Source organism: Pectobacterium sp. F1-1 (assembly GCF_025643735.1).
Lineage (GTDB): Bacteria > Pseudomonadota > Gammaproteobacteria > Enterobacterales > Enterobacteriaceae > Pectobacterium > Pectobacterium colocasium.
The window spans coordinates 4267686-4729058 of sequence record NZ_CP104733.1; the positions used below are offsets into that span (position 1 = coordinate 4267686).

The following is a 461373-nucleotide window of genomic DNA, read 5'->3' on the forward strand; positions in this document are numbered from 1 at the left end:
CGTTCGGCTTCGCTGGAGAACAGCGCCAACGTCATAAACCCACGCACACGTAGTGCAGAGAATGCGGGGAGCGCCTGAATAAAAGTCGGAACATCCTCAGGAGGCAGGCCGTATTTGCTGGCTTCACCGGAGGTATTTACCTGCACGAAAACATCCAGCGAACGTCCTTCAACCTGCAAACGACGATCCAGCGCTTCAGCCAACCGCAGGCTGTCCAACGCCTGAAACTCGGTAGCAAAACGTGCCACCAGCTTAGCCTTGTTAGTTTGCAGGTGCCCAATGACCGACCACTGTAAATCGGCTAAATCCTGCATAGATTCCCATTTACCGTACGCTTCCTGCACTTTGTTCTCGCCCAATACCCGACAACCTGCCCTATACGCCATACGCAGGCGGCTTTCGGGCTTGGTCTTGCTGACAGGCAGCAATCGCACCGTGGCGGGATCGCGGCCAACGCGATGACAGGCCGCTTCGATGCGAGCCTGAACCGCCGCCAGATTGAACTGGAAATCTTCAACCGTGGCGGCTTCGGGATAGCGACCGTGCCTGTCGTGGCGAGTCGGTGTAGCGGAAGAGAGCGGCATCAGCTTAACTCCTGACGAAGAGAATGAATGGATTGTGAAACGCATTTATAGACTTAAAATAGCCGGATGTTCCCCACCATTTTTATGACAAGAGGCAGACCAATTGTTCAAACACGCCCAGCTTGAATCAGTCAAAGCCTGGATTAGCGATCCTGCGCAAGGTGCCCTCCCCCTGCACGCCCGCATCCAGCGGGCGATTCGCCAATTAATCCTCGATGGCGCTCTTGATGTGGGCAAATCCTTACCCGCCTCACGCGCGCTGGCGACATCACTGGGAGTGTCGCGCGATACGGTCGAATCGGCTTACAGCCAGCTGCATGCGGAAGGATTTATCGAACGTCGTGTTGGCAGTGGCAGCTTCGTGTCAGAGCGGGCAAAGCGTCTACCGGGGCGCGGCAAAGCGCGGAAAACGGGAGACAGCAAAGCAGAACTACGCCTCAGCCAACGCGGTAGCGCCATGTTCCAGAATGGTGGGGTACGTGATTTCATCATCCCGCGCGCGTTCGCGCCCGGCGTGCCGGAAACACGCAGTTTTCCCCTCCAGACGTGGGAACGGCTGGAGAGGCAGGTGCTAAAAGAATATGGCACACGGGCGCTGTTACACAGTCCGCCGCAGGGCATGGAAGCACTGAGGCGCGCCATCGCAGATTATGTCAATCTCGAACGGGGCGCTCGCGCCACGCCCGATCGCGTATTGGTACTAACCAGTTCCCAGCAAGCGCTAACCCTGTGCGCGAATGTCCTGCTGGATGCAGGCGATCGGATCTGCCTTGAAGATCCCGTGTACCACGGCGCACGCAAGGCATTCGAGGCGGCCGGACTCGCGTGCGTGCCCATCCCATTAGATGCCGATGGTTTGCAGGTCGAATACCTGCTTGAGGCAAGTCATGCGAATAATACGCCCGCTAAAGCGGTGTTCCTGACGCCCTCACACCAGTTTCCAACCGGAGCCACGCTGGCGCTGGATCGGCGTCTGGCCGTTATCGAATGGGCCTGGCAGCACCAGAGCTGGATTATTGAAGACGACTACGACAGCGAGTTCCACTATGTGGGCAAACCTACCGCCTGTGTACAGGGGCTCGACCCGCACGATCGAACCATCTACATCGGCACCTTCACCAAATCGCTGTTTCCCGGCCTGCGCATCGGTTACATGGTTCTGCCGCCGCAGTTGGTTGCCCCGATGACCGTGGCTCGTACTCTGATGGATGGACACAGTGCCCCCATTCCACAGCTCACGCTGGCCCGTTTTATCGAAGGGGGACACTTCGGTGCCTATGTACGCACAATGCGCGCCGTTTATGCAGAACGCCGCGATGAGCTGGCACGGCTGGTGCGCCATCATCTGGCTGACTTCGTGGAACCGCGGGTGCCAGCCGGAGGCATGCAGATGCCCTGCCTCTTCATCCGTGACATCCCGGAACACGATGCGGTGGAATCTGCACGTCGGGCCGGCATCGACCTGCTCGGGCTGACAGCACTGTATGCGTCGTCGGGTCAGCATCAAGCCGGCTTCCTCATGGGGTTTGCCGCCCATGAGCCTCATGAACTGGAGATTGCCGTCAAGGTATTAGCGAAGGTGCTACGTGCGCTGTGCCGATGAACAATGGCAGAAAGTGAATGAGTGATGACGTCCCGGCCAACGGGAAAATATCAATCAGGCTGAAGGTGAACGCCATTAAAAGGCATTTGCGGGAAAAAGGATGAGGCCGCAGACAATCGCTTAAAGCAAAAAAAACCGCAGGCCGAAACCTGCGGTTATATCATCGTTATCGCGATGCTTATTTAGCGGCTTTTTCTTCTGCTGCTGGTTTTTCAGCTTTCGCATCATCCGCTGCTTTCAGATCAGCGTCGGATTTAATGTCCAGCAGTTCAACGTCGAACACCAGCGTAGAGTTAGCCGGGATACCAGGCACGCCATTTTCGCCATAGGCCAGTGCAGGTGGGATAGCCAGCTTGATTTTGCCGCCTTTCTTAACGTGTTTCAGGCCTTCGGTCCAGCCAGGAATCACACCGTCCAGACGGAAAGAAAGCGGCTCGCCACGTTTGTAGGAGTTATCGAACTCGCTACCGTCAACCAGCGTACCTTTGTAGTTAACCACCACGGTATCGCTGTCTTTCGGCGCATTGCCGCTACCTTCTTTCTCAACCTGATACAGAAGGCCAGATGCGGTTTTCTTCACGCCTTTTTCTTTCGCGAAGGACTCAAGATACTTGGCGCCTTTGTCCGCGTTATCTTTCGCATCTTGCTTCATTTTGGCTTCAGCGGCAGCTTTTACTTTGCCTTCAAAACCTTGCAGCGTTTTCTCGATTTCTTCGTCAGTCAGCTTGCTCTTGTCAGCAAACGCATCCTGCACGCCGGCAATCAGCTGTTCTTTATCCAGCTTAATACCTAATTTTTCTTGTTCTTTCAGGGAATTATCCATATAACGCCCTAAAGATGCACCTAACGCATAAGCCGCTGCCTGCTCATCGTTCTTGAATTTTGCTGCCGCAGTATTGTCAGACGCCTGCGCCTTGTCTGCCGCCAGAACCTGGCCTGCGTTCAGAGCCAGAGCCATCGTTGTTGCTAACAGCGTTACTTTAAACAGTGATTTCATCCATTTCTCCAGCATCTGGAGCGACGCGCCCCAGCCATCATTAAAATACATTCGCGCCTACTATAACTGTGCGGACGAAGACAACACAACGATGCACTCGACAATCCTTTGATAAAAAACGTCAGGAAGCTTTTCCGGCATCATTTGTGTCGTCCTAAGGCCATCTGGCAACAATATGCCCCACTTTGGAAGGTTCATTGCGCCCTACTGCGACCGTTTTTACTACCAGAAGTTTCCGCTTTCTGACAAACTCGCGGGTAACAAGAAGTAAGGGGAATACCGATGTCACCATCAGCACTTGAAGAACGGCTCGAACAGCTGGAAAGCCGACAGGCTTTTCAGGAAGTCACCATAGAAGAGCTTAACCAAACGGTTATTCAACACGAGCGGGAAATTAGCCGCCTGCGCGAACACGTGCGTCTACTCACCGACAGGGTTCGCAACCAGCAAACGTCGCTCGTTGCTCCCCAGTCGGAAGAAACGCCGCCGCCGCATTATTGAGATCTGCGCCCGTGATATCGGCGCTCAAAACAAGTCAGATATAAAAAAACCTCAGGTGATAATCATCAACCTGAGGTTTTTATGCGCTACGACTAATTAGTGGCAGCCGCATCCACCGTGGCCGCCGCAGCCGCCTTTACCGTGCTGGTGACCATGGTCGTGCTCGTGATCGTGGCCATGACCGCCACAGCAGCCGTCGCCGTGCTCATGATCGTGCTCACCGTGAACGTGACCGTGCGCCAGCTCTTCTTCCGTTGCTTCGCGGATAGCGACAACTTCAACGTTGAAGCTCAGGTTCTGGCCTGCCAGCATGTGGTTGCCGTCGACCACAACGTGGTCGTCTTCAACTTCGGTGATTTCAACCGGTACTGGACCCTGATCGGTCTCAGCCAGGAAACGCATGCCAACCTGCAACTCGTCAACGCCCATAAAGACATCTTTCGGTACGCGCTGAACCAGATTCTCATCATAGTTGCCGTAAGCGTCGTTGGAACCGATGTTCACATCGAACTTCTCACCCGCTTCACGGCCTTCCAACGCTTTTTCCAGACCAGAAATCAGGGAACCGTGACCATGCAGATAGTCCAACGGCGCGCTCACCGGAGACTCATCAACCAACACACCGTCTTCTGTACGTACCTGATAGGCCAGGCTGACCACCAGATCTTTTGCTACTTTCATGATATCTCCTACCGTTGGAAATCAAACTGGCGCAAATTGTAGCTGAAAAATGTCCCTATGTACCGTCCGGAATCAAAAAACGTCAACGGTTGGCGACAATGCCATCACGGCATTCATCCCTCATTCAGGCCGGAAGATCCCGATAATCTCGTTAGCCTGCGGCGTGGCTGCCGCAACGGGTTCATCAGTCTGACTCTGGCGATATCCGCACTTCACGCACACCACCACCTCAACGTCATCCTCTCGTCCAACTGCCAGTGTGTCCTGCGCCTGACACGTCGGGCACACGGCTCCTGCAATAAAGCGTTTACGCATGATAACTCCCATTCATCTCCGCCCTAAAATCTAGATTCTGAAATCTAGAACCTACTCTACTAGGCGTTATTGGTGCTTACTCGTCATCCTCATCCCACACACTAGGCCGACGACGCTCACGCTGCATTTCTCGCTGGAAAATATCCTCCAGTTCGCGTCGCGCTTCTTTCACACGGGAAATTTGTGCGACATCTCCCGTCAGCTGCGGCATCAGCTCACGCAGCATACGCATATCCAGACGGCGGAAGTGCTGTTGCGCACGCATCGCCTGATGGGGGTGCATACCCAATGTCACCAGCGTTTTTCGCCCCAACTCTAACGCGCTGGAAAAGGTTTCACGCGAAAAATGTCTTACACCCGTCTGCAACAGCTCATGAGCTTCAACACGTCCGCGCGCCCGCGCCAGAATTTCCAGATTCGGAAAATGCTGCTGACAGAGATGCACAATCTCCATCGTATCTTCCGGCGCATTACAGGTAATCACGATTGAGCGCGCTTTATCCGCGCCCGCCGAACGCAGCAGTTCCAGCTCGGTGGCATCGCCATAGTAAACCTTATAGCCATAGCTGCGCATCAGGCTCACGGCGCTGATGTCACGTTCCAAAACCGTAATCCGCATTTTGTTCGCCATGAGCAAACGGCTGATCACCTGCCCGAAACGGCCGAACCCCACCACAATCACCTGTGGCTCGTCATCCTCGACATACGGTTTCTCATCCGGTACATCCTGCACGTTATAACGACGCGCCAGAATGCGGTCGATCACCTGCATCAGCAGCGGCGTCGTCATCATCGATAAGGTCACCGTCACTAGCAACAGCGGCAGCTGTTCGCCTTTCAAGACGTTGAATGACGCCGCAGCGGAGAACAGGACGAACGCAAATTCGCCGCCCTGACTCAGCACGCCGGCAAACTGCAAGCGCTCGGAGCGGCGCATCCGGTTAACCCGCGCAAGGAAATAGAGTACAGCCGCTTTCACTGCCACCAGCACCATCACCGCAATCATAATCTTCACGATGTGGGTGTAGAGGATGCCGAGATTCAGCGCCATCCCCACCGAGATAAAGAACAGGCCCAGCAACAAGCCTTTGAACGGTTCGATGGCAATTTCCAGCTCATGCCTATACTCGCTTTCCGCCAGCAAAATACCGGCGATAAACGTCCCTAGCGCCATGGAAAGCCCCAGCGTTTCCATAAACAGCGCCGAGCCAAGCACCAGCAACAGCGCGGCGGCAGTAAACACCTCGCGCACGCCAGATGCCGCGATAAAGCGGAACAGCGGACGCACCAGATAGCGGCCACCGATTAACATACCGAGAAACGCAGCGACCTTCAGACCAATCCGTTCCCAATCCCCGAAATCGCCCTGCACACCCGCCAGAATCGGAATCAACGCCAATGCAGGAATTACCGCGAGATCCTGAAACAGCAGGACAGAGAACCCCAGTTGCCCGGACTCGCTACGGTTCATGCCCTTTTCGCGCATCAGCTGTAGCGCCATGGCCGTCGACGACATCGCCAGCCCGACGCCGCCAATCAGCGCGGACTGCCACGAAAAGTCAGTCAGATACAAGGCGCCGCCTAAAAGTAGCGTACTCAGGCCAACCTGAGCCGCGCCAACGCCAAAGATCGAGCGACGCAGCGTCCACAGCTTGGAGGGATTCAATTCCAGACCGATGATGAACATCAGGAAAACGACACCCAGCTCCGAGAAGTGCAGAATAGCGTCCACATCACGGATAAAGCCGAGTCCCCAGGGGCCAATAGCGATCCCGGCGATCAAATAGCCCAATACGGCACCAATGCCTAATCGAGCCGCAATTGGTACGGCTACGACCGCCACAAACAAAAACAAGACTCCGGCGGTCAGTAGCGCAGAACTCTCCATATTAGCGTTCCTCTTCAGGTAAAGGGGAGGCTAGCCATTCACCATAAGCTCTGGCTTGACTCGATAACACATCAGGCTGTAAACGACGCGCCCAGTAAACAATCATAGGGGGCATCCAATGCATACGGCACATTGCCGCCGTCAGCTCAAACGGACGGAGCAACTCTTCCATCGAGTAACGATTATTCCCGTCAGGATGGTAGGCATCTTCCGGCTCACCGGTCGTAATCACCGAGCGCCAGTATTTCCCCGCCAGCGCATTACCGCCAATCCCGTTGGCAAAACCGCGGGATAGCACTCTATCGAGCCACTCTTTCAGCAAAGCCGGACAGCTGTAGGTATAAAATGGATGTTGGAAAACAATGACCTGATGCTCACGCAGCAGCTGTTGTTCATGATGAATATCGATAAAAAAATCAGGATAGTGTGCGTAAAGATCGTGCACGGTTACATTCGCCAACTGCTGCGCCGGTTGCAATAAGACCCGGTTTGCCACCGAGTCCTGTGGTTCCGGATGGGCATACAGCAGCAAAATCTTCGGTGGCTGCGACATCATTCCCCTCCAAAGCGTCGTCATAATAATCGTTTTCCGTTACCATGCAGCGCAACGACTAAAAACAGGACACCGCGTGTCCTGATATGTCCATAATTTAACATACTCTGAACAGACGGCGCTTTATGATTGTTTTCTCTTCGCTGCAAATTCGACGTGGTGTGCGCGTTCTGATCGACAACGCGACAGCAACGGTTAATCCCGGCCAGAAAGTCGGTCTGGTTGGCAAGAACGGCTGTGGTAAATCTACCCTGCTGTCCTTACTGAAAGGTGAAATCAGCGCCGACGGCGGCAGCGCGACATTCCCGCAAAACTGGTCGCTGGCCTGGGTCAACCAGGAAACACCGGCATTGGACAAACCCGCGCTGGACTACGTGATTGACGGCGACCGCGAGTTCCGCCAACTGGAAGCCGCGTTGCAGACCGCCAACGAAGAGAACGACGGCAACGCCATTGCCACGCTACACGGCAAGCTGGATGCGATTCAGGCCTGGACGATTCAGGCCAGAGCCTCCAGCCTGCTCAATGGGCTAGGGTTTTCTCAATCACAGTTACAGCAGCCTGTCAGCGCTTTTTCCGGCGGCTGGCGGATGCGTCTGAATCTGGCACAGGCGCTGATCTGTCGTTCAGACCTGCTGCTGCTGGATGAACCCACCAACCACCTCGATCTGGATGCCGTCATCTGGCTGGAAAAGTGGCTGAAAAACTACACAGGCACGCTGGTTCTTATCTCGCACGACCGCGATTTCCTCGATCCGGTGGTGACCAAAATTCTGCATATCGAACAGCAGTCGCTCAACGAGTACACCGGCAACTACTCCTCGTTTGAACGCCAGCGTGCCACCCGTCTTGCACAGCAGCAGTCGCTCTATGAACATCAGCAGGAGCGCGTCGCGCATCTGCAACACTATATTGACCGCTTCCGCGCGAAAGCGACCAAAGCCAAGCAGGCACAAAGCCGGATAAAAATGCTGGAACGCATGGAGCTGATTGCCCCCGCGCATGTCGATAACCCCTTCCGCTTCAGCTTTCGCGCCCCGGAATCGTTGCCTAATCCATTAATGAAGATGGAAAAGGTCAGCGCGGGCTATGGCGACAAGCTGATTCTCGAATCGATCAAACTTAATTTAGTGCCGGGTTCCCGCATCGGGCTGCTCGGCCATAACGGCGCGGGTAAATCCACGCTGATCAAGCTGCTTGCTGGCACACTTGCCCCACTCAAAGGGGAAATCGGGCTGGCGAAAGGCGTGAAGCTCGGTTACTTCGCCCAGCATCAGTTAGAGTTTTTGCGTGCGGACGAGTCGCCTTTACAACATCTGGTGCGTCTGGCAGAGCGGGAAACGGAACAGCAGCTACGCGACTACCTCGGCGGCTTCGGCTTTCAGGGCGATAAGGTCACAGAGATCACCGAACGTTTCTCCGGCGGCGAAAAAGCCCGTCTGGTACTGGCGCTGATCGTCTGGCAGCGTCCGAATCTCCTGCTGCTCGACGAACCGACCAACCACCTCGATCTGGATATGCGTCAGGCGTTGACCGAGGCGTTAATCGATTTTGAAGGCGCGTTGGTTGTCGTTTCGCACGACAGGCACCTGATCCGTTCAACCACGGACGATCTCTATTTGGTACACGACCAGAAAGTCGAACCGTTCGACGGCGATTTGGAAGATTACCAACAGTGGCTGGTTGGCCTGCAACGTCAGGAAAATGCGGCGGCTGAAACGCCAAAGGAGAATGCCGCCAACAGCGCGCAGGGCAGAAAAGATCAGAAACGCCGTGAAGCTGAGTTGAGAACGCAAACCCAGCCGCTGCGTAAACAGATCGCTAAGCTTGAACAGCAGATGGAAAAGCTGGGTGAAACGCTGGCAGCGCTTGAAGCCCGACTAGCGGACAGCGCAATCTACGACATCAGCCGCAAGGCCGAACTCACCGACTGCCTGCAACAGCAAACCAAAGTCAAAATCGAGCTGGAAGAAACGGAGCTGTCCTGGCTGGATGCGCAGGAACAGCTAGAGAAAATGATGCAGAGCGATTCGCTTTAAGATTTGTATTTTAAGAGGCATAGCGAGCGGAAAACCGCTCGCGACGTTATCAACGCAGCCTTAATGCCAAATAAGCAGCACGCAGGCGGCGGTCAGCAGGCCCATTGACACATTAAAGATAATCCACGCTTTCTTACTGCGTAGCAGTCGCCCAATCATCGTGCCGAACCCGAGCCAGATGACGCCGGACACCAGATTGACCAGCACAATCCCGATGCTTATCGCGATCACTGACTGATTATAGCCTTCCCCCGCCAGACTAAAGCTGGCAACCGCGCCCAGCGCCATGAGCCACGCTTTCGGGTTCAGGAATTGCAGCAACCACCCCTGATAAAGCCGGATCGGCTGCGGTGGAGCAACGGACGTTTCCAGCCGTTCATAAGCTGCCGTGGCGATTTTCCACGCTAGCCAGAGCAGATAGGCGCTACCAAGGACTTTCAGGATAACGTGCAAGGAAGGATAAATCAGAATCAGCCCACCGACACCGAATGCCACCAGCAGCAGAATGCTTTGCATACCCAGCATGATGCCAATCATCAGCCACAGTGAACGCATAAAGCCAAAATTCGCGCCCGAGGTGGTCAACAGCATATTATTCGGACCCGGCGTGATGGCCGCGACCCACAAAAACCCTAACATCGACAGAAATAAACTCAGTTCCATTATTTGTGGGCGCTCCTGACCCAAATATCGTACCAACTGGCAGCATTGAAGCTAACAGTGTGATATTGATCGTACAAGAGCCGACAATAAGATTTCCATATCCTTTATGTATGACCATTTTCATCCGCTGAGCGGTGCCCATAACCCGCATCTGCAAACGCTACTCCCGCGTCTGATTCGCCGTCGCGTACAGTTTTCACCCGTCTGGCAATCGCTCGAATTACCCGACGGCGATTTCGTCGACCTGGCGTGGAGCGAAGCGCCCGAACAGGCTCGGCACAAACCGCGAGTGGTGCTGTTTCACGGGTTGGAAGGCAGCTTTCATAGCCCCTATGCCCACGGTCTGCTGCATGCCTGTAAACAACGCGGCTGGCTGGCCGTCATCATGCATTTTCGCGGATGCAGCGGTAAGCCCAACCGGATGAAACGTATTTACCACTCTGGTGAAACCAGTGATGCCAGCTATTTTCTGCACTGGATGCAAGAAACGCTGGGCGAGGTGCCTACCGCCGCCATCGGCGTTTCGCTCGGCGGCAACATGCTGGCCTACCTGCTTGCCCAGCAGGGCGAAGCCTGTTCTTTGTCGGCTGCCGTGGTTGTCTCCGCACCATTGATGCTCGAACCCTGTAGCCGTCGAATGGAACAAGGCTTCTCCCGTGTCTACCAGCACTACCTGCTGCGCCTGCTGAAGCAAAACGCCGGCCGCAAGCTGGCGGCCTACCCGGACACGCTGCCGATTCAGTTACCGCAGTTGAAGCAAATTCGCCAACTGCGAGAGTTTGATGACGTCATTACTTCACGTGTCCACGGCTTCCGCGATGCCGCCGACTACTATCAACGCTGTAGCGCCCTGCCGCTGTTGCCTCAGATTCGCAAACCGCTGCTCATCATCCATGCGAAGGACGATCCTTTCATGACGTCAGAGGTGATTCCCGATCTGTCACAGTTACCGTCTAATATTGAATATCAGCTAACAGAACACGGCGGGCATGTCGGCTTCGTCGGTGGAACGTTGCTGAAACCGGAGATGTGGCTGGAACAACGCATTCCCAGCTGGCTTAGCCCGTTTTTGGACCACGCCAGCGACTCTTCAGGCACTTTTTATGCAGAAACTTTTTATTCAGGAGGAATAGCGTGATTATTCCCTGGCAACAGCTCGATCCAGAAACGCTGGATAACATCATCGAATCTTTCGTCCTGCGGGAAGGCACCGATTACGGCGAACAGGAGCGGTCGCTGGCGCAGAAAGTGGAAGATATCCGCAAACAGCTCAAATCGGGCGAGGTGGTGTTGGTGTGGTCAGAGTTACATGAGACCCTCAATATTATGCCGCGCGGCCAGTTCAATGAAGGAGGACATGCCCCTTATTGAGCATGCCGAAAGGCGTGAAAGAATACGCCAAACATGCTAACAATGATAAAAACTTAGGTCATTTTTGAGGATGCGCGCGGGCTCTCAGCCGATGCGTGTATCGCGATCACGGAGTTACGCGCCTTATGTCACATCAGCATCCGATTATTGCAGTTACCGGCTCCAGCGGGGCGGGAACGACAACAACCAGTCTGGCCTTCCGTAAGATTTTTCAACAGTTTGACCTGCGCGCCGCCCAGTTGGAAGGGGACAGTTTTCATCGCTATACCCGCCCGGAAATGGATATGGCCATTCGCAAAGCGCGTGATTTAGGGCGCCACATCAGCTACTTCGGTCCTGAAGCAAATGACTTCAGCCTGCTGGAACAGTCGTTTATCGAATACGGTCTGCACGGACGCGGCCAGACGCGTAAATATCTGCATACCTACGATGAAGCCATTCCCTACAATCAGGTTCCCGGAACCTTCACACCGTGGGAGCCGATGCCGGAACCCACCGATATCCTGTTTTATGAAGGGCTGCACGGCGGCGTCGTCACCGACCAAAACGACGTGGCACAGCATGTCGATTTGCTCGTCGGCGTGGTGCCGATTGTCAACCTGGAATGGATCCAAAAGCTGATTCGTGATGTCAATGAACGTGGTCACTCGCGTGAAGCGGTGATGGATTCCGTCGTCCGTTCGATGGAAGACTACATCACCTACATCACCCCGCAGTTCTCCCGTACGCACATCAACTTCCAGCGTGTGCCCACCGTGGACACCTCCAACCCGTTTGCTGCCAAGTCGATTCCCTCACTGGATGAAAGCTTCGTCGTCATTCACTTTCAGGGGTTGGATAATATTGATTATCCCTATCTGCTGGCCATGTTGCAGGGATCGTTTATCTCCCACATCAACACGTTGGTCGTTCCCGGCGGGAAAATGGGGCTGGCGATGGAGCTCATCATGGCACCGCTGGTGCAGCGGTTAATGGAAGGGAAAACCATCGAATAAGCCAGACTGGGCACGGCAGAACCGTGCCCAGAAGAAGGGATCAACCCAACACTCTAATTTCGTGGCTGTGCGTCACCTCAACGGCTTTGCCCAGCATCAATGCCACAGAGCAGTATTTTTCCGCCGACAGGGCGACAGCTCGTTCAACGGCTTTGTCGGTCAGCCCTTTCCCCGTCACGATAAAATGCAGATTGATATGGGTAAATAAGCGCGGCGCTTCAGACCGGCGCTCTGACGTCAGTTTCACTTCACAGCCCGCCACATCGTTGCGGCCTTTTTGCAGAATCGAAACCACATCAATCGCGCTGCATCCCCCCACAGACATCAACACCATTTCCATCGGGCTGGGCGCTTTATCGCCGGAATTGCCGTCCATCAATATCTGGTGCCCTGACGCGGATTCGCCCAAAAACGTTAAGCCTTCAACCCATTTTACCCGTGCCTGCATGGTGCCTCTCCACTAAAAATTTTTTGAAAATTTATACCGTTACTGTACAAAAACCAGCGTTAATCAGAGCTTTGTCATGCTGAAGCGAGACAACACAAGACACGTCCTTAAAGCTGTGTTAAAACGAAAACAGAATAGACCTTTTCTGGACAAACCCAGAAACGAAGAAGATGATGACGTAGCCGGACATACCCCAGCCACGTTTACGGTGCGGCAAGGCAGCAACCGGAAAATCAAGGGTACAGTGGTTCCAGTATATTCCCTGACGTCATTCTGCCTAGACTGAATTTTATTTTTTTGAGCAGTTAAACACGCCGTACAGGGAACTCTGACCCCTGTAATTTGCGCAGTGAATTACAACAGAGGATGATAGCGAATGGTTCTCGGCAAACCGCAAACAGACCCAACTCTCGAATGGTTCCTTTCCCATTGTCATATCCACAAGTATCCATCGAAGAGCACGCTTATTCACCAAGGTGAAAAAGCAGAAACGCTTTACTACATCGTGAAAGGCTCTGTCGCAGTGCTAATCAAAGATGAAGAAGGCAAGGAAATGATCCTTTCCTACCTCAATCAGGGCGATTTTATCGGCGAGCTCGGCCTGTTTGAAGAAGGTCAGGAACGCAGCGCTTGGGTGCGGGCAAAAACCGCCTGTGAAGTGGCTGAAATTTCCTATAAAAAATTCCGCCAGCTCATTCAGGTTAACCCAGATATCCTCATGCGTCTGTCTGCGCAAATGGCAAGCAGACTCCAGGTGACTTCAGAGAAAGTCGGCAACCTCGCCTTCCTTGATGTGACCGGTCGTATTGCTCAAACTCTACTCAACCTGGCCAAACAACCTGATGCCATGACGCATCCAGATGGCATGCAAATAAAAATTACCCGTCAGGAAATTGGGCAAATCGTTGGCTGCTCGCGTGAAACCGTGGGCCGCATTCTGAAAATGTTAGAAGACCAGAACCTGATCTCGGCACACGGTAAAACGATTGTCGTTTACGGCACTCGCTAAATCCCTGTCGCTGTACCCTACCCACAAAAAAGCGTGAAGCCTCGGCCTCACGCTTTTTTTATGGCGAGCTTCCTGCTCGCCACCCTTCGGACCGCCGCAAGCGGCGTTGAAAAACGTTCTCTAAGTTTTCCTATCACACCGTTTTCAGTGAGTAATCAATTTGCTGCATTAACAACCTGTGCGACGGCGTTGGCGAACTTCTCCATCCCCTGCGCAATGTCATCCTCATCAATGATCAAAGACGGCACAAAGCGGATGACGTTCGGCCCTGCCATCAGCACCATCAGACCCTGAGCCGTTGCAGCAGCCAAAAACTCACCCGCGCGGCCATGCCACTGCGGTTTTAGTTCTGCCCCCAGCAGGAGCCCCATGCCGCGAACCTGCTCGAATACGCCGTACTGCTGGTTGACTTTCTCCAGTTCACTGACAAAGCGATCGTGCCGATCCGCGACGCCTGACAGCACTTCCGGCGTATTGATGATATCCAGCGCAGCTTCCGCCACCGCACAAGCCAACGGGTTGCCGCCATAGGTGGTGCCGTGTACCCCAACCGTCATGGCCGATGCGATCTCTTCCGTCGTCAGCATCGCACTAATCGGGAAACCGCCGCCCAGCGCTTTAGCAGTGGTGAGAATATCCGGCGTAATACCGTAATGCATATAGCTGAATAATTTACCGGTACGCCCCATCCCACTCTGCACTTCATCAAATACCAGCAGCGCCTTGTGTTGATTGCACAGCTCGCGAACGCCTTGCAAAAACTCAGGCGTAGCCGGTGTAATGCCGCCCTCGCCCTGAATCGGCTCCAGCACGACAGCACAAGTGTGATCGTCCATCACCGCTTTGACCGCAGCCAGATCGTTGAAAGGAACATGGACAATATCCGCAGGCTTAGGCCCGAAACCATCGGCATACTTAGGCTGTCCACCAACCGAAACGGTAAACAACGTCCGGCCGTGGAACGCATTGTAGAAGGCGATGATCTTGGTTTTATACGGGCTATGACGTTTAACCGCATAGTGACGTGCCAACTTAAACGCCGCTTCGTTAGCTTCAGCGCCGGAGTTAACAAAAAACACGCGATCGGCAAAAGTGGCATCAATCAATTTACTGGCGAGGCGTAGCGCAGGCTCGTTGGTGAAAATATTGCTGGTGTGCCACAGCTTTTCACCCTGCTGCTGCAATGCGTTCACCAGCGCAGGATGGCAATGACCCAGTGCCGTAACCGCAATGCCACCGGAGAAATCAATATACTCACGGCCGTCCTGATCCCAGACGCGGCTCCCTTTACCTTTCACTGGTACAAACTTCGCGGGTGCATAAACCGGCAAAATCACTTTATCGTGAGTATCCCGTGTCACTGCTTTCTGCTCTGCTGCCATTTGCTGCCTCACTCTGCTATCCATCACGTTAGAATGAAAATATAGTCAATAAATATGCATAAAAAATCAATTACAGGCAATATTAAATCGGCCACTGGAGAGAATAACTTTCTATCTCACTAAATTTTAAGGAAATTATCCAAAAGTTGATGCCCTTGCTGGCTGAGGATGCTTTCAGGATGAAACTGCACACCTTCCAGCGGAAGCGAGCGATGGCGGATCCCCATAATCTCGTCACGCTGACCTTCATGTTCGCTCCAGGCCGTGACTTCAAAGCAATCGGGTAGCGAGGAAGAATCAATGATGAGTGAATGGTAGCGAGTAACCTTCAAAGGCAGAGCTAGCCCCGTGAAAACACCTGTATTGCTATGCGCAATCGCAGACGTTTTCCCGTGCATGACCTGCCGTGCCCGCACCACGCGCGCGCCGAACGCCTGCCCCATCGCCTGATGGCCAAGGCACACGCCCAGAATCGGTAATTTATCGGCGAAGTGACGGATAGCCGCCAGTGAAATGCCCGCCTCATCCGGCGTACAGGGGCCAGGGGAAATGACCAATCTCTCAGGCGCAAGCCGTTCAATCTCACGCAGCGTGAGTTCATCATTACGCTTCACCACAACCTGCGCGCCAAGCTCACAAAAGTATTGGTAAAGGTTGTAGGTAAAGGAATCGTAGTTATCGATAATTAGCAGCATAAATTAGTTAACTTATTGATAAATAATAAAAATTTTATTTAATCTTTCTTTCCATACCCGCAATTTTTTTCGATACATGCTTATGGACTAAAGCGGTAAAGGCCATTGTACCCGTCTCCAGCATGAAAGGGATGACAAGAAATTTACGTTAACAAAACGCTAAAAATATCTATGACCATACGGAGGAATCCATCACACCGCGCCAGCCCTTTTTTGGGAGGGGCTGGCGCTCATCTTTCTTATGTAGGTAATTTTTCCATGACTCACTCGATCGGGAACAGAGAGCCATCCCCCACCTTGCCCCCACTTACTCAAGGATCACGGCTTCCCCCACCTGATTTTCATGACTAAATTAAAAATGATTACTTATTAGTGAGTTAAGTTATTCCCCCATTTCGCGCCTATATATGCGTGGGAAGTGGGGGAAAATGCCGGATAGAAGGACTTCTTATCCGTTCGCCCCCACTTTCCCCCGTTTAATCCCCCACCTTATTCCGTTGTGATAGCGGCGTAATCCGCTCCCCCTCAAAGGCGATCAGGCCATCCTTTTCCAGCTTGTCCAGCCAGCGGGTAAACTTCTTGTTCACATCAAAGCCCATTGCCCGCATGTCGTCACGCACCAATGAGCGGGTGCAGCCTTCACCGTTGGCTGTGCGTGAGCGAATAGCCTGCCACAGCGCAAAATGATTTTCCGTCAGCCGTGGGATACCGGCTAAATCGGGATCGCTGGCAGCCTCATCCTCTCTGACTTCACGGCCTTCATCGTTCAGCACCAGCGAGGTGATCTGGTCGCCATCATCATCCACGTACAGATCGACGGCATTCAGGTCATAGGCACGACGCGGTGGTTCTTCCGCATCCTTCATCTTGGTGCAACTGAGGATCAAGGCGCCGCCTTCACCTTCACGCCTGACGTTAAATTCTACGTCCAGCGCGGCACGAAAGGCGCTGGAGCCCCGCGCCCCTTTATCCTGATCTTTACCGGAATGATGAATAATCAGCACCGTCGCCTGTGTCGCTGCTTTAATCGCGTCACATCCCTGAATGAATGCGCCCATATCTTTAGCCGCGTTCTCATCCGAACCGCCAAAACAGCGGGCGAGCGTATCCAGAATAATCAGGCGAACTGGCATACCGGAGGCGACTTTCACATCGCGGGCGGCACGTATCACCTGTTGCACGCTCTCCGGACTGGCCGGAAAAATCGGGCAATCGACACGATACAGTGCATCAATCGGGCTACCGCCGTTAAGCGTCTGCTCCCATGCCCGGATACGGCGGGGAACGCCAATCCCACCTTCACCAACAACATAAATCACCGCACCCTGTGTCACCGGCTTGCCTGCCCACGGTTTGCCGGTGGCGATATGGCATCCCCACGATACCGCCAGAAAAGACTTATACGAGCCACTGGCACCGTAAGCGCTGGCGACGGATGAACTCGGCAGATAGCCTTTAATCAGGTAGTCCTGCCGCGTATCAAAACCGTCAGAGCCTTTACGCAGGGGTAAGGCTGTGTTGAAGGCCGGTGTAGCGGAATCGGTGCGGACTAACGGGGTATACATCGTGTCGGGCTGATAGCGTTGTTTGTTGAACGCGGATTTGGTGGCCTCAAGCCCGTATTGCTGACGGTAATCATCCCAGTCACAGAGCGTTGTGGTGGGCGGTAACGACACCCAGCCGTCCACCGCGAGCGCGGCTTTTTCAGCCTGTTCCTTACCGATATTGGTTGAACCGTCGGCATGCAGGTCATGATCGCCCGCCAGAATAATAGTGGCATCGGGATACCAGCCACGCAGCGCTTGGGCGACGTTCATCAGGTTATTGGCCGACACCGCAGCGACCACCGCCGCCGTGGTGATCTGGCTGATGGTCAGGCCGGTGGCGTATCCTTCGGTGATCACAATGGTGTCCGGCTCTTTCGGGTAATGCACCGCAATGAAAGCGCCTTTCAACTGCGAACCGGGCAGTAGGCGTTTTTCTCCGTCGTCGTTAATCAACTGTGCGCCGATCAGTTCACCGGAAACGCGATGCAATTTCAGCAGCAGGCTTCCCTCATCAAACAGCACGCCGCCGATGTGCATTTTTTGCTGTGCAGTCAGGCGGGCATGGACGATAGAGAATCCTTTTGCTTTCAGGTAGGCGCTTTCGCCGTTCCTTGAATGGGTCAGCATCTGCTTGATTTTATCGGCCAGCGGTGGGCGCTCAGTGGCTTTTTCCCTGGCTGGCGCAGTTGAGGCAGGGAGTGTCAGCGCGGCCACCTGTTTTGCGGCATCTGACAGGTCACAGTTTTTCACCCGTGCGACCAGATCAAGGCCATCACCATGACCGCATTGATTGCAAAACCACGTTCCCCGTCCTTCCTTGTCGTCAAAGCGGAAGCGATCTTTGCCGCCGCAGGCAGGACAAGCGCCATGTTTACCGCCGGAAGGCATCGGAATCGCCAGTGCGGACAGAATGGTACGCCAGCGGTGGCGCGACTGTGCGGTAATGTCTGAAACGAATTTACTCATCGTCAGCCACCTCCGCTTGCAGCGCGTCATTCAACTGGTTCAGACGCTCCCACAGGATAAATATCAGCAGCTCTTTCGCGAGCGCGTTGTCGAGTTCAATGATAGCGTAGGCCAGCGCCCGACAGTGGTCGACGAGTTCTTCTAACGTCAGAGGAGTGGGGTCATACATGGTGTACCCCCGCAGAAAAAAAGAAAGATTGCGGGTAGAGAAAGGGAAGGATCGTAGCCATAAGGCAGCCTCCGTGGTAAGCAGGGTATCACTACCACCTGAGACGCCAACCTCTATGGTGGTAGCCCAGACGGGGTTGGCGTAACCGGTTACCACGTAGCCCGGCGCTCCTTGCGGAGCCCCCGCCTGAGCCACCATTGACAGGTATGCGCAGGCATCGCCTAATAAAAGACACGTAATAAATCCGTGTCTTTTAGGCAACGTGGTAAGTGTCGGAACGCCAATTCCGGCTACGGATTTTGCCGCAGCATCAGCAGTATATCGTAAATTGCCCGCCAGAAAAAAATAACAATGCATCATGGTTTAACCTCCCCGCGCTGGCTGATACGCGCCGCGATCCAGTCATTCACCTCACTTTCCACCCACGCTACCGAGCGAGCGCCGATTTTGACCGTCTGAGGGAAGTCCCCCTGCTTCATCAGCAGGTAAATCCACGATTTCCTGAGGCCGGTTTTTTTCATCACACCCGATAAGCGAATCAACGTGTTATCCGTCATGTTCAATCCTCCTTCCGGGTGTAAACCCGCTCGACATAGCGTCCACGACCATCACCGTGGCCGAGATCCATAGAGGTTAATGCTCTGGCTTCACTGCGGGAAAAGCCCTGTGACAGGTAATAACGTATGGCATCCTGCGCCCATGCGTAGCGCAGGCTGTGTGGGGAGTAGTGGCCGGTCAGCCCTAAGCGGGTGGTCTGCGTGCGCCAGAAATTCATAGCGGTTTTCAGGTCGGGTTTATCGATCAACCTGCCGTTACGCGCTTCGGCCACCTTTAGCGCTTCTTTTACTGCCCGTTGAATCGCTTCGCGATCGATAATCCGGGTTTCGCGTGGCCTGCCGCCTTTGGTGCCAAACACCACGGTCAGCATCTGTTGATGGCACTCAAGCTGCTTTTCCCATGTCTTCAGCGAACTGGCGCACTGCACCGCTTCCTGAGAGCGCAGCCCCAGCAATCGGGCAAGCTGAAGTGCGCAGGCCAGCCCTTTATCACGCTGCTGCGCCGCGAGCAGAACAGCCTGATAGTGTTCGTCCGGGATAGCGAATTTTGTCCCGGCACGGCTTGCGCCACTCAGCCCCAACGCGTTGTTGGTCAGGCGATCAGAAACGGCGAGCTTTTCCCGTCCTCCCTGCTTAAACACCGTGCGTAGCGCCGCCATTTCGTTGTGCAGGGTACGAAGGGCAATCCGCTGTGACAGGCGCTCGCAGACATAACTTTCGATATGTCTGGCTTTGAGATACTTAACGTCACGCACCTGAATATTCAGCGCCAGAAGGTGACGGCACAGCCTGTCCATGATGCGGATACGATCATGAACCGTCTTGTAGCTCCCGCCAGCCTGTTTCGCCAGCGTGGTCATTTCACGACTTAATTTACTCATGCAACTTACCTCTCATAATTCAACTGGATGCTTTTCTCTGGCGCATGGGAAAGGGCAGAAACAATCGCAATTGACCTGCCTTGAACGATACCTGTGCGCCAGAGCGAACAGCAGTTGAGGTCTTGGGAGGTGTCGGCTAGGCACTCGGTGCGGCCGCCTGCGGTTGCAGGATTTCCTCTCAGGCGGTTAGGCCTGCCTCGGTATCGGTTCAATCTCCTGTAAAAAAAGCGATCAGTCCGGCACAAACGGGTGTGTCAGATTCATGACGCAGTAGTTGAGGTGCATGTCTCAGGGGCTGATGGGGTCTTCGGCTGCGGCGTCACTTTCATCCGTTGACACGGAAAAAGTGACGCCAGTGCAGACGTTGCCGGCAGGCGCGTAGCAGATGCCTGAAGGCATAGCAACGCGCAGCCAGCACGTTCACACGCGCAGACGCAAATCATTGAGACGAGTAAAATCGAAGCCGCGTGATAACGCGAACTTACGAGGATAAGCGCTGTTTAAGCCGCCTATGAAGTGAAATCACCACAACGATAAACGTTGCAGCTACGGCCAGTCTCCTACGGCATGGAAGCCGCTCTCTGGCTGGGTATAGTAAGCCCACGGCAATGTTGGGCTTGAAGTAAAGTAGTCAAAACGGACCTTCATCACCACGCTCGCAACGGCGTTCAAACTACCCAGTGATATCTGCTTTCAAAGGCTGGCAGATTTACCACACGCAACTGAGCGTGTTCTTCCTTGCAGGCTACGGAAGTGTTTGTGGTCGCCCGAAGGCGTCAGTCTCAGACCACGCTCTATTCCTTATGACTTTGGCAGTGTGACCACCCGAAGGCGTTTCTCACAGGTCACTCGTATCATCCCGATACTGGAAACATTGGTGGCTGTCATCGACAGCAAGTTTTCATGGTCAAAAATACGACAGAGCTTTGCAAGTTTCAAGCACTTTGACTCTGCCAGAAAAGGGAGTAATCTAGCACCAAGTGCTATAGTTAAGGTTACAGGATGTCGGCCTGATGCGTGTATTCAAAACCAAATGGTTCACTAAGGCGGCTAAATCCCACGCCATTAAGGATAGCGAGTTGTGTGAAGCTATTGAGGCGGTGATCAAGAGTAAAGAACGGGTGGAGATTTGCCATGACCGCAAAAAGTAAATCCAAAAGTCCTGCATTTGAGGCTATCCATAGCGCGGCTTCTGGATTATTCAGCGTTGACGCAATCCCTCAGGAAACTATGCGCAACTTTGATAAAGCGTGCCTCAACAGCGTGGACGATCTTCAGCCTATTGAAATCAAGGCGCTGCGTGAGAAGCTGAACGTCAGCCAACCGGTTTTTGCCCGTTACCTGAATACCAGTGTTTCAACCGTGCAGAAATGGGAAAGCGGCGTAAAACGCCCCAGCGGGTTATCACTGAAACTGCTTACCGTGGTGCAGAAGCATGGGTTGAAGGTGTTGGTTTGATTAGTATACCTGCAATGAGTTAGGATTCGGCTATCACTCTTCATCAAAGATGAATGCTATTATCGACATACTCAGCTAAGTGGTCGATTTGTGATCTCTGGCAATCACCCTGATCGGCTGAGTTTCCCTCAATAAACCTACTATTTTGAGATTATTTAGCACATTGATCCAGCATCAATGAGGAAATAAAGCCTCCTAACGGATAAGATAAGCAGTGCTTAAAATAAATTATTATTCATTCCTATAAAATTTATAGGCTGCGAGAAATAAAGCTGCTAAAAACGCGCACATTAGCAAGTTAAAATTAATACCTATTTTAGAAATAAAGAATGCAGAAAGAGGCATAAATACAAACATCAATATTTTTGAAAATACCGCCGCAGATGACATAATAGTTGATCTAAAACCTTCAGGGCTATTTTCAATAAGTTTCGCAGTACTGATACTTGAAAGTAGTGAAGCTATGAAAAATAGCATACACATTGAAAAAATTGAAACCCATACTATTGAACTAAATATAACTGTACTTATAGTTGAAAGAGTTAAAGATAATATTATAGAAATATTAGTTCCTCTTTTATTACCGAATTTCTCAACCACTAAACCTGCCACTGATTGAGAAAGAAGAATGAAAAAAAACGCCACACCATAAATCAACTTCCCGTCAACATAATGTTCATTATTAATTATTAACACCTGCCAGTACTGTATCAATATTTGTAACGATATAGAAAGCAATAAATTAAGATACAAATAATATGTAAGACAACTTTCTTTCATAAAAAATAAAGAGATTATTTTTTTTAGAATAGAAAAAAAACCGCCTTCAAAAGAGTTAAGATTATGTCGGTCAGGAGGAAGAAAAAGAGACAGACCAAAAACCAGCATCATCAATAGTGCGGAAATAAACCATACAGCACCTTCTACCCTCTCATAAACAACCACCCCTAAAATAGAAAAAAACGCCATAAATAAAAAATTATATTTCTGATACTTTGAAAATATACTTATGGAGGTTATATCATTATCATATAGTTTTGACTTATCATATAAATAAGATGCAAATGTTCCAGACATTAACCCAAGTGATATAGCATTGAATAATTCAGCTATCAAAAAATGAATAAATGTTGTACCAATGCCTGTAACAGCAAGCCACAGTGATGCGGTCAGGATGCTTAAACAGATTGAAAACTTCCTACTATATCGATCAGAGAAATGTGAAAGAGGTATATCTATAAAGACGAGAACAAATCCTTGAAAGGCCTTCAACCAACCAATCTCTGGTAAAGTCAGCCCCTTACTTAAAAGAAAAATAACGGAGAATGCTCCAATTAACATTCTCACGCAACCAAATGATATTCCTACGCCATTAACGATAATTAGAGATTTTGACATACTTTACAATTCTTATTTATAGAAAAATCTTGTTCTTCCACTTTTAGCGTATAATCGTGTAAGCCGATTCTTCTGTTTATTGTTGATATGGCCTCGGAACCTGCAAGATATCGGATTATATCTGCCGTAGCTAACGCTGATGCGGTTGCATTTACCGGAGGAAAAGTTGCTGATTTAAAACGATTATTTATACATTTCAATATTGCAGAATTGTCACCACTGCTTTTTGCACTCAAGCTTAACCTTTCACAACCACATGCATGGCATCCTGTTTTCCCTGGTATAACAAAAGGTCCCCATACAGCAATATCATTCATGTAACATACGTTAATATAGGGTACCTTATTCTTGATGCAGTATTTATTAACCACTGTTACAATATCTTCTGAATCAGCAGATAGAATGATTAAGTCACTTTTTGGTAACTTATCTAGATCGTTTTCATCTTTTATATAAAGATCTATAGAATTAATATTACATTCAGAGTTTCTTTCTTTTAGTCTTTTGGCAAGAATTTCAACTTTCCTGCATCCTACATTGTGTTCATCAAACAATATCTGACGTGTCAAATTAGAAAGCTCAATGTAATCCCCATCAACGAGATTAACATGACCTACACCATTACTAACAAGGGCTGCACTTATATGGTTACCAATACCTCCACACCCTAATACAGTAACAGTAGAGTTTCTCATATTTTTTTCAGCTTGTTCTACATTTAACCCAAGACTTTGATAATAATAATAAGTGCGGCTGTATCGACTAGTCATTGATACTTCGCATGATTCAACTATAAAATTATTTTCTATTAAATACTGCAATGTCCCAGGTATCTCACTAACTATATCTATTTTCTCTAATTCTGATAATTCAATAGGTTCAATAGCTTTAGCTGCAAGAGAAATGATACATTTCCATTGTTCTTCTGATTTTATTTTCACTTGTTTTGAACCAAGACCGAGATAATTTCCATCTCGAAGTTCTTGTGCAATTACATATTTACCTAAAACATACTTATTCAAAGTATAATCTCCATATTACTTCTCTATTAATGGGGAGGCATCCGCCTCCCCCATTATTAATTAGTTATTTCCCATTGAACTATGCATATCATTCCTCCTTTTTAATGAAAGTTAATTTATTGTGCACATATATATCAGCAATCTGTGATATTTCGGTCAGCATAGTATTGAGTCGACACATTAAAAAATGTGACACAAATCACATTTAGAGAGAAATGCAAAAAAATAGACTTTAAAAAAAACACTCAATAATCACAATAATCACAATAATCACAATAATCACAATAATCACAATAATCACAATAATCACAATAATCACAATAATCACAATAATCACAATAATCACAATAATCACAATAATCACAATAATCACAATAATCACAATAATCACAATAATCACAATAACCACAATAATCACAATAATCACAATAATTAACCATTATCATGCATACTGAATTAATAAAAAATGTTTACAACGCTAATCAATAATAAATATTCAATTCGAATATATTATTTTATTTCTGGTATTTTTAAATTTTATGGCACCTACAACTTAACCTCATGACTTGACGAAATGCCCTCTACCAAACTCAGCGACAAGGCCAAAAACTCCGTATTCCAACCCAGAACTATAATAAATTACCAACAAAATCCGCCCACACTTGCATCATCTTACGCCGTTCATCCAGATACTCCGCACGGTTGTAACTTGCCCGTACCTTGTTACGTTCAGTATGAGCAAGCTGGCGTTCGATCACATCTGGGCGGTATCCCATTTCATTTAAAATAGTTGATGCGGTAGCGCGAAAGCCGTGCGCAGAAAAACCGATGCTGTCCTTGCCATTAAATCCCATACGCTCAAGCGCACGGTTAAGAGTGGTCGCCGTCATACAATCCTGCGGGTTCCGATAATTCGGAAACAACCATCCACGTCCGCCAGTATATGTTTGTAGTTCTCGTAACAGAACAATCGCCTGCGTTGATAACGGGACGATATGCTCTTCTCGCATCTTCATTCTTCCTGCAGGGATTCGCCACTCGGCTCCATCCAAATCAAATTCATTCCATTCTGCTTTGCGAAGCTCAACGGTTCTGACAAACGTCAGTAACATCAATTTTAGGGCAATCACCGTGGTTCGATAGCCACCATAGCGATTCAGTGCCTGCATGAAATCCGCAATTTCAGTACGAGACAGGGGTTTATGATGCTCAACTTTAGGGCGGCGTATCGCGCCTTTGAGCGCAGCCGCCGGATCGTTATCTGCTCGAAGCGTTGCTACTGCGTAACGAAATATTGCAGATGACCATTGCCTGACCAGCAGAGCAACCGTCTCTGCCCCTCGCCCTTCAATACGTTTAATGATCTCAAGCAGGTGAGCCGCTTTAACACTTTTTAGCGGCAACTTACCAATGGCAGGGAATACATCGGCAGCAAAGAAGCGTTCTACCTGCCGTAAGTAGTACGGTGTCCAGTCTGGTGACTTTTTATCGATCCATTCACGCGCAACGGCTTCGAAGGTATTCGCATTTGCACTGTGGTTTGCCATGCGTTCTAGCTGGCGCTGATGTACTGGATGTACCGCCTGTTTGACTAAAGCTCTCGCTTTATCATGCTCTGCGCGGGCTTCAGCAAGGCTCAGTGTTGGATACTCTCCCAGAGCAAATACGTTTTCTTTTCCTGCAATACGGTATCGGTAGCGCCACAGTTTTGAACCGGATGGACGAACCTCCAGATACAGGCCACCGCCATCAGCCAGCTTTATCGGTTTGTTGGTCGATTTGGTACTACGAATTTTAGCATCAGTCAGCGGCCTAGGATTGCGGGTATCAGATAAACGATACCCGCAAAGATACCCGCTATTTTCATGGATAACAATGGACTACTTGATCCACTAATGAACGATAATTCACTGTAATTTAATGAAATAAAACTATGAAGTGGAGCGTAACAAACGCCAATGGACGTCAATGACAGTTATAGATAATTAGCAGCATAGTTATTATACAGGTAGTCAGAAAAGCCGTACTAACATACATGAAATTCGTGTCAGGCACCCAACCGTTGTCGCCAGCAAAGACAGAAGGCGCCCCATCGCGATCTAATAAAAATAGCACGATAATAATCACGTAGTTTATAAGTAATTTACTCTTGTAATAAACATCTTTATTAATAGGTAATATTTATTATTCATCTCTATAGAAAATGATTTCTTTGAAATCATTTTTAACAAAAAAATAATAACCAAAAATTCCTTATGAATTAATTAAGTTTTTTCATCTGGCATGAAAAAACGATAGGATTTTTTTATCATCGATGTTTATTTTTGATGGCGATCACAGTTGCCTACCGAGTGAATAAATCCCACATGAAGACTGGGTAAAAATAAAGAATCCATATTGAAAAAATGAGCGTAAAAAACACAATGTATTGAATTTAAAGCGTTTAAATAGAAATTAGTTTCCATTTAAAAGTAATAACCACAAATCCGCTAAGTTGTCCTATTTTATTTAACTAATATATTTAACGCCCCATCTTGTATTGTTTATTTTTTCTGTTAACACTTATCTCGGCTTTATAGACAAACCTTAATTTCATTTTTGTTGAAACAGCCTTTTTATTACACAGGGTGTGTAGTGATAAATACCCAAAAAAATCTATGTCAAGGAGAGTACACAATGAAATACCTACTGCCTTCTGCAGCCGCTGGGCTGTTGCTGCTTGCTGCCCAACCTACAATGGCGGCAAATACGGGAGGTTATGCCACCACGGACGGCGGCGACATTTCCGGTGCAGTGAAAAAGACGGCGCGTTCTCTGCAAGAGATCGTCGATATCATTGAGGCTGCGAAAAAAGACTCAAGCGGTAAAGAGGTCAAAGGGGGAGCCTACCCGCTCATTATTACCTACAACGGCAATGAAGATGCGCTAATCAAAGCCGCCGAAGCTAACATCTGCGGCCAGTGGAGCAAAGATCCACGCGGTGTGGAAATCAAAGAGTTCACCAAGGGGATCACCATCCTCGGGACCAACGGTTCTTCCGCTAACTTCGGTATCTGGATTGTCAACTCTTCCAACGTTGTCGTGCGTAACATGCGCTTCGGCTACATGCCGGGTGGCGCAAAAGATGGTGATGCTATCCGTATTGATAACTCGCCGAACGTCTGGATCGATCACAACGAGATCTTCGCTAAGAACTTCGAATGCGCCGGTACACCAGACAACGATACGACTTTTGAGTCAGCTGTCGATATCAAGAAAGCCTCAACCAACGTCACGGTATCCTACAACTATATCCATGGCGTGAAAAAAGTGGGTCTGAGCGGTTCCAGCAACACGGATACGGGTCGTAACCTGACTTACCATCACAATATTTATAGCGATGTTAACTCACGTCTGCCGCTGCAACGTGGTGGCCAGGTTCACGCGTACAACAACCTGTATGATGGCATCAAAAGTTCAGGCTTTAACGTTCGTCAGAAAGGGATTGCACTGATCGAAAGCAACTGGTTCGAAAATGCGCTCAACCCAGTGACCGCACGTAATGATGACTCCAACTTCGGTACCTGGGAACTGCGTAACAACAACATTACCAGCCCATCTGATTTTGCTAAATACAACATCACCTGGGGTAAACCATCCACACCACACATCAATGCGGATGACTGGAAAAGCACGGGCAAATTCCCTGCTCTCCCGTATAGCTACTCCCCAGTTTCCCCACAGTGCGTGAAGGATAAACTGGCAAGCTACGCTGGCGTAGGTAAAAACCTGGCTGTACTGACTGCCGCTAACTGTAAATAAGCACAATAAACCCGGCTCATTCACTCTGTACCGGGTTCTCTCTGAGCGAGCCATTCAGGCTCGCTCATGTTTTAAGGAACCTGTGCAAAGTTGCCAATGCAGCCGTCAAAGAAACAGACTTCATACTCACCACCATTCCGACAATCATAAATTATGGTCAATAAGATCTATTTTCCTATTGCGTAAAGTGCGCTATATAGCAATTAATAATAATTATTTTTTAACAAACTAAAATTCAACATAAAATTAACGCATAACATAAATAATATTGAGCACACGTGTGATAGTATATTTTGACTTAAGATGAGTTTTTACGTGAGTTGTAACAATCATCACCAGAAAAATCGCCAACCAAAAGCTAATAAATAACGAAACCAGAATGAAATTATCGTCAACCCTAAACATAACCTACTGATTTTCTATTCTTTTAAAAGAATGATGTTTCTTATAAATCCTCGATTATTAAACCATCAGCATTACAAAATGTTTCAACCCTGATACATTTAACATTTCACCCTTGAACTGATCTTATTTTTTGACCACACTCCCCTTGGTTTTTCATCAAGATTGAGATTCATTTTTGTTGAAAAATTTGTACCTGTTACATCGGGCATACGGAGCAATAAATGCCCATGAAATTATATTCCAAGGAGACAGTTATAATGAAATATCTATTGCCTACGGCAGCAGCCGGATTGTTACTTTTCGCTGCTCAGCCAGCCATGGCCGCAAATACGGGCGGTTATGCCACCACGGATGGTGGAGACGTTTCCGGTGCCGTAAAAAAGACTGCACGTTCTCTGAAAGAGATTGTGGATATCATTGAAGCCGCAAAAGTGGATTCAAAAGGCCAAAAAGTCAAAGGCGGCGCGTATCCGCTTATCATCACCTATAACGGTAATGAAGACTCGCTAATCAAAGCGGCCGAAAAAAATATCTGCGGTCAGTGGAGTAAGGACGCGCGCGGCGTAGAAGTCAAAGAGTTTACCAAAGGGATCACCATTCAGGGCACCAATGGCTCATCCGCCAACTTCGGTATCTGGATTATCAATTCATCCAACGTTGTCGTACGTAATATGCGTTTTGGCTATATGCCGGGCGGCGCGCAAGACGGCGATGCCATTCGTATTGATAACTCGCCGAACGTCTGGATTGACCACAATGAGATCTTTGCCAAAAACTTTGAGTGTAAAGGCACGCCAGACGATGACACCACTTTTGAATCGGCCGTCGATATCAAGAAAGGGTCAACTAACGTCACGGTATCCTACAACTACATCCACGGCATTAAAAAAGTGGGTCTGAGTGGTGCAAGCAATTCGGATACGGGTCGTAACCTAACTTATCATCACAATATTTATCGTGATGTTAACTCACGTCTGCCGCTACAGCGTGGCGGGCTGGTTCATGCGTACAACAACCTGTATGACGGCATCACGGGTTCAGGCTTTAACGTCCGCCAGAAAGGGATCGCGCTGATCGAAAGCAACTGGTTTGAAAATGCGCTTAATCCGGTGACAGCACGTAACGACAGCTCCAACTTCGGTACCTGGGAGTTGCGCAACAACAACATCACCAAACCGGCAGATTTTTCTAAATACAACATAACGTGGGGTAAGCCTTCCTCTCCGCATATTAATGCGGATGACTGGAAAAGCACCGGAAAATTCCCTTCCATCTCTTATAAATACACCCCAGTTTCTGCACAGTGCGTGAAGGATAAACTGGCAAACTATGCAGGCGTAGGTAAGAATCTGGCGGTACTGACTGCAGCTAACTGTAAATAAAAGCGGTCAGGCTTTTCCCGTCATATGAATGACAGGAAGTCATCAGCCTGAACTTCCCGCAGCGGCGTCTCTTCATGAAGAGACTCGACTCTACCCGAGCGAGCGCTAAGCGTTCGCTCGTTTTTTATGGGAACCGACACATGAGCGTGGATGCACATTTCTTAAAGCGATGAATTAAAGATCAAGCTAACTATTTAAAAAATTAATTAATAGTCTGATAAATTAACGAAAAAACCATTCATTAACCAAGGATTAAATAATAAAAAGAATAGTAACTCATCAACACGCGATTAATTAATAATTTGATCGGCATCAAATATTTTTTGACACGGTCATCTCAATGAGGAAAATTTACTTATTTATTGATATCGCTCACAGTTATCGCTTCTATCAAAACCGCCTTATCACAGAATAATAAAACGAAATGTAATTTTATTTTTCATAAAAAAACCTCATATCATTATTTTAGAAAAAATGAAAAAAATATTTTCATTTAAAATAGAAACTTATTAATAACCAACATTGTCGGTGTTATTCACCCGATAGATTTAATATCTAAATATTGAATTATTTTATTTTTATGGTAACACTTAATTGGGATTTCAATAAACCTTGATTTCATTTTTATTGAAACATCCCGATAATATAATCTGGGTTATGTGGATCATTTATACCCAAAAAAATTCAATTCCAAGGAGAGTACCTTAATGAAATACCTACTGCCTTCTGCAGCCGCTGGGCTGTTATTACTTGCAGCCCAACCGACGATGGCGGCAAATACGGGCGGTTACGCTACCACTGATGGTGGTGACGTTGCCGGTGCCGTGAAAAAAACTGCACGTTCCATGCAAGACATCATTGATATCATCGAAGCCGCGAAGCTGGATTCCAATGGTAAGAAAGTCAAAGGGGGCGCTTACCCACTCGTCATCACCTATAACGGTAATGAAGACGCGCTGATTAAAGCCGCAGAGAACGATATCTGCGGTCAGTGGAAGAAAGACGCACGCGGTGTGGAAATCAAGGAGTTTACCAAAGGGATTACCATTATCGGAACTAATGGGTCTTCCGCCAACTTCGGAATTTGGCTGGTTAAATCATCCGATGTCGTCATCCGTAATATGCGTTTTGGCTACATGCCGGGCGGCGCGCAGGACGGTGATGCCATTCGTATCGATGACACCCCGAACGTCTGGATTGACCACAACGAGATCTTCGCGAAAAATTTTGAATGCGCGGGAACAAAAGACGGTGACACGACATTCGAATCTGCGATTGATATCAAGAAAGCCTCAACCAACGTCACCGTGTCGTACAACTACATTCACGGCATCAAAAAAGTGGGCCTGAGCGGCTTCAGCAGCAGCGATACGGGCCGTGACCTGACTTACCATCACAATATTTACGACGACGTTAACGCTCGCCTCCCACTGCAACGTGGCGGTAAAGTTCACGCCTACAACAACCTGTATACAGGCATCACCAGTTCTGGCCTGAACGTGCGTCAGAATGGGATTGCGCTGATCGAACGTAACTGGTTCGAAAATGCGAAAAACCCGGTGACCTCACGTTACGACGGATCCAATTTTGGTACCTGGGATCTGCGTAATAACAACGTTATGAGCCCTGCTGACTTCGCGAAATACAACATCACCTGGGATAAAGATTCCAAGCCCTACGTGAATGCTGAAGACTGGAAGAGCACTGGCACGTTCCCTTCTCTTCCTTACAGCTACTCTACCGTTTCTCCACAGTGCGTGAAGGATAAACTGGCGAACTATGCTGGTGTGGGCAAAAACCTTGCTGTCCTGACGGCAGCAAGTTGTAACTAGTTGATAAGTGTAAAGCGAACTTCAGGCTCCGCCCCTCATTGTCCTGTGCTAGCAGGAGCCTGCAAGCGAGTTTAACGACCGTCGATTAATCGTTCAGGCCGCACTTAAGCGAGCCCTTAGGGCTCGCTCATTTTTATCGTTACTATTCAAGGAAATGAAATGAAACGTTCTCTTCTGTTCGCCGCACTGTTCAGCGCTGGCTTAGTATTCAGTGTTGCCGTACCGATGGCTAGCGCCGCCACACCGGCAGCACCAGAGTTGAAAGGATTCGGAACCGATACCGTTGCAGGTAGCGGTGGGCGTATTATTCGCGTCACAACGCTGGCCTCTTCTGGAGCTGGTTCACTTCGGGAAGCCCTGGCCGCTAAAGGGCCACGCATTATTGTTTTTGAGGTTGGCGGGATTATCGATCTGAATAAAAGCGACCTCCGGTTAACGGAGCCGTTTGTCACCATCGCTGGCCAGACGGCCCCCTCTCCCGGCATCACCATCATTCGCGGCGGAATGGGCATTAGCACTCATGATGTGCTCATGCAGCACATCCGTTTTCGCATCGGCGATGCCGGTACGGGTAAAAAAAGCGGCTTTGAACGCGATGTTTCAATCAACGGTAAAGATGCCTACAACGTTGTGATCGATCACTCGAGTTTTGCGTGGGGGACAGACGAAAATCTGTCTATTTCCGGTCCACGCTATGACGGCCCACAGGGAACCGCACACCGCATCACACTTTCAAATAATATTGTTGCTGAAGGCTTATACGACTCGGCTCACACCAAAGGCATCCACTCGATGGGCACGCTGGTTCACGATAACGTGACTGATGTGTCAATCATTGGCAGCCTGTATGCGCACAACAACGAGCGCAACGCCTGGTTCAAGGCTGGCTCAACGGGTGTCATGGTCAATAACCTGATCTACAACCCCGGCATTTGGGGCATTCGCGTTGGTGGCGTTAAGGCTGAGTGGGAAGGGAAAACCATGCCAGCCAGCCCACGCGTTTCCGTTGCGGGTAACGTGATGCACTACGGTGCCAATACCAAAGCCGGTTTAGGATTGGTAGGAAGCAACAGCTCCGGCGATATCTGGATGTCAGACAACCTCGCTTACGATGCCAACGGAAAAGCGGCACCACAAATCTGGGGCAGCGGGATTAATTTACTCAAGGTCTCCCCTATTTGGCCTTCAGGTTTAACAGCATCGTCCGCCAGCGCCGTCACCAATCAGGTGCTACAAAGCGCAGGCGCACGCCCCAAAGATCGTGATGCTGTCGATCAGCGTATCGTGGACAATTTCAAACAGCGGAAAGGCAATTTCGTGAACAGCCAGGAAGAGGTTGGCGGCTATCCCGTTGCGACGGCAACCTACCGTCAGTTGAACGTGCCGAGCACGGGTGTGGATGCCTGGCTACAGCAGATGGCAAAAGCGCTGGAATAACGCGGTAGTCGAGACGTTAATAACGTATATCTACGCAGTAAAACGGTGGTAATGGAATAATAGAAGAGTAGAGCGTTTGCGCCATGGACAAAAACGTCAGGAACGTTTTTGACCGTCGCTTGCGACGGCTCTGAAAGAGTGAATCTCAGGAATGAGATTCATATCTGCGCAAGCCGAGCGTACAGGGAAGTATTTACAGCGTCTTTACGATCTATCCATTACTACCGCTTGCTAGCTTTGTCAAAAACGCGAAAAGGGCCACATCAGTGGCCCTTTTCGTCTTCTCAGCTATTGTCTATCTCACCACTCAGGGCAGCACTTTCGCGGACTGAATCACGATAGGCGTAGTCGGCACATTCTGGTAAGGCCCGACGTTATTCGTTGGTACCTGAGAGATCTTATCTACCACTTCCATCCCCTTTACCACTTTACCGAACACGGCGTAGCCAAAATCACGCTGGCCGTGATCGAGGAACGCGTTGTCTGCAACGTTGATAAAGAACTGGCTGGTGGCGCTATCCTTTTCTGCGGTACGCGCCATCGCGATCGTGCCACGCTGGTTACGCAGGCCGTTGTCGGCTTCATTTTTGATCGGCGCATTCGTCGCTTTTTGGCTCATTTCGCCAGAAAAGCCACCGCCCTGCACCATAAAACCAGGGATGACACGGTGAAATGTCGTCCCGTTATAAAAACCATTGTTAACGTACTCGACGAAATTTTTTACCGAAACTGGTGCTTTTTGGTTATCTAAAGACAGTTCGATATTGCCCGCAGACGTCGTCAACAGCACACGCGTGGTGGCGTTGGAAGCCGCAAAGGCCGGAGAGAATGCCGTCAGTGAAATAAGGGCTGCCGCGGCAACCAGAGTACGTTTGAACATGAGAATTCCTTTTTGAAGAGGCTGACTACACAAAGCGTAATGATTGTAAGTATCCGCCCCCTTCAACGCTACCCATTTACCTTTTTTTACGAATAAAAGTCTGTTCGTAACCAACTGTGAGCGAAAACCGGCGCGTAAGATAAAAAAAGGGCCGATTGCTCGGCCCCCATGATGATTATTGCGCAGCGCGACGAGTCCATACGTACCTAGCCCATGCGCTCCGAGCGCACCGCCAGATCGCGGCTGTACTGACGGCTGGCATCCACCAGCATTGAGGTATACGCATCCTTCGGCACATCACTAGTCAGGTCGTCAGTTTCCAGCGTTTCCAGTATCTTGCCGTACTGCATCACCGCCACTTTATGACACAAATGGGAAATCACGCCCAAGTCATGTGTCACCATCAGGTAGGTCAGCTTTTCCTGCTGCTGCAACTCCATAAGCAGGTTGAGAATTTCCGCCTGCACCGACACATCCAGCGCCGACGTCGGCTCATCCAGCAGCAGAACTCTAGGCTCCAGAATCAGCGCACGGGCAATGGCCACACGCTGACGCTGCCCGCCCGAAAGCTGGTGCGGGTAGCGACGACGGAAGTTCGTTCCCAGCCCCACTTTCTCCAGCAGGCTGTCGATACGATCGTCACGATCGTCAAAACGGTGGATCGACAGCGGTTCTTCCAGAATGGCTTCCACGGTATGACGGGGATGCAGCGATCCGTACGGATCCTGGAACACCATCTGCACTTGCCGACAGCGCGCCTGTTCGATCCGGTGCGCCAGTTGCTTCCCGTCAATATGCAGCGTGCCTTCCCAATGATTAAATAACCCGGCCAGACACTTCAGCACCGTGGTTTTACCAGAGCCAGACTCCCCCACCAGACCGAAGATATCGCCATCGTTGACGGTGAGGTTCACATCATACAACACCTGATTCTTCGCGCTGCCATGACCAAAAGAGAGATTCAGGTTATTCACTTCGATCATCGGCTTACGTTGACGCATTGCTTCAGTTGCCATGATTGTCCCCTTTATCCGTTGATCCAGGCAGGATCGCGATTCATCACCGGCAAACGCGGACGGCGATGATCGATATCCGGCAGCGAATTCAGCAACCCACGCGTGTACGGATGCTGTGCGTTGTCGAGATCGGCAGCGGCAATGGATTCCACGACGCGCCCGGCGTACATCACCAGCACCCGATCGCAGAAGCTGCGTACCAGATTGATGTCGTGACTAATGAAAATCAGCCCCAGACCGCGCTCGCTCACCAAATCATCCAGCATTGCCAGCACCTGCAAGCGCACAGACACATCCAACGCCGAAGTCGGCTCATCGGCAATCACGATTTCGGGTTCCGTAATCAGCATCATCGCAATCATGATGCGCTGCCCCTGCCCGCCCGAGATTTCATGAGGATACAAATGATAGACGCGCTCTGGCTGACGAATCCGCACCACGTCCAGCATCGCCATGACCTTTTCCTTCGCCTCACGGTGCGACACTTTATGGTGCGCCAGATAGGCTTCAGCAATCTGATCGCCGACGCATACTACCGGATTCAACGAGTATTTTGGGTCTTGCATAATCATGGAGATACGCTTGCCGCGAATCTGACGCATCCGCGCCTCATCCGCTTTCAGCAGATCGGTATCGCCGAAACGCAGTTTGTCCGCCGTAATCCGCGCACTGTGCGGATGCAACTGCAACAGCGCCCGGCCGACTGTCGACTTACCGGAGCCGGATTCACCGACAATCGCCAGCTTTTCACAGCCAAGCCGGAAGGATACGCCGCGCACGGCATCAGTCACCGCCCCGCGATTCACAAAACTCACCCGCAGATTTTCCACTTCCATCAGGGGCGAGCTTCCCGGCGCACGTTGAGAAAACTTATTCAGTTCTGGGATCGAGGATGTCACGTAGGCCGTCTCCAAGGAAGTTGAACGCCAGGCTGTTAATCAAAATCGCCAGCCCCGGAATAGTTACTAACCACCAGCACTCCATCATGTAACGACGACCCGCAGAGATCATCGCGCCCCATTCAGGATCGGGCGGCTGCGCCCCCAATCCCAGAAAGCCCAGACCCGCCGCGGTCAGAATGATGCCGGCCATATTCATGGTGATACGGATAATCACCGACGGCAGACACAGCGGCACAATGTGGTGTAGCAGGATGCGAATAGAGGATGCCCCTTGCAGCTTCACAGCAGAAATAAAGTCCGCGTGACGCAGCGACAGCGTCTCCGCCCTTGCCAGACGTGCAATCGGCGGCCAGGCCGTCAATGTAATCGCGATCACCACATGCTCCAGACCAGGGCCAAGCGCCGCAACGAACGCCAGCGCCAACACCAGGCTGGGGAAAGAGATGAAAATATCGGTGATACGCATCAGGATCGTATCGACAATCCCGCCGTAATAGCCCGCCACCACGCCCAGCAGCAGCCCAATAGGCCCGACGGTGACAGACACCAGCGCCACGATATACAGCGTGATGCGTGAGCCATAAACCAGACGGCTAAACACATCGCGTCCAAACTCATCAGTGCCAAAATAATGTGCGGCACTCGGTGCCTGTAACGCGTTGGCCAAGTCTTGCGCCAGCGGATCGTGTGTCGCAATCCACGGTGCGAAGATCGCAACCAGCATCAACATCAGCACAATCGCGGAACCCATCGCGGTCAGCGGATTGCGCAACATCATCAGCAGGAACCCGGCGATCCGTGCCCCACGTAGCCGCAAGCGGCTCACGCGTTTTTCCGGCGGTGTCCGCATTACCGATTCACGACTGACCGGTGGCTCAGAGGAAATATTCATGCGTTCGTCCTCGGATCAAAGATTTGATACAACATGTCCGACAGCAGGTTAAGCGTCACGAAGATCAACCCGACCAGCAGCACACACCCCATAACCGCGTTCATATCCCCCAGCAGCAGGCTGCCTGTTAGATAGGAACCAAAGCCCGGCCATGAGAAGACGGTTTCGATCAGTACCGCCCCTTCCAGCAGCGAGCCATACGCCAGCGCGACCACCGTCAGAAGCTGAACCAGGATATTGCGAAACGCGTGCGCCCAGACGACACGGAACTCAGACAGCCCTTTCACGCGAGCGGTAATGATGTATTCCTGCGAAAGCTGCGCCAGCATGAAGCTGCGCGTCATACGGCTGATATAGGCCAGCGAGTGGAAGCCCAGAATCGTGGCTGGCAGCACCAGATGATTCAACGCGCTGCGGAATACATCCCACTCACCCGCCAGTAGCGAATCCACCAGCAGCAGACCGGTACGGTTTTCCACCAAACCGTCATAGGCCATATCAACCCGCCCTGCTCCGCCAACCCAGTTCAGCCAGGCATAGAACACCAGCAGCCCCATCATCCCGACCCAGAATATCGGCGTGGAATAACCGGCCAGGCTGATAAAACGCACCACATAATCCGCCCACTTACCGCGTCGTGCCGCAGCCAGCACGCCTAGCGGCACGCCCAGCCCCGCACCGACGATAATCGCCATCGTCGCCAGCTCAACGGTGGCGGGGAAGACACGGATAATGTCATCCATCACCGGTCGTCCGGTCAGGAGCGCATTGCCCAGATCCCCATGCATCAGCGAATTAAAGTAAATAAAGAACTGCACATACAGCGGCCTATCCAACCCCAGCTGTTGGTAAACCTGTTGATAGGTACTTTGGTCGGCATCCTGTCCGACAATAGCCAGAACGGGATCGATTGGCATCACGCGGCCAATCACAAAGGTCAGGATTAATAACCCGAACAGCGTGACGATCACCTGAAACAGACGCTTTGCCAAACGACGCAGTACTCCACCCGGCTTGATCCAATCAGAGAAAACCATGTTCTTTCTCCTGATATCCCGGCGAGCGGCGACAGCAAATCGCCACTCACGCGGTCATCTCTTTTTAACGTATCTGATCGGGATGAATCGCCGGGAACGTGTCGGCGACGCATCCGGTTTAACGTGTGGACACTAGCGCTGCTTGTATACCTCGCGCAGATGCGTCGTAGAAGACGGATGCGGCACATAGCCTTTCACGTCCTTACGCAACACCACAGAATCGATCATCTGCGACACCGGAATAATGGCCGGGAACAGTTCTTCATAACGATTCTGCACGTTGATATACATCTGCTTTTGTTTCTGAGGATCTTTCTCCAACAGCGCCTGATCGATCATGTCGTTCAGCGGTTTGTCGTAGAAAGAGGTGCGCCAGCCCTGGAAGTTGGTCAGTTTGGCTTCGTCGCTGTTATCCGGGTTATAGACAACAGAACGCAGGCTGGAGTGAGGATGCGGATCGACGCCGCCACCGCCACGGCCGACCAGCATGTCGAATTTACGATCGCGCATCGCGCCGTAAACCTGATTACCGGTGCCGGAGATGATTTTGGCTTTGATGCCCGCCTGTGCCAGCGTGGACTGTACCGATGTCGCCAGATTCAGGAACGGCTGGTCGGACAGAACACGCAGCGTGGTTTCAAATCCATTTGGGTAGCCCGCTTCGGCCAGCAGCGCTTTGGCGCGCGGCACGTCAAGCTTGTAGCCAGGATCTGGCAACGTCGCATCCATCCCTTTCTGGATGGGGCGCTGATGATAGAAACCATAGCCGGGCATGACCGTATTATTGATGCCATCGTAATCAATCAGGTAACGAACCGCTTCGCGCACTTTCGGCTTCGCGAAGTATTCATTTTTCAGGCTCATTGCAACGTAGTACAGCGTGCCTTTTTTCACCTCATCAACCACCACGTCTTTATCTTGTTTCAGCGCATTGATATCCGGCACCGACATGCCAGAAGCGACGTCAATATCGCCTTTTTCAATCATCAGGCGCAGCGCCTGTGACTCGGTCATGTGGCGGAAAATCACGCGCCGCATTTTCGCGTCGCCCTGCCAGTTGTTCTCAACCTTACTGATACGCAGAACGTCTTTCGCCTGCCACACGTCCAGCTTAAACGGGCCGGAACCGGCTTCATTCGTGGTCAGCCAGCCGTTGCCCCAGTCGCCGTTTTTCTCATGCTGCATCACCGTTTTGCTATCCAGCACCGATCCGCTCCCCAGCGTCGCCAGCGAGTAGAGCACCAGTTTGGGGTCGTTCGGTTTTGGCAGTTCGATTTCAACAGTGTGAGCGTCTTTGGCGCGGATCATTTTCTCCACGTTTTCCGCGGTGAAACCGTAGGATTTCCACGTCGTCGCCTGCGCCATGTTGAGGTTAAGCAGACGCTTCATCGACCAGGCGAAGTCTTGCGCCGTTACGGGGTTACCAGAATGGAATTTGGCGTTATCCACCAGATTGAAGGTAATGACCTTGCCGTCATCACTGACGCTCCAGCTTTTCGCCAGAGAAGGCTGGATGTTACTCAGGTTGGCGGGATCCAGCACCACCAGCGAGTCATAGAGGTTGACGATAATGCCCACCACCTCGTTACCGGTCATGGCGGCCGGATCGAGTGAGAGCATGTTGTTCATGTTCATCCCGACAATCAGCTGATCGTCAGGCGTTTTTGCCGATAGAATGGCCGGCGTAGCGGCCATGCAGAGTGAACCTAACAGCAGGGTACGGAGTATTGCTCGTGCTTTCATCGTTATTCTCCAGGTGTGGGAGCATGGAAGACGACAACTTTTTATTTTTTAGGTAAGGCTATCTTTCAGATCGAACAAAACCATTCATATATAAAGTTATTCTTTGCTTAGGGTATGCTCCTCAATCCAGTCAAAATTGATATCTTCTCCCAGCCCCGGACGTTGCGGCAGATGCACAAAGCCCTCGTCATCCATTGGATCGACAATCGAATTCAGATACGCAGCAGGTTCGTCGTAATCGAGGAAAGGATGCAGCAGGCCGCGTTCATACCAGCGGCAATTTTTGATCGCCCCAACGACGTTGAGGTTTGGCGCACCGTTACCGTGAACTTCGCAGTCCATACCGAAGGATTCCGCCAGGCTAGCGACCTTCATACACGGCCAGAGACCGCCCACGCCCTGCACGCCCGCGCGTAAAATGTCGCATGCACCTTCTTTAACCCAGTCAGCACGGCTGAAGTATTTGCCTGACAAACTTTCCGGCCCAATGACATCAATATCCAGGCTCTTGGTCAGCCAGCTGTAGGACGCCATGCTCTGTTCTTCCATCGGTTCTTCAAACCAGGTGAAATCAAGCTTTTGCAGTTCACGGCCGATATACAGCGCATCGCTACGGCTGTACCAATGGTAGCCATCCAGCATCAGGCAGATGTCCGGGCCGACGGCTTCGCGTACTGCGGCACAGGCTTTCACGTCGATCTTCGGGCTAGGCGCGAACGACACTGGCGGCATCCAGGTGTGCAACTTGATGGCTTTATAGCCGCGCTGCACCAGCTTTTCTGCGAACTGGCCGTATTCCTCTGGGGTAGATAAACCGCCATCCAGCTCATCACCACACATGGTGCTGCCGTAGGCAGGGACTTTTTCACGATAGCCGCCGAGCAGTTTGTGCACCGGCATGTTCAGCACGCGGCCTTGCAGATCCCACAGTGCGGATTCCACAATCGACAGCGCGCGATCGGTCAGTTGGTTGGCGCTACCGCGTTGCCAATGCACCAGATCCTGCCAGAGGCGTTCACGGTCGAAGGGGTTCTGCCCAATCAGCACTTTGCGGAAGAACGCATTAACAATATGAGGACGGATCACTTCCGGCGGCGCGAAAGCGTAACCTTTTTGGCCGTCATCTGCCGTGATGGTTAACAGCGCCATCTTCGCCTGATTTTCAGGCCCTGGGTGTGAATGACCCGCACTGTCGGAAACCCGGCGTGTGGGATAAGTGAAGACGGTGACATCAATTGATTCTATTTTCACGTTGTTACCTGCCTTGATGTTTAACACAACTCATGTACAAGATTTGCGACTAAATAATTAAAGAATAACGGTACTGACGGTGTTGGGACGGGTAGATAAAAAGCACCTACCTCTCCCTGGTATGACCTTATAAGTCGATCAATGTCACAGAATAGAAATGGCGTGCTAATTAAAAAAAAATGGCGTTTTATTTTTAATTATTAAGGTTGTTACGCCGTTAGTCATTAGGCAATTTCTTCCATATGACGAAATTATGTCGCCGATAATTGTGCAATCGCACATAAAGCTGTGAGCATTATCACCAGAAAATTTCATATCCTTATTAAACAAATGGATAATCCCTTAGTTTTATTTTTAAGCAGCACAGGCGCGCGAATGATTAACGAGGAGGACGATTATGCTGATAGCGGATTGGCCGCTAATCAGTCGGCTTCTGACCAAAAGCGTGCTATAGGTCTCATTTTTGCCAGTCGCTAAAACCCCAACAAAAACCAAGACTTAATAAAAAATAAGTAAAATCATGAAGATACTCATAAAGTAGTATATAAAAGACTATTTGATATACATCAATAAGCGCCCCCCGTGGAGCGATAAGGTAACCTCAGAAGAAGCAATTTTGAGGCAAAAATGAACAAAGTCAGACTCGCTGTGATCGGTAACGGGATGGTCGGCCACCGTTTTATCGAAGAGTTGCTGGATAAGGCCCCGACATCCACCTACGAGATTACCGTTTTTTGTGAAGAACCCCGCGTCGCCTACGATCGTGTCCACCTCTCTTCTTACTTCGCACACCACACGGTAGAGGAGCTTTCTTTAGTACGCGAAGGCTACTATGAAAAAAATGGCGTTAACGTCCTGCTTGGTGAACGCGCCATCACCATTAACCGCAGTGAAAAAGCCATTCACTCCAATTCCGGTCGTACCGTGTATTACGACAAACTCATCATGGCAACCGGCTCCTACCCTTGGATCCCTGCCATTAAAGGCTCAAACGGGCAGGACTGTTTCGTGTACCGCACGATTGAAGATCTGAACGCCATCGAAAACTGCGCACGCCGCAGCAAACGCGGCGCGGTAATCGGCGGGGGTCTATTAGGTCTGGAAGCTGCTGGTGCACTGAAACACCTTGGCGTGGAAACACACGTCATCGAGTTCGCTCCGGTGCTCATGGCCGAACAGCTGGATGCACAGGGCGGCGCCCTGCTGCAACGCAAGATTGAAAACATGGGTGTGCGTGTGCACACCAGCAAGAATACGCAGGCCATTCAGCATTCCGGTCTGGAAAACCGCAAGACGATGGTGTTTGCCGACGGCAGCACGCTGGAAGTCGACTTTATCGTGTTCTCTACCGGCATCCGCGCACAGGACAAACTGGCGCGCCAGTGTGCGCTGGAAATCGGCCCACGCGGCGGTATCGCGATTAACGACTGGTGCCAAACCTCCGATCCCGACGTCTACGCTATCGGCGAATGTGCCGCCTGGCAGGGCCGGCCATTTGGGCTGGTCGCCCCCGGCTACAAGATGGCGCAGGTTGCCGTCGACCACCTGTTAGGGCATGAAAACCGATTCCAGGGTGCCGACATGAGCGCCAAGCTCAAGCTGATGGGCGTCGATGTCGGCGGGATTGGCGATGCGCACGGCCATACGCCGGGATCTCGCAGTTACATGTGGCTGGATGAAAACAAAGAAACCTACAAACGTCTGATCGTCAGCGCCGATAATAAAACGCTGCTCGGTGCCGTACTGGTCGGCGACACGCGGGACTACGGCAACCTGCTGCAATTCATGCTGAACAAGATCCCGCTGCCGGATTCCCCCGAAGCACTGATTCTTCCTGCATCCGCTGGCAGTGCAAAACCGACGCTGGGTGTCGATGCGTTGCCGGAAAGCGCGCAAATCTGCTCCTGCTTTGACGTCTCCAAAGGCGACATCATCAAAGCGATTAACGGCGGCTGTCACACCGTTGCAGCGATTAAGGAAACCACCAAAGCCGGAACGGGCTGCGGCGGCTGTATCCCACTGCTTACACAGGTGTTGAACGCCGAGCTCAGCAAACAGGGGATTGAAGTCAATAATCACCTGTGCGAGCACTTCGCCTACTCGCGCCAGGAGCTGTACCACCTGATCCAAATCGAGAAAATCAAAACGTTCGATCAACTGTTGGAGAAACACGGCTCAGGCTATGGCTGCGAGGTCTGTAAACCAACCGTGGCATCCCTGCTGGCTTCCTGCTGGAATGAATACGTGCTCAAACCACAGCACACGCCGCTGCAGGATTCCAACGATAATTTCCTCGGCAACATCCAGAAAGACGGCACGTACTCCGTGATCCCACGCTCCGCAGGCGGAGAAATCACGCCAGATGGCCTGATCGCCATCGGTCGCATCGCGAAGCAATATAACCTGTACACCAAAATGACCGGTTCCCAGCGCATGGCGCTATTTGGCGTGCAGAAAGACGATCTGCCGGACGTATGGGCTCAGCTCATCGAAGCCGGGTTTGAAACCGGCCACGCTTACGCCAAGGCGCTGCGTATGGCAAAAACCTGCGTTGGTAGTACCTGGTGCCGCTTTGGCGTCGGCGACAGCGTAGGCTTTGGCGTCGAGCTGGAAAACCGCTACAAAGGCATCCGCACCCCACACAAAATGAAATTTGGCGTCTCCGGCTGTACGCGGGAATGTGCAGAGGCACAGGGTAAAGACGTGGGGATTATCGCCACGGAAAAAGGCTGGAACCTCTATGTATGCGGCAACGGCGGGATGAAACCGCGCCACGCCGACCTGCTGGAAGCCGATTTAGATCGCGAGACCTTAATCCGCTATCTGGATCGCTTCATGATGTTCTATATCCGCACGGCCGATAAGCTCCAGCGTACCTCCGTTTGGCTGGACAACCTCGAAGGCGGCATCGACTATCTGCGCAACGTGATTGTGAAAGACAAACTGGGCATTAACGATCAGCTTGAAGCCGATATCGCACGGCTGCGCGACGGCTACGTCTGTGAATGGCAGGCGACGCTGGCAGCCACGGAAGCACAGAAACGCTTTGCCCACTTCATTAACAGCCCGGCACGTGATCCGAACGTGCAAATGGTGAGTGAACGCCAACAACATCGTCCGGCGCGCCCTGTTGAGCGCATTCCTGTGCAACAGATTGAACCAGAAGAGGAAAACGCATGAGCCAGTGGACTACGGTATGTAAGTTAGACGACATTCTACCCGGCACCGGCGTTTGCGCACTCGTCGAACAGCAGCAAATCGCCGTGTTCCGGCCGCGTAACGACGAACAGGTTTACGCCATCAGCAATATCGATCCGTTCGCGCAGGCTAGCGTATTAAGCCGTGGCATACTGGCCGAACATCATGAGGAGCTTTGGGTAGCAAGCCCATTGAAAAAACAGCATTTTCGCCTTTATGATGGCTTCTGTCTGGAGGATGGCGCCTATTCTGTTGCGGCTTATGATACTCAGGTAACCAACGGTCATGTGCAAATATCTATCGCAGACCGTGACATCGCGGTTGATAATAGCCAACCATTACCCTAATAACCTGAGCTTTCAAGAGGCGTTACATGGATTACCTGCCAATATTCTGTCAGTTGCACGATAAACCTTGTCTATTGGTGGGAGGGGGTGAAATCGCCGAGCGCAAAGCCCGGCTGTTGCTGGACGCTGGCGCAGTCATTACCGTCAACGCGCTCGATTTTAACGATCAATTTCACGCCTGGGAGCAGGACGCGCAATTAACGCTGGCACGCGGCACTTTCGATCCCACATTACTGGACGAGGTGTGGCTGGTGATTGCCGCCACTGACGATCAGGACGTCAACAACCATGTCTATGCCAGCGCCAGCGAACGTCGGATTTTCTGCAATGTCGTCGATTCACCTGAACGCGCCAGCTTCATTATGCCGTCGATCATCGACCGTTCACCGCTGATGGTCGCGGTCTCCTCTGGCGGCGCAGCACCGGTATTGGCTCGGCTACTGCGGGAAAAACTGGAGAGTATTCTGCCGCAACATCTCGGTAAGCTGGCGGCATTCGCAGGCGAACTGCGCAGCCGGGTGAAAAGCCGATTCCGCAATATGAGCGCACGTCGTCGCTTCTGGGAAAAACTCTTCGTCCACGATCGGCTGGCGCAGGCGCTGGCCAATGAAAATAGCCAAAGCGTTCAGCAACTGACAGAACTGCTCTTCTCCGCCCCGCTGGATGATCGAGGCGAAGTGACGCTGGTCGGCGCTGGGCCAGGCGACGCGGGATTACTGACGTTGAAAGGCCTACAGCATTTACAACAGGCCGACATCGTCGTTTACGATCGACTGGTCTCGGAAGAGGTTCTCAACCTGTCACGCCGCGACGCCGAGCGAATCTTCGTCGGTAAATCATCGGGCTACCACAGCGTTCCTCAGGAGCAAATCAATCAGTTGCTGGAAGAAAAGGCACGCGCCGGTCATCGAGTCGTCAGGCTGAAAGGCGGCGACCCCTTTATCTTCGGCCGTGGTGCCGAAGAGCTGGAATACCTGCAACAGGCGGGCGTACCGTTCTCCGTCGTACCCGGTATTACCGCCGCATCAGGCTGTTCAGCCTACAGCGGTATCCCGCTCACCCATCGCGATCATTCACAGGGCGTCAGGCTGATCACCGGACACGTCAAGCACGACACCGATCTGGACTGGTCCAGCCTCGCCGCGGAAAAACAGACGCTGGTGTTTTACATGGGGCTTCAGCAGGCTGAGCACATTCAAAGCAAGCTCATCGAACAGCAGTTACCGGAAACCGTGCCTGTCGCGATTATTGAAAACGGCACCTCAACCAAGCAGCGCGTTCTGAGCGGACAGCTCTCCCAACTGGGCGAATTAGCACAGCGGGCCAGCAGCCCGAGTTTGATCATCATCGGCGACGTCGTTGGTCTACGGGAAAAATTGAGCTGGTTCTCTGACCAGACAGCATAATCCTCTCCCTGGCACTCTACTCACCCGCTATCCGTTCTGCCGGATAGCGGTTATTGCACCATCATAATGCAACGCCCCGCCACATAGCATAATAATGCACTATTTTGAACATACTCCCTTACAAAATGTCACTTTAATGCTTTACCGCAGGCCACATCTGCCTTATTTTGACTAAAACAAAACTCATTAATAAGCAGACTATATGAATAAATAATCAATAATCTTTTACGTAAAACGTGGCCCGACTATTGCTTAGCTTTCTAATAGATTCGCGGCACGACCTCTGAAGCGTTCCTATCGAACCGATTTCATCGTCAAGCCATCGTGCTTTATCGAAATGAGTGCCTCATCGAATACGTACATATCGAAGGGTGATGCATCGCATCATGACGTATTTCTACTCTCGTTCCTGAACGGAGTATGTCGTCCTCTCATCACAAAAACAGTTCTGTTCAGCAGAACAATAAGTAAGCAGTTTGGAGTCACTTGTGGAAGACGTTACTTTCTGGCAGCTCATCAGTTTTGGTGAACATGGCTGGGGGAAATTATTACTGATTGGGGCAGGAATGACGATCGCACTGGCGATCGGCGGCTTCCTGCTGGGGGCGGTGATCGGCACGATCGGTGCCTGGTCCAAAATTTGCGGCAACCGCCCCGTGCGCTATCTGGCCGATGGCTACACCACCCTCATCCGTGGCGTCCCCGATCTCCTCATCATCTACCTGCTTTATTTCGGCGGAAGCTCTGCATTAACCCTGCTCGCCAAACTGTTTGGCAGCAATGAGTTCTTTGGCTTTCCTGGCTTCCTCGCAGGGGTAATCGCCGTCGGCATTTCCTCCGGCGCACAGCAGACGGAAGTCTACCGCGGCGCGTTTTACGCCGTGTCCAAAGGGGAAATTGAGGCCGCCAAAGCCTGCGGTATGCCAACGCTACTGCGCCTGCGCCGCATCATCATACCGCTCCTGCTGCGCCACGCGATCCCCCCACTCGGCAACGTGTGGCAGCTGGTGCTGAAAACCTCCGCGTTGGTTTCCGTTACCGGCGTCGCTGAACTATTGACGCAGGCGCAAACGGGTGCGGGTTCTACCGGCAAACCGTTTGATTTCTTCATGGCGGCCGCGCTGCTGTATCTGGCTATCTCAATCTGTTCCGGCTGGATTATGCGCCGTGCTGAGTCTCATTATTCCCGGGGTGTGAAACGCTGATGGATTTTCCTTTTCTGTACGAAACGTTTCTGGAGATTATTCCCGGTATCCCGTTAACCCTGCAACTGGCGGTCAGCTCGGTCTTTCTGGGCTTCTTTCTGGCACTGGGCTTGGCGTTGATGCAGCTATCATCCTTTGCCGTACTGCGCTCCATTGCCCGGACCTACGTGCTGTTTTTCCGCGGTACGCCGCTGCTGGTCCAGCTGTTCCTGATTTACTACGGGCTGGGGCAATTCACCTGGGTTCGGGAAAGTATGCTTTGGCCATTCCTGCGAGAACCGCACTGGTGCGCCCTGCTGTCGCTCAGCCTGTGTACCGGTGCCTATGCCAGTGAAATTATCCGTGGCGGGTTGCAGTCCGTTCCGGTTGGCCAGATCGAATCGGCACGCGCCTGCGGCATGCCGTCGTTCATGATTTTCAAGCGTATCGTTTTTCCGCTGGCAATTCGTCAGGCGCTCCCAGCTTACGGCAACGAACTGATCTCGATGGTCAAATCGACCTCGCTGGCTTCCATCATCACGCTGATGGAAATCACTGGGATCGCGGCACGCCTCATCGCGGAAACCTACCGGGCGCTCGAAGTGTTCCTGGTTGCCGGTGCTATTTATCTGTTTATTAACCTTATTCTGACACGTTTACTGATGTGGACAGAATTTACACTTACCCCTCATCTCCGTGCGCCGGGTGCGCAACCGGCAGCGAAAAAAATTAAGAAATTGGGAGATCTGCAATGACGACACCCGCCATTAGCCTGCGCAACATTCATAAAAGCTTCGGCTCTCTGGACGTCCTGAAAGGGATTTCGATTGAGGCCAATCAGGGGGAAGTCATCTCAATTCTGGGATCGTCCGGTTCAGGTAAATCGACGCTGCTGCGCTGTAGCAACCTGCTTGAGCTTCCCGATCAGGGCGAGATTCTCGTCGGCGGAGAAGCGATTGAAATGAAGCCAAATCGCAAAGGACAGAACCGTCCGTCGAACCTCAAACAGATCGACAGAATTCGTACCCAGTTGGGCATGGTGTTCCAGAATTTTAACCTCTGGTCACACAAGACCGTGCTGGAAAACATCATCGAAGCGGCCGTGCACGTCTTAAAGCGTCCACAGGCGGAATGCGTGGAACACGCCGAACAGCTGTTAGAGAAGGTCGGCCTGGCGGATAAGCGTCACTACTATCCTGCGCATTTGTCCGGCGGTCAGCAGCAGCGCGCCGCAATTGCCCGCGCGCTCGCGATGGAACCGAAAGTGATGCTGTTTGATGAGCCGACCTCCGCGCTCGACCCAGAGCTGGTCGGCGAAGTACTGCGCGTCATGCGCACGCTGGCGGATGAAGGGATGACCATGCTGGTCGTGACTCACGAAATGGATTTTGCCCGCGAAGTCTCCAACCGCATCGTCTTCCTCCATCAGGGGGAAATTGAAGAACAGGGAACGCCGGAGCACGTTTTCACTGCCAGCCAGTCGGCTCGCTTCCGGCAATTTATTGCCAGTTGGTAAACACTGCCCCACTGATTTCGTGCGTAGATTTCACCGATGTCGCGAGATGATGTGGGGGAATAAACAAAGCATAACTATATAAAATACCGGGAGAAAAAATAATATGATCAAATCAAAACTCACACTGCTCGCCTGCTCGCTGTGTATGGCAGGAACGCTGGCTACCTCATTCACCGCCTCAGCGGAAGAGAAAAAATGGACGACCGTCCGTATCGCGACCGAAGGCGCTTACCACCCGTATAACTTCACCAAACCAGACGGTACGCTGGATGGCATGGAGATCGAGCTGTACAAAGTGCTGTGTAACAACATGCAGGTGAAATGCGAGATCATGGTTCAACCCTTCGCCAGTGCTATTCCTGCGCTGAACGCGGGTAAATATGACGCGATCATTGCGGGCATGTCTGCCACAGCAAAACGTCGTGAAGTGATCGATTTCAGCCAGCCGTACACGCAGGCAGGGCAGACTTTCGCCGTGCTGAAATCCAGCTCACTCGCCAAAGATTTCCCAGACGCGGGCGTGCGTTTCTCCATTGAGCCCGCCGATGAAGCGAAAGCACTGGCAGAGGTTGAGAAGCTGAAACCGCTGCTGGAAGGCAAAACTATTGGCGTACAGTCTGCTTCTATCGCCAGCGCCTTTTTGGATAAATATCTGAAAGGCGTGATGAAAGTACGCGAATATAAAACCACACAGGAACACGATCTGGATCTGAAAGCAGGCCGTGTGGATCTCGTCATCGCTTCCGCACCGTACCTGAAAAGCACAACGGACAAACCAGGCAATGAGAACATCGTGATGCCAGGGCCACAGTTCATCGGCGGTATTCTGGGCAGCGGTTCTTCCGTTGGCCTGCGTAAAAGCGATCCTGAGCTGAAAGCTATGTTCGACAAGGCAATCGATCAGGCTAAACAAGACGGTACCATCAGAAAGCTGAGCGAAAAATGGTTCGGCATGGACACCACGCCGCTCTAAGCGTTACCCAATCGCTAAATCGCGTGTCATGGCTGACTGGCTGTGACACGCCCCTCGCCAATGCCATCAAAGAAATCAAACGAGCACACCACGCATGAATGCAACACACACTGAAGGAACGCTGCCGGCCGTTAATCGCCAGAACGTGGAAGAGATCTGCGATCTGATTGCCACCAAGCGACAGCAGTTCTGTACGCTGAGCGACGGCATCTGGGACACGCCGGAGCTGAACTACGAAGAGCATCGTTCGGCGGCACAGCACGAAGCCATCCTGAAAGCAGAAGGCTTCCGCCTGACGAAAGGCATCGCCGACATGCCGACCGCACTGCTGGGAGAATTCGGCGAAGGTCTGCCGATTATCGCCATTCTGGGTGAATACGATGCGCTGCCGGGCCTGAGCCAGCAGGCGAATGTCGCTGAGCCGAAACCGCTGGAAAACGGTGGCAATGGCCACGGTTGCGGGCACAATCTGCTCGGTACCGCAGCGCTACAGGCGGCAACGGCAGTGAAAGATTATCTGCAAAAGCACGCGCTGGCCGGAACCGTGCGTTTTTACGGTTGCCCTGCGGAAGAAGGCGGATCGTCCAAAGGGTTCATGGTCAAGGAAGGTGTCTTTGACGACGTCGATATCGCCCTCTGCTGGCATCCGGCGACCTTCACCGGCGTCAACAGCCCGGTGTCGCTGGCCTGTAATGAACTGAATTTTTACTTCAAAGGTCGCGCCGCTCATGCCGCAGCCAGCCCACATCTGGGCCGCAGCGCGCTGGATGCCGTGGAGCTGATGAACGTCGGCGTGAACTACATGCGCGAGCATATGCCTTCTTCCGCCCGCGTTCACTACGCCATCACCGACAGCGGCGGCCAGGCACCTAACGTCGTTCAGGCCAACGCCACCGTGCGTTACCTCGTTCGCGCCCGCCAGTTGCCGGAACTGCACCAGTTGGTCAAACGCGTGAAGAAAATTGCCGAAGGCGCGGCGTTGATGACGGAAACCGAGGTCAGCAGTGAAGTGATTAGCGGTGATGCCAATCTGCTGGCAAACCCGCCGCTGGAAGCACGTATGCACGAACATCTGCTGGCGCTCGGCCCGATACCGTTTGATGACGAAGACCGTAAGATGGCGGCAATGTTCCAGACCGCGCTGAGCGCCGAAGACATTGCCGAATCCTACGCGCGTTTCGGCGTCAAGCCTCAGCCGGGTTTAACGCTGCACGACGGGATTTATCCGCTGTATAGTCCGAATGAAGCCTTCATCGGCTCGACCGATGTGGGTACGGTGAGCTGGGTTGTGCCGACGGTACAGATCCGCAGCGCCACCTACGCCATCGGTACACCGGCGCATTCATGGCAGTTGGTCGCACAGGGGAAAACCGGTGCGGCACACAAAGGCATGGAGTATGCCGCGAAAGCGATGGCATCACTGGCTATCGATCTGCTGGTCACTCCCGAACTAATTGCGCAGGCAAAAGCCGACCATCAGGAAAGATTGCAGCAGACACCGTTTGAGAACCCGATTCCAGACGACGTGTTTCCGCCTATCCCACAAGGATAAGATAGCGGATTCGAAGGGATAGATAAGTAGTAGCAGGAAACCGTCAGGAGAGAGCCTCCTGACGGTAATTAAGACTTACGGGCGGCCAACAAAACCGATAGCGTCATAGACTTTCTTCAGCGTTTCCTGTGCGCGAGCACTCGCTTTTTCAGCGCCTTCACGCATAACCTGTTGCAGGAACGCCTCATCGTTACGGAAGCGGTGATAACGCTCTTGCAGTTCAGACAGCATGCCGGATACCGCATCCGCCACCGCGCCTTTCAGGTGACCATACATCTGGCCGTTGAATTCCTGCTCCAGCTCGGGAATAGATTTTCCGGTCACGCCGGACAGAATATCCAACAGGTTCGATACCCCGGCTTTATTCGCCACGTCATAGCGAATGACTGGCGGCTCGTCGGAATCCGTCATCGCGCGTTTGATCTTCTTCACCACCGACTTCGGATCTTCCAGCAGCCCGATAACGTTATTGCGGTTATCGTCAGACTTGGACATCTTTTTGGTCGGTTCCAGCAGCGACATCACGCGCGCGCCCGATTTCGGAATGAACGGCTCTGGCACTTTGAAAATGTCGCCATACAGGCTGTTGAAACGCTGACCAACGTCACGGCTCAGTTCCAGATGCTGCTTCTGATCTTCACCCACCGGCACCTGATTCGTTTGATACAGCAGGATATCCGCCGCCATCAGCACCGGATAATCGAACAGACCCGCGTTGATGTTCTCTTCATAACGCGCGGATTTATCCTTGAACTGCGTCATGCGGCTCAGTTCGCCGAAATACGCGTAGCAGTTCAGTATCCAGCTCAGTTGGCTGTGCTCAGGCACGTGGGACTGAACAAAAATGGTGCTCTTTTTCGGATCGATACCACAGGCCAGGTACAGCGCCAGCGTATCCAGCGTCGCTTTTCTCAGCGCCTGCGGATCCTGACGTACCGTGATGGCGTGCAAATCCACGATGCAATAGATGCAGTCGTAATCGTCCTGCATGTTGACCCACTGACGTAACGCCCCCATGTAGTTACCAATGGTCAATTCACCAGACGGTTGCGCACCGCTAAATACAATGGGCTTGCTCATACTAAGGGTTCCTGATTGTGTGAAGAAGAATGCCCGATCAGGGGCAAAATATCGGCAAAACGATCCAGAACGACATCCGGCTGGCTCAGTTCGATCGCTTCACCATAGTTATAACCATACGTCATGCCAACGCTACGGCAACCCGCCGCCTGTGCCGCCTGAATATCATTGCGGGAATCGCCGATGAACAGGAGTTCGCTGGCACGCAGCCCCAGCTTACCGAGCACCAAATAGAGCGGCGCAGGATGCGGCTTTTTCACAATGACGTCATCGCCACCGATGATCAGCGAGAAATAGTCGCCAATCCCTAACCCAGCCAGCAACGGTGCAACGAACGGCGTGGGTTTATTGGTCACCACCGCCATCGGAATGCCCTGCTGCGCCAACTGCGCCAGCGTCTCTTTTACCTGCGGAAACAGCGTGCTGCCGCTATCCACTGTCTGCGCATAATAGACATCGAACCGCTCACGGGTTTCCTGCAAACGCGCCGCCGTTGGCTCAACGCCTGCCCAGCGCAGCGCGCGTTCCACCATCACGTCCGCACCGTTACCAATCCAGGTGGCGACACGGGCTTCGCCCGCCGCAGGTAACGACTGCGCCACTAACGCCTGATCGATCGCCGCTGCCAACCCCGGTGCGCTGTGAATCAGCGTACCATCCAAATCAAAAGCCAAGCCGCGAACTGCGGTTAATTCAGTCATGTTTCGTCCTTGAAATTTCATTACGCATTTGATCAATGACGGCACGGTAATCTGGATGACCAAAAATAGCCGATCCCGCCACAAACATATCCGCGCCTGCTTCAGCAATCGCGCCGATATTCTCCACTTTTACACCGCCATCGACTTCCAGTCGAATGTCGTAACCGCTGTCGTCGATCAAGCGGCGAACCTGACGCAGCTTATCCAACGTGCTGGGAATAAAGGACTGGCCGCCAAATCCGGGGTTAACCGACATCAGCAGAATGATATCCAGCTTATCCATGACGTAATCGAGATAACTAAGCGGCGTCGCAGGGTTAAACACCAGCCCGGCTTTACAACCGTGATCTTTGATCAGCTGTAGTGAACGATCGAGGTGATCGGTAGCTTCAGGATGAAAGGTAATGAAACTGGCTCCCGCGTTGGCGAAGTCGGGGATGATACGATCAACGGGTTTCACCATCAGATGAACGTCAATCGGCGCGGTAATGCCGTAATCGCGCAGGGATTTCAGTACCAGCGGGCCAATCGTCAAATTTGGCACATAGTGGTTATCCATGACATCAAAATGGACCACATCCGCCCCGGCAGCCAATACATTAGCGGTATCTTCACCAAGACGGGCAAAATCAGCCGACAAAATGGACGGCGCGATTAAAAACGGTTTCATTCATTTCTCCAAACGGTAAAGTCTGAATGCCTGCGGGTAACCTGTTCCCGGTTAATGACATCTTTCACGCCATTAACCGATTCACTGCGCTCTGCTTACCCCACCCTGTATATAAAACGGTATCACCGATAGAGGGCTAATAACTCGTTTACTTTACTACGCCCTAAAATATTACGGCTAATTGTTCGACGCGCTTTAACCACATACAGCACGGCTTCCTGATACCACTCACGGGTCAGCAACGTGTCATGATTGGAAATCAGTACCGGAATCTGGCTTTCTACCGATAAACGGCGCGCCAATTGCGCCAAACTCTGCTGATCGGCACGGCTGAAATTATTGGTGTGATAGGCCGTAAAATTTGCGGTCGCAGACAGCGGCGCATAAGGCGGATCGCAATAAATAACCGATCCCTTCTCTGCTTTTTCCAGCGTGTCCTGATAGTGCTCACAGACAAAGGTGGCATTTTGCGCCTTAAAGGCGAACCAACGAATCTCTTCTTCAGGAAAATAGGGCTTCTTATAGCGCCCAAAAGGAACATTGAATTCCCCACGCATGTTGTAGCGGCACAGGCCGTTATAGCAATGGCGATTCAAATAAAGAAACAGCAGCGCACGCCGATAGGCGTCGCTGCAAAGGTTAAATTCATCACGCAGCAGATAAAACGCCTCAGAGGTGTTCATCTCTTCCGTAAACAGTGTACGGGCGTCGAGAACAAACTCATCGGCATTCGATTTGACGATATTGTACAGGTTAATCAGGTCGCTATTAATATCGGCCAGTATGTAGCGATCGTATTCCGTATTCAGAAATACGGAACCCGCGCCGACAAAGGGCTCAATAAGACAGTCTCCTGCGGGTAAATAGCGACGAATCTCTTCTACCAGCGGATATTTACCACCAGCCCATTTTAAAAAAGCGCGGTTCTTCTTCATGCCGTCGTTAGTTACTCATACGTTTCAGAGCCGCGGATTGTACTCTGTGTAAGACAGCACATCAGGGCTAAAATTGGTGTTACTTATTCAAGTCCTGCTTCACCTGGCGGATCGGCTTAACCCATGGTTTTTTCGCTTGAACTTCTGCGGGCAAAGTAGCAATCGCCTGTTTCGCTTCCGCAGAAGACGCATAGACTCCGGTCACTAACACATACCAGGATTTTCCGTCTCGTTTCGTTTCGTACACCCACGAATGGGTGAGGTTGTTCTGTTTCGCGTAGGCTTTCAGCGTGTCGGCACGTGAAGCACTGCTCAGTTGTAACGTAAAGTGGCTGGCAGGCGCATTCTGTACGGAGACGTTCTGCCCAACTGCCGCAGGAGCCGCTTTGGCATTAGCCGCTGGCTTGCTTGCGCTTGCGACTGGCGCTTTTGGCGCGCTGTTCGCTGCTGGCTTGGCACCATTCACATGTGCAGGCGTCGTATTGTGCGTATTTTTAGCGGATGAAGCCGCTGGCGCTTTCCCCGTCGTCGCGACTGTCGCAGGCGCTGTCGGCAGCGTCGAGTTTCCCGTCGCCCCCTGAGAGAATTCGCTCACACGCCCTTGCTGTTGCGACAGCGCATCGGTGATATTGCCTGGCAGCTCGATACGCTGCTGGCCTGCCACTGGCTGCTGAACCTGCGCATCCGTCGGTGTACCGGAAATTGGCGGAGCGCTTAGTGTCTGAGGCGACGTCGGCATCTGAGAAGACGGTTGCCCTGACTGTTGGCCATGGCTGGCATCGGCGGAAACTGCCGCCGTGCTTTCTCCCTGTGAGGAAGGCGGTGCGCTCTGCGTCATGGAGGACGAGGAAGAGAGATCGATATTTCTCTCGCCGCTCGCTTGATTCTGCGTCTGTGACGTTTGTGGCTGAGAAGGTGCCTGCAAAGCAGAACCGATACCCACGATCAGCAATACCAGTACTACAATCCCGATACCAATCATCAGGTGCTGTCTGGAAAGTGCGATTTTAGGTACCGCGAAGTTGCTGCTTTTTTGCTGACGAGTAGGTCGACGGTCACTGGTATCAGGCTTCAGCTCATCTTCCGGCTTGAACTCATCCATTTAACATCTCCCCACTAAAAAACTCGAATCCGCCGCGCAGTCACCGGGGCGAATCATTGAATCGTAACGCATTGTATTTTATTAACCATAACCCATCAGGGCGTGTCTGTCGTTAATACTTATCTTTCATAACTGCCAGTCTTTCATCACCCGATAGCATGACGCATCAGGCAAGGCAATCCGCTATCGAAGCCAACACCATGTCATGCGCGACGCCGCCACGGACTTCCGACTGGCCAATTGCCGTTGGCAGTACCAGGCGTAGCTCGCCCGCCAGCACTTTCTTGTCGCGCATCATATGAGGAAGATAGGCTTCAGGCGCCATTTGCGCCGGGCCGTTCACCGGCAGGCCAGCGCGAATCAGCAGAGATTTGACTCGCTCGACGTCCTCAACGGAGAACTGCCCAAGGCGACGTGCCGTATGTGCAGCCATCACCATGCCTGCCGCAACCGCTTCGCCGTGAAGCCAGTTACCGTAGCCCATTTCCGCTTCGATGGCATGACCGTAAGTATGGCCCAAATTAAGCAGCGCACGCATACCACTTTCGCGTTCATCTGCCGCGACCACTGCCGCTTTGATTTCACAGCAGCGTCGAATGCAGTAAGCCAGCGCGTCATGCTGTAACCCACGCACGGCTTCAATGTTTTCTTCGAGCCAAAGAAAGAAATCGCGATCCAGAATAATGCCGTACTTGATGACTTCCGCCAGCCCGGATGACAATTCCCGTGCCGGTAACGATTTCAGGCAATCCAGATCGATCACAACCGATACGGGCTGGTAGAACGCCCCGATCATGTTTTTACCCAACGGGTGATTGACGGCGGTTTTACCACCGACGGAGGAATCTACCTGCGATAACAGCGTTGTCGGCACCTGAATAAACCGGACGCCACGCTGATAACTGGCCGCGGCAAAACCGGCTAAATCGCCGATGACGCCGCCACCCAAGGCAACAATCGTCGTATCACGACCATGCGGCTTCGCCAACAGAGCGCTGAAGACCTGATCCAATACGGCCAACGATTTGTACTGCTCGCCATCAGGTAAAATAACCTGATCGACATGTACACCGTTGTTTTCCAGCACACCACGAACGCGGTCAAGATACAGAGGGGCCAACGTCTGGTTAGTCACCAGCATGGCCTGCTCCCCCGCTTTCAACGGCATAAAAGAAGCCGAATCATCAAATAATCCGGCGGCTATCGTAATGGGATAACTGCGTTCCCCAAGTGTTACGGTAATTCTTTCCATGCGCGTTAAACAACCCGTTCAGGATCCGCTCAATACGGATATAAAGGTATGCTCTTAGTTACTTTCCAGCATATTGATAATCTGGTTAGCAACGACCTTGGCACTTTGCTCGTCAGTCCGAATGGTCACGTCAGCGATTTCTTCATAAAGCGGGTTCCGCTCTTTCGCCAGCGCTTCCAATACTTCACGTGGAGGGGTTTCAACCTGAAGTAACGGACGCTTCTTATCACGCTGCGTGCGGGCCAGCTGTTTCTCGATCGTCGTTTCCAAATAAACGACAACGCCGCGCGCGGAAAGACGGTTACGCGTCTCACGTGATTTGACTGAGCCACCGCCTGTCGCCAGTACGATGCCTTGCTTTTCCGTCAATTCATTAATGACTTTCTCTTCACGATCGCGGAAGCCTTCTTCGCCTTCCACATCGAATACCCAGCCCACATCAGCCCCAGTGCGTCGCTCAATTTCTTGATCGGAGTCGAAAAACTCCATATTGAGTTGCTGAGCTAACTGACGGCCAATAGTGCTTTTGCCGGCACCCATAGGCCCAACCAGAAAGATATTGCGTTTCTCTGCCATGTTTTTTGGTATTACTAAGACAATTCGTTAATGATAACCCGCCCCGCCAATCAACCCAGCGGCGGGACCTAAACTGAAACCTCATGAGCGATAGTGCGAGAATCAGACAAAAAATTATCTCAAGACTCAGGGTAGTTTGGCAACCGAATAAAATGTCACACCGACCACAGGTGGTCAATGCAGTATGTTTTATCGACATTTTCGGTGGAACAACACTTCAGTGCTCAATTCGCTAACCCTTGTAAGCTAAATCCGCCGCAGCGTCAAACGCATAAGCGCGAACGCGACAAAATATTGCGCCCTGTCAGAAAAAAATAACCGCATGGCAGCAGTGCGCAACTGGGTTTGCTCATGATGAGGCAGGAATCAGCGTCGGCGTAATGAAAATCACCAATTCTCGTCGCGTGTGCTGTTGAGTATGGTTTCTGAACAGGTGACCAAATACGGGAATCTCACCCAAGAGTGGCACTTGTCTGTCGCTGTTCTTTTTTTGCTGCTGGAAAATACCGCCCAATACGATAGTTTCACCATCGGCGACCGTCACCTGAGTTTGGATCTCCTGTTTATCGATCGCTAACGCTTCGCCATTATCACCCTGCTTAATCGTCTGTCCCGGCATGTTTTGACTGATTTTCAGGTTCAGGGTAATCCGACCGGCACGCAAAATAGCCGGCGTGACCTCCATTCCGATCACCGCTTCTTTAAACTCGATGGACGTCGATCCGCTGGCGCCGCTGGAAACCTGATACGGGATTTCCGTACCTTGTTTAATACTCGCGGTCTGCTGGTGCGCCGTAAACAGACGGGGGCTGGCAATAATTTCGACCTGGCTTTCCTGTTCCAGCGCCATGAGTTCCAGATCCAGTAGGCGACCATTCAATCGTGCTAAATGGAATCCCGCATTAATTGCCGGTGTGTCCACTGGTAGGCCGACATTAAAATTATTCAGCCTGAGCGCTTTATTCGCCGCGTCCCCTTCCCCCAATCCCCAGTTAACGCCCAGTTCCTGAAGGTGCTCACTGCTAATGGTGACAATGTGCGCCGCCAGTTGCACCTGCGCTAAGGGGAGATCGAGCGCCTTCACCCACGGTTCGAGCTGTGCCAGAGCCTCTTCCGTATCGCGAATCAATAAGGTATTCGTTCGTTTATCCACGGTTACGCTGCCCCGCGCAGAGAGCAGTGTTCCACGCTGAGCCTGAACGCTGGCCGCCACTTCCGTCGCCTCGGCATACTGCAACGCGACAGAGATATTGTGCAGCGGCAATTTCTGCGCCTGCTCCGCCATACGTTTGTCCTGCTCCTTCTCTAAAGACTCAAGGTGCCCGGCAGGGAAAACCATCAGCACGTTACCGTTACGTTCTGCGCTGAGCTTCCCCATGCGCAGCACAATATCCAGCGCTTGCTGCCACGGTACGTCCGCCAGCCTTAAACTCAGGTTGCCCACTACGCCCGGCGCAATCACGACATTAAGCTGCTGGTGATCGGCTAATGCCTGTAGTACCCGCGGGATCGACGAATCCTCAAACGCCATCGATACCGTATTTTCCGCACGAACCTGAAACGATGCGATAAGAAAAAGTAGCCCGCTCCACACCATCACCTGACATAACAGCATCACCTGACATAACATCCTAATTTTCATAACTTTCCTTGTTATTGAGATACGCTGTTATCAGCGTTGTTTTCAAAGAGCGGCTGCGCAAAAACGAATACGCGCGACCAGGCAGGCTACGCCTATTCCTCTGGCTTATTGATAAACGGGGAAGCCAGCAGCAGGCTATCTGGCAGGCCGTCACAGCCTGCGTCACGCAACGTCGGGACAAATTTGGCACCGGATTTATCCAGTTGGCTAACCACCCAATACCCCGGAGGGATCGTCTCGCCGATCGCCAACCTGATCCAGCCAGCCTCTGGTTGCGCTAGCCAGCCAATCCAGCGTTCGCCAGAGCCGATCACACCTTTTAGCTGCCACGGTGGTAGCGCCGTTGAGGGTAAACAGCGCGTGGTAACCAACGGCTGAAAAGGATCGCTACGCACTGCGGTGTTTTCTGCCTGTACGCTATGCGACGCGAATAGCAGCACCAATGTGATACGGAACGAGGTGAGGCTCATGGCAACGCCTCCGGCCCGATCAGCGCTAATGCCACCTGAAGCTGCGGTGTTCCCGGCGGCGATGCGGTTGGAATCGCGTCAGACTTGATGCTCAACTGCGCAATACGCAGCACATAAGGCAGCGCAGCCAGTTCACGCAGCACCTGCAACACCCCCGTATAATCTGCGCTAAACGCCAATTGCCAACGTTCCTGATGAGGTTCCCCTGCGTGGCGCGGGGCCGGTTGCCAGGACAGCAGCGATGCACCAGCCTGTGCCAGCGGCTCGACGATAAGCTGCGACAATCGGTCAGGCTGGAAAGGGGCGTCTTGCGTGATTTTCTCCGCTAATTGCTCGCGTAGCTCTGGCAACTGCGGCATCACGTCTAGCTTTTGCTGGATTTCCCGTAACGCGAAGCGTGCCTGAGCGGTTTGATCTTCGATACCAAGTACCACCTGCCGAGACCCACCGATAAGTAGCCAGCCGACTAGCAGTCCGGTCGTGGCGACAAATGCCAACTGAAGGGCTATCTGTTGCCAGAGCGGTTTATTCACCAGCTCTGGCCGGCGTAGTACGACATCAATCAGGAGCGTTTGACTAATCATGGCCTTCCCCCAGTGAGGAAGTACCCACATCACGCCAATTAGCCTGAAAGGAAAAGCGCAACCCAGTGTTCACGCCACGCTCTTGGGAGGTATGCAGCAGCTGTACGCGGTCGACGGAAGCATGGCGCAATAATGCATGCTGTAGCGTAACGATATCGCGATAGCTTTCACTCACGCCTGAAAGTAACAGATGCGATCCACGGTCGGCGATTTCCGTCAGCCACAGACGCGCGGGCATCATGCCTGCAATCTGCTCTAGCAAATGGAGGTTGCGACGATTGTCATTCAGGATTACCGCCTGAGCCCGTTCTTGTTCCAGATAGCGGCGCAGCGTTTCCTGCGCCTGGTGCGTTTGTTGATATCGCACCGTCAGTTGCTGTTGCTGGGCCAGCACCGTATTGAGTGTATCCTGTGCCTGTTGCTGCCTGTGCAGCCAAAACAGATAACTAGCGGCGATAAGGCATAACGCCATCCCTATCTGTAGCCATAGCAGCCCCAACCAGCGACGTGCCTGCCGATGCATCTGGACTTTCCGCCAGGGTAAAAGATTAATCAGCAGCATAATCAGGCATCCTCAGGGCGCAATGCCAGCCCACCCGCAATCGCAAAAGCCGGGGGAAAACTCGGCAGCGGCGGCTGCATGTGGCTAAACACGGTAAACGGCGACCACGGCTGTAATACGTCAGCGATCTGGTTAGGTAAATCAGGCGAAACGCCAGAATAGTAGGCCATACTATCGACATCATGCTGATAGCGAGTACTCACAATCGATAAAATATCGGATTCATCATTCAATTCATCAAGATGTATGAACCCCGAGTGAAAAGCGTGGTTTAGCGGGGATGCCCACAGCCAGCCCTCCAGCAGGCGATGCAGCAACAGGCGATGAGATTCCAGCCCTGCCAGTTGCGCCATCGTTCGGAGCGCACAGGTTGAAACATCAAGAACATCAGGGCGTAACTCCACACGATCCAGACATATCAGCCATCTATCAATTTCCTGTCGACGTGCTGCCGTCACCAGCAGAGAACCCTGTTCCTGCGGGTCTTCCCGATAGTCTATCGCCAGCGATTCGCTGCTAACTGGCAGCTTACGCGCCGCCATCGTTTCAATATAGAGACTGCGCCCTGGCTCCTGTAAACGCCGGTCGGGCATCGGCAGATGCTGCTGCAAGATCAGTTGGGCAGGAAACCCCACCCGTAGCGAAATGTGTCCAGGCAGCAAACGACGCCATGTACGCAAGGCCTCACAAAGCGCCTCAGTATGGTGTAAACTACCCGAGTGCAACGTATCGTCTGGTAGCGGACATTGCCACCAGTGACGAAGCTGCCAGCCATTGCGGCGGCGCTGAACCGCCAGAGCGCGCATGAAGCCGTTCTGTATATCTAATCCAACCCGCCAGATGTGATAAGCCATGCTCAACCCGATTTCCTTATCCAATAAACATATCCACAGTGCTGGCTTACCTTTATACTAGCGCTCGGTTGTTTATAAACTGTCCAAACGCTACTGAATGGAAAATCCCAGGTGAAGTTCGTAAAGTATCTATTCATCCTTGCAGTCTCTTGCATTCTGCTGGGAGCTGCCTCGATATACGGTTTGTACCGTTATATCGAACCCCAACTGCCCGATGTCGCCACGCTGAAAGACGTTCGGCTACAAACGCCAATGCAGGTTTACAGCGCTGATGGCGAACTGATCGCCCAGTTTGGTGAAAAACGCCGTATCCCGCTCAAGCTGGACCAGATTCCCCCTGAGCTGGTACACGCCTTTATCGCGACCGAAGACAGCCGCTTCTACGATCACCACGGTGTCGACCCCGTCGGGATTATTCGCGCCGCGTCTATCGCGTTGACGTCTGGCCACGCCTCTCAAGGGGCGAGTACCATTACGCAACAGCTCGCCAGGAACTTCTTCCTAAGCCCGGAACGCACTCTGATTCGTAAGATCAAGGAAGTGTTTCTGGCTATCCGCATTGAGCAGTTGCTGACCAAGGATGAAATCCTTGAGCTCTATCTGAACAAGATTTACCTCGGCTATCGCGCCTATGGCGTTGGTGCGGCGGCACAGGTGTACTTTGGTCGCCCGGTTGATCAGTTGACGCTGAGCGAAATGGCGATGATCGCCGGCCTGCCGAAAGCACCGTCAACGTTCAACCCGCTCTATTCCTATGACCGCGCCGTTGCCCGCCGCAACGTGGTGCTTGCGCGCATGAAGGATGAAAACTACATCACGCAGGCGCAATACGATGCGGCGCGTAACGAAACGCTGGTGGCGAATTATCACGCCCCAGAGATTTCGTTCTCCGCACCGTATGTCGCGGAAATGGCGCGGCAGGAGATGGTGAAACGCTACGGTGAAGACGCGTATAACGACGGTTATAAGGTCTACACGACGGTCACAAAAAAATTGCAAACGGCCGCGCAGGATGCCCTGCGTAATAACGTGATGGCCTATGACATGCGCCACGGTTATCGTGGCCCGAGTAAAGTGCTGTGGAAAGTGGGTGAAGGCACTTGGGATCAGGCGAAAATGATTACCGCTCTGAAAGCGCTGCCGGTCTACGGTCCGCTCTCTCCGGCTATCGTCACCAGCACCACGGCAGACAACGCGATTGCAATCCTGTCTGACGGCAGCAATATTGCTCTGCCAATGGCAGGCATGCGCTGGGCACGTCCATACCGTTCCGATACGCAGCAAGGGCCAACGCCGAAACGCGTAACGGACGTGGTGCAGGCAGGCCAGCAGATCTGGGTACGCAAAGTCAATGATGACTGGTGGCTGGCACAGGTGCCGGACGTCAACTCCGCCATCGTTTCACTCAACCCGAAAGATGGTGCGATAGAAGCGCTGGTCGGCGGTTTTGACTTTAACCAAAGTAAATTCAACCGTGCGACGCAGGCTTTGCGTCAGATTGGTTCCAACATCAAACCGTTCCTGTACACCGCGGCGATGGACAAAGGGTTAACGCTGGCAACGATTCTGAACGACGTGCCGATCACCCGCTGGGATGCCGGCGCCGGATCTGACTGGCGGCCAAAAAACTCACCGGCAACCTATGATGGCCCGATCCGTCTGCGTCAGGGGCTGGGTCAGTCCAAAAACGTGGTGATGGTACGAGCCATGCGCGCGATGGGCGTGGATTATGCGGCGGATTACCTGCAACGCTTCGGTTTCCCGGCGCAGAATATCGTCCATACCGAGTCACTGGCGCTGGGTGCCGCTTCATTTACACCGCTCCAGGTTGTACGGGGTTATGCCGTTATGGCAAACGGCGGCTATCTGGTTGATCCCTATCTGATTACCAGAATAGAGAGCGAAGCGGGTGGTACGGTCTTTACAGCGACGCCAAAAGTGGTCTGCGATACCTGTAACTTACCGCTAATCTACGGTGAAACGCCACGTTCTCCAGTATTAGCGACCACTAACGTTGAAGACGTCGCCACATCAAACGAAACGCCACCGCAAGGTCTGCCGCAACCGGAGCTGGAGCCTGTCACACCAGAGGCGGCACAGCAAAGCGCCGCACAGCCTTACGCCCCGCACGTGATCAGTACGCCGCTGGCGTTCCTGATTAAAGACGCACTAAACAGTAACATTTTTGGCGAACCCGGCTGGATGGGAACAGGCTGGCGCGCGGGCCGAGAGTTGAAACGTCATGATATCGGCGGTAAAACCGGTACAACGAACAGTTCCAAAGATGCCTGGTTCTCCGGCTATGGTCCGAATCTGGTCACCTCGGTCTGGATCGGCTTTGACGATCACCGCCGCGATCTGGGTGCCAGCAGCGCCTCTGGCGTCATCAAAGACCAGATCTCCGGCTATGAAGGCGGTGCGAAATCCGCACAGCCTGCGTGGGATGATTTCATGAAATCCGCGCTGGATGGCGTACCGGAACAGCCGCTGACACCACCACCCGGCGTCGTCAGCGTGGTCATTGACCGCAGCAGCGGCAAACTGTCTAACGGTGGCGGGAACAGCCGTTCCGAATACTTTATTGATGGAACGCAGCCGAAAGAATATGAAGTGCACGAAGTCGGCACCACGCTGATGGATAACGGACAAAGCGAAGAGCTGTTCTGATATCCGGCATCATGTTCATTGATGGCCTTCCTGACGGAAGGCCATTTTTATTGCACACTCAGCACAATGCCCTGTAGGTCGGGCTATCGGCGTTCAATTCCTCACTTTCCAAACCACATCACTTCGGCATCACGGTGACAATCGCCCGACGATAGGAGAACAGATTCGGTGTTCCCTCATCTTTCGCCTGCAAAATGATATGGAAAGGCGTCGGCGTTTTAACGTCCGGTGCAACAAACTGCGTTTGCATCCCTGATGCGTTGGCCAGCTTCACCTCTGGCGCAAAATGTACGCCTATCGCGGTGGCCGTGGGTTCCTTATATTGCCACCAGGTATAATTCACTTTGTCACCATCACGATCGTGAGAACCATCGGCGGATAGCGTCACGGTTTCCCCTGCTTTCACGTTGATCGCCACAATAGAACGTCCGGCCTGACCATTCAGCACAAGGTCGGGGTTATGGTTGGCTTTTTTACTGTCCTTCGTCAGCGTCCAGTCCATACGAGCAGCAAAATCATTCTGGAATGCGTCACGCCAGCGCCAGATCGTGGCCGAGGCGGTACGGTACATTTTACCGTTATGACTCATGACCTGATCGGAGGTGCTGACGCGTAGCCCACTGGTGTCGCCCGGCACAATAGCCGCATAGCGCCCTCCCCAACTGCCATATTCCGCGTGTTCTGGATCGCCAAGCCCGTTTTGAATCAGATAGAGGAATGAGGGTGTATCCCCTTCCATCGTATATTCAATCGCTGGGTAGACCGCACCGAGCGGGCCTTTGCTACGGATATGTTTGCTCAGCCATTCGTTATTCACCTGACTCATATCGCTGCCTTCGGCAAACGACGAGGACATGCCGATCCAGGTAGAGAGGAAATAATCATTCCAGGCATGGATACTGGTGATATAGCGCAGCGTCGGAAAATTCGCGCGAATCCAGGCACCGGTATTATCCTGATCGGAAATCGCATACACGCGAATCTTACTGACAAACGTCGCCACCTGCTCCGGCGTGCGAGTCGCACGTACGTCATGCAGCGCCTGCGCTAAGTCTACTGCCCCGCCCCATACCGTAACCCACAGAGGACGCGTGTCCTGTTTGTCCACCGCCTGAATGATCAACCTGGAGGCCTCTGTCGCTTTATTATCACCCACGACGTCCATGCCAAATCCGGCACGGCCAGATTTGACAACCTGACGTAATGCTTCCGCAGAAGGGTAGCCGGACGCATGCTGGCGCAGGTTAGGCAACACCTGCTCGTAAGCATCAAGGCGCTGCATAATCATCTCTGGATTGACCTTATCCCTTAGCCAGGTTGAGGTCGTTGCCACAATCCCTTCGACATCGAACTCGTTACTGTAGAGCAGGAAGCGAACCAAAGACTGCGAATCATCAGGCTCGTTACCAATGTCCGTCAGAATAAGTATTCGGGTTTTCTCCGGCGCGGTTTCTGCCGCCTGACCCAGCACAGGAAAGAGCAGCGTGCTCATCAGCGCCAGCAGCACCAATGGTGTACGTATGATCCCCTTCGGTATGTTCATCTTATCACTCTCTTTTGTCGGTGTTGTTTTACCCATTTATCAGGGCTGAAAAACAAAAAAACCCGCCGTGAATAGCAGGTTTTGCTATCCACGGCAGGTTCGCCTTCATTCATCAGTCACGCCCTGTGCAGACGTTATAGACGTCCGCATCGGTCACGACAACGCGTTAAAAAAGGATGTGTGACCGATATCACCGGAAAAGACGTATGCTTTCCGTTATGTCACTGGAAATTAGCGGGGTGTACGACGCAGCCAGTCGTGAGCCAGAAACAGCGCACTGACATTACGTGCTTCGCGGAAATCAGGCTCTTGCAACAGCGACATCATGTTCTCCACAGGCCAGCGGATTTGCGGCATGGGTTCCGGCTCATCGCCTTCCAGGCTCTGCGGATACAGCCCCCGCGCCACCACGATATTCATCTGGCTGGAAAATAGGAGGGTGCCATGGTTAATGTCGCCAGTAACTCTAGCTTTTCTGCCCCAAAACCGATTTCTTCCATCAATTCGCGGTTAGCGGCTTCAAAGACCGTTTCACCGGGATCGATCAGCCCTTTGGGGAAGCCTAATTCGTATTCTTCAATGCCGACGGCGTATTCACGAATCAACACCAATTCATCATCAATGACCGGGACAACCATCACCGCCTGTCGACCGCTTGAGCGCATCCGTTCATAAACCCGGCGAACCCCGTTGCTAAATTCAAGATCGACGGATTCCACATTGAACAGGCGCGAACGCGCTACCGTTTCTACCTTGAGGATTTTAGGTTTTTGCAGGTTATGACTCATTGATGCCCCCAGAGCGTTACGACCAGAACGGCATCTTAGCCCAACACGCATGAGAGACTGCGCTTAATGCAATCCGCATATGGCATGCTGTTGGATAAGAAAAGATCGTAAATATTCTTTTTTGATTCTGCTCACATTGTGCGTTAACAGTCGCCTTCGCTGCAACTATCATGACGATGAATTTACGTGTGAGCAACATACAGGATACATCCTGTATGAGAAACCGCCGCTAAAAGTCAATAACTTAAAAAAAATAGGAATATCCTCATTCAAGTGGCATTTTTTGCTTGTTACTATCATCACCTTATGCGATTAATTCCATTCACAATTACGTTATTAATCTAAGAAAACAATGCCATACGGGTTATCATCAATTGTATAATTTTGTTAAACTCCGACGAAAACAAGGAGCCTCGCGTTTTGGAAGGGAGATGACATGAGCACAATATTTACCTTATTGGCGATATTGCTTGCCTGTCTGATCGCGATCGGAGGTGTTATTGGCTACCGACTGCGCCGTCGTTTCTTATCCACCCCGCCATTACCCGTTTCGCAATCGCTTCCCCGACGGCTCACTGAAGATGAACGCATCGCCGTGGAGCGTTATCTGGCTCAGGAAAACAGCCAGCAGACCACGCCGCTTGATACCCCGAATGCGCAGCCAAAACTGCCGCGTTCCCTGCAAAGTAATCGGGTTTACCCCGTCACCAAGACGATTACCCGCTACGGCCTGAGCACCGATGCTCAGAATAAGTGGCGCTACTACATCGATACACAAGAGATCCATCTGCCGCCCAGTTGGGAACAGTTCATTACCGAAAACAACACCGTCGAACTGATAAAGACGCGCTCGATTCCGCTGGTGATTTCCCTGAACGGACACTCGCTAACTGAGTGCCTTGACGATCGGCCGCTGGCTCCACTACCAAGCGAAGTCCCCGTCCCGAACGCCTCCATCCGTCAGGAAGGGAGTGAGCATGCCGAATTGGTCACTATCCGTAAGGAAACACGTGAAGAACACGCCATGCACCACTCTGGGGGCTTGAAGGAAGCCGCCGTGCTCTGCGTGTCTTTCTTGCTCTTGTTCATCAGCCTGAATAGCCCTATCGCCCTGCTCCCCTGGCTGATTGGTACCGCATCCTTATTGGCGGGCTGGAGCCTCTGGCAGCTTTTCCGCTCGCCGTCCGCTCAGGAGCTGCGGGATGTCCACTGCCTTCACGGCACACCGCAAGGCTTGGGCCTGTTTGGCGAGTCCAATCAAGGACCGCTCGGCAATATCTCACTCGGCAATATCGATCTGATTTACCCGCCTCACTGGCAACCCTACATCACGCAAGATCTGGGCAGAAAAACGGATGTCGATATCTATCTCAATCGGCAGGTCATCCGTCAGGGCGAACACCTTTCGCTGCATGATGAAGTGAAACATTTCCCGTTACAGCGCTGGGGCAGGAATCTGCTGCTATCCGTTGGTTCACTGCTCAGCCTGATTTTACTGATTACCAACGTGCAACTTGAACTGCCGCTCAAGCTCAGTCTGGCCTGGCTTCAGGGCGCACAGCGTATTGAAGTCACGCAGGTCAGCGATCTGGAAAAGGCTCAGCTCCACATTGGTGATACGCTGGCGGTGCGTGGCAGTGGTATGTGCTATGTGCCCGCAGGAATTCGTCCCGTCTCCACGCCGTCATCCTACGCGTTCAGCCCGTTCGACTGCTCCGCCATTTACTGGAATAAAGCCACGCCGCTGCCCTTACCGGAATCCGAGACCATTGAAAAAGCCTCTGCCTTGCTGAAATCCGTCAACAGCCAGCTCCACCCGCAAGCGGAAAAAGAAGGTCAGGTTAATTCCCAGCTAGCGTCCACGATCCAGAAATCAGGGCTGATCCTGATGAAAAACTTCGCTGACGTTGTCCTGAGAACACAAGATCTGTGTAAACAGGAAAACGATTGCTCCCGGCTGAAAAATGCGCTGGTTAATCTGAGCGATGTCAAAAACTGGAATACGCTGGTCAAAGACGCCAACTCCGGCACGCTAAAAGGCATGAATGTGGTGTTGCCCGCCGTCAGCGCAGAAACGCTGGAATCTCTGGTCAACAGTTCTACCGATCAATTCTTCTATCAGGAAATCAATAATGCGGCAGAATCGCTGAACAGCCCGCCGCCCGGTGGATTCCTGATTCGCAGCGATGAAGGCCGGCAGTTCGTTAACCACCCGCTCCCTCCAATGCCGCTCAATGAGTACCGCCCGTCGGATCAGTGGCAGGAACTCCAGCGGCTTTCCGCGATGCTGTTGCATACCCCGTTTAATGCCACAGGCGTTATCACCCAACTCAGCACCGATGCCAACGGGACGCAGCACATCAACCTGCACAGCGAACCCGACGTCATTACCGTCTGGCGCTATCTCGGCAGTTGCCTGCTGCTGCTGCTGTTTTCTGCAACGTTTATCGTTAATGCGGTTCTGGCCGCCATTAAACTGCGTAAAAGCCAGAAACGAGTGACCGATATTCAGCGCTATTACGCTTCTCGGTTCAACATGATGACGGATGCGTTCCCGGACAACCGCCCTCTGCTCCCCCGCTAACGGCATCGTGCCCGTACTGCGGTTATGCTAACCTAGCGGAATCGGTTTCCCGCCACTATTGCATTGCGCGCCTCCTGCTTCATCATCCCTACAGCACGGCGCGACATCTGGAGTCGTTATGAATCCCCACGTTAACTGGCACGACATCGACACCGTGATACTGGATATGGATGGCACGCTGCTCGATCTGGCGTTTGACAGCTATTTCTGGCTTCAACTGGTACCGCAGTCGCTCAGTGAAAAACGCCATATCAGCCTTGAGCAGGCACACCAGCTCATCGAACAAGAGTACCGTGCCGTTCAGCACACGCTAAACTGGTACTGTTTCGATTACTGGTCAGAACGTCTGGATCTGGATATCTATCAAATGACGACGGATATCGGCACACGTGCCCGGCTGCGCGATGACACCACGCCGTTTTTAGCGGCGCTGCGCGAATGCGGTAAAGAGACCATTCTCCTGACCAACGCCCATCCACACAGTCTGGCGGTAAAAATCGAACATACGGGGCTGGATCAGCACCTTGATTTATTGCTTTCCACCCATACTTATGGATATCCGAAAGAGAATCAGCGCTTGTGGCAGGCCGTACAGCAGCAAACCGGTTTCGACCCTGCCAGAACATTATTCGTGGATGACAGCGAGCCGATTCTGGATGCCGCAAAAACGTTCGGTATCCATTACTGTCTGGGCGTACGTAATCCAGATTCCGGCCAACAGGAAAAGGCGTTCCTGCAACATCCGTCAATGAACGACTATCTTGCGCTGCTACCCGCTCTGCGCCACTCCGTTAACGCCGGATAATGCAGTGGCTTGAGGGGGAAACACGACGATGAGGTATGCCTCGCGCCGGTGTCGCCCCCAGTATCTCGATCCTGAAACGATCGGCATTAGGATAATCAGGGGGATTGATGGTGAAAGCTACCGAGCAGGCCGACGACGCCGTTCGTCTGGATAAATGGCTCTGGGCCGCCCGTTTCTATAAAACCCGAGCCATTGCCCGCGAAATGATCGACGGCGGCAAAGTGCACTATAACGGACAACGCGGTAAGCCAAGCAAACAGGTCGAACTGAATGCCGAGGTTAAACTGCGTCAGGGCAATGACGAACGCACCGTGGTCATTCTGGCCGTCAGCGGCCAGCGCAGAAGTGCGACAGAGGCGCAGGCGCTGTATCAGGAAACGGCCGACAGTATTGAGAAACGAGAAAAGCTGGCGCTGGCGCGGAAAATGAATGCGCTAACGATGCCACACCCCGATCGCCGCCCTGATAAAAAAGAGCGACGCGATCTGATTAAATTTAAATACAGCGATCAGGAATAACGCTCCGCCCTTCATTTATTGGTCATCAAACTGATGACAATAGAGAGAAGACTCAGCGATCGCCGCACCATTACGACGAGAAAACATTATGGCTCACGACCAATTACACCGTTACCTGTTTGAAAATTATGCCGTTCGTGGCGAACTGGTAACCGTTAACGAGACGTATCAACGTATTTTGACCAACCACGATTATCCGTCTGCGGTGCAAACGCTGCTGGGTGAAATGCTGGTTGCCACCAGCCTGTTGACGGCAACGCTAAAATTCAGCGGCGATATTACCGTTCAGCTTCAGGGCGATGGCCCACTGAAACTGGCAGTGATTAACGGTAACCACCAGCAGCAGATGCGCGGCGTTGCCCGTCTGCAAGGGGATATCGCACCGGGGAGCTCGCTGAAAGAAATGGTCGGCAATGGCTATCTGGTCATTACCATTACGCCGACTGACGGCGAGCGTTATCAGGGTGTCGTCGGTTTAGAAGGTGAAACCGTGGCCGAATGTCTGGAGAGCTATTTCCAGCAGTCCGAGCAGTTGCCGACACGGCTGTTTATCCGTACCGGACAGCACGAAGGCAATCAGGCGGCCGCGGGGATGTTGCTTCAGGTGCTGCCTGCACAAGATGCCGATCGGAATGATTTTGATCATCTGGCGCAGCTCACCACCACGGTCAAAGCCGAAGAACTGTTTACCCTGCCTGCGACCGAGGTACTGTACCGTCTTTACCATCAGGAAGAGGTAACCGTGTACGAACCGCAGGATGTCGAATTCCGCTGCCACTGTTCGCGCGATCGTTGCGCCGATGCATTAATGACGCTGTCCGATCAGGAGATCAATGAAATGATCGAACAGGATGGTGAAATCGATATGCACTGTGATTATTGTGGTACGCACTACTTATTTAATTCGCTGGACATCCGCGCCATACGGCACGATTCATCAGGAAATCTGTTGCATTAATCGTTTTAACGGGTACGAAAGTACCCGTTTTATTTTGCTTATTTTCCCATCTATAAACTGCCGTGATTATTTTTCAAACACCCTAAATAAGCAAAGTTATTAATGAATTTATTTAATTTTATGATTGCTATCGCGGTTAAAATAAGCTCACTCCCTACAATGTTTAGTAGTACGACTATAACTTGAGGAGTAGCAACATGCTGATCAACGGTATTACCCCGCAAGCCCTGACGGCTTATGGAATCCACGATGTCCGCGATATTGTCTACAATCCCAGCTATGAACTGCTTTTTGAAGAAGAACGCTCCCCTACCCTACAAGGCTATGAACGCGGTATCGAAACCCAATTGGGTGCCGTAGCCGTCGATACCGGCATCTTTACCGGCCGCTCCCCGAAAGACAAATACATCGTGCGCGATGACGTTACGCGCGACACCGTGTGGTGGTCCGATCAGGGTAAAGGTAAGAACGATAACCATCCATTGAGCCAGGAAACCTGGACGCACCTGAAACAGCTCGTCACTACGCAGCTCTCCGGCAAGCGGTTGTTCATCATCGATGCCTTCTGCGGCGCGAATCCAGATAGCCGTCTCAGCGTACGTTTCGTCACAGAAGTGGCCTGGCAGGCGCATTTCGTCAAAAACATGTTTATCCGCCCGAGCGATGAAGAGCTGGAAGGCTTTGAGCCGGATTTCATCGTGATGAACGGCGCAAAATGCACCAACCCGAACTGGCAGGAACAGGGGCTGAACTCCGAGAACTTTGTCGCGTTCAACCTGACAGAGCGCATCCAACTGATTGGCGGCACCTGGTACGGCGGCGAAATGAAGAAAGGGATGTTCTCCATCATGAACTACCTGCTGCCGCTGAAAGGCATCGCTTCCATGCACTGTTCGGCAAACGTCGGCGAAAAAGGCGATGTGGCGGTGTTCTTTGGTCTATCCGGTACCGGCAAAACCACGCTTTCCACCGATCCCAAACGCCAACTGATTGGCGATGACGAACACGGCTGGGACGACGACGGCGTCTTCAACTTTGAAGGCGGCTGCTACGCCAAAACGATCAAGCTCTCCAAAGAAGCCGAACCGGATATCTTTGGCGCCATCAAACGCGATGCGCTGCTGGAGAACGTCACTGTGCTGGCGGACGGCACCGTAGACTTCAACGACGGTTCCAAAACTGAAAACACCCGTGTTTCTTATCCGATCTATCACATTCAGAATATCGTTAAACCGGTCTCTAAAGCGGGCCATGCAACGAAAGTGATTTTCCTGACGGCTGATGCGTTCGGCGTGTTACCACCTGTTTCTCGCCTGACGTCCGATCAAACGCAGTATCACTTCCTGTCTGGCTTTACCGCCAAGCTGGCGGGAACCGAACGCGGCGTGACAGAACCAACACCAACGTTCTCCGCCTGCTTCGGCGCGGCATTCCTGATGCTGCACCCAACGCAGTACGCTGAAGTGCTGGTAAAACGCATGAAGGCGGCAGGCGCACAGGCCTATCTGGTCAACACCGGCTGGAACGGCAGCGGTAAACGTATCTCCATTAAGGATACACGCGGAATTATTGATGCCATCCTGAACGGCAGCATTGATAATGCAGAAATGCAGACGCTCCCTGTCTTCGATTTGGCGATCCCAACCTCGCTGCCCGGCGTCAACCCTGACATTCTTGACCCGCGTGATACTTACGCAAACGTCGAGCAATGGCAGGAAAAAGCGGACGATCTGGCACAGCGCTTTATCACCAACTTCGATAAATACACCGATGCACCGGCAGGTGCCGCGCTGGTGAAAGCAGGACCGAAGCGGTAAACGCATTCCCCTCCTCTGAGCAGGGGAGGGGACATTCATTCCATCTATACGTTAACGACTCACCCAGCGAACTATCTCTTATACATAAATACAGGAATTTACCTCGGTTTTTTCCTTTCCGGCGTAAAAGATTATGCTGAGGAGCTAGCAGGCTTAGGATGAGCCGCAGGACGCGGCGAAAGCTTGCGCCACGTCTGGAACGTGTCGCAAGCGGTCCGTTGAGCCTGATACGACGAAGGCACCGCGGCAGCGGCATAATTTCCGCCGAAAGCCTGGGGTCACGGGGCGAGCGGCGTGTGAGCCGTCCCGTGTCGGGCGCGTGCTACACGGGTAGCATGAAAATAACGGCATTATCGCGCACGAAACCCTCTTCTCGTCAGCATAAAAACTGTGGCTAAGAGACAGAGGAAATCGGGTGGGTCATTCTTTCACTGTACTGATTTCAGGCGCATATGCCTCTGCGAGCAGCGGCAAATACGCGCGGACACAAAGTCCACCGCGTTCGCTGGTGCCGACATCCAGCACGCCATTGTGCGCATCGATAATACGCTGCACAATCGCCAACCCCAGCCCGGTACCGCTGGTGGTTCGCGCACTGTCGCCGCGAACGAACGGCTGGAACAGGTGCTTCAGTTGATCGGGCGCAATGCCTTCTCCGTCATCCTCGACCTGAAACCAGACGCGCTGTAGCTCCCGTCCGGTACTGACTTTTATCCAGCCGTTACCGTAACGCGCCGCATTCACCACCAAATTCAGCGCCGCCCGTTTTATCGACAGTGAACTGATGCACACCAGCAGCTCGCCGGTAGCAAACTCGCTGTCGATCTGACGTTCATAACCGCTCTCCGATGCCACGACTTCACCCATGATGGCGTTCAGATCGGCCACTTCCGTCTGCATTTCCTGACCGGTACGCAGGTAGTCGAGGAACTGCTCAATAATCGCATTACACTCTTCAATGTCTTTATTGATCGACTCCGCCAGATAGTCATCTTCCTTGCCCATCATTTCGGTCGCCAGACGAATTCGCGTCAGCGGCGTACGCAGGTCATGGCTCACGCCCGCCATTAACAGCGTGCGGTCATCCGCCAGCAGCTTCACGCCGGAGGCCATCTGGTTAAAGGCGCGGGTCACGGAACGCACTTCAGAGGCGCCATACTCACGCAGCGGCGGCGGAATAATGCCCTTACCGACCTGCAACGCCGCATGTTCCAGCTCAACTAAGGGTCGGTTCTGCACCCGGATAAAGAGCCAGGCACCGCCAATCACCAGCAGCATGATCGCCAGCGTATAGCGGAAGAGCGGCGAGAAATCGCCTTGATGGATTTCAGTGAGGGGAACACGCACCCAGATATCCGGTGACAGCCAGGTTTTCAACCACACCACCGGCGTATTCTTGCTGACCTCAACCCGCACATCCGTCGGGCCGCCCAGCTGTTGCGCCATCTGGTCACTCAGAAACTTGTAGTGCTGAGCCCACCGCAGGCCGCTTTCCTCCGCCGCCGCATTGGTGTATAGCGATATACCCAATTCGCGGTAAATCTCACGCCGGAACGCAGGCGGCACCTCAAGCGTGGAGCCATCTTCCAGTTGCAGACTGTCCGTCATCAGCATTCTTACTTCGTATGCCAGCACCTTATTGAACTGCTGCAAACTCGGCATAATAGCGAAGTTGAGCACCACAAGATAGGTGGTGACCAAACTGACAAATAACAACGTGACAATCAGTAGCAACGTCCGTGCAAATGAGCTGCGCGGAGAAAAGCGCCATTGCATCATGCCTTGCTGCCGTCCGGGACAAACACGTAGCCAAGACCCCACACGGTCTGGATATAGCGCGGGTGCGCCGGATCCTCTTCCACCATGCGGCGCAGACGAGAAATTTGTACGTCGATGGAACGCTCCATCGCGCTGTATTCACGGCCACGGGCCAGGTTCATCAGCTTATCGCGGGACAGCGGCTCACGCGGGTGGCTCACCAGCGCCTTGAGCACAGCAAACTCACCGCTGGTCAACGGCATCGGTTCATCATCACGGAACATTTCGCGCGTGCCCAGATTCAGCTTGAATTTGCCAAACGCGATAATGGCTTCTTCCTGCGACGGCGCGCCCGGCAGTTCATTCGCCTGACGACGCAGCACCGCACGAATACGCGCCAGCAGTTCGCGTGGGTTGAAAGGTTTGGGAATATAATCGTCCGCGCCGATTTCCAGCCCAACGATACGGTCCACTTCTTCCCCTTTCGCCGTCACCATAATGATCGGCATCGGGTTGCTTTGGCTACGCAAACGACGGCAGATGGACAGACCATCTTCGCCCGGTAGCATTAAGTCCAGCACCATGAGGTGAAAGGATTCACGGGTGAGTAAACGGTCCATCTGTTCAGCATTGGCTACGCTACGTACCTGAAAACCCTGTTCAGTCAGATAACGCTCCAATAGCGCACGCAACCGCATGTCGTCATCTACAACCAGAATTTTATAGTTTTCTTGCATTCTCTTTCTCCAAAGGCGTAATAGCGCCGACGCTGCTATTGTTCAGAAACACACGAATGACTGACAGTCGTTTCTGGTATACATTCTAGGCAAAATTGTTACAAAGCATATTAAAATTCGTGTAATCAATCATTTCCGCCACGATAACGCTCGTAACCAATGGAATTGACGAACCACTCACGCGGGCCGTCTGGCGTATTCACGGTGAATTCCTCATCCACCGCTTTTTTCAGCATGGCGCGCGCCATCGGGGAATCGATCGAAATATAGTCTTTATTGTCGCCATAGATCTCGTCTGGGCCGACAATCCGAAAACGCTTCACATCACCTTGCTCATTTTCGATCTCGACCCAGGCACCAAAAAATACGCTGCCATCCTGCTGCGGCGAATAATCAACGATTTTCAATTCCGTCAGGCATTTTCTCAGGTAACGAACACGCCTGTCGATCTGGCGTAGTAAACGCTTGTTATAGGTGTAGTCCGCATTTTCTGAGCGATCCCCCAGACTGGCCGCCCAGGAGACAATTTTGGTAATTTCCGGGCGTTTTACATTCCAGAGATGGTCGTGCTCTGCCCGCAGTTTGTCATACCCCTCGCGGGTAATCAGATTGGTTTTCAAGTCATTAACCCCGTTAGCGCTTTAGTGCGTAAGCTGTCCGGCGTACCTTCAAAAATAAAAGGGTTGAAAAACATCCGGCCCCAAAACAGCTTACGATCCACTTCGCTCAATGCGACTTCATCGCAGATGCTTTCCCAGCATGCACGCACCGTTTCTATCTGATGCATGATGATCTCAATAGCTTCAGCTTCGCTCAGCAGAAATTTAGGTGCAGCCGCCAGACAGACAGAGAAATTGCTCATCCTGTTTTCACCCGTGATCAACATTGCCTGCGTCGCCTCATTACCCGCCCGATTCTGCGGGCAAATATCATAGGCTGGAGTCAGCTTTAGTGTTCGGCCATCCCAGAATGCCGCGTGGTTTCGGGCATGATCGTCGGTGTTTCCGCAGATGATGTTGAAGACCAGACGGCCAAACAGCTCACGCAGCGTCGCTTTCGGTTCGTCGAAACGTTGCCGGATGATGTCCGAGAATTCTTCGTAGCTCGCATATCTCGCCATCATTTCATCAAGGCCGAAAAGCGTCAGTGCAGAGACCATTAGCCTGCGTTTCCAGCCACCTTCTGCTTTCATACGGTCAAAACGTTCTATCAGAATAACGTCCTTCCCCGCCGTCTGGCGAAAGTGCACCGGAGCCACATTTAAACCAATACTCGCAGCCAGCCGCATAGCAATGTATTCAGCTTTAACGACGTTATAGGTATCCGTCGAGGACGAAAATTTTGCGATGAACTTATGGTTCTCATCTTCGATCATCGCTTTCGGCCGAGCCCCTCCCAACGAACTCCCATGGAAAAGAGCTTGATCAAGCTCAGGCGTCAACAAGACACCGTTTTCCACCATAGTGGCCGCAATCATCAACTCTTCAAGAGAAGCATTTTGAGCTGAACGCGGGACATACTCTGTCGGCGACGCCTGAAAATCGAGCCCGCCAATTCTGTCTGAACCGGACTCAAGCAAATATGTCAATTCATCCAGCGTACTGCTATCTGCTCCCCTGCCTCTGACACCCATAAGTCGATTAAGGATGACCCTGCGTCCCCATGCGTCAGGCGCGGCATCGCGTAATGCACTCGCCTGCCATAGGCCCGCCGCTGGCGGTATAGCACCACGCATTAACGGCAATTCAGGTTCATAGATAGGGATCGCGTCTTTTCGCTCCAGATAGTTACGACCATAATTGAAAATGAGTCGGTCGCCGTCCCGGCTCAATAAACCGGCCACAACAGGCTTCGTCGCATCAGGCAACCAGATCCATACATAGGCTTTGTCGACAGCGTTATCAGAAGTCATCATTCACGACCTTTTTAGAATGATGTACAGCGCGCGGCAGAAGAGAAAGTGTTTTCTCCATGTTGGCAATATGAAGTGCCATTGCGGATTGGTCTGCGGTAAAAAGAGGGACACCAACAAGGGTAGCCAGCTCAAAAACCGCGCCAATTGAACATCCCATATCTCCTTCCTCTGCGCGATAGACTAAGCCTCGTGATACACCTGCCCGTTCAGCTAATTCTTCCACTGTCATATTACGTTCGATCCTCGCGCTGCGAAGCATCAACCCGAGTAAACGAGCTGCGTCACGGCTGTAGCGAGAATATGTTCGAGCAGAAGGTTTTGCCATCGCTATATTCCTGTTCCATTAATGGGGCATACCCCATACTTAACACCTATTTATAGAACATGATGCGTCTGCAATGAAGGAAATACAAGATTTTCGTTCTATTAATAGGTCATATTGGCAAGCTATGCCTCATTAATGAAACACGGAAAACAACTCTGCATTGAATAACAGCGGCAACAGATCTGTCCTAGCGAGCTTTTTCCACAGCTAATCAGCATGCTGGGTTGGTAATAGCCCGAAAAAATCACGCGTTGATTACACAAACTTACAGTTTTGGCTAATAATCTATCAACAGACATAAATATGTCATTTCTATCCCGTACTTTTATCCACGGAAAGCTACGGAGAACGATTTATGTTTAGCTTAGACGCCATTCTGCAAGATCTTGCCCCGCATCGCCATACGCCACCCTGGCAGAAAACGGTTTTGCGTTCTCTGCTATTTGAAAATGAAATGCAGCAATTTGCCCGGCGTTACCCACATTTGAAAGGCTTGGATCTGGTCGAACAGATTCTTGATTACTTCAACTTCAATTGTGAAATGGTCGAAGGGGATTTAGAGAATATCCCCAGTCAGGGGCCAGTGGTGCTGGTTGCCAACCACCCGATTGGCTCACTGGATGGTCTGGCGCTACTGCGCACCGTCGCCAGCGTCAGACCCGATGTCCGCATCGTCGCCAGCCAGCTACTCTCTTATGTCGCCCCGCTCAAAAATCTGTTTTTTTCCGTCGATAACTTCAATAACCGCACCAAACGCCAGCAGATCAACGCCATCCAGCAGCATCTGGAAGGTGACGGGGCGATTATCGTCTTCCCGGCGGGTGAAGTTTCACGCGCCAGCTTGCAAGGTATTCGTGATGGTCACTGGCACAACGGGTTTATCCGCATGGCAAGCAAAGCCCGTGCCCCCGTGGTTCCGATTCATATCTGCGGGCGCAACAGCGCGCTATTTTATCTCTCCTCTATGGTTTATCGCCCGCTATCCACCCTCTTGCTGGTGAGAGAAATGTTTGGTCAACGCGACCAAACCCTCAAGCTACGCATCGGTGCCAGAATTCCCTATACGTCCTGGAGTCAGGGCGAGTGGAACGCTAACGATCTGGCGGCCCGTTTCCGGCGTCACGTTTATCGGTTAGGACAAGGAAAGCCCGGCTGTTTTACCGGTGAAAAACCCATTGCGCTGGCCGAAGACCGCGTGCTGCTGAAGCGCGCGCTGTCAGAGTGTGAAACGCTGGGTACTACGCCGGATGGCAAGGTTGTCTATCTCTATCGTCGCGGTGAGGAAGGTTACGTGCCGCTGTTGCGCGAACTCGGACGCCTGCGTGAAATCGCCTTCCGGGCCGTGGGCGAAGGCTCCGGTCAACGTCGCGATCTGGACAGCTACGACGATGACTACCTGCACCTGATCCTGTGGGACGAGCGCGAACTGGAGATTGTCGGTGCCTATCGCTTTGTCTCGACAGCAAGCCTGATCGCCGAAAAAGGGAAAAGCGGTCTCTATAGCCACAGCCTGTTTCAGTACGGTGACGAAATGGATCCGATACTGGCCTCAGGCATTGAGCTGGGGCGCAGTTTCATTCAGCCCAAATATTGGGGTAAGCGCGGGCTGGATTATCTTTGGCTGGGCATCGGCGCTTATCTGGCTCGTTATCCAGAACACCGCTATCTGTTCGGCCCGGTGTCGCTGTCCGGCGCGTTGCCGCCCCATGCACGCGATTTACTGGTTACCTTTTACCGCCTGCACTTTGCACCCGATCAGCCGCTGGCAACGTCGCGCCGTCCTTACCCTGCCTCGCTGCCTGACGTGCTGAAACAGTTTGAAGGGATAGATTACCAGCAAGATCTTACGCGGTTAAAAAGCATGCTCAACAACATGGGCTGCGCTATGCCTACGCTCTACAAGCAGTATTCGGAGCTGTGTGAGCCAGGTGGCGTGCGGTTTATCGACTTCGGCATCGACCCCGATTTCAATAACTGCATTGATGGTCTGGTACTTGTCGACCTGCAACAGTTGAAAGAATCACGCTATCAGCGCTATATCGCCCCTTTTATACCCTAAATAATTCGAGTTTCAGGAAGGCGGCAAGTGAAGGAATCCCGATGAGCTTACTCAGGTAAGTGATTCGGGTGAGTGAGCGAAGCCAACGCACATGCAACTTGAAGTATGACGGGTATATCAGCGACAGCGCTTCTTGATTGACCAGTGCGTTACCCTCTAGGGGTTAACGCACCACTCTCCCACGTTTTTCTCATTATTCCCATTAACCAACACCATACCCGCACACATTTTGTCTTTCAGATCACACATTTCATACAAAATCCCGCTTGCCGTAATTTACGTGATCAACTGAACGCTTTTCCTGCCGATATTACAGATATTCTTATCGATATGTTTTTGAGGACGGGAGTTACCGATGTATCCCGAAAATGTAAAACATAGCTATAATTCCTTGTCATTACTTGCATCAATTACGATAGCAAGCCCCCTCCGTTATGCCTTCATAGCATGTCAAAAAATTAAGGATGTTTATGAATATGCTGAACAGAATCAAACTCGGCAAGATGCTGGGTATGGGATTTTCTCTGGTTATCATCATCAGCTTGATGGTGGCATTCTTCGGACGACTCCAACTGGTTGGGCTGGGTAACGACATCAACCGGCTTTCCGGCACGACGTTAGCGAACATGTTGTTGATTCAGGAAGTTAAAGCCGGTTTTGACGCCAATGCTCGCCTGATCCGCAACATTGCAATCAGCACCGATCCTGAGCAAATCAGGCAGGAAAAGCAGTTCGTCGATGAGCAAATCGCCCGCAACACCGCCAATCTGAAAAAATTGGGACAACAGTTGGACACCGAAGGCACCAGCGCGCTGCTGAAACAGTTTCAGGACACCCGTCCGCCGTACCTTGCGGCCTTTTTGAAAGCCATAGAACTGGTGCAATCCACCGATCCACAGCAGCGCCTGCAGGGTAACGCCATTATTCTCAATGAGATGCAGCCCGCGCAAAACGCATTGTTCAAAGTGTTGGACGCGATGATGGCCTCACAGCAGCAGGATACCAACGAGATTGTCAGCCACGCACAGCATAGCGCACAGTCCGGCAGCGTGATTATGCTGATCCTCGCCCTTGCCGCCGCCGCGATGGCCGCGGTCGTGGCCTGGCTGATTACCCGCACGTTGAAAAACCAACTGGGTGGTGAACCGCTCTATGCCACCCACGTTGCCCGTCAGGTGGCCGATGGCGATCTGGCCGTTGATATCAACATCAAACCGAACGACCACAGCAGCCTGTTAGCCACCATGCGTCACATGAGCAATAACCTGGGCGATATCGTCGAACAGGTGCGGCAAAGCAGCGAAGCTATCGCTTCCGGTTCTAGCCAAATCGCCGCGGGCAGTGAAAACCTGAGCCAGCGCACAGAGGAACAGGCCGCCAGCCTACAGCAGACTGCGGCATCGATGGAACAGATGAGTCAGGCGATTCGTCAGAATGCGCATACCGTGCGTAGCGTCACCCAGCTTGCCAGCCAAGCCAGCGAGACGGCGACTAAAGGCGGTGAGGCAATCGGCGATATGGTGATTACCATGAAAGAGATCTCCGACAGCTCACATAAAATTCGCGATATCATCAGCGTCATTGATGGCATCGCCTTCCAGACCAACATTCTGGCGCTGAATGCGGCGGTCGAAGCGGCACGCGCGGGTGAGCAAGGTCGCGGCTTTGCCGTGGTAGCCGGAGAAGTCCGTTCTCTGGCGCAGCGTTCCGCCTCCGCCGCCAAAGAGATCGCGGCACTGATCAACACCAGCGTCGAAAAAGTCGAAGCGGGGAACCGTCTGGTCGAAGACACCGGCAGCACCATTGATGAGCTGGTGCGTCAGGCACGCAGCGTGGCAGAGTTAATCAGTGAGATCGGAACGACAACGCAGGAACAGGAATCTGGTATTTCGCAAATTCATGATGCTGTGAACCAGCTCGATCAAGTCACCCATCAGAACGCAACGCTAGTGGAAGAGTCCGCCAATGCGGCAACCAGCCTGCGCGAACAGTCATCCCATCTGGTTACACTCATGAACCATTTCCATCTGCGCGGCACGCCAGCAGCCCGTCCGGCGCCAATGGCGAAGAAAACGCAACCGGCCCGTTTAGCCCTCGCGCCGATCGGCAACACACAGGATAACTGGGAAAAATTCTAGGCTTACTTCTGCTCACGATCACCATGATGCCACGGTATAGGCATCATGGTGATCGTCACATCATCGCACTAATTGGAATCTTTTTAGAAATATTAGTCTTTTTTGGAAACTTCAGTCTTTTGTAGAAACATAGTCACGACACGGCTGACCGGTATAAATCTGGCGCGGACGGTAGATGCTAATTTCTTCCTGCTTGTGCATCTCATCCCAATGCGCAATCCAGCCGATCGTCCTGCCAACGGTAGGTAAATTTTGTTGCACTGAACAACGCGAGATCATCCGCGTTTTCCAGACGGCAGTGGCTGGCATTTTGCACGCTCAATCCGTATAACTGTCCCCACTTATTTAATTCACTTGATGACGACTGATATCAGACCCATGAATGATTCATTAAGCCACATCATCGCCAGCGAATTGCAGGCGCGTACGGAGCAGGTGGACGCGGCAGTCCGCCTGCTGGACGAAGGAAATACCGTCCCTTTTATCGCACGTTACCGCAAAGAAGTGACCGGCGGGCTGGATGACACCCAACTGCGCCAGCTCGAAACGCGCCTCGGCTACCTGCGAGAACTGGAAGATCGGCGCCAGACTATTCTGAAATCCATCGATGAGCAGGGGAAATTAACTCCACAGCTCGCCAGCGCCATTAACGGCACGCTGAGCAAAACCGAGCTGGAAGATCTCTATCTGCCGTATAAACCGAAGCGCCGCACGCGCGGTCAAATCGCGATTGAAGCCGGTCTGGAACCGCTGGCCGACGGCCTGTGGCAAGACCCAAGTCAGGATCCGGAGCTGACGGCACAGGCTTATGTCGATGCCGAGAAAGGCGTAGCGGATGTGAAAGCCGCGCTGGACGGCGCACGTTACATCCTGATGGAACGCTTTGCCGAAGACGCCACGCTGTTGGCGAAAGTGCGTAACTACCTGTGGAAAAACGCGCATCTGGTTTCCCGTGTCGTGGAAGGGAAAGAAGAAGAAGGCGCGAAGTTTCGCGACTATTTCGATCATCACGAACCGATTGCTCAGGTGCCTTCACACCGCGCACTGGCGATGTTCCGTGGTCGTAACGAAGGCGTGTTGCAGTTGGCGCTGAACGCCGACCCGCAGCATGAAGAAGCGCCGCGTGAGAGCTACTGCGAACAGATTATTATCGACCACCTGAACCTGCGTTTGGGGAATGCCGCAGCGGACAACTGGCGACGTGCCGTGATTAGCTGGACATGGCGTATTAAAGTGCTGCTGCACCTTGAAACCGAACTGATGGGCAGCGTGCGTGAAAAAGCCGAAGATGAAGCGATTAACGTCTTCGCCCGCAACATGCACGACCTGCTGATGGCCGCTCCGGCGGGCATGCGCGCCACGATGGGTCTCGATCCCGGTCTGCGTACTGGCGTAAAAGTCGCGGTGGTGGATGCCACCGGCAAGCTGGTCGCGACCGACACCATTTACCCGCACACGGGTCAGGCAGCTAAAGCGGCTACGGCTGTGGCCGCACTATGCCTCAAACATCAGGTTGAGCTGGTGGCGATTGGCAACGGCACCGCCTCACGTGAAACCGAGCGTTTCTTCCTCGACACGCAGAAGCAGTTCCCAGATATCAAGGCGCAGAAAGTGATCGTCAGCGAAGCAGGTGCGTCGGTGTATTCCGCGTCCGAACTGGCCGCCCAAGAATTCCCCGATCTGGATGTGTCGCTGCGCGGTGCGGTATCCATCGCCCGTCGTTTGCAGGATCCGCTGGCAGAGCTGGTGAAGATCGACCCGAAATCCATCGGCGTTGGCCAGTATCAGCATGATGTAAGCCAGAGTCTGCTGGCGAAGAAACTGGATGCGGTGGTCGAAGACTGCGTAAACGCCGTCGGCGTTGACCTGAACACCGCGTCCGTGGCGCTGCTGACGCGTGTTGCAGGGCTGACGCGCATGATGGCGCAAAATATTGTGACCTGGCGTGATGAGAATGGCCGCTTCCACAATCGTGAGCAATTGCTGAAAGTCAGCCGTCTGGGGCCAAAAGCCTTTGAACAGTGTGCGGGCTTCCTGCGCATCAACCACGGTGATAACCCGCTGGATGCCTCTACCGTTCACCCGGAAGCGTATCCGGTCGTAGAACGCATTCTGGCCGCGACGGAACAGGCGTTGCAGGCACTGATGGGGAACCCAAACGCACTGCGTAATCTGAAACCTTCGGACTTCACCGATGAGCGTTTCGGTGTACCGACAGTGACCGACATCATCAAAGAGCTGGAGAAACCGGGTCGCGATCCGCGCCCTGAGTTCAAAACCGCCAGCTTCGCCGAAGGCGTAGAAACCTTAAACGATCTGCTGCCGGGCATGGTTCTGGAAGGGTCAGTCACCAACGTCACCAACTTTGGCGCGTTTGTGGATATCGGCGTCCATCAGGACGGTTTGGTCCACATTTCATCATTGGCCGATCATTTCGTCGACGATCCGCATAAGGTCGTAAAAGCGGGCGATATCGTGAAAGTGAAAGTGATGGAAGTGGATCTGCAACGTAAGCGCATCGCGCTAACCATGCGTCTGGATGAGCAGCCGGGCGAGACGGCATCACGCCGTGGCGGCGGCAATGCACGCAGCGACAGCAACACCTCTTCGCGTCAGTCCGCAGGTAAATCACGCCCTCGTCCAGCGAATGCCCCCGCCGCTGGCAATAGCGCGATGGGTGATGCGCTGGCCGCCGCCTTTAAAAAGCGCTAATCACCTCATGCCGATCGTTTAAGCATCGAGATACACGGGGCGACCACAGGGGTGAGGCCTCCTGCGGGAACCTCCCCCTGTGTTTCCCCTAATAACGGGCTTAAGTGACCCATATTCGCTAATAACCGTTCTACTATTATCCAGACCTTATTTTCATAAGGTCTGGCATCTTTCTCTTTCCCGCCAAAATATCGCTATTTTGTTTCCCTAATAAAACTACGTTTCATTTATATTGAAATATTCAACCATTTCGAGATTGTTTTGTGATCTGTATCTAGGTAAATAAATTACCGTTGCGTTATTATTGTTCTATATAGGAAACCATAGTTTTATATATAGAACAACCATGAATATATTCCAACAGCTCGAACACAGTAAAGCACCAGCAGCCGTCCGGTTGGTGATGATTATTGACTACATCGCCAAACATGATGAAGCCAGCTTTACTGAGATTTGTACTGATTTGTCTATCCCCAAAAGCAGCGTGCACCATCTATTAGAGGTGCTGGTTGTCACGCAATTGCTGCGCCAACGCGCTGACGGGCGTTATGTTTTGGGATTAAGGCTATTCGAGCTGGGCGGTCTGGTAATAAAGAATATCGATCTGCGTAAAGACACCATTAACTTTATGCATGAGTTGGTCAAAGAGACGGAATTGACCTGCCATCTCGGTATTCTGGACGGCGATAACGGTTTCTTCCTGAGTAAAGTGGAATCGCCCAAGGCCATCGTAAAAACATCCTGGGAAGGGAAGAAAATCGTTTTCAATCGCATGTCTCTGGGAAAAGTATTATTAGCCTGGCTGCCACAGGAAAGAATTGATGCCCTGATTGCTGATTGTACTTTTGAATATTTAACCCCCCGAACCATTACCAAAAAAGAAGATTTCCTCCAGCACCTGAAAACCGTCAAGGAACAAGGCTGGGCAATCGACGACGGCGAAGATATCGAAGAGATCTGCTGTATGGCAGCACCGATTTTTAACCAAAACGGTGAGGTCATCGCCGCCATCGGCGTTAACGGTATGCAATCACAATATGCGAATGGAAAAAAAGAGAAGCATCTGGCAAGCCTGATTAAAACCAGCAAAGCGATTACTGCGCATATTAACAGTAGGAATATTGATATCAGATAATTTATTTCGCTCAAACAGACATATACCCTAAATAATTCGAGTTTCAGGAAGGCGGCAAGAGAAGGAATCCCGATGAGCTTACTCAGGTAAGTGATTCGGGTGACTGAACGCGGCCAACGCACATGCAACTTGAAGTATGACGGGTATAGTCAATTTTACTGAGTGACGTATTGAACGTCATTCAGTCATCGTCACGACATAAAAACCCGTAAGCGCGAATTATGCATTACGGAAAGGCCATCTATACCTGAAACATGGCCATACCATAAATATAAAAACAAAGAAGAGTATTCATTATCAATTTTATAATAAGGATCACCATCTTCACTATTTAATGGAATCGGGTAATAACCGCTTAGGTTTTATTTACCTCTATTTATTATTTTATATCAATCATCTTTCTGCTTTTACTGAAAGCGGGCTGAATATCTTTTTATTTTTAAATGAGGTCTGTTATGAAAATCAAACAAGCTATTGATAAAATCCCTGGGGGATTAATGCTGGTGCCGCTCTTTTTGGGCGCACTCTGTAATACCTTTACGCCAGGGGCGGGGAAATATTTAGGGTCTTTCAGCAACGGCCTGATTACTGGCACGATTCCTATTTTGGCGGTCTGGTTTTTCTGCATGGGCGCGTCCATTGAACTTAAAGCGACGGGAACGATGTTGAAAAAATCAGGCGTTCTGGTGATAACCAAACTCGCCACCGCCTGGGTGGTCGCGTTGATTGCAGGCACATTCTTGCCGGGAGACGGCATCCAAAACGGTATGCTGGCTGGAATTTCCGTACTGGCTCTGGTCGCGGCAATGGACATGACAAACGGCGGTTTGTACGCGGCATTGATGAACCAATACGGCTCGAAAGAAGAGGCAGGCGCGTTCGTGCTGATGTCTCTGGAATCCGGCCCGTTAATGACTATGGTTATTCTGGGAGCCAGCGGTATCGCGACCTTTGAACCTCAGCTCTTTGTCGGTGCCGTCCTGCCTTTCCTGATTGGTTTTATACTGGGTAATCTCGACCCGGATCTGAGAAAACTGTTCGGTAATTCCGTACAAACGCTGATTCCTTTCTTCGCCTTTGCGCTAGGCAATACGATTAATTTGGCCGTGATCCTCCAGACTGGCTTTGCAGGACTCTTCCTCGGCCTGCTGGTGATTGTCGTTACGGGTATTCCATTGATTATCGCCGATAAATTTATCGGCGGCGGTAATGGCACCGCAGGTGTAGCGGCATCCAGCAGCGCAGGCGCTGCCGTCGCCACTCCTCTCTTGATCGCGAATATGGCGCCGGAATTCGCGCCGGTCGCTCAACAGGCAACAGCGTTAGTCGCCACCAGTGTGATCGTGACATCAGTACTGGTGCCCATCCTTACGGCAGTATGGGCAAAACGCTTTTCACCTAAAACCGCATAAGAAGGTAGCAAAATGGACGTACGACAAAGTGTACACAGTGAACATGCGAAAACGCTTGATACCACTGAGCTGAGAAAGAAATTTCTCATTGAGCAGATATTTACGCCAAGCCAATACACCATGACTTACAGCCACATCGACCGTATTGTGGTGGGCGGTATCATGCCGATAGATGGCGAGATCACGTTTGATGATGGTATCGGCAAACAGTTTGGCGTGAACTATTTTCTTGAGCGGCGCGAACTGGGGCTTATCAACATCGGCGGCCCAGCCAACATTTTTATCGACGGCACGAGCTATCAGGTTGGTAATGAAGAAGCGCTCTATGTTGGAAAAGGTGCCAAAGCCTTAGCATTCAGCAGCCTGGACAAAGCCAATCCAGCCAAACTGTATTATAACAGCGCCCCGGCGCATGCCGTTTACCCGACACGCATCATTACGCAGGATGACGCGATCAAAGCCCCGCTGGGCGATGTGAAAACCTGCAACAAGCGGACGATTTGCAAATATCTGGTGCCGGAAGTGGTGGACACCTGCCAGCTGAGCATGGGATTAACGCGTCTGGCGGAAGGCAGCAACTGGAACTCCATGCCGACGCATACCCATGAACGCAGAATGGAAGTGTACTTCTATTTTGATATGGCGGAAGACACCATTATCTTCCACATGATGGGTGAACCGCATGAAACACGCCATCTGGTGATGCATAACGAGCAGGCGGTGATCTCCCCCAGTTGGTCGATTCACACCGGTGTCGGCACGAAAAACTATGCCTTCATCTGGGGTATGATCGGCGAAAACCTGACGTTTGACGATATGGATCATATCGCGATGTTGGATTTACGCTAATCCGCCAGCGGTTACCGCGATCGTAAAATACAGCAGGGTGAGCCTCGTTCACCCTGTTTTAATACCGCGTCAGTAGGACGTCTCATGACGTCATCCCGGGTTATCAACACCCGTCGCCCCTATCCCCCCTTCACTGCCGCAGCAGTCACCATTGCAGTGCAATTTAGCCGCCAACGCCCCACGCGGTGCACCAAAGCAAAGACTCTCCGTGATTAATTAGCAGGGTAATAAATGAATACGCATTGGTATAGAAATTGCTTTTGTTCTTGCTCTCCCATGACAAAAACAAGGATCTGCCAATGCAACTTTCATTCATCGCTCGCACCATCACCGCCGCCTGTCTGATGCTGTCGTCTCATGCGCTATTGGCCGATGACGTCAAACCTGGCGTCACGATATACGCAACGGGGGGGACCATCGCCGGAAAAGCCGCATCCAACACGGATACGACAGGCTATCAGGCGGGCGCGATCGGCATTCAAGAACTGCTGAACGCCGTGCCGGCTATTGGCGATGTCGCGACGGTGACAGGCGAGCAAATCGCCAACACCGCCAGCGGCAATATCGACCAGACCATTTTGTTGAAGCTATCCAAAGCGATTAACAAACAGTTAGGCGATGCCAATACCCATGGCGTCGTGATTACTCACGGCACCGACACGCTGGAAGAAACGGCATTCTTTTTGGATCTGACGGTAAAAAGCGAGAAACCGGTGGTTATCGTCGGTGCAATGCGCCCTGCCACCGCCATCAGCGCGGACGGCTCCATGAACCTGTTGGAAGCGGTCACGCTGGCGTCGAGCAAGAACGCAGAAAAACGCGGCGCGATGGTGCTGCTGAATGATCGCATCGGCTCCGCCTTCTACACCACCAAAACCAATGCCACCTCGTTGGACACGTTCAAAGCCAATGAACAAGGCTATCTGGGCGCATTCTACGGCGGTGTACCGCGCTTCTTTTACCAGCCAGCCGCCCCCGAAAACAAGCCATTCTTTGATGTAAGCAATAAGGAAGCGCTGGCGAAGGTCGACATTCTGTACAGCTATCAGGATCAAGACAGCGGCCTGCTGAATGCCGCGATTGAACAGGGCGCAAAAGGCATCATTATCGCGGGTAGCGGTAACGGCTCTACGCCAACGCGTATCAAAGAAGACATCAAGAAAGCGGTCGCTAAAGGCATCCCGGTAGTGATCAGCACACGCACTGGCAACGGCTATGTAACCGATAAGAAGAAAGACGGTGCTATCGGCAGCGGATTCTACAACCCGCAGAAAGCCCGCATTCTGCTTTCGCTGGCGTTGTCTAACGGCGACGACATCGAGAAAATCCGCAGCTATTTCGAGCAGTAATCGCAGGGTAAACCGTCATGGTAAGGTATCCCGTCGTTCCAGTCTGTCGGGATACCTTTTCACAACAACGTAGGTTTTCACTATGATCGCGTTAGTAATCCAGCTCGACCGGCACGGGGTAGTTCTGCAACTTGGCGGCTCCGCCCAACGTCTCACGAATCGTGGCCGAATAGCGCGTGGTTTCCATGCCACCAACAAGGTTATCCAGTTCGCTAAATGCAAAGCGTAACGAACGATTGTACGCCCAGTCCTCCAATGAGGTCAGACGATACGTGAAGTACACCACCGTCAATTCCTGGTTCACGCGATCGATTTTCTCAATACGACTTACCTGCATACGGCCGTAGCACAGGTCACCATATTGACGCCAATTCTTCTCTCCTACAGGGGATAAACGATAGACTTTGCCTGTTCCTTCAGGCGTCTCGTGCGCCAACTTTGCTTCCACTAACGCATTCAAACGTCCACTGTTCCAGGGGGAATCACCTTTAGGACTATGAACCGGCCACTGCTTCTCGCCCAGACACAGCGGCGGTTCTGCATCAAAAAACTCCTGTACGCGTTGCTGGTAATCCTGCTCACTAAGCTGTGCCAACGCACAGAGGGGAACAACATCCCTGCTGCGATGAATACCGATATTTTCATTTTGCCAGCATCGCCTCATTCACTTCCTTGTAGGCCTCGTCCACCGATTGGTAGGTATTTTGTGTTACCACACGCTTGCGCTCCGACCATTCATAGAGCGGCACACCGGGATCGTCCCGTGAGGCTTTAAAGTCGTAAATCGTTAAAATAACCTTCGTGGGATCAAAAACGTTTTCCCCTTGCTTCCTCGCCGTAATCAGAAAGTAATGCTTTCCAGACACAAACAACCGATTATCCTGCACCAAAAAGTCCGCTGCGGCCGATAACCGGTAGTCGAACCAGGTAAACGTATTACTGTTGGCAACCGGCATAATACTGTGCCCGCCGTCTGGGCGTCGTACAAAGAAAGTCATGCCGAGATTGGTGTGCGAGGTATTGTTGTCAAACTGAGCGACGACGACATAATCCTTACCGCCGTCCTGATTGAGATCTACCCGATTGATACCATCTTTTAACGTCACAGGAGATAGTGCGGCAGCCGTGCTGCTAATGGCACAGAGCGTCAGCCACCCTACGAATTTATTGACCATCAAGTGTCCTTACTAGTCGAAAACCAATATCTGGCATGAAAAAACCGGGGGTGTGCAGATCGCAGCTTGCCAGACTGTGAGTCCGTTCGAGATAACTTCCGCCGCAAAAGTAGTACATCGTTTTGCCGCCCTCCACCGCATAAGATTCATTCAGCCACTCGGACACATTGCCGCTCATATCGTAAAGCCCCAGAGCATTGGGGCGCTTCGAGGCCACAGGCACCGTGCCGAATGATTGAGAGTCAGAAGGAAAATGCGCCACACTGTCGGGTTGCTCGCTACCAGCATAGCGCTGTCCATACGTCCCCTGCGTCAGCGCCTTCTTTCCGCCTCTGGCTGCCACTTGCCATTCCGCCAGCGTTGGCAAACGGTAACCCGAAGCCTGCGGATTCTCACGTATGACTTTTTCACTGCCATCATCCGGCGCGTGCTTTAGCGTTTTGCCATCTGCTGTCAGATAGTAAGGCGGCAGCCGTTCCCGTTCACTCAGCGCATTAGCGAAAATCACCGCATCCCACCACGACACATTCGTGACAGGATGAAGGCCGCCGTCCTGTTCAGGCGGCAGGCAATCTTCAAAAGTGGCACCGTTACAACCACCGCTGAGCTGATAACCGTGCGCATCAGCCCACTCCAGCAAAGCATGGTATTGCTGATAGGTGATTTCCGTTTTCGTGATGGCAAAAGAGGCAACAGACGTATTGGTATGGGCGGCATAGTCCTCTGCTCCGAAGACCGACCCAACATAGAAATTGCCCCCTTTAACCGCCACCTCATCGGGAACAGCATTCTCTGCTTGAGCCACTAAGAGGGGAAAGGCACAGAACAGTCCAACGATTAGCGTTTTCTTCAGCATGACGATACAGGTTCAATTTCGATGTTAGAAAGTGGCACGGAGCAGCAAGGCAGAATGTAACCATCAGCGATATCTTTACGCGAGATCCCACCCGAATGATCCATGTTGACGTTGCCGGATGTCAGACGCACTTTGCATACGCCACAGTAGCCGGAGGCACAACGGTAAGGCAGTTCGACACCCGCTTCATAGGCTGAACTGAGCACGCTTTCATTCTCCGATACCGGAAAATCGATAGCACTATCGCGGATATGACAGTGAAATTTTGACATTACATCCCTCCCACGAGACGGCGCAACAACTCCTTCTGCAAGAGTTTATTTTCCTTTTTGAAGGTTGCCGAGGCAACCGCGTTCTCTTCAATCCTGCGGAGTAAATAGGGCAACGACTTATCGAGTGGACCGTAAGGCAAGTATTTGCAAACGCGAAAACCGGTTTGCAGCAGCGAATAAGTAATATGATCGCCCAACCCGTAAAGCTGACCTACCCAGGTTCGCCCCGCTCGTAGCGACTCATTCTTCATAATCAATGCGAGGCTTTCCTCATTGTGCGTGGCAAAAAACGGGGCTATTCGATCTAAGCGTTGTGCAATATAGTCCACCGCGGCGTTATAACTACGATCGGTTTCCTGCTTGGTCGCGAAACAGCGTACGCCACCGTTCACGCGTTTCTCTTCTTCCAGATAAGCACCGCGCACGACTTTCACGCCCAGCAGGAAATTATCCTGACAGGCTTGCTGATAGCACTCATCGAGAAAACGCAGTTGATCCTTCAGATAAAATTGCAGCGTCAGCGTGATCACCGCGCTATCGCGATTAAACTCACGCATCATGTCCAGAACCAGACGATCTACCGCGGGCTGAATCGCGGTTTGCTCCGCGTCAACCATCACACGCACGCCATGGGAGCGGGCATAGTCGAATAGGTGTGAGAAACGCGCGACGATGCGTGACCACGCGCTAGCGGATATTTCATCCAGCGCTAATCCTTCGCTTAGCCGGGCATACACGGCGGCACTCCCCAGCGACGACGGTTTGATCACGACAAAAGGCAGGCTATCCGTCTGCTGCGACATCTCGATAAGGCGCAGTGTATTTTCCATCGCTTTATCGAACTGCGTCTCATCATTTTCCCCTTCCACGGCGTAGTCCAATACGCAAGCAATGCCAGAGCGGGCCAGAAAAGTTGCTGTACTCTGAACTTCCTCCAGCGTTTCTCCGCCAAAGTAAATGCTGTTAACCAGAGAGAAAAGGCGTCCCCGTGGCCGGGCAAGGCACTTTTTCAACGTAAAAAGCGACAGCCGACGTGTCAGCTTGTGCGTTAGCGTTGCTGTCGCACAGTATTTAAAAAACAAGGTCCTTGACGTGTAACGATTGTAGATAGCATAAAGATCGTTAGGCATGATGGTTCCAGATCCATATCAATCCGGCACGTTTTCGCGCCGGAATCATGAGAGTTAGATATCGGCGGTTTGTCCGCGATACAGACGACGTACGATGTCGTCATCGTTAAACTCTTCACGCTCATGAATGACACGACGGTTGTCCATAATCAGCAGGTCACCATCTTCCCAGAAGTGTTTGTAGTAGTAGCGCGGCTGTTTTAAAAACGCCCCGAGTTCCTGGAAGAATGCATGGGTTTCATGCTCGGTGAAACCGACAATCCGCGGCTCCCAGCTAGCCGGTTGTCCTTCGTCAAATGGGAAATAAATCAGCATCTTTCTGACCCATCCCAGATCGGTGAAGACCGGCACCTTGAACCAACCGTCTGGAGAAACATCCACGTAATAGCCTCGCTCCAGCACACGAACTTCGAACGTTTCCTCTTCCAGAACGCGCAGCAGGTGAGCCGGCATTTCCTGACAGGCCAGAGCATGGTCGCATACCGTTGTTGCACCACGGAATTTGACGTTTTTAATCTCGGCCGCGTAGAGGAAAACCTGATCCACCTGTGACAGCAGCAGGCCACCGTCAGCATGGAAAGGAAGTTGACCACGTCCGGTAACGATTTTTCCTTTTTCCCCTTCCAGCTTCAACGTATCGCGATAGCCGAAGCCTACGCCGATTTTTTCATCCGCATACTCCACGATCGTTCCGTAAGCCGAGTAGATATCGCGGAATGTGTCACCATCAATATCGAGGTTTTTGACCACGACAAATCCCTGACGCATCAGTAAGTTTTTAATCGTTTCTGTCTTGGCTTCGAGAAAGTCCCGATGATCGATATACGCGCCAAAACCGGACGCCATGATCGGATTAAACTTCACTATTTCGCTCATTTTCTTCCTTATCCTCAGTATTTTTTGCCAAGCACATTTTTGAAATGTCCCTGAGCGTCACGAGCCTGGAACGCTGCCTTATGGACAGCTTTGGAAGCGTCACGGGTTTGTTCCAGTAGATGGATGAACGGCTTGTTGACCGCTCGCTTCGTATTGATGAATGCAGAAGCCGGGTAGCTGGCCATCACGTGCGCCTGTGTGATAGCGGCATCCAGCAGCGCACTGCTCTCCACCACCTGATTAACCAGCCGATAGTCCACACAGCGTGGAGCATCGAGCGACTGGCACTGGTAGATGATTTCCTGCATTGTGCTAAATCCGTGGGTGAACCCCAGGATGGCCGCCCCAACCGAGCACCCGATACCATGCTTAAGTTCCGGCATCACAAAACTTGCTGTCGACGCCATCAGTCTCTGGTCAAACATCAGCGCGAATTGGAACCCCATACCAATCGCATAGCCATCCACCGCTGCAATCGTCGGTTTATGCACATTCAGGACGGCCTGATACAAATCAATCACGCGGTCAATCCATTCTTCGATGTCCTCACTGCGCGATAGCTGCTTAACTTCGTTGAAATCTCCGCCAGCGGAAAAGGAACGCTCGGCTCCGCCATACACCACGACAGCTTGCACACTGTCGTCAGCGTTGGCTCGCGCCAGCGCGTCCTTCACGCTGGTCTCCAGCGAACGACTAAAGGGGTTATGCTTGTTCGGATGATCGAGTGTGATCACCCGGACCTCACCGAAATTCTCTTCCAAAACCATAGTTAATCCTTTTTAATCAGTTCTTTAAGCTGAGATGGCGTCACATCTGTAATGGAGAGACGGCCACGGAGGAAGGCTTGATAAACACGGTAGGTAAAGCGACTTTTGGTCTGATAGTTATCAACCGTTGAGCCGAGAACATTCGCAAAGGCCTGATTGACGGAGGAACCTTCGTGAATGCCGATTTTCTTGCGCCAGACAATGTCTTTCGGCAGCAATTGCAGCGAATCGGCATATTCACGCAGGATGTTTTTGACTTCGTTGTCGAAAATTTTGTAATCAGGATGTAGCGCATGACACAGAGAGATTAAGGAATGGCTCCAGAAGGGGTGGCGAATATCAATGCCGTAACGGGAAGCACCGTGGGTAGCAAATTCCCCCGTCCAACGCGTCCGGTACACTTGCTCGGCAAGCAGCTGGTTCGGGTTGTCATAATGGGCTCCCGGCTTCAGTATGCCGCCAAAGAGCAGGTCGGAACCATATCCGGTCAGCATGCAAGACACCTGCCCCTGCGCCTGACGATATACATTGAACAACCCGGATTGGATTTCAGCGGATAAGCCGTCAAATATTTCGTTGTAATAGATGGATTCGATGATGCCGTTGATCACCTCGGTTTCGGACAGAATTTTCACCTGATGATGTGTACCGAGTGCATCAGCAACCTGTTGAGAAAACTCAAACTCATTGCTGAGTTCCGTACCAATCGAATACGTATTCAACTTTTTGAAATGACGACTGGCGAGTGCCGTTACCAGGCTGGAATCCAGACCGCCGGATAAGGGAATACCTACGGTATCAAAGCGGGGCGCTAAATCCTCAAGCGGCGCATTAAGGTAGCGTTCAATCAATGCCAGCAGCGGTTCACGCGGAAGCGCTAACAATTGGTTGCTGGCGGGAGTGGTCAGCGTGCGGCTTTCAACGAAAGAACACCCTTCGCTATCGTGCGTAAGGACGTGCACCGCACCCGGTTTAAGACGCTGCGCATTTTTCACCGGCGTATAGGTATCCGCCCGCATCAGCGACTGACACACCAACGCCTCCTCTTCAAACCACAGCGTATTCTCACCTTCTGCCGCAGTCACCAGTTTCAAGCTGTTGGTCACCCAGGTTTTTTTTCCCTGTACAACATGAACCGGCGAGAAACCACGCGACTCGGTAATCACCGTCAATTCGCCGTTTGGTTCATCAATGAAAAAGCAGAAATCACCTTCAGCCAGCGCCAGTGCATTCGCACCCAGACGCGTGAACAGCAACGCTAACAGCTCGGCATCATTTGCCAGATAAGCCTCGCCTTCCCACACGCCGGCCAATCCGCTCAGAAACGTCCGATTGTACAGCGAGCCTATTAGGTAGGCCGATCCTCTTTCCATCTCACACTTCTGATAATGGCCATTCTGTTCGATAAAGATAGCCATTAGATAATGCTTCGCCCTTTCCGTCGAAGTCGCGTTGGATATTATTTATATCGGTATCAGAACCTTTATAAACAACGCAAAAACTATTGCTCACAGTAATAACCCTTACCTTAATAACAACATGAGAGAAAACAACGTTTGTATTCGTCACGTATCATAGAAAAGGCAAAGGTAAATATTAACCGTGTAAAAGTTCAGCTACTGTATTTCTTTTAGATAGGGAGTAACTATTCTTTTGGATAGGTTCCTCCCTAATAGCAAGTATTAATACACGCTAGCGGGTATCCATATGCTTCATCACGACAGATTCACAAGGGGAATGGAAAAGATTTAACTCAAGTGCTTTAGTTATAGCATGGCGGGAATTGATAACATCCAACTTACGAACTGAGTTGTTAATGTGGAACTTAACGGTGACCTCACTGATACCTAATATACGAGAAACCTCTTTGTAAGTTCGTCCACTACTAACCTGGAAAAGCACTTCGGTTTCACGCGGGGAGAGTAAGGCGTTTCTTGAATTATCGGGGGGATTATCTTGGTCGTTGATAGCTCGCTGATAGGCCATCACTTTTTCATGTACATTCACCAGTAACATCTGTAAATCATTTTCATGATTTTTCATACATTTTTCGAAATCCCCATCTTCCAGGTGATTCGCTATACTCAGTGTCGCCACATTATTATCATGGTCGTGCAAAACAAAGGTATAACCTGAACTTATATCGTGCTGTACAGAAGAAATAAAGACATCCTGATTCTTGGCTCTTAGCGTCACAAGATCATTATCATCCCAGGAAAATGGCGTGATCCGAGCTAATGAGGCAACAATGATAGGATCACTCAGAAACATCTCTTTTTTATATACTCCTTCATCCATGCTTCTGGATAATTCGAAATAATATAAGGTTGGCTGGTAGAGTTTTTACTCATCATAAAATAAGAAAACCATACATCACCGACTCCTTTCAACTTCCTTTTGATAAACGAATGGATTTCATGATCCATGTTACCCTCTCTTACCGACTTTGCTCAATGATAAAAAACTATCTCCCAAAGAGTAAATGTAATTATTTTTAGTTATACAGAATATAATCATTAATATCTAACAGGGACGAAAAATATCAATTAACACACAAATAGTCAACATTTTATACACATGTTTTTCCGCGATGAATAATTAATATCGTTATTATATATAGAAATATTATTTCCCTCAGATGAATAATATTAACACTATTATTGTTCGTTATTTATCCTATGACATACACAGCTTGATATTGTGCAAAATTCAAACACACAGCCTAAGGAAAGGCTACATACCAATAGACACAGGCATTTTTTCGTGAGGGCAGCCAGAGCGTGTTCAGAAACGAACAAGAAAGGAAGTGAAAAAATAGCACCGGGCGCAGAAACCACACGCCCGATGCTAATACGGCTATAGTAGAGGCTTACTCACCACGTAGCGCCGTAGCAGGAGATTGGCGGTAAGACAGCATCGCGGGGATGGTGAGTACCACGGCGGCGATAAGCAACAGGAGCAGGACGAAATGGATGTCTTCCCATTCCAACGTCACTGGCAGGACAAAGCCGCTTTTTTCGCTCATGACCACCGCAATCGCACGGGCAGCCAGATAGCCCAGACCAACGCCCAGCAGTACGCCGACACTCACCAGCGACATCAGCCCGCTCCAAATCAGCGTGAAAATACCGTAGCGCGGTGCGCCAAAGGCACGGAGTGCGCCAATCTGTTTCTGCCGCTGCCGCAGGTGGATAACCGCCACCATCGCCACCGCGACGCCGACTAACCCCTGCGTGCCCAGCGAGATATAGGTCAGCAGCTCACGAATATCACCCAACAGCGAGTACAGCTTCACCAGCACTTCGCCGGGGAACACCGCCAGCGTCGTGTTACTGCGATACAGTGACCGCAACTGATAAGCACCCGCGATCGTTTTTGGTTTAACGACGATAGCAGGCAAGCCCGCCTGATGCGCGTGTCCATGCGCTTCTGCTTCGCCGTGCTCGTCATCGTGTGAAGCCGTTACTGGCTGAGCGACATCAGCATGATGATCATCACTTTCCACACCTTCCGCTGGATGAGCGTCGTTGTGATGCTCACCTTGCACATGTGCGGTTTCATCATGATCGTGTGCATGGCCGTCATGTTCCCCCTCATGCTCATGCGTTTCATGATCGGCATGTTCGTCATGGTCGTGATCATCGTGATGCGCATCGTCCGCACCATCATCGTCCACACCATGCGGTGGATGGATGCCGTGCACCCGCCACACTGCATTCACCGGTACCAGAATCGCTTTATCCCACGCGCTGCCGTCAGCAGGTAACACGCCGACCACGGTGTAGGTGACGTCATCGTGCGCATGCGCCCCTTCCGTCCCCACCTGACCATGAATCGGGCTGAACGTGCTCCCCACTCTCAGCCCCGTTTGCTCGCCGACTACGGCTTCAAAGTCATCGTTGAACACGCGTCCGGCGATGAGCTGCCGCTTACCGTTATCCGTAACCAGCGGTGGTGTAGTACCGACAATCGGCATTCCCTGATAGAAATCACCAAACGCGACCGGGGCCGCCCAGGCCACCAGCGGGTTCTTTTCCAGATCGGCCAGCACCTGCGCAGGAATCAGCGTCAGCGCGGACGGTTGCAAAAACACGGATGACAGCACCAGTTGGGTTTCACTCCCCGGCGCGCCGATCACCAAATCGAAACGGTCAGCGGCTTTGGCACTGCCCATGCGCAGCGCCCTTTCCTGCAAACTCACCGAAATACTTAACGCTGTCGCCATCGCGATCAGCAACACCACGACCAGCACACCCGGCCAGAGCCGACGCCAGTCGACCCAGATAAGACGCCAAGGAATCATGCGCGATCCTCCTGATACGGCGTGTCCGCCACGAGGCGTCCTTTTTCCAGTTGGATACAGCGCGACATCTGCGAAGCCAGACGCGCATCGTGCGTAATGGCAATAAGCGTGGCGCGACTATCGCGCGCTAGCGTCACCAGCAGATCGGCAATCTGCTCGCCGCTCTGCGCATCCAGACTGGCTGTTGGTTCATCAGCAACGATAATATCTGGCTTGCTGAGCAACGCTCTCGCCACGGCAACCCGTTGCTTCTCGCCGCGTGATAGCACTTCGATCGGGCGTTTCGCGGTATCCAGCCCCACCTGAGCCAGCAAATCCGCCGCCCGCTGTTTGAGCGACGCCGGTATCCGCCAGTGGTGAAACTGCGCGGGCAGTAAGACGTTTTCCAACGCATTCAGACCGGGGAACAGATGGAAATCCTGCATCACCAGCCCGATGTGTTGTGCCCGCCAGCGGTCGCGTTCCGCTTCGTTCATCTGCCAGATATCCTGCTTTTCCCACTGCACACAGCCCGTTCCGCTGTGATCCATCCCAGTGATGGCATTCACCAGCGTGGTCTTACCGGAACCAGAAGGCCCCATCACCGCGACCCGCTCGCCAGAACGAATAGACAGCGCGGGAATATCCAGCACCGCCTCGGACGTATCGGGAAAGGTCACACTCAGGTGTTGAATCAATAGCTCCGCCATCGGCGCTCCTAAAGGGTATCGAACGTGGCTTCACGCAGTCGCAACAGGCTGACAAAACCCGTTTCAGGATCGGTCCACGAACCGTGTTCCAGCACGCCTTCAACTTCAATCATGGTGTTGTTCTGTACGAAGGTCTGACGTTTGGCGAGATAGACGACGACAATATCTTCAGGCCAGTCCGCATCAGACGAACAGAAGGGGCACAGCGCCATTGGCATTTTGGTTAAGACAAAGAATTGTGACTCCGCCTTGAGCGGCGGTGCCATAAAGCCGCGCATCTTGACCCGTTTACCGGAGAGCGCTTTGACGTCATTGGAGAATTCCAGACCCAGCACGCCGTAAGAGGCATACAGCTTATCGAAGGAAAGTTCAGACTGCGCGGCCTTCACCGGGGCAATACCACCGAGAAGGAGGAGCACCAGCACCGTGCGCAACCAAGAGAATAAAAGCGGGGTTGCCCCCGCTTTGCTGCATTTCGCATTATTCATCGCGTTGCCGGATTACTTTTTGTCCTGCGGTTTAACCGCAAGCGCGTCCACAATCACCCGGAACAGGTCGGTGTTTTCCATGTAGCCACGGATACGTTCTGCACCTGGACCACTAGCCTGAATCACCATATCGTCAACGGCATGAACGCCCGTGTCAGAAGAGCGTGGCAGAATCCCTTCGCGGAATACCGCACCTTCCACTTTCTCGTAGGCTTTGTTGGCAACATATTCATCTTTTTCGTTCTTGATAGCAGGAACGAACTGGCCATCCAGCTTCGGACGGAACGTTTCGTAATAATCCGGAAAGTTGTTGAAGAACACGGCAAGACGTTTAGACACGTTCAGATCATCCGGGTAGCCGTCTTTGTTGGCATCCTGATAGTTTGGGTAGCCCGCTTCTTCATACACGCCGACTTTCTCACGCATCTCCGTGCCCGGCTTGTTGTCATCCACGGTACCGATGATAGACAGACCGTGAGTATGGTCACCCGTCACGATAATCATCGTATCCGGGTTTTTCTCGGCGAATTTCTTCGCGATAGCCACAGACTGATCCAGCATGATGGTGTTGGTGAAAGCACGTTCCCAATCCAGCGGGTGCGAGGCTTTGTCGATCAGCGCGGATTCCACCATCAGGAAGAAGCCGTCTTTGTTTTTGGACAGCACATCCAGCGCCGCCTGCGTCATGTCCGTCAGGTCAGGCTGGTTAGGGAATTTCTTGGCGACATCGTTTTTCAGGAAACGACGATCCATCACACCATCCAGATTGCCGGTATGGAACAGCCCCAGCAGCTTGGTGGCCTGCGCCGCGTTTTTCTTCAGAGAATCCGCATCGGTCACCAATGAGTAGCCCGCCTGCTGGAACTTCTCAACGTAGTTGGTTTCGTCTTTACGTTTAGAGCCCGGCGTGCTTTTCGGCAGGAAGTAGGCAGAACCGCCGCCCAGCATGACGGTAGGCTGCACGTTGTAGAACATCTCAACGATTTCCGCTTTATCCGCACGACGACGAGTGTGAGAGACGACCGCCGCTGGCGTAGCATCCTGAAGTTCAGCATCGCTGACGACGCCGACAGACATCTTGGTAGAACGTGTTAACAGCTCACCCAGCGTTTCCTGCTTCGGGTGCTCCAATGAGTTTTTGCTACGGCTGACGTACACACCCAGCGCGTTCACACCGGATTTGTGACCGGTCATGTAGGCACTCATGGTGTTGGCGCTGTCGGCCGCGATAGAGTCAGTACTGGATGTGCCGGCAAACGCCATATATTGCAGGTCATCAATCGCCAGACGACCGTCTGCCTTCCCTTCCGTCACTCCTTTGGACAAGATGCGCGCACCGGTGCGGTGTGCAACGGACAGGCCATCGCCGATGAACAGAATCACGTTTTTGGCTTTACGCGTACCGGACGCCTGATAAACCTCCCAGTTCACCTGCGTCTTTTTGCCCTTGGCTTCGGCCTCTACCACATACTTACCTGCTTCCGGTAAGTTCACATCACGCAGCCAGATCGTGGAAGCATTGCCGCCGTCTTCACGCTCAACAAACGACGCCGTTTTGCCCAGCACCTGCTGGTAATCTTTGCCGTTGATCAGAATGCGGATATCTTCCGGCTTGAGCACTTCATCAAACTCGACTTTAAAATCGAATTTTCCGCCTGCCAGCATCGTGGCGCGGTCAATGGGATAAATAGCCTGAGCCTGCACCATCCCCGGTAAAGCAGCAGAAATCAGTAAAGGCAGTAACCAGCGAGCTTTCATTGTTATGTCCTTGGTTGCGTAATTTAGCAGTAAATAACGTAGTTACCTTTTTTTACAGTTTGATGAATTTCCTTAAAAATTATGGCCGCACGAGCATTTGCGTAAGCATGGTCTCCTTATAGGATTCAGCAAGCAATTGCTTCCAATCTCCCGGAGGATTCCCGCTTGCTAGCATGCCGCTAAAAACTTTATAAGCATCATGCTGATCGCCATATGCTCGTTTAGTGTCTGAATCATTGACCCAGGCAAGGATGATAGTTTTATGTTTCTCGCTATAGCGAAAAAATAACCGATACTGACCCAGAAATTTTGCCCTGAACCAATGTTTGTTGCCTTCGCCTAACGTATCGCCTTGTCTAAACTTCGTCTGGGACGGATCGCCACAAATCTCAGTACGGATGACTTTGACTATTGCAGCCAATAGCTTAGTTGCCTGCTTTTTCTGATAAGATTCTGGGTGTTTTTTTCTCAATTGTTCAACTTCAACAATAAGAGACTCAAACTGCACATCAAAACAAGGATGCGTAAATAGCTGCCACCCATTTATTACTCGCTTATCAACCATTTTGCTCACTCGTCGTCAGTAAGCGGTGCATCCAGATCAATATCCATCCCTGCGGTTAACACACTGGCACGTGACATAAGCGATTGATCAAACGGCTTAATATTTTCTGGATGATGTTGCATATCTTCAGCCAAAAAATGCAGAAAACGATGAATAACGGGATCGTCATCTACAGCCTCTTCACGCCGACTGATCAGCACCTGCCCACCCGGTAGCACGCTATAATGAATGTACTCCCCAGGTTGCAGGTTCATGGCATCACGCACAGACGATGGAATCGTTGTCTGACTACGCGCCGTTAAGCGGCTATCGGCGCGCAACAATACATCCGCTGATTTTAAATTAAACATTTTTTAACCCTCAGTATCGCGTGACTGAACTCGTGTTAAGTATTAAATGTTATCGGTTAAAACAACCGAATCATGGCGAATAACACCAGGTTAGCGTATTCACTCTCTATGTTGGAATGCCGTAATTACGCGATACACAATCAGTGTAATGCACTTGCATTACTAGAGCAATGCAAATGCATTATATTTTTATTGGGTTTATTCCACTGATTTCGACACCTTCTCCTTTAACGGGAAGCGACGCCGTACAACGACAAAGAACAGCGGCACGAAGAAAATCGCGAGGAAAGTCGCAGCAAGCATACCGCCGATCACCCCCGTACCCACCGCATGCTGGCTGGCCGAACCCGCGCCGCTGCTGATCGCCATCGGCAGAACACCGAAAATAAATGCCAGCGATGTCATCAATATCGGCCGCAGTCTCTGGCGGGAGGCTTCCAGCGTAGCCTCAACCAGATCCTTCCCTTTCTGGTTCATTTCGTTGGCGAATTCCACTATCAAGATGGCGTTCTTCGCCGATAGCCCGACTACCGTCAGTAGCCCAACCTGAAAATAGACATCGTTTTCCAGACCGCGTGCCCAGGTTGCCACCAGCGCCCCCAGCACGCCCATCGGCACCACCAGCATGACGGAAAACGGCACCGTCCAGCTTTCATACAGCGCGGCCAGACACAGAAACACCACCAGCAGAGAAATCGCATACAGCGCCGGCGCCTGCGCCCCGCTCAGCCGCTCCTGCAACGACATGCCCGTCCACTCTAAGCCAAAGCCTTCCGGCAACTTCGCCACCAGCGATTCCATGATCGTCATGGCAGTACCGGTACTGACGCCCGGCATCGCTTCACCGACAATCTCCAGCGAGGAATAACCGTTGTAACGCTCAAGACGCGGCGAGCCGGTTTCCCAGACGGTTTGCGCAAAGGCGCTGAACGGCACCATGCCGCCACGGTTGTTACGCACATACCATTTGCTGATGTCGTCCGGCAGCATACGGAACTTCGCCGCCGCCTGAACGTAAACTTTCTTCACCCTGCCACGGTCAAGGAAATCATTGACATAGGTCGATCCCCAGCCCGTTTTCAGCGTGCTGTTAAGGTCATCCACCGACACACCCAGCGCCTGTGCTTTACGCTGATCGATATGAATCCGCAGTTGCGAGCTGTCATCCAGACCATTGTGGCGCACGCGCGTCAGTTCGGGGTTACTGTCAGCCATATTTAACAGTTGATCCCGCGCCGCCATCAGTGCGTCGTGCCCCAGCCCAGCGCGATCCTGTAACCGCATGGCGAAACCAGCGGCACTACCCAGCCCGTTAATCGACGGCGGGCTACTGGCAAACACGCGCGCTTCCTGAATATGACGAAAGGCTTTGGTCGCGCGTTCAATCACGGCAAACGAGCTGCTCTCCGGCGTGGTGCGTTCGCTCCAGTCTTTAAGACGTATAAACAGCCGCGCCACGTTTTGCCCGTTTCCGCCCGGCCCTGAACCAATGGTGGAAAACACGGACGTCACCGTGTCTTTTTCCTGCGTGAGATAGTACTGCTCGATCTTGTGAACCACCTGTAAGGTCTGCTGCTGCGTCGCCCCTGGCGGTAGCTGCACTTGTGTCGTGAACACGCCCCGATCTTCCTGCGGCAAAAACGAGGTCGGCAGTCGGAAGAACAGGAAAGCCATAACCCCGATGATGCCCATATACAGCAGCAGCCAGCGTCCGCTGGTAATCAATATCTTGCCGACGCCGCGCTCATACTTCAGCGACGTGCGGGTAAAGCTCCGGTTAAACCAGCCGAAGAACCCTTTGCGGCCATGATGCTGCCCCTTGGCAAGCGGCTTGAGCAGCGTCGCGCACAGCGCAGGCGTCAGAATCATCGCCACCAGCACCGACAGAATCATTGACGTCACAATCGTGATGGAAAACTGGCGGTAGATCGCTCCCGTGGTGCCGCCAAAGAAGGCCATCGGCACAAACACGGCGGACAACACCAGCGCAATCCCGACCAGCGCGCCCTGCACCTGCCCCATTGATTTTCGTGTCGCTTCCCGTGGTGAGAGCCCCTCTTCGCTCATCACCCGTTCGACGTTCTCCACCACCACAATGGCATCATCGACCAGCAGACCAATCGCCAGCACCATCGCGAACATCGTCAGGGTGTTCAGGCTGAACCCACAGACGTACAGCACGGCAAACGTACCGAGCAACACCACCGGCACCGCAATCGTGGGAATCAGCGTGGCACGAAAATTCTGCAAGAACAGGTACATCACCAGAAAAACCAACAGCACCGCTTCAAACAGGGTTTTCACCACATCGGTGATAGAGGCTTTAACAAAAGGGGAGGTTTCAAAAGCGATTTTAGCTTCCAGCCCGTGCGGAAAATAGTGTGATAGTTCCTCGATACGCTCCCTGACACGCTTATCTGTTTCCAGCTCATTCGCGCCAGACGCCAGCGTCACTCCCAAACCAGAAGCGGACTGACCGTTGAAACGACTGAGAAAATCGTAGCGTTCGGCACCCAGTTCGACTTCTGCAACGTTAGCTAACGTCACGGCGGAGCCATCCTGATTGACGCGCAGCGTGATATCACGGAACTGCTGTGGCGTCTGTAGCAGGGATTGTGCATTGATCGTCGCGTTCAGCGCCTGATTGTCCACCGACGGTACGCCACCGACTTGCCCGACCGAAACCTGACTGTTCTGCGATTCGATGGCGCGTACCACGTCGCTGGTGGTCAGCGCATAGTCCATCAGTTTGGCCGGATCCAGCCAGATGCGCATCGCATACTGCGATCCATACGCAGAAACTTCACCCACCCCGCTGATACGGCTAATCGGTTCCTGAATATTCGTCGCAACATAATCAGCGATATCCTGCTTGTCCATACTGCCATCGGTAGACACAAACGCGACCATCAGGATATTGGTATCGCCCGTTTTGCTCACGGTGACACCCTGCTGTTGGACTTCCTGTGGCAACTTGCGAATAGCGGATTGAAGCTGGTTTTGCACCTGCTGGCGAGCTTCATCAGGATCGGTACCCGCCTCGAAGGTCAGCATAACGCGCGCTTGCCCGGTATTGCTGCTGTCTGAGGCCATGTACATCAGGTTATCCAGCCCGGTCATACTCTGCTCAATAACCTGCGTAACGGTATTTTCCAGCGTTTGCGCCGATGCACCGGGATAGCTCGCCGTAATCCGCACGCTGGGTGGAGCCAGATCGGGATACTGTTCCAGCGGTAATGACTTGATGGCTAACATACCGCACAGGCTGAGAAGGATAGCCAGCACCCACGCAAAAATAGGACGGTCGACAAAAAAATTCGCCATCGCTTCTATACTCCTCAGCCATATTTTAATGTGGCTGCTTTATGAGCAGCCTACTTATGATCGTTCAGAACAGGATCCACTAACCCCAGAGAAAAAACCTGTGCACAGGATAATGCTGCTCTTTTAAGGATCGAGATACCGGGGGCTACCACGGTGCGAGGTCTCCCTACGGGAACCTCATCACCGTGTTTCCCCCTAAATCCACGCTTAAGTGAACAATATGACTGCGCATAAGGTGACAAATTACCTTAACTGCCGACATCGGCTAAATCGTGGAGAAATTGAGGAGAAAATGTAAATTATCGTCGTCTAGGCCTGAGCGAACGCGATCACCTGCTCGGTAAAGGCATCGGGATGCGAGATAAACGGCGCATGCGCGGCCTTTGGCATCACCGCCGACGTCGAATTCGCCCACTGCTCATCCAGCAATCCAGCGACTTTGCGCGGCACCAGCCCGTCTAGCGCACCATAAAGCCGCAGGAACGGCACGGCCAAGTCGGCTAACGGCTGACGTAAATCCGCTTCACGCAATATGGCCAACCCACCGTTTAATACCTCGACGGACGGCATTGGCTGTTCCAGCACCACGCTTTTTAATAGTCGGGCATCCTGCCGTGCGCTCTCCGTTCCCAGCGTTTGCAGCGCCAAAAACCGCTCGACCGTACGCTGGAAATCTTCACTGAGCTGCTGCTGAAACCCCTGCAAGACGTCCGGCTTGATACCCGGCCAGCCGTCCTGTGCGCTGAAACAGGGCGACGATGCCACGGTAATCAGCTTTTCCACGCGCTCAGGCGCGCGCCACGCAATCTGGCTGGCAACCAATCCGCCCAGCGACCAGCCTAGCCAGACGGCACGTTCCGGTGCCTGCGCTAATACCTTCGCCGCCATGTCACTCAGCGACATCGGTCCAAACCCCTGACTCCTGCCATAACCCGGCAGATCGACCCTATGCAGACGAAAATGCGGGGCGAGTCGCGCAATAATGCTTTGCCATACCTGCGCATTCAATCCCCACCCGTGCAGCAACACAAGATCCGTGTTTCCTGCACCTTCGGTCTGCCAATACAACGCTGCCATCCGTTATCTTCCTTACTCAGGGAAAAACATTTTTAGGGAAAAAATATGTTAACCATCACCGCCCGCTGCTGGCTATGTTTATTACCGCTTCATCGTAGTCGGCAAGGCATTTGCTCGTACTGCCAGCGCCATTTGCCGCGTCTGCCCGCCTGCTGCCCACGTTGTGGCTTGCCCTCCGGCGACACAGCGCGTCAGTGCGGGCGCTGCCTGCAAAATCCACCGCCCTGGCAATCGCTCACCTTTATCAGCGACTATGTACCGCCGTTTAACACGCTGCTGAAACAGTTTAAGTTCCACGGTAAAACCGAGCTGGCAGCCGTGCTCGCCCGGCAACTCTTACTGCGCTGGCAAATGACCTACCGCGAGCGGAAACTCACCGGACAGGTTCCCCTGTTCCGCCCTGACCGTCTGTTCACCGTTCCTCTGCACCGAAACCGTCAGTGGCATCGCGGCTTCAACCAGACCGCGTTGCTCGCCCGTCCTCTCGCCCGCTGGCTGAACTGTGCTTATGACCCCCGCGAATTGCAGCGCACTCGGCGCACATCGCTACAGCAAACGCTCAGCGCCAGCGCGCGGCGGCGGAACCTGCGGGGCGCATTCTCGTGTGATATTTCGCTGTCCGGGCAACAGGTGGTGTTACTGGATGATGTGGTCACGACGGGCAGTACCGCCGCGGAAATCAGCAGGCTGCTGCTGGCTCAAGGTGCGGCGGGCGTTCAGGTCTGGTGTGTGTGCCGCACCTTGTAGTTGGGGGGAGGATGGGCGTATTATAACCGACAAGTGCAGTCAACTATTGAGCTTACTATTATGATCCGTATTACCGATGCTGCTCAGGAGCATTTCCTGAAACTGTTGGCAAAACAGGAAGAAGGCACACAGATTCGCGTATTTGTTATCAATCCAGGTACGCCAAACGCCGAGTGCGGCGTCTCGTATTGCCCGCCGGATGCCGTAGAAGCCAGCGATACCGTACTGAAGTTTGAAAAGATTTCTGCCTACGTAGACGAACTCAGCGCACCTTATCTTGAAGACGCTGAAATCGACTTCGTGACTGACCAGTTAGGTTCTCAGCTCACGCTGAAAGCGCCAAACGCCAAAATGCGTAAAGTGGACGACAGCGCCCCGCTGATGGAACGCGTTGAGTATGTGCTGCAATCGCAAATCAACCCACAGCTGGCTGGCCACGGCGGCCGCGTAACGCTGATGGAAATTACCGATGACGGCATGGCGATTCTGCAATTTGGCGGCGGCTGTAACGGCTGTTCTATGGTCGATTACACGCTGAAAGAAGGGATCGAGAAAGAGCTGCTAGAAAAATTCCCTGAGCTGAAAGGCGTGAGAGATCTCACCGAACACCAGCGCGGCGAACACTCCTACTACTAATCCTCTCTCCTGCTGATTTATCCTTCGGCATCCTCCCCGGCTTAGGGGAGGATGCGTATTCATTCTGCCTTAGGCTTTCTGCGTTTTCATCGGCGCGCCACGACGCAAATCCATATCCCGAACCAGCCGTTCAAGGCAACGGTCAGCGAAGATCGACTCTAGCGGGCGCGTGAGCTTGCGTCGCCAGTTGGGGTATTCACGATTGGTGCCCGGCACATTGACCGGTGTCGCCATATCCAGCCAGTCTTCCAGTTGGAACCCGACCAGTGCGCTTGCGCTATCGGCGACATACCGATGAACACCGCGACTCAGCGGCGCGCCCATCGTCGTCAGCGCCGAGTTACGCCCCACCCGCTGCGGCAATAGCCCGAATTCGTGCAACGCGTTGAGCAGCCCCTGTTTCGCCTTCTCACGCTGCTGCATTTGTTCTTGCAGTAACGCTTCCGTCGGGTACAGCCCCAACTCCCGCCCCAGCGATAAATCCACCGTTTGCCAGTAGCCGCGTAGCGTCGGGAGATCGTGCGTCGTAATGGTTGTCATCGCCTGACGCGGGTAGTCTTCCGGTGCGCGGAAGTGATTCTCCTCGTCCTTTTCAAAGAACAGCACCTTGTAAGAATAGATACCGTAGTCATGCAGTTTGCTGATAATTTCCGGCGGCACCGTGCCTAAATCCTCACCGATAATCAGGCAGCGATGACGTTGACTTTCCAGCGCCAGCACCGCCAGCAAATCGTCGACCGGGTAATGCACATAAGCACCGCTACCCGCCGACGCCGCCTTGGGTATCCACCACAGGCGCAAGAGCGCCATCACGTGATCAAGTCGCAACGCACCACAGTGCGCCATGTTACTGCGCAGGACATCGATAAACGGTTGATAGCCGCGAAGCTGCATCATCGTCGGGTTCATCGGCGCGAGCTGCCAGTCTTGTCCCTGTGGTCCAAGCGGGTCCGGCGGTGCGCCAATAGAGGCATCAAGGCAATAGAGCTGCCGTTCATCCCAGGTTTCCGCGCCGCCCTGTGCAACCCCAACGGCTAAATCGCGATACAGGCCGAGCGGCAGGCCAAGCTGTTTACTGTGCGCATAGCACTCCGCGAGTTGCTCATGCGCGACCCATTGCAGCCAGCTGTAGAAGGTAATCTCATCGCTATTTTCACGGCGGAATGACTTCACGGTTTCACTGTGCACGTCATGGTAACTGGCAGGCCATTGGTGCCAGTCCGCGTAGTTCTCGCCCTGCTTTTTCAGATAAGCCTGCAACGCATCAAACGTCGCCTGAAGTTGCAGACTCTGCCCGCCGCTGACAACAAACTGACGAAAAGCACTAATGCGTGGGTCCAGCGCGCTGCGGGTGGTAAAGTAGCGGAACGCCAGCCGTAAGGCGGTCAGTTTAAGCGACGTCACCGGTTCATAATCGACCCAGCGCCCTGCCCGTAACGCGGCAACCGCGCTTTGTGTATCCTCACGGTGCCACCATGCCTGCGCTTCCTCGCTCTGCTGAAAATCATCAATGCGATTCACATCGATATAAATAATATTCAGCCAGTGTCGGGAAGAAGGACTGTAAGGGCTTGCGGCTTCTGGCTGTGCGGGATACAGCGAATGCAGCGGGTTCAGCCCCACAAAGGCACCGCCGCGTCGGGCAATCTGCTCCACCAGTTGGCGCAGGTCGCCAAAGTCCCCGACGCCCCAGTTGTTCTGCGAGCGCAGGGTATAAAGCTGGACGGTAACGCCCCACCAGCGTTTTCCCTGCTGTAAGGCTTCTGGCTCATAGCAGCGGTGCGGCGCGACAATAATTCGGCAGCTCCAGCGCTGGTCGGCCTGCGTCAGCGTCAGGTAGTGATAACCCAGCGGCAACACGCCCGGCAACGCCAGCGTTGAACCTCCCGTTATCTGTCCTTGAATTTGACCGCCGTTTTCATACATCAGCGTCCAGAGGAATTCACCGTGACCAGCAAGCTCGATGATCGCATCCCGGCCCTGCAAAAAGACACGAACAGGCGGCAAAGGCGCATTGCCGCTATCAGAAACGTCCATCATTGCCTGAATCTGGTTTCTGATTGCGGCCGCAACCATGTGCTCTTTGCCATAGGCATCGGTATAGCTTTCCGCGACGCCTGTCTGCTGGCTTGCCAGTTTATCCACCTTGAACACCCTCTCCTTTTCCTAACGATGCGCCTGCCAAATGCGCGTCTGGTAATCATGGATCGCCCGGTCCGAACTGAACATCCCCATTTTGGCGGTATTCAGCACACAGCGGCGCGTCCATTCATCCGGCTCACGGTAAAGCACATCAACACGCTGTTGCACCTCGCAGTACGGTGCAAAATCGGCCATTAACATATAGGGATCGCCCAGCTTCAGCAGGCTATCCAACAACGGGGCAAACGCGTTTTTATCCCCCTGGCTGAACGCGCCGCTCGCTAGCTCATTCAGCACTTCACGCAGCAGCGGCGTCACGGCAAGGTAGTCAGACGGCTCATAGCCCTGCGCCTGCAACGCTTTTACCTGTTCAACGGTGTGGCCGAAAATGAACAGATTGTCTTCACCGACCTGCTGCGCCATTTCCACATTCGCCCCGTCCAACGTGCCGACGGTCAGCGCACCGTTCAGCGCCAGCTTCATATTGCCCGTGCCAGACGCCTCTTTGCCTGCCGTTGAAATCTGCTCAGACACATCCGCAGCAGGAATCATCCGTTCAGCCAGCGAGACGCGATAGTCCGGCGGGAAGACGACCTTAAGGCGATCGTTAACACGGCGATCCTGATTAATGACCGCAGCAACCCGGTTAATGGCGTAAATGATGTTTTTCGCTAATACATAGCCCGGTGCCGCTTTGGCACCGAACAAAAAGACGTGCGGCACTATATCCAGATGCGGATTGTCACGCAATTGACGATATAGCGCGAGAATATGAAGCAGATTCAAATGTTGGCGTTTGTATTCATGCAATCGTTTGATTTGCACATCAAACAGCGCCTGCGGATCGATCACAATGTCGTACTGCTGACGCAGGTAGGTTGCCAATTGCGTTTTATTATCGGCTTTGATTTGTCGATAACGCTCACGAAAGCCGGCATCGTCAGCATAGGGTTCCAGCCCTTGCAGTGCGGGCAAATCATTCACCCACGGCGTGCGCAGCGTATCGTCGATCAGCGCGGACAGCGCCGGGTTACACTGTTTTAGCCAGCGACGTGGCGTAATGCCGTTAGTAACGTTATGGAATTTGGTCGGCCACAGCTGATGGTATTCAGGAAACAGATCTTTCACTACCAGCGCCGAGTGCAGCGCGGCCACGCCGTTGACCGCAAAGCAACTGACGACGCACAGGTTTGCCATGCGAATCTGGCGCTGATGGCGGATGGCGAGCTTCGCCCACACCTGTCGATCGCCGGGCCACTTGTCCTCGACCAGCGCCTTAAACTGCGTATCAATTTGCCGGATGATCGACAGGTGGCGAGGTAGCAGGCGGCCAAACAACCGTTCGTCCCAGCGCTCAAGCGCTTCCGGCATCAGTGTATGGTTGGTATAAGCGAAGGTGCGTCCGGTTATCGACCAGGCTTCATCCCACGGTATCTGATGCTCATCCAGCAGCAGCCGCATCAACTCAGGGATCGCCAGTGTCGGATGAGTATCATTAAGCTGGATGACTTCGTAATCCGGCAGCGTGGACAGTGCACGCCCCGCCTTAAGATGGCGGCGCAGAATATCGGCCACCGAACAGGCACAGTGGAAATACTGCTGCATCAGGCGCAAGCGTTTGCCCGCCGCGTGATTGTCATTCGGATACAGCACGCTGGTCAGGCTGGCGGCAGAAATGCCCGCCTGGGCCGCGCGCAGATAGTGCCCTTCGTTGAATAGCGTCAAATCAAACGGATCGCGATGCGTCGCGCGCCACAGACGCAGCGGCTGCGCGGCGCCGTTGTGATAGCCAATCACCGGCAGGTCACAGGCTTCGCCTCTGAAAACGGTATCCGGCAGCCAGCGCAGGGTGCCGTCCGTCTGGGGTTGCAGACGCCCGCCAAACCCGACATCCACCGCCAGCTCCGCACGCGGTACAAACCACGGATAGGCGTCGCGCTGCCAGTCATCGGCAGTTTCCTGCTGCTTTTCTTGCGCAAAGTGCTGACGAAACAGGCCATACTGATAGTTAAGGCCGTACCCCGTTGCAGGCTGCCCTACCGTCGCCATCGAATCCAGAAAGCAGGACGCCAGCCGACCTAATCCGCCGTTGCCTAAACCCGGATCGGTTTCCTGTTCAAGAATATCGCTCAAATTCAGCCCCTGCTCCGTCAGCGCAGCGGCTACCGCGTCATACCATCCCAGATTCAGCAGGTTGTTGCCCGTCAGACGACCGGGCAAGAACTCCATCGACAGGTAGTTCACATGACGCTGAGGCGTATGGGCAGTGGACGGCGTTGGCGACGCGGTATGCATCAGCAATTGTTCAGACAGCGCAAGGCTGACGGCACGCCAGCACTGTACTGGCGTCATCGCGTTAAGCGACGCGACGCCAGCGAGTCGCTGTTGGCGTCGCAGCGCGGCGGCAAATTCTGATGCATCAAAGGCAATGGGGGGAGGAGCGGAAGACACGGGCTGCGCTAAAGCCTCTGGCTTTTTTGCCGTCGCTGAACGCGTTGACGATCCTGATCGCTTTGCAGAACTCGGCTTTCTTGAAGAATCTGACATCGTGCCTCCTCCGTTGTCCGTCATGGAAAAGGCACATCGGGCTCAACACAACTCCAACTGTACCTTATGTTGTTCAATGATTTTCAGTACGCTGGCTGGTGGTGACTGATCGGTAAAAAGATAGTCGATCAAATCCATGTTGCCCAAGTTCACCATCGCATTACGGCCAAACTTGGAATGATCCGTCACCAGCATGACGCAGCGAGAATTTTCAATAATCGCCCGTTTTGTGCGCACTTCATGGTAATCAAACTCCAGTAATGACCCATCCATGTCAATACCGCTGATGCCCAAAATGCCGAAATCCAGACGGAACTGAGAGATAAAATCCAGCGTCGCCTCACCCATGATACCGCCATCGCGGGTACGCACTTCGCCACCGGCGAGAATCAGGCGAAAGTCCTCTTTTGCCGTCAGCAACGTTGCCACGTTCAGATTATTGGTCACCACGCGCAGATCCTTATGCTGCATGAGCGCATAGGCCACCGCTTCAGGCGTCGTGCCGATGTCGATAAACAAGGTGGCGCCATCTGGAATCTGGCTCGCCACCCGACGGGCAATGCGCGCTTTTTCGTCCGACCACATCATTTTACGGTCATGGTAGGCCGTATTGACTGAACTGGACGGCAAAGCCGCGCCGCCGTGGTGGCGATGGATTTTATTCTGCTCAGCCAAATCGTTCAGATCGCGACGGATGGTCTGCGGGCTCACCGCAAAATGATCCACCAGCTCTTCAGTACTGACATACCCCTGCCGACGCACCAGTTCAATAATGGCGTCATGCCGTTGTGTCTGCTTCACATTTATCCCCTAAGACGCCCCGGTTTACCGGGGGTTTGTTTTATTATACGTGTCCCAAAAGGCCATCAATAGCCCGACAACCAGCCCAGCCACATGCGCCGCGTTCGCGATCGACATGCCTAAAATATCGAAATATCCGGCAACCAGCCACAGTAAAGCGAAGGCCATCAGACTACGCGGCATCGATAAGTCGCCATCTGGCTCCCTTTCTCCTCGCAGCCAGACGTAGCCCATCAGGGCATAAACCACGCCAGACAAACCGCCAAAATAGATACCGCTGAACCAGGACTGCGCCCAGCCGCTGACCAGCGCGGAAACCAGCGTGATGACCAGCAGTTTGCCGGTTCCCAGCACTTTTTCAACCGGCCCGCCCAGATACCACCACCACATCAGATTGAACAAAATGTGCAGCAGGGAAAGTGCAACAAAGCATGACTGAACCAGCGCCACAGCTGTAGCTGCTGCCCCTCCGCCGGAAACGCCAGCCACGTCATTACGCTCTCATAGCCTGAGATCTGCATCAGGATAAACACCGCAATCGTTACAACCATCACGGATAACGTCAGCGGCCCTGCCTTTTGTTTCAGCGTTTGCAGGTAAGAATAACGTTGGTATTGAATACCGGTATCCATCGATCCGGTTTGCCAACTGGCCGCCAAATAGCGCGGGTTCATCGGGTCACGCAGAAAAATCTCCAGCGCTTCCTGAACCTTGCCGAGTTGGGTTTCATCCTCCAGCCACAGCTCAGCTTCATGCCCCTGAGGCCGCATTTCCAGATGAACCTGCTGCGTACGCATATAATCAACAAATGCCTGAGCCAGACGCGGGTTGGAGAGAGCAATAACGCGGATTGTCATAACAGGAAGCGCCAGCGAGTGGGTTGAGTAAGAAACATGATAATAAAAATGCTAATTGTCATGCGCTCAGGCCTGCGCCTGCGTGTCTTGCGGGTAGCGATGTTGCCAGGCTTCAAAGCCACCATCGATACTGTACACCGCATCGAACCCCAGGCTAATCAGGTACTGTGCCGCATTGCGGCTGCTAATACCGTGGTAGCAAATCACCATGACCGGTGCTTCTAAATCAGCGCCACGCACAAAGTCAGACAGGGTTTCGTTCGTCAGGTGCGTCGCACCGGGAACATGGGCTGCGGCAAAGCTCTGTGGATCGCGAATATCAACGACGACGCCCCCTTCCTGCCAGCGAGAATGGGCTTGCTCAAGACTAATAGCTTCAAATTGTTCCATCGAAAGTGACAACCTTGTTAATAATGGACAGGATGTTCGTAACAACTGGCGTCATTGTAACCCGCCTTCAGCGGCATAAAACCTATATGATTATAAGGTTATTTATAAAAACAGTGCTTCACTAACGTGAAGCGTGATGACAAAACAGCACAACCCCAGCCAAATCCCCTAATGCCGATCGTTTAAGCATCGAGATACACGGGGCGACCACAGGGGGATGCCTCCCTGCGGGAACCTCCCCCTGTGTTTCCCCCTAATAACGGGCTTAAGTGACCAGTATTAGCCTAATACCCCTTACTTTAATGTGACAACTATCATCATATTGTTAGCTTCATCACGCATAAATGTTTTTATTTGGTTAACCATTGGCTGATTTGTTTGTTTTCGATTATTATAATGCTCGAAAACGAACATTTTGATTTATTCGAGGGTGGAGGAAGAAACGTGGAAACCAAAGATCTCATCGTTATCGGCGGCGGAATTAACGGTGCAGGCATCGCCGCAGATGCGGCTGGGCGGGGGTTATCAGTCCTGTTGTTGGAAGCGCAGGATCTTGCCTGTGCCACGTCCTCCGCCAGCTCCAAGCTGATTCACGGCGGCCTGCGTTACCTTGAGCACTATGAGTTTCGTTTGGTCAGCGAAGCGCTGTCTGAGCGCGAAACGCTGCTGAAAATGGCTCCGCACATTATTTTCCCGATGCGCTTTCGTTTGCCCCATCAACCGCACCTGCGCCCGGCCTGGATGATTCGCATCGGCCTGTTCATGTACGACAACATTGGTAAACGCGTTAGCCTGCCTGCCAGTAAGGGACTGAAATTCGGCGCGGATTCCGTGCTTAAGCCTGAACTGAAGCAAGGCTTTGAATATTCGGACTGCTGGGTAGACGATGCACGTCTGGTGGTGTTAAACGCGCAGGAAGTGACAAAACGCGGCGGTGAAGTCCGTACCCGCACCAAAGTCACCCGTGCACGTCGTGAGCAAGGCGTGTGGATTGTGGATGCGGTCGATTCACTAACCGGTGAAACCTTCACCTGGCGTGCCAAAGGTCTGGTGAACGCCACCGGCCCGTGGGTGAAAGAATTCTTTGATGACGGCCTGCAACTGAAATCGCCTTACGGCATCCGTTTGATCAAAGGCAGCCACATCGTGGTGCCAAAAGTCCATAACCAGCCGCAGGCGTATATTCTGCAAAACAAAGATCACCGTATTGTGTTCGTGATCCCGTGGCAGGATGACTACTCGATCATCGGTACGACCGACGTGGAATACAAAGGCAATCCACACGATGTGAAGATCGACGATAACGAAGTCGGCTACCTGCTGGATGTGTATAACGACCATTTCAAACAGCAGTTGACGCGTGACGACATCGTCTGGACTTACTCCGGCGTGCGTCCACTGTGTGATGACGAGTCCGATTCTCCGCAGGCGATTACCCGTGATTACACGCTGTCTGTCGATGATGACAACGGTCAGGCTCCACTGCTTTCCGTGTTTGGCGGCAAGCTGACGACGTACCGTAAGCTGGCAGAACACGCGCTGGAGAAGCTGCACAAATACTATCCGCAAGCGGGTAAAGCCTGGACGAAAGATGCAGTATTGCCGGGTGGTGATATCGCTGGCACGCGTGACGACTATGCCGCTGCGCTGCGTCGTCGCTTCAACCTGCCGGAATCACTGGCGCGCCGTTACAGCCGCACTTACGGTTCAAACAGCGAGCTGATTCTGACTAACGTGCAAGGCCTCGGCGATCTGGGTGAAGATTTCGGTCATGACCTGTATGAAGCGGAACTGCGCTATCTGGTCGAGAAAGAGTGGGCCGTCACGCTGGACGACGTCATCTGGCGCCGCACCAAGCTGGGCATGCGCCTGAATGACGCACAGAAACAACGCATCAGCGACTGGTTAGCCAACCACCGCCAACAGCAAATGGCAAAAGCGGGTTAATCAGCAGTTACCGCAAGCGTCTTTTACTGCCGCAAATACAAAAGCGCCGTAGGCAAAAACCTACGGCGCTTTTTCATCTCAATGCACAATCACAACCGTATCGGTTTGATATTCCAGATATCCTCTGCATATTCGCCGATGGTGCGGTCAGACGAGAAATAGCCCATGTTGGCAATATTCTGGACGGCACAGCGCGCCCATTCGTCCTTTTTCTCATACAGCTCATCCACCCGATCCTGTGTATCCACATAGCTGCGATAGTCCGCCAGTAGCTGGTAGTAATCGCCAAAATTCACCAGTGAATCAAACAGGTCACTGTAGCGTCGGCTGTCATCAGGGCTGAAGACGCCTGTAGTAATTTGTGTCAGCACACGGCGCAGTTCTTCATCCTGATCGTAATACTGTCGCGGGTTATAGCCGCTCTGGCGCAGCGCTTCGACCTGCTCAGCCGTATTGCCGAAGATAAACATGTTCTCTTCACCAATATGTTCTAGCATTTCGACATTAGCCCCATCCAACGTACCGATCGTCAGCGCACCGTTCAGGGCAAACTTCATGTTACTGGTCCCGGATGCTTCCGTCCCCGCCAGCGAGATCTGCTCAGAGAGATCCGCCGCCGGAATGATTAACTGCGCCAGACTCACGCTGTAGTTCGGGATGAAGACCACTTTCAGCCGATCGTGCAATGCCGGATCGTTATTGATCACCTTGGCGACGTCGTTGATCAGGTTAATGATGTGCTTCGCCATGTAATAGGCCGATGCCGCCTTGCCCGCAAAGATGGCAACGCGCGGTACACGATCAACATCAGGATCGTCTTTAATGCGGTTATAGAGCGTAATGATGTGCAACACATTCAGTAATTGCCGTTTGTATTCGTGAATGCGCTTAATCTGCACATCAAACAGCGACTCAGGGTTAACCACAATATTCAGGTTTTCCGCCATATAAGTCGCTAAGCGCACTTTGTTCTTCAGCTTCACCTTACGGATTTTCTGCACAAACGCCGGATAATCGATGTGCTGTTTCAATTCGCTCAACTGACTCAGATCGGTGCGCCAGTTGTGGCCTATGGTGTCGTCCAGCAGTTTGGAGAGCGATGGGTTAGCCAGAGCCAGCCAGCGCCGTGGCGTCACGCCGTTGGTCTTGTTACAGAATCGATTAGGGAAGAGGCGGGCGAAATCGGCAAACAGAGATTGCACCATCAGGTCCGAATGCAGCTCCGATACGCCGTTGACCTTATGGCTGGCGACCACGGCCAGCCACGCCATCCGCACCTTACGCCCGTTGTTTTCATCAATGATGGAAACCCGCGCCAGCAGATCGTTGTCATCCGGGGCTTCTTTCTGGACGTATTCCAGAAAATGTTCGTTGATTTCGAAAATCAATTGCAGATGGCGCGGCAGAATTTTACCCAGCATATCGACAGGCCAGGTTTCCAGCGCTTCCTGCATCAGCGTATGGTTGGTGTAGGAGAAGACTTTTCTCACCACCGTCCACGCTTCTATCCATTTGAATTTGTGCTCATCGATCAGCAGACGCATCAACTCAGGGATGGCCAGCACCGGATGCGTATCGTTCAGGTGGATAGCGAACTTCTCCGCCAAATTGCTGTACGTTTTATGCATCATCCAGTGACGGTTCAGGATGTCCTGCACCGTGGCCGAAACCAGAAAATATTCCTGACGCAAACGCAGTTCGCGGCCTGAATAGGTGGAATCATCGGGATACAGCACACGCGACACGTTTTCCGAGTGGTTTTTATCTTCTACCGCCGCAAAATAGTCGCCCTGATTGAATTTACCCAGATTGATTTCGTTACTGGCCTGTGCGCCCCATAGACGCAGTGTATTGGTGGCATCCGTATCAAAACCGGGAATGATTTGGTCGTAAGCACACGCGATAACTTCTTCCGTTTCCAGCCAGCGCATTTTGCTGCCTTCCTGCTGGATACGGCCGCCGAAGCGCACTTTGTAGCGCGTGCTGTGGCGCGGGAATTCCCACGCGTTGCCGTATTCCAACCAGTAGTCCGGCGATTCCGCCTGCTTACCGTTAACGATATTCTGTTTGAACATGCCATATTCGTAGCGAATACCGTAGCCGCGTCCCGGCAGCGCCATCGTTGCCAGCGAATCCAGGAAACAGGCCGCCAAACGCCCCAGGCCACCGTTCCCTAAGCCGGGGTCATTTTCTTCCTGTAGCAGATCGTCCAGTTCCAGCCCCATGCCATCCAACGCCGCTTTCAGATCGTCATACAATCCCATCGCCAGCAGCGCGTTCGACAGCGTCCGCCCCAGCAAGAATTCCATCGACAGGTAATAGACCTGCCGCACATCCTGCGAAAGCTGTGCACGGTTCGAGCGCAACCAGCGTTCCACCATCCGGTCACGCACGGCTAGCAACGTGGCGTTCAGCCAGTCATGTTTATTCGCAATGGAGGGATCTTTCCCCACGCTAAACATGAGCTTGTAAGCAATAGAGTGTTTCAGCGCTTCCACACTGAGCGTTGGTGAAGTATAGATAAACGGCGAGTTCATAATATTCATTCCCAAGTGAGTGTTACCCTACCCTGTCGTTTTCAGATTGCACGCGGATGACGCGCAGCAGGAAAACTAGTGGGTATACAAGCGTTGATAGAGCGCACCATAAGCCTGAGCAGAAACCTGCCAACCAAAGTCCATCGCCATCGCCTGACGCTGCACATAGCGCCATAACGTGGGTCGGGACCACAACACAAACACACGACGAATCGCGCGGGATAGCGATCCCACACTGCAATCGTTAAAGACGAACCCGCTTGCCAGCCCATCAGCCAGATTCTCCAGCGAACAGTCCGATACCGTATCCGCCAGCCCGCCGGTTCGGCGCACCAGCGGCAACGTGCCATATTTCAGGCCGTAGAGCTGCGTTAACCCGCAAGGCTCAAATCGGCTCGGCACCATGATGACATCCGCGCCGCCAATAATGCGGTGTGAGAAGGCTTCGTGATAGCCAATCTGTACCCCAACCTGACCGTGATATTCGGCCGCCGCCGCCAGAAAGCCTTCCTGCAAATCCGCATCTCCTGCGCCCAGCACCACCAACTGCCCGCCCTGCTCCAGCAGATCGGGTATCGCGCTTAGGGCGATATCGAGCCCTTTCTGGCTGGTCAGACGGCTGACGATGGCAAAAACTGGTGCCTTGTCGTCAACCTTCAGACCCATTGCCGTTTGCAGATGGCGCTTGTTTTCCGCTTTATTCGCCAACGCATCACGGCTGTAATGGTTCGTCAGTAAAGGATCGTGCGCCGGATTCCAAATCATGTCGTCTACGCCATTGAGGATGCCGGACAGGCGTCCTTCCTCTTCACGCGCCTTCAGCAAGCCTTCCATACCGTAACCATACGCTGGCAGCGTAATCTCATGCGCGTAGGTCGGGCTCACGGTCGTAATATGGTCAGCGTAGAACAGCCCCGCCTTGAGGTAGGAAATCTGGCCATGAAATTCCAGACCGTACACCTGAAAGAAATCGCTCGGCAACTGAATACCCGGCATATGCCGGGCATCGAATAGCCCCTGATAGGCCAGATTATGAACGGTAAAGACCGACTTCGCCGGACGGTTACGCGCGGCCAGATAGGCGCAGGTCAGCCCTGCGTGCCAGTCATGGGCATGCACGATATCAGGCCGCCAATAGTGATCCAGACCGCACGCCATTTCGCATCCCATCCACCCCAACAACGCGAATCGCAGATAATTATCAGCATAAGCGTAAAGCGCAGGGTCGTGATAAGGGCTGCCCGCACGCTCATACAGCTCGGGCACATCAATCAAATAAATACCGACGCCGTTAAAATGACCGAATAGCAGCGTGACGTGCCCGGCGAAGGTATCCAACTCCCGTACAACCTGTATGTTGGCGATGCCTTTTTTCAGATCGGGGAAGGCGGGCAGGATGACGCGGACATCCATTCCCGCCGCAATCTGCGCGCCGGGCAACGCACCAGCCACATCCGCCAGTCCACCGGTTTTCAGCAGTGGAAAAAGCTCTGAACAAACATGTAAGACCCGCATTATTACTCCCGTTTTGTTCCGATGGTGTTTACAGCTTTTCCAACATCGATCGCGTGACCAGCACGATCCCCTCTTCCGAGCGGTAAAAACGGCGGCTATCCTCTTCCGCGTTCTCACCAATCACCATGCCTTCCGGCAAGTGGCAGGCGCGATCAATCACGCAACGGCGTAAACGACAGGATCGTCCTACGTTGACATCCGGCAAAATTACCGTCGAATCGATACTGCAAAATGAATTGACCCGCACGCGTGGGAACAGCACGGAATGCGTGACAACAGAACCGGAGACGATGCAGCCCCCGGATACCAGCGAGTTCATCGTCATGCCATGGCTGCCGGAACGGTCCTGAACAAATTTGGCTGGCGGCAGCGATTCAATCGCGGAACGAATCGGCCAGTGCCGATCGTACACATCCAGCTCCGGCGTGACCGACGCCAGATCGAGATTGGCGCGCCAGTAGGCTTCCAGCGTGCCGACATCCCGCCAATACTGGTTTTCATCTTCACCTGACGTGACGCACGACAGGGTAAACGGATGCGCCCAGGCCAAACGCTGCGAGACGATCTTCGGGATCAGATCCTGTCCAAAATCGTGGTTAGAGTCCGGCGCATTACGATCCGCTTCCAGTAATTGATAAAGATAGTCCGCATTAAAAACATAGATCCCCATGCTCGCGAGCGCCATGTCGGGGTTATCTGGCATCGGCGTCGGGTTATCCGGCTTTTCGGCAAAATCGAGGATACGGTGCTGTTTGTCCACGCTCATGACGCCAAAAGCATTGGCTTCTTCCAGCGGCACGGGCAGGCAAGCGACGGTACATTCCGCGCCCTTCTCTACGTGATCGATGAGCATACGCGAGTAGTCCATCTTGTAGATGTGATCGCCCGCGAGGATCACAACATACTCCGCACGGTAGCGCCGAATGATGTCGAGATTCTGACAAACCGCATCCGCGGTTCCCCGATACCAGTGATCGGTGGCGTTACGCTGCTGCGCGGGAAGCAAATCGACAAATTCGTTCATCTCTGCATTCAGAAATGACCAGCCGCGCTGAATATGCTGCACCAGCGTATGCGACTGATATTGCGTAATCACGCCAATACGGCGGATACCGGAATTCAGGCAGTTAGAGAGCGCGAAATCAATAATGCGAAATTTGCCGCCAAAGTGGACGGCAGGCTTGGCACGCAGCGCCGTCAGCCCTTTTAGTCGCGTTCCACGGCCTCCGGCCAGAATTAATGCCACGGATTTCAGAGGGAGCTGTCTTGCTAACATCAGAGGGTCATGCTTATCGTTATTCACCATGGCTATCTCCTGATTATTCTTTTAATGGCTTGCGCTTAGGCGATCTGCTTTATCAAGACGCATACGGCCTGCGCTTGTCCTTGCCACATTCCGCCCTCGGGCGGGTTCGTCTCATCAAACGGCGGTGAAACCTGCCAGTGGCCTTCTGGCAAAACGAACGCCCCGGCATGCAGGCTGGCGTTAAACACCACAAGCCAGCGACCAGACAGTAAGACCTGTAACTGATGTTCCCCGTGCTCCCACTGCGGCGGCGTCAACGGCTGACCTTCTCTGTTCAACCACTGCACTGCACCGTCCCCTTCTTGCCACCACGTCTCCTGCTGTAATGCAGGGATCGCGCGACGCAGTTGGATCAATCCGGCGACAAACTCGCGCAGTTCGCGGTTCGCGTTTTCCCAGTGCAGCCAGGTCAGTTCGTTATCCTGACAGTAGGCATTGTTGTTGCCCTGCTGGCTGTGCCCCAGCTCATCGCCCGCCAGCAGCATGGGCGTTCCCTGTGACAAAATCAGCGTCGTCAGCAGCGCCTTCTGGCTGGCCAGCCGCCGCTGGAGGATGTCGTCATCCGCCTCCAGCCCTTCCGTACCGTGGTTATTGCTGAAATTGCTGTCTGTGCCGTCGCGGTTGCCTTCACCATTGGCGTCGTTGTGCTTGTGGTTGAAGCTCACCAGATCGCGCAGCGTAAAACCGTCATGAGCCGTCAGTTTATTAACGGAGGCGTAAGGCAGGCGGTCATGCTGCTGGAAGATGTCGCTGGAGGCGGCAAAGCGGCGGGCAAATGCGCCGAGAGAAATATCACCATGCAGCCAAAAGCGGCGCATGTCGTCACGGTAGCGGTCACTCCACTCGGCAAACGGTGTCGGGAACTGACCGAGCTGATAACCGCCATACCCGATGTCCCACGGTTCGGCAATCAGCTTGCAGCCCTGCAAGCGGCTATCCTGTTTCATGGCGGACAGCAGCGGCGCGGCGGCGGTGAAATCCGGGGTGCGCCCCAGCACTGTTGCCAGATCGAAGCGGAAACCGTCAACGTGGCACACCTCGCGCCAGAAGCGCAGGCAGTCCATCACCCAATCAATGACCGCCGGATGGTTCAGGCGCAGCACATTGCCGCAGCCTGTCCAGTTATGGTATTCACCGTTTTCATTCAGCCAGTAATAGCTGCGGTTATCGATACCGCGCTGGCACAGCGTGGGGCCTTCAACGTCCAGTTCAGCGCTATGGTTGAACACCACATCCAGAATGACCTCAATACCCGCGTGATGCAGCGCTTTCACCGCATCCCGAAATTCATTCAGCGCATCGTCACCCGCAGCCAGACTGTTATCTACGGCGAAGGGCAGCAGCACGTTATAGCCCCAGTAGTTACGCAGCCCCAGTTGCTGAAGCCGGGGTTCATCAGCATGTTGCTGTACCGGGAGTAACTCCAGCGCGGTAATGCCGAGTGACGTCAGATAATCAATCATCACCGGATGACCCAATGCGGCATAGCTACCGCGAATGTCTTCGGGAATATCAGGGTGCAACTGCGTCAGCCCGCGAACGTGCGCCTCATAGATCACCGTCTGATTCGAGGGCGTTTGCGGATGTTGGTCATCCTGCCAGTCGTAATCCTCAGCCGTGACCACGCACTTCGCCATGATGTCAGCGCTGTCACGTTCATCCCGTTCATCAATCCCGCCTTGCAGACACTCATCATCCACCACCCAGCCATCAAGCTGGCGGGCGCAGGGATCCAACAGCAGCTTATGCGGATTGAAACGCAGCCCCTGAGAAGGTTCGAACGGGCCATCGACCCGGAAACCGTAGCGTAGCCCCGGCTGTGCATCGGGGAGATAGCCATGCCAGATATCGCCGCTGCGTGCCGTCATCTCAATGCGCTGTTCCTGCTGACGTTCATCAAAGACACACAGTTCGACCCGCTCGGCATCCGCCGAAAACAGCGCGAAGTTCACGCCCTGTCCATCAAAACTGGCTCCCAGCGGCGTCGGCTTACCCGTCTGTAATTCCGCCATTCACGCCTCCTTCACCAGATACAGCGTGGCAAGCGGCGGAATGGTCAGCACAAGAGAATGCTGACGCTGATGGCTGCCCCATTCCTCGCTGTAAATCGTTCCGACATTGCCCAGATTGCTGCCGTTGTAATAGCCAGAATCCGTGTTGATCACTTCCCGCCAACCACCGGGTTGGTTAATACCGATGCGGTATCCATAGCGTGGAACTGGCGTGAAATTGCTGACCACCAGCACTTCGTTGCCCTGCTCGTCACGCCGCACAAAGGCAAAGACCGAGTTTTCCCGGTCATCTACCACCAGCCATTCAAAGCCCTGCGGCTGAAAATCCAGCTGATACAACGGCGGCTGTTGGCGATAGCAATGGTTGAGATCGCGTACCAACGTCTGCACGCCCCGGTGCCAGCCTTCCGGCTCATCCAGCAAATGCCAGTCCAGACTGGCGTCGTGGTTCCATTCACGACCTTGCGCAAATTCGCCGCCCATAAACAGCAGCTTCTTGCCGGGATACGCCCACATAAAGCCGTAATAGGCGCGTAAATTGGCAAATTTCTGCCAGGCATCGCCGGGCATGCGATCCAGCAGCGAACGCTTACCGTGCACCACCTCATCGTGAGACAGCGGCAGCACGAAGTTCTCGCTGTAGGCGTACAACATGCCGAATGTCAGCAAATCGTGATGATATTTGCGGTGAACCGGATCGTGCTGCATATAGGCCAGCGTGTCGTGCATCCAGCCCATGTTCCATTTGTAGTGAAATCCTAAACCGTTGCAGTCTGGCGGCAGCGTCACGCCCGGATAATCGGTAGACTCTTCGGCCAGCGTGATCGCCGCGGGTGCCGCATGTCCCAGCATGTGGTTGGTGTAGCGCAGAAACGCGATCGCTTCGAGATTCTCTTTACCGCCGTAATGGTTCGGCACCCATTGTCCTTCGCTACGGCTGTAGTCGCGGTAAATCATGGAAGCCACGGCGTCCACCCGCAGCCCGTCGATGCCATAACGTTCCATCCAGAACAGTGCGTTACCCGCCAGATAGTTACGCACCTCATGGCGGCCATAGTTATAAATCAGCGTGTTCCAGTCCTGATGATAGCCTTCGCGCGGATCGGCATATTCATACAGCGCGGTGCCGTCAAACTGTGCCAGACCGTATTCGTCGCCGGGAAAGTGCCCCGGCACCCAGTCCAGCAGGACGTTAATGCCCGCGTCATGGAGCGCATCAACAAACGCTCTGAACTCCTGCGCAGTGCCGAAACGGCGCGTTGGCGCATAGAGCCCCAGCGGTTGATAACCCCAGCTACCGTCGAACGGATGTTCGTTAATCGGCATCAGCTCCACGTGCGTGAAGCCCATATACTGCACGTAATCAATCAGTTGCTTCGCCAGATCCTGATAGCTCAGCCAGAAATTGTTATCCGTATGCCGCCGCCAGGAACCGAGATGAACTTCATAAATGGAGATCGGTGAACGCAGGCTGTTCGCCTCACGCCGGGCATCGCAGGTCGGGACTTTCTCAGGCAGTGGCGTAATCAGCGATGCGGTATCGGGGCGCATCTGTGCTTCAAACGCATACGGGTCGGCCTTTAACCGGACGTTCCCGTGGCTGTCGATCATTTCATATTTGTAGAGCTGCCCCGCTTTCACATCGGGCAGAAACAGTTCCCAAATGCCGTTTTCTCTACGCAGCCGCATCGGATGGCGTCTACCGTCCCAGAAATTAAACTGCCCCACCACTGAAACGCGTTGTGCATTCGGCGCCCAGACGGCAAAACGCGTCCCTTCTACCCCGTCCAATGTTTCCAGATGGGCGCCTAATCGCTCGTAAGGCCGCAGGTGGGTACCTTCGGCCAACAGCCAAATGTCCATATCCTGCAACAGCGGGCCAAAGCGGTAAGGATCTTCAATCACCCAGGTTTCTTCACGCCAGGTCACGGCCAATTGATAACGGAAGGCATTTTTACGACGCGGCACCAGACCACAAAAAAAACCGCGTTCGTCTATACGTTCCAGCTCGACAATTTTTCGTCCATTGCTGGCATCAACCACCCAGGCTGCCTGCGCATCCGGCAGCAGTGCCCGAACTTCAAGGCCTTTAGAAGAATGATGCATACCTAACAGCGAAAACGGATCGGCGTAATGCCCGGAAATAAGTGAATTAATCGCATCAGAAAACGCTGACATGGTATCCATCCTCTGATTAACCATTTGAATTAAATAAATAAGTAATATAAAAGCGCATTAGGTTGCACTTATATTCTCCCGCTACTTATTTTTAACAAAAAATCAATAAAAATAACGGGTTATTAGCTTGCTAATGAATAACGGCGACGTGTAAAAATAATGAATAGTATGAAAGAGTTCTTGAGCCACGCCCCCTAATTCAGCGTAGTCAAAGAACGGAGAAATATCAGAGAACTGATGAAATTTTTCCGTTTATATTTATATGAATAAGTTATGACACGAGATAATTAGCATCTTTTGTTTAAAGATCGATTCGTCCGCTGGCAAAAAGCAGTACAATTTGGCGGATTATGTATGTTGACCGATGTATGACGAGACCCCGCCCATGGTTAGCCAGGTTGATCTGATTCTTTCCCTGTTACAGCAGATGTGTGTTTATCTGGTTATCGCCTATTTGCTCAGCAAGACACCGCTATTTATCCCGCTGATGCAGGTCACTATCCGTCTGCCGCACAAGCTGGTGTGCTATCTGGTGTTTTCCGTGTTTTGCATTATGGGAACCTATTTCGGCCTGCATATAGACGATTCGATTGCCAATACCCGCGCGACGGGTGCCGTGCTCGGGGGCATGCTGGGCGGCCCTTCCGTTGGTTTTCTCGTTGGGTTAACGGGCGGGTTACACCGCTATTCGATGGGCGGTATGACCGCGCTGGCCTGTATGCTGTCAACGATTGCCGAAGGCCTGCTCGGCGGGCTGTTACACCGCTATCTGGCACGCCGCAATCGTATCGATTTGCTGTTTCAGCCCCTCGTCGTCGGTCTGACCGCACTGGTAGCGGAATGCCTGCAAATGGCGATTATTCTGTTGGTCGCTCGTCCGTTTGATAACGCCGTTGAGCTGGTGAGAGATATCGCGCTACCGATGATGATTACCAATACCGTCGGTTCCGCCATGTTTATGCGCATTCTGCTCGACAGACGCGCCATTTTTGGAAAAAATACACCTCTGCATTTTCCGCCAAAGCGCTGCAAATCGCCGCCCGCGCCGAAGGGGCGCTGCGCCAGGGGTTCAACCCGCAAAACAGTATGCGCGTTGCCCGTATTTTGTATGAAGAACTGGGGGTCGGTGCCGTGGCGATTACCGATCGCGACAAACTGCTGGCCTTCATCGGACTGGGCGATGATCACCACAATGTCGGTGCGCCTATCACCTCATCACACACGCGCCGGGCGATAGACAACAATCAGGTGGTGTATGCCGACGGCAACGAGGTGTCTTATACCTGTTCGGTGTCATCACACTGCAAACTCGGTTCCACGCTGGTGATCCCGCTGCGGGGCGAAGATCAGCGCGTTGTCGGCACGATCAAGCTTTATGAGCCCAAAAATAAGCTATTTTCCAGCATTAACCGCACGCTGGGAGAAGGGATCGCCCACCTGCTTTCTGCACAGATTCTGACAGGCCGTTTTGAGCAGCAAAAACAGCTGCTGGCCCAATCGGAAATCAAGCTGCTGCACGCGCAGGTCAACCCCCATTTTCTGTTCAACGCGCTGAATACATTGTCCGCCGTGATACGACGCGATCCCGCTCATGCCCGCCAGTTGGTGCTGTCTCTATCGACGTTTTTCCGTAAAAACCTCAAGCGCAGCAACGATGAAGTCTCGCTCAATGACGAGCTGGAGCACGTTAACGCTTATCTCGAAATCGAGAAAGCACGCTTTGCCGATCATCTGACGGTAGATATTTCACTACCGGAAGCCCTGCGTGAGGCTCGCTTGCCGGCGTTTTCCCTGCAACCCATCGTCGAAAATGCGATTAAGCACGGTATCTCACAAATGATTGAAAGCGGGCACATCCACATCAGCGGACGCCTGCACGCCAACACGCTGGAGCTGTCAGTGGAAGATAACGCCGGCACCTATCAGCCCCGCAGCGGCGGTGATGGACTAGGCATGAATTTGGTCGACCGCCGGATCAAAGCACGCTACGGCAACCGCTATGGCATCACCGTCGTCAGCGAAGCGGATAAATTCACCCGGGTAGAAGTACGTGTCCCGCTGATTTCACCCCGTCAGGTATTGGAACAGCTGGATAGCGTGGCGTGATGGGTTAGATAAAGGCGTTGCGGGTGGATACGTAAACAACCGTGACGTCAGACTGAATCATCACAATTGTGAAAAACACACATTGCACAGTCGATCACGTACGCTTAAATCCATCATATTGGGGCTTATCCCATAAAAATGAACTTAACACCCAATATTATAGATTTATTTATCATACGACAGAGTTGTAGGGCTAATTTCGCCGATAAACGCGTTACCGTAGCTAGGATCAGGATCTGACAGAGATAAGAACATTGCCTAAAACAATGCTTAATAGAGGGGTACGACTCTTAATCTGACGGTTTTACTAAAGCCGGATGAATCTTTGATTGATACATATCAGGACGAGTAATCGTCCAGACATAGTTTTCTTTGTTAACCGGAGAATATCCTGCTTTTTCATAGAGCCATGGTGCAGTTGATGTCAGTAACATAATACGCCGCAACCGCTTAAGCACTGGGTGGTCAAGGCAGCATTCCATTAACCAGCTTCCCAATTTTTGCTGCTGATATTCTTCCAGTACATAAACATCACAGAGATAACCGAAAGTCGCAAAATCCGTCACTACACGTGCTAACCCAATCTGCTTACTTTCAGTAAATAACCCGAAATTAAGGCTGTTAGCAAGGGATTCCTGAACGGTATCAATATCAATGCCCGTTGCCCAGCTTGAACGCGTCAAATAGCAATGTATGGCATCAATATCCAGTAGATCGTTATTCGTTGTTACAACGAATTTCTGATTTCTCCAGGTCAATACCTGCGGTATCTCCTCTTCACTGTCGGTATTCATTCATTTCTATTTCCGATATAACGTGAATATGAAACTGACGCAACACCAACCGATGCTGCGCCAGAAAAGCAGGAAGACTATAGCAAGATAACTACAGCAGGATGCGCAGCATACGGCGCAGCGGTTCAGCGGCTCCCCACAGCAGCTGATCGCCAACCGTAAAGGCGGACAGGTATTCCGGCCCCATGTTCAGCTTACGCAGACGACCCACTGGCGTAGAGAGCGTGCCCGTTACCGCAGCAGGCGTCAGTTCACGCATGGTGATGTCACGATCGTTCGGCACCACTTTCACCCAGTCGTTGTGCGTGGCCAGCAGCTGTTCGATTTCCGGCAGCGCCACGTCTTTCTTCAGTTTGATGGTGAATGCCTGGCTGTGGCAGCGCAGTGCGCCGACGCGCACGCAGAGACCATCGACAGGAATGACGCTACTGGTGCCCAGAATTTTGTTGGTTTCCGCCTGACCTTTCCACTCTTCGCGGCTCTGGCCGTTATCCAGTTGTTTGTCGATCCACGGAATCAGGCTGCCCGCCAATGGCACACCGAAATTATCGGTTGGCAGCGAACCGCTACGGGTCAGCGCGGTGACTTTACGCTCGATATCCAGAATCGCAGACGCCGGGTCCTGTAGCTCTTTCGCCACTTCACCGTGCAGCGCGCCCATCTGGGTCAGCAGCTCACGCATGTGACGCGCACCACCGCCAGAAGCAGCCTGATACGTCGCGGCAGAAACCCACTCCACCAGATTGTTGGCAAACAGGCCGCCCAACGACATCAGCATCAGGCTGACAGTACAGTTACCGCCAGCAAAGGTTTTGATGCCTTTATCCAGCCCCTGCTGAATCACCCCGTGGTTAACCGGATCCAGAATAATAATCGCGTCATCTTTCATACGCAGCGAGGATGCGGCATCGATCCAATAGCCCTGCCAGCCACTTTCACGCAGCTTCGGGTAGACTTCATTGGTATAATCGCCGCCCTGACAGGTAATGATGATGTCCAGCGCGCGCAGAGCTTCGATATTATAAGCATCCTGCAACACGCCTTGATGACCGCCCAACGCCGGAGCAGGTTCGCCGTGCTGAGAAGTCGAGAAGAATACCGGGTGAATCACATCAAAGTCGCGTTCTTCCACCATGCGCTGCATGAGAACCGAGCCGACCATACCGCGCCAGCCAATAAAACCAACATTTTTCATGGTAACTGTCCTGCTTTGGGGGTAACAAAAAGAATTGTGGCTAACGTCGATAGCGCCTGGTTATTGCTGACTCAGTGATCTGCCGCAGAGGGTGCGCGTGTCGTGTCGTAAACCCGTAAATAATTGTGTCATTCAGCCTTACAAAATGTACATCAAGTCGCAAGTGAATTTATTCGATAGTACGGCATTTTTCAGCAGTCATTCTAATATCATCGACCTGGCACAGGATAATCACGTTGACCCGCCCGTGAAGATGGCCCAGGTCAGGAAACAAGGTTTCGGGAGTAAAAAACCAACATGACAGAAATGATCTCCGCAACGGTGCTGCTGTTGCTCATTATGGATCCACTCGGCAACCTGCCGATTTTTATGTCCGTCCTCAAGCATCTCGACCCCAAACGCCGACGCGTGGTGCTGATCCGTGAAATGCTGATCGCGCTCGGACTGATGCTGATTTTCCTGTTCGCGGGTGAACGTATTCTGGCGTTCCTGAATCTGCGTACCGAAACCGTGTCCATTTCCGGCGGAATCGTGCTGTTCCTTATCGCGATTCGTATGATTTTCCCTTCGCAGGAAGGCAACAGCAGTGGTCTGCCAGCCGGTGAAGAGCCGTTTCTGGTGCCCATGGCGATTCCACTGGTGGCGGGGCCGTCGATCCTGGCAGCACTGATGCTACTTTCCCACCAGTACCCTAATCAGCTCCCCCACCTGACGTTGGCGCTGTTTATCGCCTGGAGTATCTCTTTCATTATCCTGCTGATGTCCAATGTGTTCTTGCGTTTGCTGGGTGAGAAAGGCGTGAGCGCGCTGGAGAAATTGATGGGATTGATTCTGGTGATGCTATCGACGCAGATGTTCCTCGACGGCGTGCGTGCTTATATGAAGTTATAGCCGCATCGTAGCTTCCCTGTGTCTTAGTCACATTTTTTATGCCAACTAAGAGACGGTTTCGTGCGCGAGAACGCCGTAATTTCCATACTACTCCGTAGCACGCGCCCGACGCAGGGCGCTCAGTCGCCGCCGCCCTGCGAACCCATGCTTCCGGCTAAATCATGCCGCTACGCGGTGCCATCGGCGTTCATGATCACCCTTCGAGCCACCAGTGAGGCGTTCCCGACGCCGCACTGGCTTTCGCGGCATCCATGCCGCTCACTCGGTGCTCATGATCACCGCTGCATAATTTTTACGCCGGATTAATGTCAAAACCTTCCCTTGTAAGAGGGAGGGGTTAAACACATCAGAGCAAGATACTGCCTATCACCGCTATCAGGAACGCGATGGTGCCGAGCAGCGTTTCCATCACCGTCCAGGTTTTCAACGTCGTTTTCTCATCCATTTCGAGGAAACGACCAACCAGCCAGAAGCCTGAATCGTTCACATGCGACAGCACGGTCGCACCACCAGCAATTGCCACCACGATAAAGCAGAGATCGAACTGGCTGAGGCCGGGAGTCGCTGCCACCGCAGGTGCCATCAGCGCCGCCGTCGTCGTCAGCGCCACCGTTGCAGAACCCTGTGCCACACGCAGAGCAGCAGACACCACAAACGCCGCCACAATCACCGGCATACCAGTATCCGCCAGCGCACCCGACAGCGCGTCACCAATACCACTGGAACGCAGAACGCCACCGAACATGCCACCCGCACCAGTTACCAGAATAATCGAACACACCGGACCCAGCGCACCTTCACAGATTTTCTCAAGGTGTCTACGGCTATGCTGACCGCTAAACATAATCATGGCGAACAAGACCGTAATCAGCAGAGCAATCGGCGTTTTCCCCAACATACGCAGGAACTGCACCAGACCGCTATCGCCACTGATGACACCCATCACCGTCAGAGTATTCAGCCCGGTATCGAGGAAGATCAGGATCAGCGGCAGCAACAGCACCCACATCACCACGCCAAACGCCGGCGGCGTATGCTTCTCATCCGCTTTGACTTCAGTCAGGAAAGTCGACGGCAGCGGCAAATGGAATTTCTTACCAGCCCACAGACCAAACAAATAACCGCCCAGATACCAGGTCGGGTAAGCAATCACAGCGCCGACCAGCACCAGCAGGCCAATATTGGCACCCAGCAGCTCACTGGCCGCAACCGGACCGGGATGCGGCGGCAGCAAGGCGTGCATCACGGCAAATGCGCCCGCAGCAGGGAACGCGTAGGTCAGCGTTGAACCGCCAAACCTTTTCGCCACGCTGAAAATAATCGGCAACATCACGATCAGCCCGGCATCGAAAAAGATCGGGAAGCCGAACAGCAGAGAGGCAAGCCCCAGCGCGAAAGGCGCACGTTTCTCACCAAATTTATTGATTAGCGTATCCGCCAGCACATTTGCGCCGCCAGTCACTTCCAGCAGGCGGCCAATCATTGCCCCCAGACCAACCAGCAGAGCAACGGAGGCCAACGTGCTGCCGAAACCGCTGAGCAGCGTAGGTACAAGTTTCTCAAAAGGGGTTTTCGTCGCCAGCGCCGTGATTAGGCTCACCAGCGTCAGCGCCAAAAACGCGTGAACGCGGAAGCGCATAATCAGCACCAGTAGCAGTGCGACTGCACCAGCGGCAATGGTTAATAACACACTGGCGCTATAAGCGGAGGTGATTTCTGTCATCGTTAATAATCTCTTTAGGGCACTCGGTCTGGGTTAGCTGATTGTTTGTGAGGTGTATCACATCATCATTTGATACCGGTAACATGATACGGGTAACATGTTAAAGTGTGGAACCATTAAGCATCATTTAATTTACATTTTGAGATAGAGATCAAATTATGTCAGGTCGAAGCATTATTCTGATGGGCGTATCAGGCAGTGGAAAATCCTCAGTTGGCGCTAAACTTGGCCGCGCCATTCAGGCAAAATTTATTGACGGCGACGATCTGCATCCGCGCGCAAATATCCAGAAGATGGCCAGCGGTACGCCGTTGAATGACGACGACCGCGCACCGTGGCTGGAGCGACTCAGCGATGTCGCCTACAGCCTGGCGCACAAAAACGAGACCGGCATCATCGTCTGTTCCGCGCTGAAAAAGCGTTACCGTGACCGCCTGCGCGCAGGGAACGAAAAGATGGTGTTTATCTATTTGAAAGGCAGCTTTGAGCTGGTTCTTGAGCGCCACAAAGCCAGAGCGGGCCACTTCATGCCGACGGAGCTGCTGAAAAGCCAGTTCGATGCGCTGGAAGAACCAGGCAGCGATGAACCGGATGTCCTAAAGGTCGATATTGATGGCAGCCGCGAAGACGTCGTACAGCGCTGCGTTGAGGCACTGCGCGCGGCTGGCTAACGCAGCCGCTTAAAGGCTTTCGCCGTCCAGCACGGTAAAACCGACATCGACCATCCCCTGCGCCACTGGCTCACCCCGCAGACGAGCCAGCAAACGCTCGGTGCCGATGCGCCCCATGTGCTCACGCGGCGTCAATACGCTAGCCAACTTCGGCACCATCGCCTGGCCGATGTCGTGCCCGTGAAAACCCGCTACGCCGATATCTTCCGGCACGCGCAATCCCTGGCGTTGGCATTCAAACATCGCACCAACGGCTAAATCGTCATTGGTACAAAATACGCTGTCGACCTGCGGGTATTCCGCCTGCGTCTGCCGCAGCAGTTCACCACCGAGCGAATAGGAAGAGGCTCGCTCGCTCATCACGCAATAGCTCTTGAGCCCGCTTTCCCACATCGCTTGTTCATAGCCTCGACAGCGCATGATCGTACGCTCATCCTGCCGCGCGCCGAGATAAACGATATGGCTGTGCCCCAGCGCGACCATACGCAGCGTCATCTGGCGGGCGGCTTCAACATTATCGAACCCGACGGCCATATCCAGACAGGGCGAGACGGAATCCATCAGCTCAACGACCGGAATGCCAGCCACGTCCAGCATCTGGCGCGTTCGCGGCGTATGGGTACGTTCAGCCAAAATCAGCCCGTCGATGTGATACGACAGCAATGAGGTCAGACGCTGTTCTTCTCTGTCAGGATGATAGCCATAGTGCGCCAGCATGGTCTGGTAGCCGTGCGCTTCCGCCGTGCGTTCAATCCCGCGCAATACCTCGGCGAAAACCTGATTGGTCAATGACGGCAGCAGCACGCCAATCGCCCGGCTGGTGGAGCTGGCGAGCATATTCGGCGCGAGATTGGGGATATAGCCCAGCTCATCCAATGCAATAGCGATCTTTTCCTGCAACGCGGCGGACACCTGAGCGGGATTACGCAAATAACGGCTTACCGTCATTTTGGTAATCCCAACGCGGTCCGCAACGTCCTGGAGAACGGGTCTTTTCTTCTTCATCGTCGACTAAAAATGCCTGAAAAACAGTAATCTAAGTCTAGCAAAAAAAACATGAAGAAAGTAAAGGCAAAGGGGCAGAATCTGCATGATAACGTGAGGCTTTTAAGAAAGTAAAAAGCCCGCGTCTTTCCTACGCGGGCTTCAGACCGTTGACAAACCTATTTGCCGAATGAAAACGGGAGTAACGGAATAGAAGAGTAAAGCGTTTGCGCCAGGGATGGCGCAAGCCGAGCGTACAGGGATGTATTCACAGCGTCTTTACGATCTATCCGTTACTCCCGCTCTATGGACTTTGTCAGCAACCTCAAGCCCGCGTCTTTCCTACGCAGGCTTTTCCGTTATGACTTAGCCATCCTTATACCGGCGGCAAATCAAACAGCAGGATTTCGCTGTCCTCACTGGCGTGGACGGAGATCGCCGTTTCGTCCCAGACAGCAAACGCATCGCTGGTTTCCGCTTTCTGGCCGTTAATCTCTACCGTACCGCGCACCACCTGCACCCAGACGCGGCGTTCAGCCTGAATCTGATACACCGATTGCTCCTGCGCCTTCAGCGCCCAGCGCCACAGCGTCATGTCCTGAAAGACTTTCAGCGAGCCTTCACGCGCATCCGGGGACAGTACCAGTTGGCGCCCTTGCTGCACATCAAAGCGCTTCTGCTCGTAGCGCGGCGTCAGCCCGGTTTTTTCCGGGATAATCCAGATTTGATACAGATGCAGCGGTTCGTCCTTGCTAGCATTGTATTCCGAGTGACGAATACCCGTGCCCGCACTCATAATCTGGAATTCACCCGCTGGCACCTGCTCTTTATTTCCCATGCTGTCCTGATGCTCAACGGCACCGGATAAAACATAGGTCAGAATTTCCATATCTTTATGCGGATGTGTGCCAAAACCCTGACCGCCTTCGATAACGTCTTCATTAATGACGCGCAGTGCCGAAAATCCCATGAAATCAGGATCGTAATAATCGGCAAATGAAAACGTGTGCCAGCTGTCGAGCCAGCCGTGATTCGCATGCCCGCGATCTTGCGCTTGACGTAAATAGATCATGTTATTTCCTCCCGCGTTTTTGATAAGGAAAGTGTAACGGGCGGTGGCAAATAAGATAGCGCAAAAAACTCACCGCTCTGTTCGAAAAATCAGAACGGGATGTTGCCTTGAGGAATGACGGAACCAGAGGTTAACTCTGGTTCCATGTTCGGCGATTACTTAACGACACCTAACGCTATCGGGTCGGGATATAACATCACCCACAGACCATTATCATTATTAACGCCTGTTCCGGTCGCTGAAATTTGATAGGTGTCAGGATCCATAATGATGAAACGCTTATTCGACACCGCGAATAACGTTCCATTACCGTTTCCGGAGTCGGTATAAATAAAAGATTCGCTGTCGGTCACCTTGTTGGCAGACGCCACTAAATGCCCGTCAGCGGTGGCAGAAATATATTTCCCCGTCTGTATTGAGCGAAAAGCGAATCTATTTTGATTAAGGTAAACCACCTGAATGCCACTGGTTACAGAGGGATTTACGCCATTAACGATAATGGGCGTTGATTCGCCAGTAACCGTAGCCAGCGTCCCGGTATTATCCTGATTTCTCGATTTGCTGACCGATTGCAAAACAATAGACATCGAGCCTGAGACAGAAGCCCCCGTGGCATTAATCAGTCCTTCATACGAGGGATGATCAAAATAGAATTTACCTATCGGCATACGGCTGATGACGTCTTTCGTGTAAGGCAGCTTGGTTTCAGACACACCAGCGGCGGTGAATAAGCTGAAAATCCCCCGATATATTGGCCTGAATTCTCCGCGAAAACGTGGAGATATCGTTAAGCCTGGTGTCCATGAGTTTCCCTTTCCCATATCCGCCAGCGTATAGCCTTTACCAGGAATCGGCGTATAGGGCACCGTATATCCCAGATTATATTTCGCGGTGTATTCCGCCGCCTTAACAAGCGGATAGCTATTATTCGGGTAGCTCACCATATCTGCACCGCTTGTATGATACTGGCGCTGGTTATAGCCAATCTGCGCCGCCATCACTAATAAGCCTAATCCCCCTTGTGCATGCGCCTGATCGCGGCCACTTTCCTGTAATTGGCCATTTTCATTTTGTACATAATGGATAACCGAGCCATTACCCTCGCCCTGCTTAAAGTAATTAACTGCGTCGTTATATATTTCGGCATCGTTCAGCCATACGCCTAAGCTCAGGTTAAATACCGTGTCGGCCGCGTCCCAATTGCCATTGGCCCAGCCGCCATTTACCTGACCATACGTACGGGTTAATGGGTAAAATACGCTGGTCATCATTTTACTAAACTGCGCAATATCAGCCGACGACCAACCGCTGTCGGTGTAGCGCAGAATTTCAGCCGCATTAAGCAATTTATAACCATACAGGCTGGCGGCAAGCTGTGCGTCGTTACCCTTAATTGCCGTCAACGTCGTTGACCAGCCGTTAAGAATTTTTATCGCCGCACTAGAATAAGCGGGATTCTTTGTTATCGCCCATTCAACTGCGAGGGACAAGGCGGCTGAAGCACTATTCTGTAACTCGCCATTTCCCACATTGCCATTCGTCGGATCGTTCCGGTATACCACCGCTTTTGGCGTGACCAAATACGTGGAGCTTGCCAAATAGTGAGATTGCAGCAGTTGCCAATCCGTATACCAGGGGTCTTGTTTACTATCGACTCCCGCCTTCATCCGTTCCAGATCGGTTTGTGTATAAAGCATACCCGGGTGCAGGAAGGCCTTATCGTTACTTGCCGCATGGCTTACTTTTAGGCCACACAGAAATAGACTCAACAACATCATTATTAAGAAAAATGTATTTTTTTTCCCACTCCATAAGCTATCCATAAACCCTTTCCTTTTCGTCGATTGAGAGCAGATTACAGAAATCACGGAACAATCGTGATAACGATTCTATAATCAGATTTTGGGTGGTGCCTCTAATTAGTTGAATTGATATATAATGACCGCTTTGAGGTTTGCTCATGGCCAGCGTTAATGTTCATTGTCCTCGCTGTCAGTCTGTTCAGGTTTACCGTCATGGACAGAACCCTAAAGGTCGTGACCGGTTTCGCTGTCGTGACTGTCACCGCGTGTTTCTGCTCACCTATACCTATGAAGCGCGTAAGCCCGGTGTCAAAAAACAAATTACCGAAATGGCATTCAACGGCGCCGGCGTTCGTGATACAGCCAGAACACTGAAAATCGGTATTAACACCGTCATTCGCACGTTAAAAAACTCGCGCCGAAGCGAATAACTTCCTCTCCGGTCGCTCATGCCGATGTAGCACTTATCTGTGAGCTTGATGAGCAATGGAGCTTTGTCGGCAATAAAGCCCGGCAGCATTGGCTCTGGTATGCATACAACACCAAAACAGGTGGCGTTCTGGCTTACACGTTTGGACCGCGCACGGATAACACCTGCCGTGAACTTCTGGCTCTGCTGACGCCGTTTAACATCGGTATGATAAATAACCAGCGATGACTGGGGCAGTTATGCCAGAGAACTCCCGAAAGATAAGCATCTGACAGGAAAAATCTTCACTCAGCGTATTGAGCGTAACAACCTGACACTGAGGACACGTATTAAACGTCTGGCCCGTAAAACAATCTGCTTCTCGCGTTCGATAGAATTGCATGAAAAAGTCATCGGGGCATTCATTGAAAAACACATGTTCTACTAATTGGACGCATTACCCTTTTTTAGACACTAGACACTATGAATTTATTGAACACTAGTGACTATCTGCTCTATGGCGAAAAAATAAAACACTGTTTTTACTTTGTTGTGATCGTCTTCGCATCCCGAATACTGTTGGATGGCACTGGATCTCAGGCAGGCAATCTCCAGCACAACGTCTCAATTAACCAGCGGTGAATGGCTTATGGCAGTGGAAAAAGAAGGAGACTTACAGAAGAGCTTAAACGGCATTGTCAGGCGCGTTCGACAGGCAAAAAAAAAGCCAGCACCCGAGCTGGCTAAATAATACTGGAAGCAATGTGAGCAATGTCGTGCCTTCACAGGGAAGCCGAATCGTCATGAACACCATCGGTAGTTAACACAGGTACATGACATCGTTCCCCGGAACGCACAGCAATAATAATCATTATCATTCGCACCTGTAAAGTTATTTTTGCGATAAATTCTTATTCTCAATAAGAACCGAAGGATTACTTGCAGGGGACCTTCAAGCCTTACTTTCCACCCTCATCCAATGAGTTCATCAGCTAGGAAGACTGAACCTGGTGAATCGAACCAGATAATGACACCTGTCGATATGCCAACACCGACGAGTACAATGCCAACAGGCAACAGCAAAATGAGAAAAGGAACATAGCAGGATAGCCAAAAACAGAAACTATGATGCCCCCGATAAATCCAGAAAACAAAATGCCAATATCAAAGCAAGATTCATAGGTACTGAGAGCAAGACCGAGATGCTCTTCCGGCATACTTTTTAAAGCAGGAAGAGCGAGCAACGGATATACCATAGATAAACCAAATCCTGTAAGGAAAGAACCCAGCATTGCCTCATACGGATGGGATGATAAGCCGATCAACAACAGACCTATCGCCTCGATTGTCAGTGAGAATAGAGTCATTTTTAACCCCGAACTGTCAGCCTTCCAACCAAGAGTCAGCCTCGAAATAACATATCCCACGCCAAAAAGAGCAAGCGCAACAGCCGAATTTTCTCCCCAGTCATTCTGTATAAAATAAAGAACTAAAAAAGTGGTAATAGAGGCATAACCAATATTAGCTAATGAAAAACCAGATCCGGCTTTCCATATTCTTTTAACAGCAAATAAGAGTGTCGCGTGTGTTTTATTCGGATGCACAGCTACAGGTTTGACGATTAAAACAATGATAAACCCCAGAGCGGGTAACATTGTCATTATAATCGCGGATAGAGTGATACCAGTGTGATAATAAGACCATATGCCAAAATAATTGCCAATAGCTAATCCAAGAAACATTGCTATTCCAACCCAAGACATAATTTTACCTGCATGTTCCCTTCCAACCAAACCAATCGGCCAAGTGCCACTACAGGTAAAAATAAGACTCTCACCTATTCCCATTAGTATACGTGAAATAATTATTACAGAAAAAACCGCTTTTCCTGGGTCCAGAAATGCAAATGATAGATAGCATAATAAGCCAGAAAAAACAGTTAAACATAAGCCTACCACCATACCTTTCCTCGGGCCATGATTATCGGAATATCGACCGGCGAGCGCACGTGATAGCAAGGTGGACACAGACTCAACCGCAACCACAAGACCAACATAAAATGCAGAATACTCAAGCACTTTATTAACATATAAAGGAAGGATTGCCAGTGACAACCCTAGGCTGACAATAGCTAAAAATAGTATACTTGCAACACAGATCGCAGCAATAATATTATTTTTTATCTTGTACATCGAAATATCCTTCATAGCTAACTCTATTATTCACTATTTTTATTCTCCCATCCAAAAAAGCACGAATGGCGTTATATATCATTTTCTTTTCAGCCTCAACAATACTCTCTCTAAGCTGAGATTCGCTCATCCCATTAGTGATTCTAACAGGCTCTTGATCAATTATTGGACCAGCATCAACGTCTTCATTAATAAAATGCAACGTTGCTCCAGTCACTCTCAACCCTGCTTGCAACGCTTTAAGTTGCGCTTTATCACCGGGAAAAGCAGGGAGAAGTGATGGATGCGTGTTCATTGTTTTGTCACCAAATCTCTCGACAAATTCGGGAGAAAAAATTCGTCTAAAACCACCTAAAATAATCAAATCAACTTTTTCTTCTATTAATTTTTCCGCAATTTTCTCTTCGAAATCATATCGATTTTTATAATCATGATGAGCTATTTTTGTAACTGCAACACCGTCGAAAATAGGTTTACCCTCGGGAGAAAAATCTCGGTTATTTGTTAAGACAAGGCTTAACTTTGCCTGAGAGTATGTATCCTTGATAGCATCTTGCACAGAGGTTAAAAGACTTCCTCTCCCTGAAAACAAAAAAGCGATGCTTTTCATATTATGATCTTCCTTCTAATTGCAGAAAATTTTTCGTTGTTACCTTCTAAAACAGGGTCTATAAATTGACCATTATTCAGGCGAATTTCGCCATTCACGATTACTTTACAGGGATTCTCATAGTGCAACATTTTCAGTAATGAAATAGGTGTATTGATATAATCAACACCGATGCATGTCTTATCAAAGAAAATGAGATCTGCTTTAAAACCACGAGCAATTCTACCCACATTCATCAGACCAAGAGACTTCGCTCCCCCTTCTGTAATCATATGAAGAATTTTCCGGCATCTACTTTCGTGTCAAAATTGGCATCACCATGATGGTATAAGGCAAAAAGCGCGTCAAAAGTAAGATCATTTCCAGGATTAACCATTGCAGCATCGGTACCAAGCCCCAGGTCCAAATGAGACGAGAGTCGACGTAATGGTAAGGTGCCTGCGCCAACAAAACTATTACTTACTGGGCAATGGATAATATGACATTGTGTTGATAACAGAATATCTAGCTCACTATCTGATAGGTGGCAACAGTGAATAAGCGTTGTATGCTTATCAAGAATACCCAAACGAGCAAGACGCTCAACGCCGCTCACATCAAATATTTTTCGGTGAGAATCAACCTGATATGCTCCCTCATGAATGTGAAGAGTAAACTTTTTTTGATGGTGATTAGCAAGCTGGTGTAATTTTTTAAGTAAAATGTCATCGGCAGAAAGTTCAGATGCGGTAGCCGGTAGAATAGTAATTAATTCGGACTGGTATTTTTCCTCAGCAAGGAGGTATTTATAAACAATCGTTTCAACACTTTCATTTTCTGGACCTTTACCATTGCCTACCCATTGATTACTCTGACAAAAATTTACTACACACCGATTTTTCACCTGTTGTATCGCACGTATATCACTTTCAATTCGGCTTGTAAAAATACCAACTGTTGTTATACCTTTCTTCATAGCCATCATTAATGATTTAAGCGAAGCAACATACTGACCTTCAGCGTCCTCCAGCGTATTATTTCGATGCACAGAATCAAGCACTACATCAATAGGAGATGCATCTAAGATGCTTCCATAAATCTCTTTACTCGGGTGAAGATGAGCATTGACAAGCCCAGGTAAGACGACGAATTGTTCTGATGGTATAACTATTCCTTCGACATCATCCTTCCTCCTTTCGCCTACGTAAGTTATCTCCCCCCCAATCATCGAGATATCTCCTTGAACTAACTTCATTGAAGTCGAATCAAGGTAACTTATATCCCTAAAGATAAATTTCTTATCCATTGGTGAGTTCCATAAGTATTTTTTTAATAGGTTGAAATGAGTTAAAATCAGTATAATGTAGTGTTTTAATCCCCAGTTTTTCACAAGGGAGAATATCGTTATTAATACTATCCCCTATCATAATGGCATTTTCGGGTTGCACATTAAAATCCAGAAGAATTTTTGTGAAGAAATGAGTATCAGGCTTACAGTCAGGATAACGATTTCCAAAATAAAAACGACTAAAGAATGGAAAAATCTTAGTATGCATAAGCTTCCGGCGCTGGACGGCCTCCATACCATTACTACATATCACCAAAGGAAGCCTGGAGCTTAACTGTTTAAGTAAAGGAAGCCAGTCACTTTTCAACGCACAATTTTCTATATATGCATTCCAATATGTTTCTTCAATAACTTCATAATCAGAATCTTTAACGCCGAACCAATTATATATATAGATAAATCTCTTTTTTAATAATGTAGCAATATCAATTTCACCAAATTCAAACTTTGACCAAAGTGTATGGTTCCGCGCCTCATAGCTGAAAATAAATTCACTAAAGTCATACAGGGCATCAGCATAATTTAGACGAATCATTAGGTCCGAGATTCTCTGTATAGCCTGATAAGCCCCAGTTTTATGGTCCACAAGAGTATCATCAATATCAAATAAAATTAATTTAATCACCCATCTTACCTTTCTCAAGAGCAAGTGAGCCAAATGCACATTTCAACGCGGTTTCAAACTCATGAACTCGCGTATAAAGCCCATTGGTGAGCACGCCATTAGTGCCAAGCCTACCCATATCTGCTTTTGATATATGTGGGTATAAATTAAGAACTACATCTGATAACCGGATATCTTTTGAAAGCTTTTCTGTGACATCTTCAGGTAACATGACTTTGCCACTACAACCATAGTGATATTTATTTTTTTTCGTATCTTTAATAACCGCCCACCCATAAACAAAACTACCAAAAGATGTTTTTTCTGTTAACCCCTCCAGAGCAATAATATAATCAACGTGATAATTGGTGTTGCTCTCAACATTATCAATACGTATATAACATCCCTTTATAGCTTCGTCATCATTTTCAGGTGTTTCGCTTACACCAGAAGAGACGATATGATGACTAAGTGTGAAGTTCGGGAAAAGATTACTACATATATTTTTCGTAGATGATATTTTCGCTTCGTTATTTGAGGCCAAAATAATAGTGACATGTTTATTCTGCATTAGCATGAATCCATTTCATAACGGTGGTATTTTCATTGCCAGTCAAAATATCTGACAGCGTTTCGCTTGCTGACTCAATAGCAGGCATTCTCGTTATAAAAGTATCATCAGAAAAATTTTCTATAGCTTCATATGCTTTTGAGATATTCTTATCATATATTTGGGTAAATGTGGTTTTCATTATAGTATATCCCAAATCAAGATTTTTAACTCCATTTTCAATCAAATCTTTCCAAACCAACTCGTGAATAAAAGAGAAAAAACCCATGTCGTATGGAAGACCTGTAATTACATCTGTACTACGGGAGATTGTTTCACAGAATAATTTATTATTTTTTATATAAAATTGCATTCCAAGCGTACATGGGAAATCCTTTGTATCAGATTTATGGTAATTTTGGTTTATATTTATAATCGCTCTTCTTGAATCCCTATTTTTAAGTAGAACACTTTTCACCCAATTATACTGATTACCATATGACTCAACCGCCTCATAAAAAACATAGTATCCATAATTAGAATTTACATTCCCATCTTCATCTACAAGTGTCATCCAAAATTTGGATGCTTTTGCAAGCCCAGTTTCAGCTTTAAGGTTCCCACTGAAATAAGCCAAAAACTCACGAGAAAGATACTTTATTGCCCCATCACGAAGATGATGAAGTCGGTTACGTGGATCTTTAAGTACATAATTTACCCCATAGGACTGTAATGCGTCTCCCGCTCTGGATGAAATTCGCTTTCCAGAAGTTTGAATATGATAAATTCCTTTTTTTACAAGCTCATCCACGGAAGAGCCGCCAATGGTCACAAAATCCTGAATCTCTGAAGAGGTGTTTTCTGCAATATCAAAGCTCATGTTCTCTCCTTGTATCATAAAGCTTATATATCCGTAGTACGTCACCCAATACCCCAACGACATACTGGTACAGGCTCTTGGAGAATGCTGCTGTGTAGTTCGATAATTTTAGAATGAAATAACATTTAAAGAACTGGAATTAACACTTAATAAGATATGTCCAAAAATAATTTTTATCAAATGTTTTCTAAAGATTAATTAAGTAAAAATAAACAATGAGATAAAGATAAAAACATTAACATCATAATAATTAAATCATGAATAATTAGGAATAAACAAATAATTAAATATATAATTAATGTATGGCAGGTGGAGACTTACACCATTATTTATATGTTCAAGTTAATGAATCACGTCACTTATCATGGTAAGTCGTTAGCTTATTAAAATATAGTTTTATACGCCAACCTCCGAGGAAAGCAGAAAGAGAGAAATTTGAATTATTTAGCGTATAACACGCCTTGAGGATGCTTCACTTTTAAAATAATGTGACTGAAATAAATAAGATAAGTGGCTATTACGTGAGCGCTTTATATTTCGTGTTTCCGAGCGTTAAACGTTCGGAAACACGTTATTGCAGATTGTTACTCTGACTGCACTAATGACCTCGCCAGCAGCGTGATCGGGTGTTCACACCGTTTGCTGGTCGACATCTCAATCTGCCACTTACAGGTTTCGCAGTCCGTCACCACGATATCGACTCCGCTCTCTTCAATCTGCTGGAACAGCGGTGCGCCAATGCCTTGTGACGTGGCGTAATTCTCTTTCTTGAAGCCGTAGGTGCCCGCAATACCGCAGCACTGGGAGTCCAGCATCACCAGTTCAAGACCGGGGATACGTTGCAGCAGCGCCAGGGTATACGCTGTCCACCCCATTCTCTCCAGATGGCAAGGGGTGTGATACGCCACCCGCAGCGGTAAGTGACGCAGCGGCAGTGTTCGCCCCTCTTCTTCCAGCAGGCGATAGAGCTGGCGCGTCACCAGTTCGATGCCATCACGCACGTGGCCGTTATCCACGCCCAGCAGATGCGGGTACTCGTCTCGCAGCGTGAACGTACAGCTGGATGACGTCGCCACCACCGGCAGGGATTTCTGATTGATTGCCTCATCCAGCGACGTGATATTCGCGCGTGCCTGCTTTCTGGCCTTGTCGTGAAAACCATTGGCGATCAGCGGTACGCCGCAGCACTTCTCTTTATTCAGCAACTGCACACCAATCCCCATCGCGTTAAAGACCTGCACCAGATCTTTACCCAACTGTGGATGGTTGTAATTCACATAGCAGCCGTGAAAGTAAGCGATCTGCTCATCATAAGCCTGCTGTTTTGCTGCCTGCTGACGATACCAGCGCCGGAAGGTGCCGAACGAATATTTCGGCAACTGGCGGCGATGGTCAATTTTCAACGCTTTATCCAGCAATTGGCGCACCGGCTTCAGGCTGGTCGCCGTATTGACCAGCGGCGCAAACGGCGTGGCAATCGATCCCATGAAATCGGTATGGCTCAAAATGGCATCGCGCAATGTCGGCTTGTGGCTGTTGTGCGTCGCTTTCGCACGCTGAATGATGTCGCCAATTTTAACATCCGACGGGCACGCGACTTCACAGCGTTTGCAGTTGGTGCAGTATTTCAACGCGTCATCATACAGCGCCGGGTCTTTACGCCGCAGGCGTTCGCCGTCCGGTCCGGCCTGTTTCGGGCCGGGATAAAGCGGATTCACGCGCGAAACCGGGCAGTACGTGGTACAGACCGTACATTTGATGCAATCTTCAAAACTGTTATCGCTAAGCAGGCTCATGAGTTGCCCTCCGTCAAAATCTGTTCGGCAACATGAAGTGCGCTGAGCAAAGAAACGCCCGCCCCACATCCCTGTGCAATCGGATCGAAACCTTCCAGCACCGCGCCGATGGCATACAGATTGCTGATCGTTTCACCGCCAATACGCGGGTGCAGATGCTCATCGACAATCGCACCAAACTGCATATAGGGCTGCGGCGCAAACACATCCTGCTGGCTCCAGCCCTCGCGCAGGTCAGCGAACCGCACATCCAATCCAAAGACGGGCTCGGTCACCCGATCGAACTGCGTCACCAGCCCGTTGCTGAAGAAACTGCCGCTCGCCAGCACCGCGTGCTTTGCCCGCAGCGGAATATCGCGGTGATGGTGGCTATGGACGGCAATCTCCTGCGGCGATAGCGATGCACGCACCGCGCGATCGCCCGGCATCACCATGCCACCCAGTTGGCGAAAGCGCTGCGACAGCGCCTGATGCAAACGCAACCCGAGCACTGACGGCGGTAATGTCGGCAGTAGCAATACCGGTTTACCGAGTGCATCAGCCAGTTCAGCCACGATCGCGGGGCTATCCAATCCCAGACAGGCGGGCATGATGATGGCATCGTTGCCGTTGGCCAGAAGCGACAACTCCTCCACCAGCGCCGAACGATTTTCCGGTCGGTCGAGCACGCGGGCGATATTTACCGCGCGAAATTCGCTGGGGTTTTGGCGTAATCGATCCAGAACCGGCAGCTTGAGTTCATCACTGCGCGCCGCAATTCCCTGCGTCTGAAGCGTGCCAGCCACGATACGGGATTGAAAATCCAGAAAACCGTCGATACCGGCAATCAACGGGTTATCGCCAAATCGGGAATCCGGCAGGCCACGCGTGACGCCATCGACCGGGCTCAGCCAGCATGAACGAAACTTACCTAACGGCGTCATACGCCAGTGATTCTGCTGATGATTGCCTTGCAGAGAGAGAGTGCTACGCTCCAGCAATGCTTCAACCTGTGGCAACAATGCGGCAACCGCCGTCGCTCCCATACGCGAATAAGGGTGATGAGGAGCCTGACGCGCCAGCTCGTCTAGAGCCTCAAGCGGCTGGCTCACGCGCTGTCCATCGGGAAGATGGGAGAGTAAATCCAGCGCACCGGAAGAAAAATGCAGCGCATTCTGTCCGGCGCTGATGATCGCGCAGCGTTTCCCCTGCTCCGCTAAGCGGATACCGCAGGTCAGCCCCGCCAGCCCGCCACCGATAATCACAACGTCATAACGCATGGCGATCCTCCTGACTGTCGCTGGCCGTCAGGCCGCACAAACCCTGATAAACCCAACTGGTGAATTCGCTTTCACGCAGGGCATTGCCCCAGGCAATCGGCCGAATGCCTTTCCAGCGTTCGTTCAAAAACTGGCTGAGCTGCGTGAGCGACTGCTCCGGCGTCGCAGTACCCAGACGGCACAACAGACCTGCCGCACGACAGGCGCACAGTTCCCCCTGACAGGTGCCCATGCCAACGCGAGTACGCCGACGCAGGTCAACCAGGTTATTCACCTGCAATGATTCCACGGCGTAGCGCACTTCCCCCGCCGTCACGGCCTCGCATTCACACACCAGGCTGCGGTCCAGACGCTCACCGGACAGCATTCTTCCGGCACGTTCACCGTGGCGATAAATCGCCGAACCGCGCAGCGGTGCCGAGAGCGGTTTTGCTGGTGGATAGGCAGACAGCGCATGGGGAACGGTTTTCACTTCATCCAGTGATTCCGATCCGGGCAGCGGCGTCTGTGCCGTCGAGCAGGCCACGTCATGGCCCAGTTTTTTACAGACGGCATCCGTCACCCATTCCGCCATCAGGCGATAGGTCATCAGCTTGCCGCCAGTGATCGTGATAAACCCTTCCAGTCCGTCGCGACTGGCGTGGTCGAGCAGCACAATGCCACGGCTTACGCTACGACCGCTGGGGTCACTGTCGCTGGCAACCAGCGGACGGACACCAGCATAGGCACGCAGAATTCGCGTGCTTGCCAGCGACGGCGCCAGCATGGAGCCTTCCCGCATCAGCGTTTCCACCTCGGCAGGCGTCACCAGCATGTTGTCGATTTGGTCGTAGTCGATGTGGGTTGAGGTCGTGCCGATCAGCGAAATAGTGTCGCCCGGCACCAGAATGTCGGCATCCGCCGGTTTGCGGCAGCGGTTGATCACCATGTTGTTGATGCGGTGCCCAAGAATCAGCAGTGCGCCCTTTGCCGGAAACATGCGCACGCGCAGATCGGCATATTCCGCAATGTGTTGCCCCCAGATACCGCCCGCGTTGACGACCACCTGTGCGTATATTTCTGTTTCCACACCTTTTTTATGGTCGAAAACGCGCACACCGATAACCCGATCGCCCTGACGAATCAGCCCGATAACCTCATGATAGGTCAGCACTTCCGCGCCGTGCTCGCAGGCATCGATCATGTTGGCCGCCGTCAGGCGAAAAGGATCGACGGAACCATCCGGTACGCGCACCGCGCCAATCAACGCCGGATTAGCTGCCGGCTCCAGCCGCAGCGCTTCCTGCGGATCTATCGCCTGGGCGCGAATCCCCGCTTGCTGGCAGGCGGTAATAAACTGCGCCTGCCAGCCGAGATCGTCTTCCGGCAACGTGATAAACAGGCCGTCGGTGGGTTCAATACAGTGACGGGCAATCCGCCGGAGAATCTGATTCTCTTCAATACATTCGCGGGCAGACTCGCCATCGGTAACGGCGTAGCGGGCACCACTGTGTAACAGGCCGTGGTTACGCCCAGTCGCACCGGTCGCAATATCATAACGTTCAAGCAACAGGCAGCGCAGTCCGCGCAGGGCGCAATCCCTTGCAGTACCTGCTCCCGTCGCGCCACCGCCGATGACAACTACGTCAGTTTCACGCCAGTTCCCAGTATTTTGCATCATATTCTCGCTCCGGGCGGATGGTATATGTTGCTATTGGGGCACAGAAAGAAGGGTTAATGTTTGATAAAGAGCAAAAACGAACACTAAACGAAAATAAAGAGGTGTCTAAAAACAATAAGTGTGATTAAGGTCACTAAAACCACACTGTGGAATTTTCCGATTCTGTTAACATGAACGCAAAAATCGTCACAGTTTCATAAAAGTGTAACATTAGCGTCATGAATCACACTCATTTGCACGCTATCCCCTTACAATAACGTTCGTAATAGAACAAAAAAGCTATCGTTTTTTTTCGCATTGGAGATATCTATGCTGAGTATTTTTAGACCCGCAGCCCACCAGGCGCGCGTATCGCAGGATCGTGTCGATCCCCTCTATCGCCGTCTGCGCTGGCAGATTTTCATGGGGATCTTTTTTGGCTACGCCGCCTACTATCTGGTACGTAAAAACTTCGCACTCGCCATGCCTTACCTGATTGAGCAAGGCTTCTCGCGCGGCGATCTTGGTTTTGCGCTGTCCGGCATTTCCATTGCCTACGGTTTTTCCAAATTCATCATGGGTTCGGTATCTGACCGTTCCAACCCGCGCGTGTTCTTGCCTGCTGGTCTGATTCTGGCCGCTGCCGTTATGCTGTTCATGGGCTTCGTACCGTGGGCAACGTCCAGCATCGCGATTATGTTCGTTCTGCTGTTCCTGTGCGGATGGTTCCAGGGAATGGGATGGCCGCCGTGCGGACGCACCATGGTTCACTGGTGGTCACAGAAAGAACGTGGTGGGATCGTGTCCGTGTGGAACTGTGCTCACAACGTCGGTGGCGGTATTCCTCCGCTGCTGTTCCTGCTGGGTATGGCCTGGTTCAACGACTGGAAAGCCGCACTCTACATGCCAGCCTTCGCTGCCATTCTGGTTGCGCTGATTGCCTTTGCGCTGATGCGCGATACCCCGCAATCCTGTGGTTTGCCGCCAATCGAAGAGTACAAAAACGACTATCCTGTTGATTATAATGATAAAGCAGAAGAAGAACTGACAGCGAAGCAGATCTTCATGCAGTACGTTTTCCCGAACAAACTGCTGTGGTACATCGCTATCGCTAACGTCTTCGTTTACCTGCTGCGTTACGGCATCCTCGACTGGTCACCGACTTACCTGAAAGAAGTGAAACACTTCGCGCTGGATAAATCCTCCTGGGCTTACTTCCTGTACGAATACGCCGGTATTCCGGGTACGCTGCTGTGCGGCTGGATGTCCGATAAGGTGTTCAAAGGCAACCGTGGTGCAACAGGCGTATTCTTTATGACGCTGGTTACCATCGCAACCATCGTCTATTGGATGAACCCAGCCGGTAACCCTGGCGTGGATATGGCCTGTATGATCGTCATCGGCTTCCTGATCTACGGCCCGGTTATGCTGATTGGTCTGCACGCGCTGGAACTGGCACCGAAGAAAGCAGCAGGGACAGCAGCAGGCTTTACCGGTCTGTTCGGCTACCTCGGTGGTTCCGTTGCCGCCAGCGCCATCGTCGGCTACACCGTTGACTTCTTCGGTTGGGATGGCGGCTTCATGGTCATGATCGGCGGCAGCATTATGGCTGTACTTCTGCTGATTGTTGTTATGCTGAATGAGAAAAAGCATAAAGCAGAGTTAGCCAGCCGCGCCTAACCCGCTCTTGTAAGAATCCCTCTGGCGGCGTCATGATGACGCCGCCTTCGTTTGTACCATCAATCACCGCGTAACCTCTGCGCAGATTATTTCAGAAACAGCTCCCGCAGGTAATTCGGCACAGCGCTGTCTGCGTTAGACCCAATCACTTCACGATCCGGCAGTAAATCTTTCAAGCGCTGATGCGCGTTCTGCATGACGCAGCCTTTACCCGCCATCGACAGCATTTCGTAGTCGTTCATGCCATCACCAAACGCCACGCACTCTTTGAGCGAGAAGCCGATAATCTTCGCCACCTGCTCAAGCGCATGGCCTTTCGATACGCCGCCCGCCATCACTTCCAGACACGTGAGCGTCGAAAAACTCACGTTAACGCGATCGCCCCAGCGCGCGTTGATCGCTTCTTCCAGCGGCAGCAGTTGTTCATGGGAATCACACGTGAAGAACACCTTGCTAACGCCATCGGTTTCCAGCAACGCAGGCTCAAACAGCTTGTATTTAAAGATCGACTCTTTGAAGAAACGCTCTTCTTCCGCACGCGGACGGTTCATAAACCACTCGTCATCACGATAAACGTGCGTCAGCATATCGGGGTTGTTGTGTACGACGCTGTAAAGGTCGCGGGCGATATCCTGATCCAGATTGTGACTGAAAATCAGCTCGCCCTGCGAGTTATGCACACGCGCACCATTCGAGGTAATCATAAACGCGCTGATGCCGAGATTATCGCGGATCTGCGCGACATCCATGTGATGCCGTCCGGTAGCGAACACAAAGTGAATCCCTTTTTCCGTCAGCAGCCTGAGGGTTTCTTTCGCATATGGGGACAGCGAGTGGTCAGGTGACAGCAGTGTGCCATCTAAATCGGAAGCAACGACATGGTACATAACGATGAGATCTCACTTCTGGTGTGTTGTAGCGGCACGCGCCGCAAAAAATTAACGAGGTGACTCCGCGTCCGTTAAGCGGTTTACCAACAGCCTACAATCAATGATAACGCGCAAAGTGTGCCAGAATCAGCGCAAATGCCTGAGCGCGGAGCGTATCCGTTTCAAAGAGAATTTCATGCCGCGCACCGGGGATAACCTGTAAAACGCCATGCGCATTGGCGTTACCGCTCTGCGCCAGCGCCTGACAAAACGCATTCTGGCTGCAGTTATCCACTACGCGCTCCTCTCCTGCCTGTAGCAGCAGAAGCGGCGTAGTGACCATGCTGGCCTGTGCCTGCAACTGTTTCCCCGCCTGTATCGCTTCACGCACCCAGTGATAAGTGGGGCCGCCGACGCGCAAATCCGGTGAATCCGCATAAAATCGAATGCTGCGCTGGTAGCGTTCACGGCTGTGCGTCAGCACATTCATCCGATAAGGCAACGGGCGCCACTGTCCGGTGCCGATGGCGTAATAATCGCGTATTGCCGGGCGACGCTCTGCCCAATCGACAATCCACCCCACGACGCAATGAGGAAGCGGCAAGCGGATACCAAACATCGGCGCGCACAGCGCCACGGCATCAAACATCGCGGGCTGACGAATCAGCAACCGTGCCAGAATCGCGCCCCCCATTGAATGCGCTAACGCAAACCGGTGGATATATCGTTTAGGGCCAATGTGCTGCTGACACAGCGTTTCGGCATCATCAACATAATCGCTGAAGCGCACGACGTGTCCGCGGTGGCCGTCTTGCAGCACCCGCCCAGACCGACCTTGCCCACGGTGATCCATGATGAGTACATCATAGCCGCTATGAAAGAGGTCATAAGCCACTTCGCTATATTTGACATAGCTTTCGATACGGCCTGAAAAGACAACGACAATCTTGTCGTGCTGTGACGCGGTAAAACGAACAAACCGGATAGGCACGTCATCAACGCCAGGGAATTCACCCTCTTCGCGCTGACGCCAGAAATCCAGTAATTCTCCGGTAGCAAAAGCGGCAAACTGCGCTTCTCGCGTTAGCAGGTTCGAGGTTAACCCCTCAGGCGTTAACCGTTCCGACGTAAACAACGTATTGTGGCGTTGAACCATCACACCTCTCCGGTGACGCGGGAAAACTAAAGCTAGCGGAAGAACATGACAAGCGGTAGAGCACCAGCGTATTGTGACATAAAAAACAGACAGACTCTCGTAATACAGAACGTGATTCAGGGGCATGCTTTATGACATTGGATTGGTGGTTAACCTATTTACTCACAACGCTAATTCTCAGCCTGTCGCCCGGTTCTGGTGCCATCAACACCATGAGCACCGGAATTAGCCACGGCTATCGCGGCGCAGCGGCCTCGATCTGTGGTTTACAGGTCGGGCTGGCGATTCATATTGTGCTGGTCGGCATCGGGCTGGGCGCGCTGCTTAACCAGTCCGTACTGGCTTTCGATATGCTGAAATGGCTGGGCGCAGCGTATCTGATTTGGCTGGGGATTCAGCAATGGCGTGCAGCTGGCGCACTGGATCTTCAGGCGATTGCCAGCGCAATGCCGCGCCGTAGACTCTTTAAACGCGCGGTGCTGGTGAATCTAACCAACCCAAAAAGCATTGTGTTTCTGGCAGCGCTTTTCCCGCAGTTCATTATCCCCCACCAGCCGCAGGCCGCACAGTATCTGGTGTTGGGCGTCACCACCGTTGTGGTCGATATTATCGTGATGATTGGGTACGCCACGCTGGCCACGCGCATCGCCGGCTGGCTAAAAGGCCCACGGCAGATGAAGATGCTTAACCGGATATTCGGTTCACTGTTTGTGCTGGTTGGCGCGTTACTTGCCACCGCGAGAAAAGCCTGATGAAGGAGCGCGCCGTCATAAATGGCGGCGCGTTTTTTCCTCAAAGAAAGGGGTTTCCTACGGCTTTTTCTCCACAGAACTCGCGCTGAGAGACATCCTCGCAGGGAAAAATTAGCGAGAGAAAATCAGGTGCAGACCAAATCCGGTAAACAGCACGCCCGCTACGCCATCTACCCATTTCGCCAAACGCTGATAGCCGCGACGCATGGCCGGTAGGGCGAAAACGACCGCAACCAGACTGAACCAGATCAACGTTTCAATCGCGATCAGCGCAAACAATCCCCAGCGAGCACCGCTGCCGACGCTATCGCCAACAAACAGCGAGAACACGCTGCCGAAATAGATCAGCGCCTTCGGGTTAGCCAGATTCGTCAATAACCCGCGCATAAAGGTTTTGCCACGCTGAGGCAAAACCACCGCTGTCTCTTGCGTGGTTTCCAACTGCGCTTTACTTCGCGCGGAACGCAGCATCTGCCAGCCCATCCAGCACAGGTACAGCCCACCGCCGACGGTAATAGCCGTATGCAGCCAGGCCATTTTTTGCAACAGCAGGTGCAACCCCAGTAGCGCAATCGCCGCCCAGACCACCACGCCCAGAGAAATACCCAGCACGCCCATCATCGCTTCACGGCGGGAACGGCTGGCAGCGGTTTGTGAAACGAAAAAGAAATCCGGCCCAGGGCTCATCAGCGCAATGAAATGCACCAGCGCCACCGTCAAAAATAGCATCAGCATGTTGGTTTTCCTGTTTTTAAAGGCAATCAGATAAGGCGAGCGTTACTCGTCATCATTATCGACATGATCGCGAATCATGTTCATGAAAGGCGCCCCGAAACGTTCGAGTTTACGGTGTCCTACCCCGTTGATATTCAGCAGTTCACCCGCGGTGATCGGCATCAGTTCCGCCATCTCCAGCAGCGTCGCATCGCTGAACACCACGTAAGGCGGGATATTGTCTTCATCCGCAATGGATTTACGCAGTTTGCGCAATTTGGCGAACAGCTTACGGTCGTAATTTCCGCCGTAAGATTTTTGATTCGCGCGAGGTTTCAGGTTAATCACACGCGGCACGGCCAGCTGTAGCGGCACTTCTCCCCGCAATACCGGACGCGCCAATTCGGTAAGCTGTACGGCGGAATGCATCGTGATGTTCTGGTTCAGCAAACCCAGATGAATCAACTGGCGCAGTACGCTGACCCAATGCTCCTGCGATTTGTCCTTACCGATGCCGTAAACCGGCAGCTTGTCATGACCAAAGTCTCGGATACGCTGGTTATTTGCGCCGCGCAGCACCTCGACGATATACCCTAAACCAAAGCGCTGTCCGACCCGATACACGCAGGACAGCGCCTTTTGCGCTTCAACCAGCCCGTCGTAGCGCTTCGGCGGATCGAGACAAACATCACAGTTACCGCAGGGTTGTTGGCGTCCTTCACCGAAATAGTTCAGCAGCACCAAACGGCGGCAGGTCTGCGCTTCGGCAAACGCGCCCATCGCATTGAGCTTATGGCGCTCGATATCCAACTGCGGCCCGGCTGGCTTTTCTTCCAGACAACGGCGCAGCCACGCCATATCCGCCGGATCGTAGAACAGCGCGGCTTCCGCTGCGAGGCCATCACGTCCGGCACGCCCCGTTTCCTGATAGTAGGATTCGATGTTGCGCGGAATATCAAAGTGCACCACAAACCGCACGTTAGGCTTGTTGATGCCCATACCAAATGCGACAGTCGCCACCACCACCTGAAGATCGTCACGCAGGAAGGCTTCCTGCACCTGCGCACGCCGTTCATTATCCAGACCGGCGTGATAAGCCCCTGCGCTCAGCCCCCGGGCCTGCAAACGCGCGCAAATATCTTCCACGCGGGAACGGCTATTACAGTAGATGATACCGCTTTTTCCACGCTGCCCCTGCACGAACATCCAGAGCTGATCGAGCGGTTTAAACTTCTCTACCAGCGTGTAACGAATGTTCGGGCGGTCAAAACTGTTGATCTGGATGAGCGGCGACCGAAGATCCAGCAGGCGAACGATATCGTTGCGCGTGGTCTCGTCAGCGGTGGCCGTCAAAGCAATAAAAGGAAGATGGGGAAAACGCTGCTTAATCTGCCCCAGAGCACGATATTCAGGGCGGAAATCGTGCCCCCATTGGGAAATGCAGTGTGCTTCATCCACGGCGATCAAGGCGATCTGCCAGTGTGCAAGATGATCGAGGAAGCTGTCTGTCGTCAGACGTTCGGGCGCAATATACAGCAGTTTGATCTGACCAGTACGGCAACCCACCATCACGTCAAGCTGCTGTTCACGCGTCTGCGTCGAATTCAGACAGGCCGCCGACACGCCGTAGGCCTGAAGCTGATCGACCTGATCTTTCATCAGCGAAATCAGCGGAGACACCACCAGCGTCAGCCCGTCCATCACCAGCGCGGGGATTTGATAGCACAGCGATTTGCCGCCGCCTGTCGGCATGATAACCAGACAGTCCTGCCCGCTGAGCGTCGCGCTGATAATTTCCTGCTGACCCGGTCGGAATTGCTGGTAGCCGAACGTGTCCCGCAGAACCTGAACCGCCAGCGCTTCCTTATTCAATACTTCCGCCGTAGACACGCCTTCCCCAATTCAATGAAATCAAACAGGCGCTATTTTCAGCGCCGTTTGGTAAAACTGCAATGGTTAAGTTTGGTAAAACGACGATGGCTAAAAACGGCAATCGCTAAAACACACGTTCATTAGAACATGTCATTCAGCGTCACCCCAACGCCGAAGCGGGTCTGGCGATGGTTGTAGTCAATCAGGGATTCACCGTAGCCGCTAAAGACCTTGGTATAAAAGCGAACATGGCGCGTCAGCGGGTAGCTCCAGCCCAGTTCACCACCGCCGTAGCCGCTGTTCCAGTTATAACGTCCTTCCGCGCTAAACACACTCTCGCCCCACACATAGCCGATGCGTAAGCGGTAATGACCCATGTATTTGGTGATATCCGGGTTATCATCCTGGCTATCGGAGAAACGTATCCACGGTTTCACATCGACCTGCCAGTTGCCGTTCTGCGCCATCAGACGAGTATAAGCGCGGTTCCAACTGCGTGACGTCGGTTCGGAACGGCCATTAGACTGGTGGTTAAAACCCACTTCCACATCCCGTAACGTCCAGCCCGCGAAGGTGGCGTTCGTTGCCCAGCCCAAAAAGACCTGGGGTTCATAGTCCGTTTCACGAAACGGAGAAGACTCGCTTTTATTCGACAACTGCCACCATGAGCGCTGCGTGTAGGAAGCCCCCAGAAGCGAATTATCCCCCAGAATACCGCGCCAGATCGGGAAGCCCAGGCTCAACTGGTAATGCACTTCATCTTTACGTGCTTCATTACCCCAGTTATAGCTCTGAATCGCTGTTTTATTGATATTGCTGGTATAGGTGTAGAGTAAGTAGTTACTTTCATAGGGATAGAGGACAAACGGGGTATCGTGCTCTTGTAACAGACTGGCGATAATGCTGCCACGTACCGCCGGTTGATTTGGCGCTGGCGCGTTTGTTGTGACTTCAGCATGGGCCTGTGCCATCAGTAATGCTGCCAGTACGAATCCGATTTTATGCATTCATTTTCTCCGACATGTTTCTTCTCCGGCATTCTTTTATAAATAAAGTCTTTTATCTAAATAAACTCTTTTATCTAAATAGCGATAAGCCTTGCCCACTCAAGCCCGCCATTCTACACAGTTCCGCGACATTTGAATTACCGTTCCTCCGTTTCTCAGCCTTTTCTGGCAAGAAACAAAATCAATGCATAAAATAAACATTCACATAACCTTAGTGCATCAAATCGCCTACATTTAATGTGTATCTCTTATTGCTCGGACGGAAAACAACGATGGCTAACCTCCCCTCATCTCAGGGAACGATATTAACCAGAGATACCGTGCGCCAGCTTGTTGGCGAGATTTTCATTTACAAAATGCCGTTCAACATTGAGCTAGGCCTTGAGCTACAGCAATTTGAAGCTGATAAGGCCGTCCTGACGTTCGTCCGGCAAGAGAAGCTAATCGGCAATGTGGCACAAAAAATCCTGCACGGCGGTGTGATTGCGGCCGGGCTGGACGTCGCTGCCGGAGTGGTGTGCGTCGGTAACACGCTGCTGCGCCATGAGACGATCAGCGAGCAGGAGTTTCATCATCGGCTTGCCCGCATGGGAACCATTGATATGCGAGTAGATTATCTGCGTCCGGGTTATGGGGAACACTTCACCATTACCAGTACGCTACTGCGCGGCGGCAATAAAATCGCCGTCGCACGCGCCGAATTGCATAACGAGCAGGGTTCACATCTGGCCAGCGCCACCGCCACCTATATTGTTGGATAGCATTTCGTTGGCAAAGATTGTCATGAACACTTTACGTGAAAGCGCTCACAGTTTTGGGTAGACTTAGCGTTTTCCCGCCGTCCTTATCGAGTCACCCATGAACGCGCAACAAACCCGTGAGGGGATATTTTTCGCCCTCGGTGCGTATTTCATTTGGGGAATTGCTCCCGTTTATTTCAAGCTGCTTGAGCACGTTCCACCCAATGAAATACTGACGCACCGTATTATCTGGTCATTCTTCTTTATGCTGATCCTGCTGACGATTGGCCGGAAATGGCGTCAGGTGAGCTATGCCTGCCGCAACGTCAAGCACCTGTTTCTGCTGGCATTAACGGCGGTGCTTATCGGTGGAAACTGGCTGTTGTACATCTGGGCGGTCAACAATCATCACATGCTGGAAGCCAGTCTGGGATATTTTATCAACCCGCTGGTCAACGTTATGTTGGGTATGATTTTCCTTGGCGAGCGCTTTCGCCGTCTGCAATGGCTGGCCGTACTGCTCGCGGTGACAGGTGTACTGGTTCAACTGTGGACGTTCGGATCGCTGCCGGTTATCGCGCTAGGGCTGGCATTCAGCTTCGCGTTATACGGCCTGCTGCGTAAGAAAATTGGGATCGACGGGCAAACCGGGATGCTGATCGAAACGCTGTGGCTGCTGCCGGTGGCGGTCATTTATCTGTTTTTTATTGCCGACACGCCAAGCAGTCATCTGACGGCCAATCCCTGGTCGCTGAACCTGCTGCTGCTCTCGGCTGGGATCGTCACCACCGTGCCGCTGCTGTTTTTCACCGCGGCGGCCATGCGCCTGCGCCTGTCGACGCTCGGCTTTTTCCAGTATCTCGGCCCTACCATCATGTTCCTGCTGGCCGTGGTGTTCTACGGGGAAACGTTTAGCAGCGACAAGCTGGTCACGTTTGCCTTCATCTGGGGCGCGCTGGGGCTGTTCATTTTGGATGCGCTTTATACGCAGCGTAAGCTACGGCGATAATCGCACAGAGCAGAGATGCTGCATTGAAGGAAAAGACATGATACGCCTGCTGGTGAATACCCATCAGGCGCATCGGTGAAAACTTACAGCCAGTTTTTACGTTTGAAATAGAGGTAAGGTGCCAGTCCAGCGAGAATCATCAGCACAATCGCACCAGGATAACCAAACGACCACTTCAGTTCAGGCATAAATTCAAAGTTCATCCCGTAGCTGGACGCCACCAGCGTCGGTGGCAGGAACACCACGGAGACCACCGAGAAGATCTTGATAATCCGGCTCTGCTCGATGTTGATGAAGCCCATCGCCGCCTGCATCAGGAAGTTAACTTTCTGGAACAGGGATTCATTGTGCGGCAGCAGGGATTCGATATCGCGTAAAATTTCGCGCGCCTGTTCCAATTGGCCGGGTGGCAAACGGGCTTTACGCACCAGAAAATTCAACGCGCGTTGGGTATCCATCAGGCACAGGCGCACTTTCCAGCCCACGTCTTCCAGCTCTGCTAACGTGGACAACGCATCGTCGTACTCTTCGCCCTGCCGCCCTTCCATAATGATGCGGCTCAGCGATTCCAGATCGCTGTAGATGTTCTCGATTTCATCCGCCAGTTGCTCAATTTTGGTCTCAAAGAGATCGAGCAGCAGTTCATAAGCATTGCCGTCCACCAGCGTTTGGTTGCGGGCGCGCATGCGATACAGGCGGAACGCGGGCAGTTCACGCTCGCGCAGGGTGTACAGGCGACCATCGCGGATAGTAAACGCCACCGTGGAGTTACCGGCGTGATCCTCAGCATCTTCAAAGAAGAAAAAGGAGTGAATGTGCAGACCATCTTCATCTTCAAAAAAACGTGCCGACGCTTCAATATCTTCGAGTTCCGGACGGGTTGCCAGGCTTTGTCCCAGTTCGTTTTGTACTTTTTCACGCTCATCGTCTTCTGGTTCGATCAAATCGACCCAAACTGACGTGGTGAGATCATCGGAGTCATCCAGTTCCAGACGAGATAAACGGCAATTATCCAGTTTAAATGCGCTCAGCATGGGCCATAGCTCCCCTTTCAGTAGCAGAGATGGACAACGCGATTGAAGCACAGAAACAGAGGTGAGGTGTCACCGGCAGGTTTCAGTCCGTTCGACGGATCTGACTCGTAGCGACAAAAACAGCGTCGCTGACAACCACGAAGGCTATCAGCAGAGGAAGATAGCCTTAGAAGTTGTACCTAATGAACAGGTTAGTGAGCCAGTATCGACTGGGTGTGTCCAAGGCGTTAGTCCTCCGAGAATAATGATGCGCGCATGTTACGCCGAGATGAAAAAGACTTCAACTTTAAAACCGCGGCGGAAACACGCTGTAAAATATTGGTCAAATGAATGGGGTTTATCCAATAAATCCAGCGCTGAAGCGGTAAAAAACGCAGTCCCTCAAGCAAAGAGGAACTGCGTCTGTCGGTCAGGCATTGTCCGGTAAATAGGCAATGGCTCGGACGGGGAAACCGGGTGCGCCAGCAAAATTAGGGTAGCTGACGTGGATATAAGCACCGGTAGGCGGCAGCTGATGCAGGTTATTCAGCACCTCAACCTGCCAGGCATTTTGGTTCAGCACGAAGAACTCGCCAATAAGCCCGTTGTTGCGACGGAAATCCGCGGCGGAATCCGTATCCAGCGTTTCGTGCCCCACCGCGCTAATACCACGCTCTTCAAACAGGAACGTCAGTGCCTCAAACGACCACCCCGGCGTATGGCTGTTGCCTTCTTCATCTTTATTCGCGAAGGCGTCAAGATCAGGCCAGCGCGTGCTCCAGCCGCTGGCAAACGCGACAAAGCTGCCCGACGGGATTTCCCCGTATTCGCGCTCAAACGTCAGAATGTCGTCAACCGACAGGCGGTAATCGGGATCGTGCGCGACGGCGTCTTGTTTGTGGATCACCACCAGCGGCAGCAACAGCTCTTTATTATCAATATGATCCAGATAACGTTTGCCCGCGACAAAATGCCCCGGCGCATCAATATGTGTCCCCGTCTGCGTCGCGAATGTCACGGACTGTGCGAAAAAGCCATGCTCTTCAACGTTAAATAACGTCTTGCGCTGCAACACGCCTTCAAACGCGCTAAAAATAGGAATCGACTCCGTCACCGTGTGCGTGAGATCGACCCATTTTTTCTTCTGTAATTCGGCAATAATCTGATCTAGCGTCATGGGCATGCTCCTTTTTTATTGTGATACCACACATCCTGGATACGCGGTAGACCACCTAGCATTGTCGAAAATGGTGATAAAGGTTAATACCCGTTTTTTATGAGATATACCGACTCACACATGACAATCACACCGTTTCCAGCCGGGCATAGGCGGCAACCAGCCATTTAATGCCCTGCCCCTGAAACGCAACCTGAAGGCGGGCGTGATCGCCGCTGCCTTCCAGATTCACGATCGTACCTTCGCCGAACTTGGCATGGCGAACCCGCTGTCCCAATTTGTAGCCGCTGTCGTTTTGCGTGATTGGTGTGCCGAGGCGCTGGTGATTGACAGGGCGGGAGACGCTGGCGCGTAGCCGCACTTCTTCAACACACTCTTCCGGCAGCTCGCCGACAAATCGGGAAGGCCGGTGATAGGCTTCTTTGCCGTATAAACGGCGGGATTCAGCGTAGGTTATCGTGAGCTTTTGCATCGCACGTGTGACGCCGACATAAGCCAAACGACGCTCTTCTTCCAGACGCCCACCTTCATCCAGCGACATCTGGCTTGGGAACATGCCTTCTTCCATACCGACGATAAACACCTGCGGGAATTCCAGCCCTTTCGCCGAGTGCAGCGTCATAAGCTGCACGGCGTCTTGATTGGCGTCAGCCTGACCTTCTCCTGCTTCCAGCGCAGCATGCGACAGGAAAGCCTGAAGCGGCATCAGATCCTGATCTTCTTCCTGATAGCTGAACTGGCGCGTAGCCGTCACCAATTCCTCCAGGTTTTCTACTCGTGCCTGCCCTTTCTCGCCTTTTTCCTGTTCGTACATGCTCCACAGGCCGGAATCCTTAATCACCCGGTCGGTTTGAATATGCAGCGGCAGCTCAGAGGTTTCATAGGCCAGCGCATCAATCAGTTCGATAAAGCGTTGCAGCGATGCCGCCGCCCGTCCGGCAAGCACTTTCTCCTGCAACAGCGCCCGCGTGGCTTGCCACAGCGTCAGTTGACGATCGCGCGACGTCTGGCGGACGACATCCAGCGTGCGGTCGCCAATACCGCGCGTCGGCGTATTCACCACACGCTCAAACGCCGCATCGTCGTTACGGTTGGCGATCAGACGCAGATAAGACAGCGCATCTTTAATTTCCTGACGCTCAAAGAAGCGCATGCCGCCATAGATGCGGTACGGCATACTCTGCTGCAACAGCGCCTCTTCCAGCACGCGCGACTGGGCGTTGCTCCGGTAAAGAATGGCGTTATCCTTCAGCGCTCCGCCATTTTCCTGCCAGGTTTTAATCCGGTTGACGACGTAACGCGCTTCATCCAGCTCGTTAAACGCGCAATACAACGAGATAGGTTCGCCCTCTACGCCATCGGTCCATAGGTTCTTGCCGAGTCGCCCGCCGTTATGGGCAATCAGCGCATTCGCCGCTTTCAAAATATTGCTGGTCGAGCGGTAGTTCTGCTCCAGACGGATCGTTTCTGCGCCAGCAAAATCCTTCAGGAACAGCTGAATATTTTCGACCTGCGCCCCGCGCCAGCCGTAAATCGACTGATCGTCATCCCCGACGATCATCACTTTGGCGCTGTCGCCCGCCAGCATACGGATCCAGGCGTACTGAATGCGGTTGGTATCCTGAAATTCGTCCACCAGAATATTGGTAAAACGTTCGCGATAGTGGTTCAACACATGCGGCTTGTTCAGCCACAGTTCATGAGCGCGCAGCAGCAGGTCGGCAAAATCCACCAGCCCGGCGCGATCGCACGCTTCCTGATAGGCCTGATACACGCGCTGCCACGTTTGCTCAATAGGGTTGCCGTAGCTTTCAATATGCTGCGGGCGCAGACCTTCATCCTTCTTCCCATTGATGAACCACATCGCCTGACGCGGCGGCCACTGTTTCTCGTCCAGATTGAGTGCCCGAATCAGGCGTTTCAGCAGACGCAACTGATCTTCGCTGTCCAGAATCTGAAAATCCTGCGGCAGATTGGCATCCATATGGTGCGCACGCAGCAGGCGGTGTGCCAGCCCGTGGAAAGTGCCAATCCACATGCCGCCTTGACTGGTGCCGATCAGGTGATCGATACGATGGCGCATCTCCGCCGCCGCTTTGTTGGTAAATGTCACCGCCATGATGGAGTACGGCGAACAGTTTTCGACAGACAAAAGCCAGGCGATGCGGTGTACCAGTACCCGTGTTTTGCCGCTGCCTGCCCCCGCCAGCACTAATAAATTACTGCGCGGCGCGGCTACCGCGTCACGCTGTTTGTCGTTGAGGCCATCGAGCAGATCAGAAACGTCCATAGGTACGGGTTATCCGGTGAGGGAACGCCGCACATGTAAGTCATGCCGATCGTTTAAGCATCGAGATACACGGGGCGACCACAGGGGTGAGGCCTCCCTACGGGAACCTCCCCCTGTGTTTCCCCTAATAACGGGCTTAAGTGACCAGTATTCGCACATGCGAGGGCGTTTCCACTGGTGATTTATACAGATTAATGCGGTGATTATAACAACGCCGACAGCGATGCCAACCGCGAAATTTCAATATGCGGCAGCAGTCGGGCATCCCCAATCTGCGTCAGGCTGCCTTCACGCAGGTTAATCCAGCAGGCCTGCATACCGCAGCGGATCGACCCCGCCACATCGGTCGTGAGATCGTCGCCCACGTGAAGGATCGCATGCAAAGGCAGATTGAGTTTTTCCGCTGCCAGATGGTACATGTCATCAAACGGTTTGGCACGACCGTGCGGGCCAGCGCGCAGGATGAACGAAAAATAGCGATCGAGGCCAAAGCGGTGCGGCTCAGCATTACCATTGGTGATGGCGGCCAGCGGCACTTTCTCGGCTAACGCCGCCAGCGTCTGGTGCGTCTCTTCGGTAATCGTAATCTGGCTGCGCCAGTGGGCAAAATTTTCCATTGCCGCTTTTGCGCCATCCTTCGCTTCTGCCGCGCTCAGTCCACGTTCTAACATGGCCAGTTCAGCCGCACGGCGACGCCATTCGCTCACGTCGTGATAGATGTCCGGCTCGCGCTCAAGCAAGGTCTGGCGTAAGTTCTGAAAATCCTCCGCCTGGAAGTCACGAAGCGCAGGATGGTACTGTTGCAGAAAGCGGATTGACTCTTGCCCCGTGCGCCGGATGACGTCCGCGTTGTCGTACAGCGTGTCATCCAGATCGAACGTGATCGCCCGGATCGGGCCAAGAGATCGGTAAAAATGCATCAGGGTTTCCCTCGTTTGGCGCGTGGATGCGCAGCATCGTACACGGAGGCTAAATGTTGAAAATCAAGATGGGTATAAATCTGTGTTGTAGATAGGTTGGCATGACCCAGTAGCTCTTGCACCGCCCGTAAATCACCGCTGGATTCCAGCATGTGCGTCGCAAAGGAGTGGCGCAGCTTATGCGGATGAACATGGCTATTCACGCCCTGCTTAATCCCCCATTCGGCAAAACGCTTCTGCACGTTGCGCATCGAAATGCGTCGTCCCTGATTGGAGATAAAAACGGCATCATCCTGCGGGCCAAACAGCTCGCGCAGCGCCAGCCAGCGTTCCAGCCAGGTTACCGCCGTTTTTCCTATCGGCAATTTGCGCTCTTTGCTGCCCTTCCCCATGACCCAAACTTCACCGCTGGCCAGATCGATATGCTGACAGTCCATACCGACCAGCTCCGCCAAACGCAGCCCCGCACCGTACATCACTTCGAGCATCGTGCGGTCGCGTACCGCGAGAGGATCGTCCAGATCGATCTCCAGCAACCTGCCCATTTCATCTACATCCATATTCTTTGGCAACGGGCGTCCGGCTAGCGGCGTGGATACTCCTTTCGCCGGATTCGCCGCCAGCACGCCGCGTGACACCATCCAGTCGAGAAAGCTGCGTAATGCCGATAGGCGCAACGCCAGACTCCCTGAATGCAGGCCATCGCGTTTACTGCGGGATACCACGGAACGCACGCCAGCGGCGTCCAGCTTACGCCAGTCGCTCACACCCGCAACAGAGAGAATGGTGATAACCGCAGACAGTTGACGCAAATAGCTGGTCTGCGTGAGCGGGCTTAGCTGACGCTCTACTTTCAGATAGCGCAGGAAAGCCTCAACATCGGCGTGTAAAGGGGACGAGGAAGGTACCTCCGATGACGCGGGCTGTCGGCTCATACCCGCTCAACCCAGCGCGCCAGCATCGCCGGCAGCATCATGGCCATTTGCTGGAGCAGTACGGTTCCCATACCATCCTGATAATGGTGGCTGTCACGGCTACTGAAAATCAGCACGCCCAAATCGTGATTGTTGCCCATCAGCGACAGCGCAACCGACCCAATCTGCCTGGCCTGCGGCAGCAGGAGCAGCAGTTCCGGCCCATTCAGGCTGCCAAGATAGTGGTTGCTTTGTCCGAAACGCTGAATGCGCAACGGCTCAAATGTGGTGCGATGTAGCCCAAGATGGGTAAAACCGGATGGCGCGCCAATACGCCATTTATCGCTGAACAGACGAACCGTCGCGCCCGCCAAACCAAGCTGGCGCGCCCAGCGCTGCAACCGCTCCAGCATGTCCGTCAGGCTATCCGCCGACGCCAATTCAGTTTGTAACCCCAGCAGGCGATTGAACAACGCTTCGTTCGCCCCCGCCTGCTCCATCAACAGCGTGATTTCTTCCTCAAGCTGAGTAATGTGGTTACGCTGGCGCGCCAGTTGCCATTCCACCAGCGACACGGTTCCCCTGACGGGGTGAGGGATGCGCATCTGCTCGACGGGACGCGCATTGCGGATAAAAAAATCGGGATTCTGTTGCAGGAACTGCAAAACCATCTCGTCACTGAGTGCGATCTCGCGCTCTGCCTGTTCCTCGACATTCTTCATAAATGAATAAATCCATCGTAGACATGCGTTGCAGGCCCGGTCATGAATAACGGATGTCCCGGCCCATCCCACTGGATATCCAAATCCCCGCCCGGCAGAGATACGCGAACGTTCGCGGACAATAACCCCTGCTGGATCCCTACCGCCACAGCGGCACACGCGCCGCTACCACACGCCTGTGTTTCTCCCGCCCCGCGCTCGTATACCCGCAGGCGAACCGTGTGGCTATCGACAACCTGCATAAAACCAATATTGGCACGCTCGGGGAAACGCTCATGGCTTTCCAACAGCGGCCCCAGCGTTTCCACCTTCGCCGTGTCCACATCCTCAACCTGAATCACACAGTGCGGGTTACCCATCGACACCACGCCGCACAGCACCGTGTGTTCATCGGCACGCATGATGTAGGTTTTCTCTGCTTTGACCGCGCGAAACGGCACCTGTTGCGGCTCGAAATTGGGTTCGCCCATATTGACGCGCACCAGCTCATCATCCGTCACAGACAATACCATCCTGCCCGTTTGCGTACTGACGGCAATATCACGCTTGTTAGTCAGCCCTTTCAGGCGAACAAAGCGGGCAAAACAGCGCGCACCGTTACCGCACTGCGCCACTTCACTGCCATCCGCGTTAAAAATACGGTAATGAAAATCCAATTCAGGATCGTAAGGCGGTTCAACGACCAGCAGTTGGTCAAACCCGACACCACAGTGCCGATCCGCCAAACGGCGAATCAATTCGGGTGAAAAATAAACGTTTTGCGTAACGGCATCAACAACCATGAAATCGTTGCCTAATCCGTGCATCTTAGCGAACTGCATTATCCTGACTCCCCCGCTTGCTTAACCGGGCGCGATAAACATCTACGTGACCTGTTATTTATTATTACCGTCACGCATTAAGGACGTATTGACGCTTTCTTTTGCGGCGGCTGGTTCTCATTTTGCTGAGTCGTTGACGCACCGGATTTGCCATCGGCAGGCATATACAGCGGACCTTTCAGGCCACAACCGAATAAACTCACTACTGCTAACACCAGAAAAAACTGGCGAAATACGTTCTTCATCACGTTAAGACCTGTCATTAATACTCGTATGCTCTCTATAATCGCAGGTGGATCATGAAAATCAATAGGAATCGAAAATGAACGATAGCGAGTTCCACCAATTAGCCGACGAACTCATGCTTCAGTTGGAAGAAACGCTGGATCGGTTTGAAGGTGATGCCGACATCGATTACGAAACCAACGGCGGCGTGATGACGCTGAGTTTTGAGAATGGCAGCAAAATCGTGATTAATCGACAGGAGCCGCTGCACCAAATCTGGCTGGCGACCAAAGCAGGTGGTTACCACTTCAACCTTCAGGACACACGCTGGATATGCGATCGCAGCGGTGAGGACTTTATCGCGCTGCTGTCATCAGCCTGTTCGGCTCAGGCCGGGGAAGCCGTGCACTTCGGATAACAGTCATCTTTTCAATCACGCAGCACCGTACCTCATCGCCGTCTCAGTAATATCAGAGCCAGTAGCAGTAACAACAACATGCCGATACCAACCATATTCACCAGCGGCCAGCCGCTGGTCAGCGCCATCAGGCTCCCGGCAGACAGCGAAGCCAACGCGTTAGGCACGTAAATCACCAGCGAATTAATGCCCTGCAAACGGGATTTGTGCACGGAATGCGTAAAGGCGTTCAGCATAAATGTCCCGCCGTTAAACATAAACGCCCACCCGATGCCGAACAGCGCCAATGCAAAAAGGAAGTGCCAGAACGTCAAACCACTCAGCGCGACCGCCACGCCAACGACGTTACATACCATGCCAATCGCCACCACCTGAATCGGCGTCAGCCGTTTCGCCAGTATCACTAATAGTAGCGCTGGCGCATACATGGCAACAAAGTGCCATTGCAACACCGTCGCACTATGGCTGACGGAAAAGTGGTGCTGGTGCATCGCCAGCGGCACTGAATTCATTAATAGCGTCATCACCACAAACCCGATGGAACAGCTTGCCGTTCCCAACACAAACGCCCGGCTTTTCAGGATTGGCGCCAGCGGTTCACTGCGCTGAGCGCCAGCCGTGGCAACGGACATCGGAGGCAGTTTAAGGCCAAGCAACAGCAGTGATGTGATGACACAGATGAACGCCGCCGCGATAAAACTGCCGAAAAACGGGTACGATGCCCAGAGCTGAGACGATTGACTCGCCGCGAACGGACCGAGGAAGCCCCCCAGAACACCGCCGCTGATCACCCATGAAATAGCACGATTTTTCTGCTGATTGTCGGTGAAAATTTCAGCCGCGGCGAAACGATAGTATTGATTGAAAGCGCAGGACATCCCCAGAACAAACGTCGAGAACACAAAGAGGAAGAAGCTGTGCAGCACAATCGCCAGCGCCGCCAACAGCGCCCCTGCCAGCCCCATCATCGTGCCGATGATGAACGCATTACGCCTGCCATATTTTGTCATCAGCGATGAAACGGCGTAGATCATCAGCGCCGCACCGCACACCGTCGCGGTAATCGGCAAGGTGGTCAACAGCGGAACCGGCGTCATGGATACGCCAACCAGCGTAGAGCATAACGTCATCAGGGAAATAATACTGCCGGTCAGCCCTTGTCCAAGCGCCAGCAGTATCAGGTTTCGGCGTTGCAACGAATCCATCAGTACATCCCTTTCTGAGTACGCTGAAAGCCGAGTATAGAGTGGTTATAAAATCTGTAGTCGCTGCTTCATTGTCATCATCTCATCATCCACCACGGGCGTGATGCACAGATGAGAAAGCGCGCTACTGCGGAACGGGATCACCTGCGTGCGGCCGTCCAACTGCACGATTTGGTAGAACTGCGGCAGGTTGAAATTGATAAAGCTGGAACCGTAGGTAAAGCGATCGTGCGATGACGAATAGAAGCGGCTGACATCGCGCACCAGCTCTTCTTTACTGCCCTCACAGTGGTGATACACCTCAACGCGATTCGATTCATCCAGAATATAGATATTAAAACCCTGATTTTCCGTCAGATCTTCAAAGAAGAACTGGATGATCCCTTCACTGGCGACGCCATCGACCACCGGCGGTAAATGGACATGGTTGGTTTCAACCTGAACCGGCTGGCCTTGCAGTTTGTTGTTGGAAATGGCGCCATAAAATTCAACCGCGTTTTCCAGCTTCTGCACTGACACGCTGAGCCGCTCGAAGAACAGCCCCCAGGTTTGACCCGCCACTTTCACCGCTTTGAAGCGACCCGGCTCCTGACGCGTACTGGTCAGGCGCAGCTCAATGCATTCGGACACCAATTGCTGCACACGGGTACGAATCAGCCCGCGCAAATGCTGGCTGTAGCAGAACACTTCCAGTGATTCCGGCAGCGCCGCATCCTGATGCATTTTGCCCAGAATGGTTTTCAGCGCTTCCAACACCGCCTGCTCGCCGCTGAAATGCAGGGTACGCACTTCGTTCCACGAGTTGCGATACAGCAGGTCGATACTGCCGACCAGACACTGCTGCTGCTGGCCGAAGCTAAACACATCCAGATGACGGAAATCGAAATGCACCACCTGATTGCGGAAGGCCGCGGTCGGATCGTGTTCCAGATTGACGATAATCGCCAGATGACGAATTTCACACGGGCTATACAGCGCTTTCGGCGTTGGCGCAGGCAGTCGCAGCGGGAAGTGGCTGGCGACATCGTCCACCAGCGCTTGCAGGCGCGTGATATCGCACAGCTCGTTGCCTTTAATGTACAGACGCGTGCTTGGTGTCAGCAGGCCATTAAAATAGGCCCACGCCACCAGTTTGTTCAGATAACGGTTATATTCCAGCGGCTGGTGGCTGACGATGGCATCCATCGACGGCGCCTGATTGTACAAATACCAACCAGAACGGTTCGCACGACCCGGAGGAACATAGATAAAGGTTAAGTTCGGCTCCGACAAATCAGGCGATATTTGTGGGTTCAGCAGCGTGACTTTGCCCGGCAGCGCTTCAAACGCAGCATACAGTTTACGGGTCAACACACCGATATCCTGCGGGCTGGCGCTGACACTCAGATTATTACGGCGGGCAAAGCGGATCAGGTTGCGATAGGTCTGCATCATCGCGTCCAGCAGTTCATTATGCGCTTCGCGTACCTGTTCGATTTTCCAGTTAGCGCGGTTATCCAACATCGCCAGATGTTCGTCGCTCCAGCCCCATTCTTGCACCAACTGGCTCAGAATCTGGCGACGCCAGCCAACGCAGGCTTTTTCTCTGGAGAGCTTTTCACAGACTTTTAAGTAGAAACATCGACGCGCCAGATCGAGACGCGTGGGATCGTTGATCGCCGTCAGGTAGTGCGTCACGCGCTCCAACATCATGCAGTAAGGATCAAGACCGAAGGAGACGATCTCACCATCATGCAGACGTTTTTTAATTTCAGTCGACAGCAAGCTGGTATCCGGGTATTCCCAGGAATAGGCTTCCAGCAGCAGCGTTTTCAGTACGGCTTTATAAGGAGAATCGATACTTTTATAGAGCTGCCAAAGGCTCGCGCCGAAATACTCTTCCGCCGACAGCGTACTTAAGCCGCCTAAATCCATCCACTCGTTAGGTGCCAGCGCACCTTGTGAGTACAGCGACAGCACATAGTCGTCGTAGTGAGATTCTTCTTCGACCGGCACCATGTTCCACAGAATGCGTTTACCCGCCATACGCACGGCGGTACGGTAGAATTCGTCGAGTAACAGGATATGCTGCGTGGTACCGCAGTCTTCACCGCTCAGGCTGCCGCTTTCATTGTGGCGAAAACGGCTTTCATCCATCAGGAAGAAGCTGACCTCTGCGCCTTGCGCCGCGGCCCACTGCTCCAGCAGCGTACATTTTTTCTGTAGGAGCTGGCGTTCTTCGCTGTCCAACCAAGATTGGTGGCACACCCAGATATCAAGATCGGAGCTACAACTCTGCCCGATAGACGAGGTGCTGCCCATGGAATAGATGCCCGTGATCGGCAGTTCGCCTTGCGGATGAGAACAGTCAAACTGACCCCAGCGCAGCGCGATGCCATCAAGGTACTGTTGTTGTTTTTCATCAGGCGTGTGAGTGCAGATACCGTGAGGCACCTTGCCTTCAAGGTAGCCGGGCATCAACGGGTGATGATGATGTAATAAAATGGGCAGAAGACTGTAAACCTGCTGAAAAGCGGGCTTCATTGCTCCCAGAGCACGGTCAACACGCAGTTGGTTGATCGCATCCAGTCTTTGCTTCAAAGTCTCGATGTAGAAGTACAAGACGTTTCGCCTGATTTATCCCAGTGCCTAGAAAAACCCCGTGTTCCAAATCCGCCATGATGAAATTAGAAGAATGTTTAGCGAATTATTGCTGGAAACGTGATCAATTTAACACCTTGCTGAATGGGCGTAAAGAAAGTAAAGAAAGTTAGACTTATCTATCTTGCTTTATTACGAATTTCTCTACCCAACTGCATCAGCACGGTCTCCTATCTCTATGTTTGCGGCACCCGAATTTCAGACCGTTTTAAAAGGCGCACCGCTCATGCCCACAACCTGACACCAACGCACCATCAATGATACGATGGCGGAAAATGATAAAAACGGTATCAAGCATGTTAGCCAATATTATTAGAATTGCCACCCGACAAAGCCCGCTCGCCCTGTGGCAAGCACAATATGTACAGCAGTGTCTGAATCTCCTCTATCCGGATTTACACGTGGAGCTGGTGCCGATGGTGACTCGCGGCGACATCATCCTGGATACGCCACTGGCAAAAGTCGGCGGTAAAGGATTGTTTGTTAAAGAGCTGGAATTGGCGCTGCTTGAAGGGCGTGCCGACATTGCCGTCCACTCCATGAAAGATGTGCCCGTCGAATTCCCGGATGGCCTCGGCCTGACCACGATTTGCGAACGTGACGACCCGCGCGACGCTTTTGTTTCCAATCATTACGACAGCCTCGAACAGTTACCGGAAGGCAGTTGTGTCGGCACTTCCAGCCTGCGCCGCCAATGTCAGCTGCGCGCCCGACGCCCCGATCTGGTGATTCGTGATTTACGTGGCAATGTCGGAACGCGCCTGTCAAAACTGGATAGCGGCGACTACGACGCCATTATTCTTGCCGTCGCCGGTCTGAAACGCCTCGGCCTCGAAGAACGTATCCGCAGCGCGTTGAGCCCGGAAGAATCTCTGCCCGCCGTCGGACAAGGCGCAATCGGCATCGAATGCCGTTTAAATGACGATCGTATCCGCCAACTCCTTGCCCCACTCAATCACTCCGCTACCGCTGCCCGCGTTCTGGCTGAACGCGCCATGAATGTGCGTCTTGAAGGGGGTTGTCAGGTGCCGATTGGCAGCTATGCCGAACTGGAAGGCGACACACTGTGGCTACGTGCGCTGGTTGGTGCCCCGGACGGCAGCCAAATGATCGTCGGTGAACGTAGAGGAAGCGTCTCCGACGCCGAACAAATCGGTATTGCGCTGGCTGAAGAGCTGTTAGCAAAAGGAGCCAGCGCTATCCTTCAGGCCGTTTATCACGAGTCGAGCTCATCATGACGATTCTGGTTACCCGTCCGTCACCAACTGGCGAACAACTGGTGACCCGTTTAAGAAAGCTTGGCTATCACGCCTGGCACAGTCCACTGATCGAATTTTCACCCGGACGAGAACTCGCTCGCCTGCCTGCTTTGTTACAGGCACTACGCGCCGACGATCTGGTGTTTGCGCTCTCACAACACGCGATTCACTACGCCGATCCGATGCTGGCACGAGCGGGTATCAGTTGGCCCGCCCATCTCGCTTATTATGCGATTGGCCGCACCACAGCGCTGGCGCTGCATAAAACCAGCGCCCACCCGGTAACTTATCCTCCCGAACGCGAAACCAGCGAAACGCTCCTGCAACTGCCTGACCTACAAAATCTTTCTGGCAAACGCGCACTATTGCTGCGCGGTAACGGCGGCCGGGAATTGCTGGGAGAAACGCTAATCGAACGCGGCGCGCAGGTGACCTACTGTGAATGTTATCAGCGAAGGGACGTTCATTATGATGGGCCAGAGCAAAGCCGTCACTGGCAACAAATAGGCATCGACAAACTGGTGATCACCAGCGGAGAAATGCTACAACGGATCTATACTTTAGTACCTGATTACTATCGGGCTTCCTGGTTACTCGGCTGCCAGTTGATCGTCGTCAGCGAACGGCTGGCAGAACAAGCCCGTCAGCTTGGCTGGCGTGATATCCGGGTCGCCGATAACGCCGATAACGATGCGCTCGTGCGCGCACTACAATAAACCTGATCATGGGATGTACCATTATGACGGAACACAATACCCCCACAGCTCCATCCGACGAGGTTGCTGAACGGGTTGAACCCGCGCATCAGCAGCAGGATCCCGCACCGCAACCCAAACGCAGTGGTGCCGTGCTGGGGGCCATCGCGATTGTCATTGCGCTGGCGATAGGCGCGGGGCTGTATTACCACGGCCACCAGCAGGCGAAGCGGGAAACCGCTACGCTTCAACGTCTGGAAGCACAGTTAAACGCCTTGCAGCAGCAACACAAGCAAGAGCAACAACAGTGGCAGGACGCTCAGCAGCAGCAAAGCAAAGCGCAGGACACGGCCGCACAGCGTCTTGAAGCACTATCGCGTCAGTCAGATGAACTACGCGATAAGCTGGCGGCACTTTCCAGCCATGACACCAATACCTGGCTGATCGCTCAGGCAGATTTTCTGGTAAAACTGGCAGGGCGTAAGCTGTGGAGTGACAAAGACGTCACCACCGCGGGCGCGTTGCTGAAAAGCGCGGACGCAAGCCTGGCGGAAATGAACGATCCCAGTCTGATAGAAATCCGTCGTGCGCTGACTAGCGATATCGGTGCGCTGGCAGGCGTGAGCCAGGTGGATTTTGACGGCATCATCCTGAAAGTGAACCAGCTCACCGATCAGTTGGACAACTTGCAGCTCGCCGATAACAACACCGATGAAGCGCCGATGGACGCCAACAGCACTGAGCTGTCCGCTTCCCTGAGCGAATGGCGACAAAATCTCAGCAAGAGCTGGCACAATTTCATGGCGGATTTTATCACCATTCGCCGCCGCGACAGCGCTGCCGAACCATTGCTGGCGCCCAATCAGGATGTGTACCTGCGTGAAAACATTCGTTCACGTCTGCTGGTTGCAGCCCAGGCCATCCCTCGTCACCAGAATGAAGTGTACAAACAGTCTCTGGAAACGGCCGCAACCTGGATCCGCGCCTACTTCGATACCACCGATCCCACCACGCAGGCCTTTTTGGATCAGCTCGATGCCTTAAGCCAGCAGTCAGTTTCATTGGATGTGCCTATGGAGCTACAAAGTCAGCCGCTGTTGGAAAAATTGATGCAAACGCGCGTTCGTAACCTGCTGGCTCAAGCGCCAGCCACGCAGCAGGGGGAATGAACATGCTGAAAGTCTTATTGTTGTTCCTGATCCTGATCGCGGGCGTCGTAGTCGGCCCCATGATCGCAGGCCATCAAGGTTACGTCCTGATCCAAACGGATAACTATGATATTCAAACCAGCGTGACCGGTTTGGTCATCATGCTGGTGCTTTTTTTCCTCACCTTTCTGGCGGTGGAATGGGTACTCCGCCGGATCTTTCGTACCGGCGCCCGCACGCGCGGCTGGTTCCTCGGCCGCAAACGCACCCGCGCCAGAAAGCAGACCAAAGCCGCACTGCTCAAGCTGGCCGAAGGGGATTATTTACAGGTAGAGAAGCTGCTGACTCGCAATGCCGATCATGCTGAGCAGCCCGTGGTGAACTACCTGCTGGCAGCCGAAGCCGCCCAACAGCGCGGTGACGAATTCCGCACCAAACAATATCTGGAACGTGCAGCGGAGATTGCGGATACCGACCAGCTCCCGGTAGACATTACGCGCGTGCGCATTCAGCTAGCGCGTAATGAAGATCATGCCGCGCGTCACGGCGTGGACAAACTGCTGGAAGTCGCCCCCCGTCATCCAGAGGTGCTGCGTTTAGCGGAACAGGCTTTCCTGCGAACCCACGCCTACAGTGCACTGCTGGATATTCTGCCTGCGATGCGCAAGATCAACCTGTACCCTGAAGAACGTTTGCTGGATCTGCAACAGCAGGCCTATATCGGCCTGATGAATCAGGCGATGGCGGACGGCGGCAGCGAAGGACTGAAATCGTGGTGGAATAATCAGAGCCGCAAAGTGCGCCATGAGATCCCACTTCAGGTCGCGATGGCCGAGCATTTGATCGAGTGTGACGATCATGATACGGCTCAGAAGATCATTCTCGACGGTCTGAAACGTCAATATGACGAGCGTTTGATCCTGCTGATGCCGCACCTTAAAGCGGGGAATCCAGAGCAGTTAGAAAAAGTGCTGCATCAATACATCAAACAGCAGGGAGCAACGCCGCTGTTGAGCAGTACGTTAGGACAATTGCTGATGAAACACGGCGAATGGCAGCAGGCCAGCGACGCCTTCCGCACCGCGCTAGAGCTCCGCCCGGACGCTTATGACTACGCCTGGCGCGCCGACGCTCTCGATCGATTACATCTGCCGGATGAAGCGGCGCAAATGCGGCGCGAAGGGCTACTGCTCACGCTACAGCAACCTGCCGACTGATCGCGACACTATCCCTTTCATAAGGCTCCTTTTTGGAGCCTTTCTCTTTTTATGGGCTGTTTTTTATAGACGGCTTCATCTAGCACGACAGCAGACGGCGACCGAACATTTTCATCAGACGAAAAAAACGCTTACCGATAAACGGTAAGCGTTGAAAATATCAGGTCTGTCAGACAACAGAATGGTGCCTCACTCAACGTTATGTCCGGAAAGCCCGATGGAGATTTGCATCTTCATCTGGAGTTGGACGATAGGCACCTCAAATTGGCTCTGCGTCATTCCCAGGATTATGAAGCCGAAGCAAACATAGAAGGTGGAATGAGCATCTACCCGTATATTTAAGCACAAATTATGCCAATATGCATAACTTTATTGCCATCGCCCGATAAATTCATGATAACCCACTAATAATCAATACTATTTTTATTTCTTCACTGGAAATGAAGCAAACGCGCAATGGGTGATAAAAACGAGACGGACCTCACAAAACCTGTCGCTATTCAGAGACGGATTTATAAATAAAAATATTAAACCTTATTAATCAACTAATTAAATGTCTCTTTTTTGCGACAGCAGATCCCGCCAAGTGTCGTGTTTTTCCGACAGTCCTATCAAAGCTGCTGATTTAATTTAGAAAAGGGGAACATATCCGCGCCGGAAAACAGACGCGAACAGAGTTGACTTAATGATAGGAGCTTAGCGGGAGGAGAGTTGTTCCAGACTCTGCTTCGCCATCTGGTACAGATAGTGCGCGGTCGGGAACAGCGCGCGATCGTCAACGCGGAATTTCGGGTGGTGCAGCGCATATGGCCCGCCGGAGCCGACCATCATGAACGTACCCGGTAGTTTCTGCTGATAGAACGCAAAATCTTCACCAATCGGGCTGGCTTCCACACGACGTGCTTCAAACCCTTCGTCACTCGCCACATTCAGCGCAAACTCGACCCACTCCGGCGTGTTGATCACCGACGGCGGCCCTGCGTGCCACAGGAACTCGATTTCCGCACCAAAGGTGCTGGCAATACCGGCCACGATCTGGCGGAAACGCTGTTCAATCAAATCACGCGCATCCTGATTGAACGTTCTGACCGTGCCTTCAACGTAGGCAGTATCAGGGATAACGTTCCAGGTGCTGCCGCTATGAACCTGAGTAATCGACACCACCGCGTTGTTGTCAGAAGACACCGTACGGCTGATGATGGTCTGTACGGCAGAAATCAACTGACCCAGAATGATAATCGGATCGTTGCCTTCATGTGGCTTCGCGGCATGACAGCCTTTCGCCGCAATCTTGATCTCAAAGCGGTCAACACCCGCCGTCAACGCGCCATCTTTCCCGCCGATAACGCCAACAGGCAGCGTCGGATCGTTGTGGATACCGAAAATCGCTACCGCATTGTCCAACGCACCAACCGCAATGACTTCCGGCGCGCCCAGCCCGGTTTCTTCGGCAGCCTGGAATAAAATTCTCACCGTGCCTTTCAGCTCCTGCTCGATTTTCTTCAGCAGAATCGCCGCGCCCAGCGCAGCGGAAGAGTGAAAATCATGACCGCAGGCGTGCATCACGCCTTTATTGAGCGACGTGAATTCTACGCCAGACTCTTCTTCAATCGGCAGGGCGTCGATGTCAGAACGCACCACGACCAACGGGCCATCCTGAAGGCCGCCCACTTCGGCAACCAAACCCGTTTTCAGCGGCAGATCGAGGACGCGAATCCCCTCTTTTTCCAATACCGCACGAATCTTCTTCGTGGTTTCAAACTCCTGATTCGACAGTTCAGGGTTGCGGTGTAAATCGTGGCGAAAGGCCTGAATAAACTGAGCCAGAGGCTCATGTTGAGGTGCTGTTCTCATGAATACTTGCTCCACATTATCGTGCCCTGCCTGACAGGGCGGCCTTGTTCAGGCGTGCAGGTGTGTCTACGTATACGTTAAATATCGTACTCAAGCGGCTCAGGCAGCTTGGTCAACTGACGCAGGAAACGCTGGGTCTGCGGGTTGTCCGAGAAGCTAATGACTTGCTCCGCCGGACCTTCTTCAACGATGTGCCCGTCCGCCATGAAGATCACACGGTCAGCCACTTCTTTCGCAAACTGCATTTCATGGGTAACGATCACCATCGTGGTGTCGTTCTTCGCCAGCTTCTGAATAACCTGAAGCACTTCGTGTACCCTTTCCGGGTCCAGCGCCGAGGTCGGTTCATCAAACAAAATCGCCTTAGGATCGACTGCCAGCGCACGCGCAATACTCACGCGCTGCTGCTGCCCGCCGGATAACGTCACCGGATACTGCGCCGCCTGCGGCAGCAGACCGACCTGCTCCAGCAAAGCAAGACCGATTTCATCCGCCTGCTTCTTCGGCATTTTTTTCACGACAATCAGCGCTTCCGTTACGTTCTCCAGCGCCGTCTTGTTCTTAAACAGGTTATAGCTCTGGAACACCATCGCCGTCTGGCGGCGCAGCGCGTAGGCTTCTTTAGAAGAGTAACGACGCGTATCCAGCGTTTGGTCGCCAATGTGAATGGTGCCCGATTCTGGGGTTTCCAGCAGGTTCAGACAACGCAGCAGCGTGGATTTACCCGACCCGGATGGGCCGATAATCGCCACGACTTCGCCTTTCGCGATATCCAGACTAATGTTGTCCAACACCACCTGATCGCCAAAGCGTTTAGAAAGATTCTTTACACTGATCATGTCAGCCCCTTATCGCTGTAGCGAGTGATTCAGTTTCTTCTCCAGCTGCTTTTGCAGCCAAGAGTAAACAATGATCACCAACCAGTAAATCAGACCCACAACCAGGAAGGTCTCAAAGAAACGCAGAGATTCGGCGGCAATCATTTTGCCTTCCGCGAACAGTTCGGAAACACCCAACGCAAAAGCCACCGAGGTATCTTTAATCAGAGAAATGAACGTGTTCCCCGTCGCTGGCAGCGCGTTCAGCATGGCCTGAGGCAACACGATGCGGCGATAGACCTGCGCTTTACTCATGCCAATGGATAGACCCGCTTCCGTCTGACCGAAATCCACCGAGGCCAGACCCGCACGGAAAATTTCTGCCATATAGGCGGACGTTTTCAGGCTAAAACCGATAATCGCCGCCGTCATCGCATCCAGATTGGATAAGCCGGGGAACAGCTGCGGCAGGCCAAAGTAGATGATAAACAGTTGAACCAGCGACGGAATGCCGCGGAACAGCGAGATATACAGTTCGACGATTTTTACTACCACGACGACCTTGCTTTCACGGACTAACGCCAGGATAAGGCCGAGAACCATAGCAAAAAACATCGAAACCACGGCAAGAAACAGCGTGGTCGGCAAATACATTAATACCTGGGGAAAGACCTTTAACAGGTAGGCAAGATCGATATTCATGAGTAATACCATTAATGCTTCCACCGGCCATATTGCGCCGGTGGAACAGGGTTATGACTAGGCTATATAACGAATCATCTGGCTATCTACATCACGAATCATCAATCTACGTAACGACCCGGCCAGAATGACGGCGTGAGGTTATTTAGCCGGTGATACCGTAATGTCTTCACCAAAATATTTTTCGGAGATCGCTTTCAGGCGTCCATCTGCACGCATTTTCGTTAACTCTGCATCGAACTGCTTACGCAACGCATCGCCTTTCTCGTCCTTATGGAACGGGAAGCTCACTTCTTCAATCACCAGCGGTTCACCAACCAGTTTGAACGGCAGGTTACGCTTATTGATTTCCGCCAGCAGGATAGGACGTGAATTCACATAGCCTTCAACACGTTTAGATAACGCGTCGTTCATTGCGCCGTCGCGCGTTTCATAGGTGCGGATATTCACGCTGCCATCGGCAAACGCTTTTTTCAGGTTATTAACGTGGTTAGAACCCAGCACACCAGCCACTGTCTTCCCTTTTAGGTCAGCCAGCGTATTAATGTCCACGTTGTCTTTGTGCGTCACAATCTGGCTGCCGTAGAAGCTGTAAGGCTGGGCGAAATTGTATTTTTCCTGACGCGCAGGCGTAATTGCCACCACGTTCGCCACGGTATCCAGTTTTTTCGCTTCCAACTGTCCCATCAGGCCGCTGAAATCGGCGGTAACCCACTCAACTTTGTAGTTCAGATCTTTCGCAATGGCTTCCGTCACTTCAACGTCAAAGCCGACCAGCTTGTTATCTTGCTTGAAGCCGCTTGGATAGCTTTGGCCGGTTGAACCCACTTTCAGGACTTTTTCCTGCTCGGCGCTGCTTTTCCCAGAATCACAGCCGGCTACAAGAAAGGCGGTCGTCAGCGCCAGAACAGACAACGTTACTTTTTTCATCATTTTACTGCCTCTCTTTTTGAGTTTTTATCTTTCCACTGGTCATACAATTGGTTATCAAGGATTTTTTCCATCCAGATTGTCAGGTGTCCTTTCCCCAGATTCGTCTGCCCGACTTCCCTGAAACCATAATTTCTGTACATCTCGATCAGCCACGGGTGGTTTTGTGCCGTGCCAAGCGACACCGCAGGCGCTTTAAGCTGGTTAATCAGAATTTCTTCTTCCAACCAGCCCATCATTTGCTTACCCAACCCCTGTTTTTTATAGCCAGGGTGCGTTGCAAACCAGCCCAGATGGGGTAAACCGAACGGGCCTGGCTCCGGCCCCCACGGATAGCGGATGGTAAATGACGACACCATCTCTCCGTCTTTCTCCATCACATAAACGCCGTGTGAGGCAATATGCGTGCGCACCATGTCGATATCCGCATGGGCAGCAGAGAAGTTGATACCTAACTGACGGATCGGCTCAAACGCCGCCAGCGCCAGCGCCAAAAAAGTTTCATCATCCGCAAGCGTAGCCTGACGAAATACGATACTCATGGTGTCACCTTATGCTGGCAGCAGGCCGGAGTTGTCCGCATAACGAATCACGTCATCCACTTTCTGCGGCGCACTGCCAACGTAGTTAGCCGGATTCAGCCATTCGTCCAGATCGGCGGCAGTCACCTGCTCGGAAAGCACCGGATGGGTCAATAGCACCGATTTAAACGATTGATTCTGCTCGAATGCCTGCATAGAGCATTCGTAAACCAGATGGTGAGCGGTCTGCTTGCCGAGACGTTTACCAATCTCAAACATCACTTTTTCAGACAACAGCAGGCCATTTTGCAGATCGAGGTTCGCCAGCATTTGCTTCTCGTTGACGGACATCCCACGCAGGATGCCTAGCGCGTTCTGAAGCTGAGCGGACAGATAGATATTGATTTCCGGCAGCGCGATCCACTCCGCACGCCAGCTCATCGCATCACGCTCGTGCTCAACTTTCATGGATTCATGAATCAGCGCGGCACTCTTGAACAGCGGTGCCGTCAGGCTCGCCAGCCCTTCCAATGCGGCAGGGTTACGTTTATGCGGCATGGTGGTAGAACCGATTTTCCCTTCGGAGAACGGCTCTTCGATTTCATTAATCTCGGTGCGCATCAGGTTGTACAGCTCGTTGCCGATTTTACCCAGCGTACCGCTGATCAGCACCGCGACAGAAGCATATTCGGAGAAACGATCGCGGGCAGACTGCCAGCCGATGTTCGGCGTATTCAGCCCCAGTTTATCCAGCGTCAGACGCTCGATTTCCGGCCCTTGTTCGCCAAAAGAAGCATAGGTGCAGATGGCACCGTTAATGTTGCCGACCAGAACACGTTCTTTGATTTCACTCAGGCGTTCGAGGTGGCGAATAAATTCATCCAGCCACACGGCCAATTTGAAGCCAAACGTGGTAGGTAGCGCCTGCATACCGTGGGTACGACCGGCCATCAGCGTATATTGGTATTTCTTCGCCAGACGTTTCAGTTCAACGGCCAGCAATTGTGTATCTCTGACGACAATATCAAAAGATTGTTTCAGCTGTAACACAGTTGCCGTATCAACGATGTCCTGCGTGGTCACGCCGTAGTGAATAAACTCACCTGCCGCGCCGCACTGTTTCTGAATCGCGGTAATCGTCGGCATCAGAGAGTGCTTCATACGTGCCGCATCTTTTGCAATCTCTTCAACGTTAAGCGCACTTGCGTCAGCGTTTTCTGCAATGGTTTTTGCCGCATCCAGTGGAATGACACCCAGTTCACCCTCAGCAAGCGCCAGGGCAACTTCGACTTCGACCTGTTTAGTCAGGCGGTTATGCTCGGACCAGACACCGCGCATTTCGGGCGTGCCAAAATTATTCCCTATAAGAAGAAAATCAATAAGATGTGATGCCATAATTAACTCGTTAGTGTTGGATTTATCAGGCGGGATTTATGTCGTCTTTTTAATTTTTAAAAATATAACATGCGGAAATTATGCGCTTTATACCTTTGGGATCTATCTTAGATCAAAAAGTTTGATTGCAAACTATGCATGTAGAAATGTTCGCTAACACTCTCTCCCAAGCGGAAAAGCCCGTTTGTCACTTTCCTCTTCCTACAATAAAACTTCTTATCCGTATGACTGCTGACGAAGGATTATCATGCTTTCCCACACGACATTACGCATGCCCCGTACCCTATTGATTACCATGATCATTATTTCTTCATTCTCTACTCAGGCCCAGGCTCAGGATCGCTACCAGTTGGAAAAGGTGGTCGAAGTCAGCCGTCATGGCGTACGTCCTCCGACAGAGTCCAACACGACGGCGCTGGAGTCCGGCACAGCACGAGAGTGGCCGAAGTGGGTCACACGCGAGGGTGAATTAACCGGACACGGCTATGCCGCTACCGTGCTAAAAGGCCACTATGAAGGCGAATATTATCGTCAACAGCATCTGTTCGCTTCAGGTTGTCCGACAGAGCAGCAGATTTACGTGCTCGCCAGTCCATTACAACGCACCCGCGCCACCGCACAAGCCTATATGGATGGCATGTTTCCCGGCTGTGGCGTGGCGACGCACGCCGTTGAGGATGAAAAGCAAGATCCGCTGTTCCACGGGGATAAAATGGGAATTGGCAGGCTTGATCCCGAACGGGCAAAGGCCGAGGTGTTGAAAGCAATGGGAGGCGATCTCAATATTGCCTATCAGCGACTTCAACCCAGCATCGAGCAGTTGAAGCAGATCGTATGTAAAGCGGATAAACCGTGCCCGGTGTTTGATAAACCGTGGGCGATAAAACAAGATAAAGACGGTTCGATTTCTATCAGCGGCCTGAGTACGCTGGCGAATATGAGCGAGGTATTCCTGCTGGAGTACAGTGAGAATCTGCCACAGGCGCAGGTCGCATTTGGTCACGTCAGCAACACGCAGGATCTCACTCCGTTGATGGCTCCGATGACGGCTAAATACGATTTCACCAATGATGTTCCCTATATCGCACAGCGCGGCGGTTCACTATTCATGCAGCAAATCGCACAGGCTCTGGCACAGGGGATGCAGGAAGAGCAAGACACCACACAAGGGGAGCCGCCGTCAGCCCCTTACTTACTGTATGTCGCCCATGACACCAACATCGCCTACCTACGCACGATGTTGCAGTTTCATTGGCTGCTACCCGGCGATACCGCAGATAACATTCCCCCCGCGGGTAGCCTGGTATTCGAACGCTGGCGCGATACCACCACGCAACAGCGTTTTTTACGTATTTATTTCCAGACACAATCGCTGGATCAGATCCGTTCGCTGACGCCGTTGAGCGCTCAACAGCCGTTATTGAAAGAAGAATTGACCTCTCAGGGCTGCCAGCAGACGGAAAAAGGCACGCTGTGCCCTTTCGATACCGCTCTGAAATCCATGCGAAAAAGTATCGATAGCAGCGCGCTGGCACCTGTGCACTACGCGCCATAACGCGCACTCCCGCAGAGAAGCAACGTCTTGTCGGGTTGACGAATCTGACAAGATTTTTGCCAGAGAAGACAAATCGCAGACGAAAAAAAAGCACATCTTTCGATGTGCTTTTTTTTTTAATTGGTCGGCGAGAGAGGATTCGAACCTCCGACCCACTGGTCCCAAACCAGTTGCGCTACCAAGCTGCGCTACTCGCCGAATGTACTGCTTTTTTGAACATCACTGATGTTCTCGTTTGTGTGGTGCGAAGAGAGGGACTTGAACCCTCACGTCCGTAAGAACACTAACACCTGAAGCTAGCGCGTCTACCAATTCCGCCACCTTCGCATAACTCACAAACTGTCAATCAACTACTATAGCTGCAAAATCTGGGGTGGCTAATGGGACTCGAACCCACGACAACTGGAATCACAATCCAGGGCTCTACCAACTGAGCTATAGCCACCATCACCACACTTTACATCAACTACTTATTACGCGGTACTTCCTTTTCACGGGATACTTTCTTTACGAAGGTAAATGTACCACCGCAGCTCTTGCACACAACATACTTCATAAAAATATAATGGTGCGCCCGACAGGATTCGAACCTGAGACCTCTGCCTCCGGAGGGCAGCGCTCTATCCAGCTGAGCTACGGGCGCTTAGCGCCGTTGCGGGGCGGGATATTACGGGCTTAGCGACTGGCTGTCTAGTGCTTTTTTATCGAAATGATGCGTTTGGTTATGATTTATTCATTCCAAGCTAAATAACAGACAGTTATGCCCTTCCCGCCCCCAAATGCTACGATTTACCCCCTACTGGCGGCGCTTTTTTACCCAGTCCCAGCGCGAAATAGCACAGGCTGACTACGGCTAAAAAGGCGATACCGACCAATAAAGACATCCGCGTATCGATATTGATGTACATTCCTACCAGCACACACAGCAAAAACGCCATCGTCAGGTAGTTTACCCACGGGAACAGTATCGATTTAAACGGGTGTGCGGCCAGCGCGGCACAATGCTGTTCACGAAAACGCAGTTGGCTAATCAACACCACAAACCACGGCACCATGCCCGGCAGTACGCTCGCGCTATAAACATAAACAAACACTTTTTCAGGGTTAGGGATAATGTAATTCAGTACCGACCCAGCCATCAGGCAAAGAATCGAAATCATGACGCCCGCAGCCGGTACACCGCTGGCCGTCACTTTACCTAACCAGGCAGGAAGCTGGCGATTATTGGCCAGCGAATACAGCATACGGCCACAGCTATACATACCGCTGTTACAGCCGGACAGCGCGGCCGTCAGTACCACAAAGTTGATGATGCCTGCCGCCGCCGTGATGCCAATTTTCGCAAAGGTCAGCACAAACGGGCTGCCGGATGTACCAATTTCATTCCAGGGGAAAATCGTCACGATAACGAAGATTGCGCCCACATAGAAAATCAGGATGCGCCACAGAATATTGTTGATTGCTCGCTTCAGCGTCACCTGCGGGTTTTTCGCCTCACCCGCCGTAATCCCTACCAGCTCCACGCCCTGATAAGACGCTACCACCAGACAGAGTGCGAATAGCAGGCCTTTCCAGCCTCCGGCCAGAAAACCACCGTGTTCGGTCAGATTACTGAATCCGGTCGCCTGACCGTGGTTACCAAAACCGAAGAAAATAATGCCGACGCCAACGACAATCATCACAACGATGGTGGTGATTTTTATCATGGCGAACCAAAATTCGATTTCGCCATACAGCCTTACCGCAGCAAGGTTTGCGACCGCAACCAGTGCAACCGCGGCAATAGCCGGTATCCACTGCGGCAAATCGGGGAACCAGTACTGAACATATACGCCAATGGCGGTAATTTCCGAAATCCCGACCGCCATCCACATAAACCAATAGCCCCATGCGGTGAGATAACCGAAAAAGGGATTCATATATTTATGCGCGTAGACGGCAAACGATCCTGCGACCGGCTCCAGATACAGCATTTCACCCATTGAGCGCATGATGAAGAAAACGAAGATCCCAGCGACAATATAAGCCAGCAAGACCGATGGCCCTGCCCACTTCAGCGCACTGGCTGCGCCCATAAACAGCCCGACGCCGATCGTGCCACCCAGCGCAATCAGCTCAATATGTCGGGCTTCTAACCCCCGATGGAGTTTTTCCTGCTTTGCCTCTTCTACCATATATCCTCTGTCTTTATGTTGTGCTTATCCCGGCTGCTGCCGGTTATTGTTCTTATTCAGAAAGGCGATTGATTAGAAAGCATGTGCCCTCGCCTCCAATCAGCGGCCATGAAAATACCGTAATGTGAGTGTGAATAACACATCAGGGATGACGAATACGCCAAAGATAGAATTCTGTATTTCCGATTGACTGGAAAACAGACAATTAAAATCGAATAGGAATAAAAAAACAGGGCGATATATCGCAGAGAAAGGTTGGCGTGTTCAACACGCCAATTCAGTGGGGTTACAGGCGACCGCTATAGTGATAGGCCACATATTTCAACAGCCTGAGTTGCCGAAAAATACGACTCGGCTGGGACAGCAAGCGATACAGCCACTCCAACCCTAAGTTTTGCCACACTAACGGAGCACGCTTGACATGCCCGGTAAAGACGTCATACGTTCCGCCCACGCCCATATACAAGGCATCAGGATAGTGGTGACGACAATCGCGCATCAGAATTTCCTGTCGCGGCGACCCCATCGCGACGGTAACAATCCGTGCACCGCTGGCGCGAATGCGCTCAAACAACACATCGCGCTGCTCTGGCGCAAAATAGCCATCCAGACTACCAACAATATTCACATTCCACAGTGCTCGCAGTTTTGCTTCCGTTTGTGCCAGCACCTCAGGTTTGCCACCCACCAGAAAAACCGGCGTTCCCTCTTTGCCTGCCCGCTCCATTAGCGCTTCCCACAGGTCTGCGCCTGCAATCCGCGTGACGTCAGCCTGCGGGTACTTGCGACGAATGGAACGCACAATGCTAATGCCGTCCGCATACTTATAGTCTGCGCGATCGAGCAGTGTACGCAACGCCACATCTTTCTCTGCCGTGAGCACTTTCTCAGCGTTAATTGCGACAAGTGTTCCCGCCTCAACCTGTTCTCCTGCAAACAGGTAATCAACGAACTGCGTCATATTGCGGAAGCCGTGAATGGGCAAATCACGGATGGTATACAGAGGGATTGTCTCTGTGGTTTTTAACGCTGTCATATCTGTTCCTTTATCACAGGATCCGGTACGGTGCTGGATGTCGGCGCTAGCGGCGTCGCACGCATACGCATCAGGCGCTGCCGGATTAGCCCGGCGCTTTCCAGCAGCCAGTAAAGCAGTTTGGCAACGAGCAGACACAGGCCAAATACCAGGCAGAAAAACACCACGCGTGAAACAAAGGAATCGACGCCTTCACGCGTCAGCACAATGATATTGAACACCGCCCCGAAGCAGAACGCCTGCAAAATAGCGGCCTTATAGCGGTTGCTGTCGCGTTTTCCTAACTCGTACACCCAGTCGAACCACTTGATAACCAACCCGACAGCAATCGCTCCCAGCGGGATAAACAGTACGCCGCCCATCACCACCAGCGACCCCAGCAGCGTGGGAGATATCGCCAGCCCGGAGTGGTTATTCAGCACTTCCCAGGTGAAATAGTTCGCACTGTTTAACACCAGATTCGGGCGTTCAGGCCATAGCCAGGAGGGAATGAAAACATAGAAATCACGGGCAATCGGCGCCAGCCCCTGAAATTCAATCTTGTCGTAGTTCTGCCACAGCAGCGCCAGATTTTCCCAGGGTGAGAAGGTGTCACGGGTTAAATAGAGGAAGGTATAAAATGCATAATCGCCGCTGACATCCAGCCCATAGCGCTTCAGCGCCAGCCAGAACATCCCGACAATCCCGAACGCGCCTGCCGCAACCAGCATCCAGAGCGTAATCCAGCCACGTACAATGCCAATAAACAGAAACAGGGCGAAGGCGATGATCAGATTCGCACGCGTTCCGCCGACAATCACGTAGGTCAGCATCCCAAATGCAACCGTACCAATGAGGAACATCAGCCACGCACGCTGCGTCTGACGCAGGAAATACACCACCAGCATCGCCGGAATGAAGAAGTAGAAAAAGCGTTTCAACGCCACGCCGGATACATCGCTGGAGAATATCTGGCTATAAGAGCGCAGTTTAAACAGCAGAAAGCCATTGTTAAGAAAGAAAATACCGACGGTGGCGACCGCAATCAACGCCAGCAACAGCCAGGTCAGATTGGCTTCAACCCGATTCACCGTCAGGAGCGGCGCACGCGGCGCGGAGGCTTTCTGACGCAGGCGAGTCTTATAGCTGACGTAATAGATCGCATAGAACGCTGTCGCGGACAGCATCGCCTGAAGCAGATACTGCACGGGAACGACCTCAACGCCGAAGCGGAATACCAGCACGCAGGTAAACGGAAAGCCGAAATAGAACGTCAATAAATAGAGCAATGAAAACAGCACGTTAAAGTTAAAACGCACTCGCCGAAACTCCATCCAGGTCAGGCTCAGGATAAAGATGACTGAAATCAGGTAGACGACAAACAGCCCACCAAATTGCCCCAGCGTCATGTTGGTTCTCCCGTCGCCAACGCCAGCGCCTCTCGCCAGCCTTGCAGATAATTGGGATTAAAGAACGCGATCTGGTGCTTATCTACCGATGCCAGTTGGCGCTGCGCCTCACGCACCAGCGCTTCATCCAGCTCATCACCGTAAAACAGTACGGGCAACCCCTGTTCCGTCAGATCCTGCCAGAACGGATTTTGCCGACTGATCACGAACGGCACGCCAAACTGAATCAGCAGGCATAACGTCCCGATGCCCTGCTGGCGATCGAAAATAAAATAGCCCAAATCGCAGGTGCGTAGCATGTTGAGGTAGTCATCAAACGCCAGTTGATCCTTTAGCAGTTGGAAATTTTTCACGCCGAACAGCGCCAAACCGTCTTTTTCCACCTGCGCGATGTAGGATGCGTTATTCGCAGGGTAGCCCATTGGCACAATCACCCGCACATTTTTCCCGAACTGCTTGTGAATCGCCCGCAGCGCTTCCTGATGACGATTCGTGCGATCGCCAGAATTGCCGACCAGAATCGTCATCGGCCCTGCCAGCGGTTTATCCACCTGCATGCCTGTTAGTGCCGGATTCATGCGCGTTGGGAAGTACAGCAATGACGTCGGCACACGAGGCGCACGCTGCTGATACCACGCCAGATCGCCACGCGTGGCAAACACGTGCCCAACACGCTTTTGCGCCATACGCCGCAGCAGATAAAACAGGCGATATTTCAGGCTGCTCGCTTCTTCATACAGATCAGCGCCCCACACGTGCCAGTAAACCTGTTCGGATTTGATTTTCCCGCTCAGCAACGCCAGCCACAGCGTGGGGTTAAACTGCCCGTGCAGGAAAAAGCGCATCTTACGGTTCGCTTTGGCTCTGGCAATGACGGCCTCAGCCAGCGTTTTCTTATCCACGCAGGTTTCAATACGCAGTGCGGGAAAGTCAGCCGATGAAATGCCATCGCGGGACGCCACGATGAAGTGCCGAATCTGCTGTTCGGGGAGTTCCGTCGCCAGTACGTCGTTAAAAAAACGTAAAACGGTCTGGTTATGATGCGGGATGTCAGATCCCAATACATGAATCAGTGTCGTCATGCTCGCCTACGGTAAATAATGAATACGCAACAACAAAGCAAAAAATAGACCAGATAGGTTGCCATATAGGCCTGCGCCGCACCTTGTGCGCCATACAGCGGAATCAGCCAGTGGGAAAACCCTGTCAGCAGGAGAAATTGGCTGACTTCCGTGAGCAGATAAAAGCGCAGTGCCGCTTTCGCGATGACCAGATAGCCAAAGACGTAAGCGCCCACTTTCATTACATCGCCTACCAATTGCCAAACGAAGATATCTCTCATTGCCGTAAACTGACTGGAGAACAACAGCCAGATGGCAAAATCTCGCAGCAGCCACACGCAAAAGCTGACGCCTGCCACGACGGGCAGCACAAATTTCAGCGAGCGAACGATTTCCTGCGACAGCGCAGCCTTGTCCGTCAGGCGCGACAGTGTCGGCAACAGATAAACGGTAAAGGAGGCGGTAATGAATTGCAGGTAAGCATCGGAAATACTGCTGACGCCCTGCCAAATGCCCACCTCATCCCAGCTGTAATGCGCCGCCAGCAAATTACGCATCATGATATATGCCACGGGCAGCGTCACTGCGGTCATTAACGCCATCAGCGTGAACTTGCCCAACTGACCCGCAATAGCGCGCTCCCACGCTGGTTTTAGCGACACAAGCGACAGCGGCGTACGTCGCAGTAGCATGATGCCCGCGGGAATCACCAGCAGTGCAGGCACCAGCGCCAACCCCGCCAAAGCGCCAACGTAGCCACCGAGTTGCAGACAGAGCCAAAAAGCCGCCAATCCGATCAGGCTACCGCCGATCACCGCCAGCGCGTTGCCTACCGCATCCCGATAGCCTTTGAGGATCGCCAGAAACAGGTTGGCATAGGCGATGCCCATTTGAATAAACGCCAGCGCACGCACCACGTCATGATAGTCGTCATGCCCAAATAGCAGATTAGCGATAGGCGTTGCAGCAGCCAGAAAGAGTATCGCCAGCAGCGTGGAAAACCCCAGCACCAGCGTGACAGACGTACCGAGCAGCAGCCTCAGCCGTTCAGGCTGTTGCTGATATTCCGCCACGTATTTGGTGACGCCGTTGAAGATCCCGGCACCGGCTAACACCCCCAGCACCGTAATAAGCTGGCGGAAATTCCCTGCCATTCCCACACCGCCAGGGCCAAATGTGACCGCCAGCAGTTTGACGACAACCAGCCCCGCGCCGATTTTTATCAGCGTGGAACCAGCCGTCCATATCGATGCCTTCGCCAACGACATATCAGGAGAAGAAACTCAGAATGGTGTTGATGACCGTCCGCTGATTGACGTCCGACAGGTTGTAGAACAGCGGTAAACGTACCAGCCGTTCACTTTCCTGCGTGGTGTAACGATCTTCACCAGAGAATTGACCGAAATTCAGACCCGCCGGGCAGCTATGCAGCGGAATATAATGAAAGACCGTCATGATTTCGGCTTCTTTCATGTAATTGATAAACGCGCTGCGATCGTCTTGGGAGCTGAGTTTGATATAAAACATATGCGCGTTGTGAATGCCATTAACTGGCACGGTCGGCAGGGTAATACGCCCGGCATCGGCCAGCGATTTGAATGCCGCATAGTAGTTCTGCCATAGCTTCAGGCGGCGCTCGTTGATTGGCCGTGCCGCTTCCAACTGCGCCCAGAGATAAGCAGCCTGAATGTCCGCCATCAGGTAGCTTGAACCGATATCACGCCACGTGTATTTATCTACCTGTCCGCGGAAAAACTGGCTACGGTTCGTGCCTTTTTCACGGATGACTTCCGCGCGCTCCACCAGTCTTGCGTCATTAATCAGCGTGGCCCCCCCCTCACCGCCTGAGGTGTAGTTCTTGGTCTCATGAAAGCTGAAGCAGCCGATATGACCAATGGAACCCAGAACACGGCCTTTGTAGCTGGACATCACGCCCTGCGCAGCATCTTCCACGACATATAAATCGTATTTCTTCGCCAGCGCCATAATCGCGTCCATCTCGCAGGCCACGCCCGCGTAGTGGACTGGCACGATAATGCGCGTCTTTTCCGTAATGGCCGCTTCGATTTTCGTCTCGTCAATGTTCATGGTATCCGGGCGGATATCGACAAACACGATTTTCGCGCCGCGTAGCACAAAGGCGTTAGCAGTGGAAACGAAGGTATAGCTCGGCATGATCACTTCATCGCCGGGCTTAACGTCCAGCAGGATAGCAGCCATCTCCAGCGAAGCGGTGCAGGAAGGCGTGAGCAGGACTTTTTTACTGCCGGAATAATGTTCCAGCCACTGCTGACAACGGCGGGTAAACCCACCATCGCCGCACAACTTACCGCTGCTCATGGCAGCCTGCATATAGTCCAGTTCCGTACCGACAATCGGTGGCGCATTAAATGGAATCATGTGATCACCTGTATAACCAATACGCCGTGCTCTCAATCGTGGCACCACGGCGAAGATAAAGACGAAGCGCCGCCACGTTGCCAACCTGCGTCGCGACTCGAAGACGAATCAATCCTTGTTGTCGACACCACGTTTCCGCCAGCGCCATCAGATGTGAACCGATACCGCGTACCGCCACACCCGGCCAAACGCCAAGTAGCCCGATACGTGCATCCGTGTCATCCACTCTGCGTAGCGTGACCCATCCTTGTGGATTGCCGGCGGCATCTTCCGCCAGTAAACAGCAGTGATCGAACGTACCGCGCACGGCATTTTCAATCCACTGCGCATAGAAGCGCCCGCTATCCTCCGGCTGGTACCACGGAGAACGAAAACGACTCAGCGCAAACACGCGTGATGCCGCGTCCCTCAGTACCGGGATATCGTCGGGCGCGGCTTCACGCCAGCGCGGTAGCGGCGTCACTACCGTAGCCCGCTCCAGCGACAGACTGAGATCGACTTCGCCTTCCACCAATCGAAAACCAAGATCGGCAAGCGCATCCGCCAACACCAGATTGTCCGCCGTAATTTTGGCCTGCGTCAGCGTAAAGGCGCTCAACACATCAGGCGTCAACACGGGCGCAGCAGGCGAAAAATTCAGCTTACCGCTGTCGTTCTGGAAGAACTCACTCTCCCAGCCCAGCGGTTCAACCGTGGCGCGAACCTCTCCCTGTCCTACTGATACCGGATAGGTCATTGTTTCGCTCCTTCTTTTCCTTTTCCGCCACTGGGCACAGGTTTAATCGTTCAGCCCCAAGCGTTCGCCGGCATAAGAACCATCCTGCACGCTGCGCCACCATTTTTCGTTATTCAGATACCAGTTGACGGTTTTTCTCATACCCGTCTCAAACGTTTCTTCCGGACGCCAGCCCAGTTCACGTTCAATTTTTCCGGCATCGATCGCGTAGCGCATATCATGACCAGGGCGGTCTTTCACGTAAGTGATGAGATCGCGATAATGTTCCACGCCAGCGGGTTTATTCGGTGCCAGTTCTTCCAACAGCGCGCAAATGGTCTGCACGACCTCAATGTTTTTACGCTCGTTGTGGCCACCGATGTTGTATGTTTCGCCGATTTCACCTTCTGTCACCACTTTGTACAGTGCACGAGCGTGATCTTCGACAAACAGCCAGTCGCGGATTTGCGCGCCGTCACCGTAAACCGGCAACGGTTTACCCGCGACGGCATTCAGGATCACCAGCGGAATCAGTTTCTCTGGGAAATGGTAAGGGCCGTAGTTATTCGAGCAGTTGGTGATAATCGTCGGGAACCCGTAGGTACGCAGCCAGGCGCGAACAAGATGGTCGCTGGATGCCTTCGAGGCGGAATAAGGGCTGCTCGGCGCGTAGGACGTTGTTTCTGTGAATAGATCGTCTGTCCCGTGCAGATCGCCAAACACTTCATCAGTGGAGATATGGTGAAAACGGAACGCACGTTTGTCCGCATCAGCCAGGCCCTGCCAGTAGTGGCGTGCCGCTTCCAGCATGGTGTAGGTGCCAACAATGTTGGTTTCGATAAACGCCGCCGGGCCGTCGATAGAGCGATCGACATGACTTTCTGCCGCCAAATGCATCACCAGCGCGGGCTGGTAGGCCTTAAAGACACGGTCCAGCTCAGCACGATCGCAGATATCTACCTGCTCGAACGCAAAACGTTCGCTATCGGCAACGGGAGCCAGAGAAGACAGATTACCTGCATAAGTCAGTTTATCGACAATGACGACGCTGTCCTGCGTCTCCGTCAGAATGTATCTGACCAACGCCGAACCAATAAACCCTGCACCACCGGTAATTAAAATACGTTTCAACGCCATACTCCTTTGGTATCAATGACCCACTGTTGTTTCACATCTTCTGGGTTAATCGCTTTAAACTGACGATGGTCGACTAACATCACCAACACATCGGCTTCTTTTAATGCACTGCTGGTATCGACCAGTTTCACCTGCCCGGTCAATACGGACGGCAGGTGTTTGACATTGGGTTCGACGGCTAACGTCACGCCGGTATTCCACTGTGCAATCATGGACGTAATCCCTACCGCAGGGCTTTCACGCAGATCGTCAATGTCAGGCTTGAACGCCAGTCCAAAGCAGGCCACCGTAACCTCGCTGGCACGTTTATTCGTTTGTGCCAGATAATCCGCTACGGCCGCTTTGACGCGATCCACCACCCAGAGCGGTTTGCCATCGTTGACCAGTCTGGCGGTATGAATCAATCGAGCCTGCTGCGGGCTCTGCGCCACGATAAACCAGGGATCAACCGCAATACAGTGCCCGCCGACGCCAGGGCCGGGTTGCAGGATATTGACGCGGGGATGACGGTTTGCCAATCGGATAAGTTCCCATACGTTAATGTTTTGTTCGGCACAAATCAGCGAAAGCTCATTGGCGAAAGCAATGTTGACATCGCGGAAGCTATTTTCCGTCAACTTGCACATTTCGGCGGTGCGGGAGTTAGTAACCACACACTCACCTTCAAGGAAGATTTTGTACAGTTCACTGGCGCGCGCAGAGCACACCGGGGTCATACCACCAATCACGCGATCGTTTTTAATCAGCTCAACCACCACCTGACCGGGCAGCACACGCTCAGGGCAATAGGCAATATTGATATCCGCCGTTTCCCCAGCCTGCTGCGGAAACGTCAAATCCGCACGCGCATCGGCTAGCCACTCGGCCATTTGCTCGGTTGCCCCTACGGGGGATGTCGATTCCAGAATCACCAGATCGCCTTTCTTTAGCACAGGTGCGATGGACGCAGCGGCAGCCTGAACATAGGTCAAATCGGGTTCGTGATCGCCTTTGAAAGGGGTAGGAACGGCGATCAGGAAAGCATCGGCGGGTACGGGCTTGGTCATGGCCTGGAGATAGCCATTTTCCACGGCGACTTTGACCAGTGAATCCAGATCGGGCTCGACAATATGGATTTCGCCGCGATTAATGGTTTCAACCGCCAGTTTATTCACATCAATACCGATGACTTTTTTCTGACGGGATGCAAAGGCTGCGGCAGTGGGTAAACCGATGTAGCCTAAACCGATTACGGAGATGGTAGTAAAGCTCATAGTGTCACCTGATAATTTTTATGTCTGGCCGTCGTGTGACGACGTTTAAAATCGCTCCTGGCGATTTTTTATGTCGAGCTATCCCTGCCCGCCCCCCTTCGGGTCGCCGCTGGACGGCGCTAAAAATCATTTCCTATGATTTTTTAAAGCATCAACAATGCGTTGGCAGGCCTGACCATCGCCATAGGGATTATGGGCGTGGCTCATTGCCTGATACGCCTCTTCATCCGTTAGCAGCATAGAGACCGCATCAACAATGCTGGTCACTTCTGTTCCCACCAACTTAACCGTGCCCGCTTCAACCGCCTCCGGCCGCTCTGTCGTATCACGCATCACCAATACGGGCTTGCCTAACGACGGCGCTTCTTCCTGAATACCGCCAGAGTCGGTCAAAATCATGTAAGAGCGATTCATCAAATACACGAAAGGCAGATAGTCCTGCGGCGCAATCAGCATCACATTATCAATGCCGCTCAGGATTCGATTCACGGGTTCACTGACGTTAGGATTCAGGTGAACCGGGTACACAATTTGTACTTCAGGGTGGCGACGAGCAATATCCGCCAGCGCGCTACAAATGCGCTCAAAACCGCCACCAAAACTCTCGCGTCGGTGTCCGGTAACCAGAATCAGCTTCTTGCTGTCGTCCAAAAAGGCATATTTTTCATCAAGGCTACGGCGCAACGCGGCATCGCCGAGGATACGGTCACGCACCCAGAACAGCGCATCGATCACCGTATTGCCGGTCACAAAAATATGTCGATCGGACAAGTGCTCACGCAGCAAATTCTGGCGGGAATTTTCCGTCGGAGCGAAGTGGTACATTGCCAAATGCCCGGTTAATTTACGGTTGGCCTCTTCCGGCCAGGGCGAATACAGATTGCCAGTGCGCAATCCCGCTTCTACGTGGCCGACGGGGATGCGCTGATAAAAGGCCGCCAGGCTGGTTGCCAGCGTCGTGGTGGTATCGCCGTGTACCAATACCAGATCCGGTTTGAACTCCGTCATAACGGGTTCAAGCCCCGATAAAATTCGGCAGGATATCTCACTCAGCCCCTGTCCCGGTCGCATAATATCCAGATCGTAGTCTGGCGTAATATCGAACAAACGCAGCACCTGATCCAACATCTCTCGATGCTGGGCTGTCACGCAAATCCTCGATTCAAAGGCTCCATCCTGAGCCAGAGCATGAACCAGCGGCGCCATTTTAATGGCTTCCGGCCGGGTGCCGAAAACAGTCAATACTTTCACATTGAATCTCTTTAATCAGGTTAGACGCAGACGCTCGCAGAGCGTCAAACGCGAATCAGCAAGCTGCTTAGCGCGGACGGCGAGCCAAGGCAACACCCGCCCCAACGAGCGCACCAATCGCACCCCACATCACCATCAGGAATGCCCGGCGTGGGCTGTCGCGCTTCACCGGTTCTTCCGGCGTACGCAAATAACGGTATGTCTGGAAACTCGCCTCAAGCGTTGGGCCAACGTCCAACGTCGCCAACATCGCGCGATTTTGATCATAATCCAGTTCGTAGTGCGGGCCGCTGGTCTGCAATGTTTCCAGTCGGGCCTGGAGCATCGGCCTGCCGAGCAGGAACATTTCCGATGCGGGGATTTCGTCTGCCGGCGTATCCGTCTGGCTACGGCTAATGCCTTGCTGCTGTGCGATTTTCAGCGCCAGTTCAACGCTGCGGACTTCGCGATCGTAAATCGCTTTCGCTACGGCTTCCTGACGCTTGATCTGCGATTTCATGAAGATAGTTCTGGCAGCCCAGGCCCCCTTGATCTCTTCATTCAGGTGGTTGGCGGCTCGCTGGCTGGCAAAAGCCACATACTGACGAAGCAACGTGTTGGAATCCGCAGAGGTTTCCGCCACCAGCTTCACAGAATCATTGGTTTTTTTCCCATCATCGCGCGGCGTAAACTGAATGTTGTTGACCATTTCATCCAGCAGAGCGGAATCCGCCTTTGCATCACCTTCCAGTCGCTGCTTGTAATAATCGGTCTGCAACCAGAAATCGCGGCGGGTATCGTAAGCCGCTAATTGCATGATGAATTCATCATAAGCATCAGCCGAAATAGACGGCTGCTCTGGCTGAGGAGTAGAAAAAGATCGAGCGTCGAGGTTACGCAGGAATTGCTGCTGCGAATAATACCCTCCTAGCATATTGACCGTCGGCTTGTCGGTAATCGCTGTCGCGCTCCATTCCTGTTTAACAAGATAGGAGTAGCCTAATGCCACAACGGCAAAAAGCAGGCCGATCGCTATCGGCCATACCTTTCCCCGCCACAGCAGGCGAAATAAACCACGGATATCCAGTTCGTTATCAATCAACGCATTCCCGGTAGACAAATTCTCTGATTTCATTACTTCCCCAAAATTATTTGGTCAGGATGACTGCTTTTGCTCATCGGAATGCCGCATACGGCGTTTGATTCGCTTGATAAAACGGGCGACCCGCCATGCTCGTTTCAGGCAGTAGCCATACAGTAGAAATGCAAGCAAGAATAATGCCAACATCAACCATTCGGGTATAAAAAAGAAATACTCTCCCAACACACCAACCGCAGCCAACAAAGCGGCGGCGAGCGTAATCAGCACAAAAGCCTGTCGGGAAGAAAAACCTGCACGCATCATTAAATGATGAATATGCTGTCGGTCAGGTGAGAACGGGCTCATCCCTTTGCGTAAGCGCCGATACATAATGGCGATCATATCAATCAGCGGGATCGCGATGATCCACAATGCCGTCACCGGATTAATCGGATGCTGCGGGCCTTGCGTCGTTTGGATCAGAAGCCAGATCGCCGTGAAACCAATCATTGTGCTTCCCGCATCGCCCATGAAGACTTTGTAGCGCCGTCCAAACACGCCCAGATTCAGCAAAATGTAAGGCAGCGTCGCCGCGATCATGGCGAAACACCACAGGGCAAGATTCGAATGGCCGCTCAGATACAGCAAAATCCCCATCGCCCCAAATGAGACGCTGGACAATCCGCCGAGCAACCCATCGATCCCGTCCACCATATTGAACGCATTAATCGCCGCCCAAACGGCAAACAGCGTGACCAGATAACCAAACGGCCCCAGCGCCATCTGCCATGGGCCGAAAATGTATCCCAGATTGTGTAGCGTCAAGCCAGCAAAGGCCATCATCACCACCGCGACAAACGCTTGCACAACGGCACGAATTTTCACACTGATATCAAAACGATCGTCCAGCATGCCGACAAAGACCAGCACGCCCGCACACAGCAGGTAAAGACGGAAGTTGGGAATATATTGGTCGGTAATAAAGTAGCTAAAGCAGATACCCGCATACACAGAAATGCCACCAACCAAAGGCACAAGACCCCGGTGACGTTTACGGTAGTTGGGACGATCGACAAGCCCTATTTTACCCGCGATGCTGCGAGCAAAAAAAAGAAAGCCCAGAGAAAACAAGAAAATAAATAGTAATTCGGTACTCATAGTGAGTAAGTTCACCGTTAACAGCTGCGCTGTAGCTGTTCAGTATAGACTCGGTTTACGCCTTATATCCTATCGCCCACGTTGATCGCCAGTACAAATTGAGTGAGAACCGCGACTTCCCAGTAGAAAGCCCTTTCACACCCGATCAATGAGGGGATAAAAAAACGCCACGACCCAGCGTGGCGTTCCCCGAGTTATCCGTAATGTACCCGTCATACTTCAAGCCGCATGTGCGTTGGCAATACTCGGCTCATTTCAGAGCCTCGCCCGAAGGGTCGCCGCAAGCGGCGTTCAAATTGGCTAAACCAATTTGTCCTTACTCACCCCAGTCACTTACTGATGTAAGCTCCTGGGGATTCGTGCGCTTGCCGCGTTACAAGGCACATAAATGTACCTCGCCCTGACGGGCCAACGCTTTGCGTTGTTCAAAACGCTAGCGTTTTGTCCTGCAACTCGAATTATTTAGGGTATATATAGATGAACGCCCGGATTTATGAACGTTTCATCATATCGAAGAATTCATCGTTGGTTTTCGTCATCGCCAACTTGTTGATCAGGAATTCCATCGCGTCGATCTCGCCCATTGGGTGAATGATCTTGCGCAGAATCCACATCTTCTGCAATTCTTCAGAGGTGGTAAGCAATTCTTCTTTACGCGTGCCGGAGCGGTTGTAATCAATCGCTGGGAAGACGCGTTTTTCTGCGATTTTACGTGCCAGGTGCAGTTCCATATTACCTGTACCTTTAAACTCTTCGTAAATCACTTCATCCATCTTGGAACCGGTATCCACCAGCGCAGTGGCGATGATGGTCAGGCTACCGCCTTCCTCAACGTTACGCGCCGCACCGAAGAAACGCTTTGGACGATGCAGGGCGTTAGCATCCACACCACCAGTCAACACTTTGCCCGAAGCAGGAACAACGGTGTTGTAAGCACGCGCCAGACGAGTAATGGAGTCCAGAAGAATGATAACGTCTTTCTTATGCTCAACCAGACGCTTCGCTTTTTCGATCACCATTTCGGCAACCTGAACGTGACGGGAAGCGGGTTCGTCAAACGTTGACGCCACCACTTCACCTTTCACCAGACGCTGCATCTCGGTCACTTCTTCCGGACGTTCGTCAATCAGCAGTACCATCAGCACACAGTCAGGATGGTTGTAAGCAATGCTCTGCGCAATATTCTGCAGCAGCATGGTTTTACCTGCTTTAGGCGGTGCAACGATCAAACCACGTTGACCACGGCCAATCGGCGCAGCCAGATCCAGCACACGCGCCGTCAGATCTTCTGTCGAGCCGTTACCGCGTTCCATACGCAGACGAGAGTTTGCATGCAGTGGCGTGAGGTTTTCGAACAGGATCTTGTTGCGGGAGTTTTCAGGTTTGTCGTAGTTGACTTCGTTAACTTTCAGCAGCGCAAAGTAGCGTTCACCTTCTTTCGGCGGACGAATCTTGCCAGAAATGGTGTCACCAGTGCGGAGGTTAAAACGGCGGATTTGGCTGGGAGAAACGTAGATATCATCGGGGCCTGCGAGGTAGGAGCTGTCTGCGGAGCGAAGAAAGCCGAAGCCGTCCTGCAATATCTCCAGCACACCATCGCCGAAAATATCCTCGCCGCTTTTGGCATGCTGTTTCAGAATAGCGAAGATAATATCCTGTTTACGCATGCGGGCCTGGTTTTCCAGTCCCATATTTTCGCCAAGAGCAATTAACTCAGAAACTGGCGTATTCTTTAATTCGGTAAGATTCATAGTGGTGGGTTCTTTAACTCGGGGTAAATCTCGAACTATTAACGTGAATGGTATGGCAGGGTCATCCGTGCCTCTATAACAGCCTTCAACCACCGGATTCCTGTCTGGTTTCACACCTGAAGCGCATTACATCCGCGCAAAACAACATCCGCATAAACGATATCCGCATAAATCAACGGCAGGAGATCGAAGACACATAAAACCAAGTATTGTAAAACTAGTAGACTGCCAAAATCGGATCATAAATGTGTTGTAAAACAACGGCGTTTCGATTTCGACACAGAATAATGCTTTAGACTCTAACTTTCAGGCTTAAGCCTAAGGGCTTAAACATAGGCAAGTACGATATGCAGTAATGAAGAATCTAGCACGCTTCCCGACGAGCGGCAAGCAGTCAATATGAGAATTGCATATTGCCCGATTGCGCCCGCCGGCAATACCCTTTTGAGGGTATAAAGCTAATTACAGATTCGCCGTCAGGAACTCTTTTAGTTGCCCTTTGGACAGTGCGCCGACTTTTGTCGCAGCGACTTCGCCGTTTTTAAACAGCAGCAGAGTGGGGATACCACGGATACCGTACTTCGGCGCAGTAGCCGGATTTTCATCAATGTTCAGTTTGGTAACCGTCAGTTTACCTTCAAACTCTTCGGCGATTTCATCCAGAATAGGAGCGATCATTTTGCAAGGACCACACCACTCAGCCCAGAAATCAACCAAGATAGCGCCCTCAGCTTGCAGTACTTTCGTGCCAAAGCTGTCATCAGTCAGGTGAATTATTTTATCGCTCATATTTTACTCCGCAGGATTATTTCTACCTTGTTGGTGTAGCATTAACCAACAACGGCTTGACTTTATTTCACCGGATACGCTTTCGTAAAGCAATAGTTAGCTGATATTCTACCACACTATGAGCAAAACACACTTAACTGAACAGAAGTTTTCCGACTTCGCCCTGCACCCGCAGGTTATTGAAGCTCTTGAAAGCAAAGGGTTTCATAACTGTACGCCTATTCAGGCGTTAGCTCTGCCATTGGCTCTGTCAGGGCGTGATGTTGCAGGTCAGGCGCAAACCGGTACCGGCAAGACGCTGGCTTTTCTCGCGTCTACTTTCCATTATTTGCTTTCACACCCTGCAAATGCAGAGCGTCAAACCAATCAACCACGTGCCTTAATTATGGCACCCACTCGTGAACTGGCTGTCCAGATTCACTCTGACGCAGAAGCACTGTCTCACCTTACCGGGTTAAAACTGGGTTTAGCCTACGGTGGAGACGGTTACGACAAGCAGCTTAAGGTGCTGGAAAACGGCGTTGATATTCTGATCGGCACCACGGGTCGCCTGATCGATTACGCTAAACAGAACCACATAAACCTGGGCGCGATTCAGGTCGTCGTGCTGGACGAAGCAGACCGTATGTACGATCTTGGCTTCATCAAAGACATTCGCTGGTTGTTCCGCCGCATGCCGCCAGCGACACAGCGTCTAAACATGCTCTTTTCCGCAACGCTCTCCTACCGAGTGCGTGAACTCGCGTTTGAACAGATGAATAACGCAGAGTATGTGGAAGTTGAACCGGAACAGAAAACCGGCCATCGCATTAAAGAAGAACTGTTTTATCCGTCTAACGAAGAAAAAATGCGTCTGCTCCAGACACTACTGGAAGAAGAGTGGCCGGATCGCTGCATTATTTTCGCGAATACCAAGCATCGCTGTGAAGACATCTGGGGTCATCTGGCTGCCGACGGCCATCGCGTTGGACTGCTGACGGGCGACGTCGCACAGAAAAAACGCCTGCGTATTCTGGAAGAATTTACCCAGGGCAATCTGGATATTCTGGTGGCAACGGACGTTGCAGCGCGCGGTTTACATATTCCTTCCGTGACCCACGTTTTTAACTACGACCTGCCAGATGATTGCGAAGACTACGTTCACCGTATTGGCCGTACCGGCCGCGCGGGGCAAAGCGGAAATTCTATCAGCCTGGCCTGTGAAGAGTACGCACTGAACCTCCCGGCTATCGAAACCTATATCGGTCACAGCATCCCGGTTAGCAAATACAACAGCGACGCGCTGATGAATGATTTACCCGCGCCGAAGCGTTTAACGCGCCCACCGCGTTCCAATAATGGTCCGCGCAGACACAGCAATGCGCCGCGCCGTAGTGGAGCGCCCCGTAATAACCGTAAACGAGCGGATTAACCGTCGATGCTGAGCTCTTCTTCACTTTATGCTGCCATCGATCTCGGCTCGAACAGCTTCCATATGCTGGTCGCCCGGGAAACCGCAGGCAGCATTCAGACGCTGGCGAAAATAAAGCGTAAAGTCCGCCTTGCGGCAGGGCTGGATAAACAGAATCGGCTCTCGCAGGACGCGATGCAGCGCGGCTGGCAGTGTCTGCAACTGTTCTCCGAACGGTTGCAGGACATCCCGCAGGATCACGTGCGCGTCGTCGCAACCGCAACCTTGCGGCTGGCAACGAATGCTGACGAGTTTCTGCAACGGGCTCAGGATATTCTGGGCTTGCCGATTCAGGTTATCAGCGGTGAAGAAGAAGCACGCCTGATTTATCAAGGTGTAGCACATACGACAGGCGGCCCGGATGCGCGTCTGGTCGTGGATATCGGCGGTGGCAGTACCGAGCTGGCGACAGGGGTTGGCGCCAAAACAACCCAGTTGATCAGCCTCCCGATGGGATGCGTAACGTGGTTGGATCGCTATTTCAGCGACCGCAATCTGGAAGCCGGTAATTTTGAACGCGCGGAACAAGCGGCGCGTGAAATGCTGCGTCCTGTTGCCGCCTCGCTACGTGAGCAGGGCTGGCAAATCTGCGTCGGCGCCTCCGGTACAGTACAAGCGCTACAGGAAATCATGGTCGCGCAGGGAATGGATGAATACATTACCCTGCCGAAGCTCAGGCAGCTTAAAGAGCATGCAATTCAGTGCGATAAGCTGGAAGAGCTGGAAATTGAAGGCCTGACGCTGGAACGCGCGCTGGTTTTTCCCAGCGGATTAGCCATCTTGCTGGCGATCTTCCAGGAGCTTGACATCAAAACGATGACGCTGGCTGGTGGAGCGCTGCGTGAAGGGCTGGTCTATGGCATGTTGCATCTGCCCGTCGATCAGGACATTCGTCACCGCACATTGGCGACGCTGCAACGCCGCTATCTGCTGGATGCCGAACAGGCTAAGCGCGTCAGCACACTGGCAGACAACTTTCTGCAACAGGTTGCCCGTGACTGGCAGTTAGATAACCGATGTCGCGAGTTACTGCGCAGCGCCTGTCTGGTACACGAAATCGGTTTGAGCATCGATTTTCGCCAGTCGCCCCAGCATGCTGCCTATTTGATTCGCCATAGCGATCTCCCCGGCTTTACGCCCGCTCAGAAGAAACTGTTAGCCACACTCCTGCAAAACCAGATTAACCCTGTCGATTTAATGCCGTTGAGTCAGCAGAACGCACTACCGGTCAATCAGGCACAGCGCCTGTGTCGCCTGTTGCGTCTGGCGATTATTTTTGCCAGCCGCCGCCGCGACGACACGCTGCCAGCCGTACGATTACGCGTAGAAGGTGAAACACTGCGTTTGATTCTGCCTGCGGGCTGGCTGGCACAGCATCCATTACGGGCAGAAATGCTGGAACAGGAAAGTCGCTGGCAGAGTTATGTACACTGGCCGCTGATGCTGGAAGAAGCTTCAGCTTAACGAGCATATAGGGGAGAACGCTTTATTCCCCTTTTGCTTTCGCCAACATCGCTCGGATGTTAGCAACGTTCGCCTGACCTTTCTGCATACGCTCTTGTGCGCTGACCACTTTCCGTTCCGTTTCCCACACGACATCATCCTGTGGCAATTCCAGCAGGAAACGACTCGGCTCAGGGCGAACCAATTCACCATACTGGCGGCGTTCTTTGCACAGTGTGAAGATGAGTTCACGCTGCGCGCGCGTAATCCCCACGTACGCCAGACGGCGCTCTTCATCAACGTTGTCTTCATCAATACTGCTTTGGTGCGGTAGTAGTCCCTCTTCCATCCCGACCAAAAAGACGTACGGAAATTCCAGACCTTTGGACGCATGCAGCGTCATCAGTTGTACCTGATCCAGCTCCTCTTCACTTTCTCCACGTTCCATCATGTCTCGTAGGGTGAAGCGCGTCACCACCTGCGTCAACGTCATGGGCTCATCCAATTCGGAGCCTTCCAGCATCTCCGTCATCCAGCTAAATAACTGATTGACGTTCTTCATCCGCATTTCCGCGGCTTTTGGGCTGGGCGAGGTTTCATACAGCCAGCTTTCGTAGTCCAATCCATGAATCAGGTCGCGAACGGCGGCTACCGGTTCACGCTCTGCCAAACGGGCAATTTCCGCCAGCCACTGGGTAAACCGTTGCAGGGATTCCAGCCCACGTCCAGTCAGCGACTGGCTCAACCCCAAATCAAAACTCGCACTGAACAGACCTTTATTGCGCTGCCCCGCCCATTCGCCCAGTTTCTTCATCGTCGCCGGGCCAATCTCACGTTTAGGCGTGTTCACGATGCGTAAGAACGCACTGTCATCATCCGGGTTGGTCAACACGCGCAGATAAGCCAGCAAATCCTTGATTTCAGGACGGGAGAAAAAGGACGTGCCGCCAGAAATGCGATACGGAATACGGTTCTGCATCAGCATCTTTTCAAACAGGCGCGATTGATGGTTACCACGATACAAAATGGCATAGTCGCCATACTGGGTCTTTTTAATAAAGTGATGGGCAATCAGTTCACCCACGACCCGCTCCGCTTCGTGATCTTCGTTGTTGGCGGTAATCACTTTGAGTTCATCGCCGTAGCCCAGCTCCGAGAACAGGCGTTTTTCAAAGACGTGCGGGTTATTGGCGATGAGAATATTGGCCGCTTTCAGAATACGCCCGGATGAGCGGTAGTTTTGTTCCAACTTGATCACGTCAAGCGTGGGGAAATCCTGCTGTAGCAACACCAGATTCTGTGGACGCGCCCCGCGCCAGGAGTAAATAGACTGATCGTCATCTCCTACGACGGTGAAACGCGCGCGGGTACCGACCAGCAGTTTAACCAGCTCATACTGGCTGGTATTGGTGTCCTGATATTCATCCACCAGCAGGTAGCGCAAACGGTTCTGCCAACGTTCGCGTACCTCAGCGTTTTGCTTCAGCAGCAGCGTGGGCAGCAAAATCAGATCGTCGAAGTCCAGCACGTTACAGGCGCGCAAATGTTCATGATAGAGCGAGTAGCAGTGCACAAATAGCTTGTCGCGTTCGGAACGCGCCATCGCTGCCGCACCAGCAGGATCGATCAGATCGTTTTTCCAGTTTGAGATCGTCGAGATCAGCTGCTGCAGCAAAACCTTATCATTTTCCAGCCACTGCTCCGTCAGCTCTTTCAGCAGCGCCATCTGATCCTGATCGTCGAACAGGGAGAAGTTGGATTTCATCCCCAATGCTGCGTATTCACGTTTGATGATCTCCAACCCCAGCGTATGGAAGGTCGCAATCATCAACCCGCGCGTTTCTTTGCGCCCCAGCGTTTGCGCCACGCGCTCCTTCATCTCCCGCGCCGCTTTGTTGGTAAACGTCACGGCAGCAATATGCCGAGCCTGATAGCCACACTGGCGGATAAGGTGCGCAATCTTGTTGGTGATCACGCGGGTCTTGCCTGAACCTGCGCCCGCCAGTACCAGACAAGGTCCGGTGACGAATTCGACGGCGTGTTGTTGGCTGGGGTTTAAGCGCATAACGATCTTGCTCACTCATAAAACGGAAGGCGATTGTAGCAGAAAGCCGTATCGATCTTGACCAGGGATTTGTTATTAAGGAAAGCACGTCGCAGTCCACATCTTGCGTTGCAAATGTTACATTGCGCGCAGGAATCTCTTTTGCAAAAAAGGTAACAACATGGCAAATACCGCAGCAGCTCTGCACATCCTGGTGGACACCGAACAGCAGGCTAACGACATTCTTGCTCAACTGGAAAAAGGCGCAGACTTCCAGAAACTGGCGCAAAAACACTCCACCTGCCCGTCAAAACGCAACGGCGGTGATTTAGGTGAATTTCGTAAAGGCGACATGGTGCCAGCGTTCGATAAGGCCGTGTTTTCCTGCGAATTGTTGAAACCGTTTGGTCCGGTGAAAACCCAGTTTGGTTACCATGTGATCAAGGTGCTATACCGCAACTAAGTCATTACATCGACGCACATAAATAGAAAAAACGCGCCGACCTTCTGGGCTGGCGCGTTTTTTTTCTTAGCCTATCGTCATCAGGCTGGCGTTGCCGCCCGCTGCCGCAGTATTAATACTCAGAGCACGCTCGGTCAGCAGGCGCTCAAGCTGAACGTGGGTATCGCCCTGCGCATAACCCAGCGGCAGGATAATCGGGCCATCGCGCTCTGCAAGCGTTGTACTCAACTGCCGTAACCGATCGGCATCGCCGTGGTAAATGACGCCATGAAAAGAGACGCCGTGCCGCTGCCAGTCAGGCGTGAGCTGAATATGCGACTGTACCTCGGCGGGTAAATGCTCATAGAGTGTTTTCTCCTGCTCACCTGCCGGCCACAGGAGTTGCCCGCCCGTTGCCAACACCGCCGCCGTCTGAATCAGGCGGTCTTCCTCATTATCCGCCAGACATAAAATCCGTTCACGCGGCAACAGCGTATAGGTATTGCTTTCTCCTGTCGGCCCCGGCAGCAGTCGCGTTATCCCGCTTACACTATATTCTCTATAACGCTGGCACAGCGTCGCCAGCCCGTGGCGTTCGCCGGCAATCGCCCACGCTTCCAGCGCCTGTAGCCCTGCCAGCAGCGACGCTCGGGCAGAAACATCGGGGGCCTGCTCACGATCCCGCTGTGCGAAGCTTTTCGCGAGCGCCTCATCCGGCCGATGTGCCAACAAGCGATACAGATAAAGCGGTCCGCCTGCCTTTGGCCCGGTTCCTGATAAGCCTTCACCACCGAATGGCTGAACCCCAACAACAGCACCGACCATATTGCGATTCACATAGTGGTTGCCCACCCTCGCCTTACCCGTCACACGCTGGATGGTTTCATCAATGCGGGTATGCACGCCCAACGTCAGGCCGTATCCCGTTGCGTTAATTTGCTCAATCACGGTATCCAACTGCTGGCTTTGATAGCGAACAACGTGTAAAACTGGACCAAAAACTTCTTTTTTCAACTCGTCTATACTGCCCAGTTCAATCAGGGTCGGTTTCACAAACGTCCCGTGCCGCCAGGTTTCCTCATCCTGCGGGTGCGCAGCCTGAAATACGGTATGGCCTTTCGCCCGCATCGCCTGAATATGCAACTCCACGTTCTCTTTCGCTTCCGCGTCAATCAGCGGGCCGATGTCGGTCGATAAGCGTTCAGGATTCCCCATTCGACACTCTGCCATCGCGCCACGCAGCATAGCCAACGTGCGATCCGCAATGTCCTCTTGCAGACACAAAAGACGCAGCGCGGAGCAACGTTGTCCGGCGCTATCGAACGCAGAGGCGATCACGTCATTCACCACCTGTTCCGTCAGCGCAGAGGAATCGACAATCATCGCATTCAGGCCGCCAGTTTCGGCAATCAGCGGCGTCACCCGTCCCTGTGGATCGAGCCTGCCAGCAATACTGCGCTGTAGCGTTTTAGCCACGGCCGTCGATCCGGTAAACACTACGCCGCGTACCCGCTCATCATTGACTAACGCTGCACCAATCGTTTCACCCTGCCCAGGCAGCAGTTGCAGTACGCCCAGAGGAATGCCCGCCTCATGTAAAATACGCACCGCCTGTGCCGCAACCAGCGGCGTCTGTTCAGCCGGTTTGGCCAGCACGCTGTTTCCTGCCGCCAGTGCGGCAGAAATTTGTCCGGTGAAGATCGCTAGCGGGAAATTCCACGGACTGATGCACACCACCGGCCCCAGCGGACGATAGGTGTCATTGGTGAACGAGTCGCGGACCTGACCTGCGTAATAGCGCAAGAAGTCCACCGCTTCGCGCACTTCCGCAATCGAGTTACTGAAGGATTTACCCGCTTCCCGCACCAGCAGCCCCAGCAGACTTTGCAACTGCCCTTCCATCAGCGAGGCGGCCTGATTCAATATCGCAGCACGCTCTGCGGGTGGCGTCGCAAACCAAATGGTGCCAGCATGTACCGCTGCGTCTACCGCCTGCTCAACATCCGCCACCGAGGCATCGAGAACGTAACCCACGACATCGTGCACATCCGCGGGGTTCACGACAGGCCTTTCTTCACTCGCCTCGCTTTCCCCCTCAATCATCGGTGCGGCATACCACGGGTGTGACGCATGATTCAGCAACGCGCTGGAGAGAGAAGCCAGCCGATGCTCGTTCGAGAGATCCAGCCCGCTCGAATTTTGCCGTTCCCGCCCATATAGCTGACGTGGCAGAGGAATCTTGGGATGCGGTGCGCCCATGCTCCATTCCACTTTTGCCAGCGCCTCTACGCCACGAATCGGATCGGCAATCAGCGTTTCCAGCGCCATTGAGGTATCCGCAATGCGGTTAACAAACGAGGTATTCGCGCCGTTTTCCAGCAGACGTCGCACCAGATAAGCCAACAGCGTTTCATGGGTTCCGACAGGTGCATAAATACGACACGGACGGTTCAGCTTGCCGTCAGCAACCGTCCCCACCACCTGATCATAGAGCGGTTCCCCCATGCCGTGCAGGCACTGAAACTCATACTGGCCGGGATAGTAATTATTGCCCGCCATGTGGTAGATCGCACTGAGCGTCTGCGCATTGTGCGTGGCGAACTGCGGGTAAATCAGATTCGGTACGGCCAGCAGCTTGCGGGCGCACGCCAGATACGACACATCGGTATAGACCTTACGCGTGTAGACAGGGTAGCCTTCCAGCCCGTCAACCTGTGCCCGCTTGATTTCACTATCCCAGTACGCGCCTTTCACCAGACGAATCATCAGCCGCCGATGGCTGCGCTGTGCCAGCTCAATTAGCACATCAATGACATACGGACAGCGTTTCTGATAAGCCTGAATGACAAACCCAATACCGTTCCACCCCGCCAGTTGCGGTTCCATGCAGAGTTTTTCCAGCAGATCGAGTGAGATCTCTAGTCGATCCGCTTCCTCCGCGTCAATGTTGATCCCGATATCGTACTGACGCGCCAGCAGTGTCAGCGTCAACAAACGCGGATAGAGTTCTTCCATTACGCGGTCATACTGCGCCCGGCTATAGCGAGGATGCAGCGCCGATAGCTTGATGGAGATGCCCGGCCCTTCGTAAATTCCGCGCCCGTTCGAGGCTTTACCAATGGCATGAATCGCCTGCTGATAGGCTGCCAGATACGCGACGGCATCGTGCTCCGTCAGCGCCGCTTCACCTAACATATCGTAAGAGTAGCGGAAGCCTTTTTCCTCTCGCTCACGGGCATTCGCCAACGCTTCACCGATGGTCTCGCCAGTCACAAACTGCTCTCCCATCAGCCGCATGGCCATATCAACGCCTTTGCGGATAAGCGGTTCGCCGCTTTTCCCGATCATGCGGTTCAGCGAATTCGACAGGTGCGCCTCGTTATGTGTCGCCACCAGTTTTCCGGTAAACAGCAGCCCCCAGGTTGCGGCATTCACAAAAAGCGACGGGCTATGACCAAGATGCGCCTGCCAGTTCCCCCGACTGATCTTGTCGCGGATCAGCGCATCGCGCGTGGATTTATCAGGAATACGCAGCAGCGCTTCGGCTAAACACATCAACGCCACCCCTTCCTGAGAAGAAAGTGAGAATTCCTGTAGCAGCCCTTGCACAATGCCCGCACGCCCGCTTCCCGCTTTCTGGCTGCGTAATTGCTCCGCCAGCCGATAGGCCAGTTTCTGCGTTAATTCCGACATTTCATCGGTAAGTCTTGCCTGTTCAAGTAAAATGGGGACCAGTTCACTTTCGGGGCGGCGGTAAACAGAGGTAATGGCGGCGCGGATAACGGACTGGGGAAGGACATGCTCAGCGAAATCAAGAAAGGGTTGGTGGGTTTCTTCTTCCCGAGATTGCGGCATAATCTCTTCCGCTTCAATGTGGCTGACATTCGCCCATTGCGGTGTTTCAGGAGTGTCGAGGCCACTTTCGAGGCGTTCGAGGTAATGGAAAATAGCCTGTTTGATCAGCCAGTGCGGTGTGCGATCAATACGCTGTGCTGCAGCCTTGATGCGTTCGCGCGTTTCCTCATCGAGTTTTACACCCATCGTGGTAAAGCCCATAGCGTCCACTCCTGTCATTAGAAGATGCACATCGGGAAAACGTCAATATCGACCATGTTGCAACTTTGTGCAACCTTGTTAACAAATGGAGCGGTTGCCCCCTTATCACCTTCAGACCTCGTTCCGGCCTGAGTGATGACAATAAAACACAACGTCGCCGCGACAGCGGCACGAAAAATAATGTGGAGAGTTGAATGACAATAAGTACACCCATGCTGGTGACATTTCTGGTGTATATTTTCGGGATGGTCCTCATCGGCCTGTTTGCCTACCGCGCCACCAATAACTTTGGCGATTACATTCTGGGCGGACGTCGGATGGGTAGCGTGGTCACCGCGCTGTCGGCAGGCGCTTCCGATATGAGTGGCTGGCTGCTGATGGGGTTACCGGGTGCCATTTTCATTTCCGGTATTTCTGAAAGCTGGATCGCGATCGGCCTGACGTTAGGCGCATACCTGAACTGGAAATGGGTCGCCGGACGCCTGCGTGTCCACACCGAAATCAACCACAACGCACTTACGCTACCTGACTATTTCACCCACCGTTTTGAAGATAACAGTAAATTACTGCGTGTCATTTCCGCGTTAGTCATCCTGATTTTCTTCACTATCTATTGTGCATCCGGCGTGGTCGCAGGGGCGCGTCTGTTTGAAAGCACCTTTGGCATGAGCTACGGCACCGCCTTATGGGCAGGCGCAGCGGCCACCATCGCCTATACCTTTATCGGCGGCTTTTTGGCTGTAAGTTGGACGGACACCGTTCAGGCCAGCCTAATGATTTTCGCCCTGATCCTAACGCCAGTAATCGTCATTCTGTCACTTGGGGGAATCGATAGCTCGCTGATGGTGATTGAAGCGAAAAACCCAGCCAATCTGGATATGTTCAAAGGGCTGAATGTTGTCGCAATCCTCTCGCTGATGGGCTGGGGGCTGGGCTATTTCGGTCAGCCGCACATTCTGGCGCGTTTTATGGCCGCCGATTCACACCATACGATCCACAGCGCACGCCGCATCAGTATGACCTGGATGATTCTTTGCCTGGCTGGTGCGGTGACGGTGGGCTTCTTCGGTATCGCCTACTTCCAAAATAACCCGGATCAGGCAGGTAACGTGACGCAAAACAGCGAACGCGTCTTTATCGAGTTGTCCATGCTGCTGTTCAACCCGTGGATTGCTGGCGTGCTGCTGTCTGCGATTCTGGCCGCCGTGATGAGTACGCTGAGCTGCCAACTGCTGGTCTGTTCCAGCGCCATCACCGAAGATTTATACAAGCCGTTCCTGCGCAAAAATGCCAGCCAGAAAGAGCTGGTGTGGGTAGGTCGCGCCATGGTGCTGTTAGTGGCCATTATCGCTATCGTGCTGGCGCTTAATCCTGAAAACCGCGTGCTGGGTCTGGTGAGCTATGCCTGGGCTGGGTTCGGGGCCGCATTCGGCCCCGTGATTCTGATTTCTCTGCTGTGGCCGCGTATGACGCGTAACGGCGCCCTGTTTGGAATGATTGTGGGCGCAGCAACCGTGCTGATCTGGGAACACTACGCCTGGCTGGGCCTGTATGAAATCATCCCTGGTTTCCTCTTCAACAGCCTGACCATTTTTGTCGTCAGCCTGCTGGGTAAAGCGCCATCAAAAGCGATGACCGACCGCTTCAATCAGGCGGAAGCGAAGTATCGCTCGGTGCAATAGTCCAAAACGCATACGAGTATGATAGCTGGCCATCCTATACGGTTAATGCCGATCGTTTAAGCATCGAGATACACGGGGCGACCACAGGGGTGAGGCCTCCCTACGGGAATCTCCCCCTGTGTTTCCCCTAATAACAGGCTTAAGTGACCCGTATTCATCTTATATGGTGGCCTTTTTACGCCATACTCTGCGGCAGTGAGCGAGCCATTGCCTTTATCACGATGAATCGCTATCCGAAATTCGTTCTGATTGCATCAACAAACGTTTTCACTTTAACCGTTGACCGTCTGGCAGAGGGCACCATGACGTGTACAGGACGTACAGGCCCGCTGTAATCAGGCAGTACCTGAACCAAACGCCCTTTTTGGATTTCCTTGCGCAATACGGCTTCTGGACCGAGTGTCACGCCATACCCTTCGATGGCGGCATGCAGCAACGCATTCCAGTCATTGGCGTACAATCTCCCTTTCGGCCTGACTTCTTCTGTTTTTCCCTCCTTTTGGAACACCCATTGGCAAGGCGTCAGGAGGGATTTCACCCCATAAATCAGGCAAGTATGGTTTACGAGGCTTGATGGTGTATCAGGCAGACCCGCACGTGCGACGTAATCTGGCGATGCGCAGGCAATAAGTGAGTAAGGCTGAAGCGGCCAGGCGATCATGGTACTATCGGTCAACGGTCCGATACGGATAATCACTTCAAACCCTTCCTCAATGGGGTCAACCAGACGATCGTTTAACGTTAACGCAATCTGCGTCTCTGGATAGCATTCGAGATAACGAGTGATAAACGGCGCAAGCAGATGCGATCCCCAGGTAACAGGCGCGTTAACGTGAATAATTCCCGAAGGCGTCGTCTGCATTTCCCGCGCAATATCATCGGCGGCCTGCAATTCAGCAAGAACCACTTTGCAACGTTCATAATAACGTTGGCCGATATCGGTCAGGCTCTGACGGCGGGTCGTACGGTTTAGCAACCGGGAGCCCAGTCGAGTCTCAAGCCACGCCACATACTTTGCGACCATCTGTGGCGAGAGGGTAAGAGCATCAGCGGCAGCAGCAAAAGATCCCAACTCCACCGTTTTGACAAAAATGTTCATGCTGGTAAACCGATCCATGATTCCCTCATTTTTGTTGTTTATTCCTTTCTGATAACACACTTTATCTTCAATAAGTAGAGGATTAGCCTTTTCTTCTCACAACCATAAAGGTGGAAAAGATGAAAATTGGCATCATTGGGGCAGGCTTTGTCGGGCGGGCAATCGCTAAATTGGCGATCCAAACCGGACATCAAGTCATGCTTAGCAACTCACGCGACCCTCAAACGCTTTTCAGCCTACGGCCTATGATCGGTTGCGATATTGGAACGCCAACACAAGCCGCCGCGTTTGGCGATATTGTCGTCATCGCGGTTCCTCTCTACGCTATCGATAACCTTCCTACTCAGGCGTTAGAAGGCAAACTAGCCATTGATGCCGTCAACTATTACCCGGAGCGAGACGGGAAAGTGGCGGTTCTTGATACACAGCAGACAACGACCAGTGAGCTTCTGGCCGACACATTACCCGGTGTAAAAATCATCAAAGCCTTTAACGCGATCACCATGACACATTTGGAAAGCGACGGTTTACCCACGGGTCACTCCGACCGACGCGCGCTACCGCTTGCAGGTGATGACATTCAAGGAAAAACGCTTGTGGCTGAGCTTTATGACGCGTTTGGATTTGATGTGGTAGACGCTGGTGCCCTGTCTGAGGGGTGGCGTTTTGAAAGAGGTATGCCGTCTTACTGTGTGCGGATGACCAAAACGGTGTTAACCACGGAACTGGCTCGTGCTTCTCGCCAGCCACGCTTCGACGCATCGTGAGTATGGCGGGTATCAGAAGAAGGTAAAAAATATGCCGCACATATTTTGTATGTGCGGCATGAACATTAGCTCACCTTCACAAGGGCATTAGCCCGCAACGGCGATACGCTTCATATCCGTCATGTAGCCACGCAGCGTGCGGCCTACCGTTTCGATTGGGTGGTTACGGATAGCTTCGTTAACATCACGCAGTTGCGCGTTGTCCACTTCAGTACCCGCGACGGCTTTGCCCAGATCGCCTGGCTGCAAGGAATCCATGAAATCACCTTTCAGCAATGGAACCGCGGCATTCGCAAACAGGTAGTTGCCGTATTCTGCGGTATCAGAGATAACCACGTTCATTTCATACAGACGCTTACGCGCAATGGTGTTGGCGATCAGCGGCAGCTCATGCAGGGATTCGTAGTAAGCGGATTCTTCGATGATGCCGGAGCTCACCATGGTTTCAAACGCCAGCTCAACGCCCGCTTTCACCATCGCAACCATCAGCACGCCGTTATCAAAGTATTCCTGCTCAGCGATTTTACCGTCGAACTGCGGTGCGTTTTCGAATGCCGTTTTACCGGTCTCTTCACGCCAGGTCAGTAGTTTAACGTCATCGTTCGCCCAGTCGGCCATCATGCCGCTGGAGAATTCGCCGGAGATGATGTCATCCATGTGTTTCTGGAACAGCGGTGCCATGATGCCTTTCAACTGCTCAGACAGCGCGTAAGCACGCAGTTTCGCAGGGTTAGACAGACGATCCATCATCAGCGTAATTCCGCCTTGCTTCAGCGCTTCGGTGATAGTTTCCCAGCCGAACTGAATCAGTTTTTCTGCGTAAGCCGGATCGGTGCCTTCCGCAACCAGTTTGTCGAAGCTCAGCAGAGAACCTGCCTGCAACATACCGCACAGAATAGTCTGCTCACCCATCAGGTCAGATTTCACTTCCGCAACGAAAGAGGATTGCAGCACGCCAGCACGGTGGCCACCGGTTGCCGCAGCCCAGGCTTTAGCAATCGCCATGCCTTCGCCTTTCGGATCGTTTTCCGGGTGAACCGCAATCAGCGTCGGTACGCCGAAACCACGTTTGTATTCTTCACGTACTTCCGTACCTGGACACTTCGGTGCCACCATCACAACGGTGATGTCTTTACGGATTTGTTCGCCGACTTCAACGATGTTGAAACCGTGAGAGTAACCCAGCGCCGCGCCTTGCTTCATCAGAGGCTGTACCGCCTGAACCACAGCGGAGTGCTGTTTGTCTGGCGTCAGGTTAACCACCAGATCAGCCTGTGGGATCAGATCTTCGTAGGTGCCAACGGCGAAGCCGTTTTCGGTCGCTTTGCGCCATGATGCACGTTTTTCTGCAATGGCTTCAGCACGCAGGGCATAAGCGATATCCAGACCGGAATCACGCATGTTCAGACCCTGGTTCAGGCCCTGAGCGCCACAGCCGACGATCACCACTTTTTTCCCTTTCAGGTAGCTCGCCTCATCGGCAAATTCATCACGCCCCATAAAGCGGCACTTGCCCAATTGATCCAGCTGCTGACGCAGGTTTAATGTGTTGAAATAGTTAGCCATGTCGTGCTCCGTATACGGTTTTGTTTGTCTATTATTCGAGAAAGGATTCCCGCCAGATGGGAATTCACTATGACCCCATCATATGACAGGAATTGCGTTGCTGAAATTGATATATTAGCAACGTCATATTGCACTATTTGCAAGATAAAAAGCAGTTGCAAGATATAAAACGGCTGAAAGATAAAAAACGGGGCCTGCGTCGCATGGATTTACGTGATCTCAAATTATTCCTGCATCTGGCGGAAAGCCGACACTTTGGTCGTACCGCCAAGGCGATGCACATCAGCCCGTCGACACTGTCGCGGCAAATTCAGCGGCTGGAAGAGGATTTAGGGCAGACACTGTTCCTGCGCGATAACCGCACCGTGCAGCTCACCGATGCCGGAGAGCATCTGAAGCTGTTCGCCCAGCAAACGCTGCTGCAATACCAGCAGCTACGCCACACGATAGACGCGCACGGGCCGTCGTTAAGCGGCGAGCTGCGCATCTTCTGTTCCGTCACCGCTGCCTACAGCCATCTTCCACCGATTCTGGATCGCTTCCGGGCGCTGCACCCGCTGGTGGAAATCAAGCTGATGACCGGTGATGCCGCCGATGCCGTTGAGAAAATTCAGTCGAATGAGGGGGATTTGGGGATTGCAGGTCGCCCGGAAGCCCTGCCTGTCAGCGTGGATTTCATGCCGCTCGACAAACTCCCTCTGGCCTTGATCATCCCGGCGCTCCCTTGCCCCGTGCAGTCACTGGCGCGTCAGGCGAATCCAGACTGGTCGCAAATTCCCTTCATCCTGCCAGAACATGGCCCGGTGCGTAAGCGCATCGATCTATGGTTCCGACGCAACCACATCACCAATCCGCAAATCTACGCCACCATTTCCGGGCATGAAGCGATGGTATCGATGGTTGCGCTAGGCTGCGGTATCGCGCTGATTCCCAACGTGGTACTGGAAAACAGCCCAGAGCCGGTACGCAACCGCGTCTCCGTCTTTGTCGAGCAGGTGATGGAACCGCTTGAACTGGGTGTTTGCGTACAGAAAAAACGGCTTAGCGAACCGCTGATTGCCGCCTTTTGGGATATATTACAGGACACGCCATGAAGATAGCCTTCACTACCCTTATCGCCGTCGGGGTGACGCTGGTCTCCCTCAGCAACCGCGTCCAGGCCGCCAGCTTCCCCTGCGACAAAGCCGCCTCGACGCAGGAAAAACTGATTTGCGCCAGCCCACTGCTTGGACAACTGGATGAAGAACTGGCGCAAGTATGGAAAACATCCCGCGCGTTTCTGACAGCCTATAGCAACAGCGCACCGTGGGAAAAAACGCTCAACCAGTTTCAGCGCAACTGGCTGACCACCCGTGACCAGTGCAAAGACGAAGACTGCCTACGCCAGCGTTATCAGCAACAGCTCAATCGTCTGCGCTACCTGAATGACATCGCACAGCACGCATTGCCGTCCCCGATTACGCCCGTGAAAAGCACGTCCTGCTTCCACGGTTCATTCAGCTACGAGTATGTGATGTCAGGGCTTTCCGCCGAAGAGTACCGCGATCTGGGGGACTATTTTCGGGAAATGTACGATCAGAAAGCGCCCTATCACGCCGTCAGCCTGACAATGACCAACCAGCGCGGCAAGATTGAGGGCGGCGCATCCATTGCATTCCGCTACGGTAACAAGCTGGATGACTCTGCCTTCACGGCCCGTCAGATGAGCGATGTACAAGCGATTGGCAAAGGCGAAAGCAGCTTCGGTCAGCAGGTGAAAATACTGCTCACCTGCATTGACGACGATCATCTGCAAATCGCCACCTTCGGCAGCAATCGGGAAGAAGGTTACCTGTTTAACTATTTGCTGGAGCGCGATAAAACCCCACAGGAGCCGCAGAAAGCGCCGTAGCGTTGGCTCACTTTGTCTCTAGCGTTCAAACCACTTATCCGGCGAAAATGCCCGCGCATCGGACTCCGTTTCCTGCGCGGCTTTCTTCATGGTCTCGACATTCATCAGGTAATGATAGAGCGGTTCAAGCTGGGTAAAACCCTGTGACAGAAGCGTCACCAGATCGCCGGAAAACAGCGCGTCCATATCCTGTCGGGTACATATCGCAGCAAACGACTTACGGTTATACCAGTCAGCCAACTCCGGATCCTGACCTTTAATCAGCGGGCGTTTGTAGCTTTCGCCTTCCAGCGTGAAGGTATTGCCCAGACAACTCGCCACTTCAAGAAACTGTGACGGATTCCCGCGCAGCGTCTGACGGAATAGGTCCATCGTATTACGCGTCGCGCTGTAATAGCCCAGCCCGTAACGCCAAGTATCCGGTGTGATTTCAAAGAAATACACCGGCGCGTCCGTCCAGTCTTTGCGAGTACGTTTGAAAGTGAGCCACATATGGCTGCGATAACGTGATTTATCGTGAGAAAAGCGTGTGTCACGGTGAATACGGGAGAGCGTTTTGCCGATGGCAGGACGCGTTTCAAAACGGTCGTCAATCTGCAACATAGTCAGACTGAGCTCATCCACCAGCGTGCGGAACGGCGCAACCAGTTGTTCGTCGTAAATTGCACGATGCTCGTCAAACCACGCTTTATCGTTGTACTGACGCACCTGCTGAAGAAACGTTAAACCCGCTTGAGAAAAACCTGTGAACTGCGTTGCCATAAAGAGATGCCATCCCTGTTGCTGTCAGATGGCATTAAAGATAACGCCGCCGACGGCGAAACACCATCGGCGGCGTTAGGGGAACACTCAGTAATTAACCTGCTAAAAAGAAGCGGAACGCTGGGTTATTGGTTTCATCGTGGCATTCATAGCCCAGCGCCTGTAGGTGCTGCTCGAATTCCCGATCGCCCGCATCCAGCTCGAACGCGGCCAACACGCGGCCAAAATCCGTACCGTGGCTGCGGTAATGGAACAGAGAAATATTCCAGTGCGTGCCCAGCGTCTGCAAAAATTTCAGTAACGCCCCCGGCGACTCTGGGAACTCGAAGCTATAAAGCCGTTCCTGAAGCGGTTTGGAAGGGCGTCCGCCGACCATATAGCGAACATGCAGTTTCGCCATTTCATCATCGGACAAATCCACCACTTCATAACCATCCGCAGACAGCTCGGCAATAATCTCCTGCCGCTCTGCATAGCCACGCGTCAGACGTACACCGACAAAAATGCAGGCGTCTTTAGCATCGGCGTAGCGATAATTGAACTCGGTAACAGAGCGGCCGCCCAGCAGTTGGCAAAACTTCAGGAAGCTGCCCTGTTTCTCGGGGATTGTCACCGCCAGCAAGGCTTCGCGCTGTTCGCCCAGTTCGCAACGCTCTGAAACATAACGTAATCCGTGGAAATTCACGTTCGCACCGGACAGAATATGCGCCAGACGCTCCCCCTGAATCTGATGCTGCTGGATGTATTTTTTCATCCCCGCCAGCGCGAGCGCGCCAGACGGTTCAGCAATCGCACGAACATCTTCGAACAGATCTTTCACGGCCGCACAGATGGCATCGCTGTCGACGGTAATCACGTCATCCAGATATTCCCGACACAGGCGGAAGGTTTCATTGCCGATGCGCTTCACCGCAACGCCTTCGGCAAACAGCCCGACACGCGGCAGATCGACCGGTTGCCCGGCATCCAGCGCCGCGCGCAGACAAGCGGAATCTTCCGCTTCCACGCCGATCACCTGCACCTGTGGCATCAGCTGTTTAATCAGTACGGCAACCCCCGCCGCCAGACCGCCGCCGCCGACGGGCACAAATACGCGGTCCAGATGGGCATCTTGCTGTAACAATTCCAGCGCCAGCGTACCTTGACCCGCAATCACCGCTGGGTGATCGAACGGCGGCAGAAACGTCATTTTCTGCTGCTGTGACAGCTCAATAGCCTTCGCCTTGGCTTCATCAAAGTTCGCGCCGTATAGCAGCACTTCGCCGCCAAAACCGCGCACGGCATCCACTTTGATATCGGCCGTCGCCACGGGCATCACAATCAGCGATTTAATCCCCAGCTTGGTGGAGGAGAGCGCCACGCCCTGCGCATGGTTACCCGCAGACGCCGTCACCACACCGTGTGACTTCTGCTCGTCGCTCAGCCCCGCCATCATGGCGTACGCGCCGCGCAGCTTAAAGCTGTGCACCGCGTGCCTGTCTTCACGTTTTACCAGAATGACATTACCCAGCCGCGAAGAGATCTTCTCCATCTTCTCCAGCGGTGTGACCTGCGTAACTTCATACACTGGCGAGCGCAAGATCGCCCGCAGGTACTCCGCGCCTCCCGGCGCGGCAGGAAGAGGTTGTGACACAGCCATCAGCATTAGCCTCCCAGCTTGCTTTTATCCCGCACAGCGCCTTTATCCGCGCTGGTTGCCAGACTGGCGTACGCTCGCAGCGCAAAAGACACCTGACGTTCACGATTGTGCGGCGTCCAGGCGTGTTCGCCTCGTGCTTCTTCCGCGTCGCGGCGGCTCGCCAACTCCGCATCATCCAGAACCAGCGCAATGCTGCGGTTCGGAATATCAATCGCGATGGTGTCACCGTCCTGTACCAGGGCAATGGTCCCGCCGCTGGCCGCTTCAGGAGAGGCATGGCCGATAGACAGACCTGATGTACCGCCAGAGAAGCGACCATCGGTAATCAGCGCGCAGCTTTTACCTAATCCCATCGATTTCAGATAGGTGGTCGGATACAGCATTTCCTGCATGCCCGGCCCGCCTTTTGGCCCTTCGTAGCGAATCACAACCACATCACCCGCCACGACTTTACCACCCAGAATAGCGTCTACCGCATCATCCTGACTTTCATACACTTTTGCTGGACCACGGAAAACCAGACTACCTTCATCCACGCCTGCGGTTTTCACGATACAGCCATTCTCTGCCAGATTGCCGTACAGCACGGCCAAACCGCCGTCCTGACTGTAGGCAAATTCGCGGGAACGAATACAGCCTTCCTGACGATCGGTATCCAGTGAGTCCCAGCGGCAATCCTGCGAGAACGCTTTGGTCGTACGGATACCCGCCGGGCCAGCGGAATACATGCTTTTCACACTGTCATCCTGCGTCAGCATGACGTCGTAGGCTTCCAGCGTTTCCGGCAGCGTTTTGCCCAGCACGTTGTTTACTTCACGGTTCAGCAGACCAGCCCTGTCCAGCTCACCCAAAATACCGATCACGCCGCCCGCACGGTGTACGTCTTCCATGTGGTATTTCTGCGTACTCGGCGCCACCTTACACAGGTGCGGAACCTGACGTGACAGTCTGTCGATGTCGGTCATGGTGAAGTCCACTTCACCTTCCTGTGCCGCGGCTAACAGATGCAGAACGGTATTGGTGGAACCGCCCATCGCGATATCCAGAATCATGGCGTTTTCAAATGCGGCTTTATTGGCGATGTTGCGCGGCAGCACGCTTTCATCATCCTGCTCGTAGTAACGCTTCGCCAAACCGACAATGCGTTTGCCTGCGTTCAGGAACAGTTGCTTACGGTCGGCGTGCGTCGCCAACAGCGAACCGTTGCCCGGCTGAGACAAACCCAGTGCTTCGGTCAGGCAGTTCATAGAGTTAGCGGTAAACATACCGGAACAAGAACCGCAGGTAGGACAGGCAGAACGTTCCACCTGTTCGCTTTGTTCATCAGAGACTTTCGGGTCTGCCCCCTGAATCATCGCATCGACCAGATCCAGCTTGATGATCTGATCGGAGAGTTTGGTTTTCCCCGCTTCCATCGGGCCGCCAGAAACGAAAATCACCGGAATATTCAGACGCAGCGACGCCATTAGCATCCCTGGGGTGATTTTGTCACAGTTGGAGATACACACCATCGCATCCGCGCAGTGGGCATTCACCATGTATTCTACCGAGTCGGCAATCAGTTCACGGGAAGGCAGAGAATAGAGCATACCGCCGTGGCCCATCGCGATGCCGTCGTCCACTGCGATAGTGTTGAATTCTTTCGCGACACCGCCAGAAGCTTCGATCTGCTCGGCAACCAGTTTACCCAGATCGCGCAGGTGTACGTGGCCAGGCACGAATTGGGTGAAGGAGTTAACCACAGCAATAATGGGTTTCCCAAAATCACTGTCGGTCATCCCGGTGGCGCGCCACAAGGCTCGGGCACCGGCCATATTACGGCCGTGCGTGGTGGTGGCTGAACGGTACTTAGGCATGCTCTATTACTCCAAAAATTACAAATTGGGCGATGACGGAACGTATCACCGCCTGACTGTCTTAATTGATTACTGATTTACCGGATCCAACCAGCCCCATTTATCTTCGGTTTCACCCGTGAAGAGGCCAAAGAACGCCTGTTGCAGAGCTTTGGTGACCGGACCGCGTTTGCCGATGCCGACCTGAATACCGTCTACGCTGCGCACTGGGGTGATTTCCGCCGCCGTACCGGACATGAACACTTCATCCGCCAGATAGAGTGACTCACGGGACAGCACCTGCTCGCGCACTTCATATCCCGCATCTTTCGCCAGCTTGATGATGGCGTCACGCGTAATGCCCGGCAGCGCCGAAGAGGTGAATGGCGGCGTGAAGATGACGCCATCCTTCACTTCAAACAGGTTCTCGCCAGCACCTTCAGAAACATAGCCGTGGACATCCAGCGCGATCCCTTCCTGATAGCCGTGACGGCGGGCTTCGCTACCCACCAGCAGAGAGGAAAGATAGTTACCGCCTGCTTTAGCCGCAGTCGGAATCGTATTCGCCGCAGCGCGATTCCAGGACGACACCATCGCATCAATGCCCGCTTCCAGCGCTTCTTCACCCAGATACGCGCCCCACGGGAACGCCGCGATGATCACGTCAGTTTTATAACCGTCTGGTGGATTCACACCCATACCGACATCGCCAATGAACACCAGCGGGCGAATATAGGCGCTGGTCAGGTTATTTTTACGCAGCGTTTCACGGCAGGCTTCCATCAGTTCATCCACGCTTTGTTCGACCGGCATACGATAAATTTTTGCCGAATCACGCAGGCGCTGCATGTGCTCACGGTGACGAAAAACCACCGGGCCCTTGTGTGAATGGTAGCAACGAACGCCCTCAAACACGGAAGTGCCATAATGCAAGGCGTGCGACATCACGTGTACTTTTGCTTCAGCCCATGGAACCATCTCGCCATTGAACCAAATGTAATCCGCTTTTTTTGTCATTCTTTTTTTTCCTTACTCTTTTATGCGTTAGGCGCTGATCTGCTGTGATGTCGTCATCGGTTGAATGTCAACACAGGCAATATCCAACAGCTTACTCAATTGTGTTGACAATAAATCTACCGAACGATGGCTGGCAACGGTCAGTTCAATATTAATGTGATCGGTATTGGTAGTTTGCACCATATTCATCGCGCAAACTTTGAAACCGCGATGGCGGGTAACACGCAATACACGCTCCAGAACCTCGGGACGAAAGCGTGCCTGAATCGAAAGTTGATGATGTGTCATTCTGTTGTCTCCAGCACTTATTCTGTGTAAGTCGGCCATTATTGGCTGTTGTCGAGCCTATTCGGGTTTATCGAGCCCATTAGGTTCTATCGAGCATCGTTTCGTTACCCGCACCCGGCGGAACCAACGGCCAGACGTTTTCGTATTCATCGATCGAGACGTGCAGTAAATAGGGTCCTTCGCTGTTAAACAGGGCATCCAGCGCGACATCAATTTGATCTTTACGGGTGATGCGCTGGCCGGGGATATCAAATGCGCTTGCCAGCGTCAGGAAATCAGGGTTATCGGAGAGGTCAGTTTCACTATAGCGTTCATCAAAGAATAACTGCTGCCACTGACGTACCATGCCCAACCGTTGGTTATCCAGCAGCACGATTTTCAACGGCAGCCGTTTTCGTTTGATGGTGCCCAGTTCCTGAACGTTCATCATGAAAGAACCGTCGCCGGAAATGCAGATAACCATGTCATCTGGGCGCGCAACCTGCGCACCGACCGCCGCTGGTACACCGAATCCCATGGTGCCGAGGCCGCTGGAAGTGATGAAATTCTCAGGGCGGCTGAACGTCATATGCTGCGCAGCCCACATCTGGTGCTGGCCCACATCAGTCGTCACTACCGTGTCCGCATCCATTCGTTCAGAGATCGTTTTCAGCAGCGCAGGCGCATAAATCGCCTGACCGGGATGATCATAACGCCACGGGTATTCCGCTTTCATCATGGTCGCCTGCTGGCGCCATGCATTGACGTTCAGCCGTTGTTGCAGTGCCGGTAATATCGTCTTCAAATCGCCTTGCAATGCCACATTGGCATGGCGCAATTTACTCAACTCCGCTGGGTCGATATCCATGTGGATCACGCTGGCGTGAGGCGCGAAGGCATTCAGTTTGCCTGTCACGCGGTCATCAAAACGTGCTCCGACGGCGATTAACAGATCGCATTCCTGCACAATCAGGTTCGCCGCTTTCGTGCCGTGCATACCAATCATACCGAGGTAATAGGGGTGATTGGCATCCACGACACCCAAACCTTTCAGCGTCGAAACGGAAGGGATATCTGCCACACTCAGGAATTCACGCAGTGCCGGAACCGCATTCGCCATACCGACCCCACCGCCAACATACAAGACCGGTTTTTGTGCTTTCGCCAACAGGGCTCGTGCCTGCGCGATATCTTGCTCGGGGAACTCAACATCATTAGCAACGGGCGCAAAATTCGGCGTGAAATCGCCCATAGCCAGTTGAATATCTTTAGGAATATCGACCAGAACAGGGCCAGGACGGCCGCTATTAGCAATCGCGAACGCTTCTGCCATCACTTCCGGCAGTGATTCGAGAGACTCGACCAGAAAACTGTGTTTCGTACAGGCCAGCGACAGCCCCAACACATCGATTTCCTGGAACGCATCGGTTCCAATCAGCGCCGACCCGACCTGTCCGGTGATCGCCACTACAGGCACAGAATCCAGCAGCGCATCGGCCAAACCTGTGATCAGGTTCGTCGCGCCAGGGCCAGAGGTCGCAATGCAGACGCCCACGTTGCCCGTGGATCGGGCATAGCCAATTGCCGCCATCGCCGCGCCTTGCTCGTGGCGACACAGCAGGTGTTTAACGCCGCCGTCATAAAGTGCATCATAGACGGGCATTATCGCGCCACCCGGATACCCAAAAACGGTGTCCACTCCCTGCGCTCGCAACGCTTGTACCACCCACTGTGCTCCATTCATAGTTATTTCCCCGACATCTTATGGGAATAACAGAATTTTATGCTGATGTTCATTTTCTGTTCCTTTCCGTTATAGATTGCGCCCAGTAAAAATCCACCTCTTCAAGAGGTGGCTTTAAGTGGGGCCCCCTAGAAGGGGGCCTTGTCCGTTTTAATCCTGCAATAATTCCATTTGCTGTTCGTACTCTTGGTCTTTCTTATCCTGATACCTCACGTAACGTCTGATAATTTCTTCGTTCACTCCCACCGTGTCCGCAAAGTATCCTCTAGCCCAAAAGTGATTGCCCCACAGTTTCTTTCTTATATGCGGGAATTTATTGTAGAGACGAATTGCCGTGCGCCCTTTCAGGACGCCCATTAGCGTTGAAATTGAGAGTTTCGGTGGAACCATCACTACAAGATGAACATGGTCTGGTTGAACATTTAGTTCCAATATCTCGCAATCTTTCATATTGCAAAGTATGTAAATCGAACGGTAAAGCTCTTTCCCTACTGTGCCCGTTAAAATCTTGTAGCGATATTTTGGGGTCCAAACCAAGTGGTATTTGCAACGCCAAAACACATGTGCTGAACTTCTATAACTGCTCATGTCAGTGATTTCCTTCTTACTTGTGGTGAGTAAGCTGGAATTTTCTGGCATGGGCTTCCTTCAGGCTATAGCCTCACAGGGACAATCACCACCTCCTGAGGAGGTGGTTTAAGGCTGACAACAAAAAACCCCCGACCTTTCGGTGCGGGGGTTTTCTTGAATTAGGCCTTGATTTCTAAGCCATTCTTCGTCCAAGTGCAGCCCCGCACGGTGGGATAATAATCACCACCACGCTAATCACGACTAGGCTAATCACTAGGGATAGGGCTTTCATAATAGGTTGTTCATTAATCTTTTGTCGAACGAATGCCTACAGAGTTATCACAGTCAGACATGGCGTGACAACCATTTTTTTTCATCGCTCTTGGTAAGAAGAACCTATGATATAGGAAAAATACAACGTAATCATAAGGTAGACGCGCATCAAATTATTTTCGCTCATTGGCGTAAAAATGAACATTTTACGAGAAAGATGGCAAATGAATACCAATGCTACCGGTCGTCGGATCACGTAAAGCGATCGGTTCCCCCTCCATCATTGCGATGCATCGCGCACAAATTTTCTCGATTGCTGAAACAGAGCAATATTTTATGACGCCGTCGCGCAAGATGGTGATGACGGACTCTACTTCCTCTCCCCTACCGGACATGATGCAAGCCATCAGCAAAGGGGAAATAGCATGTCATTGGCAGTTACCTACACTCGGGCAATGATTGGCGTAGAAGCGCCGGATGTTTACATCGAAGTGCATATCAGCAGCGGGCTACCGGCCCTAACGCTGGTGGGCTTACCTGAAACCACCGTCAAGGAAGCGCGCGATCGCGTGCGCAGCGCACTCATCAATTGCGGATTTACCTTTCCAGCAAAGCGTATCACGGTCAACCTCGCCCCCGCAGATCTACCGAAAGAGGGGGGACGCTACGACCTGCCGATTGCTCTGGCGATTCTGGCCGCATCAGAACAAATCGATGGGGAAAAGCTAAGCCGCTACGAGTTTCTGGGCGAACTTGGCCTGTCTGGCACCTTACGTGGCGTCAATGGCGCGATTCCCGCCGCGCTGGAAGCCATAAAATCAGGTCGCCAGCTTATCCTGCCAGATGACAACAAACGGGAGATGACGCTAATACCGCAGGGTGAGGCACTCATGGCTGGGCACTTGTTGGAAGTATGTGCTTTTCTCAGCGGAGAAGAGGAATTGCTCAGGTGCTCCGACATCTTATCGGCTCCGCAGTCAGAAGAAGATGCGCTCGATCTGAAGGATATCATCGGTCAGGAGCAGGCTAAACGTGCGTTGGAAATTGCGGCGGCTGGCGGCCACAATCTGCTATTGCTGGGCCACCGGGAACAGGGAAAACGATGCTGGCGAGTCGGCTAGGCAATCTAATGCCGCCATTAAGCGACGAAGAAGCACTGGAAAGCGCCGCCATCAATAGCCTCATTAACATCGATGCCACCATGACGCGCTGGCGAGCAAGGCCATTCAGAGCCCCTCACCATAGTTCCTCCATGGCTGCGCTCGTAGGAGGAGGATCGCTACCTAAACCGGGGGAAATCTCACTCGCCCACAACGGCGTGCTGTTTCTGGATGAATTACCGGAGTTTGAGCGACGCGTTTTAGACTCACTACGAGAGCCTTTGGAGTCCGGTGAAATTATCATTTCCCGCACACGCGCCAAAGTGTGCTACCCGGCACGCGTACAGCTCGTCGCCGCAATGAATCCCAGTCCGTCGGGCCACTATCAGGGGATTCATAACCGATTACCAGCACAACAAATACTGCGCTACCTCAGCAAACTGTCCGGTCCCTTTTTGGATCGTTTTGACCTTTCTATCGAGGTTCCTTTGCTACCACCAGGGGTTTTATCTCAGCAACATTATCAGGGGGAAAGTAGCGCGACGATTCGTGAACGCGTGCTGATCGCACGGCAGATACAGCTGAAGCGATCAAATAAAATCAACGCCCTGCTCACGTCACGCGAAATAGAAAAACACTGTGAATTGGAGATGGCTGATGCCGCCTATCTGGAAGAGGTGATGAACAAACTTGGCTTATCCGTACGCGCCTGGCACCGGATATTAAAAGTTGCACGCACGATCGCTGACCTCGGCGGTCGGGACAACATCGAGAGAAAACATCTTGCCGAAGCGCTGAGCTATCGCAGTATGGATCGATTGCTCATCCGGCTCCACAAGAGCCTTGAATAGCGGGAGCGCTGGATGTGCTCACCACAAAAGGAAATGGGGCTAATGCCCCATTCTTAATTAATCATCGCTTTCCGTGTATTCTTCCACCGCATCCATCTGCGGTTTACCACCAGACAAGGTATGGAAGCGTTTAGGACGACGGATACGATCCAGATATTTGGACCAGATTTTTTCCAGTTCCGTTTCCGCCTTACGTTCACCGCGGCACATTGCGACAAACGATGTCTCTTCCTCAGTCACCGGTTCACGTTTACCCAAATCCAGCTCGTTAAACGCGTAACCGTGGCGTTCCAACAGTTGTGCTTCTTTAATCGTAAAGTCGCCGTGTCGGGAAAAACCACGCGGATAGAACTTGTTATCAAAAAAACGATGAGTGGTAGAGAAGCTTTCTGCCATCTTACACGCTCCTAATTCTTCTATGGTCGTGTTGTTTATGGCGCGGAGTATTAGATAGGCTTGACATTGTGTAAAACAAAACATTTAAATCATTACGACAAAATTTTTTTGGAGATGGGCGTGGATACCGAATTACTAAAAACCTTTCTGGAAGTCAGCAGGACAAGACACTTTGGCCGTGCCGCCGAATCCCTGTATCTGACGCAATCAGCGGTGAGTTTTCGGATTCGCCAGCTAGAGACACAGCTTGGTGCCAACCTATTCACACGCCACCGGAACAATATACGCCTGACACCAGCAGGCGAGCGGCTTCTGCCCTATGCCGAAAGCCTTATCGGTACCTGGCAGATCGCTAAAAAAGAGGTCGCACGCTCGCAACAGCACAGCCTGCTTTCAGTGGGAGCCACCGCTTCGCTGTGGGAAGCCTATCTGACGCCCTGGTTACAATCGTTGTACCAGCAGCGCCCATTGCTCCAGCTAGAGGCACGCATTGCCTTACGTCATTCGCTGGTAAAACAACTCCATGAGCGTCAATTGGATCTGTTAATTACCACCGAACAACCCAAAATGGAGGAGTTGGCGAGCCAGCTGCTAGGAAACTTTTCCCTTTCGCTGTTCGCGGCAGAAGCACACCCGCCTGGACAGGAATTGCCCTATATAAAATTAGAGTGGGGCGCCGACTTCCATCAGCAAGAACATCGCCTCTTAGCCAGCGATCAGCTTCCTGTTTTGACCACCACATCAGCCCACTTGACCCGCCAGCTGCTTGAAACCACCGGCGGTTGCGCGTTCTTACCTAGCCACTGGCTACAAACCTATTCCAATCTGCGGATCGTCGGCGACAGTCAACCTGTCGTGCGCCCGTTTTATGCCGTTTGGTTACAAAACAGCGACCAGCAGACGATGATTCGTCAGTTGCTGAAAACGCCGATTTTAATGAATACCTGATCCATCCAGCTCCGACTTAAGCACGTCTGGCTAACCAGAATGTGCTTAACGCTTTCTGTAACCCAATGAAAGCAAACAGCAGGAAACCAATGACGATCTTTGTCCACCATGAGCTCAAGGTGCCATCAAACGTGATATACGTTTGAATCAAGCCCTGAATCAGTACGCCAAACAGGGTTCCCAATACGGTTCCAACACCACCGGTCAATAGCGTACCGCCGATGACAACGGCTGCGATGGCGTCCAATTCCACGCCGCTTGCCGCCAGAGCATAGCCCGCCGAGGTATAGAGCGAAAACACAATGCCTGACAGTACCGCTAACGTACTGGAAAGCATGTATATCTGAATCGTCGTCCGCCTGACAGGCACCCCCATCAGCTCCGCAGAATAGCTATTACCGCCAATCGCATAAACACGGTTACCAAAGCGGGTACGATGTGCCATCACAATCCCCAGCAGCACAACAATCAGCATAATCAGCGCCAGAAAGGTAAAACGTCCCCCATCAGGCATGCGCCATGCTAAACCCGCCAGTTGGCTATAGACCGGATGATCGATGGGTATCGACTCCTGTGAGACGATGAAACTCATCCCTCGAACAAAGAACATCCCCGCCAGCGTGATAATAAATGCGGGCAATTTGAGCGTATCGATAATCCATCCCATTAACCCGCCAAACATGGCTCCCATCACCAGCGCGATTGCGAATGCAAAGAAAGGATCGATGCCATATGTCCCGATCAATTTGGCCAATAGCACACCGGTAAACGCAATGACTGACCCCACGGAGAGATCGATCCCGCCAGAGAGAATGACAAACGTCATCCCAACCGCCACGACCCCCAGAAACGCATTATCCGTCAGTAAATCAAAAAAAACGCGCGTCGAAGCAAAGCCTGGAAACTGGCTAAGACAGAATAAATAACCCGCAATAAATACCAGAATAGTCATCAACAGGGGGAAGTGGCGTTTCAACATTATGTTTTCCTCCTGAACAGATGATGCAGCGAAATACGCGGAGATTGCATAACCAAAACCAACAGAACGACGAGTGCCTTTAGAACCAGATTGAATTCCGGTCGATAGCCCGAAAGCAGGATGCCAGTATTCATACTCTGAATAATCAATGCACCAACAACAGAGAGCGGCAAATTAAAACGACCGCCGAGTAGCGAGCCTCCACCGATCACAACGGCCAGAATCGCGTCTAATTCCAGCCAGAGCCCTGCGTTATTCGCGTCCGCACCGCGGATATCCGCCGTTACAATAACGCCCGCTACGGCGGCACACACGCCGCATATGACATAAGCCACGATTAATACCAGCTTCGTACTCACACCGGCGTTACGAGCTGAGCGTAGGTTAATCCCGACAGATTCGATAAATAACCCAAGCGCCGTTTTACGCGTCAGAACCCACTGCGCCAACAACACCACGCAGGCAATAATCACCGGCATAGGCAGATAGAACAGAGCCCCGTTGCCCAACTTAGCCAACCCAACGTTATCAAAGGTAATAATCTGGCCTTCAGTAATCAGTTGAGCAATGCCGCGCCCGGCAACCATTAGCATTAACGTCGCAACAATCGGCTGAATCTGTAGCACCGCAACCAGAAAACCGTTCCACAACCCGCACAGTGCGCCAACCAATAACGCAGTCAGCAGCACAGAAGGGAGTGGATAACCAGCCGCAGTCAACGTTGCGGCCGTTGCTCCCGCAATCGCCATGACGGCGCCAACCGATAAGTCGATACCGCCAGTAGCAATCACCAACGTCATGCCTAATGCCAGCAATGCAACAGGTGCCCCGCGATTAAGAATGTCGACAAGGCTACCGAACAAGCGCCCGTCCTGAATGTGAAGGGAGAAGAAGTTTGGCGCGACCATGCTGTCAATCAACAGAATCGCGACCAGCGCCAGAAGCTGCGGCACGCCCTTGGTAAACGTTAGGCGCACTTTCTTGGCAGGTTTGATGTTATTGTCTGTCATCCACCGCCCCCGTTTGTACCGCGATTGCCTGCATCACTGCGGCAACCGAGATCTCACTATGTTCGAGATGCGCAACGTGCTGTCTGTCACGTAGCACAATGATGCGATCGGCATAACCGGTCAGCTCTTCCAGTTCAGAAGAGATCACAAGTAACGCCATCCCCTGTTCACACAGTTTTTCAATTAGGCGAATGATTTCAGCGTGCGCGCCAACATCGATTCCTCGCGTTGGCTCATCCAGAATCAAGAAGCGCGGCTCGGTTGCCAGCCAGCGCGATAGCAGGACTTTTTGCTGATTCCCCCCCGATAGATATTGAATTTCCTGCTCTGGACTGGGCGTGCGAATCCCTAACAGGCTGATAAACTTTTCAGCAATACGGGTTTGCTCACGTAAGGAAATGGGTTTCAGCCAGCCCCGCTGCGCCTGAAGCGCCAGAATGATGTTCTCTCGTACCGTTGCCGCGCCGACAATACCGTCAGTCTTGCGATCCTCAGGGCAATAGCCAAAACCCAGCTTTCCTGCTGCACGCGGCGTGCGAATGCTGACTGGTTTGCCATCAACCCAGGCTTCTCCGGCATCAGGCACGTTAATACCAAATATCAGCTGCGCGGTTTCTGTCCGACCGGAACCCAGTAGACCAGCAAGGCCAACGATTTCTCCTGGACGCACGAAAAGTTCGAAGTCATTAATCGAACCACGTCGACCATAGTGTTTAAAGTGCACAATGGGATCCCCGGCGACGTCACTGTGTTCACCCCGTTTCAATAACGTTTCATCAAAACTGTGCCCCAGCATCATTTGGACTAATTCAATACGCGGTAATTCCTCGACCGGCAATGTCCCCACCAATCGTCCATTACGCAAAACTGTAATTCTGTCGCTAATACGATAAACCTGATCCAGAAAATGCGTGACGAATATCATGCCAATTCCACGGTCGCGCAATTTCCGCAATATATCCAGCAGCATCTCAACTTCTTTTGCATCAAGACTGGCGGTGGGTTCATCAAGAATTAAAACTTTAGCAGAGAGATCGATAGCTCTGGCAATGGCGACAATTTGCTGCACTGCGATGGAGTAATTGCCAAGCGGATGGCTAACATCAATCGCCAACCCATAATTCAATAATATCGCTTCGGCCTGGCGCAGAATTTTATGTTGATCAACGATGCCCCAACGTGTGGGTTCACGACCAATAAATAAATTTGCCGCAACGGACAGATTCGGTAATAGATTAACCTCCTGATATACCGTACCAATTCCCAATGACTGAGCATGGGCAGTATTTACAGGATTAATCGCTATACCATCGAGGATAATTTCACCCGTTGAGCGATGGTAAACGCCGGTCAACGCCTTAATTAACGTTGACTTTCCTGCACCATTCTCCCCTAATAGCGCCACTATTTCGCCGCGATTAAGCGTGAAGTCCACTTGATCTAATGCTTTTACCCCCGGAAACTCAACGCTCATGCCCCGAATATCTAACAACCGTGTCGTTTCCATTAGCATCACCTATGCGACAACTTAACAAGGCTGCGTCATACCTGAGCAATATTATGGATAAGTAGGCTGGCAATATTCACTGTTCCGTAGTTTAACGGTGCAGAAAACATAGCAAACCCACTTTTCCATATTCATATTTCTGCCAGGTATTTGGCAAAATTTATATCAACGATGAATCCATAATATAAATATCAATAACCAAGATCTTTCTTGGTTTCATATTCCTGTTTTGCCGTATCAGGCAGTAATAAACGTGATTCGGTTTGAATGAATTTTTCAGGCTGTTTGCCATCCTTCTTCATCGCTAATAAGGCATCAAAAGCAGGCCCTGCCATATTAGGTGTTAATTCAACGGTAGCATTAGCTTCGCCATTCATCATGGCTTTGAAGATATCAGGGACGCCATCAATGGAGACAACTTTTATCTGTGAACCAGGTTTCAAACCTGCTTCTTTAATTGCCTGAATAGCGCCTATAGCCATGTCATCATTATGTGCATAAACCGCACAGATATTTTTTCCATTCTGCTCGGCTTTAATGAAGCTTTCCATGACTTCTTTACCCTTACTACGAGTAAAGTCTCCCGATTGTGAACGAATAATTTTTATCTGCGGATCTGAAGCTATGCCTTCAGCAAACCCTTTTTTGCGATTTATCGCGACGCTAGCCCCAACCGTTCCCTGTAGTTCAACAACATTACAGGGTTTGCCAGCGGCCTCTTTCACAAGCCATTCCCCCGCCACTTTTCCTTCATAGACGCTATCAGAAGCGATAGCAGCGGTGTACAGCGATGGATCGCTTACCTCGATCGTTCGATCAAGCAGGAACACTGGAATTTTTTCTTCCTTAGCTTCCTGTAAGACTGGTGCCCAACCTGTTGCGACGACCGGCGCAATAAATATGGCATCGACCCCCTGCGCGATAAAGGACCGCACAGCCTTAATCTGGTTCTCCTGCTTCTGCTGAGCATCCGCTATTTTTAACGTTATTCCACGCTTCTCGGCTTCCTGCTTTGACACTTTGGTTTCTGCAGAGCGCCATCCTGATTCTGAACCAATCTGGGAAAACCCAACAGTTAAAGGTTTTGCCTGTACGGCACCACATAACGCCGTGCTTACAGCAACAGCTACCAGTAAACGTCTGTACATACTTAAACTCCTTCTGTGTAGTCTTACAGCTACTTAGTCAGGTTTCAGGTACAGCATAGCGCTACGAATTTCTGCTATAGCGCTACCGATGTGGTGTTGGCAGATATCACTAACAAGTGAATGCAACCTGAAGGATCGCTACGGAAAACGATTCCCCTTCACTCAGGTTGTAGATAGTTTTAGTTCAAATATCGAACAAGGTGGATGAGCAAGTTCACAACCTGGTATTACGGTGATTTTGTGCATATTTACAGCTAAATCGACACGTTCTGGCAGAGGGACATCAGAAAATTTTATCTATTAAATAACAAAATGTTAGATTAATTCGGCCTCTAAAGAAGGGAAATAACGGGGAAACGAAGAAGAGGGATGTGAGGCAGGATCGAGCATAAAATACAGATCAAAAAAAACCCTTCACGATAATGTGAAGGGTTTTTATTTGGCAGGGGCGGAGAGACTCGAACTCCCAACACCCGGTTTTGGAGACCGGTGCTCTACCAATTGAACTACGCCCCTAAATAGGGTGGCGGAACGGACGGGGCTCGAACCCGCGACCCCCTGCGTGACAGGCAGGTATTCTAACCAACTGAACTACCGCTCCACCGAATTCCTTTACAACCACCAGATTACTCCGGCTTACTGCTTAATTTGATGCCTGGCAGTTCCCTACTCTCACATGGGGAAGCCCCACACTACCATCGGCGCTACGGCGTTTCACTTCTGAGTTCGGCATGGGGTCAGGTGGGACCACCGCGCTATCGCCGCCAGGCAAATTCTGTTTCATTCCAACCGTCGCACTTCAGTCGCTTTCGCTTCTCTCTGCACAACCATCAGAACCAATCTTCGAACAAGCTGAGTATTGTTTTTTATGAGTCGCCTCACAAAACACCTTCGGTGTTGTAAGGTTAAGCCTCTCGGGTCATTAGTACTGGTCAGCTCAACGTATCGCTACGCTTACACACCCAGCCTATCTACGTCGTCGTCTTCAACGGCCCTTCAGGGGTATCAAGTACCCAGGGAAGACTCATCTCGAGGCAAGTTTCCCGCTTAGATGCTTTCAGCGGTTATCTCTTCCGCACTTAGCTACCGGGCAATGCAATTGGCATCACAACCCGTACACCAGTGGTGCGTTCACTCCGGTCCTCTCGTACTAGGAGCAACCCCTCTCAATCTTCCAGCGCCCACGGCAGATAGGGACCGAACTGTCTCACGACGTTCTAAACCCAGCTCGCGTACCACTTTAAATGGCGAACAGCCATACCCTTGGGACCTACTTCAGCCCCAGGATGTGATGAGCCGACATCGAGGTGCCAAACACCGCCGTCGATATGAACTCTTGGGCGGTATCAGCCTGTTATCCCCGGAGTACCTTTTATCCGTTGAGCGATGGCCCTTCCATTCAGAACCACCGGATCACTAAGACCTGCTTTCGCACCTGCTCGAGCTGTCACTCTCGCAGTCAAGCTAGCTTATGCCTTTGCACTAACCTCCTGATGTCCGACCAGGATTAGCTAACCTTCGTGCTCCTCCGTTACGCTTTGGGAGGAGACCGCCCCAGTCAAACTACCCACCAGACACTGTCCGCAACCCGGTTTACGGGCCCACGTTAGAACATCAAACATTAAAGGGTGGTATTTCAAGGTCGGCTCCATGCAGACTGGCGTCCACACTTCAAAGCCTCCCACCTATCCTACACATCAAGGCTCAAGGTTCAGTGTCAAGCTATAGTAAAGGTTCACGGGGTCTTTCCGTCTTGCCGCGGGTACACTGCATCTTCACAGCGAGTTCAATTTCACTGAGTCTCGGGTGGAGACAGCCTGGCCATCATTACGCCATTCGTGCAGGTCGGAACTTACCCGACAAGGAATTTCGCTACCTTAGGACCGTTATAGTTACGGCCGCCGTTTACCGGGGCTTCGATCAAGAGCTTCTCCTTACGGATAACCCCATCAATTAACCTTCCGGCACCGGGCAGGCGTCACACCGTATACGTCCACTTTCGTGTTTGCACAGTGCTGTGTTTTTATTAAACAGTTGCAGCCAGCTGGTATCTTCGACTGGTCTCAGCTCCATCCGCGAGGGACTTCACCTTACACCAGCGTGCCTTCTCCCGAAGTTACGGCACCATTTTGCCTAGTTCCTTCACCCGAGTTCTCTCAAGCGCCTGAGTATTCTCTACCTGACCACCTGTGTCGGTTTGGGGTACGATTCGGTGTTACCTGGAGCTTAGAGGCTTTTCCTGGAAGCGTAGCATCAGTTACTTCATCACCGTAGTGACTCGTCATCACGCCTCAGTGTTAACGATGACCCGGATTTACCAAAGTCACCCACCTTCACGCTTAAACCGGGACAACCGTCGCCCGGATAACCTAGCTTTCTCCGTCCCCCCTTCGCAGTAACACCCAGTACAGGAATATTAACCTGTTTCCCATCGACTACGCTTTTCAGCCTCGCCTTAGGGGTCGACTCACCCTGCCCCGATTAACGTTGGACAGGAACCCTTGGTCTTCCGGCGTGCGGGTTTTTCACCCGCATTATCGTTACTTATGTCAGCATTCGCACTTCTGATACCTCCAGCAACCCTCACAGGCCACCTTCGCAGGCTTACAGAACGCTCCCCTACCCAACAACACCTGAGTGTCGCTGCCGCAGCTTCGGTGCATGGTTTAGCCCCGTTACATCTTCCGCGCAGGCCGACTCGACCAGTGAGCTATTACGCTTTCTTTAAATGATGGCTGCTTCTAAGCCAACATCCTGGCTGTCTGTGCCTTCCCACATCGTTTCCCACTTAACCATGACTTTGGGACCTTAGCTGGCGGTCTGGGTTGTTTCCCTCTTCACGACGAACGTTAGCACCCGCCGTGTGTCTCCCGTGATAACATTCTTCGGTATTCGCAGTTTGCATCGGGTTGGTAAGTCGGGATGACCCCCTAGCCGAAACAGTGCTCTACCCCCGAAGATGAATTCACGAGGCGCTACCTAAATAGCTTTCGGGGAGAACCAGCTATCTCCCGGTTTGATTGGCCTTTCACCCCCAGCCACAAGTCATCCGCTAATTTTTCAACATTAGTCGGTTCGGTCCTCCAGTTAGTGTTACCCAACCTTCAACCTGCCCATGGCTAGATCACCGGGTTTCGGGTCTATACCCTGCAACTTAACGCCCAGTTAAGACTCGGTTTCCCTGCGGCTCCCCTAAACGGTTAACCTTGCTACAGAATATAAGTCGCTGACCCATTATACAAAAGGTACGCAGTCACCTAACAAGTAGGCTCCCACTGCTTGTACGTACACGGTTTCAGGTTCTGTTTCACTCCCCTCGCCGGGGTTCTTTTCGCCTTTCCCTCACGGTACTGGTTCACTATCGGTCAGTCAGGAGTATTTAGCCTTGGAGGATGGTCCCCCCATATTCAGACAGGATGTCACGTGTCCCGCCCTACTCATCGAACTCACAATCTGTGCATTTTTGTGTACGGGACTATCACCCTTTACTGTGCGACTTTCCAGACGCTTCCACTAACACACAAACTGATTCAGGTTCTGGGCTCTTCCCCGTTCGCTCGCCGCTACTGGGGGAATCTCGGTTGATTTCTTTTCCTCGGGGTACTGAGATGTTTCAGTTCCCCCGGTTCGCCTCATTAACCTATGGATTCAGTTAATGATAGTGTGTCGAAACACACTGGGTTTCCCCATTCGGGTATCGTCGGGTATAACGCTTCATATCAGCTTACCGACGCTTATCGCAGATTAGCACGCCCTTCATCGCCTCTGACTGCCTAGGCATCCACCGTGTACGCTTAGTCGCTTAACCTCACAACCCGAAGGTGTCTTTGATAAATCAAAGTCATCATCGTGCTGTGATTATTTGAGAGACTCATTGACAGACAGAATCATCACAACTCACCCGAAGGCAGTCATGCATGTTCAGCTGTCATGTTTCAATTTTCAGCTTGTTCCAGATTGTTAAAGAGCAAAATACTTCGCAGCATACTGTTTCCAATACGCTCTGAAGTCTTTTTAATGGTGGAGCTATGCGGGATCGAACCGCAGACCTCCTGCGTGCAAAGCAGGCGCTCTCCCAGCTGAGCTATAGCCCCATCGTTGCTTACAGATACCTTACATACCACTCACGGAAGAGTTGGTAGGCCTGAGTGGACTTGAACCACCGACCTCACCCTTATCAGGGGTGCGCTCTAACCACCTGAGCTACAAGCCTATTAAGGTATTTCTGCTCGTTATTTTCATCAGACAATCTGTGTGAGCACTTCACTCAACGCACATCTTCTTGGTAAGGAGGTGATCCAACCGCAGGTTCCCCTACGGTTACCTTGTTACGACTTCACCCCAGTCATGAATCACAAAGTGGTAAGCGCCCTCCCGAAGGTTAAGCTACCTACTTCTTTTGCAACCCACTCCCATGGTGTGACGGGCGGTGTGTACAAGGCCCGGGAACGTATTCACCGTAGCATTCTGATCTACGATTACTAGCGATTCCGACTTCATGGAGTCGAGTTGCAGACTCCAATCCGGACTACGACGTACTTTATGAGGTCCGCTTGCTCTCGCGAGGTCGCTTCTCTTTGTATACGCCATTGTAGCACGTGTGTAGCCCTACTCGTAAGGGCCATGATGACTTGACGTCATCCCCACCTTCCTCCAGTTTATCACTGGCAGTCTCCTTTGAGTTCCCGGCCTAACCGCTGGCAACAAAGGATAAGGGTTGCGCTCGTTGCGGGACTTAACCCAACATTTCACAACACGAGCTGACGACAGCCATGCAGCACCTGTCTCAGAGTTCCCGAAGGCACCAAAGCATCTCTGCTAAGTTCTCTGGATGTCAAGAGTAGGTAAGGTTCTTCGCGTTGCATCGAATTAAACCACATGCTCCACCGCTTGTGCGGGCCCCCGTCAATTCATTTGAGTTTTAACCTTGCGGCCGTACTCCCCAGGCGGTCGATTTAACGCGTTAGCTCCGGAAGCCACGCCTCAAGGGCACAACCTCCAAATCGACATCGTTTACAGCGTGGACTACCAGGGTATCTAATCCTGTTTGCTCCCCACGCTTTCGCACCTGAGCGTCAGTCTTTGTCCAGGGGGCCGCCTTCGCCACCGGTATTCCTCCAGATCTCTACGCATTTCACCGCTACACCTGGAATTCTACCCCCCTCTACAAGACTCTAGCTTGCCAGTTTCAAATGCAGTTCCCAAGTTAAGCTCGGGGATTTCACATCTGACTTAACAAACCGCCTGCGTGCGCTTTACGCCCAGTCATTCCGATTAACGCTTGCACCCTCCGTATTACCGCGGCTGCTGGCACGGAGTTAGCCGGTGCTTCTTCTGCGGGTAACGTCAATCGGTGAGAGTATTAATCTCACCGCCTTCCTCCCCGCTGAAAGTGCTTTACAACCCGAAGGCCTTCTTCACACACGCGGCATGGCTGCATCAGGCTTGCGCCCATTGTGCAATATTCCCCACTGCTGCCTCCCGTAGGAGTCTGGACCGTGTCTCAGTTCCAGTGTGGCTGGTCATCCTCTCAGACCAGCTAGGGATCGTCGCCTAGGTGAGCCATTACCTCACCTACCAGCTAATCCCATCTGGGCACATCTGATGGCGCGAGGCCCGAAAGTCCCCCGCTTTGGTCCGAAGACGTTATGCGGTATTAGCTACCGTTTCCAGTAGTTATCCCCCTCCATCAGGCAGTTTCCCAGACATTACTCACCCGTCCGCCGCTCGTCACCCAAGGAGCAAGCTCCTCTGTGCTACCGCCCGACTTGCATGTGTTAGGCCTGCCGCCAGCGTTCAATCTGAGCCATGATCAAACTCTTCAATTTAAGATTTGTTTGATTTGCTGAACTCGTCAGCGATGCTCAAAGAATTAAAACTGTTTATTCGTAATGAATTTACTGTTGTTCACTCTTCAAGACTTTTTATATCGTCAAGATACGGTCTTGTGAGTGCCCACACAGATTGTCTGATTAAATTGTTAAAGAGCAGTGCCACAATCTCTCGTGGCGCGGGTCGCATATACTATGCTAATCCGCTTTAAAGTCAAGTCATTGCTGACTGCTTTATGAAATCTTTTTTCTGTCATCACAACTGCGTTTGCGCTGTTGCCGTGTCAGTGGAGGCGCATTATAGGGACTTCTCGCCGCCTGACAAGCGCTAAATGCAAAAAAATTATCGAGTGGGGATTTTTTCAGCAAAGCGCATTAAAAGACGCCGTTATGCCGGATTTTCGCCGCTAATTGGGAGAAATCCTGAGCGAAACGGGCAACCTGCTGCCAGTCCGTATATTCAATCTCTTTTGTGCTATCCGTTTCGCCTCCCGTTATACGCATAATCAATTTAATCATTACCCGGTCGAACCAACGATAGCGCGGATAACGCAGAGCTCCTGCGAACACACAGCACAAATCTGGCTGCCATGGCGAAGTCAGCAGGAATTTACGCGTGTAAGCGTTGGTTTGTATTGTGCGCTTTTCTGGCTTACGAGCGGTAAGGTTCACGGAGAAGAATGCGCTGGGCAGCTGTTGCAAAGAAACCAGGTGTTTATGGATAAATTGATTTACCGCAGGATGAAAGCGCCCGTATCGAATCGATGCCCCAATCGCAACCCGATCATATTGGCTCAGATCGATATCATTCGCATTGAGTACGTTAACAACATCACACTCCAGGGTGCCTTTCAGCGTATTCGCAACATAGGAGGCAATGGCTCTTGTTTGCCCATCCCGACTCGAAAACACGATCAAAGCTTTCATTGTTCTTTATCCTTATAGGAACTATTCGCGCCAGAAGGTTGGCGTAAACAGGACTAAAAGCGTGAACACTTCCAAACGACCAAACAGCATTGTCATTATCAGAATCCATTTCGCCGTATCATTCATCGACGTAAAATTCTCGGCGACGACGCCTAGGCCCGGCCCCAGGTTATTTAATGTGGCAGCGACCGCGGCAAACGCGGAGAAATCATCAACGCCTGTCGCAATGACAGCCAGCATGCTGACAATAAAAACCAACGCATATGCGGAAAAGAATCCCCACACAGCTTCAAGGATACGTTCTGGCAGTGCCCGATGACCCAGCTTAATGGTGTAAACCGCATTCGGATGTACCAAACGCTTAAGCTCACGCGATCCTTGTAAGAAAAGCAGCAGGATACGAATCACTTTCAGCCCGCCCCCAGTTGAGCCCGCACACCCGCCAATAAATGCGGAACACAGTAGCAAAACCGGCAAGAAAAGCGGCCACGATGCAATACTATCCGTCGTAAACCCTGCCGTTGTCGCCATGGAAACGACCTGGAAAAACGCCTGATTGATCGTCTGCATCCCGCTGTCATAAACGTGGTGGAACCACAGGACAATCGTACACACCGCCACCAGCGACAGTTGAACAAAAATGAACATGCGGAATTCTGGGTCACGCCAGTATACCTTCAGGCTGCGGCCGCTCAGCAGGGCAAAGTGCAGACCAAAGTTACAGCCGGAAATCAGCAAGAATATTGCGATGATGGTATTGATCGTCGGGCTGTTGAAGTAGCCAATACTGGCATCGTGAGTCGAGAACCCACCGACAGACACCGTAGAGAAACTGTGTCCAATCGCATCAAATACCGGCATACCAGCCAGCCAAAGCGCGACAGCACAGGCGATGGTCAGTAAGAGATAAATCAGCCACAGCGTTTTTGCCGTATCGGCAATACGCGGGCGCATTTTGTTTTCCTTCAATGGCCCTGGCATTTCGGCACGATAGAGCTGCATCCCACCAACACCAAGAATCGGCAGGATGGCAACCGCAAGTACGATGATCCCCATGCCACCAAACCATTGCAGCATTTGTCGATAAAACAGGATGGCTTTAGGCAGTGAATCCAGCCCGACCAACGTGGTTGCCCCTGTCGTCGTTAACCCAGAGAACGATTCGAAGAAAGCATCCGTCACGCCCAAATTAGGATGTTCAGCGAACAGGAAAGGCAGTGCCCCAACGCTTCCCAGCACCGTCCAGAAGAGAACAACGATCAGGAACCCTTCACGCGATTTCAATTCATGTTTCTGTTTACGGTTTGGTAGCCACAGTATGATGCCAATCGCCAGCGCGACAATAAATGTCTGCGTAAACGCCCGGCCTGCGCCATCACGATAAATTAACGCCACCAGTCCGGGAATAACCATCGTCCCGGAAAAGAGGATAACCAACTGCCCGACAATACGGGTTATGGCGCGCAAGTGCATCGCAGGGAATTCCTTAATGATTCATAAAAAAGCGCTGGGATTATTATGGAATCGGCAATAAATGCAACGCGCCGCGGCTTAAATCACGCAATTTCAGTGCCGCTTCCTCAGTTCCCCTGACGGGGATAGAGAACCGCAATACGACGTCCACGCCATACTCACTATGCAGAACCTTTCCGCCAAGCTGGAAGATCAGGGATTCTACCTGAGGCAACAGTGCATAGTCACATTGTAAGCCATACTCTTGTTGCAATACTTTCTCTTGCAACGGTAGCAGCTTCAGCGCTTGCTGAACGCCGCCACCGTAGGCCTTCACCAACCCACCTGTGCCCAGCGGGATTCCACCATAGTAGCGCACCACCACGGCCGTAATCTCACCGACACCGCTACCCATCAGTTGCGACAGCATCGGCTTACCTGCCGTGCCTGAAGGCTCGCCATCGTCAGAAAAACCCAGTTGCTGCGAATCATCGGGAGCGCCTGCAACAAACGCCCAGCAGTGGTGACCCGCCGAGGCGTGTTCTTCCCTAACGTGCTGGATGAACGCTTTCGCTGCGTCGATTCCCGGCGTTGCCGCCAGGATCGTCGTAAATCGGCTCTTCTTGATTTCCTCGCTGAAGCTCACTGACGCAGCAGGGATTGGATACGCTTGCATCAGGCCAGATTCAAGTCGCGCGTCATGTTCTCCACGCGCCCGTCATGAATGACAATATTGTCTTCGATGCGAATACCGCCAAACGGTTTCAACGCATCGATTTTTTGCCAGTCAATGTGCTGACGCAATTCGCCCTCACGCCACGGCGCGAGCAAGGATTCAATGAAATAGATACCCGGTTCAATCGTCATGACCATGCCAGGTTCAAGCACGCGGGTACAACGCAGGTAAGGATACTGCGACGGCGCCGCCAGATGCGTGCCGCGATCGTCTTGCATAAACCCAGCGACATCATGCACCTGCAACCCCAGCGGATGACCAAGACCGTGCGGCAGGAAAGGCGACGTGAGTCCCTGCGCCACCATCGCCTCTTCGCTGATGCCCTGCACCAGCTGATGTGATTTCAGCAGCTTCGCAATCCGCTGATGCATCTGAATATGGTAATCGGTATAACGCACGCCCGCCTGAACGGTATCAATCAATGCAAGCATTTCCTGATTGAGATCTTTAATCAGCAGGGCAAACGCACCATCGCTCTGCGCAGAATAGGTTCGCGTCAGATCGGCGGCATACCCGTTATATTCGGCACCTGCATCAATCAGGAAGCTGCGGACATCGGCAGGCACCTGATGATCTAACTGGGTATAGTGCAACACCGCGGCATGCTCATTGAGCGCAATGATATTGCCGTAAGGGACATCAATATCCCGATGACCGGTGGCCGTCAGATACGCCAGGTTAATATCAAATTCGCTCATACCGGACAGGAACGCTTCATGCGCCGCCCGATGACCGATAACCGCCGTCTTCTGCGCTTCGCGCATGCAGGCCAGCTCGTAGTCGGTTTTATAAGCGCGGTGATAGTGCAGATAATCCAGCACGCCCTGAGGATTAATATTGTCCGCGCGAATCCCCAAATCCTGTGCACGCTGCGGCGCATAACCGATATAGGCAACACGCTCGCGCTGCGACGGCAGGCATTGCCCAATACCATCAGCATTGCGTAGTACGGCAATATCAATCTCTTCTGTCCAAAAACTCTCAGGAACTGGCGCGACGTTATGCCAGTAATCCACCGGTGAATAGAACCACAGCTTCGGCGGATTAACACCATCAACCCACAGCCAGCAGTTCGGCACCTGCGTGACGGGCACCCAGGCTTTAAACTGTGGGTTAACCTTGAAAGGATAGTCGTGATCGTCCAGAAAAACGGTCAACAGCTCACCAGAGTGAATCAGTAATGCGTCAAGCTGATGGCGCGCTAAAACTGCCTGAGCACGCGCTTGCAGCGTAGCCAGATGGTGATGATATAAAGAAGCCAGCTTTTCCATGAGTATCCTTGTACGTCACGACATGATCCCTCCATTTTAACACAGGCATCCCTCAAGGGCAGCGTCCGGTGCTTTGTGATCGATTCGGCAAAAAATTAATCTCTCGTTTGCAAAAAATTAACATTAAAACCACAATTCGATTATCTGGTCATACCAGATCACTTAAACAAACAGCGGAGATAAACATGCTTTATCAAGGTGAATCCCTCTACCTTAACTGGCTTGAGGACGGCATTGCCGAGCTGGTATTTTCTGCCCCTGGCTCCGTAAACAAGCTAGATACCCGCACGGTGGCCAGCCTGGGTAAAGCGCTGGACGTTCTGGCGGAACAGCCGAATCTAAAGGGCTTACTGCTACGTTCTGACAAACCGGCATTTATTGTCGGTGCCGATATCACGGAATTCCTTTCTCTTTTTGCCGCACCGGCTGAAAAACTGCATGAATGGCTGGTCTTTGCCAACCGCATTTTTAGCCGCCTTGAGGATTTACCCGTTCCCACGCTATCCGCAATTAAGAGCTATGCGCTGGGAGGCGGTTGTGAATGTGTGCTGGCAACCGACTTTCGTTTGGCGACGACGGATGCCCGTATCGGGCTACCAGAGACTAAGCTTGGGATCATGCCGGGCTTTGGCGGCACAGTCAGGCTGCCGCGCCTGCTGGGTACGGACAGCGCACTGGAAATTATCGCCGCAGGTAAAGATATTAGCGCAGCCGATGCCTTAAAAGTGGGGCTGGTGCAGGCCGTTGTGACCAATGACAAGTTGGTTCCCGCCGCCATCAAGATGTTGAAACAGGCGATTGACGGCTCGCTGGACTGGCAGGCTTATCGACGCCCAAAACTTGAACCGCTGAAGCTCAATAAAATTGAAGCCATGATGAGCTTTACCACCGCCAAAGCGATGGTGCTACAAACTGCGGGCAAACACTATCCGGCACCGATGTTAGCGGTAAAAACCATCGAAGCTGCCGCGACCATGACGCGTGATGACGCATTGCAGCTCGAAACACAGCACTTCGTTCAACTGGCGCGTTCAAATGAAGCGCGGGCACTCGTCGGCATTTTCCTCAACGATCAGTATGTTAAAGGCAAAGCGAAGAAGCTGATTGGCGAGACATCCGTACCGCAACAGGCCGCCGTACTGGGGGCAGGCATTATGGGCGGCGGCATTGCCTATCAATCTGCGTTCAAAGGCGTGCCAATTCGGATGAAAGATATCAACGAGAAGCCACTTGCGCTGGGGATGAATGAAGCAGCCAAGCTCCTGAATAAACAGATGGAGCGCGGCAAGCTGGACGGGATGAAAATGGCAACGATTCTGGCCAGCATTCAGCCAACACTAGATTACGCTGGCTTCGAGCGCGCCGACATCGTGGTTGAGGCCGTGGTTGAAAATCCGAAAATCAAAACCAGCGTACTTGCGGAAACCGAGTCGCACGTTAGCGAGAATACGATTCTGGCTTCAAATACCTCAACTATCCCGATTGCTTTACTGGCTGCATCGCTAAAGCGGCCACAAAACTTCTGCGGGATGCACTTCTTCAACCCGGTACACCGCATGCCGCTGGTTGAAATTATTCGCGGACCTAAAACCAGCGACAGCACCATCGCCAGCGTGGTGGCTTACGCCAGTAAGATGGGTAAAACGCCGATTGTCGTGAACGACTGCCCCGGGTTCTTCGTGAATCGCGTACTGTTCCCCTATTTTGCTGCGTTCAGCCTACTGCTCAGAGACGGTGCTGATTTCCGCGACATCGATAACGTCATGGAGAAAAAATTCGGTTGGCCGATGGGCCCGGCCTATCTGCTGGATGTAGTCGGCATCGATACCGCTCATCATGCCCAGGCCGTCATGGCTGAAGGATTTCCACAGCGCATGGCGAAAGATTACCGTGACGCAATTGACGTGTTATTTGAGCATCAGCGTTTCGGGCAGAAAAACGGTCTGGGCTTCTACCGCTATCAAACCGATAGCAAAGGCAAACCGCGTAAAGAACAAGATGAAGCCGTAGATACACTCCTTAAAGGCATCAGCCAACCGAAAAAAACGTTCAGTGCAGAAGAGATTATCGCTCGCATGATGATCCCAATGATTAACGAAGTCGCGCGCTGTCTGGAGGAAGACATCGTCGCCAGCCCGGCCGAAGCGGACATGGCGTTGGTATACGGGTTAGGTTTCCCTCCCTTCCACGGCGGTGCCTGCCGCTATCTGGACACATTGGGCAGCGAACGTTATGTCGAAATGGCGCAGCAGTTGGCGCACCTCGGCGCAATCTATCAGGTGCCGGACGGCTTGCAGCAAAAAGCCAGAAGCAATGAAAGCTATTACCCATCGGTCGCGCCACACGCGGACGTTTCTTACGGTCAACCGGCATGAGGACAGGAAATATGGAAAAGGTAGTGATTGTTGATGCCGTACGTACGCCGATGGGGCGTTCCAAAGGCGGGGCTTTCCGTCAGGTGAGAGCCGAAGATCTGTCCGCACATCTGATGCGTAGCCTATTAAGCCGTAACGCAGCGCTGGACGCCCATGAGATCGACGATATCTATTGGGGATGTGTGCAGCAGACGCTGGAACAAGGCTTCAACGTCGCCCGAAACGCTGCCTTGCTGGCAGAAATCCCGATGAATGTTCCCGCGACGACGGTTAATCGGCTATGCGGCTCCTCCATGCAGGCCCTCCACGATGCTGCCCGCGCCATCATGGTTGGCGACGCGAATGTCTGCTTGATCGGTGGCGTTGAGCATATGGGGCACGTGCCGATGAATCATGGCGTCGATTTTCATCCGGGGCTGAGCCGCACGGTCGCGAAAGCGGCAGGTATGATGGGGCTAACGGCGGAAATGCTGGCGCGTATGCACAATATCGGTCGTGAGATGCAGGATCAGTTCGCCGCTCGTTCGCACCAGCGGGCTCATCACGCCACACAGTCAGGGGCATTCCGGCATGAAATCATTCCTACGGCTGGGCATGATGCTGACGGCGCGCTTCAACGCTTCGATTATGATGAAGTTATTCGCCCAGACACCACCGTCGATAGCCTTGCTGCACTCAAACCCGCGTTTGATCCGGTTAACGGCACGGTAACCGCTGGATCATCCTCGGCGTTGTCCGATGGCGCGGCAGCCATGTTGATCATGAGCGAATCCCGCGCAGCATCATTAGGCTTACCCGTACGAGCTCGCATCCGGGCGATGGCTGTCGTTGGCTGCGACCCTTCAATTATGGGCTATGGCCCTGTTCCAGCCACCAAGCTGGCACTGAAGCGGGCAGGATTAAGCCTCACCGATATCGGTCTCTTTGAGCTCAATGAGGCATTCGCCGCCCAGACGCTACCCTGCATTAAAGATTTGGGATTGCTGGAACAGATCGATGAAAAGGTCAATCTCAATGGCGGCGCGATTGCGCTGGGTCACCCGCTTGGTTGTTCGGGCGCGCGCATCTCTACCACATTGATTAATTTGATGGAAAGCCGCGACGTTCAGTTTGGCGTGGCGACAATGTGCATCGGGCTGGGACAGGGTATCGCGACCGTGTTTGAGCGAGCCTAAGTTTGCGCATGTCCCTCGTGATGGCGGCGAGGGACATGACCCGCACGCAAATAATATCCATCAATATAAAAATAACACCAGAATTAAAACATCAGCCTATTCATTATCACAATCATTTATTAATAACAAACCTTCCATTATCAATAAAATAACATCACGTTGTTTTATTGATAAGAATATCCATTTTATGAATTTAACTTCATTTTCCATAAAGCGCATAATTCTAAAATATTAAAAAACCAATCGGGAATTAACACTAAATAATAGTGTTCCACTCTCTCATTTTTATTAAGGAAAATATTATGAGTACCGCTATTGCGGAAGTCGGTCATATCGCTACTTCTGAAGAAGAGCATGAGATTGCTCAGAACGGGGCATTTGTTCGGCAAAAAAACCGCTTCACCACACCATTTGGCGATCGGCCAGGTGATTTACCCGTCGAAAAGGATCGCTATCGCTTATTATGGTCTCCCGTTTGCCCGTGGGCGCACCGTGCAGTGATCGTCCGTGCGCTGCTGGGATTAGAAGACGTCATCAGCCTCGGCACAGCGAATCCAGTCAGAACCGAGCACGGTTGGGAGTTTTCATTGGATACAGATGGCGTAGACCCCGTGTTAGGCATCCGCTATCTACCTGAAATTTACGCCAAAAGCGATGCAAGTTATACGGGTCGTGCAACCGTCCCCACCGTTGTAGACGTGAAGCAAGGCATTGTGGTCAATAACGATTATTTTAAATTAACCAATTACCTTGAAACGGCATTTAAACCGTTTCACAAACCGGGCTCACCCGATCTTTATCCAGCAGCGCTACGTGCCGAAATCGATGCGCTTAATGATGTGATTTTCAATGACATCAATAACGGCGTCTATAAGGCTGGCTTCGCACATTCACAAGCCGCCTATGAAAATGCATGGGATACCCTCTTCCTGCGTTTAGATGAACTGGAAACACGCCTGAGTACTCAGCGTTACCTGTTTGGTGATCGGATCACAGACAGCGACATTCGTTTATACGTTACACTCGCCCGTTTTGACGTCGCCTACTACAGTGTCTTCCGTGCAAACCGTAACCGCCTGATCGACTTCCCCAACCTGTGGGCCTACGCCCGCGATCTCTACCAGACTCCCGGCTTCGGTGACACTACGGATTTCGAAGCCATTAAACGCGGCTATCATCTGGGAGATACTAGCTTAAACCCCTACCAGATTCTGGCAAAAGGACCTGATGTGTCGATCTGGCATACACCTCATCACCGTGCCTGATGACTTTACCTGACACAATCCGCTCCATATTGGCAGTCGATATGGAGTGTGACCAATTCGTTTTTACATCACAGACTGCGGACAGACAAAACCGTTGCAGACGAAATCGGGTTGGCCATTTTTCTTATCATTACACACAGGATTCTTCAGAATGAAAACACGCTTTACGAAAATCACCTTGCCCTCATTATTTTTAGGTCTGGGTGCAATAATACTCGGATATGTCAGTCCCCATGACGTTCAGGCTGCGGCAGAAAAATCCATTACTATTGCGACAAGCGCTGACCCTCGGCCATTCACCTATTTTGATAAAGATAATCAGCTCACGGGGTACGACATTGACGTCGCAAAGGCTATTTTTAATAACTTGCCACAATATAAAGTGTCTTTCGTCACAACCGAATTCACATCCATTCTGGCAGGGCTGGATGCAGATCGCTTCCAACTCGGAGCCAATAACTTTGCCGAGAATCCAGAGAGAAAAGAGAAATATTTATTCTCTCAACCTATTTTCGAAAATCAATTTGTGATCGCAACCCCTGAAAAAAACAATACGATTAAAACCTTCAACGACTTATTGGGAAAATCCACAGAAGTAAACCCAGGAGTCAATTTCACTACGGCGTTAGAAAAATTCAACCAGCAACATAAAGATAACCCTGTAAAATTACAATACACGGAAGCCGACTTACTCATTTCATTGCAAAATCTGGAAAACGGAAAAACAGATTTCGTCCTGATTGATAAATCGATGCTGGAACAATATGTTCAAGAGCACCATTTGAAGCTCAATATCATCCCACTCAATAAGGAAGACAGCCAGCGAATCGGTTCTCCTTACAGCTACTTTCTTATCGCCAAAGGCAAAGCGGGTGAACAACTTTTAAATAATATCAATGACCAGATAAAGAAATTAAGCGCTGACGGCACATTATCGAAAATCAGCGAAAAATATTTCAATGGGGATTATGCGCCTAAATGACACAGGATTGGTTTTGAATGCCCAATATTTTCGATATAAAACTGGTTTTCACCCAGATTCCAGCATTGCTTGAGTATCTGCCCGTCACGCTGACGATAACAGCAATATCTATGATCGCTGGTGTGGTACTTGGATTTATTATCGCATCAATTCGTATCAGGAAAATCGTATTTCTCGATCAGGTAGCAGGAGTTTTTGTTTCTTTTATTCGCGGAACGCCACTCATTGTGCAATTGTATCTTTCCTATTACGGTATTCCCGTTTTATTAAAATATTACAATTACTACAATCAGACGGATTACAACGTTAACGATATTCCTTCCATGCTATTCGTGTTGCTGGCATTTTCACTGAATGAAGCCGCCTACAATTCCGAAAGTATTCGTGCAGCAATGCTATCCGTGGATAAAAAGCAGATCGAAGCGGCGCAGTCACTCGGGATGACGCCATTTCAGGTATTGCGTCGCGTCACCCTGCCTAATGCGTTTATTGTCGCCTTGCCGACGCTCGGTAACACGCTGATTAGTTTGCTCAAAGGAACGTCGCTGGCATTTGTTTGCTCGGTGATTGACCTGACAGCCAAGGGGAAGATCCTCGCCAGTAGCAGCTATCGCTATTTTGAGGTCTATATTTCGCTGGCACTCATCTACTGGGCGCTCACGATCATTATTGAGCAGGTCATTAAGCGGGTTGAAATAGCGATTTCGGTTCCAGATACCCCACCAGCGACGTCAGGAAAAAAACGTTATGCTCGACATTAAGCATTTATCGAAGACGTTCCACAATAACGTCGTTCTGGACGATATTTCTCTGAACATACAAAAAGGTGATGTCGTCGCCATTATCGGCTCATCCGGCTCAGGGAAATCAACGTTACTCCGCTGTCTCAATCTGCTGGAGCAGCCGGAGTCAGGGGAAATGGTGCTCAACGGTCGTCTCTTTAATCTGGCTAAAATGAACCGACGAGAACTGATCGCGCTCCGGCAGAACACAGCGATGGTTTTTCAGCAATTTAGCCTGTTCCAGCAAAAGACAGCGCTGGAGAATGTTATGGAAGGCTTGCTGATCGTCAAAAAATACGCCAAAGAAAAAGCACGACAGATCGCACTAAAGCAACTCAAAAACGTCGGCCTCCCAGACCGGGCAACCTATTACCCGAAGCAACTGTCAGGCGGGCAACAGCAACGCGTGGGGATCGCCAGAGCACTGGCCATGGAACCACAGCTTTTGTTGCTGAATGAACCCACATCAGCGCTGGATCCAGAATGGGTTGATGAGGTGCTGGATGTCATCAAACAAGCCGCGTTGCAGGGCAATACCATGATTATTGTTTCCCACGAAATGGCGTTTGTTCGTCAGGTCGCCAGCCGCGTACTGTTTCTGGAGAAAGGAAAAATCATTGAGGACGGCACGGCTCAGCAGGTTTTCGAAAATCCACAAATGGAAAGAACCAAAGCGTTTCTTTCTCGCTACTACAAACGCTACGAACCGGAATATACCATCTGACATGAGAGCACGATGATGTCTATCAGAGTAGAGACAACCACCCAGAACATTCCCTGGCAGCGTGTCGCCGACCTGCTGGCTTTTTACGGTTTAAGTGATGACAAGGCGGAGACACAGGAGAGAATTTTCCAAAACAGTTTCTCCGTTGTTTTCCTATTCGATGAGGATTTGCTGGTTGGCGTAGGCCGAACCCTCTCAGATGGGGTCTGTCAGGCGGCGATTTATAATATCGCGCTCGATGAGCGCTATCACGGCCAGGGATTGGGAAAACTGATCATTCAGTCATTGGTTGAAACAGTGGCACAGTGCAATATTATTTTGTACACCCACCCCCAAACGGTCAGCCTGTATGAGCATGTTGGTTTCAGACGTATGAAAACGGGAATGGCAAAATACCGAGAGGACAGCCTGGCTGAATTAGAGGAACTAGATTTCATTTAGTGACAACGTTAACCTCGTTTAAAAACGAGGTTAACGGGACAATACGAAGCGATCAAATAAACGAAAACGCATCGCTGAACATATGGGCCGTCAGCGCACCGCGCTCATTACAAAAACGCTCACGCGCAATTTTTGCCATTTCAAAACGACCGGCAATGTAGATATCCTGTTCTGACAGCGAACCGTAATCCTGCAATACCGCGCTCAGAACGGTTCCCGTTCTGCCATTCCATCCCGCTTCCGGCTGTTCGACTACCGGCACCACCCGCAGGTTGGGGTGCTTGGCCGCAAAGCCTTCAAGCTCGGCTAAATCATACAGGTGCTGGGATTCACGTCCGCCCCAGTAAACGGAGATATCGCGATCGGGCTGCTGCGCCAGCGCGGTCAGCAGGATAGAACGCACGTATGAAAATCCGGTTCCGCCCGCAATCAGCACCAGCGGACGCGTACTCTCTTCCCGCAGCCAGGCTTCACCATGCGGAATATCGACCGTCAGGGCTTTTTCCTTGTGAATGCGCTCCATCACGGCCATCGCGTAAAGATTCAGTTCGGACGCCCCAATGTGCAATTCGATAAAATTTTTATCCATCGGGGTAGATGCCAGTGAGAAAGGTCGTTTGTCCCGATCGCCCATCACCACCATCAAATACTGGCCAGCCCGAAAGGAAAACGGTGCTTCAGGTAATAAACGAACGCGATAGACCGTATCGGTTATGGCTTCGACCGAAGTCACTTTACAGCTCAATGTTGTCATGCATTCCCTCTATAGGGTCATAAAAGCAAAACTGAGAACAGGGCAGCCGTTAACGCCGGGGCTCTCTGTCACTAAAAATGGCCAGCTCGTCCCATATTTCATCAATACGGGCACAAACCTGTGGGTCTTTCTTGATGGGGTGTCCCCATTCGCGCTGTGTCTCGCCCGGCCATTTATTGGTCGCATCCAGACCCATTTTGGAACCCAGGCCAGAAACCGGAGAGGCGAAATCAAGATAGTCGATCGGCGTATTTTCCACTAATACCGTATCGCGTGCCGGATCCATACGCGTCGTGATCGCCCATATCACGTCGTTCCAGTCACGGGCGTTAACGTCATCATCGCAGACAATGACAAATTTCGTATACATGAACTGGCGTAAAAAAGACCAGACGCCCATCATGACGCGTTTAGCATGGCCCGCGTACTGTTTCTTCATGGTAACGACCGCCAGACGGTAAGAGCAACCCTCCGGTGGCAAATAAAAATCAACAATCTCAGGAAACTGCTTTTGCAGGATCGGCACGAAAACTTCGTTCAACGCCACGCCCAGTACTGCGGGCTCATCCGGCGGCCGCCCCGTATAAGTCGAGTGATAAATGGCATTCTGACGCTGAGTGATATGCGTGACGGTAAAGACCGGAAAATGGTCAACTTCATTGTAATAGCCGGTGTGGTCGCCATAAGGCCCTTCAGCCGCCATTTCTCCAGGTTCAATATAGCCTTCCAGAACAATTTCCGCACTGGCAGGTACTTCCAGATCGTTTGACAGGCACTTCACCACTTCGGTCTTATTCCCACGCAGCAAACCGGCGAAGGCATATTCCGATAGCGTATCAGGGACTGGCGTCACCGCACCGAGGATCGTCGCAGGGTCAGCGCCCAATGCGACAGACACCGGAAAACGCTGCCCCGGATTTTCCTGACACCACTCCTGAAAATCCAGTGCGCCGCCGCGATGAGACAGCCAGCGCATGATCAGTTTGTTTTTACCCAGTACCTGCTGGCGATAGATCCCCAGATTCTGCCGTTCTTTATGCGGCCCGCGCGTCACAGTAAGCCCCCAGGTAATGAGCGGCGCGGCATCTTCCGGCCAGCACTGCATCACCGGAATCCGGCGCAGATCAACGTCATCACCTTGCCAAATCTGTTCCTGGCACGGCGCCGAAGACAGCCGTTTCGTCGGCATATTCAGTACCTGACGGAACTTCGGCATTTTATCAACCAGATCGCGGAACCCTTTAGGCGGCTCAGGTTCTTTCAGAAATGCCAGCAGCTTACCCACCTCGCGCAGTGCGCTGACCTCTTCTTGCCCCATCCCTAATGCAACACGTTTCGGCGTGCCGAATAAATTGCACAGCACCGGCATATCATAGCCTTTGGGATTTTCAAACAGGAGAGCCGGGCCTTCCGCACGCAGCGTCCGGTCAGCAATTTCCGTCATTTCAAGGTAGGGATCGATGGGCTGGGTAATGCGTTTCAACTCCCCTCTCTCTTCCAGCAGCGAGAGGAATTCGCGTAAGTCACGGTATTTCATGCTATTCATCGGGGGCAGTCTATCGTTCTGGTTATTATAAAGTCTCTTCAGCCACCTGTCGCTTCCCGCAGCGCCTATTTATGGTAAGAATCCAATCACCATCAAGAATCCGATGACCACCGTGCGGTAACAAAAATATCTGCCGAAAATTTTTTATCCGTGCTCGCTTTTGTTATGCTTGCTCGTCGGAATCATAAGTCTGCGAAATTATGGAAGCCTGGTACTTACTGTATTGTAAACGTGGCCAACTGCTGCGAGCGAAAGAGCATCTGGAGCGTCAGGATGTGACCTGCGTGAGCCCGATGATCACGCTGGATAAAATCGTCCGAGGTAAACGAACGGAGGTGTGTGAACCGCTGTTCCCAAACTATCTGTTTGTGGAATTCGACCCCGAACGCATCCACACCACCACCATCAGCGCGACGCGTGGGGTAAGCAACTTTGTGCGATTTGGCGCACTGCCAGCGACCATTCCGCAGCAGGTTATTGATGAATTATCGCTCCGCCCGATTCAGGGAATCATTGACCCACTGACGCCACAACCCGGCGATAGCGTGGTCATTACCGACGGTATTTTCTCGGGTCTTCAGGCGATTTACACCGAACCTGACGGTGAAGCCCGTTCGATGCTGTTGCTGAATATGCTGAACAAGCAGGTCAGGCAGAGCATTGATAACCGCGAGTTTCGCAAAGCCTAGCCCGTGTCTATGTTCTTTGCCCCACCCGGCGCGTTTATACCGCGCCGGATGAAACAAACTTAGCGCTGCATGTGCTGATCGTGCAGCCACTGTGCGACACGCTTAGCAAAATAGGTCAGCACCCCATCCGCACCCGCGCGTTTAAAGCACAGCAGAGACTCCATCACCACCGGTTGCTCCTGCAACCAGCCGTTCTGAATCGCCGCCATGTGCATCGCGTATTCGCCAGAGACCTGATAGGCAAACGTCGGCACGCCGAACGTATTCTTGACGCGGCGCACTACATCCAGATAAGGCATACCCGGTTTCACCATCACCATATCCGCGCCTTCCTGCAAATCCTGCGCGATTTCCTGTAAGGCTTCATCGCTGTTAGCCGGATCCATCTGGTAGGTTTTCTTGTTGCCGCCTTTCAGATTGCTGGCAGAGCCCACGGCGTCGCGGAAAGGTCCGTAATAGCACGATGCATACTTAGCCGAGTACGCCATGATCTGGGTATTGATCAGGTTCTGCGCTTCCAGAATGTCGCGGATAGCACCGATGCGGCCATCCATCATATCGCTGGGCGCAATAATTTCGGCTCCGGCTTCAGCGTGGGACAGCGCCTGACGCACCAAAATCTCCTTGGTGACATCGTTAACTACATAACCGTCTTCATCAATAATTCCGTCCTGCCCGTGCGTCGTGTAGGGATCGAGCGCCACATCCGTCAGCAAACCCAACTCAGGAACAGCGTCTTTCAGCGCGCGGATCGTGCGGGGAACCAGACCATCCGGGTTGTAGGCTTCTTCGGCATAGAGTGACTTCTTATCCGCTTCCACAACGGGGAACAGAGACAGTACCGGAACACCGAGCTTAGCAATCGCTTCAGCTTCTTTCAGAAGCACATCGATAGTCATCCGGTATACCCCCGGCATTGAGGGAACTTCCTGACGATGATTTGTCCCTTCCATCACAAAAACGGGATAAATCAAATCATTCACCGTCAGTTGATTTTCAGCAACCAGGCGACGGCTGAAATCATGGCGGCGAATACGGCGCATACGTCGGCCGGGAAAAGTGCCGGGAAAAGCAGTGCTCATGTCATTATTCTCCTGAATCAGGCCAGCCGGAAAACCCGGCGGGCATTTTCATCTGTTGTCTGTCCCAACCATGTGGCATCTTCTCCACGCCACTCCGCAATCTGGCGAATAATATGAGGCAGATAACAGGGTTCGTTACGGCGGGATGCCGGTTTAGGGCGTAAATCCCGGGGTAACAGATAAGGGGCGTCGGTTTCCACCAACAGCCGATCGGCAGGGATATGCGGCAGTAAAGCACGTAGCTCCAGCCCGCGACGCTCATCGCAAACCCAGCCGGTAATGCCAACCATCAGCCCCGCAGCCAGGCATTCATCCAATTCATGACGATTGCCGGTAAAGCAGTGAACCACGGCGGCAGGCAACTGATTGAGCCAGGGTGTTAGCAACGAGATAAAACGGGAATGCGCGTCACGGCAGTGAAGGAAAACCGGCATAGATCGTTCAGCCGCAATCGCCAGTTGCGCGCTAAATGCCCGCTCTTGTTCTTCTGGCGTCGAAAAGTTACGGTTGAAATCCAGCCCGCATTCGCCGATGGCAACCACGCAGTCGGCGCTTGCCTGGTGGTGAATTTGTTCAGCGATAGCGTCATTCCATTGGCTGGCATCATGTGGATGAACACCCGCCGTTGACCAGCAATAATCAGGATAAGCTTGCGCCAGTAACATTGCCTGCTGGCTTCCCTGCGCGTTGGTTCCGGTGATCAAGATGCCACTGACACCCGCTTGCTTCGCCCGAATGACGACCTGCTCTCTGTCTTTTTCAAACTGAGAACTGGTTAGGTTAACGCCAATATCAAACATGACTCTCACCTGCTCGTGACCGTTCGCCGGCTTCACTCTGGCGAATAAAAAAATAAGACCTCTCAAAGAGAGGTCATTTTACCGTCCTACCGCAGGAAACCGTGTGTTACTGCGATGGCTCTTCGGTTTCAGCCCGTCGGCCTTTGCCAACGTAAAACCGCGAGAAGAAGACGCCGATTTCAAACAGCAGATACATGGGGATTGCCAGCAGCGTCTGTGAGAAAACATCCGGCGGCGTTAGCAACATGCCGACAACGAACGCGCCAACCAGAATATAAGGTCGCTTTCTTTTCAGATCTTCCGGCGTCACCACACCACTCCAGCAGAGCAGCACAATAGCAACCGGCACTTCAAACGATACCCCGAACGCCATGAACAGTGCCATAACAAAATCGAGGTAGTTATTAATATCGGTCGCAATCAGCACGCCAACGGGCGCGGTTTTGGCAAAAAAGCCAAACGCCAACGGGAACACCACAAAGTACGCGAATGCCATACCCGCATAAAACAGCAGGCTGCTGGAGACCAACAGCGGCATCATTAAACGACGTTCGTGTTTATACAGGGCTGGCGCCACAAACGCCCACACCTGATACAGCACCAGCGGTGCAGCAACAAACACGGAGACAATCATCGTCAGCTTGATCGGCGTAAAGAAAGGCGAGGCGACATCAGTCGCGATCATGCTGGCACCCGCAGGTAATTGCTTGATGAGCGGGGCGGAAACGACTTGGTAAATGTCATTGGCAAAGAACACCAGCACAATAAATACCGCCAGCACACAGATAATGCTGTTCAGTAGCCGCTTGCGTAGCTCAATCAGGTGACTAATTAGCGGTTGAGTATCTTCATCGGCCATAAACTAACGACTATCGCTCGGTTGGCGGGCAGAAACAGCAGGAGACTGGGACTGCACAGGTTTAACATTATCATTGCCGACAGTTTCTGCACCAGTGGCGCTGTCGCTCTCATGGTGATGTTCAGCAACAGCACCCTTTTCAGGCTTAGGCTGGCTGTCTGCCGGACGTACTGCGGTTTCCGTTTCAATCACCCCGTCATAAGCCGCTTCGGGATCGTTTAGCGGGACGTTGCGAGGCGGTTCCACCGTCGCATTCGGCTCGTCTGACTTTTGATGACCTTCTGATTTTTGCAGCGGCGATGTTTCGGTATAACCACGTTTCATCGCTTCTGCCGCTTCTTTAAGTTCATCCATTGAGGCTTTCAACTCAGGCGACAGATTCTGCAAACTGGCTTTTTCAACTTTTTTCAGGCTTTCCTGAAACTCCTGAAGTTTCAGCTCCTGCGACAGCTCATTCTGAACAGTAGACGCCAGTGCACGCAGCGTCCTGATCCAGCTTGCAACCGTCTTGACTGCCACAGGCAAACGTTCCGGCCCGAGGACAATCAGGCCAAGAACCATCACCAATAGCAATTCACCAAAACCGATATCGAACACAGATTACACCTGCTCTTTATGCTGACTCTTCGTGTCGCCCTGCTTGACGTCTGCCTGATTGTCAGCAATAGATTTGGTAGAGAAATCTGCATCTGGCTGCGTTTTGTCTGCGCTAGTGGACGGCTGATCGTCACCCATCGCTTTCTTAAACCCTTTGATTGACGCGCCCAGATCCGAACCCAGCGTTCTCAGCTTGTTGGTTCCGAACAGCAGTACGACGATGACTGCGATAATCAACAGGTTCCAGATACTAATACCACCCATAACATTTACCTCTTTTCAAAAAGGGGAACGACAGAATTCCCGTCATTATATCGGGTAATTCTGGCGTGCATCATGATCTGCTTCAACGAGTTCGACGCCAGCCGATAATCCAGGCAACAATTCCTGCGGCCATCAGCCCTGCGGGAACCATATCGGCTTCAACACGGCTGATCAGTAACAACGTACCACTGATTAGTAGCGTTGCGCCAATACCCAAAAGATATCGTGATTGCCCTTGACGCGCCTGCTGCGTTTTCAACTCATAGGCCAGTTGATCGACGCTGTGCTTTAACATCTTATGCTGACGCAGCCCGTCATAAAACAATTCAGGCACTTCCGGCAATTTCTCCGCCCAGAACGGCGCTTTTTCTTTTAGCGCACGAAACACTGCAGGCAAACCGACCTGCTGCTTCAGCCAGGTTTCCAGAAACGGTTTGGCGGTTTTCCACAGGTCGAGCTGCGGATAAAGCTGTCGGCCAACACCTTCAATATACAGCAGCGTTTTTTGCAGCAACACTAACTGGGGCTGTACTTCCATATTGAAGCGACGCGCCGTATTAAACAAATTCAATAATACATGGCCGAACGAAATTTCCGCCAACGGCTTCTCGAAGATCGGCTCACAGACAGTACGAATCGCAAATTCAAAATCGGCAACATTAGTATCCGCTGGCACCCAGCCAGAATCCACATGCAGTTCGGCGACTTTACGATAATCACGGTTGAAGAAGGCGATGAAATTCTCGGCCAGATAGCGCTTGTCTTCTTTATTCAACGAACCGACGATACCGCAATCAATACCAATGTATTGTGGGTCTTCCGGGTGCTCATGGCTGATAAAGATATTGCCGGGATGCATATCTGCATGGAAGAAACTGTCGCGGAATACCTGCGTGAAGAAAACCTGAACACCGCGTTCGGCCAGCAGTTTCATATCCGTTCCATTTGCCTTCAGCGCATCGACATCAGAAACGGGAATACCGTAGATTCGTTCCATCACCAACATGCCTTCGCTGCAATAATCCGAATAGATTTCCGGCACATACAGCATCGGGCTGTTCTCAAAATTCCGTCGCAGTTGGATGGCATTGGCCGCTTCTCGCAGCAAATTCAGCTCATCAAGCAACGTTTTTTCGTATTCCAGCACCACTTCACGTGGCCGCAGGCGGCGACCATCCGGTAACAGGCGAGGCAACCAGCCCGCTAGCCGTTTCATGAGACGCATATCCGCTTTGATGACAGGCAAAATATCCGGGCGGATGACCTTGATAACGATCTCTTTTCCCGTACTTTTCAGGCAGGCGGTATGCACCTGTGCAATCGAGGCAGAGGCCAGCGGTTTAATATCAAAATCATCAAACCACTCTTCCAGAGGGATTCCCCCCATCGACAGCTCAATTTGCTCACGCGCCAGCTTGCCATCAAACGGCTCAACCTGATCCTGCAACATCGCCAGTTGATCGGCGATGGCTGGTGGAAACAGATCGCGGCGTGTAGACATCATTTGTCCGAACTTAATCCACACCGGCCCCAGCTCCTGAAGCGCCAAACGCAGGCGCTCCCCTAAAGGCATGTCGCGGTGACGATTGGGCAACCAGAACAGCAGACGACGACCCGCACGTAGCGGAAACGTCAGACGCATTTTAGGAATGAGTTCGTCCAGACCATAGCTCAGCAGCACACGCACAATGCTGTAAAGGCGGCGTAATTCACTGGGCGTCATCGTAAAGCCTCCAGCTTCGCCAGCCGTTCAGACAACGTATCGGCGGCTTTATCCAGCGCAACAATTTCCTCATGGAACCAGGCATTTTCCAGTTTTCCCGGAGCCAGTCGCCACTCTTCCGTTAACGTCTCAGACAGGAAATGTTGCTGCTGATGTAATGACCGTCTCAGGAAGCTCAGCATTTTCTGTGCCGTCTGGCTAAGACCCTGGGCAACAATATCGCCCAGGTAGGGAGACAGCCATTCCGCGGGATCGAACTCTGCCAGATCAACCAGTACGATGAACTGTTGAACGACCTGAATATCACCTTCAATCACCAGTTCGCCACTGCGCATCAGCGACGATAGCTGTTGGCGATCGCGTAATTTCATCAGAACCGGAACGCGTGTTTTCAGGCGGCAATCCGCCAATTCGCCCCACTGGCTGACAACGTCCAGCCGCTGTTCGTTAAACACCAGCACCAACGGCACATCCAGCTCAGCCAGTTCGATCTGTAGTGTTTTTCCCTGTAAGCGCTGGCGGGCAGACTTCATGCTTCTATCACAAGAAACCGTATCGTGAAAAAGCAGCTGATTCAGCGCGGTTTCCAGCGTAGCAGTCAGAAAAGACGTTATCAGCATTGGCGTTTCCAATCAGAATGTAAACCCACGATTCAGAATTTGAACCTGCGATTCAGAATTTAAACCCACGATGTAGTGCAACGATTCCACCGGTGAGGTTGAAATAGTTAACACTGTCAAAACCGGCGTCGCTCATCATCCCTTTCAGTGTTTCCTGATCGGGATGCATGCGGATGGATTCAGCCAGATAGCGGTAGCTCCCGGCATCACTCGCCACGGCTTCGCCAATCCTCGGCAGGATATGAAAGGAATAGGCATCATAAACGGTGCTCAGTTGTTTAATTATCGGCTTGGAGAATTCCAGAACCAATAACCGACCACCCGGCTTCAGGACACGGTACATTGAGCGCAGCGCTTTGTTTTTGTCCGTCACGTTGCGCAAGCCAAAGGAGATAGTAATACAGTCGAAGAAGTCATCAGGGAACGGCAGCGCTTCTGCATTGGCCTGCACATAGCTGATGTTGTCGATAATGCCTTTGTTACGCAGTTTCTCACGGCCTACTTTCAGCATAGATGCGTTGATGTCCGCCAGAATGACTTCACCGCCTTCACCAACCATACGGGAGAATTTGGCGGTTAAATCCCCTGTTCCTCCGGCCAGATCCAGAACACGCTGGTTACGTCTTACGCCACTGCATTCAATGGTGAAACGCTTCCAGATACGGTGGATACCAAAGGACATCAGGTCATTCATCAAGTCATATTTTGCTGCTACAGAATGAAAAACTTCAGCCACCATGACTTCTTTTTCATCCCTGGCGACAGTCCGAAAACCAAAGTCGGCCGTATTCTCCTGCTCACTTGCCATCTTATCCGCCTACTATTTCAGTCAAATTTCGGGTCTACCCATTTATGGTGAGAGTGTACCAGACCCGGATAAAAACCCCACTGCACTAATTTCTTTCGCATAGCCGAGTGCCAAGCCCGCGAAATCCATACCCATTTAGTACGGGTGAGTACGGGAGGAAAAGAGCGTTTCCCCTTCTTCACCTTCCGTTTTTACGGCAGGAGGGACAGCGTCGGGCGCGACAGAACCCGGTAATTCATCGCGTTCAGCGTGCTCATGGGCCGTTGCTTTTTCGGCCAATGACGGGCTGATCGTGCGTTTAATTTCTACCCCCAGCGCACGGAACCCCTCAGCCTGGCCAATAAGGTTACCACGCCCAGAGGAAAGTTTATTCATTGCCTGGCGATAAGTGCCCTGCGCTTTATCCAGACTTTGCCCCATCGCTTCCATGTCATCGACGAACAACCGCAGTTTATCGTATAGCCGTGACGCTTTTTCAGCGATGTGCTGTGCATTGCGGCTCTGCTGTTCATAGCGCCATAGGTTATTGATGGTACGTAACGCCACCAGCAGCGTGGTCGGGCTGACCAGCATAATATTGTGCTTTAGCGCCTCGTTGATCAATTCGGGCTGACGATCGATAGCAACCAGAAAAGCGGGTTCGACCGGAATAAACATCAGCACATAGTCTAGCGAACGCAGCCCCGGAAGCTGCTGGTAATCTTTGCTGCTCAGTTGCCGAATATGGCTGCGAACCGAGAGCAAATGCTCGTTCAGCGCCGTGTTGCGCTCGACGTCATCGTCGCTATTAAAATAGCGCTCATAGGCCACCAGCGACATCTTGGCATCGATCACGACATCTTTGCCCTGCGGTAAACGCACGATGACATCCGGTTGCAGGCGGCTATTCGTCCCCGTTTGCACGCTGACCTGCGTCTGATACTCATAGCCTTCACGTAGACCGGAGGCTTCCAGCACGCGACTTAACACCACCTCGCCCCAGTTACCCTGCGTTTTATTATCGCCCTTCAGTGCTTTCGTCAGGTTGATGGCTTCGTGTGCCATCTGCGCATTCAACTGTTGCAGATTGCGGATTTCATGCGCCAGCGTATGGCGTTCGCGCGCTTCCGCGCCAAAGCTGTCCTGTACCTGACGGCGGAAGCCGTCAAGCTGCTCACGCAGCGGCATCAGCAGCTTATCCAGACTCTGTTTATTTTGCTCGTCCACCTTGCGGCCGCTGTGTTCGAAAATGCGGTTCGCCAGATTCTCAAACTGCGTCGTCAACCGCTGTTCACTGTTTGCCAGCAGTCTCTGCTTCTCTTCAGCCGCCATACGGGTTTCTTCCAGCCGAATGGTGACTTCCCGCAACTCCGCTTCCTGCGCGCTATTGATTTCACGCAACGCCCGCAGTTCCTGATTTAACTGCACGCACTCGGTACGGAGTTCACCGAGCTGTTGCAGCTTTTCATGGCTGGCAGAAAGTTGCGCGTGAACCGTGCGCAGTTCCAGCTCGTTTTGCCGCAGCCGCTGTTCGTCTTGCTGCTTTACCTGCTGCTGTTCGCTGAGCGATTGCTGGGTCTGCTGTAACGTCTGTGCCAGCAGCCGTTGTTCGGTATCATGCTGTGACAGCTTCTGCTGATGAATCAGGCTGGCAATCAACCACCCGACTAGTAGCCCAACCGCGCTGCCGCCCAGACCATAAAATATGCTGATATCCACTTTGCCTCCGCAGGCCTTTCACGCTGTCGGTCAAGGTAAAATGATACTGTATGGATGTCCAGAAACAATTCAGGCAGGAGGGACGCTGAGCAGAAAAATGCGAGCCGCATTCCATATGAACAGGGATAGAGGATAATTTGCAGAAGAATCAGACGGGTAATATTGACGTTCCCCCAACGCGGAACAACAACGTTGGGGGATACAACGTAAACCTATTCTAGTGGCTTAGCCTAAACGCTGCTTCGCATCACCGATCGCTTTGGCGACCTGCTGCGGTGACACGCCACCTTGTGCAGCACGCTTATCCAGACAGGATTGTAACGCCAGAATCGGGTACACATCTTCACCAATCACGGCGCTGAATTTTTGCAGATCGACCAGCGGCAACGCTTCCAGCGCTTTGCCCTGACGAATGGCTTCCACCACCGCTTCACCCACGATATGGTGCGCTTCACGGAACGGAACGCCTTTCGCCACCAGATAATCTGCCAGCTCGGTCGAATTTGCGTAGCCTTGCTCGGCCGCTTCTTTACAGCGTGGACGTTTAACCTGAATGCCTTCCAGCACCAGACCTGCCATCATCAGGCAGTCGTGCCAGGTATCCAGCGCGTCAAACAGCCCTTCTTTGTCTTCCTGCATGTCTTTGTTATACGCCAGCGGCAGGCCTTTAAGCGTCATCATCATGCCGGTCAACGCCCCCTGTACGCGGCCGCATTTACCGCGAATCAGCTCCAGCGCATCCGGGTTTTTCTTCTGTGGCATCAGGGAAGAACCGGATGTCACACGGTCAGACAGCTCAACGAACGCGGCTTCACCGCTGTTGAAGAAGATCAGATCTTCGGCAAAGCGCGACAGGTGGATCATGCCGATCGAGGCATCGGACAGCAGTTCCAGTACATGATCGCGATCGGAAACCGTGTCCAGACTATTACGTGTGGCCGAGGCAAATCCTAACCAGCCCGCCAGTTGCTCACGGTCTATCGGATAAGCCGTTCCCGCCAACGCGCCACAGCCCAGCGGGCTGACATCCAGACGCTTCAGCGTATCTTCCAGACGGCTTTCATCACGCGCCAGCATCTCGTGATAGGCCAGACACCAGTGGGCAAATGTCACCGGCTGTGCGCGCTGCAAGTGGGTGTAACCCGGCATCACCGCATCCTGATTCGCTTCCGCCGTCGTCACCAGCGCCTGACGCAGCTGGCGTACAGACAGCAACAGTTCTGCAATCTGCGCCTTGCACCAGAGTTTCAGGTCGGTTGCGACCTGATCGTTACGGCTACGACCCGTATGCAGTTTTTTACCTAAATCACCGACTTTCTCAATCAGGCGCTGCTCTACCCAGCTGTGAATGTCTTCTGCATCGCTTTGCAGGATCATCTCAGGATCGGCTTGTACCTCAACCAGCAGGGCATTCAGCGCCTGTTCCAGTTGCTGCTGTTCCTGTTCGCTGAGCACATTAACCGTCACCAGCGCCTTCGACCAGCCGATCGAACCCACGATGTCCTGTTCCGCCAGACGGTAATCAAACCGCAGTGAGTCATTAAATTGTTTAAAACGCTGATCTGCTGCCTGACTAAACCGACCGCCCCACAAAGCCATAACTCTTACTCCTAAAAATATCATTCATGTTGGTATCGCATGATGCCATACCCAGAAACGACTTACGCCAGAATACGTGTACCAATCGCCACGCCGTTGAACAGCGCAGGGAGTTGCTCGGCATGACGCCAGCTGGCGATATCAACCGGACGACCCAGCGCGCGAGCGGCATCCAGCGCGGCGTTGACCTTAACAATCATGCCGTCGGTAATGATGCCCTGAGCAATCAACTGTTCGGCTTTCTCTGCCGTCATTTCGGCAATACGCTGACCTTTACCGTCCAGAATGCCGCTCACGTCAGACAGCAGGATTAAATCCGCGCCCAGCGTTTGCGCCAGCGCCGTCGCCGCCTGGTCGGCGTTGACGTTCATCAGGTCGCCCTGCGCCGTAATCCCGATAGAGCTAACAACAGGCAGATAGCCCGCAGACAGCAGCGTGTTCAGCAACGCAGGCGATCCCGCTTCCGCTTTACCCACAAAGCCCAGCGCTTCATCTAGCTGTGTGACCGTCGTGCTGCCGCCATCGCCCAGACACAAGCCGACGGCGTTGATGTCATGCTTCTTCGCCCATGACAGCAGCGTCTTGTTGGCGGAACCTGCCAGCGCACCGGTGATGATGTCGATCTGATCGGCAGGCGTGACGCGCAGGCCGTTTTTCTTCACGACGGGCAGCGACAGTTTCTTCATCAGGTCATCCACCAGACAGCCGCCGCCATGCACAATCACCAGCGGACGCTGGTGTTCCTGACGGTAAGCCACCAGCGCGGTGAACAGACGTTCCAGCGCTTCTTCGCTATCCAGTAAAACGCCACCTAACTTGATAATTAACGGATTCATTATGCTTCACGCCTCGAAATGTCGGGACCAGTAATTGTTAAATTAACGATTGGGTTTCAGGGAAACCAAAACGAATGTTCATGCATTGCACAGCCTGCGCCGATGCGCCTTTCAGCAGGTTGTCTTCGGTGGCCACCGCGATCAAATGCTCACCATCCACGGAAAAACCGATATCGCAGAATGGCAGGCCGACAACGGATTTCAGCGCCGGAACGCCCTTATCATACAGGCGTACCAGCGGCTTATCGTGATAAGCGTTGTGATAGGCTTCAGCGACATCCTGCTGGGTGACGCCCGGTTGCAGACGACAGGTGATGGTTTCCAGAATGCCACGGGCGAAGTTGCCCAAATGCGGCGTGAAGATCACTGGCGTGCCGAGGTGCGTTGAAATTTCAGGTTCATGACGGTGATTGAAAATGCCGTACGGTTGCAGGCTCACTTCACAGAAGCTGCTGGTCAGAGACGCTTTCCGCCCTGCCCCGCTCACGCCGCTCACGGCATTAATGACCGGCCATTGGGCAGGGTTCAGCAGTTGTGCATCCAGCAGTGGTTTCAGCGCCAATTGCGCCGCCGTGGGATAACATCCCGGCACGGCAACCAGCTGTGCCTGCTTCACGCTTTCTGCACGCCATTCGGCCAGACCGTAAACGGCTTTTGCCAACCAGTCAGGATGCTGATGCTCAAAGCCATAGTAGCGACGATAAAATTCGGCATCCTGTACGCGGAACGCGCCGGACAAATCAAAAACAGTGCAGCCAGCCGCCAGGAAAACAGGGGCCAAATCGTGGCTGACTTTGTGGTCGGTCGCCAGAAAAACGACATCCACGCCTTTCGCGGCTTCTTCAGCATCGGTCAGCGGTTTTACCGGCATATCAATAATGCCCTTGAGCTGCGGATGTAAATCAGAAATCGATTTTCCTGCATCGACACTTTGCGCAGAAACCATCAAAGCGGTTATGTTCATCTGTGGGTGACGATTCAGGTAAAGCACAAGCTCAGCACCAGCATAACCACTTGCACCAACAATCAGCGTATTCAGCATGGGATCCGTATACCTTCTTACTTATCTATGGAACAGGTAACAGGGCTCACCAGCGTCGGTACGCAGTTCACCCGCGAAGCTCAGTGAAAGTGGCGAATCGCCATCGCCATACCTTTGGGTTTCCTTTCACCGCGCAATATTGTATTTTTATTCATAATAAATGCATGAATATTGATACTATCCTAACCAGAGGCTGTCAACAGTGAAGATGAATTTACCCCCTTTTATTGAGCTATATCGGGCATTAATCGCGACACCGTCCATCAGTGCCACCGACAGCGCGCTCGATCAAAGTAATCAGGCGTTAATCAACCTGCTGGCAGGCTGGTTCGGCGATCTCGGCTTCCATGTTGAAGTCCAGCCGGTTCCCGGCACCCTCAATAAATTTAATATGCTGGCACGAATTGGTGAAGGAAAAGGCGGTTTATTGTTGGCAGGGCATACCGACACCGTGCCGTTCGACGATGGCCGCTGGACGCGCGATCCTTTCACGCTAACCGAGCACGACAATAAGCTGTACGGTCTGGGTACGGCGGATATGAAAGGGTTCTTTGCCTTTATTCTGGATGCGTTACGCGATATCGATCCAACCAAGCTGACAAAGCCACTCTATATTTTGGCGACAGCGGATGAAGAAACGACGATGGCCGGCGCCAAATATTTCTCCGAATCTACGCAGATTCGCCCGGACTGCGCCATCATCGGCGAACCGACCTCGTTGCAGCCAGTGCGGGCGCACAAAGGCCATATGTCCAACGCGATCCGTATTCAGGGACAGTCCGGCCATTCCAGCGATCCTTCACGCGGCGTGAATGCGATTGAGCTGATGCATGAGGCAATTTCCCACCTGCTGGTGCTGCGCAACACCCTACAGGAACGCTATCACAACCCGATTTTCCACATTCCTCACCCCACCATGAATCTCGGCCACATTCACGGTGGCGATGCTGCGAACCGTATCTGCGGCTGCTGTGAACTGCATATGGATATTCGTCCGCTGCCGGGCATTACGCTTAACGATCTAAACGGACTGCTGTCAGAAGCGCTTGAGCCTGTCAGTCAGCGCTGGCCGGGTAGGCTGACCATCAGCGAGCTGCATCCGCCCATTCCCGGTTATGAGTGCCCGCCCGATCACCGTCTGGTGTCGGTCGTAGAGAATCTGCTGGGGACGAAAACGGAAATCGTGAACTACTGCACCGAAGCCCCGTTTATTCAGACGCTGTGCCCGACGCTGGTTCTGGGGCCAGGATCAATCGAACAGGCGCACCAGCCGGATGAATATATTGATACCAAGTTTATCAAGCCGACGCGGGAGCTGATTTCTCAGGTGATTCATCACTTCTGCCACCACTGATCCGATGAAAGCGACTTTGTCAGCGATGCTGGCAAAGCCATTTTGAGACAGATAATGAAAAAGAAAGATTTCATCGCACAGGATTTACTGAGCAAAATCTATCAGCACACCGACCCATTGCCGGAAAAACTGCCGCCGGAACGTCAACTGGCGGAAGAATACGGCGTGTCGCGCTTTACCATCCGCCAGGCACTGGAAAAGCTCGCCAGCATCGGCGCGATCCATATGGTGCAGGGTTCGGGTAACTTCATTAATCAGGGCGTACGCAGCAACCCGCTGGTGTATAACTCGATTACCGAAAAGAAATTTAATCAGATTTCATTCCGTCTGCTCAGCCTGCACAAGCGCCTGCCCAATCGGGAAGAGCAACAGGTCTTTGCGATCGGCGACAGTGAATTTATCTGGGAATTCAGCCGATTACGCTACGTTGATAACCGCAAGGTGCAGATTGAGATATCGAAAATGCCCGCCGCAGATTTCCCGGACATGAGCCAGAAGATTATTGAAAGCTCTATTCAGCAGTATGTGCTCAGCAAGGGCTATGCGATTTCACACTACCTGACACATTATCAGGCAGTTAACGTCACTAAAGCACAGGCTGAGCTGCTGGGCTGTAAGAAAGGCACAGCGGCGATGCACATTCTTAATCGCGGTATTTTACAGGGTGGTCGCGTGTACGAATCGAGCGATATCATCGACATTAACTACGCCTGCACTTACGTCATCCCCTTCAACCGCGATAACCTGAATTTCCGCCAGTCGCCGTAAATAGTTCACTCAGGGCGTATGCATCGTGCCATCCGGCAGGCGGCTCTGCGTCCATTCATGCGGACGATAGACGACGGGGAACTGCTGCGCCGCATCCAGATCGATACCGACACCAATACCCGGGCGCTCAATCGGATACAGATAGCCCTTCTCCGGCTCCACCGCTTGCGGGAAGACCTTGCGGGTATTTTCCGGGTAAGCGACAAATTCCTGAATCGCGGCGTTATGCAAGTGGATATTCAGGTGAATGTTGACCGCCGCTCCGATCGGCGTCATATCCGGCGGACAGTGCCACGCGAGACGAACGCCAAAGTTCTGACAGAACGCGCCCAGTTTCAGCGCTGGCGTAATCCCGCCAATCTGCGAGACATGGCAGCGAATGAAATCAACCTGTCGATTAATCACCAAGCTCTGCCACTCGGCGGGGTTATTAAACAGCTCTCCAGTCGCCAGCGGCACTGCGCTCTGGCTGCGGATCTGCGCCAGCCACTCATTTTGCGCGGGCGGTAAGATATCTTCGATAAAATAGGGGCGATAGGCTTCTACCGCTTTGGCGAACTGCACGGCCTGATTCGGGAACAGGCGCTCATGAACATCATGCAGGATGTGGAAACGATCGCCGTATTTCTCGCGCAGCGCACGGAACATGGCGAGCGTGTTGGCCATGTACTGATCCTGATCGTAATAGGCTCCCTCCGTCGGTTGCCGCGTGCTGTGCAGCGCATCGGGATTACCGCCATAGAATCCTAGCTGGCAGCGGATATGACGATAGCCCTGCGCATACAGCCGATCCACTTCCTGATACAGCCCGTCCAGCGTATCGCTGGCAGCATGGCTGTAAGCGGCAATCGCATCGCGGGATTTCCCACCAAACAGGTGATAAAGCGGCATATCCGCCAGCTTGCCTTTGATATCCCACAGCGCCATATCGACGCCCGCCACCGCATTGTTGATAACCGGCCCGTTACGCCAATAAGCGTTGACCATCATCATGTGCCACAGATCTTCAATGTGGTTAGCATCTCGTCCTAGCAGCAGCGGTTTGAGGTACTCGTCCACCATCGCTTTGACGGCCAATGGGCGCTGCTGGAAGGTCGCACAGCCATATCCCGTAACGCCTTTATCCGTGTAAACCACCACCGTCACCAAATTATGACGGTCAGGGCGGGTAACGAGACATTCAATGTCAGTAATGATTGTCGGCAACACAAAAATATCCTCCAGTGCATTTCCGGAATAGCCATTCCCGGAAAAAACACAGTCTAAAAATCAATTTCTTTTTTGTTTTCTACTTATTTTTTCTTTTATTGTAAACCTCTTAATTAAAAGAATTATTTTGGTTTGAAAAACACGTTAAATTGATAAAAAAACCAGACCAATTTAGAGAAAACAACAACAAACACCCCTTTAAAAATTAACCATGTGACGAAAATCATGTTTTATTGGTTTGTTTTTTAATTTTTTTTAAATTTTACTATCTGCGGAAATAAGTCAGCCAAAAACAACATAAGGCTATGCAGCGGAGAATTTATTCCATGGGAAAAAATGACGTTATTCAGTCAATCATTAAATTGGTCGGCGGAAGCGAAAATATTAATAAAGCCTGGCACTGCATGACGCGGTTGCGGTTTGATTTAATTGACGAAAATAAAGTGCAAACGGACGCTATCAGGAACCTGCCAGGTATATTAGGTGCCCAACACCAGAGTGAGCAATTCCAGATTATTATCGGGCCGCAGGTCAACGAGTATTACGAACTGCTGAGCGCCCAGCTTTCCACCACCGCGACGTCCCCTACAACAACGCAGCCCGATGCGCAGAAAGCGAAAAAAGGGCTGGTCTCACTGTTTATGGATACCGTTTCCGGCGTGTTCGGCCCGATCGTCCCTGCGATTGCAGGAGCCGGGATGATCAAAGGGCTGCTGGCTGGATTGATCGCCTTGAAAGTGGTCTCTGCCAAAACCGATACCGTGATCGTCCTCGATCTGATCGCCAGCGGTGTGTTCTATTTCTTACCTTTCTTCCTCGCCATCTCCGCAGCCAGGATATTTAAAACAAGCGAATATCTGGCAGCGGCTGTTGCAGCCTGCCTGATGTACCCGTCGTTGATAGAAGCGGCGAAGGCACTAGCCAGCAATAGCCCTAATGCGGTCAGCGCCTTTTACTTCATCGGTGTGCTACCCATTCCAGTGTTCAACTATGCTGCCAGCGTCATCCCGGTGATTTTCTCCGTGCTGGCACTGAGCTATATCCATCGTTGGGTCGACCGCATCATGCCTTCGGTGCTGAAAACCGTGTTTACCCCAACGCTGACGCTGTTTATCGCCGCACTGGTGTCGCTCACCGTTATCGGGCCATTCGGGATCTACCTCGGTAAACTGCTGGCACTGTTTATTCAGAGCCTGTTCGATGTGTCATCTATCTTTGCTGGTTTCGTGGTCGGTGCGATTCGGCCTGTCGCTATCCTGACTGGCATGCATCACGCGATGACGCCTATTGCACTGCAAAATTTCAGCAATCAGGGCTTTGATATGCTGATGCCGATGATGTGCATGGCGAATATGGCGATTGCAGGCGCAACGTTCGCCATCTACTTCCATGCCAAAACCCGTCAGGACAAATCTGTCGTGCTGTCTGCTGGGGTTTCCGCGCTGCTCGGTATTACCGAACCTGCACTCTTCGGCGTCCTGACCAAGTATAAAAAAGCATTTATCTCCGCGACTATTGCCAGCTCCATCGCCTCGGCCTTTATCGCGTACTTCGGTGTCCGGCTGTATGGCTACATCTTGTCGAGTATTTTCAGCCTGCCAGCCTATATCGGCCCGTACTTTAGCTACGCCGTTTCCGGCATGGCCATCGCCATCGTGCTGTCCTTCACACTGACTTATATTCTGGTTGTCAGAGCCTCCAAACAGTCGTAACCGCACTCGCGGGGCCGTTGCGCCCCGCCCTCTTTCCTCTCTGATTAGTTAGTCTAATATCCGCGCCGCTGTAATTAAATTTCACAAATTGCCAAGCCCGCCTCAATGCAAGTACAAAGAATAAGGAGAAGAAAGAATCGTCAATTGACGAACCCGCCTTATCGTGGCTAGATGGAGGCAGTGCGTCAAAATATGTCAAGTGAAATAAACTTACAAAAATGGTAGGGGTGGGTCAGGGTAACTATGAACGAACAATATTCCGCAATGCGCAGTAACGTCAGTATGCTCGGCAAACTGCTCGGCGATACCATCAAGGAAGCACTGGGTGAGAACATCCTTGATAAAGTCGAAACAATCCGCAAGTTGTCAAAATCTTCCCGCGCAGGTAATGAAAAACATCGTCAGGAGTTGCTGACCACACTGCAAAACCTGTCTAACGATGAACTGTTGCCGGTTGCACGCGCATTCAGCCAGTTCCTTAACCTGACCAATACCGCCGAGCAATACCATACCATTTCACCGCATGGTGAAGCGGCGAGTAACCCGGCACTGCTTTCCAACGCCTTTGAGCGCCTGAAGGAAAGCAACGATCTGACCGAACGCGATATCCGCGATGCCGTGGAGTCGCTGTCGATCGAACTGGTGTTGACCGCACACCCAACCGAAATTACCCGCCGGACGTTGATCCACAAGCTGGTGGAAGTGAATACCTGTCTCAAGCAACTCGACCATAACGATCTGGCGGATTATGAACGTAACCAGATCATGCGTCGTCTGCGCCAGTTGATCGCGCAGTCCTGGCATACCGATGAGATCCGTAAAATTCGTCCTACCCCGGTAGATGAAGCCAAATGGGGCTTCGCCGTGGTGGAAAACAGCCTGTGGGAAGGCGTACCCGCGTTTTTACGCGAGCTGGATGAACAGCTGGAACAGGCTTTCGGCTACCGTTTGCCCGTTGACGCCGTTCCGGTGCGCTTTACCTCCTGGATGGGCGGCGACCGTGACGGTAACCCAAACGTTACGGCAGAAGTGACTCGCCATGTTCTGCTACTCAGCCGCTGGAAAGCCGCCGATCTGTTCCTGCGTGATATTCAGGTGCTGGTTTCCGAGCTGTCGATGTCCGAATGTACGCCGGAGCTGTTGGAACTGGCTGGTGGCAGCGAGGTACAGGAACCGTACCGCGCCATCATGAAATCACTGCGTTCACAGTTGAGCAGTACGCTGAACTATCTGGAAGCGCGCCTGACGGGCGAAGAACATCTGCCCCCCAAAGATCTGCTGATTACCAACGAGCAGCTTTGGGAACCGCTCCACGCCTGCTACCAGTCACTGAAAACCTGCGGCATGGGCATCATCGCCGACGGTCGCCTGCTGGATACGCTGCGTCGCGTGCGCTGCTTCGGCGTGCCTTTGGTGCGCATCGATGTTCGTCAGGAAAGCACACGCCACACCGAAGCGGTGGCTGAGATTACCCGTTATCTGGGTCTGGGCGACTACGAAAGCTGGTCAGAGTCCGACAAGCAAGCCTTCCTGATTCGTGAACTTAGCTCCAAGCGCCCGCTCCTGCCACGCTACTGGGAACCGAGTGCGGATACCAAAGAAGTGCTGGATACCTGTCGGGTCATCGCCAAAGCGCCGCAGGGTTCCATCGCCGCTTACGTTATTTCAATGGCGCGCACGCCTTCCGACGTGCTGGCCGTTCATCTGCTGCTCAAAGAGGCAGGCTGTCCGTTCGCCCTGCCGGTCGCGCCGCTGTTTGAAACGCTGGACGACCTGAACAACGCCGATGATGTCATGACCCAACTGCTAAGCATCGACTGGTATCGTGGCTTTATTCAGGGCAAACAGATGGTCATGATCGGCTATTCCGACTCCGCGAAAGACGCGGGCGTAATGGCAGCCTCCTGGGCGCAGTACCGTGCACAGGACGCGCTGATCAAAACCTGTGAGAAAGCCGGTATCGCACTGACGCTGTTCCACGGACGCGGCGGTTCCATCGGTCGCGGTGGCGCACCGGCTCATGCCGCTCTGCTGTCACAACCGCCGGGCAGCCTGAAAGGCGGCCTGCGCGTGACAGAACAAGGCGAGATGATCCGCTTTAAATACGGCCTGCCGGAAGTCACCATCAGCAGCCTCGCGCTTTATACCGGCGCCATTCTGGAAGCGAACCTGTTGCCGCCGCCGGAACCAAAACAGGAATGGCACGAGGTGATGGACGACCTTTCTCGTGTGTCCTGCGAGATGTACCGTGGCTACGTGCGTGAGAACCCGGATTTCGTCCCTTACTTCCGCGCCGCCACGCCAGAACTGGAGCTGGGCAAACTGCCGCTGGGTTCACGTCCGGCCAAGCGTCGTCCGAACGGCGGCGTGGAAAGCTTGCGCGCTATCCCGTGGATTTTTGCCTGGACGCAGAACCGCCTGATGCTGCCAGCGTGGCTGGGTGCGGGTGCCGCATTGCAGAAAGTGGTGGATGACGGTAAGCAGGAACAGTTGGAAGCCATGTGCCGCGACTGGCCGTTCTTCTCGACGCGTATCGGCATGCTGGAGATGGTGTTCGCCAAAGCCGACCTGTGGCTGGCGGAGTATTACGATCAGCGTCTGGTAGAAGAGAAACTGTGGCCGTTAGGGAAACAGCTGCGCGATCAGTTAGCCGCCGACATCAACATCGTGCTGGCGATCTCTAACGACGATCACCTGATGGCGGATCTGCCGTGGATCGCCGAGTCGATCGCCCTGCGTAACGTCTATACCGACCCCCTGAACGTGTTGCAGGCCGAGTTGCTGCATCGTTCGCGTCAGCAGGAAAAACCGGATGCCGATCTGGAGCTGGCGCTGATGGTCACCATCGCCGGTGTCGCGGCAGGTATGCGTAATACGGGTTAATCACCCCAGTAGCAAAGCAACACAGCAGCAAGGACTAAATCAGAGGCCGGTCAGATGACCGGCCTTTTTTGCTGAAAAAATCAGTCAGCGGTAATGATGGAGTCGATTCACCAATAAGGTGAAGAAAACCTTACGCCAGATATTTATCCTGCAAATAGTTCCGCGCACGATTATCCAGGCCGTATTCCACCTCCAGCCAGCTATCGATCGAACCGTGTCGTTCGTAAATAGCCTGCAACGCCGTCACAATGAACTCTTCCTGCACCGACAGCACATAAGAGAACTGTCCCAACGCTTTCTCATTCAGCGTTGCCGACAAATGCGTCAGCAGTTGCTGGCGGAATGGCGTCAGCGTCGTTTCCGTCAGCAGGTAATCTTCCATCACCGTCTGTTCATCCGCACCCAGCGCAAACATCACCAGCGCCGAGCCGATACCCGTACGATCTTTACCCACCGCACAGTGCTGTACCAGCCCGCCCTCACCCGGCTGTAATAGCAGCGACACCAGCTGTTTATAGGCTGAATTATTGAAAGGTAAACGGCGATAAAGCTCCAGCATAAACGCCCGGGAATCAAACGCCGCCAGCACATCAGACCCCAGCGAGTCCAGGTTGGCCGTCACTTCATGGCGCAATGGGTTGGCAGGGTAAGCGTGATAGGTCGCACCTGCCCACAATACATCGGGCTTTTGCGCAATTTCATCGGCATCCCGATAATCCACCACGTGGGAAATAGGCACGCCCGCAAGATGTTCACAGTCTGCCTGACTCAGCAGATCCAGTGAGCCAGAGCGAAAAAGTTTGCCATGTCGGATAAGCCGCCCATCAGCAGCGCGGTTGCCGCCTAAATCGCGGAAGTTGATTCCGCCGTCCAGCGGTAATAAAGAGGGATGAAGCAACGTTGGTTCGGTCATACATCTCCTTGCGAGGTTGAAAGGCGAGCAAGGCAACCGTATTACACACGTAGAGCATGTCGCAGGTTAACCCAATAAACCAGAACAAGTTATTAGAATAAGGGCTGGCCTCTGCGATGACCAGCCCAAAATATCATCAATTTTTTCGCTTATTCAGCCGCTAACAACCGACGTGTCGCATCCAGCAGCACCTTAATCACGGTGGTTTCGGCCAGCTTCATGGTCGCCGCATCAGGGATTTCCTGCTGGGTACGGTTCACGATCACGCCCGCGATCATGCCCGCTTTTAACCCCTGACTGGCGCACATGGTCAGCAACGTGGCAGATTCCATTTCATAGTTCAGCACCCCCATGCTCTGCCACTCTTCCATCGAACCGCGGAAGCGACGTACAACGCGGCCAGAGAAGGTGTCATAGCGTTCCTGACCAGGGTAGAACGTATCGGAAGACGCCGTGATGCCGACGTGCAACGCCGCACCCGAAGCTTTTGCCGCTTCCACCAGCGCGGTGGTACAGCCAAAATCCGCAACGGCCGGGAATTCCATCGGTGCGAAGTGCAGGCTTGCCCCGTCAAGACGGACGGCTGCGGTGGTCACCAACACATCACCGACGTTGATGCCGGACTGAATCGCCCCGGTGGTGCCCACACGCAGGAAAGTACGAATGCCAAGCTGGGCCAATTCTTCTACCGCGATTGACGTTGATGGACCGCCAATACCCGTCGAGCAAACAATAACGGCCTTGCCGTCCAGCTCCGCACGCCAGGACGTAAACTCACGGTGCGATGCCAGATGTACCGGGTTGTCCATCAGACGAGCAATTTTTTCTACACGCTCAGGATCGCCGGGTACGATAGCCAGCGTCGCGCCCTGTAAATCGTTCTTGACCAAACCAAGATGGAACACATCAGATGTAGACATAACTGCCTCCCGGGCAATCAATTGGGTATTCAGAGAAATCATGCCGGACGCCCCGTAAACGCGCTCTGTAAGCGTAACGCTGTTCACTTAAGACTGGATTGACTCGCCCAGTTCCTGTGTTCGCCCTGACGGGTTGCCACAAGTGGCATTTAAAATGCGCTTGCATTTTATAGGGGGAAACACGGTGATGAGGATCCCGCAGGGATACCTCGCACCGTGGTAGCCCCCGGTATCTTGATGCTTAAACGATCGGCATTAGTCCATAAGCGTCCGTTCAATAAAAAGACTCTAGCGCACCATGACGTTTTTTTAAGTGACGAGAGTCACCGATGAAAAAGAAACAAACATAAACATACATAAAATATGTGATGAAAATCACTATTTATCAGGTGAGGTATTCATGTTTGCCGATGAATCGTCTTCTAGTGTAGATTCTTTAGCCTTATCGGTTATCACAACGAACCAAACTCGATACTCTCTGGCTCAATCATTTCCAGAAAGGCATGACATACCGCTTGCCCCTGCCACGATGCGCAAATGGCTTCTGCGCACGGTTGATTGTCGGCAAAGGCAAGATCAATAAAGACGCCATTATCCAGACTAACCAAATACTGACCTTTCCAGCCAGGCTGAAGTGAAAGGTGGCGTTCTATCATCTGATTATAAGCCTGGCGCATGTCACTCTCCTGAATACCCTGCTTGAGACGAAATCGCCCTATTTCGATACCGCCTCTGCTCGTGACTGACGGTGCGTCCAGCATGTGGACGGTGTAGTCCCCCATGCTGTGCAACGCGCTGACAGAAGATCTGAAACAGGAAAATTCAGGTTGGCTTTCAACCGCTTTTGCCGCAGCCCGTGCGGCTTCAAGACTATTCCACACCACAAGATCGACACGCTCAGCGGAAATATCGATGCCTGAAAATGCGATCCAATCGATAAACCCAGGGAAATGCTTTAGCAGACGTTGTGCCGATAAGCGCGCTGAATCGGCCTCTTGCTGGGTTTTTACCGTGTAAGTGACTATTTCGTAACATGGGGTAGCCATGATGAACTCCGTTATCAGGATGATATGAAGTCTGAATCGTATTACACCACCCTGACAGAACTTGTCAGGGTGGTGTAATCTCTTCTCATGAAAACGATCCGACTACTCTCTTTACTTGACCATCTTCGCGGCCGTGTACACCCAGTATCAGCGGAAATATTAGCTCAAGCGTTGAATGTATCAGTCAGAACGATCTACAGGGATATGGCGGCACTACAAACCATCGGCGCCCCTATTCGCGGTGAATCGGGACTCGGTTACCTACTTGAAAAAGACTACTTCCTTCCTCCACTGAACTTTGATCCAGATGAACTGGACGCCATTATGCTGGGAATGCGGCTGATAGGTGCACGAGGCGATGACATGCTTTCCGCAGCGGCCAGCCGGGTTTCAGCAAAAATCAGCGCGGTGATTGGCGCCAAAAAAGCAGAGACCTATAAGCTGCTGCCTCTCAGAGCCGTTTCTCGACATACCGAGGAAAATGAGAGAGCCATAAACCATCTGGCTTTTCTTCGTCTGGCCATTCGTAACAAGCTCCAACTGCGTATTACCTATGTTGATCTGCAAGGAAGAGAAAGCGATAGAATCGCCCGTCCTCTTGGTTTAACCCTGTTTGATGCCGTATGGTTACTCACGATATGGTGTGAAACTCGCTCAGACTTTCGTAATCTAAGGGTAGATAACATCACTTCAGTGGCGGAGACCGACCTATACTTCAGGCCAGAGAAAGGAAAACGCTTCGAAGACTATCTCAGCACGCTGTAGGCACATCTCAACGTGCTGTAGGCACAATGCTGCTAGCAACGATTCATCGATAACAGGAGAGCGCGTAATGAAGACTGATGAACAGACGACCTTCAAACATCTTCCTCAGGGGCTATCCCCGGCAGTGGAACCGCAGACCTCCTCCATCATTACCACGGATTCTGTAGGTATTATTGCCAGTGAAACCACCATTTCTTCTCAGGGTGAGCAGCTCCCCGCGTATATCGCCAGACCGGCGAACCATGACAAGCCGCTCCCTATCGTGCTGGTGGTGCAGGAGATTTTCGGCGTTCATCAGCACATTCAGGACGTTTGCCGCAGGCTGGCCAAACAGGGCTATATGGCCATTGCGCCAGAGCTGTATTTCCGTCAGGGCGACCCCAGCCACTATAACGACATTAAGCGGATCCTGGCCGAGCTGGTTTGTAAGGTGCCTGATACGCAGGTGCTGTCCGATCTCGATCACACCGCCAACTGGGCGATTAAACAGGGCGGCGATGCCAGTAAGCTGGCGATCACCGGTTTCTGTTGGGGCGGACGCATCACCTGGCTCTACGCTGCGCACAACCCGCAGCTCAAGGCGGCGGTTGCCTGGTACGGTAAGTTTACGGGTGGAAAAACGCTGAATAGCCCCAAACATCCGGTCGATATTGCAACGGACCTGGGAGCCCCTGTGCTGGGGTTATATGGCGCAAAGGACGAAGGGATTCCGTTGTCACAGGTTGATACGATGCGGCAGGCGCTACGCGCTGCCAATGCGGCGGCAGATATCATCGTCTACCCCGATGCCGGTCATGCTTTTCATGCCGATTATCGCCCCAGCTACCATGAAGAATCTGCACAAGACGGCTGGCAGCGTATGCTGGCGTGGTTCCAGCAAAACGGTGTGGCGTAACGTCATCACACCGTTTTCGTGCTTATCTACGCTCTAAAACGCCACCGGACATAGGTGGCGTTGGTGTTTTACCTAACCGCGTGACAAAAGCAGCCTTAGAACGTCGTCCAGTCGCCGTTATTTCCCTTGTCTTTCGCTGCCGCTGGCGCTAAAGACAGCGTTGGCGTGCGCGTTGGTGCCGGTGCATAAGAAGCGGTTTTGCCGCTGCCATAAGACAGAAGCTTAAACGCGCTCACCGCTTCCGCCAGAACGGAGGCCTGCGCTTGCAGAGACAGCGCTGCAGAGGCCGATTCTTCGACCAGAGCCGCGTTCTGCTGGGTCGTGGTATCAATCTGTCCAACGGCCAGATTCATCTGGTTAATCCCGTCGCTCTGTTCACGGCTGGCCTGCGAGATTTCACTGATGATCTCATTCACATCCCGCACATAGCCCGTTAGCCCGCCCATGGTTTCTTCGGCAGTATCCACCAGCGACATGCCTTCCTGAATTTTGCTCACGGAGTCGTCGATCAAATCCTTGATCTCCCGCGCGGCGGTCGCACTGCGCTGTGCCAAAGAACGTACTTCCCCTGCTACCACCGCAAAACCGCGACCTTGCTCGCCCGCACGTGCAGCTTCAACCGCCGCGTTCAGTGCCAGAATATTAGTCTGGAAGGCAATGCCGTCAATCACACCAATGATCTCCGCCATACGCTGAGATGAATCGCGAATGCCGCGCATTTTCTGCGTCACCGAAATCATCACGTCGCCGCTTTGCTTCGCCGCACCGGAGGCTTTATTGGCGATTTCCGTCGCCTGCTGGGTGTTCTCCGCCGTGTTTTTAATGGTAGAGGTAAGCTGTTCCATCGACGCTGCGGTTTCTTCCAGCGAGCTGGCCTGTTCTTCCGTGCGCGCTGACAGATCCTGATTACCTGCGGCGATTTGCGAGGCTGCCGTCGAGATGGTTTCCGCACCGTCACGCACCTGTCCGACAATCGTGCTCAAGCTGGTGTTCATGTGATCCAACGATTGCAGCAGCAATCCGGTTTCATCTTTGCTGGTAACAGTGATACGTGAGGTCAGGTCGCCCTGTGCCACTCTGTCTGCCACTTGCAAAGCCTGCTGTATCGGTCGGGTTACGCTGCGCGTAATTGACCAGGCAATCAATGCCCCGAATACGGCACCCAGCGCCAAAATGAGCAGCAGAATAATACGAGTCTCGCGGTATACCTCAGCCATATCTTCAACGGAGGCTCCCATTGCATCATCCTGATAGTTAACCAGTTGCCTTACCGCATCACGGTACTGGCGCTGGATGACATTCAGGTTATTGTTGAACTCCTCAATTGCCGCATCCCGATTACCCGCCACCACATCGCTAACAATTTTGTCGCCGGATTTCAAAAATTCGGTACGAATCCCGCGGATAAGACGTAACTGAGCGACCGAACGTTCTTCAACGGTCTGGCTTTCTAGCTTATCTAATAGGCGACCGATCTCCTGGCGGAATTCATTCACACGAGTAACATTTGCCTTGATTTGATCTGCACCTGAAACCAGCATTAGCCGCTGATATGCCACCAGAATGCTGTTCACATTATCGATAAGGCTATTAGAATCAACAGTCTGAGGGTAAACGTCTTTCACGATACTTCTGGCACTATCCTGAAAACCAGATAGCTTAGACAAGGAAAAAATACTCACGACAAACAGCATCAAAATCAGGATGGCAAATCCGGCTCCCAGTCGATAGCCAATACGCCAGTTCGCTAAATTCATGTCTCACTCCTTTAAGGTAATGCATAGCAAGGTCAATTGCGCACATGTCGCAGATTGATGGAACCACAGGGCGGAGAATGGTTGGCGATCCGAAGGAAAAAACCTTCTGACGCGACAGAGATACCTTAAGGCAGGCATTTTTTACGCATGCTCTGAGCAGCATGAGAAGCGCTATCAAAAATCAAATAGTTTCCCTCGGGTGTTGAGGTGCAAAAGTGGAAATAAATCGAACAATGCTACAAATACAACTGATAAGACCGCAGAGACGTGATTGAAGTGATAAATCGTGGTCTTCCCTCTCCGGACTCATGCAGCCATAACCGCTCCTGTGTTATCTATTTTTATCGGCAAGGCGTTTCTGAACTTTACGAATTGATCGTTTAAATCATTCAAAAACATATAATAAATAGACAGCAACTATCAAAAGTCAAGTTTCGATCGGAAAAATCACAGTTTAATCAACCAATAATTAACATAAGTAACGCCTCAATTACATAAAAGGATAGTCAGACATGTCTGATATTAAAAATAAAGAGATGGGAATATTTCTTAGTAAAGAATAACCAGCTGAATAAGAAGAGAAAAAATCATATTTGCTCTATACAGCGTAGAGAACGAATTAGGGGAGTATATTGCTCCCCTGCTGAAATAGGTGCGGTACAGCAACACGACCAAACGCTAGCCGTAAATTTACTCTTTGCTTGCCAGCGCCAGAGACAGCGTTGGCGTGCTCATCGGCACATAAGAGCCGTAACCGCCGCTGTTATACGACTGTATTTTAAACGCGCTCACCGCGTCTGCCAGAACAGAGGCCTGTGCTTGCAGAGACAGCGCTGCGGAGGCAGATTCTTCTACCAAAGCCGCGTTCTGCTGAGTCGTGGTGTCAATCTGTCCAATCGCCAGATTCATCTGGTTAATCCCGTCGCTCTGTTCACGGCTGGCCTGCGAGATCTCGCTGATAATGTCGTGTACGTCCTTCACGTGGGCCGTCAATCCGCCCATGGTTTCTTCAGCAGTATCGACAAGATCCATTCCTTCGCGAATTTTGCTCACCGAGTCGTCGATCAAATCCTTGATCTCCCGTGCTGCGGTCGCACTGCGCTGTGCCAATGAACGGACTTCTCCCGCCACCACCGCAAAGCCGCGTCCCTGTTCGCCCGCCCGCGCCGCTTCAACCGCCGCGTTCAGCGCCAGAATATTGGTCTGGAAAGCAATGCCGTCAATCACACCGATGATTTCCGCCATACGCTGGGACGAATCGCGAATACCGCGCATTTTCTGCGTCACGGAAAGCATGACATCGCCACTTTGTTTTGCCGCACCAGTCGCCTTATTAGCAATCTCTGTCGCCTGCAGGGTGTTCTCCGCCGTGTTTTTAATAGTGGATGCCAGTTGCTCCATGGAGGCTGCCGTTTCCTCCAGCGAACTCGCCTGTTCTTCCGTGCGCGATGACAGATCCTGATTGCCCGCCGTGATTTGTGACGCCGCCGTCGAGATAGTTTCCGCCCCATCACGTACCTGGCCGACAATCATGCTCAGGCTGGTGTTCATACGATCCAACGATTGCAGCAGCAATCCGGTTTCATCCTTGGTGGTCACCGTAATACGTGAAGTCAGGTCGCCCTGTGCCACGCGATCGGCCACTTGCAATGCCTGCTCTATTGGGCGGGTTACGCTACGCGTAATCGCCCAGGCAATCAGCGCTCCAGATACGGCACCCAGCGCCAAAATAAGCAGCAAAATCATACGAGTGCTGTTATACACCTCAGCCATGGTCTCGACAGAGTTATCCATCGCCTCATTTTGGTAATTCACCAGTTGCTTCACCGCGTCACGGTAATTGCGCTGAATCACGTTCAGGGTGTTATTGAATTCCGCGATGGCGACATCGTTGTTGCCCGCCTGCGCATCACTGATAATTTTATCGCCGGATTTGATGAACTCGGCACGAAACCCGCGGACAACCCCCACCTGCTTGCGAGCCTGTTCTCCTGAAGCATTCCTTTCCAGATTATCAAGCAGACGGCTAATCTCCTTGCGGTACGCCATAATCCGATCGACATACCCCTGACGCTGTTCCTGACCGGATACCAGCATCATCTGCAAATAAGCGACGAAGTGCCCATTCACATTATCGATGAGGTCATTCGCATCTACCGTTTGTGGGTAAACGTCTTTGACAATATCTCTGGCGCCATCCTGAAAGCCGGACAGTTTAGACAGAGAAAAAATACTCACGGCAAACAACATCAGAATTAAGATAGCAAACCCGCTTCCTAATCGATAACCAATACGCCAATTCGCTAAATTCACATCTCACTCCTTTTAGGTAATACCTAATAATGACTACTGCGCACGGTTATCGTCTAATAACCTCGCAGAGTGGGGGAAATAATCGTTTTCGGGGAAATAAATATGCTTCATGGGTATAATAAATATACCCACAAGAGGGTAATTGCAGATGCATTTTCAACATCAGTAAAACGTTAGAAAATACAAAAAACCTCCCTCTACTTGTACGCCTGAGCCGCCTCCATGCCTTTTACCTTATCGGCATAAGACTGCTGAGCTTTATGACAGCGTTGCTTAAATGCTTTGAGGAATAGATATATCGATGACCGATGAATATTAAACTTCGGAAAATAACCGACCAGTCGATGCAGAAAAAAACGCGGAATAGCGAGACAATTTTATTAAAGGAAAGACAATATAGTTAATTCTCGGGAAGGCAGACAATATGCCGAGAGAAATAATAAAAATTGAGAAGCAGGGGAAATAATGCGTATTTTATCTATTCATCTGGTGTAAAAAGTCAGGGAGGCCATGCCTCCCTGATGTCATCAAGCAATTAAAGCTTATTGGGTTTCACGCAAACGCTGCGCTGCCTGAACCATATTCGCCAGAGCCTGACGCGTTTCCGGCCAGCCGCGGGTTTTCAAACCGCAATCCGGGTTCACCCACAGGCGTTCAGCGGGAATACGCTGTGCCGCTTTCTTCAGCAGATCTTCCATCCACTCCACGCTCGGTACGTTCGGGGAGTGGATATCATAAACACCGGGGCCAATTTCATTCGGGTACTCGAACTCTTCAAACGACTCAAGCAGTTCCATATCGGAACGAGAGGTTTCAATCGTAATCACGTCGGCGTCCAGTGCGGCGATAGAATCCATGATGTCGTTGAACTCGCAATAACACATGTGGGTATGGATCTGCGTATCATCTTTCGCCACGGCGGCATTCAGGCGGAAAGCGTCCACTGCCCAGGTCAGATACGCGTCCCAGTCCGAGCGGTGCAGCGGCAGACCTTCACGCAGCGCCGGTTCGTCAATCTGGATGATGCCAATACCTGCGGCTTCCAAATCTGCCACTTCATCACGCAGCGCCAGTGCAATCTGTTTAGCGATAGTTTCACGCGTGACGTCTTCACGCGGGAACGACCAGCACAGGATGGTCACCGGACCGGTCAGCATGCCTTTCATCGGCTTGTCGGTCAGAGACTGTGCGTATTTCGCCCATTCAACGGTGATCGCCTCTGGACGGCTCACATCACCAATGATGACAGGCGGTTTCACACAGCGAGAACCGTAGCTCTGTACCCAGCCATTCTGGGTAAAAATAAACCCATCCAGATGCTCACCGAAATACTCCACCATGTCGTTACGCTCGGCTTCACCGTGCACCAGCACATCCAGCCCCAGACGCTCTTGCTCAGCGACAGCCTGCTTGATGTGCTCGGCAATGCCGGTGCGATAGTTATTGCCATCCAGGCGCCCCTGTTTGAAATCCAGACGCAAGCCGCGAATTTCCGTGGTCTGCGGGAAAGAACCAATCGTGGTCGTCGGCCATGCTGGCAGATTAAAGCGCTCACGCTGAGCATCCGCACGCACCGAATACACGTTCTGACGCTGGCTGTCTTGTGCGGTAATCGCTGCCAGACGCTGCGCAACGGCGGCGTTATTCACACGCGCTGAGGTACGACGGGCGCGAATCGGCGCGCTGTAGGCTTCCAGTGCCTGACCGTTGCCGCTATTCAATGCCTGAGACAACAGTGACAGCTCCGCACATTTCTGAATAGCAAAGGCAAACCAGCTCTTCACTTCATCATCCAGACGCACTTCTACACTCAGATCGATAGGGCTATGCAGCAGTGAGCATGAGCTACCCAGCCACAGATCGCGCGTTCCCACCAACGGTTGCAGGCGCTCGAACCAGTTGCTCAGATCGGCGCGCCATACGTTACGGCCATTAATCACCCCCAGAGACAGTACCCAATGAGCAGGCAGTTGGGCGCTCAGCGTCGCGGCATCATCCTTACCGTGCACCAGATCGATATGCAGCCCCTGAACCGGCAGCGCTTTAATCGTTTCCAGATTCTGGCTTACGCTATCAAAATAGGTCGTCAGCAGCAGCTTCACCGAACCCTGCAACGCATCGTAAGCCGGTTTAAACGCGGCCAGCCACGCTTGCGGCAGTTCCAGCGCCAGCGCAGGTTCATCAATCTGCACCCACTCAATCCCGCGTTTCGCCAGTTCAGCCAGCACCTGCTGATAAACAGGCAGAATATCCTGTAGCAGCGACAGACGATCAAACTGCTCACCTTTCACTTTACCCAGCCACAGATAGGTAACTGGGCCTAACAAAACAGGCTTCACGTTATGGCCCAGCGCCAGTGCTTCATCCACTTCATCCAGCAGTTGTGTCCAGGTCAACTTGAACTGCTGCCCTTTGGTGAACTCTGGCACCATGTAGTGATAGTTAGTGTTAAACCACTTGGTCATTTCAGCGGCAGCGGCAGGCTGGCCGGTTGGCGCACGTCCACGGCCAATACGGAACAGTGTATCCAAATCGACCGAGCCGTCCTCATTCTGATGACGTGCGGGTACGTTACCCAGCAGCAAACTGGTGGTCAGTACATGGTCGTACCAGGCGAAATCACCCACTGGCAGCAGATCAACGCCAGCATCCTTCTGTTGTTGCCAATGACGCGCACGCAGCTCACGTCCAACGGTCAGCAACGCTTCCTGTGTCGCGTTACCTGCCCAGTAGCTTTCCTGCGCTTTTTTCAGTTCACGGCGTAATCCAACGCGCGGAAAACCCAGTGTGTGATTCACAATCGCCATCGTTAATTCCTCATTTAGCCGTCCAGATGTTTACACATCCATAATCCGCAGGTAGTGTAGTAACTACAAGCGCAATTTATTCACTGTCACTGTGAAGGACTCTCATGATCGAATTTAAACACCTGCGAACGCTGCAAGCACTGCGTAATACCGGATCGTTAGCCGCCGCTGCCGCTGCACTTCATCAAACTCAATCGGCGTTATCCCACCAGTTCAGCGATCTGGAACAGCGCCTTGGGTTCAGGCTATTCGTGCGTAAAAGCCAGCCGCTGCGCTTTACGCCTCAGGGAGAAATTCTGTTGCAGTTGGCAGAGCAGGTGTTACCGCAAATCCAGCAGGCGTTGCAGGATTGTCATGCGCCGCACCAAACCACGCTCCGTCTGGCCATTGAGTGCCATAGCTGTATTCAGTGGCTGACGCCGGCGCTAGATGAGTTCCATCTGCACTGGCCGCAGGTGGTGATGGATTTTAAATCAGGCGTGACATTCGACCCTCAGCCAGCACTCCAGCAAGGCGAGTTGGATCTGGTGATGACCTCCGACATCATGCCGCGCAGTGGCCTGCACTATTCGCCTCTGTTTGATTTTGAAGTCAGGTTAGTGCTGGCACCCGATCATCCGCTGGCAGGAAAAGAGAAAATCGAACCGGAGGATTTCACCGCCGAGACCCTGATGATCTATCCGGTACAGCGGCAACGGCTGGATGTTTGGCGTCACTTTTTACAGCCGGCCGGCGTCAGCCCTACGCTGAAAAGCGTGGACAATACGCTGCTGTTGATTCAGATGGTCGCCGCCCGCATGGGAATTGCCGCGCTACCGCACTGGGTAGTGGAAAGTTTCGAGCGTCAGGGGCTGATTGTCACCAAATCGCTGGGTGACGGGCTTTGGAGCCGGTTGTACGCCGCCGTCCGTGACGGAGAGCAGCGCCAACCGGTGATTGATGCGTTTATTCGTTCGGCGCGTCAGCACGCTTGTGAGCACTTACCGTTTGTAAAGGACGCTTCACGACCCAACGCTGGTGTACCCACAGCGAGGACGTGATAATTATCGTCCCCACGATAAAGCTCAGCCAGTCTGGCGTTTTATGCCAGATAGCGAAGTTAACCAAGAGCCCAGCCGGCACATGGAAGTTATTCATTATGCTGAGCGTTCCGGCATCCACCTGGGTTGCGCCGTAGTTCCACATAAAATAACCCAGGCCAGAAGCACCAATCCCCAACCAGAGCAGTACGCCCCACTGCAAGGTTGTGGTGGGTAATTTGTCCAGATTGCCGAAGAGCAGCCACGCGGTTATCGTCACGATCGCCGCCCCCAGGTAAAACCAGGAAAATGCACAGTGTTGCGGCACCGGATGGAGCTCCATCAGGCGCTTGTAGCCAACCTGACCTGCGGCAAAACACACGTTAGCCGCCTGCACCAGCAGGAATCCCCACCAAAAATGCTCACTTACACCGTGATAGTGGATCACGGCTGCGCCGAATACCGCCAGCAGAGCACTCATGACATAGCCCCAGCGCAGACGCTGCCGAGCAAGCAAATCATAAATCAGCGTAACGTACAGCGGCGTCATCACCGTAAAGAGTAAAAACTCAGGTACGGTCAGGTACAAGTAAGCCTGGAAAACGAACAGGTACATGATACCGAGTTGGCAAGCACCCACTAACAGATACAAGAAAATGACGCGTGGCGCATAGCCTCGAAAGCGTAAAAACGGCAAAAACACCACCGCCGCCGCTGTCAGGCGGAACATCGCAGAAAACCAGCTATCAACCTGACCCGCCAGATATGCGCCAATCAGGCTGAATGAAAATGCCCACAAGATAGTGGTAATAGTAAGTAATGGCACAACAACATCCGCTTAGGAAAAAGTCTCGCCATTGTAACGGAGATGACTGAATGAATTTCAGTCAATGTGGTTTACATCAGGGTGAATAACGAACAAACAGTAAGCGTAAATTCCACAATGAAAGAGATGACATTAAATAACCTTCATCCAGGTAACATTGACATCATCGATGTATATTTCTATCCACACAACGCGTTATCAAATAATTAGAGCCTCTCTTTATGAAATAAAAGAGGCCCGATAACCTAAAAATTAAATCTGCCATCTGAGCCAGGCAAAGAAAACATTACCGTTATTATATGTACCGGGGATGTAAGTCGCCTGGAAAGAGAGTTTGTTATAACTTATTGATGCCAGAGGCAGCAATACAGGAATCGGAATATAGTTCCAGTTATCACGCATCGTTACGCCGGCCGTAAAACCCAGCCCCAATTGGAAATCCTGATCGCTGGTTGGCCGCCAGCGCTTTTCATAACCATAGCCACCGATAGGCTCCCATTTATTATAGGAATCTTTAAATGCCATAATATAAAGCCCGTGCCAGTCCCCATCCTTATCCAAACGGGAAAGGCCGTAGCCCGCGCCCCACGGCCTTTCATTATATCGATCAGTCTTTTCTTTATCGTACGTCCAGCGGTTATGCCAGGTAATCGCCGGGATATAAATATCGTGGCTTTGCGGCGAATTCCAGGTCGTAGACAGGTTATTTTTACTTCTTTGCCACCAGCTTTCACTCTGCTTATCCGATGCCAAATCATTGGAATCAACCGCTGTAAGGGTACGGTTAGCCATGCTATCCGTATTATTTATGCTTTCTGCTGCGTAGCTCAAAAAAGGGACAACGGGTAGTGTACTCAAACTCAGCGTGATTAAAGTTCGCTTCAAATACATATAATTTTCTCTGTAACAGCGTCACGATTCCATTCAAACAAAGGTAATCCAGATAAAGCTATCCTTGGTCGTTACCAAAATATATAGTTCAACTTACGCCATCTGCCTATATAAACGGTAAACTAAAGCAACCTATTATGAAGGGATAAGTAGCAACTTTGCTTAAATAGATAGTGAATTCAGTACCGATTTCAGACGTTTCTTAGCAGAAATAACAAAAAACCACCTTGTTTACCGGTGGTTTATACTCTGATGAGGAACCGTTTCAGATGGATAGCAAAAACGTTAAATCGCCTATGCTGCTGCGGGGCTAGATACCATCACCGTATTCAAAGCCACGATTGATGCCGTTGAAATACTGATCCATATCCATAGCAGGTTTATCGCTTTCCGGTCGACCAACAATACGAGCCGGGACACCTGCCGCCGTCGTGTGTGGAGGAACGGATTGCAGCACGACAGAACCGGCGCCAATTTTCGCGCCACAGCCAACTTCAATGTTCCCCAGAATTTTAGCACCAGCACCAATCATCACGCCTTCACGAATTTTAGGGTGACGATCGCCGCTCGTTTTACCCGTACCGCCCAGCGTCACGGATTGCAAAATAGAGACATCATTTTCAACCACCGCGGTTTCGCCGATCACAATACCTGTTGCATGATCGAGCATGATCCCGCAGCCGATTCTCGCCGCTGGGTGGATATCGACACCGAAAGAAACCGAGATCTGGTTCTGGAAATAGACCGCCAGCGCTTTACGATCCTGCGACCACAGCCAGTGGCCAATACGGTAAGCCTGTAGTGCATGAAACCCTTTCAGATAGAGCAACGGCGTCGAGTATTTATCCACCGCCGGATCGCGCAGGCAGACGGCCTGAATATCGCGCGCGGCAGAAATGATCATCTGTGGATCGGCGTCGTAGGCTTCTTCAACCACTTCACGAATGGCGATCGCAGGCATGATCGCATTTGCCAGCTTGTTTGCCAGCATATAGCTCAATGCGCTACCCAAATTCTCGTGCTTCAGCAACGTGGCATGAAAAAAGCTGGCCAGCATCGGTTCACAGTCTGCGAGACTGCGCGCTTCTGCCTTGATATTGGTCCAGACCAGTTCCAGTTCTTCTGTCGACATTGCCTTACTCTCCGAGAGACCACACACTACAACGTATATCTGTTCTCAAACGGCAGGCTTATTTGCACCACCGCTTGCATACAAGAAAATGAAGATACTATGAGCCTCCCAGATTAGGAAGCCCAGCGCAGCATAGAACAACGTGTTTTATAACCTGGCGGTTTCATCTTTACGCGTGCGCCCCAACAGGCTCAGCGCCGCCTCTCGGGCGTCTTTTCCGCAATACAGCACCTGCCAGAGTTGTTCGGTAATCGGCATTTCAACGCCGTAGCGCTGTGCTAGCGCCAACACCTCTTTCGTATTGCGATATCCTTCAACAACCTGACCAATGCTATCCTGCGCGCTCTGAACATCCATTCCCTGCCCCAGCATCATCCCGAAGCGTCGGTTACGGGACTGATTATCAGTACAGGTCAGAACCAGATCGCCCAGCCCCGCCATCCCCATGAAGGTGGTGGGATCGGCACCCAGCGCCGTGCCAAGCCGAGTCATTTCTGCCAGCCCGCGGGTGATCAACGCGGTTCGTGCATTCGCGCCAAACCCAATGCCGTCAGACATCCCGGCACCGATAGCGATGACATTTTTCACCGCCCCACCCAGTTGCACGCCGATAAAATCAGGATTACTGTACACGCGGAAACTTTTCCCACAGTGCAGCAGTCGCTGTAGGTCGTCAGCAAATTCACTGTCCGTCGATGCCAGAGCAATCGCCGTTGGCATACCGGCCGCTAATTCTTTGGCAAATGTCGGACCGGAGACCACCGCAAGCGGAATAGTTTCGCCCAACGCTTCGCGGGCAACATCCTGCAATAAACGTCCCGTTTCGGCTTCCAGCCCTTTTGTCGCCCACACGATACGTGCATCGGCCCGTAAATACGGTTTCAACTGACGCAGAACATCACCAAACACATGGCTCGGCACCACAACCAGCACGTTTCTACTGGCGGCAAGCGCCTGCGCCAGATTGGTTTCCAACTGTAGCGAATCGGGGAAAGGGACATCTGGCAGGAAGGCCTGATTACAACGGGCAGCCTCTAACGCCTGAATGTGTGCAGGGTTATGACCCCACAGCGCAACTCGATGGCCATTACGCGCCAGCGTAATGGCCAGTGCGGTGCCGTACGAACCGGCACCGATGACGGTCATGGAAGCGTCAGACGCGTTCATCAGGCATCCTGATGCTGCGCAGCGCCTTCACCTTCGGCCTGCTGTTGCAGGTAGTTCATGAACAGCGCATCAAAGTTAACTGGAGCCAGGTTCAGTTGCGGGAAGGTACCGCGAGAAACCAGGCTGGTGATGCACTCACGCGCGTAAGGGAACAGAATGTTCGGGCAGTACGCGCCCAGGCAGTGCGCCAGTTGGGTTCCTTCAATACCGCCAACGGTAAAGATACCACCTTGCTGAACTTCACACAGAAACGCTGTTTCTTCACCCAGAGAAGCCGTTACGGTCACACGCAAGACAACTTCATAGATGTCATCAGCCAGTTGGCTGGAAGCGGTATCCAGATCCAGTTTTACTTCCGGTTGCCATTCCTGCTGGAACACCTGAGGCGCATTTGGCGCTTCAAAAGAGATATCTTTGGTGTAAATACGCTGGATCTGGAAAGCCATTTCTGTGTTGTTTTGTTCGGACATGTTAAGTAATACCCTTTTGTTAGATTTTCTTGACGTCTTCCGTCGTCATAAATAGGCGGACGTCAGCACAGTTCAGTCATTGTCGTACTGCAATCAGCCTGTCGATTATCCTGCCAAATCGTTGCCATTTTCGCTGCGTATGACTCATCACACTATGACTTATCACACACGGCACGACGAGGATAGTTTTACCACAAACCGTTTTATTTGCCGCGGACTAAAGGCAGATTCTCACCACTCCAGCCAGCCAGGCCGTCTTTCAGTATCTGCACACGCTCAAAGCCCGCTTTGAACAAATTCTCGGCCGCTTCTCGTGAAGAAAGGCCATTGGCGCAAACCACGATAATCGGCTGCGACTTATGTTTTTCAAGTTCACCTACACTGCCGTTCTTAATGTCGTTCGGCAACAGGTTAAATGCGCTGGCAATATGGCCACGGCGATAGTCGTCACGATTACGGATATCGACGACGACAGCATCTTCTTTATTAATCAGGCGGATCGCTTCACCGCGAACCACTTCTTTTACGTTCGACAGTTTACTCTTCACAGTAAGCACGATAACCGCAACCAACAGTGCAACCCAGGAAATGCTCAAAATAGGGTTCTTGCTAATGAATGGCATAATCTCTTGCATGGGGTGTAACGACTCCCGGATCAGTTAATCAACAAAAATATAAGGTTCCTGAGTATACCTGCGCAATATGGCAATTACAGCCAGTAAGCCAACATAGCGTATCGAATCTGCGGCGCGATACCCAAAAATTTCCAGGATAGCGATTTAACGCCATCCCAACACCGACGCCAGCCAGAGAGAGCAGGCCACAGAAACTGGCATACCCAATAATGCCATTCCTTCATTTTATGCGCAGAGCTTTCCATTTATCCATTATTGATACGCATAGATGCCCGTCTTTGTGCCATGCTTGTCACGTCTGGAAATAGAAATCAGACAAGAGACAACTGGTAAGCCGCTGTTCATCGTGGAATAATTCACCGCTATGAGTAAAAACGCGTTATTTGTACAGAGTCGAGTGGCATGTAGCGCCGATCGCCATTTATCCGCATTACAAAGGCTGCTCACCCGCTGCGTAAGCGCACTCTGCGTTGGCGTTTTGCTGTTGCCCGCGCTCGGCCAGGCGGAAGATAATCAGACGCAGCTCAAGACCCTGCAACACGATATCGCCGCGAAAGAAAAAAGCGTTCAAGAGCAACAAAAGCAGCGCAGTGCGTTAGTCCAGCAGTTGAAAAAGCAGGAGCAGTCTATCTCTGAAGCCAGTCGTCAACTGCATGAAACGCGCAATACGCTGTCCACGCTAAATAAAGAATTAACCAGCCTCAGCACTTCTATCGCCAAGCTGCAATCTCAGCAGGATAAGCAACAAACGCTGCTCTCCCGTCAGCTTGACGCCGCCTTCCGGCAAGGCCAGCACAGCGCGCTGCAATTAATGCTGAGCGGAGAGGAAAGCCAGCGCAACGAACGCATCCTCGCCTACTTCGGCTACCTGAATGAAGCTCGCCAGAAATCCATCCACGAGTTACAGCAAACCCGCGTGGAACTGGCTGACCAAAAACGTCAGTTGGAACAAAAGCAGACGCAGCAAAAAACGCTACTGAGTGACCAACAGCAGCAACAGCAAACGCTGGAGCTGGCGCAGTCCGACCGGAAAAAAACGTTGTCGACGCTGGAAAGTTCGCTGGAAAAAGATCGGCAGCAGTTGACGGAGCTGCGTCAGAATGAAACCCGGCTGCGCGACCAGATCGCTCGCGCCGAGCGAGAAGCGAAAGCCCGTGCCGAACGGGAAGCGCGTGAAGCCGCCAAAGTTCGCGCGAAGGAAGAGCAGGCCAAACGCAGTGGCAGCAGCTACAAACCTACGGAAGGTGAACGCTCACTCATGGCACGAACTGGCGGTTTAGGGCGACCTTCAGGTCAGGCTATCTGGCCAGTTAATGGCCGCATCGAACACCGTTTCGGCGAACCGCTACAGGGTGAACTACGCTGGAAAGGCCTGGTGATTGCCGCGCCGGAAGGAACGGAAGTGAAAGCCATCGCCGACGGTACTGTACTGATGGCTGACTGGCTACAGGGCTATGGGTTGGTCGTTGTCGTTCAGCATGGTAAAGGCGATATGAGCCTGTACGGCTATAACCAGAGCGCGTTGGTCTCCGTTGGCGCTCAGGTTAAAGCCGGTCAGCCTATTGCGCTGGTTGGCACCAGCGGCGGGCAGAGTCAGCCCGGACTGTATTTTGAAATCCGTCGTCAGGGTCAGGCGGTCAATCCACAACCTTGGCTAGGAAGATAGTCTTGTCATATTTCACCAAAACGCCGTTATTGGCACTGGGTCTGCTCGCGCTGTCTCCTTTGGCACTGGCCGGAAAACTTTCCATCGTCATCGATGATTTCGGCTATCGTCCACATAATGAGAACCAGATTCTGGCAATGCCAACAGCGATTTCCGTCGCGGTATTGCCCAATGCGCCGTACGCCCGCGAAATGGCGACCAAAGCCCACCAGCAAGGGCGAGAAGTCTTGATTCATCTGCCAATGGCCCCGATGAGCAAACAGCCGCTGGAGCGTGACACGTTACGCCCGGACATGAGCAGTGATGAAATCCAGCGCATTATTCGCCAGTCGGTCAATAACGTGCCTTACGCCGTGGGGTTGAACAACCATATGGGCAGCGCGATGACCGCCAGCCTGCCCGGCATGCAAAAAGTCATGCAGGCGCTAAGCGCTTACCAGCTCTATTTCCTCGATAGCATGACCATCGGCAGCAGCCAATCCAGTCAGGCTGCGGCGGGAACGGGCGTCAAAGTCATCAAACGCAAAGTATTTCTGGATGATTCGCAAAACGAAGCCGAGATTCGTAAGCAGTTTACCCGCGCTGTGCAAATTGCCCGCCGCAGCGGTTCCGCCATCGCTATCGGGCATCCGCATCCTTCCACTATCCGCGTCTTACAGCAGATGCTGCCCACGCTGGATGCCGATATTGTCTTAGTCCGCCCCAGCCAGTTGCTGAATGAACCGACGCGGCAGTACGAGCCTCAGCCGCAGCAGCCAGTCAAACCGCGTAATCCGTTCCGCGGCATACCGCAGTGTCGGGTCAAACAGCCGCCGGAACCGGTGAAGAACGATGTGTTCTTTAAACTGGTGAGCAACAGCATTCGGGAAAGCGCCCCGGTGATGTTTATCAAGCACCGCTGGCAGACCTGGGTGGCTCCAGCCGACACCGAAACGCACGCTCAGCCGTAACACCGGGCGTACGTTTCCCTTTTGCCATCGCACAAATTCGTTACGGCAGGGTTATTCTGTCCCCCAATTGAGAATAACCTTGCCCGACTGACCCGAGCGCATGGCGTCAAAGCCTTGCTGAAACTCATCAATGTGAAAGCGGTGAGTGATAATCGGTGACAAATCCAGCCCCGATTGAATCAGCGCCGACATTTTGTACCAGGTTTCGAACATTTCCCGTCCATAGATCCCTTTGATAAACAGCCCCTTAAAAATCACCTCTCCCCAGTCAATCGACATCGGTTCGTGCGGAATACCCAGCATGGCGATGCGGCCACCGTGATTCATCGCTTTCAACATGGCACGAAAGGCTGACGGTGCGCCCGACATCTCCAGTCCGATATCAAACCCCTCAGTCATACCTAATTCGATCATCACATCTGCCAGATTTTCCTGCGCCACATTGACGGCACGCGTCGCCCCCATTTTACTGGCCAGCTCCAGCCGGTACGCATTAACATCGGTAATGACGACATTCCTTGCGCCGACGTGACGGCACACCGCTGCCGCCATCATGCCTATCGGCCCTGCGCCAGCAATCAAGACATCTTCCCCCACTAAATCAAAGGAAAGCGCGGTATGCACCGCGTTGCCGAAGGGATCGAAAATGGCGGCCAGCTCATCAGAAATATTGTCGGGAATGCGAAACGCGTTGTAGGCAGGAATCACCAGATATTCTGCGAACGAACCGGGACGATTGACCCCGACGCCGATGGCATTGCGGCATAAATGACGTCGCCCAGCTCGACAGTTGCGGCAGTAGCCGCAGGTAATATGGCCTTCGCCGGAGACCCTGTCGCCAATATGAAAACCGTTAACTTCCTGACCGATAGCGACAATTTCACCAACGTATTCATGCCCGACGACCATCGGAACGGGAATCGTCTTCTGCGACCATTCGTCCCAGTTATAGATATGTACATCCGTTCCGCAGATCGCGCTTTTGCGGATTTTAATCATAATGTCGTTATGCCCGAGCTCCGGCATGGGGGAATCCACCATCCAGATGCCTTCTTCTGGTCGCAGTTTTGCCAATGCTTTCATGACGGTTTCCTCAGTTGATCACACCCAGACGTTTACCCACGCGGGTAAAAGCCTCGACGGCAAATTGGATTTGCTGCGGCGTATGGACGGCCGACATTTGGGTACGAATACGCGACTGACCGAGGGGAACAACGGGATAGAAAAAGCCGGCGACGTACACGCCTTCCCGCTGTAGCGCCCGCGCAAAATCCTGCGCCAGCTGCGCCTCACCCAACATGACGGGAATAATGGCGTGATCGGCTCCCGCTAGCGTGAACCCTGCGGCCGTCATCTTTTCACGGAACAGACGGGCATTTGCCCAGAGACGCTCACGCCGTTCGCCACTCTGTTCCAGCAGATCGAGAACGCTGAGCGATGCAGTGACAATCGCAGGCGCAAGCGAGTTGGAAAACAGATAGGGTCGAGAGCGCTGGCGCAGCCAGTCGATCACCTCACGTTTGCCCGCCGTATATCCCCCCGATGCGCCCCCCAGCGCCTTGCCTAGCGTCCCGGTAATGATGTCGACACGCTCCATCACCCCGCAGTGTTCAGGCGTTCCGCGCCCTTGTTCGCCCACAAACCCCACCGCATGGGAATCATCCACCATCACGAGCGCGTCATAACGATCCGCCAGATCGCAAATCCCCTGCAAATCGGCAATCACGCCATCCATCGAAAACACGCCGTCAGTGGCGATCATGATGTGCCTTGCCCCTTCCGCTCTCGCCAGCTGCAACTGCGCTTCCAACTGATTCATATCGTTATTGGCATAGCGGTAGCGTCGCGCCTTCGATAGCCGAATACCGTCGATGATTGAGGCATGATTGAGCGCATCGGAAATAATCGCATCTTCCGCTTCCATCAGCGTTTCAAACAGCCCGCCGTTGGCATCGAAGCAGGAGGAATAGAGAATCGCGTCATCCATTCCCAGAAAATCCGCGAGCTTACGTTCCAGCTGCTTGTGGATATCCTGCGTGCCACAGATGAAGCGCACCGAGGCCATACCGAAACCGTGGCTGTCCAATCCGGCTTTGGCGGCGGCAATCAGTTCAGGGCTGTCCGCCAGACCAAGATAATTATTGGCGCAGAAGTTGAGCAGGCGGTTGCTGTCCATCACCTCAATTTCAGCCTGCTGCGCAGAGGTAATAATGCGCTCCTCTTTGAACACCCCTTCGGTGCGTGCTGCCATAATTTGTGTAGTAAGTTGTTGATAAAACGCGGCAGGCATAGCGTGACTCTCCCATAAAAAGATCGCTTTATGGTTTTTAAGCTAGCGGATGTGGGCAGAAATGCGGGGTAAACAGTCTGAAAATGCTGGCTTCGTCACGGCCTGAATCATCTTAAAAACGTGAGGGCAACATGGGATAAATTAAGCTCTGGCTGCTTGCGGTAAAATGAAATGCTATTATAGCGGTCATAAATAGCGTGGGGCGCGGTGCCCCACCAGCAAGATTAACAAAGGTCGCGCCCATGATTATCGTTACTGGCGGTGCCGGTTTTATCGGCAGCAATATCGTAAAATCTCTGAATGACATCGGCTATCGGGACATTCTGGTGGTCGATAACCTGAAAGACGGCACCAAATTCGTCAATCTGGTCGATCTGGACATCGCCGATTACATGGATAAGGAAGACTTCATCGCCAGCATCGTTGCAGGTGACGATCTGGGCGATATTGATGCCATATTCCATGAAGGTGCCTGCTCTTCCACCACCGAGTGGGATGGCAAGTACATGATGGATAACAACTATCAATACTCCAAAGACGTGTTGCACTACTGCCTCGATCGCAACATTCCGTTCCTGTATGCCTCTTCTGCCGCCACCTACGGCGGTCGCAACGATAACTTCATCGAAGAACGTCAGTACGAGCAGCCGCTGAACGTCTATGGCTACTCCAAATTCCTGTTCGATCAGTATGTGCGTGAAATTCTTCCAGAAGCGGAATCGCAGATCTGCGGCTTCCGTTATTTCAACGTCTACGGACCGCGTGAAGGCCACAAAGGCAGCATGGCAAGCGTCGCGTTTCATCTGAACAACCAGATTAATCAGGGTGAAAATCCGAAGCTGTTCTCCGGTAGCGAAAACTTCAAACGTGACTTCGTCTACGTCGGCGATGTCGCCGCAGTTAACCTGTGGTTCTGGCAAAACGGTGTTTCCGGCATCTTCAACTGCGGTACCGGCCGCGCCGAATCCTTCCAGGCAGTTGCCGACGCGACGCTTGCTTTCCACAAGAAAGGCAGCGTGGAATACATCGAGTTCCCCGAGAAGCTGAAAGGCCGCTATCAGGCTTACACTCAGGCTGACCTCACCAACTTGCGTGCCGCAGGTTATGACAAGCCGTTCAAAACCGTCGCCGAGGGCGTGGCGGAATACATGGCCTGGCTGAACCGTACCGTTTAATCAAATAAGGATTCATAAGCGGTATGAAAATTTTGGTCATCGGCCCTTCCTGGGTCGGCGATATGATGATGTCGCACAGCCTTTATCGCACACTGAAGGCTGAACACCCGGAAGCGGTCATTGACGTGATGGCTCCGGCTTGGTGCCGTCCGCTGCTGGCACGGATGCCGGAAGTCAATCAGGCGTTAGCCATGCCGCTCGGTCACGGCGCACTGGCACTGGGCGAACGTCGCCGCCTTGGCGTATCGCTGCGCGATGCAGGTTACGATCGCGCTTACGTGCTGCCCAACTCCTTTAAATCCGCGCTGGTCCCGTTCTTTGCCAACATTCCGCAGCGCACAGGCTGGCGTGGCGAAATGCGTTATGGGCTACTGAACGACTTACGCGTGCTGGATAAGGCAGCATTTCCGCTGATGGTTCAGCGTTACGCCGCATTAGCCTACGATCGTCGCCGTATTCGTCGTGCTGAGGATCTGCCGCAGCCGTTACTGTGGCCACAGTTACAGGTCAATCAGGCCGAAATTGCGGACATGATGCAGGCCTTCGACCTCAGCGATGCACGCTCCATCATCGGCTTTTGCCCCGGTGCCGAATTCGGTCCCGCCAAACGGTGGCCGCATTATCACTATGCTGCGCTGGCGCAAACCCTGATTGAGCGTGGCTACCAGATCGCGCTGTTCGGCTCCGCCAATGACCGTTCAGCCTGTGACGATATCCTTCAGGGGTTGACGGAAGAGGCACGGCAGCATTGCGCCAATCTGGCGGGGAAAACCTCGCTGGAACAGGCAGTGGTGTTGATCGCCGCCTGCCACGCCGTCGTCAGCAACGACTCCGGGCTCATGCACGTTGCCGCAGCGCTTCATCGTCCGCTTGTCGCGCTTTATGGCCCGAGCAGCCCCGATTTTACCCCGCCGTTGTCCCATCAGGCCGAGGTGATTCGGCTGATCACCGGCTATCACCGAGTGCGCAAAGGGGATGCCGAACAGGGGTATCACCAGAGTTTGATCGACATTCAGCCCGAACGCGTGCTCAACGCACTGGATAAGTATCTTGTTAAGGAAAAAAGCGTTTTTTCCGGAGAAAGTCCGCTGCTGGGAGCTGGCGCATGAGAGTGTTGATCGTCAAAACATCGTCAATGGGCGATGTGCTGCATACGTTACCCGCCTTGACCGACGCCATGCAGGTGATTCCTGGGATCCAATTCGACTGGGTGGTTGAAGAAGGTTTCGCGCAAATTCCCAGCTGGCATCCAGCGGTTTCCCGCGTGATTCCAGTAGCGATACGCCGCTGGCGCAAAAGCTGGTTCAGCGCCCCGATACGTCAGGAACGTGCCGAATTTAAACGCCAGCTACGCCAGTACCGTTATGATGCCGTCATTGATGCGCAAGGGCTGATTAAAAGCGCGCTGCTGGTGACGCGGCTCGCCAACGGAAAGAGACACGGACTGGATTGCAAGAGCGCGCGTGAACCGCTGGCAAGCTGGTTTTATAACTATCGCCACCCGATAAGCCGTCAGCAGCATGCCGTCGAGCGCGTACGAGAGCTGTTTGCCGCCAGTCTGGGCTACCGGAAACCCGCCGAGCGCGGCGATTATGCGATTGCCTCGCGTTTCCTCTCCCAGCCGCCCGCAGACGCCAACCGCTATCTGGTGTTTCTCCACGCCACAACGCGCGATGAAAAACACTGGCCGGAAGCACACTGGCGTGAACTGATTGCCCTATTGGCACCGAGCGGACTACGCATCAAACTCCCCTGGGGAGCGGAGCATGAGCATCAGCGCGCATTACGGCTGGCGGAAGAATTCTCCCACGTTGAGGTCTTACCGCGCCTCACGCTGCAACAGGTCGCCGAGGTATTAGCAGGCGCTAAAGCCGTCGTTTCCGTCGATACCGGGCTTAGCCACCTGACGGCGGCACTGGATCGCCCGAATATCACCTTGTACGGACCAACCGATCCGGGGCTGATTGGCGGCTACGGAATGAATCAGGTGGTGGAAATGTCTGAAAGCCAGAAAATGGAGACAATTCCTGCTAGCCACGTCCATCAGAAATTAGAGAAGCTGATAGAATTACCTGCATCAGACGAGTGATATCGCTCCCGACAGTGAATAAATACATGCTTAATGAATTAAGATACGAACTGGGCAAAACGCCCAGTATAAGCTCGACTGTCGCGCTTAAAACTGTTTTCCCCGGCTGTTTACTCACATTAGCCATCATGCCATTTAGTAGCATTATTGCCGGGTGGCTGTTTTATCTCACGGGTTCTCTCTCTGTTTTCTATGTGGCGACAAACCTAAGAACCGTAATAGCGGCTAAACGATTGTTACTGATTCCACTTTTCCTGCTGGCTATCGGTTTAACCAATCTCATCTGGTATCACCACTATTATCAACCTGATAGCCTTTTCCCTTATGTCTATAACGCGTACAGGGCATCCGCACACGCCGGTATTCTGGGTGCATTTACCCTGCTGACGGTCTTGCATCTCTCACAAAAGAGTCAGCCACAACGGTTACATGCCTATATGCTCGTCATTTGTGTCTTAGCATTAGGATATGCATTTTATCAGGCATGGTTCAGTGGAATGCATCGTATTGGGTTGGTATTTGGCACAGCCACGAGCGCGGCCTATTTTCTGACTTTCATTGGCGCCCTAAGCGCACAGGCACTGCTTAAACTCGATTCGCCTTATAAGTATTATCTTTACCTGGGGCATTTTCTGTTAGTGATGGTGGCTATTCTGCTAACAGAGACGCGGGCAGCGATATTCGTCTACCCGATTGTCGGCGCAACTATTTTATTGTCAGAAGTCAGACATAATAAACGCCTGCTTATTAAAGCATTCATCGGCTCAGCCGCCACACTTCTCCTGTGTTTATTCCTCTTCCAGAATACACTTCATCAACGAGTCAACGACCTGATCAACGATATACACAGCTATAGTATGGACAACAGCATGACATCGGTGGGGGCGCGTATTGCGATGTACCAATCTGGTATCGAGGCAGGAGAAGAAGCCCTGTTTGGACAATCCGCCGAACAGCGTGCAGAACATATCATTGCACAAGCAAAGCAAGAGTCTGAATTATCCGGCGCGCTGGGGTATTTGAATGTTCACCTGCATAACGAAGTGATTGACGCTTTTTCGTTGAAGGGCATACCAGGAGTGATACTGCTAGTATTGCTTTATGCCTCTCTATTTTATTTTTCATTTTTTGTTCTACGCAGCCATCTCTCTGCGGCGCTGCTTTTCGCACTGCTGATGTATGGGCTGAGCGACGTTATTCTCTATTCACGAGATATGCTTATTGCGTGGCTGATGGCGTTTTGTCTTGGCACCACGCTGACGGGAAAATGGCTAAAGCAGCGATGATCCTAATCGACGAGTTTTTTCAGTTCTTCCGCGACGGTATGAACGTCGTAAAGCCCTTGCGCTGCCATTACCACAAAATCAGCAAAGTTTTCTGACGGAGTCATTGACGCGCCATTCATATCAAGAAACACCATAGCCGCTGCCGCCGAAGTCCTTTTATTCGCATCATTAAAGCCATGCCCGCGCGCTATCGAAAGCAACAGCGATGCGGCAAGCATGTGCAGGTCATTCTCATTCTGGTATGTGTGAAGATTCTCAACGCGGGCAACCATGCCTTCCACTACGCCGATATCCCTGTACCCAGGCAAGCCACCATACATTTCCAACTGATAATCATGGATTGCGATGACCTGCTCAACCGTTAAGAAGAAGATCATTTATCAGCAAGTTCCTTAAACAACGCCTGATTCTTTGGCTTACTCATTACCTTGGCAAGAGAAGCTTCAAATTTAGCCTGCTGCAACTCGGCAAACTGTGCCGCGGTGATAACCACCATATCCGGCGCTGAACGACGGGTAATCGTCACTGGCTGCGTAATAGCCGTATCCAGCACTTTGGCAAATTTCTGCCGAACATCAGAAAAAGTCATCGTCAACATCGCCTGTTCCTTTACATTATTTCGGGTTGATATCAACTAAGTTGTACAATTAAGTTGATATGACTGTCAATTCAATGCGCTCAACATCTTTTCGAAAAACGAGGAAGGGCATGACAACACAAAACCATCGGTGGTCGGGAACCTCCGAGTAAAGGTAACCTCTGCGCAGCTTTCAAGATGACGGGTATAATATTAATTACTACTGTGAGAGGGGTGTGGGTTTTAGTACCATAAAGGAAAAATTAGCTATCCATGCTGTCGCGCCACATGGATAGAATCAGTCTTTTGGTCGCTGTTGAGCCAAGGCGGTAGCGTGCCTGTAAAAATCATAACTTTTGATGACATGAAGGAAAACGAGTGAGTCAACGCATCATCTCTTATCGCCGAATTCTCGTGGTGAAGCTTAGATATCATGGCGATATGCTGCTGACCACTCCGCTCATCAGCACACTGAAAGCTAATTATCCTGAGGCTAAAATCGACGTATTACTCTATCAGGATACGATGCCCATTCTCTCCGCCAATCCAGAGATCAATCAGCTTTATGGGTTGAAGAGAAAAACGAAGACGCTCTCCGAGAAAGTGCGTAATTTCACCGATGTCAGAAAAACACTGAAAAAAAATAAGTACGACCTCATCGTTAATCTTGCGGATCAGTGGCCGATTGCGTTGTTAGTACAATCCTTAGGTGGACGTAGCATTGCGCTCGATCGCGGTAATAAGCTGAAGGGTAAAATCTGGCGTTTGTTTTTCGACCACTGTGTACCGCCAATAGGCGCACATATTGTTGAACAAAATCTCTATTTACTTACGCCGCTAGCGCTACCAGCATCGAATACCGTTTCACGACTATCACTGCATTATCATCAAGACGATGCCAAACGTATTTTTAACCACTGTCCGACGCTGTTAACACAGCCTTATGTCGTCATCCAGCCCACAACGCGTCAATATTATAAATTTTGGGATAACGACAAGTTCGCTCAGGTGATTGACTATCTTAAAGAAAAAAATCTGGAAGTCGTGTTAACGTGCGGTCCATCGGAAGAGGATTTATCTGTCGTTCGCGATATTTATTCACAGTGCATTCATAAACCTGAGATGTCATTTGCGGGCAAAACGAGCTTTCCGGAACTGGCGGCGTTAATCGACAATGCCGTGCTATATATTGGCGTAGATTCAGCCCCAATGCACATGGCTGCCGCATTAAATACGCCACTCGTCAGCTTATTTGGCCCAACAGACTACAAGGTATGGCGTCCGTGGTGCGAACACTATAAACAGATTTGGGCAGGGGAATATCAACCGATGCCAGCTCACTATAACTATGATCAGACGGTTAAGTATTTGTCCTGCATCCCTGCGGAAGATGTCATTTTGGCCTCAGAACAGATGCTGAATATCACGTCGCAAAGAGATGCCCAATGAAAATCGCATTCTGCGTCTACAAATTCTTTCCTTTCGGCGGGCTACAGCGGGATTTTCTGAGCATCGCACAAACTTGCCAAAAACAAGGCCACAATATTCGTGTTTACACTAGCGAATGGCAAGGCGACAAACCTGAAGGGTTTGAGATCATTCTCGTGCCCATCTCTGGATTGGGAAATCATACTCGCCATCGCCGTTTTTCCGACTGGATACAACGCCATTTACAACAGCATCCTGTCGATCGCGTTGTCGGATTTAGCAAAATGCCAGGACTGGACTTCTACTATGCCGCAGAAGGATGTACGGCAGAAAAGGCGGTTCAGGAAAAAGGCTTCTTTTATCGGTTAACACCACGCTGCCGAGGATATGTGGCACTTGAACGCGACGTGTTCGACAGAAACAGTCGCACGCGTATGCTGATGCTAACACCGAGGCAAATTGCCCATTTTCAGAAGCATTACGGCACACAAGATGAACGCTTTTTTATGCTACCACCGGGGATTTCACGGGATAGAAAATACAGCACGCGTTCTCCAGATACGCGTTCTCGGTTTCGTCAACAGCACCATCTGGATGAAAACGGATTTGTTCTGTTGCAAGTCGGTTCCGATTTCAAACGCAAAGGTGTTGGCCGCAGCCTGAGCGCGATTGCCAGCCTGCCAGAGGAAATACGCAAACACGTTGCCTTTCTGGTGGTCGGTCAGGACGATCCAAAACCGTTTCAACAACAAGCGGAACAGCTCGGTATTGGTAAACAGATCCACTTTTTCTCTGGCCGAGATGACATTCCTGACTTCATGGTAGCCGCAGACTTGTTACTGCATCCGGCACATCAGGAAGCCGCAGGCATCGTTTTGCTTGAGGCTATTGCGGCGGGGTTACCGATACTGGTTACCGATGCGTGCGGTTATGCGTTTTACATTGAGCGCTCACAGGCTGGACAAGTCATCCCCGAACCTTTTAACCAGATAGCGTTGAACCACGCGTTGTCACATGCACTTAGTCAGCCAGAAACGCTGAAACAGTGGGCAGAAAATGCCCGCCACTTTGCCGACACGGAAGATATTTATAGCCTGCCAGAAAAGGCGGCGCAGTTGATTATCGAATCATAATGATAAATAAAAACATATTCTGACCTGTTTCTTACAACACGTTATTCTCTTCGCTATTCATCCAACACGGTAAGCTCATGTACTTTGACAAAGAAAAAGTCATAAAAACTGTACACTCATTCTCCTATACTAAAAACGATGCCGAGTTAGACATAGCCTTTGGCACGGATGAAAAATTCATTTATGGCTGCGCCATCGCTATCGCATCTATTTTATTAAAGAATCCCGATTACTGTTTATCCTTCCACGTGTTTACCGACAAACTCAGTGATGGTGATAAAGCCAGATTTCAAGAGATGGCAGAGCAATACAATACAACTATTAACATTTATATCGTTGATTGCACTTGGTTAAAAACGTTACCAGAAACAAAACTCTGGAGCTATGCCATTTATTTCCGCTTTATTATTGCCGACTATTTCTATCAGATACTCGATAGAGTTCTCTACCTTGATGCGGACATTATATGTAATGGCTCGTTGCAAGAATTAATAAAATTAGATATTAGTAGCCATATTGCCGCTGCTGTTTTAGATGGTGATAGCCGTTGGTGGGAAAACCGTGCACAAAAACTTCAACATCCTGAACTCAGCAATGGTTACTTTAACTCCGGCGTTTTGTTAATTGGAATCAATAACTGGCATCAGGCCGCTGTAACAGAAAATAGCATGCGTTTTCTGATCGATCCAGAGATGAAGCAAGTCATTACCCATCCGGATCAGGATGCTTTAAATATACTTTTGGCAGGGGATTTTTACAAACTGGATAATAAATACAACACCCAGTTCAGTATCAATTATGAGTTAAAATATAGTAACGGCGAGTCGGCGCCAACACCTATATCCACAGAGACTATTTTTATTCATTATATCGGCCCCACTAAGCCATGGCATAAATGGGCGGCCAATTACACTTGTACAAAATACTTTTTAAAAGCCAAAGACAATTCGCCATGGCGAAATGAGCCTCTCTTAGAGGCAGTAACTGCAAGTAATATGCGATATTGTGCTAAGCATCAGTTTCATAATAGAAAATATATAAAAGGCGTAAAAATTTATGCCAAGTATTTTTTCATTAAAGCATTCTTTGGAAAGTAAAAATGGAAAAGAATAAAATTCCAGTATTCATTGTATCTTTAGCTAAAGACACCGACAGAAGAAAATCCATCGCTGAATCGCTTAAAAAAGAGAGTATTGATTTTGAGTTTATTGACGCGATACTAGGTTCTGATCTACCAAGAGAGGAACTAGACAGGATTAAGGCTAGTTCGCCAAAAGAGTTTAATCCAACGGTATCGGAAATAGGATGCTCTTTAAGCCATCAAAAAATATATTCTAGAATAATTAATGATAACATAGAGTGGTCTATTATTTTGGAAGATGATGCTATTGTTGATTCATCATTAAAAAATTTTATAGATGGCTTATCTGGACATGATAGAGAAAAGCTAAATAAATATGCGTTATATATACTTGGTGGGCAAGAAGGGTTAGAGCAAAGAAGAAAAGCATCCTTATCATTTTTTAATAAGCAAGTAATTAACGGCGTAATATGTAGGAAATTAATCTACAAACCGGCTTACATAACAAGAGCATGTTGTTATCTTATCAGCAATGAGTTAGCAAAAAACTTTCATGAAGAATTCAATAGAAATTATTACATAGCTGATAAATGGGATTATTTATATAAAAAAGGATGTTTCAGAGAGCTATATTTTTCAGAGATAATACGTCACCCCATTGTTAGCATATATAATAGTAACATTGAGAAAGAGAGGCAATTAAATCTGCAAAAAGAAAAAAGGAGTAGAAAAAAAGGGACGATGGAAAAGAACATCAATTTATTCTTCTTTCTTATAAAGAAGTTTTTACGTTCCTTAAAATGCTAAATATTATACAGTTATCGGAAAACTAATTCCTTATAATTCTCTATTATGACCATACAAATGACAATGCCATTATTATCTGTAATTGTACCAGTATTCAATTCTGAAAAATATCTTGACAAATGTTTGTTGAGTATAATAAATCAAACATTTAAAGATATTGAAATAGTATGCATAGACGATGGCTCAACTGATAGATCTTTATCTATACTATTAAAATACTCGGATTTAGATAATAGGATAAAAGTCATATCCCAAAGAAACTCAGGAATAGCCTATACTCGGAATGTAGGGTTAAAAAACTCTACAGCAAAATATATTACGTTTGTTGACTCAGATGATTATATAGAATTAAACACATATGAATACGCATTAGATTTTTTCCAAGACCCTCATATTGATATAGTTCATTGGGGGGTCAATTTAGTCAAAGAAAATGAAAACGCAATAGCTTATTCTGATGAATACACAACACATAAGTTTACAGGAAAAAAAGAAATAAACTGTCATATAATAAAAAAAATGGATGTTTATTTATGGAATAAAATAATAAAAAAAGAAATCATAATAGATAATGACATTCAATTCCCTTCAGGATTATTATATGAAGACCATGTTTTTTTACTAATGTATTTAATATATTCTAATAACATTTACTTTATAAAAGAAAGATTATATTATTATGTTAGCCATCAATCATCTATAATGAATGAAGTATTAAAAAAGTCAGATAAATCACAAGAGCAATTGGATTGTTTTAAGTACTTTTTCGGCTACATGAAAAATAAAAATCGCCTTGTAGAAAACAAAGATATCATCATTGATTATTTACAGCATGTAATAGGTTTTTCGTATGAGTTCTCAAAAAAAGAAAACATTAAAAAATTGCTAGAGAAATCACGAGATATGATATTTGAACTAAAATTAGATAATATATACCCAGATGACAAAGTTATAATAAACATAAAAAACAGGCATTTTTATAAAATACCAGGAGTAAATTATTACACATTGAAACAAAAAATATTCTCTTATAGAAACACAGAGAAACATCACGTTATATATTTTCTATTCATAAAGATAAAAATAAGAAAAAAATAACAAATAGATTATTAAATAATAACATCATATTTTCTTTTCATAACTTTCCTCCATTTGACAACATGAAAAAAAATCTATCTGCCTTACTAATCACAAAAAACGAATCCGAACTAATAGAAGAGTGCCTGCGCTCTGTTAGCTGGGCGGATGAGATTATTGTCGTCGATTCTGGCAGTACCGATTCTACGGTAGAAATAGCTCATCGATATGGCGCAAAAGTCTATCAACATAATGACTGGCCGGGGTATGGTAAACAAAGGCAACGGGCGCAGGGTTATGCTAGTGGAGACTATGTTTTTTTCATTGATGCCGATGAAAGAATTACCCCTGAATTACGCCAATCCATTGAAAAAATATTACTCCAATCCCATCTAGACGATAAAATCGTTTACTCCTTCGCGAGGAAAAATCTCTTCCTTGGTCGCTTTATGAAACATAGTGGTTGGTATCCCGATAAGGTAATCCGGCTCTATGCAAATAAACACTACCAATACAATGACAACAACGTGCATGAATCATTGAATTGCGGCGATGCCCCTGTTCAACATTTATATGGAGATCTTAAGCATTTAACCTGCCGTGATTTCTCAGTATTCCAGGAAAAGCAGTTGCGCTATGCTGTTGCGTGGGCAAGAGAACGTCATGAGAAAGGAAGATCTTGCCGCTATTCTGAGATATTTACTCATTCTATATTTTCATTCTTAAAGACTTGGATCTTCAGAGCAGGTTTTTTGGATGGGAAACAAGGATTGCTGCTCGCATTTGTTAACGCTCAATATACATTTAATAAGTATACAGCGTTATGGTCACTGAATAACAAAACTAGAAAATAAGAATCACGATCACTATATAATTTCTATTATTAAATAATTTCTATTATTAAATAATTTCTTTACCAAGGACGACACAGTGATGAAAATACCTAAAAAAATCCATCAGATATATACTAAAGGCGTACATGATCTGCCTAAAGAAATTTTAGTGTCTGTGGATAAATTAAGAGAGCGGAATCCGGGATGGGAGTATTATTTCTACGATGAAAATAGCATAATTGAATATATAGAAAAACATTACGGAAAAGAGACGCTGAATATTTATTTAAGTATAGATCCAAAGTATGGTGCGGCCAGAGCTGATTTATTTCGCTATCTTTTGATTTACATCGAGGGTGGTGTCTATTTGGATATTAAAAGCTCATGTTCAATCCCACTCGATGAAGCCATTAAAGAAGATTGTGAAGTATTGCTATGCAGTTGGGATAATAAGAAATATGGCTGCGATAGAAATATGGGGATACACAAAGAGTTAAAATTCTTAAAATGTGGGGAGTACCAACAATGGAACATAATTGCAGTACCCGGCTCTCCTTATATTAAGTCTGCTCTAGACGAAGTTGTTTATAGATTAACAAACTACAAGCCCTGGATTTATGGTGTAGGGATGAAAGGTGTGTTAAATACCACAGGCCCTATTCCATTTTCTGTTGGCATTGAAAAAATCAATAAAACTGAATTTTTCCATCATGAAGAAAATCATCGTAATATAGGATTAACATACCGTAATGTTGCCGAAGAAACACTAAGGCAACTTAACAGAAATCACTACAGTAAGCTTAAAGACTCTATTGTTATTCTGGAAGGAATAGATAAGTTATATTATCGATTATGGTTGTTTTTTCTTTACCCTTTGCAGCGGCTAAAGAAAAATATTATTAATGAAAGCAAAGGCATCACAAGAAAAATGAAACGTACATTCCTTAAAAACTCAAAATAGATACCAACACCTCATAATTAAGGTGCGTGTGGATTATAGTTGGCTCTTCTGGCTTGTTCGGTTGTCCGTTTCCCGTATTAGATTCAACGATTGCGGCCATGTGCACATCCGCCTGCAATTTTTAGGAAAATAGGCTGAGGAATAAACGACATCCGTTTTACAAATAGCCTTATCCTCACGAACCCGATAAAATCATCCCAGCGATAACCGATAACAGTAAACCTTATGCTACAAACTCTCTACACCATTATCCTGTACCTCATCCAACCGTTGATTTGGCTTCGCCTGTGGCTTCGTGGCCGCAAGGCTCCTGCCTATCGTCGGCGCTGGGGTGAACGCTACGGTTTTTGTGCAGAGAAGGTTAAGCCAGACGGTATCATGCTGCATTCGGTGTCGGTGGGTGAAACGCTGGCTGCCATTCCCCTAGTGAGAGCGCTGCGCCATCGTTACCCCAATCTGCCGATCACAGTAACAACCATGACGCCAACCGGTTCCGAGCGCGTGCGTTCCGCTTTTGGCGACACGGTCTATCACGTTTACCTGCCTTATGATTTGCCCAGCGCTCTGAAACGCTTTTTTGACCAGGTTCGTCCGAAAATCGTCATCATTATGGAAACAGAGCTATGGCCAAACCTGATTGCAGAGCTGCATAAACGTGACATTCCGCTGGTTATTGCAAACGCAAGGCTGTCAGAGCGATCTGCGGCGGGTTATAAGAAAATAGGCAAGCTAATGCGCCATATCTTGCAGCGCATTACCCTCGTTGCCGCACAGAATCAGGAAGACGGGAATCGATTTATCGATCTTGGCCTGAAGCGCTCAAGCCTGAAAGTGACCGGCAGTCTTAAATTTGATATTTCTGTGACGCCGGAACTGGCGGCACGTGCGGTGACATTACGCCGACAATGGGCGCCGCGCCGCCCAGTATGGATCGCTACCAGTACACACGAAGGTGAGGAAGCGATCGTTCTGGCCGCTCATCGACAACTGCTTGCTACCTACCCTGATTTATTACTGATTCTTGTGCCCCGCCATCCGGAACGTTTCGCAACCACTCAATCATTGGCGGAAAATCTGGGATTTACCTATACGCTGCGCAGCAGTGGTGAACAGCCTTCAGCCAGCACTCAGGTCGTGATTGGGGACACCATGGGTGAGTTGATGTTGTTGTACGGCATCGCCGATCTGGCGTTTGTCGGTGGAAGTCTGGTTGAACGAGGCGGGCATAATCCACTAGAAGCCGCAGCCCATGCTATTCCGGTATTGATGGGGCCACACACGTTCAATTTCAAAGACATCTGTAACAAGCTAGACCAGGCCGACGGATTGATTACCGTGACCGATGCAGACTCGCTTGGCAAAGAAGTAGGGAAACTGCTCGCTGACGAAGACTATCGCCTCTACTATGGTCGACACGCCGTGGAAGTGTTACACCAAAACCAGGGCGCACTACAGATGCTGCTTACGCTCCTGGAACCTTATTTGCCCCAGCGGACGCAGTAAAGTCGCTACCGAGACAGTGAATGAAGGGCTGACGTGATGACAACCAAAGCGATTTACCCCGGAACGTTCGATCCATTAACCAATGGTCACTTGGATCTGCTGACGCGTGCATCACGACTGTTCGATCATGTGGTACTGGCCATCGCCGCCAGCCCGAGCAAGCATACGCTTTTCACTCTGGATGAACGCGTGTCACTGGCAAAAGGGGCGACCCAGCATTTATCGAATGTCGACGTCATTGGCTTCAGCGATCTCATGGCACACTTCGCACAGCAACAAAACGCCACTATTCTCGTACGCGGTTTGCGAGCCGTTGCCGATTTCGAATATGAACTCCAGCTCGCGAAAATGAATCATCACCTGATGCCTACGCTCGAAAGCGTTTTTCTGATGCCATCGGAAGAGTGGTCGTTTATTTCATCTTCTCTGGTCAAAGAAGTCGCTCGTCACGGCGGTGACGTATCACATTTCTTACCCGATGCCATCGTGAGTGCTTTAATGGAAAAATTGAAAATATCTTAATTGTTAGATTTACTCTGTCACAATACGGATCAAATTTTCGGTGTTTGTATCGCGACCAAATCGTGCTCTGACATCTTTTTTTCCGACTTCGGCATAAGCTCGGATAACGTCTTTATTTGACAAGGCCGACGCGATGGCCTTTACCCATGCCTGCGGTTCATTAGACGACACAACTATACCAGTAACACCATCCTGCACTGTTTCCGGTAAACCACCTTCGTTGCTTATAATGACGGGAACAGCCAATCCTAGCGCCTCTATTTGCGCCATCCCAAGCGGCTCCCTTGTCGATGGCATTACCAGAATGTCCGCGCATTTCAGTGCAGCAGCAACGGAGCTAAGCTCACCAATCCAGACATGCTGTTGCAAATTGCGGCTAGCTATATCTTTTTGCAACGGCTCAGCATTACCACCGCCTGCAATCACATAGCGCAAATTAGGCGAATGCAGTACAAGCTCACTCAATGCGGCAAGAATAATGCCATGTCCTTTTTCCTCACGCAGCATTCCGAGCTGGATGATCACATCCCCTTCTCCTTCACCCAACCATGCTGCAAATGAGTCAGAGAGCGGTAAATTCACTTCCCTATCCAATTTCTCAAATGCAATGCCAGGATACACAACTTCAATCTGCTTACCTGGGAAATGAGGTCTGACCTTTTCAGCCATAAATTGGCTTGGCACCATAACTAAATCGATAGGGAGAAAGCAGCTTAACGGATTAGGTTTTCTATTCGTGTAGTAGGTACGTGAGCGAATAATTTTCGGTCGATTAAGCAATGTTAGAACCGCAATACACAAATTATTAGCGTCGTGTCCACTATGGCAAATACAAGCAAGTGGACGTTGACGTTTTATTTCATTTCGTATTCCACGAACAGTAGGTAAATGACAACTATTACGAAACGGTAAATTAATCACAGATAGACCACGAGCCCGAGCTTCATCATTTATGCGACCTTTCTCACTACAAAAGAGGTTGGTAGTAAATCCCCGAGCATTCAACGATTCCATTTGCTGTAAAAGCTGCCACTCTTGCCCCCCCATATTCTTTGAGCTTTCAAGGAAAAAGACTGTACCCATATTGATTTCCATAGTCTGAATTGATTTTTATTATTTACTAATAGGTGGTTAACGTTGACAACGGTGGCAGAAAAACGTGCTACGTTGCCCATGTTTCGCGGTTTCGATCGGTGTCCCACATGTCCGGCAAGGTTCACCATTGCGGCCATAGACTCGCAGTTCCTGAGCGAAATAGCCGGGTTTACCGTCTGACTGCAAAAAGTCACGCAGCGTCGTTCCACCTTGCTCAATCGAAAGCTGTAGCACCTGCTTAATCACGTTCACTAATACGGCTGCATCGTTTTCATTTAACGATCCGGCGGCTCTGTCAGGGTGGATACCCGCAGCAAACAGCGATTCGCTCGCATAGATATTGCCTACGCCAACCACCACTTTGTTATCCATAATCCACTGTTTGATTGCCGTTTTTTTACCGCGCGAGGCCTGATAGAGATAGTCCGCAGAGAATTCCGCCTCTAACGGCTCCGGCCCCAGATGCGCCAATACCGAGCAGGTTTCCGGATTATCCGTCCACAGCCAGGCACCAAAGCGCCGGGGATCGGTGTAACGCAGCACTTTGCCACTGTCCATCACCAAATCAACATGATCGTGTTTCTCCGGCTCGCTATATTCCGGCAGTACCCGCAGGCTGCCCGACATGCCGAGATGCACAATAATCCAGCCGCGAGTCAGTTCAATCAGCAGGTATTTTGCCCGCCGACGCACGCTGCGCACCGGCTCATCGCTCAGCGAGAGGATCTCAGCCGACACCGGCCAGCGCAAGCGCGTATTCCTAACCTCAGCATACAGAATGGTATGATCGACAAGATAGGGTGAAATCCCCCGACGACTGGTTTCAACCTCAGGTAATTCAGGCATATTCTCTCTCTGGAAGATATCTCAATTATTGCAAACGCTGCCAGAATGAATATTTCCGACCATGTTGCTGTTTTAGCTGCTCTTGATACTCGCCCCACTCCGATAAAGGTGCATGGCTTGTGAGCTGAGAAGCCAGTTTGTCCAATTTACGATAGTACGTCGCCGCATGATCATAAGCCTTACTGCGCCCAGAAGATAAAATATCGTCGAGTAGTAGACGATAACAAGCAACTTCAGCCAGAAATGCGTTAGCGCGATGGAATTTATCAGCCCAATCGATCAATCTGCCATAAAAAACAGACAATGAGGATAAATGCTCAATAACTTGTGTTCCTGCTTCTGTATAAGCACATAGAGCGAGTAAGGTATCGATTCTTGTGACGATATCGCTTATCGTGATCGCATTCGTGACAGCCTGACGTTCTAGTGCTTCCCGTTCTTGCTGGTCGGGTAATACCTCCAGTAACGCGCATAACCGATGATAATCAGGGGAACGTTGATAAGCCTCACGCCGTAAAATCAAAAGCGCATTGAGATCGCCAAGCTGCCTATAGGCTTGATCCAGCAAGGCTTGACGTCGGCTTTCGGCATGATGTTGGAACGGTTTCAGTAGCCATTTCAGTGCCGATTGCGCTTCATTGATCGACAGACAAAATTCTACAATACGTAGCTTTTGTAATTCATTAGGTTCTGGAGAGCCCAACAGTATAGAACGCTCAAAGAGCGCTACGTCTTTCAACGCTTCCGCCACACCAGAAATCCCTATCGCGGCATGTGCGGCTCGGAAGTTATATTCTTCGAGAGGAGCATTGATCAGCGCTGCCGCATATTCATGTTCAAAGTCCTGCGCCAGTTGCCGCAACTCTGGCTCGGTAAGTAACGTGCCACTTTGTGCAATCAAATCATCCCACACGGCATAATCGTTCTCGTCATGCCGTTTTTTTACCTCATCAGGCCAATTCCGTGTCTTTCCGCCTTGCGAACGCCACTGGCTTGCCGCCTTAATCCACACACTAAGTGCTGCTGCATAGGCTCCACCAATATCGCCATTTGAATCATCCGCTCGTTCATAGACACGGGAATGTGTAGACATCAGTTGATCAATCAGCGCAAATGCCACTTTCGGCGTGTCGTCAATCAAGTAAGCGATATCACCAACCAGTGCCTCAAGTTCCATGGCAAAGCCATAAGACTGATAATAATCAATAAATTTCTTACCGCGAGTAATGGATGCAATACGCTGTTTTAATGAGGTTTCTTGCATAGCGATATTCTGGCCATGTAACAACATTTCAATACGCTGGTCTACTTTGGGATCTAAACCATAAACTGCTTCAACGAGCAGTAAGAGTTGCGTATGTGGTGTTGCTAACAACAGTTGGTGCAATGTCGAGTCCATGTCTGCGTACCGAATGGTTGTAAGGTCGAAGTACAGGAAATTGGCATAACGCCAGACTGGGTACAAGAAGTAAGACTGAAATATGGGCGAAAAAAAACCCGACCAAGGCCGGGTTTTTATCAAGAAGCAGAAATTACTTAATTTTAGCTTCTTTGTAGACAACGTGCTGACGAACAACTGGATCGAATTTCTTCAGTTCCAATTTTTCCGGCTTAGTACGTTTGTTCTTCGTAGTGGTATAGAAGTGACCAGTACCAGCAGAAGAAACCAGCTTGATCTTCTCGCGAACACCCTTAGCCATGATTCAGTTCCTTAATACTTTTCACCACGGGCACGCAGATCGGCCAGAACCGTCTCAATACCCTTCTTATCAATAACACGCATACCTTTAGCAGATACACGCAGTGTTACAAAGCGCTTCTCGCCTTCAACCCAGAAACGGTGTGAATGCAGGTTCGGCAGAAAACGGCGTTTGGTCGCATTCAGTGCGTGGGAACGGTTGTTCCCGGCCACCGGACGCTTGCCAGTAACTTGGCAGACTCGGGACATGTCTATTCTCCAAAAATCAAATCAGCTCGAGCTTCGTATAGGGTTTGGCCGCCTCGTCAGGCTTTAGAGCCCATCTCAGCAACTTCACTGAAAAGACTCTGTCATCAGGATAAACCTGCTGAGATAGGCTCTTAACGCCACACCCAAGATTCTCAAAGGTGGCGTAGTATACGCTCTGAAGCGTAAGTGCTCAAGTCCCGAACAGCTAAAGATCCCACCGGATCGCGGAAATATCTGTTAAATCCAGCCGCGTTCAGCAAAAGAAACGTATTCGCCATGCCCAATAACCAAATGATCGAGCACGCGGATCTCCATTAACTGACAGGCTTTAACAATCTGTTCGGTTATCGCACGGTCCGCCTGACTCGGCTCCGCTTTTCCCGACGGGTGATTATGCGCCAAAATCAACGCCGCGGCATTTGCCTTTAGCGCTTCACGCACAATTTCACGCGGGTGTACTTCCACGCTGTTAATCGTACCAACAAACATCTCCTGATGGCGAATAACGTGATGCTGATTGTCCAAAAACAGGACTAAAAAAACCTCGCGCTCACGTCGTGACAGCAGTAGCTGCAAATACTCGCCTGTCGCCTGAGGATTCAGCATCGCGTCCTCTTTCGCCAGACGAGAGAAAAACAGCCTACGCGACAGCTCTGCAATCGCCCTGATTTGCGTATATTTCGATATTCCTACGCCTTTGGCGGTATGAAATGCGGATTGATCGGCTGTCATAAGTTGATATAACGACCCGAATTGCGCCAACAACGCTTCCGCCAGCTGCATCACATGCACGCCCGGCAACCCTGTACGTAAAAAAATCGCCAACAATTCAACATCCGTCAGCGATTCGGCCCCTAATCGCACCATTTTTTCACGCGGTGCCAATCCCTTTTCCCAGCCCATAACCCTCTCCCTATACCGCTCGATGGCATCATGTCATGCCCGTAAAAACAGGACGATAGCGGTGACAAAAGGCTGCGAAGCGCTTCGCAATCTTCCTAGGGAAACCGCAGCAGCGACCTTAAGATTCCTATCTGGCTGCAAGGTTATGGTAAAATGGCGCATCTTCTGACTTTCAATCGGACCATGATGATGACGGAATTTTCCAGCCTGAATGCACTCTCCGGCAAACGAATCGTGCTGGGTATCAGCGGCGGTATCGCCGCGTACAAGTGCCCAGAAGTGGTGCGGCGCCTGCGCGATGCCGGAGCCGACGTACGGGTTGTCATGACATCTGCCGCTAAAGCTTTCATCACTCCGCTGACGCTACAAGCTGTCTCCGGTTATCCCGTTTCAGACGACCTGCTTGACCCCGCGGCGGAAGCCTCAATGGGTCACATTGAACTGGGGAAATGGGCTGATTTAGTCATTCTCGCTCCGGCCACCGCCGATCTGATCGCTCGAGTCGCAGCTGGTATGGCGAACGACCTGCTGACCACCATTTGTCTGGCGACCTCTGCCCCCATCGCCGTTGTCCCTGCGATGAATCAGCAGATGTACCGCGCGGAACCCACGCAAGACAACCTGCGCACGCTGGCCGCTCGAGGTTTGCCGATCTGGGGACCGGATAGCGGTAGCCAGGCGTGTGGCGATGTTGGGCCAGGCCGTATGATCGACCCGCTGGAAATTGTTAGGCTGGCGCAGCGTCATTTTTCTGCCATCAACGATCTGCAACATCTCAATATTCTGGTCACCGCCGGGCCAACGAGAGAAGCGCTGGATCCCGTTCGCTTTATCACCAATCACAGCTCCGGGAAAATGGGCTTTGCTATCGCACAGGCCGCGGCTGCCCGTGGTGCTAAGGTCACATTGGTGAGCGGCCCGGTGTCACTCTCCACGCCGCAGGGTGTCACACGCATTGACGTCGGCAGCGCGTTGGAGATGGAGCACGCGGTGATGGAACATGCGGCTCAGCAGCACATCGTGATCGGCTGTGCGGCGGTTGCCGACTATCGCGCCAAACACATCGCCGATGAGAAGATTAAAAAACAGAATCAGCAAGGCGATGAAATGACTCTCACTCTGGTCAAAAATCCAGATATTATCGCCGGTGTTGCAGCCATGACGAAAAATCGTCCTTATGTTGTCGGGTTTGCTGCCGAAACCCAGAATGTGGAAGAATACGCCCGGCAAAAACTGGCGCGTAAAAAGCTGGACTTGATTTGCGCGAACAACGTCTCTCTTTCCGGGCATGGTTTTAACAGTGAAACCAATGCGTTACACCTTTTTTGGCAAGGTGGAGACGTACCGTTGCCGCAGTGTGACAAACGTCTTCTTGGCCAAAAATTAATCGACGAGATTATCAGCCGTTATGATGAAAAAAATCGACGTTAAGATTGTTGACCCACGCGTTGGGCAGCAATTTCCGTTACCAACCTATGCCACTCCGGGTTCTGCCGGACTCGATCTGCGTGCCTGTCTGGATCAGGCAATTGAACTCAAAGCAGGGGAAACGACCCTGATCCCAACCGGGTTGGCGATTCACATTGCCGATACCGGGCTGGCGGCGGTTATCTTGCCCCGCTCCGGACTGGGCCACAAGCACGGCGTGGTGCTGGGGAATCTGGTGGGGCTGATTGATTCGGACTATCAGGGGCAACTGATGGTGTCCGTCTGGAATCGTGGTCAACAAGCGTTTACGGTTGAGCCGGGCGAGCGCATCGCGCAGATGGTCTTTGTGCCCGTCGTTCAGGCTGAATTTAATCTGGTCGACGATTTCGTCAGCAGCGAACGTGGAGAAGGCGGCTTCGGCCACTCCGGCCGTAGCTAACGCGCTCCAGCCACCCCATAGTGTAAAAAATTCCTATAAGCCACAGCGCCTGTCTCTCCAAAAGGAAATGGCTACTGTGGCGCTAACGGGTGCTTGTCAGTCAAATATTTAGCAAGGGTCTTTTCAGACATGGCAGAAAAAGAAAATACGAAAAGGAATCGTCGCGAGGAAATTTTGCAGGCCCTGGCGCAGATGCTGGAATCCAGCGACGGCAGCCAACGCATCACCACGGCAAAACTGGCAGCGAACGTCGGCGTGTCCGAAGCGGCGCTCTACCGGCATTTCCCCAGTAAAACGCGGATGTTTGATAGCCTGATTGAATTTATTGAGGATAGTCTGACCACCCGCATTAACCTGATTCTGCAAGATGAAAAAGAAACGTTTAATCGTCTTCGTCTGATTTTGCTGCTTATTTTAGGGTTTGCGGAACGGAATCCGGGTCTGACTCGCATCATGACCGGCCACGCGCTGATGTTTGAACAGGACCGCTTGCAGGATCGCATCAACCAGCTGTTTGAGCGCATTGAGTCGCAGTTGCGTCAGGTGTTGCGCGAGCATAAGCTGCGCGGCGGACAAAGTTTCCAGCATGATGAAACGCTGTTGGCTAGCCAGCTGTTAGCGTTTTGCGAAGGGATGCTGTCGCGCTTTATTCGCTCGGAGTTCCGTTATCGCCCGACGCAGGAATTCGACACCCGCTGGCCGCTGTTGGCCGCCCAACTGAACTAAGCACCGCCCTTAGATCTTAAAACCCGCCAGACATCTCTGGCGGGTCCGACCGTTGACAAACCTATTTGCCAAAGGAAAACGGGGTAACGGAATAGAAGAGTAAAGCGTTTGCGCCAGGGATGGCGCAATCCGAGCTTACAGGGACGTACTTGTAGCGTCTTTACGATCTATCCGTTACTCCCGCTCTACAGGCTTTGTCCGCAACCTCGGGTTTATAACTCATAACATTAAATCCCGTACTGCTCACGATAGGCTTTCACCGCATCCAGATGCGCTGCCATCTCTGGTTTTTCCGCCAGATAAGCAATCAGCTCCTTCAGCGTAATAATCGAAATCACCTTGCACTGATAGTCACGTTCCACTTCCTGAATCGCAGACAAATCGGCGCGGCCGCGTTCCTGACGATCCAGCGCAATCATCACCCCCGCCAGCGTTGCTCGATGTGCAGCGATGATCTCCATCGATTCGCGAATCGCTGTCCCTGCAGTAATCACGTCATCCACCAGCATCACACGACCCTGTAATGGGCTGCCGACCAGACTACCGCCCTCGCCGTGGTCTTTGGCCTCTTTGCGGTTAAAGCAGTACGGCAGGTCACGATCGTGGTGTTCTGCCAGCGCCACTGCGGCGGTAGTGGCAATCGGAATGCCTTTGTAAGCCGGCCCGAACAGCAAATCGAACGCCACACCGGAATCAACCAGCGCTTCGGCATAAAAACGCCCCAGTAAGGCCAGATCGCGCCCGGTATTAAACAGCCCGGCGTTGAAGAAATAGGGGCTGATACGCCCGGATTTCAGGGTAAACTCGCCGAACTTCAATACCTGCTTGCTGAGTGCAAACTCAATAAACTGGCGCTGGTAGGCTTTCATTACGGCATCTCCTCGTCTTACGAATTAATCACGTTGTTAAGCAATTCATCTATACCCTAAAAAAAAGCGACCAATTGGTCGCTTATAAAATCAATCGATTAAGGCAGCTTTCTGCGCCTGAACGATGGTATCAATTCCCCCTCGGGCCAGCGCCAGCAGGGTCAGCAATTCCTCGTGGCTGAACGGCTCGCCTTCGGCGGTTCCTTGCACTTCAATCATGCGGCCGTCTTCGGTCATCACCACATTCATGTCGGTTTCAGCGGCGGAATCTTCCACATATTCCAGATCGCACAGCGCTTCGCCGTTAACGATACCGACGGAAACCGCCGCGACCATGCCTTTCATCGGGTTCTTCTTCAGCTTGCCGCTGGCAACCATCTGGTTCAGCGCATCGGCCAGCGCTACGCAGGCCCCGGTGATGGACGCCGTACGCGTACCGCCATCCGCCTGCAAGACGTCGCAGTCGAGCGTAATGGTGTATTCGCCAAGCACTTTCAGGTCGATCGCTGCACGTAAGGAACGCGCAATCAGGCGCTGAATCTCCAGCGTCCGCCCGCCCTGTTTGCCTTTAGCGGCTTCGCGAGCGTTGCGGCTGTGCGTCGCACGCGGCAGCATGCCGTATTCGGCGGTGACCCATCCTTGCCCCTGGCCTTTCAGAAAGCGCGGGACACCCTCTTCTACCGTGGCATTGCATAACACTTTGGTGTCGCCAAATTCGACTAAAACGGAACCTTCGGCGTGTTTCGTGTAATGACGGGTTAATTTGAGGGGGCGTACTTGCTGTGCACTTCGGCCTGTTGGGCGCATGGCTCATCTCCGGCGGGTCAATGAAAACTGGCGCGTATTATACACGAAATCCTGCGCGCTGCGGCAAAGCGCAACCAGAAAGCCATACCTTGAAAATAGGGCATAACCTGAGGTTATACCCTACTGATGAACAAGTATTCGTCAGTGATGATGCATCATGAAATAGTCCGTTCATCCCCTGAGCGTTGATGAGAAAAAAATCATGATGCGGCATATGCAAATTGAAACCGTCAATCTGCCACTAGCCCGTCCTATGGCGGCTGAGAACGGTACGCGTCGCGCGGTTACCGTTATCCGCGTCGCGCTAGAAGAAAAAGGATTTATTGGACAAGGCGAATGTACGCCTGTCGCCCATTATGGCGAGTCCGCCGATAGCGTATGTCGCCAGCTCTCAGCGATCCGTGAGGCAATAGAACACGGCCTGACCATCGAACAACTCCAGAAAGATTTAGCGCCGGGTGCAGCCAGAAATGCATTGGACTGCGCGCTGTGGCGGCTCAACACCGCATTGGAAAAACAGACGCTGTGGCAGCGCCTCGACATTCATCCCCCTACATCCGTGGTCTGTGCGCAAACGTTGGCGCTTGATAGCGTGGAGAAAATGGCTGCCGCCGCATCCAATGCCGTTTCCCACGGCGCCCTGCTGCTGAAAATCAAACTGGATCGCGAGCTGATTCTGGAAAAGGTTGCCGCCATTCGTACCGCCGCACCCAACGCCAAATTGATTATCGACGCGAGAGCAAGCTGGAGCGGGCTGGATTTACATAGCCTGTCCACGGCGCTGCTGCCCTATCAGGTCGCCATGATTGAGCAACCGCTTCCTGTCGGTAAGGACGAAGATTTACAGCGTTTTGCCCACCCGATTCCTATCTGTGCGGATGAAAGCTGCCGCCACAGTGGCGACATCGTCGGGCTGCGTCGTCGTTACGACATGATCAACATCAAGCTGGACAAATGTGGCGGGCTGACCGAAGCCCTGGCGATGGTACGTGAGGCTCACTTTCACGGCCTGCGCATTATGGTCGGCTGCACGCTGGGCTCGTCGATGGCGATGGAAGCCGCTCTGCCCGTCGCCGCCGATGCCGAGCATGTCGACCTCGACGGTCCTATCTGGCTGGCCGCCGACAGCTCGCCTTATCTGACCTATAACCTTGGCCGAATCTGGCTATGACGCAATCAACTTATGACGCAACGCAATTAACTACAGTAACCCTAAAACCTTCAATCGGAGTGACCATGACGGATATCATGCACGCGGGTGCCGCCACAGCACCCGGTAACGCCCCTAGACCTGTACTGGAAATCGACGATCTGAGCGTCAGCTTTAGCGGCCGTTCCGGCACACATCAGGCGCTAAAAGGCATTTCCTTTACCGTGAATAAAGGGGAAGTCGTCGCCGTGGTCGGCGAAAGTGGTTCAGGCAAGTCCGTGACGTCACTGACCGTGATGGGGCTGCTGGCGGACTCTGCCAACATCGAACGCGGCGCGCTCCGTTTCACCGCGCGCGACGGTCAACAACACGACCTGTTGAGCATGAAAGCGGAAGCGCGTCGTAAGCTGCGTGGGCGCGATCTCGCCATGATTTTCCAGGAGCCGATGACCTCACTCAACCCGGTACTGAAAGTCGGCGACCAACTCACCGAAGCGCTGCTGGATCACAAAATCTGCGATGCCGCCAGCGCGGATAAGAAAGCCCGTGAACTGCTGCACAAGGTACGCATCGCGGACGTCGATCGCGTGATGAAAAGCTACCCGCACTCGCTGTCCGGCGGGATGCGTCAGCGTGTGATGATCGCACAGGCGCTGGCCTGCGATCCGCAACTGCTCATTGCCGACGAACCGACCACGGCACTGGATGTCACCGTGCAGGCGCGTATTCTGCAAATCCTGCGTGACCTGCAACAACAGAGCGACATGGCAGTGCTGTTTATTACGCACGATATGGGCGTGGTAGCGGAAATCGCCGATCGCGTGGTGGTGATGTATCGCGGCGAGATCGTGGAGCAAGGCACCGTCGAGCAGATTTTTGCCGCACCGCAACACCCGTATACCCAATCGCTGCTGGCCGCCGTACCGAAACTGGGCGATATGCGCGATAGCCTCTGGCCGAAGCGTTTTCCTTTATTGGGGCAAGCTGCCGACCCGGAAAACAGTGAACAAGTCACCGCGCGCTATGACGCCGAGCCGCTGTTGGATATTCGCGGGCTGCGGGTGTATTACCCGATGCGCAGCGGGATTTTATCCACCGTGACCCACCATGTTCACGCGGTAGAACAGATCGATTTCAACGTCTGGCCGGGCGAAACGCTGGCTATCGTCGGGGAAAGTGGCTGCGGCAAGTCCACCACCGGGCGCGCCCTGCTGCGTCTGGTACAAAGCGAAGCTGAGAGCATCCATTTTCAGGGCAACGAAATTTCCCAGATGAAAGAGCGTGATTTCCAGCCGCTGCGCCGGGAAATGCAGATGGTGTTTCAAGATCCGTACGCTTCGCTCAACCCACGCCTGACGGTCGGCTTCACCATTGCTGAACCACTGCTGCTGCACGGGCTGGTGAAATCACTGGAGGAAGCGACGCCGCAGGTACAGGCGCTATTGAAAAGCGTTGGTTTGCTGCCTGAGCACGCCCGCCGTTATCCGCACGAATTTTCCGGCGGACAGCGTCAGCGCATCGCGATTGCCCGCGCCATGGCGCTACAGCCGCAGGTCATCATTGCTGACGAAGCCGTGTCGGCGCTTGATGTGTCCATTCAGGCGCAGGTCGTCAACCTGATGATGGATCTCCAAAAGAAAACCGGCGTGTCGTGGATTTTCATCTCGCACGATATGGCAGTCGTCGAGCGTATCGCCAACCGCGTCGCGGTGATGTACCTCGGCCAGATTGTGGAAATCGGCCCGCGCCAGTCGGTATTTAACGATCCCCAGCATCCGTATACCCGCCGCCTGTTGGCCTCGGTTCCGATTGCCGATCCAACCCGTCGCGGCACACGCCAGTTTGACGACAGCGAAATCCCCTCCCCTTTGCGTAAAGCAGGTGAGGCCGTCGCCAAGACGCGCTACCGCGAGGTTGCGCCGCAGCACTGGGTCGCCGACAACGAATCGGCAGCCTGAAACACGACGTCATGACAAGAAAATAGCCACAAAAAATAGCCATAAAACACAACGTATTAATAAAACACAACACACGTTCATTGCTGACCAGGAGAGATAACCATGAAGCCATTCGTTCGCCGCTCCGCCGTTGCCCTCGGGCTCTCACTGTGTCTGGCGGCTGTTGCCCAGGCGCAAGACCTTCGTATTTCCATGTATGCCGATATCACCGGGCTAGATCCGCACGATACCTCAGATACGCTGAGCTACTCGATTCAGAGCGGCATCTTCGAACGTCTGTTCCAGTTCGATAATAAAATGAAGCTGGTGCCGCGTCTGGCGACGGGCTATACCAGCAACGATACGGCGACTGAATTCGTCGTTACCCTGCGCGAAGGCATCACCTTCCAGGACGGCACGCCGTTCAACGCCGACGCCGTTAAAGCCAACCTTGACCGTCTTGCCGATCAGAGCAAAGGACTGAAGCGCAACAGCCTGTTTAACATGGTGCAAACCGTCACCGTGCTGTCGCCGACGCAGGTCAAAATCGAGCTGAACAAATCCTTCGGTGCCTTTGTGAACACGCTGGCGCATCCGTCCGCCGTCATGCACAGCCCGGAAGCACTGAAGAAATATCCAGATGAAGCACAGTTGCGCGTCCACCCAGTCGGTACGGGGCCGTTCAAATTCACCGAATGGCAACAGGGTAAAGACGTGAAGCTGGTGAAATTCGACAACTACTGGCAGAAAGGCTGGCCGAAAGTCGACAGCGTGACCTTCTACCCGACGCCAGAAGATTCCACCCGTGTGGCGTCCCTGAAATCCGGCCAGGTCGATGCCGTGTATCCGCTGCCTTCCGACCTGATTGCGACCGTACAAAGCGACAGCAAGCTGGCGATTCAGCGCGACGCGAGTATTTATCAATTCTGGCTGGCTATGAACAACCTGCGTCCGCCGCTTAACGATATCCGCGTGCGTCAGGCGCTCAACTACGCCATCAACCGCGATATCTGGCTGAAAGTCGGCTTCGCCGGCATGGGTGTTCCTGCTACCTCTGCAATGGCGCCGGACGTCCAGTTCTTCGCACGCCAAAGCTCACCGAACTACACCTACAACCCAGAAAAAGCCAAAGCGCTGCTGAAAGAAGCGGGCTACGCCAACGGCCTGAGCCTGAAACTGTGGACGACGAACCGCACCGACTACATTCGTAGCGCGCAGTTCTTCAAGCAGCAGTTAGAGCAGGTCGGCGTCAAAGTTACCGTCACGCCGATGGATTCTGGGATGCGCAACGCCAAACTGTTTGGCGTGAAAGATCCGAAAGATGCCGAATTTGACCTGTTCTACAACGGCTGGTCGCCATCCACCGGTGATGCCGACTGGGCGCTGCGTCCACTGTTCGCCACCGAGTCCTGGGTGCCGGTTGCGTATAACGTCTCTTACTACAGCAACCCGGTAGCAGATAAAGCGATCACCGCCGGCCTGGCTACCGCCGATGCCGACAAACGTGCCGCCGCTTATGCCGACGCACAGCGTCAAATTTGGCAGGATGCGCCTGTGGTCTTCCTGGGGACGCCGGACAACATCGTCGGTAAAACCAAGAACCTCGACGGCGTATATATGCTGGCAGATGGCTCGCTGATCTTCGATCAGGCTGAATTTAAGTAATCGGTCAGGGAGAACGCCATGTTTGCTTATATCGTCCGACGTTTGCTGGAAATGATCCCGGTTCTGCTGGTGGTCTCCCTGTTAGTGTTCGGTTTTATCAAGCTGTTGCCGGGTGACCCGGCACGTATTTACGCGGGTGCTGATGCGACGATTGAGGCGGTGGAAGCCGCTCGTCAGCAGTTAGGCTTGAATGACCCACTGCCGCAGCAGTATGTCCACTGGCTCGGCGGCCTGTTCAGCGGCGATCTGGGTGTGACGTACCGCACCCAGCAGCCGGTCATCGACGTCATCAGTAAGAGCTTTATGCCTACCATGTGGCTGGCGCTGGCGGGCTTCGTCTGGTCGGTGCTGCTCGGCCTGCTGATTGGCGTGGTGTCCGCGCTCAAGCGGGGAAAATGGCAGGACTGGACGCTGATGAGCTTCGCGGTCGGTGGCATTTCCATGCCGCCGTTCTGGCTCGGCCTGCTGCTGATTCAATTTGTGGCCATGCCATTCGGCGTCTTTTCCGTCAGCGGCTTTAATCAGCCCAGCGATATTATTCTGCCCGCGCTGACGCTCGGTGCATCGGTCGCCGCCGTTATGGCACGCTTTACCCGCTCCGCGTTTCTGGAAGTCGCGCAGGAAGACTACGTGCGCACCGCCCGCTCCAAGGGGCTACGCAGTCGGCTGGTCACCTGGAAACATGTGATGCGTAACGCGCTGATCCCGGTCATCACCATGCTGGGGCTGCAATTCGGCTTCCTGCTCGGTGGCTCCATCGTGGTCGAGAGCGTATTTAGCTGGCCGGGGCTCGGCTGGCTGCTGATTGAATCCATCAAGACACAGGATCAGCCCGTCATTCAGGCGCTGGTGATGCTGTTCGTGTTTGAATTTATTGTCATTAACCTGTTGGTGGACCTGCTGTACGCGGTGGTCAATCCGGCGATTCGCCTACGTTAGGAGACACGATGAACCTTCCTTCCGAACCCGTCGTGGCCGCTGCCACGCTTGATGAAGAGACGATACGTTCGCCGTGGCGCGATTTCGTTCAGGTCTTTATCCATAACCCGATGGCGCTGTTATCCAGCGGCTTCGTCCTGCTATTGGTACTGGTCGCGATTTTCGCGCCCTGGCTGGCACCGTGGAACCCAATGGAGCCTGACTGGGCATCGCTGGCTTCACCGCCGTCGGCAGCGCACTGGATGGGTACCGACGATTTGGGGCGTGATGTGATGAGCCGTATCATCTACGGTGCACGCATCTCGTTATATATCGGTATCTTTTCCGTCACGCTGGGCATGCTGGTCGGTATCGTGCTCGGCCTGCTGGCAGGCTACTACGGCCGCTGGGTCGATACGTTGATCATGCGCGGTTCCGACGTGCTATTCGCGTTCCCCGGCATGCTGCTGGCGATTGCGGTTGTCGCCATCCTCGGCCCTGGCCTGAATAACGTGATTATCGCCGTCGCGGTCTTTAGCGTGCCGGTCTTCGCCCGCATCGTGCGCGCCTCCACGCTGTCGCTGAAACAAGCGGCTTATGTGGAAGCGGTACGCTGCGCCGGTGCGCCGGATCGCATCATCCTGATGCGCCATATCCTGCCCGGCACCCTGCCTAACGTGATCGTCTATTTCACTATGCGTATTGGCACCAGCATCCTGACGGCCGCAGGGCTGAGCTTTATCGGTCTCGGCCCAGAGCCGGACGTACCCGAGTGGGGCAATATTCTGGCGATGAGCCGCAGCCTGATGATGGCAGGAGCCTGGCACGTCAGCGTATTCCCCGGTCTGGCGATTTTCTTCACCGTGCTGGCGTTTAACCTGCTCGGGGATGCGCTGCGTGACACGCTCGATCCCAAACTGAAAAGCTGAGGAAGGCGATGCACGGCGATCACCCGATGAACGACTATCACCAGCAGCAGCAGGTGCTGTTGCTACAACGCTGGAAAGCGACGCGGCAGTTGGGTACGCCGCGTTCGGATAGCGGACCGCATAACCGTATCAGCGATGTGGCGGGCGTGCGCGTCGGCCACTGCACGCTGGCGGCAGGCGAAGTGCAAACCGGTGTCACGGCGATTGTACCGCCCGGCGACAACCTGTTCACCCAGCCCCTGCCCTGCGGCGCGGCGGTACTAAACGGTTTCGCTAAACCTGTCGGGCTGGTACAGATTGAGGAACTGGGACAGTTGCAAACGCCCATCCTGCTCAGTAACACGCTGGCGACCGGCACGCTGTTTACCACGCTGGTGCGCGACGCCATTGCTCGCAACCCCGAACTGGGCCGCACGCTACCGACGGTGAACCCACTGGCGCTAGAGTGTAACGACGGCTGGCTAAACGACATTCAGGCGCTGGCGGTAACAGAACACATGGCACGGCAAGCGCTGGACAGTGCTGCGGACAGCTTCACACGCGGTAGCGTCGGTGCCGGACGTGGTATGAGCTGCTTTAGCCTGAAAGGCGGCATCGGCACCGCATCACGTCTGATTCCTGAATTGAATGCCACGCTCGGCGTACTGGTGCTGGCAAACTTCGGCACGCTTTCCTCACTGACGCTGGACGGCGTGCAAATGGGGAACGCCCTCGCCCCTATCCTGCCTGGGCTCGCACCGCAGCAAGACGCCGGATCGATCATCATTATCATGGCGACGGATGCCCCGCTCGATGCCCGACAGCTCAAGCGCATCGCCAAGCGTGCCGGTGCAGGATTAGGTCGGCTAGGCAGCTACTGGGGACACGGCTCCGGCGATATCGCCGTCGCGTTCTCCACTTGCCCACAACCACGACCGCCGGAGGATGCGCAGCTTGAACCGCTATTAAGCGCCGCCGCCGACGCCACCGAACACGCGGTGCTCGACGCCATGCTTCAGGCTGACGCCGTGACCGGTTTTCGCGGCCATCATCGCCCGACGCTGCCACAGGCGTTGGATCGGTTGGCTGCAACTCTTTATCCATAAGCAAATTCTCCCGTAGGAAACTGATTATGAAAGTGTTTATCTCTGCTGATATCGAAGGGATCGCTGGCGTGATGCGCCCGGAACAGTGCAGCCCCGGCACCGCAGAATACCAACTGGCGCGCGGCCTGATGGAGCAGGAAGTGAACGCCGCGATTGACGGTGCGTTCGCGGGTGGCGCAACAGAGGTGGTGGTCGCCGACAGCCATGCGGCAATGGTCAATCTGCGTGCGGAGAATATCGACGCCCGCGCCCGGCTGGTACAAGGTAAACCGCGCGGCTATTCGATGGTCGAAGGGCTGGAGCAGCAGCAGTTCGACGGCCTGATGTTTATCGGTTATCACTGCGCAGCAGGCGAGTTTGGCGTACTGTCGCACACCATCAACGGTCGTGCGTTCTACCGCGTGCGCATCAACGGCGAAATCATGGGTGAGAGCGACATCTACGCTGCCGCCGGCGTGGAACAGAAGACGCCGCTGTGGCTGGTCAGCGGCGATGACACGCTCCAGAGCTGGATCGCTCGCTACTACCCCAACACCGACTATGCCTGCGTCAAGCGTGCCATTTCGCAACATGCGGCCGAATCCCTCAGCACCGAACAGGCACGTCAGGTGATTCGTGACGCAGCAAAAGCCGCGGTGGAAAAAGCACACCGTACGCTGAATTCGCGGATTCAGGCACCCTATCGCCTCGAACTGATGGTGGCAAAACCGGTACTGGCCGATCTATTCTGTCTGCTGCCAAGCGTTGAACGTTTGGATGCCATAACCGTAGGTTATACGGCGCAGAGCATGCGGGAAATCACCAGCCTGCTAGGCACATTTTCCTATCTGGCGACAACGCAAAACTGATTCCGGTCTCTCCGCCCCTGATTTTGGGGGCGTAAACCGCTTGAAAAGAGAATTTATCGCATGACGAAACCCGTGATTGTGATCCACGGTGGCGCAGGTGCGCTGACCCGCTCGGCCATGAACGCTGAAAAAGAGCAACGCTATCTGGCCGCGCTGTCCGAGATTGTCGCCAGTGGACAACGCATTTTGGCCGAAAACGGCAGCGCGCTGGATGCCGTAACGGAAGCCGTCCGCCTGCTGGAAGAGTGCCCCTTGTTCAACGCCGGACACGGCTCGGTCTTCACTCACGCGGAAACCCACGAACTGGACGCCAGCATCATGGACGGACGCACGCTGGATGCCGGTGCGGTCAGCTGCGTCAGCCATATCCGCAATCCGATTCTGGCAGCACGTACCGTACTCGAAGCCAGCCCGCATGTGATGTTTACCGCCGACGGCGCGGAAGCCTTTGCACAGCAGCACGGACTGGAAAGGGTCGAACCTGCGTTTTTCTCCACCGATGAACGCCGTCAGCAACTGCATAACGCACAGGCAGGCTCAGGCCGCGTCATCCTCGATCATGACGGCCAGAACGACCCTATCGATCCCGACCGTAAATTCGGCACCGTCGGCGCGGTCGCTCTCGACAGCGCGGGGAATCTCGCGGCGGCAACCTCGACGGGCGGCATGACCAACAAACAGGCCGGACGCGTGGGCGATAGCCCCATCATTGGTGCTGGCTGCTACGCCAATAACCAGACGGTAGCCGTTTCCTGCACCGGTACAGGCGAAGTCTTTATGCGCGCCGTCGCCGCCTATGATGTCTCGGCGCTGATGGAATACGCCGGACTCACGCTACAGCAGGCCAGCGATCGTGTGGTGATGGAGAAACTGGTACGGATGGACGGCAGCGGCGGGATGATTGCCGTCGATAAAGCAGGCAACATTGCCCTGCCGTTTAATAGCGAAGGCATGTACCGCGGCTATGGCTACGTGGGTGAAGAACCCGTCGCCGATATCTATCGTTAACGTTCCAGCACATTGAAACAGAGCCAAACGCCCAATAGCGGTGCGCTCGCACCACTATTGGGCTTCATGATAGTGCAAAAAACCACTTCATCGCTTATCGATCGACCATTCATCGCGGCCTTATAATCTGGCGTAATAATTGCAGAACTTTTGGTTATTACTCATACGATGCTCATCAGAAAGCATCAGCAGGAGCCTGCACCATGCGATTACGCCACATTGAGATCTTCCAGGCCATTGTTCAGGCAGGCACCATTAGCGGCGCCGCGCGCTTGCTCAACGTCTCTCAGCCCAACGTCAGTCGGGTACTGAACCACGCGGAACAGCAGCTCGGTTTTTCCCTGTTTGAACGTCGTACTCAGGGGATGGTCGCCACCGAAGAAGGGCTACGCCTCATCCCGAAAGTGCAGGAACTGTTCAGCCACCTGCAAAGCATCAGTTCCCTCACCGAACAGATCAAAACCAGCAAAGCCCACTCCGTGCGGCTGGGGGCAGCGCATGCGTTCGGACAGATGATCGTGGCACCGACGCTGGTGGAGTTTCATAAGCAGGCGGCCTCGGTTAACGTCGAACTCGTCACCGAACACTTCAGCACGCTGTGTCAGAACATCCTGCAAAACCAGCTCGATTTCGCACTGATTTTTGGGCAGCAGGTGCCATCCGAACTGCTGGCAGAGCCGCTCTTCCAGTCCACGATGGTTGCCCTGCTGCCTAAAGACAGCCCAATAAACGGTCCGGTATCGCTGGAATGGCTGTGCAACAACAACCTGCTAATGATGCAGCATCAGGATCCGCTCGGTCAGGTGTTGCACCGTGCATTGCGCGATAAAGCGCTGCAACCCGTTGCGTCGCTCTACATCAAAACCTACTCGGTGATTGCCGATATGGTGCTGGCAGGCGGTGGTGCCGGTATCGTCGATCTCTTTACCGCCTGTCGTTATGCCGATCAGCTCAAAATCGTCCCTATCGACCAGCCGCTGCCTTTTGAAGTCACGCTGATCAGCCGCCGTGATAACCCACAATCACAGGCAACATTGCAACTGAAACAGATGATGAAAAACCGCTGTCGCGAGATAGCCAAACAGAACGAAGCCTTACTTAACGCCGCCTGATTCACGGCAGACACCACACCACGGACGGTTTTCCTATCCCCTGTGGCGGACTCAACGCTATACTCTTTCTCATCATTTGCTTTACAGGTATGCACCAATGATTCGCAGCATGACCGCTTACGCCCGCCGAGAAATCAAGGGCAACTGGGGAAGCGCAGCCTGGGAACTGCGTTCCGTTAACCAGCGCTATCTGGAAACCTATCTTCGTTTACCGGAACAATTCCGTAGCCTCGAACCCGTTGCGCGTGAGCGCATCCGCGCCCGTCTGACCCGTGGCAAAATCGAATGCAACCTGCGTTTTGAGCTCGACCCGAGTGCGCAAAGTGCGCTGATCCTGAACGAAAAGCTGGCCAAACAGCTAGTCAACGCCGCCAACTGGGTCAAAATGCAGAGCGATGAAGGAGAAATCAATCCGGTTGATATCCTGCGCTGGCCTGGCGTGATGTCGGCGGAAGAGCAGGATCTGGATGCGATCAGCGCCGAGTTGCTGACCGCGCTGGAAGGCGCGTTGGATGACTTCATCGCCGCCCGTGAAAGCGAAGGCAACGCGCTAAAAGCGCTGATTGAACAGCGTCTGGCTGGCGTCAGTGCCGAAGTCGTCAAAGTCCGCGCCCAGATGCCGAACATCCTGCTATGGCAGCGCGAACGCCTGCAAAGCAAGCTGGAAGATGCGCAGGTACAGCTGGAAAATAACCGTCTGGAACAGGAACTGGTGCTGATGGCGCAGCGCGTCGACGTCGCCGAAGAACTCGACCGCCTCGACGCTCACGTCAAAGAAACCTACAAAATCCTGAAAAAAGAAGAAGCCGTCGGTCGCCGCCTCGACTTCATGATGCAGGAATTCAACCGCGAATCGAACACGCTGGCCTCGAAATCCATCAACGCCGACGTCACCGCTTCAGCCATTGAACTGAAAGTGCTGATCGAGCAAATGCGGGAACAGATTCAGAACATTGAGTAAATTCCACTCTGTACCACCGACTGCCACAACGCCCTGTTTTAAGGGCGTTTTTTGCTTATGAAGAATAACAACGCAGAAAAACACGTTACTTGTCTACATTCAAATATACCCAATCACTAAGGTGTAAAGGACCAAATATGCACTACCTTGTATAGTCTTTGGATATGATCAAGATGATGAAAATAACAGGCGCTCAAAGCAACGCATTGATATCCGCGCCTAAGCAAGTAGTTTATGCAAGTTACTAGTCTAACGAGGGATAACTCCGTTTATATAAAATTCGGCAAAATCAGTAGAAACGAATTGACGCGAGATCAGCATTGCACAAAAATGAAGCTGTGATGATAGACGATCTTTATATTTAAGGGCGCAAGACAGCAGATGGGCAAGAAAAATAGCCTGACTCTCAAACTTGACGGCACAAGCCCAGATAAACTGCCAATGGCTAGACTGGGTAAGTATCTGTCTGCACTTTCAGAGCTTTACGGCTCTACTGATGCCGTTCACTTCAAGGATGTGAGCGAGGGCTCTGCGTGCCTAAACAGCTGGGTTGACAATGACTCTGCATATAATGATGTATTGCAGCGCTCCATATCTCAAGCATCTAATTCAGGTAGCTCTTACCTGAAACTGGTTACATTATTAGAGCAAGATAAGCTAGAGGGGAGAATTATCAATGACGATGACGTTACAATTGTTGATTTCCCACGAATAAAACAAGACTCTCCGTTTTTGGTTAGAAAGAAAGCAAAAATACAAGGCAGACTGTATAACGTCGGCGGCAAAGATGAATCAGTCCCTGTAAAATTAGAGGGTGCAAATGGGGAGACATTCAACTGTGAAGCTTCTCCATCGATGGCAGTTAAACTCGGAACCCTGCTCTTCCAACAGATAAGAGTAGAGGGCGATGGTGAGTGGGAAAAAAAAGACGGAATATGGAAGCTCAAGAAGCTTAAAATTTCATCATATGAAGAGTTGCAAAAGTCATCTCTAAAAACCGCTTTGTCATCCATACATAATGCGCCTGGAAATCAATGGAAAGAACAAGATGACTTACATGTTGTCTTAAAAGCACTAAGGGCTCTCAATTGCGAATAGTCTTTGATACCAATGTGTTAGTTCAAGCGATTACTGGCACTAAAGCTGGTTGTACATTATCAAACCCTGCGAATGGGGAGAATATACCTGACCTTGAACGCAGGATGGATGCCCTAATTGATCACGTAGAAGCAAATCGCGGCAAAATAATAATTCCAACGCCGGTTTTAGCAGAATACTTAGTTGGGATCGATAAGAGCCATCATCAGACGCATTTAAATCTTATACAATGTCAGTCATGCTTTGAGATCGCCCCGTTTGATGAAATTGCGGCCATTGAGTGTGCACAGATGCCAAGTATAAAAGAACTAAAAGCGATGATGGCTAAAGACACAGCAAACAAAGTTAAGTTTGACAGGCAAATAATATCCATTGCGATTGCACTAAATGTAGATGAGGTATGGACTCACGACAAAGGTGTTTACAACCGTTGCAATGAACTGGGCATTGTAGCCAAATCTCTAGCGGACATAACACCAGCACCCAAACAAGGGATCATTGATTTGTCGAATGAATTCCCAACTGAGCTTCATTGACACCAACCTCAGCCTACTTTCAGGTTTCTTATTGCCTACCTACGCATCTACAATTTTAACCAACTACGAAACTCGTAGTATCTGAACCCGTAAAAAGCATCGACAATTGGCGACACTGACTTTCAAGGAGGATCGCCAATGACCACGACAAATGCAGCCATTACCGAGAGTTCCATTACCATTTTCCGAGACCTCATCGCTTCGCTACCCGTTGCTCACCTTAGTCATGCTCAGCGTGACGATTTCAGCGCAATCGCCGCTGAGTCGGTTGAAGGGTTGTGCCACGGTCTGCAATATGCCAGCGAATCACTGGCGACAGAAGCCACCACAGAACACCTTCAACAACTCAGAGCCTACCTCAGTACTTGTGCGCACCTGATCCCTGCGCTGATGGTAATCAGCGAATAGATGGCATCAGTTCGCACCGTAACCCCCCCCTAAACTGTCTCTATCCGATCCCAATAAGGACAAACCTTCTATAATCTGTCCTTATTGGCTTGAACTTTGTCCTTGTATCTACTACGTTTAGAGACACCGACTACTATTCTGTCCTTATAAAAATGAGCCAAGACAATCGTATACAGCAAGAAAAAACATCAATTTTGAAAGCAATGCTTCAGTTCGATGAAGCAAAAAGCTTGGGCGAAATTGAAAAATTATTATTATTTTCAATAAATAAGAAAACACTACAGCGCCGACTTAAAGAGCTGTACGACGACAGGCAAATCGTGACGGTAGGGGAAAAACGCAATACTAAATATTATGCAAATAAGGACAACTCATCTTCATTGCGTGTCCTTAAGTCATTCGATAAGGACACTATCGATAACAACACAAGGACAATACGTGCAGATGAGGACAATCACCCCATCTTTTCCAAAGAGGCTATCTCACAGCTCGCCTATTTAGATACGCCTTCGTATGCACGTAAAAAATCCAGCTATCAATTTGATATTTTGGATAATTATTTACCCAACGTAACTCAGTACCTGCCGAATCAGATACAAACGACGCTGGCGAAAATGGGGAAACGATTTGATGACACACTGGCAGCAGGGACTTATGCGAGGAATATTAGTCAACGTCTACTCATTGATTTGTCTTATAACTCTAGTCGACTAGAAGGTAATACCTACTCCAAGCTTGATACACAAAAACTCATAGAACAGGGGCTGACAGCCGATGGTAAAGTTCATAAAGAAACCATCATGATCATGAATCACAAAGAAGCGATTGAATTTTTAATTGAAAATGCCGAAGAGATAATAATTAATCCCTTCACAATCAGAAATATTCACGCCCTGCTTTCGCAAGATTTACTCGCCAATCCCAACGCATGCGGTAACATCAGGCAGATAGAAGTCTCTATTGGAAAATCGGCCTATTTGCCGCTAAACAACCCCCATCAACTCGAAGAATACTTCTCTCTATTGCTACGCAAAGCAGAACAAATCCACGACCCATTTGAACAGAGCTTTTTCTTATTCCTTCATTTATCGTATCTACAAGCCTTTGAAGACGTAAACAAGCGAACTGCTCGATTATCTTGCAATATCCCTTTTATTAAGCACAATTTTTGCCCGTTAAGTTTTATTGATGTACCGCAAGAGGATTACTTTAAAGCATTGCTGTACTTCTATGAAACCAATGAGCTCCTGCCCGCTTTGGAGCTGTTCAAATGGGCCTATACGAGATCTTGCGAACAATATGATGTAGTAAAAGAGTCGATTGGCGAAATTGATATTTATCGCATACAACATCGTGTGGCACGAAAAGTGGCGATGGGGAGTATTATCCGGGAAAATCTTAATGAACAGCTTGCAGAACAATATCTTGAGAAATATTGTGCAGAAAATGAAATTCCTTCTGCCGATAAATTTATTGCCATGACACTCAGTGATTTAGCTCAACTTCATGTTGGCTCAATCATTGGACTTGGCATTACAGAAAAAATGTTTATTGAGTGGAAAAAATAATTGAATAAACGGAAGAATCGCAGCGAATCGATAGGAGTTACTCGTCAGGACAGAAACGTAATAGTGGCGAGCGGCAAAGCGGTATCCAAAGATCACCAAAATGCCAAGCTAGACGCCGAATTTGCTCTCATCATGCAGCGCCACGGTCATACCATCGAAGCACTGCATGACCGATGATAAATGCAACAAAATAGGGGTGGTGCCTCTAATTAGTTGAATTGATATATAATGACCGCTTTGAGGTTTGCTCATGGCCAGCGTTAATGTTCATTGTCCTCGCTGTCAGTCTGTTCAGGTTTACCGTCATGGACAGAACCCTAAAGGTCGTGACCGGTTTCGCTGTCGTGACTGTCACCGCGTGTTTCTGCTCACCTATACCTATGAAGCGCGTAAGCCCGGTGTCAAAGAACAAATTACCGAAATGGCATTCAACGGCGCCGGCGTTCGTGATACAGCCAGAACACTGAAAATCGGTATTAACACCGTCATTCGCACGTTAAAAAACTCGCGCCGAAGCGAATAACTTCCTCTCCGGTCGCTCATGCCGATGTAGCACTTATCTGTGAGCTTGATGAGCAATGGAGCTTTGTCGGCAATAAAGCCCGGCAGCATTGGCTCTGGTATGCATACAACACCAAAACAGGTGGCGTTCTGGCTTACACGTTTGGACCGCGCACGGATAACACCTGCCGTGAACTTCTGGCTCTGCTGACGCCGTTTAACATCGGTATGATAACCAGCGATGACTGGGACAGTTAGGCCAGAGAACTCCCGAAAGATAAGCATCTGACAGGAAAAATCTTCACTCAGCGTATTGAGCGTAACAACCTGACACTGAGGACACGTATTAAACGTCTGGCCCGTAAAACAATCTGCTTCTCGCGTTCGATAGAATTGCATGAAAAAGTCATCGGGGCATTCATTGAAAAACACATGTTCTACTAATTGGACGCATTACCCGGAAATTCAGGAATTGAAACAGTACCAGATTTAATATTCTGCCATAACGAATCTACGTCGTTAGCCCCGGGAAAAACTCCTTGCATTGCAACAATAGCTATATTCACTCGTGGTCACCAGATAATAAAATATTGAAAAGCGCCTACGGTTAGAGGGCACCACATCTTATTCCTGGTAAAAAAAAGCAAACACGAATGAATATAAATTATTTTTAGGACTACTTTATGAATTTCAATATATCCAGTTTTGTAAACTACTGTCAACTTCACTGCAAGAAAAAATTCATAAAAGTTTTACAATACATAAAAAAAGTGTGACCTTTAAAAAAAAAGACTATAAAAAACATACATGCTTAGTGTTTAACGCTGGTTTATAACGCTTTTACGGTTTTAAAATCTGCTTGACATGATAAACATTAAGAATTTTAAAAAATTTAAAAAAACTCACAAATCAATAGATTAACATAGGGAAATATGTTACATGCTCCAATAAGAAAAGTATATGACATAAAAACATAAGATAAGATATTATTATTCATGGTGAGTAGGTAATGATTTACCAAAACATACAGCTTCTGGCCGACCGATATAAACTCCATAGTTATCAATAATTTTATATCCTTTTTTTAAATAAAAATTTACGGCATCAGTATTCACTAGCCGTGTTTCTAAGCAAACAAAATTATAACCATATTTCTGGGCTGAAAATTCCAGTTCCTGCAAGATTTTAGATCCCAGACCAGTATTTTTTTCCAGAGAATACATCCGTTTGATTTCGCAAATCTCGGAATTTAACGGCCGAAATCCGCCACAAGCAATGGCTTCCCCACCTCGCAAAGCCAGCAAAAATAACGCCTTCTCTTGCAAGAAATCTGTCAGGTCGGCATTTTTCGACCCATCACTTCCTGTAATTTTGTTGAGAGTGACATTTAAATTTTCAATTAAAAAAATAACACGGCCATCACTTGACGGGTTTTTAACACTTTCAATTTCTACATTCATATCACCCTCTAAATTCTAATTAAAAAAAATTAAAAATCAAAGATATATAATGCAATCATTTTGTCAATATCGAAATATGATACTCGCTTAAAAATCATTCCATTGACACCTGATAAAACCATCGTCAACAGAAGCAGAAATACCATCAAACTCTGGGATGATGGTGGTGGTCCTTTATGTGCTGACCAGTATATTCCAGAATATTTACGCTACGGCGTTTTAATCTGAACCGACATCAGCTTACAGATTTTAGTCGATGACCAATCACTGAATGGCTTCGTGAACTTCACTGCTTTTTGTGTGTAGTGTATTGCCTACGGATACATAAAAAGTTTCAAAATAGCTTCATATTTGACATGATCTTGACCCGCCATCTCCGGACAGCTTTTGTATCTTAAGTTAACGATGCCCGCTGCCGCCGGTATTCCCTCGGAGAGTGATATCCCAGCGCACTGTGCGGGTGGTTCTCATTGTAATGCGTGAACGCTGCTGCAAGGTTTTTCAGTGCTGTTCTCACATCCGGTTTTGGCATAAACGCGATATAATCTTCCTTCATCGTTTTCACGAACCGCTCGGCCATGCCATTGCTCTGCGGGCTGCTCACCGCTGTTGTGCAGGGCTCCAGATTTAGTTCTCTCGCGAACCTGCGCGTTTCATGCGCGGTATACGCTGAACCGTTATCCGTCAGCCACTGCACCGGGATGTCCGGCAACCTGTCGCCGAAGCGCTTTTCCACTGACCTCAGCATCACATCCTGCACGGTCGAACTATCGTAGCCTCCCGTGCTCGCCGCCCAGTCTATGGCCTCCCGGTCACAGCAGTCCAGAGCGAACGTAACCCGTAGTTTTTCACCGTTGTCGCATCCGAACTCGAAGCCATCTGAGCACCAGCGCATATCGCTTTCTGCCACCGCGATTTTACCCTTATGCTCGCGCTGCGGCCGCTCTGGTTTGTCATGCAGTAACAACAGCTTATGTTTGCGCATTATCCTGTAAAGCCGTTTGGCATTTACCGGCGGCTGCCCCTCTGCACGACGTTGCTTACGCAGGATACCCCACACACGTCGATAGCCGTAGCTGGGCATATCGCTGATGATACCGAGGATGGCCGACAGTATTTCAGCGTCAGCTTCGTCATTACGCCGGTTACAGCGACTGTCCTGCCAGTCGGCAGAACGCTTAATCCGCAGTGACAACTGCGCACGCGACACGCCCATGGTACGGCTGACCTGAGCTATTCTCCGTCCTTTGGCAACAAGGGCGCGTGCGCTATCCATTTTCGCGACTGACCGTACTCCACAGCTTCTTTCAGGATCTCAACTTCCATCGTCTTCTTGCCCAGAAGGCGCTGAAGCTCCCGGACCTGCTTCAGAGCAGCGGTAAGCTCGGAAGCAGGAACGACTTCCTCTCCGGCCGCAACGGCGGTGAGGCTGCCTTCTTGATATTGCTTCTTCCACTTAAACAGCAGGCTGGGCTGGATACCATGCAGACGGGCGACATGGGAGACATTCATGCCCGGCTGCATCGTCTGCTGGATAATGGCGATCTTCTCCTGTGGAGTTTTACGTTTACGGACTTCTTGCCCTAACAGGATCCCGGTCATCTCAAAATTGGCGTTAGTATTAGACATATATTCAAGCCTATCTCTTATCTGGAGATACAGCTACTGTCTGGTGTTTCAGGGGGCTAGATCACTAGGCGAGCGGCAGTCTCCTAACTTTCTTTATTACACATACATTAAGATGGGGGTGGTGCCTCTAATTAGTTGAATTGATATATAATGACTGCTTTGAGGTTTGCTCATGGCCAGCGTTAATGTTCATTGTCCTCGCTGTCAGTCTGTTCAGGTTTACCGTCATGGACAGAACCCTAAAGGTCGTGACCGGTTTCGCTGTCGTGACTGTCACCGCGTGTTTCTGCTCACCTATACCTATGAAGCGCGTAAGCCCGGTGTCAAACAACAAATTACCGAAATGGCATTCAACGGCGCCGGCGTTCGTGATACAGCCAGAACACTGAAAATCGGTATTAACACCGTCATTCGCACGTTAAAAAACTCGCGCCGAAGCGAATAACTTCCTCTCCGGTCGCTCATGCCGATGTAGCACTTATCTGTGAGCTTGATGACCAATGGAGCTTTGTCGGCAATAAAGCCCGGCAGCATTGGCTCTGGTATGCATACAACACCAAAACAGGTGGCGTTCTGGCTTACACGTTTGGACCGCGCACGGATAACACCTGCCGTGAACTTCTGGCTCTGCTGACGCCGTTTAACATCGGTATGATAACCAGCGATGACTGGGGCAGTTATGCCAGAGAACTCCCGAAAGATAAGCATCTGACAGGAAAAATCTTCACTCAGCGTATTGAGCGTAACAACCTGACACTGAGGACACGTATTAAACGTCTGGCCCGTAAAACAATCTGCTTCTCGCGTTCGATAGAATTGCATGAAAAAGTCATCGGGGCATTCATTGAAAAACACATGTTCTACTAATTGGACGCATTACCAAAATAGGACTGTATTCCTACAATCCCATCAAAAATGGGAATATAGTCCCATCATCGCAGTACAAATCGATCCACCAAATCACCAGCACCATCTCAGGAACATCTTCACCCGCAACAAAACAGGGAAAAACCGTCATGCGTTATCTCGTCCTCCCCGTCATCCTTCTTGCGTTAACCGGTTGTCAGGGGCTCACTACCTTCGATAAATACGCCACGATGCGCCTTTACGAAGTGTATGAAGCTAAGAACCTTTCTGCCTGTGAGTACAAGCCGCAGTTTCGCGACTGTACTGTAGATAAGCGCTCTTTTAACGTCAGGATTACCGACGATAAAAGCAAAATCGCGTTAGTGGTAGGAAAGCGCTATGCCTATTTCGGCTTCACGCGTGATGATTTTTCGCGCCAAACGCAGCCGCTGCGTGATTTCCTGATTTGGGCAGAAGATCCGAACGCGCAAGATAAACAGATCAAGCAATTACGCAAAGCCGGAAACGTTGGCGGAAGTCTGTTTTACAACACGGAGGTGGAATATCAGTTTGATTACCTGCACACGCGTGCCGATGTTGCGCTGCTCGTTGTTAAACCTCATCAAACGGCTGATTCTTATGGCTTGACCGTCGAGGAAGTGGAAAACCTGCTGTCGGTGATGGACGCTTGGTATGCCAGTACGTTTACCGGGAAACAGCTCACCTAAGCACAGTGAAGGCGGGCAAACAGATCACATCTGGCCGAGTAGCAGCATTAAAACTTATGCACTCTGGAATCAAATCCACCACAGTTTTTCAGCATCAAATCTTTGACCAGTCGGCGGTCGTAGTAGCCTTTTTCCGTCTTGAATACTTCGTAGACTTCGATGCGGCGTGGTGAATAAACATCAACAAATTTACCAGTAACATAATAGTAATTCCCCACCACGGGCTTAAAGGTCACGGTACTAAATCCACCATTGGCAGCAATCATTCTGACTGCAATATTATGTTGTGCACTGACCCAGAATTCACGAATCATCGTTGGCGTTTCGGGAATAGCTGGGAAGCCGAACTCTTTATTATTGAGTTTAGTTTGGAACCCAAACGCATTATTGGTGTAGCCATTTTCTGGCGCATCAATATTAATACATCGGCCAGTCGTCGGATACACGCGAATATAGTCGAGGTTACGATTATCGAACGTGATCCCTACGCGGTCAGCCCCCTGATAATCCTCCAGTTTATGACTATAGGTCGCTACCGAGCATCCGCTGAGTAATGCCGCACCTATCGCAATCAGAATAAATTTCCCAAACATCACCATTCCTTATTTTTATAAAATCAGAACTTCCTGATTATTTTATGCCGTTTTTTATTCGAAAATTTATGCCGTATTACCTCACCTTAAACACTATTAATAAACGAGGCAACATGGCAATTTCTCTCTATTACACCGCTAGACGCAAAAAATCCCTTAACCCACAAGAGATCTCTGCCGTGAAGGAGATCGTTCAGCGTCATTCCGTTAATGAACAAATTGAGAACTATCTGACAACCGGGGAAGGCTTGAACTGGGAATCCTTTGATTTCGCTCTCAACGTGAAAACCGGTAACGTGTTCAGAAAAGGAATCGTGCTCTCTGGTTCGACCAAACTTCCCGATAACGACGAGGAAGCCACCTGGGTTGGCGTTCAGCACTGGTGCCAATGTTTATCCGAAATACGCACCGCTCTGACGCACTGTGAATGGCACGTCGCGGTCAACGATCATGTGATTCCGTGGAGCCATGAGGTCAACGCCTATGACCCCACACGCTAGAGGGCGGCTTTCTGAAAGGCAAAGGCAGTAGAAAATCCTGCCCTTTCCCCTACATACTCCTGATTCCACCTAATCATAGACCATCGCTACTATTTACCTTATTCTCACACACGCCATGAACAACGTATTCACTCTTGCATCAAGCGGAACAAACATGAGTAAACCAACGATTGTTTTTATCGTGATTGCCATCATAGTCGGTTTAGGCAGCAATTTGGGCTGGTGGTAACGACGTCCCACACTTAAGGCTGCAAATACGTTGCCTTAAGTGCCTAAAAGAATGATTTTATAAAATGACAGCCACCTCTATAAAATAAAAAATATATTTTTATTCTTTAATATCATCATTTTAAAACCCAACGTTACTGCCAGAGATAAATAAAATCACCTTGCTTTCACCAGAGAAAACATCCCTTTTCCTCCGCGATTCCACCCGTAAAGTTTACGTTACTTTTTCCTATGACATGTTCAATTTCTATTTTTATCGTTTCGTTGATTTTAACGATCGATGAAACTATATTGATAGGTTTTTTCCTTTTTTGTTTTTTTGATTTTAAATGCTTTTAACGATCGATTTAATAAAGATTTTACCCCTTCGTCCGATACTCCATACCGTACAAGAATGTGGCTAAGCCAATCGGCTATTGTAAAAAATCAATGGCATACAACCCCTTATCCTATTGTTAAAAATGAATTTTAATTATTCCGCTTCACATAGGACTCCCAGGGCAATGACATCGCTTACCACCACTCATAACAATGATTAAATCCACATAATTATCAGGTAAAGGAAAAAAGATGAGCATCGTAAATTGGCGCATTGGTTATCGGCTAGGCATAGGTTTCTCTGGGTTGATTATTCTGTTGTTCCTTGTCGGCACCTTATCTGTCACCCGATTATCAGATTTCAATCAAAGTGCAAAATTAATCGTAACCGACACCTACTCAGATACCGTTGACGCAAATCGTCTACGTCATGCCATTGATGAAACGGTACTGGGCTATGACCGTTTATTGCTGGCAGAAGACGAACAACAACTGCGGAATGCATTAAATTCGATTGAGAAAATTCGCCAACAGGGCAGAACGATATTGAAGGCAATCATTCAGGACTCAGCGGAAAGCGATGATCCTACACTGCAAAAAATCATGTCGGATATGGCGCCGACACGCAATGATTTCATCGCTTCGGGCGATGCACTGATCGCCGCCATCACCGCAGGAAACCGTGAAGCCGCAAAGGCCGAGTTTGCTAATCGCTTAGATCGTGCTCAAACTCTTTTTATTGAACAAATCCAACGCTACGTCGACTATAAAGACAATGCCATGATGAAAACACTGGATGTCATGGATGAAGATTTTCAGCATTCTCGTTTATTTTTGCTGACGTTGATTGGCATCGGTGCGATCTCTGGAGCCATAGCCGCGTGGGTGATCACCCGCAGCGTAACCCAACCCATTCAGCAAGCACTGACCATCGCGAATCGTGTGGCTGAAGGCGACCTGACTTCACAGATTGTGAGCAATCGCCAAGATGAAACAGGGCAATTGTTAGCCGCGCTGAGCCATATGAATACCAGCCTATGCCACATTGTGAGCCAAGTTCGCGATGGTTCCGAGGCGATTTCAACAGCGGCATCACAAATCGCAGCAGGCAATCAGGATCTCTCCGCTCGTACTGAAGAGCAGGCAAGTTCACTGGAACAGACCGCATCATCAATGGAAGAACTCACATCCACCATCAAAAATACGGCTGACAATACCCGCCAAGCGATGGCGGTTTCACGCCAGTCATCTGAAGCCGCCGAAACGTCCAGTGTCGTCATGACATCGGTGACCCAAAAAATGCGTGGTATTCGTGATTCATCTCAGCGTATGGCCGAAATCATCAGCGTCATTGATAGCATTGCGTTCCAGACGAATATTCTGGCGTTGAACGCGGCTGTTGAGGCCGCACGAGCGGGCGAACAGGGGAGAGGTTTTGCAGTGGTCGCCAGTGAAGTACGTTCGCTGGCACAACGCAGCGCCACAGCAGCAAAAGAAATCAAAGAATTAATTGATGATTCAGTAAACAAAGTGCAAGAGGGAATGATGTTAGTCGACTCAGCCGAAGCGACGATGAATACCCTGACGAGCCATGTTTCTGACGTCAATGCCATCATCGCTGAAATATCTCAGGCCAGTCAGGAACAGAGTGATGGTATCAGCCAGATAAATATCGCGGTTGGACAAATTGATACCACAACGCAACAGAATGCCGCACTGGTTGAGGAATCTGCAGCAGCAGCAGTATCGTTACAATCTCAGGCAAATGTGCTAACACAGACCGTCAGCGCATTCAAACTGGCACAATCAGGCACACCAGCACGCTTATCCATCGTGCCAGAACTGGCATTAGGCACCGCGGGATCCCCCAACAGTTCCACATTGAAAACACCAAAAAGTGACACGCAGGACTGGACATCCTTCTAGTTCACAGTGGAGCCACACCCGTGGCTCCAGCGCTGTGCCGTGTGAGTTTATAAGGCAGGTCCTTTCACCCACACTCCGTCATTTGACAGGCTATTTTATCTCGACATCCCCTTATTCGGCTTTCTTACTCGCCGTTTCGTTACCTTCTCGCGCCCGATGATCCGCCGTCTGACTCCCCTCCGCATCAGCCTCTTCGGGAGTGGTCGTACTCGCGTACAAGCGACCTTCCTCGATAAAATCTTCGTCGATGCCTTCAATATTTTCCTGATTATCCCGCCCAGAGAGGATGTTCCAGCAGGCGATGAACAGTGCGGCAATCAGCGGACCAATCACAAAACCGTTAATCCCGTAGATTTCCATGCCGCCCAGCGTGGCGATCAGAATCAAATAGTCCGGCATTTTGGTGTCTTTCCCCACCAGCAGCGGACGCAAAATGTTATCCACCAACCCAATCACCAGCACGAAGAACGCGACGATGAAGATGGCCTGCCAGAGCATATCTGTTGCAAAGAGATAGATCGCGGCGGGAACCCAGATAATCGCCGAGCCTACGGCAGGGATCAGCGATAGGAACGCCATCAGCGAGCCCCACAGCAGGCTCCCTTCTATCCCTGCGATGGAGAACGCAATGCCGCCCAACGTCCCCTGCACAATCGCCACCACAGCGGTGCCTTTTACGGTCGCCCGGGATACCGCGGCAAATTTCACCAGCAGGTGGTGCTTAACATGGGTGGAAAGCGGTAGTGATTCCAGAATCAGGTTTACCAGATAGGAACCGTCTTTCAGGAGGAAGAACAGCAGGTAGAGCATCACCCCGAAACCAACGAAGAAGGTGAACGTACCTTTACCGATCAGCAATACGCTTCCCGCCAGATATTGCCCGCCTTTCAACGCAACCTGCGACAGCTCTTGCTGTATTTTGGCGGCGTTATCCAGATTGTGTTCCGCCAGGAAATGCCGCGCCCACTTCGGCAAATGCTGAAGCAGCTCCGCCAGCACCACCGGGAATTGCGTATTGCTGTCCTGCAATCGGGTGTAAACCCCGTTAATCTCAACCACCAACGAGGAAACAATCACGCCCAATGGAATGAAGACGATCAGGAAGATGATCAGGACCGTCAGTAGCGAGGCAACACCGTTGCGATCGTTTAATTTTTGCCGAATTTTGCTTTTCAGCGGATGGAAGATGACGGCCAACACCGCCGCCCACAAGATGGCGGAATAATACGGCGCCAATATGTCAAAAAACGCCAGCGTAACGACAAATAAGATCAGGATGAAGAATCCCTTCGTAAGCCCTTTAATATTCACAACGATTTCCCCTTCGTTCAATCTGCTCTCGAAATATAGAACGAAGTGGGACGTTTGCAATATAGGAAAAAGCCGTCGTCCGGTGAAATACTATCAGAAAGCGCGGCGAGGAGACGGTAAATGCCTCTCACCACGTCATCCGTGCTTACAGGCCATCCAATCGCCGCTGGGTCGCCTGCACCAGCGAGTCGGTGGTGATATCGGCAATGGCTTTAGCTCCCGTGAGCGTCATCGCCACGCGCATCTCTTTTTCAATCAGGTTCAGCAGATTAACCACACCCGCTTCGCCTGCTGCTGCCAGCGCGTAGACAAACGCGCGCCCGAGCATCACGCCATCCGCGCCCAGCGCAATCATACGCACCACGTCCAGCCCGGTACGAATACCGGAATCCGCCAGAATGGTGATATCGCCTTTCACTGCATCGGCGATAGCGGGCAATGCATGTGCCGTCGAGAGCACGCCGTCCAACTGACGACCGCCGTGATTGGAGACCACAATGCCATCTGCGCCGAACCTGACGGCTTCTTTGGCATCTTCCGGGTCGAGGATGCCCTTGATGATCATTGGCCCTTTCCACATCTCGCGGATCCACGCCAAATCCTGCCACGAAATAGAGGCATCGAAATTCTCCGCCAGCCAGCCGATATAGTTTTCCAGCGTCGTCGGCGTACCGCGATAGGCGGAAACGTTGCCCAGATCATGAGGTTTACCGTTCAGGCCAACGTCCCATGCCCACTGTGGATGTACCATCGCCTGCAACACACGGCGTATCGCCGCATTCGAACCGCTCATGCCAGAGTGCGCATCGCGATAGCGCGCACCCGGCGTCGGCATATCCACGGTAAACACCAGCGTCTTGACCCCTGCCGCCTGTGCGCGCTCCAGCACGTTGCGCATAAAGCCGCGGTCTTTTAGCACATAAAGCTGGAACCATAGCGGCCGATTAATGGCGGGAGCCACTTCCTCAATCGGGCAGACAGAGACGGTAGACAGCGTAAAGGGAATCCCCTTTTGCGCCGCGGCACGGGCAGCCTGCACCTCGCCGCGTCGGGCGTACATTCCGGTCAGGCCAACGGGAGCCAGCACCACCGGCATCGCCAGTTTTTCGCCAAACAGTTGGGTTTCCAGGCTGAGGTCGGAAACATTTTTCAGGATGCGCTGACGCAACGCGATATCCGCCAGATCGGCGGTATTACGCCTGAGCGTGTGCTCGCCATACGCGCCGCCATCGGCGTAGTGGAACAAAAAAGGCGGCAGCTTACGCTGCGCCGCCGCCCGGTAGTCCGTTGAAGCAGAGATGATCATCGTCCTTTCCCATCCTTCTTCTTGTTTGTGCCACTGTTACGGTAAGTGGAATGACCGTTACTGGAGCTGCTTTTAGTGAAATTATGCTGTTCACGTAAGTCCGTTTTTAGGGGAAACACAGGGGGAGGTTCCCGCAGGGACACCTCACCCCTGTGGTCGCCCCGTGTATCTCGATGCTTAAACGATCGGCATGACTTGAATAAAATTGCCTTTAGTGAAATTGAAGGTACGCGACATGCGTTTGCAGGTATTCCTGCAAGCCGTGCTTGCCGTCCGCCCCGCCCACACCGGATTTACGCCAGCCCGCATGGAAGCCCTGCATCGCCTCGAAGTTCTCACGGTTGATATAGGTTTCACCAAACTTCAGCCCTTTCAGCGCCTTCATCGCGGTGTTGATGTTTTGAGTATAGATCGATGACGTCAGGCCGTATTCGCTGTCGTTCGCCATCGTAATCGCCTCTTCCAGCGTGTCGAAGGTCGCGACCGGCAGCACCGGACCAAACACCTCTTCGTGCATGATCGGCATCTCTTGCTTCACGTCCACCAGCAGCGTGGGCGGGTAGAAATAGCCCGTACCGCTTTCGCGCTTGCCACCGAGCAGCACTTTCGCGCCCTGCGATACCGCTTTTGCGACTTTGTCTTCCACACGCTGTAACGCCGCCGCGCTGATCAGCGGCCCCATATCCAGCGCTTTTTTCTCCGCCGTGTTGCCGAAGGTCACCTGCTCCATCGCGGCTTTAATACGGGAGATAAATTCGTTGTAAATGCCTTTCTGCACGTAAACGCGCTCGGCACAGTTACACACCTGTCCGCTGTTGATGACGCGGGAACTGACAATCGCTTTCACGGCCAGATCGAGATCCGCATCATCCATCACAATGGCAGGCGCTTTGCCGCCGAGTTCCAGCGATACTTTGGTGACGTTCTGCGCCGCCGCCGCCATGGTCGCGATCCCCGCCGCTACGCTGCCGGTCAAGCTGACCATGCCCACTTTCGGGTTAGCAGCCAGCTCTTGCCCTACCGTCGGACCGTAACCGGTAACGAAATTAATGACGCCTTTCGGCAGACCAATGTTGTGAATGATTTCGGCAAAAATCACCGCATTATTCGGTGTGATCTCGCTCGGTTTAATGACGATCGTGTTACCAGTAATCAGCGCCGGTGCCGCTTTACGCGCAATCAGGAAGAAGGGGAAGTTCCACGGCAGAATCCCGGTCGTGACGCCAATTGCTTTGCGGAAAACGAAGATATTTTCATTCGGGCGGTCGCTCTGAATGATTTCCCCTTCATAACGGCGTGCCCACTCCGCCATATAGTCCAGATAATCGGCGGTAAACAGGACTTCAGTCTGTGCCAGACCGTGCGTTTTACCGCCTTCCGCGATAATAGTATCGGTCAGTTCGGCTTCACGCTCGCGGATACCATCGGCAATCTTGTGCAGCCAGACACCGCGCTCAACCGCAGGCAGCGCTTCCCAGCCCGGCTGTGCGGCTTCTGCCGCGTCTATCGCTCTCTTTGCATCATCAGCAGAACCTTCCGGGATCTGTGAAATAACCTGTTCTGTGGCTGGATTCACCACATCAATCCATTTCCCGCTTCTGTTTTCAACAAACTCACCGTTGATGTACATACGTTTCTGGGTGGTGCTCATGTCAGGCATCTCCAAAGTAGGGTTAGAGAATACAACGCATAAACGAGTTGTTAATAAAACACGTCTTTTTTGTGAAGTTTTGCCATGCTGCGCGTTCTGCGCGGCATTTACCTTTTCATGGCTGCCATCTCAGTCTAGCAAGTGGCAAAAAAGCCATGCTGAGCACGCCTGACGTAACACTTTTGCAAAGTCTCGGGGAACACGGGGAATAACGACAACGGAGGGGGAATAAACGAAGCTGTGGCAGACACCGCATTCAACCACGGCGCCTGTCTATGAAGCAGGAAATATTACTGTTCGTCGGTTTTTACGATCTCTTCCTTCACCTTCCACTTGCCGCCCACCAGCTCGCGCGTGGTAGCGACCATCGCCTGTTTCTCTTCGGAGTAGGCTTCCGTGGTTTCGGCAATCAGGACAGGCTGATTATTGGCGATCTGATAGGCAGACCATTGATGCCAGCAGCAGCCGCTTTTGGTAAACGTCGTGATGGTCTTACTTTTCTCATCAATATCGAACAAGCCGAGGTTGGTGCTGGCTAACTCGGTCAGCGACGCATTCAGAGTGAACTGCTGCTTTTTCACATCAAACAGGAACACATCGTAAGACGGCCCACCATAAGCCCCACTATTGCCATTACGCACGATGATATCCGCGTGGTGATCGAAGTTAGCGTCATCAATCACCAGCCCGCTGTTGTTCTCGCCGTAGACCTCAACCAGATTCGCCGTCACCTCACCCTTTTTGTTCAACTCGATAAACATATTTTCCATCGTGATACGCTGGAACAGCTCACCACGCCCTTTCTTAAAGATATCCAGCGTGCCGGGGCCTTCACAGGTTGAGTAAGAAGAGTCGAGATCGCACGTCGCCACGCTGAGCACAAAGTCCCACTGCTCTGATGCCTGCGTAATCAGGGAGATATTTTCACTCCCGGAAAGCGTCTGAATACGGGAAATCATCTCATTTCCCAGACAAACGTCATCCTTACAGCGGTCACGCTCGGCCAGCCACGCACGCTGCTCCTGACGCGCCTGCGCGTTGTCTGCCTTTTTCACGTAACCCTGATAGGCCTTATTTAATACCGCATCAAGCTGCTGTAAACGGCTGCTGGCACAAATCATTTTCTCGCTGTCTGTGCTGGCCTTGCTGCAATCCATCGCCCAGACGGACGAGGTAAAAAAGACCAGCAGGGATGAAACGGCCAGAGATAAATAACGCATGAGGTATCGCTCCTTGAAAAATAAAAAACCTAACTAGCTGATAAAATGGGTAATGGTTATTTTTCGCTGCCCTTTCCCATTTTTTTAAGAAACCGCTGCTGCTCAACCAAAATCGCCTTTAACGTAATGCATTGATAATCAATGCCGTAACGCGGGGCAACATCCGCAATAATTTTCGACAGCGCGGGATAATGCCGATGATTCCAGTTGGGGAAAATATGGTGGGTCAGGTGCATATTGAGCTGCCCTAGCCAATAACCAAGCCAGGCGGGACGGGTAGACCAATCCACCGTGGTAGAAAAGGTGTGCTGATAGCGACCATGCCTGAATAAGCCATCTTCCGGTGCCTGATAGAACGTTCCTTTTGCCCAGTGCGACCCGAGGATCAGGACGACAAAAATCAGCGACGACAGCATCTGGCTCAGCAGATACACCAGCAGCAGCGAACTGACGCTAATGATGGTCGCCGACAACAGCCAGTAAGGAATCGCCAGCGCCAGCAAGGCATGCAGCGCTTTTGAAAGCAGGAAAACACCCCAGCCCTTCACGCCCTGAAGCGTCATATTGCGCGTCACCTGCGTTTTCCCCGCGCGATCGATCCAGTCAAAAAACCAGATAATGCAGGGGAAGGTCAGCGACGCCACCATCGGCCAGTAGTAGCGCTGGGCGCGCATAAAAAAGCGAAACCGATGGTAGGGCGATTGCCGCAAGACGCCGTTCTCTTCGATATCCAAATCGTAGTGCTGCACATTCACGTGTGCATGATGGAAAATCACATGCCTCACTCGCCAGCAGTCGGAATCCATGCCGAGCGGAATACTCACCACAATATTGAGCAGGCGATTCGCCCACGGCCGCCGGAAAAAGACGTTATGAGAAGCATCATGTATCACATTCACCGCCAAAAACATGGCGGTAAAAATAAAGCCAAAATAGCAGCCAGCAAAACCCCATAGCGTCGTCTGTCGGAGGCTGAAGCCATAAAATGTCAGACACAGCGCCACCAGAAACACCGTCTTGCCGATAAACCCGGCGTTGGCAAAACGGTGGTCGCCTGTTTCCGCCAGATAGTCATTCGCGGCCTTCATCAACGCCCGATGCAACGCCAGATCGCGACCTTGCTCATAGCGCAGCGGCTTCAGCGGTGCAGGCATCATCTTTCCCCTGCCCTTTCTTCCACACCACGTTGCGCAGTCCGCCGATCGTTACCTTCGCCCATCAATTTTAAAAACCGGCGCTGACTGGCCAGTAGTTCACGATAGGTAATGCAGCGATAGTCCATACCATGCTCGGCGGCAAGGCGCCGTAAGATAGCGGCGAGCGCGGGATAATGGCGATGGTGCCACCCCGGAAAAAGATGGTGCGTCAGGTGCAGGTTTAACCCTCCCGTCCAGTGCTCAAGCCAGCGCGGCGTCGGCAGCCAGTCGCAGGCGGTCGCAAAGTTGTGCTGATACCAGCCCTGAGGCATGGCCTCCGCATCGGTTACGGCATAGAACTCAGCCTCAGCCCAGTGCGTACCCAGCAGTAAAAATACCACCAGCAAGGAGGCCAGCATCTGCCCCAGCAAATAACTTAGCAGCACGATGGCCGGGCTAATGCCCTGCGCAGCTCCCACCACGATGGGAACCACCAGTAACAGCAGAATATGGCCGACTTTGCTGCCGATAAAAATCATCCACCCACGGTAGCCTGACTGCACCACACGAGCGTTAACGGGGGTTTTACCCAAGCGATCGGCCCAGTCAAAGATCCAGGCGATATAAGGGAGCGACAACGACGCGACCAGCGGCCAGTAAAGGTGCTGATAGCGCATGTAGGCGCGGTGACGCTGAAAAGGCGTTTGGCGAAAAACCCCATTCTCTTCCGTATCCAGATCGTAATGTTCCACATTCGGGTAAATATGGTGGAAGTCCACATGGCGCAAACGCCAATAGTCCGGATCGATGCCTAACGGCAACGTCACGACCCGCCCAACGATGCGGTTCAGCGTTCGATTGCGGAAAAACGTATTATGGGAGGCGTCATGATTCACGATGATGTTCAATAACATCGACAGCATGATGAAAGAAAAATAGCTCAGGAAAAACGCCCACGCCGTCTGCTGCATTAAGCACAGCGCATAACAGGCAATGCAGCATAAAAAGAGTAATCCGGCCTTCACGAACTGGCCGCGATCCGCAAAGCGATGATCGTGGTTAGCGCGAAGGTAGGCCGACGTTTCTCGCTGTAATGCCCGATGAAAAGCCTGTTCCCCCTGCGCCGGATACGGTCTGGCGGGAAGTAGATTAGCCATTTTCATGCTCTCCAGTCAGAGGATATCGACCCCAGCCGAACGCCATCGCCACCCCGTGCAGCGCCAGCATCAGCATCGTTATCTTCCAGTAGAGCGCTTCCCAGCTCAGATAGACAAGAAACACCGCAGGGAACAGCAGAACGACCAGCAGCCAGACGTAAATGCCCCAGCGTCGCCCTTCGGAAATCCCGCCCAAGGCAACCGCGCCCGCCACCAGCAATAGGAAGAGCGCCGCTTGCGACAGGTTCGCGGAATCATAGCCGTAGCCATACAGGTAGACATAGCCCACCACCAGCGCAAACAGCAGCATGGCACCGGCAATCAGCGCCACTGGCGTACAAGCAAACGTCGCCTGACGCGTGCGGCGCACCGATAGCTTCAGGTACGACATAAAAGGCAGGTTACTGGCCCAAAACGGGTTTTTCGATGGCGTGTCTTTTCCAGCACCGTAGCGGAAAGGGGTATCAGGCAACTGTGGGCAAAAGCTACCAAACAGTTTGTCCCAAAAAATGAAGGTACCGCCGAAGTTCTTATCAGCGTATGCACGATCGTTCACGTGGTGTACGCGATGGTGTGCCGGCGTCACCAGCACGTTTTCCAGCCAGCCCAGTTTGGGTGTCATGGCGTTATGGTTAAAGAGTTGGACGCTGTAATGCAGAATGGACACCGTGACGAACACATACAGCGGCACACCGAGCAGCGCCAGAATCAGGAAGAACGGAATGGAGGTCAGCGAGGAGTACCAGGAGTTACGCACGCCCAGCGACAGATTGAAATGCTCCCCCTGATGATGCACCACATGCACCGCCCAGAGCACGCCAAAGGTATGGTGCAGACGGTGTAGCCAATAAAAACCGAAATCCCAGGCGAGTATCGCGAACAGCCACATCAGCACTGGTGGCCAGGTTTCCACCCAGCCCAAACTGAAATGCGCCGCGACATAGCCATAACAAAAAATTTCCACGCTGCGAAACAACCACAGCATGATATGCCCGGAATTCAGGTTGAAAGCCACGTCATGCCAGTTCACCTTCTCACGCTGCATCCACTGTAGAACCAGCGCTTCACCAATCACCACAACCAGCATAAAGACAAGGGGTAAGGCCAAATCGATCATGATGTCATTCCTGATGGCGCTTATCGTTAGGCAACAGAGCCCGTGAAGAAACAGCCCTTACCGCTTCTCGGCTACGCAGAAAAATCCATCCGGTCATGCCCGACAGCATCGCCCCGGTCACCAGATCGATGAACAGATGACGGCGCAGTTGCAGAATGGAAAAGGCAATCGCGGCGCCCCAGAGCAGGTACAAACCGGTTTTCACCTTGTGCTGGCGATCGCTCATTGCCCACACCGCCAGCACCGTTAGCGCAATATGCAGCGACGGCAGGCAATTTTGCGGCGAGTCGATAAGCAGCAAAAGCTGTAGCAGACGAGTGGAGAGATCGTCCCCGACGACCTGCGGATACACCATCGTGGTCGGAAAAACCAGGTACACCGCACCCGCGATCAACGCACTAAGTTGCGTGGCCCGGCGTAGCCCAGCCAGACGCGCGATCGGGCAGGATAAATAAGACAGCGGCACAATGATGAAAAAAGAGAGATACAGCCAGATCGCTGAAGGGCTAAAGGGAATCCACTCATCAACAAATGACATCGGCAGCACCGTTCCCTGCCCCTGAAACTGTGCGCTCAATTGATACACCACGCCGACCGTTCCCCAGCCGAAGAGCAGCGCTTTCAGCCGTAATAACGTCGCGGCTTGAGGAAATCGCCTCATGCTCTCTCCTTCAGGCGGCTAATCCGTCTGCGCTTCTGCGTAAACGCTGGCGCAATCTCACCGGCGGTGAGATGCCACCGTAGCCGCGATGTATCAATCCCCTGTCGCGCAAACTGCTGCGACAGACTGCCCCGACAGGCTTCCAGCGCTGGCAGGCTACACGCGGCGGATAAATGCAGCGTCGTTTCTCCCTGCTGAATTAGCCGATAGTCGGCATGCAGCGGCAGCGCATTGGCGATAATCCGGCTACAGAGATCGGCAAACACGGTCTGAGGCTCACCGTTGCTATCCGGCAATCGCAGGCTGTCATCGCTGCGCCCTTCGATGCGGGCAATCGCCATCGTCACTCGACCACATGCACAGGGCGTTTGTTGCTTCACCAACACATCGTCCAGCCGATAGCGCACAATCGGCTGCGTGCTGCGGGTAAAATCGGTAATGATGGGCGTAAAGCGAGTGTCATCCAGCCACTGTGGTTCGATGTGAATAAATTCTTCGTTGAGATGCAGCGTGCCGTATTCACAGGTCGAGGCCAGAAAGCCTTCTGTCGCCTGATACACCTCCCCGACCTGCCCGAAAACCTGCTGCAACAGCTGCTTATCTTGCGGTTCCAATACCTCAGCCACGGAAATCACCTTTTTGACCGACAGGCGCAGTTCACCGCGCTGTACCGCCAGCGCCAGTTCGCGCAGCACCTGCGCAGGTGCGACGATAATCGACGGTGACCACGCTTCCAACCGCGCAACATGTGCGGAAAACGGCGCAAACAGATCGTAAAACGACAGGCTGAGCCAGCGGTTATCCACGCTGTGGTACAGATTGTTATCCGCCCGTAGGAACAGCGCCACCCGCTCACCGGCACGTAAGCCGTTCGGCAGCATTTTCGCCAACATGCCCCCCGCCCACACCTGCTGTTCACGCGGGCTGACGACAAACAGACCACGCTGGCCAGACGTACCGGACGACAGCCCGACGCTGAACCCATTCACATTCGGCGTGAAATCACGATCCGCTTCGCTGCGGCGCGCGCAGGCAAGCAGGTCATCCTTCTTAAGCTCGGCGGTGTTCATCCGATCGAATTCGCCCATCATCACGGCTTTATCCATCATCGGCCAGGCGCTAATCGGCAGTTGGCAATAAGGCCGAAAATAGGGACTGCGCGCCAGCACCCGTCGAGCAAAGCGAGCAAGCTGGCGCTGTTGATGGCGCTCAAGCGCCTGACGGGTAGCAAAGGTGAGGCGTCTGGCACGGAAATAGTGCCAGAGGGTCATCAGCGGAATCATAGATCACCCTCATGACACAGCCGAATCTCGACCTGCCCGTTCAGGTGCAACTGGTGCAACTGGTCCAGCGTGTGGTAATAGGCTTGTGGATCGTCCATCACCAGATTCGCCAACCGCGACGGCCCACGACCTTCGCGATAGCTGTGCGGCGACCAGGCAGCATCGCTTGCCAGCAACACCCAGCCGTTTTCAGTCAGCACAAACGCGCCGAGGTGTCCGGCGGCATGACCGGGCAGCGGCACCAGCACGATCGCTTTATCGCTATCCGGCAACGCATAGCCTTGCGTAAACGGCGCCAGCTCGGCTGGCAGATCGGTAAGCGGAAAGTTTTCGACAAACTGGAGCGCCTGCTCGAAATGTTCAGGGATCAGCGCAGGCACAAACGCCCGTTTCAGGGCCGCAAAACCGCGCAGATTCCGCGTCTGCTGCCATCCCAGCGCCGAACAAATAAACGGCACGTCTGGGAAATCCCGCAGCCCCGCAATATGGTCGCCGTGAAAATGGGAAATAATCAGGCCGTCGATGTCCGCAGGCTGAATGCCCTGGCCGTGTAGCTGGTGAATCAGCGCGTCTTTCGTCTCGAAATGTACGGGCGTCATCCTGCGGTATAGCTGGAACAGACCAGAACGCGTGGCATCGGTAAAATGCTGCGCATAACCGGTGTCCCACAGCCAGCGCTTGCCCTGACTTTCCAGCATCCAGACGCGTGCTGGAAAACGGCACACTTTCCACCCTGCGCCACGCAGTGCCATACAGCCCGGATGCAGGCAGTACCCGACTTCAAACGTTGAAATATTAGCCATGTCCGTCAGTGCTCCGCTGCGCAAAATGTGTTTTGAACCAGCTACCGGTTAACGCGATGCCCTGTTGGAGGGAAAAACGCGGCTGATAGCCCAGCTCTTGCTGCGCTTTTTCCGCGCTGAGCGTCATATCAAAATTCACCGCCCCCGCGCTGTAGCGCGTCAGCAGCGGCTCTTTCCGGCTAAACCACGAGAACAGCTCCATGCCACCAGCCACCGCATGCAGCAGCGGATACGGCACGGCCTTAACGCGATAATGCATCCCCAATTGGCCGACCAGCAGTTGCTCAAGCATATCCGCAAGGCGTTCTGGTTCATGATTGGTGATGTTGTACGCCGAACCAGAAACCAGCCCCGAACGCTGGCTGGCAAGTGCCATCGCCTCCACCACATTGCCGACAAACGTCAGATCCAGCAACGCGCTCCCCCCGCGCGGGAGCCGCAGTACGCCGCCACCCACCGCGATCTGTTCCAGAACTCGCGGCAGAATCACGCGATCATGTGGGCCAAACAGGCCGCGCGGACGCAGAATCACGTAGGTCGTTTGCGGGTAGCGCGACGTCAGCGCCTGAAGCCGTTCTTCCGCCAGAAATTTGGTCTGCGCATAGTGATTGGCAAAACGCACCGCACGGTAGCTTTCATCAATATTCCGGTGGTGTTGATAATCAAAATAAATCGCAGGCGTGGAGATGTGCACAAAGCGTGGGATCCCCAACTGGCCAGCGGCCTCTGCCAGTCGTGCCGTTACCTCAGTATTGTTCTGATAAAAATCAGTATATTGACCCCACGGTGAGGATTTCGCGGCACAGTGCCAAACGACATCACTGCCGGTCATCAATAATCGATACTGCTCGACCGAGGTTTCGACCAAATCAATCCCGGCGAACTGCGCGCCCAATGCTTCAAGCTGCAACCCCACCGTGCGATCGCGCCCGCAAGCCAGCACCTGATGCCCAGCTTGAAGCAGCCATTCCACCGCGTTACGCCCCAGCCCGCTGGTCGCGCCCGTGACGAAGACTCTCATGGAATCAGTACCATGCCACCCAGCGTCAACCCGGCGGCCGTACCGACCAGCATCGCGGGTTCCCCTTCTGGCAGACGTTGCGTCACGATGGCATGATGCAGCGCCGTCGGAATCGACGCCGCCACCTGATTACCGTGATAGCGATAAATATCAATCAGCTTTTCCGTCGGGATCGCCAGCCGCTTCCGCATGTGTTCCAGCGATAAGTGGCTGGCCTGATGCGGAACCACTGCCGCCATCTGCTCTAGCGAGTAGCCGCTGGCATCCAGCAGACGTTGCAGATAGCCCTCAATCAAGGCAGAAGCCTGCCTGAACAACCGTTTTCCCTGCATATGGAACAGAAAATCATGCAGTTCCATCCCCGCTCGCGGGTTACGTAAGGTGCCGCCTGCGCGAATCTGGCACAGTTCGTTGCCCTTCGGATACGTTTCCAGCAGACACGCTGCAATACCGCTGCGCCCATCACCGCGTTCGACAATGGCACAGGCGGCGCCGTCGCCAAAAATCAGCGACGACTCTTCGTCATCCCAGTCAATACCGCGCGAAGCGAGTTCAGTAGAGACAATGGCAATGCGCCGATAGGCACCCGTATTTAACAGCCCAGCCGCCACCTGAAGCGCGGAAATAAAGCTGACGCAGCTGCTGTTAATATCAAAACAGGCCGTCCCTTTCGGCAAAGACGACGCTTTTAATACATGGCTGGCGCTATAAGGCAGCGCCTGAATGGGAATCGCAGAAGCAAACAGCAGCAGGTCAATGGAAGCCGACGGAATAACGCCGCGCGCCAGCGCGTCATTTAACGCCGCCACACCGAGTTCAGCCTGGCTAGCCTGATTATCCGCATGGTGGCGATAGAGAATACCGGAACGGCTTTCGACATAACCGGCAGGTTTATTGAGCCGTACATCTAATTCAGCCGACGTCACCCGTTGCGCGGGAAGTGCGCAGCCGGTAGCAATAATCTTTAGAGGAACCAATCCCTTAGTGAATGCATGATGTTGAGTATTCAATATCAATCCTTTCCAGAGTCTTATCGTTTTACCGGCGAACAATATCCTTATAAAAAAGGAGATTATCGTGCGCGATATTTATTCATTCTGTTGCTAAGAATAACGAAATCACCACGAATTGAAATCTTAAGCTGTATGATCGCACTATTCCATCCCGATACTTTTTCGCTATTCTCTGTGCATTCACGATGCTTAATTACACCAGAAGTTATACTTATGTCATTGTTTATTAAATCTGTTATTGGTGCGCTGATCGTATTACTCATCAGCGTACTGGCGAAAAGCCGAAACTATTATATTGCCGGGCTGGTGCCGCTATTCCCCACATTCGCGCTGATCGCACATTATATTGTTGGCACTGAGCGTGGGCTGGACGCGCTACGCGCCACCATCCTGTTTGGCATCTGGTCAGTGATTCCTTATCTGGTTTATCTCATCTCACTTTATTACTTTACCGCGTGGATGAAATTGCCACAGGCGCTGCTCGCGGCGGTCGTATGCTGGAGTGTATCAGCGGCAGTGCTGATCAAGATCTGGACGTGGTATCAGGGGAATTAGCTTCTGGCTTCTTTTATTAGGGTAGCGCAATGACAAAAATGACGTACCCCGGCACGGTTTCTCGCCCCATTCTTTCCGAGCAGGAAGCGAGTCGCTTTACGCCACGGCACTATTTTACGCCGCCTGAACACGGTAACCATACTGACGCCGACGTTTGGCAACCCGCGCCGATTATGGTCGATCCGGCTACGTGCTGGGTTGTGGGGCCGCAGGTGGGGGTGAATGGGGCAACCCACGCTCATGTTCAACAGGCGGTCAATGCCGCACTCCGAGCACAGCAAGATCAGGAGCGTATTGCCATTAAACTGTTGCCGGGCACCTATACCGGCACGGTCTACATTCCCGCCGATGCGCCACCGCTCACGCTTTTTGGGGCGGGAGAACAACCGGATGACGTGGTGATTCAGCTCGCGCTGGATTCGATGTTTTCACCAGCAACCTATCGGGAAACAGTGAATCCTCACAACGAATATCAACCCGACGATCCCGCCTGGTATATGTACGATCTCTGTGCGTCGAAGCAGAACGCGACGATTGATACCATTTGTTCCGCCGTAGTGTGGTCGCAGAGCGACCATTTCCAGTTGAAGAACCTGACAGTGGTGAATACCCTGCTGGATACGGTAGATGGCCGCGCACATCAGGCTATAGCGCTGCGCACCGACGGCGACAAGGTACAGCTTGAAAGGGTCCGCCTCATCGGTCGTCAGGATACCTTTTTCGTCAATACCAGCAACCTCCGCAACGAGTACGTCACGGATCGCTACAGCCGCGCCTACATTAAAGACAGTTACATTGAGGGCGATGTCGATTACGTTTTTGGGCGTGCAACCGCGGTATTCGAGCGTGTCCACTTTCATACGGTTTCAAGCCGTGGAGCGAAAGATATCCATGTATTTGCGCCTGACAGCATGCCGTGGGTGCAATACGGTTTTCTGGCGGTGAAGTGCCGCTTTACGGGTGATGAAGGTTTCAGAAGAGGAAGAAAAGCCAGATTAGGCCGAGCCTGGGATCAGGGGGCAAGGCAAACGGGATACCTGCCGGGTCAGACGGCAAACGGTCAGTTAGTGATTCGCGACAGCACGATTGACGCCAGCTATGACAGAGAACAACCGTGGGGAGCAGCGGCAACCACTGCACGGCCTTTTACGGGTAATAGGGATTTAGCCCGCAATCTGGACGATAGACATTTCAATAGGCTGTGGGAATACAACAATATCGATGAGGCGTGAGGGACTGCGAAAGCGGATAACAATATAAAAGGTGAGTGTTATTCGCGAAAGAGTCGCACTGATGGAATTAATTAGCCTGAACTGCCAGCGGCCTGTAAACAATACAGGCCATAGAACAGTAAAAGAATTTTATTATATTACTGATAAATCTCGCTTAATTAGCATTCCCTGATGTTAGCCAATCATCACGCCTATCCTGAGCGGTGTTTATTCCTTTTGCTTTACGTCCTTAACATTGTTGTAAGATTGTATGTTTTTAAACCGCAAAGAAAAGCTATACTAAGGTATAGGTATAACTATCGGTATAGTTCCTATAGATATACCTATAGGTATAGGTATATACTTTTTCTATTACAGGATGTTGAGTTTTCAGACTGAGGTCATGAGATGTCGCAATTATTCTCCAATAACGAAACTATAAGCAAGGTAATAAAAAATCAATTCGATACCGCATTAAGTCACTATGGCGACATCAAATATTCTTATATGGTATTAAATAAGAAAAAACCTACAGAAATTCTTATCATTTCAAATCACCACGATGAGTGGAGAGAGATATACCGAGCCAATAACTATCAACACATTGATCCTGTAGTCATTGCTGCTCTTAATAAAATCACACCTTTCCCTTGGGATGAAGATTTACTTGTCAGCACACAGTTGAAGATGTCAAAGATATTCAACTTGTCCAGAGAGCATAACATCACTAACGGCTATACATTTGTTCTTCATGACCATAGTAACAATCTGGTTATGTTATCTATCATGATTGACGAATCTAATGTAAGTAACATTGATGAGGTTATTGAGAGTAATAAAGATAAGTTACAAATGACGTTGATGAATATCCATGCAGAAACCATCTCTCTTTACAGAGAGATGATTAGAAACAAAGAGGATGAAAGGTCAAATGATAAAGATATTTTTTCTCAACGAGAAAATGAAATTCTCTACTGGGCCAGTATGGGAAAAACCTATCAGGAAATCGCGCTGATATTAGGCATTAAAACAGGCACCGTTAAATTCCACATCGGCAATGTTGTAAAAAAACTCGGTGTATTAAATGCCAAACATGCAATCAGACTTGGCATCGAACTACAGCTTATCCGACCGATTCAGTCATAGGCTCGAAAGACAGTGGCCACTCTCGTAGCTTACTTTCAACGAATTCTTGATTGTTATTTATACGACGAACTAACACATCCTGACTTTCTTTGTCGACAGGTAAAAACAGTAAATAAACCCTTTCCTGCTTTTCTGACAACCCTTGTTCAACAACAGAAATTTTCCAGCCAGATCGCTTTAATATTGTGAGCATAGGATGGCTGACGATTGTGTAAACGCCATCATACCCTTTACTTCTTGAGTAATTCACTGTTGCCAAAAAGAACATCGTACTAACGGGATAAGTATTACCTAAAATAGTTTTCGAACGAGCCTTATCTACAAAAAATCGGCTCGACTCAATATAATTCCCTTCGGGTATATCTACTTTATCAAAATAGGAAAAAAATGTGCCGGTAATCATATTCGGATATTTTGTTTCGATTAACCGGGAGCTGCAAATAACCTGATTATCCTCTACGCCGAAAAGATAGGTCGCGTTATCGTCATCGTATTGATCGAACTCCATCCCATTAATACATTTTACCGCCCAATTAAGCCGATCCTTGAAAGTTTCTTTTCTGAGAGTAAACAATTCTTCCGATTTTTTTTCCGACAATAGTGCGTAACTTACATCGAATATTTCTAACATTTTTCCTCCATTAAAAATTTGCAGCTAGACATCACAAAAACAGATACACCATCCAATACGTTCTTTCGCCTTTTAAAATTCTCGGCTTATTGTCATTGTATTCTGTCCCTTTCCACGATAGTTGTACAGATGCAACCTGCACTGTAAGCAAGAGTTCATATACGAAAAAACACCGCGAGAAGGCCAAACATAAACCTATGATAAACAGATAAAAAAAATCCGGAAACGCAAGACGATTCCGGATTTTTATCTTACTTAATCTCTGCGTTATTTCTCTGTTTTATCCTGCAATTGGCCTACCTGCGGCAGACCCGTGCTGGCAGAGGAAGAGAGCAAGCCTGTTTCAACATAGTTAAACAGTTTTTCACGCGTGTCCGTGATATCCAGATTGCGCATGGTCAGCTGGCCGATACGATCATCTGGCGAGAAGACCGAGTCGCCTTTCTCCATAGTCAGACGCTCTGGTTTATAGGTCAGATTGTCAGACACGGTATTCATGATGGAGTAATCATTGCCGCGACGCAGCTCCAGCGTCACTTCGCCAGTAATAGCGCTAGCGATCCAACGCTGAGAAGCATCACGCAGCATCAGTGCCTGAGAATCGAACCAGCGTCCCTGATACAGGAAACGACCCAGCTGACGACCATTGGCGTGGTATTGCTCGATAGTGTCTTCGTTGTGGATACCGGTAACCAGACGCTCGTAGGCAATGTGCAGCAGTGCCATTCCCGGCGCTTCATAGATGCCACGGCTTTTCGCTTCAATGATACGGTTTTCGATCTGATCGCTCATCCCCAGACCATGACGTCCGCCGATACGGTTCGCTTCCAGCATCAGTTCAACATCATCGGCAAAGGTCTTGCCGTTCAGCGCAACCGGATGGCCACGTTCAAAACGGATGGTCACTTCTTCTGCCGGAATCTTGACGTTCTCGTCCCAGAATTTCACGCCCATAATCGGGTTAACGATTTTGACGCTGGAATTCAGGAATTCCAGATCCTTCGCTTCGTGCGTCGCACCCAGAATATTGGAATCGGTGGAATAGGCTTTCTCGGCCGACATTTTATAGCCGAACCCTGCCTGCGCCATGAACTCGGACATCTCCTGACGACCGCCCAGTTCATCAATAAAATCGGTATCCAGCCATGGCTTATAAATCTTCAGTTCAGCGTTGGTCAGCAGGCCGTAGCGATAGAAACGCTCAATATCGTTGCCTTTATAGGTGCTGCCGTCACCCCAGATGTTCACGCCATCTTCTTTCATCGCCGCAACCAGCATCGTCCCGGTCACTGCGCGACCCAGCGGCGTGGTGTTGAAATAGGTCACGCCCGCTGTCGTGTTGTGGAATGCGCCACACTGAATCGCAGCGATACCTTCAGCAACCAGCTGCTTACGGCAATCGATAAGGCGAGCATTTTCCGCGCCATATTCCATAGCCCGACGAGGGATTTCATCGTAGTCATCCTCATCTGGCTGCCCCAGATTTGCGGTATACGCATAAGGAACCGCGCCCTTTTGACGCATCCAAAGCAGCGCGGCGCTGGTATCCAGACCACCCGAGAACGCAATACCAATACGCTGACCAACCGGAAGATGCTTGAGAATCGTTGTCATATATGTAATCCCTGCTCGAAAGATCTATGGTGATATACCCCTAGGGTATCAGCTTAGCCGCCACACCATTATGTTACGCCATGCATTCATGAGCGTTCGAGCCCTGCGCACATCCTACATCAGACGGGCTGGCCGATAATCAAAATAGACACGCTCACAAATGAATATTTATGCAAAATAAGTGAGTGATAATTTAAACATCTTTTTGGCGGGACAGGAAGAGAAGAGTCATGCTTTCGCGTAAAAAAATTCGCGGCCGATTCACGACCAAGTTAGCAAGTATAGCGCTATCTTCTCTTCAGGCTAAGCAGCAAAAATCGTTTACGCGACCCACCCGACATTAATAAAACATCGTTTCATTTTATCGATATTTCTTTGCTATCCTCCTGCGGTTAACACCTTCCCTTGCATATTGCTGGAGATGCTATGTCTAAGAAAGTCGCCGTTCTGCTGGCCCCAGGGTTTGAAGAAGCGGAAGCGATCATGGTGATTGATGTACTGCACCGCATGAAGATAGAAGTCACCATGCTGTCATGCTATGACAGACTGGAACTGCGCAGTTATCACAATATTCGCATGTTTGCCGATGCTCTGCTGGAAAGAAACCAGGACACGCTGTTTGATGCCGTGGTCATTCCTGGTGGCCCACAGGGTACGGTAAACCTGGCTGCCAACCCAATGGTTGTCGAGTTTATCCGTCGCCATGACGAGGCGGGAAAACTGATTTGCCCACTGTGCTCTGCGGCTGCACGCGTACTGGGTGGTAACAACATGCTGAAAGGCCGTCGCTACGTTTGCTCCGGCAAGTTATGGCAGGATGTGACCGATGGCGTTTATGTTGACGAGAAAGTCGTGGAAGACGGCAATCTAATCAGCGGCAAAGGGTTAGGCGTGACATTCGATTTTGCCTTTACCCTCGCCAACCGCCTGACGGGTGACAAAGAAAACGCCAACTTCCAGGTTGAGCACATCGATTACGATTACTGGCGCGTGCCGGCGTAACCGCTCATCTGCCTAATATAAGGCGCGTCCCGCCGCGCCTTCCCGAGTGATGAATAACCTCAATAACGACCTAACAACACCCACGATACGACGCTTCTGCGGTGATGTCATACGTCCGGTAAACCAGACAAAGGTCAACTCACCCAGCGCCGCACATCGATTTTCTGTAGCGCCATCGAGAGCAGCAGGCTGGCTCCTAGCGCGATGGCGAAAACATACAAAATATCGAGAACCGGGAGGGATGGCAGTACCACGTCATGCGTACGCAGATAGTGAATGATCAACGCGTGGAAACCGTAAATCGCCAGCGAATGGCGCGAAATGATGGCAAATCCCGGCAAAATCCGCTGGCTACAGTAGTGTTTAAACACCACCACAAGGCTGACCGCCGCCAGAAACACCAGCGGGCCACAGTAGATGTAAAATGTCTGGGTAAATGTATCGTTCAGTAATGTGTGGTGCTTAGTCCCCATCGCGACTAGCGCGACACACGCGATAAAGAACGGGATAGCGGCTAGCGCGATTTTCTTTGGAACTTCCAACATACCCAATGCACGCCCCAGCGCGGCATACAGCACGTAGTAAAACGTATCGCCGTAAATATAGAGATTCACGGGCAGTAATTTAAACCCTGCAAATTCCACCCGCCCTGTATTGGGATTGGCGACCACAGCCAGCAGGATAATCAAGACGGCTAAATATTTTCCCGATACCGGCTTGATGGTAATAAGTGGGGAAAGCAGATAAATCACGATAATGGCGTAGAAAAACCATAAGTGATAAAAGACCGGTTTTTGCAGCGCATGGTGCAATGAGTTCAGGCCATTAATCGGCGTGAGCGTCGCAATATAAATCAGCGCGACCGTACTATAAAAAAGCAGGCATAAACCGATACGCAGGAAATGTTTTTCCCCCGCGCTGCGCTCGCCAAAGAATAAGTAACCCGAGATCATGAAAAACAGCGGAACACAGACGCGCGAAGCGGAGTTCAGAATATTCGCCACATCCCAGTGCCCATCGCCCGGCGTGCCGCCTGCAGTAATATAGTAGGTTGTGCTATGAATCAGAACGACCATCATGCAGGCCAGCGCCCGCAGGTTATCAATCCAGCCGATCTTATCCGTCATGCACAACCTCTTGAAAGCAAAGCGCTATTCAAAACAGCGTAGCCGTTGTTGAGCGCTGGCACAATCAACGATCAACAACCCACAATCAAAAGTCTGTACTCAACAATCGGGAAAATCTGAGTGATAAAGACAGATTAATACGGGAAAACATTGGGTTACGCCATGCATACTCGCCAGAAAAGGCAGGCACGGCATGGCGTGAGTGAATCAGAACAGTCCCATCGGCTTATCAGAGTAACTCACCAACAGGCACTTGGTTTGCTGGTAGTGTTCCAGCATCATTTTATGGTTTTCACGCCCGATACCGGACTGCTTGTAACCGCCGAACGCCGCATGCGCCGGATAGGCGTGATAGCAGTTGGTCCAGACGCGTCCGGCCTGAATACCGCGCCCCATCCGGTAAGCGATGTTACCGTTACGGCTCCACACGCCAGCCCCCAGCCCGTATTCCGTATCGTTGGCGATCTCCAATGCGTCATCCATGGTTTTGAATGTCGTGACCGCCAGCACCGGCCCGAAAATTTCTTCCTGAAAGACGCGCATACTGTTTTTACCGAAAAATATCGTCGGCTCCAGATAGTAGCCTTCCGCCAGTACGCCCGGCATCACCTTACGCTGGCCGCCCGTGAGCACCCGTGCTCCCTCTTTCTTACCGATATCAATATAGTTCAGGATGGTATCAAGCTGACCTGCGGACACCTGTGCGCCCATCATGGTTTTGCTGTCCAGTGGGTTGCCGATGCGGATAGCCTCAACGCGCTTGATTGCCCGTTCCATAAAACGATCGTAGATAGATTCCTGTACCAGCGCACGACTCGGACAGGTGCAGACCTCTCCCTGATTGAAAGCAAACAAGGTGAAGCCTTCGAGCACTTTGTCAAAAAAGCTGTCTTCTTTATCCATCACATCGGCAAAGAAAATGTTCGGCGATTTGCCGCCCAGCTCCAGCGTGACTGGCGTCACATTCTGCGCCGCATAGCTCATGATCTGCTGACCCACCTCGGTCGAGCCGGTGAAGGCGACTTTAGCAACGCGTTTCGACGTTGCCAGGTATTCGCCAATTTCACTTCCCGACCCGTTGACGACATTAATGACCCCCGCAGGCAGCAGATCCTGAATCAACTCCATCAAAATCAGCACCGACATCGGCGTCAGTTTGGCGGGTTTCAACACAATACAGTTACCGGCGGCCAGCGCTGGCGCCATTTTCCAACAGGCCATCAGCAGCGGGAAATTCCAGGGAATGATTTGTCCGACAACGCCGAGAGGTTCATGAAAATGGTAGGCCACGGTATCGCCGTCAATTTCACTGATCGCCCCTTCCTGCGCACGGATACAGGCCGCGAAATAGCGAAAATGGTCAATCGCCAGCGGCACGTCCGCCCCGCTGGTTTCGCGTATCGGTTTACCGTTATCCCAGGTTTCCACCTGCGCGAGCAGCTCAAGATTTTGTTCCATTCGGTCGGCAATGCGGTTAAGCACCAGCGCCCGCTCCTGCACCGACATGCCGCCCCATTCCGCTTTTGCCTTGTGGGCGGCATCCAGCGCGTGGTCAATATCTCGCGTTGATGAACTGGCCACTTCACACATCGGCTGGCCCGTTACTGGCGTCAAATTGACAAAATACTGACCCGCATCAGGGGGAACCCAGGCTCCGCCGATAAAATTGTCATAGCGTTTTTTCAGGTTGAGAGAACCGACTTCGTCAGATGCGCGTCGGCCTTCAAAATTATCATGCGCCATTTCAGTCTCCTTTTCAGTTCCGGGTAAGCGGCCATGCCGCGGTGAAAAAAGAGGCAAACAGTAAGCAGTTAAATTAAGCCTATACGGGGTATGGAATTAGCGACAGGATTCGGCCAGAGAAGAAGGCAACTCTTCGAGTTGACGCACAGTTTCTTGCGAGAAAAAGTCGCATCCCTTCAGGCGCGGTGAAATAATACTTTTAATTTCCAGGGTTACTAACATGCAGGTATTTCAGGTGGAAGGGGTTCATTTACGCGCGGATGCCGCCCTTGAAGGCGCAACGCAACATTCGGTCTATCATCCCGATTCGCTGCATCAACCGCAGTCTGACTGGCTGGCGGAAGAAGTGCCCGTTGCGCTGGTCTACAACGGCATATCACATGTCGTCATGATGGCTTCGCCGAAAGAATTGGAACAGTTCGCCCTCGGATTTTCCTTATCTGAAGGCATTATTGAATCACCGGCGGATATCTACGGGATGGATGTTCAGGCCGCCTGTAACGGCATCGAAGTACAGATTGAGCTTTCCAGCCGACGCTTTGCCGGACTAAAAGAGCGACGCCGGGCGATGGATGGCCGCACCGGCTGCGGCGTATGCGGCGTAGAGCAGCTCGCGGAAATCGGCAAACCCATCGCCCCTTTACCCTTTACGCAGACATTTTCCCTCAGCAGGCTCGATAGCGCACTGGCGCGACTACGGGACGTGCAGCAGATCGGTCAGGTAACGGGTTGTACGCATGCCGCGGGTTGGGTTGCACCAGACGGTACGCTATCCGGGGGGAGCGAAGATGTCGGCCGACATGTCGCGCTGGATAAACTGCTGGGTACCCGAGCGAAACAAGGGTGGCAGCAAGGCGCAGCACTGGTTTCCAGTCGTGCCAGCTATGAAATGGTTCAGAAATCTGCCATGTGCGGCGTGGAAATTCTGTTTGCTGCCTCAGCGGCAACCTCTCTGGCTGTTGAGGTCGCAGAGCGCTGCAACCTGACGCTGGTCGGTTTTTGTCGACCGGGACAGGCGACCATCTACACACATCCACAGCGTCTGAGCGAGTAAACAACACCACCAGCGCAGCCTGAAGTATGACGGGTATAGATTAATTTGTTTCTACATAGTGCGATAATGACATAACCGTTTGTTATCATGAGGTAAAGCAATATGGCTCATGATATCAGAGCGAGAATAATCATTTTCAATATCATTTAATTAACTATAATGAACGTATTGCTTACGCGGCACTAACAGTACAGTGCTGTAACATTTTTTTTACCATGGAGATGCTAAACATGAGTTATTCACTGCCATCGCTGCCATATGCTTATGATGCACTGGAACCGCATTTCGACAAAGAAACGATGGAAATTCACCATTCCAAACACCATCAGGCTTACGTCAATAATGCTAACGCCGCGCTGGAATCTCTGCCTGAGCTGGCTAAATTGTCTGCTGAAGAGCTGATCGCTCAACTGGATAAAGTTCCTGCTGAGAAAAAAGCAGCACTGCGTAACAACGCTGGCGGCCACGCCAACCACAGCCTGTTCTGGAAAGGCCTGAAAGTTGGCACGACGCTGACTGGCGACCTGAAAGCAGCCATCGAACGCGATTTCGGCAGCGTTGATGCGTTTAAAGAGAAATTTGAGCAAGCCGCAGCAACCCGCTTTGGCTCTGGCTGGGCCTGGCTGGTTCTGAAAGACGACGGCAAGCTGGCTGTCGTGTCTACTGCAAATCAGGACAGCCCACTGATGGGCGAAGCCGTTTCTGGCGCCTCTGGCTACCCAATCATCGGCCTGGACGTCTGGGAACACGCTTACTACCTGAAATTCCAGAACCGTCGCCCAGATTACGCTAAAGCCTTCTGGAACGTGGTGAACTGGGACGAAGCCGCCGCACGTTTTGCTGGCGCGAAAAACGCCTGATACCATCAGGTTTCTTCTGCGTTTGAATATAAACTGGAATAACAGTCTGTTATTCCAGTTTTTTATTGTCCCCGCTATATTTCAAGCCACCTGTACGCTGGTATCCGGTTCATCTTTACGTTTCTCTCCGACAGGCCGCCGCTGGCTGGCTCGTAAAGTTTCAGAGTAACATGCCGATATCTACTGCGGGTTTTTACCATGTAGTTTTGCAAAAATAGGCTTGGCAAGCGGTAATCCGAGATGCTAGCACCGCTAATCAAGTGTGCATCGGGATAATGAATTTGACTCAATACGATATAGTGGTGGGATGTGATGGCTATGAATTTTGACAATCTAAAAGTCGGTAAAAAATTAGGATTAGGCTTTTTCCTGATTCTGCTGATGACCATGGTAATTGCCGGCGCGGGCATTATGCATATTAGCTCGCTGAAAGACAGTATCGATAAAGTTAATTTAAGCAACAATATTAATGATGAAATTAACCAAGCTAAATATTACCGTGCACTATACGGCACCACTTATAATCCTGATGATATAAAAAGGAACGTTGAACACATTGCCAATGTCAGTAAACTCGCTGAAAAGGCAAAAGAATTTAACTGGCCGGAAAATGACGCCAAGAAAATAGCCAACATCCCCACATTAATTACCAGCTATCAGGAAAAACAAAATAATTATATTAATGCCGTGAGCAAAAAGGATGCCGTTAGAAAAAGCTGGAATCTTTCAACAACGGAAAAACCGCTACAACAGCTCAACGAGCAATTAAAGACAGACAACAGCACAACGCTTCAATTATTACTTTCTGACCTGAACCAAAAACTGATTGCCGTCCGCTACCACGTCCGTGGTTTATTACTTTCTCCCAATAAAGAATCCGAAGAAAAGCTGACGGATGCCATTGATGCGGCACAAACGTCACTGACCTTCCTGTATCAGAGCCTATCTACCGAACAGCGTGAAACGCTGGCACCCGTTCTCACAATCATGAACAACTATGAAGAGCAGGTTCTGGCCTACATGCCAGCCTATCAGGAAGAGATGGCACAAGCAGCACAAATGCAGGCTGTCGCCGACCAATTGAACAGCGTGGTTAAATCCCTGCTTAGCGATCAACTGGCAGCCTCACAGGCAGATATTCATAGCGCCACGCTGCAAATGAGCATTGCGGCATTGATTACGCTGCTGCTTGGCCTGCTGATTTCATGGTTCATTTCACGCCAGATCACCACACCGCTGGGCAACACCTTGAACATGGCTGAAAAAATCGCGACAGGCGATCTCACCATGTCCATTAACACAACCCGTAAGGATGAGCTGGGTCAGTTGATGAGTGCAATGTCGAAAATGAATGACAACCTGCACAATATGATCGATAACATTCGCGTCGGCGTCAGCCAGATTTCTAACGCCTCCAGCGAGATAGTCGCGGGCAATACGGATCTGTCATCACGTACCGAGCAACAGGCCGCCGCCGTTGAGCAAACCGCCGCCAGCATGGAACAGCTCACCGCGACAGTTAAGCAAAACGCGGATAACGCGCACCACGCCAACAAACTGGCAATCAGTGCTTCCCAAACGGCCAAACAGGGTGGCGAGCAGGTGAATAACGTGGTGCAAACCATGACCGCGATTGAAAACAGCTCTAAACGTATCGCGGAAATCACGTCCGTCATTAACAGCATCGCCTTCCAGACCAACATTCTGGCATTGAACGCCGCGGTGGAAGCCGCTCGCGCTGGTGAACAAGGCCGTGGCTTTGCCGTGGTCGCCAGCGAAGTCCGCAATCTGGCACAGCGCAGCTCTCAGGCCGCGAAGGAAATCGAAGGCCTGATCTCTGAATCGGTTAATCAGGTATCACACGGTGCGACGCTGGTCGGCAGTGCAGGCAAAACGATGAATGATATCGTCACCTCGATCACGCAGGTGCATGACATCATGGGTGAAATTGCCACTGCATCGGATGAGCAAAGCCGGGGCATCAGCCAGGTTAGCCAGGCGATTGTTGAGATGGACAGCACCACGCAGCAGAACGCCGCGCTGGTTGAACAATCCTCTGCAGCCGCCGACTCGCTGGAAGAACAGGCACGACTGCTGAAGCAGGCGGTTTCCGTCTTCCGTCTGGCCAATACACAGCACGATGAGACGCCTGCCAGTATCGCATTTACCAACCCAACGCATCGTCTGCACGCACCGCGCTAATATCGCAACAGCCACGTACCAGAAACAACAAAGCCCCTGTTAAACAGGGGCTTCATCAACAAATCCATCACGCCAACACGTACATCATCAGCGTCTGTCGGCGCAGAGAAACAAACCTCAGAACGGTTTCGGCGCGTAGCCCGTCATCTCTGTTAAGCCCATCTCGCGCCCCAGTGCAGTCATCGGATGTACCACTACCAAACCGCGAACGCTTTTCTTCAACGTCCCCATATCAGCCTGCTCTTTTTTCGTAATAGCACGGCTGAAAGGCAGATTCGCCAGCTTCTGCGCTTCTTTACTGAGTTTCTGTTCTCTCACGTTACGCAGGCGCTCAATTTCGGCCGTCAGCTTCTCACGCACTTCCATATTGAGGGCGATAGCTTCAGCATCACCTTGTGCCAGCAGCGTGGCTTGCTTACGCGTCAGCTTATCCAATTGGTCGCTAAGGCGTTTAATCTCTGCTTTTTCCTGCTCTTTCATAAAAGATAACCTGTATAACGGGAGAATAATGCGGAGCACAGCATACACTATACTCTTGGCTGACGCAGTGACGTGATACTGTAGAATCGCGTTAAAACGCCTTTTTCAGGCTGATTTGCGCAATCAGAGTGGTCAGGGATAACACCAGCGTGGAACGCACCATTTGCTGATAGCGCTGCTGCTGCATGTTCACCAGAAGCGGGTCGGCAGCGTCGGCTCCCGGCGGCAAAGCGGGTTCTGCGGGCAGCGCCGTAACGCAATGCAGCTCGCCGATAGGTCCCAGAATTTCATCGTCGGTAAAACGGTAATGCCCATCGTCATGCGACAGTTCTTCACCCAGCGCCATTAACAGTTCCGCATCTTCGTACTCTTTACGGCTGATCATTCCCAGACCATAAATCAGCTTCAGGCGCACGGAAAGGTCGCCCAACGGGCCCGTTCCCGTCATCAAGGGTTCAACGGCGTATTTCACCGCATAGTCGTCTTTACGGAACACCTGCAACATCAGGATGCTGACCGCTTCAGCCAGCAATTCAACGGCACAAAGCATAAAATCGCGCACGGTCTTCCCTGAGTTCAGCGCTTCCAGAACCCGGTTTTCAAACGCCTGTGTTTCTTCCATCGTCACTTCTCGACTCTTTAACCCCGCACACCGCATACCCCATCTCGGCAGCATGCTTACACCGGCAGGTGTGGCGACCTCCCATTCCCGACGTCGCCCATATACATGACATTGTGTCGAAAAGACCACACCAGCCTGGTGACGAGACGCGCCGATTACTGCATGGCGTTATACACATTCACTGCTTGCGCGACAACCTCGCTGTCAGCATCCAGACCAGAAATCTGTGCCAGCGCCGCCTGCGGCCCATGTGCACGGAGCAACTCAGCCAGTTCCAGCGCCTGCGGATCCTGTTCACTGCGATAATGCATCGCGGCGGCAATACCGGTAATCAGATTGTCATGCGGCAAATGGTACTCCAGCGTTCCCAGCAGCGGCTTGATCAGACGGTCGCCAGCGCTCAGTTTACGCAGCGGCTGGCGGCCAACACGCTCCACATCATCATGCAGATGGGGGTTTTCAAAGCGGCTGAGAATTTTATTGATATAGGCGGCATGCTTATCCACATCAAAACCATAGCGCTTGATGAGCACCGCGCCACTCTCTTCCATTGCGCCTTTGACTACGGCTCTGACTTTCGGGTCAAGAATCGCGTCGCGAATCGTTTGATGACGCGCCTGCTGGCCGAGGTAGGCCGTAATCGCATGACCCGTGTTCAGTGTGAAGAGCTTACGCTCGACAAACGCCATCAGGTTGTCAGTCAATTCCATACCGGGAATCGCTGGCGGCTCACCGCAGAACTGGGTTTTATCGACAATCCATTCACTGAAGGTTTCTACCGTCACCGCCAGCACATCATCACTGCCCGCTTCGGAAGGGGGAACGATGCGATCCACGGCAGAATCGACAAATCCCACATGCTCGACAACCCATTCCTGATGGCCTTCGGGCAGCAGTTTCAACACATGCTGTTTTAACTGGCTGGTGCCGCGCACCATATTTTCACAGGCAATAATGTTCAACGGCCGGGAATTGCCGTCGTTATGACGCTTAACCAGCCCCTGAGCGATAGTTCCGGCGATTTTTTCCAGAATCTGCGGCCCCACCGCGGTCGTTACCAAATCGGCCACGGCAATCAGCGCGACGGCATCCTGACTACCGCTGTGAACGGCGCTAACGTTGCTCACGGTATCAAGACGTGTGTTATCCCCAACAATCTGTACCGTATAGCTTTTACGGCTGTTCAAGGCATCCAGCAGCGGCTGATTGACGTCAGCAAATGTCAGTTCGACGTTGGCATCCGCCAACAATTTCCCAATAAACCCACGGCCAATATTACCCGCGCCAAAATGTAATGCTTTCATGAGACATAACCTTAAAAAAACATAAAAAGAGGCCGCCCGAAGGCGGCACTAGCCACATCAATTAGGCACTCTTTTTACCGGAGAGTAAGTCGAGTACTTCCTGAACATCCTGCGTGTGCGCCAGACGCTCAATGACGGCGTCATCGTCCAGTGCATTGGTCAGGCTGGTGATGACCTGGATATGTTCGTTGTTACGGGCAGCGATACCGATAACCAGACGCGCAACCTCATCTTCTTCATCGCCAAAGCGCACCCCTTCAGGGTATTGGCAGAAGACAACGCCCGTTTTCAGCACGCGATCTTTCGCTTCAATCGTACCGTGCGGCACGGCGATCGACTCGCCCAGATAGGTAGAGGTCAGTTTTTCGCGCTCCAGCATCGCTTCAACATACTCAGGCTCGACATAGCCGCCTTTCACCAGTTGCTCACCAGCGAAACGGATTGCCTGCTCTTTGTCTGTCGCATGCTGATTCAGGAACACATTGCCAGCGCCCAATTGGAACAGGTTCGTCTGCGCATCGGCAGTCGCAGGGGCAGGCGTCGCCACGGTTTCAGGCTGCACGGCACCCTGCGCAGCCACCAGACGAGCCGCCAGATCGCTATACAGACCGCTATCAAGGAAGTTGGTCAGCGAAATGTGCTGTGCCTGCGGTGCATGACGCATCGCGCGCTCGGTCAGGTCACGGTGTGTAATCACCAGATCGACATCGTCCGGCAGGCTATTGATCGCGCTGTTAGTCACCGAAATGTTGGTCAGCCCAGCGTCCTGCACTTTCTTGCGCAGCACGCCAGCACCCATCGCGCTGGAACCCATACCGGCGTCGCAGGCTACGATGATTTTACGCACGGTGCTCATATCGCCGCTGACACCAACGTTAGCTGCCGTGCCTTTAGAAGAGGCTTTCATTTCCTGTACGCGGCGCGTTGCATCGCTCAGGTCTTCTTCTTTTTGCTTGGTGCTTTTCAGCAGAATCGCCGACACGATGAAGGACACCGCAAAGGCCGCTGCAATGGCTGCGAGGTTAGCGAAGTAAGCGCCTTTTGGCGTCATCGCCAACACCGCCAGAATGGAGCCTGGAGACGCTGGAGAAACCAAACCGCCGCCCAGCACGCTCAGCGTAAATACGCCAGTCATCCCGCCCAGAATCACCGCAATAATCAGACGCGGATTCATCAGCACATACGGGAAGTAAATTTCATGAATCCCGCCCAGGAAGTGGATAATCGCCGCACCTGGCGCAGACTCTTTCGCATTACCACGACCGAAGAACATATAAGCCATCAACACGCCCATACCTGGGCCTGGGTTTGCTTCGATCAGGAAGAAAATAGACTTGCCGGTTTCCGTTGCCTGCTGAATGCCAAGCGGTGAGAAAATACCGTGGTTGATCGCGTTGTTCAGGAACAGAATTTTCGCCGGTTCAACGAAGATGGACGTAAACGGCAGCAGGTTGTTCTGGACCATCAGGTTAACGCCGGAAGCCAGTACCCGAGAGAAGACTTCAACCAGCGGACCAATCGCAAAAAATGCCAGAATTGCCAACAACATACCGATAATACCGGCAGAGAAATTGTTGACCAGCATTTCAAAGCCGCTCTTGATTTTACCGTCGACCATACGGTCAAAACGTTTGATCGCCCAGCCGCCCAATGGGCCGACGATCATGGCGCCGAGGAACATCGGGATATCGGTCCCGACGATCACACCCATCGTCGTAATTGCCCCCACCACGCCACCACGCTCACCGAATACCAGACGTCCGCCGGTATAACCAATCAGCAATGGCAGCAAATACGTAATCATCGGGCCGACGAGCTTCGCCAATGTTTCATTGGGAATCCAGCCGGTAGGAATAAACAGAGCGGTAATAATACCCCAGGCGATAAAGGCGCCAATATTGGGCATGACCATATTGCTGAGGAAGCGACCAAAGTTTTGCACTTTGATCTTAATATCTGGTGAAAGCATAAAAACACACCCCTATTGAAACGCGCTGACAATAAGAGCGCGTGGTAATTATCGTGAGACGGCGTGGCAATATGTGTTAGTTGCAGCGATGGTTAGCAACAACGACCGACAGCCTTATTTTTACCGAGATATCAGCAGTGACCAAAACCCCGGCTCTTATAGGCCTATCGGTTATCAAAACACCGATTGCTTCCGTCAGTATTACTGTATGCAGCGCGGACTCTAACACGCTGTTTTCATACCGCAACTCCACGGCAGTAACGTGACAAAAATCACACAACCACCCTACATCAACGATACAAATAGGTGATTTACTTCACAAAAAAACGTTAAAAATGAAAAACTAAACCAATTCCCAGACCAACACGGCCCTTTATATGTGATATAAGTCACACTTTAAAGACCTGTATTTGTTTTATTTATGTGATGTCACTCACAATTTATTTTTACCCCCCTCGCCTCTCATCGCCCTGTTATCCAGAATCCCTATCCGTAATAGCGCATCGCTAAAACATGAGAAAACGACGCGGCTAGGGAGAATTCACGCCATTTACCCCTCTGAGCGCATTCATTAAATTCTGCTGTTGCATGGGTAACGCCGCCACCATGCCGTTATATTGCGCCACCTGTTGTGGCGTACGGAATTGCACAGACGCACCATTGAACACGGCCTGATCGCCCTGAGCCTGAAGGAAATCGCCGATCTGAGTCAGACTCTGTGCAAAAGCAATCGCATTTGGAATAGCGGGTAACAGCGCGTTAGTTGGCTGTATTACCGTGCGTGCATACAGCCGCTCATAGGGTATCTGTACCTCTTCAGGCTGTTTTAGCATCCGGTGGGCATTGTCCGCCTGTACTTTCGCCGCCTGCACATGCTGGCTCAGCAGGTTCATTGCCCCGATAGATTGCCGAAGGCCATCGCGCTGTGTCAGATAGTCTTTAGGGACGCGGATACGGGAAATTTGCCCCAGCATCGGCGTCAAACTGCCGGATATCGCCTGATTAAACTGCTGAGAAAAGGTGGTTAAGATCGCGTAATCGTTGGCAAAATTGCCAAAATTCTTCTTTTGCTCTTCCGTCAATGTCGGCAGCTTCCCACCCTGCTGCGACTGCGCGCTTTGCAGGAACGCAATGAATGCCTTCCGCTGCTCCGCCTCGCTGTCACCACAGGCAGCCAGCTGCAATGCCGCCAGAATAACCAGAACCGGCAGCAGCCAGCGTGAACGGTACATCATCAGCCTTCTCATTCCCTACTCCTGTTATGCTTACTGCCCCGCCAGCCGTGCTTTTTTCAAACCCAAACACGCTGACGACGGATTTTCCATGACAAGATTTTCTACGACATAAGCATAGTCGAATCAGGCTGGCTGTGCAGGAAAGGTCAGATCTGACGTTCAAAAGAAATAAAAACCAATATGGTTATTGTTTAATCATAAACATATTATTAAAATTGCGTTTCATATCGCATTTTTCATCCTAATAATAACGAACACCTAAAAGATGAGGTTACTCGATAGTATGAAAAAATGATTACATAATTTAATAATTATCAAGCTAATTAAAATGCAATTTACTGCCTTAACTAAAAAGTGCCTCCTTTAGCACTATAGCTTCATTTTTATCTTATTTTTAACAAACGGACGATTTGACTACTCTATGCTTAATATATTACCACTTGAAACATGGCTTTTTATTGCTGTGATCCTTGCCTACTTCATCTATAGCAATCAGAATTTTACCGAGAAGAAAGCTCATGAATCACCAGGAATCCTCATTACTATAGGGATATTGGCAACCTTTCTGGGCATTGCGTTAGGCTTGGCATCATTCGATATGAATGATGTAGAAAATAGCCTACCTAAGTTGATTAATGGCATAAAAACCGCATTTTGGGCCTCTGTTGTGGGTGTCGCTTGCGCATTAATTATAAAATGGCGCTATGCTTTCCGTGGTGTAAGAACAAAAAACAACCAACCAACACCAACAGACTCCACAATTGACGATATTGTTCAACACCTGCAGCTTTCTACAGAATCAATTGGACGATTGCATTATGCTATCGCAGGAAATGAAGACGCATCTTTGCTGACACAGTTAAAATTAATGCGTGGAGATCAAAACGATAAGCTAACCAATATCCATAATGCATTCATTGAATTCTCGAGAAATCAAACTGAAAACAACTCAAAAGCATTAATTGAAGCATTAAAAGAAGTTATTCATGATTTTAATGAAAAAATTGGTGAACAATTTGGCGACAATTTCAAACAGTTAAATGAAGCTGTCGGTAAAATAAATGAGTGGCAGCAGCAATACAGCCTACAAATACGAGAGATGATTGAGCAACAAACTCAAACAACAGAAAATATGCAACAAGCGACCCAATCCTTTTCTGAAATAATGACACAATCGGAATCATTTACTCAAGTTGCAAAAGACATTCATCAAACGATTGGTACGGCCTCTAGTTTAGAAAAAGGCATAGAAGAAAATCTGAAACAACTTGCTGAATTAATTGAATCATCAAAAACAGGCATCCCCGAAATAGAAAAAGGAATCATGGCTATTATAGAGGATGTGAGGAACGGGGCTACAGCCTCCGCCACAGCCATTGAAAATAGTGTTTATACTGTAACGCAAACATTGGAATCATCGACAGCCGATTTTAGCAACCAGATGATAGATAGTTCAAAAACAATGTTTGATGCTATAAGAAACCAAAATCAGGAAATGCAAAAATCTGTGCAACAAACAGGCACAGAGCTACAAGAGCAGATAACACGCCTTTCTCAAGATCTCACTAAATACATACAGCGACACAATGAAGATGTAACGAATAATATTGTCGAGCTGAATAAAAAAACAGAGCAACAGGTTCAAACATTAGATGCAGCTCTAGCGGCTGCGTTGAAGAAATCTCTCGATAGTCTCGGCCAACAATTAGGGGCACTGTCTTCTAAATTTGTACAGGATTACGATCCGCTAACAGAAAAGCTAAGAGACGTCGTACGCCTATCAGAGAATTTAAGGGGATAGGGGATAGAAGATGAATAATCCATTACTGACTCGCCAAAAAGCAGATAAAGAGGATTTTTGGATCAGTCTGAGTGATTTAATGACCTCTCTAATGATGATCTTTTTACTTATTTCTGTTGTCTATATGATAAAAGTACAGGAGATGGTTAAGATCCCATCTGTATATAGAAATACCTTACAGGGGCTTGGTCAAGCCTTACAGCACGAATTCCAGGACGATCTAAAACGCTGGCACGCAACAATCGACGAAGATCTAACAGTGCGATTCCAAGAGCCAAATATTTTATTTACGACCAGTTCCTCTGAGCTAAAGCCGGAATTTAAAAGTATCTTAGATGAATTTATTCCTCGCTACCTTAGTATTATGACTGATAAAAATATATCAATAATATTGAGGAAATACGCATTGAGGGACATACATCAACGATGTGGCGAACTGGTGTAAGTGAAAATGATGCTTATTTTCATAACATGGAACTGTCTCAGTCAAGAACTCGGACAACTCTGTCATATATTATGAATATGCCCGCTGTTTCAGACTCTAAAAGTACCTTAAGTTGGTTTAAAAATCACGTTCGCGCCATTGGGTTTTCTTCAGCAAAGCCCATTGATAAAGAAGGGAAAACGATCACATCCCCAGAGCAGGTTGAAGATAGTGCGCGTTCTCAACGAGTAGAATTTCGTGTCAGGACGAATGTTGAACGCCAGGTAGCCAATATTGTAGAAAAAGGGAGTAAAATATAATGGATTCGTTTCTCGTCTCTCAACTTCCCGATTTTCTTGAATCGCCAATTTTCAATAAGCTACGCAAGGAAATGAAAGCGGAGATTATCCCACCAATTGCTAATATAAAAATGGACGCACTTGTTCTTGATAAAATACTTTCAACAACAGGAAAAGACATTGATATATTAGAAATAGAAATTAATAGTGACAACACGATTAATTATAAAGATAAACGCGTTATTCTTCATATAAGAGATGTTGCATCTTATGGTGGGAGTATGAGTTTGCCAAAATATCACTTGGCAAACTGTAAAACATTACAAAGAATGTGGGAAAATAATAAAAGTGGAAGATACGTTGCAGCCACCCGCAGTGACGGTATTTTTACAATAAAATCACAGAATACTGAAAAAACAGAGTGGATCACTAGAGAGGAAAGTTTAGATGTATGTAAATTTTGTCTCGAAACATTAAATTGGAAAAACTACTCTAGAAAATATCAGGATAGAGAAAATATTTTTTCTACTTTTGATCTAAGAGAGTTTTTTAGCGTTTATCCAAATTCAGCAACGACGTACAATGTCGAGCATAATGACGTTACTGCTCCGATTAATGATTACTCCAAAGATTTCCAGATAATATCAAAACAATATCGAGAGTCAGTTAATTGGCAATGTGCAATTTGCAAAATAATTCTTGAACGTAAAGATTTAAATAAATTTTTACATGTCCACCACCGCGATGGACAAAAAAATAATAATAACAAAAACAATTTACAAGCACTTTGCATTGAATGTCATTCAAATCAAGACAATCACGGCCATATGAAAAATAGTCCCCAACTAACATCATTCATTCAAATAAAAGGTGAAATGGCCTTCGCTGCAAGCTAAACGATCTTTCCCCGAGCCCGCTTGCAACCCGGGGAAAGATTACGTAACGCTATCGTCGTTATTGCAGCACAGAAATATCCGCAACCTGCAAGAACAGCTCACGCAGTTGGCTCAGCAGCGTCAGGCGGTTCACACGCACCTGCTCATCTTCCGCCATTACCATTACCTGATCGAAGAATGCATCGACAGGTTCACGCAGCGAAGCCAGCTCAACCAGCGCTTCTTGATAGCAACCTTCAGCAAACAGCGGCGTCAGCTTGTCGCGCAGCACAACAAGGTGCGTTGCCAGCGTAATTTCCGCCGCGTCTTTCAATACGGCAGCGTTGACGCTCTCATTCAGCGTATCGGTAGACTTCGCCAGAATGTTGGAAACGCGCTTGTTAGCCGCTGCCAACGCCGCGGCGGCATCCAGCGAACGGAAGTGGCTGACGGCTTTCACGCGGGCATCGAAATCTGCCGGGCGAGTTGGACGACGCGCCAATACCGCCTGAATGGTATCCACGCTGTGGCCTTCTTCCTGATACCAGGCGCGGAAACGGCCGAGCATAAACTCAATCACATCATCGACAACGTTGGCGTTAGTCAGCTTGGTACCATACAAACGCACCGCTTCTTCGGCCAGCGTCTGCAAATCCAGCGGCAGACGCTTTTCGACGATGATGCGTAGCACACCAAGGGCGGCACGACGCAGTGCAAACGGGTCTTTGTCGCCTTTCGGGTGTTGGCCAATGCCAAAAATCCCTGCCAGCGTATCCATCTTATCGGCAATCGCCAGCGCACAGGCCACTGAGGAAGACGGCAGTTCATCACCTGCAAAGCGCGGCTGGTACTGCTCGTTCAGCGCAACGGCAACATCTTCCGCTTCGCCATCATGACGCGCATAGTGCATCCCCATCACGCCCTGCGTGTCGGTGAATTCAAACACCATGTTAGTCATCAGGTCACACTTGGACAGCAAACCCGCACGCGTCGCGTGATTCACATCAGCACCAATCTGACCAGCCACCCAGCCTGCCAGTGCCTGAATGCGGTCGGTTTTGTCGCGCAGCGTACCCAACTGCTGCTGGAACAAAACGGTTTCCAGACGCGGCAGGTGATCTTCCAGACGCTTCTTACGGTCGGTATTGAAGAAGAACTCGGCATCAGCCAGACGCGGACGCACCACTTTTTCGTTACCGGAAATAATCTGCTGTGGATCTTTGGATTCAATATTGGCAACAAAGATGAAGTTCGGCAGCAGATTGCCGCTGTTGTCGTAAACCGGGAAATACTTCTGGTCACCTTTCATGGTGTAAACCAGCGCTTCGGACGGCACAGCGAGGAATTTTTCTTCAAATTTCGCGGTCAGTACCACTGGCCATTCCACCAGCGAGGTGACTTCTTCCAGCAGGCTGTCGCTCAGATCGGCATTACCACCAATCTTGCGTGCGGCTTCTTCGGCATCAGCTTTGATTTTTGCTTTACGCGCATCGTAGTCGGCGACGACTTTACCGCGCTCCAGCAGAATCTGCGGATACTGCTCGGCAGTATCGATCGTAAATTCCGCTTCACCCATAAAACGGTGGCCGCGAAGGGTACGAGCAGAGTCAATACCCAATACCTGACCGGGGATCAGTTCTTCACCCAGCAGCATGGTTACGGTGTGTACCGGACGCACAAACTGTGTTTCTTTGTCGCTCCAGCGCATCAACTTTGGAATCGGCAGCTTCGACAATGCCGTGCTTACCATGCCAGCCAGCAGCGCCTGCGCCTGTTCGCCTTTCGCATGGGCACGATACAGCAGCCACTCACCTTTGTCGGTCGTCAAACGCTCAGCCTGCTCAACGGTGATGCCACAGCCACGCGCCCAGCCTTCTGCCGCTTTGGTTGGTTTACCTTCAGCATCAAACGCCTGGGCAATCGCCGGGCCGCGTTTTTCTACTTCACGATCGGGCTGAGAAGCGCTTAAGCGTGCCACTTTCAGCGCCAGACGGCGCGGCGCAGCAAACCAGCTCACCTCACCATGCGCCAGATTGGCGGCATCCAGCTCCGCCGTGAAATTAGCGGCAAAGGATTCTGCCAGATTACGGAGAGCCTTCGGCGGCAGCTCTTCCGTGCCAATTTCCACCAGAAAAGTCTTGTCAGTCATGGCTGCCTCTTAGCTCTCTTTCTTATTGCACATCGGGAAACCCAGCGCCTCACGAGAGGCATAGTAGGCTTCCGCAACCGCTTTGGTCAGGGTACGAATACGCAGAATGTAGCGCTGGCGCTCGGTAACCGAGATCGCTTTACGCGCGTCCAGCAGGTTAAAGCTGTGCGCCGCTTTCAGAATGCGTTCGTAAGCCGGTAAAGGCAGCGGTTTTTCCAGCGCCAGCAGGTGCTGTGCTTCTTTTTCGTATTGCTCGAAACAGCTGAACAGGAAATCAACATCAGCGTGTTCAAAGTTGTAGGTCGACTGCTCGACTTCGTTTTGATGGAACACGTCACCGTAGGTCGTTTTACCTAACGGGCCATCGCTCCAGACCAGATCGTAAACGCTATCAACGCCCTGAATGTACATCGCCAGACGTTCCAGACCGTAGGTGATCTCACCCGTCACTGGTTTACATTCCAAACCGCCAACCTGCTGGAAGTAGGTAAACTGCGTGACTTCCATACCGTTCAGCCAGACTTCCCAGCCCAGACCCCAGGCACCCAGCGTCGGGTTTTCCCAGTTGTCTTCCACGAAGCGGATATCGTGAATGGTCGGATCCATACCCAGCTCTTTCAGAGAACCCAGATACAGCTCCTGAATGTTGTCCGGTGATGGCTTAATGACGACCTGAAACTGGTAATAGTGCTGTAAGCGGTTCGGGTTTTCGCCATAGCGTCCATCGGTCGGACGGCGAGAAGGCTGCACATAAGCAGAGGCCATGGGCTCCGGCCCCAGTGCCCGCAGGCAAGTCATAGGATGTGAAGTGCCTGCGCCGACTTCCATGTCCAATGGTTGAACAATGGTGCAGCCCTGACGCGCCCAATAATCCTGTAATGTCAGGATCAGGCCCTGGAAGGTCTTGGTATCAAACTTTTGCATGTTGGATTCGCGCACGATACAAGTGGATTTATAAGGAATGCGCCAGTATACCCTCTGACCGCAAGATATACAGCCAGAATGCGGTAACAAGTGCAAATCCCCGTCATCATCTTTCAAATTTCAGGATCAGCCTGAAAAAACGGTCTGCAACATCTTCAGGCTTAGCAGCAGTAACAATGCCGCAAAGGCCTTTTTCAGCGTTGCCACAGGCAGACGATGCGCCAGACGGGCACCGACAGGTGCGGTGAAAAAGCTGACGGCGGAAATCAGGAGCACGGCGGGCAGAGAAACATAGCCGATGCTGTAGTCAGGTAACCCGGTCGTCGACCAGCCGTTGATCAGGTAGCCCAGCGCACCAGACAGAGCGATCGGTAGCCCAACCGCCGCGGATGTACCAATCGCCTGCTGAATACGGACGTTGCACCACGTCAGGAACGGCACCGTGAGCGACCCGCCGCCGATCGCCACCAGCGCCGAAATGCTGCCAATCACCAACCCCGCCAGCGAAACGCCAGCTGTTCCGGGCAACTGGCGCTGCGGTTTTGGCTTGATATTCAGCACCATTTGCAGCGAAACGTAGGCCATAAAACAGGAGAAAAAGATCGCCAGCGCCCGCGTCGGCAACAGCGTCGCCAGCCAGGTGGCCGCGAATGTCCCAATCAGGATAGCGGGCGTAATCCGCATCACCACAGGCCACAGCACCGCCTGATGTTGATGATGCGTACGCAGGCTAGAAATCGCGGTGACGACGATGGCCGCCATTGACGTTCCCAACGCCAGATGCACCAGATGTGTATTCTCCACACCCTGTGCGGCAAACAGCGCCGTCAGCACCGGCACCATGATTCCACCGCCGCCAATCCCCAATAAACCCGCCATAAAACCTACCACTGCGCCTAATGCCAGATAGGCTGCAATCCACTCCACTGCCATTCCCTGTACCCCTGTCTCTGTCTATGCTTTTTTATGATCGATTAAACAGCGTTGAACTAATAAACAGCCCTGAGCGAATAAATAGCCCTGAGCTAATGAAATGAATAATCCTGAGCTGTTGGCAAAACATTATTCACGATTCCACGACGACTTTCCGCTCCATCCGTAAACGACCTTTCATATCTGCGAGCACGCCCGCAAAACACTGGTTGCTTATACAGCATTATAAATGCCATCATCGCACCACATTGCGATAGACCGCCTTACAATCAACGGCATCACCATCATCGGGAGAAAGGCATGCAGCGCTGCGGCTGGGTTACACAAGACACCTTATATCAGGATTACCACGATAACGAGTGGGGAAAGCCCTGCACCGACAGCCAGAAGCTGTTTGAGTTACTGTGCCTGGAGGGCCAGCAGGCGGGTCTTTCCTGGATCACCGTGCTGAAAAAACGCGAACACTATCGCCGTTGCTTCCACCAGTTTAACCCTGAGCGAGTGGCGCAGATGACGCAAGAGGACGTAGATCGGCTGGTGCAGGACAGCGGCATTATCCGCCACCGTGGAAAAATCGAGGCGATTATCACCAATGCAAAAGCGTGGGTGGCAATGGAAAGTCAGGGGGAAAGCTTTTCGCACTTCATTTGGTCTTTTGTCGAGCACCAGCCGCGTCTCAACCACCCCGCGTCACTCGCAGAAGTCCCCGCCAAAACGGACGTTTCGGATGCCATGTCAAAAGCCCTGAAGAAGCGCGGCTTCAAATTTATCGGCTCAACCATCTGCTATGCCTTCATGCAGGCGGGTGGATTGGTCAACGACCATGTCACCGACTGTTTTTGTCATCAGGGCTGTGTTTGTGATCAGGAAAGTACGGCATGATCCGCTCTGCCAGCTTCAGGTTGGTGATGATGGGTCGGGTGATTTGTCGAATGACAGACCATGAAATGACCAAGCCAAACATGACGGCGATCGCCGCTGACCGAGGATGCCAACGCATCGTAGGATGCCTTATATTCGGAATAGAGCTGTTTCTGCGCGTTAAACGCAGCATCGCTATTCTCTCTTTGTAAGGTCGAGGTGCTATTCCCCCCGTTTCAGGAACTGCAGTGAAAAGGCTTCCTTCTACATAGATAATGCATTTTCATCCGCACAGACGGAAAGGCGGTATCGCTTGCAGTCTCCCGCCAGCTACGCGATTATTCGATGAGCTATTTCTACGTTAACTTCCTTAATCTGCTGGAGTTTGTGATGAAACCTAGCGTTATCCTGTACAAAAAAGTTGCTGACGATCTACGCGCTCGTTTAGATCAACACTTCACCGTCACTGAACTTGACGCCTTTCCTTCACTCGACCACCCGGCTCTGGCAACGGCCGAAGGCATCATTGGTTCCGGTGGTAAAGTCGATAAAGACTTCCTGCAACACGCACCGCGTTTACGTGCAGCCTCCACCATTTCTGTCGGTTACGACACCTTTAACGTCGACGCACTGAATGAAAAAGGGGTGATTCTCATGCATACCCCAACCGTGCTGACGGAAACCGTGGCGGATACGGTTCTGGCACTGATGCTCGCCAGCGCGCGTCGGGTCGTGGAAGTCGCCGAACGCGTTAAAGCAGGCGAATGGAAAGGTGGCGTTGACAGCGACTGGTTTGGCACAGACGTTCACCATAAAACCATCGGCATTCTGGGGATGGGCCGCATCGGTCTGGCCGTCGCACAACGCGCTCACTTTGGTTTCAGCATGCCGGTGCTGTACAACGCACGCCGCCATCATTCCGAAGCGGAACAGCGCTTTAATGCCCGTCACTGCGATCTCGATACGCTCTTGGCCGAGTCTGATTTCCTCTGTATCACGCTGCCGCTCACGGCGGAAACGCATCATCTGATTGGGCGCGAGCAGCTGGCAAAAATGAAACCCAGCGCCATTTTGATTAATATCGGTCGTGGTGCCGTCGTAGATGAAGACGCGCTGACGGAAGCCCTGGTGAAAGGAACCATTCAAGGCGCGGGCCTGGATGTGTTCGTCAAAGAGCCGCTCCCCGTCGATTCTCCGCTGCTGGATTTACCTAACGTTGTGGCGCTGCCGCATATCGGTTCCGCCACGCACGAAACACGTTATGGCATGGCTGCCTGCGCCGTTGACAATCTGATTGCCGCCCTGAGCGGTCAGGTAAAAGAAAACTGCGTGAACCCACAGGTTTTGAAATAGCTTTCAGGTAACCTTAGCGCTGCGACGACACGCTCGCAGCGCTACCGACGCCCACTCAATAAGTTCACCATCACACGCGAAACGCGGCGATTTCCCGCAAAAAACCTCTCTTTTTCCTACCTAAAAACTGGATAACCAATGCCGGTTTTGTTCTTTGCTGTTTCCTACCGCCTATGGAAGTATCGGCTGTAACGAACGGTTAACGCCCCGCCGTATTTCCCCATTTCGGGGCGGAATCGATCTGCATATTCACCTGATAAAACAGAACGTTAATAAAAACCATTACCTGTAGGAACAACCATCGTGGCGACTTTTTTGCATCCTCATCAGAAACTCACTCTTTTTGCCTCGTTGCTCCTTCTGGGCGGTGCGCTAAGCGCACAGGCAGCGAACGACACACCGAAAATCGGCGGCACGCTGATTTATCTGGAGCAGCAGGCGCACACCAATCTCTATACGCCCGCGGGCGGGTTTTACCCAAACGGCGGCATTCTCAATCAGGTAACCGATAAACTGACGTACCAAAACCCTGAAACGCTGGAAATCGAACCGTGGGTTGCAGAATCCTGGAGCGTCAACGCAGATAACACCGAATACACATTCAAGATTCGTCCCGGTATTACCTTCTCTGACGGCACGCCGCTGGATGCCAACGCGGTGGCGAAAAATTTCGATACCTACGGATTAGGAAATACGGCGCTCAACCAGCCAATTTCAGAGGTCATCAATAACTATCTGCGCAGTGAAGTTATCGATCCGCTCACCGTGAAGTTTTACTTTAAGAAGCCGTCTCCAGGCTTCCTGCAAGGCACCTCGGCCATCGGTTCCGGGCTGGTTTCGCTCAGTACGCTTGAGCGCAATTTCAATCAGTTAGGCAATGCCAAAAACATTATCGGCTCTGGTCCATTCGTGGTAAGCAGCGAGAAGCTGGGGCGCGAACTGAAGCTGACCGCCCGTAAGGATTACAACTGGGCACCGGTTAAATCAAAGCATCAGGGACGTGCCTATCTGGACGGCATTACCTATCTGGTCACCCCGGAAGACAGCGTGCGTATTGGCGCGTTGGTATCTGGTCAGGCGGATTTCATTCGTCAGATCCAGGCCTACGATGAAAAACGGGTGCAAAGTCAGGGCTTCAACCTTTATGCCCCGCCGACGCGCGGCGTCAATAACAGCGTGGTTTTCCGCCCGGATAACCCACTGGTCGCCGATATCCGCGTGCGTAAAGCACTGCTGCACGCCACCAACACCAAAGAGATCATTGCTACGCTGTTCTCTGACAACTACCCACAGGCCACCTCGCCACTGGCTAAAACCGCCGCCGGCTATGTCGATCTCTCCAGCAAGCTCACGTTCGATCCCGCACAGGCCAACAAACTGTTAGATGAAGCGGGGTGGAAAACCGGTTCGCAAGGATTGCGGCAAAAAAACGGCAAAACGCTGGAACTGACGGCTTATGAATCTCTGCCGCAGCCGCAGAACAAAGAAACCCTGCAACTGGTTTCTCAACAATGGGCAAAAGTCGGCGTGAAGCTGAACGTGCTGGCGGGTGATGCAGGCAGCAAAACCGTCGATAGCCTCGATCCGCTGAAAACTGGCGTGGCTCCGGCGATGGTAGGCCGTGCCGACCCGGATGTGCTGAAAAGTCAGTATTACCCGACAGTGCGTAACGTTCTGCTGCAAAAAGGCGGTTCCAGCGACAAGGTGAATACCTTTGTGGATGCACATCTGAATACGCTGCTGGATAGCATCGCCGCAGAAACCGACCGTAGCAAGCGACTGGCGCTGGTGGGAGAGGTGCAGAACTACCTGATCGATCAGGCCTACGTCATTCCCATTTTGAAGAACCACAGGTGTTTGCTGGCGCGCCCACCACCAAAGGTATCGCGTTTGAAGCCGTAGGTCGCCCCAGCTTTTACAACACCTGGCTGGATAAGTAACACAGAAGAAAGAGGGAGGAGATCATCATGAACCGATACCTGGCACTGCGCATCGGTCAGGCACTGCTCGTCCTGTGGGCGGCATTCACCCTGTCTTTTATCCTGCTTCAGGCGATGCCGGGTGATGCCGTACTGATCAAGTTTCAAAACCCAGAGCTCGGCCTGAGCGCCGAGCAGATCGCGCAGCTACGTTTATCCTACGGTGCAGATACACCGGTACTCACGCAATATTTTCATGCGCTAGCCCAGATACTGCGTGGCGATCTTGGTCTCTCTCTTCAGGCTGGCGTGCCGGTCACTGAGCTGATTGCAGCCAATCTACCGCCTACATTGCTGCTCGCGGTGCTGGGTTTCATCGCCGCTGGCCTGCTGGCGTTTGCTCTCGCGTTCTTATCGACGTTAACGCCGTTCCAATGGCTGCGAACCGCATTGCAATCGCTGCCGTCGCTGTTTATTTCCGTGCCGACCTTCTGGCTCGGCATCGTACTGATTCAGATTTTCTCTTTCCGCTTGGGGCTGATTCCAGTGATTAACCCCGGCGAATGGGAAGGGCTGATTTTGCCGGTTCTCACGCTGGCGCTGCCGATCTCCGCCCCGCTGGCTCAGGTGCTGATGCGCAGCATCGATCAGGTGCAAACCCAGCCGTTTGTTGCCGTCGCCCGCGCCAAAGGCGCCAGCCGCAGCGGCGTACTCTGGCGACACATCGCCCGCAACGCCATGCTGCCCACGCTGACCATCGCCGGCCTGCTGTTGGGCGAGCTAATTGCGGGGGCGCTGATTACCGAAACCGTATTTGGCCGTAACGGGCTCGGCCAGTTGACGCAGGAAGCCGTGAACTATCAGGACAGCAGCGTATTGCAGGCCATCGTGCTGATTTCCGCCGCCGCCTTTGTCGTCGTCAATTTGGTCGTCGACCTGCTCTATCCCCTTCTCGATCCGCGCCTGAAAAACACGCCAGGAGCCACGCTATGACTACCGTACAACTGGAAAAAATCACGTTTCCTCTTCTGCGCAAGCGGCCGCTTCTGCGTCGCTACGCCTTTCAGCCGGGACTAGTGCTAGCCTGGCTGGTTATGCTAACCGTCGCTCTCTGGGCGCTGTTCCCAGGCTGGTTTACCAGCTATAGCCCGACGGAAGGCATCGCGGGCGCACAGCGGCTGGCACCGGATGCAGACTACTGGCTCGGCACCGATCAGTTAGGGCGTGACCTCTACGCACGTATCGTTTATGGCGCGGTACACTCACTTTCCGGCGCGGTCATCGCCGTCGGGCTAGGTCTGGTACTTGGCAGCTTCTTCGGTCTCTTGGCGGGTGCCGTTGGCGGCTGGCTGGATAGCGTCGTGATGCGCAGCATTGATGTATTGCTGGCCATCCCCGGCCTGCTACTGGCGCTGAGTGTCATCATCCTGTTGGGTTTCGGCACGGTTAACGCCGCGATTGCCGTGGGTGTCACTTCCGTTGCCAGCTTTACCCGACTGGTACGTTCAGAAGTGCTGCGCGTGCGCCACAGCGACTACGTCGAAGCCGCCTACGGTAGCGGCGGCACCTTTCTCAGCGTGTTATGGCGGCATATTCTGCCGAACTCACTGACCACCGTTTTCGCCTTTGCCGCGCTGCAATTCGGCAGCGCAATTCTGGCTATCTCCACACTCAGCTTCCTCGGCTACGGTGCGCCGCCGCCCACGCCGGAATGGGGCCTGCTGATCGCCGAAGGCCGCAACTACATTGCTACTGCGTGGTGGCTAACCACCTTCCCCGGTCTGGTGGTGGTACTTGTTGTGCTATCCGCTAACCGCATCAGTCAGTCAATCAGGAGAACGGCACGATGAGCCTGTCAGCAAGCCTACAAACCAGCGCCGCGGTGCCCGTGTTGGCTCTGGAGAACGTCACGATTGCCTATCGCAGTGACGATCGCGAGCAGACCGTCGTGGAAGGCGTCTCTTTCCATATTCAGCCTGGAGAAGTGGTCGCGCTGGTCGGAGAATCCGGTTCAGGGAAGACCACCACCGCGCAGGCGGTTATCGGTTTGCTGGCCGAAAACGGTCGGTTAACACGCGGTGCCATTCGGCTCAATGGCGTGGACATCAGCGGCTGGTCACAGAAGCGGTTGGACAGCGTGCGCGGCGCGCAGATCAGTCTGATCCCGCAGGATCCCACCAGTTCCCTGAATCCGGTGCAGACCATTGGTGAGCAGGTAGATGAGATTCTGCGCATTCATCAGCGGGAAGATCGCCAGACCACGCGTCAGAAAACGCTGGCGCTGCTGGAGCGCGTGGGGCTCAACCAGCCGGAACTGCGCGCAAAGCAGTACCCGCACGAACTGTCTGGCGGTATGAAACAGCGCGTCCTGATAGCCATAGCTATTGCCTTGAAACCCGCGCTGATTATTGCCGATGAACCCACCAGCGCGCTGGATGTCACGGTGCAGAAACGGATTCTCGATCTACTTGATGAACTACGGCGCGAAAATGGCACAGCGGTGCTGTTCGTCACCCACGATCTGGGTGTAGCGGCCGAGCGTGCCGATCGGCTTCTGGTCTTTCAGAACGGCTACATTCAGGAGCAAGGCCCTACGCTTGAGGTACTCAACGCGCCCTCAAGCCACTATGCACGCACGCTGCTGGCTAACGTCCCGTCGCTAAACCCAACGCCGCGTCCACCGCGTACCAATACATCGGAATCTGACATTATTGTCTCGGTTGAAAATCTGGTGCAGAGCTTCCCCTTGTCAGGCCGTAAAGGGGAACACTTTCGGGCGGTAGATGACGTCTCCTTCAGCGTGGCGCGCGGCACAACGCACGCTATTGTCGGCGAGTCCGGCTCAGGTAAAACCACCACAGCGCGCAGCCTGCTCGGCTTTCATCACCCCAACGCCGGACGCATTTTGATCGACGGCACCGATATCACTCACCTGAAAGGTGAAGCGCTACGGCAGTTCCGGCAGAAAATCCAGTTGGTCTATCAAAATCCTTTTGGCTCGCTCGATCCGTCACAGCGGTTGTACGACATCGTTGAAGAACCACTGCGCAATTTTAATCGCCATACCACCGCGCAGCGGGAACGCAAAATTCATGAGATGTTCGAGCGTGTCGCCCTGCCAATTGCGTTGCTGTCACGCAAACCGCGTGAGCTGTCTGGCGGCCAACGCCAGCGTGTTGCTATCGCCCGGGCGCTGGTGCTGGAACCTCAGGTATTGGTGTTAGACGAGGCTGTCTCGGCGCTGGATGTCACCGTGCAGGCGCAGATTCTGCGTTTGCTGACCGAATTACAGGAATCACTCGGGTTAACGTATCTGTTCATCTCGCACGATTTGGCGGTGGTACGCCAGATCGCCGACACCGTTTCCGTGCTGTACCACGGCAAGCAGCTTGAATCCGGCCCGGTGGAGCAGATCTTCTCTCAGCCCGCACATCACTATACCCGTGAACTCATTGCAGCCATTCCCGGACAACAACATCCGGTTTTTGCCCGTTCACATTACCCTCACGTTCACACTGAAACACATGCGCTCTGAAAAATGGCACTAAACCAAGGACTGTAGAATGACAACGAAACGGCTGGGATTTTTCACGCGATTGCTGGACGATGCTTCCGCTCAGCAGCGCTATCGGCTGGCGACGGAACAAATCGTCAAAGCCGAACAACTCGGATTCGACAGCGCCTGGGTCGCGCAGCACCACTTTCACGCCGATGAAGGCGGGCTACCTTCGCCGCTGGTGTTTCTGGCGCTGGTTGCCGCACGCACGCACCGCATCCAACTCGGCACCGGCGTGATTACACTGCCGATGGAAGAGCCGCTGCGCGTAGCGGAAGATACCGCCGTGCTCGATTTACTCAGCAACGGCAGGCTGGAAATCGGCGTAGGTTCCGGCGGTACACCGTCCTCATTTGCCGCCTTCGGTCACGACAGCGCACAGCGCGGGCAGATCCTCGGGCGCTATCTTGAGAAACTGCGTGCTGCGTGGCGGGGGGAAGCCTTGAGCGAGGAAGGTAATCAGCTCTACCCTGCTGCGCCGCATTTGGATAAGCGCGTCTGGCAGGCCACTTTCTCCATTGAAGGCGCAGAACGAGCCGGTAAAGCAGGCGATGGCCTGATGCTCTCTCGAACTCAACCACGCCCAGAGCATTTCGCGGACGCCACACTGGCTGACCTGCAAAATCCGATGATCGACGCCTATCTGGCCGCGTTGCCTGCTGGCGTCGCACCGCGCATTCTCAGCTCGCGTAGCGTTTTCGTGGCTGACGATCGCCAGTTGGCGCTGAGTCTGGCAGAAAAAGGGCTTAATCGCTCCGCCGCCCGTTCCGGCACGTTCCGCCCGATTCCTCACAACTCGGTAGAGGCGCTGATCGCCTCCTTCGATAGCCATGTCGGCACCGCGCAGGATGTCATCGCGTCACTTCGGGCAGACAGCTCGCTAGAACGTGCGACCGATGTGACATTCCAGGTACATTCCATCGATCCACCGCATGCGCTGATTCTGCGTTCGCTTGAACTGATTGCCACTCAGGTGGCTCCCGCGTTGGGCTGGAGACCCGCCGTGAAACAGAAAAGCCCGCTCGGGCAGGAGATTGCATGACGCACGATAACACATTACACACCCCTGACGTACTGGATGCACTGGCCGAAATCGGCTCAGATTCCGCCCTCGCCGCCGCCAGAAAAACCCGCGATGCAGCAACCCGACACACCCAAGGCAGCTACGATGCGCTGTTTAATGCCAACACCGCAGACGATGCAACACTGCCGCTATCGCTGCGCTTCTGGTTTGCCGCAAAGATTAGTGGCTGGCAGCAGGATGAGCAGCTACAACATTTCTACGCCGAGCGGCTGGCAGACTTCCCGGCCCCCACGCCGACACCCGCGCTACAGTTGGCGTTGGATCACGCCGAGCGCCTGACGAAAACGCCCGTGCAGGCTTCAGCATCCCATGTCAGCGCGCTGGAGCAGGCGGGCTGGTCGGTAAACGATATTGTGACGCTGTCTCAGCTCATCGCATTTGTGAATTTTCAAAGCCGGCTGCTGCGCGGCTATCGCCTGATTGCCGGTCATCGCGTCGGTCAGCCGCATTCGCAGGCCGCCGTCGCGGGTCAGTGGCATACCCAACCGCAGACACACAGCGGCAAATCGGCACCGCAGGCGTTTACTCAGGCAGAGCTAGGATGGGAACCGTGGATCGCGCCCAAACCGCTGGCCGAATTCAATGCAGATGAGCAGGCGATTCTGGCGCGTTTCGGCCACACCGATTCCGACTATTTTCGTCTGCTAGGCCGCAATCTCCCGGTACTGGAACAGCGCACGCTGACGGATAAAGGGATTTTCTATACTGCTGGCGGCCTGCCGCGCAAAGAACGCGAACTGATCGCCGCCGTCACCAGCAAGGTCAATGGCTGCATTTACTGCGCCTCGGTACACGCGCGTAAAGCCAGCCAGCTTTCCAAACAGGATAGCGATGTGCAGCGGCTGTTGGATGTCGTTCCCGGCGGCGATTTAGGCATCGGGCAAAGTCCGCGCTGGCAGGCGATTATCGATTTCTCGGCACGCCTTTCCGCTACGCCCGCGCAGGTCAACGCCAACGACCTGAAACAGCTGCAAGAGCAAGGATTAGATACGCTGGAGATTGTCGATGTGGTGCAGTCCGCCGCCTTCTTCTCATGGGCAAATCGATTGATGCTAACGCTGGGCGAACCGTTCTGGCCGGAGCATTAATATTCAAGCGGTCTGTTTTGTTATCTCGACAAAAGGACCGCTTCTTCATTTGAAATCAATTTTTATCCTGATGACGTTCATGCTGTTTGATTAGCTCTGTAACCAGTACACTATAGAGCTCATATCATCCCACATGGGGGTAGCATGCCCGTTGAACTGTCTCAAGAAAATTTACAGAGCTTACTTAACGAGTTACGTCGCTTACCCAAGGAGACGGAATGGGCTGAGTTCAAGCATAATGCCGACGTGGAAAAGATTGGCGAGTACATCTCTGCTCTGGCAAATTCTGCCGCGTTGTTAGGTAAACCATGTGCTTATCTTGTCTATGGACTTGATGATGAGTCTCATGATGTTATCGGTACGCATTTTCGCCCATTAACGCAAAAGCATAAGCAACAGGAGATCGAGAGCTGGCTATTACAAAAAATCACACCAAAGATTCATTTCCGATTCTATGAATTTATTACGGAGAAAGAAGAATTACCTGTAGTGATTTTGGAAATTCAAGCCGCAAGCCATACTCCTGTGCTATTCGATGGCACAGAATATATTCGTGTTGGATCTTATAAGAAAAAACTAAGAGAACTACCGGAGAAAGAACGAGCTCTTTGGCGTGCTTTCGATAGAACCCCATTTGAACGTCTACTTGCTACAGAGAATAGTAGCGCTGAGGACGTCTTGTCATTACTAGATTACCCAGCATATTTCGAGCTTGTAAACTTGCCTTTGCCGGATAATAAAGCAGGGATCTTGTCAGCTCTCAGAGCCGATCAACTTATCCATGACGCTCCTGATGGACGTTGGCACATTACCAATTTAGGTGCCATCTTATTTGCCCGCAAGCTACAGAGTTTTCAACATTTGGGGCGTAAGGCTGTGCGACTGATTTTATATAGTGGTAATAGCCGAATAAAAACTATTCGAGAAATCCCAGGAAGCAAAGGATATGCCATTGGGTTCGAGAGCTTGATTGATTATATTAAAACGCTATTACCTGCTAACGAAGAGATTGGAAAAGTTTTTCGCAAAGAAGTACCTATGTATCCGGAGTTAGCCATTCGTGAGCTAGTGGCAAACGCCATCATTCACCAAGATCTATCTCTAACTGGGACAGGCCCCATGATCGAGATTTTCGAATCTCGTATGGAAATAACTAATCCAGGAACCCCGCTAGTTGATATTGATCGATTCATTGACTCACCGCCACAAAGTAGAAATGAAGCGTTAGCATCATTTATGAGACGAATTAATATTTGTGAAGAGCGAGGAACTGGCGTTGATAAAGTCGTGTTTCAAACTGAGTTATACCAGCTGCCTGCACCCATCTTTGAAGTAACCGAGAAACACACGCGCGCTGTCCTCTTTAGTCACAAAGAATTTTCGGAGATGGATAAAGGCGATAGGGTCAGGGCATGTTATCTGCACTGCTGCTTACGTTATGTTAATCGGGAACAGATGAACAATACGTCGCTAAGGGAACGACTTGGAATTGACGTTAAAAACAGCGCGATGGTTAGTAGGGTGATTAAGGATACGATTAATATGGGTTTAGTTCGCCCCTATGACCCCGATGCTGGTACAAAAGCAATGCGCTACATTCCCCATTGGGCGTAATTTGCTTGACCGTTGCTTGATTCACAAGATGATTATCAATACAAATAAATAAAAAAACACCTATTTATCAATATATTGGTTAATTTCCTTTGCTTGATTCATGAAAACATCTTTCTGATAAAAACCCGAAATAGCTAGTCAGGCGACACGACCTCGTGTCGCCTATTGCTGTTTATTTTTTCAGACAGGCAGGGAAATCCGCAGGCAACTTGCTGGCAGGGCAATTGATGACCTCATTGTTGTTTTCACCACAATCGCGGATGAACGTGATGGTGGCAAACTCATCGATGACTTCGGTGGGGTACGCCGGGCCTGCTTCGCGATACGCTTCCATTTCAGCAATGTGTTCGTTCTGGAAGCACACCGTTTTCTCTGGATTATTGATGATCCAACGCGGGAAGAAGATCGTGCCGTGAAAGAGCTTATCGGCCATGTTAACAATCAGGCTGACGTCCGTTCCTGTTGGCTCTGTCCATGAAATCTTATAAACCTCGCGGGCAACCTGCACGATATACACCTGCTGATCCTTCACCCAACGATTACCCACGATACCGCTATGAATACGGTAGTCTATCGTGTTGGCATTTTGACATAAAGCTCGTAATTCCAACCATTATCATAGGTATAGACCAGATGTTTCCCCACAAAATGGCTCAGATCGTGTTGATTAAATGACGGCATCATCGTTCTCCTGAAGTGTGTCAATTCACTCTAGAGCTTTATTAATTCGATGAATAACGCTATTTTTCACGGAAAACCATTCGATATTTAGATGAATTAAAGATGCTGGCAAAGACGACGCTGGAACAGTGGGAAATCCTTCAGGCGGTGATTGATTTGGGCGGTTACACGCAGGCAGCGAATGCGCTTCATCGCAGCCAGTCTTCGGTTAGCTACCAGCTTTCTTTGTTACAAGAGCGACTGGGCATCCCGCTACTCACCATCCACGGACGCAAAGCCGAGCTGACGCCAGAGGGTGAAAGCCTGCTGGCACAGGCGCGACTCGTAATACGTTCATTTCATGAATTGGAAACCCGCGCCCACTCTTTAAAAATGGGCGAACAGACCAGTATCAATCTGGTTGTCGACAGTACCTTCCCCAAAGATCGCCTATTCCAGTTGCTCAGCGCCTTTCAAAAACAGCATCCGGCTACACGTATCCACCTGACCGAAGTGCTGCGTAATGAAACACCGGAACAGTTGAAAGCACGCGAGGCAGATATTTATGTCATCACATCACGTGAACTCGGCGGCATTGCCGGGCAGTGGCTGATGAACGTTGATTTTGTTGCCGTCGCGCACTGCCGCCATCCGCTTTTCTTACTGCCGACACCGCTAAGCCATGAAGCACTGTCTCGCTACCCTTGTGTAGAGATTGTGACGCGCACGACGCCACAGACGCAGCCTTCTTCTGCCGAAAGCTGGACATTCACCACGTTTGAAGCGGCCACACAGGCTGTTTTGCATCAGGTGGGCTACGGCTGGCTACCGGAAGCGCGGATTTCAGAGCACATAACACGGGGTGAATTACAAATACTGCCGTTGCAGCAAGGGGAAAGGCGTACCACCCCGCTCTATCTGTTAGCCGAAGAGAAAGGGCAGCCGTTCAGCAAAGAGATTCTGACACTCATCGCACTGCTGTTTGGCAGGTTCTGATGTCTGGGGGATCCGATGATTCCCCCCTACCGTCGGGAAAGCGCCAGGCGCGCGGCGAAGGCCAGAAAGACAACGCCTGTCGTCCGGTCCATCCATTTCACGACCGAGCCGCGACGCAGAAAACGCGACAGCGGGCGCGTCGCGGCAATCAGTGTAGACGACCACACCGTGCCGATAACGACATGAATAAGCACGAGCAGATACGTCCACAGCACCACTGAATGGCCAGCAGGGATAAACTGCGGTAGGAATGAAACGTAGAACACCCCCACTTTCGGGTTTAATACGTTGCCCAACATACCGCGCAGGAACCAATTCTGCTGCTTTACTTCCCCAGATGGTTCCGCCACCAGCTCGGTTCTGGGCTTCAGGATCATTTGCAACCCCAGCCAGCAAAGATACGCTGCACCGCACCATTTCAGGATGTTGTAGGCCAGCTCAGACGCGGCAATCAGCGTGCCCAGACCAAAGGCCACCATCGCGCCCCAAATCAGGCAACCAATCTGAATACCAAACGCGGCATGGAAGGCCTTCTTACTGCCTTCAACGGTCGCCGTGCGTAGAATCAGCGCCGTGTCCAGACCCGGCGTCAGGGTCAGCAGCGTCGCGGCAAACGTAAAAGCAATCAGCGATTCGGTCAGAGTCACGGTAATTCATTACTCCAGCAGGGAAAACCACAAGACACATCATCCTCATCAAGGATGATGCAAAACAACCGACAAGAAATCCTAATTAAACGCCACGTAATATACGGCAAAACCTGCTCCTACCAAACCACACTCTTCGGCCACAGTAGATCGCATAGCGGCAGCTCACCAGCTTTCCCTGATTCAGGAAGCGTAAATAAGCTCCCCTTATTGGCACCTCTCTACTAGGCTATCCGGCAGACATGATCCACGATACAGGCGCAACACCATGATAAAACGCTTATCCCTCATACTGACCTTATTAACGCTTTCCGCGTCGTCACTGGCGCAAGATGTTCTGCCTGATGCGATGAAGAACATCGAAAAACAGGGCATTACGATCATCAAGCCGTTCACCGCACCTGGTGGCGTACAAGGCTGGCTGGGCAGCTATCAGGGAATGGGGGTTACCATCTACTTAACGCCGGATGGTAAGCATGCCATTTCAGGCTATATGTATGATGAGAAAGGCAATAACCTGAGTGAAGCGCTGATTCAGCAGGAGGTGTATGTGCCTGCTGGTCGGGAGATGTGGCAGAAATTACAGCAAGCGCCGTTTATTACCGAAGGGGACAAGGATGCACCGCGTAAAATCGTCGTCTTTGCCGACCCGTTTTGCCCTTACTGCAAACAGTTTTGGCAGCAGGCACAACCGTGGGTAAAAGCAGGAAAAGTACAGCTGCAAACGTTGCTGGTTGGCGTTATCAAACCGGAAAGCGGACGTTATGCCGCCGCGATTCTTGCCGCCAGCGATCCGGCCAAAGCCTGGCATGATTATGAACTCTCGAACGGCAAAACTATCCCCCCGCTCCCTGAGAAGTCGTCACGCGACATCTGGAATAACATTCAGCACAATCAGAGGCTGATGGATGAACTCGGCGCCAACGTCACGCCTGCCATCTATTACCTGAATGATAAAAATGAATTACAACAGGTCGTCGGGCTGCCGGATGCACAGCAGTTGGCGGAGATGATGGGGAAATAAGCACAGGAGGGGATTACCCTCCTGACGTTTTCTTTTAGCGATGCGACCAGTAAGCCATAAAGTTGATCGTCTCTTTATCGAGGTGGCGTTCGTCCAGCAGATAACGACGCAACCGTTTGATTGCAGAAGACTCGCCTGCCGCCCAGGCGTAAAACGGACGATGCGCCGTTGCCCGTTCCCACAGTAATTCGTCTTCCGGCGTCTCCTGTGCGATTTCATCACGCTTGGTACAGGCGCTGGTGGGGATCTTCACGTCCTGTTGCACCGCAGCCAGCAGGCGTTCGCCCCATACTGTGCTACCGGTTTCCTCACGCGGCAGCCAGTGAATCTGAGCAAACGGGAAATTACCCGACGTCACGCAGTCAGCCGCTTTCGGCACTTCAAAAAAAGCCTGTACCGACGGTGGGGAAGGCTGAGTCGCCAGTTGCTCAAGAATCCCCATGGCCGCAGGCAGCGCCGTTTCATCCGCAATCAACAGCACTTGCTCAACGCCCTCGTGCGGTGCCCACTCATAGCCGCCGCTATCGCCATCGGCCTCTGCGTTGGGGGCAACGATCTGTAGCGCATCGCCCGGCTTAGCATGATTCGCCCAGCTTGAAGCAGGCCCGGTGTCACCGTGCAGCACAAAATCGACCGTTGCCTGCTGTGACTCGCGTGAGACAGAACGCAGTGTATAGGTGCGCAAAATCGGACGACGCTCGCGCGGCAGCGCCAGATAGTCCTGATACCAGGTGTCGCTCACAGCCATTGGCGTCAGTTCCCCGCTTTCGCTAGCGAACAGCAGTTTGATGCGCTGATCCGGCGCATCCAGTTTCATCTGGCGCACTTCCGGGCCGGTGAACACACAGCGAGCCAATGAAGGCGAGAGCAGCGTCTTGCTCTCTAAACGTAAATTGAACAGCCGATAGGCTGAAGACGTTGTACGGGTAGCTAAAGACATAGTGAGAAAACCGGTATGTTTTGTAAGGGAAAAGTCATTAATCGGGATAAAACCCATTCACCGCAACTTACCATAAAAAAAACACTAACGATAATCATTATCACTATTCAGGTGAATGCCGTGATAAAAGCAGCATTTTCTTCATCTTGTTGGCAGGAAGCCATTCGGAGCGGGTATAAAAAACCATCAAAAGACTTGTTAACAGGTCTTTGATTGCTTATTTTAAAGACCTATTAACCGGTCATTAAAGGTCTATCATGCCAAATATTATATTGAGTGATACCAGTGCTAGTGTCAGTGAACTGAAAAAGAACCCAATGGCGACGGTCAATGCTGGCGATGGCCTGCCTGTCGCTATCTTGAACCGCAACCAGCCTGCGTTTTATTGCATTCCTGCGGATCTCTACGAAAAAATGCTGGATGCGCTGGACGATCAGGAGTTGGTTAAGCTAATCGGTGAACGCAAAAACCAGCCGCTGGTTGACGTGGATTTGGATAGTTTCCTATGAGCTATAGCGTCAAATTCAGGGAAGATGCGCTAAAAGAATGGTGCAAGCTCGATAAAACCATCCAGCAGCAATTTGCCAAAAAACTAAAAAAATGCTGCGAAAATCCCCATATTCCTGCGGCAAAGTTACGAGGAATGAAGGACTGCTACAAAATAAAGCTCCGGGCGTCAGGCTTTCGTTTGGTTTACGAAGTCATTGACGACATATTGGTTATCGCCGTGGTGGCAGTAGGCAAACGTGAGCGCAGCGGCGTCTATAATCTGGCAAGTGAGCGGATGAGGTAGCCGGATTAGACTGACCATAAAAATGCTGGCCAAATAGCTCACTATTCAACCAGCATGTTTCATTTTTCAGAAAAGCAGTAAGGCTAACTTTCCTACACCATCACCGCATCGTCACAAACTCTTCCGATGCCGTTGGGTGGATGGCGACGGTGTTGTCGAAGTCTTTCTTGGTCGCGCCCATTTTGACGGCGACCGCAAAACCTTGCAGCATTTCGTCCATACCAAAACCGATGCCGTGGATGCCGACGATTTTTTCCTCTTTACCCACACAAACCAGCTTCATGCGGCACGGCTGGCGGTGCTGCGTAACGGCGGTGTACATCGCGGTGAAGGCAGATTTATACACTTTCACCTGATCGTCGCCGTACTGCTCACGCGCCTGCGGTTCGGTCAGCCCGACCGTGCCAATCGGCGGGTGGCTGAAAACAACTGTCGGGATATTGCTGTAATCCAGATGCTCGTCCGGCTTGTTATTAAACAGACGTTCGGACAAACGACGCCCTGCGGCGACAGCAACCGGCGTTAGCTCGACGGCACCGGTGTTATCACCTACGGCATAAATGCCAGGAACGTTGGTGTTCTGGAATTTATCGACGTTGATGTAGCCTTTGTCGTTCAGCTCTACACCGGTGACGCTCAGGTTCAGGTTATCCGTCGCGGGTTCGCGACCAATCGCCCAAATCAGGCAATCGACGGTGTGTGACTGACCGTTTTCCAGTTCCAGCGTCAGGCTGCCATCCGCATTCTTCACAATCGCTTTCGGGATCGATTCGGTATGCAGCGTCGGTCCTTCTGTGTTCATCACTTCCACCAGCGTATCGACAATCAGCGGATCAAAGCTGCGCAGCGGCGCGTGCTTACGCACAAACAGGTGGGTTTCAGAACCCAGTCCGTTCAGCACGCCAGCAATCTCTACCGCGATATAGCCTGCGCCAACAATGGCAGTACGCTTCGGCAACGCATCCAGCTCAAAGAAACCGTCGGAATCGATACCGTACTCCGCGCCAAGGGAATGTCAGGGTGAACCGGACGACCGCCCGTCGCGATCAGGATATGGTCAGCCGTAATTTTCTCACCATTCACTTCCACCGTGTGCGCATCGACAAAGCGGGCAAAACCGTGAATGACATCGACCTTGTTCTTATCCAGCACGTTGTCGTAAGACTGGTGGATGCGATCGATGTAGGCGCTACGGTTCTTGACCAACGTGCCCCAGTTAAACTGGTTCACCGTGGTGTCAAACCCGTAATCCGGCCCGTACTGATGGATCGCTTCGGCAATCTGCGCCGCATGCCACATCACTTTCTTCGGCACGCAGCCGACGTTGACGCAGGTGCCGCCCAGATATTTTGCTTCGATCAACGCACATTTTTGTCCATACATCGCCGCGCGGTTGATAGACGCAATACCTCCGCTGCCGCCGCCAATAGCAAGGTAGTCATAGTGTTTGGTCATCAGTGTATCCATGCTTAAGTGAATAAAATTTGCCTAGAGTGTAACGCCAGAGCCATACGCCTCATAAAGGTTATGCCTATGGTTGCGATAGGAAAAACTGACCGTGTTTCCCACCACCGCCATGCGCATTACTCCGGTACGATTTGCTCCACCAGCGTATGTCCGGTGCCTTCCGGTACCAGCACGCTATGCAGCCACGGCAGCACGCTCTTCATCTGCGCTGCCAGCTTCCACGGCGGGTTAATCACAATCATGCCCGACGCCGTCATACCGTAGCGATCGCTGTCCGGCAGCACCGCCAGCTCAATTTGCAGGATATTGCGAATACCCGTGGCTTCCAGCTCTTTCAGCATACGTTTGATGTGCTGACGCAGCACCACCGGATACCACAGCGCAAACACGCCGGTAGCAAAACGCTTATGCCCTTCCTGAATGCCTTTCACCACGGCCTGATAGTCCGTTTTCAACTCATACGGCGGGTCGATCAGCATGAAACCGCGGCGGGAAAGCGGCGGCAACTGGGATTTCAACTGCTGGTAGCCATCGTCACGCAGCACTTTGGCGCGCGAATCTTTCTGAAACTCATTGCGCAGCAGCGGGAAATCGCTGGGGTGCAGCTCGGTCAAATGGAGTTTGTCCTGCTCGCGCAGCAGCTGGCGCGCAATCAGCGGGGAACCGGGGTAATAGCGCAACTGGCCGTTGTGGTTATAGGTGCGCACCGCCTGCATGTAAGGTTCGAGTTCAGCCGGAATGTCGTCACGCTGCCAGATTTTCGCGATACCATCCAGATACTCGCCTGTGCGCTCGGCATGTTCACCGCTAAGTTGATAGCGACCGGCACCCGCGTGGGTATCCAGATACAGGAAAGGTTTCTCTTTCTCTTTCAGGGCAGTGATGATCAGGCTCTGAACGGTGTGTTTCAGCACGTCGGCGTGATTGCCGGCATGGAAACTGTGGCGGTAACTTAACATGCTTGCTTTCCGGTGAAGTTTTCATAAATAACGTCGATTAGCTGACAGTATAACCTCCTGCGGCGGAAAATATCCCACCAAACGCTTCCCCCTGCGAACCGCCCCGCAAACCCGCCATTTTTATCGTATTAAATCAGTGAATTGTGAAACATGGCCGTTTTTCATTCGATTGAAAGCTACCGATATTCAGGCACATAAAGTACGATCGCACGCTAACCATGATGGAATTGGACGTTATTCTGATGGAACCTGAATATCAGCGCTGGCTGATGGCGCTTTCCGCCCCGATGGTCGCACTCAATATCAAGTACGGCGCCCGCTTCTGCGAGCCGTCCTTTTATGAGCCCGGTGAACCCATCAGTCTGAGCAACAGCTGGGGCATCACCTCCCGCGAAGGCCTGATCTCAATGATTAACGATATGACAGACGGCGGCCACGCCGAGCGTCTGGCGAATGACTATCACCTTTGGCACCACCTGACGGCGTTCGAATGGCAGCAGCATTGTGCCAATCAATCGGAAGAAGCGCAGGGTGCGCTCGCGCTGGTGGCAGAAACGGCGGCACTGTGCGGTGAAGGCGGGATCCGTGCCTGGGATCTGGGTCGCATGAGTTTTCTGAGCCGCGTCGGATTACTCAACGGCTGGATTAGCGAAAAAGAGAACCTGTGGATTCACACCCGGCTGGCCGACAGGGCGCGTTACTATTACCGCAGTTGGGAGAATTATTACGCCGCGTTCTTAATCGGCCGCACCTACTGGCTTTCCTCGGATGAGGAAGACCCGGAATGCCAGCGCTACATTTTCAGCAACGCTAGCCAGAATCCCGACTACATTGACCAGATCGGCACACTCTATACCCACCCGGACTGCCCGATTCATGACCTCGACTGGGATGTTGATCCGATAGAAATGGATAAGCCCGAGTCCTTACCAGAAGCGGAAATATAATGGACACACTGTGCTGGGAGCGATTAGGCATTGAGCCGACGCTGGATCTGGATGTTATCCGTCAGGCTTATCGTCAAAAAGTACCGCAGTTTCATCCGGAAACCGACCCTGAGGGCTTTAAGCAGCTACGCGAGGCGTACGATACCGCCTGCAAGCTGGCGAAGAATCCCATGCCGTCGGGTGATGAAGAACAAACCACCGCAGAAGCGCATGACGCGTCCCCGACAACCGAGCACGCCGATCCCGAAGCAGAAGCGCTGGTCGCGGCATTTGATCGGCTGTTAAACAATCCAGCCGAGCGCTTCGTCCCCCTGTATTGGGAACGCTACATTCAGTTGCTGAATCAGCATGCTTTTGAGGTGATCGATCGCATTCGCTGGCCGCTGCTTCAGCGCCTGATGCACGAATCTTGTCTCTCCACCCGCTGTGTCCGCACGCTGGCAGAACGCCTGCGCTGGAAGCAACGGCAGGGAGAACTGTCAGGCGATGGAATCGACGATGTTCGTCACTTCCTCGACTCGCTCGACTACGACGATCTCTTCGATTTTTCCCTGTTGTCGCACCTGAGTCTACCCGCACAGCTGGAAACCATCTTCTATTTCCAGCAGGCTAACGGAACGTACTGGAATCGTCCGGCGTTTATGCTGGGCACGTTACTACGCAATCCGAGCGCGATTTATTGGCCTGACAACCCGGCGCTGATGCAAAAACTCGCGCGCTGGCACAGCCACGCAGGCGTCCCTAACGCCATACTGCGTGATTACTGCCTGCAACAGTTAGACGCTGCTCCGCACGATGCGGAATGGCTCGCGCTCAGTGCCACGCAGTGTTCACTTACCGGCAATGACGAGCAAGCCTTCACGCTATGGCTGACGCTTTATCAGCACACGCACCATGCACAGGCGGAGCAATGGCTGATCGACTGGTGTAAACAACATCAGCCGAATACGCTTCCTTTATTGATTCAGTCGTTCAACACTACGCCAGCGCCAGATTTAACGGGATTAGCGCTAGACGATCCACGCCAGCGTTTCTTCACGTCGCAGCACAACACCCAGATGCTGATACGCTGGGGAGAAGCGCTTAAGCTGCCGCTGTCGCCTATGGCGGAAAGTTACGCTCTGTGGAAGCTGGGAAAACAGGATCTCCAGAACCTCTATCAGCACCTACTGTTGCATAGCGGGGACGCGATTGAAGATCGGCTGTATTGGCACGCCAGCATGTTAACCGTGGGGAATGAGCGCCTGTTGCAGGACATCCTGGCGCAGCCGTTGCCTGACGAGCCACTGTATGCGTTGATCTTACAAGGATTGCAGTTTCAGGCGACACAGCGTTTATCCTGGCTGGAAACCTCCGGCGCGATTCATGCTTTCACGGAGTGGCTGTATTCGCCGTCAGAAGAGGCGTTGCCCAGCGCGTTCACCAACCAGAAATCCTCCGCCTGGCTGCAAGCGCAAACCTGGCTGCGGCAATGGCGTCCGCTGTCACTGAGTCAGTTGAACCAGCTGTATAACAGCGGCATACATACGGAGGAAATCGACCCGATCAATGATTGTCTGGTCGAGCTGTCCGCACGCTACGAGTGCGATGCGTCTCTGGTGCCGCAAGGAGTGGAGAAGCCGCAAGATCTCAGCGCCAGAGACGAGCTGAGACAGGCGATGCTGATCGCCTTAATGATGACCGATCCAACGTCTTGTCTGGGTTTACCGCGCCAGTCAGTGCTGCCAGAGCTGACGTTAACCCACCCTGCGCACTCACTCTCCCGACTCTTCCGCAAGGCAGAATGCCGCAATGGCGATGCAGTTACCCCCTTTTAAAAAAACAGCTCGATCTCACCGACCCACTGCACTATCACTGCTGGATGAATTTCCCCGTTTCTATCGAGGAGTATCTCAGCAACGGTGAGATTTACAGCGAGTCTGCGGCGAGCCATTTTTATCTTACCGATGAACATTGGCAGGCGGCGCTGGCGAAATCGCCCATCATCTACCAGATTTTTTTCCACGCGTTTTACGTTCTTGTGGGAGAAGAAGGGCAGGCTGAGCAGCACCTTGAACAGTTGGCCGCGATTCCTGTGGAAATGGAACAGGAAGACGCGATCCGCACCGCATTTACCGAAGGGTCGGACGAACTGGAAAAACAGCTAAAACAGTTCTCCGATGACAAACGGGTCACCCTCATCGGCAAGCTGATTCAGAGCTGTGCAAAGGATGACTCATTCTTGTTCGATAACAGCGATCAGGGTTTTTTAGCCGAGCATGTGTCCTACCCACACGAAGACGTCACGCTGAGGTTGGTCGCAAAAATCCTGCTGCAATGCGCCGATCGGCGCGAACGCCTGTTCAAAGCATCACAGGCTAAAAAGAGCTACTGGTGGCAGTTCTGGCGCACGAACGCTCGCATTGGCCGTCTCGGTTTTCTGATGCAGGGCGGGTTGGGAAGTTATTTTCTCTATCGCGCGAGCGACTGGATAGGATCGCCGCCGCCGTATATTGAAGGGCTGTTGATGGTGCTCATCGTGCTCAATCTGCTGATTGCGGCACGTCGACGCTATAACGATATCGGTTCCAGTACGCCGTGGGTGATGAGTGTCTTTAGCATCCTGATACCAATATTTCTGTTGCTCCCCCTGTTGGCACCAAGCATTAACCGCTGGAACCAATTCGGCGCGCCACCAACGGGTAAGAAAACCGACGCCACGACCACATCAACCTAACGAAAATAATTCGGGCGGCACAGCACGTGCCGCCTAAACGTCAACGAGAGACCTCATCCAGATACTGCTCAATACGCTGCCGCGTTTCGTCAATGGCTGGTGCATATTGCCCCGCCAGCACCTGTTCAAAATCGCGCAGCCAGAAGCCGATCTGCTCCCGCTCTTCCAGACGCGTCTGCGCCCAGGCTTTTTCCAGCCGAGCCAGCAGATTACGGTTCACCAGATTATCTCTGGGGTGAATCTTCAACGCTTGCAGTTTCTGATGACTTTTCTGCTGTTGCTCGGCACTCAACCCCGTCGGGCTGCGATCGATCACTTTCGTAAAATTATCGCCGCTGTCCGGCAGGTTAACATCCACTTCCAGCAACCCATTGATGTCATAGCTGAAACGCACCTCAACAGATTGCTTATACGATTTCGCTTTTATCGGCATGGTGAATTCATCGATGAACACATTATTATCGACGTAAGGGCTTTCTCCCTGATAAATCGCGATGCAGATACTGTCCTGCCCAGGTGACCCAGTGGAAAACGTTTCAACCCTTGAGGTCGGCACCACCGTATTGCGCTCCAGTATGGGAGAAAACAAGCCGTTTTGTTTATCGTTGGCAGTCTTAATCCCGAGGGTATACGGACAAACGTCCGTCAGGATCACTTCGTCAATATCCTGCTCGCGTAGCCGACAGGCGGCCTGCACCGCCGCCCCTTTGGCGACAACGGTATCTGCGTCCAGATGCTGATAGGGTAATTTGCCAAAGAGTCTGACCACCAGCTTCTGGATAATCGACATCTTTGATGCCCCGCCGACCAGTACCACATGGTCTAGTTGCTCAGGCTTCAAGCGAGCATCGTGCAGCGCCTGCTCTATCGGCGCACGGATACGGTTCATCAGCGGCAGCCAGGCCGCTTCGATTTCTTCATCATCCAGCACGAGGCGCCATTCTTCCTCACGCCAGTGCCATACCAGCTCATTCGATTGAGCAGGAAAGCCGGGCTGACATTTCAGCGTTTCGGCATGACTGTAAAGACGCGCCAGATCCGTCGCAGGAATCGCCGAATCCTCAAGCTTCCACGCTTTCAGACAGCTTTTCACTATCGCCTGCGTGAAATCCTCTCCCCCCAGATAGTTGTCACCCGCCGAGCTGTGTACCTCGATCAGCGGAAACGCATACTCCAGCACGCTGACGTCGAAGGTGCCGCCGCCTAAGTCGAAGACCAGCGTACGCCCCAGCTCCTGTGTGTGTAAGCCGTAAGCCATAGAGGCGGCGGTAGGTTCATTGATTAAGCGAACGGCATTGAGATCCGCCAATTCCGCCGCAAAACGCGTCTGCTTGCGCTGCTCGTCGCTGAAATAGGCTGGTACGGAGATCACCACATCCTTGATCGGGTGCCCGAGATAACTTTCCGCATCGGCTTTGAGCGATTTCAGCACCATGGCTGACAGTTCGGCGGGAGAGAACGTTTTGTCCCCGAGTCTGAAGGTTTTCTTGCTCCCCATATAACGCTTAAACAGCGACGCCGACAGATGCGGATGCGTCGTTAAACGGGAAATCGCGGGTTTGCCCACCAGAATACTGCCGTCGTCATCAATGCTGACGGCCGAGGGAGTGAAGCTGTCATTCAACGCATTCGGTATCAGGCGTGCCTCGCCATTTTGCCAAACGCTAATCAGGCTGTTTGTCGTGCCCAGATCGATACCAATTGCCGGAGAAGCGTCTTGCGGGTGCATCATGCTGTTATTCCTTGTTAACCATTCCGTATTCCCAGAGTGCCCATCAGGCGCGGCCCCCTCGCCCATTCAGGAGGCAGGGCGATAGTATATAGAGGTTTGGAGTTCACTCGATCGAAAAACCACGTTACCTGAAACTTGAAGACGCTGGAGGCTGACAATTCTTTTTTGATGTTATCACAAAAAACAATTTACATCTTATCATTAAGAACGGAAAATATAAGCCAAATTAAAAAAAAGAACAAAAGGATAATAACATGTTATTTGCGAAAATATCCCTCGAAAAGAATCTCCTACGTGAGATTCTTGATCGTGCTGATGAGCATGGCACTGAGATAGATGAGGTCATTTTATCCGCCCTACGAAAAGAATTTTTAGACCTGAAAATCATAGAGTTAAGTGATATTGAAGTTAATAATGCCATCTCCGACATGATGAATTTTGCTTTCGGAAATATAAAACCTAGCCAGAACTTCAAAGTTAATGAGTTGTATTTAAAGACATTTGGTGCCCAGTGGACCAAATTAAGTCCATCAACCAGGAAATCTCTGGGTCGAAGATTCCGTTCTGCCGTTCGTAAGCACTGGGCAGATGCCGAGAATGGGGATCTTGTTATTGATTTTCAAGGTAAAAATATCAATAACGCGGCTTTCTACACAGTAGCTCATAAGGGAGACCTATAGCATCCAGCATGTTGGATGCTTGCTTTCGCTTGGGTGAACTACCTGTGCTAGGTACATGCGGGGATAAACATTCCCTTCATTTCTTTCCGAGGGTTTTTATGGCAATTGGTGATGATGCGCTAAGAGATGCGATCCGTTTCTACACACAGTGGGTGGATGGTATCATCAGTTCTGCTCAGCAAGTGCCTAATGATGAATGGCGTGCTCCTCTCTTCACTTATATACTGACAAAGCGCCAGTTGAATCAGCTCAACGTGATATGTAAAAAGGAAGGTTGGCCACGCCAGACTTGCCCGGGGATTACGATTTATCCCCAACAAATCAAACATATAATCACATCACGAGCAAAAGACGGACTTAACTGGATCCAAGTGGCGGATATCCTTTCTGCGTCATTCTGCACTCGTAGTGAAGTGGCGATGAATAAGGATCGGAATATGCAGGGCGTAATTCTTAACGCTAATGAGAGGTTGTCGACGATACCAGCTCAGAAATACTTCGGGATGGCGATTTTGCAGGTCTCTGAAAATGATTTGGCCCCAGTAACTGCGTATCACGCAACTGAGGCCAAAATTAAAGCAATCAAAAAATGATGCTGTAACAGCCGGAGGTACGCCACCCTGAACGACTCTCCACAATTAAATGTGAATAAATACCATGTTCAGCGTTCTCCTCATCGGTCCACCTTATGGTGGTCTGCATGGCGTCGGCGTTTTTCCATGCGTCAGCTGTTACATTATCTATTCTATCGTGATTGACGGTTACGTCAAGTGACCTGTAATTAGGTGACTCTGGGACCATGATCCCAGTGAAGGTCGATTAGTTACGAGGGGTGGTGGAAAAAGCGGTAAAACCTTCAATCGGAGCACTTGTCCTTAACCCAGACAACCCTATTCCAGGGTTAATGAACGCAGATTGCCCGATTTTCGCACCGGTAAGTGTCAAGATAGTTGGCACCCCCGGTTGATTTAGGCTGCCTGTTTCTCCCGTTCTGGATTCAGCATGACCTTCCCTACCTGATGCCAGTTCCGTGTTCTGCCAGACCAGCGTTCAGGCCGCTGCGATTTTGCCTTTTTGTACACCTCATCCCGGTTTTTCAGCAACACACCGTCTTCTCCACGATGTCGCTGACCCGGCGTCACATACCTGATGCCGCTATGTCTGTGCGTTTCGTTATACCACTGCGTAAAATCTTCTACCCATTCACGTGCCTCATCCAATGTATCGAACCCCGATGACGGCCACTGCGGGATATATTTCAGTGTCCTGAACAGCGACTCCACATACGCGTTGTCGTTACTGACTCCTGGGCGGCTGTGAGATGGCCTTATTGCCAGCTCATGTAGCTTCATTTGCAACGTCTGTGACTTCATCGCCGCACCATTGTCCGCATGCAGTACCGGCGGGGATTGCCAGCATCCTTCCCGGAGGACTGTGCGTTGTATCAGGGCTGCCGCCTGCTCACCACTTTCAGTTTCATGCACTTCATATCCCACGATTTTTCGGCTGTAGAGGTCTTCCACCAGATACAGGTAAAACCAGCGCTCCTTTACGGTTGACGGAACCCATGTAATGTCCCATGTCCACACCTCATTCGGCCCGCTGGCCTGCCAACTCGTAGCCGGGGTGACCTTCTGAGCCGCCCGTTGTCGTCCCCGGCGATGCACCTCTCCATGACGACGCAGTACCCGGTAAAAGGTTGACTCGCTTGCCAGATAAATCCCCTTATCCGCCAACGCCGGTACGATTTGTGACGGGGGAAGGCTGGCGTAGTCTGGCTGATGGCACATTGCCAGTATCTGTTGCTCTTCCTGCTCACTTAACTGGTTCGCCGGGGAGGGTCTGGCCGCGCTGACGCGCCTGTCCTCCCACGACGTTTGCCAGCGTCGCCACGTCCGTTCACTTAACCCCACTTCCGTCAGCGCTATTGACAGCCGGGCTCCTGACGCCATCGCTTCCCGCACATAACCGATAAGTGCCTGCCGCTCTGTTCCGGGCGTCAGTCGTCCTCGTCGGTTTCCCCGTAAAAATCCCGCAACTGCTTTCGCAGCACCAGTATCGCTGCCGCCTCCGCCAGCGCCTTTTCCTTACGAACCAGTTCGCGTTTTAGTTGTTTAACTTCTTTCTGGCTTTGTTTGAGCGCTGCTTTGTCATTGGGCGAAGACACCTGCAAAAAGCCTTGTTTCCACTGACTAATCTGTTCCGGGTAAAGCCCTTTTTTACGGCAGTATTGCGCGAGTTCTGTTTCGCTGAGTGTGGCTGTTTCGATAATCACAGCCAGCCGGGCTTCGGCTGACCATTGGTCTGTAGTTCTGTCTGCACCCGGCCCCGGTATTCCCTCTGCTTTCGCCTTGTTACGCCAGTAATAGAGAGTAGCTTCCGATATCCCTTCCATCTGTGCAACTGCGGTGACGGTCATGTTGTAGGGCGGTAGCAATTTAGCCAGTGCGGCTGATTTACGTTCTGGTGAAATTCGTTTCACGCTCTGTTCCCATCTTGTCATTAGTATTTTCGATGGGGGTGACAACTATCCTGACAGAGGGCGTCCTCGCCGGGCTGAAAGCCGCCAGTCCAAAATCTACCAACGACATCCACCCTTACTGCTACGATTATCAGCGCGGCTATATCTGTGGCTATGCTCACAATCTGGCGGAAACCAAAGGCGATCGTCAGCAGGCCGCCTTTGAGGCAGGGTTGTTGTCACGCCGCTACGGGCTGGAACGAGAGAGAGTCGCTGAGTTCTTTACCGAACAAGGCAACCCTTATGCAATTCGATTTTTTTATGCAGGCTATGATGCCCACATCGCTCGCTAGCGGGTGGTTTCCCGTAAATCAAAGCTAATGGGGATCGTGATGGTAAGCTGCGCGTTATCCCCAATCACCTCAGCTGGTGGCGCCGGAAGCGGCTGCGCGCGCTGTGGTAAGGCGACAGACTCCTTATCCAGCGGCATCACCCCGCTGCTGCTGGCTAACGAGACAGCCAGCACATTTCCGGTTCGATCTAACGTCACGCGAATCTGAGCAACGCCCTGCAATCGCTGGCGCGCCGCCTGCGCAGGGTAACGCTTATAGCGGCTCAGGTGTGCCAGCAGCTTACTGCTCCAGTCCGCCACGCCTTTACGCATTTGCGCGGCATCGCTGTTATAGGGTGCGGCGACTTGCTGACTGCTGCCCGGCAGCGGTGCGCTGGTCACGGGAGCTGGAGGTTTTTCCGACGGTGCAATCTCTTCCTGCGGCGTCGTTTCCTGTACCGGCTTCTCCCTTTTTTTCTGTACTTTTTTCTGCGGCTGCGGCTTTTCCTTTTGCGCCGTGGCAATCACTGGCTTGGGTGCAGGCGCCAGCGGTGGCACATCCTGCGTCATTTTCTCCGGTTCGGCTGACGCCTCTTGCGGCGTAGACAGCGTCTGCTGCAGGCAGACAGGCGCATCCTGAGGGCTGGGCGTGGACTGCACGCTATCCGCCACCATTAACATCATGGCGGGCGGCGGCGCTTCAATGGAGGAATCAAGCGCATGGTAGCTAATCCAGACAATCAGCCCGGCGTGTAGCGCCAACGCCAACAGCGAACCGCTCCCCCAACGAACCGTCGTGGCGGGCCGAATCGTATTGTATTTCAGCGTCTGTGCAGCCATTAGCCTACCGCCCCGCGCCGTGGAGACAGGGGAAACAGGCTCAATGAATGGGGTTCCTTGGGGAGATCATCATGCGTTCTTCATCACATCGTTAGGCATAAAAAAGCAACTGATAATGGTAGGTCGCTTAACCATGAGGATCGGGCAGAAAAAAAGTGAAAACAGCATAAATAGTAATGTTATTAGATTTTGACAGGATATTTTATCGCGCAGTAATCTGAACCCAGTAACGAGAGAAATAACGCACCTGTACCGGAAGCGCTTCCACCAGCGCGGCTAAAATATTATCGGTATCCGACAGCGGGAAGACGCCGGAAAACCGCAGGCTCTCCACCTCCGGCTGGCAGCGAATCACGCCGCTGCGGTAACGGCTCAGTTCATCAACAAAATCCACCAGACGCTGATTATCCGCCAGCAGTTGCCCTTTCACCCATGCAGGCTCAGCCTTCGCCGTCTCTATCTGGCCGCAGCGTTGCGTAGTGAACGTCGCGATCTGCCCGCGTTTTACCACTTGACCATCCTGGCCGTTCCGCTGCGGATGCAGTCTCACCGCACCGTCATACACCGCCACCTGCGTATGCTCATCCTGTACGCGCAGGCTGAAGCGCGTACCTAGCGCCTGCACCTTTCCCTGTGCCGTCGTCACAATGAAAGGGCGCGGATACAACGCGGCCTTCTCTGTCTGACCGGTTTCGATCATGACTTCACCACGAATCAGCGTGAGCTGGCGTAGATCGTCGCCGTAGGCCACATTCAGCGCCGTCTGCGTATTCAGTAGCAGCGTCGTGCCATCGTCCAATACCGCATGGCGCTGTTCACCGACCTGCGTCTGGTAATCCGCCGTCAGCGACTGCCAGAGGTCGGTGCGCGATCCCGCCACGCCAGCGCTCCCCGTCAGACAGAGAACGGCCAGCGCTTTGAGCACGCTGCGGCGCTGCATACCATTAAGCGTCGACAGGCTCTGATGGGCAGCCCGCGCGTTAAGCTGACCCAAATTGGCACACACGGATTCAATATGCTGCCACGCCTGTTCGTTATCCGGCGAGGCTTCCCGCCAACGCTGCCACTCGCGACGATCCTGTTCAGTCACACTGTCGGACATCAGTTGCGTCAGCCACGCCACCGCTTCACGCGCGCTGTCTGGCTGAATCGGCTGCCCCTGTCTGTCACGATAAAAAGTGCGATCGTTCATAGCGGCAGCGCAAAGAAACACTGGAGGTTGGCACGTTGCAGATACTGTTTCACCGAACTGCTGGAAACCCTTAGACGTTCGGCAATCTCGCTGTAGCGCATGCCGTGGAGATGCGCCAGCAGAAACGCTTCCCTGACCGGTGCGGGCAGGCCGTCCAATGCGGTATCAAGCTGTTCAAGAATTTCGAGGGTAAGCAGACGCGTTTCCGGGGATGGCATACAGGTATCCGGCTGCATACTCAGCGCTTCCAGATAGGCATCTTCAATCTTTTTACGACGATAATGATTGGCGACTAAACGGCGGGCCACGGTGGCCAGAAACGGGCGCGGCTGGCGAATCGTGAGCAGTTCCGGGCTCATCAGCACGCTAAGGAACGTGTCCTGTGCTAAGTCTTCCGCGTGCTGGGCACAGTCCAATTTATGGCGCAGCCAGTTATACAACCAGCGGTGGTGATCGAAATAGAGCTGCTGAGCAAAGTCATTAACGCTGGCCGTCGCTTTCCTCACCATCGAACGTTACTCCAGAGCGCCATTTAAACATAAGAATGATAATCGTTCTTATTTATGTTTTTTCACTCTGACTGTCAAGTTCCGAAACGGAAATTATTCAAATTTGCTGAATTTGCATTACGCCCCTGCAACATCCCTTCGCGAACGGGGCGGACAGGATATCCGCCCCGCGTACCGCGACTAGAAGCGTTGTAACACGCTGATTTTTACATTGCGCCCTACGCCGGACACGGATTCGCCCAGATACGGGTAGTAATCGGTATTCAGCAGGTTATCGACCGTCACCCGTGCCTCAAATCCTTTTATCGCCTGCGGCTGCCAGCTCGCGAACAGGCCATGCAGCACGTATCCCTTGCTCTTCGGTAACGCCCAAAGATCGGCTCTTGGATCACCGTCCGCAGGCGAACGATCCTGCTTACGTACAAAGTCCCCCGTCCAGCCTATCGCCATGTCTAGACTCGGAATTTTGGTGCCCAGCGTAGCGTGTGCAGTAGTTGGCGGGATTTCAGCAATCCAGGTTCTGTTGCCCCACGGATTGATAGGCGATGCATCACGTTCACCACGAATAGAAGAGAAGGATAAGCTGCCAAACAGCCAGCGGCTGTCGTAGAAGGATTCAATCTCGACCCCTTCAATGGTATAGCCCGGTAAATTACGATACAACGACAATGGCCCGGCACAGGATGAATTACTTCCTGTCTGGGCTGATGATTCGCAAAAGACCCCGCTACGCTTGAAAATTTCATTTTTGCCGCGATTGCGGAACAACGTAGTACGAATCTGTAAGCTGTCCTCTTCCTGCATCAGGTTATTGAAATCCAGAATCGCCCCCAGACGAACCCCCTTAATGCTTTCCACTTCCAGATTACGGCTAGTTCCCGGTACGCTGGATGCCGCAGATTGCACTTCATACTGTTCATCAACAACAGGTGCGCGCCAGGTTCGGCTGGCATCGGCAAACAGAGACAGATTATCCGTCGCTTTCCATAACGCACCAATACGCGGTGACCAGCCAGTATAAGTCACGCTACGATAGTCATGTCCTGCGGCGGGAATGCTGCTGTTATAACGTGGCGCAAAGTTAGGCTGACCTGTATTCGTCACATGGTCATAGCGCACACCTGGCGTAATTGTCACGCTGCCCAGCGTCACCGCATCTTGCACATACACACTACGCGTTTCCTGATCGCCGGCTGGCATATAACTGGGCTGAAAATAGCCATAATTGTAGCTAGCACTGTTCTTTTCTGACGGGTAGTAGATGAGTGTATTGCGCTTATGTTTGTGCCAACTCATCCCGACCAAGATTTTATGGTCAACAGGACCGGTCGTGAATTGGCTTTCATTACTCACTTCCGCGAGCTGGTCTTTATAGCTCACCCAACTCTCATTTCCCAATGTCGCCAAATAACCTTGTGACGCTAAAGCAGAACGCTCGTCATGCTGTTCGGTTTTTGAGGTAGCAAATGACGCCGTCAGATTCAGCCACGGCTGATCCTCTGGCGCAATGTTCCATTTCAGCGAGTAGTTTTTATCGACCTGATCGCGATAAACCAGCTTGCGCCGCCAGGCCTCTTCCCAACCGTAGCGATCGATTTCCGCCTGCGTGGGGGACGCCATATCGTCACGCTTCGCGGCAAACGGCTGCCAGCCGTCAGATTCGGAGCGCATGGCTGAGAGCGTCAGCGTCTGAGCATCCGTCAGGTAGATGTTGGTCTTCAGTAAGTAGGACGCCATGTCGCTGGTGGAGTAGACAAAGCGCGTGCCATCAGGGCGTTCAATATTGTCGCCATCGCGCTTGCTCATGTAGAGCAGGCCATCTGCCATCCCCTCTTCCGTGCGGCCATACAGCGCGCCGCTGTAGATATTTTGCCGATCGTTAGTGTGATAGCTGTATTTGACCATCCCACCGAAATTTTCTCCCGGCAGCAGCAGATCGCTGGCGTCTTTGGTATCAACATGGATGGTGCCGCCGAAGCCGCCGTTGCCGCTGCGAATATCATGCGGCCCTTTATCGACGTCGATACGCTTAATCAGCTCCGGTTCAATAAACACCGAACCCTGACGGTATTTCTCAAAGCCTTTCGGCGCGCCGTCCAACACGACTTTGACGTCTTCCATGTCGCCCATACCCCAGATGTTCAGGCTCTGCCCCCCTGGACGGGGAGAACCAGCCATCGACACGCCGGGGAGTTTATCAAGCAGGCTGGCAATATTATCAGCCTGCACGCGATCAACATCGGCCTGACGCAACACGGAACGCCCAGCGGCGGCGCTGTCCGAAGTGCCGCCAACAACCGACAGCGTCGGGATCATCAGGCTGCCGTCGCTTCCCTCGGCGGCAAGCGTGGATTCAAGCCGATATCCTGTGGCCGTCTGTACCGCACTCAGCCCCGTTCCCGCCAGCGCGGCCGCGAAAGCCTCCTGAACGGTATAGGTTCCCTGCACGCTCCCGCTGGTTTTATTCTGCGTTTGATCGGGAGAAAACGTGAGAATGACATTGGCGCGGCTGGCAACAGCCTGTAGCGTGGCTCCTAGCGGCCCCGACGGTATGGAGAACGTCACTGTTGGGGCCACCGCCTTGGCGGCCGTTTCCGCCGCCAAGGCCGAACTGACCGTTCCGGCACTCAATATCAACACGCCAGACAGTGCCAAATGGACTGCCCGCGCCAGCGCCAAAGCAGGTTTATGCGCGATGCACCTGCCATCATAATTGTTTATCGCCATTGTCATTCCCCTGAAATATTGAAAAAAAAGACACATCAGGTAGGTCACGCGAAAAACAAAATCGGGCAGGAAAAGTACAAAAATTTTCAGGAAAACCTCTTCAACGCGACGTGAGCAGCCGTGTTCAGGCACTCAATGGAGCTCCTCCACGACCGCAAAACGCACCTTCGGCCACGAACGGCAACCCCTCCACCATTGATTTTCACGGCGCTTGACCCCATCTTAGTCAGTAATCCGCAGTAGATATCCGCCTTGCCGTATTTTTCTCTTCAACGGATTGCCCGCAGTAGCCAGTCTGGAACGGCAAGATGAAGACGCGATCGGCAACGAGATCACCCACAATTATCAGGACGGCCCCATGACGAATCCATTACTGACCTCATTTACCCTGCCCCCGTTCTCCAGCATCAAGACGGAAGATATTGTCCCTGCGGTGCAATCCGCACTGGATGAATGTCGCGAGACGGTAGAACGCGTGGTGGCGCAAGCGGGGCCATTTACCTGGGATAATCTGTGTCAGCCGCTGGCAGACAGCGACGATCGCCTTGGCCGCATCTTCTCCCCTGTCAGCCACCTGAACGCCGTGAAGAACAGCCCGGAGCTGCGCGGCGCTTACGAACAGTGTTTACCACTGCTGTCCGAGCACAGCACCTGGGTCGGCCAACATGCTGGCCTGTATCAGGCTTACCGCAGCCTGCGCGACGGCGAACATTACGCTACGCTGAGCGTGGCGCAGAAGAAATCCGTGGATAACGCGCTGCGCGATTTTGAACTGTCAGGTATCGGCCTGTCGCCGGAAAAACAGAAACGCTACGGCGAAATTTCCGCTCGCCTGTCCGAACTCGGCTCGCAGTACAGCAATAACGTGCTGGATGCCACCATGGGCTGGAGCAAGCTGATTACCGACGTCACCGAGCTGGATGGCATGCCGGAAAGCGCGCTGGCAGCGGCCAAAGCGCAGGCCGAAGCCAAAGAACAGGATGGCTGGCTGCTGACGCTGGATATCCCGAGCTACCTGCCGGTGATGACCTACTGTACCAATCAGGCGCTGCGTGAAGAGATGTACCGCGCCTACGGCACCCGCGCGTCCGATCAGGGGCCGAACGCAGGTAAATGGGACAACAGCGAGGTGATGGCGGAAGAGCTGGCGCTGCGTCACGAGCTGGCACAACTGCTGGGCTTCGATAGCTATGCGCACAAGTCGCTGGCGACCAAAATGGCGGAAAACCCGCAGCAGGTACTCGATTTCCTGACCGATCTGGCGAAACGCGCCCGTCCACAGGCTGAAGAAGAGCTCGCGCAACTGCGCGCCTTCGCCAAAGAACACTACGGTGTGGATGAATTGCAGGCTTGGGATATCACTTACTACAGCGAACAGCAGAAGCAGCACCGATATTCCATCAGCGACGAGCAGCTTCGTCCGTACTTCCCAGAAGAACGTGCGGTGAACGGCCTGTTCGAAGTGGTTAAACGCATCTACGGCATCACCGCCAAAGAGCGTAAAGACGTGGATGTCTGGCATCCGGATGTCCGTTTCTTCGACCTGTTCGATGAAAGCGGTGAACTGCGCGGCAGTTTCTACCTCGATCTGTACGCCCGCGAACACAAACGCGGTGGTGCCTGGATGGATGACTGCGCGGGTAAACTGCGTAAGGGCAACGGCGAACTGCAAAAACCCGTCGCCTATCTGGTCTGCAACTTCAACCGCCCAGTCAACGGCAAACCAGCCCTGTTCACGCACGACGAAGTCACTACGTTGTTCCATGAATTCGGTCACGGCCTGCACCACATGCTGACCCAGATCGATACCGCCGGTGTCGCGGGTATCAACGGCGTACCGTGGGATGCGGTCGAACTGCCGAGTCAGTTCATGGAAAACTGGTGCTGGGAACCTGAAGCGTTGGCCTTTATCTCCGGTCATTACGAAACTGGCGAACCGCTGCCGCAGGAACTGCTGGATAAAATGCTGGCGGCGAAAAATTATCAGGCCGCGCTGTTCATTCTGCGTCAGTTGGAATTCGGCCTGTTCGATTTCCGCCTGCATGCCGAGTTTGATCCTGCGAAAGGCGCACAGATTCTGCCGACGCTGGCCGAAATCAAAGCGCAGGTGGCCGTGGTGCCAAGCCCAAGCTGGGGCCGCTTCCCGCACGCGTTTAGCCATATCTTCGCGGGCGGCTATGCCGCAGGCTACTACAGCTATCTGTGGGCCGACGTGCTGGCAGCCGATGCCTATTCCCGCTTCGAGGAAGAAGGTATCTTCAACCGCGAAACCGGCCAGTCATTCCTAGATAACATCCTGACCCGCGGCGGTTCCGAAGAGCCAATGGAGCTGTTCAAACGTTTCCGTGGCCGCGAACCGCAGTTGGATGCCATGCTCGCGCATTACGGCATCAAAGGATGAGCATCTGCTTAATCGCAGAAGAAGGCGCCGACAGTGGCGCCTTATCTTCTCTGGCCGCACGCTGGGGGCTGGTTTCCGATCCCGATGCGGTGATGGCGCTGGTGCTGACTGCGGAGCGTCTGGAATTGCGCAAGCAGGATGAGCCGAAGCTCGGTGCTATCTTCGTCGATTTCGTTGCAGGAACCATGGCGCATCGTCGTCGCTTTGGCGGCGGACGCGGCGAAGCCGTCGCTAAAGCCGTGGGGATCAAAAAAGATTACCTGCCGGATGTCGTGGATGCGACGGCCGGGCTGGGACGCGATGCCTTTGTACTGGCAGCACTAGGCTGTCGGGTACGTATGGTGGAACGCAATCCGGTGGTTGCAGCACTGCTGGACGACGGGTTGCAGCGTGGCTATCGGGACGCAGAAATTGGCTCTTGGCTACAAGAGCGGCTGACGCTACTGCACGCGTCGAGTATGACGGCACTGCGCGATATCACGCCGCCGCCGGATGTGGTTTATCTCGATCCGATGTTCCCGCATAAACAAAAGAGCGCGCTGGTGAAGAAGGAAATGCGGGTATTTCAGTCGCTGGTTGGCGCAGATGATGATGCCGATGCGCTGCTGGCACCCGCGCGCGCGCTGGCGAAAAAACGCGTCGTGGTGAAGCGGCCGGACTATGCGCCACCGCTGGCTGGCGTACCGGCACAATCCATGCTGGAAACCAAAAGCCACCGTTTTGATTTCTATCTTCCCGCCTGAAAAATCTCGTCGCCGCGACGCTAAGCGTATCGGCGATGAAAAACTTAGCCTGCTTCGCATTTCCTACGCTGCTTTTGCAAAGTCTGTGGCACTAATGAGAAGCAAATCGCATAATTCCGCGCTATCACCTTTTATGACACTAAGATGACATAATGAAAAAAACACTTTTGTCACTTCTGCTTTGTTTGAGTACCTCTGCTATGGCCGTTCAGGAACCGGTAAATATTACGATTCTGGGGACATCTGATCTGCACGGCACGTTCGTTCCCTGGGATTACGCCACCGATACTGCCAACATGGCAGGCAGCCTGAGTCAGATCGCGACACAGGTACAGAAGGTTCGCGCACAGCAGCCTAACGTGATTCTGGTTGATGCGGGCGATACGATTCAGGGCAACTTTGTCGAAACCTTCAAAAATGACAAAACCAGCCCGATGATCCTCGGTTTTAACGCCCTGAACTATGACGTCTGGGTGCTGGGCAACCATGAGTTCGATTTCGGCCTGAATGTGCTCTCCACCTCGCTTGACCAATTCAACGGCACCGCGCTGGCGGGCAACATTTTTTGGGAGAGCGGTAAACCTTACTTACCTGCCTATAAAATTGTCGAACGACAGGGCGTGAAGATTGGCATCATCGGCATGGATACGCCGATGACCGCGGAGTTCGCCAAAGGCACAGACCGCGTGAAAGGACTGAACTTCACCGATCCTGTCGGGGCAGTAAAAACCGTTATTCAGCAAATCCACGATAAGGTTGACGCTATCGTGTTGGTCGCCCATATGGGCATCGATAACGAGAACCAACGGCCGGGGACGGGCGTAGGTGACATTGCCCGAGGGAACCCTGAATTAGCCGCCATCGTCGCGGGTCATATGCACGTAAAAGTAGATAAAGAGGTGATAAATGGCGTGATTGTCACCGAACCAGACAAATACGGCCGCGCACTGTCGCGCATCGATTTGCAGTTTGAACAACAGAACGGCAAATACGTACTGATCAATAAGGACAGCTATACCTATTCGATTAAGGACGTGGATTCTGACCGCAAGATGGAAGACATCTACGAGCCTTATCACAATACCCTGCGCGCCAACGCCAACCGTCCGATTGCGCAGCTCCTCGGACACGATCTGGTGCCGCAAGATGCCGTGAAAGGCATTCCTCAGGTACACGTGCAGGACACGGGTATCAGCGCCCTGTTTCAGGAAGCCAGCCGTCACTACGCCCCTAAAGCGCAGGTTATCGCGCTGCAAATTGATAACGATCGGCCCAAGCTGAACGTCGGCACCATCTCCGCCAAAGACATTGCCTTTAACTATCAATACGCTGGCGGTGAGATCACGGTTTACCAGCTCACCGGAAAAGCACTGAAGAAATACATGGAATGGTCAGCGGATTACTTCAATCAGCTACAGGACGGCGATGTGACTTACAGCTTTAATCCGCAACGCCGCGCGTCCAAGTATTCCACCAACGATTTCTTCGACGGCGTGACGTACACCATCGACCTGACGAAACCCGCCGGGCAGCGCATTACCGACCTGAAAATGAATAACGGCACGCCTGTTACCGACGACATGCCGATTCGTCTGGGCATGAACAGCTACCGCATGGGCCACCTGACGCAGAAAGGCGGTGTGCTGGAAGGCATGCAATTCCCGGTGCTGTCGGATACCAAAGTGGAATATGGCGAAGAGGCAGGCACGATTCGTAACCTAACCATCCGCTATCTGACCGAGGTGAAAAAAGGCCAATACGAGGGTACGGTGCCGCAGCGCTGGAAGCTGGCAGGATTGCAGGGCTATGAGCGCGAACGCCGTATTGTCGAATCGCTGCTCAACAGCGGAAAAATCAGCGTACCGACCTCAGACGACGGCCGCTACAGCAACGTGCAATCCATCAACGTGAAAACGCTGCTGCTGCCGGATGCCGCACAGCGGGAGAAACGCGTGGCGGAACTGACGCAACAGCGCGACAGCGCCACCAATGCGTTGACCAAACAGCGGCTGAACGATCAACTGACCATTATCGCGGCCATTAACTAACCGACACCTTGCGGGAATCTGGGTAGTAGACAAAGTGCAGCGGTAATAATGGATAGATCGTAAAGACGCTGCAAGTACCTCCCTGTAAGCTCGAGCCGCGCCATCCTTGGCGCGGACGCTTTACTCTTCTATTCCATTATCACCGTTTTCACTCTACGAAGAGGTTTTCCAACGATCAGCAAACACTGCTATCTCTCGCTGCGGGCTTTCCAGCGCTCGCTCGTCAGATAGCCGTTCACGCCCACATCCAGGAAAGGGCGTGGCGGCAGGTAGTTCGCCTGTCCGAGCGAATACATATCGCCAATCAGCGGGTTGTCTTCACCCAGCGCCACATCCGCCAGAATATGTCCGGCAGCGGTTTGCTTCGACAGCCCCGCTCCGTTACAGCCTGCGGACGCGTACACATTGTCGCTGAGCTGCCCCCAAATTGGCGCACCGTTACGCGTTACGCTAATCAAGCCTGACCAGGTATGCGCCATCTTCACATCACTCAACTGCGGGAACATCCGGGCAAAAATAGCCGCGTGACGACGCGCGTGGCGTCCGGTTTCTACCGCGCTATTGACCAGCTCCGGGGCAAATTTTACATGTTCCCGAATCAGGAAACGATGGTCGCGCGTATAGCGTAACGTCGCGCTGGCCAACGCATTAACTGGCGTCACGCCCCAGTCTGGCATATCGCCAATCCGTGCTAGCTGTTCCGCATTCAGCGGTTCCGTCAGCGTCGCGAAGGTCGCAACGGCAAACACCCGACCATTGAACAGCGGCAGACCGCGTGCCGCGCCGTTAATCGCCATCATCAGTTTATCTGCCTGAATCTCGCCATAGGGCGTTTCCACGCGAATGCGCGATCCGGTCTCGATATTCAACGCAGGGGAATGGGCATAAACCGTCACGTTCTTCGGCAGGTTCGCCACCAGACCGACCACCAGCGCCGCCGGGTTTAGCAGAATGCAATTCGGGGTATACACGGCACGATGATAGAAAGACGTGCCGAGGCGGCGAGCCAGTTCGTCTTTTTCCACCACCTGATAGGGTTCATCCAGATCGTCCAATTCACGCACATAGGTATCGATCAGGCCGTTAAACGTCGAACTGACCGCGCAGTGATATTTCCCCGCCACGCTCCAGTCGCACGCGATAGCATGGCGATCCACCTTCTCTTTCAAGCGTGCCACGCCGGACTGCAACAGACGACGATAAGCGGCCGCTTTTTCCAGCTCCGCCGTCGAGCTACCGATGTTGTGCGGTAAATCGATCACAAAACCGGAGTTACGCCCAGAGGCATTGTCGCCAATCTCTCCTGCATCCAGCAGGATAATGTGTTTATCCGGACGCTGCTCAGCCAGACGCTGCGCAAAGGCAATTCCCGCGTAGCCTGCGCCGATCACCAGCCAGTCCGCCGTTGCTTTTCCGCGCTGCTGCGGGTAATTCGGTTTATCGATAAGATCTGCCGACCAGCCATTACGATTCTGATCGAAAGGAAGATGTTTGATTTTCACAATGGTGTAAGCCTTGAAAAGAACGGGTTGTATCGGAAGGCAGGAACAGAATACCGACGATACGCAATGCTGATTAAGATAAAGAAAGGCGGGAAGCAGTGTCCAGCAAGAAATGTCGCTAAAACTGAGAGAAATAAGTGAAAAGGTAAAACACCTGCGAATAGTCCATCGCGCGGGAGTATCGGATAGATCGTAAAGACGCTGTAAACATCCCTGTGCGCTCGGCTTGCGCCATCCCTGGCGCAAACGCTTTACTCTTCTATTCCGTTACTCCCGTTTTCGTTCTGCAAATAGGTCTTCCAACGGTCTAAGCACCTGCAAATACAGGCACCAGAGGAATCATCCGTTACACCACGCCCTGCGCCAGCATCGCGTCGGCCACTTTTACAAAGCCCGCCACGTTGGCACCGCGCACGTAGTTAGTCTGGCTGTTTTCACCGCCGTACTGCACACACGCATTGTGAATATCCAGCATGATGTGGTGCAGACGCGCATCCACCTTCTCTGCTTTCCAGCCCAAACGTGCCGCGTTCTGCGCCATTTCCAGCCCGGATGTCGCCACGCCGCCAGCGTTAGCCGCTTTGCCCGGCGCAAATAGCACGCCGGCATCCAGGAACGCGTCGGTGGCTGGGATCGTGGTTGGCATGTTAGCGCCTTCTGCCACAGCTTTCACACCGTTAGCAATCAGCGTCTGCGCCGCTGGCAGATCCAGCTCATTCTGCGTGGCGCACGGCAGCGCGATATCTACCGGTACTTCCCACGGCGTTTTGCCTGCAAGGTAAGTCAGCTTCGCTTCACGCGCATAATCTTCCACACGGCCATAGCGTTTGTTTTTGATCTCTTCCAGCAGTGCCAGTTTCTCTGGGGTAAACCCGTTTTCATCCACTACCGTGCCGTTAGAATCCGATGCCGTAACCACACGCGCACCCAGTTCCATCGCTTTTTCAATCGCATACTGCGCCACATTACCGGAACCGGACACGGCAACACGCATACCTTCAAAGCCCAGACCGTGGCGTTTCAGCATCGCTTCCGTGAAGTAGATCAGGCCGTAGCCCGTTGCTTCAGGACGAATCAGACTGCCGCCGAACGACAGCCCTTTACCGGTAAAGACGCACGCGGTGTTGTTGGTCAGCTTCTTCATCATGCCGGTCATGAAACCGACTTCGCGGCCACCTACGCCAATGTCGCCCGCCGGAACGTCCGTATCCGCACCCAGATGACGATACAGTTCCGTCATCAACGCCTGACAGAAACGCATGATTTCACCCTGGCTTTTCCCTTTCGGGTTAAAGTCCGAACCGCCTTTACCACCGCCCATTGGCAGCGTCGTCAGCGCATTCTTGAACGTCTGCTCGAACCCGAGGAATTTCAGAATCGACAGGTTAACGGACGGGTGGAAACGCATGCCGCCTTTGTATGGCCCGATCGCGGAGCTGAACTGGACACGCCAAGCGCGGTTCACCTGTACCTGACCTTTATCGTCCGTCCACGCCACGCGAAACTGAATCACTCGTTCCGGTTCTACCAATCGCTCCAGCAGGCTGTAATCCGCATAGTGAGGGTTCTGCTCCAGAAAAGGCCACAGCGTGGAAAGCACTTCATTAACGGCCTGTAGAAATTCAGGCTGATGCGGATCGCGTTGTTGAACAGAATCAAGAAAACTCGCCAGAGATACGATTTGTGCCATGAACAGCTCCTGATTGAACGAATAAGCTCCCTTCTGCTTCTTTATTTTTAGACACGCAGAAGCTTGTGGGATCGGTGAAAATGATGTTGTGTCCTCTGGACTATAACACTGGCGATGGATATTTAAGCAAGCGTTTTCTTTTCAGATAAACGTTAGAATCCAATGAGATAGGAAGGGTTTTTTGGCGATTTAGGAAGGAAAATTTGCCATAAGTTTTTGTTATATAACAAAAGGCACAGCCTGGAAGCCATGCCTTTCATCACTGAAAAAAAATGCAAAAAAAGCTAATTTTTATTCGTCTTCATCATCACGCAGCGGCACAATGAGCATGTCGACATGCACGGTATTAATCAGTTGGCGCGCCGAAGACATCAATTTGCTCCAGAAGTCCTGATGGTGACCGCACAGCACCAGATCGGCGTCGTATTTCTTAATCGCATCAACCAGCACTTGCCCTAAATCGCCACTGCCGCTCAGCGTCTCGCTGATGGGGTAGCCTGCGCTCTGTGACAGCTCGGTCAACGCGTTCTGGGTTTCTTCAGAGATACGCTGTTGCATGTCGCCCAGATTAACGTCGATAAGCCCCGTGTAGAGATCGGAGTAGTTCACATCGACGTGGATTAACGAGACTTTCGCATTGTACGGTCTTGCCATTGAAACGGCTTTTTCCACTAACACTTTGCTTTCTGGAGAAAGGTCAACAGCAATAAGGATGTGTTTGTAAGCCATAATAAGACTCCTTCCGTAAAGACTAATTAAGGGTTAGCAGCTATTTCTCCTGCCAATCTGATACTTAACAGCGGATTATAGAATAACACTCATCCGCGCTATCGGACTGTTCAGTCGATCACAACCCGTTTTCAAACCTGTTAATTCTATTGATAAGTGTAGTAGAAACCGCTCCTTTTCGCCGTTAAATCGCGCAGCTTCTCCTTTCGGAAAGGGCGTTATCTCGCCGAAAATCGTCCTTCATGCCGATTGCGCCTGCCTCTCTGGCACAAAAGAACATTCTTCTTCTACACTACAAGTAGGGGGCGGCGAGCCTGTCCGCTGCGCCCTGGGATGAAACACGAGAACGGGGCTAGCCGTGATGCTGTTGGCTATCCACAATGACAATAAAATCGTGCGCAAGCGCGTGGCATAACTATTCGTTCATAGAAAAACATTCGTTCGTAGAAAAACATCGCAAACAAATGTCGTAGAGCGGCGTCGCGGATAATCGTAACGCTTGTCATCTGCCACAGGTGGACAACGGGAATGTGTGGCCATCGTATCTGACGAATAGAACGACCGGGAGGGAAGCATGATTAGTACATTTGCGCTTTTCTGGGCTTTATGTATCGTCTGCATCATTAATATGGCGAGGTACTACTCTTCATTGCGCGTGTTACTGCTGGTTTTGCGTGACTGTGACCCGCTGCTTTACCAATACGTTGACGGAGGGGGATTCTTTACCTCGCACGGCCAGCCAAGCAAGCAAATCAGGCTGGTAGGCTATATCTACGCACAACGCTATCTTGATCATCACGACCCTGAGTTTATTCGCCGCTGCGAGCGGGTGCGGGGACAATTCCTGCTCACGACCGCCCTGTGTGGCCTTATCGTCATCAGCCTGATTGCCATGGCGATCTGGTATTAAACGTTGGGACTGGCACCATCACGGGTATTAACCTAATCATCGGTATTAACGCCATGAACGTTGATAAAAAGTAAAAAGGCGATTCCCCACAGAATCGCCTTTTTTATGACGCAAGCAACGTTGAAAAACGTTCCCTACGTTTTTTATGCGTGATGAATGACCGCAGTTAGATCAGCTTCAACGCCAGCCAGTACAGCGTGCCAGACATCAGCATTGAGATTGGCAGCGTCAACACCCAGGCCAGCAGGATACTTCTTATCGTTTTGCCCTGTACGCCACCACCATCAGCAATCATCGTCCCGGCAACCGCCGAGGACAATACGTGCGTGGTGGAAACCGGCATACCGGTGTAGCTGGCAACACCAATCGACAGAGCCGCCGTCACCTGCGCAGAAACGCCCTGTGCGTAGGTCATGCCTTTCTTACCAATCTTCTCACCGATGGTCACCGCTACGCGTTTCCAGCCCACCATCGTGCCCAGAGACAGCGCCAAGGCGACAGCGACGATAATCCAGAGAGGCGCATACTCAACCGTCTGCAGCATGTCTTTACGCAGGTTGCTCAGGTAGCGTTTATCATCACCCGACGTCTCTGGCAGCTTGATCACCCGATCCATCGTGTCCGAAATACACATCAGCAAACGACGCACTCTGCTGCGATCGTCAGGGTTCAACTGGTCGTAACTTTTCAGGTTATTCAGCAGGCTCTGTGTACGTTCAATCGCAATCATCACGCGCGAACTGTCGCAATGAAACTCTTTCTGACCGTTGCCGGGAATCGTGTTTTCCGGCGCAGGAATCACAGGAGGAGACAAGTCGATAACGTGCGTCAACGCGTCGCCATGCTGTTTGTAGTATTCCTGCAAATTGACAACGGCATCGCGGGTACGGCTGATGTCATAGCCAGACGCATTCATGTTAACAATGAACCCGGCTGGCGCAACGCCAATCAGCACCAGCATAATCAAGCCGATACCTTTCTGACCGTCGTTTGCCCCGTGAGAAAAACTCACGCCAATCGCCGATAAAATCAGCGCGGTGCGCGTCCAGAATGGCGGCTTACGTTTGCCATCCTGCTTTTCGCGATCGACAGGCGTCAGGTGTACACGTTTACGCTTTTTACTGTTGTTCCAGAACCGACGCAGCACCAGCAGCATCAGACCCGCAACCACCATCCCCACAATCGGCGATAGCAACAGCGACAGGAAAATGCTGATCATTTTTGGCACGTTCAACGCATCCACGACGGAGGTATTCGTCAGCAGCGCGTTAGTCAAACCAATACCGATAATGGAGCCGATCAGCGTGTGAGAACTGGAGGCCGGAATACCAAAATACCAGGTACCCAGGTTCCAGATAATGGCGGCCAGCAGCATGGAAAACACCATAGCCAGACCGTGCGCCGAACTCACGTTCAGCAATAAATCCGTGGGGAGAAGGTGAACAATTGCATAGGCTACGCTCAGGCCGCCCAGCAGTACACCGAAGAAATTAAAGATACCCGCCATAACAACGGCAAACTCTGCGCGCATGGCGCGGGTATAAATAACAGTGGCAACGGCATTCGCAGTATCGTGAAAACCGTTAATGGCTTCATACATGAGTACAAACAACAAAGCCAATATCAACATCAGGCCGGTGTAGTAATCCAGTCCGGCAAATAAATGTAGCATAAACGTTAGGCCATTTAGTGGTCATGAACGCGGCGCATTATCGGCGACAAGCAGGGGTCGGGAAAAGGAAAAAATATGACATTTTTTTGACTTAATCTGTAATGGGGATCGGAGGGGAAATCACTTAATCAATAAAAATCAAATAATTATATATTTTTACTAAAATACGCAAATTGTTACGCTGGTATCGAACAAAAACCAACACTACAATTTGCCGCCCTACGGCTTATCGGCCTGCGGCTATCCAAGATAGATAACATCACTCATCGGAGAAATGCATTGTGGAACAGTTTGACGCTGTCATCATCGGTGCTGGTGCAGCAGGCATGTTTTGTGCGGCACAAGCGGGACAACGCGGACTGCGTGTGCTACTGCTCGATAATGGCAAAAAGGCTGGCAGGAAAATATTGATGTCCGGCGGTGGTCGCTGCAACTTTACCAATATGTATGCAGAACCCGCGGCGTACCTGTCCCACAATCCTCACTTTTGCAAATCGGCACTGGCGCGTTATACCCAATGGGATTTCATCAGCCTGGTCAACAGCCATCGCATCGCTTACCACGAGAAAACGCTCGGTCAGCTATTCTGCGATGATTCCGCACAGCAAATCGTAGACATGCTGGTGGCCGAGTGTGAACGGGCTAACGTCACCCTCCGGCTGCGCAGTGAAGTCACCTCGGTGGAGAAATCAGACGATCTGTTCACCATCCAACTAAACAACGGCACATCATTCCAGAGCGCATCGCTGGTCGTTGCCAGCGGCGGCCTATCCATGCCCGGTCTGGGCGCGACGCCGTTCGGTTACCAGCTCGCTGCACAATTCGGCCTCAACGTGCTCCCCACTCGCGCCGCGCTAGTGCCCTTCACGCTGCACAAACCGCTGCTCGAACAACTGCAAACGCTCTCCGGCGTCTCCGTGCCTACCGTCGTCACCGCGGAAAACGGCGTGACGTTCCGTGAAAACATTCTATTTACGCACCGCGGGCTCTCTGGCCCGGCTATTTTGCAGATCTCCAGCTACTGGCAAGCGGGTGAATTCGTCACCATCAATTTGCTGCCCGATCGCGACCTCACCCAGCTCATTAATGACGAGCGCACCGCTCATCCGAACCAAAGTCTGAAAAACACGCTGGCACAGTGGCTGCCTAAACGGCTGGTTGAATGCCTGCAAGCATTAGGACAACTGCCGGACGTCACGTTGAAGCAGCTCAACAGCGCACAGCAAACGCAGATGGAACAGAGCCTGCAACAGTGGCGCGTACAGCCAAACGGCACGGAAGGCTATCGCACGGCCGAAGTGACCATCGGCGGCGTTGACACCCGTGCGCTGTCCTCCAAAACGATGGAAGCCAATGCGGTACCGGGGCTGTATTTCATCGGTGAAGTGGTCGATGTGACCGGCTGGCTCGGCGGCTATAACTTCCAATGGGCGTGGAGTTCAGCATGGGCGTGTGCGCAAGCGCTACCTGCTACACAGAATGCCTGATAATCCGTGACATAAAGGGATGTATCATTGCCAGAAGATTTGTACACTTCAGCATGTGACGAAATGTCGACCTAAGGAACGGATGATGAAAATAAAGCAATTCACGTTGCACAATGTCGGGCGCTTTACGTCTTTGGATGCGCCCATCGCGCCAACGGCTGATCATCCTTCCAATGTCACGGTACTGGTCGGTAACAACGGTGCAGGAAAGACATCCATTCTACAGGCACTGGCAACGTCACTCGGCTGGCTAGTGGCGAGAATACGCAGCGAAAAAGGCACCAGCGCCGCTATCAGCGAAAACACCATCACGAACCGACAGCCTTCCGCAGCCATTAAGATTGCCGTTTACACTGGCACATTCCCTCCAGAGTCTGATGAGGAAAAAGAAGCGAGTTACAGTTGGACGCTAGCAAAAGCCCGTAGCGGCCAAAAAGGACAACATGTCAGCCAGTTGAACGACCTTTCCGCACTGGCGGATCGCTACCGCACCGCGTTAACCGAAGACGATCAAAGCAGCCTGCCGTTAATCGCTTTTTATCCGGTTGAACGCAGCGTGCTGGATATTCCGCTGAAAATAAAAGGTAAACATCGTTTCCAACAATTGGATGGGTACGATAACTCACTCAACAGGGGCGTAGATTTCCGGCGGTTTTTCGAATGGTTTCGTAAGCGGGAAGATATTGAAAACGAGGCGAGACCATCCCTGACAGATACTCTTTCTACTATGCTCGAGAACAACCCTGAGCAATTTATTAGTCAAACCTTTGATCATGAGAAAAATAAAGATATCGATATTGAAAAGCTAAAAAATGTACTATCCAAATTAAAACTATCCGAAAAATCGAGTAAAGATCCACAGCTTGATGCTGTTCGACATGCCATTTACCACTTTATGCCAGGCTTTTCTAATCTCCGAGTCCGCCGTAAGCCCAGGCTGCATATGTCAGTCGAAAAAAACGGTGAAACCTTCAACGTACTGCAACTTTCTCAGGGTGAAAAATCGCTGATGGCGCTAGTGGGGGATATCGCACGCCGGTTGGCAATGATGAACCCAGGATTAGACAACCCGCTACATGGGCAAGGTATTATTCTGATCGATGAACTGGATATGCACCTGCACCCCTCGTGGCAACGCAATATCATTGAACGGCTGACCACCACCTTCCCACACTGCCAGTTTATTTTAACCACCCACTCACCGCTGGTAATCAGTGACAGCAAAGACGTGCTGGTGTATTCACTCGATGACGGCAAGCTCACTGAGGTGCCATCCCAATATGGTCAGGATGCTAACAGCGTCTTGCTGGAAGTCATGGATACACACATCCGCAACGCGCACATCGCCTCAAAATTTAACGATCTGCTGGATTTAATCCAGCGCAAACAGTTAGCACAAGCCAAAACGTTGTTGAACCAACTGACAGAGGAGTTGCCCCCCACTAATTTGGAGCTAACCAAAGCTCGCCTATTACTGCGCAAACAGGAGTTACGCGGTGAGAAAAATAACTAAAGGCGCGGAACCTGCCAGTCTGACAGTCTGGAAACGTACCTATCCAACGGGTCGATATGATGATCTGTCATCAGCCGCGCGTCAGGACATCCGTGACGCCTGTACCAAAGAGCAATTTGGTTTGTGTGCCTACTGTTGTAAGCGAATAAGCGGTGATAACAACGACACCATGAATGAACATGTTCAGGCTCGCAACTCTGCACCGCAGCGTAGCCTAGATTTCACCAACATTGTGGCGAGTTGCACTACGCCAAACCAGTGCGATGCCGCCCACGGTTCACAGTCTTTCTCGCTTACCCCTCTGATAGCAGAATGTGAAACTGAATTAGCATTCATGATCAGCGGGCGAGTTACTGGCACCACACTACGCGCACAAGAGACTATTCAGGTACTTAATCTCGGTGACCATGAAGATAATAATAAAAAACTGGTTGAAACACGCAAGCAAGCTATCAATACGATCTTATGGACGAATGGGATTGATCCTGATGAAGGTCTGGAAGATGACGAACTTTTGCAATTAGTCATTAGCGATCTCTGTACTCCTAGGAATGGCCTACTTGAACCTTACGCGCCTGTGTTGGTTAATATTTTGAGAGGGTGGTTGTCAGTATAGAAACCAGCGTCTTTCACCAACGCCCTTCTAATAACCAATCTGAAAGCGCTCTGGCTTTTTTGCCCAACCCGATGAGAAGCAATGCCCTATACATCATTAAGCAGGGCAAGACGAACTTATTCAGATTACAAACTTTATTGCCACCGAATCTCTTTCTGCAAATAGGCACTATAATATCTCTATTCAGCACTCTCCTTTAATTTACGGAGAAAAGGACGTCTCTACATAGGCCTCTGCTGCCAGAAAGGAGATGTGGATGAGCCGCAGACGTAGTGAACATAAAATCAACATATTGCAGTTATTGGTTGCAGGCATGCTGCCACTGCTGCTTGGATTATTGTTCACGTTTGTTGAGTCCAGATTAATGGTAAAGCGCGATTTGGAATCCACCGCGCAAATCGCAATGAATCATGCCGAGAATATTTCGACACAGGCATGGCAGATGGTGGATCGCCTCCAGCGCTTTAATGGTCAGCCCTGCGACGTCATCGGTGATGAACTGCAACGCCTTGGTTCGGTCTTTTCTTACTTCCGCGCTATCGGCGTTATCCATAATACTGACGTCTATTGTTCTTCAACGTTTGGCAGCACGCTGACGCCACTCAGCCGCGTCATTCAACAACCGCTACCGGAGACCTATTCTGAACGCTGGAGCCTGTCGATTGCCGGTTCAGATAACGTGAAAGAACGCCCGGCGCTGATCTTCGTCCAGATGCCCCTCACAGGTTACGGCGCTTACGCGATGGTCGATACGCAATATCTGATCGACCTCATGATGGCGATAAGTAAAATTCGCGGCTACCAGCTTATCCTGCAAATGGATAACGGCCACCCAATTCAAACTGGTCCAGCGATTACGCCCCGCACGGCTGACGAATCCCCAGAAAACAAGACAGGCATAGAGTTTTATGATCTACTGATTTTCGCCAAAAAATTCAATGAGATCACCCTATGCCTGTCCGTAAAGTATGCCAGACTTTTTTCCATAACGCTTTAGCTTCAACGCATCAATACCGACAAAACGCGCTCATTGACTCAACCACTGCGTTGATAAACGGTGCGACGCTTTCGCTCACCAGTATCGGGCGCCATTTGCCCGGTGCGGCTCGTGTGAAAGATAAAATAAAACGGGTTGACCGCCTTTTGGGAAATTCTGCGCTTTATAACGATATTCCGAAAATATTTAATCAGATTACGTCCATGATGACCAAAAACATGCCGTGGTGTGCTATTGCCGTTGACTGGAGTGGCTATCCCTCTCAGGAATTTCATGTCCTGCGTGCCAGCCTTGTCTGTGATGGTCGTGCTATCCCCTTGATAAGCCAGATTGTTCCGTCGAAAAAGCAAAACAATGTTCTGATACAGAATGCCTTTCTTGACGCGCTTGCCAGTGCCATCGCTCTGCAAACGAAAGTCATCATCATCACCGACGCGGGCTTCCAGAGTGAATGGTTTCGGCGTATCAAATCACTGGGGTGGGACTTTATTGGCCGCATCCGGGGAAACGTAAAATTTTGCCTTCATCATGACAAAGAAAACTGGCTGAGCGTGAAAGACTGCAAGGAAACGACATCTGCGGAATATCTGGGAATAGGTACGCTGGCGCGTTCAAAAAAAGCGCAATGCAACGGATATTTTTATCTTTATAAAAAAACGCCGAAAGGCCGAAAAAGCCAACGTCGCAAAGGGAAACCGAGCCATCCCACAACAGAAAAAGAGCAACGAGCCTCAGCCAAAGAGCCGTGGCTGATATTTACCAGCACAGAGGAATTTAAGCCCCGTGAAATCATGAAGCTCTACAGCAGACGCATGCAGATTGAACAAAACTTTCGGGATGAAAAGAGTGAGAGATTTGGCTTTGGCTTACGCGCCTGTGGAAGCAAAACAGGTGAGCGGCTTTGGGTGCTGAGTCTGCTGGCGACACTGGCATCCATTGTACTCTGGTTATTAGGATATCATTTTGAAAATAAAGGACTTCATCTTCATTATCAAGCGAACAGCCTTAAAAGTCGAAGAGTGATATCGTTTTTGACACTGGCGGAAAATGTACTGCGGCATTCACCGCGAATAATCGGGCGGGTGAAACTGGAGAGTATTTTAGCCCAACTCACCAGCACCTACCGAAGCATGGTGCTGGTTTATTAGCGACGATTTTGTGGGGATCCCTCAGCCCGCACGGGCCTATTTTCTACCGCTGCGCTTGAAATCAAATCGAATCGCTTCCCGATTACCCTCAATGTCACCGCCCCCGCCTCGCAAGAAATAACCAACTGGAAGCAGGCATTCTTCACGTTTCTGCCACTGGCGATTATTCTCTCTTTGCTGTTCACGACGGCGATGTGGTACTGGCAAAAACGTAAGTTATTATTCCGCGATGAAATCCGTAAGGGCATTGCTAACGGCGAGTTTTCCGTCTATTACCAACCCATCTATGATGCAGAATCGCGAACCTGCACCGGCGTTGAGACGTTACTGCGCTGGCGATGCAGCAATGGAAAGTGGATCAGACCCGATATATTTATCTCTGCCGCCGAAGCAGAAAGTATGATTATTCCCATCACCCGGCATTTATTTGATCTGGTCGCATCAGACATTGCCAGTTGGCAGGTAAAACCGGGGTTTCATCTGGGGCTCAACGTTGCAGCCGAGCACTTGCATCATCCTAGTTTTGTCTCAGACGTACACCGCTTCGCCGAGAAGGTCACCTCTCATTCACTAAGCATTACGCTGGAACTGACAGAACGTAACCTCATCAGCAACGGCCCTGAAATCATACAGCGCCTGCATCAGCTGCGTGAAGATGGCTTTATGATTGCCATTGATGACTTTGGCACCGGGCACTGTTCGCTCTCTTATCTGCAAAACTTTCCGCTGGATTGTCTGAAAATAGATCAGGGATTCGTTAGCGCCATTTCATCACCGGATGAAGAAGCACCCATTCTAGATGCCATTATTAATTTGAGTCATCGCATCAATCTTCAATCCGTAGCGGAAGGCGTAGAAACCGAGCAACAGCTGATGTATTTACAGCAGCGCGGCGTCAAATATATTCAGGGGTTCCTTTACGCTAAGCCGATGGACAATGAATCGTTTCTCGTCTGGCTTCACTGCAATGGCAATAAATCGATAGAAAGTTTCATGAAAAAAAATGAAGAAGGAAAGAAGAAGGACTAACCGGCGGAAATTTACCCACCGGTTTTCTATATCATATAAATTAGAAACGATAACCGACGCCAACATTAAAAGCATCTACGCGCGTTTCATAAATCTTCGTGCCTTCGTAGCCAATATCAATCGCCCAGTTTGCTACTGGCGTAATTTGAATACCGGCACTGTAAGCAAAGCGGGTCTCCTTCTCACTACCGGAATCAGCAAAAGCACCGTAATCGTACTTCCAGTCTACTTTCCCATGGCCAACACCCGCTAAACCATAAACGCTGACATAGTCGTTAAAGCGGTAAGATGGACCAGCCATCAAAGAATAGTATTTAAGTTTAGTCGAGTCATTGGAGTTGAAGTCACGATCATAATAATCTTCTTTTGCTCCCAGATAAGTGAAAGAACCAATAATGCCAAGCGCGGAATCACCCTGATAATGGTATTTGGCTGTAATCCCTTTTGGATCTTTAAAGTCATCGACTTTCGCCTGAGCATAACCCAAAGACACTGTTTGTGTCGCCTGAGCAGCAGACATTCCCATGGCACAAGCAATCAAAGTGGAGAGTAGCAGTGTTGTTTTTTTCATGATCGAAACATTTTCCATATTTGAATAAAAAGACGGCTTCAACAAAGCGAATATATAAGTATCGCGAATGTTGTCCGCACATAAACTTACATTTAAATACGGATAGGTAAAGTCAGTATTATTCTTAAATAATCGGAATGATTTTTATTTAAACCATTAAAAAACCAAAAAAGATAGGTATTATCCATGATAATGGACGTGCGATTTTTCACGCTATTTTTGGGAACATTCTGAACTAAAAGTAAGGGAAATATGACAATAAACGACGCCAGAAAACACCGAAATAAAACCCTATTTTTATAAGGGAATAATTTTACAAAGGACGATTTTATAAGCGAACAGCTTTATAAATGAGTCGTACCAATAGATAGTATTTAAAAAGGAATGGAAAATGATTGACTACGGGAGAAGAAAGTGGTCGGCGAGAGAGGATTCGAACCTCCGACCCACTGGTCCCAAACCAGTTGCGCTACCAAGCTGCGCTACTCGCCGAATGCGGGCGCATCTTACTGCTACCCTATTGAAGCGTCAATACCTTTTTAGCAAAAGGATTTCGGCTGCCGTTAAAGTGTCCATCCCTTGTATTGGCAGCCTGAAACCGACGTCCTTGTCCGTGATTCATGTCACTGAGCAGGTCTCTGACACCAGTTATTTTTAGGGTTAATACCACCATCAGGCGACGTGTATCCCACACATCCAAGAATCGTATCAAACAGTTCTTCATGGCGATGTGTTTTGCCAACGCGCTGCTGAGCCTTCAACTGCTCGAACGCATGCTGATTATCGGCATCAGCCAGAAATTTATCTGAAGTCCAGACCATCATCGGTGAGCGGAACTGCTCTGGTGGCGCCATCTCACGCGGCGTGCCGTGCAAATGGTAGTTATCATCAATGGATTCACCGTGATCGGAGGCATAAAACACGATCGCTTTCTTATCCCGAACCTGATCGATCACGCTATCGATAAAGCTATCGGTATAGAGCACGCTATTATCAAACGCATTAATCAACTGCTCACGGGTACAGGAGGCATCAACACCCATGCACTCTGGTTGATAGCGCGCATAGCTGCGGGGATATCGCATGGAATACAGGTAGTGAGAGCCTTTGGTATGCAGCACAATCAGATGCTTACCTTTGGGGTAGCGTGCCAGCGACTCCTTGACCTCATCGACCAGCAACATATCCTGCACCGATTTACCGTCATTGTGTTTCTCTGACGCAATCATTTCGCGGAAAGAGTAGTTGTTCGCCTCAATGCTATTGTAGAACCACACCTCACTTTGCATGGCAAACAGCTCAGAGGTAAAGCCCAGCTCTTTCAATACAGCAAAGATATTCTGTTCTTTCAGCGTTCGCTGCGGGTTGTCTTCCGTTCCGCCTTCTCGCACAAACATACAGCGCATGGAAAGCTTGGTTGAGGTATCACATGACTGACCACGGAATGCGACCAGATTCTTTTCTTTCGATAGATTTGGCGTCGTATCCCGCTCGTAGCCTAATAGCCCCATATGATCCCAGCGAGTTGTTTCACCGATAATGAAAATTACGTAGGTATCATCAATGCCTTTCGGCGGGACATAAGTGAAATGCTGAGCCGGATCGAAAAGATTGGAAGAGTCATGACTCTCATCATACTTGGTGTAGGCAAATAACCCTAACGCAGACAACCAGTTAGAGGGAAGATACGAGTGAGCGACTACGCCGCCATAGCTCGGCAAATCCACATTAGATTCCCGCTCAGCCGCCGACTGCATGTTATCCATATAGCGAAGCGGCATCCAAACCAACGCCACGACGGCGACAAGAACCACAAGAGGAGTCAAACGCTTTCCTGGCGACTTAAGCTGTTCGATCAGCGTATGACGCAGCGAATTCTTCCAGATCAAAAATAGCGGTAGCGCACTCACCGCCAGCATCCATAAGAGAAAACGAAAACCAATAACTTCTTTAGAAAGATCAATATCTGTGGTCATGACCGCAGCAATGATGCCATAGCCTATCACCACGTTAAAAAACGTCATGTAATAGCTAGCGGCAACGGAAATCAACACCAAGAGAGAAGCAATAATTCGATAAAAACGACGCCCCCCGAGTGAAATAATTCTCATCAGGAAAAAGGTAAATAAGATACTCGCCGTCAATTCGACAAGAGCGGGAATAAACGTTGGGACCTGGTTACCAGCAGAGAGTGAGAAATAATCAAACCGGCGATAATACACTGAGATATTGAGAAAAAGACCAATGTAGATTGCCAGGACAAACGATAATTTGGGTTGCGAAAAAGATGCTACAAACTTCATTATGACAAGTGCTCCAACAAACCTTTCTTATTATCTGAAGCTATACGACAACATCCCAATGCCTGAGTTCAACAGAAATAATCAGGCTCTCGCGTATCCTATACCGCAAAACAGCAAATAGGTTTAGATCGTTTAAATTCGTAAATTTCACTTATGATTACGTGAAGAAAAAAGAGAAAAAAAACGGTCCTTTTGTGTGAATTAGTCCACGAAAAAATAAAAAGCGCAATCTCGACCTACCCTGAAAAATCATCACCGCTTATCTATTTATGCCTTCACGATCTAATCGGGCAATGAGTTCCACCACGATCGGGTGCTTCAGGAACGCCATCATCTCTTCTGCGCGTCGTTCCCCAATACCAGAGAACTGCCGCCACTGTTGTGCAGTCCATTGCTGTAATGCTAACCAATCCACATGATCCAATGCGCCACTTGCGGAACGGGGAATAGGAAAACCCAGTGCAAGTAGCCAGCGAGATAGCGGCATACGCCGTGACGACTGCAAGCTCTTGTAGATATCTCGTGCCCGCTTATCGCCCATGCCATTGACCGCATTAAGCTGTGCCTCCGTCAGAAACAACCATGACAGCACATCTTCCAGTAAATCATGCTGTATCAAGCGTAACCACATCCCGTCGCGCACCCCAGCTAGATTTAACCCATGTTCTCCACTCAACCAGACTAAGCGCGCCAGAAATTGCTGCTGACAAACCACGCTATACCGAAAACAGCTAAAAGCATGGAAATCATGTTCATTGGGGGAAGCGATGGCAGGCCTCTCAGTCCCCCGCCATACCACACTATCCAGACGCGGAATACCCTGCCCTGCCAGGCTGACGCTCACTCGATCGCCAGGCAACACGTCCCATTGTTTCCAACGAGACAGTGAACCGACATTCACCCGACTGACCGATTTGTCATCCAGTTGCAGAGGATTAAGTTTTAATACCACGGCGATCTTTCCCGTCCGCCCGACAGAAAAAGCCACATCAATGACTTCCGCCACCTGATGAACAGGCGGATATTTCCATGCGATCGCCCAGTCGGCCGATGCATTACGCCAATAGCGCCCCTGCGGCTCTTTAGTCTGGCGGATAACGACGCCATCCGTCACGAAGGGCAATGGGTTGTGGTACCAGTCATGACGCCATTTTTCCGCGTCGGCGAATGACCCAATCGCATGGGTATAGTCCGCCGTCATGGCAAAACCCATTTCCTTCAACTTCTCCAGACGTTCGGGCATCGTTTTTGGGCCATCCGGCCACTCCCAGACAAACAGCCCCATCTGTGACAGCACGGGAGATGGCTGATGGCGACGCATTTCCCCTGCCACCACCGAGCGCGCATTCACACCGCCCTGAATATGCTGCTGATGATTGGTCATCTTCAGGAAAAGCTCGCCTTGTAATACCAGTGAGGAAGGTACATCGGCCAATAAATGCGGGATTCCCGGAATCAGGCGAACCTTTTCCGTCCAGTCTTCACCTTGCAGGCCGTTACCCCGGCTAACCGCAGATACAAGCCTGCCGTGCCGATAGACCAGCGTAACAGCCACACCATCGACTTTTGGCTGAACCCATACATCCTCGCGCTGGGCGATCCATTGCACCAGTTGCCCGCGGTCAGACAATTTTTTCAATCCTGTATGGGCTACAGGATGAAGCTGCTTGCCATGATCGGGTAACCGCACAGGAGCACTCTTTTGGGGCTGGAAACAGCTTAGCCACTGGTTTAGCTGTTCCCGCAGTTGATCGTAAACATCATCTTCTATTGGGCTTTTCCCCTCGGTGTAATACACATCATCCCACTGCTCTAACTGATGGCGTAGCGCATCAATTTCTTTGCTGGCGCGCGTGTTATCCCAATCGGGGCAAACCTGAGCCGCTGCGGCAAAACCGCTGCTCCCACCAACAACAATGATGATCAAAAATGCGCGTATCCTGAGCCACATAATCCCTCCAGCCATCCATTAGCGAATGGCCGCAGTACATAGCAATGGAGAGAAAAATACGAGGCACAAAAAAGAGAAATGCTAAATGCGCCGCAAGATGATTTATCGTTTGCATCGCCTGTAAAAAAGACAGGAACACGCGTCGCAATCTCAAAAAAACACGTTGGAAAACGATTTGCCCGATGGCATAACGAAGAAACAGTCAGCAGAGAATTTATCGCAGCGCGACTGATGACATATTGGCGTGTATAATGCGGGGATATAAGCATTCTCCTGCTGCGTATCGACATTCACCATCGTAACCATGAATAAAACTTCATTATGGCTCAAGGCACGTTATATATCGTTTCTGCTCCCAGTGGAGCCGGGAAATCCAGCCTGATTCAGGCGTTATTAAAAACTCAGCCGCTTTACGACACTCAGGTATCGATTTCGCATACCACTCGAGCTAAACGACCGGGAGAAAATCACGGCGAACATTATTTCTTCGTCGAAGTCGATGAATTTAAGCGTATGATTCAGGATAACGAGTTTCTGGAACACGCTGAAGTCTTCGGTAATTACTACGGAACATCCCGACCGGCCATTGAGCAGGTATTAGCGACGGGCGTTGATGTTTTTCTGGATATCGACTGGCAAGGTGCCAAGCAAATCCGCGCCCAGATGCCGTACGCGCGCAGTATTTTCATTCTGCCGCCGTCAAAAGAAGAGCTAGCTCGTCGCCTACGCGGTCGTGGGCAAGACAGCGATGAAGTCATTGCCCGCCGTATGTCTCAGGCAGTGGCTGAAATGACGCACTACGGCGAGTATGATTATCTGATTGTGAATGATGATTTCGATCTGGCGTTACTCGATCTGAAAACCATTATTCGCGCCGAACGTCTGCGTTTGAGCAGACAACAGGTTCGGCATGATGCATTAATCACCAAACTATTGGCAGACTGACGCCTCTTTCAGTATGATGCGCAGTCATTTTATTTCCTGTGGAGTAGCACATTATGGCACGCGTAACTGTTCAAGACGCTGTAGAGAAAATTGGTAACCGTTTTGACCTGGTGTTGGTCGCTGCTCGTCGCGCCCGTCAAATCCAGACTGGCGGCAAAGATCCGCTGGTTCCTGAAGAAAACGATAAGTACACCGTGATCGCACTGCGTGAGATCGAAGAAGGTCTGATCAACAACCAGATTCTGGATGTTCGTGACCGTCAGGAACAGCAAGAGCAGGAAGCCGCAGAGATTCAGGCGGTTACCGCGATTGCTGAAGGCCGTCGTTAATCACACCACGAGTCGCCCTTGTACATTTTTGAAAGCCTTAATCTGCTGATTCAACGTTATCTGCCAGAAGATCAGATCAAACGTTTACAGCAGGCTTACTTAGTTGCACGTGATGCTCACGAGGGGCAGACTCGCTCCAGCGGTGAACCCTATATCACACACCCTGTTGCCGTCGCCTGTATTCTGGCGGAGATGCGTCTCGATTACGAAACGCTGATGGCGGCACTGCTGCATGATGTCATAGAGGACACCCCCGCCACCTATCAGGACATGGAACAGCTTTTCGGTAAAAGCGTTGCTGAACTGGTAGAAGGCGTTTCCAAGCTGGACAAGCTGAAGTTCCGCGATAAGAAAGAAGCGCAGGCTGAAAACTTTCGCAAAATGATCATGGCGATGGTGCAGGATATTCGCGTCATCCTGATCAAGCTCGCAGACCGTACCCATAACATGCGCACACTGGGCTCATTGCGCCCTGACAAGCGCCGCCGCATTGCTCGCGAAACGCTGGAAATATACAGCCCGCTGGCACATCGGCTGGGTATCCATCACCTCAAAACCGAACTGGAAGAACTGGGTTTTGAGGCGCTGTATCCGAACCGTTATCGCGTCATTAAAGAGGTCGTCAAGGCTGCACGCGGTAACCGCAAGGAAATGATTCAGAAAATCCTGTCGGAAATCGAAGGACGTCTGACGGAAGCGGGCATTGCCTGCCGCGTTAGCGGTCGCGAGAAGCACCTGTACTCCATCTACTGCAAAATGCACCTGAAAGAGCAGCGTTTTCATTCCATTATGGATATTTACGCGTTTCGGGTGATCGTGAAAGAAGTCGATACCTGCTACCGCGTGCTCGGCCAGGTTCACAGCCTGTATAAGCCGCGCCCAGGTCGGGTAAAAGACTATATCGCCATTCCTAAAGCCAACGGCTATCAGTCGCTGCACACGTCTTTGATTGGCCCGCACGGCGTGCCGGTCGAAGTACAAATTCGCACCGACGACATGGATCAAATGGCGGAAATGGGTGTTGCCGCGCACTGGGCCTATAAAGAAGGCGAGAGTAGCACTACGGCACAGGTACGCGCCCAACGCTGGATGCAAAGCCTGCTGGAGCTCCAGCAAAGTGCCGGTAGCTCATTTGAATTTATCGAAAGCGTGAAGTCAGACCTCTTCCCTGACGAGATGTACGTCTTCACGCCGGAAGGCCGCATTGTGGAACTTCCCGCAGGCGCGACGCCCGTCGATTTCGCCTATGCGGTACATACCGATATCGGCCATGCCTGTGTCGGCGCGCGCGTCGACCGTCAGCCTTACCCACTGTCACAGTCGCTCACCAGCGGCCAAACCGTTGAAATCATTACCGCGCCAGGTGCCAGGCCAAATGCCGCATGGCTTAACTTTGTCGTGAGTTCCAGAGCGCGCTCCAAAATCCGCCAGATGCTGAAAAACCTCAAGCGTGATGATTCCGTGAGCCTCGGTCGCCGTTTGCTGAACCACGCGCTGGGCAACGGCCGTAAACTGTCTGACATCCCTGAGAAATCTATTCAGCTTGAGCTTGAGCGCATGAAGCTCGCGACGCTGGACGATTTGATGGCAGAAATTGGTATGGGTAATGCCATGAGCGTCGTCGTGGCGAAAAATCTGCTGAACGAACAATCGGAACTGGGAACAACCGGGCTGCGCAAGTTGCCGATCAAAGGCGCGGATGGCGTCATGATCTCCTTTGCCAAATGCTGCCGCCCTATCCCTGGCGACCCGATCATCGCCCACGTCAGCCCCGGTAAAGGGCTGGTTATTCACCATGAATCCTGTCGTAACATTCGCGGCTATCAAAAAGAACCTGAAAAATTCATGGCGGTAGAGTGGGATAAGGTGACGGAGCAAGAGTTCATCGCTGAAATCAAAGTCGATATGTTCAACCATCAGGGCGCACTGGCCAATCTGACGGCAGCGATCAACGCCGCGAACTCCAATATTCAGAGCATCAATACGGAAGAGAGAGACGGCCGCGTATACAGCGCCTTTATCCGTCTCACCACCCTCGATCGCGTTCATCTGGCCAATATTATGCGTAAAATTCGCGTAATGCCGGATGTCATCAAAGTTAACCGTAACCGAAATTAATCGTCATGACCCCTCAACGTTATGCACGTATAAAAGAAATGCTCAACTGCCGTCAGCCCGATCTGACGATTTGCATGGAGCAAGTGCATAAACCCCATAATATTTCTGCCGTTATCCGTACCGCGGATGCCGTCGGCGTGCATCAGGTTCATGCGATTTGGCCCACCAGCCGGATGAAAACGCTGGTTTCCTCCGCGGCAGGCAGTAATAGCTGGGTGCAGGTGAAAACCCACCGCAATATCGGTGATGCGGTTGGTCACCTGAAAGCCGAGGGCATGCAGGTTCTGGCGACCAATTTGTCTGAGCACGCGGTCGATTTTCGGGAAATTGATTACACTCGCCCAACCTGCATTCTGCTCGGACAAGAAAAAACCGGTATTACTGCCGAAGCACTCAAACTGGCCGATCGGGATATCATCATTCCGATGACTGGCATGGTGCAATCGCTGAATGTTTCCGTAGCCTCAGCGTTGATCCTGTACGAAGCGCAGCGCCAGCGCCAGATCGCTGGCATGTATCAGCGCGAAGACAGTCCGCTGGATGAAGAAGAGCAGCAGCGGCTGCTTTTTGAAGGGGGCTATCCGGTACTGGCACGCGTCGCAAAACGTAAAGGGCTGCCTCGCCCTCATATCGACCATCAGGGTCAAATTGTCGCGGATACCCCGTGGTGGGCCGCGATGCAATCGTCGGAGTGCTGATGAAAGGCCGCCTGCTTAACACCCAACCGCTGAGTACACTCGCCGGCGTGGGGGCAAGCCAGGCAGCGAAACTCGCGCGACTCGGGCTGGAAACCGTGCAGGATCTCCTGTTGCACCTGCCTTTACGCTACGAAGACCGCACACATCTTTACCCCATTGGCGACCTCCTTCCCGGTATGTATGCCACCGTGGAAGGTGAAATTCTACGTAACGACATCACCTTTGGCAGCCGTCGTATGTTGACCTGCCAAATCAGCGATGGCAGCGGCATGCTGACCATGCGCTTCTTCAATTTCAACGCCGCAATGAAGAACAGTCTCGCTCCGGGACAGCGTGTTACCGCTTATGGTGAAATCAAACGCGGTAAAATCGGTGCGGAGATCATCCATCCTGAATATCGTGTTCAGGGGGATAATACGCAGGTTGAGCTACAGGAATCACTCACGCCAGTTTATCCCTCCACGGAAGGTATTCGTCAGGCAACACTACGCAAGCTCACCGATCAGGCGCTGGCATTGCTTGATGCCAACCCCATTGATGAGTTGCTACCTGAATCCCTGAGCCGCTCGCTCATTAGTCTGCCGGATGCACTGCGCACGTTACATCGCCCCCCGCCGGATATGCAGCTCAGTGAACTGGAACACGGCAAGCACCCCGCGCAGCAGCGACTGATTATGGAAGAGCTGCTGGCGCACAACCTGAGTATGCTCGCCGTACGAGCCGGGGAACAGCGACATAAAGCCTCGTCGCTACAGGAGAACGACGGCCTGAAGCAGCAGTTGCTCGCCGCCCTACCTTTCACCCCCACGCAGGCGCAAAAACGTGTCGTCGCTGAAATTGAAACGGATATGGCGAAAGACTTCCCAATGATGCGTTTGGTACAGGGTGATGTAGGTTCAGGGAAAACACTGGTCGCCGCGTTGGCAGCATTACGTGCCATTGCCAACGGCAAACAGGTCGCCTTAATGGCACCCACAGAGCTATTGGCCGAACAACACGCCCATAATTTCCGTCAGTGGTTTGAACCGCTGGGGCTTGAAGTCGGCTGGCTGGCTGGCAAACAAAAAGGAAAAGCGCGTCAGGCGCAGCAGGATGCCATCGCCAGCGGTCAGGTTTCCATGGTGGTCGGAACGCACGCCATTTTCCAGCAGCAGGTGAAATTCAACGGGCTGGCATTAGTCATTATTGATGAACAGCACCGCTTTGGCGTGCATCAACGCCTTGCGCTGTGGGAAAAAGGCGAAGAACAGGGCTTTCATCCCCATCAATTGATTATGACCGCCACACCGATTCCCCGCACGCTGGCGATGACGGCCTATGCCGATCTGGATACGTCCGTCATTGATGAACTGCCGCCGGGCAGAACTCCCGTCACCACGGTCGCCATACCGGATTCACGCCGCAGCGACATCATCGAACGTGTGAATAGCGCCTGCCAGCAGGAAGGACGGCAGGCCTATTGGGTGTGCACGTTGATTGAAGAATCCGACCTTCTGGAAGCGCAGGCAGCAGAAGCCACCAGTGAAGAGCTAAAAGCTGCTCTGCCGAATCTCAAGGTCGGATTGGTTCACGGCCGCATGAAAGCGCAGGAAAAGCAGGCAGTGATGCAGGCTTTCAAACAGGGCGAGCTGCAACTGCTGGTGGCCACCACCGTCATTGAGGTCGGAGTGGATGTACCGAATGCCAGCCTGATGATCATTGAGAACCCGGAGCGTCTGGGTCTGGCACAGCTGCACCAATTACGCGGTCGCGTCGGACGCGGCGCAGTGGCGTCTCACTGCGTACTACTCTACAAAACGCCAATGAGCAAAACCGCCCAGAAACGGCTTCAGGTTCTACGCAATAGTAACGATGGTTTTGTTATCGCTCAGCGCGATCTGGAAATTCGCGGACCAGGCGAATTATTAGGGACGCGACAAACCGGCAATGCCGAGTTCAAAGTAGCCGACCTCCTGCGCGATCAGAACCTGATTCCACAGGTGCAGCGCGTTGCACGCCACCTGCATGAGCACTATCCCGAGCATGCCATTGCGCTCATTGAACGCTGGCTGCCAGAGCGCGCACGCTACACTAACGCCTAATCACAGCTACACATTCTTCCTTTTTCTAAAAACCTCGCCGCCAACCCGCATGCAGCGGAAAGTATGACATTGCATATCCCCTTAAATAATAAGGTCTTGCCCATTCAGACAAAATTCATATCGAAGAGATGAGTTAGCAAACGTTTGCTTTCGACAAAGAGATCATTAAAATGCGCTCTTTGTCGTTTCAGGAACGCCAACTTACATCATGACTACCACCACGGAAACGTCCCAAACAGAAACCGCTGCCACACCTCAGCGCAGTGAACTCATCTATCGTCTTGAAGACAGGCCGCCGCTGCCGCAAACGCTGTTCGCCGCCAGCCAGCACCTGTTGGCCATGTTTGTTGCGGTGATTACCCCCGCACTACTGATCTGTCAGGCATTAGGTTTACCCGCTCAGGATACGCAGCGCATTATCAGCATGTCGCTTTTCGCTTCCGGTCTGGCCTCTATTCTGCAAATTAAAACCTGGGGTCCCGTCGGTTCTGGTCTGCTGTCTATTCAAGGCACCAGCTTTAACTTCGTGACACCACTGATTATGGGCGGACTGGCGCTGAAAAATGGTGGCGCGGACGTTCCCACGATGATGGCGGCACTGTTCGGTACGCTGATGGTCGCGTCCTTCACCGAAATCATTCTTTCACGCTTTCTGCATTTAACCCGCCGTATCATCACCCCGCTGGTTTCCGGCATTGTGGTGATGATCATTGGTCTGTCGCTGATTCAGGTCGGCCTGACTTCTATCGGCGGCGGCTATGCCGCAATGGGGAATAATACCTTCGGCGCACCCAAGAATTTACTGCTGGCTGGAGTGGTGTTACTGGTTATCATTCTGCTGAACCGCCAACGTAACCCCTATCTGCGTGTTGCATCACTGGTGATTGCCATGGCGGTGGGCTATCTGGGTGCCTGGATGATGGGAATGCTGCCGGAAAATACGTCTTCGCAACACGATACGGCCATCATGGTGCCAACACCGCTGTATTACGGTTTAGGCTTTGACTGGAACCTGTTGATCCCACTGATGCTGGTCTTCATGGTGACATCGTTAGAAACCATCGGCGACATCACCGCGACCTCCGACGTGTCTGAGCAGCCGGTCAAAGGCCCGCTGTACATGAAACGCTTAAAAGGCGGCGTGCTGGCAAACGGTCTGAACTCTTGCCTTTCCGCCGTATTCAATACCTTCCCTAATTCTTGCTTCGGCCAGAATAACGGCGTCATCCAGCTTACTGGTGTTGCCAGCCGCTATGTGGGTTTCGTGGTGTCGCTGATGCTGATCGCACTGGGGCTGTTCCCTGCCGTTAGCGGATTTGTGCAGCATATTCCAGAGCCGGTTCTGGGCGGCGCCACTATCGTGATGTTTGGTACGATCGCCGCTTCCGGTGTGCGCATTGTGTCCCGCGAGCCGCTGAACCGTCGTGCTATCATGATTATTGCGCTGTCGCTGGCCGTTGGTCTTGGCGTATCGCAACAGCCGCTGATTCTGCAATTCGCGCCGGATTGGATTAAAACATTACTGTCTTCCGGTATTGCGGCTGGCGGTATTACCGCAATCGTGCTGAATTTGGTCTTCCCACACGAAGAAAAATAGCGCCAACCCGCAATAATTTCTGTTCAGTTTCATGTAAAAGCGAGCGGTGATGCAACACCGCTCGCTTTTTACTGTCTGTAACAGCATTACCTATTGAGCCTTCAGGGAAATTGCGGCATAAGAACAGTTCTCCCTGACGATTGGCATGGACTGACACGATGAAATTTATCGGGAAATTATTGCTGACCCTACTGCTGCTGGCCTTTTTAGCGCTGGTAGTCGTATACGTATTACTGCAAACCAGTTGGGCAGCAGGCTGGGTGAGCAATTGGGTAAACCAGAACACCGACTACCAGTTGTCACTGGGCAAGATCAATCATGACTGGTCAACAGCCGATCATATCCAATTCACCGACGTCAGTTTCGGTCAGAAAAACCAGCCGCCGACACTCGCTGCAAAGCGGGTTTCAGCCGGGTTTAGCGTGCGCCAGATTACCGATCCGCGCCATTTCGCCAGTCTGGAGCTGGAAGGGGGCACGCTAAATCTTTCCTCTCAGGCCGCCACACCCCCTATCGAAGCCGATGTGCTACAGCTGCGCACGATGGCACTGCAGGCGAAAGACGGCGATTGGCGGCTGAATGGTCAACAGATTAACGGTGGAATGGCACCCTGGCAGCCCGAAGCGGGTTATCTGCTAGGCAAACAGGGGCAATTCCAGCTCAGCGCCCGTTCACTCGAACTCAACGATATTCCTGCCAGTCAGATCTTGGTTCAGGGCGAAATCAACCATAACCAGCTGATTCTGAGCAATTTCGGTGCCGATGTTGCTCAAGGGCAGCTAACAGGCAACGCCAGTCGCGCAGAAGATGGCAGTTGGCAGATCGGTAACCTCCGGCTCAGCAATGTCCGTTTGCAAACGCAGAGAACGCCGGAAGCCTTCTGGCAACCCGTGACCGAATTACCTTCCGTTACGGTTGCTCGCTTTGATCTGATTGATGCCCGTATCGAAGGGCCGGGGTGGGCGTTTATCGACCTCGATGTTGCCCTGCAAAATGTCACGTTTAAGCAGAATGACTGGCAGAGCGAAGGCGGAACGCTGTCGTTCAATGCAACCGACATTGTGAACGGCAACATGCACCTCATCGACCCTATCGTGAATCTGGATTTGTCACCGGCAGGCGTTAACATCAAGCAGTTTTCTACGCGCTGGGAAGGCGGTTTACTGCGAACCAACGGCAACTGGCAGCGTAGCAACCAACGTTTACAACTGAATGAGTTTGTTGTCGCAGGGATGGAGTACACACTCCCCGGCGATTGGCGTCAGCGGTGGCAAACGACGCTGCCATCCTGGCTGGCAGAAGTGAATGTGCAGAAATTCACGGCTAATCGCAACCTGCTGATCGATATCAACCCTGATTTCCCCTTCCAATTGACCGCGCTGGATGGGTACGGCAGTAATCTGTTGCTGGCTCGCAACCACCAGTGGGGAGTATGGGCAGGAACGCTGAATCTTAATGCCAGCGACGCGACGTTCAAGAAAGTCGATGTGCGTCGCCCTTCACTGGCACTAGTGGCCGACGATAACCAGATCGCCATTAACGAACTTAGCGCCTTTACGCAAAATGGCATGCTGGACGCTAAAGCGACCATCAACCAGCAACCGGCACGTAATTTCTCCCTGTCTCTGACAGGGCGCGCCGTACCGCTGGATGTTCTGACGCGTTGGGGATGGCCAGAACCCGCAACCGCACCGACCGGTAATACGAATCTGCAACTGCAATTGAATGGGCGGCTCGCCGCCGATACGCCGTTGAAGCCGACGCTAAACGGTACGCTGCAGGGTGTGGATAGCAACGACCACCCAATCAGGCAGCAAATGCATCAGGGAACCGTGACAGAAACGCAATAACTATCGGGTATTCAAAACACGGGGCCAGATCGTTGGCAAATCTATTTTCCAAATGGAAACGGGAGTAACGGAATAGAAGAGTAAAGCGTTTGCGCCAGGGATGGCGCAAGCCGAGCTTACATGGACGTACTTGCAGCGTCTTTACGATCTATCCGTTACTCCCGCTCTACGGACTTTATCAGCAACATCACCCAGTGAGAATAACGGGTATTATTATGGCGAAATGCTGCTGGCTAACATGCCGCGTGATGTATTGATGGGAATAGAGTCATAATATTTGCCTCTCTATAGTGCTTAGATACGGGTTAATCCACCTCCGACCCGCCTGCTTCCAGTGGCGCATCCGGTTGAGCAGGCAGCACGATATACACCCCTTCAAATAACGCCCCTTTACTGTCATCACCGAAGAGCTCAACATTTAGCTGCACGCGTGCCTTACGCCCCCGCGCCAGACGATCCAGATCGCCACTCAGTGACCCTAAGTCGGCAACAGCGCTCGGCCGACCGCTCACCGGTGTGCTGTAACGAATGTGCGCATCCGCCAGAATAATCGTTCCACCGAGGTGCCGTTCACGCAGCAGCAGCCAGATCAATCCCCAGCCGGTGAGCGTCGCGAGAGAAAACATGCTGCCGGCAAAAAGCGTGTGATGCGGGTTCTGATTGCCCGTTTCAGGCATGGTGGTGATAAATTTTTTCCCGGTGTACTGGCTTATCCGCACTCCCATCTTTTCACTCAGAGGAATGTGCTCGTACCAGGCCTGTTGTAGCTGTCCGCACCAGTCAGGGCGGTGCAAAATATCATCCAGCGTCGCCACCGGTTTGATCATCAGAAAGTGCCGCACAGGCGTTGTTTGTGGCGCAGTGATCTCCCCCTGGTTAACAAAACCCAGCTTGGAGAAGAAATCCATTGCGTCTTCACGGGCGCTACAGACCACACGCTTGACGCCTTCCTGACGCGCGACAGACTCCAGAGTAATCGCAAGCAACGTCCCTAACCCTTTCCCCCGCACGTCGGGATGAACCGCTAAAAAGCGGATTGCCGCTTCGTTATCCGCATTGATGGAAAGACGGCCAATTGCGACCAGCCTTCCCTGCTCATCCACCACGGTTTGGTGATGTGCCAAGGCATCATAGGCATCACGCTCGGAGCCTAACGGCTGGCGCAGAGGTTTACGCAGCATTTCCCAGCGGAATTGATAGTACGCATCCAGTTCTTCTGCGCTTTCAGGTACTCTCAGATGATACATAACCCTTCCTCTATACCGAGATGCCCCATTGCATCGGGGTTCATAAAATCAGACCGCTGACAAACTGATACGCAGCGCGATAACCGTGGCGGAGCCTGCAATGCTATGTTTGTAGAATGCTATGTTTGTAGAATGCTATGTTTGTAGCCAGAACGTCACCGGGCCGTCATTCACCAATGCCACTTTCATATCCGCCGCAAACTGCCCTGTTTCCGTGTGAACGCCTTGCTCACGGCACTGTCCGACAAAATACTGATAGAGACGGTCGGCCTCCGAGGGGTGCGCGCCGCGAGAAAACCCAGGTCGCATACCACGCTGCGTATCAGCCACCAGCGTAAACTGAGAAACCACCAGCACGTTGCCGCCAGCCTGACGAACATTGAGATTCATTTTCCCATTATCATCACCGAATATGCGGTAACCCAACACACGCTCGCAGAGCCGCGTGGCTTTTTGTTCGTCATCGCCCTGCTCAACGCCCAGTAAGATCAGCAAACCTTTATCGATTTCCCCAACCACACTGCCTTCTACCGTAACGCTGGCGCTGGATACTCGCTGAATTAGCGCAATCATAAAACCCAACTACTCCTGATGTCATCATTCCCAATAGAGGCCGTGTCCGCCCCTGCGATATAAATCATGCTTTAGCTGTCGTTGCCTGCATAGCAAAAAAATCCGGCACCACCTGACGATCGGTCACCAGAATGCTGTGAATGCCCAAACTCTGGGCAGCATCAACGTTTGCGGCATTATCGTCAAAAAAGACGGCCTGCGCTGGCGTCACGCCTTCCTGCGTCAGAACATACTGATAAATCGCCAATTCTGGCTTACGTAATCCAATGTCTTGTGACAGATAGATTCTGTCGGCCGCCGCCCCCACTTCCGGGAACAATGCCGGCCAGTGTGAACAATGGAGGCGATTGGTATTCGACAGAATCACCACGCGGTGACCTTCCTGACGCAGGCGCTGCATGATGTCGATAACCTCAGAACGCAATGCGACAAAGATAGCCTGCCAGCCAGCGGTGAATTGCTCGAAGCTCAGGGCGATACCCATTTCCTGACACAGTCTGGTCGCAAATTCTTCATCGCTAATCTCGCCCCGCTCATGCTGTTCAAATGCTTCCCCCATCACAAAACGTTCTTGCAACGTCGCGAGCGGCGCACTGCTCAGATTACTCCAGACGCCTAATACTCTTTTGAAATCAATATCAATGACGACATTACCTAAATCAAAGATATACAGCATGGCAGCCTCCTCCTGACGTAATCGTAGGATTTTCACTGTAGCGGGAAATGGCGAAACTGAACAGGGAGGAAATATAAGGAAAGGTTAAAGTGGAAGAAAGCGCATAAAATTCAGGGCACCCGAAGGTGCCCTGTTGCGTAACAGACAAATCCGTCTGAAATTAGACGTCTTTGCTGCCGCGGCTAGCGCGTTTACGGTCGTTTTCGGTCAGATGACGCTTACGAATACGGATAGACTGTGGCGTTACTTCAACCAGTTCGTCGTCATCAATGAACTCCAGCGCTTGTTCCAGAGACATTTTGATCGCCGGAACCAGCGTGGTCGCTTCATCAGTACCCGATGCACGCATGTTGGTCAGTTTCTTACCGGTCAGACAGTTTACTGTCAGATCGTTAGAACGTGAGTGAATACCGATGATCTGGCCTTCATACACTTCTGCACCGTGTCCGAGGAACAGCTTACCGCGATCCTGCAGGCTGAACAGCGCAAACGCGACGGCTTTACCTTGACCGTTAGAGATCAGCACGCCGTTCTGACGCTGGCCGATTTCACCCGGACGCACATCATCGTAGTGGCTGAACGTGGAGTACAGCAGACCTGTACCAGACGTCATGGTCATGAATTCGGTACGGAAACCGATCAGACCGCGAGCTGGGATCAGGTAATCCAGACGGATACGACCTTTGCCATCTGGAATCATGTCTTTCACATCACCTTTACGCTCACCCATGGCTTGCATGACTGAACCCTGGTGCTGTTCTTCGATGTCCAGCGTCACGTTTTCAAACGGCTCTTGGTTACGGCCGTCGATAACGCGGTTGATAACTTTAGGACGTGATACGGCCAGTTCAAAGCCTTCACGACGCATGTTTTCGATCAGAACCGACAGGTGCAATTCACCACGGCCAGAAACGCGGAACGCATCAGCGTCTTCGGTTTCGTCAACGCGCAGGGCAACGTTGTGTACCAGCTCTTTGTTCAAACGCTCCAGAATCTGGCGCGACGTAACATACTTACCTTCTTTACCACAGAACGGTGAAGTATTGACGTTGAAGAACATGGTAACGGTAGGTTCATCGACGCTCAGTGCTGGCAGCGCTTCGACATTCTGCGGATCGCAGATGGTGTCGGAAATATTCAGCTCGCCCAGACCGGTGATCGCGATGATATCGCCAGCTTCCGCTTCGGTTGCGTCGATACGCTCCAGACCCAGGTGAGTCAGAACTTTACCGACTTTACCGTTACGGGTTTTGCCTTCGCTATCAACAATAGTCACTTGTTGGTTAGGCTTAACTTTACCGCGCTTGATACGGCCGATGCCGATAACGCCAACATAGTTGTTGTAGTCCAGCTGAGAGATCTGCATCTGGAACGGTGCATTCATCTCAACCTGAGGCGGAGACACGTGATCGACAATCGCCTGATACAGCGGGGTCATGTCTTCCGCCATGTCGGTATGATCGAGACCCGCGATACCATTCAGCGCAGAAGCATAAATGATCGGGAAATCCAGCTGCTCGTCAGTTGCATCCAGGTTCACGAACAGGTCGAATACCTGATCGACAACCCAGTCAGGACGCGCGCCAGGACGGTCAACTTTGTTGATAACCACAATCGGTTTCAGACCGTTGGCAAATGCTTTTTTGGTCACGAAACGCGTTTGCGGCATCGGGCCATCCATCGCATCAACAACCAGCAGTACCGAGTCAACCATCGACATTACACGCTCAACCTCGCCGCCGAAGTCGGCGTGTCCCGGGGTATCTACGATGTTAATGCGGTAGTCTTTCCAATTAATGGCGGTATTTTTTGCGAGGATGGTAATTCCACGCTCTTTCTCCAAATCGTTGGAGTCCATTACACGCTCGGTTGCTTCGACACGTTCACCGAACGTTCCGGATTGTTGCAACAGCTTGTCAACCAGGGTGGTTTTCCCATGGTCAACGTGCGCAATAATGGCGATGTTACGCAAATTTTCGATCACAGCTTTGCCTCAGGCATTTAGAAATAGCGCGCTATTGTACACGTATTAATCGAGGGACTAAACAAGATCACAAGCATCTATGATAAACAACCTAGAGCTGCTTGCTTTGTGATCCCTTTCACGGTGCAAAAGCGCTACAAGCGAACACAAATGCACTAAATAAGTGCAATAATTCACATACAGGGCACCATTTTGGTGCTTTAAACTATAATGGTGCAGTGGATTTCCGTGAGAAAGCCCCAAGTAGCAACACATTGCACACATTTAAAAAGTTGGCACACTTTTAGCTTTAGTCTACTCACGGCAACAACATCAATCCACAACGATATTCGTTCCACGACGATAAATGACCAATCGGGAGAACCAAGTATGTCCGCAGAACATGTTTTGACGATGCTGAATGAGCACGAAGTGAAGTTTGTTGATTTACGCTTCACGGATACTAAAGGTAAAGAACAGCACGTCACCATTCCGGCTCATCAAGTTAATGCCGACTTCTTCGAAGAAGGTAAAATGTTTGATGGTTCCTCGATTGGCGGCTGGAAAGGTATCAACGAGTCAGACATGGTTCTGATGCCCGATGCCAGCACAGCGATGATCGACCCGTTCTTCGAAGATTCTACGCTGATCATTCGTTGTGACATTCTTGAACCAGGCACCATGCAGGGTTATGACCGCGACCCGCGTTCTATCGCGAAACGTGCGGAAGATTTCCTGCGTTCTTCTGGCATTGCCGATACCGTTCTGTTTGGGCCTGAGCCAGAATTCTTCCTGTTCGATGACATCCGTTTCGGCAGCAGCACGTCCGGTTCTCACGTTGCTATCGACGATGTTGAAGCTTACTGGAACTCCGGTAAAGAATACGAAGGCGGTAACAAAGGTCACCGTCCAGGTCTGAAAGGCGGCTACTTCCCGGTTCCACCAGTCGATTCATCACAGGACATCCGTTCTGCTATGTGTCTGACTATGGAGCAGATGGGTCTGGTTGTTGAAGCTCATCACCACGAAGTCGCAACCGCTGGTCAGAACGAAGTGGCTACCCGCTTCAACACCATGACCAAAAAAGCTGACGAAATTCAGATCTACAAATATGTCGTGCATAACGTGGCTCACGCCTACGGCAAAACTGCGACCTTTATGCCAAAACCTATGTTCGGTGATAACGGTTCTGGTATGCACTGCCACATGTCTCTGTCCAAAGACGGTACTAACCTGTTCGCTGGCGACAAATACGGCGGCCTGTCTGAACTGGCTCTGTTCTACATCGGCGGTGTTATCAAGCACGCTAAAGCCATCAACGCCTTGGCGAACCCGACCACCAACTCCTACAAGCGTCTGGTCCCTGGTTACGAAGCTCCAGTTATGCTGGCTTACTCTGCCCGTAACCGTTCTGCTTCAATCCGTATTCCGGTTGTTGCCAGCCCGAAAGCACGTCGTATCGAAGCGCGCTTCCCGGATCCAGCAGCTAACCCATACCTGTGCTTCGCTGCACTGCTGATGGCTGGCCTCGACGGCATCATCAACAAAATCCACCCTGGCGATGCGATGGACAAAAACCTGTACGATCTGCCTCCAGAAGAAGAAGCAGAGATTCCAAAAGTTGCAGGTTCTCTGGACGAAGCCCTGGCTGCACTGAACGAAGACCGCGAGTTCCTGACCCGTGGTGGCGTGTTCACCGACGACGCTATCGAAGCGTATATCGAACTGCGTAAATCTGAGATTGACCGAGTTCGTATGACGCCGCACCCAGTTGAGTTCGAACTGTACTATAGCGTTTAATAACAACAGCGTTTAATAACGACAGCATGGTTGGGTGTGCTGATACCCAACCATGCCCGATAAACAACAGAATACTAAGAAGTTTGTTCTTGTTGCCGTGGAAACGCTTCAGCCCATCTTCGGATGGGCTTTTTTCACCACCGGCATTGGCCGTTGCGACGTAACATCCATCATTCACACTACAATGCACCACGATGGTGCGGGAGTCTGCGTTATGGCAACAGGCACGCTGCCCGATGCTGGGCAGATCCTCAATTCCCTGATAAACAGCATCTTATTGCTGGATAACGATCTGGCGATTCACTATTCCAATCCGGCAGCACAGCAATTACTGGCACAAAGCTCGCGTAAATTATCCGGCACGCCGCTGCCCGATTTGCTGGGATACTTTTCTCTGAATATCGATTTACTGCGTGAAAGTCTGGATTCAGGGCAAGGTTTTACGGATAACGAAGTCACCATCGTCGTAGATGGTAAAGCGCACATCATGTCGCTCACCGCCCAGCGGGTACAAAACGATTTTATCCTGCTGGAAATGGCGCCGATGGATAATCAGCGCCGTCTCAGTCAGGAACAACTTCAACATGCACAACAGCAGGCCGCCCGTGATTTAGTCCGGGGCTTAGCGCATGAGATAAAAAATCCGCTTGGCGGATTGCGTGGCGCCGCGCAGCTGCTTGCTAAAGCGTTGCCCGATCCGGCGTTGACGGAATATACCAAGGTCATCATCGAACAGGCGGATCGCCTGCGTAATCTGGTCGATCGCCTGCTCGGGCCACAACAGCCCGGCCTGCACGTCACTCAAAGTATCCATCAGGTCGCCGAACGCGTTTGCCAGCTCGTTTCACTGGAAAAACCAGATAACGTGACGCTGGTGAAAGACTATGACCCCAGTCTGCCAGAACTGACGCACGACCCTGACCAGATTGAACAGGTACTGCTGAATATTACCCGCAATGCGCTACAGGCGCTGGGCGAGGAAGGCGGGACGATTACGATTCGTACCCGCACGGCTTTTCAACTGACGTTACACGGCGTGCGCTATCGGCTTGCCGCACGTGTTGACGTGGAAGATGACGGCCCCGGCGTACCCGCTCAACTACAAGACACCCTGTTTTACCCGATGGTGAGCGGGCGCGAAGGGGGAACCGGTTTAGGGCTTTCCATCGCCCGCAGTCTGATCGACCAGCACTCCGGTAAAATTGAATTTAACAGTTGGCCAGGACACACCGAATTCTCGGTTTACCTGCCCATTCGCCAGTGAGGTTCACAATGCAACGAGGGATAGTCTGGATTGTCGATGACGATAGCTCCATCCGTTGGGTGCTTGAGCGCGCGCTTGCTGGTGCGGGTTTAACCTGCGCAACGTTTGAGAACGGAAATCAGGTACTACATGCGTTAGCAACACAAACTCCCGACGTTCTGCTGTCCGACATCCGCATGCCAGGGATGGATGGATTAGCGCTCTTACAGCAAATCAAACAGCGTCACCCGATGCTCCCGGTCATCATTATGACGGCACATTCTGATTTGGATGCCGCCGTCAGTGCTTACCAACAGGGTGCGTTCGACTATTTGCCGAAGCCGTTCGATATTGATGAAGCCGTTGCGCTAGTTGAGCGCGCGATCAGCCATTATCTGGAACAGCAGCAGCCGGTACGTAACCAGCCGATCAATGGCCCGACAACGGACATTATCGGCGAAGCGCCCGCGATGCAGGATGTCTTCCGCATCATTGGCCGTCTGTCTCGCTCATCGATCAGCGTGCTGATTAACGGCGAATCGGGAACGGGTAAAGAGCTGGTAGCACATGCCCTGCATCGCCACAGCCCGCGCACCAAAGCCCCTTTTATCGCCCTGAATATGGCCGCTATTCCCAAAGATCTGATCGAATCAGAGCTGTTCGGCCACGAAAAAGGTGCGTTTACGGGAGCGAACCAGATTCGTCAGGGTCGCTTTGAGCAGGCTGATGGCGGAACGCTATTTTTGGATGAAATCGGTGACATGCCGCTAGACGTGCAAACACGCCTGTTGCGCGTCTTGGCAGACGGACAGTTTTATCGCGTTGGCGGCTATGCGGCGGTGAAAGTAGACGTCCGCATTATCGCGGCAACGCACCAAAACCTTGAACAGCGCGTGCAGGAAGGCAAGTTCCGTGAGGATCTGTTTCACCGCCTGAACGTGATTCGTGTTCACCTGCCCCCGCTGCGTGAGCGTCGAGAAGATATCCCTCGTCTGGCGCGTTATTTCTTGCAGGCCACGGCCAAAGAGCTGGGCGTCGAGCCGAAGAATCTGCATCCAGAAGCGGAAACGGCGCTAACCCGTTTGCCGTGGCCCGGCAACGTGCGCCAATTGGAAAACACCTGTCGCTGGTTGACGGTCATGGCCGCCGGTCAGGAAGTGCTGATTCAGGACCTGCCGCCCGAACTGTTCGAGACCACGGCACCAGATTCCACTGTACATATTCTGCCGGACAGCTGGGCTACGCTATTGGCACAATGGGCCGATCGCGCGCTGCGTTCCGGTCATCAAAACCTGCTGGCGGAGGCCCAACCGGAAATGGAAAGGACGCTGCTGACAACAGCACTGCGGCATACGCAGGGTCATAAGCAGGAAGCGGCAAGATTGCTGGGGTGGGGTAGAAATACTCTGACGCGTAAACTAAAAGAGCTGGGAATGGAGTAGCGAGATTGCTTTTTTATTACTCAATTGTTAACAAACAAACTGGTGATAAAAAATACAATCTGGCGCACGAAATTGTCACTAATTTGTCCTTTACTTGCCTCGAGTCAGCAGTATGATCGTGTCGCTGATTCGGGAGAATGAGATGAACGCATCCCAACTATTTGACGAGTAGCACAGAGGCTGAAAGACGGGGTGTGGAGCCTCGCAGATTTCCGGCATCATCGTGCCTATAACGGGATACTCATCGTTCCCCTGACTGGAGACTCCACACATGAATAACTATACCCCTGTTGGCGTTGATATCGCAAAACACCTGATTCAGGTTCACTTCATCGACAAACATAGCGGCGAAGTGGTGGATAAACAGCTGCGACGTCAGGATGTTCTGACCTTCTTCAGCAACCGTGAACCCTGCCTGATTGGTATGGAAGCCTGTGGCGGCTCTCAGCACTGGGCCCGGGAGTTGAAGAAACTTGGTCATCAGGTTCGCCTGCTTCAGGCGAAATTCGTCAAAGCCTTCCTGATGGGCAACAAGAACGATGTCATGGACTCCCGCGCCATATGGATGGCGGTCCAGCAACCGGGACGGGGGATTGCCGTAAAGAGCGAAGAGCAGCAGGCCGTTCTGGCACTGCATCGCATGCGCCGCCAGTGGGTGAAGTTCCGCACCGCGCAGACCAATGCCCTGCATGGCTTACTGCTCGAATTTGGTGAAACAGTACGCAAAGGACGTACCGCGCTGGACAAGGCTCTGCCCGTGGCGCTGGAGAGGCTGAAAAACCGCCTGCCGCTGTTCCTCATCGCCCAGATTGAAGAGCAGCACCGTCGCTTGAGTGAGCTGGATGCTCAGATTAACGGCATTGAGCAACAACTGACGGCGCTGGCGAAACAGAACGAGACCTGCCGACGGCTGATGGCTATACCCGGCGTAGGGCCACTGATAGCCACGGCGGCGGTGGCTACGATGGGCGAGGCTCATGCGTTCCGGTCGGGACGGGAGTTCGCGGCCTATGTCGGACTCGTCCCAAAACAGACCGGCACTGGCGGCAAGGTTCGCCTGCTGGGGATAAGCAAACGCGGTGACACCTACCTGCGTACGCTGTTTATCCATGGAGCGAGGGCAGCGAGCCTGTTGGCGAAAGAGCCGGGACCGTGGATAACGGAGTTAAAGAAACGGCGGCCGACCAGTGTGGCGATAGTCGCGATGGCCAACAAACTGGCGCGCACGGTGTGGGCGGTGGCGGCGCACGAACGGGAGTACCGGAAAGATTACGTCAGCATCAGGCCGTATTAACAGCGGATGCTGAAAACCATTAACCCTTAACAAAAGGATGAATGCGGAAAGGTTGCGAGGGCAGCCAGCGTGATGACGACGACAGGTAAGACCGGGACTTGCTAAACCTGAATGGTGTGTCGGGCATAAAGCCCGCCAGGAGAATAAGGAGCAAGTCGGCGAATCTCATCGAGGCCCGCGGCACAGGCTGCAATAAGGCCGGATATAGAGCTGCGACCTATCCGTCAACGTCAACACAACGGAAGCCTTGCAAACGGGATGCGTTCATATAGAACACCATGCTGGACTCATTGATTTCAGTTGCAACACTTTCCGTTGCAACACATGGCGCTGAAATTGGCTCCGCGGCAAGCCATTCGCCGCAGGCTGCTATTGCCGCCGTATTGTGTGCTGCACTGATTAATTTCTTTAGTTGATCACAAAAGTTTGAGAACAGCCAGTCGGTACTAACATCGACTGGCTGTTTTTTTGACTAAATCACGCGGGAAAACTGCTGTGTTCTGAGCTTGCTACGCAGATAGACGTCAAAGCACATACAGATATTGCGGATCAGCAAACGTCCTTTCGGCGTCACCACCAGCCCGTCTTCCTGACTATCCACCAGCCCATCAGCCACCAGCGGAGCCAGTAACGCTAAATCCTGCTCAAAGTAGGTTTTAAAATCGATCGCATATTCTGCTTCAATGGGCGCATAGCTAAGCTGGAAATTACAAATTAGCGTCTTAATCACATCGCGACGAAGGCAGTCGTCACGCGTCAATTGCAGCCCGCGCCACAGGGCATTTCCTTTGTCTTTAACCTGCGCATAATACTGCTTCAGTTCCTTCTGGTTCTGGGCATAGCTATCACCGATCATACTAATCGCAGACACCCCCATCCCAAGCAGATCGCTATCGCCCTGCGTCGTATAGCCCTGAAAATTGCGATGCAGCTTCCCTTCTCGCTGCGCCACGGCCAGTTCATCGTCCGGGCGAGCAAAGTGATCCATACCGATAAACTGATAGCCCGATTGTGTCAGCGACCCAATCGTCTGTTGCAGAATATCCAGCTTTTGCTCCGCGCTCGGTAAATCCGCTTCTTTGATCTTGCGCTGCGCAGCGAACAGGCTGGGTAAATGCGCATAGTTAAAGACGCTAAGCCGGTGCGGGCTTAATTCCGCAACGCGCTGTAGTGTAAAAGCGAAGCTTTCCGGCGTTTGCTTCGGCAGGCCGTAAATCAAATCGATATTGGTTGAGGTGAAGCACAGCGCCTTTGCCCGCTCAATAAGGGCAAAAATAAAGTCTTCATCCTGCTCACGATTGACCAGCTTCTGAACGTCTTTATTAAAATCCTGAACGCCCATGCTCAAGCGGTTAAACCCTTCGGCGCGCAGATGATCGAGGACGTCCAGCTCAATTTCTCGTGGATCGACTTCAAGCGACAGCTCAGCCTGCTCGGAAAAAGAGAACAGCTCACGCAGCAGTGACATCAGTCGACTAATTTGTGCTTTATTCAGGTAGGTTGGCGTACCACCGCCCCAATGCAATTGCGTCACCGTTCGCCCGGCGAATAGCGGCGCACGCTGGCGAATTTCCTGCTCCAGCACATCAAGGTACTCATCCGCTTTATGCTGCTGACGCGTAACCAGCTTATTACAGCCGCAGAAATAGCACAGCCGATGGCAAAAAGGGATATGGATGTACAGCGACAGCGGTCGCTGCGGATAACGGACGATGGCCTGTTGAAACGCAGGCTCATCGTAAGCTTCATTGAATTCTAACGCTGTGGGATAAGACGTATAACGCGGCCCAGAATAGTTATATTTTTGAATCAGGGCCAGATCCCAGTCAACGGACGGTATCGACATATTCGCTCACTCCTTCCAGTTTTTACTCGGTGGGTTATCCTTCCCCTCCTTTAGAT

Annotated in this window: 391 protein-coding genes, 9 tRNA genes, 3 rRNA genes and 14 pseudogenes (1 of these 417 cut by a window edge); 168 read left to right on the top strand and 249 right to left on the bottom strand. The window is 52.0% G+C overall.

The window, feature by feature from the left end; genetic code table 11:
- On the bottom strand, nucleotides 1-584 hold the 5' portion of the coding sequence (locus NAL19_RS19165) for a YggS family pyridoxal phosphate-dependent enzyme (RefSeq protein WP_263058161.1). The gene continues 229 nt to the left of window position 1, outside the view; the window shows 584 of its 813 coding nt (coding positions 1-584); its start codon is at nucleotides 582-584; its stop codon lies beyond the left edge, outside the window.
- Between the two features lie 103 nt (nucleotides 585-687).
- Between NAL19_RS19165 and NAL19_RS19170 the strand changes: the two genes are divergently transcribed.
- Nucleotides 688-2187 carry a PLP-dependent aminotransferase family protein gene (locus tag NAL19_RS19170; protein WP_263058162.1) on the top strand — a complete coding sequence of 500 codons (1500 nt, stop codon included), beginning with the start codon at nucleotides 688-690 and terminating at the stop codon, nucleotides 2185-2187.
- Between the two features lie 178 nt (nucleotides 2188-2365).
- Here NAL19_RS19170 and fkpA read toward each other — a convergent pair whose 3' ends face one another.
- Nucleotides 2366-3184: an FKBP-type peptidyl-prolyl cis-trans isomerase gene (fkpA, locus tag NAL19_RS19175; RefSeq protein WP_225085996.1), complete on the bottom strand. Its 819-nt coding sequence runs from the start codon at nucleotides 3182-3184 to the stop codon at nucleotides 2366-2368.
- A 282-nt stretch (nucleotides 3185-3466) separates the two neighbouring features.
- Here fkpA and NAL19_RS19180 point away from each other — a divergent pair, with 282 nt between their 5' ends.
- Nucleotides 3467-3685, top strand: a complete 219-nt coding sequence (locus tag NAL19_RS19180) for a protein SlyX (RefSeq protein WP_015841942.1) — start codon at nucleotides 3467-3469, stop codon at nucleotides 3683-3685.
- Nucleotides 3686-3781: 96 nt separating this feature from the next.
- On the opposite strand, the gene slyD is transcribed toward NAL19_RS19180, so the two are convergent.
- From slyD to kefG, 4 genes are all read right to left on the bottom strand, one after another.
- The gene (slyD, locus tag NAL19_RS19185) at nucleotides 3782-4366 is read right to left on the bottom strand and encodes a peptidylprolyl isomerase (RefSeq protein ID WP_263058163.1); all 585 of its coding nucleotides are present in this window, start codon (nucleotides 4364-4366) and stop codon (nucleotides 3782-3784) included.
- A gap of 120 nt (nucleotides 4367-4486) precedes the next feature.
- Entirely contained in the window at nucleotides 4487-4681 is a 195-nt protein-coding gene (locus NAL19_RS19190) for a YheV family putative zinc ribbon protein (protein WP_225085997.1), read from the bottom strand.
- 76 nt (nucleotides 4682-4757) lie between these two features.
- Nucleotides 4758-6569 (bottom strand): glutathione-regulated potassium-efflux system protein KefB, encoded by a 1812-nt coding sequence (gene kefB, locus NAL19_RS19195; RefSeq protein ID WP_225085998.1) that lies wholly within the window; start codon nucleotides 6567-6569, stop codon nucleotides 4758-4760.
- Between the two features lies 1 nt (nucleotide 6570).
- On the bottom strand, nucleotides 6571-7122 hold the full coding sequence (kefG, locus tag NAL19_RS19200) for a glutathione-regulated potassium-efflux system ancillary protein KefG (protein WP_263059754.1): 552 nt from the start codon (nucleotides 7120-7122) through the stop codon (nucleotides 6571-6573).
- Nucleotides 7123-7247: 125 nt separating this feature from the next.
- Between kefG and NAL19_RS19205 the strand changes: the two genes are divergently transcribed.
- Entirely contained in the window at nucleotides 7248-9161 is a 1914-nt protein-coding gene (locus NAL19_RS19205) for an ABC transporter ATP-binding protein (protein ID WP_263058164.1), read from the top strand.
- A gap of 60 nt (nucleotides 9162-9221) precedes the next feature.
- Here NAL19_RS19205 and NAL19_RS19210 read toward each other — a convergent pair whose 3' ends face one another.
- A complete protein-coding gene (locus tag NAL19_RS19210; RefSeq protein ID WP_205550048.1) occupies nucleotides 9222-9824 on the bottom strand; it encodes a LysE family translocator in 603 nt (200 codons plus the stop codon).
- A 106-nt stretch (nucleotides 9825-9930) separates the two neighbouring features.
- On the opposite strand from NAL19_RS19210, the gene NAL19_RS19215 reads away from it, so the two are divergent.
- The 3 genes from NAL19_RS19215 (at nucleotide 9931) to NAL19_RS19225 (ending at nucleotide 12190) form a co-directional block, all read left to right on the top strand.
- Entirely contained in the window at nucleotides 9931-10962 is a 1032-nt protein-coding gene (locus NAL19_RS19215; protein WP_263058165.1) for a hydrolase, read from the top strand.
- Nucleotides 10959-11195 carry a YheU family protein gene (locus NAL19_RS19220; protein WP_263058166.1) on the top strand — a complete coding sequence of 79 codons (237 nt, stop codon included), beginning with the start codon at nucleotides 10959-10961 and terminating at the stop codon, nucleotides 11193-11195. Before NAL19_RS19215 ends, NAL19_RS19220 begins: the two co-directional genes overlap by 4 nt.
- 125 nt (nucleotides 11196-11320) lie before the next feature.
- Nucleotides 11321-12190, top strand: coding sequence for a phosphoribulokinase (locus NAL19_RS19225; protein ID WP_225086002.1), 870 nt, complete (start codon nucleotides 11321-11323; stop codon nucleotides 12188-12190).
- Nucleotides 12191-12230: 40 nt separating this feature from the next.
- Here NAL19_RS19225 and NAL19_RS19230 read toward each other — a convergent pair whose 3' ends face one another.
- Nucleotides 12231-12638 carry an OsmC family protein gene (locus tag NAL19_RS19230; RefSeq protein ID WP_225086003.1) on the bottom strand — a complete coding sequence of 136 codons (408 nt, stop codon included), beginning with the start codon at nucleotides 12636-12638 and terminating at the stop codon, nucleotides 12231-12233.
- Between the two features lie 376 nt (nucleotides 12639-13014).
- Here NAL19_RS19230 and crp point away from each other — a divergent pair, with 376 nt between their 5' ends.
- Nucleotides 13015-13647, top strand: a complete 633-nt coding sequence (gene crp, locus NAL19_RS19235; protein WP_004090925.1) for a cAMP-activated global transcriptional regulator CRP — start codon at nucleotides 13015-13017, stop codon at nucleotides 13645-13647.
- A gap of 155 nt (nucleotides 13648-13802) precedes the next feature.
- On the opposite strand, the gene NAL19_RS19240 is transcribed toward crp, so the two are convergent.
- From NAL19_RS19240 to NAL19_RS19275, 7 genes and pseudogenes are all read right to left on the bottom strand, one after another.
- Complete coding sequence (locus NAL19_RS19240; RefSeq protein ID WP_263058167.1) at nucleotides 13803-15029, bottom strand: aspartate aminotransferase family protein; 1227 nt, start codon at nucleotides 15027-15029, stop codon at nucleotides 13803-13805.
- A gap of 119 nt (nucleotides 15030-15148) precedes the next feature.
- Nucleotides 15149-15724 (bottom strand): aminodeoxychorismate synthase component II, encoded by a 576-nt coding sequence (locus NAL19_RS19245; protein ID WP_263058168.1) that lies wholly within the window; start codon nucleotides 15722-15724, stop codon nucleotides 15149-15151.
- 476 nt (nucleotides 15725-16200) lie between these two features.
- Nucleotides 16201-17289, bottom strand: a complete 1089-nt coding sequence (locus tag NAL19_RS19250; protein WP_233970897.1) for a helicase RepA family protein — start codon at nucleotides 17287-17289, stop codon at nucleotides 16201-16203.
- 111 nt (nucleotides 17290-17400) lie between these two features.
- Nucleotides 17401-18267, bottom strand: a pseudogene (locus tag NAL19_RS19255) (primase-helicase zinc-binding domain-containing protein); the annotation flags it as partial.
- Nucleotides 18230-18766: an ash family protein gene (locus tag NAL19_RS21885; RefSeq protein ID WP_411561406.1), complete on the bottom strand. Its 537-nt coding sequence runs from the start codon at nucleotides 18764-18766 to the stop codon at nucleotides 18230-18232. The gene NAL19_RS21885 and the pseudogene NAL19_RS19255, both read right to left, overlap by 38 nt.
- The gene (locus tag NAL19_RS19270) at nucleotides 18763-18963 is read right to left on the bottom strand and encodes a helix-turn-helix transcriptional regulator (protein ID WP_205539472.1); all 201 of its coding nucleotides are present in this window, start codon (nucleotides 18961-18963) and stop codon (nucleotides 18763-18765) included. The genes NAL19_RS21885 and NAL19_RS19270 overlap by 4 nt, the downstream gene beginning before the upstream one ends.
- A gap of 2 nt (nucleotides 18964-18965) precedes the next feature.
- Nucleotides 18966-19844 carry an integrase domain-containing protein gene (locus tag NAL19_RS19275; protein WP_263058169.1) on the bottom strand — a complete coding sequence of 293 codons (879 nt, stop codon included), beginning with the start codon at nucleotides 19842-19844 and terminating at the stop codon, nucleotides 18966-18968.
- 1013 nt (nucleotides 19845-20857) lie between these two features.
- On the opposite strand from NAL19_RS19275, the pseudogene NAL19_RS19280 reads away from it, so the two are divergent.
- Both NAL19_RS19280 and NAL19_RS19285 read left to right on the top strand, forming a co-directional pair.
- A pseudogene (locus NAL19_RS19280) lies at nucleotides 20858-20959 on the top strand (type II toxin-antitoxin system RelE/ParE family toxin); the annotation flags it as partial.
- A gap of 19 nt (nucleotides 20960-20978) precedes the next feature.
- Nucleotides 20979-21302 (top strand): helix-turn-helix domain-containing protein, encoded by a 324-nt coding sequence (locus tag NAL19_RS19285; RefSeq protein ID WP_263058170.1) that lies wholly within the window; start codon nucleotides 20979-20981, stop codon nucleotides 21300-21302.
- Nucleotides 21303-21533: 231 nt separating this feature from the next.
- On the opposite strand, the gene NAL19_RS19290 is transcribed toward NAL19_RS19285, so the two are convergent.
- The 5 genes and pseudogenes from NAL19_RS19290 to NAL19_RS19310 form a co-directional block, all read right to left on the bottom strand.
- On the bottom strand, nucleotides 21534-22700 hold the full coding sequence (locus NAL19_RS19290) for an MFS transporter (protein ID WP_263058171.1): 1167 nt from the start codon (nucleotides 22698-22700) through the stop codon (nucleotides 21534-21536).
- The gene (locus NAL19_RS19295) at nucleotides 22685-23722 is read right to left on the bottom strand and encodes a ThiF family adenylyltransferase (protein WP_263058172.1); all 1038 of its coding nucleotides are present in this window, start codon (nucleotides 23720-23722) and stop codon (nucleotides 22685-22687) included. The genes NAL19_RS19290 and NAL19_RS19295 overlap by 16 nt, the downstream gene beginning before the upstream one ends.
- 232 nt (nucleotides 23723-23954) lie before the next feature.
- The gene (locus NAL19_RS19300) at nucleotides 23955-24149 is read right to left on the bottom strand and encodes a hypothetical protein (protein WP_263058173.1); all 195 of its coding nucleotides are present in this window, start codon (nucleotides 24147-24149) and stop codon (nucleotides 23955-23957) included.
- 202 nt (nucleotides 24150-24351) lie between these two features.
- Nucleotides 24352-25269: a tyrosine-type recombinase/integrase gene (locus tag NAL19_RS19305; RefSeq protein WP_263058174.1), complete on the bottom strand. Its 918-nt coding sequence runs from the start codon at nucleotides 25267-25269 to the stop codon at nucleotides 24352-24354.
- A gap of 21 nt (nucleotides 25270-25290) precedes the next feature.
- Nucleotides 25291-25599 (bottom strand): annotated as a pseudogene (locus NAL19_RS19310) (Arm DNA-binding domain-containing protein); the annotation flags it as partial.
- 799 nt (nucleotides 25600-26398) lie between these two features.
- Here NAL19_RS19310 and pelA point away from each other — a divergent pair.
- The 4 genes from pelA (at nucleotide 26399) to pelZ (ending at nucleotide 32579) form a co-directional block, all read left to right on the top strand.
- Nucleotides 26399-27523, top strand: coding sequence for a pectate lyase PelA (pelA, locus tag NAL19_RS19315; protein WP_263058175.1), 1125 nt, complete (start codon nucleotides 26399-26401; stop codon nucleotides 27521-27523).
- A 662-nt stretch (nucleotides 27524-28185) separates the two neighbouring features.
- On the top strand, nucleotides 28186-29310 hold the full coding sequence (gene pelB / locus NAL19_RS19320) for a pectate lyase PelB (RefSeq protein ID WP_225086007.1): 1125 nt from the start codon (nucleotides 28186-28188) through the stop codon (nucleotides 29308-29310).
- Between the two features lie 707 nt (nucleotides 29311-30017).
- Complete coding sequence (gene pelC, locus NAL19_RS19325) at nucleotides 30018-31142, top strand: pectate lyase PelC (RefSeq protein WP_263058176.1); 1125 nt, start codon at nucleotides 30018-30020, stop codon at nucleotides 31140-31142.
- A 159-nt stretch (nucleotides 31143-31301) separates the two neighbouring features.
- Nucleotides 31302-32579 carry a pectate lyase PelZ gene (gene pelZ, locus NAL19_RS19330; RefSeq protein ID WP_263058177.1) on the top strand — a complete coding sequence of 426 codons (1278 nt, stop codon included), beginning with the start codon at nucleotides 31302-31304 and terminating at the stop codon, nucleotides 32577-32579.
- 307 nt (nucleotides 32580-32886) lie between these two features.
- On the opposite strand, the gene ppiA is transcribed toward pelZ, so the two are convergent.
- From ppiA to NAL19_RS19365, 7 genes are all read right to left on the bottom strand, one after another.
- A complete protein-coding gene (gene ppiA / locus NAL19_RS19335) occupies nucleotides 32887-33459 on the bottom strand; it encodes a peptidylprolyl isomerase A (protein WP_263058178.1) in 573 nt (190 codons plus the stop codon).
- A gap of 206 nt (nucleotides 33460-33665) precedes the next feature.
- Nucleotides 33666-34442: an ABC transporter ATP-binding protein gene (locus NAL19_RS19340; protein ID WP_263059755.1), complete on the bottom strand. Its 777-nt coding sequence runs from the start codon at nucleotides 34440-34442 to the stop codon at nucleotides 33666-33668.
- Between the two features lie 44 nt (nucleotides 34443-34486).
- Nucleotides 34487-35374 carry an ABC transporter ATP-binding protein gene (locus tag NAL19_RS19345; protein ID WP_411561407.1) on the bottom strand — a complete coding sequence of 296 codons (888 nt, stop codon included), beginning with the start codon at nucleotides 35372-35374 and terminating at the stop codon, nucleotides 34487-34489.
- Nucleotides 35346-36227 carry an ABC transporter permease gene (locus NAL19_RS19350; protein WP_263059756.1) on the bottom strand — a complete coding sequence of 294 codons (882 nt, stop codon included), beginning with the start codon at nucleotides 36225-36227 and terminating at the stop codon, nucleotides 35346-35348. Before NAL19_RS19350 ends, NAL19_RS19345 begins: the two co-directional genes overlap by 29 nt.
- A gap of 38 nt (nucleotides 36228-36265) precedes the next feature.
- On the bottom strand, nucleotides 36266-37306 hold the full coding sequence (locus tag NAL19_RS19355; protein ID WP_225086011.1) for an ABC transporter permease: 1041 nt from the start codon (nucleotides 37304-37306) through the stop codon (nucleotides 36266-36268).
- Nucleotides 37307-37438: 132 nt separating this feature from the next.
- Nucleotides 37439-39049 (bottom strand): ABC transporter substrate-binding protein, encoded by a 1611-nt coding sequence (locus tag NAL19_RS19360; protein ID WP_263058179.1) that lies wholly within the window; start codon nucleotides 39047-39049, stop codon nucleotides 37439-37441.
- A gap of 96 nt (nucleotides 39050-39145) precedes the next feature.
- Nucleotides 39146-40300 carry a mandelate racemase family protein gene (locus NAL19_RS19365; RefSeq protein WP_263058180.1) on the bottom strand — a complete coding sequence of 385 codons (1155 nt, stop codon included), beginning with the start codon at nucleotides 40298-40300 and terminating at the stop codon, nucleotides 39146-39148.
- Between the two features lie 627 nt (nucleotides 40301-40927).
- Between NAL19_RS19365 and nirB the strand changes: the two genes are divergently transcribed.
- From nirB to NAL19_RS19405, 8 genes are all read left to right on the top strand, one after another.
- The gene (gene nirB, locus NAL19_RS19370; protein ID WP_263058181.1) at nucleotides 40928-43480 is read left to right on the top strand and encodes a nitrite reductase large subunit NirB; all 2553 of its coding nucleotides are present in this window, start codon (nucleotides 40928-40930) and stop codon (nucleotides 43478-43480) included.
- Entirely contained in the window at nucleotides 43477-43845 is a 369-nt protein-coding gene (gene nirD / locus NAL19_RS19375; protein WP_263058182.1) for a nitrite reductase small subunit NirD, read from the top strand. The genes nirB and nirD overlap by 4 nt, the downstream gene beginning before the upstream one ends.
- A gap of 26 nt (nucleotides 43846-43871) precedes the next feature.
- Entirely contained in the window at nucleotides 43872-45251 is a 1380-nt protein-coding gene (cysG, locus tag NAL19_RS19380) for a siroheme synthase CysG (RefSeq protein ID WP_263058183.1), read from the top strand.
- 488 nt (nucleotides 45252-45739) lie between these two features.
- Entirely contained in the window at nucleotides 45740-46456 is a 717-nt protein-coding gene (locus tag NAL19_RS19385) for an ABC transporter permease (RefSeq protein WP_263058184.1), read from the top strand.
- Entirely contained in the window at nucleotides 46456-47190 is a 735-nt protein-coding gene (locus NAL19_RS19390) for an ABC transporter permease (protein WP_010277633.1), read from the top strand. The genes NAL19_RS19385 and NAL19_RS19390 overlap by 1 nt, the downstream gene beginning before the upstream one ends.
- On the top strand, nucleotides 47187-47951 hold the full coding sequence (locus NAL19_RS19395; protein ID WP_263058185.1) for an ABC transporter ATP-binding protein: 765 nt from the start codon (nucleotides 47187-47189) through the stop codon (nucleotides 47949-47951). The genes NAL19_RS19390 and NAL19_RS19395 overlap by 4 nt, the downstream gene beginning before the upstream one ends.
- Before the next feature lie 103 nt (nucleotides 47952-48054).
- Nucleotides 48055-48924, top strand: a complete 870-nt coding sequence (locus NAL19_RS19400; RefSeq protein ID WP_263058186.1) for a transporter substrate-binding domain-containing protein — start codon at nucleotides 48055-48057, stop codon at nucleotides 48922-48924.
- Nucleotides 48925-49018: 94 nt separating this feature from the next.
- The gene (locus NAL19_RS19405) at nucleotides 49019-50476 is read left to right on the top strand and encodes a M20 family metallopeptidase (protein WP_263058187.1); all 1458 of its coding nucleotides are present in this window, start codon (nucleotides 49019-49021) and stop codon (nucleotides 50474-50476) included.
- A 75-nt stretch (nucleotides 50477-50551) separates the two neighbouring features.
- Here the strand turns inward: NAL19_RS19405 and trpS are convergent, their stop codons facing one another.
- The 12 genes from trpS to pilM all read right to left on the bottom strand — a co-directional run bounded on the left by trpS (nucleotide 50552) and on the right by pilM (nucleotide 60904).
- Nucleotides 50552-51556: a tryptophan--tRNA ligase gene (trpS, locus tag NAL19_RS19410; protein WP_263058188.1), complete on the bottom strand. Its 1005-nt coding sequence runs from the start codon at nucleotides 51554-51556 to the stop codon at nucleotides 50552-50554.
- The gene (locus NAL19_RS19415; protein WP_225086018.1) at nucleotides 51553-52257 is read right to left on the bottom strand and encodes a phosphoglycolate phosphatase; all 705 of its coding nucleotides are present in this window, start codon (nucleotides 52255-52257) and stop codon (nucleotides 51553-51555) included. The genes trpS and NAL19_RS19415 overlap by 4 nt, the downstream gene beginning before the upstream one ends.
- On the bottom strand, nucleotides 52250-52927 hold the full coding sequence (gene rpe, locus NAL19_RS19420; RefSeq protein WP_039492116.1) for a ribulose-phosphate 3-epimerase: 678 nt from the start codon (nucleotides 52925-52927) through the stop codon (nucleotides 52250-52252). The genes NAL19_RS19415 and rpe overlap by 8 nt, the downstream gene beginning before the upstream one ends.
- Before the next feature lie 122 nt (nucleotides 52928-53049).
- Entirely contained in the window at nucleotides 53050-53862 is an 813-nt protein-coding gene (dam, locus tag NAL19_RS19425; protein WP_225086019.1) for an adenine-specific DNA-methyltransferase, read from the bottom strand.
- 79 nt (nucleotides 53863-53941) lie between these two features.
- Entirely contained in the window at nucleotides 53942-54964 is a 1023-nt protein-coding gene (locus NAL19_RS19430; protein WP_263058189.1) for an SPOR domain-containing protein, read from the bottom strand.
- Nucleotides 54965-55130: 166 nt separating this feature from the next.
- Nucleotides 55131-56216 (bottom strand): 3-dehydroquinate synthase, encoded by a 1086-nt coding sequence (aroB, locus tag NAL19_RS19435; protein ID WP_225086021.1) that lies wholly within the window; start codon nucleotides 56214-56216, stop codon nucleotides 55131-55133.
- A 54-nt stretch (nucleotides 56217-56270) separates the two neighbouring features.
- Nucleotides 56271-56792 (bottom strand): shikimate kinase AroK, encoded by a 522-nt coding sequence (aroK, locus tag NAL19_RS19440; RefSeq protein ID WP_005969451.1) that lies wholly within the window; start codon nucleotides 56790-56792, stop codon nucleotides 56271-56273.
- Between the two features lie 349 nt (nucleotides 56793-57141).
- Nucleotides 57142-58434, bottom strand: coding sequence for a DNA uptake porin HofQ (gene hofQ, locus NAL19_RS19445; protein WP_263058190.1), 1293 nt, complete (start codon nucleotides 58432-58434; stop codon nucleotides 57142-57144).
- Between the two features lie 92 nt (nucleotides 58435-58526).
- The gene (locus tag NAL19_RS19450; RefSeq protein ID WP_263058191.1) at nucleotides 58527-58904 is read right to left on the bottom strand and encodes a DUF2531 family protein; all 378 of its coding nucleotides are present in this window, start codon (nucleotides 58902-58904) and stop codon (nucleotides 58527-58529) included.
- Nucleotides 58901-59488, bottom strand: coding sequence for a hypothetical protein (locus NAL19_RS19455; RefSeq protein ID WP_263058192.1), 588 nt, complete (start codon nucleotides 59486-59488; stop codon nucleotides 58901-58903). The genes NAL19_RS19450 and NAL19_RS19455 overlap by 4 nt, the downstream gene beginning before the upstream one ends.
- A complete protein-coding gene (locus NAL19_RS19460) occupies nucleotides 59481-60050 on the bottom strand; it encodes a PilN domain-containing protein (protein ID WP_225086024.1) in 570 nt (189 codons plus the stop codon). The genes NAL19_RS19455 and NAL19_RS19460 overlap by 8 nt, the downstream gene beginning before the upstream one ends.
- Before the next feature lie 2 nt (nucleotides 60051-60052).
- Nucleotides 60053-60904 (bottom strand): type IV pilus biogenesis protein PilM, encoded by an 852-nt coding sequence (gene pilM, locus NAL19_RS19465; protein ID WP_263058193.1) that lies wholly within the window; start codon nucleotides 60902-60904, stop codon nucleotides 60053-60055.
- A 111-nt stretch (nucleotides 60905-61015) separates the two neighbouring features.
- Here pilM and mrcA point away from each other — a divergent pair, with 111 nt between their 5' ends.
- Nucleotides 61016-63571 carry a peptidoglycan glycosyltransferase/peptidoglycan DD-transpeptidase MrcA gene (gene mrcA / locus NAL19_RS19470; protein ID WP_263058194.1) on the top strand — a complete coding sequence of 852 codons (2556 nt, stop codon included), beginning with the start codon at nucleotides 61016-61018 and terminating at the stop codon, nucleotides 63569-63571.
- A 118-nt stretch (nucleotides 63572-63689) separates the two neighbouring features.
- On the opposite strand, the gene NAL19_RS19475 is transcribed toward mrcA, so the two are convergent.
- Together NAL19_RS19475 and nudE are read right to left on the bottom strand one after the other, a co-directional pair.
- Nucleotides 63690-65114 carry a DUF1593 domain-containing protein gene (locus NAL19_RS19475; protein ID WP_263058195.1) on the bottom strand — a complete coding sequence of 475 codons (1425 nt, stop codon included), beginning with the start codon at nucleotides 65112-65114 and terminating at the stop codon, nucleotides 63690-63692.
- A 231-nt stretch (nucleotides 65115-65345) separates the two neighbouring features.
- Nucleotides 65346-65902 (bottom strand): annotated as a pseudogene (gene nudE / locus NAL19_RS19480) (ADP compounds hydrolase NudE).
- A gap of 436 nt (nucleotides 65903-66338) precedes the next feature.
- Here nudE and NAL19_RS19485 point away from each other — a divergent pair.
- From NAL19_RS19485 to pckA, 5 genes are all read left to right on the top strand, one after another.
- Nucleotides 66339-68486 (top strand): intracellular growth attenuator family protein, encoded by a 2148-nt coding sequence (locus NAL19_RS19485; RefSeq protein ID WP_263058196.1) that lies wholly within the window; start codon nucleotides 66339-66341, stop codon nucleotides 68484-68486.
- A 118-nt stretch (nucleotides 68487-68604) separates the two neighbouring features.
- Nucleotides 68605-69291 (top strand): GMP/IMP nucleotidase, encoded by a 687-nt coding sequence (yrfG, locus tag NAL19_RS19490; protein ID WP_225086030.1) that lies wholly within the window; start codon nucleotides 68605-68607, stop codon nucleotides 69289-69291.
- A 107-nt stretch (nucleotides 69292-69398) separates the two neighbouring features.
- Nucleotides 69399-69809, top strand: coding sequence for a ribosome-associated heat shock protein Hsp15 (hslR, locus tag NAL19_RS19495; RefSeq protein ID WP_225086031.1), 411 nt, complete (start codon nucleotides 69399-69401; stop codon nucleotides 69807-69809).
- An 88-nt stretch (nucleotides 69810-69897) separates the two neighbouring features.
- Nucleotides 69898-70767 carry an Hsp33 family molecular chaperone HslO gene (gene hslO, locus NAL19_RS19500; protein WP_225086032.1) on the top strand — a complete coding sequence of 290 codons (870 nt, stop codon included), beginning with the start codon at nucleotides 69898-69900 and terminating at the stop codon, nucleotides 70765-70767.
- A 197-nt stretch (nucleotides 70768-70964) separates the two neighbouring features.
- Nucleotides 70965-72584 carry a phosphoenolpyruvate carboxykinase (ATP) gene (pckA, locus tag NAL19_RS19505; RefSeq protein WP_225086033.1) on the top strand — a complete coding sequence of 540 codons (1620 nt, stop codon included), beginning with the start codon at nucleotides 70965-70967 and terminating at the stop codon, nucleotides 72582-72584.
- 420 nt (nucleotides 72585-73004) lie between these two features.
- On the opposite strand, the gene envZ is transcribed toward pckA, so the two are convergent.
- From envZ to NAL19_RS19530, 5 genes are all read right to left on the bottom strand, one after another.
- Nucleotides 73005-74363 carry a two-component system sensor histidine kinase EnvZ gene (envZ, locus tag NAL19_RS19510; RefSeq protein WP_263058197.1) on the bottom strand — a complete coding sequence of 453 codons (1359 nt, stop codon included), beginning with the start codon at nucleotides 74361-74363 and terminating at the stop codon, nucleotides 73005-73007.
- Nucleotides 74360-75079, bottom strand: a complete 720-nt coding sequence (gene ompR / locus NAL19_RS19515) for a two-component system response regulator OmpR (RefSeq protein WP_005969424.1) — start codon at nucleotides 75077-75079, stop codon at nucleotides 74360-74362. The genes envZ and ompR overlap by 4 nt, the downstream gene beginning before the upstream one ends.
- 125 nt (nucleotides 75080-75204) lie before the next feature.
- A complete protein-coding gene (greB, locus tag NAL19_RS19520) occupies nucleotides 75205-75699 on the bottom strand; it encodes a transcription elongation factor GreB (protein ID WP_225086035.1) in 495 nt (164 codons plus the stop codon).
- Nucleotides 75696-76991, bottom strand: a complete 1296-nt coding sequence (locus tag NAL19_RS19525; RefSeq protein WP_225088238.1) for a type II toxin-antitoxin system HipA family toxin — start codon at nucleotides 76989-76991, stop codon at nucleotides 75696-75698. Before NAL19_RS19525 ends, greB begins: the two co-directional genes overlap by 4 nt.
- The gene (locus tag NAL19_RS19530; protein ID WP_225086036.1) at nucleotides 76981-77319 is read right to left on the bottom strand and encodes a helix-turn-helix transcriptional regulator; all 339 of its coding nucleotides are present in this window, start codon (nucleotides 77317-77319) and stop codon (nucleotides 76981-76983) included. Before NAL19_RS19530 ends, NAL19_RS19525 begins: the two co-directional genes overlap by 11 nt.
- 355 nt (nucleotides 77320-77674) lie before the next feature.
- Between NAL19_RS19530 and NAL19_RS19535 the strand changes: the two genes are divergently transcribed.
- A complete protein-coding gene (locus NAL19_RS19535; RefSeq protein WP_263058198.1) occupies nucleotides 77675-79378 on the top strand; it encodes a lysophospholipid acyltransferase family protein in 1704 nt (567 codons plus the stop codon).
- Nucleotides 79379-79848: 470 nt separating this feature from the next.
- Nucleotides 79849-81516: a methyl-accepting chemotaxis protein gene (locus NAL19_RS19540; protein ID WP_225086038.1), complete on the top strand. Its 1668-nt coding sequence runs from the start codon at nucleotides 79849-79851 to the stop codon at nucleotides 81514-81516.
- A 111-nt stretch (nucleotides 81517-81627) separates the two neighbouring features.
- Here the strand turns inward: NAL19_RS19540 and gltA are convergent.
- A pseudogene (gltA, locus tag NAL19_RS19545) lies at nucleotides 81628-81765 on the bottom strand (citrate (Si)-synthase); the annotation flags it as partial.
- Nucleotides 81766-81894: 129 nt separating this feature from the next.
- Between gltA and NAL19_RS19550 the strand changes: the two are divergent.
- The 5 genes from NAL19_RS19550 to NAL19_RS19570 all read left to right on the top strand — a co-directional run bounded on the left by NAL19_RS19550 (nucleotide 81895) and on the right by NAL19_RS19570 (nucleotide 88973).
- Entirely contained in the window at nucleotides 81895-84228 is a 2334-nt protein-coding gene (locus NAL19_RS19550; protein WP_263058199.1) for a Tex family protein, read from the top strand.
- A gap of 346 nt (nucleotides 84229-84574) precedes the next feature.
- Nucleotides 84575-85363: an IclR family transcriptional regulator gene (locus tag NAL19_RS19555; protein ID WP_225086040.1), complete on the top strand. Its 789-nt coding sequence runs from the start codon at nucleotides 84575-84577 to the stop codon at nucleotides 85361-85363.
- Between the two features lie 455 nt (nucleotides 85364-85818).
- Entirely contained in the window at nucleotides 85819-86775 is a 957-nt protein-coding gene (gene kdgT, locus NAL19_RS19560) for a 2-keto-3-deoxygluconate transporter (protein WP_225086041.1), read from the top strand.
- A 12-nt stretch (nucleotides 86776-86787) separates the two neighbouring features.
- Nucleotides 86788-87624 (top strand): 5-dehydro-4-deoxy-D-glucuronate isomerase, encoded by an 837-nt coding sequence (gene kduI / locus NAL19_RS19565; RefSeq protein WP_263058200.1) that lies wholly within the window; start codon nucleotides 86788-86790, stop codon nucleotides 87622-87624.
- Nucleotides 87625-87923: 299 nt separating this feature from the next.
- Complete coding sequence (locus tag NAL19_RS19570; RefSeq protein ID WP_263058201.1) at nucleotides 87924-88973, top strand: asparaginase; 1050 nt, start codon at nucleotides 87924-87926, stop codon at nucleotides 88971-88973.
- A 91-nt stretch (nucleotides 88974-89064) separates the two neighbouring features.
- Here NAL19_RS19570 and NAL19_RS19575 read toward each other — a convergent pair whose 3' ends face one another.
- The 17 genes and pseudogenes from NAL19_RS19575 to bioH form a co-directional block, all read right to left on the bottom strand.
- Complete coding sequence (locus NAL19_RS19575) at nucleotides 89065-89637, bottom strand: carbapenem biosynthesis protein CpmH (RefSeq protein ID WP_263058202.1); 573 nt, start codon at nucleotides 89635-89637, stop codon at nucleotides 89065-89067.
- A complete protein-coding gene (locus NAL19_RS19580; RefSeq protein WP_263058203.1) occupies nucleotides 89615-90148 on the bottom strand; it encodes a carbapenem self-resistance protein CarG family protein in 534 nt (177 codons plus the stop codon). The genes NAL19_RS19575 and NAL19_RS19580 overlap by 23 nt, the downstream gene beginning before the upstream one ends.
- Nucleotides 90138-91004 carry a formylglycine-generating enzyme family protein gene (locus NAL19_RS19585; protein WP_263058204.1) on the bottom strand — a complete coding sequence of 289 codons (867 nt, stop codon included), beginning with the start codon at nucleotides 91002-91004 and terminating at the stop codon, nucleotides 90138-90140. The genes NAL19_RS19580 and NAL19_RS19585 overlap by 11 nt, the downstream gene beginning before the upstream one ends.
- On the bottom strand, nucleotides 90998-91276 hold the full coding sequence (locus NAL19_RS19590; RefSeq protein ID WP_151241285.1) for a 2Fe-2S iron-sulfur cluster-binding protein: 279 nt from the start codon (nucleotides 91274-91276) through the stop codon (nucleotides 90998-91000). Before NAL19_RS19590 ends, NAL19_RS19585 begins: the two co-directional genes overlap by 7 nt.
- Nucleotides 91276-92406: a carbapenem biosynthesis protein CarD gene (gene carD, locus NAL19_RS19595; protein ID WP_039362934.1), complete on the bottom strand. Its 1131-nt coding sequence runs from the start codon at nucleotides 92404-92406 to the stop codon at nucleotides 91276-91278. Before carD ends, NAL19_RS19590 begins: the two co-directional genes overlap by 1 nt.
- A gap of 54 nt (nucleotides 92407-92460) precedes the next feature.
- Entirely contained in the window at nucleotides 92461-93282 is an 822-nt protein-coding gene (locus NAL19_RS19600) for a TauD/TfdA dioxygenase family protein (RefSeq protein WP_039362938.1), read from the bottom strand.
- 14 nt (nucleotides 93283-93296) lie between these two features.
- Nucleotides 93297-94049, bottom strand: coding sequence for a carboxymethylproline synthase (gene carB, locus NAL19_RS19605; RefSeq protein WP_263058205.1), 753 nt, complete (start codon nucleotides 94047-94049; stop codon nucleotides 93297-93299).
- Between the two features lie 2 nt (nucleotides 94050-94051).
- Nucleotides 94052-95561 (bottom strand): annotated as a pseudogene (gene carA / locus NAL19_RS19610) (carbapenam-3-carboxylate synthase).
- Nucleotides 95562-95741: 180 nt separating this feature from the next.
- Nucleotides 95742-96475: pseudogene (gene carR / locus NAL19_RS19615) on the bottom strand (carbapenem biosynthesis transcriptional regulator CarR).
- A 443-nt stretch (nucleotides 96476-96918) separates the two neighbouring features.
- Nucleotides 96919-98352 (bottom strand): FtsX-like permease family protein, encoded by a 1434-nt coding sequence (locus tag NAL19_RS19620; protein ID WP_263058208.1) that lies wholly within the window; start codon nucleotides 98350-98352, stop codon nucleotides 96919-96921.
- A complete protein-coding gene (locus tag NAL19_RS19625) occupies nucleotides 98349-99041 on the bottom strand; it encodes an ABC transporter ATP-binding protein (RefSeq protein ID WP_225086045.1) in 693 nt (230 codons plus the stop codon). Before NAL19_RS19625 ends, NAL19_RS19620 begins: the two co-directional genes overlap by 4 nt.
- A gap of 8 nt (nucleotides 99042-99049) precedes the next feature.
- Entirely contained in the window at nucleotides 99050-99529 is a 480-nt protein-coding gene (locus NAL19_RS19630) for a hypothetical protein (RefSeq protein ID WP_263058209.1), read from the bottom strand.
- A 12-nt stretch (nucleotides 99530-99541) separates the two neighbouring features.
- Nucleotides 99542-101287 (bottom strand): alkaline phosphatase, encoded by a 1746-nt coding sequence (locus tag NAL19_RS19635; protein WP_225086047.1) that lies wholly within the window; start codon nucleotides 101285-101287, stop codon nucleotides 99542-99544.
- A 79-nt stretch (nucleotides 101288-101366) separates the two neighbouring features.
- Complete coding sequence (locus NAL19_RS19640; RefSeq protein ID WP_225086048.1) at nucleotides 101367-101852, bottom strand: type II toxin-antitoxin system YhaV family toxin; 486 nt, start codon at nucleotides 101850-101852, stop codon at nucleotides 101367-101369.
- 5 nt (nucleotides 101853-101857) lie between these two features.
- Nucleotides 101858-102202, bottom strand: coding sequence for a type II toxin-antitoxin system PrlF family antitoxin (locus tag NAL19_RS19645; RefSeq protein ID WP_225086049.1), 345 nt, complete (start codon nucleotides 102200-102202; stop codon nucleotides 101858-101860).
- A gap of 198 nt (nucleotides 102203-102400) precedes the next feature.
- Nucleotides 102401-105526, bottom strand: coding sequence for a multidrug efflux RND transporter permease AcrD (acrD, locus tag NAL19_RS19650; protein ID WP_263058210.1), 3126 nt, complete (start codon nucleotides 105524-105526; stop codon nucleotides 102401-102403).
- A 309-nt stretch (nucleotides 105527-105835) separates the two neighbouring features.
- Nucleotides 105836-106603, bottom strand: coding sequence for a pimeloyl-ACP methyl ester esterase BioH (bioH, locus tag NAL19_RS19655; RefSeq protein WP_225086051.1), 768 nt, complete (start codon nucleotides 106601-106603; stop codon nucleotides 105836-105838).
- A 45-nt stretch (nucleotides 106604-106648) separates the two neighbouring features.
- On the opposite strand from bioH, the gene gntX reads away from it, so the two are divergent.
- Complete coding sequence (gene gntX, locus NAL19_RS19660) at nucleotides 106649-107350, top strand: DNA utilization protein GntX (protein WP_263058211.1); 702 nt, start codon at nucleotides 106649-106651, stop codon at nucleotides 107348-107350.
- 60 nt (nucleotides 107351-107410) lie between these two features.
- Nucleotides 107411-107986, top strand: a complete 576-nt coding sequence (gene nfuA, locus NAL19_RS19665; RefSeq protein WP_015842023.1) for a Fe-S biogenesis protein NfuA — start codon at nucleotides 107411-107413, stop codon at nucleotides 107984-107986.
- 69 nt (nucleotides 107987-108055) lie between these two features.
- Here the strand turns inward: nfuA and malQ are convergent, their stop codons facing one another.
- From malQ to glpE, 5 genes and pseudogenes are all read right to left on the bottom strand, one after another.
- Complete coding sequence (gene malQ, locus NAL19_RS19670) at nucleotides 108056-110140, bottom strand: 4-alpha-glucanotransferase (protein ID WP_263058212.1); 2085 nt, start codon at nucleotides 110138-110140, stop codon at nucleotides 108056-108058.
- Nucleotides 110141-110152: 12 nt separating this feature from the next.
- Entirely contained in the window at nucleotides 110153-112675 is a 2523-nt protein-coding gene (gene malP / locus NAL19_RS19675; RefSeq protein WP_225086056.1) for a maltodextrin phosphorylase, read from the bottom strand.
- A gap of 42 nt (nucleotides 112676-112717) precedes the next feature.
- A complete protein-coding gene (locus NAL19_RS19680) occupies nucleotides 112718-113476 on the bottom strand; it encodes a DeoR/GlpR family transcriptional regulator (protein ID WP_225086057.1) in 759 nt (252 codons plus the stop codon).
- A gap of 24 nt (nucleotides 113477-113500) precedes the next feature.
- A pseudogene (gene glpG, locus NAL19_RS19685) lies at nucleotides 113501-114333 on the bottom strand (rhomboid family intramembrane serine protease GlpG).
- A 66-nt stretch (nucleotides 114334-114399) separates the two neighbouring features.
- Nucleotides 114400-114723 (bottom strand): thiosulfate sulfurtransferase GlpE, encoded by a 324-nt coding sequence (gene glpE, locus NAL19_RS19690; protein ID WP_263058213.1) that lies wholly within the window; start codon nucleotides 114721-114723, stop codon nucleotides 114400-114402.
- 444 nt (nucleotides 114724-115167) lie between these two features.
- On the opposite strand from glpE, the gene glpD reads away from it, so the two are divergent.
- Nucleotides 115168-116670, top strand: coding sequence for a glycerol-3-phosphate dehydrogenase (glpD, locus tag NAL19_RS19695; RefSeq protein ID WP_225086060.1), 1503 nt, complete (start codon nucleotides 115168-115170; stop codon nucleotides 116668-116670).
- Nucleotides 116671-116759: 89 nt separating this feature from the next.
- Here glpD and glgP read toward each other — a convergent pair whose 3' ends face one another.
- The 5 genes from glgP to glgB all read right to left on the bottom strand — a co-directional run bounded on the left by glgP (nucleotide 116760) and on the right by glgB (nucleotide 126218).
- The gene (glgP, locus tag NAL19_RS19700; protein ID WP_263058214.1) at nucleotides 116760-119207 is read right to left on the bottom strand and encodes a glycogen phosphorylase; all 2448 of its coding nucleotides are present in this window, start codon (nucleotides 119205-119207) and stop codon (nucleotides 116760-116762) included.
- A 75-nt stretch (nucleotides 119208-119282) separates the two neighbouring features.
- A complete protein-coding gene (gene glgA / locus NAL19_RS19705) occupies nucleotides 119283-120722 on the bottom strand; it encodes a glycogen synthase GlgA (RefSeq protein ID WP_263058215.1) in 1440 nt (479 codons plus the stop codon).
- Between the two features lie 28 nt (nucleotides 120723-120750).
- Complete coding sequence (gene glgC, locus NAL19_RS19710) at nucleotides 120751-122028, bottom strand: glucose-1-phosphate adenylyltransferase (protein ID WP_263058216.1); 1278 nt, start codon at nucleotides 122026-122028, stop codon at nucleotides 120751-120753.
- Nucleotides 122029-122063: 35 nt separating this feature from the next.
- Nucleotides 122064-124040 (bottom strand): glycogen debranching protein GlgX, encoded by a 1977-nt coding sequence (gene glgX, locus NAL19_RS19715; RefSeq protein WP_263058217.1) that lies wholly within the window; start codon nucleotides 124038-124040, stop codon nucleotides 122064-122066.
- Nucleotides 124041-126218 carry a 1,4-alpha-glucan branching enzyme gene (gene glgB / locus NAL19_RS19720; RefSeq protein ID WP_225086065.1) on the bottom strand — a complete coding sequence of 726 codons (2178 nt, stop codon included), beginning with the start codon at nucleotides 126216-126218 and terminating at the stop codon, nucleotides 124041-124043. It lies immediately after the preceding gene.
- Nucleotides 126219-126603: 385 nt separating this feature from the next.
- On the opposite strand from glgB, the pseudogene NAL19_RS19725 reads away from it, so the two are divergent.
- Nucleotides 126604-128324 (top strand): annotated as a pseudogene (locus tag NAL19_RS19725) (LytS/YhcK type 5TM receptor domain-containing protein).
- A 290-nt stretch (nucleotides 128325-128614) separates the two neighbouring features.
- On the opposite strand, the gene NAL19_RS19730 reads toward NAL19_RS19725, so the two are convergent.
- Both NAL19_RS19730 and asd read right to left on the bottom strand, forming a co-directional pair.
- Nucleotides 128615-129118: a GNAT family N-acetyltransferase gene (locus NAL19_RS19730; protein ID WP_263058218.1), complete on the bottom strand. Its 504-nt coding sequence runs from the start codon at nucleotides 129116-129118 to the stop codon at nucleotides 128615-128617.
- Nucleotides 129119-129209: 91 nt separating this feature from the next.
- Complete coding sequence (asd, locus tag NAL19_RS19735; RefSeq protein WP_180743315.1) at nucleotides 129210-130313, bottom strand: aspartate-semialdehyde dehydrogenase; 1104 nt, start codon at nucleotides 130311-130313, stop codon at nucleotides 129210-129212.
- A gap of 297 nt (nucleotides 130314-130610) precedes the next feature.
- On the opposite strand from asd, the gene NAL19_RS19740 reads away from it, so the two are divergent.
- Entirely contained in the window at nucleotides 130611-131204 is a 594-nt protein-coding gene (locus NAL19_RS19740) for a YhgN family NAAT transporter (RefSeq protein WP_263058219.1), read from the top strand.
- A 346-nt stretch (nucleotides 131205-131550) separates the two neighbouring features.
- Here NAL19_RS19740 and NAL19_RS19745 read toward each other — a convergent pair whose 3' ends face one another.
- Nucleotides 131551-132927: a GntP family permease gene (locus NAL19_RS19745; RefSeq protein ID WP_225086069.1), complete on the bottom strand. Its 1377-nt coding sequence runs from the start codon at nucleotides 132925-132927 to the stop codon at nucleotides 131551-131553.
- Nucleotides 132928-133085: 158 nt separating this feature from the next.
- On the opposite strand from NAL19_RS19745, the gene NAL19_RS19750 reads away from it, so the two are divergent.
- Complete coding sequence (locus NAL19_RS19750; RefSeq protein ID WP_263058220.1) at nucleotides 133086-133598, top strand: gluconokinase; 513 nt, start codon at nucleotides 133086-133088, stop codon at nucleotides 133596-133598.
- Between the two features lie 9 nt (nucleotides 133599-133607).
- Here NAL19_RS19750 and gntR read toward each other — a convergent pair whose 3' ends face one another.
- The 3 genes from gntR to NAL19_RS19765 all read right to left on the bottom strand — a co-directional run bounded on the left by gntR (nucleotide 133608) and on the right by NAL19_RS19765 (nucleotide 137477).
- Nucleotides 133608-134603, bottom strand: a complete 996-nt coding sequence (gene gntR / locus NAL19_RS19755; protein WP_225086071.1) for a gluconate operon transcriptional repressor GntR — start codon at nucleotides 134601-134603, stop codon at nucleotides 133608-133610.
- Between the two features lie 355 nt (nucleotides 134604-134958).
- Entirely contained in the window at nucleotides 134959-135654 is a 696-nt protein-coding gene (locus tag NAL19_RS19760) for a pirin family protein (protein ID WP_263058221.1), read from the bottom strand.
- 155 nt (nucleotides 135655-135809) lie between these two features.
- Nucleotides 135810-137477, bottom strand: a complete 1668-nt coding sequence (locus NAL19_RS19765; protein ID WP_263058222.1) for an alginate lyase family protein — start codon at nucleotides 137475-137477, stop codon at nucleotides 135810-135812.
- A 137-nt stretch (nucleotides 137478-137614) separates the two neighbouring features.
- Between NAL19_RS19765 and NAL19_RS21890 the strand changes: the two genes are divergently transcribed.
- The 4 genes from NAL19_RS21890 (at nucleotide 137615) to NAL19_RS19775 (ending at nucleotide 138616) form a co-directional block, all read left to right on the top strand.
- Nucleotides 137615-137887 carry an IS1-like element transposase gene (locus NAL19_RS21890; RefSeq protein ID WP_411561408.1) on the top strand — a complete coding sequence of 91 codons (273 nt, stop codon included), beginning with the start codon at nucleotides 137615-137617 and terminating at the stop codon, nucleotides 137885-137887.
- A 35-nt stretch (nucleotides 137888-137922) separates the two neighbouring features.
- Complete coding sequence (locus tag NAL19_RS21895; protein WP_411561428.1) at nucleotides 137923-138114, top strand: IS1 family transposase; 192 nt, start codon at nucleotides 137923-137925, stop codon at nucleotides 138112-138114.
- Nucleotides 138115-138154: 40 nt separating this feature from the next.
- Nucleotides 138155-138313, top strand: coding sequence for an IS1 family transposase (locus NAL19_RS21900; RefSeq protein WP_411561429.1), 159 nt, complete (start codon nucleotides 138155-138157; stop codon nucleotides 138311-138313).
- 135 nt (nucleotides 138314-138448) lie between these two features.
- A complete protein-coding gene (locus NAL19_RS19775) occupies nucleotides 138449-138616 on the top strand; it encodes a hypothetical protein (protein ID WP_263058223.1) in 168 nt (55 codons plus the stop codon).
- Nucleotides 138617-138857: 241 nt separating this feature from the next.
- Here NAL19_RS19775 and NAL19_RS19780 read toward each other — a convergent pair whose 3' ends face one another.
- From NAL19_RS19780 to glpA, 10 genes are all read right to left on the bottom strand, one after another.
- Entirely contained in the window at nucleotides 138858-140057 is a 1200-nt protein-coding gene (locus tag NAL19_RS19780; RefSeq protein ID WP_225086081.1) for an MFS transporter, read from the bottom strand.
- Nucleotides 140038-140667 carry a phosphoribosylglycinamide formyltransferase gene (purN, locus tag NAL19_RS19785; protein ID WP_225086082.1) on the bottom strand — a complete coding sequence of 210 codons (630 nt, stop codon included), beginning with the start codon at nucleotides 140665-140667 and terminating at the stop codon, nucleotides 140038-140040. The genes NAL19_RS19780 and purN overlap by 20 nt, the downstream gene beginning before the upstream one ends.
- A complete protein-coding gene (locus tag NAL19_RS19790) occupies nucleotides 140664-140939 on the bottom strand; it encodes an amidohydrolase family protein (RefSeq protein WP_263058224.1) in 276 nt (91 codons plus the stop codon). Before NAL19_RS19790 ends, purN begins: the two co-directional genes overlap by 4 nt.
- Nucleotides 140936-141952 carry an amidohydrolase family protein gene (locus tag NAL19_RS19795; protein ID WP_263058225.1) on the bottom strand — a complete coding sequence of 339 codons (1017 nt, stop codon included), beginning with the start codon at nucleotides 141950-141952 and terminating at the stop codon, nucleotides 140936-140938. The genes NAL19_RS19790 and NAL19_RS19795 overlap by 4 nt, the downstream gene beginning before the upstream one ends.
- Nucleotides 141945-142619 (bottom strand): HAD family hydrolase, encoded by a 675-nt coding sequence (locus NAL19_RS19800; RefSeq protein ID WP_263058226.1) that lies wholly within the window; start codon nucleotides 142617-142619, stop codon nucleotides 141945-141947. Before NAL19_RS19800 ends, NAL19_RS19795 begins: the two co-directional genes overlap by 8 nt.
- The gene (locus NAL19_RS19805; RefSeq protein WP_263058227.1) at nucleotides 142612-143169 is read right to left on the bottom strand and encodes an inosine/xanthosine triphosphatase; all 558 of its coding nucleotides are present in this window, start codon (nucleotides 143167-143169) and stop codon (nucleotides 142612-142614) included. The genes NAL19_RS19800 and NAL19_RS19805 overlap by 8 nt, the downstream gene beginning before the upstream one ends.
- Complete coding sequence (locus NAL19_RS19810; protein WP_263058228.1) at nucleotides 143159-144028, bottom strand: thymidylate synthase; 870 nt, start codon at nucleotides 144026-144028, stop codon at nucleotides 143159-143161. Before NAL19_RS19810 ends, NAL19_RS19805 begins: the two co-directional genes overlap by 11 nt.
- Nucleotides 144029-144612: 584 nt before the next feature.
- Nucleotides 144613-145824 carry an anaerobic glycerol-3-phosphate dehydrogenase subunit GlpC gene (gene glpC, locus NAL19_RS19815; RefSeq protein WP_263058229.1) on the bottom strand — a complete coding sequence of 404 codons (1212 nt, stop codon included), beginning with the start codon at nucleotides 145822-145824 and terminating at the stop codon, nucleotides 144613-144615.
- Entirely contained in the window at nucleotides 145821-147083 is a 1263-nt protein-coding gene (glpB, locus tag NAL19_RS19820; RefSeq protein WP_225086088.1) for a glycerol-3-phosphate dehydrogenase subunit GlpB, read from the bottom strand. The genes glpC and glpB overlap by 4 nt, the downstream gene beginning before the upstream one ends.
- Entirely contained in the window at nucleotides 147073-148743 is a 1671-nt protein-coding gene (gene glpA, locus NAL19_RS19825) for an anaerobic glycerol-3-phosphate dehydrogenase subunit A (protein ID WP_411561409.1), read from the bottom strand. The genes glpB and glpA overlap by 11 nt, the downstream gene beginning before the upstream one ends.
- A 309-nt stretch (nucleotides 148744-149052) precedes the next feature.
- Between glpA and glpT the strand changes: the two genes are divergently transcribed.
- On the top strand, nucleotides 149053-150402 hold the full coding sequence (gene glpT / locus NAL19_RS19830; protein ID WP_225086089.1) for a glycerol-3-phosphate transporter: 1350 nt from the start codon (nucleotides 149053-149055) through the stop codon (nucleotides 150400-150402).
- Between the two features lie 86 nt (nucleotides 150403-150488).
- On the opposite strand, the gene yigL is transcribed toward glpT, so the two are convergent.
- Nucleotides 150489-151289, bottom strand: a complete 801-nt coding sequence (gene yigL, locus NAL19_RS19835) for a sugar/pyridoxal phosphate phosphatase YigL (RefSeq protein WP_107170491.1) — start codon at nucleotides 151287-151289, stop codon at nucleotides 150489-150491.
- A gap of 100 nt (nucleotides 151290-151389) precedes the next feature.
- Nucleotides 151390-152427: a lysophospholipase L2 gene (gene pldB / locus NAL19_RS19840; protein WP_263058230.1), complete on the bottom strand. Its 1038-nt coding sequence runs from the start codon at nucleotides 152425-152427 to the stop codon at nucleotides 151390-151392.
- 131 nt (nucleotides 152428-152558) lie between these two features.
- On the opposite strand from pldB, the gene rhtB reads away from it, so the two are divergent.
- Nucleotides 152559-153179, top strand: a complete 621-nt coding sequence (rhtB, locus tag NAL19_RS19845; protein WP_225086091.1) for a homoserine/homoserine lactone efflux protein — start codon at nucleotides 152559-152561, stop codon at nucleotides 153177-153179.
- 111 nt (nucleotides 153180-153290) lie between these two features.
- Here the strand turns inward: rhtB and rhtC are convergent, their stop codons facing one another.
- From rhtC to pldA, 3 genes are all read right to left on the bottom strand, one after another.
- Nucleotides 153291-153914 carry a threonine export protein RhtC gene (gene rhtC / locus NAL19_RS19850; RefSeq protein ID WP_263058231.1) on the bottom strand — a complete coding sequence of 208 codons (624 nt, stop codon included), beginning with the start codon at nucleotides 153912-153914 and terminating at the stop codon, nucleotides 153291-153293.
- 42 nt (nucleotides 153915-153956) lie between these two features.
- Nucleotides 153957-155783: an ATP-dependent DNA helicase RecQ gene (gene recQ, locus NAL19_RS19855; protein WP_263058232.1), complete on the bottom strand. Its 1827-nt coding sequence runs from the start codon at nucleotides 155781-155783 to the stop codon at nucleotides 153957-153959.
- 122 nt (nucleotides 155784-155905) lie between these two features.
- A complete protein-coding gene (pldA, locus tag NAL19_RS19860; RefSeq protein ID WP_180743778.1) occupies nucleotides 155906-156772 on the bottom strand; it encodes a phospholipase A in 867 nt (288 codons plus the stop codon).
- A gap of 272 nt (nucleotides 156773-157044) precedes the next feature.
- Here pldA and NAL19_RS19865 point away from each other — a divergent pair, with 272 nt between their 5' ends.
- Both NAL19_RS19865 and rarD read left to right on the top strand, forming a co-directional pair.
- Nucleotides 157045-157533: a thioesterase family protein gene (locus NAL19_RS19865; RefSeq protein WP_263058233.1), complete on the top strand. Its 489-nt coding sequence runs from the start codon at nucleotides 157045-157047 to the stop codon at nucleotides 157531-157533.
- Between the two features lie 97 nt (nucleotides 157534-157630).
- The gene (rarD, locus tag NAL19_RS19870; RefSeq protein ID WP_225086095.1) at nucleotides 157631-158521 is read left to right on the top strand and encodes an EamA family transporter RarD; all 891 of its coding nucleotides are present in this window, start codon (nucleotides 157631-157633) and stop codon (nucleotides 158519-158521) included.
- Between the two features lie 83 nt (nucleotides 158522-158604).
- Here the strand turns inward: rarD and corA are convergent, their stop codons facing one another.
- The 9 genes from corA to lptM all read right to left on the bottom strand — a co-directional run bounded on the left by corA (nucleotide 158605) and on the right by lptM (nucleotide 166641).
- Nucleotides 158605-159555: a magnesium/cobalt transporter CorA gene (gene corA, locus NAL19_RS19875; protein WP_263058234.1), complete on the bottom strand. Its 951-nt coding sequence runs from the start codon at nucleotides 159553-159555 to the stop codon at nucleotides 158605-158607.
- A 166-nt stretch (nucleotides 159556-159721) separates the two neighbouring features.
- Entirely contained in the window at nucleotides 159722-159778 is a 57-nt protein-coding gene (gene ysgD, locus NAL19_RS21905) for a YsgD/CorL family protein (protein ID WP_349814568.1), read from the bottom strand.
- Between the two features lie 186 nt (nucleotides 159779-159964).
- On the bottom strand, nucleotides 159965-160711 hold the full coding sequence (locus NAL19_RS19880) for a cyclase family protein (RefSeq protein WP_263058235.1): 747 nt from the start codon (nucleotides 160709-160711) through the stop codon (nucleotides 159965-159967).
- A gap of 127 nt (nucleotides 160712-160838) precedes the next feature.
- Nucleotides 160839-163001, bottom strand: a complete 2163-nt coding sequence (gene uvrD, locus NAL19_RS19885) for a DNA helicase II (RefSeq protein ID WP_263058236.1) — start codon at nucleotides 162999-163001, stop codon at nucleotides 160839-160841.
- Nucleotides 163002-163204: 203 nt separating this feature from the next.
- Nucleotides 163205-163921, bottom strand: coding sequence for a 5-amino-6-(5-phospho-D-ribitylamino)uracil phosphatase YigB (yigB, locus tag NAL19_RS19890; RefSeq protein WP_225086099.1), 717 nt, complete (start codon nucleotides 163919-163921; stop codon nucleotides 163205-163207).
- A complete protein-coding gene (gene xerC / locus NAL19_RS19895; protein WP_263058237.1) occupies nucleotides 163921-164856 on the bottom strand; it encodes a tyrosine recombinase XerC in 936 nt (311 codons plus the stop codon). The genes yigB and xerC overlap by 1 nt, the downstream gene beginning before the upstream one ends.
- A complete protein-coding gene (locus tag NAL19_RS19900) occupies nucleotides 164853-165557 on the bottom strand; it encodes a DUF484 domain-containing protein (RefSeq protein WP_225086101.1) in 705 nt (234 codons plus the stop codon). The genes xerC and NAL19_RS19900 overlap by 4 nt, the downstream gene beginning before the upstream one ends.
- On the bottom strand, nucleotides 165554-166378 hold the full coding sequence (gene dapF / locus NAL19_RS19905; RefSeq protein WP_015842070.1) for a diaminopimelate epimerase: 825 nt from the start codon (nucleotides 166376-166378) through the stop codon (nucleotides 165554-165556). The genes NAL19_RS19900 and dapF overlap by 4 nt, the downstream gene beginning before the upstream one ends.
- Nucleotides 166379-166455: 77 nt before the next feature.
- Nucleotides 166456-166641 (bottom strand): LPS translocon maturation chaperone LptM, encoded by a 186-nt coding sequence (gene lptM / locus NAL19_RS19910; protein ID WP_225086102.1) that lies wholly within the window; start codon nucleotides 166639-166641, stop codon nucleotides 166456-166458.
- 59 nt (nucleotides 166642-166700) lie between these two features.
- Between lptM and cyaY the strand changes: the two genes are divergently transcribed.
- Nucleotides 166701-167021, top strand: coding sequence for an iron donor protein CyaY (cyaY, locus tag NAL19_RS19915; protein WP_263058238.1), 321 nt, complete (start codon nucleotides 166701-166703; stop codon nucleotides 167019-167021).
- 32 nt (nucleotides 167022-167053) lie between these two features.
- Here the strand turns inward: cyaY and NAL19_RS19920 are convergent, their stop codons facing one another.
- Together NAL19_RS19920 and NAL19_RS19925 are read right to left on the bottom strand one after the other, a co-directional pair.
- Nucleotides 167054-168226 carry an MFS transporter gene (locus NAL19_RS19920; protein ID WP_263058239.1) on the bottom strand — a complete coding sequence of 391 codons (1173 nt, stop codon included), beginning with the start codon at nucleotides 168224-168226 and terminating at the stop codon, nucleotides 167054-167056.
- Between the two features lie 45 nt (nucleotides 168227-168271).
- A complete protein-coding gene (locus NAL19_RS19925; protein ID WP_263058240.1) occupies nucleotides 168272-170827 on the bottom strand; it encodes a class I adenylate cyclase in 2556 nt (851 codons plus the stop codon).
- A 335-nt stretch (nucleotides 170828-171162) separates the two neighbouring features.
- Here NAL19_RS19925 and hemC point away from each other — a divergent pair, with 335 nt between their 5' ends.
- From hemC to hemY, 4 genes are read left to right on the top strand one after another with little or no spacing between them, the layout of a single operon-like run.
- Nucleotides 171163-172104: a hydroxymethylbilane synthase gene (hemC, locus tag NAL19_RS19930; RefSeq protein WP_263058241.1), complete on the top strand. Its 942-nt coding sequence runs from the start codon at nucleotides 171163-171165 to the stop codon at nucleotides 172102-172104.
- Nucleotides 172101-172841: a uroporphyrinogen-III synthase gene (gene hemD, locus NAL19_RS19935; protein WP_263058242.1), complete on the top strand. Its 741-nt coding sequence runs from the start codon at nucleotides 172101-172103 to the stop codon at nucleotides 172839-172841. Before hemC ends, hemD begins: the two co-directional genes overlap by 4 nt.
- Before the next feature lie 23 nt (nucleotides 172842-172864).
- Entirely contained in the window at nucleotides 172865-173989 is a 1125-nt protein-coding gene (hemX, locus tag NAL19_RS19940) for a uroporphyrinogen-III C-methyltransferase (RefSeq protein ID WP_225086108.1), read from the top strand.
- Nucleotides 173990-173991: 2 nt separating this feature from the next.
- On the top strand, nucleotides 173992-175185 hold the full coding sequence (gene hemY / locus NAL19_RS19945) for a protoheme IX biogenesis protein HemY (protein WP_263058243.1): 1194 nt from the start codon (nucleotides 173992-173994) through the stop codon (nucleotides 175183-175185).
- A 696-nt stretch (nucleotides 175186-175881) separates the two neighbouring features.
- Here hemY and NAL19_RS19950 read toward each other — a convergent pair.
- The 6 genes from NAL19_RS19950 to purB all read right to left on the bottom strand — a co-directional run bounded on the left by NAL19_RS19950 (nucleotide 175882) and on the right by purB (nucleotide 181405).
- Entirely contained in the window at nucleotides 175882-177039 is a 1158-nt protein-coding gene (locus tag NAL19_RS19950; RefSeq protein ID WP_225086110.1) for a M20 peptidase aminoacylase family protein, read from the bottom strand.
- Between the two features lie 77 nt (nucleotides 177040-177116).
- Entirely contained in the window at nucleotides 177117-177878 is a 762-nt protein-coding gene (locus NAL19_RS19955; RefSeq protein WP_180743796.1) for an amino acid ABC transporter ATP-binding protein, read from the bottom strand.
- Between the two features lie 9 nt (nucleotides 177879-177887).
- Nucleotides 177888-178559, bottom strand: a complete 672-nt coding sequence (locus NAL19_RS19960; RefSeq protein WP_225088240.1) for an amino acid ABC transporter permease — start codon at nucleotides 178557-178559, stop codon at nucleotides 177888-177890.
- A gap of 141 nt (nucleotides 178560-178700) precedes the next feature.
- Nucleotides 178701-179492 carry an amino acid ABC transporter substrate-binding protein gene (locus NAL19_RS19965; RefSeq protein ID WP_225086111.1) on the bottom strand — a complete coding sequence of 264 codons (792 nt, stop codon included), beginning with the start codon at nucleotides 179490-179492 and terminating at the stop codon, nucleotides 178701-178703.
- On the bottom strand, nucleotides 179489-180031 hold the full coding sequence (locus tag NAL19_RS19970) for a GNAT family N-acetyltransferase (protein ID WP_180743798.1): 543 nt from the start codon (nucleotides 180029-180031) through the stop codon (nucleotides 179489-179491). The genes NAL19_RS19965 and NAL19_RS19970 overlap by 4 nt, the downstream gene beginning before the upstream one ends.
- Nucleotides 180032-180040: 9 nt before the next feature.
- On the bottom strand, nucleotides 180041-181405 hold the full coding sequence (purB, locus tag NAL19_RS19975; RefSeq protein WP_225086112.1) for an adenylosuccinate lyase: 1365 nt from the start codon (nucleotides 181403-181405) through the stop codon (nucleotides 180041-180043).
- Nucleotides 181406-181652: 247 nt separating this feature from the next.
- Between purB and NAL19_RS19980 the strand changes: the two genes are divergently transcribed.
- The gene (locus NAL19_RS19980) at nucleotides 181653-182960 is read left to right on the top strand and encodes a histidine-type phosphatase (protein ID WP_263058244.1); all 1308 of its coding nucleotides are present in this window, start codon (nucleotides 181653-181655) and stop codon (nucleotides 182958-182960) included.
- A 121-nt stretch (nucleotides 182961-183081) separates the two neighbouring features.
- On the opposite strand, the gene NAL19_RS19985 is transcribed toward NAL19_RS19980, so the two are convergent.
- The 18 genes from NAL19_RS19985 to trxA form a co-directional block, all read right to left on the bottom strand.
- Nucleotides 183082-183158, bottom strand: a tRNA-Pro gene (locus NAL19_RS19985).
- A 42-nt stretch (nucleotides 183159-183200) separates the two neighbouring features.
- A tRNA-Leu gene (locus NAL19_RS19990) sits at nucleotides 183201-183287 on the bottom strand.
- Nucleotides 183288-183329: 42 nt separating this feature from the next.
- Nucleotides 183330-183405, bottom strand: a tRNA-His gene (locus tag NAL19_RS19995).
- 121 nt (nucleotides 183406-183526) lie between these two features.
- Nucleotides 183527-183603: transfer RNA gene (locus NAL19_RS20000), tRNA-Arg, on the bottom strand.
- Between the two features lie 139 nt (nucleotides 183604-183742).
- A complete protein-coding gene (gene thrP, locus NAL19_RS20005; protein ID WP_263058245.1) occupies nucleotides 183743-185134 on the bottom strand; it encodes a bifunctional threonine/serine APC transporter ThrP in 1392 nt (463 codons plus the stop codon).
- 286 nt (nucleotides 185135-185420) lie between these two features.
- Complete coding sequence (gene wecG, locus NAL19_RS20010; RefSeq protein ID WP_263058246.1) at nucleotides 185421-186170, bottom strand: lipopolysaccharide N-acetylmannosaminouronosyltransferase; 750 nt, start codon at nucleotides 186168-186170, stop codon at nucleotides 185421-185423.
- On the bottom strand, nucleotides 186167-187558 hold the full coding sequence (gene wzyE / locus NAL19_RS20015; RefSeq protein WP_263058247.1) for an ECA oligosaccharide polymerase: 1392 nt from the start codon (nucleotides 187556-187558) through the stop codon (nucleotides 186167-186169). Before wzyE ends, wecG begins: the two co-directional genes overlap by 4 nt.
- On the bottom strand, nucleotides 187555-188640 hold the full coding sequence (locus tag NAL19_RS20020; RefSeq protein ID WP_263058248.1) for a TDP-N-acetylfucosamine:lipid II N-acetylfucosaminyltransferase: 1086 nt from the start codon (nucleotides 188638-188640) through the stop codon (nucleotides 187555-187557). The genes wzyE and NAL19_RS20020 overlap by 4 nt, the downstream gene beginning before the upstream one ends.
- Nucleotides 188637-189887, bottom strand: a complete 1251-nt coding sequence (gene wzxE / locus NAL19_RS20025) for a lipid III flippase WzxE (RefSeq protein WP_263058249.1) — start codon at nucleotides 189885-189887, stop codon at nucleotides 188637-188639. Before wzxE ends, NAL19_RS20020 begins: the two co-directional genes overlap by 4 nt.
- 1 nt (nucleotide 189888) lies before the next feature.
- Complete coding sequence (rffA, locus tag NAL19_RS20030; RefSeq protein WP_263058250.1) at nucleotides 189889-191019, bottom strand: dTDP-4-amino-4,6-dideoxygalactose transaminase; 1131 nt, start codon at nucleotides 191017-191019, stop codon at nucleotides 189889-189891.
- 4 nt (nucleotides 191020-191023) lie between these two features.
- Nucleotides 191024-191755, bottom strand: a complete 732-nt coding sequence (gene wecD / locus NAL19_RS20035) for a dTDP-4-amino-4,6-dideoxy-D-galactose acyltransferase (RefSeq protein WP_263058251.1) — start codon at nucleotides 191753-191755, stop codon at nucleotides 191024-191026.
- Between the two features lie 42 nt (nucleotides 191756-191797).
- On the bottom strand, nucleotides 191798-192871 hold the full coding sequence (gene rffG / locus NAL19_RS20040; RefSeq protein ID WP_263058252.1) for a dTDP-glucose 4,6-dehydratase: 1074 nt from the start codon (nucleotides 192869-192871) through the stop codon (nucleotides 191798-191800).
- Entirely contained in the window at nucleotides 192862-194124 is a 1263-nt protein-coding gene (wecC, locus tag NAL19_RS20045; RefSeq protein ID WP_225086122.1) for a UDP-N-acetyl-D-mannosamine dehydrogenase, read from the bottom strand. Before wecC ends, rffG begins: the two co-directional genes overlap by 10 nt.
- A gap of 126 nt (nucleotides 194125-194250) precedes the next feature.
- A complete protein-coding gene (wecB, locus tag NAL19_RS20050; protein WP_225086123.1) occupies nucleotides 194251-195375 on the bottom strand; it encodes a non-hydrolyzing UDP-N-acetylglucosamine 2-epimerase in 1125 nt (374 codons plus the stop codon).
- 67 nt (nucleotides 195376-195442) lie between these two features.
- The gene (gene wzzE, locus NAL19_RS20055) at nucleotides 195443-196489 is read right to left on the bottom strand and encodes an ECA polysaccharide chain length modulation protein (protein ID WP_225086124.1); all 1047 of its coding nucleotides are present in this window, start codon (nucleotides 196487-196489) and stop codon (nucleotides 195443-195445) included.
- Between the two features lie 21 nt (nucleotides 196490-196510).
- Nucleotides 196511-197608 carry a UDP-N-acetylglucosamine--undecaprenyl-phosphate N-acetylglucosaminephosphotransferase gene (gene wecA, locus NAL19_RS20060; protein WP_225086125.1) on the bottom strand — a complete coding sequence of 366 codons (1098 nt, stop codon included), beginning with the start codon at nucleotides 197606-197608 and terminating at the stop codon, nucleotides 196511-196513.
- Between the two features lie 476 nt (nucleotides 197609-198084).
- Nucleotides 198085-199344, bottom strand: a complete 1260-nt coding sequence (rho, locus tag NAL19_RS20065) for a transcription termination factor Rho (RefSeq protein WP_225086126.1) — start codon at nucleotides 199342-199344, stop codon at nucleotides 198085-198087.
- Between the two features lie 462 nt (nucleotides 199345-199806).
- Complete coding sequence (trxA, locus tag NAL19_RS20070) at nucleotides 199807-200133, bottom strand: thioredoxin TrxA (RefSeq protein WP_010283883.1); 327 nt, start codon at nucleotides 200131-200133, stop codon at nucleotides 199807-199809.
- A 118-nt stretch (nucleotides 200134-200251) separates the two neighbouring features.
- Here trxA and rhlB point away from each other — a divergent pair, with 118 nt between their 5' ends.
- Entirely contained in the window at nucleotides 200252-201544 is a 1293-nt protein-coding gene (gene rhlB, locus NAL19_RS20075) for an ATP-dependent RNA helicase RhlB (protein ID WP_225086127.1), read from the top strand.
- A 6-nt stretch (nucleotides 201545-201550) separates the two neighbouring features.
- The gene (ppx, locus tag NAL19_RS20080; RefSeq protein WP_263058253.1) at nucleotides 201551-203047 is read left to right on the top strand and encodes an exopolyphosphatase; all 1497 of its coding nucleotides are present in this window, start codon (nucleotides 201551-201553) and stop codon (nucleotides 203045-203047) included.
- Nucleotides 203048-203069: 22 nt separating this feature from the next.
- Here the strand turns inward: ppx and rep are convergent, their stop codons facing one another.
- A complete protein-coding gene (gene rep / locus NAL19_RS20085) occupies nucleotides 203070-205091 on the bottom strand; it encodes a DNA helicase Rep (RefSeq protein ID WP_225086129.1) in 2022 nt (673 codons plus the stop codon).
- A 160-nt stretch (nucleotides 205092-205251) separates the two neighbouring features.
- On the opposite strand from rep, the gene ppiC reads away from it, so the two are divergent.
- On the top strand, nucleotides 205252-205533 hold the full coding sequence (ppiC, locus tag NAL19_RS20090; protein WP_015842110.1) for a peptidylprolyl isomerase PpiC: 282 nt from the start codon (nucleotides 205252-205254) through the stop codon (nucleotides 205531-205533).
- 66 nt (nucleotides 205534-205599) lie between these two features.
- On the opposite strand, the gene putA is transcribed toward ppiC, so the two are convergent.
- Nucleotides 205600-209568 carry a trifunctional transcriptional regulator/proline dehydrogenase/L-glutamate gamma-semialdehyde dehydrogenase gene (putA, locus tag NAL19_RS20095; RefSeq protein ID WP_263058254.1) on the bottom strand — a complete coding sequence of 1323 codons (3969 nt, stop codon included), beginning with the start codon at nucleotides 209566-209568 and terminating at the stop codon, nucleotides 205600-205602.
- 194 nt (nucleotides 209569-209762) lie between these two features.
- Here putA and putP point away from each other — a divergent pair, with 194 nt between their 5' ends.
- Entirely contained in the window at nucleotides 209763-211250 is a 1488-nt protein-coding gene (gene putP / locus NAL19_RS20100) for a sodium/proline symporter PutP (RefSeq protein ID WP_263058255.1), read from the top strand.
- A 229-nt stretch (nucleotides 211251-211479) separates the two neighbouring features.
- On the opposite strand, the gene NAL19_RS20105 is transcribed toward putP, so the two are convergent.
- A complete protein-coding gene (locus NAL19_RS20105; RefSeq protein ID WP_225086132.1) occupies nucleotides 211480-212367 on the bottom strand; it encodes a LysR family transcriptional regulator in 888 nt (295 codons plus the stop codon).
- Nucleotides 212368-212468: 101 nt separating this feature from the next.
- Between NAL19_RS20105 and NAL19_RS20110 the strand changes: the two genes are divergently transcribed.
- Nucleotides 212469-213116 carry an NADPH-dependent F420 reductase gene (locus tag NAL19_RS20110; protein ID WP_263058256.1) on the top strand — a complete coding sequence of 216 codons (648 nt, stop codon included), beginning with the start codon at nucleotides 212469-212471 and terminating at the stop codon, nucleotides 213114-213116.
- Nucleotides 213117-213203: 87 nt separating this feature from the next.
- Here NAL19_RS20110 and ilvC read toward each other — a convergent pair whose 3' ends face one another.
- Complete coding sequence (gene ilvC, locus NAL19_RS20115) at nucleotides 213204-214682, bottom strand: ketol-acid reductoisomerase (RefSeq protein WP_225086134.1); 1479 nt, start codon at nucleotides 214680-214682, stop codon at nucleotides 213204-213206.
- 203 nt (nucleotides 214683-214885) lie between these two features.
- Here ilvC and ilvY point away from each other — a divergent pair, with 203 nt between their 5' ends.
- On the top strand, nucleotides 214886-215776 hold the full coding sequence (ilvY, locus tag NAL19_RS20120; protein ID WP_225086135.1) for an HTH-type transcriptional activator IlvY: 891 nt from the start codon (nucleotides 214886-214888) through the stop codon (nucleotides 215774-215776).
- The gene (locus NAL19_RS20125) at nucleotides 215773-216573 is read left to right on the top strand and encodes a lysozyme inhibitor LprI family protein (RefSeq protein ID WP_263058257.1); all 801 of its coding nucleotides are present in this window, start codon (nucleotides 215773-215775) and stop codon (nucleotides 216571-216573) included. Before ilvY ends, NAL19_RS20125 begins: the two co-directional genes overlap by 4 nt.
- A gap of 18 nt (nucleotides 216574-216591) precedes the next feature.
- Here NAL19_RS20125 and NAL19_RS20130 read toward each other — a convergent pair whose 3' ends face one another.
- From NAL19_RS20130 to ilvL, 8 genes are all read right to left on the bottom strand, one after another.
- On the bottom strand, nucleotides 216592-217335 hold the full coding sequence (locus tag NAL19_RS20130; RefSeq protein ID WP_263058258.1) for a DUF2461 domain-containing protein: 744 nt from the start codon (nucleotides 217333-217335) through the stop codon (nucleotides 216592-216594).
- A 94-nt stretch (nucleotides 217336-217429) separates the two neighbouring features.
- Complete coding sequence (gene ilvA / locus NAL19_RS20135; protein WP_263058259.1) at nucleotides 217430-218974, bottom strand: threonine ammonia-lyase, biosynthetic; 1545 nt, start codon at nucleotides 218972-218974, stop codon at nucleotides 217430-217432.
- Nucleotides 218975-218979: 5 nt separating this feature from the next.
- A complete protein-coding gene (gene ilvD, locus NAL19_RS20140; protein WP_225086139.1) occupies nucleotides 218980-220830 on the bottom strand; it encodes a dihydroxy-acid dehydratase in 1851 nt (616 codons plus the stop codon).
- A 69-nt stretch (nucleotides 220831-220899) separates the two neighbouring features.
- Nucleotides 220900-221826, bottom strand: coding sequence for a branched-chain amino acid transaminase (locus NAL19_RS20145; protein WP_263058260.1), 927 nt, complete (start codon nucleotides 221824-221826; stop codon nucleotides 220900-220902).
- 27 nt (nucleotides 221827-221853) lie between these two features.
- The gene (ilvM, locus tag NAL19_RS20150; protein ID WP_005969103.1) at nucleotides 221854-222114 is read right to left on the bottom strand and encodes an acetolactate synthase 2 small subunit; all 261 of its coding nucleotides are present in this window, start codon (nucleotides 222112-222114) and stop codon (nucleotides 221854-221856) included.
- A gap of 79 nt (nucleotides 222115-222193) precedes the next feature.
- On the bottom strand, nucleotides 222194-223837 hold the full coding sequence (ilvG, locus tag NAL19_RS20155) for an acetolactate synthase 2 catalytic subunit (protein WP_263058261.1): 1644 nt from the start codon (nucleotides 223835-223837) through the stop codon (nucleotides 222194-222196).
- A gap of 150 nt (nucleotides 223838-223987) precedes the next feature.
- The gene (tnpA, locus tag NAL19_RS20160) at nucleotides 223988-224425 is read right to left on the bottom strand and encodes an IS200/IS605 family transposase (RefSeq protein WP_263059751.1); all 438 of its coding nucleotides are present in this window, start codon (nucleotides 224423-224425) and stop codon (nucleotides 223988-223990) included.
- Between the two features lie 175 nt (nucleotides 224426-224600).
- Nucleotides 224601-224699, bottom strand: a complete 99-nt coding sequence (gene ilvL, locus NAL19_RS20165) for an ilv operon leader peptide (RefSeq protein WP_071531109.1) — start codon at nucleotides 224697-224699, stop codon at nucleotides 224601-224603.
- A 406-nt stretch (nucleotides 224700-225105) separates the two neighbouring features.
- On the opposite strand from ilvL, the pseudogene NAL19_RS20170 reads away from it, so the two are divergent.
- Nucleotides 225106-226631 (top strand): annotated as a pseudogene (locus tag NAL19_RS20170) (YifB family Mg chelatase-like AAA ATPase).
- A gap of 57 nt (nucleotides 226632-226688) precedes the next feature.
- Here the strand turns inward: NAL19_RS20170 and NAL19_RS20175 are convergent.
- Nucleotides 226689-227027 carry a DUF413 domain-containing protein gene (locus tag NAL19_RS20175; RefSeq protein WP_102119500.1) on the bottom strand — a complete coding sequence of 113 codons (339 nt, stop codon included), beginning with the start codon at nucleotides 227025-227027 and terminating at the stop codon, nucleotides 226689-226691.
- A gap of 120 nt (nucleotides 227028-227147) precedes the next feature.
- On the opposite strand from NAL19_RS20175, the gene hdfR reads away from it, so the two are divergent.
- Entirely contained in the window at nucleotides 227148-227975 is an 828-nt protein-coding gene (gene hdfR / locus NAL19_RS20180; protein WP_225086144.1) for an HTH-type transcriptional regulator HdfR, read from the top strand.
- 16 nt (nucleotides 227976-227991) lie between these two features.
- Here hdfR and yjfF read toward each other — a convergent pair whose 3' ends face one another.
- The 15 genes from yjfF to pepQ all read right to left on the bottom strand — a co-directional run bounded on the left by yjfF (nucleotide 227992) and on the right by pepQ (nucleotide 242836).
- Nucleotides 227992-228954, bottom strand: coding sequence for a galactofuranose ABC transporter, permease protein YjfF (gene yjfF, locus NAL19_RS20185; protein WP_263058262.1), 963 nt, complete (start codon nucleotides 228952-228954; stop codon nucleotides 227992-227994).
- Nucleotides 228954-229964 (bottom strand): galactofuranose ABC transporter, ATP-binding protein YtfT, encoded by a 1011-nt coding sequence (ytfT, locus tag NAL19_RS20190; protein ID WP_263058263.1) that lies wholly within the window; start codon nucleotides 229962-229964, stop codon nucleotides 228954-228956. The genes yjfF and ytfT overlap by 1 nt, the downstream gene beginning before the upstream one ends.
- A complete protein-coding gene (gene ytfR, locus NAL19_RS20195) occupies nucleotides 229951-231471 on the bottom strand; it encodes a galactofuranose ABC transporter, ATP-binding protein YtfR (RefSeq protein ID WP_263058264.1) in 1521 nt (506 codons plus the stop codon). The genes ytfT and ytfR overlap by 14 nt, the downstream gene beginning before the upstream one ends.
- Before the next feature lie 191 nt (nucleotides 231472-231662).
- A complete protein-coding gene (gene ytfQ, locus NAL19_RS20200) occupies nucleotides 231663-232619 on the bottom strand; it encodes a galactofuranose ABC transporter, galactofuranose-binding protein YtfQ (RefSeq protein WP_263058265.1) in 957 nt (318 codons plus the stop codon).
- A 440-nt stretch (nucleotides 232620-233059) separates the two neighbouring features.
- Nucleotides 233060-233135 (bottom strand) — tRNA-Trp (locus NAL19_RS20205).
- An 8-nt stretch (nucleotides 233136-233143) separates the two neighbouring features.
- Nucleotides 233144-233220: transfer RNA gene (locus tag NAL19_RS20210), tRNA-Asp, on the bottom strand.
- Nucleotides 233221-233272: 52 nt separating this feature from the next.
- Nucleotides 233273-233388: ribosomal RNA gene (gene rrf, locus NAL19_RS20215) — 5S ribosomal RNA — on the bottom strand.
- Between the two features lie 132 nt (nucleotides 233389-233520).
- A 23S ribosomal RNA gene (locus tag NAL19_RS20220) occupies nucleotides 233521-236427 on the bottom strand.
- Between the two features lie 210 nt (nucleotides 236428-236637).
- A tRNA-Ala gene (locus tag NAL19_RS20225) sits at nucleotides 236638-236713 on the bottom strand.
- A gap of 42 nt (nucleotides 236714-236755) precedes the next feature.
- Nucleotides 236756-236832, bottom strand: a tRNA-Ile gene (locus tag NAL19_RS20230).
- A 73-nt stretch (nucleotides 236833-236905) separates the two neighbouring features.
- Nucleotides 236906-238447 (bottom strand): 16S ribosomal RNA (locus NAL19_RS20235).
- The 16S, 23S and 5S rRNA genes sit together here with 4 tRNA genes alongside, the layout of an rRNA operon.
- A gap of 378 nt (nucleotides 238448-238825) precedes the next feature.
- Nucleotides 238826-239377 (bottom strand): menaquinone-dependent protoporphyrinogen IX dehydrogenase, encoded by a 552-nt coding sequence (gene hemG, locus NAL19_RS20240; RefSeq protein ID WP_263058266.1) that lies wholly within the window; start codon nucleotides 239375-239377, stop codon nucleotides 238826-238828.
- Nucleotides 239378-239398: 21 nt separating this feature from the next.
- On the bottom strand, nucleotides 239399-240850 hold the full coding sequence (gene trkH, locus NAL19_RS20245; RefSeq protein WP_263058267.1) for a Trk system potassium transporter TrkH: 1452 nt from the start codon (nucleotides 240848-240850) through the stop codon (nucleotides 239399-239401).
- A 43-nt stretch (nucleotides 240851-240893) separates the two neighbouring features.
- Complete coding sequence (locus NAL19_RS20250) at nucleotides 240894-241505, bottom strand: IMPACT family protein (RefSeq protein WP_263058268.1); 612 nt, start codon at nucleotides 241503-241505, stop codon at nucleotides 240894-240896.
- A complete protein-coding gene (gene pepQ, locus NAL19_RS20255; RefSeq protein WP_263058269.1) occupies nucleotides 241505-242836 on the bottom strand; it encodes a Xaa-Pro dipeptidase in 1332 nt (443 codons plus the stop codon). Before pepQ ends, NAL19_RS20250 begins: the two co-directional genes overlap by 1 nt.
- 185 nt (nucleotides 242837-243021) lie before the next feature.
- Between pepQ and fadB the strand changes: the two genes are divergently transcribed.
- The 7 genes from fadB (at nucleotide 243022) to NAL19_RS20290 (ending at nucleotide 250580) form a co-directional block, all read left to right on the top strand.
- On the top strand, nucleotides 243022-245211 hold the full coding sequence (gene fadB, locus NAL19_RS20260; protein WP_263058270.1) for a fatty acid oxidation complex subunit alpha FadB: 2190 nt from the start codon (nucleotides 243022-243024) through the stop codon (nucleotides 245209-245211).
- A gap of 11 nt (nucleotides 245212-245222) precedes the next feature.
- Entirely contained in the window at nucleotides 245223-246386 is a 1164-nt protein-coding gene (fadA, locus tag NAL19_RS20265; protein WP_263058271.1) for an acetyl-CoA C-acyltransferase FadA, read from the top strand.
- Nucleotides 246387-246688: 302 nt separating this feature from the next.
- A complete protein-coding gene (locus tag NAL19_RS20270; protein ID WP_263058272.1) occupies nucleotides 246689-247651 on the top strand; it encodes a glutathione S-transferase family protein in 963 nt (320 codons plus the stop codon).
- 151 nt (nucleotides 247652-247802) lie between these two features.
- Nucleotides 247803-248633 carry a transporter substrate-binding domain-containing protein gene (locus NAL19_RS20275; RefSeq protein WP_263058273.1) on the top strand — a complete coding sequence of 277 codons (831 nt, stop codon included), beginning with the start codon at nucleotides 247803-247805 and terminating at the stop codon, nucleotides 248631-248633.
- A 17-nt stretch (nucleotides 248634-248650) separates the two neighbouring features.
- Entirely contained in the window at nucleotides 248651-249394 is a 744-nt protein-coding gene (locus NAL19_RS20280) for an amino acid ABC transporter permease (RefSeq protein ID WP_225086156.1), read from the top strand.
- Complete coding sequence (locus NAL19_RS20285) at nucleotides 249381-250139, top strand: amino acid ABC transporter ATP-binding protein (protein WP_263058274.1); 759 nt, start codon at nucleotides 249381-249383, stop codon at nucleotides 250137-250139. Before NAL19_RS20280 ends, NAL19_RS20285 begins: the two co-directional genes overlap by 14 nt.
- Before the next feature lie 12 nt (nucleotides 250140-250151).
- On the top strand, nucleotides 250152-250580 hold the full coding sequence (locus NAL19_RS20290) for a GNAT family N-acetyltransferase (protein ID WP_225086158.1): 429 nt from the start codon (nucleotides 250152-250154) through the stop codon (nucleotides 250578-250580).
- A 52-nt stretch (nucleotides 250581-250632) separates the two neighbouring features.
- Here NAL19_RS20290 and fre read toward each other — a convergent pair whose 3' ends face one another.
- Both fre and ubiD read right to left on the bottom strand, forming a co-directional pair.
- Complete coding sequence (gene fre / locus NAL19_RS20295; RefSeq protein ID WP_263058275.1) at nucleotides 250633-251334, bottom strand: NAD(P)H-flavin reductase; 702 nt, start codon at nucleotides 251332-251334, stop codon at nucleotides 250633-250635.
- Between the two features lie 49 nt (nucleotides 251335-251383).
- Nucleotides 251384-252880 (bottom strand): 4-hydroxy-3-polyprenylbenzoate decarboxylase, encoded by a 1497-nt coding sequence (gene ubiD / locus NAL19_RS20300; RefSeq protein WP_263058276.1) that lies wholly within the window; start codon nucleotides 252878-252880, stop codon nucleotides 251384-251386.
- A gap of 200 nt (nucleotides 252881-253080) precedes the next feature.
- Here ubiD and rfaH point away from each other — a divergent pair, with 200 nt between their 5' ends.
- The gene (gene rfaH, locus NAL19_RS20305) at nucleotides 253081-253569 is read left to right on the top strand and encodes a transcription/translation regulatory transformer protein RfaH (RefSeq protein WP_039364226.1); all 489 of its coding nucleotides are present in this window, start codon (nucleotides 253081-253083) and stop codon (nucleotides 253567-253569) included.
- 59 nt (nucleotides 253570-253628) lie between these two features.
- On the opposite strand, the gene hemB is transcribed toward rfaH, so the two are convergent.
- From hemB to argC, 12 genes are all read right to left on the bottom strand, one after another.
- Nucleotides 253629-254651 (bottom strand): porphobilinogen synthase, encoded by a 1023-nt coding sequence (gene hemB / locus NAL19_RS20310; RefSeq protein ID WP_263058277.1) that lies wholly within the window; start codon nucleotides 254649-254651, stop codon nucleotides 253629-253631.
- A gap of 17 nt (nucleotides 254652-254668) precedes the next feature.
- Nucleotides 254669-255451, bottom strand: a complete 783-nt coding sequence (gene tatD, locus NAL19_RS20315) for a 3'-5' ssDNA/RNA exonuclease TatD (protein WP_263058278.1) — start codon at nucleotides 255449-255451, stop codon at nucleotides 254669-254671.
- Nucleotides 255452-255557: 106 nt separating this feature from the next.
- Nucleotides 255558-256310, bottom strand: coding sequence for a Sec-independent protein translocase subunit TatC (gene tatC / locus NAL19_RS20320; RefSeq protein ID WP_225086163.1), 753 nt, complete (start codon nucleotides 256308-256310; stop codon nucleotides 255558-255560).
- A 3-nt stretch (nucleotides 256311-256313) separates the two neighbouring features.
- Nucleotides 256314-256907, bottom strand: a complete 594-nt coding sequence (gene tatB / locus NAL19_RS20325; RefSeq protein WP_263058279.1) for a Sec-independent protein translocase protein TatB — start codon at nucleotides 256905-256907, stop codon at nucleotides 256314-256316.
- 3 nt (nucleotides 256908-256910) lie between these two features.
- Nucleotides 256911-257171: a Sec-independent protein translocase subunit TatA gene (gene tatA / locus NAL19_RS20330; protein ID WP_225086165.1), complete on the bottom strand. Its 261-nt coding sequence runs from the start codon at nucleotides 257169-257171 to the stop codon at nucleotides 256911-256913.
- A gap of 82 nt (nucleotides 257172-257253) precedes the next feature.
- Nucleotides 257254-258894: a ubiquinone biosynthesis regulatory protein kinase UbiB gene (ubiB, locus tag NAL19_RS20335; protein ID WP_225086166.1), complete on the bottom strand. Its 1641-nt coding sequence runs from the start codon at nucleotides 258892-258894 to the stop codon at nucleotides 257254-257256.
- Nucleotides 258891-259514: a ubiquinone biosynthesis protein UbiJ gene (gene ubiJ, locus NAL19_RS20340; protein WP_263058280.1), complete on the bottom strand. Its 624-nt coding sequence runs from the start codon at nucleotides 259512-259514 to the stop codon at nucleotides 258891-258893. Before ubiJ ends, ubiB begins: the two co-directional genes overlap by 4 nt.
- A 52-nt stretch (nucleotides 259515-259566) precedes the next feature.
- Nucleotides 259567-260322, bottom strand: coding sequence for a bifunctional demethylmenaquinone methyltransferase/2-methoxy-6-polyprenyl-1,4-benzoquinol methylase UbiE (gene ubiE, locus NAL19_RS20345; RefSeq protein WP_015842148.1), 756 nt, complete (start codon nucleotides 260320-260322; stop codon nucleotides 259567-259569).
- 135 nt (nucleotides 260323-260457) lie between these two features.
- Nucleotides 260458-262020, bottom strand: coding sequence for a DNA recombination protein RmuC (rmuC, locus tag NAL19_RS20350; RefSeq protein WP_263058281.1), 1563 nt, complete (start codon nucleotides 262018-262020; stop codon nucleotides 260458-260460).
- A gap of 225 nt (nucleotides 262021-262245) precedes the next feature.
- Nucleotides 262246-263619 carry an argininosuccinate lyase gene (gene argH / locus NAL19_RS20355; RefSeq protein WP_263058282.1) on the bottom strand — a complete coding sequence of 458 codons (1374 nt, stop codon included), beginning with the start codon at nucleotides 263617-263619 and terminating at the stop codon, nucleotides 262246-262248.
- Nucleotides 263620-263681: 62 nt separating this feature from the next.
- Nucleotides 263682-264455 (bottom strand): acetylglutamate kinase, encoded by a 774-nt coding sequence (argB, locus tag NAL19_RS20360; protein ID WP_015842151.1) that lies wholly within the window; start codon nucleotides 264453-264455, stop codon nucleotides 263682-263684.
- Nucleotides 264456-264492: 37 nt separating this feature from the next.
- Nucleotides 264493-265497: an N-acetyl-gamma-glutamyl-phosphate reductase gene (gene argC / locus NAL19_RS20365; protein ID WP_225086169.1), complete on the bottom strand. Its 1005-nt coding sequence runs from the start codon at nucleotides 265495-265497 to the stop codon at nucleotides 264493-264495.
- A 202-nt stretch (nucleotides 265498-265699) separates the two neighbouring features.
- On the opposite strand from argC, the gene argE reads away from it, so the two are divergent.
- Both argE and NAL19_RS20375 read left to right on the top strand, forming a co-directional pair.
- Nucleotides 265700-266851 (top strand): acetylornithine deacetylase, encoded by a 1152-nt coding sequence (gene argE / locus NAL19_RS20370; RefSeq protein ID WP_263058283.1) that lies wholly within the window; start codon nucleotides 265700-265702, stop codon nucleotides 266849-266851.
- A 54-nt stretch (nucleotides 266852-266905) separates the two neighbouring features.
- On the top strand, nucleotides 266906-267619 hold the full coding sequence (locus NAL19_RS20375; RefSeq protein ID WP_263058284.1) for a GntR family transcriptional regulator: 714 nt from the start codon (nucleotides 266906-266908) through the stop codon (nucleotides 267617-267619).
- Between the two features lie 9 nt (nucleotides 267620-267628).
- Here NAL19_RS20375 and NAL19_RS20380 read toward each other — a convergent pair whose 3' ends face one another.
- Complete coding sequence (locus NAL19_RS20380; RefSeq protein WP_263058285.1) at nucleotides 267629-268828, bottom strand: starvation-sensing protein RspA; 1200 nt, start codon at nucleotides 268826-268828, stop codon at nucleotides 267629-267631.
- 326 nt (nucleotides 268829-269154) lie between these two features.
- Here NAL19_RS20380 and NAL19_RS20385 point away from each other — a divergent pair, with 326 nt between their 5' ends.
- Entirely contained in the window at nucleotides 269155-270540 is a 1386-nt protein-coding gene (locus NAL19_RS20385) for a PTS transporter subunit EIIC (protein ID WP_263058286.1), read from the top strand.
- A gap of 243 nt (nucleotides 270541-270783) precedes the next feature.
- Nucleotides 270784-273423, top strand: coding sequence for a phosphoenolpyruvate carboxylase (gene ppc / locus NAL19_RS20390; protein WP_263058287.1), 2640 nt, complete (start codon nucleotides 270784-270786; stop codon nucleotides 273421-273423).
- A gap of 130 nt (nucleotides 273424-273553) precedes the next feature.
- Here ppc and NAL19_RS20395 read toward each other — a convergent pair whose 3' ends face one another.
- From NAL19_RS20395 to NAL19_RS20405, 3 genes are all read right to left on the bottom strand, one after another.
- The gene (locus NAL19_RS20395) at nucleotides 273554-274336 is read right to left on the bottom strand and encodes a tyrosine-protein phosphatase (protein WP_263058288.1); all 783 of its coding nucleotides are present in this window, start codon (nucleotides 274334-274336) and stop codon (nucleotides 273554-273556) included.
- Between the two features lie 149 nt (nucleotides 274337-274485).
- Nucleotides 274486-275256 carry a uridine phosphorylase gene (udp, locus tag NAL19_RS20400; protein ID WP_010283777.1) on the bottom strand — a complete coding sequence of 257 codons (771 nt, stop codon included), beginning with the start codon at nucleotides 275254-275256 and terminating at the stop codon, nucleotides 274486-274488.
- Nucleotides 275257-275708: 452 nt separating this feature from the next.
- On the bottom strand, nucleotides 275709-276302 hold the full coding sequence (locus NAL19_RS20405; RefSeq protein ID WP_263058289.1) for a hypothetical protein: 594 nt from the start codon (nucleotides 276300-276302) through the stop codon (nucleotides 275709-275711).
- Between the two features lie 87 nt (nucleotides 276303-276389).
- On the opposite strand from NAL19_RS20405, the gene NAL19_RS20410 reads away from it, so the two are divergent.
- Nucleotides 276390-277067, top strand: coding sequence for a helix-turn-helix transcriptional regulator (locus tag NAL19_RS20410; RefSeq protein WP_225086177.1), 678 nt, complete (start codon nucleotides 276390-276392; stop codon nucleotides 277065-277067).
- A gap of 67 nt (nucleotides 277068-277134) precedes the next feature.
- A complete protein-coding gene (locus NAL19_RS20415) occupies nucleotides 277135-277962 on the top strand; it encodes a dienelactone hydrolase family protein (protein WP_263058290.1) in 828 nt (275 codons plus the stop codon).
- Nucleotides 277963-278057: 95 nt separating this feature from the next.
- Here NAL19_RS20415 and NAL19_RS20420 read toward each other — a convergent pair whose 3' ends face one another.
- The 3 genes from NAL19_RS20420 to metE all read right to left on the bottom strand — a co-directional run bounded on the left by NAL19_RS20420 (nucleotide 278058) and on the right by metE (nucleotide 284839).
- The gene (locus NAL19_RS20420; protein ID WP_225086181.1) at nucleotides 278058-279719 is read right to left on the bottom strand and encodes a methyl-accepting chemotaxis protein; all 1662 of its coding nucleotides are present in this window, start codon (nucleotides 279717-279719) and stop codon (nucleotides 278058-278060) included.
- Nucleotides 279720-280409: 690 nt separating this feature from the next.
- Entirely contained in the window at nucleotides 280410-282032 is a 1623-nt protein-coding gene (locus NAL19_RS20425) for a methyl-accepting chemotaxis protein (protein ID WP_263058291.1), read from the bottom strand.
- A gap of 542 nt (nucleotides 282033-282574) precedes the next feature.
- Complete coding sequence (gene metE, locus NAL19_RS20430; protein WP_263058292.1) at nucleotides 282575-284839, bottom strand: 5-methyltetrahydropteroyltriglutamate--homocysteine S-methyltransferase; 2265 nt, start codon at nucleotides 284837-284839, stop codon at nucleotides 282575-282577.
- Between the two features lie 104 nt (nucleotides 284840-284943).
- Between metE and metR the strand changes: the two genes are divergently transcribed.
- On the top strand, nucleotides 284944-285879 hold the full coding sequence (metR, locus tag NAL19_RS20435; protein WP_263058293.1) for an HTH-type transcriptional regulator MetR: 936 nt from the start codon (nucleotides 284944-284946) through the stop codon (nucleotides 285877-285879).
- On the opposite strand, the gene NAL19_RS20440 is transcribed toward metR, so the two are convergent.
- From NAL19_RS20440 to NAL19_RS20465, 6 genes are all read right to left on the bottom strand, one after another.
- Complete coding sequence (locus tag NAL19_RS20440) at nucleotides 285785-286684, bottom strand: carboxylate/amino acid/amine transporter (RefSeq protein WP_180740776.1); 900 nt, start codon at nucleotides 286682-286684, stop codon at nucleotides 285785-285787. The two genes, metR and NAL19_RS20440, sit on opposite strands and share 95 nt — an antisense overlap.
- A gap of 252 nt (nucleotides 286685-286936) precedes the next feature.
- Nucleotides 286937-287575: a lipid IV(A) palmitoyltransferase PagP gene (gene pagP, locus NAL19_RS20445; RefSeq protein ID WP_225086186.1), complete on the bottom strand. Its 639-nt coding sequence runs from the start codon at nucleotides 287573-287575 to the stop codon at nucleotides 286937-286939.
- A 310-nt stretch (nucleotides 287576-287885) separates the two neighbouring features.
- Complete coding sequence (gene cysE / locus NAL19_RS20450) at nucleotides 287886-288707, bottom strand: serine O-acetyltransferase (RefSeq protein WP_225086187.1); 822 nt, start codon at nucleotides 288705-288707, stop codon at nucleotides 287886-287888.
- Between the two features lie 147 nt (nucleotides 288708-288854).
- On the bottom strand, nucleotides 288855-289874 hold the full coding sequence (gene gpsA / locus NAL19_RS20455; RefSeq protein WP_263058294.1) for an NAD(P)H-dependent glycerol-3-phosphate dehydrogenase: 1020 nt from the start codon (nucleotides 289872-289874) through the stop codon (nucleotides 288855-288857).
- Complete coding sequence (gene secB, locus NAL19_RS20460; RefSeq protein WP_263058295.1) at nucleotides 289874-290344, bottom strand: protein-export chaperone SecB; 471 nt, start codon at nucleotides 290342-290344, stop codon at nucleotides 289874-289876. Before secB ends, gpsA begins: the two co-directional genes overlap by 1 nt.
- 203 nt (nucleotides 290345-290547) lie before the next feature.
- Nucleotides 290548-290979, bottom strand: coding sequence for a rhodanese-like domain-containing protein (locus tag NAL19_RS20465; protein WP_180740772.1), 432 nt, complete (start codon nucleotides 290977-290979; stop codon nucleotides 290548-290550).
- A 364-nt stretch (nucleotides 290980-291343) separates the two neighbouring features.
- On the opposite strand from NAL19_RS20465, the gene envC reads away from it, so the two are divergent.
- Complete coding sequence (gene envC / locus NAL19_RS20470; RefSeq protein ID WP_263058296.1) at nucleotides 291344-292645, top strand: murein hydrolase activator EnvC; 1302 nt, start codon at nucleotides 291344-291346, stop codon at nucleotides 292643-292645.
- Between the two features lie 2 nt (nucleotides 292646-292647).
- Complete coding sequence (locus NAL19_RS20475; RefSeq protein WP_263058297.1) at nucleotides 292648-293595, top strand: divergent polysaccharide deacetylase family protein; 948 nt, start codon at nucleotides 292648-292650, stop codon at nucleotides 293593-293595.
- A gap of 51 nt (nucleotides 293596-293646) precedes the next feature.
- On the opposite strand, the gene tdh is transcribed toward NAL19_RS20475, so the two are convergent.
- Together tdh and NAL19_RS20485 are read right to left on the bottom strand one after the other, a co-directional pair.
- Nucleotides 293647-294678 (bottom strand): L-threonine 3-dehydrogenase, encoded by a 1032-nt coding sequence (gene tdh / locus NAL19_RS20480; protein ID WP_225086191.1) that lies wholly within the window; start codon nucleotides 294676-294678, stop codon nucleotides 293647-293649.
- 10 nt (nucleotides 294679-294688) lie between these two features.
- On the bottom strand, nucleotides 294689-295885 hold the full coding sequence (locus NAL19_RS20485; RefSeq protein ID WP_180740768.1) for a glycine C-acetyltransferase: 1197 nt from the start codon (nucleotides 295883-295885) through the stop codon (nucleotides 294689-294691).
- Between the two features lie 242 nt (nucleotides 295886-296127).
- On the opposite strand from NAL19_RS20485, the gene rfaD reads away from it, so the two are divergent.
- Genes rfaD through NAL19_RS20505 form a run of 4 tightly spaced genes read left to right on the top strand, consistent with a single transcriptional unit; the run spans nucleotide 296128 to nucleotide 300435 of the window.
- Nucleotides 296128-297060, top strand: a complete 933-nt coding sequence (gene rfaD, locus NAL19_RS20490; protein WP_180740767.1) for an ADP-glyceromanno-heptose 6-epimerase — start codon at nucleotides 296128-296130, stop codon at nucleotides 297058-297060.
- Nucleotides 297061-297083: 23 nt separating this feature from the next.
- On the top strand, nucleotides 297084-298169 hold the full coding sequence (rfaF, locus tag NAL19_RS20495; RefSeq protein ID WP_263058298.1) for an ADP-heptose--LPS heptosyltransferase RfaF: 1086 nt from the start codon (nucleotides 297084-297086) through the stop codon (nucleotides 298167-298169).
- On the top strand, nucleotides 298166-299149 hold the full coding sequence (gene rfaC / locus NAL19_RS20500) for a lipopolysaccharide heptosyltransferase RfaC (RefSeq protein WP_263058299.1): 984 nt from the start codon (nucleotides 298166-298168) through the stop codon (nucleotides 299147-299149). The genes rfaF and rfaC overlap by 4 nt, the downstream gene beginning before the upstream one ends.
- A gap of 26 nt (nucleotides 299150-299175) precedes the next feature.
- Nucleotides 299176-300435 carry an O-antigen ligase family protein gene (locus NAL19_RS20505; RefSeq protein WP_225086196.1) on the top strand — a complete coding sequence of 420 codons (1260 nt, stop codon included), beginning with the start codon at nucleotides 299176-299178 and terminating at the stop codon, nucleotides 300433-300435.
- 2 nt (nucleotides 300436-300437) lie between these two features.
- Here NAL19_RS20505 and NAL19_RS20510 read toward each other — a convergent pair whose 3' ends face one another.
- Both NAL19_RS20510 and NAL19_RS20515 read right to left on the bottom strand, forming a co-directional pair.
- Complete coding sequence (locus tag NAL19_RS20510; RefSeq protein WP_225086197.1) at nucleotides 300438-300812, bottom strand: type II toxin-antitoxin system death-on-curing family toxin; 375 nt, start codon at nucleotides 300810-300812, stop codon at nucleotides 300438-300440.
- Nucleotides 300809-301033: a type II toxin-antitoxin system Phd/YefM family antitoxin gene (locus tag NAL19_RS20515; RefSeq protein ID WP_180740762.1), complete on the bottom strand. Its 225-nt coding sequence runs from the start codon at nucleotides 301031-301033 to the stop codon at nucleotides 300809-300811. The genes NAL19_RS20510 and NAL19_RS20515 overlap by 4 nt, the downstream gene beginning before the upstream one ends.
- A 357-nt stretch (nucleotides 301034-301390) precedes the next feature.
- On the opposite strand from NAL19_RS20515, the gene rfaQ reads away from it, so the two are divergent.
- From rfaQ to coaD, 9 genes are all read left to right on the top strand, one after another.
- A complete protein-coding gene (gene rfaQ / locus NAL19_RS20520) occupies nucleotides 301391-302461 on the top strand; it encodes a lipopolysaccharide core heptosyltransferase RfaQ (RefSeq protein ID WP_263058300.1) in 1071 nt (356 codons plus the stop codon).
- Entirely contained in the window at nucleotides 302458-303573 is a 1116-nt protein-coding gene (locus NAL19_RS20525) for a glycosyltransferase family 4 protein (protein ID WP_263058301.1), read from the top strand. The genes rfaQ and NAL19_RS20525 overlap by 4 nt, the downstream gene beginning before the upstream one ends.
- 77 nt (nucleotides 303574-303650) lie before the next feature.
- Complete coding sequence (gene waaO / locus NAL19_RS20530; protein ID WP_263058302.1) at nucleotides 303651-304670, top strand: lipopolysaccharide 3-alpha-galactosyltransferase; 1020 nt, start codon at nucleotides 303651-303653, stop codon at nucleotides 304668-304670.
- A 2-nt stretch (nucleotides 304671-304672) separates the two neighbouring features.
- Nucleotides 304673-305461, top strand: coding sequence for a glycosyltransferase family 25 protein (locus NAL19_RS20535; RefSeq protein ID WP_052326055.1), 789 nt, complete (start codon nucleotides 304673-304675; stop codon nucleotides 305459-305461).
- Between the two features lie 57 nt (nucleotides 305462-305518).
- On the top strand, nucleotides 305519-306559 hold the full coding sequence (locus tag NAL19_RS20540) for a glycosyltransferase family 2 protein (protein WP_158606105.1): 1041 nt from the start codon (nucleotides 305519-305521) through the stop codon (nucleotides 306557-306559).
- 62 nt (nucleotides 306560-306621) lie between these two features.
- Nucleotides 306622-307392, top strand: a complete 771-nt coding sequence (locus NAL19_RS20545) for a glycosyltransferase family 2 protein (RefSeq protein ID WP_039498438.1) — start codon at nucleotides 306622-306624, stop codon at nucleotides 307390-307392.
- A gap of 79 nt (nucleotides 307393-307471) precedes the next feature.
- Entirely contained in the window at nucleotides 307472-308332 is an 861-nt protein-coding gene (locus NAL19_RS20550; RefSeq protein WP_263058303.1) for a glycosyltransferase family 32 protein, read from the top strand.
- Between the two features lie 225 nt (nucleotides 308333-308557).
- On the top strand, nucleotides 308558-309835 hold the full coding sequence (waaA, locus tag NAL19_RS20555; protein ID WP_225086206.1) for a lipid IV(A) 3-deoxy-D-manno-octulosonic acid transferase: 1278 nt from the start codon (nucleotides 308558-308560) through the stop codon (nucleotides 309833-309835).
- 36 nt (nucleotides 309836-309871) lie between these two features.
- Nucleotides 309872-310357: a pantetheine-phosphate adenylyltransferase gene (coaD, locus tag NAL19_RS20560; protein ID WP_225088241.1), complete on the top strand. Its 486-nt coding sequence runs from the start codon at nucleotides 309872-309874 to the stop codon at nucleotides 310355-310357.
- Nucleotides 310358-310366: 9 nt separating this feature from the next.
- Here coaD and NAL19_RS20565 read toward each other — a convergent pair whose 3' ends face one another.
- The 6 genes from NAL19_RS20565 to radC form a co-directional block, all read right to left on the bottom strand.
- A complete protein-coding gene (locus NAL19_RS20565; protein WP_225086207.1) occupies nucleotides 310367-311440 on the bottom strand; it encodes a glycosyltransferase family 4 protein in 1074 nt (357 codons plus the stop codon).
- 48 nt (nucleotides 311441-311488) lie between these two features.
- Complete coding sequence (gene mutM, locus NAL19_RS20570; protein ID WP_225086208.1) at nucleotides 311489-312298, bottom strand: bifunctional DNA-formamidopyrimidine glycosylase/DNA-(apurinic or apyrimidinic site) lyase; 810 nt, start codon at nucleotides 312296-312298, stop codon at nucleotides 311489-311491.
- Between the two features lie 25 nt (nucleotides 312299-312323).
- Entirely contained in the window at nucleotides 312324-313697 is a 1374-nt protein-coding gene (locus tag NAL19_RS20575; RefSeq protein ID WP_225086209.1) for a DUF6880 family protein, read from the bottom strand.
- 133 nt (nucleotides 313698-313830) lie between these two features.
- Nucleotides 313831-313998, bottom strand: coding sequence for a 50S ribosomal protein L33 (rpmG, locus tag NAL19_RS20580; RefSeq protein WP_002442576.1), 168 nt, complete (start codon nucleotides 313996-313998; stop codon nucleotides 313831-313833).
- A gap of 11 nt (nucleotides 313999-314009) precedes the next feature.
- Nucleotides 314010-314246 (bottom strand): 50S ribosomal protein L28, encoded by a 237-nt coding sequence (gene rpmB / locus NAL19_RS20585; protein ID WP_005967968.1) that lies wholly within the window; start codon nucleotides 314244-314246, stop codon nucleotides 314010-314012.
- Between the two features lie 237 nt (nucleotides 314247-314483).
- Nucleotides 314484-315149: a RadC family protein gene (radC, locus tag NAL19_RS20590; RefSeq protein WP_263058304.1), complete on the bottom strand. Its 666-nt coding sequence runs from the start codon at nucleotides 315147-315149 to the stop codon at nucleotides 314484-314486.
- 153 nt (nucleotides 315150-315302) lie between these two features.
- Here radC and coaBC point away from each other — a divergent pair, with 153 nt between their 5' ends.
- The 3 genes from coaBC to slmA all read left to right on the top strand — a co-directional run bounded on the left by coaBC (nucleotide 315303) and on the right by slmA (nucleotide 317742).
- Entirely contained in the window at nucleotides 315303-316580 is a 1278-nt protein-coding gene (coaBC, locus tag NAL19_RS20595) for a bifunctional phosphopantothenoylcysteine decarboxylase/phosphopantothenate--cysteine ligase CoaBC (protein ID WP_411561410.1), read from the top strand.
- Entirely contained in the window at nucleotides 316558-317016 is a 459-nt protein-coding gene (dut, locus tag NAL19_RS20600) for a dUTP diphosphatase (RefSeq protein ID WP_225086211.1), read from the top strand. The genes coaBC and dut overlap by 23 nt, the downstream gene beginning before the upstream one ends.
- Nucleotides 317017-317145: 129 nt before the next feature.
- Nucleotides 317146-317742, top strand: coding sequence for a nucleoid occlusion factor SlmA (gene slmA / locus NAL19_RS20605; RefSeq protein ID WP_263058305.1), 597 nt, complete (start codon nucleotides 317146-317148; stop codon nucleotides 317740-317742).
- A 227-nt stretch (nucleotides 317743-317969) separates the two neighbouring features.
- Here the strand turns inward: slmA and pyrE are convergent, their stop codons facing one another.
- The gene (gene pyrE, locus NAL19_RS20610) at nucleotides 317970-318611 is read right to left on the bottom strand and encodes an orotate phosphoribosyltransferase (protein WP_263058306.1); all 642 of its coding nucleotides are present in this window, start codon (nucleotides 318609-318611) and stop codon (nucleotides 317970-317972) included.
- Between the two features lie 90 nt (nucleotides 318612-318701).
- Nucleotides 318702-319418 carry a ribonuclease PH gene (rph, locus tag NAL19_RS20615; protein ID WP_225086214.1) on the bottom strand — a complete coding sequence of 239 codons (717 nt, stop codon included), beginning with the start codon at nucleotides 319416-319418 and terminating at the stop codon, nucleotides 318702-318704.
- Nucleotides 319419-319623: 205 nt separating this feature from the next.
- On the opposite strand from rph, the gene ycjG reads away from it, so the two are divergent.
- The 16 genes and pseudogenes from ycjG (at nucleotide 319624) to NAL19_RS20695 (ending at nucleotide 335586) form a co-directional block, all read left to right on the top strand.
- Entirely contained in the window at nucleotides 319624-320589 is a 966-nt protein-coding gene (gene ycjG / locus NAL19_RS20620) for an L-Ala-D/L-Glu epimerase (protein ID WP_263059759.1), read from the top strand.
- A 65-nt stretch (nucleotides 320590-320654) separates the two neighbouring features.
- A complete protein-coding gene (locus NAL19_RS20625) occupies nucleotides 320655-322526 on the top strand; it encodes an ABC transporter ATP-binding protein (RefSeq protein WP_263058307.1) in 1872 nt (623 codons plus the stop codon).
- A 102-nt stretch (nucleotides 322527-322628) separates the two neighbouring features.
- On the top strand, nucleotides 322629-324170 hold the full coding sequence (locus NAL19_RS20630) for a glutathione ABC transporter substrate-binding protein (protein WP_263058308.1): 1542 nt from the start codon (nucleotides 322629-322631) through the stop codon (nucleotides 324168-324170).
- 18 nt (nucleotides 324171-324188) lie between these two features.
- Entirely contained in the window at nucleotides 324189-325109 is a 921-nt protein-coding gene (locus NAL19_RS20635) for an ABC transporter permease (RefSeq protein WP_263058309.1), read from the top strand.
- Between the two features lie 8 nt (nucleotides 325110-325117).
- Nucleotides 325118-326017 (top strand): ABC transporter permease subunit, encoded by a 900-nt coding sequence (locus tag NAL19_RS20640; RefSeq protein WP_263058310.1) that lies wholly within the window; start codon nucleotides 325118-325120, stop codon nucleotides 326015-326017.
- A gap of 8 nt (nucleotides 326018-326025) precedes the next feature.
- Complete coding sequence (locus NAL19_RS20645) at nucleotides 326026-327102, top strand: P1 family peptidase (protein WP_263058311.1); 1077 nt, start codon at nucleotides 326026-326028, stop codon at nucleotides 327100-327102.
- 26 nt (nucleotides 327103-327128) lie between these two features.
- The gene (locus tag NAL19_RS20650) at nucleotides 327129-327950 is read left to right on the top strand and encodes a M55 family metallopeptidase (RefSeq protein WP_263058312.1); all 822 of its coding nucleotides are present in this window, start codon (nucleotides 327129-327131) and stop codon (nucleotides 327948-327950) included.
- Between the two features lie 60 nt (nucleotides 327951-328010).
- Nucleotides 328011-328958 carry an isoaspartyl peptidase/L-asparaginase family protein gene (locus NAL19_RS20655; protein ID WP_225086221.1) on the top strand — a complete coding sequence of 316 codons (948 nt, stop codon included), beginning with the start codon at nucleotides 328011-328013 and terminating at the stop codon, nucleotides 328956-328958.
- 203 nt (nucleotides 328959-329161) lie between these two features.
- Nucleotides 329162-330070, top strand: coding sequence for a LysR family transcriptional regulator (locus NAL19_RS20660; RefSeq protein WP_263058313.1), 909 nt, complete (start codon nucleotides 329162-329164; stop codon nucleotides 330068-330070).
- Between the two features lie 97 nt (nucleotides 330071-330167).
- Nucleotides 330168-331031: a YicC/YloC family endoribonuclease gene (locus NAL19_RS20665; RefSeq protein ID WP_039278589.1), complete on the top strand. Its 864-nt coding sequence runs from the start codon at nucleotides 330168-330170 to the stop codon at nucleotides 331029-331031.
- A gap of 381 nt (nucleotides 331032-331412) precedes the next feature.
- Complete coding sequence (locus NAL19_RS20670) at nucleotides 331413-332129, top strand: hypothetical protein (protein ID WP_263058314.1); 717 nt, start codon at nucleotides 331413-331415, stop codon at nucleotides 332127-332129.
- Nucleotides 332130-332143: 14 nt separating this feature from the next.
- Nucleotides 332144-332665 carry a type II toxin-antitoxin system VapC family toxin gene (locus NAL19_RS20675; protein ID WP_250160542.1) on the top strand — a complete coding sequence of 174 codons (522 nt, stop codon included), beginning with the start codon at nucleotides 332144-332146 and terminating at the stop codon, nucleotides 332663-332665.
- 138 nt (nucleotides 332666-332803) lie between these two features.
- Nucleotides 332804-333073 carry a hypothetical protein gene (locus NAL19_RS20680; protein WP_225086225.1) on the top strand — a complete coding sequence of 90 codons (270 nt, stop codon included), beginning with the start codon at nucleotides 332804-332806 and terminating at the stop codon, nucleotides 333071-333073.
- Between the two features lie 152 nt (nucleotides 333074-333225).
- Nucleotides 333226-334641, top strand: coding sequence for a Fic family protein (locus NAL19_RS20685; protein ID WP_225086226.1), 1416 nt, complete (start codon nucleotides 333226-333228; stop codon nucleotides 334639-334641).
- On the top strand, nucleotides 334642-334818 hold the full coding sequence (locus tag NAL19_RS20690) for a type II toxin-antitoxin system prevent-host-death family antitoxin (RefSeq protein WP_263058315.1): 177 nt from the start codon (nucleotides 334642-334644) through the stop codon (nucleotides 334816-334818).
- 73 nt (nucleotides 334819-334891) lie between these two features.
- Nucleotides 334892-335586, top strand: a pseudogene (locus NAL19_RS20695) (IS1 family transposase).
- Here NAL19_RS20695 and NAL19_RS21910 read toward each other — a convergent pair.
- From NAL19_RS21910 to NAL19_RS20705, 3 genes are all read right to left on the bottom strand, one after another.
- Nucleotides 335583-335687: a beta-ketoacyl synthase N-terminal-like domain-containing protein gene (locus NAL19_RS21910; RefSeq protein ID WP_411561443.1), complete on the bottom strand. Its 105-nt coding sequence runs from the start codon at nucleotides 335685-335687 to the stop codon at nucleotides 335583-335585. The pseudogene NAL19_RS20695 and the gene NAL19_RS21910 sit on opposite strands and share 4 nt — an antisense overlap.
- Nucleotides 335688-336131: 444 nt before the next feature.
- Nucleotides 336132-336602: a GNAT family N-acetyltransferase gene (locus NAL19_RS20700; protein ID WP_263058316.1), complete on the bottom strand. Its 471-nt coding sequence runs from the start codon at nucleotides 336600-336602 to the stop codon at nucleotides 336132-336134.
- Nucleotides 336603-336996: 394 nt separating this feature from the next.
- Nucleotides 336997-338204 (bottom strand): IS3 family transposase gene (locus NAL19_RS20705; protein ID WP_225088082.1). Its coding sequence is split into 2 segments (ribosomal slippage): nucleotides 336997-337883 and nucleotides 337883-338204, totalling 1209 coding nucleotides; the frame shifts between segments, so codons are not numbered across the junction.
- A gap of 199 nt (nucleotides 338205-338403) precedes the next feature.
- Here NAL19_RS20705 and NAL19_RS20710 point away from each other — a divergent pair.
- Nucleotides 338404-339098, top strand: a protein-coding gene (locus NAL19_RS20710) for an IS1 family transposase (RefSeq protein WP_263058317.1) whose coding sequence is annotated in 2 segments (ribosomal slippage) — nucleotides 338404-338650 and nucleotides 338650-339098 — 696 coding nt in all. Because the reading frame shifts where the segments join, the coding sequence is not laid out codon by codon here.
- A 149-nt stretch (nucleotides 339099-339247) separates the two neighbouring features.
- Nucleotides 339248-339805: a hypothetical protein gene (locus NAL19_RS20715; RefSeq protein ID WP_225086227.1), complete on the top strand. Its 558-nt coding sequence runs from the start codon at nucleotides 339248-339250 to the stop codon at nucleotides 339803-339805.
- A 47-nt stretch (nucleotides 339806-339852) separates the two neighbouring features.
- On the opposite strand, the gene NAL19_RS20720 is transcribed toward NAL19_RS20715, so the two are convergent.
- Nucleotides 339853-340398 (bottom strand): hypothetical protein, encoded by a 546-nt coding sequence (locus NAL19_RS20720; protein WP_225086228.1) that lies wholly within the window; start codon nucleotides 340396-340398, stop codon nucleotides 339853-339855.
- A 113-nt stretch (nucleotides 340399-340511) separates the two neighbouring features.
- Between NAL19_RS20720 and NAL19_RS20725 the strand changes: the two genes are divergently transcribed.
- Together NAL19_RS20725 and NAL19_RS20730 are read left to right on the top strand one after the other, a co-directional pair.
- Complete coding sequence (locus tag NAL19_RS20725) at nucleotides 340512-340898, top strand: hypothetical protein (RefSeq protein WP_225086229.1); 387 nt, start codon at nucleotides 340512-340514, stop codon at nucleotides 340896-340898.
- A gap of 798 nt (nucleotides 340899-341696) precedes the next feature.
- On the top strand, nucleotides 341697-343370 hold the full coding sequence (locus NAL19_RS20730; RefSeq protein ID WP_263058318.1) for a methyl-accepting chemotaxis protein: 1674 nt from the start codon (nucleotides 341697-341699) through the stop codon (nucleotides 343368-343370).
- A gap of 111 nt (nucleotides 343371-343481) precedes the next feature.
- Here the strand turns inward: NAL19_RS20730 and NAL19_RS20735 are convergent, their stop codons facing one another.
- The 12 genes from NAL19_RS20735 to NAL19_RS20790 all read right to left on the bottom strand — a co-directional run bounded on the left by NAL19_RS20735 (nucleotide 343482) and on the right by NAL19_RS20790 (nucleotide 357046).
- Nucleotides 343482-344681, bottom strand: a complete 1200-nt coding sequence (locus NAL19_RS20735; RefSeq protein WP_225086231.1) for an AI-2E family transporter — start codon at nucleotides 344679-344681, stop codon at nucleotides 343482-343484.
- Between the two features lie 145 nt (nucleotides 344682-344826).
- On the bottom strand, nucleotides 344827-345987 hold the full coding sequence (gene lldD, locus NAL19_RS20740; RefSeq protein WP_263058319.1) for an FMN-dependent L-lactate dehydrogenase LldD: 1161 nt from the start codon (nucleotides 345985-345987) through the stop codon (nucleotides 344827-344829).
- Between the two features lie 211 nt (nucleotides 345988-346198).
- On the bottom strand, nucleotides 346199-347638 hold the full coding sequence (gene aldA, locus NAL19_RS20745; RefSeq protein ID WP_263058320.1) for an aldehyde dehydrogenase: 1440 nt from the start codon (nucleotides 347636-347638) through the stop codon (nucleotides 346199-346201).
- A 290-nt stretch (nucleotides 347639-347928) separates the two neighbouring features.
- Complete coding sequence (locus NAL19_RS20750; RefSeq protein ID WP_263058321.1) at nucleotides 347929-348858, bottom strand: lysozyme inhibitor LprI family protein; 930 nt, start codon at nucleotides 348856-348858, stop codon at nucleotides 347929-347931.
- Nucleotides 348859-348914: 56 nt separating this feature from the next.
- Nucleotides 348915-350012 (bottom strand): acyl-CoA desaturase, encoded by a 1098-nt coding sequence (locus NAL19_RS20755; protein WP_263059760.1) that lies wholly within the window; start codon nucleotides 350010-350012, stop codon nucleotides 348915-348917.
- On the bottom strand, nucleotides 350012-351151 hold the full coding sequence (locus NAL19_RS20760) for a fatty acid desaturase family protein (RefSeq protein ID WP_263058322.1): 1140 nt from the start codon (nucleotides 351149-351151) through the stop codon (nucleotides 350012-350014). The genes NAL19_RS20755 and NAL19_RS20760 overlap by 1 nt, the downstream gene beginning before the upstream one ends.
- Nucleotides 351144-352268, bottom strand: coding sequence for a sterol desaturase family protein (locus NAL19_RS20765; RefSeq protein WP_263058323.1), 1125 nt, complete (start codon nucleotides 352266-352268; stop codon nucleotides 351144-351146). The genes NAL19_RS20760 and NAL19_RS20765 overlap by 8 nt, the downstream gene beginning before the upstream one ends.
- Before the next feature lie 4 nt (nucleotides 352269-352272).
- Entirely contained in the window at nucleotides 352273-352929 is a 657-nt protein-coding gene (locus NAL19_RS20770; protein ID WP_263058324.1) for a phosphatase PAP2 family protein, read from the bottom strand.
- Nucleotides 352926-354212: a F390 synthetase-related protein gene (locus NAL19_RS20775; RefSeq protein WP_263058325.1), complete on the bottom strand. Its 1287-nt coding sequence runs from the start codon at nucleotides 354210-354212 to the stop codon at nucleotides 352926-352928. Before NAL19_RS20775 ends, NAL19_RS20770 begins: the two co-directional genes overlap by 4 nt.
- Nucleotides 354209-355015 carry an MBL fold metallo-hydrolase gene (locus tag NAL19_RS20780; RefSeq protein WP_263058326.1) on the bottom strand — a complete coding sequence of 269 codons (807 nt, stop codon included), beginning with the start codon at nucleotides 355013-355015 and terminating at the stop codon, nucleotides 354209-354211. The genes NAL19_RS20775 and NAL19_RS20780 overlap by 4 nt, the downstream gene beginning before the upstream one ends.
- Nucleotides 355008-356036 carry an NAD-dependent epimerase/dehydratase family protein gene (locus NAL19_RS20785; protein ID WP_225086240.1) on the bottom strand — a complete coding sequence of 343 codons (1029 nt, stop codon included), beginning with the start codon at nucleotides 356034-356036 and terminating at the stop codon, nucleotides 355008-355010. Before NAL19_RS20785 ends, NAL19_RS20780 begins: the two co-directional genes overlap by 8 nt.
- Nucleotides 356033-357046: a 3-oxoacyl-[acyl-carrier-protein] synthase III C-terminal domain-containing protein gene (locus tag NAL19_RS20790; protein ID WP_263058327.1), complete on the bottom strand. Its 1014-nt coding sequence runs from the start codon at nucleotides 357044-357046 to the stop codon at nucleotides 356033-356035. The genes NAL19_RS20785 and NAL19_RS20790 overlap by 4 nt, the downstream gene beginning before the upstream one ends.
- A 216-nt stretch (nucleotides 357047-357262) precedes the next feature.
- Here NAL19_RS20790 and NAL19_RS20795 point away from each other — a divergent pair, with 216 nt between their 5' ends.
- The 3 genes from NAL19_RS20795 (at nucleotide 357263) to NAL19_RS20805 (ending at nucleotide 359961) form a co-directional block, all read left to right on the top strand.
- Nucleotides 357263-357604: a GlpM family protein gene (locus tag NAL19_RS20795; RefSeq protein WP_225086242.1), complete on the top strand. Its 342-nt coding sequence runs from the start codon at nucleotides 357263-357265 to the stop codon at nucleotides 357602-357604.
- Nucleotides 357605-357633: 29 nt separating this feature from the next.
- The gene (gene pemB, locus NAL19_RS20800) at nucleotides 357634-358836 is read left to right on the top strand and encodes a pectinesterase PemB (protein ID WP_263058328.1); all 1203 of its coding nucleotides are present in this window, start codon (nucleotides 357634-357636) and stop codon (nucleotides 358834-358836) included.
- 387 nt (nucleotides 358837-359223) lie between these two features.
- A complete protein-coding gene (locus NAL19_RS20805; RefSeq protein ID WP_040032264.1) occupies nucleotides 359224-359961 on the top strand; it encodes a LuxR family transcriptional regulator in 738 nt (245 codons plus the stop codon).
- Here NAL19_RS20805 and NAL19_RS20810 read toward each other — a convergent pair.
- Together NAL19_RS20810 and argG are read right to left on the bottom strand one after the other, a co-directional pair.
- Complete coding sequence (locus tag NAL19_RS20810) at nucleotides 359939-360592, bottom strand: acyl-homoserine-lactone synthase (RefSeq protein ID WP_263058329.1); 654 nt, start codon at nucleotides 360590-360592, stop codon at nucleotides 359939-359941. The genes NAL19_RS20805 and NAL19_RS20810 overlap by 23 nt on opposite strands.
- Before the next feature lie 267 nt (nucleotides 360593-360859).
- Nucleotides 360860-362206, bottom strand: a complete 1347-nt coding sequence (gene argG / locus NAL19_RS20815; protein WP_263058330.1) for an argininosuccinate synthase — start codon at nucleotides 362204-362206, stop codon at nucleotides 360860-360862.
- Between the two features lie 426 nt (nucleotides 362207-362632).
- Here argG and NAL19_RS20820 point away from each other — a divergent pair, with 426 nt between their 5' ends.
- On the top strand, nucleotides 362633-363208 hold the full coding sequence (locus tag NAL19_RS20820) for a DJ-1/PfpI family protein (RefSeq protein ID WP_263058331.1): 576 nt from the start codon (nucleotides 362633-362635) through the stop codon (nucleotides 363206-363208).
- Between the two features lie 134 nt (nucleotides 363209-363342).
- Here the strand turns inward: NAL19_RS20820 and NAL19_RS20825 are convergent, their stop codons facing one another.
- Together NAL19_RS20825 and NAL19_RS20830 are read right to left on the bottom strand one after the other, a co-directional pair.
- On the bottom strand, nucleotides 363343-364335 hold the full coding sequence (locus NAL19_RS20825) for an acyltransferase (protein ID WP_263058332.1): 993 nt from the start codon (nucleotides 364333-364335) through the stop codon (nucleotides 363343-363345).
- A gap of 207 nt (nucleotides 364336-364542) precedes the next feature.
- Nucleotides 364543-366078 carry an aldehyde dehydrogenase family protein gene (locus NAL19_RS20830; RefSeq protein ID WP_263058333.1) on the bottom strand — a complete coding sequence of 512 codons (1536 nt, stop codon included), beginning with the start codon at nucleotides 366076-366078 and terminating at the stop codon, nucleotides 364543-364545.
- 220 nt (nucleotides 366079-366298) lie between these two features.
- On the opposite strand from NAL19_RS20830, the gene fdhD reads away from it, so the two are divergent.
- The 3 genes from fdhD (at nucleotide 366299) to NAL19_RS20845 (ending at nucleotide 370194) form a co-directional block, all read left to right on the top strand.
- A complete protein-coding gene (fdhD, locus tag NAL19_RS20835; RefSeq protein ID WP_263058334.1) occupies nucleotides 366299-367132 on the top strand; it encodes a formate dehydrogenase accessory sulfurtransferase FdhD in 834 nt (277 codons plus the stop codon).
- A 230-nt stretch (nucleotides 367133-367362) separates the two neighbouring features.
- Nucleotides 367363-367992 (top strand): superoxide dismutase [Mn], encoded by a 630-nt coding sequence (gene sodA / locus NAL19_RS20840; protein ID WP_263058335.1) that lies wholly within the window; start codon nucleotides 367363-367365, stop codon nucleotides 367990-367992.
- A 312-nt stretch (nucleotides 367993-368304) separates the two neighbouring features.
- The gene (locus tag NAL19_RS20845) at nucleotides 368305-370194 is read left to right on the top strand and encodes a methyl-accepting chemotaxis protein (RefSeq protein WP_263058336.1); all 1890 of its coding nucleotides are present in this window, start codon (nucleotides 368305-368307) and stop codon (nucleotides 370192-370194) included.
- 117 nt (nucleotides 370195-370311) lie between these two features.
- Here the strand turns inward: NAL19_RS20845 and NAL19_RS20850 are convergent, their stop codons facing one another.
- The 5 genes from NAL19_RS20850 to NAL19_RS20870 all read right to left on the bottom strand — a co-directional run bounded on the left by NAL19_RS20850 (nucleotide 370312) and on the right by NAL19_RS20870 (nucleotide 375816).
- Entirely contained in the window at nucleotides 370312-370674 is a 363-nt protein-coding gene (locus NAL19_RS20850) for a YibL family ribosome-associated protein (RefSeq protein ID WP_263058337.1), read from the bottom strand.
- Nucleotides 370675-370765: 91 nt separating this feature from the next.
- Entirely contained in the window at nucleotides 370766-371332 is a 567-nt protein-coding gene (locus NAL19_RS20855) for an MltR family transcriptional regulator (protein WP_317630329.1), read from the bottom strand.
- A 119-nt stretch (nucleotides 371333-371451) separates the two neighbouring features.
- Nucleotides 371452-372600: a mannitol-1-phosphate 5-dehydrogenase gene (locus NAL19_RS20860; RefSeq protein WP_263058339.1), complete on the bottom strand. Its 1149-nt coding sequence runs from the start codon at nucleotides 372598-372600 to the stop codon at nucleotides 371452-371454.
- Nucleotides 372601-372661: 61 nt separating this feature from the next.
- Nucleotides 372662-374569, bottom strand: coding sequence for a PTS mannitol transporter subunit IICBA (locus NAL19_RS20865; RefSeq protein WP_263058340.1), 1908 nt, complete (start codon nucleotides 374567-374569; stop codon nucleotides 372662-372664).
- 530 nt (nucleotides 374570-375099) lie between these two features.
- On the bottom strand, nucleotides 375100-375816 hold the full coding sequence (locus tag NAL19_RS20870; RefSeq protein WP_225086258.1) for a DUF3053 domain-containing protein: 717 nt from the start codon (nucleotides 375814-375816) through the stop codon (nucleotides 375100-375102).
- A gap of 409 nt (nucleotides 375817-376225) precedes the next feature.
- Here NAL19_RS20870 and NAL19_RS20875 point away from each other — a divergent pair, with 409 nt between their 5' ends.
- The 4 genes from NAL19_RS20875 (at nucleotide 376226) to NAL19_RS20890 (ending at nucleotide 379224) form a co-directional block, all read left to right on the top strand.
- On the top strand, nucleotides 376226-377605 hold the full coding sequence (locus tag NAL19_RS20875; protein ID WP_225086260.1) for a hypothetical protein: 1380 nt from the start codon (nucleotides 376226-376228) through the stop codon (nucleotides 377603-377605).
- A gap of 10 nt (nucleotides 377606-377615) precedes the next feature.
- The gene (locus NAL19_RS20880; RefSeq protein WP_263058341.1) at nucleotides 377616-378050 is read left to right on the top strand and encodes a hypothetical protein; all 435 of its coding nucleotides are present in this window, start codon (nucleotides 377616-377618) and stop codon (nucleotides 378048-378050) included.
- Nucleotides 378051-378121: 71 nt separating this feature from the next.
- A complete protein-coding gene (locus NAL19_RS20885; protein ID WP_263058342.1) occupies nucleotides 378122-378349 on the top strand; it encodes a hypothetical protein in 228 nt (75 codons plus the stop codon).
- Complete coding sequence (locus tag NAL19_RS20890; protein ID WP_205947280.1) at nucleotides 378349-379224, top strand: hypothetical protein; 876 nt, start codon at nucleotides 378349-378351, stop codon at nucleotides 379222-379224. Before NAL19_RS20885 ends, NAL19_RS20890 begins: the two co-directional genes overlap by 1 nt.
- Nucleotides 379225-379282: 58 nt before the next feature.
- Here the strand turns inward: NAL19_RS20890 and glyS are convergent, their stop codons facing one another.
- From glyS to NAL19_RS20905, 3 genes are all read right to left on the bottom strand, one after another.
- A complete protein-coding gene (gene glyS / locus NAL19_RS20895; RefSeq protein WP_263058343.1) occupies nucleotides 379283-381352 on the bottom strand; it encodes a glycine--tRNA ligase subunit beta in 2070 nt (689 codons plus the stop codon).
- A gap of 9 nt (nucleotides 381353-381361) precedes the next feature.
- Nucleotides 381362-382276, bottom strand: a complete 915-nt coding sequence (glyQ, locus tag NAL19_RS20900) for a glycine--tRNA ligase subunit alpha (RefSeq protein WP_263058344.1) — start codon at nucleotides 382274-382276, stop codon at nucleotides 381362-381364.
- Nucleotides 382277-382402: 126 nt separating this feature from the next.
- Nucleotides 382403-383209, bottom strand: coding sequence for a sulfite exporter TauE/SafE family protein (locus tag NAL19_RS20905; RefSeq protein WP_263058345.1), 807 nt, complete (start codon nucleotides 383207-383209; stop codon nucleotides 382403-382405).
- Nucleotides 383210-383509: 300 nt separating this feature from the next.
- Between NAL19_RS20905 and NAL19_RS20910 the strand changes: the two genes are divergently transcribed.
- From NAL19_RS20910 to NAL19_RS20950, 9 genes and pseudogenes are all read left to right on the top strand, one after another.
- On the top strand, nucleotides 383510-384091 hold the full coding sequence (locus NAL19_RS20910) for a DNA-3-methyladenine glycosylase I (protein ID WP_263058346.1): 582 nt from the start codon (nucleotides 383510-383512) through the stop codon (nucleotides 384089-384091).
- A 369-nt stretch (nucleotides 384092-384460) separates the two neighbouring features.
- Nucleotides 384461-385423 (top strand): glyoxylate/hydroxypyruvate reductase GhrB, encoded by a 963-nt coding sequence (ghrB, locus tag NAL19_RS20915; RefSeq protein ID WP_263059761.1) that lies wholly within the window; start codon nucleotides 384461-384463, stop codon nucleotides 385421-385423.
- 315 nt (nucleotides 385424-385738) lie between these two features.
- Nucleotides 385739-387363, top strand: a pseudogene (locus NAL19_RS20920) (TIGR04028 family ABC transporter substrate-binding protein).
- A 27-nt stretch (nucleotides 387364-387390) separates the two neighbouring features.
- Nucleotides 387391-388335, top strand: coding sequence for an ABC transporter permease (locus NAL19_RS20925; protein ID WP_225086266.1), 945 nt, complete (start codon nucleotides 387391-387393; stop codon nucleotides 388333-388335).
- Nucleotides 388332-389192, top strand: coding sequence for an ABC transporter permease (locus NAL19_RS20930; RefSeq protein ID WP_225086267.1), 861 nt, complete (start codon nucleotides 388332-388334; stop codon nucleotides 389190-389192). Before NAL19_RS20925 ends, NAL19_RS20930 begins: the two co-directional genes overlap by 4 nt.
- The gene (locus NAL19_RS20935; RefSeq protein WP_225086268.1) at nucleotides 389189-390877 is read left to right on the top strand and encodes a dipeptide ABC transporter ATP-binding protein; all 1689 of its coding nucleotides are present in this window, start codon (nucleotides 389189-389191) and stop codon (nucleotides 390875-390877) included. The genes NAL19_RS20930 and NAL19_RS20935 overlap by 4 nt, the downstream gene beginning before the upstream one ends.
- A gap of 28 nt (nucleotides 390878-390905) precedes the next feature.
- Nucleotides 390906-391940 (top strand): putative FMN-dependent luciferase-like monooxygenase, encoded by a 1035-nt coding sequence (locus NAL19_RS20940; protein ID WP_225086269.1) that lies wholly within the window; start codon nucleotides 390906-390908, stop codon nucleotides 391938-391940.
- Complete coding sequence (locus NAL19_RS20945) at nucleotides 391937-393070, top strand: alkylhydroperoxidase domain protein (protein ID WP_263058347.1); 1134 nt, start codon at nucleotides 391937-391939, stop codon at nucleotides 393068-393070. The genes NAL19_RS20940 and NAL19_RS20945 overlap by 4 nt, the downstream gene beginning before the upstream one ends.
- Before the next feature lie 144 nt (nucleotides 393071-393214).
- Entirely contained in the window at nucleotides 393215-394684 is a 1470-nt protein-coding gene (locus tag NAL19_RS20950) for an ATP-binding protein (protein ID WP_263058348.1), read from the top strand.
- A 172-nt stretch (nucleotides 394685-394856) separates the two neighbouring features.
- Here NAL19_RS20950 and NAL19_RS20955 read toward each other — a convergent pair.
- Nucleotides 394857-395368: pseudogene (locus NAL19_RS20955) on the bottom strand (phenolic acid decarboxylase).
- A 99-nt stretch (nucleotides 395369-395467) separates the two neighbouring features.
- Here NAL19_RS20955 and NAL19_RS20960 point away from each other — a divergent pair.
- Complete coding sequence (locus tag NAL19_RS20960; protein WP_263058349.1) at nucleotides 395468-396340, top strand: LysR family transcriptional regulator; 873 nt, start codon at nucleotides 395468-395470, stop codon at nucleotides 396338-396340.
- 26 nt (nucleotides 396341-396366) lie between these two features.
- On the opposite strand, the gene NAL19_RS20965 is transcribed toward NAL19_RS20960, so the two are convergent.
- Nucleotides 396367-396987, bottom strand: a complete 621-nt coding sequence (locus tag NAL19_RS20965) for a LysE family translocator (protein WP_263058350.1) — start codon at nucleotides 396985-396987, stop codon at nucleotides 396367-396369.
- 268 nt (nucleotides 396988-397255) lie between these two features.
- Here NAL19_RS20965 and dsbG point away from each other — a divergent pair, with 268 nt between their 5' ends.
- Entirely contained in the window at nucleotides 397256-398011 is a 756-nt protein-coding gene (gene dsbG / locus NAL19_RS20970; protein WP_263058351.1) for a thiol:disulfide interchange protein DsbG, read from the top strand.
- Between the two features lie 34 nt (nucleotides 398012-398045).
- On the opposite strand, the gene NAL19_RS20975 is transcribed toward dsbG, so the two are convergent.
- Nucleotides 398046-398951, bottom strand: a complete 906-nt coding sequence (locus NAL19_RS20975) for a siderophore-interacting protein (protein WP_263058352.1) — start codon at nucleotides 398949-398951, stop codon at nucleotides 398046-398048.
- Nucleotides 398952-399208: 257 nt separating this feature from the next.
- On the opposite strand from NAL19_RS20975, the gene NAL19_RS20980 reads away from it, so the two are divergent.
- Together NAL19_RS20980 and NAL19_RS20985 are read left to right on the top strand one after the other, a co-directional pair.
- Nucleotides 399209-399460 carry a type II toxin-antitoxin system Phd/YefM family antitoxin gene (locus NAL19_RS20980; protein ID WP_010281712.1) on the top strand — a complete coding sequence of 84 codons (252 nt, stop codon included), beginning with the start codon at nucleotides 399209-399211 and terminating at the stop codon, nucleotides 399458-399460.
- A complete protein-coding gene (locus NAL19_RS20985; protein ID WP_263058353.1) occupies nucleotides 399457-399744 on the top strand; it encodes a type II toxin-antitoxin system RelE family toxin in 288 nt (95 codons plus the stop codon). The genes NAL19_RS20980 and NAL19_RS20985 overlap by 4 nt, the downstream gene beginning before the upstream one ends.
- 100 nt (nucleotides 399745-399844) lie before the next feature.
- Here the strand turns inward: NAL19_RS20985 and gorA are convergent.
- Nucleotides 399845-401199 (bottom strand): annotated as a pseudogene (gorA, locus tag NAL19_RS20990) (glutathione-disulfide reductase).
- A 128-nt stretch (nucleotides 401200-401327) separates the two neighbouring features.
- Nucleotides 401328-402170, bottom strand: coding sequence for a 23S rRNA (adenine(2030)-N(6))-methyltransferase RlmJ (locus NAL19_RS20995; protein WP_180742117.1), 843 nt, complete (start codon nucleotides 402168-402170; stop codon nucleotides 401328-401330).
- 218 nt (nucleotides 402171-402388) lie between these two features.
- Here NAL19_RS20995 and NAL19_RS21000 point away from each other — a divergent pair, with 218 nt between their 5' ends.
- The 3 genes from NAL19_RS21000 to NAL19_RS21010 are packed head-to-tail and all read left to right on the top strand — an operon-like array spanning nucleotide 402389 to nucleotide 405833.
- Nucleotides 402389-403117, top strand: a complete 729-nt coding sequence (locus NAL19_RS21000) for a DUF1266 domain-containing protein (protein WP_263058354.1) — start codon at nucleotides 402389-402391, stop codon at nucleotides 403115-403117.
- On the top strand, nucleotides 403117-404934 hold the full coding sequence (locus tag NAL19_RS21005) for a J domain-containing protein (protein WP_263058355.1): 1818 nt from the start codon (nucleotides 403117-403119) through the stop codon (nucleotides 404932-404934). The genes NAL19_RS21000 and NAL19_RS21005 overlap by 1 nt, the downstream gene beginning before the upstream one ends.
- On the top strand, nucleotides 404901-405833 hold the full coding sequence (locus NAL19_RS21010; RefSeq protein WP_263058356.1) for a DUF805 domain-containing protein: 933 nt from the start codon (nucleotides 404901-404903) through the stop codon (nucleotides 405831-405833). Before NAL19_RS21005 ends, NAL19_RS21010 begins: the two co-directional genes overlap by 34 nt.
- 40 nt (nucleotides 405834-405873) lie before the next feature.
- Here the strand turns inward: NAL19_RS21010 and NAL19_RS21015 are convergent, their stop codons facing one another.
- The gene (locus tag NAL19_RS21015) at nucleotides 405874-407565 is read right to left on the bottom strand and encodes a molecular chaperone HscC (protein ID WP_263058357.1); all 1692 of its coding nucleotides are present in this window, start codon (nucleotides 407563-407565) and stop codon (nucleotides 405874-405876) included.
- 254 nt (nucleotides 407566-407819) lie between these two features.
- Here NAL19_RS21015 and NAL19_RS21020 point away from each other — a divergent pair, with 254 nt between their 5' ends.
- Together NAL19_RS21020 and NAL19_RS21025 are read left to right on the top strand one after the other, a co-directional pair.
- Nucleotides 407820-408245 carry a hypothetical protein gene (locus tag NAL19_RS21020; RefSeq protein ID WP_225086282.1) on the top strand — a complete coding sequence of 142 codons (426 nt, stop codon included), beginning with the start codon at nucleotides 407820-407822 and terminating at the stop codon, nucleotides 408243-408245.
- Nucleotides 408246-408343: 98 nt separating this feature from the next.
- Nucleotides 408344-408838, top strand: coding sequence for a hypothetical protein (locus tag NAL19_RS21025; RefSeq protein WP_225086283.1), 495 nt, complete (start codon nucleotides 408344-408346; stop codon nucleotides 408836-408838).
- Between the two features lie 375 nt (nucleotides 408839-409213).
- Here the strand turns inward: NAL19_RS21025 and NAL19_RS21030 are convergent.
- Nucleotides 409214-410727 (bottom strand): IS3 family transposase gene (locus NAL19_RS21030; RefSeq protein ID WP_411561411.1). Its coding sequence is split into 2 segments (ribosomal slippage): nucleotides 409214-410277 and nucleotides 410277-410727, totalling 1515 coding nucleotides; the frame shifts between segments, so codons are not numbered across the junction.
- Between the two features lie 32 nt (nucleotides 410728-410759).
- On the opposite strand from NAL19_RS21030, the gene NAL19_RS21035 reads away from it, so the two are divergent.
- Nucleotides 410760-411059 carry a DUF2623 family protein gene (locus NAL19_RS21035; protein WP_225086285.1) on the top strand — a complete coding sequence of 100 codons (300 nt, stop codon included), beginning with the start codon at nucleotides 410760-410762 and terminating at the stop codon, nucleotides 411057-411059.
- Here NAL19_RS21035 and NAL19_RS21040 read toward each other — a convergent pair.
- The 4 genes from NAL19_RS21040 to NAL19_RS21055 form a co-directional block, all read right to left on the bottom strand.
- A complete protein-coding gene (locus NAL19_RS21040) occupies nucleotides 411056-411877 on the bottom strand; it encodes a TonB family protein (RefSeq protein ID WP_263058359.1) in 822 nt (273 codons plus the stop codon). The two genes, NAL19_RS21035 and NAL19_RS21040, sit on opposite strands and share 4 nt — an antisense overlap.
- A 202-nt stretch (nucleotides 411878-412079) precedes the next feature.
- Nucleotides 412080-413069 carry a FecR domain-containing protein gene (locus tag NAL19_RS21045; protein WP_263058360.1) on the bottom strand — a complete coding sequence of 330 codons (990 nt, stop codon included), beginning with the start codon at nucleotides 413067-413069 and terminating at the stop codon, nucleotides 412080-412082.
- Nucleotides 413066-413578, bottom strand: coding sequence for a sigma-70 family RNA polymerase sigma factor (locus NAL19_RS21050; RefSeq protein ID WP_263058361.1), 513 nt, complete (start codon nucleotides 413576-413578; stop codon nucleotides 413066-413068). Before NAL19_RS21050 ends, NAL19_RS21045 begins: the two co-directional genes overlap by 4 nt.
- A gap of 180 nt (nucleotides 413579-413758) precedes the next feature.
- Entirely contained in the window at nucleotides 413759-416305 is a 2547-nt protein-coding gene (locus tag NAL19_RS21055) for a TonB-dependent receptor (RefSeq protein ID WP_263058362.1), read from the bottom strand.
- Between the two features lie 358 nt (nucleotides 416306-416663).
- On the opposite strand from NAL19_RS21055, the gene prlC reads away from it, so the two are divergent.
- The 3 genes from prlC (at nucleotide 416664) to NAL19_RS21070 (ending at nucleotide 421497) form a co-directional block, all read left to right on the top strand.
- Nucleotides 416664-418706, top strand: coding sequence for an oligopeptidase A (gene prlC, locus NAL19_RS21060; RefSeq protein ID WP_263058363.1), 2043 nt, complete (start codon nucleotides 416664-416666; stop codon nucleotides 418704-418706).
- A complete protein-coding gene (gene rsmJ, locus NAL19_RS21065; RefSeq protein ID WP_225086291.1) occupies nucleotides 418703-419449 on the top strand; it encodes a 16S rRNA (guanine(1516)-N(2))-methyltransferase RsmJ in 747 nt (248 codons plus the stop codon). Before prlC ends, rsmJ begins: the two co-directional genes overlap by 4 nt.
- Before the next feature lie 152 nt (nucleotides 419450-419601).
- Nucleotides 419602-421497: a bifunctional metallophosphatase/5'-nucleotidase gene (locus NAL19_RS21070; protein ID WP_263058364.1), complete on the top strand. Its 1896-nt coding sequence runs from the start codon at nucleotides 419602-419604 to the stop codon at nucleotides 421495-421497.
- 188 nt (nucleotides 421498-421685) lie between these two features.
- Here NAL19_RS21070 and NAL19_RS21075 read toward each other — a convergent pair whose 3' ends face one another.
- The 3 genes from NAL19_RS21075 to uspA all read right to left on the bottom strand — a co-directional run bounded on the left by NAL19_RS21075 (nucleotide 421686) and on the right by uspA (nucleotide 425418).
- A complete protein-coding gene (locus NAL19_RS21075) occupies nucleotides 421686-422999 on the bottom strand; it encodes an NAD(P)/FAD-dependent oxidoreductase (RefSeq protein WP_263058365.1) in 1314 nt (437 codons plus the stop codon).
- 346 nt (nucleotides 423000-423345) lie between these two features.
- Nucleotides 423346-424689 carry an NADP-specific glutamate dehydrogenase gene (gdhA, locus tag NAL19_RS21080; RefSeq protein ID WP_203470588.1) on the bottom strand — a complete coding sequence of 448 codons (1344 nt, stop codon included), beginning with the start codon at nucleotides 424687-424689 and terminating at the stop codon, nucleotides 423346-423348.
- A gap of 291 nt (nucleotides 424690-424980) precedes the next feature.
- Nucleotides 424981-425418 (bottom strand): universal stress protein UspA, encoded by a 438-nt coding sequence (gene uspA, locus NAL19_RS21085; protein WP_180742131.1) that lies wholly within the window; start codon nucleotides 425416-425418, stop codon nucleotides 424981-424983.
- A 574-nt stretch (nucleotides 425419-425992) separates the two neighbouring features.
- On the opposite strand from uspA, the gene uspB reads away from it, so the two are divergent.
- On the top strand, nucleotides 425993-426328 hold the full coding sequence (uspB, locus tag NAL19_RS21090; RefSeq protein ID WP_225086294.1) for a universal stress protein UspB: 336 nt from the start codon (nucleotides 425993-425995) through the stop codon (nucleotides 426326-426328).
- 166 nt (nucleotides 426329-426494) lie between these two features.
- Here uspB and pitA read toward each other — a convergent pair whose 3' ends face one another.
- Nucleotides 426495-428000: an inorganic phosphate transporter PitA gene (gene pitA / locus NAL19_RS21095; RefSeq protein WP_225086295.1), complete on the bottom strand. Its 1506-nt coding sequence runs from the start codon at nucleotides 427998-428000 to the stop codon at nucleotides 426495-426497.
- Nucleotides 428001-428281: 281 nt separating this feature from the next.
- On the opposite strand from pitA, the gene NAL19_RS21100 reads away from it, so the two are divergent.
- The 6 genes from NAL19_RS21100 to NAL19_RS21125 all read left to right on the top strand — a co-directional run bounded on the left by NAL19_RS21100 (nucleotide 428282) and on the right by NAL19_RS21125 (nucleotide 434790).
- Entirely contained in the window at nucleotides 428282-429487 is a 1206-nt protein-coding gene (locus NAL19_RS21100; protein WP_263058366.1) for an NAD(P)/FAD-dependent oxidoreductase, read from the top strand.
- A gap of 82 nt (nucleotides 429488-429569) precedes the next feature.
- Nucleotides 429570-431000, top strand: a complete 1431-nt coding sequence (locus NAL19_RS21105) for an AAA family ATPase (protein WP_263058367.1) — start codon at nucleotides 429570-429572, stop codon at nucleotides 430998-431000.
- Complete coding sequence (locus tag NAL19_RS21110; protein ID WP_263058368.1) at nucleotides 430984-431616, top strand: TIGR02646 family protein; 633 nt, start codon at nucleotides 430984-430986, stop codon at nucleotides 431614-431616. The genes NAL19_RS21105 and NAL19_RS21110 overlap by 17 nt, the downstream gene beginning before the upstream one ends.
- A 256-nt stretch (nucleotides 431617-431872) precedes the next feature.
- Entirely contained in the window at nucleotides 431873-432613 is a 741-nt protein-coding gene (locus NAL19_RS21115; protein ID WP_263058369.1) for a CSS-motif domain-containing protein, read from the top strand.
- Nucleotides 432568-433761, top strand: coding sequence for an IS4 family transposase (locus tag NAL19_RS21120; protein WP_263058370.1), 1194 nt, complete (start codon nucleotides 432568-432570; stop codon nucleotides 433759-433761). Before NAL19_RS21115 ends, NAL19_RS21120 begins: the two co-directional genes overlap by 46 nt.
- A 174-nt stretch (nucleotides 433762-433935) precedes the next feature.
- Complete coding sequence (locus NAL19_RS21125) at nucleotides 433936-434790, top strand: EAL domain-containing protein (RefSeq protein ID WP_263058371.1); 855 nt, start codon at nucleotides 433936-433938, stop codon at nucleotides 434788-434790.
- Nucleotides 434791-434830: 40 nt separating this feature from the next.
- On the opposite strand, the gene NAL19_RS21130 is transcribed toward NAL19_RS21125, so the two are convergent.
- From NAL19_RS21130 to ligB, 4 genes are all read right to left on the bottom strand, one after another.
- Entirely contained in the window at nucleotides 434831-435361 is a 531-nt protein-coding gene (locus tag NAL19_RS21130; RefSeq protein ID WP_263058372.1) for an Ail/Lom family outer membrane beta-barrel protein, read from the bottom strand.
- A gap of 415 nt (nucleotides 435362-435776) precedes the next feature.
- A tRNA-Pro gene (locus NAL19_RS21135) sits at nucleotides 435777-435853 on the bottom strand.
- A gap of 131 nt (nucleotides 435854-435984) precedes the next feature.
- A complete protein-coding gene (gene eptB / locus NAL19_RS21140) occupies nucleotides 435985-437664 on the bottom strand; it encodes a kdo(2)-lipid A phosphoethanolamine 7''-transferase (RefSeq protein WP_263058373.1) in 1680 nt (559 codons plus the stop codon).
- Nucleotides 437665-437923: 259 nt separating this feature from the next.
- Nucleotides 437924-439615, bottom strand: coding sequence for an NAD-dependent DNA ligase LigB (ligB, locus tag NAL19_RS21145; protein ID WP_263058374.1), 1692 nt, complete (start codon nucleotides 439613-439615; stop codon nucleotides 437924-437926).
- A gap of 321 nt (nucleotides 439616-439936) precedes the next feature.
- On the opposite strand from ligB, the gene gmk reads away from it, so the two are divergent.
- From gmk to NAL19_RS21180, 7 genes are all read left to right on the top strand, one after another.
- Nucleotides 439937-440560, top strand: a complete 624-nt coding sequence (gene gmk, locus NAL19_RS21150; protein ID WP_263058375.1) for a guanylate kinase — start codon at nucleotides 439937-439939, stop codon at nucleotides 440558-440560.
- Nucleotides 440561-440613: 53 nt separating this feature from the next.
- Nucleotides 440614-440889 carry a DNA-directed RNA polymerase subunit omega gene (rpoZ, locus tag NAL19_RS21155; RefSeq protein ID WP_005968230.1) on the top strand — a complete coding sequence of 92 codons (276 nt, stop codon included), beginning with the start codon at nucleotides 440614-440616 and terminating at the stop codon, nucleotides 440887-440889.
- Nucleotides 440890-440907: 18 nt separating this feature from the next.
- Nucleotides 440908-443007, top strand: a complete 2100-nt coding sequence (gene spoT, locus NAL19_RS21160) for a bifunctional GTP diphosphokinase/guanosine-3',5'-bis pyrophosphate 3'-pyrophosphohydrolase (RefSeq protein ID WP_225086301.1) — start codon at nucleotides 440908-440910, stop codon at nucleotides 443005-443007.
- Nucleotides 443008-443012: 5 nt separating this feature from the next.
- The gene (gene trmH / locus NAL19_RS21165) at nucleotides 443013-443705 is read left to right on the top strand and encodes a tRNA (guanosine(18)-2'-O)-methyltransferase TrmH (RefSeq protein ID WP_225086302.1); all 693 of its coding nucleotides are present in this window, start codon (nucleotides 443013-443015) and stop codon (nucleotides 443703-443705) included.
- The gene (recG, locus tag NAL19_RS21170) at nucleotides 443705-445786 is read left to right on the top strand and encodes an ATP-dependent DNA helicase RecG (protein WP_263059762.1); all 2082 of its coding nucleotides are present in this window, start codon (nucleotides 443705-443707) and stop codon (nucleotides 445784-445786) included. The genes trmH and recG overlap by 1 nt, the downstream gene beginning before the upstream one ends.
- Before the next feature lie 208 nt (nucleotides 445787-445994).
- Nucleotides 445995-447383: a nucleobase:cation symporter-2 family protein gene (locus tag NAL19_RS21175; RefSeq protein WP_225086304.1), complete on the top strand. Its 1389-nt coding sequence runs from the start codon at nucleotides 445995-445997 to the stop codon at nucleotides 447381-447383.
- 158 nt (nucleotides 447384-447541) lie between these two features.
- Nucleotides 447542-449233, top strand: a complete 1692-nt coding sequence (locus NAL19_RS21180) for an AsmA family protein (RefSeq protein WP_263058376.1) — start codon at nucleotides 447542-447544, stop codon at nucleotides 449231-449233.
- 305 nt (nucleotides 449234-449538) lie between these two features.
- Here the strand turns inward: NAL19_RS21180 and fabY are convergent, their stop codons facing one another.
- From fabY to typA, 4 genes are all read right to left on the bottom strand, one after another.
- Nucleotides 449539-450480, bottom strand: a complete 942-nt coding sequence (gene fabY / locus NAL19_RS21185) for a fatty acid biosynthesis protein FabY (protein WP_263058377.1) — start codon at nucleotides 450478-450480, stop codon at nucleotides 449539-449541.
- A 135-nt stretch (nucleotides 450481-450615) separates the two neighbouring features.
- A complete protein-coding gene (gene dtd, locus NAL19_RS21190) occupies nucleotides 450616-451053 on the bottom strand; it encodes a D-aminoacyl-tRNA deacylase (protein WP_263058378.1) in 438 nt (145 codons plus the stop codon).
- Between the two features lie 64 nt (nucleotides 451054-451117).
- The gene (yihX, locus tag NAL19_RS21195; RefSeq protein WP_225086308.1) at nucleotides 451118-451729 is read right to left on the bottom strand and encodes a glucose-1-phosphatase; all 612 of its coding nucleotides are present in this window, start codon (nucleotides 451727-451729) and stop codon (nucleotides 451118-451120) included.
- Between the two features lie 160 nt (nucleotides 451730-451889).
- Nucleotides 451890-453713 (bottom strand): ribosome-dependent GTPase TypA, encoded by a 1824-nt coding sequence (typA, locus tag NAL19_RS21200; RefSeq protein ID WP_010281652.1) that lies wholly within the window; start codon nucleotides 453711-453713, stop codon nucleotides 451890-451892.
- A gap of 369 nt (nucleotides 453714-454082) precedes the next feature.
- Between typA and glnA the strand changes: the two genes are divergently transcribed.
- From glnA to NAL19_RS21225, 5 genes are all read left to right on the top strand, one after another.
- Complete coding sequence (glnA, locus tag NAL19_RS21205; RefSeq protein WP_015842300.1) at nucleotides 454083-455492, top strand: glutamate--ammonia ligase; 1410 nt, start codon at nucleotides 454083-454085, stop codon at nucleotides 455490-455492.
- 214 nt (nucleotides 455493-455706) lie between these two features.
- Nucleotides 455707-456756 (top strand): nitrogen regulation protein NR(II), encoded by a 1050-nt coding sequence (gene glnL / locus NAL19_RS21210; RefSeq protein WP_263058379.1) that lies wholly within the window; start codon nucleotides 455707-455709, stop codon nucleotides 456754-456756.
- A gap of 8 nt (nucleotides 456757-456764) precedes the next feature.
- Nucleotides 456765-458177: a nitrogen regulation protein NR(I) gene (gene glnG / locus NAL19_RS21215; protein WP_010298133.1), complete on the top strand. Its 1413-nt coding sequence runs from the start codon at nucleotides 456765-456767 to the stop codon at nucleotides 458175-458177.
- 271 nt (nucleotides 458178-458448) lie between these two features.
- Nucleotides 458449-459471, top strand: a complete 1023-nt coding sequence (locus NAL19_RS21220; protein WP_263057333.1) for an IS110 family transposase — start codon at nucleotides 458449-458451, stop codon at nucleotides 459469-459471.
- 278 nt (nucleotides 459472-459749) lie between these two features.
- Nucleotides 459750-459887 (top strand): YshB family small membrane protein, encoded by a 138-nt coding sequence (locus NAL19_RS21225; protein WP_145962345.1) that lies wholly within the window; start codon nucleotides 459750-459752, stop codon nucleotides 459885-459887.
- Between the two features lie 56 nt (nucleotides 459888-459943).
- Here the strand turns inward: NAL19_RS21225 and hemN are convergent, their stop codons facing one another.
- Nucleotides 459944-461317, bottom strand: coding sequence for an oxygen-independent coproporphyrinogen III oxidase (gene hemN / locus NAL19_RS21230; RefSeq protein ID WP_263058380.1), 1374 nt, complete (start codon nucleotides 461315-461317; stop codon nucleotides 459944-459946).
- Nucleotides 461318-461373 lie beyond the last annotated feature (56 nt).

Coding starts and splice junctions, on each gene's coding strand:
- fkpA (WP_225085996.1), bottom strand. CDS start 3,184: ATGAAATCACTGTTTAAAGTAACGCTGTTAGCAACAACGATGGCTCTG.
- NAL19_RS19180 (WP_015841942.1), top strand. CDS start 3,467: ATGTCACCATCAGCACTTGAAGAACGGCTCGAACAGCTGGAAAGCCGA.
- slyD (WP_263058163.1), bottom strand. CDS start 4,366: ATGAAAGTAGCAAAAGATCTGGTGGTCAGCCTGGCCTATCAGGTACGT.
- NAL19_RS19190 (WP_225085997.1), bottom strand. CDS start 4,681: ATGCGTAAACGCTTTATTGCAGGAGCCGTGTGCCCGACGTGTCAGGCG.
- kefB (WP_225085998.1), bottom strand. CDS start 6,569: ATGGAGAGTTCTGCGCTACTGACCGCCGGAGTCTTGTTTTTGTTTGTG.
- kefG (WP_263059754.1), bottom strand. CDS start 7,122: ATGTCGCAGCCACCGAAGATTTTGCTGCTGTATGCCCATCCGGAACCA.
- NAL19_RS19205 (WP_263058164.1), top strand. CDS start 7,248: ATGATTGTTTTCTCTTCGCTGCAAATTCGACGTGGTGTGCGCGTTCTG.
- NAL19_RS19210 (WP_205550048.1), bottom strand. CDS start 9,824: ATGGAACTGAGTTTATTTCTGTCGATGTTAGGGTTTTTGTGGGTCGCG.
- NAL19_RS19215 (WP_263058165.1), top strand. CDS start 9,931: ATGTATGACCATTTTCATCCGCTGAGCGGTGCCCATAACCCGCATCTG.
- NAL19_RS19225 (WP_225086002.1), top strand. CDS start 11,321: ATGTCACATCAGCATCCGATTATTGCAGTTACCGGCTCCAGCGGGGCG.
- NAL19_RS19230 (WP_225086003.1), bottom strand. CDS start 12,638: ATGCAGGCACGGGTAAAATGGGTTGAAGGCTTAACGTTTTTGGGCGAA.
- crp (WP_004090925.1), top strand. CDS start 13,015: ATGGTTCTCGGCAAACCGCAAACAGACCCAACTCTCGAATGGTTCCTT.
- NAL19_RS19240 (WP_263058167.1), bottom strand. CDS start 15,029: ATGGCAGCAGAGCAGAAAGCAGTGACACGGGATACTCACGATAAAGTG.
- NAL19_RS19245 (WP_263058168.1), bottom strand. CDS start 15,724: ATGCTGCTAATTATCGATAACTACGATTCCTTTACCTACAACCTTTAC.
- NAL19_RS19250 (WP_233970897.1), bottom strand. CDS start 17,289: ATGTATACCCCGTTAGTCCGCACCGATTCCGCTACACCGGCCTTCAAC.
- NAL19_RS21885 (WP_411561406.1), bottom strand. CDS start 18,766: ATGATGCATTGTTATTTTTTTCTGGCGGGCAATTTACGATATACTGCT.
- NAL19_RS19270 (WP_205539472.1), bottom strand. CDS start 18,963: ATGACGGATAACACGTTGATTCGCTTATCGGGTGTGATGAAAAAAACC.
- NAL19_RS19275 (WP_263058169.1), bottom strand. CDS start 19,844: ATGAGTAAATTAAGTCGTGAAATGACCACGCTGGCGAAACAGGCTGGC.
- NAL19_RS19285 (WP_263058170.1), top strand. CDS start 20,979: ATGACCGCAAAAAGTAAATCCAAAAGTCCTGCATTTGAGGCTATCCAT.
- NAL19_RS19290 (WP_263058171.1), bottom strand. CDS start 22,700: ATGTCAAAATCTCTAATTATCGTTAATGGCGTAGGAATATCATTTGGT.
- NAL19_RS19305 (WP_263058174.1), bottom strand. CDS start 25,269: ATGGCAAACCACAGTGCAAATGCGAATACCTTCGAAGCCGTTGCGCGT.
- pelA (WP_263058175.1), top strand. CDS start 26,399: ATGAAATACCTACTGCCTTCTGCAGCCGCTGGGCTGTTGCTGCTTGCT.
- pelB (WP_225086007.1), top strand. CDS start 28,186: ATGAAATATCTATTGCCTACGGCAGCAGCCGGATTGTTACTTTTCGCT.
- pelC (WP_263058176.1), top strand. CDS start 30,018: ATGAAATACCTACTGCCTTCTGCAGCCGCTGGGCTGTTATTACTTGCA.
- pelZ (WP_263058177.1), top strand. CDS start 31,302: ATGAAACGTTCTCTTCTGTTCGCCGCACTGTTCAGCGCTGGCTTAGTA.
- ppiA (WP_263058178.1), bottom strand. CDS start 33,459: ATGTTCAAACGTACTCTGGTTGCCGCGGCAGCCCTTATTTCACTGACG.
- NAL19_RS19340 (WP_263059755.1), bottom strand. CDS start 34,442: ATGATCGAAGTGAATAACCTGAATCTCTCTTTTGGTCATGGCAGCGCG.
- NAL19_RS19350 (WP_263059756.1), bottom strand. CDS start 36,227: ATGCGGACACCGCCGGAAAAACGCGTGAGCCGCTTGCGGCTACGTGGG.
- NAL19_RS19355 (WP_225086011.1), bottom strand. CDS start 37,306: ATGGTTTTCTCTGATTGGATCAAGCCGGGTGGAGTACTGCGTCGTTTG.
- NAL19_RS19360 (WP_263058179.1), bottom strand. CDS start 39,049: ATGAAAGCACGAGCAATACTCCGTACCCTGCTGTTAGGTTCACTCTGC.
- nirB (WP_263058181.1), top strand. CDS start 40,928: ATGAACAAAGTCAGACTCGCTGTGATCGGTAACGGGATGGTCGGCCAC.
- nirD (WP_263058182.1), top strand. CDS start 43,477: ATGAGCCAGTGGACTACGGTATGTAAGTTAGACGACATTCTACCCGGC.
- cysG (WP_263058183.1), top strand. CDS start 43,872: ATGGATTACCTGCCAATATTCTGTCAGTTGCACGATAAACCTTGTCTA.
- NAL19_RS19390 (WP_010277633.1), top strand. CDS start 46,456: ATGGATTTTCCTTTTCTGTACGAAACGTTTCTGGAGATTATTCCCGGT.
- NAL19_RS19395 (WP_263058185.1), top strand. CDS start 47,187: ATGACGACACCCGCCATTAGCCTGCGCAACATTCATAAAAGCTTCGGC.
- NAL19_RS19400 (WP_263058186.1), top strand. CDS start 48,055: ATGATCAAATCAAAACTCACACTGCTCGCCTGCTCGCTGTGTATGGCA.
- NAL19_RS19405 (WP_263058187.1), top strand. CDS start 49,019: ATGAATGCAACACACACTGAAGGAACGCTGCCGGCCGTTAATCGCCAG.
- trpS (WP_263058188.1), bottom strand. CDS start 51,556: ATGAGCAAGCCCATTGTATTTAGCGGTGCGCAACCGTCTGGTGAATTG.
- NAL19_RS19415 (WP_225086018.1), bottom strand. CDS start 52,257: ATGACTGAATTAACCGCAGTTCGCGGCTTGGCTTTTGATTTGGATGGT.
- rpe (WP_039492116.1), bottom strand. CDS start 52,927: ATGAAACCGTTTTTAATCGCGCCGTCCATTTTGTCGGCTGATTTTGCC.
- dam (WP_225086019.1), bottom strand. CDS start 53,862: ATGAAGAAGAACCGCGCTTTTTTAAAATGGGCTGGTGGTAAATATCCG.
- NAL19_RS19430 (WP_263058189.1), bottom strand. CDS start 54,964: ATGGATGAGTTCAAGCCGGAAGATGAGCTGAAGCCTGATACCAGTGAC.
- aroB (WP_225086021.1), bottom strand. CDS start 56,216: ATGGAAAGAATTACCGTAACACTTGGGGAACGCAGTTATCCCATTACG.
- aroK (WP_005969451.1), bottom strand. CDS start 56,792: ATGGCAGAGAAACGCAATATCTTTCTGGTTGGGCCTATGGGTGCCGGC.
- hofQ (WP_263058190.1), bottom strand. CDS start 58,434: ATGAAAATTAGGATGTTATGTCAGGTGATGCTGTTATGTCAGGTGATG.
- NAL19_RS19450 (WP_263058191.1), bottom strand. CDS start 58,904: ATGAGCCTCACCTCGTTCCGTATCACATTGGTGCTGCTATTCGCGTCG.
- NAL19_RS19455 (WP_263058192.1), bottom strand. CDS start 59,488: ATGATTAGTCAAACGCTCCTGATTGATGTCGTACTACGCCGGCCAGAG.
- NAL19_RS19460 (WP_225086024.1), bottom strand. CDS start 60,050: ATGCTGCTGATTAATCTTTTACCCTGGCGGAAAGTCCAGATGCATCGG.
- pilM (WP_263058193.1), bottom strand. CDS start 60,904: ATGGCTTATCACATCTGGCGGGTTGGATTAGATATACAGAACGGCTTC.
- NAL19_RS19475 (WP_263058195.1), bottom strand. CDS start 65,114: ATGAACATACCGAAGGGGATCATACGTACACCATTGGTGCTGCTGGCG.
- NAL19_RS19485 (WP_263058196.1), top strand. CDS start 66,339: ATGAGCACAATATTTACCTTATTGGCGATATTGCTTGCCTGTCTGATC.
- yrfG (WP_225086030.1), top strand. CDS start 68,605: ATGAATCCCCACGTTAACTGGCACGACATCGACACCGTGATACTGGAT.
- hslR (WP_225086031.1), top strand. CDS start 69,399: ATGGTGAAAGCTACCGAGCAGGCCGACGACGCCGTTCGTCTGGATAAA.
- hslO (WP_225086032.1), top strand. CDS start 69,898: ATGGCTCACGACCAATTACACCGTTACCTGTTTGAAAATTATGCCGTT.
- pckA (WP_225086033.1), top strand. CDS start 70,965: ATGCTGATCAACGGTATTACCCCGCAAGCCCTGACGGCTTATGGAATC.
- envZ (WP_263058197.1), bottom strand. CDS start 74,363: ATGATGCAATGGCGCTTTTCTCCGCGCAGCTCATTTGCACGGACGTTG.
- ompR (WP_005969424.1), bottom strand. CDS start 75,079: ATGCAAGAAAACTATAAAATTCTGGTTGTAGATGACGACATGCGGTTG.
- NAL19_RS19525 (WP_225088238.1), bottom strand. CDS start 76,991: ATGACTTCTGATAACGCTGTCGACAAAGCCTATGTATGGATCTGGTTG.
- NAL19_RS19530 (WP_225086036.1), bottom strand. CDS start 77,319: ATGGCAAAACCTTCTGCTCGAACATATTCTCGCTACAGCCGTGACGCA.
- NAL19_RS19535 (WP_263058198.1), top strand. CDS start 77,675: ATGTTTAGCTTAGACGCCATTCTGCAAGATCTTGCCCCGCATCGCCAT.
- NAL19_RS19540 (WP_225086038.1), top strand. CDS start 79,849: ATGAATATGCTGAACAGAATCAAACTCGGCAAGATGCTGGGTATGGGA.
- NAL19_RS19550 (WP_263058199.1), top strand. CDS start 81,895: ATGAATGATTCATTAAGCCACATCATCGCCAGCGAATTGCAGGCGCGT.
- NAL19_RS19555 (WP_225086040.1), top strand. CDS start 84,575: ATGAATATATTCCAACAGCTCGAACACAGTAAAGCACCAGCAGCCGTC.
- kdgT (WP_225086041.1), top strand. CDS start 85,819: ATGAAAATCAAACAAGCTATTGATAAAATCCCTGGGGGATTAATGCTG.
- kduI (WP_263058200.1), top strand. CDS start 86,788: ATGGACGTACGACAAAGTGTACACAGTGAACATGCGAAAACGCTTGAT.
- NAL19_RS19570 (WP_263058201.1), top strand. CDS start 87,924: ATGCAACTTTCATTCATCGCTCGCACCATCACCGCCGCCTGTCTGATG.
- NAL19_RS19575 (WP_263058202.1), bottom strand. CDS start 89,637: ATGAGGCGATGCTGGCAAAATGAAAATATCGGTATTCATCGCAGCAGG.
- NAL19_RS19580 (WP_263058203.1), bottom strand. CDS start 90,148: ATGGTCAATAAATTCGTAGGGTGGCTGACGCTCTGTGCCATTAGCAGC.
- NAL19_RS19585 (WP_263058204.1), bottom strand. CDS start 91,004: ATGCTGAAGAAAACGCTAATCGTTGGACTGTTCTGTGCCTTTCCCCTC.
- NAL19_RS19590 (WP_151241285.1), bottom strand. CDS start 91,276: ATGTCAAAATTTCACTGTCATATCCGCGATAGTGCTATCGATTTTCCG.
- carD (WP_039362934.1), bottom strand. CDS start 92,406: ATGCCTAACGATCTTTATGCTATCTACAATCGTTACACGTCAAGGACC.
- NAL19_RS19600 (WP_039362938.1), bottom strand. CDS start 93,282: ATGAGCGAAATAGTGAAGTTTAATCCGATCATGGCGTCCGGTTTTGGC.
- carB (WP_263058205.1), bottom strand. CDS start 94,049: ATGGTTTTGGAAGAGAATTTCGGTGAGGTCCGGGTGATCACACTCGAT.
- NAL19_RS19620 (WP_263058208.1), bottom strand. CDS start 98,352: ATGATTCCTTGGCGTCTTATCTGGGTCGACTGGCGTCGGCTCTGGCCG.
- NAL19_RS19625 (WP_225086045.1), bottom strand. CDS start 99,041: ATGGCGGAGCTATTGATTCAACACCTGAGTGTGACCTTTCCCGATACG.
- NAL19_RS19630 (WP_263058209.1), bottom strand. CDS start 99,529: ATGAATAATGCGAAATGCAGCAAAGCGGGGGCAACCCCGCTTTTATTC.
- NAL19_RS19635 (WP_225086047.1), bottom strand. CDS start 101,287: ATGAAAGCTCGCTGGTTACTGCCTTTACTGATTTCTGCTGCTTTACCG.
- NAL19_RS19640 (WP_225086048.1), bottom strand. CDS start 101,852: ATGGTTGATAAGCGAGTAATAAATGGGTGGCAGCTATTTACGCATCCT.
- NAL19_RS19645 (WP_225086049.1), bottom strand. CDS start 102,202: ATGTTTAATTTAAAATCAGCGGATGTATTGTTGCGCGCCGATAGCCGC.
- acrD (WP_263058210.1), bottom strand. CDS start 105,526: ATGGCGAATTTTTTTGTCGACCGTCCTATTTTTGCGTGGGTGCTGGCT.
- bioH (WP_225086051.1), bottom strand. CDS start 106,603: ATGGCAGCGTTGTATTGGCAGACCGAAGGTGCAGGAAACACGGATCTT.
- gntX (WP_263058211.1), top strand. CDS start 106,649: ATGTTAACCATCACCGCCCGCTGCTGGCTATGTTTATTACCGCTTCAT.
- nfuA (WP_015842023.1), top strand. CDS start 107,411: ATGATCCGTATTACCGATGCTGCTCAGGAGCATTTCCTGAAACTGTTG.
- malP (WP_225086056.1), bottom strand. CDS start 112,675: ATGTCAGATTCTTCAAGAAAGCCGAGTTCTGCAAAGCGATCAGGATCG.
- glpE (WP_263058213.1), bottom strand. CDS start 114,723: ATGGAACAATTTGAAGCTATTAGTCTTGAGCAAGCCCATTCTCGCTGG.
- glgP (WP_263058214.1), bottom strand. CDS start 119,207: ATGAACTCGCCGTTTATCTATACTTCACCAACGCTCAGTGTGGAAGCG.
- glgA (WP_263058215.1), bottom strand. CDS start 120,722: ATGCGGGTCTTACATGTTTGTTCAGAGCTTTTTCCACTGCTGAAAACC.
- glgC (WP_263058216.1), bottom strand. CDS start 122,028: ATGGTGAATAACGATAAGCATGACCCTCTGATGTTAGCAAGACAGCTC.
- glgX (WP_263058217.1), bottom strand. CDS start 124,040: ATGGCGGAATTACAGACGGGTAAGCCGACGCCGCTGGGAGCCAGTTTT.
- glgB (WP_225086065.1), bottom strand. CDS start 126,218: ATGTCAGCGTTTTCTGATGCGATTAATTCACTTATTTCCGGGCATTAC.
- NAL19_RS19730 (WP_263058218.1), bottom strand. CDS start 129,118: ATGAATACCGACAGTGAAGAGGAGATACCGCAGGTATTGACCTGGAGA.
- asd (WP_180743315.1), bottom strand. CDS start 130,313: ATGAAAAATGTTGGTTTTATTGGCTGGCGCGGTATGGTCGGCTCGGTT.
- NAL19_RS19740 (WP_263058219.1), top strand. CDS start 130,611: ATGACAGAAATGATCTCCGCAACGGTGCTGCTGTTGCTCATTATGGAT.
- NAL19_RS19745 (WP_225086069.1), bottom strand. CDS start 132,927: ATGACAGAAATCACCTCCGCTTATAGCGCCAGTGTGTTATTAACCATT.
- NAL19_RS19750 (WP_263058220.1), top strand. CDS start 133,086: ATGTCAGGTCGAAGCATTATTCTGATGGGCGTATCAGGCAGTGGAAAA.
- gntR (WP_225086071.1), bottom strand. CDS start 134,603: ATGAAGAAGAAAAGACCCGTTCTCCAGGACGTTGCGGACCGCGTTGGG.
- NAL19_RS19760 (WP_263058221.1), bottom strand. CDS start 135,654: ATGATCTATTTACGTCAAGCGCAAGATCGCGGGCATGCGAATCACGGC.
- NAL19_RS19765 (WP_263058222.1), bottom strand. CDS start 137,477: ATGGATAGCTTATGGAGTGGGAAAAAAAATACATTTTTCTTAATAATG.
- NAL19_RS21890 (WP_411561408.1), top strand. CDS start 137,615: ATGGCCAGCGTTAATGTTCATTGTCCTCGCTGTCAGTCTGTTCAGGTT.
- NAL19_RS19775 (WP_263058223.1), top strand. CDS start 138,449: ATGGCACTGGATCTCAGGCAGGCAATCTCCAGCACAACGTCTCAATTA.
- NAL19_RS19780 (WP_225086081.1), bottom strand. CDS start 140,057: ATGTACAAGATAAAAAATAATATTATTGCTGCGATCTGTGTTGCAAGT.
- purN (WP_225086082.1), bottom strand. CDS start 140,667: ATGAAAAGCATCGCTTTTTTGTTTTCAGGGAGAGGAAGTCTTTTAACC.
- NAL19_RS19790 (WP_263058224.1), bottom strand. CDS start 140,939: ATGATTACAGAAGGGGGAGCGAAGTCTCTTGGTCTGATGAATGTGGGT.
- NAL19_RS19795 (WP_263058225.1), bottom strand. CDS start 141,952: ATGGATAAGAAATTTATCTTTAGGGATATAAGTTACCTTGATTCGACT.
- NAL19_RS19805 (WP_263058227.1), bottom strand. CDS start 143,169: ATGCAGAATAAACATGTCACTATTATTTTGGCCTCAAATAACGAAGCG.
- NAL19_RS19810 (WP_263058228.1), bottom strand. CDS start 144,028: ATGAGCTTTGATATTGCAGAAAACACCTCTTCAGAGATTCAGGATTTT.
- glpC (WP_263058229.1), bottom strand. CDS start 145,824: ATGAGCCTGCTTAGCGATAACAGTTTTGAAGATTGCATCAAATGTACG.
- glpB (WP_225086088.1), bottom strand. CDS start 147,083: ATGCGTTATGACGTTGTGATTATCGGTGGCGGGCTGGCGGGGCTGACC.
- glpA (WP_411561409.1), bottom strand. CDS start 148,743: ATGATGCAAAATACTGGGAACTGGCGTGAAACTGACGTAGTTGTCATC.
- glpT (WP_225086089.1), top strand. CDS start 149,053: ATGCTGAGTATTTTTAGACCCGCAGCCCACCAGGCGCGCGTATCGCAG.
- yigL (WP_107170491.1), bottom strand. CDS start 151,289: ATGTACCATGTCGTTGCTTCCGATTTAGATGGCACACTGCTGTCACCT.
- pldB (WP_263058230.1), bottom strand. CDS start 152,427: ATGGTTCAACGCCACAATACGTTGTTTACGTCGGAACGGTTAACGCCT.
- rhtB (WP_225086091.1), top strand. CDS start 152,559: ATGACATTGGATTGGTGGTTAACCTATTTACTCACAACGCTAATTCTC.
- rhtC (WP_263058231.1), bottom strand. CDS start 153,914: ATGCTGATGCTATTTTTGACGGTGGCGCTGGTGCATTTCATTGCGCTG.
- pldA (WP_180743778.1), bottom strand. CDS start 156,772: ATGCATAAAATCGGATTCGTACTGGCAGCATTACTGATGGCACAGGCC.
- NAL19_RS19865 (WP_263058233.1), top strand. CDS start 157,045: ATGGCTAACCTCCCCTCATCTCAGGGAACGATATTAACCAGAGATACC.
- rarD (WP_225086095.1), top strand. CDS start 157,631: ATGAACGCGCAACAAACCCGTGAGGGGATATTTTTCGCCCTCGGTGCG.
- corA (WP_263058234.1), bottom strand. CDS start 159,555: ATGCTGAGCGCATTTAAACTGGATAATTGCCGTTTATCTCGTCTGGAA.
- NAL19_RS19880 (WP_263058235.1), bottom strand. CDS start 160,711: ATGACGCTAGATCAGATTATTGCCGAATTACAGAAGAAAAAATGGGTC.
- uvrD (WP_263058236.1), bottom strand. CDS start 163,001: ATGGACGTTTCTGATCTGCTCGATGGCCTCAACGACAAACAGCGTGAC.
- yigB (WP_225086099.1), bottom strand. CDS start 163,921: ATGCATTTTTACCGATCTCTTGGCCCGATCCGGGCGATCACGTTCGAT.
- xerC (WP_263058237.1), bottom strand. CDS start 164,856: ATGAGCCGACAGCCCGCGTCATCGGAGGTACCTTCCTCGTCCCCTTTA.
- NAL19_RS19900 (WP_225086101.1), bottom strand. CDS start 165,557: ATGAAGAATGTCGAGGAACAGGCAGAGCGCGAGATCGCACTCAGTGAC.
- dapF (WP_015842070.1), bottom strand. CDS start 166,378: ATGCAGTTCGCTAAGATGCACGGATTAGGCAACGATTTCATGGTTGTT.
- lptM (WP_225086102.1), bottom strand. CDS start 166,641: ATGACAGGTCTTAACGTGATGAAGAACGTATTTCGCCAGTTTTTTCTG.
- cyaY (WP_263058238.1), top strand. CDS start 166,701: ATGAACGATAGCGAGTTCCACCAATTAGCCGACGAACTCATGCTTCAG.
- NAL19_RS19920 (WP_263058239.1), bottom strand. CDS start 168,226: ATGGATTCGTTGCAACGCCGAAACCTGATACTGCTGGCGCTTGGACAA.
- hemC (WP_263058241.1), top strand. CDS start 171,163: ATGTTAGCCAATATTATTAGAATTGCCACCCGACAAAGCCCGCTCGCC.
- hemD (WP_263058242.1), top strand. CDS start 172,101: ATGACGATTCTGGTTACCCGTCCGTCACCAACTGGCGAACAACTGGTG.
- hemX (WP_225086108.1), top strand. CDS start 172,865: ATGACGGAACACAATACCCCCACAGCTCCATCCGACGAGGTTGCTGAA.
- hemY (WP_263058243.1), top strand. CDS start 173,992: ATGCTGAAAGTCTTATTGTTGTTCCTGATCCTGATCGCGGGCGTCGTA.
- NAL19_RS19950 (WP_225086110.1), bottom strand. CDS start 177,039: ATGAGAACAGCACCTCAACATGAGCCTCTGGCTCAGTTTATTCAGGCC.
- NAL19_RS19955 (WP_180743796.1), bottom strand. CDS start 177,878: ATGATCAGTGTAAAGAATCTTTCTAAACGCTTTGGCGATCAGGTGGTG.
- NAL19_RS19960 (WP_225088240.1), bottom strand. CDS start 178,559: ATGAATATCGATCTTGCCTACCTGTTAAAGGTCTTTCCCCAGGTATTA.
- NAL19_RS19965 (WP_225086111.1), bottom strand. CDS start 179,492: ATGATGAAAAAAGTAACGTTGTCTGTTCTGGCGCTGACGACCGCCTTT.
- NAL19_RS19970 (WP_180743798.1), bottom strand. CDS start 180,031: ATGAGTATCGTATTTCGTCAGGCTACGCTTGCGGATGATGAAACTTTT.
- purB (WP_225086112.1), bottom strand. CDS start 181,405: ATGGCATCACATCTTATTGATTTTCTTCTTATAGGGAATAATTTTGGC.
- NAL19_RS19980 (WP_263058244.1), top strand. CDS start 181,653: ATGCTTTCCCACACGACATTACGCATGCCCCGTACCCTATTGATTACC.
- thrP (WP_263058245.1), bottom strand. CDS start 185,134: ATGGTAGAAGAGGCAAAGCAGGAAAAACTCCATCGGGGGTTAGAAGCC.
- wecG (WP_263058246.1), bottom strand. CDS start 186,170: ATGACAGCGTTAAAAACCACAGAGACAATCCCTCTGTATACCATCCGT.
- wzyE (WP_263058247.1), bottom strand. CDS start 187,558: ATGACGCTGGGGCAATTTGGTGGGCTGTTTGTCGTCTACCTGATTTCA.
- NAL19_RS20020 (WP_263058248.1), bottom strand. CDS start 188,640: ATGACGACACTGATTCATGTATTGGGATCTGACATCCCGCATCATAAC.
- wzxE (WP_263058249.1), bottom strand. CDS start 189,887: ATGTCGTTGGCGAAGGCATCGATATGGACGGCTGGTTCCACGCTGATA.
- rffA (WP_263058250.1), bottom strand. CDS start 191,019: ATGATTCCATTTAATGCGCCACCGATTGTCGGTACGGAACTGGACTAT.
- wecD (WP_263058251.1), bottom strand. CDS start 191,755: ATGACCTATCCGGTATCAGTAGGACAGGGAGAGGTTCGCGCCACGGTT.
- rffG (WP_263058252.1), bottom strand. CDS start 192,871: ATGGCGTTGAAACGTATTTTAATTACCGGTGGTGCAGGGTTTATTGGT.
- wecC (WP_225086122.1), bottom strand. CDS start 194,124: ATGAGCTTTACTACCATCTCCGTAATCGGTTTAGGCTACATCGGTTTA.
- wzzE (WP_225086124.1), bottom strand. CDS start 196,489: ATGAAATCAGAGAATTTGTCTACCGGGAATGCGTTGATTGATAACGAA.
- rho (WP_225086126.1), bottom strand. CDS start 199,344: ATGAATCTTACCGAATTAAAGAATACGCCAGTTTCTGAGTTAATTGCT.
- trxA (WP_010283883.1), bottom strand. CDS start 200,133: ATGAGCGATAAAATAATTCACCTGACTGATGACAGCTTTGGCACGAAA.
- rhlB (WP_225086127.1), top strand. CDS start 200,252: ATGAGCAAAACACACTTAACTGAACAGAAGTTTTCCGACTTCGCCCTG.
- ppx (WP_263058253.1), top strand. CDS start 201,551: ATGCTGAGCTCTTCTTCACTTTATGCTGCCATCGATCTCGGCTCGAAC.
- rep (WP_225086129.1), bottom strand. CDS start 205,091: ATGCGCTTAAACCCCAGCCAACAACACGCCGTCGAATTCGTCACCGGA.
- ppiC (WP_015842110.1), top strand. CDS start 205,252: ATGGCAAATACCGCAGCAGCTCTGCACATCCTGGTGGACACCGAACAG.
- putA (WP_263058254.1), bottom strand. CDS start 209,568: ATGGGCTTTACCACGATGGGTGTAAAACTCGATGAGGAAACGCGCGAA.
- putP (WP_263058255.1), top strand. CDS start 209,763: ATGACAATAAGTACACCCATGCTGGTGACATTTCTGGTGTATATTTTC.
- NAL19_RS20105 (WP_225086132.1), bottom strand. CDS start 212,367: ATGGATCGGTTTACCAGCATGAACATTTTTGTCAAAACGGTGGAGTTG.
- NAL19_RS20110 (WP_263058256.1), top strand. CDS start 212,469: ATGAAAATTGGCATCATTGGGGCAGGCTTTGTCGGGCGGGCAATCGCT.
- ilvC (WP_225086134.1), bottom strand. CDS start 214,682: ATGGCTAACTATTTCAACACATTAAACCTGCGTCAGCAGCTGGATCAA.
- ilvY (WP_225086135.1), top strand. CDS start 214,886: ATGGATTTACGTGATCTCAAATTATTCCTGCATCTGGCGGAAAGCCGA.
- NAL19_RS20125 (WP_263058257.1), top strand. CDS start 215,773: ATGAAGATAGCCTTCACTACCCTTATCGCCGTCGGGGTGACGCTGGTC.
- NAL19_RS20130 (WP_263058258.1), bottom strand. CDS start 217,335: ATGGCAACGCAGTTCACAGGTTTTTCTCAAGCGGGTTTAACGTTTCTT.
- ilvA (WP_263058259.1), bottom strand. CDS start 218,974: ATGGCTGTGTCACAACCTCTTCCTGCCGCGCCGGGAGGCGCGGAGTAC.
- ilvD (WP_225086139.1), bottom strand. CDS start 220,830: ATGCCTAAGTACCGTTCAGCCACCACCACGCACGGCCGTAATATGGCC.
- NAL19_RS20145 (WP_263058260.1), bottom strand. CDS start 221,826: ATGACAAAAAAAGCGGATTACATTTGGTTCAATGGCGAGATGGTTCCA.
- ilvM (WP_005969103.1), bottom strand. CDS start 222,114: ATGACACATCATCAACTTTCGATTCAGGCACGCTTTCGTCCCGAGGTT.
- ilvG (WP_263058261.1), bottom strand. CDS start 223,837: ATGAATGGAGCACAGTGGGTGGTACAAGCGTTGCGAGCGCAGGGAGTG.
- tnpA (WP_263059751.1), bottom strand. CDS start 224,425: ATGAGCAGTTATAGAAGTTCAGCACATGTGTTTTGGCGTTGCAAATAC.
- ilvL (WP_071531109.1), bottom strand. CDS start 224,699: ATGAAAGCCCTATCCCTAGTGATTAGCCTAGTCGTGATTAGCGTGGTG.
- NAL19_RS20175 (WP_102119500.1), bottom strand. CDS start 227,027: ATGGCAGAAAGCTTCTCTACCACTCATCGTTTTTTTGATAACAAGTTC.
- yjfF (WP_263058262.1), bottom strand. CDS start 228,954: ATGTTGAAACGCCACTTCCCCCTGTTGATGACTATTCTGGTATTTATT.
- ytfT (WP_263058263.1), bottom strand. CDS start 229,964: ATGACAGACAATAACATCAAACCTGCCAAGAAAGTGCGCCTAACGTTT.
- ytfR (WP_263058264.1), bottom strand. CDS start 231,471: ATGGAAACGACACGGTTGTTAGATATTCGGGGCATGAGCGTTGAGTTT.
- ytfQ (WP_263058265.1), bottom strand. CDS start 232,619: ATGTACAGACGTTTACTGGTAGCTGTTGCTGTAAGCACGGCGTTATGT.
- hemG (WP_263058266.1), bottom strand. CDS start 239,377: ATGAAAGCTTTGATCGTGTTTTCGAGTCGGGATGGGCAAACAAGAGCC.
- trkH (WP_263058267.1), bottom strand. CDS start 240,850: ATGCACTTGCGCGCCATAACCCGTATTGTCGGGCAGTTGGTTATCCTC.
- NAL19_RS20250 (WP_263058268.1), bottom strand. CDS start 241,505: ATGCAAGCGTATCCAATCCCTGCTGCGTCAGTGAGCTTCAGCGAGGAA.
- pepQ (WP_263058269.1), bottom strand. CDS start 242,836: ATGGAAAAGCTGGCTTCTTTATATCATCACCATCTGGCTACGCTGCAA.
- fadB (WP_263058270.1), top strand. CDS start 243,022: ATGCTTTATCAAGGTGAATCCCTCTACCTTAACTGGCTTGAGGACGGC.
- fadA (WP_263058271.1), top strand. CDS start 245,223: ATGGAAAAGGTAGTGATTGTTGATGCCGTACGTACGCCGATGGGGCGT.
- NAL19_RS20270 (WP_263058272.1), top strand. CDS start 246,689: ATGAGTACCGCTATTGCGGAAGTCGGTCATATCGCTACTTCTGAAGAA.
- NAL19_RS20275 (WP_263058273.1), top strand. CDS start 247,803: ATGAAAACACGCTTTACGAAAATCACCTTGCCCTCATTATTTTTAGGT.
- NAL19_RS20280 (WP_225086156.1), top strand. CDS start 248,651: ATGCCCAATATTTTCGATATAAAACTGGTTTTCACCCAGATTCCAGCA.
- NAL19_RS20285 (WP_263058274.1), top strand. CDS start 249,381: ATGCTCGACATTAAGCATTTATCGAAGACGTTCCACAATAACGTCGTT.
- NAL19_RS20290 (WP_225086158.1), top strand. CDS start 250,152: ATGATGTCTATCAGAGTAGAGACAACCACCCAGAACATTCCCTGGCAG.
- fre (WP_263058275.1), bottom strand. CDS start 251,334: ATGACAACATTGAGCTGTAAAGTGACTTCGGTCGAAGCCATAACCGAT.
- ubiD (WP_263058276.1), bottom strand. CDS start 252,880: ATGAATAGCATGAAATACCGTGACTTACGCGAATTCCTCTCGCTGCTG.
- rfaH (WP_039364226.1), top strand. CDS start 253,081: ATGGAAGCCTGGTACTTACTGTATTGTAAACGTGGCCAACTGCTGCGA.
- hemB (WP_263058277.1), bottom strand. CDS start 254,651: ATGAGCACTGCTTTTCCCGGCACTTTTCCCGGCCGACGTATGCGCCGT.
- tatD (WP_263058278.1), bottom strand. CDS start 255,451: ATGTTTGATATTGGCGTTAACCTAACCAGTTCTCAGTTTGAAAAAGAC.
- tatC (WP_225086163.1), bottom strand. CDS start 256,310: ATGGCCGATGAAGATACTCAACCGCTAATTAGTCACCTGATTGAGCTA.
- tatA (WP_225086165.1), bottom strand. CDS start 257,171: ATGGGTGGTATTAGTATCTGGAACCTGTTGATTATCGCAGTCATCGTC.
- ubiB (WP_225086166.1), bottom strand. CDS start 258,894: ATGACGCCCAGTGAATTACGCCGCCTTTACAGCATTGTGCGTGTGCTG.
- ubiJ (WP_263058280.1), bottom strand. CDS start 259,514: ATGCTGATAACGTCTTTTCTGACTGCTACGCTGGAAACCGCGCTGAAT.
- ubiE (WP_015842148.1), bottom strand. CDS start 260,322: ATGGCAAGTGAGCAGGAGAATACGGCCGACTTTGGTTTTCGGACTGTC.
- argH (WP_263058282.1), bottom strand. CDS start 263,619: ATGGCTTTGTGGGGCGGTCGGTTTAGTCAGGCAGCAGATCAGCGTTTT.
- argB (WP_015842151.1), bottom strand. CDS start 264,455: ATGAATCCGTTAATTATCAAGTTAGGTGGCGTTTTACTGGATAGCGAA.
- argC (WP_225086169.1), bottom strand. CDS start 265,497: ATGCTGAATACGCTGATTGTTGGTGCAAGTGGTTATGCTGGTGCTGAG.
- NAL19_RS20375 (WP_263058284.1), top strand. CDS start 266,906: ATGAAAAAGAAAGATTTCATCGCACAGGATTTACTGAGCAAAATCTAT.
- NAL19_RS20385 (WP_263058286.1), top strand. CDS start 269,155: ATGGGAAAAAATGACGTTATTCAGTCAATCATTAAATTGGTCGGCGGA.
- ppc (WP_263058287.1), top strand. CDS start 270,784: ATGAACGAACAATATTCCGCAATGCGCAGTAACGTCAGTATGCTCGGC.
- NAL19_RS20395 (WP_263058288.1), bottom strand. CDS start 274,336: ATGACCGAACCAACGTTGCTTCATCCCTCTTTATTACCGCTGGACGGC.
- udp (WP_010283777.1), bottom strand. CDS start 275,256: ATGTCTACATCTGATGTGTTCCATCTTGGTTTGGTCAAGAACGATTTA.
- NAL19_RS20405 (WP_263058289.1), bottom strand. CDS start 276,302: ATGGCTACCCCATGTTACGAAATAGTCACTTACACGGTAAAAACCCAG.
- NAL19_RS20410 (WP_225086177.1), top strand. CDS start 276,390: ATGAAAACGATCCGACTACTCTCTTTACTTGACCATCTTCGCGGCCGT.
- NAL19_RS20415 (WP_263058290.1), top strand. CDS start 277,135: ATGAAGACTGATGAACAGACGACCTTCAAACATCTTCCTCAGGGGCTA.
- NAL19_RS20420 (WP_225086181.1), bottom strand. CDS start 279,719: ATGAATTTAGCGAACTGGCGTATTGGCTATCGACTGGGAGCCGGATTT.
- metE (WP_263058292.1), bottom strand. CDS start 284,839: ATGGCGATTGTGAATCACACACTGGGTTTTCCGCGCGTTGGATTACGC.
- metR (WP_263058293.1), top strand. CDS start 284,944: ATGATCGAATTTAAACACCTGCGAACGCTGCAAGCACTGCGTAATACC.
- pagP (WP_225086186.1), bottom strand. CDS start 287,575: ATGTATTTGAAGCGAACTTTAATCACGCTGAGTTTGAGTACACTACCC.
- cysE (WP_225086187.1), bottom strand. CDS start 288,707: ATGTCGACAGAAGAACTGGAACTGGTCTGGACCAATATCAAGGCAGAA.
- gpsA (WP_263058294.1), bottom strand. CDS start 289,874: ATGAACGCGTCTGACGCTTCCATGACCGTCATCGGTGCCGGTTCGTAC.
- secB (WP_263058295.1), bottom strand. CDS start 290,344: ATGTCCGAACAAAACAACACAGAAATGGCTTTCCAGATCCAGCGTATT.
- NAL19_RS20465 (WP_180740772.1), bottom strand. CDS start 290,979: ATGCAAGAGATTATGCCATTCATTAGCAAGAACCCTATTTTGAGCATT.
- envC (WP_263058296.1), top strand. CDS start 291,344: ATGAGTAAAAACGCGTTATTTGTACAGAGTCGAGTGGCATGTAGCGCC.
- tdh (WP_225086191.1), bottom strand. CDS start 294,678: ATGAAAGCATTGGCAAAACTGCGACCAGAAGAAGGCATCTGGATGGTG.
- NAL19_RS20485 (WP_180740768.1), bottom strand. CDS start 295,885: ATGCCTGCCGCGTTTTATCAACAACTTACTACACAAATTATGGCAGCA.
- rfaD (WP_180740767.1), top strand. CDS start 296,128: ATGATTATCGTTACTGGCGGTGCCGGTTTTATCGGCAGCAATATCGTA.
- rfaF (WP_263058298.1), top strand. CDS start 297,084: ATGAAAATTTTGGTCATCGGCCCTTCCTGGGTCGGCGATATGATGATG.
- rfaC (WP_263058299.1), top strand. CDS start 298,166: ATGAGAGTGTTGATCGTCAAAACATCGTCAATGGGCGATGTGCTGCAT.
- NAL19_RS20505 (WP_225086196.1), top strand. CDS start 299,176: ATGCTTAATGAATTAAGATACGAACTGGGCAAAACGCCCAGTATAAGC.
- NAL19_RS20510 (WP_225086197.1), bottom strand. CDS start 300,812: ATGATCTTCTTCTTAACGGTTGAGCAGGTCATCGCAATCCATGATTAT.
- NAL19_RS20515 (WP_180740762.1), bottom strand. CDS start 301,033: ATGTTGACGATGACTTTTTCTGATGTTCGGCAGAAATTTGCCAAAGTG.
- NAL19_RS20525 (WP_263058301.1), top strand. CDS start 302,458: ATGAAAATCGCATTCTGCGTCTACAAATTCTTTCCTTTCGGCGGGCTA.
- waaO (WP_263058302.1), top strand. CDS start 303,651: ATGTACTTTGACAAAGAAAAAGTCATAAAAACTGTACACTCATTCTCC.
- NAL19_RS20535 (WP_052326055.1), top strand. CDS start 304,673: ATGGAAAAGAATAAAATTCCAGTATTCATTGTATCTTTAGCTAAAGAC.
- NAL19_RS20540 (WP_158606105.1), top strand. CDS start 305,519: ATGACAATGCCATTATTATCTGTAATTGTACCAGTATTCAATTCTGAA.
- NAL19_RS20545 (WP_039498438.1), top strand. CDS start 306,622: ATGAAAAAAAATCTATCTGCCTTACTAATCACAAAAAACGAATCCGAA.
- NAL19_RS20550 (WP_263058303.1), top strand. CDS start 307,472: ATGAAAATACCTAAAAAAATCCATCAGATATATACTAAAGGCGTACAT.
- waaA (WP_225086206.1), top strand. CDS start 308,558: ATGCTACAAACTCTCTACACCATTATCCTGTACCTCATCCAACCGTTG.
- coaD (WP_225088241.1), top strand. CDS start 309,872: ATGACAACCAAAGCGATTTACCCCGGAACGTTCGATCCATTAACCAAT.
- NAL19_RS20565 (WP_225086207.1), bottom strand. CDS start 311,440: ATGGGTACAGTCTTTTTCCTTGAAAGCTCAAAGAATATGGGGGGGCAA.
- mutM (WP_225086208.1), bottom strand. CDS start 312,298: ATGCCTGAATTACCTGAGGTTGAAACCAGTCGTCGGGGGATTTCACCC.
- NAL19_RS20575 (WP_225086209.1), bottom strand. CDS start 313,697: ATGGACTCGACATTGCACCAACTGTTGTTAGCAACACCACATACGCAA.
- rpmG (WP_002442576.1), bottom strand. CDS start 313,998: ATGGCTAAGGGTGTTCGCGAGAAGATCAAGCTGGTTTCTTCTGCTGGT.
- rpmB (WP_005967968.1), bottom strand. CDS start 314,246: ATGTCCCGAGTCTGCCAAGTTACTGGCAAGCGTCCGGTGGCCGGGAAC.
- radC (WP_263058304.1), bottom strand. CDS start 315,149: ATGGGCTGGGAAAAGGGATTGGCACCGCGTGAAAAAATGGTGCGATTA.
- coaBC (WP_411561410.1), top strand. CDS start 315,303: ATGGCGCATCTTCTGACTTTCAATCGGACCATGATGATGACGGAATTT.
- dut (WP_225086211.1), top strand. CDS start 316,558: ATGATGAAAAAAATCGACGTTAAGATTGTTGACCCACGCGTTGGGCAG.
- slmA (WP_263058305.1), top strand. CDS start 317,146: ATGGCAGAAAAAGAAAATACGAAAAGGAATCGTCGCGAGGAAATTTTG.
- pyrE (WP_263058306.1), bottom strand. CDS start 318,611: ATGAAAGCCTACCAGCGCCAGTTTATTGAGTTTGCACTCAGCAAGCAG.
- rph (WP_225086214.1), bottom strand. CDS start 319,418: ATGCGCCCAACAGGCCGAAGTGCACAGCAAGTACGCCCCCTCAAATTA.
- ycjG (WP_263059759.1), top strand. CDS start 319,624: ATGCGGCATATGCAAATTGAAACCGTCAATCTGCCACTAGCCCGTCCT.
- NAL19_RS20625 (WP_263058307.1), top strand. CDS start 320,655: ATGACGGATATCATGCACGCGGGTGCCGCCACAGCACCCGGTAACGCC.
- NAL19_RS20630 (WP_263058308.1), top strand. CDS start 322,629: ATGAAGCCATTCGTTCGCCGCTCCGCCGTTGCCCTCGGGCTCTCACTG.
- NAL19_RS20635 (WP_263058309.1), top strand. CDS start 324,189: ATGTTTGCTTATATCGTCCGACGTTTGCTGGAAATGATCCCGGTTCTG.
- NAL19_RS20640 (WP_263058310.1), top strand. CDS start 325,118: ATGAACCTTCCTTCCGAACCCGTCGTGGCCGCTGCCACGCTTGATGAA.
- NAL19_RS20645 (WP_263058311.1), top strand. CDS start 326,026: ATGCACGGCGATCACCCGATGAACGACTATCACCAGCAGCAGCAGGTG.
- NAL19_RS20650 (WP_263058312.1), top strand. CDS start 327,129: ATGAAAGTGTTTATCTCTGCTGATATCGAAGGGATCGCTGGCGTGATG.
- NAL19_RS20655 (WP_225086221.1), top strand. CDS start 328,011: ATGACGAAACCCGTGATTGTGATCCACGGTGGCGCAGGTGCGCTGACC.
- NAL19_RS20660 (WP_263058313.1), top strand. CDS start 329,162: ATGCGATTACGCCACATTGAGATCTTCCAGGCCATTGTTCAGGCAGGC.
- NAL19_RS20665 (WP_039278589.1), top strand. CDS start 330,168: ATGATTCGCAGCATGACCGCTTACGCCCGCCGAGAAATCAAGGGCAAC.
- NAL19_RS20670 (WP_263058314.1), top strand. CDS start 331,413: ATGGGCAAGAAAAATAGCCTGACTCTCAAACTTGACGGCACAAGCCCA.
- NAL19_RS20680 (WP_225086225.1), top strand. CDS start 332,804: ATGACCACGACAAATGCAGCCATTACCGAGAGTTCCATTACCATTTTC.
- NAL19_RS20685 (WP_225086226.1), top strand. CDS start 333,226: ATGAGCCAAGACAATCGTATACAGCAAGAAAAAACATCAATTTTGAAA.
- NAL19_RS21910 (WP_411561443.1), bottom strand. CDS start 335,687: ATGCAAGGAGTTTTTCCCGGGGCTAACGACGTAGATTCGTTATGGCAG.
- NAL19_RS20700 (WP_263058316.1), bottom strand. CDS start 336,602: ATGAATGTAGAAATTGAAAGTGTTAAAAACCCGTCAAGTGATGGCCGT.
- NAL19_RS20715 (WP_225086227.1), top strand. CDS start 339,248: ATGCGTTATCTCGTCCTCCCCGTCATCCTTCTTGCGTTAACCGGTTGT.
- NAL19_RS20720 (WP_225086228.1), bottom strand. CDS start 340,398: ATGTTTGGGAAATTTATTCTGATTGCGATAGGTGCGGCATTACTCAGC.
- NAL19_RS20725 (WP_225086229.1), top strand. CDS start 340,512: ATGGCAATTTCTCTCTATTACACCGCTAGACGCAAAAAATCCCTTAAC.
- NAL19_RS20730 (WP_263058318.1), top strand. CDS start 341,697: ATGAGCATCGTAAATTGGCGCATTGGTTATCGGCTAGGCATAGGTTTC.
- lldD (WP_263058319.1), bottom strand. CDS start 345,987: ATGATCATCTCTGCTTCAACGGACTACCGGGCGGCGGCGCAGCGTAAG.
- aldA (WP_263058320.1), bottom strand. CDS start 347,638: ATGAGCACCACCCAGAAACGTATGTACATCAACGGTGAGTTTGTTGAA.
- NAL19_RS20750 (WP_263058321.1), bottom strand. CDS start 348,858: ATGCGTTATTTATCTCTGGCCGTTTCATCCCTGCTGGTCTTTTTTACC.
- NAL19_RS20755 (WP_263059760.1), bottom strand. CDS start 350,012: ATGCCTGCACCGCTGAAGCCGCTGCGCTATGAGCAAGGTCGCGATCTG.
- NAL19_RS20760 (WP_263058322.1), bottom strand. CDS start 351,151: ATGGCTAATCTACTTCCCGCCAGACCGTATCCGGCGCAGGGGGAACAG.
- NAL19_RS20765 (WP_263058323.1), bottom strand. CDS start 352,268: ATGATCGATTTGGCCTTACCCCTTGTCTTTATGCTGGTTGTGGTGATT.
- NAL19_RS20770 (WP_263058324.1), bottom strand. CDS start 352,929: ATGAGGCGATTTCCTCAAGCCGCGACGTTATTACGGCTGAAAGCGCTG.
- NAL19_RS20775 (WP_263058325.1), bottom strand. CDS start 354,212: ATGATTCCGCTGATGACCCTCTGGCACTATTTCCGTGCCAGACGCCTC.
- NAL19_RS20780 (WP_263058326.1), bottom strand. CDS start 355,015: ATGGCTAATATTTCAACGTTTGAAGTCGGGTACTGCCTGCATCCGGGC.
- NAL19_RS20785 (WP_225086240.1), bottom strand. CDS start 356,036: ATGAGAGTCTTCGTCACGGGCGCGACCAGCGGGCTGGGGCGTAACGCG.
- NAL19_RS20795 (WP_225086242.1), top strand. CDS start 357,263: ATGTCATTGTTTATTAAATCTGTTATTGGTGCGCTGATCGTATTACTC.
- pemB (WP_263058328.1), top strand. CDS start 357,634: ATGACAAAAATGACGTACCCCGGCACGGTTTCTCGCCCCATTCTTTCC.
- NAL19_RS20805 (WP_040032264.1), top strand. CDS start 359,224: ATGTCGCAATTATTCTCCAATAACGAAACTATAAGCAAGGTAATAAAA.
- NAL19_RS20810 (WP_263058329.1), bottom strand. CDS start 360,592: ATGTTAGAAATATTCGATGTAAGTTACGCACTATTGTCGGAAAAAAAA.
- argG (WP_263058330.1), bottom strand. CDS start 362,206: ATGACAACGATTCTCAAGCATCTTCCGGTTGGTCAGCGTATTGGTATT.
- NAL19_RS20820 (WP_263058331.1), top strand. CDS start 362,633: ATGTCTAAGAAAGTCGCCGTTCTGCTGGCCCCAGGGTTTGAAGAAGCG.
- NAL19_RS20825 (WP_263058332.1), bottom strand. CDS start 364,335: ATGACGGATAAGATCGGCTGGATTGATAACCTGCGGGCGCTGGCCTGC.
- NAL19_RS20830 (WP_263058333.1), bottom strand. CDS start 366,078: ATGGCGCATGATAATTTTGAAGGCCGACGCGCATCTGACGAAGTCGGT.
- fdhD (WP_263058334.1), top strand. CDS start 366,299: ATGCAGGTATTTCAGGTGGAAGGGGTTCATTTACGCGCGGATGCCGCC.
- sodA (WP_263058335.1), top strand. CDS start 367,363: ATGAGTTATTCACTGCCATCGCTGCCATATGCTTATGATGCACTGGAA.
- NAL19_RS20845 (WP_263058336.1), top strand. CDS start 368,305: ATGGCTATGAATTTTGACAATCTAAAAGTCGGTAAAAAATTAGGATTA.
- NAL19_RS20850 (WP_263058337.1), bottom strand. CDS start 370,674: ATGAAAGAGCAGGAAAAAGCAGAGATTAAACGCCTTAGCGACCAATTG.
- NAL19_RS20855 (WP_317630329.1), bottom strand. CDS start 371,332: ATGCGGTGTGCGGGGTTAAAGAGTCGAGAAGTGACGATGGAAGAAACA.
- NAL19_RS20860 (WP_263058339.1), bottom strand. CDS start 372,600: ATGAAAGCATTACATTTTGGCGCGGGTAATATTGGCCGTGGGTTTATT.
- NAL19_RS20865 (WP_263058340.1), bottom strand. CDS start 374,569: ATGCTTTCACCAGATATTAAGATCAAAGTGCAAAACTTTGGTCGCTTC.
- NAL19_RS20870 (WP_225086258.1), bottom strand. CDS start 375,816: ATGAGAAGGCTGATGATGTACCGTTCACGCTGGCTGCTGCCGGTTCTG.
- NAL19_RS20875 (WP_225086260.1), top strand. CDS start 376,226: ATGCTTAATATATTACCACTTGAAACATGGCTTTTTATTGCTGTGATC.
- NAL19_RS20880 (WP_263058341.1), top strand. CDS start 377,616: ATGAATAATCCATTACTGACTCGCCAAAAAGCAGATAAAGAGGATTTT.
- NAL19_RS20885 (WP_263058342.1), top strand. CDS start 378,122: ATGAATATGCCCGCTGTTTCAGACTCTAAAAGTACCTTAAGTTGGTTT.
- NAL19_RS20890 (WP_205947280.1), top strand. CDS start 378,349: ATGGATTCGTTTCTCGTCTCTCAACTTCCCGATTTTCTTGAATCGCCA.
- glyS (WP_263058343.1), bottom strand. CDS start 381,352: ATGACTGACAAGACTTTTCTGGTGGAAATTGGCACGGAAGAGCTGCCG.
- glyQ (WP_263058344.1), bottom strand. CDS start 382,276: ATGCAAAAGTTTGATACCAAGACCTTCCAGGGCCTGATCCTGACATTA.
- NAL19_RS20905 (WP_263058345.1), bottom strand. CDS start 383,209: ATGGCAGTGGAGTGGATTGCAGCCTATCTGGCATTAGGCGCAGTGGTA.
- NAL19_RS20910 (WP_263058346.1), top strand. CDS start 383,510: ATGCAGCGCTGCGGCTGGGTTACACAAGACACCTTATATCAGGATTAC.
- ghrB (WP_263059761.1), top strand. CDS start 384,461: ATGAAACCTAGCGTTATCCTGTACAAAAAAGTTGCTGACGATCTACGC.
- NAL19_RS20925 (WP_225086266.1), top strand. CDS start 387,391: ATGAACCGATACCTGGCACTGCGCATCGGTCAGGCACTGCTCGTCCTG.
- NAL19_RS20930 (WP_225086267.1), top strand. CDS start 388,332: ATGACTACCGTACAACTGGAAAAAATCACGTTTCCTCTTCTGCGCAAG.
- NAL19_RS20935 (WP_225086268.1), top strand. CDS start 389,189: ATGAGCCTGTCAGCAAGCCTACAAACCAGCGCCGCGGTGCCCGTGTTG.
- NAL19_RS20940 (WP_225086269.1), top strand. CDS start 390,906: ATGACAACGAAACGGCTGGGATTTTTCACGCGATTGCTGGACGATGCT.
- NAL19_RS20945 (WP_263058347.1), top strand. CDS start 391,937: ATGACGCACGATAACACATTACACACCCCTGACGTACTGGATGCACTG.
- NAL19_RS20950 (WP_263058348.1), top strand. CDS start 393,215: ATGCCCGTTGAACTGTCTCAAGAAAATTTACAGAGCTTACTTAACGAG.
- NAL19_RS20960 (WP_263058349.1), top strand. CDS start 395,468: ATGCTGGCAAAGACGACGCTGGAACAGTGGGAAATCCTTCAGGCGGTG.
- dsbG (WP_263058351.1), top strand. CDS start 397,256: ATGATAAAACGCTTATCCCTCATACTGACCTTATTAACGCTTTCCGCG.
- NAL19_RS20975 (WP_263058352.1), bottom strand. CDS start 398,951: ATGTCTTTAGCTACCCGTACAACGTCTTCAGCCTATCGGCTGTTCAAT.
- NAL19_RS20980 (WP_010281712.1), top strand. CDS start 399,209: ATGCCAAATATTATATTGAGTGATACCAGTGCTAGTGTCAGTGAACTG.
- NAL19_RS20985 (WP_263058353.1), top strand. CDS start 399,457: ATGAGCTATAGCGTCAAATTCAGGGAAGATGCGCTAAAAGAATGGTGC.
- NAL19_RS20995 (WP_180742117.1), bottom strand. CDS start 402,170: ATGTTAAGTTACCGCCACAGTTTCCATGCCGGCAATCACGCCGACGTG.
- NAL19_RS21000 (WP_263058354.1), top strand. CDS start 402,389: ATGATGGAATTGGACGTTATTCTGATGGAACCTGAATATCAGCGCTGG.
- NAL19_RS21005 (WP_263058355.1), top strand. CDS start 403,117: ATGGACACACTGTGCTGGGAGCGATTAGGCATTGAGCCGACGCTGGAT.
- NAL19_RS21010 (WP_263058356.1), top strand. CDS start 404,901: ATGCCGCAATGGCGATGCAGTTACCCCCTTTTAAAAAAACAGCTCGAT.
- NAL19_RS21015 (WP_263058357.1), bottom strand. CDS start 407,565: ATGATGCACCCGCAAGACGCTTCTCCGGCAATTGGTATCGATCTGGGC.
- NAL19_RS21020 (WP_225086282.1), top strand. CDS start 407,820: ATGTTATTTGCGAAAATATCCCTCGAAAAGAATCTCCTACGTGAGATT.
- NAL19_RS21025 (WP_225086283.1), top strand. CDS start 408,344: ATGGCAATTGGTGATGATGCGCTAAGAGATGCGATCCGTTTCTACACA.
- NAL19_RS21035 (WP_225086285.1), top strand. CDS start 410,760: ATGGGGGTGACAACTATCCTGACAGAGGGCGTCCTCGCCGGGCTGAAA.
- NAL19_RS21040 (WP_263058359.1), bottom strand. CDS start 411,877: ATGGCTGCACAGACGCTGAAATACAATACGATTCGGCCCGCCACGACG.
- NAL19_RS21045 (WP_263058360.1), bottom strand. CDS start 413,069: ATGAACGATCGCACTTTTTATCGTGACAGACAGGGGCAGCCGATTCAG.
- NAL19_RS21050 (WP_263058361.1), bottom strand. CDS start 413,578: ATGGTGAGGAAAGCGACGGCCAGCGTTAATGACTTTGCTCAGCAGCTC.
- NAL19_RS21055 (WP_263058362.1), bottom strand. CDS start 416,305: ATGGCGATAAACAATTATGATGGCAGGTGCATCGCGCATAAACCTGCT.
- prlC (WP_263058363.1), top strand. CDS start 416,664: ATGACGAATCCATTACTGACCTCATTTACCCTGCCCCCGTTCTCCAGC.
- rsmJ (WP_225086291.1), top strand. CDS start 418,703: ATGAGCATCTGCTTAATCGCAGAAGAAGGCGCCGACAGTGGCGCCTTA.
- NAL19_RS21070 (WP_263058364.1), top strand. CDS start 419,602: ATGAAAAAAACACTTTTGTCACTTCTGCTTTGTTTGAGTACCTCTGCT.
- gdhA (WP_203470588.1), bottom strand. CDS start 424,689: ATGGCACAAATCGTATCTCTGGCGAGTTTTCTTGATTCTGTTCAACAA.
- uspA (WP_180742131.1), bottom strand. CDS start 425,418: ATGGCTTACAAACACATCCTTATTGCTGTTGACCTTTCTCCAGAAAGC.
- uspB (WP_225086294.1), top strand. CDS start 425,993: ATGATTAGTACATTTGCGCTTTTCTGGGCTTTATGTATCGTCTGCATC.
- pitA (WP_225086295.1), bottom strand. CDS start 428,000: ATGCTACATTTATTTGCCGGACTGGATTACTACACCGGCCTGATGTTG.
- NAL19_RS21105 (WP_263058367.1), top strand. CDS start 429,570: ATGATGAAAATAAAGCAATTCACGTTGCACAATGTCGGGCGCTTTACG.
- NAL19_RS21115 (WP_263058369.1), top strand. CDS start 431,873: ATGAGCCGCAGACGTAGTGAACATAAAATCAACATATTGCAGTTATTG.
- NAL19_RS21120 (WP_263058370.1), top strand. CDS start 432,568: ATGCCTGTCCGTAAAGTATGCCAGACTTTTTTCCATAACGCTTTAGCT.
- NAL19_RS21130 (WP_263058372.1), bottom strand. CDS start 435,361: ATGAAAAAAACAACACTGCTACTCTCCACTTTGATTGCTTGTGCCATG.
- eptB (WP_263058373.1), bottom strand. CDS start 437,664: ATGAAGTTTGTAGCATCTTTTTCGCAACCCAAATTATCGTTTGTCCTG.
- ligB (WP_263058374.1), bottom strand. CDS start 439,615: ATGTGGCTCAGGATACGCGCATTTTTGATCATCATTGTTGTTGGTGGG.
- gmk (WP_263058375.1), top strand. CDS start 439,937: ATGGCTCAAGGCACGTTATATATCGTTTCTGCTCCCAGTGGAGCCGGG.
- rpoZ (WP_005968230.1), top strand. CDS start 440,614: ATGGCACGCGTAACTGTTCAAGACGCTGTAGAGAAAATTGGTAACCGT.
- trmH (WP_225086302.1), top strand. CDS start 443,013: ATGACCCCTCAACGTTATGCACGTATAAAAGAAATGCTCAACTGCCGT.
- recG (WP_263059762.1), top strand. CDS start 443,705: ATGAAAGGCCGCCTGCTTAACACCCAACCGCTGAGTACACTCGCCGGC.
- NAL19_RS21175 (WP_225086304.1), top strand. CDS start 445,995: ATGACTACCACCACGGAAACGTCCCAAACAGAAACCGCTGCCACACCT.
- NAL19_RS21180 (WP_263058376.1), top strand. CDS start 447,542: ATGAAATTTATCGGGAAATTATTGCTGACCCTACTGCTGCTGGCCTTT.
- fabY (WP_263058377.1), bottom strand. CDS start 450,480: ATGTATCATCTGAGAGTACCTGAAAGCGCAGAAGAACTGGATGCGTAC.
- dtd (WP_263058378.1), bottom strand. CDS start 451,053: ATGATTGCGCTAATTCAGCGAGTATCCAGCGCCAGCGTTACGGTAGAA.
- yihX (WP_225086308.1), bottom strand. CDS start 451,729: ATGCTGTATATCTTTGATTTAGGTAATGTCGTCATTGATATTGATTTC.
- glnA (WP_015842300.1), top strand. CDS start 454,083: ATGTCCGCAGAACATGTTTTGACGATGCTGAATGAGCACGAAGTGAAG.
- glnL (WP_263058379.1), top strand. CDS start 455,707: ATGGCAACAGGCACGCTGCCCGATGCTGGGCAGATCCTCAATTCCCTG.
- glnG (WP_010298133.1), top strand. CDS start 456,765: ATGCAACGAGGGATAGTCTGGATTGTCGATGACGATAGCTCCATCCGT.
- NAL19_RS21220 (WP_263057333.1), top strand. CDS start 458,449: ATGAATAACTATACCCCTGTTGGCGTTGATATCGCAAAACACCTGATT.
- NAL19_RS21225 (WP_145962345.1), top strand. CDS start 459,750: ATGCTGGACTCATTGATTTCAGTTGCAACACTTTCCGTTGCAACACAT.
- hemN (WP_263058380.1), bottom strand. CDS start 461,317: ATGTCGATACCGTCCGTTGACTGGGATCTGGCCCTGATTCAAAAATAT.